The organism is Gilliamella apicola (assembly GCF_003202915.1).
GTDB classification, from domain to species: Bacteria; Pseudomonadota; Gammaproteobacteria; order Enterobacterales; family Orbaceae; genus Gilliamella; species Gilliamella apicola_Q.
Genome location: NZ_QGLP01000004.1, coordinates 1 through 461373, shown reverse-complemented (window position 1 = coordinate 461373; position 461373 = coordinate 1). Strand labels below are relative to the sequence as shown.

Annotated in this window: 399 protein-coding genes, 16 tRNA genes, 2 rRNA genes, 1 other RNA gene, 4 pseudogenes, 3 CRISPR repeat arrays and 1 riboswitch (1 of these 426 only partly in view); of the genes and pseudogenes, 152 read left to right on the top strand and 270 right to left on the bottom strand. The window is 34.9% G+C overall.

The window, feature by feature from the left end; genetic code table 11:
* The 4 genes in view from DKK79_RS03625 to DKK79_RS03610 are tightly spaced (at most 3 nt apart) and all read right to left on the bottom strand, a layout consistent with a single transcriptional unit that may run on beyond the window.
* Positions 1-387: the start of a T6SS effector BTH_I2691 family protein gene (locus DKK79_RS03625; RefSeq protein ID WP_110422881.1), read on the bottom strand. The gene continues 3015 nt to the left of window position 1, outside the view; 387 of the gene's 3402 nt are visible here — the first part of the coding sequence; it begins with the start codon at positions 385-387; the stop codon falls past the left edge of the window.
* On the bottom strand, positions 374-1336 hold the full coding sequence (locus tag DKK79_RS03620; RefSeq protein ID WP_110422880.1) for a DUF4123 domain-containing protein: 963 nt from the start codon (positions 1334-1336) through the stop codon (positions 374-376). The genes DKK79_RS03625 and DKK79_RS03620 overlap by 14 nt, the downstream gene beginning before the upstream one ends.
* Before the next feature lie 3 nt (positions 1337-1339).
* The gene (locus DKK79_RS03615) at positions 1340-2092 is read right to left on the bottom strand and encodes a DUF2345 domain-containing protein (protein ID WP_146211978.1); all 753 of its coding nucleotides are present in this window, start codon (positions 2090-2092) and stop codon (positions 1340-1342) included.
* Entirely contained in the window at positions 2049-4202 is a 2154-nt protein-coding gene (locus tag DKK79_RS03610; RefSeq protein WP_110422878.1) for a type VI secretion system Vgr family protein, read from the bottom strand. The genes DKK79_RS03615 and DKK79_RS03610 overlap by 44 nt, the downstream gene beginning before the upstream one ends.
* Before the next feature lie 548 nt (positions 4203-4750).
* Here DKK79_RS03610 and DKK79_RS03605 point away from each other — a divergent pair.
* The 3 genes from DKK79_RS03605 to DKK79_RS03595 all read left to right on the top strand — a co-directional run bounded on the left by DKK79_RS03605 (position 4751) and on the right by DKK79_RS03595 (position 6430).
* Positions 4751-5644: a tyrosine-type recombinase/integrase gene (locus tag DKK79_RS03605; protein ID WP_110422877.1), complete on the top strand. Its 894-nt coding sequence runs from the start codon at positions 4751-4753 to the stop codon at positions 5642-5644.
* 70 nt (positions 5645-5714) lie between these two features.
* The gene (locus DKK79_RS03600; RefSeq protein ID WP_110422876.1) at positions 5715-6035 is read left to right on the top strand and encodes a gp53-like domain-containing protein; all 321 of its coding nucleotides are present in this window, start codon (positions 5715-5717) and stop codon (positions 6033-6035) included.
* Positions 6036-6037: 2 nt separating this feature from the next.
* Entirely contained in the window at positions 6038-6430 is a 393-nt protein-coding gene (locus tag DKK79_RS03595) for a tail fiber assembly protein (RefSeq protein WP_110422875.1), read from the top strand.
* Here the strand turns inward: DKK79_RS03595 and DKK79_RS03590 are convergent.
* The 11 genes and pseudogenes from DKK79_RS03590 to DKK79_RS03545 all read right to left on the bottom strand — a co-directional run bounded on the left by DKK79_RS03590 (position 6427) and on the right by DKK79_RS03545 (position 22576).
* On the bottom strand, positions 6427-6828 hold the full coding sequence (locus DKK79_RS03590) for a tail fiber assembly protein (protein ID WP_110422874.1): 402 nt from the start codon (positions 6826-6828) through the stop codon (positions 6427-6429). The two genes, DKK79_RS03595 and DKK79_RS03590, sit on opposite strands and share 4 nt — an antisense overlap.
* Before the next feature lie 574 nt (positions 6829-7402).
* A pseudogene (locus DKK79_RS14830) lies at positions 7403-7864 on the bottom strand (phage tail protein); the annotation flags it as partial.
* A 692-nt stretch (positions 7865-8556) separates the two neighbouring features.
* Positions 8557-11880 (bottom strand): FimB/Mfa2 family fimbrial subunit, encoded by a 3324-nt coding sequence (locus DKK79_RS03580; protein WP_110422872.1) that lies wholly within the window; start codon positions 11878-11880, stop codon positions 8557-8559.
* Positions 11870-13225 carry an SWIM zinc finger family protein gene (locus DKK79_RS03575; RefSeq protein WP_110422871.1) on the bottom strand — a complete coding sequence of 452 codons (1356 nt, stop codon included), beginning with the start codon at positions 13223-13225 and terminating at the stop codon, positions 11870-11872. The genes DKK79_RS03580 and DKK79_RS03575 overlap by 11 nt, the downstream gene beginning before the upstream one ends.
* Before the next feature lie 383 nt (positions 13226-13608).
* Positions 13609-13734 (bottom strand): annotated as a pseudogene (locus DKK79_RS14435) (Fe3+-hydroxamate ABC transporter ATP-binding protein FhuC); the annotation flags it as partial.
* A gap of 77 nt (positions 13735-13811) precedes the next feature.
* A complete protein-coding gene (locus DKK79_RS03570) occupies positions 13812-15026 on the bottom strand; it encodes an MFS transporter (RefSeq protein ID WP_110422870.1) in 1215 nt (404 codons plus the stop codon).
* A 185-nt stretch (positions 15027-15211) separates the two neighbouring features.
* Entirely contained in the window at positions 15212-17230 is a 2019-nt protein-coding gene (locus DKK79_RS03565; protein ID WP_110422869.1) for a TonB-dependent receptor, read from the bottom strand.
* Positions 17231-17453: 223 nt separating this feature from the next.
* The gene (locus DKK79_RS03560) at positions 17454-19055 is read right to left on the bottom strand and encodes a bifunctional aspartate transaminase/aspartate 4-decarboxylase (RefSeq protein ID WP_110422868.1); all 1602 of its coding nucleotides are present in this window, start codon (positions 19053-19055) and stop codon (positions 17454-17456) included.
* A gap of 29 nt (positions 19056-19084) precedes the next feature.
* Positions 19085-20785, bottom strand: a complete 1701-nt coding sequence (gene aspT / locus DKK79_RS03555; protein ID WP_110422867.1) for an aspartate-alanine antiporter — start codon at positions 20783-20785, stop codon at positions 19085-19087.
* 297 nt (positions 20786-21082) lie between these two features.
* Positions 21083-21481, bottom strand: coding sequence for a hypothetical protein (locus DKK79_RS03550; RefSeq protein WP_034883095.1), 399 nt, complete (start codon positions 21479-21481; stop codon positions 21083-21085).
* 27 nt (positions 21482-21508) lie between these two features.
* Positions 21509-22576: a class I SAM-dependent methyltransferase gene (locus DKK79_RS03545; RefSeq protein ID WP_034883125.1), complete on the bottom strand. Its 1068-nt coding sequence runs from the start codon at positions 22574-22576 to the stop codon at positions 21509-21511.
* Positions 22577-22714: 138 nt separating this feature from the next.
* On the opposite strand from DKK79_RS03545, the gene DKK79_RS03540 reads away from it, so the two are divergent.
* Genes DKK79_RS03540 through DKK79_RS03465 form a run of 16 tightly spaced genes read left to right on the top strand, consistent with a single transcriptional unit; the run spans position 22715 to position 36254 of the window.
* A complete protein-coding gene (locus DKK79_RS03540; RefSeq protein WP_110422866.1) occupies positions 22715-23434 on the top strand; it encodes a beta-ketoacyl synthase chain length factor in 720 nt (239 codons plus the stop codon).
* Positions 23431-24213: a lysophospholipid acyltransferase family protein gene (locus DKK79_RS03535; protein WP_220018995.1), complete on the top strand. Its 783-nt coding sequence runs from the start codon at positions 23431-23433 to the stop codon at positions 24211-24213. Before DKK79_RS03540 ends, DKK79_RS03535 begins: the two co-directional genes overlap by 4 nt.
* 20 nt (positions 24214-24233) lie before the next feature.
* Positions 24234-24488, top strand: a complete 255-nt coding sequence (locus DKK79_RS03530) for a phosphopantetheine-binding protein (RefSeq protein ID WP_034883092.1) — start codon at positions 24234-24236, stop codon at positions 24486-24488.
* A 16-nt stretch (positions 24489-24504) separates the two neighbouring features.
* A complete protein-coding gene (locus DKK79_RS03525) occupies positions 24505-24753 on the top strand; it encodes an acyl carrier protein (protein WP_034883091.1) in 249 nt (82 codons plus the stop codon).
* A gap of 4 nt (positions 24754-24757) precedes the next feature.
* Entirely contained in the window at positions 24758-25321 is a 564-nt protein-coding gene (locus DKK79_RS03520) for a COG4648 family protein (RefSeq protein ID WP_034883089.1), read from the top strand.
* Positions 25291-26670 carry an AMP-binding protein gene (locus DKK79_RS03515; protein ID WP_034883088.1) on the top strand — a complete coding sequence of 460 codons (1380 nt, stop codon included), beginning with the start codon at positions 25291-25293 and terminating at the stop codon, positions 26668-26670. The genes DKK79_RS03520 and DKK79_RS03515 overlap by 31 nt, the downstream gene beginning before the upstream one ends.
* Positions 26667-27023, top strand: coding sequence for an ApeI family dehydratase (locus tag DKK79_RS03510; RefSeq protein ID WP_110422864.1), 357 nt, complete (start codon positions 26667-26669; stop codon positions 27021-27023). The genes DKK79_RS03515 and DKK79_RS03510 overlap by 4 nt, the downstream gene beginning before the upstream one ends.
* On the top strand, positions 27014-28747 hold the full coding sequence (locus tag DKK79_RS03505; protein ID WP_110422863.1) for a glycosyltransferase family 2 protein: 1734 nt from the start codon (positions 27014-27016) through the stop codon (positions 28745-28747). Before DKK79_RS03510 ends, DKK79_RS03505 begins: the two co-directional genes overlap by 10 nt.
* Entirely contained in the window at positions 28740-29162 is a 423-nt protein-coding gene (locus DKK79_RS03500) for an acyl-CoA thioesterase (RefSeq protein WP_110422862.1), read from the top strand. Before DKK79_RS03505 ends, DKK79_RS03500 begins: the two co-directional genes overlap by 8 nt.
* Positions 29159-29764 (top strand): outer membrane lipoprotein carrier protein LolA, encoded by a 606-nt coding sequence (locus tag DKK79_RS03495; protein ID WP_034883086.1) that lies wholly within the window; start codon positions 29159-29161, stop codon positions 29762-29764. The genes DKK79_RS03500 and DKK79_RS03495 overlap by 4 nt, the downstream gene beginning before the upstream one ends.
* On the top strand, positions 29742-32051 hold the full coding sequence (locus tag DKK79_RS03490; RefSeq protein ID WP_110422860.1) for an MMPL family transporter: 2310 nt from the start codon (positions 29742-29744) through the stop codon (positions 32049-32051). The genes DKK79_RS03495 and DKK79_RS03490 overlap by 23 nt, the downstream gene beginning before the upstream one ends.
* A gap of 21 nt (positions 32052-32072) precedes the next feature.
* A complete protein-coding gene (locus DKK79_RS03485; protein ID WP_110422859.1) occupies positions 32073-32639 on the top strand; it encodes a DUF3261 domain-containing protein in 567 nt (188 codons plus the stop codon).
* Positions 32640-33821: a beta-ketoacyl-[acyl-carrier-protein] synthase family protein gene (locus DKK79_RS03480; RefSeq protein ID WP_110422858.1), complete on the top strand. Its 1182-nt coding sequence runs from the start codon at positions 32640-32642 to the stop codon at positions 33819-33821.
* Positions 33821-34294: an ApeP family dehydratase gene (locus DKK79_RS03475; RefSeq protein ID WP_110422857.1), complete on the top strand. Its 474-nt coding sequence runs from the start codon at positions 33821-33823 to the stop codon at positions 34292-34294. The genes DKK79_RS03480 and DKK79_RS03475 overlap by 1 nt, the downstream gene beginning before the upstream one ends.
* A gap of 5 nt (positions 34295-34299) precedes the next feature.
* Complete coding sequence (locus DKK79_RS03470) at positions 34300-35031, top strand: 3-ketoacyl-ACP reductase FabG2 (RefSeq protein ID WP_110422856.1); 732 nt, start codon at positions 34300-34302, stop codon at positions 35029-35031.
* Entirely contained in the window at positions 35028-36254 is a 1227-nt protein-coding gene (locus DKK79_RS03465; RefSeq protein WP_110422855.1) for a beta-ketoacyl-ACP synthase, read from the top strand. The genes DKK79_RS03470 and DKK79_RS03465 overlap by 4 nt, the downstream gene beginning before the upstream one ends.
* Before the next feature lie 2150 nt (positions 36255-38404).
* On the opposite strand, the gene purD is transcribed toward DKK79_RS03465, so the two are convergent.
* Both purD and purH read right to left on the bottom strand, forming a co-directional pair.
* A complete protein-coding gene (purD, locus tag DKK79_RS03450; protein WP_110422852.1) occupies positions 38405-39697 on the bottom strand; it encodes a phosphoribosylamine--glycine ligase in 1293 nt (430 codons plus the stop codon).
* Between the two features lie 26 nt (positions 39698-39723).
* The gene (gene purH / locus DKK79_RS03445) at positions 39724-41316 is read right to left on the bottom strand and encodes a bifunctional phosphoribosylaminoimidazolecarboxamide formyltransferase/IMP cyclohydrolase (protein WP_110422851.1); all 1593 of its coding nucleotides are present in this window, start codon (positions 41314-41316) and stop codon (positions 39724-39726) included.
* Between the two features lie 251 nt (positions 41317-41567).
* Between purH and idnO the strand changes: the two genes are divergently transcribed.
* From idnO to DKK79_RS03430, 3 genes are all read left to right on the top strand, one after another.
* On the top strand, positions 41568-42332 hold the full coding sequence (idnO, locus tag DKK79_RS03440; RefSeq protein ID WP_110422850.1) for a gluconate 5-dehydrogenase: 765 nt from the start codon (positions 41568-41570) through the stop codon (positions 42330-42332).
* Positions 42333-42458: 126 nt separating this feature from the next.
* Positions 42459-43709: an MFS transporter gene (locus DKK79_RS03435; RefSeq protein ID WP_110422849.1), complete on the top strand. Its 1251-nt coding sequence runs from the start codon at positions 42459-42461 to the stop codon at positions 43707-43709.
* A gap of 135 nt (positions 43710-43844) precedes the next feature.
* Positions 43845-44837 (top strand): LacI family DNA-binding transcriptional regulator, encoded by a 993-nt coding sequence (locus DKK79_RS03430; RefSeq protein ID WP_110422848.1) that lies wholly within the window; start codon positions 43845-43847, stop codon positions 44835-44837.
* Between the two features lie 64 nt (positions 44838-44901).
* Here the strand turns inward: DKK79_RS03430 and era are convergent, their stop codons facing one another.
* The 8 genes from era to DKK79_RS03390 form a co-directional block, all read right to left on the bottom strand.
* Positions 44902-45807, bottom strand: coding sequence for a GTPase Era (gene era, locus DKK79_RS03425; protein ID WP_110422847.1), 906 nt, complete (start codon positions 45805-45807; stop codon positions 44902-44904).
* Positions 45804-46478 carry a ribonuclease III gene (gene rnc, locus DKK79_RS03420; protein WP_110422846.1) on the bottom strand — a complete coding sequence of 225 codons (675 nt, stop codon included), beginning with the start codon at positions 46476-46478 and terminating at the stop codon, positions 45804-45806. Before rnc ends, era begins: the two co-directional genes overlap by 4 nt.
* Before the next feature lie 11 nt (positions 46479-46489).
* On the bottom strand, positions 46490-47491 hold the full coding sequence (gene lepB / locus DKK79_RS03415) for a signal peptidase I (RefSeq protein ID WP_110422845.1): 1002 nt from the start codon (positions 47489-47491) through the stop codon (positions 46490-46492).
* 20 nt (positions 47492-47511) lie between these two features.
* Positions 47512-49308 (bottom strand): translation elongation factor 4, encoded by a 1797-nt coding sequence (gene lepA, locus DKK79_RS03410; protein WP_110422844.1) that lies wholly within the window; start codon positions 49306-49308, stop codon positions 47512-47514.
* A gap of 127 nt (positions 49309-49435) precedes the next feature.
* Complete coding sequence (locus DKK79_RS03405) at positions 49436-50362, bottom strand: MucB/RseB C-terminal domain-containing protein (protein ID WP_181415216.1); 927 nt, start codon at positions 50360-50362, stop codon at positions 49436-49438.
* A gap of 81 nt (positions 50363-50443) precedes the next feature.
* Positions 50444-51004 (bottom strand): RseA family anti-sigma factor, encoded by a 561-nt coding sequence (locus tag DKK79_RS03400; protein WP_110422842.1) that lies wholly within the window; start codon positions 51002-51004, stop codon positions 50444-50446.
* A 42-nt stretch (positions 51005-51046) separates the two neighbouring features.
* Positions 51047-51619 (bottom strand): RNA polymerase sigma factor RpoE, encoded by a 573-nt coding sequence (gene rpoE / locus DKK79_RS03395; protein ID WP_110422841.1) that lies wholly within the window; start codon positions 51617-51619, stop codon positions 51047-51049.
* Positions 51620-51831: 212 nt separating this feature from the next.
* Positions 51832-54303, bottom strand: a complete 2472-nt coding sequence (locus DKK79_RS03390; protein WP_110422840.1) for a class I adenylate cyclase — start codon at positions 54301-54303, stop codon at positions 51832-51834.
* A gap of 103 nt (positions 54304-54406) precedes the next feature.
* On the opposite strand from DKK79_RS03390, the gene DKK79_RS03385 reads away from it, so the two are divergent.
* The 3 genes from DKK79_RS03385 (at position 54407) to DKK79_RS03375 (ending at position 57836) form a co-directional block, all read left to right on the top strand.
* Positions 54407-55033 (top strand): NUDIX hydrolase, encoded by a 627-nt coding sequence (locus DKK79_RS03385; RefSeq protein ID WP_110422839.1) that lies wholly within the window; start codon positions 54407-54409, stop codon positions 55031-55033.
* Positions 55034-55362: 329 nt separating this feature from the next.
* Complete coding sequence (locus DKK79_RS03380; RefSeq protein WP_110422838.1) at positions 55363-56163, top strand: YdgH/BhsA/McbA-like domain containing protein; 801 nt, start codon at positions 55363-55365, stop codon at positions 56161-56163.
* A gap of 164 nt (positions 56164-56327) precedes the next feature.
* Positions 56328-57836: a hypothetical protein gene (locus tag DKK79_RS03375; protein WP_110422837.1), complete on the top strand. Its 1509-nt coding sequence runs from the start codon at positions 56328-56330 to the stop codon at positions 57834-57836.
* A 115-nt stretch (positions 57837-57951) separates the two neighbouring features.
* On the opposite strand, the gene DKK79_RS03370 is transcribed toward DKK79_RS03375, so the two are convergent.
* From DKK79_RS03370 to DKK79_RS03335, 8 genes are all read right to left on the bottom strand, one after another.
* Positions 57952-58026 (bottom strand) — tRNA-Gln (locus tag DKK79_RS03370).
* Between the two features lie 22 nt (positions 58027-58048).
* Positions 58049-58133: transfer RNA gene (locus DKK79_RS03365), tRNA-Leu, on the bottom strand.
* A gap of 81 nt (positions 58134-58214) precedes the next feature.
* Positions 58215-58289: transfer RNA gene (locus tag DKK79_RS03360), tRNA-Gln, on the bottom strand.
* Positions 58290-58474: 185 nt separating this feature from the next.
* Positions 58475-58549: transfer RNA gene (locus tag DKK79_RS03355), tRNA-Gln, on the bottom strand.
* Positions 58550-58574: 25 nt separating this feature from the next.
* A tRNA-Leu gene (locus DKK79_RS03350) sits at positions 58575-58659 on the bottom strand.
* 37 nt (positions 58660-58696) lie between these two features.
* Positions 58697-58773: transfer RNA gene (locus DKK79_RS03345), tRNA-Met, on the bottom strand.
* A gap of 117 nt (positions 58774-58890) precedes the next feature.
* Positions 58891-59988 carry a multifunctional CCA tRNA nucleotidyl transferase/2'3'-cyclic phosphodiesterase/2'nucleotidase/phosphatase gene (locus DKK79_RS03340; protein ID WP_110422836.1) on the bottom strand — a complete coding sequence of 366 codons (1098 nt, stop codon included), beginning with the start codon at positions 59986-59988 and terminating at the stop codon, positions 58891-58893.
* Positions 59989-60603, bottom strand: coding sequence for a TIGR04211 family SH3 domain-containing protein (locus DKK79_RS03335; RefSeq protein ID WP_034884076.1), 615 nt, complete (start codon positions 60601-60603; stop codon positions 59989-59991).
* A 226-nt stretch (positions 60604-60829) separates the two neighbouring features.
* On the opposite strand from DKK79_RS03335, the gene DKK79_RS03330 reads away from it, so the two are divergent.
* The gene (locus DKK79_RS03330; RefSeq protein ID WP_110422835.1) at positions 60830-62947 is read left to right on the top strand and encodes an alpha-galactosidase; all 2118 of its coding nucleotides are present in this window, start codon (positions 60830-60832) and stop codon (positions 62945-62947) included.
* A 344-nt stretch (positions 62948-63291) separates the two neighbouring features.
* A complete protein-coding gene (locus tag DKK79_RS03325; protein ID WP_110422834.1) occupies positions 63292-64296 on the top strand; it encodes a substrate-binding domain-containing protein in 1005 nt (334 codons plus the stop codon).
* Positions 64297-64390: 94 nt separating this feature from the next.
* On the opposite strand, the gene DKK79_RS03320 is transcribed toward DKK79_RS03325, so the two are convergent.
* Complete coding sequence (locus tag DKK79_RS03320; RefSeq protein ID WP_110422833.1) at positions 64391-66169, bottom strand: carbohydrate porin; 1779 nt, start codon at positions 66167-66169, stop codon at positions 64391-64393.
* 394 nt (positions 66170-66563) lie between these two features.
* On the opposite strand from DKK79_RS03320, the gene DKK79_RS03315 reads away from it, so the two are divergent.
* On the top strand, positions 66564-69650 hold the full coding sequence (locus tag DKK79_RS03315) for a beta-galactosidase (protein WP_110422832.1): 3087 nt from the start codon (positions 66564-66566) through the stop codon (positions 69648-69650).
* A gap of 49 nt (positions 69651-69699) precedes the next feature.
* On the opposite strand, the gene recB is transcribed toward DKK79_RS03315, so the two are convergent.
* The 3 genes from recB to DKK79_RS03300 are packed head-to-tail and all read right to left on the bottom strand — an operon-like array spanning position 69700 to position 73923.
* Positions 69700-73179 carry an exodeoxyribonuclease V subunit beta gene (gene recB, locus DKK79_RS03310; protein ID WP_110422831.1) on the bottom strand — a complete coding sequence of 1160 codons (3480 nt, stop codon included), beginning with the start codon at positions 73177-73179 and terminating at the stop codon, positions 69700-69702.
* Positions 73158-73601, bottom strand: a complete 444-nt coding sequence (gene sixA / locus DKK79_RS03305; protein WP_220018993.1) for a phosphohistidine phosphatase SixA — start codon at positions 73599-73601, stop codon at positions 73158-73160. Before sixA ends, recB begins: the two co-directional genes overlap by 22 nt.
* A gap of 25 nt (positions 73602-73626) precedes the next feature.
* Complete coding sequence (locus tag DKK79_RS03300; RefSeq protein WP_034884084.1) at positions 73627-73923, bottom strand: YfcZ/YiiS family protein; 297 nt, start codon at positions 73921-73923, stop codon at positions 73627-73629.
* A gap of 64 nt (positions 73924-73987) precedes the next feature.
* Here DKK79_RS03300 and DKK79_RS03295 point away from each other — a divergent pair, with 64 nt between their 5' ends.
* Positions 73988-75466: an MFS transporter gene (locus DKK79_RS03295; protein ID WP_110422830.1), complete on the top strand. Its 1479-nt coding sequence runs from the start codon at positions 73988-73990 to the stop codon at positions 75464-75466.
* A gap of 50 nt (positions 75467-75516) precedes the next feature.
* Here the strand turns inward: DKK79_RS03295 and DKK79_RS03290 are convergent, their stop codons facing one another.
* From DKK79_RS03290 to DKK79_RS03180, 24 genes are all read right to left on the bottom strand, one after another.
* Positions 75517-77283, bottom strand: a complete 1767-nt coding sequence (locus tag DKK79_RS03290; RefSeq protein ID WP_110422829.1) for a DEAD/DEAH family ATP-dependent RNA helicase — start codon at positions 77281-77283, stop codon at positions 75517-75519.
* A gap of 346 nt (positions 77284-77629) precedes the next feature.
* Positions 77630-78484, bottom strand: coding sequence for a lipoprotein NlpI (gene nlpI / locus DKK79_RS03285; RefSeq protein ID WP_110422828.1), 855 nt, complete (start codon positions 78482-78484; stop codon positions 77630-77632).
* A 24-nt stretch (positions 78485-78508) separates the two neighbouring features.
* Positions 78509-80623: a polyribonucleotide nucleotidyltransferase gene (pnp, locus tag DKK79_RS03280; RefSeq protein ID WP_110422827.1), complete on the bottom strand. Its 2115-nt coding sequence runs from the start codon at positions 80621-80623 to the stop codon at positions 78509-78511.
* A gap of 318 nt (positions 80624-80941) precedes the next feature.
* On the bottom strand, positions 80942-81211 hold the full coding sequence (gene rpsO, locus DKK79_RS03275; protein WP_110422826.1) for a 30S ribosomal protein S15: 270 nt from the start codon (positions 81209-81211) through the stop codon (positions 80942-80944).
* A 146-nt stretch (positions 81212-81357) separates the two neighbouring features.
* The gene (locus DKK79_RS03270) at positions 81358-82281 is read right to left on the bottom strand and encodes a LysR family transcriptional regulator (RefSeq protein ID WP_110422825.1); all 924 of its coding nucleotides are present in this window, start codon (positions 82279-82281) and stop codon (positions 81358-81360) included.
* 444 nt (positions 82282-82725) lie between these two features.
* The gene (locus DKK79_RS03265) at positions 82726-83268 is read right to left on the bottom strand and encodes a hypothetical protein (protein WP_110422824.1); all 543 of its coding nucleotides are present in this window, start codon (positions 83266-83268) and stop codon (positions 82726-82728) included.
* A gap of 28 nt (positions 83269-83296) precedes the next feature.
* Positions 83297-84745, bottom strand: a complete 1449-nt coding sequence (locus DKK79_RS03260) for a hypothetical protein (protein WP_110422823.1) — start codon at positions 84743-84745, stop codon at positions 83297-83299.
* Between the two features lie 348 nt (positions 84746-85093).
* Positions 85094-85333, bottom strand: a complete 240-nt coding sequence (locus tag DKK79_RS03255; RefSeq protein ID WP_110422822.1) for a hypothetical protein — start codon at positions 85331-85333, stop codon at positions 85094-85096.
* Between the two features lie 301 nt (positions 85334-85634).
* Complete coding sequence (locus tag DKK79_RS14430; RefSeq protein ID WP_181415215.1) at positions 85635-85910, bottom strand: hypothetical protein; 276 nt, start codon at positions 85908-85910, stop codon at positions 85635-85637.
* Between the two features lie 570 nt (positions 85911-86480).
* The gene (gene cas6f / locus DKK79_RS03250; protein ID WP_110422821.1) at positions 86481-87050 is read right to left on the bottom strand and encodes a type I-F CRISPR-associated endoribonuclease Cas6/Csy4; all 570 of its coding nucleotides are present in this window, start codon (positions 87048-87050) and stop codon (positions 86481-86483) included.
* 4 nt (positions 87051-87054) lie between these two features.
* Complete coding sequence (csy3, locus tag DKK79_RS03245; protein ID WP_110422820.1) at positions 87055-88068, bottom strand: type I-F CRISPR-associated protein Csy3; 1014 nt, start codon at positions 88066-88068, stop codon at positions 87055-87057.
* Between the two features lie 35 nt (positions 88069-88103).
* Positions 88104-89021: a type I-F CRISPR-associated protein Csy2 gene (gene csy2, locus DKK79_RS03240; protein WP_110422819.1), complete on the bottom strand. Its 918-nt coding sequence runs from the start codon at positions 89019-89021 to the stop codon at positions 88104-88106.
* Positions 89021-90400 carry a type I-F CRISPR-associated protein Csy1 gene (csy1, locus tag DKK79_RS03235; protein ID WP_110422818.1) on the bottom strand — a complete coding sequence of 460 codons (1380 nt, stop codon included), beginning with the start codon at positions 90398-90400 and terminating at the stop codon, positions 89021-89023. Before csy1 ends, csy2 begins: the two co-directional genes overlap by 1 nt.
* 68 nt (positions 90401-90468) lie before the next feature.
* Positions 90469-90792, bottom strand: coding sequence for a hypothetical protein (locus DKK79_RS03230; RefSeq protein WP_110422817.1), 324 nt, complete (start codon positions 90790-90792; stop codon positions 90469-90471).
* Positions 90793-91211: 419 nt separating this feature from the next.
* A complete protein-coding gene (gene cas3f / locus DKK79_RS03225) occupies positions 91212-94535 on the bottom strand; it encodes a type I-F CRISPR-associated helicase Cas3f (protein ID WP_110422816.1) in 3324 nt (1107 codons plus the stop codon).
* Positions 94532-95485, bottom strand: coding sequence for a type I-F CRISPR-associated endonuclease Cas1f (gene cas1f / locus DKK79_RS03220; RefSeq protein ID WP_110422815.1), 954 nt, complete (start codon positions 95483-95485; stop codon positions 94532-94534). Before cas1f ends, cas3f begins: the two co-directional genes overlap by 4 nt.
* 167 nt (positions 95486-95652) lie before the next feature.
* Positions 95653-96040: a CRISPR direct-repeat array (repeat unit 28 nt; unit sequence TTTCTAAACCACCTACACGGCGTTAAGC).
* Positions 96041-96273: 233 nt separating this feature from the next.
* A complete protein-coding gene (locus DKK79_RS03215) occupies positions 96274-97026 on the bottom strand; it encodes a TSUP family transporter (protein ID WP_110422814.1) in 753 nt (250 codons plus the stop codon).
* Positions 97027-97028: 2 nt separating this feature from the next.
* Complete coding sequence (gene aroC, locus DKK79_RS03210; protein ID WP_110422813.1) at positions 97029-98096, bottom strand: chorismate synthase; 1068 nt, start codon at positions 98094-98096, stop codon at positions 97029-97031.
* Between the two features lie 35 nt (positions 98097-98131).
* The gene (prmB, locus tag DKK79_RS03205; RefSeq protein WP_110422812.1) at positions 98132-99025 is read right to left on the bottom strand and encodes a 50S ribosomal protein L3 N(5)-glutamine methyltransferase; all 894 of its coding nucleotides are present in this window, start codon (positions 99023-99025) and stop codon (positions 98132-98134) included.
* Between the two features lie 129 nt (positions 99026-99154).
* Positions 99155-99242, bottom strand: a tRNA-Ser gene (locus tag DKK79_RS03200).
* Between the two features lie 68 nt (positions 99243-99310).
* Positions 99311-99400: a cytochrome bd-I oxidase subunit CydH gene (gene cydH / locus DKK79_RS03195; protein ID WP_110422811.1), complete on the bottom strand. Its 90-nt coding sequence runs from the start codon at positions 99398-99400 to the stop codon at positions 99311-99313.
* 30 nt (positions 99401-99430) lie between these two features.
* Complete coding sequence (prc, locus tag DKK79_RS03190; protein WP_375537968.1) at positions 99431-101491, bottom strand: carboxy terminal-processing peptidase; 2061 nt, start codon at positions 101489-101491, stop codon at positions 99431-99433.
* A 21-nt stretch (positions 101492-101512) separates the two neighbouring features.
* Positions 101513-102049, bottom strand: a complete 537-nt coding sequence (gene proQ / locus DKK79_RS03185; protein WP_110422809.1) for an RNA chaperone ProQ — start codon at positions 102047-102049, stop codon at positions 101513-101515.
* A 63-nt stretch (positions 102050-102112) separates the two neighbouring features.
* A complete protein-coding gene (locus DKK79_RS03180) occupies positions 102113-102469 on the bottom strand; it encodes a DNA-binding protein (protein WP_110422808.1) in 357 nt (118 codons plus the stop codon).
* Between the two features lie 178 nt (positions 102470-102647).
* Between DKK79_RS03180 and DKK79_RS03175 the strand changes: the two genes are divergently transcribed.
* From DKK79_RS03175 to rnpB, 3 genes are all read left to right on the top strand, one after another.
* Positions 102648-102929 carry a helix-turn-helix domain-containing protein gene (locus DKK79_RS03175; RefSeq protein WP_110422807.1) on the top strand — a complete coding sequence of 94 codons (282 nt, stop codon included), beginning with the start codon at positions 102648-102650 and terminating at the stop codon, positions 102927-102929.
* A 187-nt stretch (positions 102930-103116) separates the two neighbouring features.
* Positions 103117-103479 carry a hypothetical protein gene (locus DKK79_RS03170; protein WP_110422806.1) on the top strand — a complete coding sequence of 121 codons (363 nt, stop codon included), beginning with the start codon at positions 103117-103119 and terminating at the stop codon, positions 103477-103479.
* Between the two features lie 186 nt (positions 103480-103665).
* Positions 103666-104054: RNase P RNA component class A (rnpB, locus tag DKK79_RS03165), an RNA gene on the top strand.
* Between the two features lie 2 nt (positions 104055-104056).
* Here the strand turns inward: rnpB and DKK79_RS03160 are convergent.
* The 6 genes from DKK79_RS03160 to DKK79_RS03135 form a co-directional block, all read right to left on the bottom strand.
* Positions 104057-104749, bottom strand: coding sequence for a DedA family protein (locus tag DKK79_RS03160; protein WP_110422805.1), 693 nt, complete (start codon positions 104747-104749; stop codon positions 104057-104059).
* 29 nt (positions 104750-104778) lie between these two features.
* Complete coding sequence (tldD, locus tag DKK79_RS03155) at positions 104779-106236, bottom strand: metalloprotease TldD (protein ID WP_110422804.1); 1458 nt, start codon at positions 106234-106236, stop codon at positions 104779-104781.
* A gap of 74 nt (positions 106237-106310) precedes the next feature.
* Positions 106311-107786 carry a ribonuclease G gene (rng, locus tag DKK79_RS03150; RefSeq protein WP_110422803.1) on the bottom strand — a complete coding sequence of 492 codons (1476 nt, stop codon included), beginning with the start codon at positions 107784-107786 and terminating at the stop codon, positions 106311-106313.
* A gap of 12 nt (positions 107787-107798) precedes the next feature.
* Positions 107799-108290 (bottom strand): rod shape-determining protein MreD, encoded by a 492-nt coding sequence (gene mreD, locus DKK79_RS03145; protein ID WP_110422802.1) that lies wholly within the window; start codon positions 108288-108290, stop codon positions 107799-107801.
* Entirely contained in the window at positions 108277-109119 is an 843-nt protein-coding gene (gene mreC, locus DKK79_RS03140) for a rod shape-determining protein MreC (RefSeq protein WP_110422801.1), read from the bottom strand. Before mreC ends, mreD begins: the two co-directional genes overlap by 14 nt.
* Before the next feature lie 115 nt (positions 109120-109234).
* Entirely contained in the window at positions 109235-110278 is a 1044-nt protein-coding gene (locus DKK79_RS03135; RefSeq protein ID WP_065562215.1) for a rod shape-determining protein, read from the bottom strand.
* A 370-nt stretch (positions 110279-110648) separates the two neighbouring features.
* Here DKK79_RS03135 and accB point away from each other — a divergent pair, with 370 nt between their 5' ends.
* The 3 genes from accB to DKK79_RS03120 all read left to right on the top strand — a co-directional run bounded on the left by accB (position 110649) and on the right by DKK79_RS03120 (position 113196).
* Positions 110649-111104, top strand: a complete 456-nt coding sequence (accB, locus tag DKK79_RS03130) for an acetyl-CoA carboxylase biotin carboxyl carrier protein (RefSeq protein WP_110422800.1) — start codon at positions 110649-110651, stop codon at positions 111102-111104.
* A 40-nt stretch (positions 111105-111144) separates the two neighbouring features.
* Positions 111145-112491 (top strand): acetyl-CoA carboxylase biotin carboxylase subunit, encoded by a 1347-nt coding sequence (gene accC, locus DKK79_RS03125; protein WP_110422799.1) that lies wholly within the window; start codon positions 111145-111147, stop codon positions 112489-112491.
* 66 nt (positions 112492-112557) lie between these two features.
* Positions 112558-113196: a bifunctional 4-hydroxy-2-oxoglutarate aldolase/2-dehydro-3-deoxy-phosphogluconate aldolase gene (locus DKK79_RS03120; protein ID WP_110422798.1), complete on the top strand. Its 639-nt coding sequence runs from the start codon at positions 112558-112560 to the stop codon at positions 113194-113196.
* Positions 113197-113251: 55 nt separating this feature from the next.
* On the opposite strand, the gene DKK79_RS03115 is transcribed toward DKK79_RS03120, so the two are convergent.
* Complete coding sequence (locus DKK79_RS03115) at positions 113252-114022, bottom strand: ABC transporter permease (protein WP_086363041.1); 771 nt, start codon at positions 114020-114022, stop codon at positions 113252-113254.
* Positions 114015-114959 carry an ABC transporter ATP-binding protein gene (locus tag DKK79_RS03110; RefSeq protein ID WP_110422797.1) on the bottom strand — a complete coding sequence of 315 codons (945 nt, stop codon included), beginning with the start codon at positions 114957-114959 and terminating at the stop codon, positions 114015-114017. The genes DKK79_RS03115 and DKK79_RS03110 overlap by 8 nt, the downstream gene beginning before the upstream one ends.
* A 150-nt stretch (positions 114960-115109) precedes the next feature.
* On the opposite strand from DKK79_RS03110, the gene mog reads away from it, so the two are divergent.
* From mog to cysS, 5 genes are all read left to right on the top strand, one after another.
* Positions 115110-115688, top strand: a complete 579-nt coding sequence (gene mog / locus DKK79_RS03105; protein WP_110422796.1) for a molybdopterin adenylyltransferase — start codon at positions 115110-115112, stop codon at positions 115686-115688.
* Between the two features lie 193 nt (positions 115689-115881).
* Positions 115882-116340 (top strand): transcriptional regulator ArgR, encoded by a 459-nt coding sequence (argR, locus tag DKK79_RS03100; protein WP_110422795.1) that lies wholly within the window; start codon positions 115882-115884, stop codon positions 116338-116340.
* 108 nt (positions 116341-116448) lie between these two features.
* Positions 116449-116623, top strand: a riboswitch (Lysine riboswitch).
* Positions 116624-116695: 72 nt separating this feature from the next.
* The gene (lysC, locus tag DKK79_RS03095; RefSeq protein ID WP_110422794.1) at positions 116696-118057 is read left to right on the top strand and encodes a lysine-sensitive aspartokinase 3; all 1362 of its coding nucleotides are present in this window, start codon (positions 116696-116698) and stop codon (positions 118055-118057) included.
* 341 nt (positions 118058-118398) lie between these two features.
* Positions 118399-118641 (top strand): GlsB/YeaQ/YmgE family stress response membrane protein, encoded by a 243-nt coding sequence (locus DKK79_RS03090; protein WP_110422793.1) that lies wholly within the window; start codon positions 118399-118401, stop codon positions 118639-118641.
* Between the two features lie 225 nt (positions 118642-118866).
* Complete coding sequence (cysS, locus tag DKK79_RS03085; protein WP_110422792.1) at positions 118867-120258, top strand: cysteine--tRNA ligase; 1392 nt, start codon at positions 118867-118869, stop codon at positions 120256-120258.
* Positions 120259-120308: 50 nt separating this feature from the next.
* On the opposite strand, the gene trmJ is transcribed toward cysS, so the two are convergent.
* Positions 120309-121049, bottom strand: coding sequence for a tRNA (cytosine(32)/uridine(32)-2'-O)-methyltransferase TrmJ (gene trmJ, locus DKK79_RS03080; protein ID WP_110422791.1), 741 nt, complete (start codon positions 121047-121049; stop codon positions 120309-120311).
* A 250-nt stretch (positions 121050-121299) separates the two neighbouring features.
* On the opposite strand from trmJ, the gene raiA reads away from it, so the two are divergent.
* From raiA to DKK79_RS03055, 5 genes are all read left to right on the top strand, one after another.
* A complete protein-coding gene (gene raiA / locus DKK79_RS03075; protein ID WP_110422790.1) occupies positions 121300-121632 on the top strand; it encodes a ribosome-associated translation inhibitor RaiA in 333 nt (110 codons plus the stop codon).
* Positions 121633-121729: 97 nt separating this feature from the next.
* Complete coding sequence (gene pheA / locus DKK79_RS03070; protein ID WP_110422789.1) at positions 121730-122881, top strand: bifunctional chorismate mutase/prephenate dehydratase; 1152 nt, start codon at positions 121730-121732, stop codon at positions 122879-122881.
* A gap of 8 nt (positions 122882-122889) precedes the next feature.
* A complete protein-coding gene (gene mutY / locus DKK79_RS03065) occupies positions 122890-123927 on the top strand; it encodes an A/G-specific adenine glycosylase (RefSeq protein ID WP_110422788.1) in 1038 nt (345 codons plus the stop codon).
* Positions 123928-124001: 74 nt separating this feature from the next.
* Positions 124002-125195, top strand: coding sequence for an MFS transporter (locus DKK79_RS03060; protein WP_110422787.1), 1194 nt, complete (start codon positions 124002-124004; stop codon positions 125193-125195).
* Positions 125196-125320: 125 nt separating this feature from the next.
* Positions 125321-126361: an NADH:flavin oxidoreductase/NADH oxidase gene (locus DKK79_RS03055; RefSeq protein WP_110422786.1), complete on the top strand. Its 1041-nt coding sequence runs from the start codon at positions 125321-125323 to the stop codon at positions 126359-126361.
* A gap of 50 nt (positions 126362-126411) precedes the next feature.
* Here the strand turns inward: DKK79_RS03055 and DKK79_RS03050 are convergent, their stop codons facing one another.
* Both DKK79_RS03050 and tatA read right to left on the bottom strand, forming a co-directional pair.
* On the bottom strand, positions 126412-127596 hold the full coding sequence (locus tag DKK79_RS03050) for an FAD-dependent monooxygenase (protein WP_110422785.1): 1185 nt from the start codon (positions 127594-127596) through the stop codon (positions 126412-126414).
* A 14-nt stretch (positions 127597-127610) separates the two neighbouring features.
* Positions 127611-127781 (bottom strand): Sec-independent protein translocase subunit TatA, encoded by a 171-nt coding sequence (tatA, locus tag DKK79_RS03045; protein WP_375334964.1) that lies wholly within the window; start codon positions 127779-127781, stop codon positions 127611-127613.
* 1012 nt (positions 127782-128793) lie between these two features.
* Here tatA and DKK79_RS03040 point away from each other — a divergent pair.
* A complete protein-coding gene (locus tag DKK79_RS03040) occupies positions 128794-130629 on the top strand; it encodes an ABC transporter ATP-binding protein (protein ID WP_110422784.1) in 1836 nt (611 codons plus the stop codon).
* Between the two features lie 60 nt (positions 130630-130689).
* On the opposite strand, the gene dacB is transcribed toward DKK79_RS03040, so the two are convergent.
* Complete coding sequence (gene dacB, locus DKK79_RS03035) at positions 130690-132135, bottom strand: serine-type D-Ala-D-Ala carboxypeptidase (RefSeq protein ID WP_110422783.1); 1446 nt, start codon at positions 132133-132135, stop codon at positions 130690-130692.
* Between the two features lie 177 nt (positions 132136-132312).
* Between dacB and DKK79_RS03030 the strand changes: the two genes are divergently transcribed.
* Complete coding sequence (locus DKK79_RS03030) at positions 132313-133329, top strand: TerC/Alx family metal homeostasis membrane protein (protein ID WP_034884189.1); 1017 nt, start codon at positions 132313-132315, stop codon at positions 133327-133329.
* A gap of 54 nt (positions 133330-133383) precedes the next feature.
* Here the strand turns inward: DKK79_RS03030 and cycA are convergent, their stop codons facing one another.
* Positions 133384-134757 (bottom strand): D-serine/D-alanine/glycine transporter, encoded by a 1374-nt coding sequence (gene cycA / locus DKK79_RS03025; protein WP_110422782.1) that lies wholly within the window; start codon positions 134755-134757, stop codon positions 133384-133386.
* A gap of 199 nt (positions 134758-134956) precedes the next feature.
* On the opposite strand from cycA, the gene mltA reads away from it, so the two are divergent.
* The 3 genes from mltA to asmA all read left to right on the top strand — a co-directional run bounded on the left by mltA (position 134957) and on the right by asmA (position 138612).
* On the top strand, positions 134957-136036 hold the full coding sequence (gene mltA / locus DKK79_RS03020) for a murein transglycosylase A (RefSeq protein ID WP_110422781.1): 1080 nt from the start codon (positions 134957-134959) through the stop codon (positions 136034-136036).
* Between the two features lie 68 nt (positions 136037-136104).
* Positions 136105-136686 carry a dCTP deaminase gene (gene dcd, locus DKK79_RS03015; RefSeq protein ID WP_110422780.1) on the top strand — a complete coding sequence of 194 codons (582 nt, stop codon included), beginning with the start codon at positions 136105-136107 and terminating at the stop codon, positions 136684-136686.
* A 33-nt stretch (positions 136687-136719) separates the two neighbouring features.
* Positions 136720-138612, top strand: a complete 1893-nt coding sequence (gene asmA / locus DKK79_RS03010) for an outer membrane assembly protein AsmA (RefSeq protein ID WP_110422779.1) — start codon at positions 136720-136722, stop codon at positions 138610-138612.
* Between the two features lie 78 nt (positions 138613-138690).
* On the opposite strand, the gene hslU is transcribed toward asmA, so the two are convergent.
* The 11 genes from hslU to sucC all read right to left on the bottom strand — a co-directional run bounded on the left by hslU (position 138691) and on the right by sucC (position 148546).
* Positions 138691-140019 carry an HslU--HslV peptidase ATPase subunit gene (hslU, locus tag DKK79_RS03005; protein WP_034884183.1) on the bottom strand — a complete coding sequence of 443 codons (1329 nt, stop codon included), beginning with the start codon at positions 140017-140019 and terminating at the stop codon, positions 138691-138693.
* A gap of 28 nt (positions 140020-140047) precedes the next feature.
* On the bottom strand, positions 140048-140575 hold the full coding sequence (gene hslV, locus DKK79_RS03000; RefSeq protein WP_025316169.1) for an ATP-dependent protease subunit HslV: 528 nt from the start codon (positions 140573-140575) through the stop codon (positions 140048-140050).
* A 166-nt stretch (positions 140576-140741) separates the two neighbouring features.
* Positions 140742-141857 (bottom strand): cell envelope integrity protein TolA, encoded by a 1116-nt coding sequence (gene tolA / locus DKK79_RS02995; RefSeq protein WP_110422778.1) that lies wholly within the window; start codon positions 141855-141857, stop codon positions 140742-140744.
* Between the two features lie 18 nt (positions 141858-141875).
* Entirely contained in the window at positions 141876-142295 is a 420-nt protein-coding gene (tolR, locus tag DKK79_RS02990; protein WP_110422777.1) for a colicin uptake protein TolR, read from the bottom strand.
* 2 nt (positions 142296-142297) lie between these two features.
* Positions 142298-142978, bottom strand: coding sequence for a protein TolQ (gene tolQ, locus DKK79_RS02985; RefSeq protein WP_034884036.1), 681 nt, complete (start codon positions 142976-142978; stop codon positions 142298-142300).
* The gene (gene ybgC, locus DKK79_RS02980; RefSeq protein WP_034884035.1) at positions 142979-143374 is read right to left on the bottom strand and encodes a tol-pal system-associated acyl-CoA thioesterase; all 396 of its coding nucleotides are present in this window, start codon (positions 143372-143374) and stop codon (positions 142979-142981) included.
* A gap of 167 nt (positions 143375-143541) precedes the next feature.
* Positions 143542-143649, bottom strand: coding sequence for a cytochrome bd oxidase small subunit, CydX/CbdX family (locus tag DKK79_RS02975; protein ID WP_110422776.1), 108 nt, complete (start codon positions 143647-143649; stop codon positions 143542-143544).
* Between the two features lie 9 nt (positions 143650-143658).
* Positions 143659-144795 (bottom strand): cytochrome d ubiquinol oxidase subunit II, encoded by a 1137-nt coding sequence (gene cydB / locus DKK79_RS02970; protein WP_110422775.1) that lies wholly within the window; start codon positions 144793-144795, stop codon positions 143659-143661.
* Between the two features lie 19 nt (positions 144796-144814).
* Positions 144815-146386, bottom strand: a complete 1572-nt coding sequence (locus DKK79_RS02965) for a cytochrome ubiquinol oxidase subunit I (RefSeq protein ID WP_110422774.1) — start codon at positions 146384-146386, stop codon at positions 144815-144817.
* A gap of 102 nt (positions 146387-146488) precedes the next feature.
* Positions 146489-147355, bottom strand: a complete 867-nt coding sequence (sucD, locus tag DKK79_RS02960; RefSeq protein WP_110422773.1) for a succinate--CoA ligase subunit alpha — start codon at positions 147353-147355, stop codon at positions 146489-146491.
* Between the two features lie 24 nt (positions 147356-147379).
* Positions 147380-148546: an ADP-forming succinate--CoA ligase subunit beta gene (gene sucC, locus DKK79_RS02955; protein WP_110422772.1), complete on the bottom strand. Its 1167-nt coding sequence runs from the start codon at positions 148544-148546 to the stop codon at positions 147380-147382.
* A 178-nt stretch (positions 148547-148724) separates the two neighbouring features.
* On the opposite strand from sucC, the gene fldA reads away from it, so the two are divergent.
* The 5 genes from fldA (at position 148725) to cls (ending at position 152342) form a co-directional block, all read left to right on the top strand.
* Positions 148725-149237 (top strand): flavodoxin FldA, encoded by a 513-nt coding sequence (fldA, locus tag DKK79_RS02950; protein ID WP_110422771.1) that lies wholly within the window; start codon positions 148725-148727, stop codon positions 149235-149237.
* Between the two features lie 78 nt (positions 149238-149315).
* Positions 149316-149774, top strand: coding sequence for a ferric iron uptake transcriptional regulator (gene fur, locus DKK79_RS02945; protein ID WP_034884029.1), 459 nt, complete (start codon positions 149316-149318; stop codon positions 149772-149774).
* 70 nt (positions 149775-149844) lie between these two features.
* Positions 149845-150387, top strand: a complete 543-nt coding sequence (locus DKK79_RS02940) for an inner membrane-spanning protein YciB (RefSeq protein WP_110422770.1) — start codon at positions 149845-149847, stop codon at positions 150385-150387.
* 27 nt (positions 150388-150414) lie between these two features.
* Positions 150415-150873 (top strand): acyl-CoA thioester hydrolase YciA, encoded by a 459-nt coding sequence (yciA, locus tag DKK79_RS02935; RefSeq protein ID WP_034884025.1) that lies wholly within the window; start codon positions 150415-150417, stop codon positions 150871-150873.
* Between the two features lie 5 nt (positions 150874-150878).
* Entirely contained in the window at positions 150879-152342 is a 1464-nt protein-coding gene (gene cls / locus DKK79_RS02930) for a cardiolipin synthase (RefSeq protein ID WP_110422769.1), read from the top strand.
* 65 nt (positions 152343-152407) lie between these two features.
* Here the strand turns inward: cls and cpdA are convergent, their stop codons facing one another.
* On the bottom strand, positions 152408-153238 hold the full coding sequence (cpdA, locus tag DKK79_RS02925) for a 3',5'-cyclic-AMP phosphodiesterase (protein ID WP_181415214.1): 831 nt from the start codon (positions 153236-153238) through the stop codon (positions 152408-152410).
* A gap of 162 nt (positions 153239-153400) precedes the next feature.
* A complete protein-coding gene (gene nudF, locus DKK79_RS02920) occupies positions 153401-154030 on the bottom strand; it encodes an ADP-ribose diphosphatase (protein ID WP_110422767.1) in 630 nt (209 codons plus the stop codon).
* Positions 154031-154168: 138 nt separating this feature from the next.
* Here nudF and tolC point away from each other — a divergent pair, with 138 nt between their 5' ends.
* On the top strand, positions 154169-155515 hold the full coding sequence (tolC, locus tag DKK79_RS02915) for an outer membrane channel protein TolC (RefSeq protein ID WP_110422766.1): 1347 nt from the start codon (positions 154169-154171) through the stop codon (positions 155513-155515).
* Between the two features lie 143 nt (positions 155516-155658).
* Here tolC and DKK79_RS02910 read toward each other — a convergent pair whose 3' ends face one another.
* Entirely contained in the window at positions 155659-156546 is an 888-nt protein-coding gene (locus DKK79_RS02910; protein ID WP_110422765.1) for a LysR family transcriptional regulator, read from the bottom strand.
* 102 nt (positions 156547-156648) lie between these two features.
* Here DKK79_RS02910 and DKK79_RS02905 point away from each other — a divergent pair, with 102 nt between their 5' ends.
* On the top strand, positions 156649-157314 hold the full coding sequence (locus DKK79_RS02905) for an NADPH-dependent F420 reductase (RefSeq protein WP_086287313.1): 666 nt from the start codon (positions 156649-156651) through the stop codon (positions 157312-157314).
* Positions 157315-157429: 115 nt separating this feature from the next.
* The gene (locus DKK79_RS02900; RefSeq protein WP_110422764.1) at positions 157430-158218 is read left to right on the top strand and encodes an SDR family NAD(P)-dependent oxidoreductase; all 789 of its coding nucleotides are present in this window, start codon (positions 157430-157432) and stop codon (positions 158216-158218) included.
* An 857-nt stretch (positions 158219-159075) separates the two neighbouring features.
* On the opposite strand, the gene metG is transcribed toward DKK79_RS02900, so the two are convergent.
* Positions 159076-161103, bottom strand: coding sequence for a methionine--tRNA ligase (metG, locus tag DKK79_RS02895; protein ID WP_110422763.1), 2028 nt, complete (start codon positions 161101-161103; stop codon positions 159076-159078).
* Between the two features lie 244 nt (positions 161104-161347).
* Here metG and apbC point away from each other — a divergent pair, with 244 nt between their 5' ends.
* Entirely contained in the window at positions 161348-162415 is a 1068-nt protein-coding gene (gene apbC, locus DKK79_RS02890; RefSeq protein WP_110422762.1) for an iron-sulfur cluster carrier protein ApbC, read from the top strand.
* Between the two features lie 121 nt (positions 162416-162536).
* Here the strand turns inward: apbC and DKK79_RS02885 are convergent, their stop codons facing one another.
* Both DKK79_RS02885 and DKK79_RS14825 read right to left on the bottom strand, forming a co-directional pair.
* Complete coding sequence (locus DKK79_RS02885; protein WP_110422761.1) at positions 162537-163277, bottom strand: acid phosphatase; 741 nt, start codon at positions 163275-163277, stop codon at positions 162537-162539.
* 201 nt (positions 163278-163478) lie between these two features.
* Positions 163479-163751, bottom strand: coding sequence for a DMT family protein (locus DKK79_RS14825; RefSeq protein WP_375537967.1), 273 nt, complete (start codon positions 163749-163751; stop codon positions 163479-163481).
* 350 nt (positions 163752-164101) lie between these two features.
* On the opposite strand from DKK79_RS14825, the gene DKK79_RS02875 reads away from it, so the two are divergent.
* Positions 164102-165268, top strand: a complete 1167-nt coding sequence (locus tag DKK79_RS02875; RefSeq protein ID WP_375537966.1) for a sugar transporter — start codon at positions 164102-164104, stop codon at positions 165266-165268.
* Positions 165269-165289: 21 nt separating this feature from the next.
* On the opposite strand, the gene DKK79_RS02870 is transcribed toward DKK79_RS02875, so the two are convergent.
* Positions 165290-167212 (bottom strand): ABC transporter ATP-binding protein, encoded by a 1923-nt coding sequence (locus tag DKK79_RS02870; protein WP_110422759.1) that lies wholly within the window; start codon positions 167210-167212, stop codon positions 165290-165292.
* A 190-nt stretch (positions 167213-167402) separates the two neighbouring features.
* Here DKK79_RS02870 and DKK79_RS02865 point away from each other — a divergent pair, with 190 nt between their 5' ends.
* A complete protein-coding gene (locus DKK79_RS02865) occupies positions 167403-169574 on the top strand; it encodes a phage holin family protein (RefSeq protein WP_110422758.1) in 2172 nt (723 codons plus the stop codon).
* Positions 169575-169621: 47 nt separating this feature from the next.
* Here DKK79_RS02865 and glyA read toward each other — a convergent pair whose 3' ends face one another.
* A complete protein-coding gene (gene glyA, locus DKK79_RS02860) occupies positions 169622-170878 on the bottom strand; it encodes a serine hydroxymethyltransferase (RefSeq protein ID WP_110422757.1) in 1257 nt (418 codons plus the stop codon).
* A 401-nt stretch (positions 170879-171279) separates the two neighbouring features.
* On the opposite strand from glyA, the gene DKK79_RS02855 reads away from it, so the two are divergent.
* From DKK79_RS02855 to DKK79_RS02835, 5 genes are all read left to right on the top strand, one after another.
* Positions 171280-171681 (top strand): hypothetical protein, encoded by a 402-nt coding sequence (locus DKK79_RS02855; RefSeq protein WP_110422756.1) that lies wholly within the window; start codon positions 171280-171282, stop codon positions 171679-171681.
* A gap of 89 nt (positions 171682-171770) precedes the next feature.
* A complete protein-coding gene (locus DKK79_RS02850) occupies positions 171771-172694 on the top strand; it encodes a TIGR01212 family radical SAM protein (RefSeq protein WP_110422755.1) in 924 nt (307 codons plus the stop codon).
* 594 nt (positions 172695-173288) lie between these two features.
* Positions 173289-174410, top strand: a complete 1122-nt coding sequence (locus tag DKK79_RS02845) for a glycosyltransferase family 4 protein (protein ID WP_110422754.1) — start codon at positions 173289-173291, stop codon at positions 174408-174410.
* Positions 174403-175206, top strand: coding sequence for a lipopolysaccharide core heptose(I) kinase RfaP (gene rfaP, locus DKK79_RS02840; RefSeq protein ID WP_110422753.1), 804 nt, complete (start codon positions 174403-174405; stop codon positions 175204-175206). The genes DKK79_RS02845 and rfaP overlap by 8 nt, the downstream gene beginning before the upstream one ends.
* 15 nt (positions 175207-175221) lie before the next feature.
* Positions 175222-176844: a DUF2813 domain-containing protein gene (locus DKK79_RS02835; RefSeq protein WP_110422752.1), complete on the top strand. Its 1623-nt coding sequence runs from the start codon at positions 175222-175224 to the stop codon at positions 176842-176844.
* Positions 176845-176906: 62 nt separating this feature from the next.
* Here DKK79_RS02835 and ettA read toward each other — a convergent pair whose 3' ends face one another.
* The gene (gene ettA, locus DKK79_RS02830) at positions 176907-178574 is read right to left on the bottom strand and encodes an energy-dependent translational throttle protein EttA (protein WP_110422751.1); all 1668 of its coding nucleotides are present in this window, start codon (positions 178572-178574) and stop codon (positions 176907-176909) included.
* A 221-nt stretch (positions 178575-178795) separates the two neighbouring features.
* On the opposite strand from ettA, the gene DKK79_RS02825 reads away from it, so the two are divergent.
* Entirely contained in the window at positions 178796-179665 is an 870-nt protein-coding gene (locus DKK79_RS02825; RefSeq protein WP_110422750.1) for a hypothetical protein, read from the top strand.
* Positions 179666-179721: 56 nt separating this feature from the next.
* On the opposite strand, the gene nfsB is transcribed toward DKK79_RS02825, so the two are convergent.
* The gene (gene nfsB, locus DKK79_RS02820) at positions 179722-180366 is read right to left on the bottom strand and encodes an oxygen-insensitive NAD(P)H nitroreductase (protein WP_034884545.1); all 645 of its coding nucleotides are present in this window, start codon (positions 180364-180366) and stop codon (positions 179722-179724) included.
* Positions 180367-180823: 457 nt separating this feature from the next.
* Here nfsB and DKK79_RS02815 point away from each other — a divergent pair, with 457 nt between their 5' ends.
* The 8 genes from DKK79_RS02815 to DKK79_RS02780 all read left to right on the top strand — a co-directional run bounded on the left by DKK79_RS02815 (position 180824) and on the right by DKK79_RS02780 (position 190031).
* Complete coding sequence (locus tag DKK79_RS02815) at positions 180824-181906, top strand: Gfo/Idh/MocA family protein (RefSeq protein WP_110422749.1); 1083 nt, start codon at positions 180824-180826, stop codon at positions 181904-181906.
* A 10-nt stretch (positions 181907-181916) separates the two neighbouring features.
* Positions 181917-182804, top strand: coding sequence for a sugar phosphate isomerase/epimerase family protein (locus DKK79_RS02810; protein WP_110422748.1), 888 nt, complete (start codon positions 181917-181919; stop codon positions 182802-182804).
* Positions 182805-182820: 16 nt separating this feature from the next.
* Positions 182821-184128, top strand: a complete 1308-nt coding sequence (locus DKK79_RS02805) for an MFS transporter (RefSeq protein WP_110422747.1) — start codon at positions 182821-182823, stop codon at positions 184126-184128.
* 322 nt (positions 184129-184450) lie between these two features.
* Positions 184451-185998: a 2-isopropylmalate synthase gene (gene leuA / locus DKK79_RS02800; RefSeq protein ID WP_034884249.1), complete on the top strand. Its 1548-nt coding sequence runs from the start codon at positions 184451-184453 to the stop codon at positions 185996-185998.
* Between the two features lie 61 nt (positions 185999-186059).
* Positions 186060-187139 carry a 3-isopropylmalate dehydrogenase gene (gene leuB, locus DKK79_RS02795; RefSeq protein WP_110422746.1) on the top strand — a complete coding sequence of 360 codons (1080 nt, stop codon included), beginning with the start codon at positions 186060-186062 and terminating at the stop codon, positions 187137-187139.
* Between the two features lie 64 nt (positions 187140-187203).
* Positions 187204-188613 (top strand): 3-isopropylmalate dehydratase large subunit, encoded by a 1410-nt coding sequence (gene leuC, locus DKK79_RS02790; protein WP_110422745.1) that lies wholly within the window; start codon positions 187204-187206, stop codon positions 188611-188613.
* 11 nt (positions 188614-188624) lie between these two features.
* Entirely contained in the window at positions 188625-189227 is a 603-nt protein-coding gene (gene leuD, locus DKK79_RS02785) for a 3-isopropylmalate dehydratase small subunit (protein ID WP_110422744.1), read from the top strand.
* A 39-nt stretch (positions 189228-189266) separates the two neighbouring features.
* Positions 189267-190031, top strand: coding sequence for a class I SAM-dependent methyltransferase (locus DKK79_RS02780; protein WP_110422743.1), 765 nt, complete (start codon positions 189267-189269; stop codon positions 190029-190031).
* Positions 190032-190069: 38 nt separating this feature from the next.
* Here DKK79_RS02780 and DKK79_RS02775 read toward each other — a convergent pair whose 3' ends face one another.
* From DKK79_RS02775 to lptC, 4 genes are read right to left on the bottom strand one after another with little or no spacing between them, the layout of a single operon-like run.
* Positions 190070-191485 carry an RNA polymerase factor sigma-54 gene (locus DKK79_RS02775; protein ID WP_110423296.1) on the bottom strand — a complete coding sequence of 472 codons (1416 nt, stop codon included), beginning with the start codon at positions 191483-191485 and terminating at the stop codon, positions 190070-190072.
* A 6-nt stretch (positions 191486-191491) separates the two neighbouring features.
* Positions 191492-192217 (bottom strand): LPS export ABC transporter ATP-binding protein, encoded by a 726-nt coding sequence (gene lptB / locus DKK79_RS02770; RefSeq protein WP_034884243.1) that lies wholly within the window; start codon positions 192215-192217, stop codon positions 191492-191494.
* A gap of 1 nt (position 192218) precedes the next feature.
* Positions 192219-192773 carry a lipopolysaccharide transport periplasmic protein LptA gene (lptA, locus tag DKK79_RS02765; protein ID WP_110422742.1) on the bottom strand — a complete coding sequence of 185 codons (555 nt, stop codon included), beginning with the start codon at positions 192771-192773 and terminating at the stop codon, positions 192219-192221.
* 4 nt (positions 192774-192777) lie between these two features.
* Positions 192778-193344 carry an LPS export ABC transporter periplasmic protein LptC gene (gene lptC, locus DKK79_RS02760; protein WP_110422741.1) on the bottom strand — a complete coding sequence of 189 codons (567 nt, stop codon included), beginning with the start codon at positions 193342-193344 and terminating at the stop codon, positions 192778-192780.
* A gap of 321 nt (positions 193345-193665) precedes the next feature.
* Here lptC and DKK79_RS02755 point away from each other — a divergent pair, with 321 nt between their 5' ends.
* Entirely contained in the window at positions 193666-194259 is a 594-nt protein-coding gene (locus tag DKK79_RS02755; protein WP_110422740.1) for a CHAP domain-containing protein, read from the top strand.
* A 106-nt stretch (positions 194260-194365) separates the two neighbouring features.
* On the opposite strand, the gene yccX is transcribed toward DKK79_RS02755, so the two are convergent.
* The 6 genes from yccX to manD all read right to left on the bottom strand — a co-directional run bounded on the left by yccX (position 194366) and on the right by manD (position 201476).
* Positions 194366-194644: an acylphosphatase gene (gene yccX / locus DKK79_RS02750; protein ID WP_034884239.1), complete on the bottom strand. Its 279-nt coding sequence runs from the start codon at positions 194642-194644 to the stop codon at positions 194366-194368.
* Between the two features lie 82 nt (positions 194645-194726).
* Positions 194727-195410: a GntR family transcriptional regulator gene (locus tag DKK79_RS02745; RefSeq protein WP_034884238.1), complete on the bottom strand. Its 684-nt coding sequence runs from the start codon at positions 195408-195410 to the stop codon at positions 194727-194729.
* Between the two features lie 183 nt (positions 195411-195593).
* Positions 195594-197075, bottom strand: coding sequence for a mannitol dehydrogenase family protein (locus DKK79_RS02740; RefSeq protein WP_110422739.1), 1482 nt, complete (start codon positions 197073-197075; stop codon positions 195594-195596).
* 17 nt (positions 197076-197092) lie between these two features.
* Positions 197093-198604: an MFS transporter gene (locus DKK79_RS02735; protein ID WP_110422738.1), complete on the bottom strand. Its 1512-nt coding sequence runs from the start codon at positions 198602-198604 to the stop codon at positions 197093-197095.
* A gap of 77 nt (positions 198605-198681) precedes the next feature.
* Complete coding sequence (gene uxaC, locus DKK79_RS02730) at positions 198682-200085, bottom strand: glucuronate isomerase (RefSeq protein ID WP_110422737.1); 1404 nt, start codon at positions 200083-200085, stop codon at positions 198682-198684.
* A 176-nt stretch (positions 200086-200261) separates the two neighbouring features.
* Positions 200262-201476, bottom strand: a complete 1215-nt coding sequence (manD, locus tag DKK79_RS02725; protein ID WP_110422736.1) for a D-mannonate dehydratase ManD — start codon at positions 201474-201476, stop codon at positions 200262-200264.
* Between the two features lie 312 nt (positions 201477-201788).
* On the opposite strand from manD, the gene DKK79_RS02720 reads away from it, so the two are divergent.
* Both DKK79_RS02720 and pabB read left to right on the top strand, forming a co-directional pair.
* Positions 201789-202352: an anthranilate synthase component II gene (locus tag DKK79_RS02720; protein ID WP_110422735.1), complete on the top strand. Its 564-nt coding sequence runs from the start codon at positions 201789-201791 to the stop codon at positions 202350-202352.
* Between the two features lie 5 nt (positions 202353-202357).
* The gene (gene pabB / locus DKK79_RS02715; RefSeq protein ID WP_110422734.1) at positions 202358-204094 is read left to right on the top strand and encodes an aminodeoxychorismate synthase component I; all 1737 of its coding nucleotides are present in this window, start codon (positions 202358-202360) and stop codon (positions 204092-204094) included.
* 58 nt (positions 204095-204152) lie between these two features.
* Here the strand turns inward: pabB and DKK79_RS02710 are convergent, their stop codons facing one another.
* The 3 genes from DKK79_RS02710 to DKK79_RS02700 are packed head-to-tail and all read right to left on the bottom strand — an operon-like array spanning position 204153 to position 207633.
* Complete coding sequence (locus tag DKK79_RS02710; protein ID WP_110422733.1) at positions 204153-204737, bottom strand: PqiC family protein; 585 nt, start codon at positions 204735-204737, stop codon at positions 204153-204155.
* Positions 204737-206374: an intermembrane transport protein PqiB gene (pqiB, locus tag DKK79_RS02705; RefSeq protein ID WP_110422732.1), complete on the bottom strand. Its 1638-nt coding sequence runs from the start codon at positions 206372-206374 to the stop codon at positions 204737-204739. Before pqiB ends, DKK79_RS02710 begins: the two co-directional genes overlap by 1 nt.
* 14 nt (positions 206375-206388) lie before the next feature.
* Positions 206389-207633, bottom strand: a complete 1245-nt coding sequence (locus DKK79_RS02700) for a PqiA/YebS family transporter subunit (protein ID WP_110422731.1) — start codon at positions 207631-207633, stop codon at positions 206389-206391.
* Between the two features lie 409 nt (positions 207634-208042).
* Between DKK79_RS02700 and recA the strand changes: the two genes are divergently transcribed.
* From recA to rarD, 10 genes are all read left to right on the top strand, one after another.
* Positions 208043-209089, top strand: a complete 1047-nt coding sequence (recA, locus tag DKK79_RS02695) for a recombinase RecA (RefSeq protein WP_110422730.1) — start codon at positions 208043-208045, stop codon at positions 209087-209089.
* Entirely contained in the window at positions 209089-209589 is a 501-nt protein-coding gene (locus DKK79_RS02690) for a regulatory protein RecX (RefSeq protein ID WP_110422729.1), read from the top strand. The genes recA and DKK79_RS02690 overlap by 1 nt, the downstream gene beginning before the upstream one ends.
* Before the next feature lie 196 nt (positions 209590-209785).
* The gene (gene alaS / locus DKK79_RS02685; protein ID WP_110422728.1) at positions 209786-212419 is read left to right on the top strand and encodes an alanine--tRNA ligase; all 2634 of its coding nucleotides are present in this window, start codon (positions 209786-209788) and stop codon (positions 212417-212419) included.
* 141 nt (positions 212420-212560) lie between these two features.
* Positions 212561-212761 carry a carbon storage regulator CsrA gene (gene csrA, locus DKK79_RS02680; protein WP_110422727.1) on the top strand — a complete coding sequence of 67 codons (201 nt, stop codon included), beginning with the start codon at positions 212561-212563 and terminating at the stop codon, positions 212759-212761.
* 123 nt (positions 212762-212884) lie between these two features.
* A tRNA-Ser gene (locus tag DKK79_RS02675) sits at positions 212885-212977 on the top strand.
* Positions 212978-212994: 17 nt separating this feature from the next.
* Positions 212995-213071: transfer RNA gene (locus tag DKK79_RS02670), tRNA-Arg, on the top strand.
* A 17-nt stretch (positions 213072-213088) separates the two neighbouring features.
* A tRNA-Arg gene (locus DKK79_RS02665) sits at positions 213089-213165 on the top strand.
* A gap of 19 nt (positions 213166-213184) precedes the next feature.
* Positions 213185-213261 (top strand) — tRNA-Arg (locus DKK79_RS02660).
* Positions 213262-214061: 800 nt separating this feature from the next.
* Positions 214062-215354, top strand: a complete 1293-nt coding sequence (gene serS / locus DKK79_RS02655; RefSeq protein WP_110422726.1) for a serine--tRNA ligase — start codon at positions 214062-214064, stop codon at positions 215352-215354.
* A 69-nt stretch (positions 215355-215423) separates the two neighbouring features.
* The gene (rarD, locus tag DKK79_RS02650) at positions 215424-216320 is read left to right on the top strand and encodes an EamA family transporter RarD (protein WP_110422725.1); all 897 of its coding nucleotides are present in this window, start codon (positions 215424-215426) and stop codon (positions 216318-216320) included.
* A 48-nt stretch (positions 216321-216368) separates the two neighbouring features.
* Here rarD and pflA read toward each other — a convergent pair whose 3' ends face one another.
* The 5 genes from pflA to DKK79_RS02625 all read right to left on the bottom strand — a co-directional run bounded on the left by pflA (position 216369) and on the right by DKK79_RS02625 (position 222116).
* Positions 216369-217145 carry a pyruvate formate lyase 1-activating protein gene (gene pflA, locus DKK79_RS02645; protein WP_220018989.1) on the bottom strand — a complete coding sequence of 259 codons (777 nt, stop codon included), beginning with the start codon at positions 217143-217145 and terminating at the stop codon, positions 216369-216371.
* Positions 217146-217370: 225 nt separating this feature from the next.
* The gene (pflB, locus tag DKK79_RS02640; protein ID WP_065578112.1) at positions 217371-219653 is read right to left on the bottom strand and encodes a formate C-acetyltransferase; all 2283 of its coding nucleotides are present in this window, start codon (positions 219651-219653) and stop codon (positions 217371-217373) included.
* 64 nt (positions 219654-219717) lie between these two features.
* The gene (gene focA, locus DKK79_RS02635) at positions 219718-220566 is read right to left on the bottom strand and encodes a formate transporter FocA (protein ID WP_034902976.1); all 849 of its coding nucleotides are present in this window, start codon (positions 220564-220566) and stop codon (positions 219718-219720) included.
* A gap of 200 nt (positions 220567-220766) precedes the next feature.
* Entirely contained in the window at positions 220767-221837 is a 1071-nt protein-coding gene (mltC, locus tag DKK79_RS02630) for a membrane-bound lytic murein transglycosylase MltC (protein ID WP_110422724.1), read from the bottom strand.
* 9 nt (positions 221838-221846) lie between these two features.
* On the bottom strand, positions 221847-222116 hold the full coding sequence (locus DKK79_RS02625; RefSeq protein ID WP_110422723.1) for an oxidative damage protection protein: 270 nt from the start codon (positions 222114-222116) through the stop codon (positions 221847-221849).
* 200 nt (positions 222117-222316) lie between these two features.
* Here DKK79_RS02625 and DKK79_RS02620 point away from each other — a divergent pair, with 200 nt between their 5' ends.
* The 3 genes from DKK79_RS02620 to DKK79_RS02610 all read left to right on the top strand — a co-directional run bounded on the left by DKK79_RS02620 (position 222317) and on the right by DKK79_RS02610 (position 225203).
* The gene (locus DKK79_RS02620) at positions 222317-223528 is read left to right on the top strand and encodes an aspartate aminotransferase family protein (protein ID WP_110422722.1); all 1212 of its coding nucleotides are present in this window, start codon (positions 222317-222319) and stop codon (positions 223526-223528) included.
* 76 nt (positions 223529-223604) lie between these two features.
* The gene (gene yihA / locus DKK79_RS02615) at positions 223605-224207 is read left to right on the top strand and encodes a ribosome biogenesis GTP-binding protein YihA/YsxC (protein ID WP_110423294.1); all 603 of its coding nucleotides are present in this window, start codon (positions 223605-223607) and stop codon (positions 224205-224207) included.
* A 9-nt stretch (positions 224208-224216) separates the two neighbouring features.
* Positions 224217-225203 (top strand): serine/threonine protein kinase, encoded by a 987-nt coding sequence (locus DKK79_RS02610; RefSeq protein ID WP_110422721.1) that lies wholly within the window; start codon positions 224217-224219, stop codon positions 225201-225203.
* Positions 225204-225214: 11 nt separating this feature from the next.
* Here the strand turns inward: DKK79_RS02610 and DKK79_RS02605 are convergent, their stop codons facing one another.
* From DKK79_RS02605 to DKK79_RS02560, 9 genes are all read right to left on the bottom strand, one after another.
* On the bottom strand, positions 225215-225523 hold the full coding sequence (locus DKK79_RS02605; protein WP_110422720.1) for a GIY-YIG nuclease family protein: 309 nt from the start codon (positions 225521-225523) through the stop codon (positions 225215-225217).
* Between the two features lie 95 nt (positions 225524-225618).
* Positions 225619-226257 (bottom strand): histidine phosphatase family protein, encoded by a 639-nt coding sequence (locus tag DKK79_RS02600; protein WP_110422719.1) that lies wholly within the window; start codon positions 226255-226257, stop codon positions 225619-225621.
* Positions 226258-226716: 459 nt separating this feature from the next.
* Entirely contained in the window at positions 226717-227751 is a 1035-nt protein-coding gene (locus DKK79_RS02590) for a zinc-dependent dehydrogenase (protein ID WP_110422717.1), read from the bottom strand.
* A 1-nt stretch (position 227752) separates the two neighbouring features.
* Positions 227753-229261 (bottom strand): FGGY-family carbohydrate kinase, encoded by a 1509-nt coding sequence (locus DKK79_RS02585; protein WP_181415213.1) that lies wholly within the window; start codon positions 229259-229261, stop codon positions 227753-227755.
* Positions 229262-229461: 200 nt separating this feature from the next.
* Positions 229462-230808, bottom strand: a complete 1347-nt coding sequence (locus tag DKK79_RS02580; RefSeq protein WP_110422715.1) for a PTS galactitol transporter subunit IIC — start codon at positions 230806-230808, stop codon at positions 229462-229464.
* Between the two features lie 2 nt (positions 230809-230810).
* Positions 230811-231098, bottom strand: a complete 288-nt coding sequence (locus DKK79_RS02575; protein WP_110422714.1) for a PTS sugar transporter subunit IIB — start codon at positions 231096-231098, stop codon at positions 230811-230813.
* 11 nt (positions 231099-231109) lie between these two features.
* Entirely contained in the window at positions 231110-231568 is a 459-nt protein-coding gene (locus DKK79_RS02570; protein WP_110422713.1) for a PTS sugar transporter subunit IIA, read from the bottom strand.
* A gap of 22 nt (positions 231569-231590) precedes the next feature.
* Positions 231591-232439: a class II aldolase gene (locus DKK79_RS02565; RefSeq protein ID WP_110422712.1), complete on the bottom strand. Its 849-nt coding sequence runs from the start codon at positions 232437-232439 to the stop codon at positions 231591-231593.
* Between the two features lie 9 nt (positions 232440-232448).
* Positions 232449-233183: a GntR family transcriptional regulator gene (locus tag DKK79_RS02560; protein ID WP_110422711.1), complete on the bottom strand. Its 735-nt coding sequence runs from the start codon at positions 233181-233183 to the stop codon at positions 232449-232451.
* A gap of 421 nt (positions 233184-233604) precedes the next feature.
* Between DKK79_RS02560 and DKK79_RS02550 the strand changes: the two genes are divergently transcribed.
* From DKK79_RS02550 to DKK79_RS02525, 6 genes are all read left to right on the top strand, one after another.
* Positions 233605-234309 carry a lipopolysaccharide core heptose(II) kinase RfaY gene (locus tag DKK79_RS02550; protein ID WP_110422710.1) on the top strand — a complete coding sequence of 235 codons (705 nt, stop codon included), beginning with the start codon at positions 233605-233607 and terminating at the stop codon, positions 234307-234309.
* Positions 234310-234500: 191 nt separating this feature from the next.
* Entirely contained in the window at positions 234501-235085 is a 585-nt protein-coding gene (locus DKK79_RS02545; RefSeq protein WP_110422709.1) for a hypothetical protein, read from the top strand.
* A 309-nt stretch (positions 235086-235394) separates the two neighbouring features.
* The gene (locus DKK79_RS02540; protein WP_110422708.1) at positions 235395-236690 is read left to right on the top strand and encodes a 2-hydroxycarboxylate transporter family protein; all 1296 of its coding nucleotides are present in this window, start codon (positions 235395-235397) and stop codon (positions 236688-236690) included.
* A gap of 111 nt (positions 236691-236801) precedes the next feature.
* Positions 236802-237959, top strand: coding sequence for an NAD(P)-dependent malic enzyme (locus tag DKK79_RS02535; RefSeq protein WP_110422707.1), 1158 nt, complete (start codon positions 236802-236804; stop codon positions 237957-237959).
* Between the two features lie 118 nt (positions 237960-238077).
* The gene (gene dcuS, locus DKK79_RS02530; protein ID WP_181415212.1) at positions 238078-239694 is read left to right on the top strand and encodes a DcuS/MalK family sensor histidine kinase; all 1617 of its coding nucleotides are present in this window, start codon (positions 238078-238080) and stop codon (positions 239692-239694) included.
* Positions 239695-239698: 4 nt separating this feature from the next.
* Positions 239699-240370 (top strand): response regulator, encoded by a 672-nt coding sequence (locus DKK79_RS02525; RefSeq protein ID WP_110422705.1) that lies wholly within the window; start codon positions 239699-239701, stop codon positions 240368-240370.
* A 78-nt stretch (positions 240371-240448) separates the two neighbouring features.
* Here DKK79_RS02525 and yfbR read toward each other — a convergent pair whose 3' ends face one another.
* From yfbR to DKK79_RS02420, 21 genes are all read right to left on the bottom strand, one after another.
* Positions 240449-241042, bottom strand: coding sequence for a 5'-deoxynucleotidase (gene yfbR, locus DKK79_RS02520; protein ID WP_110422704.1), 594 nt, complete (start codon positions 241040-241042; stop codon positions 240449-240451).
* 81 nt (positions 241043-241123) lie between these two features.
* Positions 241124-242038, bottom strand: coding sequence for a UDP-3-O-acyl-N-acetylglucosamine deacetylase (lpxC, locus tag DKK79_RS02515; protein ID WP_034882850.1), 915 nt, complete (start codon positions 242036-242038; stop codon positions 241124-241126).
* Positions 242039-242105: 67 nt separating this feature from the next.
* Positions 242106-243239 (bottom strand): cell division protein FtsZ, encoded by a 1134-nt coding sequence (ftsZ, locus tag DKK79_RS02510; protein ID WP_375334966.1) that lies wholly within the window; start codon positions 243237-243239, stop codon positions 242106-242108.
* Between the two features lie 92 nt (positions 243240-243331).
* Complete coding sequence (gene ftsA, locus DKK79_RS02505) at positions 243332-244585, bottom strand: cell division protein FtsA (protein ID WP_034882848.1); 1254 nt, start codon at positions 244583-244585, stop codon at positions 243332-243334.
* A gap of 21 nt (positions 244586-244606) precedes the next feature.
* Positions 244607-245440 (bottom strand): FtsQ-type POTRA domain-containing protein, encoded by an 834-nt coding sequence (locus DKK79_RS02500; protein ID WP_110422703.1) that lies wholly within the window; start codon positions 245438-245440, stop codon positions 244607-244609.
* A gap of 14 nt (positions 245441-245454) precedes the next feature.
* Positions 245455-246363 carry a D-alanine--D-alanine ligase gene (locus DKK79_RS02495; RefSeq protein ID WP_110422702.1) on the bottom strand — a complete coding sequence of 303 codons (909 nt, stop codon included), beginning with the start codon at positions 246361-246363 and terminating at the stop codon, positions 245455-245457.
* Positions 246364-246365: 2 nt separating this feature from the next.
* Positions 246366-247814 carry a UDP-N-acetylmuramate--L-alanine ligase gene (gene murC, locus DKK79_RS02490; protein ID WP_110422701.1) on the bottom strand — a complete coding sequence of 483 codons (1449 nt, stop codon included), beginning with the start codon at positions 247812-247814 and terminating at the stop codon, positions 246366-246368.
* 131 nt (positions 247815-247945) lie between these two features.
* A complete protein-coding gene (murG, locus tag DKK79_RS02485) occupies positions 247946-248998 on the bottom strand; it encodes an undecaprenyldiphospho-muramoylpentapeptide beta-N-acetylglucosaminyltransferase (protein ID WP_110422700.1) in 1053 nt (350 codons plus the stop codon).
* The gene (gene ftsW / locus DKK79_RS02480; RefSeq protein ID WP_110422699.1) at positions 248998-250149 is read right to left on the bottom strand and encodes a cell division protein FtsW; all 1152 of its coding nucleotides are present in this window, start codon (positions 250147-250149) and stop codon (positions 248998-249000) included. The genes murG and ftsW overlap by 1 nt, the downstream gene beginning before the upstream one ends.
* Entirely contained in the window at positions 250146-251480 is a 1335-nt protein-coding gene (gene murD / locus DKK79_RS02475) for a UDP-N-acetylmuramoyl-L-alanine--D-glutamate ligase (protein WP_110422698.1), read from the bottom strand. The genes ftsW and murD overlap by 4 nt, the downstream gene beginning before the upstream one ends.
* Before the next feature lie 25 nt (positions 251481-251505).
* Positions 251506-252588, bottom strand: coding sequence for a phospho-N-acetylmuramoyl-pentapeptide-transferase (mraY, locus tag DKK79_RS02470; RefSeq protein WP_110422697.1), 1083 nt, complete (start codon positions 252586-252588; stop codon positions 251506-251508).
* A gap of 4 nt (positions 252589-252592) precedes the next feature.
* Positions 252593-253957 carry a UDP-N-acetylmuramoyl-tripeptide--D-alanyl-D-alanine ligase gene (gene murF / locus DKK79_RS02465; protein WP_110422696.1) on the bottom strand — a complete coding sequence of 455 codons (1365 nt, stop codon included), beginning with the start codon at positions 253955-253957 and terminating at the stop codon, positions 252593-252595.
* Positions 253954-255501, bottom strand: a complete 1548-nt coding sequence (murE, locus tag DKK79_RS02460; RefSeq protein WP_110422695.1) for a UDP-N-acetylmuramoyl-L-alanyl-D-glutamate--2,6-diaminopimelate ligase — start codon at positions 255499-255501, stop codon at positions 253954-253956. The genes murF and murE overlap by 4 nt, the downstream gene beginning before the upstream one ends.
* 13 nt (positions 255502-255514) lie before the next feature.
* Positions 255515-257293, bottom strand: coding sequence for a peptidoglycan glycosyltransferase FtsI (gene ftsI, locus DKK79_RS02455; RefSeq protein WP_110422694.1), 1779 nt, complete (start codon positions 257291-257293; stop codon positions 255515-255517).
* Complete coding sequence (gene ftsL, locus DKK79_RS02450) at positions 257293-257667, bottom strand: cell division protein FtsL (RefSeq protein WP_110422693.1); 375 nt, start codon at positions 257665-257667, stop codon at positions 257293-257295. Before ftsL ends, ftsI begins: the two co-directional genes overlap by 1 nt.
* Positions 257660-258595: a 16S rRNA (cytosine(1402)-N(4))-methyltransferase RsmH gene (gene rsmH / locus DKK79_RS02445; protein ID WP_110422692.1), complete on the bottom strand. Its 936-nt coding sequence runs from the start codon at positions 258593-258595 to the stop codon at positions 257660-257662. Before rsmH ends, ftsL begins: the two co-directional genes overlap by 8 nt.
* A 15-nt stretch (positions 258596-258610) precedes the next feature.
* A complete protein-coding gene (gene mraZ, locus DKK79_RS02440; RefSeq protein WP_034882830.1) occupies positions 258611-259057 on the bottom strand; it encodes a division/cell wall cluster transcriptional repressor MraZ in 447 nt (148 codons plus the stop codon).
* A 371-nt stretch (positions 259058-259428) separates the two neighbouring features.
* The gene (pgl, locus tag DKK79_RS02435; protein ID WP_110422691.1) at positions 259429-260127 is read right to left on the bottom strand and encodes a 6-phosphogluconolactonase; all 699 of its coding nucleotides are present in this window, start codon (positions 260125-260127) and stop codon (positions 259429-259431) included.
* A 13-nt stretch (positions 260128-260140) separates the two neighbouring features.
* On the bottom strand, positions 260141-261601 hold the full coding sequence (zwf, locus tag DKK79_RS02430) for a glucose-6-phosphate dehydrogenase (RefSeq protein WP_110422690.1): 1461 nt from the start codon (positions 261599-261601) through the stop codon (positions 260141-260143).
* Between the two features lie 186 nt (positions 261602-261787).
* A complete protein-coding gene (rplY, locus tag DKK79_RS02425; protein WP_034882824.1) occupies positions 261788-262072 on the bottom strand; it encodes a 50S ribosomal protein L25 in 285 nt (94 codons plus the stop codon).
* A gap of 185 nt (positions 262073-262257) precedes the next feature.
* Complete coding sequence (locus DKK79_RS02420) at positions 262258-263130, bottom strand: D-hexose-6-phosphate mutarotase (protein ID WP_110422689.1); 873 nt, start codon at positions 263128-263130, stop codon at positions 262258-262260.
* Between the two features lie 188 nt (positions 263131-263318).
* Here DKK79_RS02420 and hemW point away from each other — a divergent pair, with 188 nt between their 5' ends.
* Positions 263319-264452 (top strand): radical SAM family heme chaperone HemW, encoded by a 1134-nt coding sequence (gene hemW, locus DKK79_RS02415; RefSeq protein ID WP_110422688.1) that lies wholly within the window; start codon positions 263319-263321, stop codon positions 264450-264452.
* A gap of 275 nt (positions 264453-264727) precedes the next feature.
* On the opposite strand, the gene DKK79_RS14820 is transcribed toward hemW, so the two are convergent.
* The 3 genes from DKK79_RS14820 to DKK79_RS14815 are packed head-to-tail and all read right to left on the bottom strand — an operon-like array spanning position 264728 to position 265625.
* Positions 264728-265009 (bottom strand): PfkB family carbohydrate kinase, encoded by a 282-nt coding sequence (locus DKK79_RS14820; RefSeq protein ID WP_110422687.1) that lies wholly within the window; start codon positions 265007-265009, stop codon positions 264728-264730.
* 24 nt (positions 265010-265033) lie between these two features.
* Positions 265034-265471, bottom strand: a complete 438-nt coding sequence (locus DKK79_RS02405; protein ID WP_110422686.1) for a hypothetical protein — start codon at positions 265469-265471, stop codon at positions 265034-265036.
* Positions 265472-265484: 13 nt separating this feature from the next.
* Entirely contained in the window at positions 265485-265625 is a 141-nt protein-coding gene (locus tag DKK79_RS14815; protein ID WP_220018988.1) for a DeoR family transcriptional regulator, read from the bottom strand.
* A gap of 787 nt (positions 265626-266412) precedes the next feature.
* On the opposite strand from DKK79_RS14815, the gene DKK79_RS02395 reads away from it, so the two are divergent.
* A complete protein-coding gene (locus DKK79_RS02395) occupies positions 266413-267813 on the top strand; it encodes a PTS fructose transporter subunit IIC (RefSeq protein WP_110422685.1) in 1401 nt (466 codons plus the stop codon).
* Positions 267814-268396: 583 nt separating this feature from the next.
* Here DKK79_RS02395 and DKK79_RS02385 read toward each other — a convergent pair.
* From DKK79_RS02385 to rpsU, 14 genes are all read right to left on the bottom strand, one after another.
* On the bottom strand, positions 268397-268849 hold the full coding sequence (locus DKK79_RS02385; protein WP_110422683.1) for a hypothetical protein: 453 nt from the start codon (positions 268847-268849) through the stop codon (positions 268397-268399).
* Positions 268850-268930: 81 nt separating this feature from the next.
* Complete coding sequence (gene ribD, locus DKK79_RS02380; RefSeq protein ID WP_110423293.1) at positions 268931-270034, bottom strand: bifunctional diaminohydroxyphosphoribosylaminopyrimidine deaminase/5-amino-6-(5-phosphoribosylamino)uracil reductase RibD; 1104 nt, start codon at positions 270032-270034, stop codon at positions 268931-268933.
* Between the two features lie 20 nt (positions 270035-270054).
* A complete protein-coding gene (gene nrdR, locus DKK79_RS02375) occupies positions 270055-270507 on the bottom strand; it encodes a transcriptional regulator NrdR (protein ID WP_034882816.1) in 453 nt (150 codons plus the stop codon).
* Between the two features lie 149 nt (positions 270508-270656).
* On the bottom strand, positions 270657-271946 hold the full coding sequence (thrC, locus tag DKK79_RS02370) for a threonine synthase (RefSeq protein ID WP_110422682.1): 1290 nt from the start codon (positions 271944-271946) through the stop codon (positions 270657-270659).
* Between the two features lie 77 nt (positions 271947-272023).
* Entirely contained in the window at positions 272024-272962 is a 939-nt protein-coding gene (gene thrB, locus DKK79_RS02365) for a homoserine kinase (protein WP_110422681.1), read from the bottom strand.
* Positions 272963-275419, bottom strand: a complete 2457-nt coding sequence (gene thrA, locus DKK79_RS02360) for a bifunctional aspartate kinase/homoserine dehydrogenase I (protein ID WP_110422680.1) — start codon at positions 275417-275419, stop codon at positions 272963-272965.
* Positions 275420-275736: 317 nt separating this feature from the next.
* Positions 275737-276066 (bottom strand): hypothetical protein, encoded by a 330-nt coding sequence (locus tag DKK79_RS02355; RefSeq protein ID WP_110422679.1) that lies wholly within the window; start codon positions 276064-276066, stop codon positions 275737-275739.
* Positions 276067-276207: 141 nt separating this feature from the next.
* Entirely contained in the window at positions 276208-276960 is a 753-nt protein-coding gene (locus DKK79_RS02350; protein ID WP_110422678.1) for an SDR family oxidoreductase, read from the bottom strand.
* 179 nt (positions 276961-277139) lie between these two features.
* A complete protein-coding gene (gene uspA, locus DKK79_RS02345; RefSeq protein WP_110422677.1) occupies positions 277140-277592 on the bottom strand; it encodes a universal stress protein UspA in 453 nt (150 codons plus the stop codon).
* A 64-nt stretch (positions 277593-277656) separates the two neighbouring features.
* Positions 277657-279171, bottom strand: a complete 1515-nt coding sequence (gene pitA / locus DKK79_RS02340; protein ID WP_110422676.1) for an inorganic phosphate transporter PitA — start codon at positions 279169-279171, stop codon at positions 277657-277659.
* A gap of 68 nt (positions 279172-279239) precedes the next feature.
* Complete coding sequence (locus DKK79_RS02335) at positions 279240-280211, bottom strand: bile acid:sodium symporter family protein (RefSeq protein ID WP_110422675.1); 972 nt, start codon at positions 280209-280211, stop codon at positions 279240-279242.
* Between the two features lie 65 nt (positions 280212-280276).
* On the bottom strand, positions 280277-282115 hold the full coding sequence (gene rpoD, locus DKK79_RS02330) for an RNA polymerase sigma factor RpoD (protein ID WP_034882804.1): 1839 nt from the start codon (positions 282113-282115) through the stop codon (positions 280277-280279).
* An 81-nt stretch (positions 282116-282196) separates the two neighbouring features.
* Positions 282197-283978, bottom strand: a complete 1782-nt coding sequence (dnaG, locus tag DKK79_RS02325; protein WP_110422674.1) for a DNA primase — start codon at positions 283976-283978, stop codon at positions 282197-282199.
* A gap of 114 nt (positions 283979-284092) precedes the next feature.
* A complete protein-coding gene (rpsU, locus tag DKK79_RS02320; protein ID WP_034882800.1) occupies positions 284093-284308 on the bottom strand; it encodes a 30S ribosomal protein S21 in 216 nt (71 codons plus the stop codon).
* A 181-nt stretch (positions 284309-284489) separates the two neighbouring features.
* Between rpsU and hemB the strand changes: the two genes are divergently transcribed.
* Complete coding sequence (hemB, locus tag DKK79_RS02315) at positions 284490-285503, top strand: porphobilinogen synthase (RefSeq protein WP_110422673.1); 1014 nt, start codon at positions 284490-284492, stop codon at positions 285501-285503.
* Positions 285504-285653: 150 nt separating this feature from the next.
* Here the strand turns inward: hemB and nudC are convergent, their stop codons facing one another.
* The 6 genes from nudC to epmB all read right to left on the bottom strand — a co-directional run bounded on the left by nudC (position 285654) and on the right by epmB (position 290128).
* Positions 285654-286454, bottom strand: coding sequence for an NAD(+) diphosphatase (nudC, locus tag DKK79_RS02310; protein ID WP_110422672.1), 801 nt, complete (start codon positions 286452-286454; stop codon positions 285654-285656).
* A gap of 62 nt (positions 286455-286516) precedes the next feature.
* The gene (yidC, locus tag DKK79_RS02305; RefSeq protein WP_110422671.1) at positions 286517-288145 is read right to left on the bottom strand and encodes a membrane protein insertase YidC; all 1629 of its coding nucleotides are present in this window, start codon (positions 288143-288145) and stop codon (positions 286517-286519) included.
* Entirely contained in the window at positions 288145-288390 is a 246-nt protein-coding gene (gene yidD / locus DKK79_RS02300; RefSeq protein ID WP_034882864.1) for a membrane protein insertion efficiency factor YidD, read from the bottom strand. The genes yidC and yidD overlap by 1 nt, the downstream gene beginning before the upstream one ends.
* Positions 288391-288437: 47 nt before the next feature.
* Positions 288438-288794 carry a ribonuclease P protein component gene (rnpA, locus tag DKK79_RS02295; protein ID WP_110422670.1) on the bottom strand — a complete coding sequence of 119 codons (357 nt, stop codon included), beginning with the start codon at positions 288792-288794 and terminating at the stop codon, positions 288438-288440.
* Positions 288795-288802: 8 nt separating this feature from the next.
* The gene (gene rpmH / locus DKK79_RS02290) at positions 288803-288943 is read right to left on the bottom strand and encodes a 50S ribosomal protein L34 (RefSeq protein WP_025314679.1); all 141 of its coding nucleotides are present in this window, start codon (positions 288941-288943) and stop codon (positions 288803-288805) included.
* A gap of 159 nt (positions 288944-289102) precedes the next feature.
* The gene (gene epmB / locus DKK79_RS02285; protein WP_110422669.1) at positions 289103-290128 is read right to left on the bottom strand and encodes an EF-P beta-lysylation protein EpmB; all 1026 of its coding nucleotides are present in this window, start codon (positions 290126-290128) and stop codon (positions 289103-289105) included.
* A 32-nt stretch (positions 290129-290160) separates the two neighbouring features.
* On the opposite strand from epmB, the gene efp reads away from it, so the two are divergent.
* Positions 290161-290727: an elongation factor P gene (gene efp / locus DKK79_RS02280; RefSeq protein WP_034882790.1), complete on the top strand. Its 567-nt coding sequence runs from the start codon at positions 290161-290163 to the stop codon at positions 290725-290727.
* Positions 290728-290890: 163 nt separating this feature from the next.
* Here the strand turns inward: efp and trmL are convergent, their stop codons facing one another.
* From trmL to thiI, 4 genes are all read right to left on the bottom strand, one after another.
* Complete coding sequence (gene trmL, locus DKK79_RS02275; RefSeq protein WP_309146325.1) at positions 290891-291376, bottom strand: tRNA (uridine(34)/cytosine(34)/5-carboxymethylaminomethyluridine(34)-2'-O)-methyltransferase TrmL; 486 nt, start codon at positions 291374-291376, stop codon at positions 290891-290893.
* 18 nt (positions 291377-291394) lie between these two features.
* Positions 291395-292768: an envelope stress sensor histidine kinase CpxA gene (gene cpxA / locus DKK79_RS02270; RefSeq protein ID WP_110423291.1), complete on the bottom strand. Its 1374-nt coding sequence runs from the start codon at positions 292766-292768 to the stop codon at positions 291395-291397.
* Between the two features lie 32 nt (positions 292769-292800).
* Positions 292801-293520, bottom strand: coding sequence for a response regulator (locus DKK79_RS02265; protein WP_110422668.1), 720 nt, complete (start codon positions 293518-293520; stop codon positions 292801-292803).
* Between the two features lie 122 nt (positions 293521-293642).
* The gene (gene thiI / locus DKK79_RS02260) at positions 293643-295091 is read right to left on the bottom strand and encodes a tRNA uracil 4-sulfurtransferase ThiI (RefSeq protein ID WP_110422667.1); all 1449 of its coding nucleotides are present in this window, start codon (positions 295089-295091) and stop codon (positions 293643-293645) included.
* 176 nt (positions 295092-295267) lie between these two features.
* Between thiI and secG the strand changes: the two genes are divergently transcribed.
* The 6 genes from secG to DKK79_RS02235 all read left to right on the top strand — a co-directional run bounded on the left by secG (position 295268) and on the right by DKK79_RS02235 (position 299044).
* On the top strand, positions 295268-295654 hold the full coding sequence (gene secG, locus DKK79_RS02255; RefSeq protein ID WP_110422666.1) for a preprotein translocase subunit SecG: 387 nt from the start codon (positions 295268-295270) through the stop codon (positions 295652-295654).
* Positions 295655-295661: 7 nt separating this feature from the next.
* Positions 295662-295747 (top strand) — tRNA-Leu (locus DKK79_RS02250).
* Positions 295748-295934: 187 nt separating this feature from the next.
* Entirely contained in the window at positions 295935-296387 is a 453-nt protein-coding gene (locus tag DKK79_RS14655) for an integrase arm-type DNA-binding domain-containing protein (protein ID WP_110422665.1), read from the top strand.
* A gap of 126 nt (positions 296388-296513) precedes the next feature.
* Positions 296514-296654 (top strand): hypothetical protein, encoded by a 141-nt coding sequence (locus DKK79_RS14650; RefSeq protein ID WP_258363424.1) that lies wholly within the window; start codon positions 296514-296516, stop codon positions 296652-296654.
* A 178-nt stretch (positions 296655-296832) separates the two neighbouring features.
* Positions 296833-297648, top strand: a complete 816-nt coding sequence (locus DKK79_RS02240) for a hypothetical protein (RefSeq protein ID WP_110422664.1) — start codon at positions 296833-296835, stop codon at positions 297646-297648.
* Between the two features lie 748 nt (positions 297649-298396).
* The gene (locus tag DKK79_RS02235) at positions 298397-299044 is read left to right on the top strand and encodes a LemA family protein (protein ID WP_110422663.1); all 648 of its coding nucleotides are present in this window, start codon (positions 298397-298399) and stop codon (positions 299042-299044) included.
* Between the two features lie 148 nt (positions 299045-299192).
* Here DKK79_RS02235 and DKK79_RS02230 read toward each other — a convergent pair whose 3' ends face one another.
* From DKK79_RS02230 to DKK79_RS02220, 3 genes are all read right to left on the bottom strand, one after another.
* On the bottom strand, positions 299193-299396 hold the full coding sequence (locus tag DKK79_RS02230) for a PTS transporter subunit IIC (RefSeq protein ID WP_110422662.1): 204 nt from the start codon (positions 299394-299396) through the stop codon (positions 299193-299195).
* Between the two features lie 12 nt (positions 299397-299408).
* On the bottom strand, positions 299409-299711 hold the full coding sequence (locus DKK79_RS02225; RefSeq protein WP_110422661.1) for a PTS sugar transporter subunit IIB: 303 nt from the start codon (positions 299709-299711) through the stop codon (positions 299409-299411).
* 301 nt (positions 299712-300012) lie between these two features.
* Entirely contained in the window at positions 300013-300444 is a 432-nt protein-coding gene (locus DKK79_RS02220; protein ID WP_110422660.1) for a MerR family transcriptional regulator, read from the bottom strand.
* A 124-nt stretch (positions 300445-300568) separates the two neighbouring features.
* On the opposite strand from DKK79_RS02220, the gene lepA (DKK79_RS02215) reads away from it, so the two are divergent.
* Complete coding sequence (gene lepA / locus DKK79_RS02215) at positions 300569-302371, top strand: translation elongation factor 4 (RefSeq protein WP_110423290.1); 1803 nt, start codon at positions 300569-300571, stop codon at positions 302369-302371.
* A gap of 107 nt (positions 302372-302478) precedes the next feature.
* Here the strand turns inward: lepA (DKK79_RS02215) and mukB are convergent, their stop codons facing one another.
* The 3 genes from mukB to mukF are packed head-to-tail and all read right to left on the bottom strand — an operon-like array spanning position 302479 to position 308994.
* Positions 302479-306897: a chromosome partition protein MukB gene (gene mukB, locus DKK79_RS02210; protein WP_110422659.1), complete on the bottom strand. Its 4419-nt coding sequence runs from the start codon at positions 306895-306897 to the stop codon at positions 302479-302481.
* The gene (mukE, locus tag DKK79_RS02205; protein WP_110423289.1) at positions 306897-307628 is read right to left on the bottom strand and encodes a chromosome partition protein MukE; all 732 of its coding nucleotides are present in this window, start codon (positions 307626-307628) and stop codon (positions 306897-306899) included. Before mukE ends, mukB begins: the two co-directional genes overlap by 1 nt.
* Positions 307629-307671: 43 nt before the next feature.
* The gene (gene mukF, locus DKK79_RS02200; RefSeq protein ID WP_110422658.1) at positions 307672-308994 is read right to left on the bottom strand and encodes a chromosome partition protein MukF; all 1323 of its coding nucleotides are present in this window, start codon (positions 308992-308994) and stop codon (positions 307672-307674) included.
* A gap of 297 nt (positions 308995-309291) precedes the next feature.
* Between mukF and DKK79_RS02195 the strand changes: the two genes are divergently transcribed.
* Complete coding sequence (locus tag DKK79_RS02195) at positions 309292-310017, top strand: DUF4198 domain-containing protein (protein WP_110422657.1); 726 nt, start codon at positions 309292-309294, stop codon at positions 310015-310017.
* A 47-nt stretch (positions 310018-310064) separates the two neighbouring features.
* On the opposite strand, the gene uriT is transcribed toward DKK79_RS02195, so the two are convergent.
* Positions 310065-311456, bottom strand: coding sequence for a uridine transporter UriT (uriT, locus tag DKK79_RS02190; RefSeq protein ID WP_110422656.1), 1392 nt, complete (start codon positions 311454-311456; stop codon positions 310065-310067).
* Between the two features lie 575 nt (positions 311457-312031).
* Between uriT and pntA the strand changes: the two genes are divergently transcribed.
* Together pntA and pntB are read left to right on the top strand one after the other, a co-directional pair.
* Positions 312032-313564: a Re/Si-specific NAD(P)(+) transhydrogenase subunit alpha gene (pntA, locus tag DKK79_RS02185; protein ID WP_110422655.1), complete on the top strand. Its 1533-nt coding sequence runs from the start codon at positions 312032-312034 to the stop codon at positions 313562-313564.
* A 15-nt stretch (positions 313565-313579) separates the two neighbouring features.
* Positions 313580-314968, top strand: a complete 1389-nt coding sequence (gene pntB, locus DKK79_RS02180) for a Re/Si-specific NAD(P)(+) transhydrogenase subunit beta (protein ID WP_110422654.1) — start codon at positions 313580-313582, stop codon at positions 314966-314968.
* A gap of 70 nt (positions 314969-315038) precedes the next feature.
* Here pntB and DKK79_RS02175 read toward each other — a convergent pair whose 3' ends face one another.
* The 3 genes from DKK79_RS02175 to oxyR all read right to left on the bottom strand — a co-directional run bounded on the left by DKK79_RS02175 (position 315039) and on the right by oxyR (position 317838).
* Complete coding sequence (locus DKK79_RS02175; protein ID WP_110422653.1) at positions 315039-316073, bottom strand: alpha/beta hydrolase family protein; 1035 nt, start codon at positions 316071-316073, stop codon at positions 315039-315041.
* A gap of 160 nt (positions 316074-316233) precedes the next feature.
* The gene (gene fabR / locus DKK79_RS02170; protein WP_110422652.1) at positions 316234-316878 is read right to left on the bottom strand and encodes an HTH-type transcriptional repressor FabR; all 645 of its coding nucleotides are present in this window, start codon (positions 316876-316878) and stop codon (positions 316234-316236) included.
* A gap of 30 nt (positions 316879-316908) precedes the next feature.
* Positions 316909-317838: a DNA-binding transcriptional regulator OxyR gene (oxyR, locus tag DKK79_RS02165; RefSeq protein WP_110422651.1), complete on the bottom strand. Its 930-nt coding sequence runs from the start codon at positions 317836-317838 to the stop codon at positions 316909-316911.
* A 420-nt stretch (positions 317839-318258) separates the two neighbouring features.
* Between oxyR and pcnB the strand changes: the two genes are divergently transcribed.
* The 6 genes from pcnB to sppA all read left to right on the top strand — a co-directional run bounded on the left by pcnB (position 318259) and on the right by sppA (position 326854).
* A complete protein-coding gene (gene pcnB, locus DKK79_RS02160; RefSeq protein ID WP_110422650.1) occupies positions 318259-319560 on the top strand; it encodes a polynucleotide adenylyltransferase PcnB in 1302 nt (433 codons plus the stop codon).
* A 73-nt stretch (positions 319561-319633) separates the two neighbouring features.
* Positions 319634-322015: an LPS assembly protein LptD gene (gene lptD, locus DKK79_RS02155; RefSeq protein ID WP_110422649.1), complete on the top strand. Its 2382-nt coding sequence runs from the start codon at positions 319634-319636 to the stop codon at positions 322013-322015.
* A 62-nt stretch (positions 322016-322077) separates the two neighbouring features.
* Positions 322078-323391, top strand: coding sequence for a peptidylprolyl isomerase SurA (gene surA, locus DKK79_RS02150; RefSeq protein WP_110422648.1), 1314 nt, complete (start codon positions 322078-322080; stop codon positions 323389-323391).
* On the top strand, positions 323384-324181 hold the full coding sequence (rsmA, locus tag DKK79_RS02145) for a 16S rRNA (adenine(1518)-N(6)/adenine(1519)-N(6))-dimethyltransferase RsmA (protein ID WP_110422647.1): 798 nt from the start codon (positions 323384-323386) through the stop codon (positions 324179-324181). Before surA ends, rsmA begins: the two co-directional genes overlap by 8 nt.
* A 4-nt stretch (positions 324182-324185) precedes the next feature.
* On the top strand, positions 324186-325004 hold the full coding sequence (gene apaH, locus DKK79_RS02140) for a bis(5'-nucleosyl)-tetraphosphatase (symmetrical) ApaH (protein ID WP_110422646.1): 819 nt from the start codon (positions 324186-324188) through the stop codon (positions 325002-325004).
* A 32-nt stretch (positions 325005-325036) separates the two neighbouring features.
* Positions 325037-326854 carry a signal peptide peptidase SppA gene (gene sppA / locus DKK79_RS02135; RefSeq protein WP_110422645.1) on the top strand — a complete coding sequence of 606 codons (1818 nt, stop codon included), beginning with the start codon at positions 325037-325039 and terminating at the stop codon, positions 326852-326854.
* Between the two features lie 31 nt (positions 326855-326885).
* On the opposite strand, the gene DKK79_RS02130 is transcribed toward sppA, so the two are convergent.
* The 5 genes and pseudogenes from DKK79_RS02130 to moaC form a co-directional block, all read right to left on the bottom strand.
* Positions 326886-328706, bottom strand: coding sequence for a DUF3413 domain-containing protein (locus tag DKK79_RS02130; RefSeq protein ID WP_110422644.1), 1821 nt, complete (start codon positions 328704-328706; stop codon positions 326886-326888).
* A gap of 171 nt (positions 328707-328877) precedes the next feature.
* Positions 328878-329572: pseudogene (locus DKK79_RS02125) on the bottom strand (Bax inhibitor-1/YccA family protein).
* 53 nt (positions 329573-329625) lie between these two features.
* Positions 329626-330069 (bottom strand): molybdopterin synthase catalytic subunit MoaE, encoded by a 444-nt coding sequence (gene moaE, locus DKK79_RS02120; RefSeq protein ID WP_110422643.1) that lies wholly within the window; start codon positions 330067-330069, stop codon positions 329626-329628.
* Between the two features lie 4 nt (positions 330070-330073).
* Positions 330074-330319 (bottom strand): molybdopterin synthase sulfur carrier subunit, encoded by a 246-nt coding sequence (gene moaD, locus DKK79_RS02115; protein ID WP_110423288.1) that lies wholly within the window; start codon positions 330317-330319, stop codon positions 330074-330076.
* A gap of 4 nt (positions 330320-330323) precedes the next feature.
* Entirely contained in the window at positions 330324-330809 is a 486-nt protein-coding gene (gene moaC / locus DKK79_RS02110) for a cyclic pyranopterin monophosphate synthase MoaC (RefSeq protein ID WP_110422642.1), read from the bottom strand.
* Between the two features lie 200 nt (positions 330810-331009).
* On the opposite strand from moaC, the gene priA reads away from it, so the two are divergent.
* Positions 331010-333178, top strand: coding sequence for a primosomal protein N' (gene priA / locus DKK79_RS02105; RefSeq protein ID WP_110422641.1), 2169 nt, complete (start codon positions 331010-331012; stop codon positions 333176-333178).
* Between the two features lie 40 nt (positions 333179-333218).
* On the opposite strand, the gene DKK79_RS02100 is transcribed toward priA, so the two are convergent.
* The 21 genes from DKK79_RS02100 to accD all read right to left on the bottom strand — a co-directional run bounded on the left by DKK79_RS02100 (position 333219) and on the right by accD (position 358871).
* Positions 333219-333524 carry a ComEA family DNA-binding protein gene (locus tag DKK79_RS02100; RefSeq protein WP_110422640.1) on the bottom strand — a complete coding sequence of 102 codons (306 nt, stop codon included), beginning with the start codon at positions 333522-333524 and terminating at the stop codon, positions 333219-333221.
* Between the two features lie 153 nt (positions 333525-333677).
* The gene (locus DKK79_RS02095) at positions 333678-335546 is read right to left on the bottom strand and encodes a SurA N-terminal domain-containing protein (RefSeq protein ID WP_110422639.1); all 1869 of its coding nucleotides are present in this window, start codon (positions 335544-335546) and stop codon (positions 333678-333680) included.
* A gap of 126 nt (positions 335547-335672) precedes the next feature.
* The gene (lon, locus tag DKK79_RS02090; protein WP_110422638.1) at positions 335673-338108 is read right to left on the bottom strand and encodes an endopeptidase La; all 2436 of its coding nucleotides are present in this window, start codon (positions 338106-338108) and stop codon (positions 335673-335675) included.
* Positions 338109-338277: 169 nt separating this feature from the next.
* Complete coding sequence (gene clpX, locus DKK79_RS02085; protein WP_034884666.1) at positions 338278-339543, bottom strand: ATP-dependent protease ATP-binding subunit ClpX; 1266 nt, start codon at positions 339541-339543, stop codon at positions 338278-338280.
* A 20-nt stretch (positions 339544-339563) separates the two neighbouring features.
* Positions 339564-340166 (bottom strand): ATP-dependent Clp endopeptidase proteolytic subunit ClpP, encoded by a 603-nt coding sequence (gene clpP / locus DKK79_RS02080; protein WP_034884667.1) that lies wholly within the window; start codon positions 340164-340166, stop codon positions 339564-339566.
* Between the two features lie 88 nt (positions 340167-340254).
* Positions 340255-341556, bottom strand: coding sequence for a trigger factor (tig, locus tag DKK79_RS02075; RefSeq protein WP_110422637.1), 1302 nt, complete (start codon positions 341554-341556; stop codon positions 340255-340257).
* A gap of 105 nt (positions 341557-341661) precedes the next feature.
* The gene (gene lpxD / locus DKK79_RS02070) at positions 341662-342690 is read right to left on the bottom strand and encodes a UDP-3-O-(3-hydroxymyristoyl)glucosamine N-acyltransferase (protein ID WP_034884147.1); all 1029 of its coding nucleotides are present in this window, start codon (positions 342688-342690) and stop codon (positions 341662-341664) included.
* Positions 342690-343178, bottom strand: a complete 489-nt coding sequence (locus tag DKK79_RS02065) for an OmpH family outer membrane protein (protein WP_034884148.1) — start codon at positions 343176-343178, stop codon at positions 342690-342692. The genes lpxD and DKK79_RS02065 overlap by 1 nt, the downstream gene beginning before the upstream one ends.
* Positions 343179-343218: 40 nt before the next feature.
* On the bottom strand, positions 343219-345642 hold the full coding sequence (gene bamA / locus DKK79_RS02060) for an outer membrane protein assembly factor BamA (RefSeq protein WP_110422635.1): 2424 nt from the start codon (positions 345640-345642) through the stop codon (positions 343219-343221).
* Between the two features lie 25 nt (positions 345643-345667).
* Positions 345668-346990, bottom strand: a complete 1323-nt coding sequence (gene rseP / locus DKK79_RS02055) for an RIP metalloprotease RseP (protein ID WP_181415211.1) — start codon at positions 346988-346990, stop codon at positions 345668-345670.
* A gap of 13 nt (positions 346991-347003) precedes the next feature.
* Complete coding sequence (locus DKK79_RS02050) at positions 347004-347846, bottom strand: phosphatidate cytidylyltransferase (protein ID WP_110422633.1); 843 nt, start codon at positions 347844-347846, stop codon at positions 347004-347006.
* Positions 347840-348571: an isoprenyl transferase gene (locus tag DKK79_RS02045; RefSeq protein ID WP_220018981.1), complete on the bottom strand. Its 732-nt coding sequence runs from the start codon at positions 348569-348571 to the stop codon at positions 347840-347842. Before DKK79_RS02045 ends, DKK79_RS02050 begins: the two co-directional genes overlap by 7 nt.
* 55 nt (positions 348572-348626) lie before the next feature.
* Positions 348627-349259: a cAMP-activated global transcriptional regulator CRP gene (crp, locus tag DKK79_RS02040; protein ID WP_034884167.1), complete on the bottom strand. Its 633-nt coding sequence runs from the start codon at positions 349257-349259 to the stop codon at positions 348627-348629.
* Between the two features lie 85 nt (positions 349260-349344).
* A complete protein-coding gene (locus tag DKK79_RS02035) occupies positions 349345-349551 on the bottom strand; it encodes a YheU family protein (RefSeq protein ID WP_034884169.1) in 207 nt (68 codons plus the stop codon).
* Between the two features lie 125 nt (positions 349552-349676).
* Positions 349677-350756 (bottom strand): hypothetical protein, encoded by a 1080-nt coding sequence (locus DKK79_RS02030; RefSeq protein ID WP_110422631.1) that lies wholly within the window; start codon positions 350754-350756, stop codon positions 349677-349679.
* A gap of 100 nt (positions 350757-350856) precedes the next feature.
* Positions 350857-353553, bottom strand: coding sequence for an inverse autotransporter beta domain-containing protein (locus DKK79_RS02025; protein WP_220018980.1), 2697 nt, complete (start codon positions 353551-353553; stop codon positions 350857-350859).
* Between the two features lie 451 nt (positions 353554-354004).
* A complete protein-coding gene (gene purF / locus DKK79_RS02020; RefSeq protein ID WP_110422630.1) occupies positions 354005-355525 on the bottom strand; it encodes an amidophosphoribosyltransferase in 1521 nt (506 codons plus the stop codon).
* Positions 355526-355543: 18 nt separating this feature from the next.
* Complete coding sequence (locus DKK79_RS02015) at positions 355544-356029, bottom strand: CvpA family protein (RefSeq protein ID WP_034884177.1); 486 nt, start codon at positions 356027-356029, stop codon at positions 355544-355546.
* 70 nt (positions 356030-356099) lie between these two features.
* Entirely contained in the window at positions 356100-356690 is a 591-nt protein-coding gene (locus DKK79_RS02010) for an SPOR domain-containing protein (RefSeq protein WP_110422629.1), read from the bottom strand.
* 12 nt (positions 356691-356702) lie between these two features.
* On the bottom strand, positions 356703-357974 hold the full coding sequence (gene folC / locus DKK79_RS02005) for a bifunctional tetrahydrofolate synthase/dihydrofolate synthase (RefSeq protein ID WP_110422628.1): 1272 nt from the start codon (positions 357972-357974) through the stop codon (positions 356703-356705).
* A 6-nt stretch (positions 357975-357980) separates the two neighbouring features.
* Complete coding sequence (gene accD, locus DKK79_RS02000; RefSeq protein ID WP_110422627.1) at positions 357981-358871, bottom strand: acetyl-CoA carboxylase, carboxyltransferase subunit beta; 891 nt, start codon at positions 358869-358871, stop codon at positions 357981-357983.
* Positions 358872-359179: 308 nt separating this feature from the next.
* Here accD and tmaR point away from each other — a divergent pair, with 308 nt between their 5' ends.
* On the top strand, positions 359180-359500 hold the full coding sequence (tmaR, locus tag DKK79_RS01995; RefSeq protein ID WP_034884162.1) for a PTS system regulator TmaR: 321 nt from the start codon (positions 359180-359182) through the stop codon (positions 359498-359500).
* Between the two features lie 58 nt (positions 359501-359558).
* Here tmaR and yciH read toward each other — a convergent pair whose 3' ends face one another.
* Genes yciH through tmk form a run of 7 tightly spaced genes read right to left on the bottom strand, consistent with a single transcriptional unit; the run spans position 359559 to position 366203 of the window.
* Positions 359559-359879: a stress response translation initiation inhibitor YciH gene (gene yciH / locus DKK79_RS01990; protein ID WP_110422626.1), complete on the bottom strand. Its 321-nt coding sequence runs from the start codon at positions 359877-359879 to the stop codon at positions 359559-359561.
* Between the two features lie 5 nt (positions 359880-359884).
* Positions 359885-360589 carry an orotidine-5'-phosphate decarboxylase gene (pyrF, locus tag DKK79_RS01985; RefSeq protein WP_110422625.1) on the bottom strand — a complete coding sequence of 235 codons (705 nt, stop codon included), beginning with the start codon at positions 360587-360589 and terminating at the stop codon, positions 359885-359887.
* Between the two features lie 30 nt (positions 360590-360619).
* Positions 360620-361795: a GDSL-type esterase/lipase family protein gene (locus DKK79_RS01980; RefSeq protein WP_110422624.1), complete on the bottom strand. Its 1176-nt coding sequence runs from the start codon at positions 361793-361795 to the stop codon at positions 360620-360622.
* Positions 361788-363095 carry an SGNH/GDSL hydrolase family protein gene (locus tag DKK79_RS01975; protein ID WP_110422623.1) on the bottom strand — a complete coding sequence of 436 codons (1308 nt, stop codon included), beginning with the start codon at positions 363093-363095 and terminating at the stop codon, positions 361788-361790. The genes DKK79_RS01980 and DKK79_RS01975 overlap by 8 nt, the downstream gene beginning before the upstream one ends.
* Before the next feature lie 18 nt (positions 363096-363113).
* Complete coding sequence (locus tag DKK79_RS01970) at positions 363114-364514, bottom strand: MBOAT family O-acyltransferase (protein ID WP_110422622.1); 1401 nt, start codon at positions 364512-364514, stop codon at positions 363114-363116.
* A gap of 58 nt (positions 364515-364572) precedes the next feature.
* On the bottom strand, positions 364573-365565 hold the full coding sequence (gene holB / locus DKK79_RS01965; protein WP_110422621.1) for a DNA polymerase III subunit delta': 993 nt from the start codon (positions 365563-365565) through the stop codon (positions 364573-364575).
* A gap of 11 nt (positions 365566-365576) precedes the next feature.
* The gene (tmk, locus tag DKK79_RS01960) at positions 365577-366203 is read right to left on the bottom strand and encodes a dTMP kinase (RefSeq protein ID WP_034884935.1); all 627 of its coding nucleotides are present in this window, start codon (positions 366201-366203) and stop codon (positions 365577-365579) included.
* Between the two features lie 325 nt (positions 366204-366528).
* On the opposite strand from tmk, the gene DKK79_RS01955 reads away from it, so the two are divergent.
* Genes DKK79_RS01955 through DKK79_RS01935 form a run of 5 tightly spaced genes read left to right on the top strand, consistent with a single transcriptional unit; the run spans position 366529 to position 371600 of the window.
* On the top strand, positions 366529-368460 hold the full coding sequence (locus DKK79_RS01955; protein WP_110422620.1) for a BglG family transcription antiterminator: 1932 nt from the start codon (positions 366529-366531) through the stop codon (positions 368458-368460).
* The gene (locus tag DKK79_RS01950; protein ID WP_110422619.1) at positions 368441-368911 is read left to right on the top strand and encodes a fructose PTS transporter subunit IIA; all 471 of its coding nucleotides are present in this window, start codon (positions 368441-368443) and stop codon (positions 368909-368911) included. Before DKK79_RS01955 ends, DKK79_RS01950 begins: the two co-directional genes overlap by 20 nt.
* A gap of 11 nt (positions 368912-368922) precedes the next feature.
* Positions 368923-369237 (top strand): PTS fructose transporter subunit IIB, encoded by a 315-nt coding sequence (locus DKK79_RS01945; protein ID WP_110422618.1) that lies wholly within the window; start codon positions 368923-368925, stop codon positions 369235-369237.
* 17 nt (positions 369238-369254) lie between these two features.
* Positions 369255-370310 carry a PTS fructose transporter subunit IIC gene (locus DKK79_RS01940; RefSeq protein ID WP_110422617.1) on the top strand — a complete coding sequence of 352 codons (1056 nt, stop codon included), beginning with the start codon at positions 369255-369257 and terminating at the stop codon, positions 370308-370310.
* 18 nt (positions 370311-370328) lie between these two features.
* On the top strand, positions 370329-371600 hold the full coding sequence (locus DKK79_RS01935; protein ID WP_110422616.1) for a class II D-tagatose-bisphosphate aldolase non-catalytic subunit: 1272 nt from the start codon (positions 370329-370331) through the stop codon (positions 371598-371600).
* Positions 371601-371986: 386 nt separating this feature from the next.
* Positions 371987-373786: direct repeats of the CRISPR family, unit length 29 nt; unit sequence CGGTATATCCCTGTACCCACAGGGAACGC.
* 84 nt (positions 373787-373870) lie between these two features.
* Here DKK79_RS01935 and cas2e read toward each other — a convergent pair.
* The 7 genes from cas2e to casA are packed head-to-tail and all read right to left on the bottom strand — an operon-like array spanning position 373871 to position 379756.
* Positions 373871-374164: a type I-E CRISPR-associated endoribonuclease Cas2e gene (gene cas2e, locus DKK79_RS01930; RefSeq protein ID WP_065577731.1), complete on the bottom strand. Its 294-nt coding sequence runs from the start codon at positions 374162-374164 to the stop codon at positions 373871-373873.
* Positions 374165-374166: 2 nt separating this feature from the next.
* Positions 374167-375084, bottom strand: a complete 918-nt coding sequence (cas1e, locus tag DKK79_RS01925; protein ID WP_110422615.1) for a type I-E CRISPR-associated endonuclease Cas1e — start codon at positions 375082-375084, stop codon at positions 374167-374169.
* An 11-nt stretch (positions 375085-375095) separates the two neighbouring features.
* Complete coding sequence (gene cas6e, locus DKK79_RS01920; RefSeq protein ID WP_110422614.1) at positions 375096-375764, bottom strand: type I-E CRISPR-associated protein Cas6/Cse3/CasE; 669 nt, start codon at positions 375762-375764, stop codon at positions 375096-375098.
* Complete coding sequence (cas5e, locus tag DKK79_RS01915; RefSeq protein ID WP_110422613.1) at positions 375765-376508, bottom strand: type I-E CRISPR-associated protein Cas5/CasD; 744 nt, start codon at positions 376506-376508, stop codon at positions 375765-375767.
* Between the two features lie 13 nt (positions 376509-376521).
* Positions 376522-377586: a type I-E CRISPR-associated protein Cas7/Cse4/CasC gene (gene cas7e, locus DKK79_RS01910; RefSeq protein ID WP_110422612.1), complete on the bottom strand. Its 1065-nt coding sequence runs from the start codon at positions 377584-377586 to the stop codon at positions 376522-376524.
* 5 nt (positions 377587-377591) lie between these two features.
* Positions 377592-378209 carry a type I-E CRISPR-associated protein Cse2/CasB gene (gene casB / locus DKK79_RS01905; protein ID WP_110422611.1) on the bottom strand — a complete coding sequence of 206 codons (618 nt, stop codon included), beginning with the start codon at positions 378207-378209 and terminating at the stop codon, positions 377592-377594.
* 20 nt (positions 378210-378229) lie between these two features.
* Positions 378230-379756, bottom strand: coding sequence for a type I-E CRISPR-associated protein Cse1/CasA (gene casA / locus DKK79_RS01900; RefSeq protein WP_110422610.1), 1527 nt, complete (start codon positions 379754-379756; stop codon positions 378230-378232).
* A 392-nt stretch (positions 379757-380148) separates the two neighbouring features.
* Between casA and DKK79_RS01895 the strand changes: the two genes are divergently transcribed.
* The 3 genes from DKK79_RS01895 (at position 380149) to frdD (ending at position 381719) form a co-directional block, all read left to right on the top strand.
* Positions 380149-380733, top strand: a complete 585-nt coding sequence (locus DKK79_RS01895; protein ID WP_110422609.1) for a hypothetical protein — start codon at positions 380149-380151, stop codon at positions 380731-380733.
* A 183-nt stretch (positions 380734-380916) separates the two neighbouring features.
* Entirely contained in the window at positions 380917-381351 is a 435-nt protein-coding gene (locus DKK79_RS01890; protein ID WP_110422608.1) for a hypothetical protein, read from the top strand.
* Between the two features lie 14 nt (positions 381352-381365).
* Positions 381366-381719, top strand: coding sequence for a fumarate reductase subunit FrdD (gene frdD / locus DKK79_RS01885; RefSeq protein ID WP_110422607.1), 354 nt, complete (start codon positions 381366-381368; stop codon positions 381717-381719).
* Positions 381720-381785: 66 nt separating this feature from the next.
* Here the strand turns inward: frdD and DKK79_RS01880 are convergent, their stop codons facing one another.
* The 5 genes and pseudogenes from DKK79_RS01880 to DKK79_RS01860 form a co-directional block, all read right to left on the bottom strand.
* The gene (locus DKK79_RS01880) at positions 381786-382646 is read right to left on the bottom strand and encodes a hypothetical protein (RefSeq protein WP_110422606.1); all 861 of its coding nucleotides are present in this window, start codon (positions 382644-382646) and stop codon (positions 381786-381788) included.
* A gap of 205 nt (positions 382647-382851) precedes the next feature.
* Positions 382852-384435 (bottom strand): annotated as a pseudogene (gene yejF, locus DKK79_RS01875) (microcin C ABC transporter ATP-binding protein YejF); the annotation flags it as partial.
* A complete protein-coding gene (locus DKK79_RS01870) occupies positions 384432-385463 on the bottom strand; it encodes an ABC transporter permease (RefSeq protein WP_110422604.1) in 1032 nt (343 codons plus the stop codon). The pseudogene yejF and the gene DKK79_RS01870, both read right to left, overlap by 4 nt.
* On the bottom strand, positions 385463-386551 hold the full coding sequence (locus DKK79_RS01865) for a microcin C ABC transporter permease YejB (RefSeq protein ID WP_110422603.1): 1089 nt from the start codon (positions 386549-386551) through the stop codon (positions 385463-385465). The genes DKK79_RS01870 and DKK79_RS01865 overlap by 1 nt, the downstream gene beginning before the upstream one ends.
* Before the next feature lies 1 nt (position 386552).
* Positions 386553-388484 carry an extracellular solute-binding protein gene (locus DKK79_RS01860; RefSeq protein WP_220018978.1) on the bottom strand — a complete coding sequence of 644 codons (1932 nt, stop codon included), beginning with the start codon at positions 388482-388484 and terminating at the stop codon, positions 386553-386555.
* A 423-nt stretch (positions 388485-388907) separates the two neighbouring features.
* On the opposite strand from DKK79_RS01860, the gene cas3 reads away from it, so the two are divergent.
* Positions 388908-391610 (top strand): CRISPR-associated helicase Cas3', encoded by a 2703-nt coding sequence (cas3, locus tag DKK79_RS01855; RefSeq protein WP_220018977.1) that lies wholly within the window; start codon positions 388908-388910, stop codon positions 391608-391610.
* A 123-nt stretch (positions 391611-391733) separates the two neighbouring features.
* Positions 391734-392433: a CRISPR direct-repeat array (repeat unit 29 nt; unit sequence GTGTTCCCTATACACATAGGGATAAACCG).
* Positions 392434-392462: 29 nt separating this feature from the next.
* Here the strand turns inward: cas3 and DKK79_RS01850 are convergent.
* Both DKK79_RS01850 and DKK79_RS01845 read right to left on the bottom strand, forming a co-directional pair.
* Positions 392463-392696 carry a helix-hairpin-helix domain-containing protein gene (locus tag DKK79_RS01850; protein ID WP_110422601.1) on the bottom strand — a complete coding sequence of 78 codons (234 nt, stop codon included), beginning with the start codon at positions 392694-392696 and terminating at the stop codon, positions 392463-392465.
* Between the two features lie 36 nt (positions 392697-392732).
* Positions 392733-393275: a ClbS/DfsB family four-helix bundle protein gene (locus DKK79_RS01845; RefSeq protein WP_220018976.1), complete on the bottom strand. Its 543-nt coding sequence runs from the start codon at positions 393273-393275 to the stop codon at positions 392733-392735.
* Between the two features lie 302 nt (positions 393276-393577).
* Between DKK79_RS01845 and urtA the strand changes: the two genes are divergently transcribed.
* From urtA to ureG, 12 genes are all read left to right on the top strand, one after another.
* A complete protein-coding gene (urtA, locus tag DKK79_RS01840) occupies positions 393578-394873 on the top strand; it encodes an urea ABC transporter substrate-binding protein (protein ID WP_110422600.1) in 1296 nt (431 codons plus the stop codon).
* Positions 394874-394989: 116 nt separating this feature from the next.
* Complete coding sequence (urtB, locus tag DKK79_RS01835) at positions 394990-396564, top strand: urea ABC transporter permease subunit UrtB (RefSeq protein WP_110422599.1); 1575 nt, start codon at positions 394990-394992, stop codon at positions 396562-396564.
* Between the two features lie 2 nt (positions 396565-396566).
* On the top strand, positions 396567-397667 hold the full coding sequence (gene urtC / locus DKK79_RS01830) for an urea ABC transporter permease subunit UrtC (RefSeq protein ID WP_110422598.1): 1101 nt from the start codon (positions 396567-396569) through the stop codon (positions 397665-397667).
* Positions 397664-398524, top strand: coding sequence for an urea ABC transporter ATP-binding protein UrtD (gene urtD, locus DKK79_RS01825; protein WP_110422597.1), 861 nt, complete (start codon positions 397664-397666; stop codon positions 398522-398524). Before urtC ends, urtD begins: the two co-directional genes overlap by 4 nt.
* Positions 398517-399212 (top strand): urea ABC transporter ATP-binding subunit UrtE, encoded by a 696-nt coding sequence (gene urtE / locus DKK79_RS01820; RefSeq protein ID WP_110423283.1) that lies wholly within the window; start codon positions 398517-398519, stop codon positions 399210-399212. The genes urtD and urtE overlap by 8 nt, the downstream gene beginning before the upstream one ends.
* Positions 399209-400051 carry an urease accessory protein UreD gene (locus DKK79_RS01815; RefSeq protein ID WP_110422596.1) on the top strand — a complete coding sequence of 281 codons (843 nt, stop codon included), beginning with the start codon at positions 399209-399211 and terminating at the stop codon, positions 400049-400051. Before urtE ends, DKK79_RS01815 begins: the two co-directional genes overlap by 4 nt.
* Positions 400052-400084: 33 nt before the next feature.
* A complete protein-coding gene (ureA, locus tag DKK79_RS01810) occupies positions 400085-400387 on the top strand; it encodes an urease subunit gamma (RefSeq protein WP_034883405.1) in 303 nt (100 codons plus the stop codon).
* Positions 400388-400399: 12 nt separating this feature from the next.
* Entirely contained in the window at positions 400400-400729 is a 330-nt protein-coding gene (locus DKK79_RS01805; RefSeq protein WP_110422595.1) for an urease subunit beta, read from the top strand.
* Positions 400722-402425, top strand: coding sequence for an urease subunit alpha (gene ureC / locus DKK79_RS01800; protein WP_110422594.1), 1704 nt, complete (start codon positions 400722-400724; stop codon positions 402423-402425). The genes DKK79_RS01805 and ureC overlap by 8 nt, the downstream gene beginning before the upstream one ends.
* Before the next feature lie 19 nt (positions 402426-402444).
* A complete protein-coding gene (gene ureE, locus DKK79_RS01795; protein ID WP_110422593.1) occupies positions 402445-402912 on the top strand; it encodes an urease accessory protein UreE in 468 nt (155 codons plus the stop codon).
* Between the two features lies 1 nt (position 402913).
* On the top strand, positions 402914-403582 hold the full coding sequence (locus DKK79_RS01790; RefSeq protein WP_375537965.1) for an urease accessory protein UreF: 669 nt from the start codon (positions 402914-402916) through the stop codon (positions 403580-403582).
* Between the two features lie 41 nt (positions 403583-403623).
* Complete coding sequence (gene ureG, locus DKK79_RS01785) at positions 403624-404241, top strand: urease accessory protein UreG (RefSeq protein ID WP_110422592.1); 618 nt, start codon at positions 403624-403626, stop codon at positions 404239-404241.
* Positions 404242-404364: 123 nt separating this feature from the next.
* Here ureG and DKK79_RS01780 read toward each other — a convergent pair whose 3' ends face one another.
* The 18 genes from DKK79_RS01780 to DKK79_RS01695 all read right to left on the bottom strand — a co-directional run bounded on the left by DKK79_RS01780 (position 404365) and on the right by DKK79_RS01695 (position 419897).
* Positions 404365-404679, bottom strand: coding sequence for a chorismate mutase (locus DKK79_RS01780; RefSeq protein ID WP_110422591.1), 315 nt, complete (start codon positions 404677-404679; stop codon positions 404365-404367).
* 63 nt (positions 404680-404742) lie between these two features.
* Positions 404743-404922, bottom strand: a complete 180-nt coding sequence (locus DKK79_RS01775) for a hypothetical protein (protein ID WP_110422590.1) — start codon at positions 404920-404922, stop codon at positions 404743-404745.
* 596 nt (positions 404923-405518) lie between these two features.
* Positions 405519-405902, bottom strand: a complete 384-nt coding sequence (locus DKK79_RS01770; protein WP_219997464.1) for a MarR family winged helix-turn-helix transcriptional regulator — start codon at positions 405900-405902, stop codon at positions 405519-405521.
* Between the two features lie 71 nt (positions 405903-405973).
* Complete coding sequence (locus DKK79_RS01765; protein ID WP_110422589.1) at positions 405974-406405, bottom strand: hypothetical protein; 432 nt, start codon at positions 406403-406405, stop codon at positions 405974-405976.
* A gap of 588 nt (positions 406406-406993) precedes the next feature.
* Entirely contained in the window at positions 406994-407527 is a 534-nt protein-coding gene (locus DKK79_RS01760; protein ID WP_034883418.1) for a DUF3916 domain-containing protein, read from the bottom strand.
* A gap of 229 nt (positions 407528-407756) precedes the next feature.
* Positions 407757-408035, bottom strand: coding sequence for a hypothetical protein (locus DKK79_RS01755; protein WP_220018974.1), 279 nt, complete (start codon positions 408033-408035; stop codon positions 407757-407759).
* Positions 408036-408129: 94 nt separating this feature from the next.
* Positions 408130-408567 (bottom strand): hypothetical protein, encoded by a 438-nt coding sequence (locus DKK79_RS01750; RefSeq protein ID WP_110422587.1) that lies wholly within the window; start codon positions 408565-408567, stop codon positions 408130-408132.
* Between the two features lie 198 nt (positions 408568-408765).
* Positions 408766-409449, bottom strand: coding sequence for a hypothetical protein (locus DKK79_RS14580; RefSeq protein ID WP_220018973.1), 684 nt, complete (start codon positions 409447-409449; stop codon positions 408766-408768).
* 108 nt (positions 409450-409557) lie between these two features.
* Positions 409558-409902 carry a hypothetical protein gene (locus DKK79_RS01740; protein WP_146211976.1) on the bottom strand — a complete coding sequence of 115 codons (345 nt, stop codon included), beginning with the start codon at positions 409900-409902 and terminating at the stop codon, positions 409558-409560.
* 487 nt (positions 409903-410389) lie between these two features.
* A tRNA-Ala gene (locus DKK79_RS01735) sits at positions 410390-410465 on the bottom strand.
* Between the two features lie 126 nt (positions 410466-410591).
* Positions 410592-411590, bottom strand: a complete 999-nt coding sequence (secF, locus tag DKK79_RS01730; protein ID WP_110423282.1) for a protein translocase subunit SecF — start codon at positions 411588-411590, stop codon at positions 410592-410594.
* Positions 411591-411602: 12 nt separating this feature from the next.
* On the bottom strand, positions 411603-413459 hold the full coding sequence (secD, locus tag DKK79_RS01725; RefSeq protein WP_110422585.1) for a protein translocase subunit SecD: 1857 nt from the start codon (positions 413457-413459) through the stop codon (positions 411603-411605).
* A gap of 56 nt (positions 413460-413515) precedes the next feature.
* On the bottom strand, positions 413516-413848 hold the full coding sequence (gene yajC / locus DKK79_RS01720) for a preprotein translocase subunit YajC (RefSeq protein WP_110422584.1): 333 nt from the start codon (positions 413846-413848) through the stop codon (positions 413516-413518).
* Positions 413849-413970: 122 nt separating this feature from the next.
* Positions 413971-415689, bottom strand: coding sequence for an NADH-quinone oxidoreductase subunit N (locus DKK79_RS01715; RefSeq protein ID WP_110422583.1), 1719 nt, complete (start codon positions 415687-415689; stop codon positions 413971-413973).
* Positions 415690-415695: 6 nt separating this feature from the next.
* Entirely contained in the window at positions 415696-417237 is a 1542-nt protein-coding gene (locus DKK79_RS01710; RefSeq protein ID WP_110422582.1) for a complex I subunit 4 family protein, read from the bottom strand.
* A gap of 17 nt (positions 417238-417254) precedes the next feature.
* A complete protein-coding gene (locus DKK79_RS01705; protein ID WP_110422581.1) occupies positions 417255-419105 on the bottom strand; it encodes an NADH-quinone oxidoreductase subunit 5 family protein in 1851 nt (616 codons plus the stop codon).
* Positions 419102-419404 (bottom strand): NADH-quinone oxidoreductase subunit NuoK, encoded by a 303-nt coding sequence (gene nuoK / locus DKK79_RS01700; protein WP_034883433.1) that lies wholly within the window; start codon positions 419402-419404, stop codon positions 419102-419104. The genes DKK79_RS01705 and nuoK overlap by 4 nt, the downstream gene beginning before the upstream one ends.
* Before the next feature lies 1 nt (position 419405).
* The gene (locus DKK79_RS01695; protein ID WP_034883434.1) at positions 419406-419897 is read right to left on the bottom strand and encodes an NADH-quinone oxidoreductase subunit J; all 492 of its coding nucleotides are present in this window, start codon (positions 419895-419897) and stop codon (positions 419406-419408) included.
* 330 nt (positions 419898-420227) lie between these two features.
* On the opposite strand from DKK79_RS01695, the gene ppc reads away from it, so the two are divergent.
* Entirely contained in the window at positions 420228-422876 is a 2649-nt protein-coding gene (ppc, locus tag DKK79_RS01690) for a phosphoenolpyruvate carboxylase (protein WP_110422580.1), read from the top strand.
* An 11-nt stretch (positions 422877-422887) separates the two neighbouring features.
* Here the strand turns inward: ppc and DKK79_RS01685 are convergent, their stop codons facing one another.
* The 5 genes from DKK79_RS01685 to aspS form a co-directional block, all read right to left on the bottom strand.
* Entirely contained in the window at positions 422888-423961 is a 1074-nt protein-coding gene (locus tag DKK79_RS01685; protein ID WP_034883438.1) for an SEL1-like repeat protein, read from the bottom strand.
* A gap of 191 nt (positions 423962-424152) precedes the next feature.
* On the bottom strand, positions 424153-425616 hold the full coding sequence (gene ubiD / locus DKK79_RS01680; protein ID WP_110422579.1) for a 4-hydroxy-3-polyprenylbenzoate decarboxylase: 1464 nt from the start codon (positions 425614-425616) through the stop codon (positions 424153-424155).
* Between the two features lie 93 nt (positions 425617-425709).
* Positions 425710-426126 (bottom strand): hypothetical protein, encoded by a 417-nt coding sequence (locus tag DKK79_RS01675; RefSeq protein ID WP_110422578.1) that lies wholly within the window; start codon positions 426124-426126, stop codon positions 425710-425712.
* Positions 426123-426590: a dihydroneopterin triphosphate diphosphatase gene (gene nudB, locus DKK79_RS01670; protein WP_034883442.1), complete on the bottom strand. Its 468-nt coding sequence runs from the start codon at positions 426588-426590 to the stop codon at positions 426123-426125. The genes DKK79_RS01675 and nudB overlap by 4 nt, the downstream gene beginning before the upstream one ends.
* Before the next feature lie 10 nt (positions 426591-426600).
* On the bottom strand, positions 426601-428358 hold the full coding sequence (aspS, locus tag DKK79_RS01665; protein WP_110422577.1) for an aspartate--tRNA ligase: 1758 nt from the start codon (positions 428356-428358) through the stop codon (positions 426601-426603).
* A gap of 285 nt (positions 428359-428643) precedes the next feature.
* On the opposite strand from aspS, the gene DKK79_RS01660 reads away from it, so the two are divergent.
* The 6 genes from DKK79_RS01660 (at position 428644) to dusC (ending at position 433629) form a co-directional block, all read left to right on the top strand.
* Positions 428644-429189: a cysteine hydrolase family protein gene (locus DKK79_RS01660; protein WP_110422576.1), complete on the top strand. Its 546-nt coding sequence runs from the start codon at positions 428644-428646 to the stop codon at positions 429187-429189.
* 54 nt (positions 429190-429243) lie between these two features.
* On the top strand, positions 429244-430020 hold the full coding sequence (locus tag DKK79_RS01655) for a DUF3100 domain-containing protein (protein ID WP_110422575.1): 777 nt from the start codon (positions 429244-429246) through the stop codon (positions 430018-430020).
* 10 nt (positions 430021-430030) lie between these two features.
* Positions 430031-430480 (top strand): hypothetical protein, encoded by a 450-nt coding sequence (locus tag DKK79_RS01650; RefSeq protein WP_110422574.1) that lies wholly within the window; start codon positions 430031-430033, stop codon positions 430478-430480.
* 20 nt (positions 430481-430500) lie between these two features.
* Complete coding sequence (locus DKK79_RS01645) at positions 430501-431820, top strand: amidohydrolase (RefSeq protein ID WP_110422573.1); 1320 nt, start codon at positions 430501-430503, stop codon at positions 431818-431820.
* A 79-nt stretch (positions 431821-431899) separates the two neighbouring features.
* Complete coding sequence (locus tag DKK79_RS01640; RefSeq protein WP_110422572.1) at positions 431900-432679, top strand: molybdopterin-synthase adenylyltransferase MoeB; 780 nt, start codon at positions 431900-431902, stop codon at positions 432677-432679.
* On the top strand, positions 432670-433629 hold the full coding sequence (gene dusC, locus DKK79_RS01635; protein ID WP_110422571.1) for a tRNA dihydrouridine(16) synthase DusC: 960 nt from the start codon (positions 432670-432672) through the stop codon (positions 433627-433629). Before DKK79_RS01640 ends, dusC begins: the two co-directional genes overlap by 10 nt.
* 11 nt (positions 433630-433640) lie before the next feature.
* On the opposite strand, the gene DKK79_RS01630 is transcribed toward dusC, so the two are convergent.
* From DKK79_RS01630 to DKK79_RS01605, 6 genes are all read right to left on the bottom strand, one after another.
* Positions 433641-434585: a hypothetical protein gene (locus tag DKK79_RS01630; protein ID WP_146211975.1), complete on the bottom strand. Its 945-nt coding sequence runs from the start codon at positions 434583-434585 to the stop codon at positions 433641-433643.
* A 26-nt stretch (positions 434586-434611) separates the two neighbouring features.
* Entirely contained in the window at positions 434612-435535 is a 924-nt protein-coding gene (locus DKK79_RS01625) for a hypothetical protein (RefSeq protein WP_110422569.1), read from the bottom strand.
* Between the two features lie 22 nt (positions 435536-435557).
* On the bottom strand, positions 435558-437096 hold the full coding sequence (gene murJ, locus DKK79_RS01620) for a murein biosynthesis integral membrane protein MurJ (protein ID WP_034883456.1): 1539 nt from the start codon (positions 437094-437096) through the stop codon (positions 435558-435560).
* Positions 437097-437235: 139 nt separating this feature from the next.
* Positions 437236-438591 carry a citrate/2-methylcitrate synthase gene (locus DKK79_RS01615; protein ID WP_110422568.1) on the bottom strand — a complete coding sequence of 452 codons (1356 nt, stop codon included), beginning with the start codon at positions 438589-438591 and terminating at the stop codon, positions 437236-437238.
* A 17-nt stretch (positions 438592-438608) separates the two neighbouring features.
* Positions 438609-439871 carry an NADP-dependent isocitrate dehydrogenase gene (gene icd, locus DKK79_RS01610; RefSeq protein WP_110422567.1) on the bottom strand — a complete coding sequence of 421 codons (1263 nt, stop codon included), beginning with the start codon at positions 439869-439871 and terminating at the stop codon, positions 438609-438611.
* Between the two features lie 21 nt (positions 439872-439892).
* Positions 439893-442157 (bottom strand): aconitate hydratase, encoded by a 2265-nt coding sequence (locus tag DKK79_RS01605; RefSeq protein ID WP_110422566.1) that lies wholly within the window; start codon positions 442155-442157, stop codon positions 439893-439895.
* 394 nt (positions 442158-442551) lie between these two features.
* Here DKK79_RS01605 and DKK79_RS01600 point away from each other — a divergent pair, with 394 nt between their 5' ends.
* Entirely contained in the window at positions 442552-444111 is a 1560-nt protein-coding gene (locus tag DKK79_RS01600) for an AbgT family transporter (RefSeq protein WP_110422565.1), read from the top strand.
* 21 nt (positions 444112-444132) lie between these two features.
* Complete coding sequence (gene pepT, locus DKK79_RS01595; RefSeq protein WP_110422564.1) at positions 444133-445362, top strand: peptidase T; 1230 nt, start codon at positions 444133-444135, stop codon at positions 445360-445362.
* Positions 445363-445483: 121 nt separating this feature from the next.
* Here the strand turns inward: pepT and DKK79_RS01590 are convergent, their stop codons facing one another.
* From DKK79_RS01590 to znuA, 9 genes are all read right to left on the bottom strand, one after another.
* A complete protein-coding gene (locus tag DKK79_RS01590; protein ID WP_110422563.1) occupies positions 445484-447601 on the bottom strand; it encodes a TonB-dependent receptor in 2118 nt (705 codons plus the stop codon).
* A gap of 345 nt (positions 447602-447946) precedes the next feature.
* A tRNA-Lys gene (locus DKK79_RS01585) sits at positions 447947-448022 on the bottom strand.
* 136 nt (positions 448023-448158) lie between these two features.
* On the bottom strand, positions 448159-448902 hold the full coding sequence (ybgF, locus tag DKK79_RS01580) for a tol-pal system protein YbgF (protein ID WP_110422562.1): 744 nt from the start codon (positions 448900-448902) through the stop codon (positions 448159-448161).
* Between the two features lie 68 nt (positions 448903-448970).
* The gene (pal, locus tag DKK79_RS01575) at positions 448971-449447 is read right to left on the bottom strand and encodes a peptidoglycan-associated lipoprotein Pal (protein WP_034884856.1); all 477 of its coding nucleotides are present in this window, start codon (positions 449445-449447) and stop codon (positions 448971-448973) included.
* 176 nt (positions 449448-449623) lie between these two features.
* Positions 449624-450919 (bottom strand): Tol-Pal system beta propeller repeat protein TolB, encoded by a 1296-nt coding sequence (gene tolB / locus DKK79_RS01570; RefSeq protein ID WP_181415241.1) that lies wholly within the window; start codon positions 450917-450919, stop codon positions 449624-449626.
* Between the two features lie 389 nt (positions 450920-451308).
* Entirely contained in the window at positions 451309-452118 is an 810-nt protein-coding gene (mutM, locus tag DKK79_RS01565; RefSeq protein WP_110422560.1) for a bifunctional DNA-formamidopyrimidine glycosylase/DNA-(apurinic or apyrimidinic site) lyase, read from the bottom strand.
* Positions 452119-452131: 13 nt separating this feature from the next.
* Positions 452132-454456 carry a bifunctional glycosyl transferase/transpeptidase gene (gene mrcB / locus DKK79_RS01560; RefSeq protein ID WP_220018971.1) on the bottom strand — a complete coding sequence of 775 codons (2325 nt, stop codon included), beginning with the start codon at positions 454454-454456 and terminating at the stop codon, positions 452132-452134.
* Positions 454457-454579: 123 nt separating this feature from the next.
* Positions 454580-455941 (bottom strand): murein DD-endopeptidase MepM, encoded by a 1362-nt coding sequence (gene mepM, locus DKK79_RS01555; RefSeq protein WP_110422558.1) that lies wholly within the window; start codon positions 455939-455941, stop codon positions 454580-454582.
* 16 nt (positions 455942-455957) lie between these two features.
* Positions 455958-456908 carry a zinc ABC transporter substrate-binding protein ZnuA gene (gene znuA, locus DKK79_RS01550; RefSeq protein WP_110422557.1) on the bottom strand — a complete coding sequence of 317 codons (951 nt, stop codon included), beginning with the start codon at positions 456906-456908 and terminating at the stop codon, positions 455958-455960.
* Positions 456909-457002: 94 nt separating this feature from the next.
* On the opposite strand from znuA, the gene znuC reads away from it, so the two are divergent.
* From znuC to DKK79_RS01535, 3 genes are all read left to right on the top strand, one after another.
* On the top strand, positions 457003-457785 hold the full coding sequence (gene znuC / locus DKK79_RS01545) for a zinc ABC transporter ATP-binding protein ZnuC (protein WP_110422556.1): 783 nt from the start codon (positions 457003-457005) through the stop codon (positions 457783-457785).
* On the top strand, positions 457778-458578 hold the full coding sequence (gene znuB / locus DKK79_RS01540) for a zinc ABC transporter permease subunit ZnuB (protein ID WP_034883008.1): 801 nt from the start codon (positions 457778-457780) through the stop codon (positions 458576-458578). The genes znuC and znuB overlap by 8 nt, the downstream gene beginning before the upstream one ends.
* A 119-nt stretch (positions 458579-458697) precedes the next feature.
* A complete protein-coding gene (locus tag DKK79_RS01535) occupies positions 458698-460227 on the top strand; it encodes a YifB family Mg chelatase-like AAA ATPase (RefSeq protein WP_110422555.1) in 1530 nt (509 codons plus the stop codon).
* Between the two features lie 4 nt (positions 460228-460231).
* On the opposite strand, the gene DKK79_RS01530 is transcribed toward DKK79_RS01535, so the two are convergent.
* The 5 genes from DKK79_RS01530 to DKK79_RS01510 all read right to left on the bottom strand — a co-directional run.
* Positions 460232-460570 carry a DUF413 domain-containing protein gene (locus DKK79_RS01530; protein WP_034883006.1) on the bottom strand — a complete coding sequence of 113 codons (339 nt, stop codon included), beginning with the start codon at positions 460568-460570 and terminating at the stop codon, positions 460232-460234.
* A 134-nt stretch (positions 460571-460704) separates the two neighbouring features.
* Positions 460705-460780, bottom strand: a tRNA-Trp gene (locus DKK79_RS01525).
* 8 nt (positions 460781-460788) lie between these two features.
* Positions 460789-460865: transfer RNA gene (locus tag DKK79_RS01520), tRNA-Asp, on the bottom strand.
* Between the two features lie 29 nt (positions 460866-460894).
* Positions 460895-461010, bottom strand: a 5S ribosomal RNA gene (gene rrf, locus DKK79_RS01515).
* Between the two features lie 134 nt (positions 461011-461144).
* Positions 461145-461373: ribosomal RNA gene (locus DKK79_RS01510) — 23S ribosomal RNA — on the bottom strand; the annotation flags it as partial.

Genomic DNA, 461373 nt, shown 5'->3' with positions numbered 1-461373 from the left:
ACTTGCTTCATGTGCACTATTGCTGCAACTTGTTTCAACATCACCTAATGGGATGGTCTGTTGCTCATTATTTGCACTTTTTATATCATCACCGAATCGTAATAAATCTAACTCTTTGCTAATATCTATCTGCCAAAATCCACCATTTTCATCTACTTTATATACCGAAACGTCTAAATCTATTGCATTATCTTCATATTGACAAAAAAGATAAAGATAACCTTTTCTAGTCGTTCTTAGTACATATTTACTATCTTTATTTAAGGATAAGAGCTCTTTTTTTTCTGCCCATTTTGGTAAATGAGTAAGCATTTGTGCTGGAGATACAGCATAACGAACAGGATAGATTGGTAACCCACAAGAACGACATTTTTCACACAGACTCATTTTTTCCTCCTGTTTTGTTCATATTTAAATCATCTTTGATTTTATTCCATTGTGACGAGGTAATATTTTTTAGCTGAGCAACCAATGGGCAATTATTATTTTGTTTAATAACTTGAGAAATAACATCATGGTCGATAAATTCAGGATGGATAGTTAAACTGTAATAAGCGTATTCTGATAGGTCATTTTTACTTTTATATCCTCTTCTTTCAGCATTTTCAAAAGCTTTCATTATAATTGCATCTGCTTGATTTTCGGATATCGTATAGTGAGGATGAAAAAAATGGTAACGAGCAAGTGTTTGATTACGACTTTCAATCCAACCAATTTGTCTCCATTGCTGTTCGCTAATAATACAATTAAAATTTGTATGTCGGCTCATATGTCTAGTATTTTTTTCGATAACTAATTGTCTATCACTATTTATATATAACCAAAAATAGATGAATTTAACTAACATGTTTGTTTGCTCATCAGATAAAATATTCAATAACACAGGTAGTACTGCCGGATCGTAATAACGTAATAGTTCAATGCTTTCATTATTCTGTTGAATAGCCACACTACCCATATTTCTGGCTAACATTTCAATATTCAATGGTGAAAAAAACCAACCATATACAGAGCGAGGTTTTGCAAATAACGTATTTTGAGGAGCTACCTCCAAATAAAATTGCTCAATGCTTTGTTGTAATATAATTCGATCTTTTTCTTTAGCTAAATTAAGTTTAATTAATCCAGGTGTAGGCTTAATGTTGTAACTTACATATTGAAATAGTACTAACTCTTTTTTTGCGATTTTATCCTCAAAGTTTGTTTTTTTATTATTAGATTGATAAATAAGATAAAAATATCCATCCGTTTGTGATGATAAATCTATAATCTTCTGAAAAATTTCCTTAATTCTTTCAGCGTTATCTATTGGTATTACTTGATTATTACTATTCATTATTTATCCCAGTGTAACGTTACCTTTTTGTAAATTACTTGCTTCTTGTATAGATATTTCACAACCAGTAGGTAATTTAGGATTCATTTTTTGACTTACCGGTCCCATTTTTTGCATAGCATTACTCTTGATATAAACATTATCGGCGGTGCCCAGCTCAATCCCGGAACTGCTGATTTTGATATATGAGCCGCCACAGATTAACGTCAGCGCTTTACTTGCGGTAATCGTCATTTCTCCATCAACACTGTCTATTTGAATATCTTGCTTGGCAGCCATATTCAGGTCGGCATTTTGTGCCTGTACCTCAATATCACCCTGATTGGCAAAGATTTTCATTCCTGATTTATGGGCAAATATACCGATGGATTCAGCCGATGAGACGGTGATATTTTTTAATGCATTGATGTCCGTTTGGTTTTCACTGGTCACCGATACACTGTTCGAGGTTGATAGTTGGATGTTTTCCGGACTGGTTAAAGCGATGCCTTCTTGGGCATAAGCAAGAATGCCACTTTGGGCTAACTGGGTTAATGTCGCTTTAAGTTGTTCTTGACTGTCGGTATCCGCAACATGGGCTTCAGATTCGCTGGCGGCATTTTGTAAAGCTTTGGCAATCGATAGCGCATTTTCAAGCTGAGTAATGGCCGCTTGCATATCAAGCTGTTTGCCCCGTGCCTTAGGCGCGGTCTGACTGGTCAGGTATAAGCCTCTATTGGCAGCAATCGCCCCCCCACTCATCGGTGCGCAGTTCAAAGCCTTCACCACGCTGCTCTTTGTTTTGGTCAACTAAATGCCCGATGTTAAGTTGGGTTTTACCGTATTCGGTGGCTAACTTGATGTGCTCTTGTCCGCGCTTATCATCCATCCGTAACTTATTATTCGCCGGTGTGCGAATCACATTACGATGTTTGTTTTTGGTGGTCACATGGTCAGGGTGACAACTGTCATGCATCGCATGCGCAATATAAGGTCGGTCCGGATTACCATTAGTAAAGGCAACGGCTACCTCGGTACCGTCAATCAATGGAAAGTGAAAACCATAAGTACTACCGGCATACGGTTTAGCCAGCCTTAACCATAAACTCTCTTCACCGTTTCGCCACGCTTTTAAGTCAAAGTTAAATTTAACTCGATAGCGCCCTTGGGTATCAATATAACCATAGGTGTCATTATCTGGACTGGTCACTCGTGCCGGTAAGGTGCCATCAATGATCGGGAAAGGAATTGGCTCTGGGCGGTAAGGTTTTAATGGCTGGTAAGGTATGGCGGTAAAACTCAGTTCATAAGCATCACTGCGGTTTCCCTGTCCTTGCACCGTCAATATCATTATCCCTTCATCGATTCCGGCAATCGCACTGCCTTTGATGCGAATATGTTGGCCCGGCGCTAAATTGGCTTGGTTACTTTTACCTCGGATAAGAATTTGACGGCTGATTGCTCGCTCATGACGAATACGGGCATACCATTCACCGCTTTCAACGCTCTTACCCGCCTTACCTATATTACCTATATTATTTATATTACCTATATTATTTATATTACCTATATTACTTATGCTACCTATACTATCCGCATTACTTGCACTAACAAAACCAGTGCTAATAGAACGGCTATTATCGCGACTGTTATTACCAATATTATCGTTATTATTGTCGTTATTATTATCGTTACTGTCTTGAATGTCTTGACTGTCGTCGGTATCAATATCGTCACCGTTTTTATCATCGTCGTCATCATTATTTAGCGGGTCACTATTAATGCTATTATTGCGGTTACCACTGCTATTTAACCCTTTGTAGTGCTCATCATAACGATAATCAGTGCCATAAGTGGTGTTATCTTTCGGTTGGCTGTTGACTTCACCGAGTAAATTCGCCTGCGCATCTCGGTAGTTATACTCCTGCACTTTTACCGAAGTTTCCACCATTTGACTGTGTAATGACATATCCCAGACACTTTCAACACTGTTATCCAGTGTGCCACTCGGTTGTTTGCAGACAATATCCGCCACCTGCTGATAACCTTGTTCATAATCACTGATAACCATCACATCACAATGGTGCTCGCCATGCGCTTCAAAGCGAAAATAGACCCCCACATCAGCAAGCAGTCTTTGAATAAACTCAAGGTCACTCTCCTGCCACTGGGTGATAAACTCACGCTCCGGATATTGCTCTTTAAGCGCTAAACGATAATCAATCCCGGTATAACCATGACTACGCAATACCTCTTCAACCACACTAATAACGCTTTGATGTTGAAAAATGGCACAGTTATGACTTAATGCCAGTTTGGCCAATCGCGAGGACAAAACAACTTGATAACGCGCCTCATCTTTACTGACTGATAATTGACTGAACTGGGTTATCACACCATACAGAGTGCGCGAGCCACCTTGAGAGAATAGTGAGTTTAATAAATTGAGTGGATTGAATTGGGTTAAAGAGTTAAGTGAATCGAGAGGATTGGATTGCTTAAATTTATCTAGCTGCTTTAATGACTCAGGCGGTTTTAGTGCATCTAAAGGATTAGCGGAAGTGAGAGAGTTAAGCGCCTTAAGTCCTTTATTGTCCAAACCACTTAAATTGCTAAGGCTAGCTGGGTTAAAAATCAAATGGGCATTTTGATTAAGAAATGACGCAACAGACAGATGTTTATTCGAGCTAGTGAAGGTAATGGTATAATGCCAAGGCTGGTTAAGTTGCTCATTACCCTCAACCTGCAAGACTGAAACCTCAGCCGATAAACCATCAATATTTAACGTATAACGATTGTGACCTGCTCCACCAACTACACTGTGCTTTAAGCCACGATTTAAACCTTTGTCCAACAACTCCATTAAATTAGTTAATTTTCTATCCATGTTATCCTCGATATATTTTAGGTATATAGCAAATACAACAATGTTTTATTGACCTATTTATGGTGATTAATAATTATTTAGTGCAACCCTCCGTTAACAATTTAATTATTTTGGTAGTTATTGTTATAAGTAAAACGATTTAATGAATTTATATTAAAAAACAATCTAAATATGAATATAAAATACACTAATCTTCGTATTTTGCAATATTCTTTACCTTTATTTAAATTTTAATTAGATAGTTAACTTACTGACATTGTTAATAAATAAAATGATATGAAAAATTGTCATCTAAACATGATCAAGCAAGAATTAACAAAATTTTGCTGGTTTAGATTTTTTTGAGTATTTTAGCGAATAGTTACAGACGAACGCTACATAATCAACAATCGCAACGAGCATAACTATGTGTTCTAACAACCTAATATAAAATGGATGAAATTGCTGATTTTATGGTTTTCAATGAGGCAATAAAACATTGCGCATTTGAAATTAATAACAGATTTTCTTTGTTTTAGTGCAAAATGTCCACTTTTTAAGTGGGTACTATGTTTTTCTTATCTAAATTATTTCAATCAAACAAATTAAAAACCGTTAATCTATGGTTAGAAGAATATGTCAAAATCTTAGCTGAGCGTAAGTTGAAACCGAAAACCAGAGAAATAAAAGCTTACCTTATTAAAGTTATTCGTCGAGAAATTGGCGAGCAATTAGTAAAAGTAATAACACCTGCCGACATAGCGAAAATTATTAAAATCTATACAGACCAGGACAAGGCTCCTTCTGCTAAGAATATGTATCATCTTTTAACGGATGTGTTTAGGGAAGCCTACGCCCAAGGTTGGAATGATAAAAATCCTGTCGACCCAATAAAATGCCCAAAAGTCGTGGTGAAACGATCGCGTATGACCTTAAATGAGTTTAAAAAAATATTAAATGAGGCAGAAAAAACAGATAACAAGGTTATGCATAAAGCAATGATGCTAGCTTTAGTTACGGGGCAACGCCGTTCTGATATAGCTGTAATGAAAAAATCGAATGTAAAACGAAACCACTTATTAATTGACCAATACAAAACTGGCGCCAAAATAGCATTACCTGTTAAATTAGAGTGCAAAAAAATTGGCATGTCATTACGGGATATTATCGATTCCTCAAAAAATGATTATTTAATTTCTATTAATAATAAACCGATTAAATTAGAAAGTATAACCAAACAATTTGCGCAATTACGTGATAGAACGTTCAAAAGAAGTTATTGGACTGGTACACCTACCACTTTTCATGAAATTAGATCATTGGCCGAGCGTCTGTATCGAGAGCAAAACATAGATACAATGACCTTGCTCGGTCATAAATCTCAACAAATGACTGATAAATATAATGATAATCGAGGTAGAGAATATAAAAAATTGAAGGTGAGTAAATCCACCTACTTATGAGGTAGGTAACGTCCTAAATTTCCTAAAAGAGGTTAATTTTTATGTTTTACCAACATTTAAAAAGCAAAACATGTTAGGAAAAGGATTTTTATCTCAGAATGGATATGCTCAAATACCGTTATCTATTGAAGGAACAATTAAGTTTTTAATTGTCCAATGGGGTAGTAGTGTGGCATACGGTCCGCGTTATTTTACATATCCGATTTCATTCCCCAATAATTATTTGTGTTCTTTTGCTACATCGAACGATGTTGGAGGATCATTTGTATCAGTTGACACAGCTAAAATAGCTAATCTAAAGACTCAGATACATTTGTCTCCGTATTCAGTTTCTGGTGTAGTAATTTCAGAGCGAGTAGTCGCAATAAATTGGTTATCAATAGGTTATTAATTATGTCTATTTATTATAATTCAAAAAATAATTGTTTTTATGATTCAAATATCAATGAAGTTTCATCAGATTCTATTAAAATTAGTAGTAAATATCATTTTGAGTTGTTAGAAAAACAATCTCAAGGATTTGTAATTAAATCTGATGCAAACGGTTATCCATTTGCCGTCGAATCTGTTTTGACCGCAGATGAAATAATAATGATCAATACATCAAAACAGCAACAATTATTAAATGTTGTAAATGCAGAAATTGATATATTAAATAGATCAGTTCGTCTACGTCGAGCGACTGACGCAGACAAAAAAAGATTAGAGTTATTAGAAAATTACTCAATTGATTTATATGAACTCGATTTAAGTAACCCCGATGTTGTTATTCCTGAAAAGCCCTAAAGGGCTTTTTTAGGTAGTTCAGGAAATATTAAGTCAGGAGCAGACAAATCGGCTTGCGATACATCGATTGTAAATAGTTCAAGTTGTTCAAGTAGAAGTTTGTCTGCATCCTCCGCACGATTATATTTTATGGCTCGCTCTAAAATGATTATTTGCTCATTTGCAATATTTAATAATTGTTGTTGTTTTACCGTATTGATTTCAATTTTATCGTCGTCAGTCATTAATTCAACTACATCAACCAACATTAATTGACCATTTTTAATAATTAACTGTTTGCCCCGAGGAATTTCAGTTGTAAAAAACCAATGTTCATCAGGTAATTCAATCACATTATTATCTATATCATGAACCCCTTTTATAACCTCAGTTAATGAGTTTTTATTAAAATATCGCATACTAGTATCCTTCTGCTGTGTATGAACATGCAAAACTGCTCATTGCTGTCAATTCATATCCAATCGATGCTGCAGTTAATCCAATTTTAGTTAAATCGTAAACGACATAGTTAATTATTTCTACTGCCTCGGTCGTTGTTTCAATCGATGCTTGCACTGAGATGATATTTTCAGTAAACGCAATTGGAAACGGAATGATTACGCAACTTTTAGGAGTTGCTGAAAATAAGGGGTTGTTTGCTGGCCATTTGTTTCCAACCCGTTTAAAACCATCATTGTATATTTCAAACCAACCATGAGCATTTGCTCCCTTAGAAATCATAAAACGTGCAACAGGATTCCCTTGAATTTTAATATTTCCAAAATTCACTTGAGCACCTACCTCATAAGTAGGTGCCTCTGCCTGTATTTTTTTTATCGCTGGCAGCGCGTTAATATCATTAGCCGTTAATGTGACATTTGATTTCAATTCATAACCATTAATTTGGGTTATTTTCGGTACTAATTTGTTGAACTCTTTTTGTAGTTCTTGCTGAGTATTCACCTTGTGATTTTGCATCGTGGTTGATAATAAATCATCGACATATTTACGAGTAGCGAGTACCACAGATGGATCTATTTTTAACGCTACACAATCTACATTATCAACGATGATAATCATTCGAATAACCTGAGTTCGACCACTGCCTTCAGAGAGTTGTGGTTTATAAGTTGCCGGACAATTACCAACAGCAATTAAAGTATTACTCTCATCGTATAAACCGATTTCATGAATAAACCATCCCCCCTGATTTTCCGGAATAACTAATTCCGCAATAATTTGATTAGGATTTTTTTCATCAGTGGTTAATGAATTAAGTGGTGCTTGATACACTTCATGAATAAGGCTAGTTTGATTGGCATTTGGTGTAGTCGCACTACCATTTCCATCCCCAACGGCCATCTTAGTTAATTTGAGTGGCACACCTAAAGCAGTAGCATTTGCCAGTAAAGCCGCTCCTTGTTGAGTAATTAACGTATAAAATTTTTGACTCATATTTTCATCCTTTAAATAAAAAATCGAATCGCTAATGAGGCGATCGAATGAGCTGATTGTGTTTGTTTCGAATATCCAATTTATGAATACACTATCAAAATGTATTGGATCTGCATTTCATAAAATGGCTTGCTAAAAATAATGACACAATTAAAAAAAATGAGTTAACGAATAGATTTGTAACCAAAATTATTACAAACTGCTAAGGAAACAACTCGTTAGGAATATAAGATATGAAAACACTTCCGAGAAATTAGCAAATTTTTTGTTTTTTAGTTATGGTTTTAGCGTATAAACATCAATTTGACCAATTCCATTGACATTTAAATCAGATGTTGTGGCTTTATATAATATCATAACCATGAAAAGCGAATTTATGATCAACTCTTAATTCATTTTCATTGTAATGTTATTTACTCTTCTTCTCTGTAGTATCACGTCACCATTTACTTGTAAAAATAATTGAGGAGTGTATACCATTACATTAATATTTGGGTATTGATAAACCGCTTTCGTTTGGGTGACTATGGATAAAGGGGTTAGCTGTGCTTAAGGCAAATTCTGAGTAGAAACAAAATTACCTAAATAGGCATACTTCTACAAATATACTATCCTATTTAGGCATTAAAGTTCATGATGCACTAGAAATAACAAAATAAATATAGATTTAATAGTACTGTAACAGTCTTTGATTAAAGGTTAATATTTAAATCTTCTTGCAACTGTTTTGCTTTCACAACTGCTGTTGACTTTAATTTTGATGAAGCTATTTCGTGCAGACCTTCCCATTTAGCATCTTTGTTTGTTATGTAACCATGCAATGCAGCTTCTTTCAAATAAGCGCAATACTGTAACGATATATCTAAAATACGATTTGTCCAGACTGGTATTTTTTCCCCTCGGCTAACGAGATTACCAACAAAACGAACACATTCAATTAAAATAGGCCAAAGTAGCGGTAAAAATTTAATTTCTTTTTCTAATGACCTAATAAGTTTTGCAGGACTTACAATGGGATTTTTTAAAAATAGTAAAATTGCTCTACGAACAGTTTCTTCATCAATGCGATTCGATAAAACATAATTTTCCGCAAAATAGGCACCCTCGCCATCTTGAGCGAGAAGTCCAATAACAATTATTAATAAAGTATTCGATAATGCTGGTATTTCTGTACTAGACAATGGGCCATCTTCATTTTTTAACCAATTTCGATATTTGCTCACCAGTAAGGCTTTTTTATCATTATCCCAATGCAAATAAACACTTTCTTGGCTATCTGTTGTAAATTTAGGGTGTCCCATGGGAGCCGGATATGCTTGACATTGCCCTTCTATTTCTAAATCAAAAAACCAATTTGTTTTTACTATATGAAAAACACGGTCATTAATATCTGGTAGTTTCAATGTAAAAATGAACGCGGAATTAGATTTGCTTTGCTCAAATAAATCAATTGAGATAATAGCGCCATCATCAAGTATCGGAATGTTTCTTTCTTTTTTAGGCCAAATTTTATCAAAATCAGTTATATTAACTTCATGAGATTTTTTTGATTTAACAGACTTAATGTCTGGTAATTGGGTAATAATATATTTTGCTACACTGATTGCCCGTGAACTACCTGTTTTTTCAGCTAAAGCTCTCAAACCTAAAAGATCCAGTTGGTTTGGTGACGCGAGTCCATTGGTAACTGCAAACTGAACTTCGGGTAAAAATTCTGCCATAGCATCTACAATTTGATCAGTTCCTGTTAGCAATCTTGGTGCTTTTAAAGAGGCTAAAATTAATTCATCTAAAATTGGCCATACAACTGATAAAAGTCCTTGATGTGCAATATTTGACAATGTTTCAACTAAGCTCACTAATTTAGAAGGGGTTCTATTTGCCCAATCTAGCAAGAAAACATCAGCAATTCCTGGTATAAGTAAGCCTCTTTCCCATGCCTCATTCACGGCTAAGGCTATGTCAGCTATAGCACGGGGTGATGCTGAACGCTGTGCAGCGAGAATATTCATTGCAACACCAGCAGTTAACGGTATTTGTCTCTTAGCAATTTGCCTAAAAATGAGTCCTTTTCCATGCTCCATTTCATTGAATGAGGAAACACTCAGTCGTATAGCTGCATCACCCCAGAGCGGAAACACAGAAAATGCATTAGTAGTCAAATCACCTAAAGAATCAAACCTTTTAGGAAAGTATTGTAATGATGGAGTGGTTGGAATTTTTATATCCCAAAAATATTCCTCATTATAATCTAATAAAACTTCTTTTACAGGGCAATCAAGATAAGCTAAAACCATGTCACCAGCGTTAACAGGTATTTTTTTACCTGATTGTAAAATGACATCAACCTTTAACGTTTTTAATAAGTTTAAATTTTTACTACTTTGTGTTTTGGTATCCAAACGAGTTAAAGCTAAAAATATATCTGCTTCAAGTGCATAAATTTTATTTTTCTGATATTTTTCTAGTCGCTTACAAAGATCATCTATTGTAATTGAAAGATCACTCTTACTAGGAGTTGATAAAATACAAGGCAATTGATCTAAATTTTTGCACACTACATAATTACGAGCATGCAATACTTCATGTACCATATCTTTCTGATCTGCTCCCCAATAGCCTTCAGGTTCGATTCCTTTCACCCAACAAGCAATCAAATTAAGTAGTACATCAACAGATGTTGGTTTCACCCCCGTCAAACTTGTTCTAGCCGATTGAGGATCGTTATAAGCGATCTTATTTGCAACAGCTAAAAATCTTTCAGCAACAGTATCACAAATGAACTCTCTTCGATTAATCAGTTCACTGGCAAGCTCTGTTAGTGCTTGAGGTGTAACTTCTTCCCAATCAAATTGAGGGCATGTCCATAAAGAGGGTGTTTTTTGCCAAAGATGTTTAATGTCCTGTGTATGACTTTCTTCATTTTGTGCATAATTGAGTTGCCAATGGTTAGCCAATTGACGAGCTAGCTTTGCAATAGATTTATCTTTATCGTCACACCATATCGCCAGCCATGGTGTGAGTTGCGCTGCATCACTAGCGGCTTTTCTTGTCATTGCTGTTTTTAAAACTAACTGTTTTGTTGATTTAACCTTTGCTGAGAATGAAGCTATCATTACCTCATTTAAAAGTTCATCATCAACATTCTTTATCAATATAGGCGCAATTTTTGCAATTACATCTGATTCACCTTTGGCAAGTAAAGGAATCAAAACAGCTGTTCTTTCACATAACGTTGTAGTACTTATCCCTAACCCCTCTATTGCACTAACCCAAACCTTTCTATCCCCAGGTCGACTGGCAATATCTAACGCAAAAAAGATAAACTCTATTGCGTCGTGTTTTGAGAGCCAACCTTGTTTAACACCTTCGATAAATACAGAAAAGAATGGTCCAGTTGCAGGTACATTGACGGCAATCCCTATTTTAATATGCTCAGAAAATCTGCGTTTTATTTGTTCTTGTGTTGGTAACTCTTGAGTCGATACTGCTCTAGAATAGTCTTCAGCAGGTAATCCCATAGACAAAGCAGCATAAACAGCCCAATCTTTCATATATTCGTAGCTTTCAGGAATAGCTAAATTTAACTGATCAACAAGTTGAACGGCAATATCACCAAATACACTTGAAGAGTGTTCAAATACTCTTCTTCTGGATACGCAAGCTTTGCTGATAAAGTTAGTCGCATATTTTTCACCTTTATCCTTAATAATAGGCAGTAATAAGGGCCTATCAGCAAAATAAGCAAACTCTAGAGCACGGGTGATAGAAACGCCAATCCTAATAGCATACAATGTGATATGTTTGAGATTGCATTCAATATATCCTTCATTGCTATAATCGCTGTTTGCCTCTCTTTTAATAAGACGCTCCCAGTCTCCATTTTTTAGACCATTCAGCGCTATTTTTTGTTGTTCTTTTGTTCCTAGTGGTTGCTGTAATATGGTATCTATAGTTACTTTTTCCCATCCCAAAGAGTTAAAAGTAGCAACGGCTTCTTCAAGCTTAGAGTTCATAAATACCTTCCTTGATTTGTACAGCTAAAACATGCTTACAAGGGCCTTTTTTCTGTTGATTTTTAAGATACCAAGTACATGTACATTGTGGATTGCAATTCAGTTGATTTGTAGGAATAGACACTCGATAACAATCATCTGTAGAATTGACCATCCATGTCATCTCATCAATTTTTTCGATCCGATCAACTAATTTATGCGCACCAATAAGACGTGGATTATCTTTTAAAACTCGGTTCGGATCTTCTGGTAATTCGCGATGAAAATAAGAACCTTCGTATGCATCAAACCCAAGTTTCCCAGAAACGGCAAGATAAGCAAGTGCGCGCTCAATGCGATAATCCTCTAATGCTGAAATATTTGACAATTGTTCTTTATTAATAAGCGCATCAAACTGTAAAAGATCATTCACTATTTTTGAATCTTCTTGTTCTACTGATGAAACTAAAGAGGTTAACAATGCTCCTTCACCAGAATATCCTTGCCATGTTTCAGCTGTTAAGCTGAGTGTTAAACGAGCACCCAAAAGGCTTACTTCAATCATGCATGGCCCCTGCTCGTTATTTTGCAAACAGTAAAAGGTTAAACTTTTAATATTAGTTATTAGTCGCTTAAGTGCATTGAGACGATGCAAGCCAGATATATAAACACTATGCGTATCGCTTCTAGACATTAATTTAATACCTGAACGCGATAATACAAGCCAACCAGATTGATTTTTACTCGTTACATTAGGTAGAGTACTCACAAACATTTGTGCTTGAGGTCCTTTTATTGTGAAAACTGGCTTCATGTTTTTATGAATTTCAGCGATATTGCCTAAAGCTCTTATCCACCGATTAGGCATTTGAACAGGCCGTTGTAAAATGATTTTATCTAACCCATTGAGATGATTGCCTTTATCCTCTATATGCCGTGTTGCTAACCCTTGATCACCTATATTTAAATGAAGTCTGTCTTTACTATTAACCTTAGCAAGCGCTTGTCTTAAACCAATACCAATATCAACATTAGTAGTACCTCGATAAATCTCTCCATCAAGGCCTTCTCTTAATAAATCTAAACGTGCATATACCCCATTACAGGCAGAAAAACACTCTGCTCTTACACGATCACCTTGCGCTGAAAGTACCGGATCTTTTTGAAACTCAGGCTTATACTGGAAATAGTTCGTAGAAGTAATGTCTGCTAATACAAGCAAGCCTCTTGCAATAATTTGAGGGTAAAGCGAAAAACCAGAAAAAAATACCGGATGATGAACAATACCTGTTGGCGTCAAAGCAGGCGAAAGCGCTAAAGCTAGTGCTCCATCAGTAAAATTTGATTGCTGAAAAAAAGCTCGCACGGTTTTTCCTAATTAAAAATTAAAACAAATACTACATATTATATCTGTTACGATTATATAGTTTATTGATAATTAGTTTATCAAAAACCACCCAAAAAGTGAGATTTTTTAAAGGGAAACATTGCTTTTAGCATTTATTTATTAGAAGATTATTTATATTAGGTTTTTTATGAAAAATATCTGTTTTTAATTTTTATCTGTCCATTTTGTTGGCAATATTGAGCACCAAACATTTCTACAATAACCAAATTGAAATACAATAAACAGTCTATTATTTAGTTGAGTTATTAAAATGGCAATATAATTATAAAAATTTAATAATTATTTAATAAACTAAATCTATTTTTCTCATTTAATGTGATAACACCAGATATTCAGGCAATTTGCTTTGCTAATAATTTAATAAATGTCGATTTGCCTGAGCAGTTATGACCACCATAGACAAACCCTCGTTCAAATTGAGTCGTTACATGATTAACAACAAGAGGATCTTGAATTTGGTGTTCAATATCTTGAGCAATAAGCAATACTAATTAATTATCCTTCCAATTACGCTTTAAAGTTATCCTATCTACCTATTCTGATCCTATTTTTCCATTGTTCGGTTTGCATAGAATGCATTTAAAAATGCGAGTACTATTGAGCCGATTACGACAGGGAAGTAACCAAATTGTTGTGCCAGATAATAACTTAGTGATATTACGATAAATCCACATATAAAACTTGGTGCCGATTGAGCGTTACAAGCAGTAGAACGTGCCTGTGAGCTATCTGAATTATCCATTATGATGGCGGTAATGGCGATAGACATTAAAGGTAAACTAAGAAAATAAAGAAAACAGGCTAAATAGACATTGAAAATATTGACATAACCTAACGAGATCGGGATGAATGCAAGTAAACAAAAAGCATGAAAGAGTAATGAATAGGTTAAACTTTGTTTCCTAGATAATCGCTTGAGGATTTTTGCAACTAATATAACCGCCACTAAGCTAACAATGGATCCAAATACTTTTAATAAAATAGCAATATCTGATAATGCCCAACCATCATCGACAAGTATTGGTGATAATAGATTATAAGCCGGTAGGAAACTAAACGGCATAAGTATCAGAATAATTAACCAATTAATTTTACCTTTCCAGATAGTAATCAGATTTTTCCAATATTGAGGATCATTGTTTTCGACAATAGGCTGATTTTGGCAGTAACGGTACTCTGCAAAAAAGCAAAGTTGAATTAATGTAAATCCAATTAAAATAGCAATTAATAATAAACAACCCATCCATCCAATATAGGCATAGAGTAATAAAATTACTCCACCACCTAAAATATTACCTATCATAGAACCACTAGTCTTGATACTGGAAATAAGATAACGCTGCTCGGCTAAAAAAATATTACAAGCTAACCCTGATATGGCTAATTCTTGAGTTGCAGTCATGGTCGAAAAAATAAAGATGATGGGTAAAATAATATAAAACTGTTGGATAGGATCTAAACAAGCTATAAATATTAAGCATACTAACATTAGCGTTAAAGAGATAAATAACCAATTGCGATAATGAGATATTCGCCGTTTTAAATATTTATCAATAACCGGTGCCCATAAAATTTTTAACCCGATTGGTAACATCATTAAAGGAATAAGACTTAATTGGTTTAACTCCATGCCATCTTTTCTTAAAATTAAAGCTAAAGCGATAGTCAAAAAGCCAATACCAACATATTCTGTAATATAAAGACTTACAAATAATAACCATACATTTTTAGGTAATTTAATTGTTGCTTTGTCAATCATTTACTAATTTTCCTTTTACAGCATCTACTTTATAGTCATAACATATTCATTAATATCATTTTTTAATAGCACAAATATATTTTAATAACCCATTACCATTCATAATTGTGTGAATTTAAAACAATCAATTTTATAAAACTAACACAGATTTAAATCCTTTATACATATAATATTTAACTGATTTATCAATAGTTTATTTGTGCAGAAATACCGACTTGCCGTGGTTGCTGATAAGTACTGTAACGTGAAGATGAAGACATCAGGCTAATTTTGTCATGAGAATTGAAAACATTATCAGCATAAAGCATGATTCGACCTTGTTTGAAGTTATAAGCTATGTAAGCATTTGCTTGGTAATAACTATCGATTTTAGATGCTCTATTATTTGATGCATCAGTAAAGTAACTATCCACAAACGATGCATTTAATCCGGTTTCCAACCCATATGGTAGGTTATAGTACCCACCTAAATTAAATGTATAACCAGGAGCACGCGTTAGCTTATTGCCGTTATAACTTTTACTGTCGCTATATTTTTCTATTTTGGTTTTAAGTAAGCCCAAACCGGAGTTTAAATTTAAATTTTGTGTTGCTTGCCACTCAACATTAAATTCAGCACCATAAGTTATCGCTTTATCGGCATTAGCAATAGTTATTCCTAGTGGATGAGAATACTCAATTTGCATATCTTTATAGTCGTTATAGAAAATATTGGTATTGATTTTTAAGCGTTTATCGTCTGAAAGCCAGCGGTGATAAAGTTCATAGTTCCAAAGATATTCAGTACCATAATTGTATGTTGAAAAAGGATAGGTAAATGTAATTCCAGCCCCTCCTGGATTATAACCACGAGCAATTTTAGCACCAATACGCTGATCATCACTGATTAGATAAGCAACATCAAATTTCGGTAAGAAAACATTTGTTTTGTTATCATAATCTAAAGTAAATAAGCTACCACCTTTACGGGTATGTTTTTCTTGCTCATAACGAGCTGATAGATTAACTTCGATAACATCAATTGGTTTAAAGGTAAACTCCCCTAAAACCGCTTTAGTCTTGGTAACATCATGATAACGGTTGCGAACGCCTAATAAAATACTGTCATCTTGTGGTGACTGAAAATAAAATAGACCAAATAAACCTTGGTATGTACCATCGTTGTATTTTAAAATCGGCTGAACTTGCCATTTATGCCCCTCAACACGAGATGGTGCGCCAGAAGGCAGAGAAAAACGGTCATGAATATAATTTGAATAAATAACTTTATTTTCAAATTCCCATGTATCATTAAATTGATAACCTACATCCCAAATTGTGCTGGAAGTACGAATTTTGAATACAGAGCGATAGGTATCATAATCTGTTGTTGGTTTAAACTCTCCTTGAGGATTTCGTGAATCAACATGTTTAAAGGTTAAACGGCTATAAAAATCCGGCACAGCTGAAGGTAACCAAAGTAATTTAGCCTTAGTTGTAGTGGATTTAAACTTTCTTGAGTCACCGGCAGGATGATAATTGGCTAAATGTTCATAGGATTTACGACCTTGATCATCCACCGTAAAACGAAAGAGTAATTGTTCATCAACTAATGGACCAGATAGCATTGCGGCTAATTGACGTCTATTTTGATTACCGTAATCCGTTTTTGCTGCTGCTTCAAATTTATTGATAGGATCATTACTTTGCATAACAATAGCTCCAGCAATAGAATTACGTCCTTGAGCATAACTTTGGGGGCCACGATAAACTTCGACTTGCTTAATATCCCATAGCGATTTAGTTTCAAAGGCCAATTCATTATAGTTAGAATTATCACCATCAACTTGCACATTAACTCTAGGACGAGCACCTGCTAAAAAAGATATTGCGCCATGAGCTGATGACCCCTCAACCCCTCGAATTGAGGGTAATTGATTACCCAATCCAGTTTCTAGAATATTGGAAGTTTGTTTAAGTACAGTTGTTAAAGAGTAAAGATCGGGACGTCTTTCGATATCTTTATTAGTTATAACACTTAAACTTGAACTGGTTTGTAACTCGCTGCGATGTACCCCTTCACCAGTAACAGTGATGGTGTCCAATTTATCTTTTTCAATATCTTCCTTGATATCTTTAATATTACTTTCAGCTAGCACAATAGAACTATAACAGCTCATAAGGCATAAACTAAATAGACTAAATTTTACAGTTAAATTTTCCATCCGAACACACTTTAATTGATAATGATTTTCATTTGCGATCATATAGATTAAAAAATAAGCTGTCAATTTACTGTTTAAAAAAAATCAATATTATTAAATTAACTTGTTTTTATTCAAAATGAATAACTAAAATTTTTTATCAAGAAGAATGATTTATAAAATAAAAAACCCTAGTTAAACTAGGGTTTGATATGTAGATAGATGAATAAATTTAAGTGATTAACTATTTTTTCTTCGCTTTTCCTTGATACTCAGCATAATACTCTTGAGCAAGTTTACGCATTGATAAGCCAATCGCTGCATATTGATATTCATTTAAATTGGCTAATGAAGCTCGAGCCGAAGGATGCTGTACAGCAAATCCTTTACCAGGTAATAAAACAACTCCTGCCTCATCGGCAATTCTAAATAACATCTCAGATGGATTTTTATTTTTTAAGATCCATTTAGCAAATTTGTCATCATAAAGCTCACGACAAATATGTTCTAGGTCAATTAAGGTATAGTAATCGACACTGTTTTCATCAGTATGATGCGCAAGTCCTAAATGTTGATATAACGAAGCCGCTCGACGACGGATCAATGATTTTAATGCTGCTTTATAACTTTGATCGGTATCCATCATCTCACACAAGGCAAATAATACCATTTGTACTTGTTGTGGAGTTGAAAGCCCAGCAGTATGATTTAACGCCACTGCACGACTATCCGCCACTAAACGATCAATAAATTTTAGATTTTCTGGATCAGTTACAATAGAGCTATAGCGTTTATCTAAAACCTGTCTCGTTTTGCTTGGTAATGCCTTAATTTTTTTATCGAATATATTATCACGAGCTGTGGCAATCACCCCTAAACGCCAACCGGTTGCCCCAAAGTATTTAGAAAATGAATAAACTAAAATGGTATTTTTTGGACAAATAGCGAACAAGGATTGGAAATTATCAGCAAATGTGCCATAAACATCATCGGTTAAAATAATTAAATCAGGACGTTTTTTCACAATATCAGCAATAATCTGCAAGCTTTTATCATCAATTTTTACTGATGGTGGGTTAGATGGGTTAACTAAATAGAAAGCTTTAATAGCAGGATCTTCTAATTTGCGCAATTCCGCTTCTGGATATTGCCAATTGGCATCAGGATCGGAATTAACTAGTACTTCCACCAATTGATAATCATTAAGTTCTGGAATTTCTAAATAGGGTGTAAAAATAGGTGCGCCAATGGCAATTTTGTCGCCTTTTTGGATTAGGTTATTTTCTTTCATAGAATTGAAAATATAGGCCATTGCCGCTGTACCGCCTTCAACGGCAAACAGATCCAGATCATAACGTCTTAGATATTGTGCCCCCATTTGAGTGAGGACATATGCTTTAACTACCTCTTCACTAAAACGCAGCATTCTGTCGGGTACAGGGTAATTACAGCCTAAAATACCTTCAACCATCTCTTGTAAAAATGCGTTTTCATCTAAGCCTAGCTGATCGCGAATATAAGAAAATGCTTTACCTAAAAATGACACACCAGGTGTTTGATAATTTTGACGAACAAAATGTTCAAAACGCCCAGTTAAACCAACTTTAATTGGCATGCCTCCGACACCTTCATTCATATATGAAAAAGACATTTCAGATTCTTGTAGCGCAAACACACCTAGTTGAAAAAACGCTTGTCGTGGCCAAGTTGCCAAAAAGTTAGGATTACCACGCCCCGCATTTAACATCACACGATCAGTATGGCTTTGTGCTAGTTTAATTAAATTATCTTTCAATTCAAAAGGACTTAAATTCGCGTATTTCGCATATTCATTATTACTTTTCATAACCATGTATCCTTAATTTGAGATGTCAATTAAACAAAAGCAACAACTAATGGTCCTAACAAGGTTAGGAAAACATTAGCTAAAGCATAGGTAATTGCAAAAGAGTTGGTAGGCGTTGAGTTACCGGCTTTATTTAGTACTTCACCAAAAGCTGGATTTGCACTACGAGAACCGGCTAAAGCTCCAGCAAATACCGCCGAATTTTTATAACCCAAGACATACTTACCAAAATAAATGCCTAGTAACATCGGCAATAAAGTCACCACAACACCGATTAAGAATAATGAAAGGCCCTGATCTTTAATAGTATTTATGGCTTGTAAACCTGAGCTTAGCCCAACCACTGCCACAAAGCCAGCTAGGCCAAAATCTTTAAGTAATTGCACCGCTCCAGTTGGAATATTTCCTACTGTTTGATGTAAAGAGCGATACCAACCAAACAATAAGCCTGATAATAATGCACCACCTCCGGCACCTAAAGTGATTGGAATATCACTGACTCGGATCACAATAAGACCAATAATAAGTCCAACTACCAGACCTAACCCATGGAATATCCAGTCAGTTTTTTCACTTTTGGTAATCGGCGCACCAATTCTATCAACCACACGCCTTAAATCACCATCGGTACCATAAATGGTAATAACATCACCTAACTTAAATACCATATCATTATTTAATGGCAATGGTTGTCCATCACGATGAACAGCAATTAAATAAATACCATGTTTTAACTTCATCACTTCGTCAGATGAAAGCACTTGTGTTAAATTTTGACCAACATATCGAGTATTACGCATTTCAACATCTTGGGTATTCATCACCACATCCATACCCTGTGCTGAATTCACTTCTTCACCTAATAAATCAGTGGCAGCAATCATGGCGTCACGATGGCCAACAACTAAAATAATATCTTTGGCTTTTAATAAAGTTTCAGGTGTAGCTTCAATAATACGATTACCACGTTTGATTCGTTCAATACTTATACCATTAATCACCTTTTCTAAACTTTCAACGGTTTGATTAACCTTATTAGTAATACGATATAGGCGACCAGTTACATCAGATAAAGCAAAATTTTGACCGCTACCTAATAAAAGCGAGCCATGTAATTGTTCTGCTTCGGCCTTAATTGCATCGTCGTTAATTTCTCGACCCATAATTTTCGGCAAAATGTTAACGCAGACAATAATCGCGCCCAGTGAACCAAAGATATAAGTCACCGCATAACCAATGGTTACATTACCTTGTAATCGGCTTAACTCTTCTGGGCTTAAACCTAACTGAGTTAACGCATCTGATGCTGTACCCATAATGGCTGATTGGGTTAATCCTCCTGCGGCTAAACCAGCAGCAAGACCTTTATCTAAATGGAATAATTTGGCTAACACCACTACCGTTACAAAACCGGCAACAGCAATAAATAACGCTAAAAAGATTTCACGTAGGGTTTTAACCCCTAATGAACGGAAAAACTGTGGTCCGCTTTCGAAACCAACAGCATAAATAAATAGAGCGAAAAGTACCGCTTTAACACCAGCATCAACAGTCACACCAAATACACTTAATGCCACTGCTACCAATAATGAACCAGCAACACCACCTAACTGAAATTTGCCGATTCGAATACCACCAATCAAATACCCTAAACTTAAAGAGAGAAATAAAAGTATTTCTGGTGAATGCTTAAGTCCATCTAAAATCCAATTTGAAAGCCATTGAAACATAATTATTGTCCTCAAGTGCTAAGATTTATGAAATAGAAAAGATAGATAAGAAAAGATTGGAACTGGAACTATATTCATAACAAGGTATGAATACATCTATATATTAAACTTCAATGCAAAGAATAGATAGTTAATTTTAACAATAAATATTATTGCTAGTAAATAATAAAATGTTTTATATAAAGTAAAGGGAGGTAATATTGGGGCATCCAACTAATATGAATCAGAATAAGCCCAAACCAATGTTGGGCTTACCGATATTTCATTAGAAAATAGGATTCATTTTAGATAAAATTCTTATTTAGCTCTGAATAGACTTTCTCTAATTTTAACATCAAGATTATTTACCCAACGATTGTAATTACGGTGAACTTTTCCACTGCTGCCTTGTAAGTTTGGACTAACAGACACATACTTGATTGAATAACTTGTCGCAGAATAAGGAATATCGACTACAACTTCAAATTTACGGTTGAATAAATGTCCCCTAATAGTATTGCTATTCAATACTTCCATTTTCCAAGTACCAAATGCCGCTTTGCCTTTTGTTCCACTATCCAAAATAGCTTGCTTAACCTGTGCTTTAGTCAAACCATTAACTGGGGTAGTAATATTATTTGGCGTTTGATACTTACCTGCACAACCAAATAATAGTGAAACTAAAAAAAATGCTGCAATATATTTAAAAAATCTCATTGTTTACTCCTTAAAGATAATTTTTAATTAACGTTTTTTACATATTAGTAAAGTGTGACCAAATCCAAGTCCATCAATATCTTTCTCAACATGGAACCCTGCTTCATTTAGGCATTTATAAAATACTTTAGAGTGATAAAAGCGACTATTACCATTGGCTAAACAGGAAAAATAGAGGGAGGAAGCATTTAGACTTAAAGCCCCTGCTGCAAAATTTTGGCGATCCCAAAAAAGATCCATAATACAAACATATGCATCATCATGCATACTACGGCTTATCAATTTTAAAATATGTACAATTTGATCTGGACTGAAGCAATCTAAAAACTGACTCATCCACCATAAATCAGCATGATTAGGTAAAATATCTGTTTCTAGTAAATTTACAGCAATACCATCGATCCGATTTTCAAAGTTTGCTTGTTTAATATTTTCTTTGGCTACTGCGATTTGCTCAGGCAAATCTAAAATTGTTACTTGAGTTTCAGGCAAATGTTTAGCTGAATAAATAGCCCATTTGCCAGTATTACCGCCAACATCATAAATATGTTTGGGTTTTAATTCCATTATATGGGTTAAGGCAACAGGAAAAGAGTGATCGGAATAAAAGTGATCAAAATCAAACCAACTTTTTTTCGCTTGTTCAGGCAACGACTGCAACATAGGGTAAATGGTTTTTCCATCACCAAAAACTTTGAGCCCACTTGGTTCGCCTTTTTCAAGAGCATCTTGAAGAAAAAACATACTTTGGTAGCAAATATCTTGGGAAAAATTTAAGTTAACTTCGGTCATTTTATCGTGTAATAAAAAATGTCCAACTTTACCTAAAATATAATTGGAATCTTGCTGATAAATGACACGCATACTAAGCGCAACATCCAACAAAAGTTCAATTGCATAAGGTGGTAAAGACACTTTTTTAGTTAACTCTTCTAAATTAATACCTGTTTTACCAGACTGATCTATATAAAACAAAATTCCTTTGTTTTTTAGACAAATAATGGCTTGAAATAAAATAGGAGCAAAAGCAATTTTTTGAGCTTCTGTGATCGCTTCTAAGGCTGTATAAATTTCCTTATTAAATCCATACTTGATGTTTTCTTGTCCTGTCAATGTATTGCCTTTTTATAGTTTTACTGTATTGTATAAATAAATCGAAATTTTTCTGTAATTATCGAATTAATAATATTACAAAAAGTTACTAAGTAAAGAACTAATTAAAAAAACATTAATATGAGATTTTCTTTTTCAATCGAAAATTGGTTTGCTTTATCTGCTGGTTTATCTTCTAAATCTGACTGGGAATTGTGGTCTAAACAGGACAATCATAATTGGGATTTACCATTACCCAAACTCAATAAATTGCCTATGATGCAAGCAAGAAGAATGAGTATTCCTTCACGTCTCGCTGTTGAAGTTGGTTTAGAGCTGATTGAAAATAAAAAGTTGGATTTGGCAATTTTTTCAAGCCGACATGGTGAACTAGAAAGAACATATAAAATTCTTACCTCACTTAATCAAGCTAATGACATTTCGCCTACTGATTTTGCACTATCAGTACATAATACTGCATCGGGATTGTTCACGATTAATGCTAAACAATCTATCCCCATCACATCACTAAGTGCGAATAATGATGGTTTTCAACAAAGTTTGATTGAAGCACTACCAATATTGCAACAAAAAGATAAAAAAGTACTATTAATTGATTTTGATGGAATTGTTCCTAAGCCTTATTTAACTCATATTGATCAATTAGTTCCGTATTATGCAGTAGGTTATATCTTAACTAATGGAAATCAGTTTACTTGCCAAAGTGTTGATAAAATGTCTGAACAAAATCCAATTAACTACCCACAATCACTAGTATTTTTACGAGCTTATCTAAATAAAAAACAGAATTTTATCATACAAGGATTATCACAAGACTGGCAATGGACAATAAATACATGAATAAGCGAAAATTCTACACCATAAACCAGTGGTGGCGATTATTTGCGACCGCACTGGGATTTATTATATTTGGCCTTTATGGATTATTCGTTTTATCTTTAATATGGTTTAGTTTATTAAGATTATTTGTTTGGAATAAACAAAAAAGAACCCTTATTGCTCAGTATAGTATCAGTGTTAACTTTAAAGTGTTTTTATGGATAATAAAATCATTAGGTATTTTCAACTATCAATTTAATGGTATTGAAAAATTAAAACAGGATGAAGGATGTTTGATCGTTGCCAACCACCCTTCCTTGTTAGATGTTGTCCTTCTAGCATCCGTCATGGGGCGATGTGATTGTTTAGTTAAAGGTGCATTACTTAATAATATTTTTATCAGCCGCATAATAAAAACAGCAGGCTATATACTTAACGGTGAATCAAGCCGAATATTAACACAATGTAATGAAATCCTATCAAATAAAGGTAGAATTTTGATATTTCCTGAAGGGACTAGGAGTATACCTAATCACCCTATTACGTTACAAAGAGGCGCAGCTAATATAGCATTAAGGTGCCATGCTGATATACGAATCATACATATTGAATGTAATCCACCATGGTTGATAAAACAACAAAAATGGTATGACATCCCTGAAAAAAAAGCGAGATTCAATATTACAGTAGGCGAAAAAATTATAATCGGTGACTTTCTAGACGAAAATACAACTATTGCAGCAAGAAGGCTTACAAGGCATCTGACAACGTTGTTAACGCTAGAACCAAAAAAAGAGTAAGAGACAAAAAGGGAAATTAAATGGAAAAACTACATCACGATTTAAAAGCATTAATAATCGAAGTTCTTAATTTAGAAGAGGTCACACCTGAAAATATAGATACTCAAGCACCGTTATTTGGTGATGGTTTAGGTTTAGATTCAATAGATGCATTAGAACTAGGTCTTGCTATCAAAAATCAATATGGTATTGTTTTATCATCAGAAAGCGAAGAAACTAAAAAAGCATTTTACTCAGTAAAAACGCTAGCTGATTTTATTAGCTCTCAACAGTAATTAAGGAAGATTTTTAATGGATAAGCAACAAATTTTTCAACAAGTACAATCAGCACTAGTGCAACTTTTTGAATTATCTGCCGATGAGATTAAACCAGATTCTAAACTTTTTGAGGAATTAGACTTGGATAGTATTGATGCAGTGGATTTAGTCGTGCATTTACAAAAAAAGATTGGCAAAAAAGTTGATCCTGAAACTTTTAAAGCAGTAAGAACGGTTCAAGATGTTGTTGATGCTGTATACAATTTGCTAAACACTAAATAGTATAATGAATAAAGTTAGGTTAATAATAAAAGCAATAACAGGTTTAATCCTGTTTTGCTATCCATTAGTTATTTACTTATCTTTAAAATATCAAGTCATTAATTTTGCCGTTTTAGGTATTGCTGCATTATTAGTACTTCGGCTAATTACCTTACCAAATTTAATATCAAATATAGGTTGGTTAGCCAAAGTAACAACTTGTTTAGGTTTGCTATTGGCGTTAATCAGTTGGATATTTAATAAATTTCAATTTTTGCTCTATTACCCAGTAGCAACTAATCTTCTATTCTTAATATTTTTTGGATATTCATTATATCAACCACAAAATATTATTGAAAAATTCGCTAGATTAAAGGACGATCATTTACCAGAAAGCGCAATAAATTATACCAGAAAAGTAACTATCTGTTGGTGTTTATTTTTTATTTTAAATGGTTCGATTGCATTAGTAACTTGTCTTATTAACGATATGTATTGGTGGACCATGTACAACGGATTAATAAGTTATATTCTCATCGGATTATTAATGGGGGTGGAATGGATTGTTCGTCAAAAAGTAAAACATTAGTTTTATTATCCGAGCAGTTATTACGACCTGATAATGAAATTATTGCCTTCAGAAAACAACTAGCTTTAACAGTTAGCGATCTAAAACAACAAATTAGCATAATTGTTAATAAATTAGATAGTCATCCTGAAAAAAATTGGGTTTTATACATGGATGATAGTTTTAATTTTATTGCAGGATTTCTTGCTCTTCTCTATTCAGGGAAACATCCTCTTTTACTAAATCCTTATCATCTAGAATTCCCCTATGAAGCTATATTGACCGATATCGATATCAATATTAAAAATACTAATTTGCCAAATAACTTACCGATTATCAATATCAGTAATATTGATCGACAGGAAGTCTCTGAATCAATAAAGTTCAATAATTTGGAATTTGCACAAACATTATTTACATTATTTACTTCTGGATCAACAGGCTTACCCAAACCAATAAAAAAATCAATTTCTCAACTTGAACAAGAAATTGAAATACTGGTAAATAATTTAACAGTTTTAACAAATGACCTATTTATTGCCTCTGTTTCACATGAACATATGTACGGATTAACTTTTAAGATAATGCTTCCTTTGAGCTGCAAAATACCTTTTGTATGTGAAACAATACTCTATCAAGAACAATTAGCAACTTACCAATCTAAAAAAATAACTTATATTACAACACCATCAATTATTAAAAATCTAGATAATAATTTATCTTCAATTAATTGTACTTGCGTATTTTCCTCTGGCGGTGAACTTAGTTTTGAAAACGCTCAATTTTGTTTACAAAATTTCAATGTGTTACCGCATGAAATTTATGGTTCTAGTGAGACAGGTATTATAGCCAAAAGGCAACAACAATCGGTTAACACACCTTGGGAACTATTTTATCCATTACAAATAAAATTTAATTCAGATCACCAACCATTATTAATATCACCGTTATTAAACCAACCTGAACCACTAAATGACAAATTACTAAAAATTGATGACACTAAATTTTATTTAAAAGGCCGCATGGATAAAATTGTCAAAATTGCAGAACAGCGATTATCCCTTACCTATATTGAGAACCAAATAAATAAACTTATAGTTGTTGAACAAGCCATTGTTATTCCTCTAGAACATAATAATAGAACAATATTAGGCGCAATCATCAAAATATCGTCAACTTATAGAAAAGAGTTAGATAACCTAAATCATTTTAAACTTACACAATATTTTCGACATTTACTAAAAGATACATTATCATTAGTCGAAACACCTAAAAAATGGCGTTTTATTGAAAATTTTCCGAAAAACTCACAAGGTAAATGCATTTATACTGATTTAAAAGCATTATTTGATGCACCAAAAAAGTTATGAAAAAAGAGTTAGCCAACGAAATAAACATTACTAAAACCGAAACAGAAGCTAATATTGAAATCACCATTCCACCAGATCTTTTTTGGTTTAAAGGACATTTTCCCACTCAACCTCTATTGCCAGGGGTAACCCAGCTTAATTGGGTGATTGATTATGCCCGAAAGTTATTCAATCCTAACTTATCAATAGCATCTATTGAAGTTATCAAATTTCAATCACCAATATTACCGAATGATAATTTAAAACTAACGCTAATTTTGGATGAAGTAAATCAAAAACTAAAATTCACTTATAGTTTTATTCATAGCAATAACAAAATAGCAAGTACGGGAAGGCTTACACTATGTCAGTAATAGCACCTTCCCTGTCTGAGAGTTACTGCTTTATTATTCCTTGTTACAATCATAGTGATGCCTTACCGAGTGTTTTACAAAATATTGAGCAATATCAACTTACCTGTTTTCTAATCGATGATGGTAGCTCAAATGAACAAGCACAAAAACTGTTTGACATCACCAAGCAATATCCATGGGTCAACTTGGTTCGGTTAGCTAAAAATGAAGGTAAAGGTGCAGCTGTAATGTGTGGATTTAATCATGCATCAGCTCAAGGTTTTGATTATGCCATTCAGATAGATGCTGATGGTCAACATGATAGCCAAATTGTTAAACAGCTTATTGAACAATCTCAATTAAATCCGAATGCGTTAATATCAGGTTGTCCGGTCTATGATGATTCAGTTCCCAAACATCGACTTATTGCACGTTATATAACCCATTTCTGGGTATGGATCGAAACGTTATCTTTTAATATTAAAGATAGTATGTGTGGTTTTCGTATCTATCCATTAAAACCAACCTGTAAACTTATAAAACAACATCAAATTGGTAAAAAAATGGATTTTGATACCGACATAATGGTGCGATTATATTGGCAAGGTACTGATTCTATTTTTGTACCGACACAGGTAACTTATCCTGTTGATGGTATCTCTCACTTCAAAGCATTCAAAGATAATCTTTTAATTTCTTGGATGCATACTCGACTATTTTTTGGCATGTTACCTAGGATTCCAGCATTAATAAAGCAAAACCGGCTTAAGAAAAATCAAGATACACACTGGTCCCAAACCGAAGAACGCCGAGGTTTATGGGGTATCCAATTAATTTTAATTCTATACCGATTGCTAGGCAGACGTGCAGCTCAAATAATCATGTTCCCAGTAATCAGTTATTTCTGGTTTACAGGTAAAAAACAACGACAAGCCTCTAAAGCATATTTAGAAAAAATCCTCAAGCAATATTCAAATGTACCATTGATTCAGAAGAAAAAACTAACTTCATTCCGACATTTTCAACATTTTGGTGAATCACTGTTAGATAAACTTGCCAGTTGGCATGGTGATATCAAACTTGATGACATCTATTCACCTAATAAAAATGAATTTTTAAAGTTAGTCTCTGAAAAAAAAGGAATTATCTTAATTTGTTCGCATTTAGGTGATATAGAAATGTGCCGAGCACTAGCGGAATTATCGCATAATGTGACAATTAATGCCTTAGTACACAAAGGTAATGCAGTACGATTTAATCAAGTATTAAAACAAGTCAATCCAGCTTCAATTATCAACCTAATTGAAGTTGCAACATTAGGGGCGGATACAGCCATAATACTACAACAAAAACTAGAAGCGGGTGAATGGGTCGCCATTGTTGCTGATAGGACTTCAATTAATCCTTATCAAAGAGTGCCTGAAAACACTATTATTTGGGCTAACTTTCTTGGTAAATCGGCACCTTTTCCTAAAGGGCCATTTGTATTGTCTTCAGCATTAAAATTCCCAGTTTACTTTTGTTGGGGATTAAAACCCAATGGCCGATTCCAAATATTTCTAGAGCATTTTGCTGATGAGCTAAAGTTATCAAGAAAAAATAGACAAGCAGAATTAGAACAAACCGTGCAATATTACGCCAATCGACTAGAATATTATTGTTTACAATCACCACTTGATTGGTTCAATTTTTTTGACTTCTGGCAATATAATCCACCTGAAACGTTTGGTAAAAAAGATGAATAATGTTAATCACTGCTGTATCACCATCGATTATACCCCTTCTTTCCATGACACCGACGCTATGGGCGTAGTTTGGCATGGCAACTATCTTAAATTTTTTGAAAAAGCCCGCGAAGCACTTTTTCGAAAATTCAACTATGGTTATAAGGAAATGGTTAATTCGGGTTATGTTTGGCCTATCGTAGATGCTAAAATCAAATATACCGCACCAACTCTAGCTGAACAAACTTTAGAAATTTTTGCCAAATTAGAAGAATATGAGCATCGAATTAAAATAAGCTACCTAATAAAAGATAAAAAAACTGGCAAAAAAACAACATCAGGCTACACAACTCAAGTTGCAGTTTCAGCAACTAATCAGGAAATGAGTTTTGTCACGCCTGACATATTTTTGAAATGTTTTGGAATAATCAAATGAAAAAAAAATTAGTTATTTTAGCTTCAATACTGCTACTAACTTTTTCAACATTATCGAACGCAATAACTCTAAATGATTTACAACTGTTATTTAGTAAGAACCAAGTTATTCGAGCTGATTTTACTCAAGATCGCTATATTAATGGTTTAACATCACCGATTCACTCAACAGGAAAGATGATCATATCCAAGGAATTAGGATTATGGTGGCAACAAAAAACACCTTTTGCCATGACCCTAAAAATGAATCAACAACGAATGGAGCAACGTATAGAAGGTCAAGCCGCAGAAGTGATAACTGCTGAAAAACAGCCTCAACTGTTCCAATTTAACCATCTCTTAACTGCAATTTTCACTGCCGATATAAAGATACTTGAGACTAATTTTGCTATAACAATTGCCGAACAAAATAAACAGTGGACTGTAACACTACAACCCAAGTTAGCCCCTTTAAACAAAATTTTTAAAAGTATTGTTCTTAATGGAAAATCTTATTTAGAAACAGTCACTATAAATGATATGCAAAATGATAAAACAGAGCTTACCTTTACAAATCATAAAACAGCAAAACTAAGCCAAGATGAACAATTGTTATTCAGATAATCGATTAACATTAAGAAGAAGAGCTATCTTATGGTTAATAATAGTCGTCGGTGTGATTTTCGCTGCTTATTACCTTTATATTAACAGTAAAATCAATAGCAGTGTTTTATCTTTATTACCAAAAGAGCAAACCAACAATGTTCCTTCTGAACTTATTGAAGGTTTTCAAAACCGATTAGATAAACAACTCGTTTGGTTAATTAAGCCGACTAATGACGAATTAGAGCCAGTTTTTTGGTGGTATCAAACCTTAAAAAAACAATCTTTTATCAGTCAGGTAAATGGTTATTTTGATGAACAATTTCAAAAAAATTGGGGAGAGTTTGCTTTTCAATATCGTTACCAATTGCTGGACTCAAAAACTAGTGAAAGATTACAAAGTCGCACTCAACTAAGCTGGATTCAAAGTCAGTTATATTCTCCTTTTAGTGGAATAAGCGCGACTGAATTGGAAAACGATCCGCTATTATTAACCCGCTCATCACAATTAAATCAACTCGCTAACTCCGGCGGATTAACAGTTCAAAATAATTGGTTATCAGCGCAAGACGAACAAGGTAACCAATGGTACATGATTTTTGCTGAGTTAAATGATTCATCATTTAATATGGCTCAATCACATCAAATTACCAATCAATTAAAGGAAATTACCCAACAATTACATGAAAAATGGCCAAATGTTGAAATATTGAAGCGAGGTGTGCTTTTTTATAGCGATTATGCAAGTAGTGAAGCTAAAAATGATATAACCACAATAGGCTGTCTATCAATTATAGGCATTGTAATATTAATAATTAGCATATTTCGATCGATAAGACCGATTATTTTATCGCTATTATCAATTTTTGTAGGTATTGTTTGTGGTTTAGTTGCTGTTTTAACTCTATTTGGAGAAATTCACATAATGACACTAGTAATGAGTACCAGTGTCATAGGTATCACGGTTGACTATTCACTTCACTATTTGACTGAACGACTGTTGCATGGCAATCAAGAGTCACCTTATGCAAGTTTAAAAAAACTAATATCAACGCTAACTTTAGCCCTATGCACAAGTTTTATTGCTTATATTATTCTATTAATTGCACCTTTTCCAGGTTTGAAACAGCTTTCAATATTTGCAATATTTGGCCTAATCGGTGCGTTTTTAACTGTAATATGTTGGTATCCATTACTAGTTAACAAGTTACCCGTACGTGAACATATTGGTTATCAGTTATTGAATTGCTGGTTAAATTTTTGGAAACATAAGCAAATACAATGGATGATGGTTTTAATGGCCACATTTGTTATTGGTTACGGATTGATTAATTTAAAAGTTGATGACGATATCGGTAAACTACAAACATTGCCATCAGAATTACAACAACAAGAACAAAAAATTATCAGTATTACCCGTCAAACAACTGACCAAAAATGGTTTATTGTGTTTGGTGATACTGCTGAACAAACCTTACAGCGACTTGAACAATTTTTACCTAAATTAGATCAAGCAAAGTCAAGTGGTTATTTTGAACAATATCAAAGCATAAATTTACCTTCGCGCCAAAAACAGCAACAAAATATTGCAATAGTTAAACAATACAGTCCGGAAATTTTATCCGCATTATCACAAATGGGCATTAAGGCAAATCCACCTAGTTTTGAACAATCTATTATCACAGCACAACTATGGCAACAAAGTGAATTGAGTCAAGGACGAAAACTACTTTGGTTGACGTTACAAACAGGGCAAAGCGCTACTTTAATTCCAATAAATGGTATTAAAAATATCAGTGAAATTAAAAAATTATCTGAAATTGATCAAGGTATCTATTGGCTTGACCGCCGAGATGAATTTAATACGATGTTTACCTATTATCGAATACACTTATCCCAACTCATAACAGGTGCGGTAATCTTTATTTGTGCTTGCTTTATCTTCTATCATCGTAAATACGGTCTAAAAGCAGCATTAAAAAGCACATTACCAACCTTATTATCCATTGGTATTGCATTAGCAATGCATGGCATAATTAATCAAACTCTTAATTTGTTTTCAATGTTAGCACTAATTCTTGTTATTGGTATTGGTATCGACTATAGTTTATTTTTAAGCAACAATAAAAGCCAAACCCAAAGCGCATTATTAGCGGTTACAATGGCGGCATTAACCACTATATTATCTTTTGGGCTATTAATAATTAGCCATACTATTGCTATCAAAGGATTTGGGTTAGTATTAACTAGTGGTATTTTTACTGCGTTTTTATTTGCACCATTAGTCAGCAACAATAAACAAAAATAGGGAAATATTAGGTACAAAAGGATGAAGAAATATTTAAATTTAACTTTTTTATTATTAAGTTTGTTGATTTCAGCTTGCTCATCCCAACCTAAATCAGAAGCTTGGTTAACCAAAGAAACTAAAGTTAACTTACCAAAGATAGATTTAAACCAAGACTATCATGACCAACAACTATTAACCTTTAAATATAATAGTCAAGAAAACTCGGTTATTACCGTTGTTGACATCCAAAACAACCAATTAAAAGTGATGGGTTTATCCACTATAGGTATCCGTTTGTTTGAAATCCAATACAATGGTAGTGAAGTTAAAGCAAAACAGTATATATTTATTAAACAGCTTCCCCCGCCAGAGCAAGTATTATCGGACATAATGCTAAGCATTCTACCAACAACTTCGTGGCAAAACGTATTACCCCCTAATTGGCAACTTGTGGATAAAGGTTTATTTAGAACACTCATTAATGATCAAAAACAAACTATCATTAACATAACTTATAACAAAAAAGTTTCAACAGAGATTAGAAAACCAATAAAAATTGATCACGCTATATTTGGTTATCAAATTGCAATAAAGAGTATGGAATAAATGATTTATGTTGCTGCGCTTGGCGCAATAAACACCTTAGGACACGACAAACAACAAATCGCCAATAATTTGGCCAAAAATTATTGTGCAAGTCATTATTTAACTAAACAAAAAGGATGGTTGTTAAATGGTCAAAATACTTGGTTAGGTAAAGTAAACGGCGATCTTCCGACTATTCCTCATCAATTTATACAATATGCAACAAGAAATAATCATTTACTTTATGCTGCATATTTGCAAATTAAACAACCAATACAACAAACTATCGAAAAATATGGTCCAAAACGAATTGCGGTCATAATGGGAACCAGTACTTCTGGGATACACGAAGGTGATATCAACATTAAGCACTACTTAGAGACTCATCATTGTGAACCTAACTTTTATTATCATCAGCAAGAACTTGGTGATCCTTCCCGATTCTTAACCGAGCTATTAAATTTGCAAGGCCCTAGTTACACCATATCAACCGCTTGCACATCTAGCGCAAAAGCTGTAATAAGTGGTCAACGACTGATTGAATCAGGATTAGTTGATGCTGCGATTGTTGGTGGTGCAGACAGTTTAAGTCGGATGCCGATTAATGGCTTTAATGCACTCGAAGCGTTATCAAGTAAACCTTGCATGCCATTTGCACAAGATCGTACTGGCATAAATATTGGTGAAGCCAGTGGGTTAATGTTACTAACCAAAGAGGAATCAAGTAATATTGCTTTATTAGGTACAGGTGAATCCTCAGATGCTTATCACATCTCCTCCCCTCATCCTGAAGGGATAGGAGCGCAAACTGCGATGGAGATGGCATTAAAAAATGCCAATTTAAAACCAAATCAGATCGGTTATCTCAATTTACATGGCACAGCAACGATTCTTAATGACCAAGCTGAAAGTAAAGCAGTTTATCGATTATTTAAACAAAACCTTCCTTATTGTAGTTCAACAAAACATCTAACAGGACATACATTAGGTAGCGCAGCTATTACTGAATTAGCTATCAGTTACTTATTACTTAAACAAAATATTTATTTACCACAACAAGATTTTTCAATATCACCTTATGACAAAAATCTAGATAAAATTAACATGGTTACAGAAAAAATGATGCTACAAACACCAATCATTATGTCTAACTCGTTTGCTTTTGGTGGCAATAATGCATCTCTTATTATTGGAAAGGTATAATGCAATATAAATCAGCAAGTGACTACTTACCACACAGGACACCGATGATTATGATTAACAAAGTTCATCTAGTCGACGACAAGCAATGCATTTGCAGTGTTGAAGTTAGCAAAAATGGCATACTTTCTCCATTTTTAACTAAGGATGATCAGCTACCCAATTTTTATGCTATCGAATTAATGGCACAAACCATTGGTGTTTGGAATGGGTATCATGGTTCGAAAAAAAAACACTCACCACAATTAGGTATGTTACTCGGTGGACGAGCAATTAAAACTACTGTACCTGCATTTGCACTGAATAGTGAATTAATGATAACCGCCAATTTAGTTCTGTTTGATTCTAAGTTGGCTAACTTTGATTGTGATATTTGCATCAATCAACAATGTGTTGCATCAGGCAAACTCAATGTTTATGAACCTGATCATAATGAATTTGACCAACTCTTTGGTTTACAACGATTAAAAGGATAACTATTATGCGTCGTACAGTGCTTGTAACTGGAGCAAGTAAAGGAATTGGTAAAGCAATAGCTTGTAAACTAGCGTTAGATGGGTTTGATATCGTCATACACTACCATAGTGATAAACAAGGGGCGCTTGAAACTAAAAAAATTATTGAGCAGACTGATCAGAAAGCCAGATTAATCCAATTCGATGTAAGCAATACCGATCAATGTCAACAAATTATTGAAGAAGATATTGAACAACATGGTGCCTATTACGGTGTGGTAAATAATGCTGGTATTATTCGCGATGGCGCTTTTCCAGCTTTAACACAAGATGACTGGAAGGCGGTAATTCATACCGATCTTGATAGTTTTTACAATGTGTTACATCCTTGTATTATGCCCATGATTGGACTACGTAATGGAGGAAGAATTGTTGTTATATCATCAATTTCAGGCATCGTTGGCAATCGTGGTCAAGTCAATTACAGCGCAGCTAAAGCAGGTGTAATTGGTGCAACCAAAGCATTAGCGCTTGAATTAGCTAAACGAAAAATTACCGTCAATTGCATTGCTCCAGGTCTAATTGATACTGGTATTTTAGATATTGAACCTATCGCTTTAAAAGAAGCAATGGCCATGATCCCACTTAAAAGAATGGGACACGTTGACGAAGTCGCAGGGCTTGCTAGTTATCTAATGTCAGATAATGCTGCATATATAACACGACAAGTCATTTCAATTAATGGAGGAATGGTATGACTAAACGAGTAGTTATAACCGGCTTAGGTGGAGTCACTGCATTTGGTAACGAATGGACTGATGTCGAGTTCAAACTGAAAAAACTTGAAAATGCAGTTCGATATATGCCTGAGTGGGAAATTTATGATGGGTTACACACCAAACTTGGCGCACCAATTGATGATTTTGCATTACCTGATCATTATACACGAAAAAAAATTCGTTCAATGGGCAGAGTATCTTTACTCTCAACCAAAGCAACTGAAATCGCATTAGAAAAAGCAGGATTACTTGATGCTATAGAGCTAACTAATGGCGATACAGGTATCGCGTTTGGATCATCGACAGGTAGTACTCAACCCGTTGCATCATTTGCAACCATGTTAAATGAAAAGCATACCAACAACATCACTGCCACTACCTATATCCAAATGATGCCACACACAACCGCAGTTAATACTGGCTTATTTTTTGGCTTAAAAGGTCGATTGATCACCACATCAAGTGCTTGTACTTCTGGAAGTCAAGCTATTGGTTATGCATATGAAGCCATAAAATACGGTATGCAAAAAATCATGGTAGCCGGCGGTGCTGAAGAGTTATGTCCATCGGAAGCAGCTGTTTTTGACACCTTATTTGCCACCAGTCAACTTAATGACACGCCTAAATTATCTCCAAGACCCTACGATTGTGACCGTGATGGCTTAGTTATTGGTGAAGGTGCTGGTGCATTAATTTTAGAAGAATATGAACATGCCAAAGCCCGAGGTGCAAAAATTTATGGTGAAATTATAGGCTTTAAAACCAACTGTGATGCAAGCCATATTACTCAACCAAGGCAAGAAACAATCCAATACTGTATTGAACAATCCCTTAAAGAGGCAGGATTAGATCCCAACCAAATTGGCTTCATCAGTGCCCACGGTACCGCTACCGCTCGCGGAGACGTTGCTGAAAGTAATGCAGTTGCCAATATTTTTGGTAACAAAACCCCCATATCATCATTGAAAAGTTATTTTGGCCATACCCTTGGCGCATGTGGGGCAATTGAAGCATGGTTGACGTTAGAAATGATGCACACAGGCTGGTTTAACCCAACTATCAACTTAAATCATATCGATCCTCAGTGCGGTGATCTTGATTATATTGTCGGCGCTGGGCGAAATTTAGATATTGAATATTTTCAAACCAATAACTTTGCTTTTGGTGGAATCAACACCTCAATTGTTATTAAAAGATTATAGTTTGATATTTTTGAATAAGCTTAGTGTTAAAATTTATCTAGATTTTTATACCATTATTCAGGAATGTTAAGATTGTTGATGGAATTTTTATTGCTCCATTTACATAATAAATAGTTCAAATGATTTTACAAATGATGGTACTTTAACAACTTGCATAGTTGCTAAAGTACACATTCATTTTGTTTAAAATCTCGTTTACCATCCTCATTTTTTTAATTTATTTTTTAAACAATAATGTAGTATTACTCAGAGTTTAGTTTACTATAACGATTTTTAACCATGATAGATATCTTTTATGAGTTTATAGCATAGTGGTGATATCTATCCTTAGTTTATAAACAAACTTTCATCTTTTTTATAAAGAAATTTAATAAAATAGCGACTGATTAACAAAGATAAAAGTAAATTAATTGCCAATAAAAATATTAGATTATTTAAAGACTGAGATTGAATTTTACTTATGAGACTTAATGAAGGTGAAATATCATTCATAAAAATCACATAATAAATAGTCGCACTTACAAGACCACTAAGAAAAGTAGTTACCATTCCTGACAATATCAATTTTGCGAAGCTAACTTTAGAATTCACTTGTTTAAAACTATTTTTGATAACTACAGTGAAAAGTATATAGAGAATTACTGACAATAAAAGTCCTATCAATACTGGTGCCAACACTAAAGATATACTTGGTTGCAAAAAATGATAAATTATTGCTAACGATATATAGGACAAGAAAATACTATAAAGTTGGATATGAATTTTTTTTAATTGGTCTGAATTAAAATTAATTGCTGATCGATAAATAATATTATTTCTACCGATAAAATAAAACATTATGATTAGCATAAATAAATCTATTATAAGAATTAGCCGATATGTGAAAATGAGATAGAAATATGAAAATGAATCATCGTGGATTAAGTCAAAATTAATTAGAAAATAATTATAAAACAGTATGAATATTTCAACGCCGAATTCAAAAAGTGGTGTTTGCAAAAAATAGGTAATAAGAAAAAAAATCACAGAGAGCAAACTGATTACTTTCCAATTTTTAGATACATTATATAGACAATACTTTTGGCAGAAAAATACACTAATAATAAAAACTAAAAAATAATAATTCATAGAACCCAAAGTTAAACTATGAATTAGTTGAGCTATGTAAATATTGCCTTCGCTAAGGTAGCTATCCGATTTGATAACAAGATTAAATATGGAATTGAATAATGAACATCCAAAATTGATAAAAATAAAAAGGCAAGGTAGTTTAAAATAAGATTGATTTTGAGTATCCATTATATCCCTATAAATGTTCATTATTAAATAATATAAAAAATGGTAACTATCTTGAAAGATGAATATAAAGATTATATTTTGGTTTAAAAATCCTATCGTTTTTATAATCAATATAACCTAAAAATAGTAACCAAAATAAAAACAAAAAATAGATCTTTATAAAAAATTATTGTTCCATCAAAGTTAAGAAATCTCAATTTATAAATTTTCTTTTCTTTTTTCTTTTTTTACCTTTTATTTTGTTAATTAGTAAACATATAAAAGCTATTGCAGGATTGAAAAAAAAGAAAATAAAAAACAATAAAATGATTAATGGTTTATATTCTGGAAAAGATTCTATAATTTTTTCTTGATATAATGAGCATAAGAATAAAATACTAAATAGAAAAAAATAAATTATTCTTGTTACCCATAATAATCTTTTTAACGATTTTATTCTTCTATAATGAGTTGGTGTACAATCTGAATAAGGTATCGTGATACCCAACAGAAAAAGCTCAATTAAAAATAATAAAATATAAAAAAAGGTTACCATTTTTTATTTCTTCAGAGAGTCGATTTATCTAATAACACTGCTTCATTGAAATTGGTAATAATATTTTAATTAAAGCTAGATACCTTAAATGACTTTTTCCCCTTTATCGCAGGATCGGCAAGTACAACAACTAATTACTCAATAAGCATTATTCATAAATATAGCCTAGATTATATACAAAATTAGATAACTGTAAAACTAAAACCAAGATTTATATTGCGAATTTTAGAAAAATCAATCAACCTTAAGTCATTATAATGAATAGATATGGCGTCATTTGACGCCATTATCAAATGTTTAGTATCAGAACTAAACGTTATAAATCATTTTTTTCACGTTCAATGGCTCGATAACCAATATCATGCCGATAGTAACAACCATGCCAATGAATATTTTTGATTTGTTCATATGCACGTTTTTGGGCATCTGATACGCTGTTACCTACTGCGGTGACACATAGAACTCGTCCACCATTGGTACAAACTTGACCATTTTCCAAGCAAGTACCGGCGTGGAAGATTTTACAATCGTTATCTATAACGGTTGGTAGACCTAAAATAACATCTTTAGTGTTGTAATCGCCCGGATAACCACCAGCAGCGAGCACGACACCTAAAGCTGGTCTTGGATCCCATTTTGATTTTATGGTATCTAATTTACCTTTTGTGGCAGCTAAACAGAGTTCTATCAAGTCCGATTGCATTCGCATCATGATCGGTTGGGTTTCTGGATCGCCAAATCGACAATTAAATTCAATGACTTTGGGATTACCTTGTTTATCTATCATTAAACCGGCATAAAGGAAACCAACATAAACATTACCTTCTTGTGCCATGCCATTGACCGTAGGATAGATGATTTGTTGCATAACTTTATTGAAGACCTCATCGGTTACTACCGGTGCTGGAGAATAAGCGCCCATTCCTCCGGTATTAAGACCGGTATCGCCATCACCTACTCGCTTATGATCTTGACTAGTTGCCATTGGTTCGACATGTTTACCATCGACCATCACGATAAAGCTAGCTTCTTCGCCATCGAGAAACTCTTCTATTACTACTCTATGACCGGCATCACCAAAGGCATTACCCGCTAACATATCGCGCACCGCCTCTTCTGCTTCTTGAAGTGTGATGGCAACAATCACGCCTTTCCCTGCAGCTAAACCATCAGCTTTTATTACAATTGGCGCCCCTTTTTGCTGAATATAGGCAATAGCTGGCTCAATTTCGGTAAAGTTTTGATATTCAGCAGTTGGAATATGGTGACGAGCTAAAAAATCTTTAGTGAAAGCCTTCGAACCTTCAAGTTGTGCTGCGGCTTTTGAGGGGCCAAAAATAGTTAATCCTGCCTTTTGGAAACTATCCACAATACCAATCACTAATGGAGCTTCTGGTCCTACAATAGTTAAGTCTATTTCTTGCGCTTGAGCAAAATTGAGTAGACCAGCAATGTCGGTTGCTTTAATGTTGATGTTTTCTAAATTAGGTTCCAGCGCAGTACCAGCATTGCCAGGCGCAACAAACACTTTAGAAACTAATGGCGATTGTGCTGCTTTCCATGCCAAAGCATGTTCACGTCCACCATTGCCGATAACTAATACTTTCATACAAGGTCCTTTCAATACTTTTAAAATTAATGCCTAAAATGCCGCATATTGGTGAAGATCATGGCAATATTATGCTCATTTGCAGCTTGTATCACTTCATCATCGCGAATTGAACCACCGGGCTGAATAACACAAGTAACTCCCACAGCAGCCGCTGCATCAACACCGTCTCTAAACGGAAAGAAGGCATCAGATGCCACAACTGAACCAGCGACTTCTAGATTTTCATCTTGCGCTTTTATTCCGGCAATTTTTGCCGAATACACCCTGCTCATTTGCCCGGCGCCAATTCCAATAGTCATGTTATCTTTAGCATAAACAATGGCATTAGATTTTACAAATTTAGCTACTTTCCAACAAAATAGTGCATCAGATAACTCTTTTTCGGTCGGTTGTCGTTTGGTAACCACTGTTAGTTGTTCTTGGGTTACCATACCTAAATCTCGGTCTTGTACAAGAAGTCCACCATTAACTCGTTTAAAGTCTAAACTGGCAACCGCGCTTCCTGACCATTGACCACACTCCAATACTCGGACATTTTTTTTAGTTTGGGTGATCGCCAATGCGTCTTGATCAACGGATGGCGCAATAATCACTTCAACGAATTGCTTATCAACGATAGTTTGGGCAGTCTTAGCATCCAAAGGACGATTAAAAGCAATGATGCCACCAAAAGCAGAAGTTGGATCGGTTTTAAAAGCATTAAGGTAGGCATTTAAGATGTTATCACTTACCGCAACACCACAAGGATTGGCGTGTTTAACAATCACGCAAGCCGGCTCTGCAAATGATTTTACGCATTCTAATGCGGCATCGGTATCAGCAATATTGTTATAAGATAATTCTTTACCTTGTACCTGTTTAGCGGTAGCAATAGAGCCTTGCTCTAAATGTTCTTCAACATAGAAAGCCGCTTGTTGATGAGAGTTTTCACCATAGCGCATATCTTGTTTTTTAATAAATTGTAAATTTAAAGTGCGAGGAAACTCACCTGCTGGTTTATCTCTATCACCATAATATGGTGGCACAAGTTTACCAAAGTAGTTGGCGATCATACCATCATATTGAGCAGTATGTTCAAATGCCTTTATTGCTAAACTAAATCGATATTTGAACGAAAGGCAATTTTGCTGTTGATCTAGCATATCAATGATGGTGCTATAATCCCGGCAATCAACGACGATAGCGACATCTTTATTATTTTTTGCCGCTGACCGTACCATGGTTGGTCCACCAATATCAATATTTTCTATCGCATCTTCTAGACTGCATTTGGGGTCAGCAACCGTTTTCGCAAAAGGATATAAGTTCACAACTACCATATCAATTGGTGCGATCTGATGTTGTTTCATCACCTCATCATCAATTCCTCGACGCCCCAATATGCCACCATGTATTTTAGGATGTAAAGTTTTGACTCGACCATCCATCATCTCAGGAAATCCCGTGTAATCCGCTACTTCGGTAACAGGAATATGGTTGTCAATTAGAAGTTTGGCGGTTCCGCCAGTGGAAAGAAGTTCTATATTACGAACGGATAAAGCTTTGGCAAATTCAATGATTCCGGTTTTATCAGAAACACTAAGTAAAGCACGACGGATAGGACGAAACTGCTGCATGAAAAAAGCTCCGAAATTGATTTTCTAAATCCAAGTCTGTGGCTGGCTATTATATATAAAACACGCAGCGATGTTTAGTATTAACTTTTTAAAATTAAATCGAAAAATTTTTTACCTCAATAATTTGATATTGATCACAGAATTAACATTTTCCGGTTAATCATGGTGTTTTAGGCTTTCTTTTTTAGATTTTTTGCTCTAATGTTATGCGTAACTGTTACGCATAACATTTTATAAAAAGGGAGAAAGTCATGCAGTCTTTATTTGAATTGAAAGGAAAACGCGCACTCATCACCGGTTCTGCTCAAGGAATTGGTAATCTTTTAGCAAATGGTTTAGGTCAATATGGCGCTAGCATTATCATCAATGATATTACTCAAGAAAGAGCCGATAATGCTGCCAAGTTATTACAGCAACAAGGTATTGATGCCGTTGGTGTAGGTTTTGATGTCACTAATTTAGCATCCGTAACGCAAGCAATTAATTATATTGAGAAAGAAATCGGTGCTATCGATATTTTAATTAATAATGCCGGGATTCAACGTCGTCATCCTTTTACAGAATTTCCTGAAGCAGATTGGGATGCAGTCATTAACGTTAATCAAAAAGCGGTGTTTTTAGTTTCACAACAAGTGGCTAAACATATGATTAACCGCCGTGAAGGGAAAATCATTCATATCTGTTCAATGCAAAGTGAATTAGGTCGAGACACTATCACGCCTTACGCCGCCTCGAAAGGAGCGGTAAAAATGTTAGTAAAAGGAATGTGTGTTGAACTTGCCCGCTACAACATTCAAGTCAATGGTATTGGTCCTGGTTATTTCGATACTGAGATGTGTAGAGCACTGGTCGAAAATAAAGAGTTCACCAGCTGGCTATGCCAAAGAACACCAGCAGCTCGTTGGGGAAAACCTGAAGAACTGATTGGTTCAGCGGTATTTTTATCCTCTAAAGCATCTAATTTTGTCAACGGACATATTCTTTATGTCGATGGCGGAATGCTAGCTGCGGTTTAATCACCCATCACAAATTACACAGATGTTTATGATTCAAAGCTAATGAGCGTTATTTGAGATGATTAGAACCATAAACATTTGTCGTAATTTATCTAGGATTTTATTTAGTTTATAAAGGGAATGAATATGAATATCACACAAAAATTAGCACCATCGAGATGGTGGCGATTAATGCCAATAATTTTTATCACTTACAGTCTAGCTTACTTAGATCGTGCAAATTATGGTTTTGCCGCTGCTGCCGGTATCAATGATGATTTAGGGATTACTAAAGGTACGTCATCATTAATTGGTGCATTGTTTTTTCTTGGCTACTTTTTCTTCCAAGTTCCTGGTTCTATTTACGCGGTTAGAAAAAGTGTTCGAAAACTGATTTTTGTTTGCCTTATTTTATGGGGAATGTGTGCAGCACTAACAGGAATGGTCAGTAATATTCCTTCACTTATGGCGATACGCTTTGTGTTAGGAATTGTTGAAGCTGCTGTGATGCCGTCAATGTTAATTTATATTAGTACTTGGTTCACAAAAGCTGAACGCTCAAAAGCCAATACATTTTTAATATTAGGAAATCCAGTAACAGTATTGTGGATGTCTATTGTTTCAGCTCATCTAATCGACCTTTATGGCTGGCGTGAAATGTTTGTTATTGAAGGTTTACCAGCCGTTTTATGGGCCGTAATTTGGTGGATTTTGGTCAGAGATAAACCATCAGAAGTGAAATGGTTAACCGACGCAGAAAAAGCGGAATTCCAAGCAGTAATGAATAAAGAGCAGCAAAATATCAAACCAATGCGTAATTATGGTGAAGCATTTCGTTCAGGTAATGTGATTAAACTTTGTGCAGTACATGCTTTATGGAGCATTGGAGTGTATGGTTTTATGATGTGGATGCCATCTATCATTAAAGCATCGGGTAATGTTGATATCGTTTCAGTTGGTTGGTTAGCGGCTATCCCATACTTTGTTGCGATTGCAATGATGTTAATTGTCTCTTTTTATTCTGATAAACTTCAAAACAGAAAATTATTTGTTTGGCCATTATTGTTAATTGCGACTATTGCTTTCTTTACCGCTTATTTACTTGGTGCCGAACATTTCTGGATCTGCTTCATCTTATTATCTATCGCAGCAGGATGTATGTATGCACCTTATGGACCGTTTTTTGCCTTAATCCCTGAACTATTACCTAGTAATGTTTCGGGTGTTTCAATTGGGTTAATTAATAGTTTTGGTGCGCTTGGTGCATTCATTGGCGCTTGGTTAGTTGGTGTTATCAATGCTGCAACCGGTAGTGCTGGAGCATCTTATATTTTTATGGGCGCAGCTTTAGTATTATCCGTTGTTCTTATGGCTAACGTTAAAGCACCTAAAAAATAATATCCATTTTCAATAAAAAGGTAATAGTGACTATTACCTTTTTCATTTAATTAAAGATAACTAATGTTATTTATTTTGCTATTTTACTGATAAAATAGCCGCTTTCTTTTGAATAATTCCTTTAAATAACGATTTATGAAAGATAAACGCATTAGTTTACAAGATATTGCAGATTTAACTGGTGTGACTAAAATGACAATTAGTCGCTATTTAAAAAATCCTGAGCAGATATCAGAAAAAAATAGAGAAAAAATCGCCAAGGTTCTAAAAGAAATTAATTATATACCTAATCTTGCCCCACAAATCATGTTAGGTTCTCGTAGCCGTTGTATCGGTATCGCCATCCCTTCATTTAAAAATCAAATATTTTTAGAAGTTCTAGCTGGCATTGAATCAGTTGCGTCAACCCATCACTATCAAACCATTATTACTAATTACAATTATGATAAGCAAATTGAGGAAGAGAAAATTGTCAATTTGCTATCTTATAATATTGATGCATTAGTTTTGATGGAAAAACAACATACAACAACTACGCTTGAATATTTAAAGACAGCTAAGATTCCTGTTATTGAGTTAATGGATATTACCAATACGTTTTTTGATATTCAAGTTGGATTTGATAACCAAAAAGCTGCATATGACATGACAATGCAGATGATTGCCTCCGGTAAAAAAAATATTATCTATTTTAACTCAATTGCTAGCGTGCGAGATAGTCAGCGTTATCACGGTTATGAGCAAGCAATGAAGCAATCAGGATTAGTTCCCCATCAAATTATACCAAATTCGATTTCATCTATCGATTTAGGCAAACATCTCTTTCATAAAGCAATACAAGAATATCCGAATATGGACGGCGTATTTTGCACTAACGATGATATGGCCATTGGTGTTTTACTTGAATGCCAAAATTATAGCATCCCTGTTCCGGAACAAATCGCTATTTCAGGATTCCATGGATTAGAGGTTGGCCGAGCCAATAAACAAAATATTGCTACTGTGATCACGCCTCGATTCGAAATAGGTAAAGTCGCCATTGAATTACTGCTAAAAAGGCTTGATGGTGAGATAATTTCTAATAGCATCTGTTTGCCTTATCACATTGAAAAAGGGCAAACCATTTAAGAATAATTCAGAAATTTAGACGGTTCAGGCAAAACCATGCCTGAATTTTTTAAAAAAATTTAGATTAATCGTCACTATAACCTAAACTGCGCAATGCTCTTTCATCATCAGCCCAACCCGCTTTAACTTTTACCCATAATTCGAGATGGACTTTGTTGTCAAAGAAAAGTTGCATATCTTTACGAGCTTCAATGCCGATTTTTTTAATTTTTTCACCTTTATTACCAATAACCATTTTCTTTTGTCCATCCCGTTCAACTAGGATTAAACCGTTAATGCGATACATGCCGGTACGTTCGTCAACTTTGAATTGCTCAATTTCAACTGTGACAGAGTAAGGTAATTCATCGCCTAAAAAACGCATTAATTTTTCACGGATGATTTCTGATGCCATAAAGCGTTGTGAGCGATCGGTAATATAATCTTCTGGAAAATGGTGTTGACCAACAGGTAAATGTTTTTTAACAATGTCTTTAATAATATCAATGCCTTCACCTTTTTCTGCACTAATTGGCACCACATCTAGGAAATTAATTTTTTGACTAATTTCTTGGATGTGTGGAAGTAATTGGGTTTTATCGGTTACATTGTCGATTTTGTTGATCACTAATAATATAGGTGCTTTACAATCTTTAAGTTTACCGGCAACCATCTCATCATCTTCATTCCAGTGCGTACCTTCCACAACAAAGATAACCAATTCAACATCACCAATTGAACTGCTAGCAGCTCGGTTCATTAAGCGATTGATAGCCCTTTTTTCTTCAATATGTAAGCCTGGAGTATCAATGTAGATAATTTGATCGTCACCTTGAGTATCAATCCCGACAATGCGGTGTCGAGTGGTTTGCGCCTTACGTGATGTGATAGATACTTTTTGCCCAAGTAATTGGTTTAATAATGTTGATTTGCCGACATTTGGTCTACCAACTATCGCAACAAATCCACAATGTTGTTTTGATTCTGTCATTTTATACCTAATTGGTTTAGTGCTTCTTGAGCTGCAGCTTGTTCAGCCTTACGACGGCTTAAACCTCGCCCTAAATATTGATGATCGTCGTTTTCAATTTTACATTGAATCAAAAACTCTTGTTCATGATTATCACCCGTTACTTCAAGGATTAAATAACAAGGTCTTTCATGTCGTATACCTTGTAAATATTCTTGTAACCGCGTTTTAGCATCTTTTTGCTTAATACCTGGTTGAATTTGATTTAGACGAGTTTGATACCAAGATAAGATTAAGTGACGGATGTTTTCAATATTACTATCTAAATAAATAGCGCCAATGATAGCTTCTACCGCATCGGAGATAATTGACTCCCGACGAAAACCACCACTTTTCAATTCACCTTGACCTAATATTAAGTGATCACCGAGTTTAAATTCTTTACCCATTTCGGCAAGGGTCTGACCACAAACTAGACTGGCTCGCATTTGGCTAAGGTCACCTTCATCTTGCTTGAGGAATCGATGATAAAGTTCATCAGCAATAACAAAACTTAAAATCGAGTCCCCTAAAAATTCAAGACGTTCATTATGCATTTTATTAGCACTGCGATGTGTCAGTGCTAATTGAAGTAAAGTTATATCTTTAAATTGATAACCAATAGCTTTTTGTATTTGATTCAAATTTTTCATAGTCATAACAGTTAGTGGATTCCACCTATTCGGCTAAATCTAACCCCTGTTGGCCATTCATCAGGTTGTTTTTCAAAGCTAACCCAAATAGCTGTTGCTCGACCAACAAAGTTTTCTTCAGGTACAAAACCAAAATATCGACTATCACCACTATTATCACGATTATCACCCATCATAAAGTAGTTACCTTGTGGTACTACCCAAGTTGCTACTGGTTGACCTTTTTGATGATAAAAGTAAGTTGGATCTTCGATTATACCTTGCGTTGTTAAGATGTCGTGCGGTTTATCACCTAGTGTCTCTTGTTGGATTTTTATATCTAACGTAATTCTATTTTGCGAATCTACAATACCTTTATCTTTATATTGTTCAAGCGTATAGAAAATCGGCGCAGATTTATCTTTTTCGTGTACTTGTTTCCAATTGCTTGGCTGCGGTTGTGTGTAGTGCAAATCTAATTGTTCAGATCGTTGACCAACACAATTACTATCAGTTGTTTTACACGCAGGATAAATAACTATTTTCTTTTCATTAACCAAATAAACAATCTTATCACCAGGCAAACCAACCACACGTTTAATTAAATCCATTTGCGGTATGTTAGGGTGTTTAAAAACAGCAACATCACCTCTCTTTGGTGTACCGGTTGCAATTAATACTTTATTATTAATAGGGTTTCTTAAGCCATAAGCAAATTTTTCCACAGCAATAAAATCACCAATTAATAAGGTTTGCATCATTGACCCTGATGGAATTTGAAATGGTTCATAAATAAATGAACGAATAACAAATACCACAAATAAAACAGGAAAGAATGAAGATATGCTCTCTACCCAGCCTTTTGGTTTTCCAACCTCAGCAAGTATTCGACCATCTACCTCACCATTATGGGCTTTACGCACTTCTTCAACTTTACGTTGTCTAGCTGGTTTCCAGCGGAATTTTTCCAAAAACCAGAAGATAGCCGTAATAAATGTTGCAAATGTTAATACGATGGCAAACATTCCAGCCATTTTTTTTCCTCTTTAACTAATTAATCTTTACCTACATGCAAAATAGCTAAAAACGCTTCTTGAGGTAATTCAACATTACCTACTTGCTTCATGCGTTTTTTACCCTCTTTTTGCTTCTGTAAAAGTTTCTTTTTACGACTAACATCACCGCCATAACATTTGGCTAAGACGTTTTTACGCAGTTGTTTTACGGTTGAACGCGCTATAACATGATTGCCAATTGCAGCTTGAATAGCAATATCAAACTGCTGACGCGGAATAAGATCTTTCATCTTATCAACCAGCTCACGACCTCGATAAGGTGCATTATCTTTATGGGTAATAAGTGCCAACGCATCAACACGTTCACCGTTAATCAATACATCCAGTCTGACCATGTCAGCAACTTGGAAACGTTTAAAACTATAATCTAAGGAAGCATAACCGCGTGAAGTTGATTTTAGTTTGTCGAAGAAGTCTAAAACAACTTCAGTCATTGGAATCTCATAAGTTAATGCTACTTGATTGCCATGATAAACCATATTAATTTGCACACCGCGTTTTTCAGCACATAAAGTAATTACATTACCTAAATACGTTTGTGGAACCAATATGTTACATTCGGCAATTGGTTCACGCAGTTCTTGAATATTATTAACTGCCGGTAGTTTAGCTGGGCTATCGACATAAATAATTTCATTTTGTGTAGTTAAAACTTCATAAACTACAGTCGGTGCAGTAGTAATTAGATCAAGATCATACTCTCTTTCTAATCTTTCTTGGATGATTTCCATGTGCAATAAGCCAAGAAAACCACAACGGAAACCAAATCCTAATGCACCAGAATTCTCAGGCTCATAAAAGAGAGATGCATCATTAAGGCTTAATTTACCTAATGCATCGCGAAAAGCTTCATAATCATCCGAACTAGTTGGAAATAATCCAGCATAGACTTGTGGTTTCACTTTTTTAAAGCCAGGTAAGGCTTTATCTGCTGGCGCTCTAGCTGATGTTAATGTATCACCTACAGGTGCGCCTAAAATATCTTTAATTGCACAAACCACCCAACCTACTTCACCACAATGTAAACAGTCTTTATCAACTTGTTTTGGCGTAAAGATGCCTAAACGATCAACATTATAAGTCATACCCGTACTCATAACTTTGATTTTGTCACCTTTATTTAACTCACCATTTTTAATACGAATTAACGATACCACACCTAAATAGTTATCAAACCATGAATCAATAATAAGTGCTTGCAGTGGTGCATTAGAATCGCCTTCTGGTGCAGGAATATCATGAACCAGTTGTTCAAGTACATCAACCACACCAACTCCAGTTTTAGCCGAGCATCTTACGGCATTGCTAGCATCTATCCCAACAATGTCTTCAATCTCTTCAGCCACTCTTTCAGGTTCAGCTGCTGGTAAGTCTATTTTATTGAGTACCGGTACGACTTCAAGATCCATATCAAGTGCTGTATAACAGTTAGCAAGAGTTTGTGCTTCAACACCTTGTCCGGCATCAACCACCAGTAGTGCACCTTCACATGCGGCAAGTGAGCGAGATACTTCATAAGAAAAGTCAACATGCCCAGGTGTATCAATGAAATTAAGCTGATATGTTTGGCCATCTTTAGCATGATAATCTAAAGTAACACTTTGTGCTTTAATTGTAATACCACGCTCGCGTTCTAGATCCATTGAGTCCAGAACTTGTGCTTCCATTTCGCGATCAGAAAGTCCACCACAGATTTGGATAATACGATCAGAAAGCGTTGATTTACCATGGTCAATATGGGCAATAATTGAAAAATTGCGAATATTTTTATTCATATCAATAAGTTATATTTTAGTTATGTACTGTTAATTATCGTTTATGTTATTGGCTACAAATAACAAGTCAAATAATCACGAAAATAGAAGCAAACATTCTACACATTAATAGTCAGTAAGCATAGTGTTATCGAGAGGTTTCCGGTGATTTCTCAACAATATTTTGCGCAATTCTTTCAATCGTGGCTTCGGGTAAATTACCAATAATGATAATATTTTTGTTACCAAGATTGGTCGAAAATATTGTTCGTCCACCTTGCTGGATAAGTTGATTTGATTGGCTTGCCTGCTCTAAAGAGACATTTACCGTAAAAGAAAACACGCCATCAGAAAACAGTTTGGTCGCTATATCAGAACTATAAAAATTGACATTATATGCGGCAATTTCTTTAAATCCTTTTGGCAACCATGCTAAACGCCAAGCATCAAGTAAATTATTCTGTTTTTCGATTGATAATAGAATTGGATAGGTTCGATTATCAATGTAATTTTTAAATTTTTGGGCATCAAAACTTGCATCAATATCTAATACTTTTAATTGATTAACAATATTATTATCATCATCAATTAAGTCTATTCGCAATGGTAAAAAGTTTTCATCATCGATCCAGATAACATAACTATAACGATCTTTATCTTTAGCAATTACTTTAACTAATTGCACACCACGGTTGGCTGTTCTGGTTTTACCTAATAAAATAAAGTCATAAATACTTGCTAACGAGTTAAAATCATTATAGACAACATCAGGAAAAGCCTCAGTGATACGAGAACTCGCAATAGAAAATGAAGGGCTATCCGGTTGAAAATAACTGGTTGTATTGTTATGTAAAATGATCTCTTTTGCCGGTCCTTCAAGATAAAGCAATTGTGCATTAATATTGTCTTTTTTGGCGGCACCTAAATGATTATATTCGAAGGTTGTTGCAAATTGTTCTCTATCTTGAGATAAAAAGTGGATTTGATAATCACTCGTTTGCACAGCTTTACCCATTTTATTTAATAAATTTAATGCTTCATTTGTTTCAGCGGCTATCGCTGATGTAGAAAACAATATAAAAAACAGAGTAATAATAAAATTGTTACTCTGTTTTGACTTATAATTTATTAAAGAAAATAAAAAATTCATATTTATTTAACGGGCATTCAACCTTTTTTGTAATTCATAATCTTGAACTAGCAATCGAATTTTATCATATTGTCTTTTTTCAAGTAATTGTTGATCATTATGTTGTTGTATTCCACCAACAGGAGCAACATTAACCCCCATAGGTAAAGTATTAAGTGTTGGAACTCCACTTACATCATCAGATTGACCTTGATGATATTGAACTCCTGCAATAATGGCTAAAGTGACACAAGCAGCAAGTCCAACTTGGCTAACTTTAGCAATAATATCTTTAATTCGCAACCAAAACAGATTTTCAGCTTTAGGAATAGCAATTTCTTCTTGAGATGGTTGCTCGATTAGTTGAGGATATAAATCTTCACCGGCGATTGCCATAGCAACTTGATTACTAATATCTAATGTTAATGAACTAGCGTGCAATTCTCCTCGCATTGCATCTCTCACGACGTGATATCGATGCCAGCAGGATTGCAAACTTTCATCATGGCTAACCATATCAATGAAGTGATCGTCCATAGACTCACCATCCATTAATAATGAAAGCTGCTGTTTCTGTTCTATTTGCATAGTAGATACCTTAGTTTCTTGCTGATTAATTTATTCAGAGTATTAACTGATTAATGGTTTTATTTTTTCATCAATAGCATCACGGGCTCTAAAAATCCGTGATCTCACAGTTCCAACTGGTGTAGCCATAATTTCGGCAATTTCCTCATAACTTAGACCATCAATTTCACGTAAAGTAATGGCCGTTCTCAAATCATCAGGTAATGCTTCAATTGCGTCAAATACCACTTTTTCAACTTCTTTAGAAAGTACTAAACTTTCTGGATTATCAACATCTCTTAATGAGTCAGCACCTTCGTAACCTTCTGCTTCACTGGCATCTATGTCCGAAGATGGAGGTCGTCTTCCTTGTGATGTTAAATAATTTTTTGCTGTATTAACCGCTATTCGATACAACCAAGTATAAAAAATACTTTCACCTTTGAAAGAGCTTAATGAACGATAAGCTTTTATAAAGGTTTCTTGCACTACATCTGGGATTTCAGAAGGTAAAACATAACGTGATACCAAATGAGCTAGCTTATTTTGATAACGAACCACTAATAAATTAAACGCATTTTTATCTCCGTCTAAAACGCGTTCAACTAAAACTTGGTCTGTTATTTGCTCCCCCATTAAAGGCCATCCCTCATTATGTTAACAATATTAGTGTGGCCCCAAATTGTGCACTCTAATACTTAGATTCATAAATTTAAAAAAAGTTCCCATTATTTTAATAGAAAATTTATTTTTTAAGCTAATTATTTAATTTTTTATTACGTTTTATACTAAAAAACTCGTTCCCCCAATTTTTTTAATAAACGTTTTTTACAAACTCGTTAACTAAATTAATTGAGTAAAAATATTTCGCGTTTACCAGAATCATTATAAGTGATTTGGTAGAATTGTGGTAAGTTAAAATTAACCGAGCTACTAGTAGTAAAGGTAAAGCGGTCATCGGATAATACATAAAAGTCATTAATATCTTTAACCATATTTTCTTTGGTGCCGTTACAATTACGGTAGATTTCGATTTGATTATGCTCGTTTAAAATATATAAATCAAATCCATTTGCTGTATCTTCAAAAAAGAATTGAATAATACCTTCATAAGCGACACTGTCTATTTCTTTAGGTAATTCATTACTTTCATCTAAAATATTAAGAGGTCTACCTTGAACTTTATTATTGGATACCGCACCATAAAAATCAATAGCACTCTCAAACTGATGGTATGAAACTCCAAATCGCTCAAAAAACAGATACCATGACGCCCCATCAATTCTTAATGGCTTGACTTGGGTTAAATTATTTTTTGTGGTAGATAAGCGTAAATCTACACAATCATACATCAGCTTTTTCATTTGGCTTTTAATTTCATTGCTGAGCTGATTACTATAACAAAAAATCTCGACCGAGTTGGGTAAATCAGCATCTTTATGCATGCGATTAAGTAAAGCTTTTATGGCTTCTAGTACACATAAACTACCACTAAAATGTAACACTCGAATTTCATTCCATGAATTACGGTAAAGCAAATCAATTGAGCTGACTAAGCTTAATTCTTGTTTACCATAATTTAAAACATTAGTGCTGATCTCATCTTCTAATTCTAAATTGATTGTTGGATCGTTTTCTAAATTCAATATGATGGCTAAATGGCGTATTTCACATGGTCCATATAACTGCTCTTCAGTGGCTGCAGGAACTTCAATTGGAAAATAATCTTTTAGATCTTTAATCAACTTAGTGATTTTTTGATTATCTCGGTCATCACCATCATAATAATGAAATTGGGTTGAATCGGAAATCAACCCATTGAAATAACACCATCCAACTAATTTGACTAAATATTTACTGTATTCTAGATATTGATGCCCAACGATCGAATTTAGTCCAGGATTCTGATTATAAACATACCAACCGGCTCGATTGATTCGATCTTCTTTAACATGGATAAAGGTCAAGACATCTTCTTGTAAATTATCAGAAATATTCAATTTTAATGTTGAAATTTTGCCGGGTAATACTTCAAAAGAAGCATATAATTTGCGAGTTAATATCGCTAAATCTTGTGGGCTAATGAGGGAATCTAGATTGTTACGCCGTCCAAAATTAAGTAGATTACGATAGCCTGTCATCATGGTATGGAGCAATATTTCGTGGATTTCACGAACTTGTTCTATTTTCCATGTTTTACTAGCATCTAATTTTGCTAATAATGATTTACGCCATCCCCATTGTTGTACAAATTCGTTTAACACCGCTCTCCGCCATGATGGTGAATCACAGTTGTGAGATAGTTTTTCATTCACTTTTAAGTAAAAGCAATGCCTGACCAATTCAAGGCGCTGAAAATCTCTAATCTCTATCAAATAACTCGAAATCCTATCTAATAACATCGAGTATGAATCGAGATAATGATGCACATGTATTTCACCTTTTTGAATATATTCTCGCATCTCAAATGCAATAGGCCTATTCTTTGGATAGATCGAGGAATATGCTTCAAGTAATAATGTTTTTAATACAGCTTTAAATGGTGAATCAATACTTTTATAGAGTTGCCACAGACTTGCACCAAAATACTCTTCGGCAGATAAACCGGTTAACGGTCCAAAATCAATCCATTCTTCACGTTTGATGATATTAGATACCACTAATGCTTGTACACATTTTTCATAGGTTGGATAAGTAACACTATTGACCGTAAAATCAGAGGGTACAGCAAACCATAATAATCGTTTACCGGCTAAAAGATTGGCTGAACGATAAAACTCTTCAAGCAATAAAATGTGTTGAGCAGAGCCACAGTTTTCTCCCATTAAACATTCATGGTGTTGATTGATGAATCGGTCAACATCAACAACAAATAACGTCAGCTTTATCCCTAATTCTTCAGCCCAAGCTTCAATCAATCGGCACTTTTTGATTAATGCTTGTTTTTTGGTTATAGATAAATTATTTTCGATACAGATCCATATATCAAGATCCGATGTGGTAGATTGCCCAATAGAGCAAGTACTACCCATAGAATATAAAGCAGAAATATCCGCGCAATCTATGTTATTTGAGCGATTAAAATCAAAGTCATTTTTTAATTGATCTATAATTTCTTTGGACGGCTGATAATATGCAATGCCTAATGGTGTATCTTCAGTAACATAACCAGGGAGAGCGGGATGATGAAAATGAAATAAAACTGGCAATAATGAAAAAACACGATGAAATGCCAAAGACATACCACTTTGAGCTCGATCGTGTTTTAGTACTGCAAGATCATCAAGTTCTTTTTTTATGTTATTAATATCGTATTGCATAATTCAGGTGAAAAAGGTGTACTATTGACGAACAATTTCTCCAATAATTTTTTATTATAACGTAAAAAGAATGTAAATTTAAAAATAAAACGAAATAAATATTATGATCACTGTAGAAAAAATATCACAATCTTTGAAAAATACCAAAAAACAATTTCAATTCACAAATAAAGCAGCTGTTTTAATACCTATTATCGAGGTTGAAAAACAATTACACCTGCTGTTTCAAATACGTTCGGAAAAACTCAAATGGCAACCAGGTGATATTTGTTTTCCTGGCGGACGAGTTGAATCATCTGATATCAGCCCAGAATATACCGCTAAACGTGAAACTTTCGAGGAATTAGGAATTGCGATTGATCAAATAACCATTTTAGGACAATTACCTAAATTTATTGCCTCATTTGCTATGAAAATTTACCCTTTTGTAGCAAAAATTGATCTGTTAGATAAATTGGATAATTTGCGGATCAACCATGATGAAGTTGAATCGGTATTTACCGTACCAATTGCCTGGTTTATTAAGCATCCACCAAAACAAGCAACTATGTTTGTTGGGTTTAAACCTGATAATAATTTTCCCTTTGATCTAATACCAAATCGAACAGCAAATTGGCAAAAAAGATCGGAACATAAGATCCATTTTTATCACTATAATGATTTTGTTATTTGGGGATTAACTGCGCAAATTATTTACAACTTTATAAACACCATTAATGATGATTTTTAGCGCTAATGTTGGATTATATTGAAAAAAATATCTTTGCTAATTTTGAAGACTTTTCAGCATAAAATGCATAAATATATTTTTTAACAAAAAAGCAGTTCGATACTTACACAAATATTCTAATTAATATATACTATCCAACGTTTTTTGATTTCCATCTTTTCCACATTGTTTTATCTAGCTATATGAAAAAATAGTAAAGGATAGATATCGAGAGTGTTTTTTGTTTTTTATACTCTCATCGGACTCTCATAGTATAAGCATTACAAATGTAGTTTAAGCGTTACAAATTGTTTTTTAATTTTTATAACATAAATACAAAGGACATTATTATGAAACGTTTTAAGAAATCATCCATTGCATTAGCTTTACTATTATCTTTACCTGTTGCCAATATTTATGCTGCCCTACCTTTAACCACTGAGGAAAGTCAATACCTAATCCCTTTCAAAGAAATTTCTGTAACTGGGAGCTACTTGCAAGCACAAAATGCAGCTGATGATATATCTAAATCTGCCGATGAAGCTGGGGCTAAATATTATCACATAACTGGTATTCAACAACCTGCTACAGGTACGACAACTGATCGTACAATTGTTTATGCTGATATCTATAAATCAAATGCGCCTATTGCTGTAAGCAAAAAAGAAGTGACTCATAACGGTGTTGTGCTTTATCCACGTTCAAAAGCCCTTTATTATTTACCATTTGCTGTCGTTAAATTCAAAGGTGATTACAATAACACTTCTGAAATTTTAGATGCAGCAAGCAAAATTGCTACAGAAAAAAATGCTTATGCATTCTATGTTTATTCAATTATGCCTAATGATGTAAAAAATCGTGAACAAGATATTGATGTTGCTTTATACCAAAAAGATGCACCGGTTCGTGACGTTATTATTTCCAAAGCAATTGCTGGCCAAGATGCTTATGAAATCACTGACGATGCTTTCAAAGTAATGCAACCTTATGAAACTATCGTGTTCCATGGTACATTTAACAACACTAGCGAAATTAGCGCGGCTGCACAAAAATATGCTATCGCTAACGATGCGCATTTCTACTATGTAAAAGAAGTATCAGCTAACCCTGCCGATACTATACAAACCGTTTATGTGAATTTATATAGATAATTAGATTTAATAGCTATCCATGCGCCATATTAATTTTTTCGTATGGATAGCTTTTATAAAAGCATTAAGTTTCCTAATATTAGTTTAGAAGTATAATTTAAAAAGAAATAACAATAATTTTTTAAATTTAAAGGTTAAGTAAAGTTAAAGTAAGGTATGGTAAAATGATGTTATTGAAAGGATTTAAATTTGTATTGTTTCTTCTAATTCCATGGTTAAAAAGATTTATCATTTTAGCTGTAAGTTCGATTTTTTTAATGAATCAGTTAGCTTCTGCTTTAGTCGTACAAACAGCACGAGTTGTTAATGGCAATCCCCCTTACTTTAGTGATCCAGAAGCAATTGGTGTAAATGGAGCTCGAGAGTATAATCAACAAAACTTTCATTATTTCGGACTAAAATTTCAATCTTCGACATTCACTGGAATGAATGGGCTGAACCAACACCTTAGGAATATAAATTTCCCCCAAGTTGATCCCAATACTACCACTCCCAATCAATTACTGGCCACATTAAAATCTAACTACGGTTTTGATGGTTTTATGGTGCCATTTAATTCCTCCAATCCTATGGACACCCAGTTGGTGACTGATGATGATGGCGACAACATAGCTCAAATAACTCCACCGGATGGTGGTTTTAAAATAGATTGGTTCTATCGCGCAGCCAATAAATCTTTTTTATTACTTGAAGCAGATAGAAATAGAACTTTTTGTGAACTAGCCCGATTAGGTTGGAATCCATATATTAGAGTTTCAGGTTCTATAGCAATAGTTACTAAATATGGCATTCCAAATTTTAGAGTCTACTCTACACCCAAAAGTGATTTTTTTATTTACAATGCGATCAAACCTACTGTTTGTGCCAATCGTCCATCTGTCATATATTCATTTCCTTATCAAAATCGCGATTATACTGGTGATTGGACTACCTTAACTTGGGGAGAAGTTAGTGATCCACACATTGTTGATTCGGGTTTCGTTAATAGCGTTAGTTCAGGGGGTTTTCCAACTACAGGATTCGATCAGGCTCGATTTCTCATGTTTATCGCAGGAGTACCATTTGATTTATCGACTATAACATCATCAAATAGTTCCAAAGGTGTCAGTGTACAATTAAATAAAATTACTGATGGAGATGTAGATAGCCCTCTAGTTAATTCGGCTGTTCAAATTAAATTAACTGGTCAAGCAACGGATACCAATCCTACTTTCACGATAAAATCAAATAACGAAGATATTTACACGTTTACGATTAATAAATGGTTTACATCACCTAGCCAAAATTTTTATAATTACAACCAAAGTTCGAATGTCTGCCAAGGTAGCTATGTCGTTCCTACTATTGAAGATTTAACAAATAGTGACCAAAGCCTTATCATTAATAATGGTGCATGTACACGAGATAATAGTTCTAATAACTGTTTAGCTATTAGAACTAATCATTATTATCGTAAAGTTGGCAATAGTCTCCTCGCTGAATGGGGTGATGTAACTAACCAAGAAAATTTTTATCACCATACCTATCCCGGTAACCATTTTCCTAAAGGTCGCCTATATTGGACATCAAATGAACGAGACAGAAACAATCAATATACAGTAGGTACAACTATAGGCGCTATAGAGTGGCAACCAAAAGATAACGAACTATATTTTGTATGTGTTCTTAAATAAAAATTGCTCTTCTTATTGTACTTGTAGGTTAAAGCGAGATAGTTATTATTTTCCAAATTAATTTCAAAATAAATCATCTCGCTAAAGCAAACTAAATTATTCTTATAAGTCTTAATGGCTGGGGTACAAGGATTCGAACCTTGGAATGGCGGAATCAGAATCCGCTGCCTTACCGCTTGGCTATACCCCAATATGTGTTGAAATGAGAGATCTGGTACGGGTAGTGAGATTTGAACTCGCACACCTTTCGGAACTAGAATCTGAATCTAGCGCGTCTACCAATTCCGCCATACCCGTATAAATGTGATTATAAAGGTAAAATGAAAAAATAAAAATAGGTTAAGTAAGCTGATATCAAAAAAAATAAACACAGTAAAATGGCTGGGGTACCAGGATTCGAACCTGGGCGTGGCGGGATCAAAACCCGCTGCCTTACCGCTTGGCTATACCCCAATATGGGTTGAGATGAGATATCTGATAAGGGTAACGATATTTATACTCGTATACATTTCAAAACTAGAATCTGGATCTAGCGTGTCTACCAATTCCGCTATACCAGTATAAATATGATTATAAAGGTAAGATGAATAATGATAATAGACTTAATAATCAGATATCAAAAAATAAATACAGTGAAATGGCTGGGGTACCAGGATTCGAACCTGGGCGTGGCGGGATCAAAACCCGCTGCCTTACCGCTTGGCTATACCCCAATAAAGGATAGATATTAAGATTAAATGGTGCGGGTGAAGGGACTTGAACCCCCACGCCTCGCGGCGCCAGAACCTAAATCTGGTGCGTCTACCAATTTCGCCACACCCGCATTGTATACTCTCGGTAAAAGTATAACTTAATCTTAATGGTGGCTACGACGGGATTCGAACCTGTGACCCCATCATTATGAGTGATGTGCTCTAACCAGCTGAGCTACGTAGCCATTTCATTCGCAACGTCATAACCAACACTGCGAGGCGCATTATGCTTGTGTTACAGCAAATCGTCAACCCTTTTTTTTAGATATTTTAAAAAAAAGTGACAATTGATTAAGATACAATCAATTACCGTTTAATAACGCTTCAATTCGCCTTTTTTGTAACTCTTCATGAATCAATTTTCCGCTATAACCGTCTGCAATAATATTTTGCACATTAACACCAAGTGCTAATTTATATGCCTTTTCAAGGTATTGTGCTTGAAAAAATGGTTCGGTTTTAGCATAGGAGTGACTAGCAATGGTTAATTGCTTAAGATGACAAGGGTTACGCCAAACATCTATCCGATTTAACAATGCAATAAGTTGTGCTGCTGTTAATTGTGTCACTTTTTCAACTTCATGGTGGTATTGTTGCACCATAATCGCCAATTTTGAATACTCATTTGGCGCTTTAATATGTACACACAGTTTTTCTAGCTCTGCTTTTGATGGAAATTCACCGCATAATACCGCAAAACGAATTGTTACATCATCAGTTAATAAAGTCGATTTCTTTAATGCATCTGTAATAGTGTTAGAAAGTGAAAGAGCTGGAAATAATAGCGATAAAGCGCCACATTGTTCTAGCACTTGAAAATAAACTTGCGGATCTGCGCTTGCTAATGCTTTTTCGGTCTCTTTCCATACGCGTTCGGCTGTAAGTGTATTTATTTCACCAGCTAAAACCATCTCTTTCATCAATTTCTGAGTTTCAGGAGCAATAGTAAAACCTAAATGTTGATATCTAGCAGCAAAACGAGCAACACGTAAAACTCGTAAGGGATCTTCTCTAAAAGCAGGAGAAACATGGCGTAATAATTTCAATTTGAGGTCTTCAATGCCATGATATGGATCAAAAATATTACCATCTTCATCCATGGCAATAGCATTAATAGTGAGGTCTCGGCGGATAAGATCTTGCTCTAAGGTAATATCTTGACTAAAGTCACAAATAAAACCTTTATAGCCTTTACCGGATTTTCGCTCGGTTCGAGCTAATGCATACTCTTCTTTAGTTGTGGGATGTAAAAAAACAGGAAAGTCTTTACCAACCTGTTGAAAACCTAAAGCTAAAAGCTCATCAGGTGTTGCTCCAACCACCACCCAATCACGATCAATAATGGGTAGATGTAATAATCTATCTCGAACAGAACCACCAACAAGATAGATTTTACTCATTTAATTCATCCAACGATCTTTTTTACGACGACCAGGCATAATAGCAGGCAGTATAAGACCTAAAAGGAAACCTCCGCCAGCAACTAATCCACCATAAGTAAACCAAGTTATAATAAGATCTCGACGTTTATCATCCATTTGATTTAACATTGATTCAAGTTTAATCCCTTGATTAGTATTAAGTTGTTCTAATTCATTATTCTTATTTTGCAAGTTTTCAATTGTTTGTTCTGCATTTTGTAATTTTTCTACATATTCTTTGACGGCTTGATCTTTATATTTTTCAGCGTTTTCAACTTTATCTTTGTATTCTTCAAGTCTTGCTTCTAATGTAGGTAACAATGCTCTAAGGCTAAGCTGATCTTTCAATTTTGTTGATTCAATCCAAGCTGAGCGTCCATTAGGAAGTTTTATTAGAGTAAATTTACCGTCAGCACTTTTTTCCAGTTCGGTGACCTTATCACCAGCTTTAACTGAAGTTGAATAAGCATATTGAACTCCTGGACCACGACGTAGATAAATATCATCCTCTTCTGTCACATATTTATCTGCAGCATTGACATAAAAAACTAATGTAATAAAAGAAAGTAAAGTAATAATGATCTGTTTTTTCATGATATTTTATATTTTTTCATCCATAATAAAAACATAATAACACAAAAAATTAGCTTTTCGCACAACCATTTGCAATAAAATTTAATTAATTCTGTTATTCAAAAAACACCCAATGGAATCGTTTACATTTATTGAGATCTTAATCACAAAATTAAAGATTAATGATATAAATTAATATAAATTCTGATTATTCTACTACTGCAAATGATTAATATTTGGAGAAAATATGAACTGCCATCTTACAAACCGTGATATAGATATTATCTTACGCACTCAACCCTATGCTGAACTCTGTTATTTTGGTAAACGATTACACAAATTAGATACTAATTCTATCGATATGCTCATACCGGCTGTACCGAATTCACGTATAGATATTAATGTACCTTTTACCCTGTGCCCAGAAGAAGGAGTAGGAAATTTTAGTACTCCAGGGCTTGAAGGCCATCGAAATGGTAAAGATTGGTCACCAGTATTTATTACCCAAAAAGTAACCAAGAAAAAAAATGACATAACCATAATCAGTGAAGATAGCATCGCGCAACTACGTTTGACCAGTAAGCTTATTTTAGATGAAACGGGAGTATTACAATGCCAAAATAGCCTAACAAATTTAGGTGGTGAACCATACCAAGTTAACCGTTTATCCGTTACATTACCCATTCCAGAAAGGGCCTTAGAATTAATGGCATTCAGTGGTCGTTGGATTAAAGAGTTCTTCCCTCACAGAACAAAAATACAACATTGTGGATACCTACAAGAAAATCGCCGCGGTCGTACTTCACACGAATACTTCCCGGGTATGATAGTTGGTACCGAGGGGTTTAAAGAACAAACTGGTGAAGTATGGGGCGTTCACTTAGGTTGGAGTGGTAATCACCGTATCCAAGTTGCAATAAAAAGTAATGGGAAACGTTTTATTCAAGCCGAAGCCCTTTATCTTGCCGGTGAAGTATCATTAGCTAAAGGTGAAACATTAAGTACACCTTGGTTATATGCAACTTATAGTGATGAAGGTTTAAATAAAATGAGTCAGCATTTTCATCAATTTTTACGCCAAAATATTATTCATTTTGCAAGTGATAAACCTCGTCCAGTTCATCTAAATACTTGGGAAGGTATTTTTTTCGATCACAACCCTGATTACATCATGAAAATGGCAACGAAAGCAGCACAAATGGGTGTTGAACGTTTTATTATTGATGATGGTTGGTTTGGTAAACGTGATGATGATTATCAAGCTTTAGGAGACTGGTATTTAGATAAACGCAAATATCCAAAAGGTCTTGAACCGGTTATTGAACACGTTAAAAAACAAGGCATGGAATTTGGTATTTGGGTTGAACCAGAAATGATCAGCAAAAATTCGGATCTTTATCGGGCTCATCCGGACTGGTTACTTGAATTACCTGGCTATAATCAACCCGAAGGTCGCCATCAATACCTACTTGATTTACAAAATCCAGCAGTCTTTGACTATCTTCTCGAAAGATTAACATGGTTGCTTGGCAGTTATGATATTGACTATATCAAATGGGATATGAATAGAGAGATCGTTCAAGCAGGCCATGAAGGTCACCCAGCGGTAGTTGGACAAACTAACGCGGTATACCGCTTGATGGATATTTTGCAACAAAAATACCCTGACGTTGAAATAGAGTCATGTTCTTCTGGTGGTGGCCGTATTGATTTTGAGGTTTTAAAACGTACTCAACGTTTTTGGGCATCAGATTCGAATGATGCATTAGATAGACAAATCATACAACGCGGCATGAGCTACTTCTTCCCTCCTGAGGTAATGGGGGCGCATATCGGTGGCAAAACCTGTCACACCACCTACCGTGAATTAGATATGAACTTACGGGGATTAACCGCACTATTCGGACATATGGGAGTCGAGCTCGATCCAGTAAAAGAATCTGTAGAAGAACAAAAAGGCTTTACGCACTATATTCGTTTACATAAACAACTACGCCCATTACTACATAGTGGTAATAGTGTTCGTTTAGATGTTGATGATAGCGCTGCTATGCAAAGCTATGGTGTAGTAAGTCAAGATAAAAAAGAAGCGGTATTCGTTATAGCACAAATAGCATTACCCACTTATGCATTAAGTGGTAATTTACGCTTAACAGGATTATTAGCTGATAATGAGTATAGCATCGAAATTCTCGATTTACCTAATCACATCGATCCGCAAGTGAATGGTCATGCTATGAAGTCATTTCCAAAATGGATGACAACAGATACCACTCTTTCAGGAGATTGGTTGATGAATATTGGTTTACCATTACCGGTGCTCGATCCAGCTACAGCGATGCTGATAAAAATTACTGCTAACTAACGGTATCTGTTTAAATTTTAGTTAAATTGAGGGGAATTTAAGCTATTGATCATTCCCCTAATTAATAAATCAAAACTGAAACGATTCAAGCACTAATGGTTTGTTGGCAAAGCCCTAATTTTGCATTATTATCGTTTGCTAAGTTATAAACTAAGCAGACTAGGTATCTGTTTAAATTATTTAAGATAAATAAAGATGTTTTAAGTTACGCTTCTCGCTCTCACTATAAACCCTTTTTTGACTTAAAAGTTAATAATTAATAGTTGTAAATAACTTTATATCAAAAAAATTAAATATAAAGTTTACAGAAGTTTCATTGGTAGTAATAATTTTAAAGGTTTTTTATGGCGACGATAAAAGATGTTGCAAATTTAGCTAAAGTTTCCGTTGCGACAGTATCACGGGTGATCAATAACGCTGAAAATGTGAGTGATAAAACTCGTGAAACAGTAAAAAAAACCATGGAAAAGTTAAATTACTACCCTGATGCAAATGCTCGTGCTTTATCACAACAAAACTCTAAAACGATTGGAATTGTTGTCGCTGACGTATCCGATCCTTTTTTTGGCGCCATGGTCAGTACAGTCGAAAAAGTTGCATCTAAAACTGGGCATTTTTTGTTAATCGGTAATGGTTACCATAATGAACAACAGGAATATAACGCGATAACTCACCTAATAGAACATCGCTGCTCATCACTGGTTGTTCATGCAAAAATGTTACCGGATAACAAATTAATGAAGCTTATGGAGCAAGTACCGGGTATGGTACTAATCAATCGTTCACTAAAAGATTTTGAAAAACGTTGTATTTCACTTGATGATCGTTATGGCTCATACCTAGCCGTTAAACATTTAATTCAGCATGGACATACTAAGATTGGATATTTATGTTCCAATCATGAAATCTCGGATTCATCCGATCGACTACAAGGTTATAAAGATGCATTAATAGAATATGACCTTGAAATTAATAGTAATTATATTGCCTTTTCCTCACCGAATGAACAAGGTGGAGAACAAGCAATGATGTCATTACTTGAACGTAACCGAGAAATCACCGCAATTGCTTGTTATAATGATTCAATGGCTGCAGGTGCAATGTCAGTTTTATATGATAATGATATAAAAATTCCTACAGATGTTTCTGTTATTGGATTTGATGACCTTTTAATTGCCCGATATTTACATCCTAAATTAACCACCATTCGTTACCCACTACATACAATGGCGGAACAAGCTGCGGAACTTGCATTACGACTTGCAAAAGGTGAAGAACCGCCGTCGAACTTAATTAATATTTTTACTCCAACATTAACGAAACGATACTCAATTAACAAAATAGGATAATCAATATTAAATTTGGAAGATAATAATTGAAAAATGTCAAAAACTTAATATTAACGGTTTTCGACATTTAACTATTTTACGTAAATAAAATTATTTAAAACCAAACTTCGGTTTGTACACCGAAGCTAATTTGATTACCCTTACCATTAAAATCAAATTTACTGATATCATTTTGCAAAGACTCTATATATGAAACGTAGAAACGTATATCGGGTCTTGAAGTCAAAATACTCTCCCCCACTTTAAATGAATGGAAAAGCGTAGTTTTAAAACCTTCCTCATGATAACTTTTACCCTTAACTTTATTTTTTTGGCTAAAATAACCAACTTCTATGCCACTTTGATTATAAATGTCCCATATATAAGCAGGTCTTATAGCTGATTTGAAACTGGAAAAATCAGTATGGGCTAAATTAAGATCATATGAGTAAACATCCGTCCCGGTGGTAAGCGCAAGCGCATGGGCCACTATCACTTTATCGGCTAAATAAGCTTCACCTTCCGAGACCAGACGATAGGCTTTACCTCCAGTATGAGTTCCAATATAGTCATTATCAGAATTAGCTGCAAATTCAGGATTATTTGTATTAATGTTAGCCAACTGTGAGGCAACTGAATTGGTTGCAGTTTGTAAGGTTAATTGATTAAATCCGCCAAAAAAATTATTTTGTCTTAGAACAAAGCTCCCTAACCAAGCATTTTTGACACTAACACTATCTTGGATTTTCGATTTATTTGGTGCCGAGTAACGGCCATTAATCGCCAAGGTTGCATCTTGCCATAAAGGTATATCTCGATAGCGAAACTCTAATTCATTTAGATCAACTTCTTCACGCTTAGTTACTTCTTTTGTTTCAGTTTGACCGTTCTCAACGACCTCGACTTTTTTAGTTTGTTTGACATTAACATCGGCTCTGACTAAGGCTAAATCAAGTTTACCTGCACCAATATCTAAACCTTCAAGACCTATTCCACCACCTGCTGGCGTTTTTTGCGTTTTCCAATCCAACATTTGAATTTCATTATATGGCAATGAATGTTTACCTACCCATAAATTTGCATCAGGAAATGCAGGAATAAATCCTTTTGTCGATAAATAAATATCCGAAAATTGCATAATATTATCATCTTGGGTATTAAACAAACCAGCAGCCTTATTAGTAGCCACATTACCATCAATCATAACAATGGCATCCACCCTATGACCATCTTCATCATATACCTTCTGTTTGAATACCAGATCATACCAACCACCATACTCATTACCAAATCGACCTAAGGCCCCTTCTGCATAATTTTTTGGTTTACCATTTTTTGAAGTAGACCAACCACCACGGAAATAACCATTGAATGCAAAACCAATTTCGTCTTTGATGTAATCTTTAAATTCTGAAAGAGTAAATGAATTCTTAAGTGGATTTGTTTGCAATGTTGGATCAATATTATCACTTGGTTTAGTATCGTTAACTATAACGATCTGATTGTCGACTGCCGGTTGCTGTTGAATCACAGAATTAGACTGAATACCGGTTGAGGTATGGATCGGTTTTGATGCAGGAGGTTGAGTTGATGTATGCGCGATAGCAATACTCTGATTTTTCAATGCTTGCTGTTGGTTATTAATCACAATTTGTTGCTGTTGAATGTTTTTATTTAATTGTGCAAGTTGTTTATTTGATTCATTCACTTGTTTTTTCAAATCTATAGATTCTTGAGTAAGTGCTAATAATTTTTGTTCTAACATTAATATTCTTGCTTCTAACTCATCTTGCGTTGCGGCAAATGAGGTTGGTATATAGCACAAGCCGAGTAACGTGATTAAAACAATGCGTTTAGGTTTTACTTTTAATACTTCCTTAGTTAAATATTTCATTTTTCTCTACTCTTTTTATAGAAATTAAAGAAGTCTCTTAAATTTGAGACAAAAAAAAACCTAAAAAATAGCTATAGCTATTCTTTAGGTTTTGCCCATAAAACTTCGGTAGCAATCCAATGCTTAATAAATAAGCTTTTTTAATATAACTAATTTAATTTATGATTTAAAAATTAAATCCCGGTAATGTGACACATGTCACATTAAAATTTAATTGCTACTAAAATTTGCTATTCTTGAATAGATTTTAACCATTTTAATGTAAACGATTACACAAATGTTAACTCGATCACTGTTTTTAATGGTTGATTCTTTATAATTAAAAAATAACCAACAAAATTCAGTTATGAATTAATCTATTGAGATATAACTATTTGAACAAATGGAGAAGCATATGAATCCGACCTTCGATGAAATTATTAACAGACAAGATTGGAATAATCTATCTGTATTAAGTCTGAATAAGCTTGATACCCACCCTAAATTTCATAGTTGGCGGGATAAGCAAAGCGCGAAAAACAACGTTGATTCTAGCGCTATTGTCTCACTTAATGGTGACTGGTTTTTTAGTTATTACCAAAATCCTCAACAAGTACCAGCATCATGGTTAAAAAAAGAGACCTCTCAAATCACTATTCCAGTACCATCAAATTGGCAATTTCATGGTTATGATGCGCCAGTTTATACCAATATCCGTTATCCATTCCCTTATAATCCACCCTTTGTACCCGAAAATAACCCAACTGGTTGTTATTCACGCTATTTTAACATTGATAAAACTTGGATAAATAAAGGAGACACCAGAATTATATTCGATGGCGTTAGCTCTGCATTCCATCTTTGGTGTAATGGAAACTGGGTTGGTTATTCACAAGACAGTCGCATTGCTGCTGAATTTGATTTAACACCTTTTTTAAAAGAGGGTGAAAACCGAATTGCCGTATTAGTTTTAAAATGGTGTGATGGTAGTTATTTAGAAGATCAAGATATGTGGCGCTTAAGCGGCATTTTCCGCGGTGTTTCGCTACTAAATAAACCAAAATCACATTTAAGTGATATTCATATTCAAACGGTGCTTGATACTTGTTACCAAAATGCCACATTAATATTACAAGTTGACATAAAACATCAAGATGAGATCGATAGACTAAATGTTGATATTGAATTATGGCACAAAGATAAGCTTGTTCTTGAACAAACACAACCAATCGGCACACCTTTTGTTGACGAAAAAGGTGGATACAACGATCGAATGACATGCCATATCCCTGTCACTAAACCACAATTATGGAGTGCCGAAACCCCAAATCTATACCATCTTGTTATCAGTTTAAATCATAATAAAACGGGGTTGATTGAATCCGAAGCCTATAACATCGGTTTTCGCACTATTGAAATCAAGCATGGTCAGCTCTGTTTAAATGGTCAACCCCTTCTCATTAAAGGAACGAACCGTCACGAATTCTATCCTGATATGGGCTATGCCGTTACCGAACAAGCCATGCTGCATGATATTAAACTTATCAAACAACACAACTTCAATGCCGTGCGTTGCAGCCATTATCCAAATGATCCGCGTTGGTATGAACTGTGTGATGAATATGGTCTATATTTAGTTGATGAAGCAAATATTGAATCACATGGTATGTTCCCAATGTCGCGCTTGTCAGACGATCCTCGCTGGTTAGCGGCTTACAGTGAACGAGTTACCCGCATGGTGCAACGCGATCGTAACCATCCATCGATTATTATTTGGTCATTAGGAAATGAATCAGGACATGGCGCAAATCACGACGCACTTTATGCTTGGATAAAAAGCAATGATCCAACTCGACCGGTACAATATGAAGGTGGTGGAGCGAACAGTAAAGCGACTGATATTATTTGTCCTATGTATGCCCGTGTTGAACAAGACCAGTTCCACCCTAATGTACCTAAATGGGCGATAAAAAAATGGATATCCATGCCTGATGAAAACCGACCACTTATTTTATGTGAATATGCTCACGCAATGGGAAATAGTTTAGGTGCATTCTATAAATATTGGCAAGCCTTTAGGCAATATCCTCGATTGCAAGGCGGATTTATTTGGGAATGGGCCGATCATGGCATTCGCTGCCAAACGAAATCTGGTGAAAGTTATTGGGCCTATGGTGGTGATTTTGGCGAAGCGTTTCACGACAGACAATTTTGTTTAGATGGATTAGTCTTTCCTGACCGCCAACCGCATCCAAGTTTAATTGAAGCCAAAAAAGTACAACAACCATTTCAATTCAAACTTATTAGCCAAAAACCATTGGTTATTGAAGTAAAAAGTGAATATTTATTCCACACTGCCCTCAATGAAACATTAGAATGGCAATTACAACTTGATGGCAAAAAACAACTAGGCGGTAAAGTCAAACTCACTCTTGCACCTAACAGCACCATCGAACTCAAATTAATGGACGATATTGCTAATCAACTTGATGGTGAAGAGTTACATTTATCACTCGAAGTTATACAAAATAGAGCTACGCCATGGTCACCAGCCAAACATGTTGTGGCTTGGGAACAATTTAAATTAACCAACAGTTTTATTCCACAATTAGCTTTCAGTAATAACAGAAAATTACTCAAATTAACGGAAAACAACCGCGAATTTATTGTCAATTGGCAAAACCAAAGTTGGCAAATCAACAAAAAAACTGGGCAACTAAGTCAATGGAGTAAAGATAAAAAACCTCTGTTAGCTAGTGCGATTACTGATCAGTTTATACGAGCACCTATCGATAATGATATCGGTATTAGCGGTGATTTTGACAGTAATAACAACCCATACGCATGGGTTGAACAGTGGAAAGCAGCAGGTTACTTTGATTTGAGCCATCAATGTTTAGCGATTAAAGCATCACAAACCGAGGATTATATAATCATTGAAGCTTTACATAGCTATTGGGTAAAAAACCGTAAAGTCATTCAAAGTAAATGGTTACATCAGTTTGATCAAGATGGTAACTTAACTCTCTGTGTCGAAGTGGATATTGCTAATGACATGCCTGCTCCTGCGCGTATTGGTTTAACATATCAACTTAAAGAGATACCTAAACAGGTTAAATGGCTTGGCTTAGGACCACATGAAAACTATCCAGATCGAAAAACTTCAGCCATGTTTGCTCAGTGGTCATTGCCATTTGCAGACCTTTATATGCCTTATATCTACCCATGTGAAAATGGCTTACGTTGTGATGTTAAACAATTAATCCTTAATGACATGACCATTACCGGTCATCAATTTCAATTTAACATCAACCAATATGGTACTAAACAGTTGATGGAAAAAACACATCGACACTTATTAGAACCAATGCCAGAAGCGTATGTCAGCATTGATGCTTATCATATGGGAATTGGCGGTGATGATTCTTGGACCCCAAATGTTCATAGTGAATATTTACTGACCGATAAACATTATTGCTATCAACTAAAATTCAAGTGCTAAATTAAATATTATCTATAATAAAAAGGCACAAATAATTGTGCCTTTTTACTTAAGTTAACTCCTCACCATCAAATAGTTTATCAAGTTTCTCGATAAATTCTTGTTTTGGTAGATGATAAAAAATCCCTTGATTAGGAAGTCCTCGTAAAAACAGATAATAAACCCCACCAAAATGTGTCTCGTATTGATAGTTAGTTAAACGGCTTCGCAAAAATCGGTGCAGAGCTAAACAATAAAGTTGATACTGCAACTCATAACGATGCTCACACATTACTTGGTTTAAAGCTTGCTCGGTATAGGCCGCAACCCCATCACCTAACCAATTTGACTTATAATCAACAATATAATATCTACCCTGATACTCAAATACTAAATCGATAAATCCTTTTAGCATGCCTTGCACCGTTTCAAAGTCTAATGGTGGACATTGCTTGGATAACACATCATACTGCTTACATAAACCATCTAATTGCGAACTGGTCACCGCATGGCGAATAGGAAAATAAAACTGCAATTCATTAATACATTGGCTAGTTAAAATATCTGCTAACAGTGGACCATGTTGATGGTCGTTTGGATTTAGTCTAGTTGTTAAAACTTGTTGAAGCCAATCACTGAGCACCGTTAACCAAGGTTGCTCTAAACTCAATTTTTCAATGGTGTTAGCACATAACTCATTGGCATTATTTGGCGTTAAATTTTCCATGATCGAATGAAGCAATGTACCAACATAAGCGCCTTTAGGAAAATGATGGATATCATATTGCGCCTCAAGTGATAAAGAATCTTCAGACGGTGCACTATTCTCATACCAATCACTAATCATAGCGGAATTAATACCCGCTATACTGTGGTGTTTTTGTAATTCGGTATAACTAGTCACTCGCCAACTATTAGATAATTTACGTTTAAACACATTAGCGGTAAGTGAAAGATTGGCGGCTATTGTCGCATTATACTGATCACCTAAAATCGGTAATTGCAGTTCAATCAAATCTGCAAATTTAGCGATCGAACGTAATTCGCCTTTTAATAGATAATTAATCGCGGATTGGCTTTTTTTTAAGGATGCTAGACCAACACTGCAATGATAGATTGAACGGGTCATGGCGACATAAAGTAAACGCAAATCTTCTGCTAAACGTTCATCTTCAATCTGTTGTTTGATTTCATCGGTTAATAGCCATGCATAGGTAGGTTGATAATCATTATTTTTATCATGGTAAAACTGACTATCAGCATTACGAAATTGTGCAGCAAAAGGTAACCAAACAATAGGAAACTCTAAACCTTTCGATTTATGGATAGTAATAATTTTTACTAAATTTTCATCACTTTCTAAGCGTTGCTCATGATTTTCTAAATTAGAATCAGGACTGACAATCTGTCTTGATAACCAACGAACCAAAGCATGTGGACTATCTAGCTCATCTGCCGCTTCTTGCAGTAGTTCGCCTAAATGCATCAAATTGGTTAAAGTCCGCTCACCATTTGGGCTTGCTAAGATATTTTCTGCCAACTGGCGTTTTTTCATCATCCGTCGCAACATAACTAACACACCGTAATATTGCCAGATAATCTGATACTGTTTGAACTCTTCTATCAAGCCTTCCCATTTATCTTGATCATCAGTAATTTGCTCCAACTCGCTCATCGTTTGCCCTAGTAGGCTCGTCATTAACGCTAAACGCAAAGCTGATTCATTTTCAGGCATAAGTACAGCTTGTAATAAACAAAGCACCTCTTGTGCTTCTTTAGATAAAAATACACTACTACGATTAGATAAATAGACGCTTTTAACTCCAACCGAGGCCAATTTTTGTTGGATGATTTCAGCTTCATGCCCGGTACGGACCAAAATCGCAATATCAGCAGTTGTAATTGGTCGCTGACCATCTTTATCTTGGATTAAAATTGTCGGATCGGTCAACCAAGTCACAATCTGCTTAGCACAACAGTTAGCGATATGCTGTTGATAATCTGTTTTTGTGCTAATCTCATCAGGCAATAAATAGGCCGCTAACGCATTAACTTCTTGTTGATTAACCACTACCCCTTTGTACTGATTACGCTCTGCGCTTTCCATAGGTAAAAAAGGAATATTTTCAAAAATAAAAGGATTTTCATGGTGATTAAATAACGCATTAACCGCATTGACCATTGACGCCGAGGAGCGATGGTTAACCTGCATAGTAAAGTTATTTTCACCGGTTGATAACTTCGCCTTTAGATAAGTAAAAATATCTGCACCACGGAAACTATAAATCGCTTGCTTAGGGTCACCTATAAACAGTAATCCGGTCTCTTTGGGATAATGGCGATAAATACGATCGAAGATCTTATATTGCACCGGGTCGGTATCTTGAAATTCATCGATCAATGCCACGCAATATTTTTGTGCTATACTTTGCGCTAATCTTTTACCATTCGTGGCACGTAAAGCTCGATTTAACTGGCTTAGCAAATCATCGAAACTCATTTCGCCACGTTTAATCTTCTGCACATAAATCTGTTTTTGAATGATGCTAACCACATCCATTAAAATTTCGCTACGCAAATCTATAGCGCTATTGCATAACGCATCGATCTGCTGAAACACAGCATGAACAGGCGGCTTTTTATCTTGCTTGGTTTTTTCGATTAAAATTGATTGACTAAATTTAGTTAACTCACTAGGTAATTTAAACGATCGCGTTGGCAACTGAGCCCAAGCCGTAACTTTAGCCAACCAAATTGGTAAATACCGACTACTATAAGATTGTTTATTAATACCAGATTGTGTAATGATGTCTGGAAGATCGCTAGCAACATCTAACCACCGTTTTTTAACCAGATCGATCTGCTCAATATGTTTTTGATGGAAGTGCCGGATTTTTTCAGTGATGTCAACACGCTCTTCTGGTTTCTCATCAAATTCGAAATTTAAATAAGGTTTGATATCAGCTAATAATGTTTCTGGATCTTGCCAATAATCGAGAATCAAATAGACTAGCGCTTTATCAAGCGGAACAAAATAATGACGCCAAAAATCTTGGACAACCTGTAACTTGAGCTCTTGCTCATCGGTAATTAACGTTTGCTCAAACAGCACACCAGATTCAAAAGCATGACTCGTTAAAATACGCTGACAAAAACCATGAATTGTATAAATTGCCGCATCATCCATTGATTGTTGCGCTTGGGTTAATCTTTGAATGGCATCATTGCTATCCTCAACTAAGTCGATTAACTGTTGATAAATTGGATCATCATGGTGACCTTGCAACAGTCCTAAACGCAGCTCTTGAATATTTTGTCTTATTCGCGATCGCAGTTCTTGGGTTGCGGCTTTGGTGAAAGTCACAACTAATATTTGATTAACATCAAGAGGTTTAGGATAATTATTTTCACCAATGCCAAGTAATAACCGCAGATAAATAAAGGCGAGCGAATAGGTTTTACCGGTCCCAGCTGACGCTTCAATAAGCGTTCGACCTGTTAACGGTAAATTAAAAAGATTAAGTTTTTTTATTCCACTACATGAAACCATTCTAGCTTTCCTGCCGCATTGGGTGGTAACTCAACACAAGCAATAGCAGCTGTAGGGAACATTGGCGGTGCAACCTCTGGGCATAACTCATTAACTAAATAACCCACTAAAGGAAGATGTGAAACAATAATCACATTTTCAATACCACGAGCGGGAAGTGTCATTAATAAATCGGCAATATGGGAAGGACTGCCACCAGGCACTAAAAAATTATCAGTTTCAACTTTAGGCACAGGGCAGTATGCAGACAATTCAGAGAAAGTTTGCTGAGCCCTTAAATAAGGACTTACTAACCCTAAATCAAATTTATAATCTTGCTGATTGAGCCATAAACCAGCTTGACTTGCTTGTTTTCTGCCAAAATCAGTCAACGAACGACTAGCATCTGATGAAGCAGAAAAACCTGCCTCACCATGTCTCATAATACAAACTTTCATGAAATAAAAATTAACGTAATTTTAATTGGAAAATCATGCATTCAGCACCACAACAAAAAGTGAATTTAGCCGTTAATTTAAAACCATTTTCAACTTTATCGATGCTGCTATTGATTTCACAAGGTTCCGTTTCAACATCTTTTGCTGCTTGAGTCAATGATGTTAATTTGGTTTTTGCTTCCGATTCAGTTGCAAAAACATTTTCATATTCTGCACTACAATCTTCATTGTCAATAATAGTGCCAACATCCACACAACAACAAGCTGGGGTTTCGTTAGCTTTACATTTATTTAAAGAATCTGTCATCCTGTACCTCTGTTTTACCGATTGAATTGCTCTTAGTATACTCTCAATCACCACTAAGGGCAAAATGTTAAAAAGCACTACCACAACGCAAATATTTGGCGTATCGTATATTAAAAACTTTAATTTTAGATTTACATATAAATTAGACAATATTATGCAACAATATAATCACGTTCGAAAAATGGCGATTTTAGTTGCCGCAACGTTTTTTATGGAAAACTTAGACGCGACGGTAATCACAACCGCCATTCCGGCAATGGCTAAATCTTTTCTTACAAACCCTCAAGATTTATCTGTCGGAATTAGTGCTTATATGTTAGCACTTACCATTGGTTTACCGGCAAGTGGCTGGATCGCCAATCGTTTCACCGCTTATCGGGTCTTCTCAATTTCAATCATATTATTTATGTTAGCGTCGATATTGTGTGCCTTATCGACCAACTTAACCATGTTTACTATCGCAAGATTGATTCAAGGTTTAGGTGGTTCATTGATGGTACCTGTGGGCAGAACGGTGGTTTTAAGTCGAACAGAAAAACAGCATCTGGTTAGTACAATTTCAATTCTAGTATGGCCGGGCTTAATTGCGCCATTAATGGGACCGCTTATTGGTGGATTCTGCGCACAATATCTCAGTTGGCATTGGATATTTATTCTCAATATTCCGTTAGGTTTTATTGCCCTATTTTTTGCTCATCGACTGTTACCCAAAGAGCTACCAGAAAAGCGTTCATTTGATAGTATCGGATTTATCGCCTGCGGTATAGGACTATTAATGTTCGTTTATGGGCTAGAAATGGTCTCACACTCTAATCACAGCCTATGGTTGGGTTTGGCTGCTTCATTTGCTGGAAGTCTCGTATTAACCTTTGCTTATTATCATCTCACCCATACTAAACATCCATTAGTAAGTCTATATGCGTTTTCTAAACGTACTTTTAGAATGACCTTCTTGGGCGGTTCATTAATACGAATTGGTTTAAATAGTGCACCATTTATCTTACCACTTATGTTTCAAGTCGGTTTTGGTTGGTCCCCTATAACAGCAGGTTCGCTACTACTTTCACTATTTGCCGGCAATATTCTACTCAAAACGATTAATACGTCATTAATTCACAAGTTTGGCTTTCGCAACATACTAATTGTCAATGGTCTATTGTTATCATTCAGTTTCGTCTTATGTGCACTCTTCACGCCAGACACATCAATCATCTGGATTATAGTAGTGTTATTTTTTGCCGGTGGAGCGCGTTCAATTCAATTTACCACTATTACCACCCTCAGTTTTGCAGAAATAGATAAAACTGAAATACAGAGCGCTAATATTTTATCAACCATTTTTCAACAACTAAATAATGTGTTAGGTATTGTATTAAGTGCCTTATTCTTATTTATTGCGTCCAGTTATCATGGCCATAAGCAATTAATGGTTGCAGACTTTCGCCTGGCATTATTTATGGTAGCTGGAATGACTTTATTGGCGATGATCGACTTTATCACCTTGCCGAAAAATGCAGGTAACAATCTAAAAGATAAGCAATAAAAAACCCCTGCCATTTGACAGAGGTTCTTAAGAATCAAACCTAAAAAATATTAGAACTTAGGTGCGCTAGGACGACCACGTTTTTTCGCAAAACCTTTATCATCAGATTCAGGCTGACTACTTTTACGTCCACGCTTAGCTTCATATGATTTACCTGCTACTAAGCTCATTTTCATTGGTTGATTAAGCACTCTGACACGCTCAAAATGCTTAAGGATATCTTTAGGCATACCTTTTGGTAATTCTACGGTTGAATAAGTCTCGTAAAGTTTGATGTTACCAATATAGCGACTACTAATATCAGCTTCATTGGCAATTGCACCGACAATATGCCGCACTTCAACGCCGTTTTCTTTACCAATTTCGATACGATACATATCCATCTCACCAACATCCCGACGTTCGCGACGTTTTGGTGATTCACGATTATCACCGCGTAAGCGACGCTCACCATTACGACCATCACGATCACGGTATTCTTTTGCCGGTTTAAAGACTGGATCAGGTGGAAGAATTAACGGACGATCACGCTGTGCTAAACGTAGCAACGCTGTGGCAATCGTTTCAAGATCTGTGCCACTCTCAGCCTGAATTTGTTCGAGTAATGTTTGATATTGTTCTAAATCGGCACTCTCAAGTTGTTGCTGAACTTGCTGAGTAAATTTAGCTAAACGACGTTTTTCAAGCAACTCTTTAGAAGGTAATGCCACTTCTGGAATTGGTTTCTTGATAGTTTGCTCAATATTTTTAAGCAAACGACGTTCACGGCTATCAACAAATAAAATCGCGCGCCCAGCTCGTCCTGCACGACCGGTTCGCCCAATACGGTGAACATAAGATTCTGAATCTAGCGTAATATCATAATTAATCACTAAACTGATACGTTCAACATCTAAACCGCGCGCTGCCACATCTGTTGCAATCAAAATATCTAAGCGACCATTACGTAAACGATCAAGTGTTTGCTCACGAAGCTGTTGCGTCATATCACCATTTAAGGCTGCGCAACTATAACCATGTTTTTCTAACACTTCAGCGACTTCTAAGGTAGCGGTTTTGGTGCGCACAAAAATAATTGCCGCATCAAAATCTTCTGCTTCAAGGAAACGTACAATCGCTTCATTCTTACGCATGCCGCGCACTAACCAATAACTCTGATCGATATCTGGTGCAGTTTGCTTAGTCCCTTTGATTTGCACTTCTTTTGGATTATGCATAAAACGTTTAGTAATTCGACGAATTGGCGCCGGCATCGTCGCTGAAAATAGCGCAGTTTGATGCTCTTCAGGAATTGTCGCCATAATGCTTTCAACATCATCAATAAAGCCCATTCGTAGCATCTCATCGGCTTCATCTAAAACTAACCCTTTGAGATTAGAAAGATCTAACGTTTTACGATTTAAATGATCTAATAAACGACCTGGCGTTCCTACCACGATTTGTGGACCTTGTTTTAATGCACGCAATTGCACATCATAACGTTGACCACCATAAAGCGCTAATACTTTTACCCCTTTCACATATTTAGAATACTCAGCACACGCATCAGCAACTTGAATAGCTAGTTCACGTGTTGGCGCTAATACTAATAATTGTGGTGCTTTTAGATTAGCATCAATATTCATTAAAAAAGGGATTGAAAAAGCGGCAGTTTTACCACTACCGGTTTGCGCCATACCCAGTACATCATTACCTTCTAAGAGTAAAGGAATACATTCGGCTTGGATTGGTGATGGTTTAGTAAAACCAAGATCATTTAATGCGTTAAGGATTTCCTCAGATAAACCAAGGTCAATAAAAGATATTTCTTTTGTCATGTAAACTCGCTTGTAAATTTGACTATATATGCTCAATATTTGGTTAGCCACCTTAGTTGATCGCTATTAAGCAAAATAATTCATGAGGATTACTGCAGGTTTCACAAATTATTACTGTACCAAAATAAAACAGCCTATATACATTTATGCCAGCTCACTAAATTGAAAATTTACAACTCACCCCAATAACTAACTGCCAATACTTGCTCAATTAGATTACTTTAATGCAATTAGTATTTAAAAAAATACAATTGATAAAAAGTATGTAAAGAATCGAGAATATATTACGGGCAAATCAGAACTACGCTATAACAATATTTTCACTTTTAAACTGGCATGACCCTCGTTACTTTTCGTCAAGTAACTTAATTTCGTAGAGTGCCTGTTGATGTTCAACAAAGTTATAAATATTATTAGCTAAAGCATATTTAAATAACATTTTGGCACGCTCATTATTACCTTTACTTTGGTAATATTTACCTAAATAAAAGTAAACTTCACAAAGGCGCTCAGCTAATTGCCGATCATTTTCAACACCTTGTTGAAGATTTTGCATTAACTTGGATTCATTCATCTTACCCAAATAAAATGCAATAATATCACTGCCATAACTCGATTTATCGTTAAGTAAATCATAACGTTTTTTTAGCTGAGTTAAGGCAGGTTTTGTATCTAATTCTTTTTCGATTAAATAGAGCCATAAAATACGAATCGGCTCATTAACATCATATTGATAGAATTTTTCTGCATCAAGTTGTGCTGCTTGATAATGTCCTGTACGATACAAGGTTATTGCACGATTAAAATAGGCATATGCATAATTAGGATCTAGCTCTAATGTAGTATTAAACGCCATTATCGCATTATCAAAATCGCCATCTCTTAACGCATAATTACCAAGAAAATTATAAATATCTGGAATTTCTGGATTAAAACTTAAAAGATGGTTGAAATCACTCTGGGCAAATGCTTTAAAACCTAACGAATCGTATACCATTCCTCGTTCGAAAATAAGCTGCATCTTAGATGCAACATCAAGATCACGTCTTGATAACTGCTGGCTAATCTGTGCTATTTTTAATTCATCATCATACGAAACTTGTAAAGGAACGACAGGTAATGGTTGAGGGAGATGAGAGCAACCTGACAAAATAAGGGCTGCAAGCATACAGCTCAACATGTTCAGGTTGAATAATCTCATTTGTATCTCCTAGCGAATAACAGTTTATTCAGCTACTGGCTCAACATCAGCAGTTTGCTCAGCAGCATCTTTCATACTTAGACGAATACGACCTTGGCGATCAATTTCAAGCACTTTAACGTTCACTTCTTGTCCTACTTTTAAGTAGTCTGCAACTTTCTCTACTCGATGATCAGCGATTTGTGAAACATGCACTAGCCCCTCTTTACCACCGATAATTGAAACAAATGCACCAAAATCAACAATACGAGTAACTTTGCCTGAATAGATTTTTCCAATTTCAACATCAGCCACTAAATTGTTAATCCGCGCAATTGCATCTTTTGCTTTATTACCGTCGGTCGCTGCGATCTTAACTACACCATCATCAGTGATCTCAATGGTAGTACCCGTCTCTTCGGTTAATGCACGAATGGTTGCACCGCCTTTACCGATAATATCGCGGATCTTATCTGGATTAACATTCATTGTATAGATCCGTGGAGCAAATTCGGAAATCTCTTGACGAGGTTTATTGATTGCTTGTTCCATCACACCTAAAATGTGTAAACGAGCACCTTTAGCTTGATTTAAGGCAACTTGCATAATTTCTTTAGTGATACCTTCAATCTTGATATCCATTTGCAATGCACTTACACCTTCACGGGTACCGGCTACTTTAAAGTCCATATCACCGAGATGGTCTTCGTCACCTAAAATATCAGACAATACCACAAAGTTATCGCCTTCTTTAACTAGCCCCATGGCTATCCCCGCAACCGAAGATTTAATTGGAACACCAGCATCCATTAATGCTAATGACGCACCACAAACTGAAGCCATTGAAGAAGAACCATTAGATTCGGTTATTTCGGAAACTACACGCACTGTGTATGGAAACTCTTCTTTGCTTGGCATTACCGCAGCAACACCACGTTTAGCTAAACGACCATGACCAATTTCACGACGTTTGGGTGAACCAACCATACCTGTTTCACCCACTGAGTATGGAGGGAAGTTATAATGTAAAAGAAAACGTTCGGTATATTCACCAGTTAACTCATCAATGATCTGCGCATCACGTTCAGTACCTAAAGTTGCGGTAACTAATGCTTGTGTTTCACCGCGCGTAAATAAAGCACTACCATGGGTTCTTGGTAAAACATTAGTACGAATATCCAGTGCACGAATCATATCTTTCTCGCGACCATCGATACGTGGCTCACCAGCGATAACACGTTGACGAACGATTTGGCTTTCTAAATCAACAATCATGTTGATAACTTCATTTTCGTCAAGTTCTTCATCTTTTTCTTTAAGTGCTGCTAAGACTTCTTCTTTAATTAAATCGATTTGCGCATAACGAGCTTGTTTTTCAGTAATACGATAGGCTTCACCTAAACGATCTTTAGCTAATGCAGAAACCGCATTAAATAGCTCTTCATTTTTAGCTGGTGCAACCCAATCCCATTTTTCACAGTTCGCTTTAGCCACAAACTCATTGATATTATCAATTACAACTTGTTGTTGATCGTGACCAAAAACCACGGCGGCTAACATTTGGTCTTCAGTTAACAAATCAGCTTCTGATTCAACCATTAATACCGCACTTTTTGTACCGGCAACAACTAAATCTAAACGGCTTGATGCTAACTCTTTAACTGATGGATTTAACACAAATTCATTGTTAATAAAAGCAACTCGTGCAGCACCAATTGGCCCATGGAAAGGCACGCCAGATAAACAAAGTGCTGCTGAAGCACCAATCATCGCGACCAAATCAGGGCTAACATCAGGGTTAACTGACACTACTGTTGCAATGATTTGAATCTCATTAACAAAACCTTCTGGGAATAATGGACGAAGTGGGCGGTCAATTAAACGAGCAATTAATGTTTCGCCTTCGCTAGGACGACCTTCACGTTTAAAAAAGCCACCTGGGATACGACCAGCCGCATAAGTACGTTCTTGATAATTAACTGTTAACGGGAAGAAGTCTTGCCCTTCTTTCACTTTTTTATCGGCAACTACTGTAACAAAAACTGCGGTATCGTCCATATTAACCATCACCGCAGCCGTTGCTTGGCGCGCCATAATACCGGTTTCTAAAGTAACTGTATGGCGACCATATTGAAATTTTTGATATATCGGATTAAACAAAATAAAGTCCTCTTGTTATAAATCATGTTGAAGTTTGATATTTCGACAGGATGCAGCATAACGCTGGAACATATTGATACACACTTCAACCATGTGGGGGATACTAAACAAAAGATTATTTCACTGTCACGACTAATGACAAATCTATAAATTATAGAACTCTCATTAGTCGCGCGAAACATGAGATATAATCTTCTATTCAATTAATTTCTTTTTTACAGAGCATTTAATTATGCTTTTTGAGCTCAGCATTATATCAAAGCCCTGAATTTATACAACGAAAAAGAGGCCTAAGCCTCTTTTCAAGTAGATAAATAATTAGCGACGTAAACCTAGTCTTTGAATCAATTGGTTATAACGATCAAAGTCTGTACGGCGTAAATAATCTAATAATTTACGACGGCTAGATACCATACGTAATAAACCACGACGACTGTGGTGATCTTTTTTATGCTCAGAAAAATGACCTTGTAAATCATTAATACGTGCAGTTAAAAGAGCAACTTGAACTTCAGTTGAACCAGTGTCGTTAGCACCACGGCCATATTCAGCAACGATTTTCGCTTTTGCTTCTACAGTTAGAGACATAATAAACCTCTTAGAATAAATAAAAAAATGGAATGACCGATCTCTAATTCAGACATCCCTCGGTATTCATATACTAAATATACGAATAGTGCGCAATTATACTGATATTTATTAAAATAGCAATTTCATTTAGTAATTCTAAACACTTATTTAAGCTTAAAACCATACTCTTCTTGGATAAGTTTTTTTAATGCTTCAATATAATTCTGCGCAGATACACTTAATTGTGCTTTTTGCGAGGTTATCCAACCAATTAAAATCTTCTCATTTACCGCTAAAGGAATCGACAAAATATCCGAACCATTCAAATCAGTGCTTAGTACGCCGGTACTAATTGTATAACCATTTAAACCATGCAACAAATTAAACAACGTTGCTCTATCACTCACATGAATACTTTTCTTATGGTAGACAGTACTTAAAATCTCTTCGGAAAAATAAAAAGAGTTATATTCACCCTGCTCAAAAGAGAGATAAGGAAAATCCTCTAAATCCTCGAGCGTTAACGACTTCATCGCAGCTAGAGGATGATGAGTACTGATAAACACATGCGGATCGGCTTCAAATAAAGGATTAAACGTGAGTCGATGCTCTTTAAGCAAGCGTAAAATCACCTTTTGATTAAAATCGGTGAGATACAAAATGCCCACTTCACTACGCAAATTGGCCACATCAGTTATAATGTCGTAAGTTCGTGTTTCGCGAAGGGTAAACTCATATTCATCAGTGTGGTTCTTCTTGATTAAGTTAACAAAGGCGTTAACCGCAAACGCATAGTGTTGCGTTGAAATACTACATAACTGTTTAGATGGCTCTTTTTTGGAAAAATGTTGCTCCAACAATTGAGCTTGATCTAGAACCTGCTTAGCATAACCCAAAAATTCCACACCATCAGCCGAAAGTGAAACGCCTTTCGATGTTCGAACAAAAATCTCTATTCCAAATTCGGTTTCAAGATCCTTAACCGCCGTTGAAAGGCTAGGTTGGGTAATATAAAGATTCTTTGCGGCTTCATTAATCGAACCTGAACGGGCAATTTCTAAAATATAACGTAGTTGTTGAAGCTTCATAATAATTTAAGTGATTAAAATCATGTTAATGCAGAATATAAGTCACTATAAACATTGTATCGAGGATTGTACAGAAAAAGGCAAATACGATTTCTTGGTGAAAGTTATCGATTGCTAAATTGACCACTTTCTAACATCGATTAATGGCGTTTTTTTGTAAAAATAATTGAAGCATCTATACCATCTAACGAAAGTATTATAGATGAAATAAAAATTACAACAGTTATACTGATAACCGAAACAAAATTTACCGATGACCTTTTAATGAATATATTGACATAAATAGCAAACCTTGCATTTGTTTGCTGTGTCTGATTTTCACTCTATTGTTTTTTTGATATTAGTTAATTTCTCCTTTAAAAAATGGCTCAAATAGTCGAGCTCTTTTATTGATTAGAAAAAAGGATTTACGTTAAAAATTAGGTCATCAAAAACCATGGAACTTCAATCGTTAGGATCATAATTTGTTAATAATATTTTTTTTAAGCTCTGGATAAATTTTGTATCAATCTCGCTTGAGTAATAACCTTGTTGCCAATTTAAAAGATAATTGACTTGTTTTTGATTTAATTTTAGATAGACACCATCTGAACACTTTATCGCCCGGCAATTATTAACCGATTTTTCTGATGTATACTGTTTATCCATTTTTGGTGATACTGACGTTGCGTGGTTTTCATTATGGCAACATTGCGCAAACCATCGGCTATAATCTTTAACATCATAAGCATAATTATAACGACTACCAAATTCTGTCAACTCAGCATTCGGTAGTCGTACATTTAATTTATTTAATGGAAAAGCACACGTCACCACCCAACGATAATTATATTTTTTTAATTGCATTGCGTTAACTTTAAAATTATAACCGAGAAGTTCAGTTAAAATATAAACGCCTTCATTATAGGCGCGTAAAAATACACCATCGTTGAATAATAATATACCTTTAAATTTTGATTGCGCGACCAATTTTTCACTAAAATTCATTTATATATCTTGTTATTAATCATATGTACTATTGTAAGCATACCGCTCGTAAATTGGCTTCTTTTGCCCACACTGCTATTTGCCCTATCCAAGCATCAATAGCGAACCTATCGGATAAATGGTTATTGGTTCCATAAGGACCAAGAAACTTATCTCTGGAATAAAACCAATAATAATCTTTAAACCAATTCGATTCTGGATAATTTTCCTTGATTGTCATGCCCCACTCACTTAAAAGTCCACTACCAATATCACGAGTGAAAGCATCCCAAACATAAGGCATTGCGGTCCATGATAACGGGGCATTAGGTGAATTTGACATTTCCGCACGAGATGGTATTTTCGATTCGCCGCCACACAGATTCGTGATTTGCTGATAAGTGTACAATCCGTCTCCTTGTGGATTAGCCCAAATACCGGTTAAATTAAAGGAATACAGTTTTTCTGCAATTTGATTATCATGTTTAAAGGTTGCTTTGATCGTTACCGGCCCTGTCGGTTTATTAACTAATGTGACATAACCTTGATTATCAATAGTTACGCTATTATTGGGATTTTGAGTTAAATCGTAATTAAAATCGTTCTGATTACCTGTCATTATTAATTGAAATTTGGCACCAGAAAATCCTGTGGTTGGGAAATGCGGCACAGCAGAAGCTTTGAATCCGTAAATTGGATCAAAAACCTGAGCATTATAACCACCACCACAGGAAGGATCTCTTTTTCTGCCATTATTATTGTTCCATCCTGCAATTGAACCTGAACCACTATCAGCTTCCATTAAATTACAATCTATGGCGCCATTATCAATTTTTTGTTTAACACTGCCCCAAACTAATTTAGGAGACACCTCCATTTGATAAGGTTTGGCATAACAAATTTCTGGTCTAGCCATAATTTTATATCTTTGGGTAATATCAGCATATTCACTTTCATTAGGAGTACCATATTCGGAATAGGTCTTCACTTTAGTGGAAATAGTTAAATAGAGTGGCATCGAGAAACCACTATTACAACCAATAATTCGCGCACGGTCGTTACCGTCAATTATTACACCATTATTATCAACCCAACTATAAGTCGTTGGTTCTACAGAAAATGGGGTGCGATAGTTGATGCCATCTTCATCGCTATCATCATAATTAGAAGTCATATCTAAATCATTTATAGTATAGTTTTTAATGATAAAATCATTAATTTTCAAATTACCATCAAATTGGTTGATTTGGATATCGTTTAGATTATTGGTGTTGGCACTATAAAAAACACCATTTATAGTAAAACCCTGTTTTTTCGCAGCGGCTTCTATATTGACAACCTTCGGCTTATTAGCATAAATAACATTTACCGTATGGGTTATTAACGCCTGACTTTTTGGACTAATACTTAAAGAACATAAACTTAATAAAATCAGTATGATTGAATTCATTTGTATTGTACTAACCGAAAACAATAAAGCATTTTTTAATCTTTTCATAAATCTTATTTTTTAATTGTTTTAATTTTATACCATAGCGCATTTTTTAATCAACAGATCCGACGTCCGCCACTCGCCGTTTGCAACGTCTCACTGCGGACTATAGCCTTGCATTCACTTCTTTGACTTCCTAGCAACTTTACTTAAGTCGCTAACACTGGCTAGTTAGATTAAAATAGTGACAATCAGGTTATTTATTAACATCACGACTTAAATTCGAATCAACAAACTCATTTTGTTACAACCGTGATCCAATACTCGATATTTTTTTACATAATAGGTCCACACATTAATCAGATTTTTTGTGCACTTAAATTCAGCATGTGTTCATATTTCCTCCATTGTTATCTACCTAAAACTATCTATGTCACTCCAACAAATTGTTGTTGGAATATGTCCGATAACAGCTGTTGCTATTTGCAAAGTAATTACCTCTATAAAGTGCTGCATGGCTAAAAAAACTTGCAACGCTATAATTTCGCTACCCGCATTAAGCAACTTATGCCTTTTTTGACCATTATGGTAAGTTAAATCAGAACCGACTAATTTAGTGATAGGCGCTAAAGGTGATAAAACATCATTAGCCACATTGATGTTAAGAGAATGATCCGCGATTATTTTTTTAGTAGCGGATCTGAAGAAAATTAATGCATTGACATGATTTATAATAATAAAATTATAAAAATAAATGAAAATTAACTGAATAAGTCGAGCTAAACAACATGTTATTGTTTTTATTCGTTGGCTAATTTTAGTGGAATTAACGATCGTTGTTAGTTTTAAGAGATGATTTGTCTTGTTACAAAACGATAATATTATTCGGAAATTTAATTGACAAAATTTACTAGCAAATAAAACTAATAGTTTATTAAGGCTAGATAAGTCTAAACTATGGCTGGCTGGCTGGCTGGCTGGCTGGCTGGCTGGCTGGCTGGCTGGCTGGCTGGCTGGCTGGCTGGCTGGCTGGCTGGCTGGCTGGCTGGCTGGCTGGCTGGCTGGCTGGCTGGCTGGCTGGCTGGCTGGCTGGCTGGCTGGCCATTAAACAACTGTATTTTAACATTTTTTTAGCTTTTTGTCTTGTATCTTTTTGTTTTATATTAAAGAATTTGAAAACGAATTGCCGTTTGATTATAGAGAAATTAGTTAATTCTGGCAAACGTTGCATAAAAAAAGTTGTTAAGATATGTAAACTTTCAAGTAAAAGTAATAGCGGTTTATTGGTGAAAAATCATACTACCAATAAGGATAAAAGATCATATTTTTGATAGTAATCTAGATAAAAATCAAAGAATCTGGATATGTTAAACCATCCAAAATGGAATGCTACCTCGTTTAAAAGAATAGAAATTTTCAATTTACAATTAATGGGATTATATTTTTAAAATCACCATTGGTAGTTTTGCAAGAGAGTTTAGCATTAAAAAATATCGTTTCTCAATTCCTTGAGAAACGACATACTGCCTACACGGCATTTAACGGTATCGGTTGATTGACGTAAATTTTTCGCTCTTTCTAAACTACCTACACGGCATTTAACAGCAAAAACTTCGAACAATTAATCGGAACACTTTTCTAAACTACCTACACGGCATTTAACTAGAACTTTTTTGTTTTTTTTCTTTATTGTAAAAGAATTTTTACTAACTTTTATGATTTTGACCCTTTTTTTGGACTGGTTTTAATATTATTAATAATCAATAAGTTAAAAAGCGTCTTAAAAAAAGGGTCAATCAATTTAAAAATCAGGAACAGTAGCAGTTTTGCTGAGTCCGTAACTATTAAATGTACCTTGCACAGGTGTTGCATATTTTTGTTGTTTCAGCCACATAATAAAATGTTGCCCTGTGCTTTTGCTAGCAAAATGAAGGTGTGGATAGTTCAAATGAACGCTACCCCATTTTTCAACCATTTTGCTTTTTACCTCGGCTGACCATTTACCTTGTGCGGTTAAACGTTTTTCGGCTCGTCTTAAAGCACTTTGTCCTTTAGGATTAACACGAATTAACCGTAAATAACCTTTAACACTTGTCGGTACAGATGCTATTGGCAGGGCTAAGGTGTAATCATTAATTACAGTTTGCTGTAGTAAGGCAGTTCTAAATTGTTGTAACTGCGCTTCATCGCCAAATAACCGGATAATTCCGCCTAATGTTCGCTGTACATTATAACAAGGAAAGCTAACCGCAATATTGCCTTGATGGTTAACTAATACCTGATGCAGTGATTGCATAACTTGATTAATCACTTCAGTTTCAGTTATCTCCAGTTGTGGAATTGCCCGTAGTTCAAAATAGTGAGTAAGCATAATATTACTCCTTACCACTAGCACCAAATACACCACCACGAATCAAAACAGCGATAACATAATGTTGTTGTTCAAGCGTTGGTTTTTCACCTTTGAGTACCCAATTATCAAATAAGGTATAAAAATCCTGTTTTTGTTTAGGTTGTCTAAAAGCATGTCCCATAGTGGTAACTGCACCATAAGGTTCAATGGCAATCGGAAACTCGGCGTTTTCAGCATACCAAGTGTCAATGGTTCGAATGGCATTGCTGATTTTTTGCGAGTGCATTGCTGCCTGACCATTTTTTTCATACAGGACTTTACTTTTTTCTTTACCAGTATCCAAAATCAATTCTTGTGATGGATAGACCTCTTGCCCCAATCCCATTTTTAATTTGGCTTGAATATCGAAAATAACAAACTCTTTGCCTAATAAGCCTGCCTCAATCAGAGCAGCGAGGTCATTTACCGATTTGTCATCATAATCAAATGAATTTAATTGATATTGCTTAACATCACTCACTTCAATCGTTGCTATTTTGTCATCTTTTTTACGAGTAATGCTAATACTGATTTGTTCGGCAACCATACGATTACGCCATAACCAACGGCCATTTAATATATTGATAGCATAACGTTTAGCTAGTGCTTGCAACCCTTCAGCCTTAATATAGCTTTGAGTCGTTTTGGTTAACTCTTCTTGGTAATCAATATCATTACAGACTGATGGCGAACCTAAGAAAGGTAGTACTTTACAGCTCCATTTAACCACTAAGGTATCTTTATCGGCATCAAGCGCTGCCACATCAACTGTTTGTAAATTAGCTTTTTGAATTTCCGCATCTAATTTAGCTGGATCATTTGCTAAAGCATTTTTAAGCCGATTCGAAATGGTACCGCGAACAGATTTTTCAGATAATAAAACTGGTGTTAATTTTTGGTCATCATGGCTATTTTGCTGGGCAAAAATGGCATCAGAAATATCAAAACTACGTTCAAAGGCTAATACTGATGCGGTGGTGATTTTATCTTTACTCATAATTCATTCCTTTTTTCAATGCTAAACTTGTTTAATTAATCTTGATTAATAATATAAATATCTGCGTCATTCGATTGCAGTTCGCTGCATTTATAACGCCAAAATGCTTGTGATAAATTTTCTTGTAACCTTAGTGGAAATACCCACTTACCTAATCCATAAATACATTCGACAAATTGCGTTGGATGCTCATTACTACGGGCATGTTCAACCATTCCTGCGTCAAACAGTGGTGAAATAGCTTGATAACCAAGGGGTATCGGTACTAACCAACCTCGTCCCTGCTTGACCGATGTGGTTTGCCAATGCTCTTTTTCTTGCGGATGATGATGCAACATGGCAGTTTCAACTAACGCGTCAAGTGCAGTAGCATTCGGATCTTTTTGTTGTAGCTCGGCGGTGATTTCCTGTAACTCTTGCTGTGCTTCTACTAAAACAAATGCTGGTAATAAAAGTTTTGATAAGGATTCATCTGACTCATCTGAAGAAAGTAATGAGACATTTTCAATTGATATAACCTGACCACCGGCAATACGTTGCTGATAAAGTTTTTGCTTCATCTGCTTAATAAATGATTGTTGTTGCTCAGTATTGTATAAGGTTTCCATATCGTCTATTTTCACCTCTACTAGCAATGAGACATCAAGATGAACTCGACCTTCTTCAATAATTGAACGAGTATCACCATTTTTAGCTAACGGATTGCGGGTAAGTCGAAATGTATAATCCGCATAATTATTAGGTCGATAAACTTGTACATCACAATCATGACAAGCGATTAATACACCATCCAGATAGATAGGATGATCCGACTCAATTTTTCGATTTAAAGCATGAATCGCCCCTAAAAATCCCGAGATAGCCGGAAAACCATAAGTTAATGGACTGGAGATGGCATTGGCATTATGAATTTTGACATGATCAAAAAAGAGATAGAATGTTAAATCTGCCATTAGAAGATCCCCTCCTTCCTACGTTGACTGGCTTTTACTGCTTCGCGAAATTCGCGACGCCACTCTTGAGATTCAGCATCAGAGAATTGTTTTTTAGTATTGTCGAATTTTTCTATTAAGGCATTTTTAATCCAAAAAGCAAAATCCTTTTCTAATTCAACAACCCAATTACCTTGCTCATACTGATGTTTAAAGTTTTCTTCATCTTCAAGTTCGGCCCGATTAGGATCAAGCCAAAGTTTTTGTGACATCAGCAACGAATAATCACGACTCCAACCTGCCGGCATGGAAGTTTGTATATTCCGAGCAAATTTAAGCAATAAAGTTAAAATAACCGCAAAGGCATCTTTTCGATTATCCCGCTCTTCAACTACATTTTTGGGTGCAGCGACCATATCGAACAGTAAGCGAAAACCAAATCGGCAGAAATACTGTAAGGAATTGTCAAATACACTTTCTTTTTTTTGACCAATTGACGGAAATTGAGAGCGCTCGAATTTAGGTGGCATTGAAGGTAATAAAAAATTACGACCGCCTTGATTACTGGTTAATTGACTTACCCCTTGTGGATTACTCCCCCCAAGTTTAACCACCGCAAGCTCATGAAAAGTAAAATAGGGCTGATGTTCGGCTTCTTTCAAGCGCCGTTGTTCACGAGCTTTTTTATTTTCTTCGGAAAAACGGGTTTGTACTTTTTGATAGACTACATTACACAAAGATGTGGGATGCAGAGGAACAAGCAAACGATAATTATCTTCTTGTTGTGACAAATAACTCTCTTCACTATTCGGCCAATAAAGTTGCTTATTAAGTTCGTCAGCTTTCGGTTTTTCAAAATCATTAAAAATAACTTTCTTAAAATTGGCTAAATAGATTGCTGCTTTCTGTTCATCATCAGATAGCGCTTTTAGTACAGCTGGATGATCGTCAATAATTAATTCTAATAATGTTTTATCTCCATTAATACATTGATTCAATAGAGAAAATATGTCTAGACCGGCAGCATTTCCTGAACTATCAGCTACTAAATGTGTTGGTGTTGATGAAGATACATATTGCTGTTCATTTGGTTTGACAATTGTAAAATTGTTAACATTATCACCTAAACTTGAAGAATGAATGGCTTTAGAAGAGTGGTGACAAATGGATATCCAAAACAATCTACGCGTTGCAGCATCTTCCATCCAATTTTCAAAATCAAATCTTTTACTCAGTTCTGACATCTTCTGTTGAGATTCATTAACAGCATTTTGATCGCCTGCCTGTTTGGCTTTTTCTAATTTGGTCAGTTCACTTTTATAACTGCTGTTATTAGCAAGCCGTTGCTGAAGAAAGTCGACAATCACCTTTCTTATATCTTGCCAAGAAATATTATTCATTGGCCCTCCTTATATATTCCAAATACTAAACAAAAAGGCTTATACAATTAAGTATAAGCCTTTTATTTTTATGCTACTTTATAAATTAAATATAACTTTAATATATTAAGTGCTTCATTATTATATAGCCATTGATTATTAGTGTTTAAATGTCTATATTTTGATTGATTGAGCGCTAAGTTTTTAATCAATAATTCAACTTCTTTTCTAGTTGAGATATTAAGTATTTTCATAATATCTTTTACTGAATAATAATTAGAATTTGATGCTAAACTTAGAATAACTTCATCATTTGCAGCTTGTTTATCAATTACAAATTTTTGTAATTTATTTAATACAAATTGGTCAATTGTAATTTGACATTGTAAAGTCAAGGTTTTATTCTTATACATACTTTTATTTTCTCCGTCTATGGGTTAATAAAATTCAAACCTCAGTTGTTCCCAGCATCTGAGGTTTTTTTGTTAAAAAAACTCAATAATTATGGTTGTTAATAATTTATTAACAGATAAATTACTAACTTTAATTACTATATATACCAAATAATTAAATGTCAATAATATTAACCGTAATATGGTCTTTATTATAGTAAATATAAAAAAACCGCCTATGCGGCGGCTAATAGTTTAACGATTATACTCAACCGTAATATTTTCTAAACTACCTATACGGCAGTGCAAATAAGTATAGAGTAATTACTCTAACATTACTAGCACACATAACTCAGCTGATTATTTTCTATAAAAATAGTTGAGGAAATACCTTTTTTAAATATAAAATTTTTCTAAAAAATAATAAATAACCTCTCCTTTTAACCTCTATCTTTATAAAAACCAAAATAGGGATGAAAACACCAGCGTGTTTCGCTATTCAGATTAATAGTACAAAATTCATTAGCTAGCCGATAATGATTTTTATCTGGAAAATATTCTGCTATTTGAGTAATCGCTTGCTCAACGGTATTGGTAAGCCATGGCTGTATCAGTGGATTGCTAAATTGCCAATTATCATATTTAAAATTGTAATTTTGTGTATCCTCACATTGTTCGTTTGGTTTTTGCCAAGCAATTTCGGCATAACTAAATCGGTATTCACCATTGTCATCAAGTTGGCAAATATACTCATCTTGTGGTTGCTCTTGCAACCTGAAAGGCGAAATTAATTGTAGATGAACACAATGATGATGTGCCAAATCAGTTTGCCAATAACTGGTAACATAATTACTTTTGCGCGCATTGATTGGAAACAAATTTGCCATAACCTTATGTTCTAATTCTGCTAGTGTTAAGCCTGCTTGCGAATCAGTTATAATACGAGGAATTGCATTAATATTAGCTAATTGTTCTGACGTTATCAGTTGTTCAGTCTTATGGGTTTTTAATAAAAATAATGGTTTTTGCTCAAAACCCGGTTTAGTAAAGCAAGCGCTATTAGCACCTAAATTGTTGCCTTGTTTCATCGCTTCTAAATTACTGCCTAGAATCGCCACATTGGCACTTTTGGCTATTTTTTCCGGTCTATGCCGCCAAACTCGTCCTACTAACTGAATAATTGACCGCATTGAAGATGGCTCAACAATTGCCCAATCATAATCATGGTCACGCCCAACTTCAGTAACCGGTGTGCCGATGACGATAAAAATATGATGTTGTTTATCACTGTCTTTTATTGCTGCACGTATTTCAGGTTGTTCAAATAATTTATTAGCATCACCACGGTTTAAAATTCTATCCAGTTTCTCTTCTAATTGACTGCGCAATAGTAGCAGTTGTCTGGCATGATAAACCACCAGATGAAATTGAACATTTGCCGGTAACTCAGTTTGCTGGTAGATTTGCTTAGTGAGCGACATCACATCATCAATGTGCGCAAAGCGCATTAAACCGACACTAATTTTTTTGTTGGTTTGCGGATCTTGTTGATGGTGCTGTAAATGAAAATGATAAGCTTGATCTAATAACTGTTGCGCCAAAAGAGCATAGCCTAGATCTGAATTTCCTTTTTTATTGAATGGATAATTTAATAATTCTAAAATTTGTCCTCGACGACGAATTGTCCCTTGTTGCAACTTATCTATTCTTTTTTTGATAAACTTCGTATGATGATGTTTAAAATTAACAGTATCAGCTATTTGTTCGACTGACTGCTGATATTCATCAAACCATCCACAAATAATCCCCTGATTAGACCTTCCTGTATTCTGATTCCAAATTTTTCGACCGGCTTGATAAGCATCAAATAAACCAGCAATAAGGTCTGGCGTTAAGGTGGCTGATGAGAGTAACACTTTACTGCCATAAAGCCCGGCTAAATGAACTAACCTTGCCAAAGCAGGTAAATCTCGCTGATCAAAATCATCCGGTTCATCTAAGATTAAATCAGCGGTAAGCAACCTTAAGGTAGGGGCAATATATTTGCCACCTCTGAGACATTCGCTAGCTTGCATTAAGTGATCAACGGTACATGTCACAATCGGTGCATAGATTAATTGACGAGCCTTACTGTTTTCGATAATGGTACCGAGTTCACAGTCAGCAATACCACTCTCTGCCACATCAATATATTCATCGACTAATGATTCTGTCGATTCACAACCAAGCGTTTCGGGATTTATCTCATTTTCATTTTTAGTAATTTGCGGCTGATTTTCTAACTCAAATAGGGTCTTTGTTGCTCGACCCCCAACCAAAATAGCCAAATGTTCATCAGTTAAATGCAATCTTTCTCGTAACGCTTTACCAGTTTGTAAGGTTAATACTCGTAATCCTAAAGCAATCGTAAATCGTACCCCTCGCTGTGGATTTGATAATGCATACATAATTCGCCCATTAGCTAAGGTTTTACCACAGCCAGTCGATGCCATATTGACGCCAAAAAAGCCATTATCATCACTTAATTGTTGATAACTTTTAGCTAGATCAAAAGCATGGTTTTGCCATTGAAAGCGTTTAATGATAGTGCGTTGCGTAAATGGCTTATGCTGATTAATTGCTGGTAATTCAGTGTTGATTTTAGGAAGCAAGCGAGCAAAACGAGCGGCAAAATTAGCAACACCTAATAGATGATCATCTAATCGTTGATTGGCGTGCTGGCTTTTATTTGTATTGGCGATAAGAATATCTTTAATTTTTTCTGCTTCTTCATCATTGATTGATATGCTGGAATAGTTATGGTCAGCAACCATAAGGCTTAATCGTGATAGATGTAATAATAATGAATCAACATTAGTTAGTTGCATTAAAGGAGTGTGATGAATTGCCTTGTTTGCATAGCGACTTAATTTTTTAAGCCAAGATTGGCTTAAGGTTATATCACTTTTAAGTTGCCAAAAATCGGCGCTGTCTTCAATATTACTATTTCTAACCCAGTTTTCAACAGCAGTAAAAGTGCTAAAAAAACTTTTTAGTTTTAGACCAGATAGAAACATATCTCTCAGTAGCTTCTTATCTTTATCACCTCCTAATGAAGTTTTTAAAAACGGCATACGATGGTGTGACACAATTAACCAGCCAATCCATTGGGCTAATAATGGTAATTGAGAGAAGTCATTATTCTCTGTGCTAGTAAGATCATGATACCAATCTGGTTTAAGTTGTTGATAATCGGCAAAATTAGCTAAACGGGTTAAAACCTCTTGATTAGTATTACAATCACGAATCATCAATAAGAATAACTGTAATGAAATCCATTCATGACGATACGGATCACCTGCCGATCGACTTTTACGTAATTTATCTTGAAAACCGACTGTCGCCTTACCCAAATCATGCAATAGCGCAGCAATGGTTGCGATAAGTTGGATAGATGTGGCATATTGCCAACTATTTTCACTATCATTGCGTAATATATTGCGCTTAGTACGATTAGTTGGCACTCGGCCTTGTTGATTAAATTGACTTTTATCGCCAACAATCCAGAGTAGATCGGTTAGATTTTTTCCATGCGTCCAGTAACAAGCAACTGAAGTATTTTTTCGCGCTGTTTTACGTAATAATTTATACAGTGTCTGTAAACCATCGGCAGTCATCGGCGTTTGCCAAGTTCGTTCACCACAACGTTCAGCAAACTGATCGATAATACGACGTGTTTGAGTCAATGCATTTTTCTTGCATTGGCTAACCAGTAAAATATTCATGTTCTATCTGCTATCTGCTTCAATGTATCAATAATCATATCCAGTGCACCTAACTGAGCAAATTGAGAAATACATGCTTGTCGGAACTCTTTTTCACTATCACCTTGTTTAGCTGATATAAAAGCTTGTGGTAACACAATGCCATCTTTAATAATATCAGCAGCATCAAATACCAGCCCTCCCCGCCTAGTTTTACCATGTAATATAGCCAAACCATGTGGTAAACCTAATACCCAACAAGCTGTTGCACCTAATCCATAAGCTAAATAATTACCATGATCTAAAAATTGGTTAGCAGGATCATAATGCTTGCCGCGTGAACCTTGCTCCCGTTTAAAATTATCATCTTGTAAAGTAAGTTGATTTGCCATGCCATAAAGACGTTTACTAATACGTCCTTCTGCGGCTAACAATGCTTGACTTGTTGTAGCATCATTGAACTGTTTTTCAGCATCGTTTAACAACGTAATGAGTTGCTTATCGTCAATTTGCCAATCAAATTTCGACCAACATTGCTGAATGATTTTGAGTCGCTGTTGTTGAAGGTTTTTCGCAGCTTGTAGGCGGAGATTATCGTCAAACCAGAATTGACACCAACTTTGCAGATATTCGGTTGCACGATATTCACTTTGCGGTGAAAAGAATTGGCAGGCAAATTCCGATTCTGTCGAGGAAAATAGAGGCGTTCCCCCTCCCCCACAAAAGCCAATCATAACTCCTGCTCGAGAAAGTTCACGCACCGCAGCTTGAGTTAATGAAGTACCTGTACCAAGTAAAATACAGCTAGTATTAGCTATAGGAATATTCCAATATAATGACTGCTGCCCTTGATCGGTCACATATTCAACTCGACCACCATTGACTAAAACTCGACAATGCTCCAAATAATAGATATTTGCACGCTTGGAATGTAAAATGGTTTTAAGATCAGACGAATGAATCAAATCCATGATATTTAGAAAATAAATTCAATTTATAATGGTGATAAAATAACATTGTTTTGTGCAAAAAACGATCTTTTTCAAAATAACTATAATTATCCAAAAGAAGGGACAAATGATATTGCTGCCTACACGGCGTTAAACGACGAGGTTTCACAATGAAGAAATTTTGGAAATTTCTAAACCACCTACACGGCGTTAAGCGAAATAAGAACAGGTGAGCCGCTTAAGCCTATTTTCTAAACCACCTACACGGCGTTAAGCCACTCCGCGTTGACGTTCAAAAATTCCGATATTTTCTAAACCACCTACACGGCGTTAAGCCGACGCCGTATTACTGGTATTTTCTGGAGAATTTTCTAAACCACCTACACGGCGTTAAGCGGGGCAATCTTTTTTTATTCGCATTTGCAACATTTCTAAACCACCTACACGGCGTTAAGCTAATTATCCTCTTTGACTTCTATATTTTTGGTTTTCTAAACCACCTACACGGCGTTAAGCGAAAAACATTAGTGCAAAAACTAAACGAACTGTTTCTAAACCACCTACACGGCGTTAAGCTAGAAACCAATATAATATAATCATTGTTCAAATAAAGGTAAATGACAATTTTGCTATAAAAAACCCTTTTTTTGATCCCCCATTCAACCTATTGATTTTTATATAATTTAATTTTAGCCGCAAAAAAGGGTTAATATTTATTTAAAATCTAGACTTTGTGAAGAGCAAAAACACGGTTTCTCAAAAAATTTTGAGAAACCGTGTTTTTCGTTAATTAAGACTTTTTTATTCTTTTAGAAGAAGTTTTCGTAAATGAGTTTGATGCTCATAATGGTTGAGACGGTAATTAACATTGGTCTTATTAATTTTCGGCCTTTTGCGATAACCATTTTGGCGCCTAATCTTGCACCGATAAATTGCCCCACTAGCATGACAAGACCGATTGACCATACAACTTCACCACCAGCAATAAAGAAGATTAAGCCTGCTAAATTAGAGGTAAAATTGAGTACCTTGGTGTGAGCAGTGGCTTTGGTGAGATTAAATCCGGCTAAGGTAATGTAGGCAACTGCATAGAATGATCCTGCCCCAGGGCCGAAAAATCCATCATAGAATCCGATAACCAATGCCGGTAGTATGGCAAATTGAAGTATGGTTAAGCGGCTTTTGCGGTCGTTTTCACCTATGGTTGGTGATAGTAGGAAGTAGAGTCCGACGCTAATAGTTAAAATTGGTAAGAGTAATTTTAAGAAGTCAGCTTGGATGTGCATGACTGATAATGTGCCGAATGCTGAACCAATAAAAGCACAGGCTATTGCCCATTTTTGCTGTTTTAAGTCAACCATGCGCTGACGAATAAAATAGAGGCTGGCTGAGAACGATCCACCACAGCTTTGTAATTTGTTGGTAGCTAAGGCGCTAGCTGGGGGTAAACCAACAGCTAGCAGTGCTGGTACTGTTAATAGTCCACCGCCACCAGCAATTGAATCAATAAAGCCTGCTAACGTCGCAATTAAAAAAAGTAAAACCAGTAATTCGTAACTCATGATTATTTTACATCACTACATTGGGCCCGATAGCGAAGATAATGATCCATTAATACGATCGCGACCATTGCTTCTGCAATAGGCACAGCACGAATACCGACACAAGGATCGTGTCGGCCGTGAGTTGATACTTCGACGCTTTCGCCATTAATATCTATTGATTTGCCGGCAATTTCAATACTTGGAGTTGGTTTTAATGCTATGCTGCTAATGATAGTTTGTCCCGAGCTAATTCCCCCCAAAATACCACCAGCATGATTTGATAAAAATCCTTGCGGGGTTATTTCGTCACGATTTTCACTACCACGTTTATTAACCGCAGCAAAACCATCACCAATTTCAACCCCTTTTACTGCATTAATGCTCATTAATGCATGGGCAAGATCAGCATCTAATTTATCAAAGACGGGCTCTCCTAAACCTACCGGAACATTTTCTGCCACAATGCAGACTTTAGCACCAATTGAATCACCCTCTTTTTTTAGTTGTCTTAGCAGTTCATCCAGCGCTGCTAATTTACCCTCATCTGGGCAGAAGAAGGGATTTTGCTCGACTTGTTGCCAATCTTTTAATTGGCACTCGATATCTCCCATTTGCGCTAAATAACCACGAATGGTGATGCCGAGTTTTTCATAAAGATATTTTTTAGCAATAGCGCCTGCGGCTACACGCATAGCGGTTTCTCGAGCCGATGATCGACCACCCCCTCGATAATCGCGAATACCGTATTTTTTTTGATAGGTGTAGTCAGCGTGACTAGGTCTAAAGATATCTTTTATTTTGCTGTAATCTTGTGAACGTTGGTCGGTATTTTCAATCAACAATCCAATACTGGTGCCGGTTGTAATACCTTCAAATACCCCTGATAAGATTTTTACTTGGTCCGCTTCTCGACGTTGCGTAGTGTAACGAGAAGAACCAGGACGGCGGCGATCAAGATCATGTTGCATATCGGATTCAGTTAAACTCATTCCTGGTGGCACACCATCGACAATGCATCCTAATGCCGTGCCATGTGATTCACCGAAGGTAGTGACTTTAAATAATTTACCTATTGAATTTCCTGCCATAGTTGTTTATTCCGATTTTTATTTTTATATTTAATTTATTCAAAACAGTGTTGATAAGCTATTAAGTCATTATAAGTTAGTGAAAATACACCAAGCCCACCATGCTCAAAGTTTATCCAATTAAAAGGGACTTCTGGATATTGTTCTTGTAAAGATACCCAGCTGTTGCCGACTTCACAAACTAATACACCGTCTGGTGTTAGATAGTTACTTGCATCATATAAAATTCTTTTTACTAAATCTAAGCCATCAAATCCAGCTTCAAGTGCTAATTTTGGTTCATATAAAAATTCGTCAGGAAGATCATTCATGTCTTCATCATCGACATAAGGCGGATTGGTGACGATTAGATCGTATTTGTTATCCGGTAATCCATCAAACAGATCCGATAAAATTGGTGTGACTTGATATTGCATATCATGCATTTCAATATTGGTTTGCGCAACATCGAGGGCTTCTAATGATATATCAGTAATATCAACATGTGCCTCAGGATAAGCATAGGCGCACGCAATACCAATACAACCACTACCAGTACAGAGATCTAAAATGTTATTTGGTGGATTAGCGATTAAATCTTTAAATTGATTGTTAATCAGTTCGCCTATTGGTGAGCGTGGAATTAATACCCGTTCATCAACATAAAAGCAATGCCCACAAAACCATGCTTGATTGGTTAAGTATGGGGTTGGTATGCGATCAGTAATTCGTTTGTTGATGATCTCGTTTAATTGTTGTTTTTCATCGTTTGTCAAATTTGCGGCATAAAACTCAGGAGGAATAAATAGTGATAAGCCTAGGGTAGCTAAGATGAGTTGCTTAGCCTCATCAATAGGATTATCTGTGCCATGCCCTAAAAAGATATCTGATTGACTAAGTTGCGACGTGGTCCAGCGTATATAATCTTGAACAGTGCGTAAGTTTTCCATATTAACTCCGAAAGATCGAGGAGAAGAAGAGGTTACTCGTCACGTCAGATCATTAACTTTATGGAACTATGCCGTCGGTAATGATGAGAACCTTTAAGTTCTTTACTGCAATGACTAAATGAATGTTAATGGCGGTGAGGAAGGGATTCGAACCCTTGATACGTTGCCGTATACACACTTTCCAGGCGTGCTCCTTCAACCACTCGGACACCTCACCTTAATTTCGCACCCGCTTTTTGGAAGCAGGGTGCATACTATAATTATCTCTAATTAATTAATCAAGTCTTAATTCATATAAACAATAGCACCAAACACGCCAATTACTGTTAAAACTAGCGCAGTTATAGCTAAAGCATATTTTAAGTTAGTACACATAATATTTGCTCCTTACTTTTGATTTTGCCGCTATTCTATTGCGTTATCTAGAGAAATAAATCCACCAAGGGTTTTATTTGCTTCAATATTTGGATAATTTGGTATTAGGTCAAGTAGAATTTCAACCGCTTCATCAAGAAAAGCATCAGGCTGTTTATAATCCTTAGGCAAATCTTTTAAGCTCTTAATTGCTGGTAAACCAGCTCGACTTAAACGTTCATTCATGCGTTTTAGATCACGTTCTTCATTAGCTTTCTGTTCGGTTTCCCGCTCTTTTTTGTTTAATGACACAGTAAATTTGTCACTTGTTTTGCCATTATATTGCTTAATATCTTCCTCAATATAATTAAATTCAGGATTTTTGGCTATTCTTGTTTGGTGTTGCGCTTTTAAGTTAGCTAATAGTGGTTTAATATCGGCAACAGTTGCATAATCTGCAGAAGGAATTTTATCCCACGGCATAGCATTATCGAGGAAGCGTTCACCAGTTTCATCCACATATTGGCTATTAGTCATATCAATATCAGGTTGCACACCTTTTAGTTGAGTACTGCCGCCATTGATACGGTAAAATTTTTGGACAGTGTATTGAGCTCCACCAAGTTCAGGCCATTTAGGGTGTAAGCGTGCATCAACTGGATATGAAATATTTCGTGATGTTTGTACGGTTCCTTTACCATAAGTGGTTTCACCTACAATAACGGCACGACCATAATCTTGCATTGCTGCAGAAAAGATTTCTGATGCCGAGGCACTATAACGGTTTATCATCACGACAATTGAGCCGGTATAGTCAATACCTCTGTTTTTGTCGTCATAAATGTTGACTTTTTGTAAATTATCACGCACTTGTACTACAGGACCTGTGTCAATAAACAATCCAGTTAACTCAATAACTTCCGCTAAAGAACCGCCACCATTATCGCGTAAATCAATAACTAGTCCTTGCAATTTTTTGCTGTTGGCTTCCATTAATAATAATTTAACTTTTTTGCTTAGCCCGATATAGAAGCTTGGTATTTCAATAACACCTATTTTACCACGACTATTATTGATAACTTTTAATTTTGCTTCACGGTCTTCAAAGTGAATTTTGTCACGCGTGATTTCAATCACTTTAGGTTTGCTATTATTACCAGCTGGTAATATCTCTAATTTTACTACCGTGTTTTTAGGGCCACGAATTTTATCAACGATATCATCTAAACGCCAACCGATGACATCTTCAATAGCAGAATTACTTTGCCCTACACCAATGATTCTATCGCCAACTGATAATAACTTACTTTTCTCAGCTGGACCACCGGTTACAAACGACATAATAACGGTATAGTCATCTTGTTGACTAAGGGTAGCACCAATTCCTTCAAATGATAGACTCATTTCTGAATCAAAATCGCGTTTTTTACGTGGTGCTAAATAACTCGTATGCGGATCAATTTCTCGAGCAAACGCATTCATAAAGACTTGGAAACAATCTTCGTTATTCGATTGCACGATAGTTTTTAAAACACGTTTATAACGTTTGGTTAATACTTCACGGATTTGGTTTTCATTTTTACCAGTTAACGCCAAATTTAATTCATCGTATTTAACGCGTTTATCCCAATAGTCATCGAGTTCTTGTTCAGTTGTTGGCCAAGCAATATCTTCTCGTTTGAAATTTATTTCATCATTTGTCGTGAAATCCATAGGACGCTGTAAAACGTTAAGTGCATATTGATATCGGTCGTAACGTTTTCGTAAGAAGAGATTATAAATGTCGTATGCGGTTTTCAAATCGCCATCAGTTAATTCTTGACCCAATTGCTCTTGGTGTATGCGAAATTTATTTACATCATCTTGCAGAAAAATGTTTTTGTTTCCATCTAATAATTTGAAGTAACGATCGAAAATTTTAGCAGAAAATGCACCATCTAAGGAAAAATCACGGTAATGTGATTGGGTAAAAAAGTTAGTTACACGTTTAGCAACGACTTGATGTATTTCATCTTGCTTTAAAACGGGAATTTGTTCAGTGTCTGGCGCTTTGGCTTGAACAGCTGAACTAATAATACATAAAAGGAGACCGAATTTAATAAAACCTTTCAGTAAATTATTCATATAAATTCTCTATCGATTAATAATGTGCTCAGGTTTGACCGTAAGTTCCATTCCTGTTCCAACTTTAACTTTGATTTGATCTTTCTCGATTGTGATAATTTGTCCTTTTATTGGTTTTTTACCAACATTAACTTTCACAAAATCACCGATTTTCAAAGCTCGAGGTTTGCGAGTAGGTTTGGGGGTCGTTTTGCGTTTTAATTTAGCTCGCTCTTTCGCTTGTTGTTTACTCTCTTTTAGTAGCTGTTGCGCATGTTCCGTCTGTTCTTTGGTAATCACTTCTGTCGGGTTACCATTTAAATCAACTCGATTAGCCCCTTCTTTTATACTATAGAGATAACGCCAACTCATAGTGTAAGTTCTAAGTGCAATGCGAAGCTTGGTTTTACTTAATATTTCACTATTTTCTAAATGAGCAATAATATCCTGAAAGATACCAATTTTTAGAGGTTTGGCCTCCCCTTCAAGGGTAAAACAATTGGGAAACTGCTGGGCTAAATAATTAATAATGTCTTTGCTACTTGTTAATTGAAACTGATTTTCCATTGAATATTCCATAGATACTAAAATTTTCTGACGCTAAAGTATATCTCAGCTTATACAATAACACTAACTATCTTTTTTCTGTTTATTAATAAAAGAAATAAAGTCTTTAACACCGTTTCGCATTAGCCATGAACTGACAATTGTTTGTTCTTCTGTAGATAATTGTTCAAATGCATTTATCCAAAGCTGTAGTGGATCGATAGGGGCAACGATATAAGTTGCATTTTCCTCTTCGAGATATAAAGCTTTTTTAACATCAATGGATAAACTATTTATATGGTATTCAAGTGCTTTACCCCGAACACCAGAACGCTTACGTGAGATCCATTTTTCAGCTCTAGCTTTACGATTTATACCTTGTGTTGTCGATGGCATCCCTGCAATACTTAATAGTTCTTTCGGTGAGAACCACTCTTTCATTTTAATTATCCCAATCTTAATAAACAAGAAAAAATTATAGAAATTAAAGAAACTTTGATACAATAATAAGAAACTACTTACCATTGGTATTTAAAGTTAATTTATCAACTTACTAGTTTTAATAACTAGAAAGCATAACATAGATATTCGAGGTTATAAAATAAGAAGGAATAAAAAAATGGAAATAAAATCTAATGACTGGCACAAAGCAGATATCATTGCAGCATTAAAGAAGAAAGGAACTACTCTCGCAGAGTTATCCCGCCAATCAGGTTTGAGTTCCTCAACACTTAGTAATGCACTTATCAGGCCTTGGACAAAAGGAGAATCAATCATAGCCAAAGCGCTTAATTTAAAACCTTCGCAAATTTGGCCAAGCCGTTATATTAATTCGATGACCAGACAGCCAATTAAGCGAGTTTTGCGAAAAACTTCCGATAATCCACCAAAAAACAGTTGATCAGAAATTACCAAGTTAACATTTTTTATAACCATATGGAAATATTTAGAAACTTAATGTTTTGTTTCCATATGTTATTTTTCGTTATCTTTTTTGTATTAATCTCATTTGCTTATCTTTAATAATATTAATCCTATGTTAGGATATGTTATCCTCGGCTATAAATCTTTTGTGTAGGCAATAATATATGAAACATCTTAGTAAAATTTTACTGCTTTTGTTTTTTACATTGGCATTATCGGCATGTTCACAAAAAAACTATTTAGAACAAGGTACACCTCTGAGCTATGAAAAAGTTAATAGAATTGTCGAAGGTTCAACGCCTGAGGCTCAACTGCTACTAATTTTTGGTGAACCAGCAAGTAAAGTTGTTATCAATGCTAATGAATCAAAATGGACTTACCAATATCTGAAAAAGAGTTCAACCAATAATGCTTTATTGGGTGAAACCTCATACGATATTGTTGAAAGTACTTTAGAAGTGATCATCAATCAAGGTGTTGTAACCTGGTTTGACTATTCACAAAATAATAAACAGAAGAAGTGGTAATTATCAGAAGATTGTTAAGCACATTGATTAAGTGTGCTTTTGATTGTTTGTTTTAGCTGTTTTCTTGACGTATCAGACAATTATTCTCAAATTTAACCTTATTATTTTTTACTTTTGTTTAGATTCCCTTCATTTATACCCTATTCTGTTCTGGACAAAAGTCTCTATTAGGTTATACTCTTTGGCGAAATTAACCAGACAATCGCTGCTTTGTTGTAGTCCCTTGCAAGAGGGAGACAAACAGAGGGGAGGAAAGTCCGGGCTCCACAGGGCAGAGTGCCAGGTAACGCCTGGGGGGTTTTGGCGCGAGCTGAGATTCACGACTAGTGCAACAGAGAGTATACCGCCGATGGCTTAGCAATAAGATCAGGTAAGGGTGAAAGGGTGCGGTAAGAGCGCACCGCGCAACTGGTAACAGTTGTGGCACGGTAAACTCCACTCGGAGCAAGGTCAAATAGGGATTCATTGGCGCGGCCCGCGTTGAATCCGGGTAGACTGCTTGAGCTAATGCGTGAGCATTAGCCTAGAGGAATGATTGTCCACGACAGAACCCGGCTTATCGGTTAATTTCACCTTTTTACTTTTTTTCTGACCCGCTTTGCTTTGCTTGCTTTTTAGTACTTAACCAACGTTTTACCGCTAGCCAAATCGAAAAGATTAAGCCTAACACCAATAAAAATACCGGTATTAACATCAATAACGACATGATTTGCTTTTCATAGGTTTTGAAAATCGGTGATAATCCGAATAGATAACCTAATGTGACGATCAAAAATATCCATAATGTTGCGCTGATCCAATTATAGATATGGAACTTGCGGCTATGTAAACCGGATAATCCCGCCATCATTGGTAATAATGTGCGAACAAATGCAATAAATCGACCAATAAATAGCGCTTGTAAGCCATATTTGTGGAATAGTACTTCAGATTTACGATGATATTTTTCTGGTAAGTGCGCCATCCAATTTTGCACAATTTTGGTATTACCCAGCCAGCGACCTTGGGCATAACCAAGCCAAGTGCCGAATGCCGCACCTGCTATAAGAATTAAGTTGATAAGACCAAAATGAAAAACATCAAGACTGATCAATACCCCTGTTAGAAACAGTAAACTGTCACCCGGTAAAAAGGCAGCCGGTAAAACGCCATTTTCTAACAAGATGATAACAAATAGCATGCCATATAGTATCCATAACACTTCTGGATTTGAGAGTGTTTTTATATCCATATGAACAAATGCTTGGTAGAGTGTAATGATTGTATCCATTTAGCTTAATTTCTCATTATTTATTGTTATTAGTGGTTAATAGTACCACCGACGGTTAAATTATTCACTTTTAAAGTTGGTTGACCAACACCAACCGGCACGCTTTGCCCTGCTTTACCACAAACACCTACGCCAGGATCAAGTTCGAGATTATTACCTACCATCGAAATTTGTTGCATAGTTTCAATACCAGAACCAATAAGCGTTGCGCCTTTAACCGGTGTGGTGATTTTACCTTTTTCAATTAAATAAGCTTCAGAGGTTGAGAAGACAAATTTTCCAGAGGTGATATCCACTTGTCCACCGGCAAAATTAGGTGCATATAGTCCATAATCTACACTTTGGATGATCTCATCAAAAGTTGAGGTTCCGGCAAGCATGTAAGTATTGGTCATTCTAGGCATTGGTAAACAAGCGTAGCCTTCACGTCGGCCATTGCCAGTCGAATGGCAATCCATTAATTTGGCATTGAGTTTGTCAAACAAATAGCCTTTTAAAATTCCGTTTTCAATTAATATCGTTTTTTGACTTGGTGTGCCTTCATCATCAATAGAGAGTGAACCACGACGATTTTCAATTGTTCCGTCATCAACAATAGTACAAAGTTCTGAAGTCACTTGTTCGCCAATTTTTCCCGAGAATACCGAGCTATTTTTACGATTAAAGTCCCCTTCTAATCCGTGTCCTACTGCTTCGTGCAGTAAAACTCCCGGCCAACCAGCACCGAGAACAACTGGCATGGTACCGGCTGGAGCTGCTTTGGCTGAGAGCAAGACTAAGGCTTGACGAACTGCTTCTCGGGTATAACTATCTATATGACTCTCACCCGTTTTGTGATTAGTCGTTAAAAAATAGTCATAACCAAATCGACCACCCCCACCACTGCTACCTCGCTCACGTTTACCATCTTGTTCAACAAGAACAGATACCGATAAGCGAACTAAAGGCCTAATATCCGCACATAAGGTACCATCAGTACCTGCAATTAGAATATCTTCATAGCTACCAATTAAACTTGCTGATACTTCAATAACTCTAGGATCAATTGCGCGTGCTAACTTGTCGACTTGATGTAATAAGGCAATTTTTTGTTCTTGCGCAAAGGTATTTATTGGGTTAATCGAAGGATACTTAATGAGATTATAAGCCGTTTTAAATGGCGTAACTGCAATTGGTGTTTGCTGTTTAGTGATTGAGTTTGCTGCCAGCACACTCTGTTCTAAACGAGCTAGTGAAAGCTGGTCAGTATAGGCAAATCCTGTTTTTTCACCAATGATTGCTCTTACGCCAACACCTTGATCACGATGAAAAGAGGCATTTTTGATGATACTATCTTCAAGTGACCAACTTTCGTAATAACCAGATAAAAAGTATAAATCACCAAAATCAATTTGCCTTGAACTAAGCATATCAAGCAAATTTGCTATATCTTGCTGATTTAAGTTATTTGGATTGAGTAACCGTTCACTCACTTGAGTTACGTTCATAAATTCCTTAATCTAATGATTTTAAATATAAAATTATAAAAATTATTGTTTTATTTTTAACTTATTAATTTCAATTACATCAGTACGACATCATATTGTTCTTGTATATACAGTGGCTCGACTTTAACTTCGACCCGTTTGCCAACAAACACTTCAACTTCTGCCAATGCGTGTGATTCGTCCGTCGTTAATGCATTAGCCACCGCCGCCGAAGCATATACCAAAAAGTATTCAGAACGATGAGCTTTGTATACCCGAACGATTTCACGAAGAATTTCGTTACAAACCGTTTCAACCGATTTAACAATTCCTCTTCCTTTACATGCAGGGCACTCTTCGCAAAGTATGTGACCAATGCTTTCACGAGTCCGCTTACGTGTCATTTCGACCAGTCCTAAACCAGAGAAAGTATTTACCGAAGTACGGGCGCGATCCTTAGCTAAAAAGTCTTGTAATGACTGTAATACCCTCTCTCGATGAATATTTTCTTGCATATCAATAAAGTCGATAATGATAATACCACCTAAATTGCGTAATCGTAATTGCCGGGCAATAGCAATCGTTGCTTCGATATTCGTGTTAAAAATCGTCTCTTCTAAATTTCGATGACCAACAAATGCGCCTGTATTAATATCAATTGTAGTCATGGCTTCGGTCTGATCGATAATTAAATAACCACCCGATTTTAATTTAACTTTACGATCTAAGGCTCGTTGAATTTCGTTTTCAATATCATACAGATCAAATATTGGAATATTACCGCGATAATGGGATAGTTTGTTAGTCACTTCCGGCATGAATTCTTGGGTAAACTCAACCAATAAGTCATAAGTCAATTTTGAATCAACTAAAATTCGTTCAATTGGGTCACCGACAAAATCACGTAATACGCGTTGCGATAAGGCAAGTTCACCATAGACTAAATATTTGCTAATTGGCCTTGCCATTCGCTCTTGAATTTTGGCCCATAACCGTTTTAAAAAGTTAGCATCTTGTTCAAGTTCGTGAGCATTTGCGCCTTCAGCCGCAGTTCTTACAATAAAGCCAGTTTCATCAGTGATATATTGTTCAACGATTTTTTTAAGTCTTTCCCGCTCTTCTTCCGATTCAATTCGCTGGGATGTCGCAACATGAGCAGAGTTTGCACCCGGCATCAATACTAAGTAGCGTGATGGCAATGTGATGTCGGTGGTAAGTCTTGCACCTTTAGTACCTAAAGGATCTTTAACGACTTGCACCATTAAATCTTGGCCTTGGCGAACTAGTTCAGAAATATCTTTCACTTGAAACTGTTCTTGTTCACTATCCGATACGCACTCGGTATGCGGCATGATATCCGATGCGTGCAAAAATGCAGCTTTTTCAAGCCCAATGTCAACAAACGCAGCTTGCATACCAGGTAAAATACGAATGACTTTACCTTTATAAATATTACCGACAATACCTCGGCGTGATTCGCGATCAACGTGGATTTCTTGTAATATCCCATCTTCAATATATGCTACACGGGTTTCTGACGGCGTAACATTCATTAATAATTCAACAGACATAATGATTCCTTATTAACTGATAGCAAATTTCCGTCTTATCAGTCTTAAGAATAGAAAAATCACTATCCATAATACACCATCGACAAAACTAGATATAAAAACTAAAGGTGAAATCGTTACGGTATGATAAATAATTACCTGAAGTAAAAATATTAATAAGTTGTAACAAAGTGAAACAGCAAATATGATAATTGACTGCTGCCATAAAGCTAAATTGCGAATTAGCTGGAATTTAAACATTAACAAAAACGCCACGCAGCAAAATATAATTGCATGAATACCTAAAAGTGTTCCTGAAAATAGGTCTAAAATGACACCTAATAAAAATGCTACGCTCATGCCAATTCGATGCGGCAAAGCAATTAACCAATAAGCCAAGACTAACACTAATAAATGAGGTTTGAACATATTATATTCTGGCGACCAAGGTATGATTTGTACACATAAACCAATTAGCAATGTTAACCAAATAATCAATATGCTGATTCGATTATTCCCCATCATGTTTTACTCCTTGCTCACCCCACAATAGCAATAAATAACGTAAACGTTTCAAATCTGCGGTTGGCGTAGCAGAAATTATTGGGGTAGAATCTCTAATATCAAGTTTAACTGAACTAACTACCGCTACCGGATATCCCTCAGGAAAACGGCCATCAAGCCCAGAAGTAACTAAAACATCACCAACTTTGATATCAACATTATTAGGTAAAAAATCAAGGGTTAAATCTTTATTACATCCATTGCCAACAGCCACCATTGATATATCATTTCTTAGTACTTGTACGGGAATTGCATGTTGATAATCACAAACTAATATCGCTCGACTAGTTGCTTGAGCGGTTTGATAAATTTGTCCAACGATACCTTTTTCGTCTACTACCGGTTGACCGACATAAACACCATTATTTTCACCTTTATCAATTACCACTTGATAAACATAAGGATCAGTATCCGCTAATAGTACTTGAGCAGCCATTTTATGTTCATCGTGCCTTAAAGGCGAACCTAGCAATTCTCTTAGTCGATCATTTTCATGTTTTAAATGTTCAAGTAATAGTAAATCACTTTTTTGTTGCATTAATGTTTCTTGCAATTTTGCATTTTCCTTAACTAATGTCTCTTGCGTTTTTGACATTTCATATAGGGAATCAAATGATGATTTTGGTGCACTTGAAACATGATAAAGCGGTGAAATCATGGTATCTAAATAATAACGAACCTCTTTAAAAGGACGATAATTTATGTCTAATACCATTAGCGTCAGAGCAAGTGTTAGCGCAATAAATAGTTGTACACTCAGAGGCGAACGTTTAGAAAAAAGTAATTTCATTGTTCAGTATTTACCTGTTATATACTAAGTAGTTAACTATTCTAATATATGACTCCGCCGACAATGTCGGCGGATAAAATGAAATAGTTGGTTACTTATTAGTAATTATTTAACGTTATTCTTCACTAAAGAGATCACCACCATGCATATCAACCATATCAAGTGCTTTACCACCACCACGCGCTACGCAAGTTAGAGGATCTTCAGCGACAACAACATGGATACCTGTTTCAGCCGATAACAATTTATCAATATTACGCAATAATGCACCACCACCTGTTAATACCATACCATGCTCAGAAATATCTGAAGCAAGTTCTGGTGGACATTGTTCAAGTGCTACTTTAACCGCGCTAACAATACCACTTAATGGCTCTTGCAATGCTTCTAATATTTCATTTGAATTTAAGGTAAAGCTACGTGGTACACCTTCGGCTAAATTACGGCCACGCACTTCAATTTCAAGCACTTCATCACCTGGATAAGCACTACCAATAAAGTGCTTAATTTTTTCAGCGGTTGCTTCACCAATTAATGCACCATAATTACGACGAACATAATTGATAATTGCTTCATCAAAGCGGTCACCACCAATACGTGCCGACGCGGAATAAACCACACCATTTAACGAAATAACGGCTACTTCAGTTGTACCACCACCGATATCAACCACCATTGAGCCAGTCGGTGCTGAAACAGGTAAATCAGCGCCAATAGCTGCAGCCATTGGTTCTTCAATTAAGTAAACTTCACGTGCTCCAGCACCTAATGCTGATTCACGAATAGCCCTGCGTTCAACTTGTGTAGCACCTACAGGCACACAAACTAGTACACGCGGACTTGGTCTTAAAAAGCTATGGCTATGAACTTGTCGAATGAAGTACTGTAACATTTTTTCAGTTACGGAAAAGTCGGCAATTACACCATCTTTCATTGGTCTAATCGCCGCAATATTACCTGGCGTACGCCCTAGCATCTGTTTCGCAGCATGCCCAACGGCAGCAACACTTTTTGGTGTCCCTGAGCGATCTTGACGAATGGCAACAACTGAAGGTTCGTTAAGCACAATACCTTGCCCTTTAACATAAATGAGGGTGTTAGCTGTACCTAAATCAATCGATAAATCATTTGAAAACAAGCCGCGAACTTTTTTGAACATAATAAAAACTCTTCCTAGAATTAATCTTGTTTAAATATATTTGAGTATTAGAAGCAAACTTAGGCGTCTACAAAATATATATTTTTAATTTTATCCGACAAATAATAGATTATTTAACGAATAAAAACCACAGCCAGCCTCAATAATAATTAAGGATTACTATTGTATCGCAATTTGAAAATAATACCTAGAAAATAGTATAACAAGTGTGTGTAAAGGAGATATATAATGACAAATTAATATTTACAGTGTATCCTTCCGCGTTAATGTTGAGTTACTATTTTTAGTATCGAATTAAAAAATCATTTTTAAGATATTAAAGGTACATTAAAATAATTGTTATTTATATCAAATAAACACGGTGTAATTCATGGATATACGCAAAATTAAAAAGTTAATTGAATTAGTAGAAGAGTCAGGTATTTCTGAGCTTGAGATTTCTGAAGGTGAAGAATCAGTTCGAATTAGTCGTTCAATACCTGCAACAAACTACTCCGCTCCAGTGCAAAATATTCAAATCCCGCAACCAGCTCCTGCTGTAGTAGCGGTTGCGCCTACAGTTGAGGCAGAAGTCATCGCAGACACCAACAGTGGTTCAACGATTAAATCACCAATGGTGGGGACGTTTTATCGTACACCAAGCCCAGAATCAAAAGCGTTTGTTGAAGTCGGCCAAAGTGTAAATGTTGGTGATGTACTTTGTATTGTAGAAGCAATGAAAATGATGAACCAAATTGAATCAGAAAAAGCAGGGACTATTAAAGCTATTTTAGTTGAAAATGGTCAACCAGTTGAATTCGATCAACCGCTATTCATTATTGAATAATCAGAATTATTTATTAACTTAAACGATTAAGAGATTGAATATGCTTGATAAAATTCTTATTGCTAACCGCGGAGAGATCGCTCTTCGCATCTTGCGAGCATGTAAAGAACTTGGAATTAAAACTGTCGCTGTTCACTCTTCGGCAGATAAAGATTTGAAACATGTTTTACTTGCAGACGAAACCGTTTGTATAGGTCCAGCAGCTTCTGCCAAAAGTTATCTTAATATCCCTGCATTAATCTCTGCCGCCGAAGTAACCGGCGCCGCAGCTATTCATCCTGGATATGGATTTTTATCAGAAAATGCAGATTTTGCTGAACAGGTTGAACGTTCAGGCTTTATATTTATTGGCCCAAAACCAGATACTATACGCTTAATGGGTGACAAAGTATCAGCTATTGAAGCGATGAAAAAAGCAGGTGTGCCTTGTGTTCCTGGTTCTGATGGTCCACTAGGTAGCAATATGGAGACCAATAAGCAAATTGCGAAAAAAATTGGTTATCCTGTTATTATTAAAGCATCTGGTGGTGGCGGTGGTCGCGGAATGCGAATTGTTCGAGAAGAAAAAGACCTTGAGCAATCAATCAAAATGACTAAGCTTGAAGCCAAAACTGCATTTAATAATGACATGGTCTACATGGAAAAATTCCTTGAAAACCCTCGTCATATCGAAATTCAGGTTTTGTCTGATGGTCAGGGGCATGCTGTTTATTTGGGAGAACGTGATTGCTCAATGCAACGACGTCACCAGAAAGTGCTTGAAGAAGCGCCAGCAGTTGGTATTACACCAAAAATGCGTAAATTCATCGGTGAACGTTGTGTTAATGCCTGTATCGAAATCGGATATCGTGGTGCAGGTACTTTTGAATTTTTATTTGAAAATGGCGAATTCTATTTCATCGAAATGAATACCCGTATTCAAGTAGAACATCCAGTTACTGAAATGGTTACTGGTATTGATCTTATTCGTGAACAAATTCTGATTGCCGCAGGTCAACCTTTATCAATTGATCAAAATGATATTAAAATCAAAGGTCATGCAATAGAGTGTCGAATTAATGCCGAAGATCCAAAAACATTTATGCCTTCACCGGGGAAAATTACTCGCTTCCATGCGCCGGGAGGATTTGGTATTCGTTGGGAATCACATATATATGCTGGTTATAGTGTGCCGCCATATTATGATTCAATGATCGGAAAATTAATCGCCTATGGTGAAACTCGTGAAGTCGCCATTGCTCGCATGAAGAATGCATTAGCAGAACTGGTTATTGACGGCATAAAAACCAATATTGAACTTCATCTAGAAATTTTGAATGATGAAGGTTTCATAAAAGGTGGTACCAACATTCACTATCTAGAGAAGAAACTAGGTATTTATGAGTAAAAATAAGCCCTCTATAGTTTGAGGGCTTATTGCTGTATAGAAGTAAATAAAGTATAGGTAATACATATGAAAAATTGGAAAAAAAGCGCAGAAGATATTCTAACATTGGGTCCAGTAGTACCGGTTATTGTTATCGAGCGTTTAGAAGATGCAGTTCCTTTAGCTAAAGCGTTAATTGCTGGCGGTGTAAAAGTACTTGAAGTCACTTTAAGAACAGCTTGTGCACTTGACGCAATTAAGAAAATTATTAAAGAAGTACCTGAGGCGGTAGTGGGTGCGGGTACAGTAACCAGCGTTGAGCAACTTAAACAAGCCACTGAAGCTGGTGTGGAATTTATCATCACTCCGGGTATTACTGATTCTATTTTAAAAGCAGCAGTTGAAGGTTCTGTACCGGTTATTCCTGGGATTGCAACTATTTCAGAATTATTAACTGCCCAAGAATATGGCTTAACAGCATTGAAATTCTTCCCGGCTGAAATAAATGGCGGGGTTGCAGCGTTAAAAGCATTTGCTGGTCCTTGTGGTTATATGAAATTCTGCCCAACTGGTGGTGTAAATCCGAAAAACTATCGTGACTATTTAGCACTTGATAATGTACTTTGTGTAGGTGGAACTTGGTTTATCCCTACAGATGCGATTGCTAAAGGTGATTTTGCTAAAATCACTGAAATGGCCAAAGAAGCGGTTGCCGGTGCTCAATAATACTTTTCCGCCGACATTGGTCGGCGGTTTATTTTGATTCGCTATTCTGATTTAATTAACTTCTAAGCCCTCTGCCACTTTCAATAAACTTCCACGCTAACAGATATAATATACTGACAAACAGTAATAACATTGAAAAAGTAATTATCAATGACACATCACTAACACCTAAAAAGCCATAACGAAAACCATTAATCATATAAACAATTGGATTAAGTTTAGAAACCCATTGCCAAAAAGTGGGTAACATGGTGATTGAATAAAACACGCCCCCCAAATAAGTTAATGGAGTCAGTACAAAAGTCGGAATAATGCTAATATCATCAAATGTCTTGGCAAATACAGCATTTAATAACCCTGCTAATGAAAACAAAATTGAGGTTAGTAATAAGGTAAAAATGACAAAAGGCCATGAATAAACTTGGTATCTTACAAACAATAGCGACACAATAGTAACTAAAACGCCTGTTAATAAGCCACGCATGACGCCACCACCGACATATCCCAAAATAATAATATGAGTAGGCACTGGTGCAACTAATAGCTCCTCAATATTTCGTTGAAATTTAGCACTAAAAAATGAAGAACAAACGTTAGTATAAGAGTTTGTAATTACCGACATCATAATTAGACCGGGGACAATAAATGCCATATAGCTAAAACCACCCATGTCTCCAACTCGAGAACCAATCAAATTACCAAAAATAACAAAATAAAGTGACATAGTAATAACTGGAGGAATCAATGTTTGGATCCAAATCCTTAAAAATCGGGTAACTTCTTTACGCCAAATACTTTTTAAGGCAATCCAGTATAAATTATTCATCAATAGCTCCTTTAGCTTTTGTATCGTTATGTAATAAATCTACAAATAATTCTTCTAATCGATTGGCTTTATTACGAACACTAATCACTTTAATATCTTGTTGATTGAGTTGTTCAAATAGTTGATTTAATCTATGTTGTTTATCTACTTTAACCTCTAACATTCCTGACTCAACATCCGTAAAAGTATAACCATTTAGCGCAATAGGTGTAGCGGTCGGAACATAATCAATAACAATGGTTTCAGACTGACTTTTAGCTAACAAATCACGCATTGATGAATTAGCAACTAATTCACCACGCTGAATAATACCTATGTGGCGACATAGCATTTCAGCTTCTTCCAAATAGTGAGTCGTTAATATAATGGTAATACCTTGACGATTAATTTCTCGTAGAAAATCCCACATAGAACGGCGTACTTCAATATCAACCCCTGCGGTTGGTTCATCAAGAATGAGTAATTTTGGTTCATGGATAAGTGCTCTAGCTATCATCAGCCGTCTTTTCATTCCGCCAGATAACATACAGGCTCGACTATGACGTTTATCCCACAAATCCAAAATACGTAGATATTTTTCTGCTCGTTGTAAAGCTAATTTGCGTGGCAAGCCATAGTAACCACCTTGGTTGGTAACAATTTGTAAAACTTTTTCAAATTGATTAAAGTTGAACTCCTGCGGCACCAGACCTAATTGCCTTTTTGCATTAACAACATCACTGTCTAAATCATATCCAAAGATTTTAACCTGCCCAGAGGTTTTGGTAACTAAAGAACTAATTATACCAATGGTGGTTGATTTACCTGCCCCATTAGGACCGAGCAAAGCATAAAAATCCCCTGCTTGCACGGTTAAATTAATTCCTTTTAATGCTTCTACACCATTTTTATATTTTTTCTTGAGCGCTATGAGCTCTAGTGCGGGCGTTGATGACATAAAATGAATCCTAATTCTATAATTTGTTATTTATATAATATGATATCATGTTTGACCGTTCGACGGTATTGTTATGATTTTAAGATTAATTCAATTTTTAATGCTAACAATATAATGATTAGATAAATATAAGATTAAGGATTGCAGGTTATGATCAAAATTGGTTTGGTTTCAGTATCGGATAGAGCATCACAAGGTGTTTATCAAGATGAAGGTATTCCAGCGCTGTTATCATGGTTACAGACAGCCTTAAAAACACCATTTATTACCGAACAACGTATTATTCCTGATGAACAACTAATCATTGAAGAGATTTTATGCGAATTGGTAGATAAGTTGCAATGCCATCTAATATTAACTACTGGCGGTACAGGGCCAGCAATTAGAGATGTTACTCCAGATGCAACCTTAGCAATTGCTGACCGATTAATGCCAGGTTTTGGCGAACAAATGCGACAAATTAGTTTACATTTTGTGCCAACTGCGATCTTGTCCAGACAAGTTGGTGTCATTCGTAAGCAATGTTTAATTCTGAATTTACCCGGTCGACCAAAATCAATCAAAGAAACGCTAGAAGGTGTTAAAGATAGCCAAGGTAACACTATGGTGACTGGTATTTTTGCCAGTGTTCCATATTGTATTGACTTATTAGAAGGTCCCTATATCGAAACCCATGATCACATCGTTAAAGCTTTTCGACCGAAAAATGCCAGCAAATCCAACCTTTAATTTTATGCAAATATCATGCATAATTATGTGGATTATATTCACTATTCAAATGGTAAGATTGATAAACGCATCACTCTAGATATCAATAATTGCAGAATTATTCACTAAAATCACGTAATTTTAGTTAATCAGCTAAAACGGTTAATTAATTCAATTGAGTTAATTGGTCATAAATTAAATTTAAAGGAACAGTATGAAACAAAACGATCTCACTAAAACTTTTAAAGAAATGCTTTTACAGGAAAAGTTTAGTTCTCAGATAGGTATCGTACAAGCCTTACAAGAACAAGGATTTGATAATATTAATCAATCCAAGGTATCCAGAATGTTAACCAAATTTGGTGCGGTAAGAACTCGCAATGCAAAATCTGAAATGGTTTATTGTTTACCCGCCGAAATGAGTGTACCTACAACAAGTAGCCCTTTAAAAAATTTAGTATTGGATATCGATTACAATAATTCAATGGTAGTTATTCGTACCAGTCCGGGAGCTGCGCAACTGATTGCCAGATTGTTAGATTCAATTGGTAAGTCAGAAGGAATTTTAGGGTCAATTGCTGGTGATGATACGATTTTTAGTACACCAACTAAGGAGTGTTCGGTAAAAAAATTATATCAAACCATTATTGAATTATTTGAACGAAGCTTATAAATAAAGGGGCTATATTAGCGAAAACAAATATTTTTTTTAATATTTAACCTATTGACACACTTGGCAAAATCGTTAATCCTATATGGCACTGATTTTGTAATTAAAATTACGAAAAGAAGAGGCGCATTACTCAGGTAGATTATTTTAGGTGCTGGAACCGTTGATAAATAATTGAGGGGGTGTAATGCCGAGGTTTGATTGTTAATCCAGAAAACAATTAAATCGACTGCAAGGGCTGAATCCCTTGGGTTGTCACCCTAACAGGTGGAGCGCTTCACGGTATGTATTTTTTGCTGTAATAGGACATGCCCGCTCTGTCTCTGTTAAAAATAAAAATTTTTAATATGAGGAATTCATGGAAACATCATTTATAATTGCTAAATTCGGTGGTACTAGCGTTGCAGATTATCCAGCAATGGTTAACAGTGCCAATATTGTCATAGCTAATCCTAACGTCAAAGTCGTTGTGTTGTCTGCTTCTGCGGGGATAACCAATTTATTGGTAGCCTTAGCCGAAGGTCGTGATATCAATATCAGATCAAAACATATTGCTAAAATTCAATCGATTCAATATAGCATTTTAGAAAATTTACCTGAAAATCCAACTTTACGCGCTGAAATTGACCAAATAATTGCCAATATTGCTTCATTATCAGAAGCAGCAAGTTTAGCCACCTCCCCAGCGCTGACAGATGAATTAGTCAGTTATGGCGAAATCATGTCATCAAAACTATTTGTCGAAATATTAAAAGAAAAACAAAAAAATGCCATTTGGTTTGATGTACGAAAAGTGATGCGAACCGATGATAAATTTGGTAAAGCAGTACCAAAAATTGACGAAATTAAACAACTTTGTTGCGCACATTTAAAATCATTAAATCCAGAAACTATCGTGGTTACTCAAGGCTTTATTGGTAGTGAAAGTACAGGCAAAACTACCACGTTAGGTCGTGGTGGTAGTGATTACACCGCCGCCTTACTTGGCGAAGCATTAAATGCAACACAAATCGATATCTGGACTGATGTTGCTGGCATTTATACCACCGACCCACGCATCACTTCTGGTGCAAAACGTATTGACGAAATATCGTTTGCTGAAGCAGCCGAAATGGCCACTTTTGGTGCTAAAGTCTTACATCCGGCAACACTTGTTCCGGCGGTGCGTAGCAATATTCCGGTATTTGTTGGTTCAAGTAAAGCCCCACAAGCAGGTGGCACCATTGTTTATAATACCCACAGCATTAAATCTGAATTACCGTCATTTAGAGCGTTAGCACTACGTCGTAAACAGACATTACTAACACTAACTAGCTTAAATATGCTGCATGCACAAGGTTTTTTAGCTAATGTCTTTACTATATTAGCTAAACACAATATATCGGTTGATTTAGTCACCACGTCTGAAGTTAGTATTGCATTAACCATTGACACCACAGGTACCAATACTAATGGTAATAGCTTATTAACTAAAGCGTTATTCGACGAATTATCAACAGTATGTCATGTCGAAGTTGAAGAAGATTTAGCATTGATAGCCATAATTGGTAACAATTTAACCACAACCAAAGGTATCGCTAAGGAAGTCTTTGGCGCTTTAGATGACTTCGTTATTCGACTTTGTTGTTATGGTGCCAGCACACATAATCTTTGTCTGCTGGCAAGAAGTAACGATGCAGAAGAGGTGATTAAAGTTTTACATAAAACGATCTTTGAATAATTACTTAATGGGAGCGATTTTACCATCGCTCCTAACAAATAATGATATAAATCTTCATTTAAGCAACACCAAAAATTCCTAGAATATTTGAAAAAATAATTGTAAACTAAATGCAATATTTGTATGCAAGGTTATCTGTAATGCCATTACATACATTTATCGCTACACACAGATCTACGTATTAATCATTTTTCTTCATTTTTAGATAACAATTTTTTTAAAGCTGTAAATTTTACGTTTTATTAATAAGTTATATCTTTCATAACGCTTATTGTCATCTTCAATAGGTTTTAAGCTTTACAAAAAGTAACTTTTAACTTAATTAGACGAAGGAAATTATCATGGGTATTTTAAGCTGGATTATTCTAGGATTAATTGCTGGATGGATCGCTAAGTTTTTTATGCCATTAGGACAAGTGGGTGTACTAAAAACTATCCTACTTGGTGTAGCTGGCGCATTGGTCGGTGGTTATATCAGTACCTTCTTCGGTTGGGGTAGTGTGACTGGTTTTAACTTCCCGAGTTTGTTTATCTCTGTGCTTGGGTCTATTTTACTTATTTACCTTTACCGACTAATCAAATAACTTCACTGAATAAAATGGCGAGCTAATTAGCTCGCCATTTTTTATCAAATTAATTGTCCGCTTTTTGTTATTAATGGCTAACGATTCTTTAATTTTTCGTTAATTGAAAATTTATTGTTATTTGTACTGTTTTTAATCTTGAAGAGTAGAATAATTCATTCCGCCATACTCAGATTTTTGTTATATTAAGCGCTAATCGCAATTTGACATGAGCAGCTGATAATAATGCTAAAAATATTCAATACACTAACTCGAGAAAAAGAAGTATTTCAACCAATTACCCCCAACAAAGTTGGGCTATATGTTTGTGGTGTCACTATCTATGACCTTTGCCATATCGGCCATGGACGTACTTTTGTAGCATTTGATGTCGTTACTCGTTATTTACGCTTTTTGGGGTACGATCTTACTTATGTTCGCAATATTACCGATGTTGATGACAAGATCATTAAACGTGCACTTGAAAACGGTGAAACTTGTGATCAGTTAACCGATCGCATGTTGACAGAGATGTATGCCGATTTTGATGCACTGAATATCAAACGGCCTGATGTTGAACCGCGTGCCACTCGTCATATGTCACAAATTATTGAGCTAGTTGAAGAATTGCTAAAAAAAGATCATGCTTATATTGCTGATAATGGTGATGTAATGTTTTCTGTCGATAGTGATCCTAATTACGGTATCTTATCACGCCAAAATTTAGAGCAGTTACAAGCCGGAGCTCGAGTTGATGTGGTGGAAGTAAAACGTAACCCAATGGACTTTGTACTCTGGAAGATGTCAAAACCTAACGAACCAAGTTGGGATTCTCCATGGGGTAAAGGCCGACCTGGTTGGCATATTGAATGCTCTGCTATGAATAGCCATCAATTGGGCAACCATTTTGATATTCATGGTGGCGGATCTGATTTAATGTTCCCACATCATGAAAATGAGATTGCCCAATCTACCTGTGCCCATGACGGCCAATATGTAAATTATTGGATGCACTCGGGCATGGTAATGATTGACCAAGAAAAAATGTCGAAATCACTAAATAATTTTTTCACCATCCGTGATGTACTAAAACATTATGATGCAGAAACTGTGCGCTACTTTTTATTATCAGGTCATTATCGTAGCCAACTTAACTATAGTGAAGAAAATCTTAAACAAGCTCGTACCGCTTTAGAAAGACTTTATACCGCTTTAAGAGATACCGATGCAAACTATCCACACAACACACCAGATAGTGATTATCATCGACAATTTTGTCAGGCGATGGATGATGACTTCAACACGCCTGAAGCCTATTCAACATTATTTGACTTGGCTAGAGAGATTAATAAAGCTAAAGCTGAAAATGATATGCCATTAGCGAATGAACTTGCCGCTGAGCTACGCTCTTTATCGTCGGTACTAGGCTTGCTTGAACAAGATCCTGTTAAATTTTTACAGGGTAATAGCCAAGATGATGAGGATACACAACTGATTGAAGCCTTGATCAAACAACGTAACGATGCTCGTGCAAGTAAGAATTGGGCTTTAGCTGATGAAGCTCGAGATAAACTTAATCAAATGAATATTATTCTAGAAGATGGTGCTAACGGCACAACATGGCGTAAAAAGAGTTAATGCAGTAAGTTAAAATCCCCCTAGATTAGTAATAAGCTAGGGGATAAATCTTACTGTTTTTTGTCTATAGAGGTTAAAATTCCCCGTAAAATATTGAGTTCTTGCTGTTCGATACGAGCTCGAGTAAATAATCGCCGTAAACGCCCCATAATTTGCCCTGGATGGTGAGGGTTAATAAAGCCAGTTTGTAATAATGTCTGCTCTAAATGTTGATAAAAACGTTCAATATCTTCATCTTTAGGGTAATGAACTTCATTGATATCCTGTTCATCTAATTTTATTGATGCCTCTTGAGCAGACAACAGCGACATGCGAATTTCGTAACTAAGAACTTGAACTGACATCGCTAAATTTAAAGAGCTATAGTCAGGATTAGCCGGAATACTAACATGAAAGTGGCATTTTTGTAATTCATCGTTGGTTAGCCCGACTCGTTCACGACCAAAAACCAAAGCAACTTGAGCATGACGACAAGCTTCAGCAATAATTTTGTCCCCACACTCTTTCGGCGTTAAATTGGGCCATTGCAAACTTCGTGGACGCGCACTGGTACCAATAACCAACGAACAATCGGCAACCGCCGCTTCAAGGGATGAGAAAATTTGAGCTTGTTTGATAATATCACTCGCGCCGGCTGCCAGTGAAATTGATTGGGAATCTGGTTTTATTATTGGATTAACTAAACATAAATTGGATAATCCCATGGTCTTCATTGCCCGAGCAGCTGATCCCATATTACCCGTATGAGAAGTTTCCACTAAAACAATCTTAATATTATCTAAATAACTCACATTTTCCTCATTAAACAATTGAACTTATACTTTAAATTAATTTCAATAAGCCACAGTATATAATAAAAATTAGTTTAACAGCAGTTTAGTCTACTTTAATAACAATTAGTGGTAATTATTTTAGACAAAACTCACAAAAAGTTTATGCAAAACAAAATTATTTATTGACGAAAGGTAAAAAATTTGTCAATGTAATCAATAGAATAATTATATAAGCTCAATTAGAAAGTAAACATAGTGGAGGTCAATTATGACTTTAAGTATTACCAGTAAACAAATGGATATTACCCCTGCAATTCGTAGCTATCTTGAAGATAAGTTCTCGAAACTAGATAAATGGAGAGCTTTACTAATCAACCCTCACTTTATTTTATCTAAAGAGCCTGATGGATTTATTGTTGATGCAACTATTGCAACCAAAGGTTCGCCACTCGTTGCTTCCGCTAAACACATTGACATGTATGCAGCTATTAATGATTTAATTGCTAAACTTGAAAAACAGTTAAATAAACTTCAACATAAAGGCGAATCACGCCGCGCATTTGACAGTATTAAAAATGCAGTAATTGAAGAAGAAGAATAATTTATTGTTATAATTTAATAAAAAGGCACTTTACTAGTGCCTTTATTTTTTTGCTTGCTATAATATTGCCCATCTAATTTTTAATCTATTAATGAACATGACTACCAATCCTTTATTGCCTTTACGTGACAAAATTAATCAACTCGATCAAAAATTGATTGAAATCATAGCCGAAAGACGTCAAGTTTCAACAGAAGTTATTCAAGCCAAAATAGCAGCAAACATCCCTTTGCGCGATTTAGCGCGTGAACGTTCACTGATTAAGGCACTAATCGAACAAGGTAAACAATATCATCTTGATGACCTTTTAATTAGGCGTTTATATCAAATTATTATTGAAGATTCTGTTCTGCTGCAACAGAAATTTCTACAAGAAAAACTTAATCAAGGTGCTCTCTCTTCAGCCAAAATTGCGTTTTTAGGACCAAAAGGATCCTATTCCCATTCAGCGGCTCGTCGTTATGCAAGTGCACACTTTGACCAGTTGACTGAATCAAGTTGTAATACCTTTAAAGATATTTTTGAAAAAGTTGAATTACAAGTTGTTGATTATGGAATTTTACCGATAGAAAACTCCAGTTCTGGATCTATCAATGAAGTTTATGATTTGTTGCAAAAAACCAATTTACATATTATTGGCGAACTATCCTTACCGATTGATCACTGCGTTTTAGCTATTCCTAATGTCAAACTAGATCAGATAGATACTATTTATAGCCATCCACAACCATTTCAACAATGCAGTAATTTCTTAGAAAATTATCCACATTGGAAAATCGTTTATTGCGACAGCACTTCATCGGCCATGGAAACTGTCGCGAAATTAAATCAACCAAATATCGCGGCTATGGGTAATAAAGATGGTGGGGAATTATATGGCCTACAAGTTCTTGAGCACAATTTTGCTAATCAAAAAGAGAATATTACTCGTTTTATTGTGTTAGCGCATGAGCCGATTGAAGTATCCGATCAAATTCCTGCTAAAACCACAATCTTAATGAAAACTGGCCAACAAGCAGGTGCTCTGGTTGATGCGTTATCGGTCTTACGTAATCACAATATTGTCATGACCAAACTCGAATCACGGCCTATCCATGGCACCCCGTGGGAAGAGATGTTTTATATTGATTTGCAGGGCAATATTCACGATTACGAAATGCAAATTGCACTTAAAGAATTAGCTGCTATCACTTTATATACTAAAGTACTTGGCTGTTATCCGAGTGATTCAATTACTGCTATTATGTAATGATTAGCATGACAAACTGTTTTTCAAATGCGGTACTTAACTGGTATGAACAGTACGGCAGAAAATCACTACCATGGCAAATTGAAAAAAGCCCCTATCATGTTTGGTTATCCGAAGTCATGTTACAACAGACACAGGTAGCAACGGTTATTCCATACTTTAAGCGTTTTATTGCGCAATTTCCTAAAATTACTGATTTAGCTAAAGCGCCAATTGACGACATATTACACCTTTGGACGGGGCTGGGTTATTATGCTAGGGCACGTAATTTACATAAAGCAGCACAGGTTATCGCTAATAATTTTGATGGTAAATTTCCAACTAAATTTGAAGATGTGATTGCCTTGCCGGGAGTTGGGCGTTCAACCGCTGGTGCCATTTTATCTCTATCACAAAATCAACATTACTCGATACTTGATGGCAATGTAAAGCGAGTTTTAACCCGATCTTTTGCAATAGACGGTTGGCCTGGGAATAAAATTGTTGAGAATCAACTTTGGCATTTAAGTGAACAAGTGACACCTAAACATAACGTTGCAAAATTCAATCAAGCCATGATGGATATTGGCGCGATGGTTTGTACTCGCTCTAAGCCTAAATGTATTCTATGCCCTTTGCATCAATTATGTATCGCATATAAGACTGATAGTTGGCAACAGTATCCAACCAAAAAACCGAAAAAGACCATCCCTGAAAAAACTGCCTATTTTCTAATGCTGGAACAGGACAATAAGATTTGGCTAGAGAAAAGACCACCTGCCGGTATTTGGGGGGGATTATACTGCTTACCGCAATTTACCAGCGAGCATGCCTTAACTGACTGGCTAGATAACCATGGTATTAAAACCAGCAAACCTAAACAATTAGTTGCATTTCGACATACTTTTAGCCATTTTCATTTAGATATTGTGCCCATTTACTGTGAGATAACAAACAACACTAAGTGTTTGGATGAGTCAAACGGTTATTGGTATAAGCTCAATTCAGAGAATGCGAAAATCGGCTTAGCTACGCCTGTATATAATTTATTAAATCAATCTCGTTAACTATTACAATCTATCAGTATCCGATGATCTTTTGATATATAATTAACCATCATTTATTAGCTAACTTATTTATTATGAATAGCAAACAGGCGCAAAGCCTATCGACATGGTTAGTATTCCTGATGGCTTTTGCCATTGGGATAACCGTCGCGAGTAATTATTATGCTCAACCACTACTGCACTCAATAACTGATGATTTACATATTGCGGTGAAACACGCTGGTTTTATCATCATGGCAGCACAATTTAGTTATGCCATAGGGTTATTATTTATCACCCCACTAGGCGATAAAATGGAACGTAAACGGTTAATACTAACCTTGATGATATTATCTACTTGTGGTTTGCTGATTAGTGCAACATCACAAAGTTTGTGGATGCTGATGCTAGGTACGGCTATGACAGGTCTATTTTCAACTGTTGCCCAAGTACTCATTCCATTTGCGGCAACACTATCAAATCCCGAGCATCGAGGTAAAATTGTCGGCACGTTAATGAGTGGGATGTTGCTTGGTATTTTATTAGGCCGAGCATTCGCTGGTTTGGTTTCCTCAATGACTGATTGGCATTATGTGTATTGGATCGCCGCGTCAATCATGACTATTGTCACTTTGTTACTTTACATATCGTTACCTAGCTATAAAAATACGATTAATATTAATTATTTTCAACTGCTATTCTCGATTGGATCGTTATATCAACAAGAAACCGTGTTGCGCATTCGATCATTATTGGCAATTATCTCCTTTGCATTATTTTCATTGTTATGGACACCACTCGCTTTTGTATTAAGTAATACACCTTATCATTATTCCGATTTTATAATCGGATTATTCGGCTTAGCGGGTGCAGCTGGAGCACTTGGTTCGCCTATTGTTGGTAGGTTATCTGACAAAGGAAAAGGCTTTTTAGCTACCACCATTGGCTTAATCCTACTCCTAGCCTCTTGGCTACCACTTTCTCTTGCCGAGTATTCTCTTTTAGCTTTAATTTTAGGCGTAATTTTATTAGATTTTGCGGTACAAGTTACTCATGTATCAAATATGAACGCCATCTATCAAATTCGACCAGAAGCCCGCAGCCGGATGAATACCGGTTATATGGTAAGTTATTTTATTGGCGGCATGTTAGGCTCTATTGCTTCGACGTATTTGTATAGTAATTACGGTTGGCTGGCGATAATTATTACAGGAACGGTTTTAGGATCATTAGGTTTGTTATGTTGGTTACATTATCTTAAATCAGCTCGTCGCGCTAAAACCACTTAATCACTAAAAAGTGAGGAACGAGTTTTTTTAAGATTTACTCTCTTTAATTTTGCGATTTTAAACACCATATTATATTTATAAGTCAATATAAGAATTTGCACCAATATTGAAAACAGGAGTCACCTATGGCCAAAATTTCCTATCTTAATACGCCATTTAACGTAAAAAATTTATCACTCAAAAATCGCATTGTTATGCCACCTATGTGTCAATATCAAGCAAAAGAGGGGTTAGCTAATGATTGGCACTTTGTTCATTATGTCTCGCGCGCTATTGGTGGTGTAGGCTTAATTATTTTAGAGATGACCAATGTTGCTCCAAATGGTCGAATCTCACCGAATTGTTTGGGATTATGGAATGATGAACAACGCGATCAGCTTAAACGTATCGTCGAGGGGGTTCACGCACAAAATGGTAAAATCGCGATTCAAATTGCCCATGCTGGTCGAAAAGCGTTAGGCGAATCTGATGTCGTTTCCTGTTCCCCTATTCGTTATGATGGCAACGTCGAAGCTAACCCAAAATGGCAATATCAAACGCCAAGAGAACTAACCAAAGATGAAATTGCTGATATTATTGAAAAGTTTAAACAATCAGCCAAACGTGCCGTGGAAGCCGGTTTTGATGCCATTGAAATCCATGGTGCGCATGGTTATTTAATCCATCAATTTAGCTCACCAAAAAGCAATTTAAGAACCGATGAATATGGTCAGGATAAATTATTATTTGGTGAACAAGTGATCAAGGCCGTAAAATCAGTTATGCCAAAAGATATGCCACTGATTGTTCGTTTTTCCGCTCAAGAATATGGCGCTAATGGTTACGATGTTAATTACGGCTGCCAAATTGCCAAACGTTTTGCGCAAGCTGGTGCCGATGTATTAGACGTCAGTGGCGGTGGTGATGGTCTGTTAGATCCAAACCATTCGCCAGAATTCCATGCAGGGTACCAAGTTTATTTAGCTCGAGTAATTAGACAAGTTACTAATTTGCCGATCATCGCCGTTGGTATGCTAGAAGATCCTTATGTTGCTGATTATGTACTAAGCACAGGCGATGCAGATTTAGTCTCGATTGGTCGAGGTTTATTAAAGGATCCTTATTGGCCGTTGCGAATTCCTGCATCACCATTTATACCTACATCTTATCAAATCGCTTTTAAATAAGTTAATTTAATGATTGTCCTGTAGCGAATGCTACAGGATTAAGAAACTGATTAAATCTGCATAGCGTATTTGATCAACTTTTTCTTTAAAGGTGAAAAGTTATCAATAGCATTCATGCCAATCGTTCTGACCATCTTTTTAAGGGCATTATTACCATTAAACATATCTTGAATAGTTCGCATGGCCGTTAACATAACTAAAGCGTCTTTACGACGTGTAAATTGAAATGATTTTAGATTTTCCTGTAAACCGATATCTTTCTGTTCTTCAATAAGTTTTCTAATAGTTGCAACCAATAGTGCAGAATCTTGAAATCCTAAATTAACCCCTTGTCCAGCTAATGGATGAATAGTATGCGCGGCATCACCTATTAACGCTAACCGATGTTTGACAAATTGTTTGGCGAAGCGCGCTTTTAATGGGAATACCATTCTTGGATTAACTAACTGACATTGTCCAACTTTATCGCCGGTTAATTTAAACAGTTCTTGGCAAAAGTCAAATTCAGTCAAAGAGGTTAAAATTGCGGCTTGTTCAGGTTTAGTCGACCATACCAAACAGCCTTTATTGGCTTGCCAAAGCGGTAAAAAAGCAACAATACCATTGGGATAAAAAATCTGTCTGGCACATGCTTGATGAGGATATTGTATTTCAACTGTTGTAATCACCGCATGGTGAAGGTAATTACGTTCAAGCATGGAAATTTTTTCATGTCTACGCAGCCAAGAGTGAGCTCCATCCGCTCCAATAATCAGTTTGGCTTGTAACCGAGTATTATCCGCTAAAGTTAAAAAAGCGTCATCTTGAGTACAATTATTATCGATAGCGGCAAGATTGAAAATAGTAATGTTAGGATTTGCTTGCGCATGTTGATAAAGATAGTATGAGATCAGATTATTTTCGATGATATAACCAAGATTTGGGTAACCATAATCTTTGGCATGTGCGCCAAGATGAGCTAAACCGTTTTTTTCCCAAACACCGATCTCACTAAAGGCATGAACGCGTTCGCTAGCACACAAATCATTCCAAATACCAATCTGAGAAAAATATCGCTGACTTGCGCCATTAATCGCCGAAGCTCTGATGCCAATTTCATCATAAGCAAAGTTTTGATGCTCATTAACTTTAGTATCGACAATTGCTACTGTTATATTGTACTGACTAAGCGCACATGCAGTTGCCAAACCAACCAATCCACCACCAACTATGACGACATCAAATTGCGTTTTCATATCAATAAATTAGGTTATTGCTTATCAAGCTTGTTATCATTTTCAACTTCATCATCATTCATCGCTTTTTTAAACCCTTTTAGCGCCGAACCAAGATCGGAACCTAGATTACGTAACTTTTTGGTTCCAAAAATGAGAACCACCACGGCAAGAAATACTAAAAGATGGGGAATGCTAAATGACATAATTAAAACCTCATTTAAAAATGTATTACTATTTGAACTAATCACATGAACAAATAGATTATAAAATAATGGAAATAATTATACTCTTTTTATATTGGTATTTCATGACAAGTTAATTTTAGATAAAAAAAGACCCGCATAAAATATGCGGGCCAACATGAAATATAAGGAATATAAGGAAAGAAAACAATGAAAAATCCTTATTGATCCTATTATCCATTTTTTCGTGTTTTAGTCAATGTTTTAATTAGATTTAACACCTTTATATCAATTAATCGGAGCATATTTAATCATAAAAAAAATCAATAAAAATATATCGTTAAATATTTTAAAAAAATAAGTAAATAAAATAATGTTAGGTAACACTAACCAATAAATTAATCCTAAACAGATCAACTAGCGAAGTACACAATCTGATATTTTCCGTTAAAATTTTTTTGTTTTAAACAAATATTAGCTTATTTAATCAATTACCAAACCATTTTTAGCCCAAAAGCAGCGTTTATTGGCATAAAAATAGTTGAATAGCATTCGTCAGGCAAAATAGTAATGAATTTATTTTAAACACTCAGGTAAATAAAATAACTGATAATGTAATTTATTGATTAAAAGAACAAATTTTTATAGTAAAAAATATAGCTAACATCTGGGAATCGGATTTCAATTTGCAATAATGATGATTAACTTACTATTGAGGTAATTTAAGCCTGTTTTGAAAGATATCATATCGTTAAGCGAATTGTAGCCGTTATCAAAAAGGTTTTTTAATACATCTATTAGTAATCTAGTACTTTTCAATATATAATTTGCTATTAGGGAAACAAATATAACTTTCCTCTTTTTAACTTTTCATAACATCAGTTTAATAGGTATATATTCAAGTGATTTTAATTCAGCTATTTTATAGTTACGTTTTGTGCCATAACGCTTAACGTGAGATTTATTTGCCCTCACTTTTTTATATCATTGGTCAATCTGTCAATGAGTAACCTTTTAACTAATTAGGTCAATTATGTATCGATTTTTTGAAAAATTGGTATCACCTTATCCAAAAGATGAACCACAGCCGATGGCTAAAAGTTTTTTCAGCTTTATTTGGCAATCCACTAAAGGAACACGTTTTTTCTTACTACTATTAATCATATTAAGTGCACTAGCTGGTGCTTTTGAAGCTTTTTTATATGCGGCACTGGGTAAAGTTGTTGATTGGCTGGCGGCTGTATCAGCAGAGCAATTTTGGCAACAAGAAAAATCTACCTTAATCGTGTTCACGATAATTATATTAGCTAGCACGATTATTATTGCCTTACAAACCATCATTAAACATCAGTGTCTGGCAGGAAACTTTCCAATGCGATTGCGCTGGAATTTACATAGATTAGTGCTAAATCAAAGCATGCGTTTCTTTCAAGATGAATTTGCCGGTAGAATTTCAGCAAAAGTCATGCAGACCGCACTTGCAGTAAGAGACACCTGCTTTTTAGTGGCAGATATTTTTATCTATGTTCTGATTTCGTTCATCACCATGGCCACAATCATAGGACAGTTAGATCTTTGGCTATTAGTTCCGTTTATGGTTTGGTGTTTGGTTTATGGCATTGCGATGTATTACTTCATTCCTCGCTTAAGTAAAGTGGCAAGCATGCAAGCTGATGCGCGTTCAACTATGACAGGTCGTGTGACAGACGCTTACACAAATATTATGACAGTCAAACTATTTTCTCATGCCGGTAATGAAGCAAAATATGCACAAGAATCGATGGATGAATTTTTAGTTACCGTTAATAAACAGATGCGTTTAGTTAGTAGCTTTGAAATAGTTAATCATTTATTGTCTATTTTCTTGGTACTTGGCACTACAGGCTTATCTTTGTGGTTATGGAGCAATGCTTTAATTGGTGTAGGTGCTATTGCCACCACAACCGCTGTAGCACTTAGATTAAATGGTTTTTCACACTGGATCATGTGGGAAATGGCGGCATTATTTGAAAATATTGGTGTGGTTAAAGATGGTATTAACACCTTCTCGGTCGCTAAAACCGTGGTCGATCAACCTGATGCACCAGCGCTTAAAGTAATCGACGGCAAAATCGAATTTAAACAGATAAATTTCAGTTATGATGCAAAATTAAAAAATGCTATTATTGATAACCTAAATTTGACCATTCAACCTGGTGAAAAAATCGGCTTAGTCGGCAGATCTGGCGCCGGAAAATCTACTTTAATCAATTTATTATTACGATTTTATGATTTACAAAATGGACAGATTATTATTGATGGTCAAGATATCACCAAAGTCAGTCAAGAAAGCTTACGTGCGCAAATTGGTATGGTGACCCAAGATACTTCTCTATTACATCGTTCAGTAAGAGATAATTTATTATACGGTAACAATAATGCTACTGAACAAGAGATGATAATCGCCGCTAAAAAAGCCCATGCCGATAATTTTATTGAAACCTTAGTCGATGCAAATAGAAGAACTGGCTATGATGCTTTCGTTGGTGAGCGTGGAGTAAAATTATCAGGTGGACAACGTCAACGCATAGCCATTGCTCGGGTCATCTTAAAAAATGCGCCAATTCTGTTATTAGATGAAGCGACGAGTGCACTTGATTCTGAAATTGAGCAAGCCATCCAAGAAAGCTTATATACATTAATGGAAGGTAAAACTGTTATAGCTATCGCCCATCGTTTATCGACGATTGCGGCAATGGATAGATTAATTGTATTAGATCAAGGAAAAATTATTGAACAAGGGACTCATCAAGAGTTATTGAGTAAAGATGGGCTTTATGCGCAACTTTGGAAACATCAAAGTGGAGGCTTCTTAGCTGATAATTTCTAACAAAAAACATTAGGGCGATGTTAAATACATTGCCCTTATCCTAGATCTAGATAATAGAAATTAATTAATAAAATTTTTATAAAATGCAGATTCAAATCGCATAACTGCTCCATTTTTAGGCTCACCTTGACTATCGGCTCGGTAGCCTGATAACAACTGTACAAAAGCGACATAACCGCCATCTGATTTTTGAATAAATCCAGCTAAATTATAACAACCTTGTATATAGCCGGTTTTAGCCATAATCACTTGTTTAAATGGAAATTGATTGAAGCTTTTACGATTTTGTAAAGTTCCATCAACACCAGCAATCGGTAATTTTTCAATTAAAGCTAATTGATTGTTATTTGCCGAAATATATTGCAATATTTCCATTAATTTATTGGCACTAACGAGATTGAGACGTGATAAACCTGAACCGTCAGCAATCACTAAGTTTTCTAAATCAATCCCCGCTTTTTTACGTAAAATTTGTTTAACCGCATCGCCACCATTACGCCATGTTCCTGAAGCATTATAATAATGTGCACCTAATGTCCTAAAGATAATATCAGCATATAAGTTATTTGATTTTTTTAACATAACTGTTAATAAATCAGAAAGCGGTGCCGATTGGTTTGATGTTAATAGTGTCAATGAACCGGTTGATTTTTGTTTTCTTTCAAAAATGCGTCCTTTGTAGGATACTTTTTGCGCTTTTAGCTCATTTTTTAACACTGTAGTAAAGTACTCAGTTGGATCCATAACCGCAAACTTTAATGGCGTTTTATTAGCATTAGAAGCAATACATCCAGATAAATAGTAACGATTTTTGTCGGCTGTGACATCCAACTGACAATATCTATCATTTATGTCCTTACTGTTAGCCGCAATCGTTCTAACATCGCTTGTGACCATAACCGGAATACTGGATGAAACAGAAACTGAAGCTTTGCCACCAACCTTTCCTGGTTTGATCATCGCATAAAAGCAGTTGTTATCAATTGTTGCAGCCGACGCTGGAGCATTATAACAAGCGGTTAAATTATTCCATGACCACCCTTCTGCTTTATCATGACTAGCAAAAATAGAGGTATCTAAAATAATATTGCCAGAAATTTTTTCTACCCCTTTTTGGCGAAGAGTACTAATCATATTTTTTAATCTTTCCCTACTAAAAGTTGGATCTCCACTCAATTTGATAATAAGATCGCCATTAAGTTGCTTATTACTGACTGTTCCATTAGCGTACATTTCTGTAACAAATCGAAAATCACTACCCAGTTCAAGTTGCGCAGCTAATGCGGTTATCACTTTTTGCGTGCTTGCCGGTTGTTTAAATTGATCACTTTTGTATTTTGCCAATGTTTTAGGACTACCATCAACGGTTTGCACTAAAATAGATAAATCACTACCTTTAGGTAATGCAGAAACATATGGCTCAACCGATTGCGATTGCGATTGCGCTTGTACTAAGCATGAAAAAAAAGTAACAATTAATGAAAAAGATAACCTTATATTTGTCATAAGTTTATGCTCAAAGGATTATTAAATGTGGTTAGTTAACGAGAGATAACAAATATATCTTTTTTTGATAAGCCTATCAATATATACTCAATCACTTTTAAGTTATATTCTAAATGTCATTAATTGTAGTACTTTTGAATTTCTTCCAAAAGTTAATTAAATATAGGTAACAAGGCTATGATTCATCATTCATTAGGCTTTCCAATTGAAACAGTATTGATGTTTATCATTCTTGCTTTAACGGCAATTATAATTGATTTATACGCTCACCATAACGATAAACCCATTAGCCTAACTAGCGCAATAATGTGGTCTTTATTTTGGATTATTGTTGCTTTAGGTTTTGCACTTTATCTTTATTTCCACCATGGAAGTGAGATAGCTAGTCTATTTATTACTGGTTATGTGCTTGAAAAAGCGCTCTCGGTCGATAATTTATTTGTCATAATGGCGCTATTTTCATGGTTTGCTATCCCGAATAACTATCGACATCGATTACTTTATTGGGGGGTAATTGGTGCGATTATTTTTCGGGCTATTTTTGTTGTGATAGGTACCGGTTTATTATCTTTAGGACCTTGGATGGAGCTATCTTTTTCTATTGTTGTAGCTTTGACAGGATTTATGATGCTAAAAAATCAAGGTCATGATGAAAAGATTAAAGATTATTCAGAACATTTTGCTTATAGAATCGCTAAACGTATTTTTCCTTCTTATCCAAAAATAGTTGGCCATCATTTTTTATTAACCCAAAAACAATTAGACGTTGAGTTAGCCAAACCAGAAAACAGCGATATTATTCATAAAATGCCAAAAAGTGTTTTATATGCAACCCCTCTATTTTTATGTGTTGTGGTGATTGAGTTAAGTGATGTTATGTTTGCATTTGATTCTGTTCCCGCTGTTATTGCCGTTAGTCAAGAGCCACTGATTGTTTATAGTGCAATGATCTTCGCTATTTTGGGTCTAAGAACTATGTATTTCGTTTTAGAGGCGATGCAACAATATCTAGTACATCTTGGTAAAGCTGTAGTTTGCCTATTATTTTTTATCGCGGCAAAACTTGCTTTGAATGCTAGTGAACATTTATTTGGATATGGAATTAGTATCAGCCCGATAGTCAGCCTTTATGTTGTATTAGTCATTTTATCTTTAGGCATTATTGCGAGTTTTATTTGGCCAAATAAACATTAAAAAAATAATAACGCAATGGATATCGGCAGTATACCTGCCGATTGAAGTAAATAATTATTGACGTTTTAATGAACGAATATAGTAACTGATTCCCAAAATAACAAACCAGATTGGCGTTGCAATCAAAGCTTGGCAAGTATCTGTTTCAAAGGTTAACAAAACAATCACAAAAGCAAAAAATACCAAGCATACAAAACACATAACAATACCACCCGGCATTTTAAATTGCGAAGCTTGATGTAATTTAGCTTTTTTACGACGGTAAGCAATGTAAGAAATCAAAATCATCGACCAAATAAACATAAATAAAATAGCAGAAATCGTCGTTACAATGGTAAATGCTTCCATCACATTAGGCACTAAATAAATCAGAACTACACCACCTAATAAACAAATACAGGAAAATAATAAACCATTAGCTGGAACTGAACGTTTGGATAATTTGCCAAATGGTTCCGGAGCATCTTGTTTTTTAGCAAGACCAAATAACATTCTACTGGTTGAGTAAATACCACTATTTGCCGAAGAGGCCGCAGAGGTAAGAACCACAAAATTGATAATACTTGCTGCCGCAGGTAAGCCAATTAGGGTAAAGAGTTCAACAAATGGACTTTTATTCGGTGAAATAAATTCCCACGGTGTTACGCTCATGATAATAATCAAAGCAAAAACGTAGAAAAAGATAATTCGTACCGGTACCGAATTAATTGCCCGCGGTAAATTTTTATTCGGATCTAGTGTTTCAGCTGCTGTTGTGCCAACAAGCTCAATCCCAACAAAGGCAAAGATAGCGATTTGGAAACCAGCAAAAAAACCCATAGTACCATGAGGGAAGAATCCACCGTAATTCCAGAGATTCGAAAACGTTGCTGTAGTATTAGTTAGTTCTGAATGATAAGCAGTGAAAACTAACACAAGGCCAATAGCAATTAAGGCTAAAATTGCGACAATTTTGATCATCGAAAACCAAAATTCAGTTTCGCCAAACATTCTCACCGTCAACAAATTCAATGTTAAAAGCACGATAACCGTAAGTAGCATTGGTATCCACGCTTGTAACTCGGGGAACCAGTGCTGTGCATATCCAGCAATGGCCACAACATCAGCAATTCCAGTAATTACCCAACAAAACCAATAAGTCCAACCAGTGAAAAAACCAGCCCAAGGACCTAATAAATCGTTAGCGAAATCACTGAATGATTTATAATTAAGATTGGATAATAAAATTTCACCCATTGCTCGCATAACAAAAAATAAAACAAACCCAATAATCATGTACACAAAAATAATAGATGGTCCAGCTAGACTAATCGTCTTTCCTGAACCCATAAATAATCCCGTACCAATTGCACCACTTATTGCTATTAATTGAATATGTCTGCTGGAGAGATTTCGCTTAAGATCACTATTTGAAGACGTACTATTCATCGTGTAAATTACCTGTCGTTTTTACAATTTTTCGATTTTTATAAAGAGTGAAAAACTATAAAGTCTATAGCTTTAAATCGCAAGCTGAATCGTTATGAAAACTTTTTATGACAATCTAATAATTATTGGTAGTTTCTTATAATAGAATTGTGTAGCATAGCCGACAATAATACTTAACTAATTACAATAAATTATCAAGATGAAAGAAAATAAACTTCAACTTCATATTTATACATTATTTGTAGTATTTATTTTGTCACTGCTTACTGGTTGTCAAGGTAATTCTAATTCTCGGAGTAAACAATTTAAAGATGGAAAGTTGCCATATGATTTAAATGTTAGCTATCCACATTTAGCTACGCCGGTTAATATTTCTGATTATAATATCCAAATTGAAAAACTTAAAAATACATCACCTTCGCTTTATTATAAAAACCAACATATCTATGAAGCTATAGATGTATGGATAAAGGAGTCATTAAGATCAAAGGAGTTAGCCAAAGTTGGCCTAAAAAGTTATGAAATGGCAGGTAGTGATGGGTATGGTAACGTACATATTACCGGCTATTATACACCCATTATAAAGGCTAGACACCAACCAACTAGTGAATTTAAATATCCAATTTACAAAATGCCAACCCGAAAGAAAAAAAATTTACCTAGCCGTGAACAAATTTATAATGGTGCGCTAGCAAATAAAGGACTTGAGATTGCTTATAGTAACTCTTTATTGGACAATTTTATTATGGAAGTGCAAGGTAGCGCTTATCTTGATTTTGAGGATGGTCTTCCCTTAGTTTTTTTTAGTTATGCAGGTAAAAATGGTCATAATTATTCAAGCGTTGGACGTGTACTGGTTGAAAAAGGTGAAATTGCCAAAGAAGATATGTCTATTCAAGCCATAAAAAACTGGGCTAAAAATAAAAGTGAAAAACAAATCAAAGAACTATTAATTCAAAACCGATCTTTTGTTTTTTTTAAACCACAATATAATGCCGAAGTGAAAGGTGCTGCTGCAGTACCATTAGTTGCCAATGCATCGGTTGCATCAGATAAGTCATTAATCCCGACCGGATCAGTTATATTAGTTGACGTCCCACTCCTTGATAGTGACGGTCAATATCGTGGCAGGCGAGAAGTTCGTTTGATGGTCGCTCTTGACGTTGGTGGAGCAATTAAAGGTCACCACTTTGATCTATACTTAGGCATTGGCGATAAAGCTGGTGAGCAAGCTGGTTATTACAATCATTTTGGTCGAGCTTGGTTGATAAAACCTTAATCTATCGACATCGACGCCAACTAAAGAAACTGATAAAATAAAATGAAAAGCAGAATTAAGGATAACTTATGAGATTATGTGATCGTGATATTGAAGCGTATTTAAATAGTGGTAAATTAAAAATTTCGCCACAACCTGCTTTAAGTTGTATTAATGGCGCCACTGTTGATGTTCGATTAGGTAATCAATTTCGTACTTTTAAAGAACATACTACTCCTTACATTGATTTGAGTGGTCCAAAAGAAGAAGTTGCGGCGGTTCTCGATCGTGTCATGAGTGAAGAAATGATATTAACTGAAGATGATGCATTTTATTTACATCCAGGGGAACTTGCCTTAGCAGTAACGCTTGAATCGGTCACAATCCCTGATGATTTAGTTGGTTGGTTAGACGGTCGTTCATCATTAGCGCGCTTAGGCCTTATGGTACATGTTACTGCTCATCGCATCGATCCTGGTTGGCACGGGCAAATTGTTTTAGAATTTTATAATTCTGGAAAAATACCTGTTGCGCTTAGACCAGGTATGACTATTGGCGCCTTAAGCTTTGAAACACTTAGTGGCCCAGCAGCTAGGCCATATAATCAAAGACAAGATGCAAAATATAAAGATCAGCATGGCGCTGTTGCTAGTCGTATTGATAAAGACTAATGCCGCTTATAACCTTAATAAAGGAACATTAATATGTTAAAAAAAATATTGGTAATGCTATTTATCGTAATTCTAATTATCGTTATTGGCATTGTTTCTCTTATTGTATTTGTTGATCCTAATAATTTTCGTGGATATATCTCACAAACGGTAAAAGACAAAACGGGTTATGAACTGACTATTGAGGGTGATTTACGTTGGCATATTTGGCCCCAAGTTAGTATATTAACGGATTCAGTTAAATTATCAGATACTGGTGCGGCAAAACCCTTAATAACCGCTGACAATATGCGGCTTGACGTTGAACTTATGCCATTGTTTTCGAAAAATTTGGCCATCAAAAATGTGTTTATTAAATCTGCGATAATTAATATTACTGATGAAAGCAAAGGAGAGAACGCCAAGAATAGTACTAAAGCTATAACTAACTCTTCACCACAGCAGCCAACAACTACTGAAGATAAAAATGAAGACCAAAAAAATCCATCTAATTGGAAATTTAGTTTAAATAAATTTGAAATAGCTGATAGTACAGTAGCTTTCCAACACGAACGTGATTTGATAAATTTTAGAAATATTAATCTGTTATTAGAAAAAAATAACGAAAAAAATCTTTCTCTTCAATTCAGTGGCAATATTGATAAAAACCAACAAGACTTATTTTATTCATTAAATGCCAATATCGATTTAAGCCAATTTCCGGAAAAAGCCGTTATTGATTTAAAAAAATTAGATTACACTTATAACAGTATAACTAATAGAGGAAGTGAGCTAAAAGGTAGCGCAACTGGCGTAATTAATTACCAAAATAGTCCAATGCAATTAAATAGCCAAAATCTAGCTTTTTCAGTTAATGATAATAGTTTTACTAGTATGATCAATGTACGTTTTGATAATAAACCAAACGTCAATTTCCAATTAAATGCTAATAAATTAGATTTAACACCTTTTTTACAAACAAGTGAAAAATCAACCAAAAATACCTCTGTTCAACAAACTTCGCCGGTTGTTTCAAATGTTTCTAAAATTAACAATGAGTTAAGTGTTCTAAATACATTTGATGGTAAAGCAAAAATAAATATTAAAGAAATCAAAGCCAACAAAATTATCCTCAACAATATGAATGTTGATGTTGATAATCAAGACGGTATTGCGACTTTAAAAGATTTAAGTTTCAACTTTGCTAATGGACAGATAGCTGCGACAGGTATAGCTAATGGTAAACAAAAGACACCTCAAGTTAAGTTAAATACTAAAGTAAATAATATCAATTTAAATTCATTTTTTACCCAAATGAATATGGCTTATGACCTTGATGGGATATTCAATGCTTCTGGAGTATTAGAAACCAATACTTTATCAACGGCTAAATTATTACAAAATGTGAAAGGTAATGCGAATATCACTATTACTAACGCTAGATTAAATAATATCAACATCCAGAGTATTATCGAATCTGCCGCGTCCAAATATGGTAATGGTAATATAAATCCTGAAAATCAGAAAAAATATACTGAGTTTCATAAAATTACAGCAAGCGCTTTTATAAACCAAGGTGATATTCAACTTAATACTCTCAATGCAAATTCTGAAACGTTAGATGTTATCGATGGTTCAGGAAAAGTGGGAATGGTTAATCACGATTTGGATGTTAATTTAAATATAAAAATTCTCAGTGGTTGGAACAACAAAAGCGACACTATTGCGAAATTACAAAAAGTTACTATACCATTACGCATATATGGTCAATTTTCTAAATTACATTATCAATTAGATATCGCCAAAATACTTTCTGATGTATTTAGTGATAAACTACAAAAGCGCTTAGATAAACTGCGTGATAAATTAGAAAACAATGATTCTAAAGATAAAGATAAATCTAAACATAAAGCACTTGATATTTTAGGTGAATTACTCAAAAAATAACTTTTAAATAACATAATGAAAAGCTAAAAAAAAGGTGAGTTAAATAACTCACCTTTTTATTTATATAATATCTGTCAATTACAAAATGAATTTACTTAAATCTTCATCTGCAACAAGTTTATCAAGATGCTCGCTAACATATTTAGCATCAATTGTGATAGTTTGACCACCCAATTCACTAGCTTCGAAAGAGACATCTTCCATCAAACGTTCCAGAACCGTATGCAAACGGCGGGCGCCGATATTTTCATTTTGTTCATTAACTTGCCAAGCTGATTCAGCAATTTTACGAATTCCATCAGGCGTAAAGTCGATATTCACACCTTCGGTTGCCATTAATGCTTTATATTGCACAGTTAATGACGCGTTAGGTTCAGTTAAAATTCGTTCAAAATCTTCGCTAGTTAACGCTTGTAATTCAACTCGAATTGGTAAACGCCCTTGAAGCTCAGGAATTAAATCAGATGGATTAGCCGTTTGGAACGCTCCTGATGCAATAAATAAAATATGATCAGTTTTTACTGAACCGTGTTTTGTTGAAACAGTACAACCTTCAACAAGTGGTAATAGATCACGCTGAACGCCTTCACGTGATACATCCGGTCCAGATGAATTGCCTCGTTTACACACTTTATCTATTTCATCGATAAAGACAATTCCGTTTTGTTCAACCGCTTCAATTGCTTCGTGCTTAAGATCATCAGGATTAACCAATTTTGTAGCTTCTTCTTCAATCAACTGTTTAAAGGCATCTTTAATCTTCATTTTACGCGCTTTGGTCTTTTGACCACCTAAATTTTGAAACATTGACTGTAGTTGGTTGGTCATCTCTTCCATACCCGGTGGCGCCATAATTTCGACACCTATATTCATGCCAGCTACTTCAATTTCAATCTCTTTATCGTCAAGCGCACCTTCACGTAATTTTTTTCTAAATGCTTGTCTAGCAGTTGAATCATTATTGTTTTCAACTTGTCCCCAACCATCTTTTGCAGGAGGAACAAGCACATCCAAAATACGTTCTTCAGCTAACTCTTCTGCTCTATTACGATTTTTTTCAATTGCCTCTTGGCGAATCATCTTAACAGCAGAGTCAGTAAGATCACGAATGATGGAATCAACTTCTTTACCCACATAACCTACTTCGGTAAATTTTGTCGCTTCTACTTTAATAAATGGTGCATGAGCCAATTTAGCTAATCGTCTAGCGATTTCTGTTTTACCAACCCCTGTTGGGCCGATCATAAGAATGTTTTTAGGGGTAACTTCATGACGTAATGCTTCATCAAGTTGCATACGACGCCAGCGATTACGTAAAGCAATAGCAACAGAACGTTTTGCTTTATCTTGTCCAATAATATGTTGGTTTAATTCGCTTACAATTTCGCGAGGAGTCATTTCAGACATAATAATATTTCTCTTAAATCAGTTTTAATTAGTAATTAAGCTCTTCAATAGTTTGGAAGTTATTTGTATAAACACAAATGTCACCAGCTATTGATAGCGATTTTTGTACAATATCATGAGCGGACAATGAAGTATTATCTAATAAAGCTCTTGCTGCAGCTTGAGCATAAGGTCCACCCGATCCAATCGCAATAAGATCATCTTCTGGTTGGATAACATCACCAGTACCAGTGATAATCAATGATGCACTTTCATCAGCAACGGCAAGTAATGCTTCTAATTTTCGCAACATTCTATCGGTTCGCCAATCTTTGGCTAATTCAACCGCTGCTTTAGTTAAATGGCCTTGATGCATTTCTAATTTTCGTTCAAATAATTCAAATAGTGTGAAGGCATCTGCTGTACCGCCAGCAAATCCGGCTATCACTTTATTGTTATATAATCGGCGAACTTTTCGCGCATTACCTTTCATGATGATGCGTTCACCTAATGTGACTTGCCCATCGCCACCAATAACGACTTGACCTTCACGACGGACACTGACAATTGTTGTCATATTCTGCTCCTTCTCTTACATAAAAACTAATTCGGAATGAATAGAACATATATTGGGGTATTTAATGAGTTTTCAACATTAGATTATCAAGATGACGAATATTATTTCATTAATAGATAAACATCGTAACAAAATAATATAAAAAATCAGATGACTCAGCTTTCATCTATTGGGGTTGGAAGTCGATGTTCATCGTTTTTACTTCACTATATAAATTACTAGCTGGTTTTGGTATAATAGCTAATTTAGTTGCGGCAAGTGCTTCTCGACATAAATCGGCATCACCACCTTTTTGAATAACATTAAGTAATAATCCGTCAGGCGCTATCTGGATTTGTAATTCACAAGTTTTTCCGTGATAAACATTTGGTGGATTGACAAATTTATTACTTATTGCGTTTTGTACTAATGATTTATATTTATTTAATTCTCCATCCGAAACACCTTTACGGCTAGCAGAGCCTCCCGATGTGCTTGGTGAACTGGAGATAAGCCCGCCTAAAAGATCATCAAGAGCTTTATCTTTTTTGGCTTGTTCAGCTTTTTTTGCTAAGGCAGCTTTTTTAGCAGCGGCAGCTTTTTCTGCTGCGGCTTTCTCTGCAGCAGCTTTTTCTGCTGCGGCTTTCTCTGCAGCAGCTTTTTCTGCTGCGGCTTTCTCTGCAGCAGCTTTTTCTGCTGCGGCTTTCTCAGCGGCAGCTTTCTCAGCGGCGGCTTTCTCAGCAGCAGCTTTTTCTGCAGCGGCCTTCTCCGCAGCGGCTTTTTCTGCTGCGGCTTTCTCAGCTGCAGCTTTTTCTGCAGCAGCTTTCTCGGCAGCAGCCTTTTCTGCTGCGGCTTTCTCTGCAGCAGCTTTTTCTGCTGCGGCTTTCTCTGCAGCAGCTTTTTCTGCTGCGGCTTTCTCAGCAGCAGCTTTTTCTGCAGCGGCCTTCTCCGCAGCGGCTTTTTCTGCTGCGGCTTTCTCAGCTGCAGCTTTTTCTGCAGCAGCTTTCTCGGCAGCAGCCTTTTCTGCTGCGGTTTTTTCTGCTAATTCTTTAGCTTGACGCAGCTGTTCTTCTTTTTTCTGATTAATTTGTGACTGCAATTGTCTTTGAAAATCTTCAGTCATAACTGACGGATCAATCATGACTGCATCAATAGAATTACCATTAATGTTACCGTAGTTTTGACCATTATCATTAGGTACAAATTGATATGCTAAAATAAAAATCAATAAGCCATGTAAAATAATGGATATAATAAACGATAAACTTAATTTTGAGTTTAACTTACTTGACATTGCTGACATTTTTTTATAATTATCAGTTTAAATTGGTTGAGTCATCAAACCAACAGATTTTACCCCAGCAGATTGGAGAAGATTTAAAGCCTTAATGATTTCTTCATAAGGAACTTGTTTAGCTCCACCAACTAAGAAGACAGCTTTATCGTTTAGTGATAGTTGCTGCTTAACTTCTGCAACAATTTGTTCTTGAGGTATATCCGATTGGCGGTTCTGATCAATAATTATTGCATAAACACCTACGCCTGAGACTTCAATTATAATAGGTTTATTATCGGCTGGTGAAACTGTTTTTGATTCTGTCGCTTCTGGCAGATCAACTTCAACACTTTGGCTAATTATTGGAGCTGTCGCCATAAAAATCAATACCAATACCAGTAATACGTCAAGTAACGGTACTATATTGATCTCTGATTTAGTTGTATAGCGTGAACGTCGGCTCATAATTATTTCCTAACAGCGACTGCTTGACGTTGTAAAATTGAAGAAAACTCATCAATAAAGTTCAAATAGTTTTGTTCAATGCGACTTACACTTAATGATAATCGGTTATAAGCCAGAACTGCTGGGATCGCAGCAAACAAACCTATAGCAGTTGCAATTAATGCTTCGGCAATACCTGGAGCAACCATTTGCAATGTTGCTTGTTTAACCGCACCTAATGAAATAAAGGCGTGCATGATCCCCCACACAGTACCAAATAAACCAATATATGGACTAATAGAACCGACAGTACCTAGAAATGGTATATGTAACTCTAAGTTATCCAATTCACGATTCATTGCTAACCGCATTGAACGCGATGCTCCTTCTAATGCAGCTTTCGGCATATTTGGGTTAATTTGATATAAACGAGAAAATTCTTTAAATCCCGAATAAAAAATATGCTCAGTACCACAGATCTCTTCTTTGTGAAATTTTGCCTTATCAAAGAGCACATTTAAGTCATTAGCAGACCAAAAAGTATCGTCGAACTGTTCGACTTGTTTTTTTGCTTTGCTTAAAATTTTACTGCGTTGAAAGATAATAGCCCAAGACATTACAGAAAATGTTAATAGTAATACCATAACACTTTGCACTAACAGTCCTGCTTGTAAAAATAGATCAATAATATTCAGATTATCCACTTAAATAAACTCCAAAACTAATAACTTGGGAAGCGCACACGGCTTCATTTTAGTCATATTGACACAAGCAATAACGACATCAGCAGTGCTGATAATTTGCTCATTTTGGTTTGAAATTGTCTGTTTAAAAATAATAGACGCCTTACGAATTTGCTCAACCTTAGTGCTGATAGTTAGCATGTCATCTAAACGGGCTGGAAAGTCGTAGCTAATATCCATCTTTTTGACAACAAATGCAATACCTTCTTGTAATAACTTTTGTTGACTAATATCAAGATCCCTTAGCATCTCAGTTCTAGCTCGTTCAAAAAAGGCAAGATACCTAGCATGGTAAACTACGCCACCAGCATCTGTGTCTTCATAATAGACTCTTGCATTCCAATTGAATTGTTTCATATTTTATAATTTGTACGAAAAATTTGCGTTATTATATATGATTATAAAATTCGCTGCACTATGATATAAAATAAGTTAAATGAAAACAATTATCATTTGTAAATTATTTATTTTATATTTAAGCTTCTAATTAAAAGGTGGCAAATTGCCACCTAAATTTTATATTGTTATTGATCAGTCTCTTTGTCGTTACTAAAGTTTTCAACCCAAAGTCCGGTAACTACAGCCAACATACAGGCTGCAATTAATCCAATAAACCATAAAACGTAATACATAATTTATCCTTAATAAAGTGAATGCTTATTATTTTCAATATGGTTTTTGTCTAAACGCCCAAACATTTTGATGTAACACCAAATAGTATAGAAAAGAACAATTGGTAAAAATATTAACACTACGCCGAACATTATATTAAGTGTTAATTGGCTAGAAGTTGCGTCCCAAATTGTCAAACTGGCATTTGGCATAATGCTTGATGGAATAATAAAAGGGAATGTCGCAACACCATATGTGAACAATACACAAACTATAGTTAATGTGGAAGTTAAAAATACTAACCCATTTTTATTTAAGCTCGAAAAGCAGATAGTTAATATCGGTAGTAACACACCTAACGCTGGTATAATCCATAATATAGGATAGTTCATATAATTTTTTAACCATGAAACATCTGTCGATACTGTTTTATTTAATGGATTTGAAACCCCATTAGGATCGATAACGCTAGTCACTTCATAACCATGAATACCATACGCAACCCAAACACCAGCCAATACAAAAGCAATCAACATGATCACACTTGCTATTTGCGTTGCTTTTCTTGCTCTTAAATAAAGTTCACCAGAGGTTTTCATTTGCAACCAAGCGCCGCCGTGAGCAACAATTAACATTAAACTAACAATGCCAGCTAATATTGCAAATGGATTGAGTAAACCAAAAAATGAACCATCATAAAAAGAACGATAACCATTATCAAATCTAAATGGGACACCTTCTAACAAGTTTCCAAACGCCACCCCAAAAACAAGTGCTGGAACAAAACTACCTAAGAAAATGGCTAAATCCCACATATTACGCCATTTAGAGTTTTCCAGTTTACTGCGATAATCAAAGCCGATTGGTCTAAAAAATAGTGCGCATAACACTAAAACCATCGCGATGTAAAAACCAGAAAAAGAGACCGCGTAGGCCATAGGCCATGCAGCAAAAATACCTGCACCACCTGTAATTAACCAAACTTGGTTACCATCCCAATGTGGTGCTATTGCATTTATCATAATACGACGTTCAGTATCAGTTTTACCAATAAATGGTAATAAGATACCAACCCCCATATCAAAACCATCGGTGACAACAAAGGCAATTAAAACAACACTAATTAGCACCCACCAGATGACTCGTACAATTTCATAATCAATCATTGTATATACTCCCTATGCCTCAATCTGCTATTGATGGTGTTTTTTCATAATGATATTTACCAGTGCCTAAAGAACTTGGCCCTAATCGAGCAAATTTAAACATTAAGAACATTTCAGCAATTAAGAACAATGTGTAAAGTCCACAAATAAGAACCATAGTAAATAATACTTCACCTGGAGTTAATGATGAATTAGCTACACCTGTTGGTAAAATATCTTGAATTGCCCAAGGTTGACGACCATATTCGGCAACAAACCAACCACATTCACATGCAAGCCATGGGAATGGTAACGATAAAAGAAGTAAACGACATAACCAACGTTTTTCACCAATTTTATTTTTATAGGTTGACCATAAAGCAAGACCAGTGCCTAGGATCATTAATAAACCAAGACCAACCATTCCTCTAAATGCCCAAAATAAAGGCCATACAGATGGAATTGAATCTTCAGTAGCAGCTTTAATGTGTTCTTCAGTAGCTTCTGGAATGGTTAAATTATCTTTATCAGTGAAACGTTTAACTAAATAGCCATAACCTAAATCAACTTTATTATCTTCAAAGGCTTTTAAAACCGCCGGATCTTTATCACCTTTTTGAATTTTTTCTAAGTTAGAATAAGCTAAAATCCCATTGCGAATTCGAGTCTCATTAGAAGCTAAAATATCTTTTAAACCGGTCACTTGAGTATCCAATGAACGAGTTGTCATAATCCCCATAACATAAGGAATTTCAATGGCAAACAAGTTTTCTTTTTTCTCTTGTGACGGGAAAGCAATAACATTGAATGATGCTGGTGCTGGTTGAGTTTCCCATTCACCTTCAATTGCCGCTAATTTGACAGGTTGCACAGTGGTGATTTCATGACCAGCTTCATCCCCCATAATAGCAACAACAATAGACATAATAAAACCAAATACTGCAGCTACAGCAAAAGAGCGTTTAGCAAATGGTAAATCACGCTTTTTGAGTAAATAGTAAGAGCTAATACTTAAGACGAAAATAGCACCAGTTAGATAACCCGCTGCTACTGTATGGACAAATTTATATTGAGCAACCGTGTTGGTAATTAGCTCAAAAAAACTTTGCATTTCCATCCTTGAGTTAATCGGGTTAAAGTCAGAACCGACTGGGAACTGCATCCAACCATTAGCAACTAAAATCCATAGAGCTGAAAGATTAGAACCAAAAGCCACACACCAAGTAACCATCAAATGTTTGCTACGGCTTAATCTATCCCATCCAAAAAAGAATAAACCAACCATCGTTGATTCCAAGAAAAATGCCATTAGCCCTTCAATCGCCAAAGGTGCACCAAATATATCACCTACATAATGCGAATAATAAGACCAATTGGTGCCAAATTGGAATTCCATGGTTAAACCGGTTGCTACCCCTACGGCGAAGTTGATACCAAATAATTTTCCCCAGAATTTGGTCATATCTTTCCAGATTTGCTTACCACTAACAACGTACACGGTTTCCATAATTGCAAGCATAAACGCCATACCAAGCGTTAATGGTACAAAAATAAAATGATACATCGCTGTGAGTGCAAACTGGAGGCGTGACAGTTCTACTATATCAAACATAAAGTGCTCCCTTATCCTTAAATGCCCACAAATTTTGTAACGTTATTTACTGTTATTGTACAATATAATTTAAAGAATAAGAATTGATTAATGTCAAAAAAATTAAAAGTGTCTTTTTATTGCTTCACCAATTTGAGCTAAACTACTTACCACTGTAATACCTGCGGCTTGTAATGCTTTAGTTTTCTCTGCCGCTGTACCTTTATTACCAGAAATGATAGCACCTGCATGCCCCATACGCTTACCAGATGGTGCTGATACACCTGCTATATAAGCAACAACAGGTTTGCTAACATTATGTTTGATATAGTTAGCCGCTTCTTCTTCTGCGCTACCACCAATTTCACCAATCATAACAATAGCTTCTGTTTTAGGATCTTGCTCAAGTAACTTTAAGATTGAAATAAAATCACTACCCGGGATAGGGTCTCCACCTATTCCAATACAAACAGATTGACCTAATCCAATATCGGTTGTCTGTTTCACGGCTTCATAAGTTAATGTGCCCGAACGAGAAACAATACCTACTTTACCGGCTAAATGAATATGGCCTGGCATGATACCAATTTTACACTCATCAGGCACAATAATTCCTGGACAATTTGGCCCAATCATAACAACATCATGTTGGATTAATTTTTGTTTAACGATAAGCATATCTAATGTAGGAATACCTTCTGTTATACAAACAATGAGTTTGATGCCGGCATCGATAGCTTCTAAAATTGAATCTTTACCAAATGCTGCGGGAACATAAATAACAGTTGCCGTTGCGCCTGTTACTTCAACGGCTTCTTTAACTGTATTAAAAACAGGTAAACCTAAATGTGTCGTACCACCTTTACCCGGCGTCACGCCACCAACTAATTTTGTACCATAAGCAAGTGCTTGTTCAGAATGGAATGTTCCTTGGCTACCAGTAAAGCCCTGACAAATAACTTTTGTATCTTTATTAATCAAAATTGACATAGTAATTATTCTCCACCCACTCTATTATTTTGCAACACTGACGATCTGTTGAGCTGCATCGACCAAACTTTTCGCGGTAATAACATTCAATTTACTTTTAGCTAAAATTTCTCTTGCTAGTTCAGCATTATTACCTTCAAGACGTACAACAACAGGAACTGTCAGACCTATTTCCTTAATTGCATCAATAATACCATTAGCAATAAGATCGCAGCGAACAATACCTCCAAAAATGTTGACTAATATTGCTTTTACATTTTTATCTGAAAGTATCAATTTGAAAGCTTCGGCAACGCGTTCTTTAGTTGTACCACCACCAACATCTAAGAAATTAGCTGGCTCACCGCCATAAAGTTTAATCATATCCATGGTAGCCATAGCAAGACCGGCACCATTAACCATACAACCAATGTTACCGTCTAAAGAAACATAACTAATACCTTGTTTAGCGGCAATCGATTCGCGTTCGTCTTCCTGTGTCGTATCTCTTAATATGGCTAAATCAGGATGTCTAAACATAGCATTATCATCTAACACAACTTTAGCATCTAAACAAATTAACTCTTGTGCATCGGTAATAACTAGCGGATTTACTTCTGCTAAAGAGACATCTTTTTCAATAAAAAGATTAGCAAAACTGACGAATAATTTAGCGAATTGATTGACTAATTTACCGCTTAAGCCAAGTTTAAATGCTAGCTCACGACCTTGATAACCGCATGGTCCCGTTAAAGGATCAAGCGATATTTTATGAATTAGATGTGGTGATTGTTCAGCAACCTTTTCAATCTCAACACCGCCTTCTGTTGACGCCATAATCACAATACGCTTACTACTACGATCGACGACCGCACCTAGATAAAGTTCTTTGGCGATATTAGAGGCTTTTTCAATCAAAATCTTATTAACTGGTTGGCCTTTAGCTGTTGTTTGATAAGTCACCAAATACTGACCTAACCATTTTTCAGCAAACAGTTTTATTTCATTAAAATCTTTAGTGCAAATTACACCACCTGATTTACCACGACCGCCCGCATGTACTTGGCATTTTGCTACCCAAGCATTAGATTGAGATGAAAGTTGAGCTAATGTATCTTGTATTTCATCAATTGAATTACAGATGTAACCTTCCGGTACTGGCAAATTATATTGTTTAAAAAGGTGTTTTGATTGATACTCATGCAGGTTCATAAATAAATCCCGATACTTCGATTGCCACAAAATAGTGGCTAATTTTAATGCAAGTAGAAAAAATTGTGTAGTAAATAATTACTTATGTTTATAGTAATTGAGAATTATTGCTGATAACTACCGACAGTGATATACTCAAAGCATATATTTATATTGTAAAAACAGTAAAGGTAAAAATATGGCACAAGTTGGAATTTTTTTTGGTAGTGACACCGGTAATACAGAAAATGTAGCTAAACAAATCCAACAAATTTTAGGTACAGATAAAGCTGATCTTTTTGATATCGCAAAAACAACAAAAGAACATATTGAAAAATATGATTTTCTATTTTTTGGTATTCCGACTTGGTATTACGGTGAATCTCAAGCTGATTGGGATGATTTTTTTCCTAATTTAGAACAAGTTGATTTCAATGGAAAAACAGTAGCAATTTTTGGTTGTGGTGACCAAGAAGATTATGCTGAGTATTTTTGTGATGCCATGGGAACTCTCCGCGATATTATTGAACCTAAAGGCGCTAAAATTGTTGGTCATTGGTCAACAGAAGGTTACAGCTTTGAAGCTTCTAAAAGTTTAATTGATGACAACCATTTTGTCGGTTTAGCTATCGATGAAGATCGTCAACCTGAATTAACACAAGAACGTATTAATAATTGGGTAAATCAAGTAAAAAGCGAAATGAATATTTGATCTATTGAAGTGATTTATTTTATTTTCCGTTCATATTTTTATAATATGATTAACTAATTAACTAAACTGGAATGTAATATGACAAATCATGATAAAGATAATAATGCAGCGCTCAAAAGTGCCGGCTTAAAGGTTACGTTACCTCGATTAAAAATTTTAGAACTATTGCGAGATCCTTCATGCCAACACATTACTGTCGAAGATCTTTATAAGAAACTAATTGATATGGGCGAAGAAATTGGTCTTGCTACAGTTTATCGTGTATTAAATCAATTTGATGACGCAGGTATTGTAACTCGTCATAATTTTGAAGGAGGAAGAGCGGTTTTCGAACTTGCCTCACAAAAACATCATGACCATTTAATTTGTTTAGATTGTGGTGAAGTTTTTGAATTCCGTGATGAAATTATTAATCAACGTCAGAAAGAAATCGCGGAACAATATGGTGTTACCCTAACCTTTCATAGTTTATATCTTTATGGACATTGCAAATCAGGTAACTGTAAAGCTCACCCAGAACTTCATACAAAAAAATAAGCCTATTTCATAGGCTTTTTACTTATCGACAATACGAATACTTACTTTTATCTTTCAGGTTAATAATTAAATGAAGCAGCTCTTAAATTTTATTCCACTTATCGTCTTTTTTATATTTTTAACATTTTACGATATTTTTGTCGGTGTTAAAGCATTAATGATTGCTTCAACAGTATCATTTTTGATCATTCTTGTTTTGTATAAAAAACTTGATAAAGTTGAACTGATATCTTATATGATGATAATGATTTTTGGTGGAGTGACACTTTATACACAAAATCAAGATATTATTAAATGGAAAGTGACCATTATAAATTTCTTATTCGCTGCTGCGTTAGCTATTAGTCAGTTCGGTTTCAAAAAAAACTTACTACAAAAAATGTTAGGTAAAGAAATACAGCTTGATATAGCTATTTGGAATAAACTGAATTTGATATGGATAGTTTTTTTTATTATTTGCGGTTCCTTCAGTTTAGTTGCAACATATTATGCATCAAGTGATTTTTTCTGGATCTTTAAGGTATTTATTTTACCGGGTGCATCATTAGTAATGTCTTTGATTTCTGGAATTTATATTTATCGTCATATGAATAAAACGACTGAAAACGGATAAAATTATATAAGTAGGAGTATTTTTAACATGACACAAAACGAAAATAACCCAAAAGGACAATTGGTTTTACGAACTTTAGCCATGCCGGCAGACACTAATCCTCATGGACATATTTTTGGTGGCTGGATCATGTCTCAAATGGATTTAGCCGGAGGTATTTTGGCGAAAGAAATTGCCAAGAGAAGAGTGGTAACCGTTAATGCAAGTAGTATCACCTTCTATAAACCGGCAATGGTAGGGGATGTAGTTTGTTGTTATGCACATTGTATAAAAACTGGTAAAACATCGATTACTATCGGAATCGAAGTCTGGATTAAAAAAATAACAGATGCTGACAATATGATGCAACGCTTCTGTATTACCGATGCAACATTTACCTATGTTTCAGTTGATAAACATAATAATCCGAAGCCGTTACCAGAAATATTCCAAAATTATGACTGTACTAAAGACCCTATTAGTAAACTAAATTTAAGTTATAGCTGATAAATATGCAATTTACTTCATTTCATGCATTAGTAAGTACATTAATTTTTCTTGTTTACTGGTTGCTTATTGTATCGACCACGTTACGTATTGTCTTTAAAAGACGACCAACCACTTATGTCATTGCATGGATGTTAGTTATTTATATTTTACCGATTATTGGTGTCATCCTCTATTTTGCACTTGGCGAAGCTCACCTTGGTCAACAAAGAGCGAAGCGTGCGCAAAAAATGCGCCCTACTATAAGCAAATTTATTAATAGAATAAGTGCATTTCCTGACATATTTACCACTAAAGTTAGTCAAGTTAGTAAACCCATTTTTCAACTTTGTAAACATCAAACAGGTCTTGATGGAATCAGAGGAAATCACATTGAATTGTTAAGTAATACTGATGCCATTTTCGATCGATTAATTGCTGATATCAACCAAGCTAAATCAAATATAGAAATGGTTTTTTACATCTGGAATGAAGGTGGTAAAGCTGATGATGTTGAACAAGCACTTATTCAAGCCACGCAGCGAGGAGTCATTTGTCGTTTAATGATCGACTCAGCCGGTAGTCGACATTTTATTCGCTCAAAGGCCTGCCAAAGAATGCGTGATGCTGGCATTGTTATCGTTGAAGCGTTACAAGTGAATCTATTAAGATTCATGTTTAGACGTCTTGATTTACGCCAACATCGCAAAGTCGCCATTATTGATAACTATATCTCATATACCGGTAGCATGAATATAGTTGACCCTCGATTCTTTAAACAAAATAAGCATGTTGGTGAATGGGTTGACATAATGATCAGAATGTGTGGTCCAGTAACCACCTTAATGGGTGCTATTTATGCCAGTGATTGGGAACTTGAAACAGGCAAATATTTAGCCCTTCCTCAGATTACCGATTTTGCAGAGCCTCCGGAAGAAGAAAAACACATTATGCAACTTATTGCTTCTGGTCCGGGTTATACCGAAAATATGATACATCAAGTATTATTAACTGCAATTTATTCTGCCCAAGAACAAATTATCTTCACAACGCCTTATTTAGTGCCAAGTGATGATATTTTACATGCAGTATGTACCGCGGCTCAGAGAGGAGTTGAAGTTATCATTATCGTGCCTAAAAAGAATGATTCGTTAATGGTTAAATGGGCTAGTCGAGCCTTCTTTTCAGAATTATTAAACGGTGGCGTTAAGCTTTATCAGTTCAATGATAATTTACTACATACCAAAAGCGTACTAATCGATAATCAACTTAGTTTGGTCGGTACGGTTAATTTAGATATGCGGAGTTTATGGCTAAATTTTGAAATTACTACGGTAATTGATGATGCACAGTTTGCTAAATCATTATCTGCATTATTAGAACAATATTTGTCACAATCAGATAAAATTGCTATAGCAAAATGGAAAAAACGACCAATCTGGCAACGCGTTGTTGAACGATTATTCTACTTTTTTGCACCTTTACTCTAATCAATTAACACAAAAAATCATAATACCATGCAGACTGATAATGCTTAAGTTTGAATAAGTTAAAGTTAATAACCTTTTTGCGAAAAATCCGGTAAAAATTGGTTGTCTGCAATACGAAAAACGCTAGATTTTATCGTTCCATCTTCATCAAGAATAATTTCCCGCCAACCTGGAGCATCCTCATTAGATAGTTGAAAATCATAGCAATTAGGCTTAAATTGAAAACAGGTAGAAGGTGTTGAAAACGCATGACAGTTATGCCAGATATGATCTTGTTGTTGGTGAATATGTCCCCAACCAAGACCTTTAATTGTCGGAAATTTTTCAATGATATTTTCAAGTTGATCACTATTTTTCAAAATATGCTCATCTAACCAGTGGCACCCCGAATTTATAGGATGATGATGTAAAAATAGCAGTGCGTTTTTATCAGCATGAACTAACAATGTCTCTTCAAGAAACTGCAATTCATTTTCAGATAACATACCATAAGCTTGACCAACTACTTGACTATTTAACAACAATATTAGCCAATTTTCACCAAGTAATACTGCTTTATTTTCCATTAATTGGTAATTTGAAAACACTTCTTGCATATATCTAAAGTTATCATGGTTACCAGCTAACCAGACACATGGTGTATCAAATTGCTTGATCTGCTCAGCAAAACGCGCATAGGATTTTTTCGAACCATCTTGCACAAAATCACCAGTGGCAACAATTAAATCATACTGCTTATTAGCTCGCTTAATTTCATTAATAACCGATAAAAAACTCGCATTCGACTTGACGCCTAACAACGAGCCAGCATTATCAGAAAACAGATGTGTATCAGTAATATGCAAAATTTTTGCACAATGCTTATTTTGTATTTGAAGCGTTAAAAGTGACTCCAAAATTTACCTCTATTAGTTATTAAATGAAGTTAGTTCAGCAATAGAATTGATATTGTGATCAACATCACAATTTTTTATTTTTAAATCATGATGTTATATCAAATTGTAAAATAATTTCTATCTTTAGGAAAGAAATAATTTCCTTTATTTTACAAAAATAGCTTATTTCCATTCATCCTTTAATGATTGATGATTAAGTTGTAACCATTGCAAGGCGATAATTGATGCTGCATTGTTGATTATTCCCTCTTCCACCCATTGATATGCTTGTTCACGACTTACCACATGAACTTTAATATCTTCGTTTTCTTCAGCCAGACCGTGTACCCCTTTTGCTGTCGAAGAATCAACTTGACCAACCAAAATATGCAATTGCTCGGTTAAACCACCTGGTGAAGCTAGATAACTAATAATCGGCTTACATTGTCCAACCATAATGCCGGCTTCTTCCATCGCTTCTCGTTTTGCCACTTCTTCGCTTGATTCATTATCGTGATCCATCATTCCAGCGATAAGTTCAAGCATCCACGGAGTATCTTGTGTATCAATCGCGGCTATCCGAATTTGTTCAATTAGAACCACTTCGTCACGTTTATCATCATATGCTAACAGTACCACCGCGTGACCGCGATCCAAAATTTCTCGAGTGACAGCTTCACTAACGGAACCATCAAATTTACGGTATTGAAAACGATACTCATATAATGAAAAAAAGCCTTTATATAAAATTCGTTTAGTTAAATTAAAAACATCTTTTTTGTTAAAAACTATTGGTGTAGGTTTATATTTCATATCAGTTTCTCGATTTTGGGCTAAATTTTAATAAAAAGTGCGAATCACGAATTAGGATACTTTCTATATGCTAATTATCTGTTAAAATTATGCAATTGGAAATATTATTCTATTTTATTGCTTTTAAAGAGAAGATTGATGAAAAAAACTTTAACTTTTTTAATTGGCTTAGCATTAAGTCAATCTGTGTTTGCTGAAAACTTAGTTCAGGTTTATGAACAAGCAAGAGATACTAACCCAGATCTTCGCAGTTCATTGGCTGAAAAAGATAAAGCTTACTCAGCTATTTCAGGTTCTCGTGCAAGCTTACTTCCGCAAGTTGGCCTTAGTGCTTCTTATGGTGTAGCACATGGACGTCGGGACACTCGTGGGATCAATACTAAAAGCGGTAGCTTATATCAAGTCGCCCTATCACAGAGTATTTTTAATTTTTCCAGTTGGAAAGCCTTAGATATTACAAAAAAACAAGCAACTATTGCTGATATTTCTTATCAATATCAAGATCAAACGTTAATTCTAAATACTTCCGTAGCTTACTTTAACGTACTTAAATGTCTCGATGCATTAAGCTTTATTGATGCACAAAAAAAAGCAATTGGTCGTCAATTAGATCAAACTCGTCAGCAACATAAAGTTGGCTTAGTTGCAATTACAGACGTACAAAATGCACAAGCTAATTATGATTTAACAGTAGCGCAACAGGTTAATGCGTTGAATGATCTAAATAACGCGCTTGAAGCATTACGCCAAGTAAGTGGTCGTTTTTACGCTAACTTAGCTAGTGTTGATACCAATACGTTTAAAACGCAAGAGCCAACACAAATCACCACTTTACTAAAACAATCTGAAAAAACTAACCTTAACTTATTGACAATGAAGTTAAATCAAGAGATTGCTCGTGATCAAATTAAAATGGCTTATTCTGGTTTCATGCCTACAGCTAGTTTAGAGGCATCAACCAATCTGAATAAGGCGGATAGTTATGGTAATGTTAATTATGAACGTCATACTGCTGGTAAAAAATATTCTGGCGATAATAGGATTGGTATCAGTGTAAGTTTACCATTATTCTCTGGCGGAGCTACTGTATCTCAGGTGCAACAAGCACAACAAAATTTTGTTAGTTTCAGTGAAAAGCTTGAAAGTACTAATCGCAGTGTGATTAATCAAGTGCGTTCATCTTATAACAATATCTCTTCTTCAATCAGTGCGATTAAGGCTTATCAACAAGCGGTGGTTTCAGCACAAAGTTCATTGGAAGCCACATCTTCTGGTTATCAAGTAGGAACTCGAACTATCGTTGATGTACTTAATGCAACAACTCAACTTTATAGTTCAAAACGAAATTTATCTGACGCAAAATATGGTTATTTAACCAGTCTATTACAATTGAAGTATTCTGTTGGTACTTTAACTGCAGATGATTTAATTTATTTAAATAATATGCTAGGTAAAGAAGTTAGTACTTTAGCTACCATCGAATAATCAGCAAGGTTAATTATTTTATAATCTCTCATATAAAAAGGCGATTTTTTATCGCCTTTTTATATTATTCTTTATTGAGTATCTAAATAGAGCAAATATGAATTTTTAAACTAATTTAAAAATTCAAAAAAACATTCTATTTATCACATTGAATTAGTGATAAATTCAATAAACATCTTAAGTTTAGGTAGCTGCTGTTTATCAGATTTATAAAGTAGATGAACTTCTCTTGCTGGTGGTAAAAAATCTTGTAATATTGGAAATAATTTATTCTGACGAATAAGCTCACTTAGCATTGATTGGGGTAACATAGTTATACCCAAACCTTCGACAGCGGCATTTGCTAAAGCTAAAGTATCATTACTTTTTAATGTTCCTGATATGGGGATATTGATTACCTTTCCATTAATACTAAAAGGCCAAAGATAATCTTTTTTAGTTGGATTGACATATTGATAAATTAAACATTGATGTTTTTTTATATCATTAGGCGTTACCGGTATACCATTTTTAGCAAGATAAGTTGGTGAAGCTGCAAAAATAAGTTTGTAAGAATTGAGTTTACGAGCAATATAACTTGAATTAGATAATTCGCCAATTCGAAAAACAATATCAAAATCATCTTTAACTAAATCGACATAGCGATCACTTAATTGAAGATCAACATTTACTTTTGGATAGCATCTCATAAAACGACTAAGCACAGAAATTAAATTAAAATGCCCATAACTTACTGGCGCACTAATTCTAAGTCGTCCTTTAGGTTCTTCAATAAATTGTTGAGCTAATGTTTTTGAACTTTTTACTTCATCAAGGATGAATAAACACTTTTCATAATATTGTTTACCAAATTCAGTTAACTTTTGCGATCGTGTCGTACGATTCAGTAATTTTAAGCCTAAATAATCTTCTAAAAATACCACATATTTGGCGATCATTTGTGGTGAAGTATTTAGTGAAATGGCGGAAGCTGCAAATGAACCTGTTTTTACGGTCAATACAAAAGCTTCCATACTTCTTAAAAGATCCATATTACCAACCCTTAGTTGTTAATAAAACAATTTTGATATCATTTATTATCTTTTATTTTAAGACAATAATATAACAAATTCATTTATGACTTAGGAATTAATATGTTAAAAAAAATTGGAATAATTGGAGCTGGGTTTGTTGGTCAGGCTTGGGCTAAGTTATTTCTACAAAATGGATATCAAGTCATGTTATGTAATTCCCGAGATAAAAAAACATTATTTAGTGTAGCAAGCAGTTTGGGTTGTGAAATTGGTAATCAAGAAGAAACAATTGATTTCAGTGAAATTATTCTCGTTGCAATTCCTTTTGTCAATTATCAACAGTTACCAGCGGATATTCTTGGCAATAAGATCGTTCTTGATGCAATGAATTATTATCCTGAACGTGATGGACACATAGAACTTTTAGATACTTATCAAACGACCACAAGTGAATTAGTCGCCCAACATCTTTGTAAATCTAAAATAGTTAAAGTATTTAATGCTATTCTTGCAAGAGATATTTTGAAAGATGCAAAACCAAATGATAAAACAAATCGAAGAGCACTCCCTATCGCAGGTAATGATGATTTAGCAAAACAAACTGTATATGAGTTAATTGATCGAATCGGATTTGACTATTTCGACGTAGGTAAATTATCCGAAAGTTGGCGTTTTGAGCGTGCTAAACCAGCTTATTGTGTGCCACTCAATCTTGATCAATTAAAGCATGCATTATCTAAAGCTGATAGACAACTCGAATTACCACACAACTCGTGGAAATCTTAAGTTAAAATAGAAAATACTATCATCTTAACACTTCTATAATTACAGATGATATTAAGAAGTTAATTTAATCATTAAGCAAAATTTTAATAACAACTTTAAAAATGGATAAGAAAAAATGGTCAAAAAAGATTTGAGATATACAGTCATTACTGGCGCAAGTTCAGGAATAGGTTATGCAACAGCCATCGCCTTTGCAAAACGAAATAAACCACTAATTGTTATTGCTAGACGGCAAGAACAGCTAACTTTACTTAAACAAAAAATTGCAGATATTAATCCTGAATTAGATGTCATTATAAAAAAATGTGACTTATCTATATCTAGCAATGTTCATTCACTTTTTACAGATTTAGAACCATATTTTATTGAGACATGGATCAATAATGCCGGTTTTGGCCACTATGGCAGTGTTGGCGAGCAAGATTTAAACAAAATAGAGTCGATGTTACATTTAAATATTGAGGCATTAACTATCCTATCAACGCTCTATGTGCGTAAATATCATAATCAATCAGGTACGCAACTTATCAATATTTCATCAAGAGGAGGATATACTATTGTTCCAAATGCGGTCACCTATTGTGCAACCAAGTTTTATGTGAATGCTTTTACTGAAGGATTAGCGCAAGAATTGATACAAGCTAAGGCACAGTTACGTGCGAAAGTTCTAGCACCCGCGGCAACGCAAACAGAATTTGGACAAAAAGCCAATAATGTTGATAAATATGATTATGATAAAAGTTTTGCAAAATATCATTCCGCCGATGACATGGCGCAATTTTTGTTAGCTTTATATGATAGTGATAAAATCATAGGAGAGATCAACACGACAGATTTCTCATTTTCGTTAAAAGATAGCATACTTCCTTATTCTGGAAATCCTTCACAAAATCAAAAAATTTAAGAGAAAAATTAATTTATTTTACTCATTAATAAAAAGAAAGGATTTAAAGTTTATAAATCTAAAGATAGATAATATGTTTATCTTATATCATTAACTGTCGACACTTAGGGGATAACAACATTGCTATCCCCCTTACTTTACCTTTCATTTATAACATAATACTAAAATTAAAATAACGGCAATAGGATTTATTATTAAGGATTTCAATTATTAGCTAAGACCGATAATAACAGCTTAAATCCAATAAATTTTATACTGAAACATATACTTAATCTGAAACTTTTTTACAAAAAAACGCTCTGACATGTGCATAAATTAAGATTTAAGGTAACCTAATTGCCGATATATGAACGTACATTTAGATTAGACTTTTCAACAATTCTATTATAACTATTCTGTCTTCCACTTTTTTAACTGCTCTTTCTAATAAAGAATTGCCATCCATTAATTATTGAATAAGAATGTTTTTTTAATATTTGTTAATATCTAGAAAATTTTTACAAATTTACTGCTATTTGTGAAACATGCAACGTCAAATAATATTGGATTACGTTAACAGGTATGAAAATAAAGTATTGTAATTTAAACACAAACTTTATTTGTGAAAGATTATTACATCCGATGAAACAGTAATGGTATTTGAAAAAGATGCCGAATGAGATTTTATTTGAGAAGGTCGACAAAAACAGAAATAGTTACATTATAGTTAATTAAATAAACATTTATAATCGAAAAAGGGACTTAAATAAATATTACCTTAATGAATAAATTTTTATACTAAAACGTATGCATAACCTCAAATATCTTAACAAGCATATGAACTTGTTAAGATGTTATTTTAAAAATGCAGATATGAATTATGAAATTCGCATTCCTGGTTTTGCTCCGCTATCCGGTGATAAAAGGTAAACACCCTCACCATCGTCTTTACCACTTGCACAAAGAACCATACCTTCTGAAACGCCAAAACGCATTTTACGAGGAGCTAAATTAGCAATCATAATTGTTAAACGACCAATTAAAACTTGAGGATCAGGATAAAATTGTTTTATGCCCGAAAACACATTACGCGTTTCATCACCAATATCGAGAGTCAATTGCAATAGTTTATCAGAACCCTCTACAAAAGTAGCATTCTTGATTAATGCAACTCGCATATCAACTTTAGCAAAATCATCAAAATTAATGGTATCAGCAATTGGCTCAGCTACTTTTTCTTTAGCGCGTGCTGTCGATGTAGTTAATTCTTTAGTTTCTTCAATCATTGCAGTAATTTTATCCATATCAATTCGGTTAAATAATGCTTTGAAACTGTTAATTTTATGACCTGTTAAGGCTTTATCAATTGTATACCATTCTAATTGACTATTTAAAAATGCTTCACTACGTTCAGCTAATGAAGGTACGATAGGTTTTAAATAGGTCATTAAAATGCGGAATAGATGAATACCCATTGAACAAATATCTTGTAATTGCTGATCTTGCCCTTCCTGTTTAGCAACAACCCATGGTGCTTTTTCATCAATATAGCGATTAGCTTCGTCAGCTAAAGCCATAATTTCACGTACCGCTTTACCTGATTCTCGTTTTTCAAAAGCATCAGCAATAACTTGCGATTTTTCCACAAATAAGGCGTAAAGTTCTGGTGCTGCAATATTATCGGATAATTTGCCGTCGAATCGTTTACTGATAAATCCCGATGAACGCGATGCAATATTAACCACTTTATTAACCAAATCACTATTAACTCGTTGAACAAAATCTTCGAGATTAAGATCGATATCATCAATATGTGGTGACAATTTAGCGGCATAATAGTAACGTAAACAATCTGGATCCAGATGTTTTAAATAGGTACTAGCTTGAATAAAAGTACCACGTGATTTTGACATTTTAGCGCCATCAACTGTTACATAACCGTGTACAAAAATATTTGATGGTTTGCGATGTTCACTACCATCTAACATTGCCGGCCAAAATAAACTATGGAAGTAGACAATATCTTTACCGATAAAATGATAAAGCTCGGTCTTTGAATCTTTATTCCAGAATTCATCAAAAATCGCTTTATTATTTTTGTTGCAATAGTTAAGGAAAGAGCCCATATAACCAATCGGTGCATCTAACCAAACATAAAAATATTTACCCGGTGCGTCTGGAATTTCAAAACCAAAATAAGGGGCATCACGGCTGATATCCCACGGTTGTAGACCTGCTTCAAACCATTCTTGCATCTTATTAGCAACTTGTTCTTGTAATGTGCCTGAACGTATCCACGCTTGTAGCATGGTTGAAAAAGCAGGTAAGTCGAAAAAGAAGTGCTCGGATTGTTTCAAAATCGGTGTTGCGCCTGAAACGACTGATTTAGGATCAATAAGATCAGTAGGATTATAAGTCGCGCTACATACCTCACAATTGTCGCCATATTGGTCGGGTGCTTTACAACGAGGGCAAGTACCTTTTACAAAACGATCTGGTAAAAACATCTGTTTTTCAGGGTCAAACAGTTGTGAAATAACCTTAGTTTTAATATAACCATTCGCTTTTAAACGTTTATAAATTTGTTCTGATATTTCACGATTTTCAGGACTATGGGTTGAGTGATAGTTATCAAAACTAATGTTAAATCCGGCAAAATCGCGTTGATGTTCGATTTTGACTTCAGCAATCATCTGCTCAGGTGTGACTCCTAATTGCTGAGCTTTGAGCATAATCGGCGTTCCATGCGCATCATCGGCACAAATAAAATAGATCTCATTACCGCGCATACGTTGATAGCGTACCCATACATCAGCTTGAATATGTTCAAGCATATGACCTAAGTGAATTGAACCATTTGCATAAGGGAGCGCACAAGTCACTAATATTTTGCGTTGAGTTGTCATGTTGAATTATTACCTTTAATTACATAATGGCAGAAATAGTACATCAATCGTGTGATTATCGCTAGATTTATGCCATAATTTGATTAAATTTCTTTATATAGTCAATCAATCTTATAGCTGTTATATCTGATTGTTGAACGAAAAAGGTAATTTTGTCATTTATTATCCATAAAGGATATTGATAATATCTATTACAAATTGAAGTAAAATAAATAATATATAGCAATAATCAAGGCAAACTTCCATGCAAGCAAAGATAATTCTTGAGAATTTTAATCATCCAACATTACAGAAAAACTTGATTGAACTAGGCGCAGTGACTCAATGTGAGCTGATAGGTCATCAACTGCTAATAAGCTTTGTTATGCCTTTTGCTTGGCAGACCGGCTTTGAAGACCTTAAAGCTACAGTTACCCCCGAATTGCTTCAATTAGACGGTGTGGACAAGATTAATTGGAATATTCAATATAATATTGCCACGTTAAAGCGAGCAAATAATCATCATCCTATTAAGAATGTTAAAAATATTATTGCAGTGAGTTCTGGTAAAGGTGGTGTTGGTAAATCATCAACAGCGGTCAATTTAGCTTTAGCATTACAAAAGCAAGGTGCAAAAGTTGGGATATTAGATGCGGATATTTACGGACCGTCCATTCCAACCATGCTTGGCACCGAAAAAGAGCAACCATTAACGCCAGATAATAAACATATGTCTCCGATTATGGCCTATGGTCTTGCTAGTAATTCTATCGGTTATTTAGTTGATGCTGACGGCGCGATGGTGTGGCGAGGACCAATGGCTAGTAAAGCATTGTGTCAGATTTTAGAAGATACGCTTTGGCCAGAGCTTGATTATTTGGTTATGGATATGCCACCGGGAACAGGAGATATTCAATTAACGCTTGCCCAAAACGTTCCTGTCACAGCAACAGTTATTGTAACTACTCCGCAAGATATCGCATTAATTGATGCTAAAAAGGGAATCATTATGTATAACAAAGTTAATATCCCAACTCTGGGGATTATTGAAAACATGAGTTATCATATCTGTGAAAATTGTGGACATTATGAAGCGATTTTTGGTGAGGATGGCGCAAAACATTTGGCTGAAAAATACCAAACTCAATTACTTGGCCAAATTCCCCTGCACCGTCTATTACGCCAAGATTTAGATTCTGGTAAACCGACGGTTATTAACCATCCTGATAGCGAATTCACCCAATTATACTATAAAATTGCAGCCCAAGTCGCTAGCCAACTTTATTGGCAAGGCGAAACCATTTTACCTGATATTTCGTTTAAAACTTTATAGTGCAGATCTATATTGGTTGTTAAGATTTAACAACCAATATAATTAAGTTGGCAAGTTCTACATTATTGCTCTGTGGTTACTAAATCTGTGGTTATTGAATATAGAGTAATTAAATCTATAATTACTTAAATTTTTTCAACTCAGCTTTTGCTTTGGCTAATTGTGCGATAAATGCTGAATTAGTATGTAATTGGGCAACAACCGCAGCTGCCATCACTTTTGCAGCATCCACATCACTTTGCCAATGATAACCACAGATAACACGACTTTCGCCAATGTCATAACCTCGTTTCAAAATTTGATTTTGACGCGCAGGGTTGATCTCAGCTAAGACCAAAGCTATAGCAAATCCCATTGTAGTGTGACCTGAAGGATATGAACCATTAGTGGATAAGGTTTTTTCATCCTCAGGTCGGCAAGTTGGTTCATTAAAAAATGAAAATGGTCTGATTCGATTATAATGCTGTTTTGCAGAGCGGGTTGCAAGATCACCGGCATCTTCCTTCATTGTGGTAATAAGTTTATAAATTTCTGGTGAATTACCAATCGAAATTTCATATCCAAAAGCGGGAGAAAATTGCTTGGTAACATTATCTTTACTCGAATCAGCATCAAGATAAGCTTGTTTGCCCCGTTCAGTATTACGCATCGATTTTCCCCAATCATACATGGCTTTATCTTTTAAAAAATCGATACTATTAAAGGCTGGTGGTGGGGGTAACAACAGCAAACTGTCCGGCGCCTGTTCTAGTTTAAGATAAAAATCGTTTGGATCGGTAGTGACATCTTTAGCTTCAATGGCATGAGTACTAAAGCAAAATAATATAGATATAAAAAACGAGCTGAGAAACTTGTTACACATATACGCCTCCTTAAATACAATTGTAAACAACAAAAACAATTTCACTAAATAGAGCAAATAAAGAAATTACAAGTTCTGGCACGTATAATTTAATTATCAGTAATCAATAAATGTTAATTTCGTTCATAATAAAACAGTTATGATTACTGACCAAAAACCTATTTATTATTCTATGATTAACCTCACAATAATATTTAAAAACTATTGTTTTTTTAGAAAAAAATAATTACTGGTTAAATGGACAAAATATAATAAGTTAATAAACTGAATATTTATGTTAGGCAATAATTTTATCTTTAAACATAAAAAAACTGCACCGAGTAAACATAGTCCAGCCCAAATATAATCGGTTTTGAATGGTTCTTTTAAAATGTAAATTGAAAATGGAATAAATACTGACAAGCTGATCACTTCTTGAATAATTTCTAATTGCCCTGCGCTAGCAACTTGAAAGCCGATACGGTTTGCCGGCACTTGTAGCAAATACTCAAAAAAGGCAATCTCCTAACTAATAAGCACCGCTAAAATCCAAACTTGATTATGCATAAAACCGCAAATGTCCGTATCAAGCGAACGTCATAAAAATATTACTACAAGTGAGAAGACAAACAGTAATGAGAGGTTGATTCATCATAGTTAATCGAACGATTTATTATAGGTTGTAATAGTATATACTCTTATCGATTCAAGCAGCAAAATGGTTGAATGATTTAATTTAAAAAATAATTAATTTAATCGTGTTATTTATTTATCTTCACTGTTTGATAGTAAAATAGATTCAGCTATAATTACACTATTAAATCTCTATTCCCTCTATAACTTTAATCATGAATAATGCCAATAAACGGTCTCGAATATGGTCATCGATTCTTTGCCTTGCTTTTGCAGGTTTTATTTTCAATACGACTGAATTTGTTCCCGTTGGATTACTGCCGAATATTGCTGAAAGTTTTTCGATGGATGTCGCACATGCCGGGCTATTATTAACTATTTATGCTTGGGCCGTATCGTTATTATCTTTACCGTTAACGGTATTAACTTCAAAAATGGATCGGCGAAAACTACTGATATTTTTGTTTTGTCTATTTATCGGTAGTCATATCCTTGCAGGTTTTGCTTGGAGTTTTTACAGTTTAATGGTGGCAAGAATTGGTATTGCTTGCGCACATGCGGTATTTTGGGCCATTACCACACCTTTAGCTGTTCGTTTAGCACCCAATGGCAAAAAAGCTAAAGCTATGGGCTTTATCGTGGTTGGTACTTCTATGGCAACTGTTTTAGGGATTCCAATTGGAACCATGATCGGACAACTTGTTGGCTGGCGAATAACCTTTTTATGTATTGGTTTTATTGCCTTTTGTGTCATGTTGTCGCTACTTTATTTGTTACCATCAGTACCAAGTTTGAATAAGATTTTAATCAAAGATATTCCTAAAGTACTCAAACGCCCAGTATTACTAAATATCTATTTGCTAACCGCAATTATAATAACTGGTCATTTCACAGCTTATACTTATATTACGCCATTTATGCTCAATGTTGGCGGTTTTAGTGAGCATGTTGTCGTTAGTCTGTTATTAGCTGTTGGTTTCTCAGGTATGATTGGCAGTGTCATTTTTGCCAAATATGCTGATTCACATCCTATCGCAATATTTGTGATTCCGGCATTATTATTATTGACCTGCTTGTTATCACTTTATGTTTGTTCTTTCAGCCTAATTACCGCAATATTACAAGGTATGGTTTGGGGGCTAGCCATTACTATCATTAGTATGGTGATGCAAAGTAAAGTCATTGATGCTGCCCCTGACGCTGCCGATATTGCAACCTCGGTTTATTCGGGCATTTATAATATCGGTATCGGTGGGGGAGCTTTTGTTGGTAGCCAAGTATTGGTTTATTTATCCACACATTACATTGGCTTTGTCGGTTCTGTTTTTGTGACTATTGCCCTAATGCTCTTTTACCTTCTTTCCAGAAGAACTTGGTAAATAAGCGCTCACATTGAGCGCTTATTGACTTAATGCTTCAAGCTGTTCCCAGCGTTCAAAGACGGCTTCAAGTTCCGCTTCTTTATCAGTTAAAGATTGCAGTATTGGACTGGTTACTTCATGAGGTTGATTGAAAAAGTCACTACGGCCAATTTGTGCTTGTAAATCGGCAATAGCGGTTTCAAGCTCCTCGATTTTATGCGGTAACTGAGTAAGTTCGCGTTGTTCGTTATAGCTTAACTTTACCTTCTTTTTAATTACTGGCGTGGCGCTTGCGCTATTTATGGTGTCAGTTTTAGCCGATTCATTGATTTTGTTAGTAGCTACTTGCTTATTAACCGGTTTAGCTTGCTGTTGCTGCTGCAATGCATCGGTATAACCACCAGCATAAATACCAATTCGCCCCTGCTCTTCAAAAAACCAGCATTGGGTAACTACGTTATCGACAAATTGCCGATCATGGCTAACAAGTAAAACCGTTCCTTGATAATCGTTAACAAGTTCTTCTAATAGTTCCAACGTTTCAATATCAAGGTCATTAGTTGGTTCATCAAGCACCAATAAATTACTTGGTTTTAAAAAGAGTTTTGCTAATAATAAGCGATTTCGCTCGCCACCAGATAGCGCTCTGACCGGCGTTCTAGCGCGTTTTGGTGGAAAGAGGAAATCTTGCAAATAACCAAGTACATGTCTTGAGCGACCATTTACCATCACCTCTTGCTTACCTTCTGCCAGGTTATCCATAACCGTTTTTTCAGGATCAAGCTCTAATCGATACTGATCAAAATAAGCCACTTCAAGTTTAGTTCCACAATGAACACTGCCGGAAGTCGGTGCTAAACTACCTAGCATGAGTTTTAATAATGTGGTTTTTCCAATACCATTTGGACCAATCAAAGCAATTTTATCACCGCGTAAGACTTGTACCGTGAAGTCCTTAACTAACACTTTATCATCTATCTGATAACTGACGTTATCCAACTCAAAGACAATTTTACCTGAACGCAGTGCTTCTTCGATCTGCATTTTTGCATTGCCCATAACTTGACGACGCTGTGAATACTCTTGCCTCATCACTTTTAATGCTCTCACCCTACCCTCGTTACGAGTTCGACGAGCTTTAATACCTTGACGGATCCACACTTCTTCTTGGGCGAGCTTTTTATCAAATTCGGCATTTTGTAACTCTTCAACACGCAGCGCTTCTTCTTTACCTAACAGATAACTGTCATAATCCCCACCCCAAGAGGCAACCTTACCACGATCTAAATCTATAATTCGCGTCGCCATTTGACGTATAAAAGATCGGTCATGTGATATAAACACAATGCTGCCATTGAAGCTTTTTAGAAACTCTTCTAACCATTTTATGGTATCGATATCTAAATGGTTAGTTGGCTCATCAAGCAGTAGTACTGATGGCTGGCAAACGAGTGCCTTGGCTAATGCCGCTTTACGCAGCCAACCACCGGATAATGATGAGAGCAACGCATCGCCATCTAATGACAGTGAAGAAATAACATTACGAATCCGATTGTCCAACTGCCAACCATTTTGGTGATCAAGCTGTTCTTGCATTTTAGCTAATTTCGATAAATTACTTTCACTGGGATCCACTTCAACCAGATGTGACAATGCATAATAATCTTTTAACAGTTGAGCTTGTTCTTTTAACCCTTCCGCCACAAAGTCAAATACATTACCTTGAATATCGCGAGGTGGATCTTGCTGTAATCGAGAGACAATTACGTTGTTTTCATAAACAATCTGCCCTTCATCAAGCGGTACTTCTTTGTTAAGAACTTTTAACAGAGTCGATTTGCCGGCACCGTTACGACCAACAAGACAGACTCGCTCGTTAAGTTCAATCGACATATCAATATGGTCAAGAAGTGGTGCATCACTAAATGACAGATAAGCATTGGTAAGATTTATTAATGACATATTTTTTATTTGGATATTAAATAATAAGGCGTTATTCTATCATAAAGTTGCTATTGGCAACCAAAATCAATTATCAAAGATACAATTAACAGCTCTTAACAGCGAGCATTCCTTTTCTCTTCTAAACAAAAATACTGCTATACTTATTAATAATTGAATTAATTAATAATATTTCAGTATGGAGGTAATTATGCGTCATACTTGGACATTTCAACGTGTTGGTGGATTAGATCAAGTCGTATTAAAAAATGCCGATGACATTATCAACTTACCCAATTTAGATCCTAAATTATGGGTTGCACTTAGTTGCCCGACAACCGGTTTAGATTTTGATCAAAGAACATTACAATTGTTAGATTCTGATAACGATGGCCGCATTCGTATTCCCGATATTTTAGATGCAATTAGCTGGGCAAAAGATAAAATCGTCTCTTTCGATAATATAGTACAATCCTCAGAAACATTGCCACTATCTCAAATTGATGATTCAACAGAACAAGGTAAAAAATTATTAGTTACTGCGCATAGTATTTTGGCGAATTTAAATAAGAGCCAAGCCGATTATTTAACGCAAGATGATGTCCAACAATCGCTAAAAATTAATGCTAGCAAACTCTACAATGGTGATTTAATTTTTCCACCTTCTGGCGAATTATCACCAGAAATGCAGAACTTTATTCAAACAGCAATTAAAACCACCGGCGCCCAAAAAGATATGAGCGGGCAAGATGGCATAAATCTAGAAATTGCGCAAACTTTTGTAAAAAATCTAAAAAGCTGGCAAGCATGGCAAACCGATATCAGTAATACTCAGACCCCTTTTGGGGAAAATCGTTCTGAAATATGGAAGTTGGTTCAAGAATTAAAACCAAAAATTGATGACTATTTTCTGCGGGTTGAATTAGCGCAATATGCTCCTCAAGCACAAAATGCACTCAACGTTGATGAGAAATATATTGTTCCAACGCAAAATGGCTTACTGTCAGATCAAGCCCTAGCTGAACTGCCGTTATCTAAAATTGATAGCAATAATTCATTAGATCTGGTTAACGGTCTTAATCCACTTTGGAAAAGTAAAATTATTCGATTTAGGGCTTTAGTGGCATCCCATTTAACCGATCCTAACCAATTAACATCACAAGAGTGGCAAGATATTCAAACGGGTCTTAATGCCTATGCCACGTTAATTAGTTCTAAACCAGATATGCAACAATTAAACGTAGCAACTAAACCTACTGCGAGTATTGAGGATATTCCTAGCAATCAGATCGCCAATTTTACCAATGGTAATTTATTAAGCGAATTTGAAAAAATGGTTGACCAAGATAATAAAACGCCAATTTCAGCATCAGATGTTTTTGTGTTAGAAAAACTAGTGCTATTTCAAAAACATTTTTATCGTTTATTGATTAATTTTGCTTCATTTGCGGAATTCTTCTCACTTGACCATTATGCTGCTTTTCAATTAGGCAAACTTTATATTGATGGTCGTTGTGCTACGCTTTGTGTTGCCGTTGATAACATCGCTAAACATTCAACTATGGCTGATTATTCAGAACTTTGTTTACTTTATTGTGAATGCACAAGGCACGGTCAAAAACAGACGATTGTTGCCGCGATTACCGCCGGACAAGGTGATTTACTAATGGAAGGGCGTAATGGGGTATTTATTGATAATGAGGGCAATGATTGGGATGCCAATGTGGTTAAAATGATAACTAAACCAATTAGCATACAACAAGCGATTTGGGCCCCTTATCAACGAATTGGCCGCTTAATTACCGAACAAATTAATAAATGGGCGAGCAGTAAAGACGCCGATATAGAAAAAACCAGTACTCAAGCAATCCAAAATCCAGAAAATAAATTTGATATTGGTAAGAGTGTTGGTATCTTTGCGGCTATTGGCCTAGCGATTGGTGCAATTGGTACTGCACTGGCAACCATTTTTCAGGCTATCTTCTCTCTCACTTGGTGGCAATTCCCATTAGTGATTTTAGGTTTGTTCTTAATTATATCTGGGCCATCAGTAATATTAGCTTGGTTAAAATTACGCAGGAGAACGCTTGGTCCATTACTTGAAGCTTCTGGTTGGGCAATTAATGGGCAAGTAAAAATCAATTTACTATTAGGTGGATTACTTACCAGTAAAGCGGAATTACCCACCAATGCTAAACGAAATTTAACTGACCCTTTAAGAAAACGCAATAAAAAAGCACGGATAATATTCTGGTCAGCAATCTTAGTTGGCGTAGTTCTGGTTGGCACTGCTTTATGGTTTAAAAATGATATTGCCAATTATTTTAAACAACAGCAACAGCAGTTAACCCAAAGCCAAACTCAAAACGAACAGAAAAACTAATAGGCTATAATATTTTTCGCCGACATTACGTCGGCGAAATTTTCTTATTAATGTTGATAAACCGGTAATCGACGGCAAATTGCCAATACTTTTTGTTTAACGGCTTGAATAGCTTGTTCATCATCAATGTTATCTAACACATCACAAATCCAGTTAGCTAATTCGCGAGACTCTTCTTCTTTAAAACCTCGACGAGTCACAGCTGGGGTACCAATTCGCACTCCTGATGTCACAAATGGGCTTTGAGGATCGTTTGGTACGCTATTTTTATTGACGGTGATATTCGCACTACCTAAAGCGGCATCCGCCTCTTTACCTGTTATCTTTTTATCGACCAAATCAATTAGGAATAGATGATTTTGGGTTTCGCCTGACACGACTTTGTAGCCACGTTTGATGATCACATCAACCATTGCTTGAGCATTTTTAACAACTTGTTTTTGATACTCTTTATAAGCAGGCTCCATCGCCTCTTTTAAGGCAACTGCTTTGGCAGCAATGACATGCATTAACGGACCACCTTGCGCACCAGGAAAGACAGCAGAATTTAATTTTTTGTAAAGATCTTCACTGCCACCTTTGGCCAAAATAAGACCACCACGTGGCCCACCAAGGGTTTTATGCGTTGTTGTTGTCACGACATGAGCAAATGGTACAGGGTTTGGATAAACACCGGCTGCCACTAAACCAGCCACATGCGCCATATCCACAAATAAGAAAGCACCAACACTATCCGCTATTTCGCGCATCCGCTGCCAATCAACTACTCCTGAATAAGCAGAAAAGCCACCAATGATCATTTTCGGTTTTGAATCTAAGGCTATTTGGGCTAATTGGTCATAATCAATATGTCCAGTTTCGTCAACACCATAAGCAACCACATTGTAGAGCTTACCAGAAAAGCTAACTGGTGAACCATGAGTTAAATGCCCACCTTGAGACAAATTCATGCCTAGCACAGTATCACCCGGTTTTAGTAATGCCATATAGACTGCAAAATTGGCTTGTGAGCCTGAGTGTGGTTGCACATTAGCATAATCTGCACCAAATAACTCTTTAGCCCGTTCAATCGCTAATTGCTCAACAATATCAACATATTCACAACCACCGTAATAACGCTTACCTGGATAACCTTCAGCATATTTGTTAGTTAATTGCGTACCTTGTGCCTGCATCACTCTTGGGCTGGTATAGTTTTCCGATGCGATAAGTTCTAAGTGATCTTCTTGGCGTTGTTCTTCACCTTTAATAGCATTCCACAATTCTTGATCATAATCGGCAATGGTCATTTGTTTACTAAACATATTGGCTCCTTGTAAGCAATTACGTCAGCCTAACGGCTCGTTACAGTACTTGATTAGTATAAAAAATATTACATTATCGTCACTTAATCAGCGTTGAATTTCAATCTTTTTTTGATGTTATAAATAATATTTATATATTATTAAGTTGTTAATTAACTTCATTAGCTAAATTAGCCAAATTTAAGCCGACAAAAAAACGCTCGTCAACTCTCTATAGTTTCACCATTTAGCGTTGATTTTTCACCTTTTAAACCGTGAAGCTAAATTTTAACTAAAAATACTTTCTTTAATATAAATGCAAATAAAACTATCGATTACAAAATATTTATAATCTAATTGATATATTTATCATTAAGTATAAAATCTAGCAAAAATAGATTTGGCTATTCAATTACATCTAAATGAAAAAAATAATTTTGTCTGTGGTTTTATCTATTAGCTATTTTTTTAGCCTATCGGTTAATGCTAGTCAGGTTAATATTTGTTTATTAACCGGTACACTTCTTGCAGATCCGCAAATTGCCATTATGTCATTCTCGCCTAGCGATGATAATGGTAAAACTCTACCAGAACGAGAATATAATAATGTTGAATTAAAGGTGTTAGTCACGGCTACAAATATTACTGAAATGAGAGCTGATAGCCTATGCGCTTTGCCTAACAACCAACCTTACAAAATAACGGTCAGTTTAAGAGACGAATATAGTTTAAATGATGCTAAAAAAGGAGAACAAATCAAGTTACTGCATATTTATAAAAATTACCCAAACGGTGAAGACGAAGATTATATCTTACAAAACTAACCATTTGATTAGTTGTTTCCCTTAGCTTAATAGCCATTGAGTATCTTACATATCTTGGTAAAATAGCCAAAAATTTTGTTTGGTTTATTATGCAACTTCATTTAGTGGTCAATACCTTCGGTTCGGATTTGCAACGTCGCTATGGCGAAAAAATCTATAAGCTCACTTTACATGGTGGTTTCAGCTGCCCCAATCGTGACGGTACTATAGGGCAAGGTGGTTGTACCTTTTGTAATGTGGCATCCATCATTGATGAATCAATTCAGATTAAATCAATATCAGATCAATTGCTATCGCAAGCCAAGCAAATGAAAAAATCTAAACGTTATCTTGCTTATTTTCAGGCCTATACCAGTACCTATGCTGAAGTCGAAATTCTTAAAAATATGTATCAAGAAGCGCTAAACAGTGCCGACATTGTTGGTCTTTGTGTTGGTACACGTCCAGATTGTGTACCCAAAGAAGCATTAGATTTGCTTGCTGATTATCAAAATCAAGGTTACGAAGTTTGGTTAGAACTCGGTTTACAAACCGCTCACGACAAAACATTACACCATATTAATCGAGGGCACACGTTTGATGACTATCATCAAACAGTACAAAAAGCGCGCAAATTAGGTATAAAAGTTTGTACCCATCTTATTATTGGTCTACCTAAAGAGAATAAACATGACAATCTTATCACCCTTAACCACGTGTTAGACAGTGGCGTTGATGGCTTAAAAATTCATCCGTTACATATCGTTGAAGGCAGTATTATGGCTAAAGCATGGCGAGCCGGGCGAATTGCGGTGTTATCTTTAGAAGAGTATGTCGATATTGCCGGAGATATTATTCGACAAACGCCTGCCAATATTTTATATCATCGAATCTCAGCCAATGCTAGAAAACCAACGTTACTGGCACCGGATTGGTGTGAAAATCATTGGCAATCAATGAATGCGGTTGATAATAATTTACGCCAATTTGGCGCTCAAGGTAGCGCCATTGGTGATCCTTATTATTTTGAATAATAAGTTGAAAACAACATGGAAAAAATATTGAGGAACGTATATTTTAACTATTAATAAGCACAATTATATTTGAATTGATAGCTAAAAAGTAAATGATTTAGCTTAAAAAACATGCCTCAAAATTTTTTATCTTACTATCTAGATATTGACCTTATCAACTTAATGGATTGTGTTTAGAGCAATTAAACATATCTATTACAATAGATCATTTATGATAAACAAAATAAGCTTTATGCTAAGGTTAATTAGCTAACTATTGCTGTTATTCGCTATAAATATATTGGTAATCAATATGTATCGATGAATAGCCGTTTTAAGGGCTAAGCACACTTTGTCAATTAAGTGGTAATAATGATGATCATGTTACATTTATCTACTTTTTAATTCCATTTATTTTGGCTCTGTTTTTAATCGAAAATAAAAAATTAAGATATGGTTTCTATTTTTTCAGTAATTCGCTATTTAAATTAATTGTTTTTTAATTTAATTATTTATAAAACAATATATTAGTTTTGCGATAAATTTATTCAGGGTATTTTTGCCCCTTTTTATCAACAAGTATATAATGATGTTTTCTAACTTGAGATAATCTGCATGCAACTGGCTTTTTGTATTTATAAATTTTTCCCTTTTGGTGGTTTGCAACGCGATTTTTTACAAATTGCTACTGCTAGCCAAGCTCAAGGTCATCAGATCCGTGTTTATGTATTGGACTGGCAAGGCGATAGACCGGCTGGCTTTGATATTATTATCGTTCCGAAAAAAGGATTATCTAACCATAGTCGTAATCAAGCCTATTATCATTGGGTGAAGAGCCACTTACAAGCTAATCCAGTCAATTGTGTGGTTGGTTTTAACAAAATGCCGGGCCTGGATGTCTATTTTGCTGGTGATACTTGTTTTGCGGAAAAAGCTGCCCATAAAGGCTTTTTTTATAAACTATCAAAACGTTGTAAACACTATTTAGCATTTGAACAAGCGGTATTTGCTCCTAGTTCGTCCACCAAAATCATGGTGTTAACTAAGCAACAAATTGAAGATTTTAAAAATCATTACCATACTCAAGATGAGCGGTTCTTTCTATTGCCACCCGGCATTGCTTTAGATCGAAAATATAGTGTTGATTCGCCTCAAAAACGTCAACAATTTCGATTAGCTAATCAAATTAGTCTTGATGATTTTGTGATTGTGCAAATTGGATCAGATTTTAAACGTAAAGGCGTTGATCGCACATTGAAAGCAATTGCGGCTTTACCTAACGACCTCAAGCAAAAAGTTACCTATTTGGTGGTTGGCCAAGATAAACCTGAGCCATATCAAAAATTGGCCGATGAGTTAGCTATTGCTAAACAGGTACGTTTCTTTTCTGGTCGTAATGATATTCCTGATTTTTTATTTTCCGCCGATCTATTGTTGCATCCGGCTAGACAAGAAGCCGCAGGCATGGTATTGATTGAAGCATTAGCCGCAGGCGTGCCGGTGATTGTTTCCGGCATTTCGGGATATGCTTACCATATTAGCCAAGCTAATGCCGGTATAGTATTACCAGAACCTTATGATCAATACGCATTAAATCACGTGTTAGCGCAAACAATTATTGATAAAACGCAATGGATTACTTGGCATAATAATGCTATTGCTTATGGTAATAGTGAAGATTTATATCATCTAGCACAGCGTGCAGCTGACATTATTTTAGGATGTCATTATGAATGAAGTAAAACTTAAATCACCATTCAAAGAATTATGGCAAGGTAAAGATCCCTTTACCGAAGTTGAATTGATTTCAGGTAAAGTTTATCGTGCTGTTAAACAACGCAAAACTCTAAATTTTCAATTAGATGGCCAATCCTATTTTATTAAATTTCATCGTGGCACAACGGTTAAAGAAATTGTAAAAAATCTGATTTCGCTACGCTTACCAGTTTTAGATGCGAAACAAGAGTGGGATGCGATTCATCGTTTAGAGCAAGCTGGCGTGAATACGATGGACGGCCGAGCATTTGGACGCAAAGGATTAAATCCACTGACCCGACACTCTTTTATTATTACCAAAGACCTTAATCCTACTATCAGTTTAGAAGATTTCACTAGGTCATGGTTAACTAATCCACCTAGTTATCATTTAAAACGAGCGTTAACTATTTATTTAGCTGATATGACAGCTAAAATGCATGGCGCGGGAGTCAATCATCGTGATTGTTATTTGTGTCATTTCTTGTTGGATTTACCTCTACTGAAAAATAACCAGCAAATCAAACTTTCGGTGATTGATCTCCATCGAGCACAAACACGCGATAAAGTTCCTACCCGTTGGCGTGATAAAGATTTAATTGGACTTTACTTTTCATCAATCAATATTGGATTAACTCAGCGAGATATTTGGCGTTTTTTAAGAGCCTATTTTAAGAAACCGATTAAAGCCATTTTGCGAGATGAAGATGAATTAATTGCAAGTGCTAAACATAAAGCTGAGCGTATTGCGAAACGAACTGAAAAGTATCATCTTTAACCATAAGGACATGACATGTTTATTGAACAAATTGATATCAAAGGATTTAGAGGAATTAAGCAACTTTCATTGAAACTTAATGCTAAATCTAGCGTGCTGATTGGTGAAAATCAATGGGGTAAATCAAGCTTACTTAGCGCTTTAAAGCTGCTTACATTAGATAATAAATTTTATCAATTTGTCGAATCAGATTTCTACCATGATAATGATGATGGTAATCATATCTCAATAAATGTTGTCTATTGTGAATCTTATGTAAATCAATTAAATGAGCAAGCCTATCAACCATTGCAAGTCGCTAGTTATCGTTCAACATCCGATGGTTTATATCGAATTGCTTATCAAATCAGTGCTGAAAAAAGTGGTGGCAATATTATCACCGCGCATAATTTGTTGAATGAATATGAGCAACCGTTAAAACTGGATAATGTCAAATTATTGATCGCTATTTTAATTAATTTAAATCCAGTCATGCCGCTTAAAAATTCAGTTAATGCCAAGGATTTACCTGTCACTAATGAGCCATTATCTCAATACTTTATTGATCAACTATCTGAACAATTAAAAGCACATTCGGCACAATTAAGTCAGGATGAGCTTAATCGGGGATTACAAGCAGCACGTTCATTATTAGCATACTATTTTGTTGATTCTCAACAACGATCTAACTATAAAAAATTAGCACAAAAAAGTAGTCCAAAAACCGAAGATTGGAATTCGCTCGAACGAATCAATAATGTCTTAGATGATTTAGATAATGATTATCTTCGCACCGCACTTTTAGGTATATTTGGGTCGATTGTTAATGCTAAAGGTGATAACCCTCTCTCTCACAGTTCAGTACCAATTCTAGTTTTAGAAGAACCCGAAAGTCAGTTACATCCAATTATTCTCTCGGTTGGCTTTCGTTTATTAAAAAATTTACCTTCGCAAAAAATTATTACTTCCAACTCAAGTGATTTAGTCTCTCTGTTTCCTTTAGAGAGTATTTACCGATTAATTCGCCAACCCGAACAAATTGTCAGTAAGTATATTGCCCCTCATTCGTTAAGTGTTGGCGATAGTCGACGCATTTTATTCCATGTACTTTATCGACGCCCAACTGCACTATTTGCCCGTTGTTGGTTGTTGGTTGAAGGTGAAACTGAAGTTTGGTTACTTAGAGAGCTTGCCGAACAAAGCGGCTATCACTTAAGTTCGGAAGGTATTCAGTTGTTGGAATTTGCGCAGTGTGGTTTAAAACCATTAATTCACTATGCGAATAGAATGGGTATTCGTTGGTATGTGATTACTGATGGTGATATGGCAGGTAAAAAATATGCTCAGACGGTACAATCACAATGTGCACCAGGTGAAAATTTAAATGATTATATCACCGTATTGCCGGCCCGCGACATTGAAAACTTTCTATTTAAACATGGTTTTAGTCACGTATACAAGTTAGCTGCTTATAATACTGTTGCCCATATTGATATGTCAGTACCGAAAATTATTCAAAAAGCGATCCACAAAAGTTCAAAGCCCGATTTAGCGATTGCGGTTTGTGATGATGCTAAAGCGCGTGGTGCCACAGCAATTCCTCGATTATTAACCGATACTTTCGCTAAGTTGGTTAAGACATCCAAATCCTTGCTGTAAATTCTTTTTTATTTAGTAATAAAAAAACCGCCGATAATTATCGGCGGAATTTTTTTATAAAGCTATTTGGCAATTCGTTTATATTTAGCACGTTTAGGTTCAAGTGCTTCTGCCCCTAAAGTGCGTTTTTTCCACTCTTCATATTCGGTAAAGTTACCTTCAAAGAACTCAACATGCCCTTCGTCTTGGTAATCTAAAATATGAGTGGCGATACGGTCTAAGAACCATCGGTCATGTGAAATCACTAAAGCACAGCCCGGGAACTCTAATAAGGCATTTTCCAACGCACGCAAGGTTTCGACATCAAGATCATTGGTCGGTTCATCAAGTAATAGTACATTACCACCAACTTGTAATAATTTAGCTAAATGCACACGTCCGCGCTCACCACCTGATAGTTCACCCACACGTTTTTGCTGATCGACCCCTTTAAAATTAAAGCGACCAACATAAGCACGGCTTGGAATTTCGAAATTACCGATACGCATGATATCTTGACCATTAGAAATTTCATCCCAAACGGTTTTTTTATCATCCATACTATCGCGGAACTGATCGACAGAAGCAAGTTGGACGGTATCACCTAAAGTAATAGTGCCTGAATCCGGTTGTTCTTTACCTGATAACATTCTAAATAGCGTTGATTTACCGGCACCATTAGGTCCAATAATACCAACGATTGCCCCTTTAGGAATGCTAAATGAGAGGTTATCAATCAATACGCGATCACCATATGATTTGGTTAAATTAGCCACTTCGATAACTTTATCACCTAAACGTTGCCCAGATGGAATAAAGAGTTCATTGGTTTCATTACGTTTCTGGTAATCATTACTGTTTAATTCTTCAAAACGCGCTAACCGTGCTTTGCTTTTTGCTTGACGACCTTTTGGATTTTGCCGTACCCATTCCAACTCTTTTTCAATTGATTTACGACGCGCTGATTCGGTTGCCGCTTCTTGAGCTAATCGCTGATCTTTCTGTTCAAGCCAAGATGAGTAATTTCCTTCCCATGGGATCCCTTCACCGCGGTCAAGTTCTAAAATCCAACCGGCAACATTATCTAAGAAGTAACGGTCATGGGTAACAGCAACCACTGTACCTTCATAATCATGTAAAAAACGCTCTAACCAAGCAACCGATTCAGCATCCAAATGGTTGGTTGGTTCGTCAATTAATAACATATCTGGTTTTTCAAGCAATAATTGACAGATAGCAACGCGGCGACGCTCACCACCAGATAAATTTTCAATTTTCGCATCCCAATCAGGTAAACGTAAAGCATCAGCTGCACGCTCTAATTGGTTATCAAGATTGTGGGCATCTTGCGATTGAATTATTGCTTCAAGCTCGGCTTGTTCTTTAGCTAATTTATCAAAATCAGCATCAGGATCGGCATAAGCCGCATAGACTTCATCTAACCTAGCCAAAGCGTTTTTAGCATCGCCAACAGCCTGTTCAATTGCTTCACGTACAGTCTGTTTAGGATCAAGTTTAGGTTCTTGAGGTAAATAACCGATTTTAATACCCGGTTGTGGGCGAGCTTCACCTTCAATCTCGGTATCTACTCCGGCCATAATGCGTAGTAATGTAGACTTACCTGCTCCATTTAAGCCAAGAACACCAATTTTAGCTCCCGGAAAAAAACTTAAAGAGATATCTTTCAAAATATAGCGTTTAGGAGGAACAATCTTCCCCACGCGGTTCATGGTATAGACATATTGCGCCATAAAACATTATCCGTTTAATTGATTAAAACTAGCAAATAGTATTGCTATGTGATTGATGCCGTATATTGTAATGATTCTAGCTGTGTGGTCTAGGGTTATTTATGAATTATGTTATAAATATAGAATGACTATCAACTAATATATAATTCAATATTCAATTAATATATGATTGTTTATTGAAAAATCTGTATAAGCATACTAAATAATTTATAAGGAATAAAATGGAAAAACAAACTGTAGTTATTGAATATTATGTTAATACCCAGTATTGGTTAGATGCTTATTATGCAAAATATGGCGTATTAGACCATGAGTTCGCACAAAAATTGAATGATTCAACACCAGATAATATGCGACACTTTACTATGTCGTTTAATAATGAAAAATTAGTCATTTTTAATAAAGATAAAAATGAAATCAACACTTTCTACTATCAAGATTTATATTGCATTAATAAAACTGAAAACGGCTATTTATTTTTTATCAATAATCAAGATTCTTATTTTGTTAGTCAACAGTCTTTCAAATCAGATGAACTAGAAATTATTCATGATTTTTTATGTGATTATTTAGGAAAAAATTTAGAAAACCAAATAGCAGAGATAAACAACTATAAAATGGATATTAATAGAATCTATTATTGCTTTTATTATTTATTGTTTAAAAAATCTATAATGACTCCTATTTATATACTTGTAATGTTTTTACCGTGCTATTTTTTAATAAAAGATTCTAGCCATGCATTATTTTTCGTTTGTATTACAATTATATATTCAATTGCAATCTACTTCAGTATCAAACCTGGTTTGAAATTTTCAGCTGAAAATTGGTGTAAAACAAGTAATAAAATTTTTATTTGTTCGAAGGTCATTTTTTATGAAGATAGATTTACAATGACAGCTAAAACCCAATTAAGTACTACTGTTATAAAGTATGATCAATTACACAAAATAAGAAAGGTAAAAAAAGGTTATCTGTTTATTATAAATTGTAATAGTGGTTATCTATTTTATAACGAGGATTTTACATCCCAACAACGACAAGTTCTTGAAGATAAACTAATGCAATATAATAATTTTTATTTAAAATAACACTCGTAAACTTACCCCACTGTTCATCTGGTGGGATAAGTTATAGCGGTAATTTGTTATAAAAAAGTGAAGATTTGTTCTTCTGGTAAACGTGATTTTGGTCTATGGGCATTACCGTCATTTTCAGAGCGATAACCTAATGTCGCAATGACTAAGCTTTTTAACCCTTTGCGTTTTAAATCTAAAATCTCATCCATTTTATCACAATCAAATCCTTCGATAGGCGTTGAATCAACACCAATTGCCGCAGCAGCAAAAAGTAATTGCCCTAAAGCCAAGTAAGTCTGTTTACCTTCCCAACATTGTTGAGACTCAACGGTTTTGCTATTTTTAGTGACAAAATAACGCCTTGATTCATCCTGAGTTTGCTTAAGCTCAGATGATGGCAATCTGCCATCTTTCTCTTCTTGATTAAGTAAGTTAACTAAATGCGCATCTTCTAAAGGTGCTTTAATACAAAATAAAATAGTATGCGAAGAATCGGTCACTCGCGGTTGATTGAACTCTGCAATGGCCGGTAAAATTTTATTTTTAGCGGCATCATTATCAATAATATAAAAATGCCAAGGCTGTGAGTTTACCGACGAAGGACTATTTCTTAATACAGTTAGTAACTGTTCAATTTTATCTTTAGGAATCTTTTTACTTTTATCATAATGTTTAGTTGTATAACGTTTTTGCGAAATTTCGACGATATTCATAATGGCTCCAATCAATGATAATTAATGTTGAAATAGCGTTACTTGGGTAAATCTCTTTTTAGAGTAGAAATGGATACATAAATAATGAACATTCTTATTATTGAAATGATTATTTTGAATCTAGAGAAACTACTTATCAGGCAATTTATCACTTATGCCCTAAACTTTAACCATTCTGCATATTCTTCAACTATTTTTCAATTTATTTTTTCTGTTTCTTTTTTAGAGATTCTTGATAATTAATGATTGGTCATTGAGGTATTTTTATTCTCTTTAAAGACAAAAAATAATAGCTTATAGATTACCCTTTAATCTCTAATCTGCGAAATAAGCAATAATTGTTCTGAAAATGTGACCGGTATCAAATAATTTATTATCTGATTAACCTTATAATGAAGAAAATTAATTCATTTTTATGACTTAATTAGTTACCAGTAACATTAGAGGATTTTATTAAATGGAAAACTTAAAAACAGCTCTTGTTGGTTGTGGAAAAGTAGGACACTTTCACGCAAAAGCATTGATGAATTTAAAACAATCTAAATTTATAGCTGTCTGTGATCAAAATCTGGCACGAGCGCAAGAGTTTGCAAAACAATATGGTGTTAAAGCCTATGATAATGTTGAGCAAATGATTATAAATGAAGGGATTGAGATGCTTAGTATTTGTACTCCTCACCCTATCCATGCATCCGTGGCCATAGCTGCAACCAATTTGGGATGCCATATTTTAGTCGAGAAACCTTTAGCATCAAATTTAGCTGACTCACAGGCAATATTATCTGCAGCCCAAAAAGGTAACGCCAAAATAGGCACCGTGTGCCAACGTCGTTTTTATAGACCATGTTTAAGAATGAAACAAGCGATTGATGATGGAAAAATTGGTAAGCCAATAATTGGCACCGTAACCATGTTAGGTTGGCGTGATAAAGCTTATTACGAAAGCGATCCTTGGAGAGGAACATGGCAAGGTGAAGGCGGAGGCGTTCTAGTCAATCAAGCTCCTCATCAACTTGATTTACTTTTATGGTACATGGGTGAAGTTGAAGAGGTTTATGGATTATGGAAAAACCTAAATCATTCCTATATCGAAGTTGAAGATACAGCTGTTGCTATCATTAAATTCAAAAATGGCGGTATAGGTAATGTGTTAGTAAGTAATTCACAAAATCCTGCACTCTATGGAAAAGTGCATGTACATGGAGAAAATGGTGCTTCTATTGGAGTACAAACCGACGGCGGTGCAATGTTTATTGCTGGGGTGTCTTCAATTACTGAGCCGCCATATAATGACTTATGGACGATTCAAGGAGAGGAAGATCAATTACCAATATGGAAAAAAGAAGATTGTGACTTTTTTAATAGTGTAGATTCAATGTACTATTATCATCAACTTCAAATTGAAGATTTTCTTGATTCATTAATAAACGATACTCCCCCTTTAATTGATGGTCTCGCTGGTTTAAAAACAGTTGAGCTGATTGAAGCTATTTATCGTAGCACCCAAAGCAATAAAGTTATTAAGTTTCCACTAGATTAAGGGTGCTATTGTGAAAATTGGATATAATCAATCAAATGCCATGAAATGTTCTAGTGTAGATAAAGATTTAGTCCTATGTGAAAAAAATGGCTTTGATTTTATCGAACTAAGATTAGATATGCTTCATGAATATTTGAAAGAACATGATGTAAACGAATTAAAGCATTTTTTTGAAAAAAATAACTTAAAACCGCATGCATTAAATGCCCTTTATACATTTCCAACTCTATTTGATGGCACGCAAAGCCAACAAGAACAAGACTTAGTTGCCGAGTTTATCTGGGGATGCGAAATAGCACAAATAATTGGATCTGAATATTTTATTATAGTTCCACCATTACAAAGAGATCCCAATGGAGGACCATTTATTGGTTCATGGGAAGATAATTGCAAAAATTCAGTAAGAATCTTATCTCACTTATCAAATTTAGCCGAACCTTATGGAATTAAACTTTGCTTCGAATTGGTTGGTTTTAATCGCAGTTCGGTAAGAACTGTTGAACAAGCTTGGCAAATAGTAAAAACCGTAAACAAAGACAATGTTGGATTGGTTATCGATTCTTTTAATCTTTATTTATACAACCGTTTGAATGATTTTTCAGTAATAAAACAAATTCCTGTTAATAAAATTTTTGCCGTTCATATAAATAATGGGGACGATGCTCCCGAAGAACAGTTGTCTCAAGCACTACGTCGCTTTTGCGATGAAGGAGTACTCAATTTAAACAATTTTCTAATCACCTTAAAAGAGATGGGATACACAGGAATGGTTTCAATTGAAACCTTTAGACCTGAATATTGGGAAAAAACACCTGAATGGATAATTTCACAGGCCTATCAAACAACGAAACAAATCATGAGCCATTGTAACTGTTTAACTAATGGACAATATTTATAATTAACAAGGAACAAAAATGAAAGCAACAAAATCTCGATATTTTGTATTGGTGTTACTTTTTATTGTAACAGCAATCAACTATATGGACAGAGCAAATTTATCCGTAGCCGGTACTAGTATTCAAGCCGAGTTTTCGTTAACTCCGGCACAACTTGGTCTTCTTTTTTCAATGTTTACTTGGGCGTATGTTTTAAGTCAAATACCAGTTGGCTATATACTTGATCGTATTGGAGTAAGAAAATTATATGGTTGTGCAATTATTTTATGGAGTATATTCACGCTACTCATGGGTATTGCTTCAAATCATATTTTCACAACAGCTGCATCATCATTCCTATTTTTATTACTCTGTAGATCATTGATAGGCGTAGCGGAAGCGCCTTCTTTTCCTGCGAACACTAAAATTATATCCACTTGGTTTCCAACACAAGAGAGAGCCAGTGCAACTGCACTTTATGCTTGTGCGCAGTACATTGGCCTTGCGGGTTTAACACCAATTTTAGCTTTTGTTGTCGCTAATTATGGTTGGGAAATGTCATTTTATGTTTGTGGTGTTGTGGGTATTCTCTTTGGTATTTATTGGTTAATCCGTTACCGTGATCCTTTAGATAGTAAACGGACGAATCAACTAGAAATTGATTATATAAAGCAAGGTGGCGGACTAGGACAAGCCAAGAAAAAACAAGAAAAAGTCGAATGGAAAGAGATTAGTTATGTATTAAAACAACGCAATTTTTTAGGGTTATGTATTGCTCAATTTGCCCTAAATTCAACCCTTTATTTCTTCCTTACTTGGTTCATTGTCTACCTTGAAAAAGGCTTACATTTATCAATCTCTAAAGCAGGTATTGGGGCAATGTTCCCGTATATTATGGCGATGATTGGATTACTATGCAGTGGATTTGTAAGTGATGCATTAATGAAAAGAGGAAAAAGCAGAACGTTCTCTCGAAAATTACCATCAATTTTAGGATTAGGCTTCGCTGGAGTTATGTGTTTGGCTAACTTCTTTGAAGATTATCCCGCTATAGCCATTGGACTATTATCTTTTGCATTTTTTGCAAATGCCTTTGCCAATATTGGTTGGGTTTTACTGAGTGATATTGTGCCGGCAAAAGTCATGGGGACTGTTGGTGGTTTCTTCAATATTGCCGGTAACTGTGCAGGTATAATTACGCCAATTATCATGGGGTTAATTCTACAATATACAAACAGTTTTGCTTATGCAATGTGTTATATTTCAGCGGTTTCTTTAATCGGCGCTTTAGCACACATATTTGTAATTAAAAAATTAGAAACAATAGAAATTCCTCAAGGACTCTAATAGTATTGTAATTTCTATATATTTATTGGTGATATTTAGCATAATGAGCAATTAATATTCAAATAATCATTGACAGAGCAATGATCATTTGATAAAAATATCACCAATAATTTATAAATAAAATTGAGCAGTTAATGATTAAATATACTAACCTCCTACTCAGCCTCCTCCTCGCATCAGTTTGCGCGGATAGCTTGTGTGTGGAGTAAAAGTAATTTAATAATTAACTCGACAGATTAACAAGAACCCGCGCTAAAGTGCGGGTTTTTTGTTTTCTCAACTTGAAATACCGTGATAGCGCTAAAATATAAAGGAAATAACAATGAGCGATCAGATTATTATTTTTGACACAACATTACGTGATGGTGAGCAAGCGTTACAAGCAAGTTTAAATGTTAAAGAAAAATTACAAATAGCTTTAGCATTAGAAAGAATGCGAGTGGATGTGATGGAAGTTGGTTTTCCTATCTCATCTCCAGGTGATTTTGAATCAGTACAAACTATTGCTAAAACCATTAAAAATAGTCGTGTATGTGCGTTGTCTCGTTGTATAGATAAGGATATTGATGTTGCCGCCGAAGCGTTAAAAGTAGCCGATCAATTTCGTATCCATACTTTTATGGCGACATCGACCTTACATGTTAAAGATAAATTAAAGATGACATTTGAAGATGTTGTCGAAAAGGCGGTGCACTGTGTTAAACGTGCACGTAATTATACAGATGATGTGGAGTTTTCTTGTGAAGATGCAGGCCGTACCCCAATTGATAACTTATGTCGGATTGTTGAAGCAGCAATTCAAGCAGGGGCAAAGACGATCAATATACCAGATACTGTCGGTTATACTGTCCCTTATCAATTTGGTGGCATTATTCGTACCTTATTTGAACGTGTCCCGAACATTGATAAAGCGATTATCTCTGTTCATTGTCATGATGACTTGGGTATGTCGGTGGCTAACTCGATTAGCGCGATTCAAGAAGGTGCTCGGCAGATTGAAGGCGCGATGAATGGTTTAGGTGAACGTGCGGGCAATACGGCTTTAGAAGAAGTCATTATGGCGATCAAAGTCCGTCAAAATATCTTAAACGTGCACACCAATATCAATCATCAAGAAATCTATCGTACCAGCCAAATTGTCAGCCAAATTACCAATACACCAATACCGTCTAACAAGGCGGTTATTGGTAGTAATGCCTTTGCGCACTCATCGGGTATCCATCAAGATGGCGTATTAAAAAATCGCGAAACCTACGAAATTATGACCCCTGAGTCAATCGGTTTAAATCAAATCCAATTAAATTTAACTTCGCGTTCAGGTCGAGCGGCGGTTAAACATCGTTTAGAAGAGTTAGGTTACCACGATGGCGATTATAATTTAGATCAAGTATATAGTGCCTTTTTAGAGCTTGCCGATAAAAAAGGCCAAGTTTTTGATTATGATTTAGAAGCGTTGATCTTTATTAATCAACTTAAAGACGATCAAGAACATTATGTATTGGATTATTTCAATGTTCAGTCGGGTTCCACTGTCGTTTCAACGGCTTCTGTGAGTTTGACCATTGGCGATCAAAAATATTCAGATGCAGCAACCGGTAATGGTCCAGTTGATGCAGTTTATCAAGCGATACATCGCATCACTGGCGAACCAATATCAATTGTAAAATATCAATTAGCCTCTAAAGGACAGGGCGAAAATGCCTTAGGTCAAGTTGATATCGTTGCCGAATATAAAGGGCGCAAATTCCACGGTGTTGGGCTTGCGACTGATATTGTACATTCATCAGCATTAGCATTAATTAATGTATTAAATAATGTTTATAGAGCGAATCAAGTTGCTGAGCAAAAACAAAAATTGCACCATGATTAACAAATAGTTGCTATTTCGTCATTCAATAACGAAATACTTAAATTAATTATAAGGAATAGATATGTCTCAAAATTACCATATTGCAGTACTACCCGGTGACGGAATTGGTCCAGAAGTGATGAAACAGGCTTATAAAGTACTAGAGGTTATTCGTCAAAAATACAATCTTGCAATTACAACAAGTGAATATGATGTTGGCGGTGCAGCAATTGATATTCATGGTTGCCCATTACCCAAAGAGACACTTGAAGGTTGTGAAAAAGCTGATGCTATTTTGTTTGGTTCGGTTGGTGGACCAAAATGGACCAATTTACCACCCGATCAACAACCTGAACGCGGAGCACTTTTACCATTACGTAAACATTTTAAATTATTTGCTAATATGCGCCCAGCTAGTTTGTATCAAGGTTTAGAGGAATTATGTCCTTTACGTGAAGATATTGCTAACCGTGGTTTTGATATTTTGTGTATGCGTGAGTTAACTGGCGGTATCTATTTTGGTTTGCCAAAAGGTCGTGAAGGCTCTGGACCCCAAGAGCGTGCTTTTGATACTGAAGTTTATCACCGTTTTGAAATTGAACGAATTGCCCGTATGGCATTTGAAGCAGCAAAAATTCGTCGTAAAAAAGTTACTTCTGTTGATAAAGCCAATGTATTACAAACCTCCATTTTGTGGCGTGAAGTCGTGAGCGAAGTTGCCAAACAGTATCCTGATGTCTCACTTGAACATATGTATATTGATAATGCGACGATGCAACTTGTTAAAGATCCTGCTCAATTTGATGTATTATTATGTTCTAATTTATTTGGTGATATTCTATCTGATGAATGCGCCATGATTACTGGATCAATGGGAATGCTACCTTCTGCTAGCCTAAATGAAGATGGCTTTGGTTTATACGAGCCTGCTGGTGGTAGTGCACCAGATATTGCCGGTAAAAATATCGCCAATCCTGCGGCACAAATTTTATCATTAGCACTATTGGTTCGTTATAGTTTAAAACGTGATGATATCGCCAAAGCTATTGAAAATGCCGTGAATAATGCTTTACAACAAGGCGTACGCACTATCGATCTTGCTCGTGGTGGTAGTTATGTTTCAACCGATGAAATGGGTGATACCATTTGTCGTTTAATTTAATTTTTAGAGCAAGGGTTAATAAATTATATTAACCCTTTTAAAGAATATTAAAGGAATATAAGCAATGTCTACAAAACCAAAAACATTGTATCAAAAATTATATGATGCACATGTTGTCTATGAAGCTCCAAATGAAACCCCTATTTTGTATATCGACCGCCATTTGGTTCATGAAGTCACCTCTCCTCAGGCCTTTGATGGTTTACGCGCAATGAATCGTAAAGTCCGACAACCACATAAAACCTTCGCCACAATGGATCACAACACCTCAACGAAAAGTAATGATTTAAGCGCTTGTAGTGAGATGGCACGAATTCAGCTAACCGAATTAGCTAAAAATGCAGAAGAGTTTGGCGTTTCTTTATACGGTTTACAAAGTCCATTACGCGGTATTGTTCATGTTGTTGGCCCTGAGCAAGGCATGACATTACCGGGTATGACGATAGTTTGTGGTGACTCACACACCGCAACACATGGCGCTTTTGGTGCATTAGCTTTTGGGATTGGGACATCGGAAGTTGAACACGTTTTAGCCACCCAAACATTGAAACAAGGTCGCGCTAAAACGATGAAAATCGAGGTCAAAGGCAAAGTCGCTAATGGCATTACCGCCAAAGATATTATTCTAGCGATCATTGGTAAAACAACCAGTGCTGGTGGTACAGGTCATGTAGTTGAGTTTTGTGGCGAAGCCATTACTTCTTTGTCAATGGAAGGCCGAATGACATTATGTAATATGGCCATTGAAATGGGTGCCAAAGCTGGATTAGTTGCACCAGATGAAACCACATTTGAATATTTAAAAGGTCGTCAATTCTCACCTAAAGGAGAAGATTTTGAGCAAGCTGTTGCTTACTGGAAAACCTTAAAAACAGATGAAGGAGCACATTTCGATACGATTGTGACTTTAGAAGCAAAAGATATTGCTCCGCAAGTAACTTGGGGAACTAATCCTGGTCAAGTAACCGCTATTGATTCTCAAGTACCAAATCCTCAAGATTTTTCCGATCCAATTGAAAAACATTCAGCTGAACGCGCATTAGCCTATATGGGGTTAACCGCGGGAACTAAAATGTCTGATATTAAGATCAATAAAGTGTTTATTGGATCTTGTACTAATTCTCGTATCGAAGATCTGCGTGCCGCCGCTGAAGTTGCCAAAGGTCGTAAAATCGCCGATGGTGTTCAAGCTTTAGTCGTTCCGGGTTCCGGTCCGGTGCGTGAACAGGCAGAGGCTGAAGGATTAGATAAGATTTTTATCGATGCCGGTTTTGAGTGGCGTTTACCAGGATGTTCAATGTGTCTAGCGATGAATGATGATAAATTAGCACCAGGTGATCGCTGTGCATCAACCAGTAACCGTAATTTTGAAGGACGCCAAGGCCGTGATGCCAGAACGCATTTAGTTAGCCCGGCAATGGCAGCTGCGGCGGCCATTACTGGTCATTTTACTGATATTCGCAAACCATTTTAAGGAGACTTGTCATGGCAAAATTTACTACACATACTGGATTAGTCGTGCCTTTAGATGCCGCGAACGTCGATACCGATGCGATTATTCCTAAACAATTTTTACAGAAAGTTACTCGTACCGGATTTGGGCAACATGCATTTCATGAATGGCGATTTTTAGATGATGCTGGCAAACAACCTAATCCAGAATTTGTATTAAATAAACCTCGTTATAAAGGCGCAAGTATCTTATTGACTCGTGAAAACTTTGGTTGTGGATCATCGCGTGAACACGCACCATGGGCATTAACTGATTATGGTTTTAAAACTATCATTGGTTCAAGCTTCGCTGATATTTTCTATAATAACTCATTTAATAATCAACTATTATTAGTTAACTTATCAGAAGAAGAAGTTGATGAGTTATTTAAATTGGTTGAAGCCAATGAGGGAATTGAATTCACTATCGACTTAGTAAATGAAGTCGTGATCGCGGGTGATAAGCAATATTCATTTAAAATTGATGCCTTCAAACGCCACTGTTTATTAAATGGTTTAGACAATATAGGTTTAACCTTGCAACATGAAGATGCTATCAGCTCTTTTGAGCATAAAATTCCTACATTCTTAAATTAATTTATTTAGGCGCGCAAGCGCCTTTTATAGGAATAATTAATGACAACCCATCACGATAAAGTAAATCAACAGTTCGGTCAGCAAGCTAACGCCTACTTAAGCAGTAAAGTTCATGCTCAAGGTGCTGATCTTGAATATCTAGCCAGTTTTTTAACTAATTATCCTAATGCTGAATTTTTAGATATGGGGTGTGGCGCAGGCCATGTCAGTTTTATTGCAGCAAAACAGGTCAAACATGTCACAGCCTATGATCTATCGGAGCAAATGTTAGCAGTGGTTGAACAAACTGCTGATGAACGTAACTTAAAAAATATTAGCACCGTGCATGGTTATGCTGAGCATCAACCATTTGACGATAACTATTTTGATATTGTAGTCAGTCGGTATTCTGCCCATCATTGGCAGGATGTAGGTAAGAGTTTGCGTGAATTACATCGAATTACCAAACCAAATGGTAAGTTAATTATTATGGATGTCGTTTCTCCTGGTCAGCCTGTTTTAGATATTTGGTTACAAACGATTGAAGCACTACGTGATACTTCCCACGTACGCGACTATACGCCTGGCGAATGGCTGACATTTTTAAGCGAAGCTGGATTTACTATTGATAAGATTCAACGCCATCGTTTACCCTTGAATTTTGATAGTTGGATAAAACGTATGCGTACACCGAATAATTTAGTGGATGCGATAAGGACTTATCAAATAAGTGCATCTCAAGATACAAAATCTTACTTCGAATTACAATCAGATGGTTCTTTTACCTCTGATATGATGATTATTGAAACGCAAAAAGTAATTTAGAAATTAATAAAAAAAGAATCGAAAACAGCTATCCAATATCAAAGCTGTTTTCGTTGATTTGAAGGTGGTATCGACAATGCCTCACGATATTTTGCTACCGTTCGCCGAGCAATAATGATACCTTGATTTTCAAGGATTGAAACTAATTTGCTATCACTCAAAGGCTTTTTAGCATCTTCCTCTGAAATATATTTTTTAATTAATGCCCGAATGGCTGTGGACGAGGCTTCTCCACCAGATTCAGTATTAACATGGCTTGAGAAAAAAAATTTTAACTCGAAGATGCCAGTTGGGCATTGTAAATACTTCTGTGTTGTCACTCGCGAGATAGTCGACTCATGCATATCAATCGCCTCGGCAACATCAGACAAAATCATTGGTTTCATATATTCAGCACCATTTTCAAAAAAAGCTTGTTGGTGCTCAACAATAAATTGACTAACTTTTAATAAAGTCTCATTACGATTTTCGACGCTTTTAATAAACCAATTGGCTTCTTGTAAATTTGAGCGAATATATTGGCTGTCACTTTCATTACTTATCTTTTCCATCGCTGCATATTGTTGATTGATGCGTAGCGTTGGAACTGTATCACTGTTCAATTCCGCTATCCATTTACCGGCAATTTTTTTAACCACAACGTCTGGAATAACATAATCCGGTGGCATAGTATTAACTGAGTCACCAGGATAAGGTTGTAAATGCTGAATAAAATCAATCGCCTCTTTTAACTGCTCATCAGAAGCATTTAACCGTTTTTTAAGAGTTCTATAATCGTGGCTTGCTAATAAATCTAGATAGTTATCGATGATCTCTTTGACTAACGCTGGTGGCGTTAAGTGTTGAATTTGAATAGTCAAACATTCTTGTAAAGTTCTTGCTCCAACTCCAATTGGATCAAAATGCCAAATTCGCTTTAATACAGCTTCAACTTCGTCGAGCTCAATTTCATTATTACCTTGTTCATCTAAAATTTCTTCACTAGAAACGGTTAGGTAACCTCTATCATCAATTGCTTCAATAATCGATAACGCAATTGCACGATCAATATCACTAAAAGGCGTTAAATCCAATTGCCAATTTAAATAGTCATGTAAGGTTTCGTGTGTTTCACCTTGATAGATGGGTAATTCATCAGTACGATAATCTGAATAGGTTCCTGATGGTGTACCTGCAGTGTAAATATCATCTAAAGATGCATCTAAAGGGATATCTTCAGGAATTTCTTGACTATCTAATGCTTCACGCGTATCAATATTTTCGCCAAGATCTTGCTGCTCAACATTAATTTCATCATATTGATCAGCAATTTCCAATAGTGGATTATTTTCAAGTGCAGTTTGAATTTCTTGTCTTAACTCTAGAGTCGACAATTGCAACATACGAATTGCGAGTTGCAATTGTGGCGTCATTGACAACTGTTGAGAAATCTTCAGTTGTAAGCCTTGTTTTATCATAATCTATAATCTGAATTCATGTCCTAAGTAAACGCGTTTAACATATTCATTATTTAAAATACTATCAGGTGTACCTTCAGCAATTAAATGTCCTTTATTTACTATATAGGCGCGTTCACAAACATCAAGCGTTTCACGGACATTATGATCGGTAATTAGTACGCCTAATCCACGATCGCGTAGATGTTTAATGATATTTTTGATATCAATAACTGAGATCGGATCGACCCCAGCAAAAGGTTCATCGAGTAAAATAAATTTTGGATTAGCAGCCAAGGCTCTAGCAATTTCAACTCTTCGTCTTTCACCACCTGATAAAGATTGACCAATATTGTTTCGTATATGCGTAATATGGAATTCTTCTAGTAGCTCTTCTGCTCGATTTAATTTTTCATTTTTATCAATATCTTTACGCGTCTCCAATATAGCCAAAATATTATCGATAACCGATAATTTTCTAAATATCGAGGCTTCTTGTGGTAAATAACCAATACCTTTTTGAGCGCGCTCATGTAGTGGTAAGATACTAATATCATGATCATCAAGATAGATTTTTCCGGCATTTAAAGTGACTATGCCAACTACCATATAAAAAGTCGTGGTTTTACCCGCACCATTAGGACCAAGCAAGCCAACTATTTCACCAGAATTGACTGTTAAACTTACATCTTCAACAACACGCCGCTTTTTATAAACTTTAGCGAGGTTTTCGGCTTTTAAAATTGACATATTATTTGTTCATCTCTTTAACTTGATTTGGGATAATAGTAGTTTTTACCCGTTCATTTCTACCTGGTTGTGCAAATATTCGTTGTCTTTTTAAATCATAAGTAATAAGCGAACTTTTAATGCGATTATCATCCTGAACTAGTTCCGCATCCCCTTGCAATATGATGTTGCTATCCTTCACATCATAGATAACCTGCGTTGAATGCCCTGTCACAATTTTGTTATTTTGAGGCATAATCTGTTTATATTTTACAGGGTTACCATATCCGGTAATTTTTTGTTTTGTTGAATCTTGCATATCGGTCATAACAACTTTATCAGCCCATATTGTTAAACCTTCTTGAACAATCTGAACATTACCACTGAAGGTGATAATATTTTTTTCAATATCAATTTGCTGATTGTCAGCATCAATCATAATAGGCTTGTCACTAGCAAACATCTTCTGGTCTTTTGGTGAGGAAGAAGATTCCAAAGTGACTTCATCTGCAAAACAAGCAAATGATAAACAGAATAAAAAATACAATAGATAAATTGCTTGTTTTTTTAATTTCATTTTTTTATTGCGCCTCAGTATTATAAAAGGTTTTTATATTCTCAAGTATATTTGCCGTTTTTTCTCTTAAATCACCGATTAAACCGATGCCCGTCGAAAAAAAGCCTATTCCTTTAATTTTTACTGGATCATCAGACGTTACCAGTTGTGTTTTTAAATCAACTACAGCATTATCGGTTAACACTTGTTGTAATTGCGATTCCGGGGTTAAATTTGTTAACACGACATCTTGATAAAGGTGGATTAATTTATCATTAGTCAACGTCGCGCGTTTTGCTTTAATATGCCAAGTAGCCGCATGATCCTGATCGTAAAGTGTCACATTAGGTAAATCAAAATCAGTATTTTCCGTATTATCAAAATGTCTTACTTTGTTTGATTCAATCTTATATACCATATAGCCTGATAAATCATAAACATTGGTTATCATATCATCACTTTGATAAATAGGTGTATTAGGCGAATTTGTGTTTGATGACGCAATAGAAGCGCTATCGTCTATTTGGTAACGGTAATAAATACCAATTATCAAAATAAGCAGAATGATACAGATTAAATTTTTTTTATTCATAGTTTACGTTAATTACGTGAATAAGATTAATCATTAATAACATGGACCTTTATTACTAATTACCCCAAGATTATCTTATTTTACTTTATTTTTTAATAAATTAATATCTGACATTAAAAGAAGTTAAGTAACGATAAAATAATAATTGAAAACATTAATAATTTACTAATAAATTTTCATTTTTTATATAAAATTGATAACATTTATTGATAATATATATAACATTTTACGGATCAAAGCATTCTTTGTTTTTAAGATATAGATTTAATCAAAATCATCTGATCAGATTAATGATAAAAAGATATGTAATAGGGCCCCTAAATGTTATTAAGTTCTAGAAAAATTATTATCTCAATAATTATTTTATTAATATTATTAGGTTATGGTTTTTGTCATTTTGTTTATGCTGATTTAGATGTTGATGAAAGTAAAATTGGCATGGTTGTTGATGAGTTTAATGGCGTTAAAGTTTATTATAATGGTTCAATAAATAATGTAAGTGGTAGGAATGTATCAAAAGATGGTTATAATTTAGGACTAAAGTATCAATGTGTTGAATTTATTAAACGTTATTACTATGAACGTTTTAATCATAAAATGCCTGACAGTTATGGTCATGCCAAAGATTTTTTTGATGATTCAATACCAGATGGAAGTCTTAATCCTAAACGAAATTTACTTCAGTTTCATAATGGATCCCCCACCAAACCTCAAGTTGACGATATTATTATTTTTGATTGGTCTAAATATGGTCATGTAGCCATCATCAGTAAAGTTACTGACAATGAAATTGAGATCGTCCAACAAAATCCTGGTCCAACAGCCAGAAGTCGCACGACCTTTCCATTAATATTTAGGGATGGAGGATGGAAAATCGATTCTTTTCGTGTGTTAGGTTATTTGCGTAAACGTTAAACTATCATTTAACTATTATTATAGATATTAACCTGCCAGTTCAATTCTACTTTGAATAGCATCATTTCATAATGATAATTTTTCTGAAATTAATTTGAATTTTAGATCAATATCCAATATTGAAAGATGTTAAATTAGTATCAATGACGACTTGATTAACGCGAATATCAGTTATAGTTGCTGATCGGGGCCCTCCCTCTTCTAACCAGTGCAACATTTTCTCTAACGCAATATCTTCACCTTGAACAATAATTTCAACATCACCATTAGACAAATTTTTTACCGTACCAACTAAACCTAATTTATTTGCCTGCTGATAGGTAAAAAAACGAAAACCTACACCTTGAACGCGGCCTGATACTTGGATATTAACTTGTTTTATCATACTAAATAGTCTCAATCGATAAACTATACTTGATTTAAAAAATAAAATTGTTAATTATTCTGTTTTATCACTTGATTGCCAATTAATCAACAAACCACTCATTATGTTGCTGAGAGACTAGTTTTATCGTCTTTAAAATTGTTGATAAATGCTCATGAAGTGCTATAGCAGCCATTTCAGGATCATGTTTTCTTAGTGCAATAACAATTTTTTCATGTTGTTTAACCAAGTTTTCGGGGGGAGAAATATCTTCCAACGTTAGATATCTCACCCTATCCATCATTGCTTTAATATTTTCGACGGTTTCCCACGCCATCGGACAATCAACAATATTCATTAAAATTTGGTGGAATTCATCATCTTTTTCTAGAAAATAACGAATATCTTTGCGTTTATTAGCATCAATCTGCTCTTTTAGATTTTTTTCGAGCAATAACAGATCTGCATCACTAATTTCTTGTGCGGCGCGTTTGATAATTGCACATTCAACTGCTTCACGAATAAACTGACCATCAATCACTTTTTTAATCGATATTTTGGTTACAAATGTCCCTCGTTGCGGAAGAATTTTAACCAATCCGGCTTCAGCTAATTTAATGAAGGCTTCACGAACAGGTTGGCGAGATACATTAAATTGCGTAGAAATATCTTTTTCAGAAAGTAAAATGCCAGGCAAAACCTGACAAGTAATAATCGCTCTTCTTAATGTACGATAAACTTGTTGATTAACGGGCTCTGAAATATTTAATTCGATAAGTTTAAACATATACTATTCTTGTATAATCAATTGTATTGATGTGAATAGTAGGTGATTTTTAAATATAAGAAAAGTGTTTTTAAAAAATAGTCTATATATCTAATAACGTCAATAGAGCGTATAAAAAGGTGTAATTGCTAAATAGCGCTATTACACCTTGGTTATTAACTCTAGTAAATTATATTGATAGTTCTAAAAAAGTTGAGTTAATTTTTCAACTGTCTTTTTAGCACCGACATCTCGTAAAGAGATATACGCTGTCGTAACTTTTTCAACGAAAAGCGGATTATTTACTAAATCATTACCAAATACATGAGTTAGAGATAATAGTGCTTTTACTCTATTTTCGTCATCGGCACTATTAGCTACCAGCTCTTTTATTTTGCTAATTGATGGATCGCTTACATCAATTGAATTACCGGCGTCATCTACGCCACTTACATAACGCATCCAAGCCGCAACCCCTAAAGCAAGACAATCAAATGAGCTATTGTCAGCTAAGTGATAACGAATAGAATCAAGCATACGTTGTGGCAATTTTAAAGTACCATCCATGGCGATTTGCCATGTACGATGTTTTAAACCTGTGTTTCGATAACGATCGAGTAATGAATCAGCATAAGCAGACAAATCAACATCTTTTACTCGTAAGGTCGTTGCTTGTTCATTTAGCATTAAATGTCTTGCTGCTTTAACATAATTAGGATCCTGCATACACTCATCAATATGCAAATAGCCAGCTAAATAACCTAAATAAGCAAAAAATGAATGGCTACCATTTAACATGCGTAATTTCATCTCTTCATAAGGCAAAACATCACCAACGAGTTCTGCTCCAGCTTTCTGCCATTGAGGACGACCAGCCACAAAATTGTCTTCAATCACCCATTGTCTAAATGGTTCACCTGCAATACCTGCTGGGTCATCAATTCCACCAAGTTGTTTTTTTATTTTAACCATCGTTTCAGGCGTTGCCGCAGGTACAATTCGATCAACCATCGTTGATGGAAAAGTCACATTATCTTCAATCCATTGAGCTAGATTAGGATCTCGCTGTTTAGCCAGTGCTAAAACAACATTACGAGTAACATGGCCATTTTCAGGCATATTGTCACAAGACATAACCGTGAAAGGTTTTAATCCTTGCTCTTTACGTAAACGTAATGCCTCAACAATGACACCCGGAACGGATTTAGGCGCATGAGGATTGGCAATATCATGACTAATTAATGGATTATTAGTATCAATTGATGCCGTCGATGGCAGATAACAATAGCCTTTTTCGGTTACCGTTATTGACACAATCGCAATTTCTGGACGGGTCATCACATCTAAGACTTTTTGTATTCCATCAATATCTGCATGTAATGCTTCTTTTGCTACTCCTACAACACGAGTATTCCAGTTATCATAGGACATTTCACATACACTGAATAAACAATCTTGTTCTTTTAAGTCTTGAATTTGTGCTTCACCACCAATCAAGTTAACTTCACAATATCCCCAATCGCTATTATGCTCTACAGCCAATACATCCGCGTAGACCGCTTGATGAGCACGATGAAATGCCCCAAAACCAAGATGAACAATTTTGGTTTTAATTTTGCTTCTATCATAAGTTGGAACAACTACCTCTTTAGGTAGTTGTGATAAAGTTTGATTTGATAATCTCATTATTCGTTACCATAACATTATAAATTTTTTCGCCATAAATTTTCATATTTATGACCAGTAAGGTTTTCAACAACTTTCCGAGTTTCTTCTGAAACATCACTTTTTGAGCCATTATTTTTTAAACGTTCAATTTCTGCAACTAAAATTGTGTGAGTCTGCTTATTTAACTTGAAAGTTAATGCATAAAACAAGGCTATTAATAATAACCCAACTGTACCACCAACAAATAAAATACTAATAGTATTTATTGCTTCAGCACTTTGTTGAGTACTACCTTGCACAAATCCACCTTTTTGTAGAATTAACCCGACGATAAACGTGGCAATAGCAACAGTGGTTTTGCGACCAAATGTCATAACCGCCGCATATAAACCTTCTCGACGTTGTCTGGTTAGCATTTCATCAACATCAGGAATAAACGGAAAAACATTCCAAGGGGTAAATTCTAAAATACAACGACCGGCCTGGTAACAAATAGCCAAAATATATAACAACCAAATTTTGGATGAAGGATCGACTATATATACAGCGTAAAAACCAAGGATACAGATGATCATAGTTGTATAAGAGAATATATACAGTCTTCCCGGACCATATTTTACCATTGCAACACCAGCCAATAATGTTATTGGTAAACCTATAATACTTAAAGATAACAATCCACCAGCAAATGACGAAGAAACACATAAACAATAGACACAAAAGAATACAAATACCGTATTAAAAATATCTTTTGCAGTGAATGAAAACAAATAGATAGCTAAATGTTTACGGAAAGCTCTAATATTAAATGTAGATAAATAATCTTTAACTAGATGTTTAACAACAGTAACTTTTTCAGAAAAACTTTTTTGGGTTACACCTTGTTCTTGATATTTTATCATTTCTGGGGTCAGTTCTCTCTCCCACGTCACCTTATATGAAATAAATACGCAAACAGCAAAAATAACAGCAAAGAAAAGCCCATTAATGAAATAAGCGTAAGCATTATTTTCGCCAAAATAGTGAATTAAAATACCTGGTACTAAAGTGGCTAAGAAAGTCCCACTTGCAGATAAAAACATTCTACCTGTAGATAATTTGGTTCGATCATTATAATCTTTAGTCATTTCTGACGGTAATGTTTCCCAAGGAATCAACACAATAGCTGCAACGATTTCGAAGACTAAATATACCGTTAAATAAAACCAATAATTCATCCCTGTTACCCAAAGTAAAACATAAAGCAACATAAGAGGAGAACCAATCAGTAAGAAGAAACGTCTTCTTCCAAATTTTTGCCCTAATTTATATTTGTAAAAATTATCGGTAAAACTACCCATAAATAAACTAACAATTGCATCAACAATTCGTGCAATTGCCACAATCGATGCGGCCTCAATAGGTGTTAACCCTACAAAAGTGGTATAGAAAAAGAGTAACCATGCCCCGATGATGGTAAACGCACCTCCACCCATAATATCAGTTAAACCATAACCAATTGCAATAGGAAGCGTTACTTTCCTTTTTTTATTTATTTTCGTATCCATTCTTGATTCCTTAATTTAAATAATCAAAATCTTTTTAACCTATTGGTCAAATTCAAAATCATCCTTTAATTTTGTAGTTAAAAGTCAAAATAAGATTTAGCATTTTTATAGCAAATTCCTGTAATAAGCTTACCTAACAATTGGTAATCTTCTGGTATTTCTCCATCAGTAACCCATTGACCAATTAAATTACATAATATTCGACGGAAATATTCATGGCGGGTATAAGAGATAAAGCTTCTTGAGTCGGTTAACATTCCCACAAAATTCATTAATAAGCCATGATCAGCAAGAGTAGTAAGTTGTCTTAGCATGCCTCTTTTGGTATCACTAAACCACCATCCTGCACCATATTGCATATTAGATTTAACTAATCCTGATTTTTGGAAATTTGCGATTGTACAAGCAACCACATCATTAACACTAGGATCTAAATTATAGATAATTGTTTTAGGTAATGAATTTAATTCATTCATTTTATTGAATAATTTATTTAGATTAATTGCTAGATTTTGTTGATCACAGATGGAGTCGAAGCCAGTATTTATTCCTAACTGATTAAACATGATTTGGTTATTATTTCGAATAACGCCAAAATGAAGCTGCATAGCCCAATTTCTTTTACTATAAAAACCAGCTAATGCAATTAGAACAGCAGATTTATATCGATATTCCTCAGTTTCATCTAATGTAATATTATTCATTTTTTTTTCGAATAATATATTTTGTGTTTTAGGATCACTATCCTCAAACTGAATAGTCATTAAACCATGGTCAGATAGTCGACAACCTTTTTGATGAAAATATTCAACTCTATTTTCAATAGCTTTTAAAAAATCACTAAAATTATTTATCTTAACTGATGTTTGATTTTCAAGATTACTAACAAATTTAGTAAACTTTTCGCCAACAGAGTCTAAGGCTTCATCAGGTCTAAACGTTGGTAAAACTTTAGTTTTAAAGTCGTTTTGTTTAATTATTTCATCATGATATTGCAAACTATCAAGCGGTGAGTCAGTAGTACAGATTACATCAACATTTGATAAGTTAATTAATTTTTGTGCTGTATAATTTTTTTCTTGCAAAATATAGTTACATTTATCCCATATTTCTTCAGAGTTTTTACCATTCAAAGTATCTGTAATACCAAAATATTTAGCTAATTCAAGATGACTCCAATGAAATAACGGATTACCTATCGTATTTTCAACTGTTCCACTCCATGCTTTAAATTTTTCTAATGGTGAAGCATTACCTGTAATCAGTTTTTCATCCACGCCATCCGCTCTCATTGCTCGCCATTTGTAATGATCACCTGATAGCCATAATTCATACATCGAATCAAATTTTTTATTTTCAGCAATCTCGCGTGGATCTAAATGACAATGGTAATCAATAATAGGAAGATTTTCGGCAAATTCATGGTATAGCTTTTGAGCAACTTTACTATTTAAAAGAAAATCTTTATGAATAAAAGACATATATTATTTCCTTATTATGTGTTTTATCGATGTTGAACTTATATGCAATTAGTAATCCATCTATATGCTCAAACCCGATAATTTCTGTTTATGAAAAATATTGTCGCTACATTTAATCGAAGTTCGCGATCAACTTGACTTCGCGTCACAATATTTTCCATATAAACTCCGTCAAATTACCAATTCCACAAAGTGCCATCTTCTAAACGAGCAATTGGCAAATAAGCAGGATTGTATGGATATTTTGATGCCAGTTTTTCATCAAAATCGATACCTAAACCTGGTTTGTCACTTGGATGCATATAACCATCATTAAAGGTCCAATTAGGTGAGAAAACTTCTAACATCTGTTCGGAATAACCCATGAATTCTTGTACCCCAAAGTTAGGCACCCACATATCAAAATGCAGAGCAGCTGCATGACAAATTGGAGATAAATCAGATGGGCCATGAGAACCAGTTCTAACTTGATAAAGTGCCGCAAAATCAGCAATTCGACGCATGTGTGTGATGCCACCAGCATGAGTTATGGTGGTTCGGATATAATCAATGAGCTGTTCTTCAATTAGCTGTTTACAGTCCCAAATACTGTTAAATACTTCACCGACCGCAATTGGAGTGACTGTATGTTGACGAATTAAACGGAAGCACTCTTGATTTTCCGCTGGTGTTGGGTCTTCCATCCAAAATAGACGATAATCTTCGATACTTTTACCAAAACGCGCAGCTTCAATTGGAGTTAAACGATGGTGCATGTCATGCAATAGATGTTCATTAAAACCAAATTTATTTCTTACTGCTTCAAATAATTTTGGTGTGAAATCAAGGTATTTATCGGTTGCCCAAAATTGCTCTTCTGGATAATTACCTCGAGTAGCCGGTTCATAAGCTAAATTTTTACCTTTACTTTGACCATATGTGGTCTTCATTCCCGGTATTCCACACTGAACACGAATAGCTTTAAAACCCATTTCCTTATGTTTGGCGTAATCATCTAACGCTTCTTCAATATCTTTACCTGTCGTATGGCAATAGACCATGACACCAGTACGTGAAGCACCACCTAATAGCTGATAAAGTGGCATATTGGCTACTTTACCTTTGATATCCCATAACGCCATATCAATTGCAGATATTGCTGACATGGTCACTGGCCCACGACGCCAATAGGCTCCTTTATAAAAATATTGAAAGATATCTTCAATTTGACTAGCATCTCGACCGATTAGCTGTGGACAAAGATGATCTTTAAGATATGATGCGACAGATAACTCTCGTCCATTGAGTGTCGCATCACCAACTCCATATACACCTGAATCTGTAGTGATTTTTAATGTGACAAAGTTCCTTCCTGGACTACACACAAAAACTTCTGCTTTTACGATTTTCATTTGATACCTCTGAAAAATGATTAACAAACAAACTTTAATATGAACAATACTACCATACAAGTAGATTAGGTTATTTATGTGATATTGATCACATAAATGTTAAATTTATGAGAAATGAGAAATAAAAAACCCCCGCTCCTCAATTTTTTTAAAAATTTTTTAGATACGGGATTTTTAAAAGTTTAATTTAGTCGTAGAAAGTTTTTTGATTAGTAATTAATTACTTTATATAGCCTCGCTTTTTATAATAGAATCACCTGTCATTGGTTAAAACCTTCACATTTTTATATTTATTAAGCATTGGGTACAATTTTGATTCTTCTTATTGATAATTACGATTCTTTTACTTTTAATATCTATGACTACCTTTGCCGTGCTGGTGCCGATGTTATGGTCATCAAAAATGATGAAAAATCTATTGATGAACTAAAGCAATTATCATTCTCTAAAATGGTAATTTCTCCGGGCCCAGGCCGGCCAGAAAATGCTGGAATATCGTTGTCAGCGATTCAAACCTTTGCGAAGCATTGTCCAATACTAGGGATCTGTTTAGGCCATCAAGCGATTGCGCAATATTTTGGCTGCAAAATAGTTAAAGCACCTATACCAATGCATGGCAAAGTTGATGAAATTATTCATGATGAGCAAGGATTATTTGCTGGAATTAAAAATCCTTTTTCGGTTGTAAGATATCATTCGTTAATTGTAGAAAATTCAGCAAAGCAATCACCATTAATAGTCACCGCGACAAATAAGCAAGGATTAATTATGGGATTGCGTCATATGACACTTCCGATTGAATCAGTGCAATTCCATCCTGAAGCAATTAAAACAGAGTTTGGTTTAAAAATGATTAGCAATTTTGTTAGCGAGTAGTGAACATGAAAATTTATTTTGATTTTGAAGGGCAACATAAATATTTTTGTGATCCAATAAAAATTATAAAGTCATCTGATCATTGCTCAATAAAAAAAGATATTGAGGAGATAGAAGCATTCATACAACAAGGTTACTACGCTTGCGGTTACCTTGCTTATGAAAGCGCTATGGGCTTTAACGAGTCAAATAAAACCAAAATACTCCCAACGTCAAATCAGGATTTACCTCTGCTGTTATTTGGTATTTTTGAAGACTATACGACGATATCCAATAATGAACAATATATACCGCAATCTTTGAAGTTGTCTAGCGACACCAACATTGATGAATATCAACAAAAAATTAGTTATATTCGCGCCCAAATCGAATCTGGTAATACTTATCAAACCAACTTTACCATTCAATTCAATGCACCATTTAATGGCAATCCTAAAGATTATTATCATTTTCTACAAAAAAATAATCGAGCTAATTACTGTGCTTATATTGAATTTGAAAAATATCATATTTTATCTATCTCCCCAGAATTATTTTTTAAATTAGAAGATAGAACCATCTCGACTAAACCGATGAAAGGAACAGTGGCACGAGGCTTAAATAACAACCAAGATAAACAACAAATAAAGTCGTTAATGTCAGAGAAAAATCTGGCTGAAAATATGATGATTGTTGATTTACTTCGTAATGATTTGAGTAAAATTTCCGAACCTGGTTCGGTAACCGTTCCACACTTATTTACCGCAGAAAAATATCCAACTGTTTGGCAGCTCACCTCAACTATTCAAGGAAACCTAAAAGAAAATGTGAATTTATATCAGATATTTCAAGCGCTTTTTCCATGCGGTTCAATTACTGGTGCACCTAAATCAAGCACCATGCAAATTATTAGTAATATTGAAAACTCAGCGCGCGGCGTTTATTGTGGCACAATTGGTTATATTGAACCGTCTATGAAAAAGGCTGTTTTTAATATTCCAATACGTACTTTGACTATCCATAATCAACAGTTGAATTATGGCGTCGGGGGTGGCATTACATGGGATTCAACCGCCGATGATGAATATAATGAGATTTTAGCCAAAACTGCTATCTTAAATCGAACTTTGTCGACACCTAAATATATTATTGAAACGTTATTGCTTGAAGATGGCAAATTGGTCTTATTGGATATGCATTTAGACAGGTTATTGGCTTCAGCAACCTATTTTGATTTTGCATGTAATGTTCAAACCATCAAACAGAAGTTGACCGATTTGGCAAAAACTTATTTTTCAGGAAAATATAAAATTAGATTGCTACAACCTAAAAATGGACAACCGGCAATAAGTATCGATTTACTTACCAATCCAATAGTAATTGATAAACTTGCTTGGGCAGAAAAATGTGTCGATAAGGAAAATGTTTTTCTCTATCATAAAACAACTAATCGCCAACATTTTCCTCAATTAGCCGCAGGTCAAGAATATATCAATTATAATCAATATGATGAAATTACCGAGTTTGTAAATGGTAATATTGCATTACTCATTAATGATAAGTGGCTAACACCAGCGATTACCTCTGGATTGCTTGCTGGTACGATGCGACAGAATTATTTGAATAATCACCAACTCATTGAGAAAAAGATTATCAAAAAAGATATTTTACAAGCCGATAAAATAGCGTTTATTAATAGTGTACGAGGTTGGGTTGAGATTGAAAATCAGCTATTAAATAAATTAAAACAACAGTTATTGTGATCTGCAATTGAGCACCAAGAACATTCCGTCACTCTTCTGACGGAATGTCTAATAATAATTAATGTTTAATTGAATTTGCAAAGTCTTGCTCTTCATCTTGCCAGCCTTGGGACAAGGCTTTTACCAGAGCATTATAACCATTTGTTGTAAGCGGAATTTGCCGTTTAATAACTTTAGTAACAATTTTACCGCTCTTATCTGTCATAACCCAACGGCCGGTTATTATCGCATCACCATTATAATTACCATGGAAGCCATCAATAAAAAGTTTAACCGTTAATGATGGAGTGGTAATTGAATTTGTCGATACCAAATAATTAGGCATAATTTGCGTTAAGTCTTGTGATAATCGATCGGCAAGTTGTTGAGATAATGCCGATACCCATAGATGATTAGTTGCCGTGGTATATTTTATATCATCTGTTTGCAAAACAATTCCTGATTTATTTAAAAAATCGGCCACTTCAATAGACTCAATCCAGATAAAATAATGAGTAGATTGAGTCATCGCTGAACCATGGTTAGCCAAATTACTGGTCAATTGAAAAAAGCTTTTATTCGGAACATCAGATGAACAACCAATTATTGCACTTAATAATGTCATCAATAGCATAATTTGTAGGCTTTGAATTAATTTAAACATTATTTATTACCTCTGGCTTTTGGTTCTTGATCTTTTTTATTTGGAGCTGAAAAAATCAATGCATTACTCTTATTATTTAGTGTATTAAGTAAAGGGGTCAATTCATCCATCATTTGTTGAATTTTTTGTAAGCTTTCATTCATTTGAGTATTCAGTTGTGAACCCGGTTGTAATCCTTTCATAGTCTCGTTTAAAGAACGAATAGCTTTCTGTAAATCTTTAGGCATATTTTGCATCTCTTTACTTGCCATAATTTGATTTAAAGATTGCATTAATCGTTCACTTGATTCTAATGATTTATTAAATTGGGTTATAGTACTATTCAACGGCAGATTATTAAAATTATCTAATAACTGCAGGATTTTTGTTTGTATCTGTGCAAATCCTGTTGATGTAGTTTCAATAGTATCGTATCCATATTGTTTAGCGAATTTAGTGTTATATTTATCTTTTAACTCTGGATAAAAATCTAAATCTATATAGAGCGCACCGGTAAATATATTTGAAGTTTTTAATGATGCTCTTAGGCCATTTTTTTGTTCATCCTTAATCAAAGCGACAATATCAATCTTATCCTCTACTAATTCAGATAAACGATCTGGCTCGATCCTAATTAATACCGGTACTCTTTGATTGAGAATTGATATATCTTTCAACATTTCCGATGTATAGAACGGCACCGAACTCACTGTACCAAGTCTTATACCGTGATACTCTACTGGCGACCCTTCGGTTAAACCTGAGATTGACTCATTAAGCATAATAATAAATTCTTTATACTCGGTATATTGAGAATCTTGAATCGATTTTCTATCTTCATATAATTTATACACATCATGTTGCTTAGCGGGTTGTCCTAATTTTGCCCCATCAGGTAAATCAAAACTAATACCGCCTGACATTAGAACATCTAAAGAGGGCACATCTAAACTGGCACCTCGAGAAGATAACGTTAAATTAATCCCCCCCTCTTTCCAAAACCGTACGTTTTCGGTAACTAATGCATCATAAGGTTTGGTGATAAAAACTTGATACTTCATTTTACGAGCATCAACATCAAATTGCGATGTTTCAACGTTACCTACATGATAACCACGAAACATCACTTTAGCGCCTCGAGGAACAACACCACTTTGATCACTTTCTAAATTTAAACGAATTCCTTTGATACTGGGATCAGATAACGGAGGAGTATCAGATAGAATAAATGGATTGTTTTTAAAACTATGGGTATCATTGCCTGAGGCCAATTCAATATATACCCCAGATAAAATGGTACCAAGCCCTGTCACTCCATCACGGCCTATTTCGGGTTTAACCACCCAAAATATTGAATCATTTTTTAATAATGGTTCCATATCATTATAGATACGACCTTTTATGACAACTTTTTGGTAATCATCAGATAATGTCACTTCATCAACAATACCGACATCTACGCTACGATTTTTTATTACTGTTTTACCTGCAATAATACCATTTGCATCATTGGCAATTAAAGTAAAGGTGGTGCCTCGATCAGCAAAATGGGCATAGATTATCCATAAGCCAACAATAGCAGTAACTATAGGAATAATCCATATTGCAGAGATTGCTCTGATTTTAATTATTTTTGCTATTTTACTTGAGGTTGCCATAATATTCCTATATTTCATTTTCGAGTTGGCGTTCGATCCCAAAGCAATCGTGGATCAAATTTTTGGGATGCAATCATCGTAATGATAACAACAGTGGCGAAAAAACATACGCCTATATCTGGGTAAACTCCCATCATTTGCTGATTTCTCACTAAAGAACAAACTACAGAAACCACAAAGATATCTATCATTGACCATTTACCAATAAATTCTACCGCATTATATAATTTCTTCATTTTTAAGCAATTATGTTTATTTTTATCTTTTACAGCTAATGCAAAATAACATAACCAGCTAAGTGAAATTATTTTTAAAATTGGAATAACTACACTTGCTGCAAAAATAACTAACGCTACTGGTATATCACCTGCTTGCCACATATAAATAACGCCATCCATAATAGTCGAAGTTGACGCTGAGCCAAATACCACTGTTATCATAATTCCAAATAAATTAGCAGGAATATAAATAATTAATGACGTCACTAAAAGTGCAATGGTCCATTGTATTTTATCCCGCTCTCTTACTTGGCTTTTTTGTTTACACCTTGGGCATTTAGCATACTCAATAGGAACAATTGCATGGCAACAATGACATAATTTTATATTTTGACAAATCCCCGTTTTAGCAACTTCTAATGGTTTTAATGCAAAATTATTTCGATGAATTTCATTCCAAATTTTGCCAGGTGTAAATATAACTAAGGCTTTAATATAGAAGAATACGAATAAACAAAATGCCCAAAATGTGCTAGTCACACCAATATTGCCATAACTCATTAGTTTTACAAAACTAACTAATATACCGGTTAAAAATATTTCAGGCATACACCAATGTTGAAATTTTTCATAAACTATCAGTAAATCTCTTTTTCGATATTTAGTTAACTTAATCTTTGAACAGAGTAAAGCAATAATAGACAAATTGAGCAATGGAAATATTAGTACAAATAAAATAAATAGCGCCGAAATATAACTATAATTATCAAAAAAAAGGATTTTGGGGATGTCTAACACACTTACCCCATTGATATTACCCACTAAATTGATATCAATAAAAACCACACCACAAGCCACAATCAACATAATTATCGAGCAATACGCATACATTGCTGCTCTAAACTTCATATTGATATTGTTTTTAAATAATGTCGTATTACAGCGAGGACAAACAGCTTTGTGGCCGATTGCCACATCAGCTAATTCGATGACCAAATCACAATGAGAACATAGTACATAATCTTGTTTATCGGTGATCATTATATTCCTTCATTTGATTATATTCTAAGCGGTAAAGATATTTATGATTAAATAATATTTTGATATCAAAAACTGTCAATGATGGTAAAGTTATATTGTGAGGCAATTAATTTGATACACCAATAATGACTATAATTTCCTTGATGTTCATCATATCAAATGGTCTTTTTTTATGAAAGTATTACCTCATTAAATTAGCTTAATTTGATTATTCTCACTTTTTAAAACAGTTCTTTTTTAATCCTCATTTAAAATCTGGATAATGAGGGATTAATGAAAAGAATTAATAAATTTTGTGAACAATTTCACAGAATTAACAAATTTATAAATGTTTATAAAAAAAACTTGATACTGTATAACAATACAGTATAATATCATCCAATATCCTTACTTATTGGAATTTTATTATATGAATGAAAACAAACAACGAGCACTTTCTGCAGCATTAAGCCAAATCGAAAAACAATTTGGTAAAGGTTCAATCATGCGTTTAGGGGATACTCAAACGTTAGACGTTGACGCCGTTTCAACAGGTTCTTTAGGGTTAGACATTGCTTTAGGTATCGGTGGCTTACCAATGGGTAGAATCGTTGAAATCTTTGGACCAGAGTCATCAGGTAAAACAACATTAACATTATCAGTTATTGCGCAAGCACAAAAAGAAGGTAAAACCTGCGCATTTATCGATGCCGAACATGCTTTAGATCCAATCTATGCAGCCAAATTAGGCGTACAAGTCGATGATTTATTAGTTTCTCAACCCGATACTGGTGAACAAGCACTCGAAATTTGTGATGCATTAGTTCGTTCTGGAGCTGTTGATGTGATTATTGTCGACTCGGTTGCAGCACTAACACCAAAAGCAGAAATTGAAGGAGAAATGGGCGATTCTCATATGGGATTACAAGCACGTTTAATGTCCCAAGCATTACGTAAATTAACCGCCAATATCAAAAATGCAAATTGCCTTGTTGTTTTCATCAACCAAATTCGTATGAAAATAGGTGTAATGTTTGGTAATCCAGAAACAACTACTGGTGGTAACGCCTTGAAATTCTATGCTTCTGTTCGTTTAGATATTCGTCGTATTGGTGCAGTAAAAGAAGGTGAAGACGTTATTGGTAGTGATACTAGAGTAAAAGTAGTCAAAAACAAAGTAGCCGCGCCATTTAGACAAGCAGAATTCCAAATTCTTTACGGATGCGGTATCTCTAAAGAAAGCGAACTGATCGATTTAGGTGTGAAACATAAATTAGTGGATAAAGCTGGAGCATGGTACAGCTACAATGGCGAAAAAGTAGGTCAAGGTAAAGCGAATTCAATTAAGTTTTTACAAGAACATCCGGAAATCGCCAAAGAGCTTGAAACTAAATTACGCGATTTATTATTAAATAGTCCTGCGGTTTTCTCTGCTGATGATGAAGATATTTCAACAGAAGATGAAAGTTTTGAGTAATGGAAAAAAAACTAAATAAATTAATCTTAAATAAAGCTGTGCAATTACTTGCACAGCGTGATCACTCATCATGTGAGCTTACCAGAAAACTAACTTTGTTTTTCAGCAAAAAAATAAACTGTTCAGAAGATGATTTTCCAGAACAATTAAGCCAATTAAAAACAGAAATAGCAGATGTCATTGCCTATTGTACTAATCAACGTTGGATGGATGATAAACAATATATTGAAAAATATATTGTTATGCGTGCTAATAAAGGTTATGGGAAATATAAGATTAATTTAGAATTAAAACAACGAGGATTATCATCTGATCTTAGTCGAGAACTATTACAAATAGCGGATATCAATTGGTCAGAAATTGCGCATCAACAATTGTTAAAAAAATTTAAATTTATCGACCCTAATGATAATCAACAAAAACAAAAAGCTATACAATTTTTGATTGCTAAAGGATTTACACAATTTGACATAAAAACTGTATATAGTTTGTTGACTTAAACTACTATAGTCCCTACAATATTAATTAAAAATGCCCATTATATAAAAAGCTCTCAAGATCTTTTAATTTTATTCCTTATTACTTTATTAATAGTAACTAGATCAATCGCTGTATTAAGAATATTTACTTTTCAACTTAAGTTGTAACGGGTATATTACTATGTCTAAAAATTTATCGTTTAATATGGAAGCATAAATGAAAAGCACTACAGAAATTCGTCAAAGTTTTCTTGACTTTTTCCATAGCAAAGGACACGAAATCGTTGCCAGTAGTTCCCTTGTTCCACATAATGATCCAACACTTTTATTTACAAATGCTGGAATGAATCAGTTTAAAGATGTGTTTCTTGGTATTGATAAACGACCTTATACCAGAGCAACCACATCTCAACGTTGTGTAAGAGCTGGGGGAAAACACAATGACCTTGACAATGTAGGTTATACTGCTCGGCATCATACCTTTTTCGAAATGTTAGGTAATTTCAGTTTTGGCGACTATTTTAAACGTGATGCGATTCATTTTGCTTGGGAATTACTAACCAGCGAAAAATGGTTTAATCTTCCTAAAGATCGATTAACTGTTACCGTTTATGCAACAGACGATGAAGCATTCGCAATTTGGGAAAATGAAATTGGTATTCCTAAAGAACGTATTATCCGCATAGGTGATAATAAAGGTGCTCCATATGCCTCTGATAATTTTTGGCAAATGGGTGACACCGGGCCTTGTGGACCTTGTACAGAAATTTTTTATGACCATGGTGATCATATTTGGGGCGGACCTCCGGGAAGTGCCGAGGAAGATGGGGATCGATTTATTGAAATTTGGAACCTCGTCTTTATGCAATTTAATCGCCTTCCTGATGGCACAATGGAACCTTTACCTAAACCATCAGTTGATACTGGTATGGGGCTTGAACGAATAGCGGCTGTTTTACAACACGTCAATTCTAACTATGATATTGACCTGTTTAAGAAACTAATAAAAGATGCAGCTGAAATCATTCAAACAAAAGATTTAGAAAGTAAATCATTGAGAGTTATTGCTGACCATATTCGTTCTTGTGCTTTTTTAGTTGCTGATGGAGTTCTACCTTCAAACGAAGGACGTGGTTATGTATTACGTCGAATTATTCGTCGCGCAGTACGTCATGGACATATGTTAGGAGCTAAAGATATTTTCTTCTATAAATTGGTTAAACCATTAATTGAAGTAATGGGAAGTGCCGCTAATGAATTAGCAAATAACCAAAAATTAGTTGAAGATACACTTAAGATTGAAGAAGAGCAGTTCTTAAAAACATTAGAACGAGGTCTATTCTTACTCGATCAAGAGTTAAGTAAAATTACTGACAACGTATTACCTGGTGATATTGCGTTTAAACTTTATGATACTTATGGTTTCCCATTAGATTTAACCGCTGATGTCTGCCGTGAGAAGAATATCACTATTGATGAAAATGGTTTCAATCAATGCATGGAAGAACAGCGTAAACGAGCTCGTGAATCTAGTTCATTTAGTGTTGATTATAGTAATATGATTAAACTTGATGACAAAACTGAATTTTTAGGTTATCAATCTAACGAAGCCTCAGGAAAAGTAATTGCTATTTTCCAAAATGGCAATAAAGTTGAGGCGATCAATGCTGGTGATGAAGCGGTTGTTATTCTAGATAAAACGCCATTTTATGGTGAGTCTGGTGGTCAAGTTGGTGATAAAGGTGTTCTAACATCTGCTGATTTAGTATTTGACGTCACTGACAGCCAAAAATACGGCAAAAGTATTGGCCACATAGGTAAAGTTACCAAAGGTTCATTAAAAGTTGGAGATGTAGTAACCGCTGCAATTGATGTAGAAATACGCGAACGTATTCGCCGTAATCATTCAGCAACACATTTATTACAAGCAGCTTTACAAAGTATTTTAGGTAACCATGTACATCAAAAAGGTTCTTTAGTTAACGACAGTTATCTTCGGTTTGACTTTTCACATAATCAAGCCATTACACCAGAACAAATTGTCGAAATAGAAAATTTAGTTAATCAGCAAATTCGACGAAACTTGTTGGTAGACATAGAATTAATGCCTATTGATGAAGCTAAAAATAAAGGTGCCATGGCACTATTTGGTGAAAAATACGAAGATATCGTTAGAGTATTAACCATGGGTGATTTTTCTATTGAACTTTGTGGTGGTACCCATGTTGATAGAACTGGAGATATAGGTCTCTTTAAAATTATTTCTGAGTCGAGTATTGCATCAGGAGTACGTCGTATTGAAGCTACATCAGGTCAAAATGCGATGGAATATATCCACCATGAATCCAATTTATTAAACCAAATTGGTTTTATGGTTAAAAGTGATAAATCAGCTGTTTTATCAAGAATTGAACAGCTGCTCGATCAAACCAAAACATTAGAGAAAGCAATTGAACGGTTGAAAGCTGAACAAGCTAGCCAACAAAGTGGGCAGTTGCTTAATCAATGTGAAAAAATTAATAATAAAAACTTACTAATTGCTAAAGTCGATAACGTCGAAGCCAAAATGTTACGTACAATGATTGATGATCTGAAAAATCAATTAAAAAGTGGTGTAATTATTTTGGCTGCTGTCAATGATGGCAAAATTAATTTAGCAGCTGGTGTAACCAATGATTTATTAAACATTGTTAAAGCTGGCGAATTAGTATCTCAATTAGCATTAAAAGTAGGTGGTAAAGGCGGTGGGCGGCCTGATTTCGCTCAAGCAGGTGGAATGGATCTTTCGGCGTTACCAGAAGCTTTATCTTCTGTAAAAAAGGAAATCAGTCATAAATTACAAGCAAGTTAGCCAGAAATACTCCTGTGTTGTTTAATTAGGCATTAGTGTATTTCTGTAAAATTCCGTCTTTTTGCCTTATCCGATGGGGGGCTGACGAAGCTATATCTTAAAATTGTTTGGATATATACTTAACTGATATTAGGAGATCTAATGTTAATTTTAACTAGGAGAATAGGTGAAACACTTATCATCGGTGACGATGTTGTTATTACCGTCTTGGGCGTAAAAGGTAATCAGGTCAGAGTCGGTATTAACGCACCTAAAGAAGTTTCTATTCATAGAGAAGAGATCTACAACAGAATTCATCAATCGCAAGACAAAGTTGATGAAATAGTTCAACCCAAAGAGTAATATTGGGTACTAAATAAACAACCAGCACGTGTTCGCAAAAAAATGTTTGACTTATTTTTTGGAGAACGTAATATGTGCGCCACACATTATGATTTTGTCGTTAAGGCAAAGTCATAATGTTTTGGTGAGATGGCCGAGAGGCTGAAGGCGCTCCCCTGCTAAGGGAGTATGCGGTCAAAAGCTGCATCGAGGGTTCGAATCCCTCTCTCACCGCCATTTTTAAATTAAAATATGCATCCGTAGCTCAGCTGGATAGAGTACCCGGCTACGAACCGGGCGGTCAGGGGTTCGAATCCCTTCGGATGCACCATTTTAAAAACCTAATGTGCATCCGTAGCTCAGCTGGATAGAGTACCCGGCTACGAACCGGGCGGTCAGGGGTTCGAATCCCTTCGGATGCACCATTTTTTTACGAACTTACAAGCATCCGTAGCTCAGCTGGATAGAGCACTCGGCTTCGAACCGAGCGGTCAGGGGTTCGAATCCCTTCGGGTGCGCCATTTAAGCATCCTAATATATTCTTCGATTTGTAATAATCAATCAAAAATCACATTGAATATAACAACCTTAAAAATATTACTTACACCGATATTACACTCTACTTTTACTTAATGCCTTATCTTATCTATTGTGTATTTTAAAAACATTTAATAATACCAATATAGAACGTACTACAACGATTTTTTAGGTTTCCCCTACCCCCTACCCTATTACAACCCTAACTAAGCCTTAAAAAGCGTTTTGTGAAAGATTAAATGCTAATACTTGCACTCTTAAAGCAAAATAGAATTTTATGCAGCAACTTGAAAACAGAAGATTCATAAAAAAACATTGAGATGTAGCTAAATCTAATTGCTTAGTTGTTTTATCTTCGTACTCAATAATAAAATTGAAGAACTAAATAAAAGGATGATCAACTGATATTAGTTTAGAATATTGGATATGAAATTTTTTTATTGTAAAATTTATTAAAAAATAATCGTTAATAACTTGTATTTGTTATTTCTTTTATGAATAATAGACGAGTTTAAATATTCGGCAATATAAACAACAAATAATATTTAAATTTTTATATGTTTAAGATTTTTACATATAAAGAATGATTATTTTTTACCCAATTGAACGAAATAGATTTATGAATATCAGTTTGAATTTTTCGGGTATACCGCTTCGGTTGAATCCCGATATAATTCTAGTATACTAAGCTCACAAATTTCATATTCATCATATTTTTTATTTATATATAGCTAAAATAAAAAATTAATCAGATAACATTAATAAACGATAATGGACTTTTTTTATGTTGGACCCAAATTTACTTCGAAACGAATTAGATCTTGTTGCTAGCAAACTAGCACGTCGTGGATTTAAATTAGATGTCGAAACCATTCGACAATTAGAAGAAAAGCGCAAAACATTACAAGTTGAAACTGAAAACTTACAAGCACAGCGTAATGCTCGTTCTAAAGCAATTGGAGAAGCTAAAGCACGTGGTGAAGATATTTCAGCAGTACGAGAAGAAGTAAACAAATTAGGTGAAAAGCTTAACAGTGCTAAAGCAGAGTTAGATATCCTCCTAAATCAAATTAAAGATATCGCCTCCAACATTCCAAATGTTCCTGATGACTCGGTGCCTGATGGTAAAGATGAAAACGATAATGTTGAAGTGTCTCGTTTTGGAACACCAAGAAGCTTTGATTTTCCAATTCAAGATCATGTCGCTTTAGGTGAACGTTTTGGTGGTCTTGATTTTGCAGCCGGTGTAAAACTTACTGGTGCACGCTTTGTGGTGATGAAATCACAATTAGCTCGCTTACATCGAGCCATTGCGCAATTTATGTTAGACCTGCATACCGAACAACATGGCTATGCAGAAATTTATGTGCCTTATCTTGTGAACCATGCAACTCTATTTGGTACTGGTCAATTACCTAAATTTGCTGGCGATTTATTCCATACAAAACCTCTTGATGAAGAATCTGAAAGTAGTAATTATGCCTTAATTCCTACGGCTGAAGTTCCTGTTACAAATTTAGTCCGCGATGAGATTCTTGATGAAAGTATTTTACCAATGAAGATGACCGCACATACGCCTTGTTTCCGTTCTGAAGCCGGATCTTATGGTAAAGATACTCGCGGTTTGATTCGTATGCACCAATTTGATAAAGTTGAATTGGTACAAATTGTTAAACCTGAAGAATCAATGAAAGCGTTAGAAGAGCTAACCGCTCATGCAGAAAAAGTTTTACAATTATTAGAACTACCATATCGTAAAATTATCCTTTGTACTGGTGACATGGGCTTTGGTTCTTGTAAAACTTATGATCTTGAAGTTTGGGTCCCTGCACAAAATACTTATCGAGAAATCTCGTCTTGTTCAAATATGTGGGATTTCCAAGCTCGTCGAATGCAAGCGCGTTATCGCAATAAAACTGATAATAAAACTTATTTAGTACATACCCTAAATGGTTCAGGTTTAGCGGTTGGACGAACTCTTGTAGCCATCATGGAAAACTACCAGCAAGCCGATGGCACAATCAAAGTACCATCAGTATTAGTACCATATATGAATGGTCTTGAATTCATTGGCTAACATGAATTTGTTATATTCGTAATAGCGCTATCAATTAGCGCTATTTTTTTATTAATGTAGGTGAATAAGATGATAAAAGGCGTTGCACTATCAATACTGGCATCATGTCTTTTTGGGTTACTTTATTACTACCCGGTATTATTACAACCTTTATCAGTCGTCGACATTTTTTGTTGGCGGTTATTAACATCTTTTCCCGCTATCGTGGTATTAATTTTTCTTGAAAAGCAGTGGTCATCAATATCAGCTCTATTTATTCGAATTAAAAATCAACCATTCCTTTTAGTAGGATTGTTGTTTTCTTCATTTTTACTTACTATCCAGATGTTGATCTTTATTTGGGCGCCAATTAATGGCCACGGATTATCTGCTTCGCTTGGCTACTTTTTATTACCATTAAGTATGGTTGTTTTTGGCCAAATTTTCTATAAAGAAAGACTCAGTATTTTTCAAAAAATTGCCGTTGTTCTCGCCGGTATTGGTGTTATTCTAGAAATCTACATTACTGGTGCATTCTCGTGGGAAACCGCGGTTATTGCCTTGGGTTACCCTATCTACTTTATGACACGCCGTAAACTGCAAATAGAGGGGATTTCTGGAACCTTTTCAGATTTCTTTTTTATATTTCTTGGATGCCTTATTTATTTTATACTAAATTATCCTTTCAATCGCGTTATTAGTGATCTATCTCACTTTCATATTTTTATTCCAATGCTAGGTATTATTACGGCTATCGCTTTTGCCATGTATTTCGTTGCCAGACGACTATTACCGCTCGGATTATTTGGGCTCCTAGGCTACGTAGAACCAGTCTTACTTACCCTTGTTTCTGTATTATTTTTGCATGAATCAGTATCTAGTGAACATATTGTGTCTTACGGACTGATTTGGCTATCTGTTTGTGTCCTAGCGCTTGAAGGCATCCTCTATCTGTTACGGGCGGTAAGAAGGAAAAGATTAAAATAGAAGGTTAACAGGCGCGATTTTAAGCGCCTTATTTATGTTGAAGTTTTTTTATTTGCTAAATGTTACATATTGTCCGTAACTTTCTATAATTGTTTGGATTCGATCCAACGTTTCTCTTGGTGGTGCTTCTACCCCTTCTAACATATATTTGTCACCAATAGTCTCCCATTTATAGGCACCAAGTTTATGATATGGTAGTAACTCTACACGTTCTATATTTTCCATTCCCTGAATAAATTGACCAAGCAAATGTGCTGAATTATCGTCATCGGTCCAACCAGGTACAACCACATAGCGGATCCAGGTTCTTTTATTAATCTTTTGTAGATATTTGGCAAAATCTAAAACGCGTTTATTAGGAACACCAACTAATTTTTTATGTATCTCATCATTTATTTGCTTTAAATCTAACATGACAAGATCGGTTACTTCCAATAAATCTTCAATAGTGTGATCGAGCTGCCGAGCATATCCATTGGTATCTAAACAGGTATGAATTCCTTCTGCATGACAAGCTTTAAACCATTCAGTAATAAATTCTGCTTGTAAAGTAGCTTCACCACCTGATGCCGTTACACCGCCACCGTTAGGCATAATAAAGCTTTTATAAGTGACAATCTCCTTCATCAGTTCATCAACAGTGACTTCACGCCCGGCTTTTAAATCCCATGTATCACGATTGTGACAATACAAGCAACGCATTAAGCAACCTTGAAAAAAGACAATAAAACGAATACCAGGTCCGTCGACAGTACCAAATGATTCAAAAGAGTGAATACGACCTTTAATGGGTTGTTCAGTTGTCATAATAATATTTTGTTCCATAACAATTCTCTAATAATTGCTCACATTGCTGTTTTTAGTATTTTAACTCAGTTGATGTCATACTTTCACCAATTACATCAATAAGTAATAAGCTAGTTAAATTTAATTATACCTAATAAATATTCAAATAATTCAATAAGCCCGCAAGATTCGGTAAATTCTGCAAAAAAATAGCGTCCATTAAGGACGCTATTTGATTGTAATTAATTTTATGAATTAACTAAATTACATTGATTGAGTAAAAGTACGTGTAATAACGTCTTTTTGTTGCTCTTTAGTCAATGAATTGAAACGTACTGCGTATCCAGATACACGAATAGTTAATTGTGGATATTTTTCTGGATGTTCCATCGCATCTAATAATGTTTCACGATTTAAAACATTAACATTTAGATGTTGACCACCTTCAACTGTCGCTTCGTGATGGAAGTAACCATCCATTAAGCCAGCTAAGTTACGTTTACGCGCGTCATCGTCTTTACCTAATGCATTAGGAACGATTGAGAAAGTATATGAAATACCATCTTTCGCATAAGCAAATGGTAATTTAGCTACAGAAGTTAATGAAGCAACCGCACCTTTTTGGTCACGTCCGTGCATCGGGTTAGCACCTGGCCCAAATGGCGCACCAGCACGACGTCCGTCTGGAGTGTTACCTGTTTTCTTACCATATACTACGTTTGAAGTAATAGTTAACACAGATTGAGTAGGAATTGCATTACGATAAGTTTTAAGTTTTTGAATTTTCTTCATGAAACGTTCAACTAAATCAACTGCAATATCATCAACACGTGGATCATTGTTACCGAATTGTGGATATTCACCTTCGATTTCAAAATCAGTTGCTAAACCATCTTCATCACGAATAGTTTTTACTTTCGCATATTTAATTGCAGATAATGAGTCAGCTGCAACAGAAAGACCAGCAATACCACAAGCCATAGTACGAATAATATCACGGTCATGTAGCGCCATTAATGATGCTTCATAACTATATTTATCGTGCATATAGTGAATTGCATTTAAAGCTGTCACGTATTGTTTTGCTAACCAATCCATGAAGTGATCTAAACGAGCGAACACTTTGTCAAAATCAAGATATTCGTCAGTAATTGGATCTTCTTTAGGACCAACTTGCATTTTTAATTTCTCATCCACACCGCCATTGATTGCGTATAGAAGGGTTTTAGCAAGGTTTGCACGAGCACCAAAGAATTGCATTTGTTTACCAACAATCATTGGACTTACACAACATGCGATAGCATAGTCATCGTTATTGAAATCAGGACGCATCAAGTCATCATTTTCATATTGTAAAGATGAAGTATCGATAGATACTTTAGATGCAAATTCTTTAAATCCAGAAGGTAATTGTTCAGACCAAAGAATTGTCATGTTTGGTTCTGGAGAAGGACCCATTGTATATAGAGTATTTAAGAAACGGAAAGAAGTCTTAGTTACTAATGTACGACCATCAACACCCATACCTGCAATAGATTCAGTTGCCCAAATTGGATCACCTGAGAATAATTCATCATATTCAGGAGTACGTAAGAAACGAACCATACGTAATTTCATAACGAAGTGGTCAACAATTTCTTGCGCTTCTTTTTCAGTAATTAAACCAGCTGCTAAATCACGTTGGAAATAGATATCAAAGAAAGTAGAAGTACGACCAAGAGACATCGCTGCACCATTTTGAGATTTAACCGCAGCTAAATAACCAAAATAAGTCCATTGAACAGCTTCTTGTGCAGTAGTTGCTGGTGCTGAAATATCGAAACCATATTTCGCTGCCATTTCTTTAATTTGACCAAGTGCACGATGTTGTTCAGCAATTTCTTCACGACGTTGCATAGTCATTGGTAAATCAACGCCATTTTCAAAGTCAGCTTGTAATGAAGTAAATTGTGCAAATTTATCTTGCATTAAGTAATCGATACCGTAAAGCGCAACACGACGGTAGTCACCAATGATACGACCACGACCATAAGCATCAGGAAGACCAGTGATTACACCTGATTTACGACAACGTAGGATATCTGGAGTATAAATATCAAATACACCTTGGTTGTGAGTTTTACGATATTCAGTAAAGATTTTTTTAACTAATGGATCTAAAGTTCTATCGTAAGCTTTACAAGAATTTTCGATCATTTTGATACCACCAAACGGGATAATTGCACGTTTTAATGGTTTTTCAGTTTGTAAACCGACAATCTTCTCTAAATCCTTTTCGATATAACCTGCATCATGAGCAGTGATAGTAGAGATTACACTTGTATCAAAATCAACTGGCGTATGAGTGGAGTTTTCAAATTTGATACCTTCCATCACTTTATCCCACAATTTAGTGGTTGCTTCTGTAGCGCCAGCTAAGAAAGATTCATCACCCTCATAAGGTGTGTAATTTTTTTGAATGAAATCGCGAACATTGACATTATTTTGCCAATCACCCTCTTTAAATCCTTTCCAAGCCTTTGCTTGTACTTCATTTAAATTACTCATAGTTATTAACCTCAGGTTTACAAAAATATCTATCTACTCTTACATAAGGGTAAATATTATAAAATCAATGTGGCTTACGTAGATGTAAAGCCCAATTAGGAACGGCGACTAATAAGCCCCCTAAAATATTCCCGATAGTAACAGGAATTAAATTATTTACAATAAAATGCTCAACTGTTAGTGCTTTAAAGGTATCAGGAGCGACCCCGACAGCAGCCCAAAACTCAGGTGACGCAAAATTATTAATTACAATTCCCATAGGAATCATAAACATATTTGCAATGCTATGCTCAAAACCACTGGCGACAAACATTGCCACTGGTAACACCATAATTAGCATTTTATCGAGTAAACTGCGACCTGCATAACTCATCCAAGCAGCTAAACACACCATTAAATTAGCTAATAAACCAAGGAATACCGCTTCGATGAAAGTATGGTGTAATTTATGATCTGCAGTTTGTAAGACATTTAATCCCCATAAACCATTGGCAACCATATATTGCCCAGAAAACCAAATAATTGCGACAAACAGTATAGCACCAATAAAGTTACCAATATAGACAAAAATCCAGTTACGAAACATTTTTACCCAACTTATTCTATGCGTCATTTTAGGTAAAATAGTTAAAATGGTTGAAGTAAATAGATCCGTTCCACAACAAACAACAAGCATCAAACCAAGCGAGAAACAGATACCACCAACTAGTTTAGCAAGTCCGAAAGCAACGGTTGCTGTACCGGTGGTTGCAGTAATATAGAATACGAAGGCGATGGAGATAAAAACACCTGCAAGAATAGCAGATAAGATAGTACTACTAGGGTGTTTATTAACTTTATAATTGCCAAGTTCTTCGGCGATTTGGGTCATTTGTGCGGGAGAAAACGAGTCCACAAGCTTATCATTACTCAAGTTGACATCCTCAAAAAAACTATGCTTTTATGAGGCGCATAGTATACTCCAAAATTGAAGTAGATCACGTTTTTTTTAATAAAAAACTTTAAAACTAAAAAAACATTAATCACTGAATATTAGTATCGTCTATAAATTAGCCACTCTTTGAGCCCTTAAATATAGGTTAGAAAAGTGGCTGTTGATCATTAATTTAATAATTAGTGATCGCCTAAAAGATGACTAACTTTCACTAAATAGTTGCGTGACTCTTGAGAAACATGTGAAGTCACTAATTTTCGGTAAACTTGTTGCGGTGTCATTGAATTAATAATTTTAATGGCTTCATTTCGATCATCTGAAAACGTACGCAATACACTACCTGCACCACCATTATAGGAAGTGATCATCGCATAGCGTAATGAAATTGGATTTTTGATGCCCGCTAAATACTTCGTTTTTAGAAGAGATAAATAAGCGGTTCCTATATCAACATTATTACGTGGATCGAGTAAAAATTGTCGACTTGGTTCTCCCGATTTTCCTCGAAATTTGAAGACATCACGCCCGGAGGTATGTTGTTGTACTTGCATCAATCCTAATGAATCGGTACGACTTACAGCATAGGGGTTGAATGCCGATTCAACTTCTATAATCGCTAAGATTAATCGTTCATCAATTAAGTAACGATTTGCCGCTTCAGTAACTAAAGGTAAGAATTTTCTTGCTCGCTGGTTAACATGATTTGCAACAAGTTTAATTTCAACATAAGTAATATTATGAGATCCAGATGAACGAACGTTCAAATTATTGGCCAGTAAATAATCAGCAAAACTATTCGCCCTACCACTCCAACGGATTGGTTGTCTTTCTTGGTCTAGAACCTGATTATATAAAAAGGGCTCTTCGGATAAATTCTGACTTATTTTATCTCGCCTAATGATATCAACCGGTTCAGGCATGAGCAATGTTGAAACAATCGCTTCTTTCAAATTATCAATAGGCGTATCAGATAGTGTTTCTATGGTGATTATCCCTGAAACAAAGTTGATATGCACTCGAGTTTGTAAATTATCTTCATACTGAACATAATCTTTTGGTCCAGCAATAAGGACCTCTTTAGGTCCCCAGATTTCCTCTATATTATTAGCATACTGACTGATTAAAATATTAAACGCGTTGGTGTCTTTTACATAATAATCTTTGTCATTTTTTCTGTTATTTGAGCCGGGACAGGCTGTTAATAAACTTACTGAAATGAGTAATGCAAGGATTTTAAAATTGCTTTTCATTGTTAGCTCTCAATTTTCAGGTTTATACCCATCGATCACCACATCTTCACCTTCAAACAAAAACTTAACCATCTCATTTTCAATTTTTTTACGATGTTCTAAATTCATCATATTAAGCTTATTTTCATTAATTAACATTGTTTGTTTTTTAAGCCACTCTTGCCAAGCTAACTTAGAAATTTCATTATAAATACGCTTACCTAGCTCTCCTGGATAAAGTTGAAAATCTAGACCTTGGGACTCTTCTTTTAGAAAATGGCAATAAATAATACGACTCATATTTATTCCTACTTTTATTAACAATTATTAATTAGCTGCCAATTATACCCGAAAATAGTTACAAAAAAGAGTAAAATATATAAAATATTTATCTTCTTAAGTGAATTTATATTCAATAATCATGAATAAATATTTACTTTACTATCTACGCAAATAACATAAAATATATAAAGATTGTTGGTTAATATAAGGATTGAATAATGCAGCCAGAAATAACAAGAGAACTGTTTGATAAAGTCATTCTCCCGGTTTACTCACCAGCTAAATTTATACCGGTGAAAGGAAAAGGTAGTCGAGTATGGGATCAAGATGGTAACGAATATATCGATTTTGCTGGGGGAATAGCGGTTAATGCCCTTGGTCATTGCCACCCTAGATTAATTAATGCTTTACACCAACAAAGTGAACAATTATGGCATGTCAGTAATGTTTTTACCAATGAACCAGCTTTACGCCTTGCCCAAAAAATTATTGATAATACCTTCGCTGATCGTGTTTTCTTTGCCAATTCAGGAGCTGAAGCAAATGAAGCTGCTTTTAAATTAGCAAGATACTATGCGGCTGAAAAATATAGTCCCTATAAAACTAAAATTATCGCATTTTATCAATCTTTTCACGGCCGTACCTTTTTTACCGTTTCCGTTGGCGGGCAAGCTAAATATTCCGATGGTTTTGGTCCAAAACCGGCTGATATTATTCATGTTCCTTTTAATGATTTAAATGCCGTTAAAGCGGTAATGGATGATCATACTTGTGCCGTGGTGTTAGAGCCTGTACAAGGAGAAGGTGGATTAACATCAGCAACACCAGAATTTTTAGAAGGTGTAAGAGCACTTTGCGATCAATATAACGCCTTATTAGTCTTTGACGAAGTACAGTGTGGTATGGGACGAACAGGTAGTTTGTACACTTATCAACAATATGATGTTGTGCCTGATATTTTAACTTCCGCCAAAGCGCTTGGCGGCGGCTTTCCTATTAGCGCAATGCTAACAACCAATGACATCGCATCAGTCATGCATCCAGGTGTCCACGGTACAACTTATGGCGGTAACCCATTAGCTTGTGCTGTTGGTTGTGAGGCTTTTGATATTATCAACACACCTGAGGTAATTCAAGGCGTAGAAAAACGTCGGGCAATCTTTATTGAACAACTTGAAAGTATTAATGATAAATTCAAAGTATTTCGAGAATATCGAGGTAAAGGATTACTTTTAGGTGCTGAATTACAACCAAAATTCCATAGTAAGGCTCGCGAGTTTTTAAATGTGGCTTCTGAGTGTAAAGTAATGATACTAAATGCTGGGCCAAATGTACTACGTTTTACCCCTTCACTAATCATATCTGAAGACGAAATAAAAGAGGGAATGAACCGACTTAGTACCGCAGTCGAAAAAGTTGTCAATTCCTAAGTTTTTCTATACAGTAACGGCATTTTAAGTGATTAAGTGCCGTTAATGCACTTAAAGGATATTGTTTATGACCGACATTCGACCATTAAATTATGCGAAAACGCATTTCATTTTAAGTGCTCCAGACATTACTCATTTACCAGTAGATACCGGCGTTGAAATTGCATTTGCTGGACGATCAAATGCAGGAAAATCAAGTGCACTCAATACGTTAACCAACCAAAAAGCGTTAGCAAGAACCAGTAAAACGCCAGGGAGAACTCAACTAATAAACTTATTTGAAGTTGCAGAAAACTGCCGCTTAGTTGATTTACCGGGGTATGGTTATGCCCAAGTACCTGAAGCGATCAAACGCAAATGGCAAAAGTCTCTTGGTGAATATTTGCAAAAAAGAGAGAGTCTAAAAGGTTTGGTCGTATTGATGGATATTCGACACCCACTAAAAGATTTGGATCAACAAATGATTGAGTGGGCAGTGTCGGTCAATATCCCGGTAATGCTGCTATTAACAAAAGCAGATAAACTGGCTTCCGGCGCCCAAAAAAAACAAGTGAATATGGTTAAAGAAGCCATCTTACCATTTCAAGGCGATATAACGGTTGCACCATTCTCATCACCAAAACGTGTAGGTTTAGAAGCTCTAAAACAAAAATTAGATGAATGGTTTAGCCAACAATAAAGGAACATAATGAATAACAGTGCATTTTCTTTTCAAACTTTAACACCTGAACTCATTTTTAATAGTTTAGCAACTATCGGTATCAACGTTGATTCAGGCCTCACCGCGTTAAATAGTTATGAAAACCGCGTATATCAATTTTCCGACGAAAATCGCACTCGTTATGTCGTTAAATATTATCGGCCACATCGCTGGAATAGATCACAAATTATTGAAGAGCATCAATTTACTCAACAATTATCACAGGCAGATATCTCAGTTATTGCACCACTGGTAATTAACAACAGTAGTGTGCATGAATATCAAGGCTATCTATTTGCATTATTTCCAAGTGTTGGCGCAAGACAATATGAAACCGATAATTTAGAGCAATTTGATTCAGTTGCAACTATGCTCGGTCGAATTCATCAAATTGGCGCAAAACAACCTTTTGAACATCGTCCAACCATAGGTTTGCAAGAATTTCTTTACCAACCTCAAGAAATTTTGTTATCTAACGCCATCATTCCGAATAAAATCCATACAGATCTTAACATCATCCTCCGCAATTTAATTAAAACTGTTGAACAACATTGGCATAACGATTGGCAACCAATTCGACTACATGCCGATTGTCATCCCGGAAATATTTTATGGCGGGATAAAGCCATCATGGTTGACTTTGATGACGCGAGAAACGGTCCTGCAATTCAAGATATCTGGATGCTCCTAAATGGTGATCACCACCAACAACAAATTCAGTTAACGAGTTTTATTGAACTTTACGAAGAATTTTTCTTATTTGATAATAACCAATTGAAATTAATCGAACCATTACGAGCAATGCGAATCGTGCACCATCTGGCATGGATTATTCAACGTTGGCAAGATCCGGCTTTTCCTCGTGCCTTCCCTTGGTTGACTGATATTGACTTTTGGCAACAACAGTTAAAACAATTTAACCAACAAATTGAAGCAATTAAAGCGCCAGTATTAAAGTTAATATCAATAATGTAAAACTTAACATATTATTCAATCTTTTTTAGATTCAAAAAAGTGAATAACTCATCTAAATTCGGCGATAATAAAACTAGCTTTTCTTTCTGAATTTTAGATAACTGCTTGATACGATACTCTAACTTCAAGGCGGTAGATCTCTGCCCTACACTCAGCTGGTAAACAACAGAGAGATCCTTGTGTCCTTTTAAATGTTTCGCCCCTTTCCCCATCTGATGTTGATGTAAACGACGAGCTACATCAGTAGTAATACCGGTATACAATGATTGTTTGGCGGTTCGGATGATATATAAGAACCATATTGAATTGTTGTTTTCCATAAAAATTGATGTTAATCCAATAAACTAACCGGATAATAGTATTAATTTTTTCTACAATGAGATAATTCACTATATTAATCAAGAAAAATCTCACACTAATTTAAATGATCTATCTGATTTAATACTTCGATACTAAAAATGCCTGGTGCATCAAAATCAGTTTGTTGATAATTTACGATACTAATACTTGAATTACCTAATATAGTCGTTTTTTCTAGATGATCTTGCCATGCGCCTCCTGTAATAACATATATAAGCTGTCTTAATAATGAACCATGTGAAACAACAAGGATATTGCCATGATAATGTTGTTCAACTATGTCCGCTATTACACGAGTTGAGCGATCAAGTAGCTCTTTAAAACTTTCACCTTTATTATCTAATGTAGAATATTTTTGGGCATTCTGTTCGAAATTGATAAAATCTTCATTGGAATAATAATCGGGTACAAATTTTTGTTCCCAATTACCAAAACTAATTTCTCTTAATCCATCATGAAAATCTAAATTAATATTACGATTAGCAATAATATAGTTAGCGGTATTAACCGCTCTTTTTTGTGGACTCGAATAAGCAAAATTAAAATCTATATTTTTCAAAGCAATTCCTGTTTGTTTGGCTTGTTTTATTCCTTTTGCTGTTAGTGGTGAATCGGATGAACCTTGAAAAAGTTGTAATTGATTGAATTCTGTTTCTCCATGGCGTACAAAATAGATACTCAAATTTTTCAACATAAGACTATAACCTCTAATTTTACTGATCGGTGAAATACTTTTTTATATTTATCGATTTAGTTACATACATAAATAGTGAAAAATAGATCAGAAAATAAACCATATTTATTTTGGTTCCCACTTTATAGGAAGACAAATAAACAATTTCAACAATAGTAGTAATGAGACATAAGATAAAATAAAAAGACAAATAAATAGGTGTCTTAATATTTTTGGTCACAATAAAAAAGATAAGCAAACTAATAAAAGATAAAAGACTTATATAAAGTAACGTAGAAAATAGATCAAATTGAAATTGAGTAAAATTTAAATATAAGTCATAACTAATTGAGAAAAAATTAACAATTAACACGATTAAAATTAAACTAATTGATATTTTTTTCATAATTAACACCTCACTTTAAATTTTACTCTACTAACTATAGAACTTAGGTAACAATTGAAAATCGCTTTGTATTATTATATTTCAGACTTAATAATCACTTTTAAAACTGACTGTTTAGGGTCTGTTGATAAATCTATTGCTTCGCTTAATTTATCTAATGGAAATACATGCGTTATCATCTCATCGGTATTGAGTTTTCTTTTTTCAAGAAGATCCAATGCCTCTGGAAATTCATAAGGTGTAACTGAATATGTACCAATTATTGAGATTTCATCTTTGAAGAAACGACTTGCATCAAGGGTGACTAATTTATTTTTATCAAAACCAGAAAATACAATTATTCGACCAGCTCTTCTTACCATATTAACGGCATCAGAAACTAAAGAGGAAACGCCAGCAGCTATAACAATTACATCTACACCTTGTCCATTAGTTATCTGATTTACTTCACTAATAATATCTTTTTCGGCTATATTGATTGCATAATCACTGCCAACTTTAAGTGCTTTTTGTAATTTATATTCCGACATATCACTAACAATAACTTTATTAGCTCCTTTTATTCTTGCCAATTGAGCATGTAATATTCCTATCGTGCCTGCCCCCATAATGAGTACACTATCATCTGGCCTAATATCAGCTTGTTTTAAACCGTGCAAACAACAAGCAATAGGTTCAATCAATGTCGCTTCTTCATCGGTTACATTATCTGAAACTTTATGAGTGAGATGCTTTAAATGTAATTCAGGAATACGAATAAATTCAGCAAAACCACCGGGATCGATATTATTTGTTCTAAATTGCTCACAAATTGTATAATGGCCTTTGTTACAATAATGACATGTAAAGCAAGGTACATGTATTGCTGTGATTACTCTATCACCTAACTGGTAATTATTTATATTTTTGCCCTTTTTTACGATTTGACCTACAACCTCATGACCAAGAACAGTAGGTTTAGTTACCGAATCCCCCCTTATTTTTTGTATATCCGTTCCACATAAACCACATGCAAGCATTTTAATTAATACTTCATTATCAGAAATTTCGGGAGTAGGAAGATCTTCGGTTCTAAGATCATTTTTTTTATAACATACAGATGCTTTCATCTTAATTATCCTTTTTTAATTTAAACTCTAAACTGGTCTTAAACTCAAAAAATGGTTGGTAATAATCGGCAAATATTTGATGATAATATTCCGTCATTTTAGGATTAGGTATATAGCGGGCTATTGGGTTGTCAAATTGAATATGCGCATTTTTATCTAGATAATGATTTTCATACCCAGCTAACATTACACCACCTTTACAAACCGCTTCTTTAATATTACAAGATAGTATTTCTCTACCAAGAATATCTGCTTTGAGCTGTAACCAGAGTGGATTTTTAGCTGCGGCACCAATTACTTTTATAATAGGGTGATGAGTTACCGTTAATTGCTCAATAGTTATAAGTGTATTTTTTAATTCAAAGCATAATCCTTGAAAAATACCTAATAAAATATCAGCTAAAGTCGTGTTTTCACCAAAACCATACCACAATCCTTTCGAGTCAATATTTCGTTTCGGCGGACCACTTCCGCGTAGGTGTGGTATAAATATATTCAGACTATTTTTAATATAATTTATGTCGTCAAGTTTGTTTAAAAGTGATTCAATTAATAAATCAAAATTTTCATCAGTTACCGAAAAAGTGCGCTTGAACCACTCTATGCTATATCCAGCAGAAGGCAGTGATGCATAAAGGGTGTATAAATCATCTTTAACATATTTGCCAAACGATAACTGACTAGTTAAAAACGATTTATTGGAATTTACTTTTTCAAGTAATAAAAGGAGTCCTTCAGTTGTACCTGTTGAGTTTAGAATTTCACCAGGTTTTAATTCAGCAGCAATTGAACCACACATGTGATCATGTCCACCTATAGCAACAAAAATAGGCTGATTACAATTCAGTTTAGCGGATATAGTTGAGGTTAACACTTCTATATTTTTGCCGGATTGAGTAAAATCAGCAAATAGATGGTTGATAGCAAAAGCCGATTGAATTTTTTCAGACCAACAATGATTTTTTAAATCATAAGCAAGCGTTCGCGAAGCTAATGAACACTCTGCTCGCTTTTGATTTGTTAATTTATATGCAATATATTCCGCAATGCATAACCATTTAACTTGTTGCAAATTGATATTACAGTTTTCTCTAATCCATAAAATTTTAGTCAAACTATAATTACTATGAATAGGAATACCAGTAATAGAATAAAGTTCTTCATCAGAAAATTTCTGATTAATATCTGCTAAATTTTTCTGTGTTCGAGTGTCATACCAAGTGATACAAGGACCAACAACCTCACCTTCTTGATTGATAAGTACACCTGACTCACCAACACTTGCAATTACGATATTTTTGACTTTTTCTGCATATGAAAGAGAGTTTATGGTTTGAATAAGCCCCTGTTCCAATTGACTATATAATGCTGTAATATCAAAGTCATAACCATATTTGCTATTAATTTTTGGTGTCGCAAAAGAGTAGCTATCAATCAATTTTAATGATAGCAATTCAAAAACGCATAACTTACAATTTGTTGTACCAATATCAATACCGATTGAGTACATATGAACCTCCTTATTTACTTTTATTTTAATTATCATACTTAAACAAACCCAAAGCGCCCTCAAATAAAATTCCATTTATTCATAAAGTTATTTTTTTGGTAACCAATTTTTTGATAGTTTTATCCTTATCTAGATAACAGCAGCTATCAGATTATTTCATTTCATAAATAGGGTTAATTATATTGAGCGCGCTCTTTTTTCTAGGTTATATCCCATGTTTTTTTAGTATGACGATATAAAAGGAAGCAAGTAATAAAGATAATTGGAATTAATGCTAAGGCGATATAGTTTCCTTCAAACACTTTTACTGCCCAAAAGCGGTAGGGATTACCACCATCTAAGAGGCTTGAAAACTCACCATCAGTTTTAACCGGAAAATTAATACTTCTTGCAATATTAGTAATAATTGGCGCTACTGAAGAAGCAACATAAAGATTCACAATTAAGCAAGGTATACCAATTATAAATGATCTAACAATATTACCTCGGCAAGCTAATACTACCATCGAAATAGGGACCCAAATATTGGTTAAATCACCTAAAGGTAATAATCGATTACCAGGTAAAACAATTGATAAAATTAATCCTACAGGGATAAGTAACAACGCAGTAGATAATACAGATGGGTGTCCAACAGCAACTGCAATATCTAAACCTATATAGAGATTTTTTCTATTAGGGAATTTTTTATTTAAAAATTGCTTAACGGCATCAGATAAAGGTAGTAAACCTTCCATCAATAATTTGACCATTCTTGGCATAATTAACATCACTGCACCTAAATTAATGGCTAGATTTAAAATACCTTTAATATCATAACCAGCAGCAATACCAATTGTGGCACCGATAACAAAACCAATCATCATTGGCTCACCAAAAATACCAAATCTTTTTTGAATGGTTTCAGGATCAGCATGTAATTTCTGTAATCCCGGAATTTTATTTAAAATAAGATTACCTAAAACACCAATAGGAAAGAAAATCACAGATGATAGTGTCGGTAATGAAATACCCGGAAGCTCAAAATATTTTTGTATCATCGGCGCACACCAATCTGCCAGAACGAAGGTAATTACAGCTGTTACTCCAGCGATAATTAATCCATACATAAAACTACCAGTACTGCTATACACTAAAGCTCCAACAAAAGTAAAGTGCCAGAAATTCCATAGATCAATATCAACTGTTTTAGTCCAGTTGAGTGTTAACATCACAATATTGATGATAATCGTCATAGGAATAACAAATGGAGCAATTGGCGATGCCCATGCAATTGCAGCTAATGGTGGCCAACCAAGATCAATAACAGGTAAATGAATACCAGCATGTTCAACTAAATCAGTTGTTGCACTACCAAGACTGGTCCCTAATAAATCGAAAATAACAAAAATACCAACAAATCCCATCCCTATCGTTAAAGATGAACGAATTGCCCTACCGAGTTTAACACCTAAGCAAATCGCCATAAGAAATATCACAACAGGTAACATCACTGTAGGCCCGAAACCTAATATGTATTGAACAATTTCAAGTAATTTATCAGCCATGATCAATCTCCTTTTAGGATCCTAACGATTTCTTCTAAAACGTCCTCTTCCCCTATAGTTGTAATCAATGGTACACCATTAATAATCGGTGTTTTCTCCAAATCATAAGAAACTTTAGATGTCACAATGATTAAATCAGCCATTCCATCTTGAGATTGCACGGTTGCAACATCAGATTGAATATTTTCAACTTCAATACCATGTTGCGCGCAATAATTTTTAACTTTTTCTGTAGCAATAGTTGAAGTTGCAATACCACTAGTACAGGCAAAAATAACTCTTTTTTTCATAATACATCTCCTTATTTCAAAATATCTTTTAAGATATTTTTGATTTCAATTTTGTTATTACTTTCAACTATTTTTTGCAAGATCGAATCATTGCCAAATGATGATGCCAATTTCATCAAAAAAGTTAAATGCGTGTCTGATTCCTTGAGTAATAGTCCAAAAACAATGTTGATAAATAAGTCTTCATCAGTTTCGGCATTTTTGAAAATAATTCCTTTTTTACTGGTTACGATAAACATGCCATTTTTTCTAACAAATTCACAATCTACATGCGGCATGGCAACATTTAGTGTTTTCAATTTGAATCCTGTTGGATGGTTATTTTCCCTTTGAATAACTTTTTCTAAATATTGTTCGGTCACATAATTATTTTTTAATAATTCATGACTTATAAATTTAAACATCTCTTCACGACTTGCGAATTCTTGGTTTAAAAATATAATATTGTCATCCAATTGCTCTAATTCCATAATTACCACCTATACTGTTATTTTATCGATGGATGTTTAATAAATTCATAGATAGGATTTTGTTATAAACAACTTGTTGAACATCACCTTTTGCTTTAAGCAAAACTTTAATCAGATTATATTCATTATTATTAGCAACATACTGTTTACCAATTGAACTAATATAAGCTCTGCGTAGATCGCCACCTATATTGAGTTTAACTACGTTGTATTGGCTAATTTTTTGTAAAGTTTTATCATCTATTCCTGAACCACCATGAATAACAAGCGATACTGGCGAAATCTCAGAGAGTTTACCTAACAGATCAAAATCAATTTTAGGCTGTTGTTCAAACCCATGGACATTACCAACAGAAACAGCTAAAGTTGTACATCCTGTTCTTTTGACAAATTCTTGAACTTGATTAGGATCGGTTTTGCGATCTGCTTCATTAACTTCATCATCTTCTTTTCCGGTTATTGCTCCTAATTCAGCTTCGACAGGAATATTGTATCCGCCACAAAAGTCGACAACTTTTTTCGTCAATTGGATATTTTCTTCAAAAGGCAAGTGAGAACCATCAATCATAATTGAAGTGAAGCCGGCTTCAACTGCTTGTTTAACATCTTCAAAGGTTTTTCCATGATCTAAATGTAAACAAAATGGTGTTTTCATCGTACTAGCTCGATTTCGTACCATATCAACAATATATTTGTAGCCAGATAACACAATGTTTGTTGGTGCAATTTGAACCATACTTGGAATATTACTTTCCTCAATTGCATCTAATATGGCTAATGTTGTTTCCAAATTTGTCGTATTAAATGCTCCCGCTAAAGTTTTCTGTTTTTTAGCTTCACCTATTAAAGTATACCCATTGACTAATGCCATAACTTACTCCTACTTTCGTCTTAGTGTTGTCCCCAAGTAGTTAACATTTGACTTTAACCAGACATTTCCAAATTCGATTGGATGACCATCATCAAAGAAAACTAATTGTTCTAAATGAAGAACTGGAGATATATCACTAATATTTAATATATCTGCCCGTTCTTTGCCTACCACTCGAGCTGAATAACGACATTCCGAGTGATCAATTTTCTTTTGAGTAATTCGCTCTAATTCACTAAATAAACTATGTTTTGTAAAATCGACATGTTCTATTTCAGGACATAAAGACAAATTGATTCTATTTTCAATAAACATAATTTTTTCGCCATTAACACTTCGTACTCGTTCCATATAAAAAATATTAGAATTAACTGGGATTTGTAATTTGCCGCTAATGTATTCATTGGCTTTCTCAACACGTTTGGTAGTCACTTCTGTTGTGAATTTAACATGTTGCATTTCTAGTGATTCTGCAAATGACTGTAAACCATAACCTAATTGATAAGATATATTTTCAGCTTTAACATAAGTCCCTTTACCTTGAATCTGTTCCAAAACTGATTCATTAATAAGTAATTCAACCGCTTTTCTAACCGTGCCACGACTAACAGAGAGAATATTCATAATTTCATTTTCAGAAGGAATTCTATCTCCAGACTTTAAATCTTTTCGATATATCTGATTTCTGATCCACTCTTTCACTTGTACATACAGTGGTGTGCTAGAAAATTTATTTATATGCATTTGTTACCTCAAATATTAGTTAAGTTAAATATACATCCATAGACAACCATGTACAACTATATACATCTATGAATTACTAAAATTGTGAGAAGTATCACAATTTTATATCTTATGGTTGTCTGTTGAACTTGGATAAATTAAGGTTTTTTCTATAATTCTTATCCAATAAAAACATGTAATTATTTAAGAAATAACGTGATCTTGCAATTAAAAAGTAGTGGTTAATTTTATTAATGAAATATTTATAACTTAAAATCGCAAGTTATAAATCCATCTATGATTAATTTAAAAATAACTATTGTTAAAAACTAGCACTATATAAAGCTTTGTTGTTTATTTTAATAGGGTTGATGGATTTACTTTAATGGGGATAATGTTTAAGATAACTTAATTTTTTTGATCTATCTTAGGACGACAAAATTTGAATAACTTTGCAAAAATTATTGAAATTGAACGTGGCAACATGAGATTTGCCTACGTTGAAAACGATGAAATCAATTATTTAGACCTTTTTGACCAATTTTTGGCAGAAGAAGGCCATCATGAATTACTCGATCCAAGTGATAGAATTGAGCGATATACTTATTTAATCGATCACGGTCAAAGCAAATTCATTTTTAAAATTGATGGCGGAGTTGAACACCGCTTAGAGCGTCGTTTGATTGCCAAACTTACTGGTGATTTTTATTTCAATTTAATTCACAAGTTAGCCAAAATTGCTTTAGACAAATGTGATATTGCTTATGAACTTTATCTGGTTGCATTTGATAAAGTGACTAAACGCCATTATATGATTTTCAATTTTATTGAAGGCCGCTCTTTAAAATGGGAAGAGATGAAAACCTATGGTGAACAGATAAAAAACTGTATTGAGAAGTTACATAGCTATAATCTGGTTTCTAACGATGTTCATGGTGGTAACTTTATTTTAACACCAGAGGGCAAAATCAAAGCTATAGACTTAACCAACTCTGGTTTCATATGGCTAACTAAGGCCAATGATGCCATCGAATTACGCGAACGTTTTGGCATTAAGATAAAAGTACCGATTATGGCAATGGCCATTAAAAAATTCACTCACGGATTTAAACGATTATCACGGAAAATTCGTGGCAAAGAAGATTAAAAATGAAATTGAGAGAAGGGCAAACTTCTCTCATTTCTCCACAAAATCATAATTAATCTAATGTAATAAATAGTCTATTTTTTGATAGTTTCTAGATCTGAAAAATATTTAAACCCCTTTTATTCTAAATACTAGTAAATCCTTGTATAACAATATAGAATTAAACCAATCTAACGAAAAAAGGATGAGTTATGAGAAAGTTGATTGGTTTTACTGTTTTAGTCACATTGTTAACTAGTTGCGCTTCTCACAAAATGCTGTCAATCTATCAAACGCAAGGGGTAGAGATCACGCAAAACTCTTCGAAAGTAGATATTATAAATAAGTACAGCACTTCTCGTCCTATTACCTTACTTCGTTCTTCATTATCACTCTGTATAGCACAAGAACTTGATAATAGCCCAGTAGTTTTGAACAGTGAAAACTATTTAGGTTCTGCATGGTGGCCTTATTATAATATGCCAACCCAACAAGCAATTACTATCAATGGTGGAGAAACCATCAAATTAGTTGAAGGAAATAACATTGTTGCCAATGCTGTTACCAATTATCAATCACAATCTAAATATTTTGTCAGTTATACTTTAACTACAACCCGCAATGCCAATAATATTCGTTATTTATTCAGCAATATCAAACAAGCTCAGCAGAATACTGGATCTTTTGGCAATGAGGGTTTTGAAAATGTAAAAACCATAGAAAGAGCCCATCCTGATTTGGTTATTGAAGCGCTTAATAACGAAGTTGATAAAATTCAAGCCTGCTTATTGCGTTAATAACCGCCCCCCTTTCCTCTTTAAAAAAGTTGAGGAACGGGGTTTTTGAGTTTAAAAATAGATGAAAAATGACTTATTGAATCATTTTTCGATAGCATTTTATAAAAATCATCCTAATAAATTAGTCATTACTAATTTTGTCATTTTAGATGATCTCTTCAATATAAAAGTCTTTATAAATCAATAATAAAATTCATAATAAACTTACATTAATTACAAAATCAGTTAGTTAACTTTCTTATTCTTCTGATTTCTAACTGCATAACTATACTGCATATGTACTATAAAAAAACATAAAGAGGTTTAGTTATGAGCATAATCCAAGATATAAAAGAAAACAAAATGTATATAGGTTCACTCCCCCTTCCCCTATTTCTAGTTTGTTCCATTATCGTTATTATTGCTGCTCAATTAGATATGCTACCTAAAACCCTAATTGGTGGTTTTGCAGTGATATTACCTTTAGGTTGGTTTTTAGGAACTCTCGGGCAGAACATTCCATTTTTCAAAAAATTTGGCGCCCCTGCGATATTATCACTTATTGTTCCTTCATTATTGGTTTACTATCATGTTTTTGATGAAAATACCTTATCAGCAACCAAGATGCTAATGAAGGATTCTAACTTTTTACTCTTTTATATCGCCAGTTTAGTGTGCGGTAGTATTCTTGGTATGCATCGAGTCATTCTAGTTCAAGGCTTTATTCGAATGATGATACCAATGTTATTAGGAATGTGCTTAGCTGCATTAGTTGGTGTCTCTGTTGCTGTCGCTTTTGGCGATGATTGGGAGCACGCCTTCTTTTATACGGTTTCACCGGTAATGGCAGGAGGAATTGGTGAAGGGGTTTTACAGCTCTCCAATGCTTATAGCAACATCCTTAATCAAGATTATAATACTTTCGTTAGTGCATTAATACCTGCAACTGTAGTAGGTAACTTTTTTGCAATCACTTTTACGGCAATTATGAGCCGAATTGGTGAAGTTAAACCTCACTTGAGTGGTCATGGTCAGTTAGTAAAAATTGAGTTTGATGGCTTAGCTGAAGCGTTAAAAGATGATAAGACACCACTTGATGCAAGAGTAATGAGTGGCGCAGTAATGATTTTAGCGACACTATTTATATTTGGCATGATTTTAGAAAAAGTAACTCATTTTCCTGGTCCAGTTTTAATGATCATTGCAACCGCTGTGGTTAAATATTTTCGTCTATTACCTGCGAGTGTCGAACGCGGTAGCCAACAATGGTACAAATTTATTTCAGGCAATTTTACCTTCCCATTAATGGCTGGTCTAGGTCTGCTTTACATCGATTTAGAAAGTGTGGTTAAAGTATTAACTATCCCATATTTTATTACCATTATTGCGATTGTTTTCACCGTTTCGATGACTGGATTTGTCTGTAGCTTCTTCTTAAAAATGTATCCCGTTGAAGCATCCATTATTTCATCTTGCCAAAGTGGTATGGGGGGAACTGGTGACGTAGCAATACTTTCTACTGCCAATAGAATGAACTTAATGCCTTTTGCCCAAGTTGCAACACGATTAGGCGGAGCTTTAATGGTGATAGGTACCACAGCACTAATGCGTTATTTACATATGTAATTTTATAGAAAAAGGTATCAATTAACCGTTTGATAAACCGTTTGAGATAAATATTGATTTAGTATCACAAAATATCCAAACATAGATTAAATATTTAAAAAGGTAAGCATTATGACAACAGTACAAGAGAAAGCGTTAGCAATCAGTAAACAAATGCATGGTAAATTTGAAACTCATTCGAAAGTACCGGTTAATTCAATGGCAGATCTTAGTGTTGCTTATACACCTGGCGTTGCTGCGGTGTGTACTGAAATTGCTAAAAATCCTGAGTCAGTTTATGAATATACCAGTAAACGCAATTTGGTTGCGGTTATTACGGATGGTTCTGCTGTATTGGGATTAGGAAATATTGGACCTGAAGCAGCTATTCCTGTTATGGAAGGTAAGGCAATTTTATTCAAACAATTTGCTAATGTGGACGCCATTCCTTTATCAATTAATACCCAAGATCCAGATGAGCTAGTCAAACATATTGCAGCATTAGCACCTTCATTTGGCGGTATCAATTTAGAGGATATCAGTGCACCAAGATGTTTTGAAATTGAAAAACGATTGCAAGAACTATTAGATATTCCGGTATTTCACGATGATCAACATGGTACAGCAATAGTGGTATTAGCAGCGCTATATAATGCACTTAAAGTTGCTGGTAAATCGATCGAATCGGTCAAGGTAGTGATTAATGGCGGCGGCGCTGCTGGTTTAGCGATCGCCGACATGTTATTAGCTGCTGGCGTAACCGATCTTAAAATTGTCGATAAAATTGGTATATTATCCGAAGATGATCTTACTTTACCACCACACCATTTAGCTATGGCGAAAAGAACTAATAAGAATAGACAAAAAGGTACTTTACAAGATGCAGTTAACGGTGCTGATGTATTTATTGGTGTATCGGCTCCCGGAGTATTGAAAGCGGATTGGGTTAAAACAATGGCGGAAAAATCGATTATTTTTGCTATGGCAAATCCGACACCAGAAATATTTCCAGATGAAGCTAAAGCAGCTGGTGCATTTATTGTCGGTACAGGGCGCAGTGATTATCCAAATCAAATCAATAATGTCTTGGCATTCCCCGGTATATTTAGAGGTGCATTAGATGCCAGAGCAAAAAATATTACATTAACCATGCAACTTGCAGCAGCCAAAGGGCTAGCTAACATTATTACACCAGAAAAACTATCAGTTGATTGTATATTGCCGAACGCTTTCGAACCAAATGTGGCCAAGGTGGTTGCCGAAAGTGTTAAAAATGCTGCTAAACAATAGTGATTGTTTATAGATCCATTAAATTAACTAAAAACCTGCTAATATAAAATTTATTAGTAGGTTTCTTGACTAATCAGTTATGATAGTTAAGTGATCGCTTTTTATACAGCAAATGATAATGAAATATTTATTTAACAAATTACCTCTCAAAGTTAAGTTGATAAGCTTAATTTGCTTGGTGTTTATACTTTCGGTTATTGCCCAAAATATTTATATTGTTCATGTGGTGAATAATGAGTATCTTATCAATTCTCGTCATCGCGTCGAAAATATTGCTAATATTATCTCGACATCACAAAGTATTATTGAAGCGATACAGAACCCAACGACGGGAAATATTGCCACCATTCAGGCAACAACAGAACAATCCAGAGCATTAACACAAACCGATTTTATTGTGATATTCAATATGCAAGGAGTAAGATATTCACATCCGGATGAACAGAAAATCGGGCAAACAATTGTCGGCGGAGATGAACAACGCGCTTTAAATGGTGAGTCCTATACTTCAATTGCCAAGGGAACCTTAGGAGATTCTGTTCGAGCATTTAAGCCAATCATGAATGATAAAAATCAACAAATTGGTGCCGTTTTGGTTGGTCAAACTCTGCAAAAAATTAATCATTTAGCGTCAAGAACAAGTCAGCCGATTTGGTTATCATTATTTGCTTCGTTATCAATTGCCATTCTTTTAGCTTATTTGTTATCCCGTAATATAAAGAAAATTTTATATGGTCTTGAACCTATTCAGATGGCACAACTGTTTGCTGAGCGAAATGCCATTATTCGAACGGTAAAAGAAGGAATTGTGGTCATCAATCGAGATGGTTTAATCACCCAGATTAACGATGAAGCGATTAGAATTTTACGCATCAAAAAAAATAAAGAAAGTATTATTGGTTTACCTGTTGGTGACTTTATTCCCAATACTCGGTTATATGAAGTGATGATGAGTGGAAATGCTGAATATGATTGTGAACAAAATATCAATGGTGTTGTGATACTAACCAATAGAACCCCATTATTCGTTAATGATGCTTTAGTTGGTGCTATTGCTTCATTTAGAGATATGACAGAAGTCCGTAAATTGGCTGAAAACTTAACTGGTGTTAATCGTTATGCTGATGCTTTACGCTCACAATCTCATGAATTTAATAACAAATTACATGTCATTTATGGGTTAGCTTTTAACGATAATAAATTGGAATTAATTGATTATCTAGAAGAAATTATCGGTAATCAACAAGCTGAATCTAAACTGGTTAGCCAATATATCAAAGATCCTATTATAGCAGGATTTTTAAATAGCAAATTTAGCCGAGCACGAGAACTAAATGTAACCTTAACATTTAACATTGATGGTGTTTTAGCGATAATAACAGATACATCTGTAACACATAGTTTAGTTACAATACTTGGCAATTTAATTGATAACGGCCTAGATGCGGTTCAATTTTTGGATGATAAGCAGATCAAAGTAAGTCTGGTCATTGATAACACCAATTTTGAAATTGAAATTAATGATAATGGTGAAGGTATTTCTGAAAACGATATTCAGTATATTTTTCAAAAAGGTTATTCAACGAAGGGAGATAATCGAGGATTTGGGCTTTATTTAGTGTTAGCTAGTATTGATGAGTTAGATGGACATATTCAATTATGTGATTCTGATAATAAAAAAGGGACTTGCTTTAAGGTATTATTACCACTAAAAGAGATTTATAGGAAGAAATAATCATATGGTAGAAGTTTTAATTGTTGAAGATGATCCAATGGTAGCGGAACTTAATAAAAAATATTTACAAAAACTTACCGGCTTTAATTTAGCGGCAACGGTTACTAATGGAGAACAAGCACTCCATTTTATCCATGATAACCATATAGATCTGTTGTTGCTTGATGTTTTTATGCCAAAACTGAATGGTCTTGATCTACTGAAATATATTCGAATCAGCTATCCTAAAATAGATATCATTATGGTGACCGCCGCATGTAATACCAATGACATCCAAACAGCATTACGTTTGGGTGTCATTGATTATATTGTTAAACCCTTTACTTTTGAGAGATTTCGTACGGCTTTGATTTCCTATCAAGAACGAATTCGCCTATTATCATCTGCTGAAATACTTAATCAAAATCAATTAGATGATCGTATTTTTACTAAAAATTTTAATACCACAAATCGATTACCAAAAGGAATTGATGCGCAAACTTTACAATCAGTACGTGATGTTATTGTCAACTATCAACAAGATTTTTCGATGAGCGATATTGTTGAATTAATTCCCTTATCTAGGATATCGGTCAAAAAGTACCTTGATTATTTAGAAGAGTTAGGTGAAATAGAAAGCCATTTAACTTATCTACCAATTGGTCGTCCAGTAAAACGTTATATTTATCAAAAATAGTTGATATTAATTATTACCTTATCTAAAGCTTATTACACATTGTTTAAATATTGTAATAGGTTAAGCCGTTGGTTAAAACTATTTATCCATCGTAATCTCATCTAAAGATAAACTGAAACTTGGTACAAATATTTCTAAAAAGTAATCCATTTCAGGGGTATTTCGTTCTGACAATGTTTTTTTCAAACGCTGTTCCGCTAGTTTAAATTCATTATTACCTGCACTAAGTTCTTCAATTGTTTTAAGATAGGCACACAATGCATCTGCTTGTTTTACAATGTTTTTTTCAGTTTCATCATAATAATCGTCATCAATTAATATTTTAAAATCATCTTGCAACTCTATTGGCAACATATTAATCAGTTTATGCTGAGCTATTTTTTCAATCTTTTTATATTCAGAAGTGATTTGTGGATTGTAATATTTAGTTGGTGTCGGTAAATCCCCTGTTAACACTTCTGATGCATCATGATACATTGCCAATAGTGCAATACGTTCAGGATTAACATTACCATTAAATCGTTTGTTTTTGATAATCGCTAAAGCATGTGCAACAAAGGCAACTTGCAGGCTATGTTCTGATACATTTTCTGTTCTAACATTACGCATTAACGGCCAACGATTAATCAATTTTAAACGCGATAAGTGAGCAAAAAAATGACTGTTATTCATATGATTTTCTCATTAATTACAAAATAAAAAAACGCCTCCGAAGCGGAAGCGTTATTAAATTGACTATACGATTTTAATTACTTATGCCAAAACAAGTTGTCTTGTTCCTAAAGCAACCGGAACATTTTGTTCTTCATCAAATGTTGCATATTCCCACGCATCTTGTTTAGCTAGTAACGCTTGCAATAGTTGGTTATTCAAAGCATGACCTGATTTATAACAAACTACTTCACCAATCATATTGTGACCACACATGTATAAATCGCCGATGGTGTCTAACATTTTATGACGTACAAACTCATCTTCAAAACGAAGACCATCTTCATTAAGAACTTTATAATCGTCAACAACTATTGCACAATCTAAGCTTCCACCTAAACATAGACCTTTAGATTGCAGTGCTTCAATATCACGCATAAAACCAAAAGTTCTTGCCCGGCTAATTTGACGAATAAAAGACTCAGAAGAAAAATCCAATTGATAACGTTGTGAACTGTTATCAATAGCTGGATGACGAAAATCAATAGTAAAATCTAAACGAAAACCACTATATGGTCTTACTTCTGCCCATTTATCTCCATTTTCAACACGAATAGTTTCTTTAACTCGTAAAAACTTTTTCAATGCATTTTGTTCAGTAATGCCGGCATCTAACAATAAGTAGACAAATGGGCTAGCACTACCATCCATGATTGGAATTTCGGGTGCATTTACTTCAATAATAATATTATCGATACCAAGCCCTGCTAATGCTGAATTGATATGTTCAACAGTGGAAATGCGAACGTTATCTTCATTAACCAAACAGGTACAAAGCATCGTATCACGCACTGATTTAGCATCCACAGGAAAATCAACATACGGATTTAAATCTGTACGACGATAAATAACACCTGTGTTTTCTGGCGCTGGACGTAATGTCAAAGTAACTTTTTTGCCAGTATGTAAACCGACACCAGTTGCTTGAATTGTCTTTTTTAAGGTTCTTTGTTTCACTTTGCACCTACTTTTGTTATTTGCTTCTATTATCTATTAGACAATAAAAAATCAAATAAGTTCAATACTAATTAGCCTGCTTACGAATAAAAGCAGGAATATCTAAAATTTTATGTTCTTCTAATGGCGAAACAGCTGGTTCATTAACCACTTTAGGCATTGGCTCTTCTTGTTGCGGTGGTATATGATTTGTTTGACCAAACAATGAACCATGTTGTGCCGCTGGTTTAGTGATTTTAACTTCAGGGCGTTTATCCATACCTATACCAGTAGCAACCACTGTAACACGAATTTCATCTGACATATCAGGATCAAATGTTGTACCAACAACCACCGTTGCATTGTCAGAAGCAAAAGCCCTAACTGTACTACCAACCGTTTCAAATTCTTCTAACCCAAGATCAAGTCCAGCAGTGACATTAACTAAAACACCTCGTGCACCAGATAGATCAATGTCTTCAAGCAATGGGCTTGAAATTGCCATTTCAGCGGCTTCTTCGGCACGGTTATCACCACTTGCACGACCAGAACCCATCATCGCGTATCCCATTTCAGACATTACAGTCCTAACGTCTGCAAAGTCAACGTTGATATGACCTGGTTTAGTAATTAATTCTGCGATACCTTGTACCGCACCTTTTAAAACACCATTAGCAGCAGCAAATGCATCTAATAGTTTAACGCCACGACCTAATACTTTTAATAATTTGTCATTTGGAATTGTGATAAGAGAGTCAACATGTTTAGCAAGCTCAGCAATACCTTGCTCAGCAAAAGCCATACGTTTTTTACCTTCAAATCCAAAAGGCTTGGTAACAACAGCAACAGTTAAAATACCAAGTTCTTTAGCTATTTCTGCCACAACTGGGGCTGCACCAGTTCCTGTCCCGCCACCCATTCCGGCTGCAATGAAAACCATGTCGGCACCTTCAATCGCACTACGAATAACATCACGATCTTCTTCTGCTGAATTTCTCCCCACTTCTGGATTAGCTCCGGCACCAAGTCCTTTGGTGATATTATTTCCGATTTGGATAGTTTGACTAACTTTAATTCTTTTCAATGCTTGTGCATCAGTATTTGCTGCAAAAAACTCAACGCCTTCAATATGTTCAGCAATCATATGCTCAACAGCATTACCGCCGCCGCCACCGACACCAATAACTTTAATGACTGCTGCTGGCTCATCATCTGCAACCATAGGCTCAAACATAACTTATCTCCAAATTTAAGATCTTATGACATTGTACAGATAACAAGCTACAATGTCTACGAAGTTATCAGATATAATAGCTAAAATTCTTTTTTAAACCAACTGGTGAATCTTTTAGCTATCCCTTTAAAAGATGATTTATTACTATTTTTAGTATCATCATTTAATAAACTTTCTTTGCCATAATGCAATAACCCTACGGTTGTTGAACAATATGGCTTTTGTACATAATCAGTTAATCCTGAAATATTCAAAGGATAGCCAATACGTACTTGATTTTGAAATACTTTTTCAGCACATTCAACCATACCTTTAATTTGCGCAGCTCCACCGGTTAAAACTATCCCTGCTGCCAATTGATATTTGAAATTTTGCTTTTTAAGTTCATCTTGTAATATTAGTAACTCTTTTTGTACTAATGATAAAAGCTCTGAATAACGTGGTTCAATCACATCAACCAATGTTTGCCGTTGCAATGAACGAGATGGACGTCCACCAACACTAGGAACATCAATAACTTCATCTTTACCAACTAATGAACCAATTGCACACCCATAACGAATTTTTATATTTTCAGCATCCATTGGTGGCGCACCAAATGCATAAGCAATGTCACTAGTGACAACATTGCCTGCATAAGGAATAACAACGGAATGGCGTAATGCACCACCAGTATAAACTGTAACATCCATTGTTCCGCCACCAATATCAATGACACAAACACCTAATTCTTTTTCATCATCTGTCAATACTGCATAACTCGATGCCAACCCTGAAAAAATAAGTTGGTCAACTTTTAAACCACAACGTTCAACGGCTTTCACTATATTTCTTGCCATATCATTATGGCAGGTGACCAAATGAACTTTGGCTTTCATTCTTACACCAGACAATCCAATCGGGTTTTTAATGCCTTCTTGTAGATCAATTGAATATTCTTGCGCTATGACATGTAAAATACGATGTTCATCTAAAATACGAACTGACTTAGCTGTATGCACAACATTTTCAACATCTTCTTCTGTCACTTCTTCATCAGCGATTGGCACCATACCAATTTCATTTTGACAGCGAATATGTTTACCAGACAGACTTAAATAAACAGAAGATATTTGACAATCAGCCATTAATTCAGCTTGGTCTATAGCTCGTTGGATTGATTTAACGACCGATTCAAGGTCATTAACTCCACCTTTATCAACACCTTTTGATGGGCAATGTCCAACACCAATAATATTGACCACACCATCAGGAAGTACTTCACCAACAAGGGCGAGGACTTTGGATGTGCCCACTTCAAGTCCAACAACTAATTTTTTCTCTGTTGTTTTCATACTTCAGCCTTTATTTATTTCTCATTGCGATATTTTTTCGCGTTGCACTGAGATACCGTTTTCATACCGTAAATCAGCAGCCGTTATTTTTTCATCAGCTGGCATTCTTGAGAAAATTTCAGGGAATAATTTGATAAATTGGTAATAATGTTGTTCTATGTTTTCACTGCCAATTATCAATTTTATCTCCTGATTTTCAGAACATAAATCAGCTGTGCATTGTTTAATCATCAATTGCCAAGCATTACGATCATCAGCTATAGCAACTTTAATTTCTGATGCAAACTTATTATTAGCTAACTTTTTAGAAATTGCGTCTAACTTAACATACGTTTCTAACATTGACTTTGCTTTACCTTCAGGTCCATAAATTCTTGGTAATTGCAACTGACCCAAACGATCAAATGGCACACTAAATACATTTCCAGCATCATCAAGCAAATATAAGTCATTCCAATAAAATGCAGGTTTATATTCCTCAATATAAACAATTAATCTGTCCGGCCACTGTTTACGTACACTTGCTTGTTTAATCCAAGGGTATCGCATAATTTCTTGCTGAATATCATCAACATCTTGTCCTATATAGGTATTTGGCAAACCTAATCCTAAAATCGCTTGCCTAAGATCACCTTCGGTTGTGAAAGCATGATCCCCACCAAACGTCAATTGTGATAAAACCATTTGATCTGGATCTTCCAACCAATTTTTAACACAATTTATTGTCCAAACACTAATACTAATAATGATAATAAAGAACAAAAAACCTATCATTTGCTCTAAATTATGAAAAACAAGCAGCTTTCTTCTTTTCTGATTCTCTCGTTTATGCGCTGCTTGTTGTACTTTTTTCATAAAAACAAGGCCAGTTAAACGGTCGCTAATTGTAAAATACGTTTAACTAATTCACTAAATGACCATCCATACTCTTTAGCCGCCATTGGCACTAAACTATGATCCGTCATACCGGGAGCTGTATTTACTTCGAGTAAATATGGTTTTTGATTCTCATCAAACATAATATCTACTCTCCCCCATCCTCGACAGCCAACTGCTTTGTAAGCATCTAAAGCTAGTTTACGAATTTCTTGTTCTTTCTCATCAGATAATCCACTTGGACAGAAGTATTGGGTTTTATCAGATAAATACTTTGCATCATAGTCATAAAAATTGGTAGCCGGTTTAATGTAAATTGCAGGTAAAACTTCTTCACCAACAATCGCAACCGTAAATTCGGCGCCAGCTAAGAATGATTCAACCATTACGTTATTATCATATTTGAACGCAATATCAATTGCATCTTTTAATTCTTCAGCCTTATTAACTCTTGTCATACCAACACTTGAACCTTCATGACTCGGTTTAACAAATAACGGTAATCCAAGTTGTGTAACAATATTATCAATATTAATTGTTTGCGATTTATCAACCGTAACATAATCAGCAACGGGTAAACCTAGTGATTTCCAAACTAATTTTGTTTTTAACTTATCCATGGTTAATGCTGATGACAAAACATCGCTACCAGTATAAGGAATGTTTTGATAAGTCAAAATAGCTTGCGTTATACCATCCTCACCACCTCGACCATGCAAAATAATGAAAGCTTTAGTAAACCCTTCTTGCTTCAAATTGGTTATACAATGATCTTTAGTATCAATAAGATGCGCATCGATACCATTTGCTTGCAACCCAGCAAGAACCGCTTGACCTGATTTTAGGGATACTTCTCTTTCAGCTGAGGTCCCACCATATAACACAGCAACCTTATCAATCATTATTATAAAACCTCTTTTGAAAATAATGGGTTACTGGCTAGTTGACGAGCTATACGACCAACACTTCCAGCACCTTGGGTTAACAACAAATCCCCACCTTGTAATACTTCTTTCATTATTTCAGGTAAAAGATCTAAATCAGAAACATAAATTGGATCAACTTTGCCACGATTTCTAATTGAACGGCAAAGTGAACGACTATCAGCACCGGCAATAGGTTGTTCTCCAGCAGAATAGACATCTAACATGACTAATGCATCTACTTGAGAAAGTACTTGGGCAAAATCGTCAAATAGATCCCGAGTTCGCGTATATCTATGCGGTTGAAATAACATAACTAAGCGTCGATCTGGCCAACCATTTCTAGCCGCTTGAATCGTAGCATTAACTTCACTAGGGTGATGTCCATAATCATCAACCATCATAATATCTTGATTATTTCCATATGGAAAAACACCTAATAAGTCGAAACGTCGACTAGTTCCAGCAAATTTTGCTAGTGCTTGAATAATTGAATCATCATCAATACCATCTTCAGTGGCGGCTATAATTGCTGCGGCTGAATTTAACGCGTTATGTTTACCAGGCGCATTTAATTCAATTTCTAAATCATCACGATCAGGTCGACAAACTGTGTAGTAACTTATACCGCGTTCTTGACGGTAATTTTTAATAACAACATCCGCTTCGTCACTAAAACCATAAGTAATAATTTTACGGCCTACAACTGGTAATAATTCTCGGTTAATAGGATCGTCATAACACATAATAGCTAAGCCATAAAAAGGAATATTACGCAAAAAAGAGATGAAAGTTTGTTTGAGATTTTCAACACTTCCTTGATAAGTATCCATATGGTCAGGTTCAATATTGGTTACTATCGACACCATTGGCTGCAAATGTAAAAATGAGGCATCACTTTCATCTGCTTCAGCGATAAAATAACGGCTACTGCCTAATCTAGCGTGTGTTCCAGCTGCCTTAACTAAACCACCGTTAACAAAAGTTGGATCGAGTTTGGCTTCTGCATAAATTGCGGTAACCATCGCGGTGGTCGTGGTTTTACCATGAGTTCCTGCAATAGCAATGCCATAGCGAAAACGCATTAATTCAGCTAACATTTCCGCCCGTTGGATAACAGGAATACGAGCTTCTCTAGCGGCAACAACTTCAATGTTATCTTGAGAAATCGCTGATGAGATAACCACAACACTTGCACTAATAATATTTTCAGCGGCATGTCCAATCACTATCTTTGCGCCTAATGTTTCTAAATGCTGAGTTACCGCATTTTCAGCAATATCGGATCCACTAATTTGATATCCTTCATTAGCAAGAACTTCGGCAATACCACCCATTCCTGCGCCACCAATGCCCACAAAATGGATATGCTTGACACGTTTCATTTCTGGAATGATTGCTCTTAATTCAGCTAATTCCTTAGTATTCACTCTTAAACCCCTAGTTAGTTATTTTTTGTTTAGGTCTTGAAAAGTTATTAGACAATTATTAATTAAATAACTGCATTTTTAAATCTTATAAACTTAATCAGAACATTAGTTAAAATTATAAATAAAATTAGCTATTTTACCACTGAAATCAACGTTTCTGCCACCCTTTCTGTCGAATTTGTAATTGATAAACTTTTCGCTTTTACCGCCATATCAACTAAATCTTCACGGCTTAAGTTTGCAAGTAATTGAAATAAAGAGTCATCATTGAAATCAGGTTGTTCAATAATCTTAGCAGCATCAATATCAGCTAGAGATTTTGCATTCCAGAATTGCTGGCGATCTTTATGCATAAATGGCACAAAAATAGCACCAATACCAACAACTTCTATTTCACTTACCGTTAATGCACCACTTCGACAAATTACGATATCAGCCCAATTATAAGCTTCTTTAACATCAGTAATAAACTCTGTGATTTGGTTCTTTGTCATATCACAGAACTGATAAGATTTGACTACCTCATCTAACATTCCTTTACCAGTCTGATGCCAAACAACAAACTTATCAGACAATTTTGCAATTACTCGAGGCACAACTGTATTGATGACTTTGGCTCCTTGACTTCCGCCCATAACTAATATTCGAATAGGACCTTGTCTATTTTTAAATCTTTCACTCGGATCTTCAATTGTTAATAAATCACTACGTACCGGGTTTCCCACCACTTCAGCATTGGGAAATGCAGTTGGAAAAGCTTGTAATACTTTTGTCGCAATTTTAGCCAAATATTTGTTGGTTAATCCAGCAATGCCATTTTGTTCATGTAATACAACTGGGATACCTAAACTTTTAGCAGCGATACCACCTGGTCCAGAAACATATCCCCCCATACCTAACACAACATCGGGACGATAAGCTTTTAAAATTTTTCTTGCTTGCAAAACGGCTTTTAATATTTTATAAGGCGCTTTTAATAATGCCAGTTTACCTTTTCCACGTAGACCTGATATTTGAATAAAATCTATATCAATTCCATTTTCCGGTACTAGATGAGCTTCCATACGATCAGCTGTACCTAGCCACCTTACTTGCCAACCTTGTTCCATTAAATAATGTGCGACAGCAATGCCCGGGAATACATGTCCACCGGTACCGCCAGCCATAACTAATAATTTTTTCATTATTTTATCGACCTTATTCTTGCTTGAGTTTGTTGTTGTCTAAACTCAAAATCTATTCTTAGTAATATTGCAACAGCAATACTCATTATGATAAGGCTTGAACCGCCATAACTAATAAATGGTAAGGTTAGACCTTTTGTAGGTAACATACCGGATGTTACGCCAACATTAACAAAGGTCTGAAAACCAAACCAAATGCCAATTTCACAAGCTAAATAGCCAGAAAATTGCAAACCTTCATTTAACGCCCGATAGCCTATTGCCAATGCTTTAAATGTTAAAAAGAAGAGTAAAAACAATAAAGCGACAACACCAATGAATCCATACTCTTCAGAAATGATTGAAAATATAAAATCTGTATGACATTCAGGCAGATAACGTAATTTAAAAATTGAATTACCTATCCCTTGACCAGTTATTCCTCCATTACCAATGGCCATTAATGAAGCAACTAGCTGATAGCCTGCGCCTGTAGCATATTGCCATGGATCAAGGAATGTCATTAAACGAGTTAAACGATAAGATTCGTATATAATTAGACTAACAACGGTACCAATACCTGAGTTCAAAATTGCAATAAATTGCCATAATTGAGCACCAGCAATAAATAATATGCCAATCGTTACCGTGAACAATACAATCACCGTACCTAAGTCAGGTTGTACAAGTAACAAGATTGACAAAATTGACAAAACTGCCATGGGTTTAAAAAAACCCCAAAATCTACTTTGCACTTCCTCTGATTTACGTGCTAAATAACTGGCTAAAAATAAGAATAAAGATAACTTAGAAAGTTCAGCTGGCTGAAAATTAAAAAAAACTAACGGAATCCAGCGTGATGCACCATTAATCGAAGAACCAATTATCAAAACTGTTATCAACATAATAATTGTAATGATTAATAACACAGAACCAAATTGTTGCCAACGCTGCATAGGAATACATAAAGCGATACACATCAAAAAGAGCGACATTCCAATTTGAACTAATTCACGTTGCGCATAAAAGAAAGGGGCACTCTCACTAAACGCCATTGATGAAGAGGTCACCATAATCAAACCGAAAGTCATTAAACCAATTACCGTCCAAAGTAATTGGTTATCAAATGGAATATTTGGATTAACTTTTTTTTTAATCCAAAAGAGTGTCATTTTCTACTCCTTTGTGTATATTCAATAGCAAGTTGTGCAAAAAGATTTCCGCGTTCAACATAATTTTTAAATTGATCTAAACTGGCACAAGCTGGCGAAAGTAATACAACATCTTTTGGTGCCACTTTTTTAGCTATACATTCAATAGCCTCAGACATGGTCTCTGTAATGGTTGTGATATTAGGAACTAAATTAGCAAGTAAATCGCGATCACGTCCAAAACAGAAAATTTCAATATTTCTATTTTTTAAATAAGGAATCAAAGGGGTGAAGTCTGCTGATTTTCCATCACCACCTAACAATAAAAATAGTTTTCCATTACAGATAACACTGTTTAAAGCTGCTTCAGTACTACCTACATTAGTTGCTTTAGAATCATTAATCCATTTCACATCATTATTTTCAAATACTAATTCAAAGCGATGAGGTAAACTTTGAAAATTAGCAATTGTTTTTAAACTTGAATCACGAGCTATATTCAAATTATCGGCGATAGCTAATGCCGCTAACGCATTTAGATAATTATGACAGCCAATTAATTTCATTGATTTAGTCGATAAAATCGGCTGATTTTGCGCAATTAGATATTCATAATTCGCATCTAAATGATAATCCCCCGCCTTCATACCAAATGAGACGCAGTGATGATGATTAGTAGTTGGTATGGTTAATTTATCATCATGATTAATTACACAACATTTGGCATTATGATAAATGCGTTGCTTAGCTGCTGTATACTGCATTAACCCTAGAGGATAACGATCCATATGGTCTTCGGAAATATTCAAAATCGTCGCCACTGAAGCTTGTAAACTTGATGTCGTTTCTAATTGAAAACTCGATAGTTCAAGTACATAAACATCATAATCTTGTTTCAATAGCGACAAAGCAGGTTCACCAATATTGCCACCAACACCAACTTTTAATCCAGCTGATTTGACAATATCACCAACCAAGGTAGTAACAGTCGTTTTCCCATTGGCACCGGTAATGGCAATAACATCTTTATTTTTTTGTTGATTTACTTCACGGCAAAAAAGTTCAATATCACCAATAATCTCAATACCTTTTTCTCTCGCTTTTTGCAACTCAGGTGTTGATAAGGCGATACCCGGACTTGCAACAATTAGATCGGCTTCAAATAGCCAATCTACATCAAGATTACCTAAATGATAAATAATACAATCATCTAATTGATCTAATCCAGACGGCGACAGACGAGTATCAATTACTTTCGGAATAACATTCTGAGCAAGGAAATAGTCAACACAGGAAAGTCCTGTAATACCTAATCCGATAATAACAATTTTTTTACCTTGATAGTCAACCATAATTCAATCCTGCTCTATTTTTTATTTAACGTAATTTCAAGGTTAGTAAACCAATTACCACCAACATTAGTGAGATAATCCAAAATCGGACAATAACTCTTGGTTCTGGCCATCCTTTTAATTCATAGTGATGATGAATTGGTGCCATTTTGAAAATTCGTTTACCTCTTAATTTAAACGAACCTACTTGTAAGATAACGGATAATGTTTCAATAACAAAAATACCACCCATAACTAACAATAAGAACTCTTGCCTTAGTAAAACAGAAATAATACCAAACACTCCACCTAAGGCTAATGAACCAACATCGCCCATAAAGACCATAGCCGGATAGGTGTTAAACCATAAAAAACCAAGACCGGCACCAATAATTGCAGTACAAACAATCATTAGTTCGCCACTGAATTTAATATATGGAATTTGTAAATAAGCAGCAAAATTCACATTACCGGTAGCCCACGAAACAAGAGCAAAACCAGCAGCAACAAAAACTGTTGGCATAATTGCCAATCCATCAAGACCGTCGGTTAAATTTACCGCATTACCCGCGCCAACAATAACCACATAAGTCAGTAGAATGAACCATAAACCTAATTGCGGCATAATATCTTTAAAGAATGGGACAACTAAAACGGTAACAGAACTATCTTTGCCATATGCATAAAGTCCAAAAGCCACAATTAATGCAATTACTGACTGCCAAAAATATTTCCATCTAGCAATTAAACCATCAGTATTTTTGCGTATTACTTTTAGATAATCATCAGCGAACCCAACAATACCGTAACCAATTAAAACAAATAATGCCACCCAAACATAAGGATTACGCAAATCCGCCCAGAGAAAAACTGAAATTGAAATGGAGGCTAATATAAGTGTACCCCCCATTGTTGGTGTTCCTTTTTTACTTAAATGAGATTCAGGACCATCATGGCGAATAACTTGACCAATTTGTAATTTTTGCAACCAATCAATTACTTTTTGTCCCATAATTAATGAAATCGTTAATGATGTTAATAATGCAAGAATAGCTCTCACCGTTAGATAAGAAATAACATTAAAAAAAGTAAAATATTTAACTAAATATTCTGATATCCACACCAACATAATTTTAATCCTGACCTATTTTTGATTTAATTTCTGCGATTAGTTCTTCCATTTTTGCACTACGAGAACCTTTAACTAACATAGTTAAGGTTGGATGTTGACGTAGTAACATTAACAAATACTCCACTGCTTTTGGTTTATCAATAAAATGATGACCAACACCGCTAAACTGACTAATAAATTCGCTTAAATTACCAACACTAACAACGCAATCTATTTTTTGTTGTTTTGCTAATTCGCCAATCTGTTGATGATAACTTCCCGCATCTTTACCTAATTCAGCCATATCACCCACGACTAAAACTCGATATCCTGGTTGAGTTGCTAAAACATGAATAGCAGCTGACATTGAACCAACGTTCGCATTATATGAATCATCCCAAATTAATTGCGTTTGATTTAGTCTAACTGGGTAGAGCCTTCCTTTTACAGACTTAGACGCTGCCAGCCCTTTGTTAACTTGTGTTAAAGTTGCACCTACTGATATTGCTAAAGCGGATGCCGCTATTGCATTAGATATATTGTGCTCACCAACTAACGGTAAGCTAATTTCGCTCTTACCAATTGGGGTATGTAACGTAAAAACTGTCTGATCCATAATTTTTATATTGCTGGCATAAAAATCTGCTAAAGAATCATCTATTGAAAAAGTCCAAACAGTTTTATTTTTCAAATCTTTTAACCATTTGTCTGAACAACTATTTAAATTAATAATTGCAATGCCATCATCAGCCAACCCCTCAAAGATTTCACCTTTAGCAGTTGCGACCCCTTCAAGTGAACCAAAACCTTCAATGTGAGCCAAAGCAATATTATTGATTAGTGCACTCTTAGGTTTTACTAAGCGAGTAGTATAGGCAATTTCACCAATATGATTGGCTCCCAGTTCAATAACCGCAAATTGATCTTGTTTAGTTAATCTTAATAAGGTTAATGGAACGCCAATATCATTATTAAAATTACCTTGAGTATAAAGTGTTTCACCACACTGCTGTAAAATAGTAGCAGTCATTTCTTTTACTGATGTTTTGCCCGATGACCCAGTTAATGCCACAAATTTTGCCGAACTCTGATCTCTTACAAATTCAGCAATTTCACCTAATGCTATATAAGTATCATTTACCACTATTTGCGGAATATCGTCATCAATTTTATGGTTAACTATTACCACACTAGCACCAGCTTCAACAGCTTGTTTAGCAAATAAATGACCATCAAATTTTTCACCAACCAAGGCAATAAATAAGCATTGATCAGTAATTTTACGTGAATCAGTACAAATTTCTTTAATAGCCAATTCTTCATCTTGAATATGATAAGATGTTCCATTGACGATTGTCTTAATTTGCTTAATAACTAAAGGAATCATGATTGATTCTCTACTCCTAAAATCTGTTTTACCGTTTCTTGATCTGAATAATGATGCTTTGTTTTTCCAATAATTTGATAATCTTCATGTCCTTTTCCAGCAATTAAAATCACATCATCGGATTTAGCTTGAGCAAGGGTTTTGGTGATAGCTTGCACTCTATCAGTAATAATTTGTACATTTTTTGTGTTAATTAGCCCCTGCTCTATATCATGAATAATTTTTATCTCATCTTCTGTACGAGGGTTATCATTGGTTAATATAATCTTATCGGCAAATTGTTCAGCAACTTCAGCCATTAATGGTCTTTTACCTGCATCTCTATCACCGCCGCAACCAAAAATCACCCATAATTGTCCTTTACAATGAATACGGCTAGCTTGTAATGCTTTTTGTAGAGCATCTGGTGTATGCGCATAATCAATAATTACTGTTGGGCTATTTTTTACCTGTATAACCTCCATACGACCGCAAATTGGCTTAAGATACGATGCCATATTAACGACTGCATAAAATGGATAATCAAGTGTCAATAAGGTTGCTACAGCTAATAGTAAATTAGATACATTAAACTCACCTAATAATCGGCTATGAATAATGGCATTTCCCCAGCTCGATTCCATATGAATTTGGGCGCCTTTATCATGATATTCAATCATCGACACACCAACATAATTTTTTTCCAAGGTTTTCAGGCGACGTAATGATTTAGGTTGACATGAAACCGCGGTTACGTCGTATAGCTTTTCTATCCAACGTCGCCCATATAGATCATCATAATTAATAATTGACTTACCCGAACTTGCTACGTTTTTTTCTTTTTTATCAGCACTAAATAGCGACCATTTTGCCTTAGCATACCTATTCATCGTTATATGATAATCAAGATGATCTCGGCTTAGATTGGTAAATACAGTTGCGGCACAATGTAATTCTTTTACCCGATTCATCGATAAGCCATGAGAAGAAACTTCCATTGCCACAACTTGAACACGTTTTGCTACAAAATCAGCTAAATAAGACTGTAATTCAACTGCAGATAAAGTGGTGTTTACTGAAGGTTCAAGATGATTATAAATACCATTACCGATTGAACCTAACAATCCGGCTTTTTTATTTAATAATGTCACACATTGAGCGATTAGTTGGGTAATTGTCGTTTTACCATTTGTCCCGGTTACGCCGATGACAGATAAATGCTTAGAAGGAGAATGATAAAAGTCGGCTGCAATTTTTGATAATTTTTGAGAAAGTTGAAACACTCTTATTTGTGGAATGATTCTTTGGTCTTTCTGTTTTAAATAATCAATTTTCAAATCATTTGATTTTCTGTTGGTTTCAATGAGAACAACTTCAGCACCAGACAAAATAGCTTGAGGAATAAAGTCTTTACCATTAACGGTAAATCCTTTAATAGCAATAAACACATCGCCTTTTTTTACTTTTCGACTGTCAGTTATTAAGCGATTAAGAGGAAAATCAACTACGGCTAGATTATTGCCACCTAATAATTTATATAAAGTTTTAAATGTGTTGGTTGCCATTGTTTCCCACCTACTAATATACAATCATTTGACCATCAACTTTGCGGTCTGGTTTTACATTCATTGTTCTAAGTACTCCACCCATAATTCGACTAAAAACAGGGGCCGAAACAGAGCCACCATAATATTGTCCGGCCTTTGGATTATCGATAATAACCACTAGTGAATATTTAGGCCCTGTTGCTGGTGCGATGCCGGCTGTGTAAGCTAAATATTGATTAACATACCGCCCACCAGACAGTTTTTTAGCTGTACCAGTTTTAACACCTACACTATATCCTGGAACGGAGGCTTTAGTACCACCACCTGTTACAGCAACCGCTTCCATCATTTGTACAACTGTTTTAGCTATTTTTTCACTTACAACACGTTTACCTTCAACGGGTTGGGTTACTTTCAATATTGAAACTGGTCGATAAATTCCATAATTGCCAATAGTTGCATATGCCCTAGCTAATTGTAATGGCGTAACACTTAACCCATAACCAAAAGAAAACGTCGCCCGTTCAATATCAGCCCATTTCCTTGTTCTGTCAGCAGCAATAGAACCACTCACTTCGCCACCTAAACCTAGTTCTGTCGGTTGTCCTAACCCAAAACGGCTGTAAAACTCAACAAGATCACTTGATTGCATTTGTAACGCTAATTTACTTACACCAACGTTACTTGATTTTTCCAAGATACCGGCCAAATTAAGTGATTTTTGATAAGAAACATCTTTAATTTCATATCGGTTAACCAAAAATGGGCTAGTGTCAATAACCGTATTTAAATCAGCTATTTTTTTCTCTAATGCGGCCATCACAACTAAAGGTTTAACTGTGGAGCCTGGCTCAAATGCATCCGTTATTGCTCGATTTCGTAACAAACTATAATCAATTGAAGAACGATTATTCGGGTTATAGGATGGACTAGTTGCCATCGCTAATATTTCACCGGTATGAACATCAATTAAAACTGCTGTACCACTATCAGCTTTGTTAAATTGAACAGCTTGGCTAAGCTCACTATAAACCAGAGATTGTAAACGTTCATCAATACTTAACGTCAAATCAGAAGCAACTTCACTATCTGTTCTTTCTAATTCTTCTATAACTCTTCCCGCACGATCTCGCCTAATAATGCGTTGTCCAGATTCACCCATCAACCATTTATTAAAGCTTTTTTCAATTCCTTCCGAACCTTTTTCGCTACCGTTTTCGTCAACATCAGTTAAACCTATTAATTGCGCTACATTTTCCGCTGCCGGATAATAACGTTTAGACGTTTTAGCAAACGATATCCCCGGTAAGTTTAATTGTTTTAAATAATCCGCTGTTGTTGGAGTAATTTGTTTAGATAGATAAACAAATCGCATCGACGAATTATCCAATTTTTGCTCAAGTGTCGGCATTGGAATATTCAAAGTTTTTGCCAACCCTTGCCAACGAATATCATTACGATCAACACCACCTTTTTGTATAACAACTTTGGGGTCAGCCCAAACATCATACATAGGTACACTCACTGCTAGCGCTCTGCCATTACGATCGGTAATCATAGCTCTTAGTGCACTCATTTCTTGATGACGAATTGAGCGTTTATTAGCTTCAGCTATTAACTTATCGGGTTCTATTATCTGTAAAATAGCCATTCGTACGAGTAAACTAATAATGGCTAAAATAATAAAACCATAAACAAGATAAAATCGAGTTCGGGTATAAATTTGTTTTTTGCTATTTAATTTATTCCCTTTATTCAACCTAGTTACTTGTTTTACATTATTTTTTTTAGTTATATTAGTAAACTTCATTATTTACTCTTTATCACAATAACGGTTTCATTTTGCGGTGTCACATATGACATGCCCAATTGATTTTTTGCTTTATCTTCAACACGTTTTGGATCAGCTAGTACATTTTCTTCAATAACTAAATTACGCCATTCACTTTCTAATACATCTTGTTCGAGTAATAATTGCTCACGTTCAAATAATTGTTTACGAACTTGCTGAGTTGTAACTAATACTGCTCCAGCCGAAATAACAATAAGAACCAATAGCAATAACGAAATTTTCTGATGACCGAGCAAATCACTAAAAATCAAACCAAGTAAACTTTTGCTTGATCTTTTTTGATTGTGTCTATCAACACCTGTTCTCGGATAAATTTCATTGTTATTATTCATTTTTCCTTTCTGCAATCCTCAATATCGCGCTACGAGAACGCGGGTTACCATATATTTCATTATTGCTCGGCTTAATTTTGCCAAGTGATTTTAATTTAACATTACCATATTGTTTTATCTGTTGTTCTGTTAATGGTAAGCCGGCTGGTAAATTAGGACCTTTGCTTTGTTTACTTATAAATTGCTTCACAATTCTGTCTTCTAACGAATGAAAACTAATAACTGCAAGTCTTCCTTGATCTGCAAGCACTGACAAACTGTTATTTAAGGCTTGTTCAACTTCCTCAAGTTCACTATTTATATAAATTCGAATAGCTTGAAACGAGCGTGTTGCTGGGTGTTTGTTTTTATCTTTTTTTGGTGTTGCTTTTTCAATTAAATCTGCTAACTCTAAAGTTCGAGTTATTGGCGAAACTTTATTTTGTTCCACAATGGCATGAGCAATCCGTTTAGCAAACTTTTCTTCACCAAAAGTTTTTAAAACCCATGCGATATCATTTTCATCACTACTTAGTAACCACTCACTCGCAGTTACACCTTTATTATTATTCATCCGCATGTCTAGTGGCCCATCACGCATAAAAGAAAATCCTCTTTGCGGATCATCTAATTGCGGCGATGAAACACCCAAATCTAATAAAAAACCATCTATATCACCTAACAGCCCTAAGTCATCGACATATTGATATACGTTAGAAAATTCTCCTCGAATAAAAGTAAATCTTGGATCGGTTATTTGAAGTGCAGCCTGTTCAGCTCGTTCATCACGGTCAATTGCAATTAATCTTCCATGCTCACCTAACTGTTCAAGAATTAAACGTGAATGACCGCCACGTCCAAAAGTGCCATCAACATAAATACCATTTTTTTTTATATTTAATGCCGCCACCGCTTCATTTAACAAAACAGTTTTATGTTGATAATCCATCTTTGTTTACTCTTATTAAATTGTTAGACTTTTCAAATTTTCTGATAAGTGTTCAACATCAGTTGGTAATGCAGCAATATCATCACTAATTTGTTGATACCAAATTGCCTCATCCCAAATCTCGAATTTATTAGATTGGCCTACAAACATGGTATATTTTTCTAGTTTTGCATAAGTACGTAATGTTGGTGGAAGTAAAATACGTCCTGCATTATCTAAATTACATTCCGTTGCATAACCCAATAATAATCTTTTAATTCTACGTTCAGCTTCAACAACTGTTGACAATGTTGATAGCTGTAATTCGATTTTCTGCCATTCAGACATCGAATAGATTGTCAAACAGGGATGATATAAACCAATGGTACAAACTAAACCATCAGTCAAAAACTCACGATAGCGAGTAGGAATAGCCATTCTTCCTTTACTATCTAAATTGACTGAGATTGCACCACTGAACATGAAATCACCATGAATATTAATTTTTATTGTTTTTAAATTAATAAAAAATCAATATATTAATTAAAACCCTATTTTTTACCACTTAACCCCACTTTTTACCACAAAAGTTACTAAAATAATAGATATTTAATCAATTAATTTCTAACAATTTCAAAAAAAAATATCATTATGAGTAAGTACTAACAAATCAAGCGAAATAACCAAAAATATAAAATGGAATAATTTATAGTAATTATTAGATATTGGACTTTGATTTTTTAAGACAAAAATTACAAATAATTAATTTTTTATATAGATAAAAATCATGTGTAGATGCTAATATAAAGTGGTAGATGATAACTTTGCCAGTTTTACTGACAAAGTTGATTTCGTTAAGATGCAGTCCAAAAACCAATTACATTGACTTTATTTTGCTGCAAAATTGCTCGAATCGGCATTTGGTTAATATCATCACCCTTTTCTGCTTGTTCTAATACTTGCATTTTGCTTTCTCCAACTAAATGTAAATAGATATTTTGACTATCTAAAATAGTAGGTAATGTTAAGGTAATACGGTCAAGTGGTGCTGTTAATGGTGTCATGCCGACTACTTTTCGACCAGATTTCATATCCAAGCCAGCCATTAAATTAGTCGCACCAGGGAAAAGCGAAGCCGTATGACCATCCTCTCCCATTCCCAAAATTAGCACATCAAAGGGCATAGGGATTTTATTTAATATTTTGTCTGTAATTTCTGCCCCATCAAATGGATTGTCACAACTATTCTTCAAACCAACAAAATTAGCCAATTTAGCCTTATTTTGTAATAAATAAGTTAATACCAATTTCTCATTACTTGCATCATCGGTATCACCTACCCATCTATCATCTACTAATGTAATAAAAACATTGTGCCAATCCAAATCTTGTTGGCTTAGTAGTTTAAATAATGGAATAGGTGTTTTACCACCTGATACGGCAATAGAAGCATGTCCTTTATTATTGATAGCCTGTTGCAACTCTTTAACAATATGAGCGGTTAAATCTTCGATTAACAATTGACTATTTGGGTATTTATTTAAGGTAAACATTTTTTAAATTCCTCTATTCAAACTCATGCCATGAATGACCATCTTTAGTGATCAAAGCAACAGAAGCTACCGGCCCCCAAGTACCAGCAGGATAGGTTTTGGGTGATTCGTTATCTAAACTCCACGCATTAATAATTGAATCAACCCATTTCCAAGCAGCCTCAACTTCATCGCGATGAACAAATAATGCTTGTCTTCCTCGCATCACTTCAAGTAATAATCGTTCATAAGCATCAGCACTCTGTTGATGAAAAGTTTCACTAAAACTTAAATCTAACTTAGTTGTTTGTAAATTGTGTGTACTATCTAATCCAGGTACCTTATTTAAAATTTCGATATCCATGCCTTCATCTGGTTGTAGGCGGATAGTTAGTTTATTCTGAGGTAATTGAGAATAAGACTCACTGAATAAATTAAGCGGTAAAGATTTAAAATAAACGACAACTTCAGAACATTTACTTGGTAAGCGTTTTCCGGTTCGTAAATAAAATGGCACACCAGCCCAACGCCAATTATCAATATCAACACGAATAGCAACAAATGTTTCGGTATTACTTTGCTTATTTGCACCATCCTCTTCTAAATAACCTGGCACATTAATGCCATTGACGAATCCAGCAGTATATTGTCCTCTAACCACTTTTTCGCGGATATTCGTTTTATTTATTGGGCGTAACGCATTAAGTACAGCTATTTTTTCCCTACGTATGCTGTCATCTCCAAGGTTGGCTGGCGGTGACATGGCAATCATTGTCAAAATTTGCAAAAGATGGTTTTGTACCATATCACGCATTTGACCCGCTTTGTCAAAATAGCCCCAACGACCTTCAATACCTACTTGTTCTGCAACGGTGATTTCAACATGGTCAATAGAATTTCTATCCCAAAGTGAAGCAAATACAGGATTAGCAAAACGTAGTGCGAGTAAATTTAAAACGGACTCTTTTCCTAAATAATGGTCAATACGATAAACTTGTGATTCACCGAAAAACTTTGCAACCGAGTCATTAATTTCTTTGGATGATTGCAGATCAAAACCCAATGGTTTTTCCATTACGATTCTGTTTTGAGCTTGATTCAAACCAGCTTCAGCCAATCCTTGGCAAATCGTACCAAATGCATTAGGATGCATCGCAAAATAAAAGATAGCAGGATGCGACTTTTCAAGCTTATCTTTTAATGCATTAAAACCTGCAATGTCATTAACATCTAATTTATGAAAGTTTAGTCGTTGGCTAAATCGTTGCCAAATACTTTCATCTAATGGTTCGGTCATAAATGTGGTTAACGCATCTTTTGCAACTTCAGTGTAAGCAACTTGGTCCCAATCAGCACGACCGACACCTAAAATTTTTGTCTGCTCTGGTAACTTTCCATATTTTTCTAATTGATATAGAGACGGTAAAAGTTTACGCCTCGTTAAATCCCCTTTAGCGCCGAAAATAACTAAATCGCAAGTTGGGATATCAGACATAGGGTTCTCCTAAAATGGTGTAATCTACAATTTATTTTATTATTGTTTGATTATCAGTATACATCAAGTTAATAGAATAAATCATAACAATAGATATTTATCATTTTTAGACTAAAAAATAAAAGGTCACCAAAATGGTGACCTTTTATTTGAAGATAGTATTGAATAATTTTCAACAACAGTATGTTACGCGCGAACAAAATCCATGTGAACTAATTTTGGTTTAAATGGATGACGTTGTACTGCTTGTACTTTAACTTTAACTGCTTTACCATCAATTTCAATAGTTAATACTTCAGAATAAAATTCTGGTTTTTCTTGCATATTGAAAACTTGATTGTGATCTAACACAATAGAAATTGCAGGCTCTGTTCCACCATAAACAATTGCTGGGAACTGACCAGCGTGACGCAGGCGGCGGCTCGCACCCTTACCATGCTCTTTTCTAACTTCAGCTTTAAATGTAAACATATTGATTTCTCTTATTTATTTCAAATAAAAAACCAATTACAGGCGACCCAGTAGTTGGCTATAAAATTAGTGCTTTAAAAAGCGCTAAGATTATAAAGTGTTACGCTGGTAAACGCAATCAAATAATCGCTTGATAAAGATAAAGTCAGATATTGATTGCATTTACAATATAAAAAAACTAATGATTAAATAACTTCAATCTTAAATCCATAGACTGATTTTTGTGTTGCCGATAATGTTAATGGTTTATTAATACGACATGATTCAACACAAACCATAGATTGATATTCTTCATCGGCAAAATCAGCCATCGCTTTAGCTTTATCAATCCAAGGATTCCAAGTCACGACATCACTTGCATTAACATTGGTTAATTTGATTGTTCGTTTACCATCAGTGATAGTTATTACGTCATCGGCATTGGTATAAATACGATCAACTTCTTGATTAACAGTAAGTTGTCCTTTGATTGCTGGGTTATTTTCAACTGGTAAGCGTTCTTGATAAGAATCACCTAAACCTTCAACAATGACATCATTAATATTATTAATACCCAAATAAGTATGTAAGGCACTGGTTGCTTCAAAATCACCTTGGCAAGATAGTGTTACCTCGCAAGTTTGTCCTACATGGATAGTTAACCATGCATGAAAAGGTTTTGTGAAAAAACGTTCTGTTTGTTGATTATTGGTTAATGATAACGTGAGATCCACACCTTTATTATCTTCTTTGCAAGAATCTAACTTCCATTCAACGAGGCGCGCAAAACCATGCATTGGATCGCCTAATTTACCAAACCATGGCCAGCAAACTGGTACACCACCTCTAATTGCCACTTCCTTTTTAAAATTAGCTTTTTTACTTAACCAAATCACTGGTGTAGTTTCTGTTGACGGTTGCCAAAATAATAGATGAGCACCTTGTAACGATACTGCAGCTGAACATGTTTTATGTTTAATTACTAATACAGGTAATTCACCAAATGTACTTTGATTGACTGATACACTCAATGATGCTCCTGAAGCCTGGCTATCTAAAATCTGTTTAACGATACTCATATTTACTCCTAAATATTTAATTTACATGGCGAACATTGCCTATAATTTAATGCTAATTGTACGCGTGTTATTCGAATTATAAAAACGGAATAAAGGCAATAAAAGCTTTTTTTACTTATTTGGAGTAATATAGCCAGCTGTTTCTTATTAGTTACCCACACTTTATTTTAAAATTTGAGGAAAGGCATATGTTTGACTATAAAATCCCGCTGAGTTTATATATACATATGCCATGGTGCGTACAAAAATGTCCATATTGTGATTTTAATTCACACAAAATGAAAAATACGCCCGATTATTCCGCATATATAGACCATTTAATTAATGATTTAAAACAAGACATCATGCTTTGTAATAATCGTGCTATCCACTCAATTTTTATCGGAGGCGGTACGCCAAGTCTTTTTTCTGCTGAGTTAATTAATAACTTATTAATCAATATTAATAAAATTATACCCATAAATTACGATGCCGAAATAACCATTGAGGCCAATCCCAATTCCGTTGATGTAGAAAGATTTAAAGGGTATCAACAAGCAGGAGTTAATCGTATATCAATTGGGGTACAAAGCTTTCAAGCAGATAAGCTTATAAAATTAGGACGAGTTCATAATCCACAAGAAGCCATAGATGCTGGCAAATTAGCAAATGACTTAAATTTAAAAAGCTTTAATTTAGATTTAATGCATGGCTTACCAAAGCAAACCCTTGATGATGCCTTGAATGATCTAAAACAAGCAATTACAATCGCGCCGCCACATTTATCATGGTATCAATTAACTATTGAGCCTAACACATTATTTGGTTCTAAACCGCCTATTTTGCCTGATGACGATATGTTATGGGATATTTACCAACAAGGTCATCAATTATTAACAAAACATGGTTATGAGCAATATGAGACATCAGCTTATGCAAAACCGAATTATCAATGCCAACATAATTTGAATTATTGGCGATTCGGTGATTATATTGGTATTGGTTGTGGCGCTCATGGAAAGTTAACCCAAAATGATGGAACTATTATTCGCACGGTAAAAACCAAACATCCTAAAGGTTATTTAGAAGGACGTTATTTAGAACGTTCTTATACTGTTGCAAAAGATGAGTTAGCCTTTGAATTTTTTATGAACAGGTTTAGACTATTTGAAGCTACGCCTAAATCTGAATTTGAACAACGAACTTTTTTACCGTTGCAATCCATTGATAAACCAATCTCACTGGCTATTGAAAAAAATTATCTGGTTGAGGATAACCAAAGCTGGCAAATAACTGACCATGGTAAGTTATTTTTAAATTCATTACTTGAAATATTTTTATAGAAATCTCGAAAAAATAAACAGTTAAATTTTATTTACTATTTATTAACAAAATACATACTAACAATTTAAAATAAGATGTTTATATCTTTACTTACTTTTATTAAAAAAAAAGGCATACTATTTTTGACAATGCATTTATTTCATTGTTTTCCTATTCCTTATGTTTTCCCAATAACCCTGTTATTGGGATTTTTTTTGCATTCAGGAAATAAGAAAAGCTTTGGTTACAAGATTAATCAATTATATGTTGTTAAAAATGCGCGGATTTCGTCAAGTTAAGATGTTCCATCTATCGGACCTAGTTTCGATACCGCTAACGCTCCACTGACATTAACAAATTTTAATGCAGTTTCAACACTATACCCTGCCAGTAACAAACCTACAAAGGTTGCACCAAAACAACCTCTAGCGCAAGTTGGATCTACAGAACCAACAGAAAAGCTATCAACATGAAACGTTTTAAGACTTTTTTGATCATCTAAACCATAATAATTCGCACCATTAGCGCCACCTTTTAAAACGATGTGCTTTATACCATTCTTAAGTAAATCTAATATTGCCTGTTGTTCACTTTCATCATTCTAGTTAAAATAGCGAACCTCTTTTTCGCTAAGTAAAAATATATCGGTATACTCCATGATATAGCCAAAAGATTGCTCCATCTCTTGAATACTAAATATCTCTTGGCGTAAATTAGGGTCAAAAGAAATTGTTCCGCCTTTATTTTTAATTATACCTATTGCTTTTCTCATCGCATCAATAGCACGAAAAGAGTATAGTGAAAACCCCATAACATGCAAATGAGTACAATCTTTTAACAAATTCTTATCAATATTATTGAACGATAACAACCCACATACACTATAAAAAATAGTATCACCATCATTAATATAGCTTAAACAAGCTTTTGCTAAATCAACATCGCGATTTCCTTTGGTATTACTAGTATTGATGGGAATAGAATTACGAACTAAGCTATAAGGGAAAATATAGATCGTCCCACCAAAGGAACGCTTCAAATATCCCTATTGTTCAAGTTAAATCTTGCCTGATTGTAACGTGAGAAAGCTTTAGCTGATTAGACAATTCGTCAACATTTACTTCTCCATTTTGGCGTACAATTTTTACGATATCTAGTCGACGTTTTAATAGGGTCGAAGATGCTCTAGCCAATTTTCACTTCCTATGTTACAAATAAAAATTAGAAATAAATACCATAATAATTTATCTACAGAAAATCAACAATAAACAACAATAGCTTCAATCTATCCCTCAATCATTGTCATAGAGATAAATTGCGATTTGTTATTTTAGGTAATAGCAAATACTTACCGAAGAAAAACACTCAAAAAATTACCCAATTTATTAATAAATAATTAATTTTTTTTAATTTAACTAACAATGTTGATACTTAATTATATTTTGTTTGATAAGCATAATTATCACAAATTAGTTTCAACTCGAAAATAAGGGTGTATATGATTTACTAAAGTTAAGAATTAGTGGGATGACTATTATTTCGAGCAATAACAGGTTAATGAAAGCCTAAAGAGAGCAATTTGCTATCCCTGTATTTAATATACATAATTTGGAAACGATGCAAGTAATTATTGAAACCATTGCCTAGTATCAATCGCCAGTTATTTTAACTTGTGCGCCAAGCTCATATTGCAATGCGGGAACAGAAAATATCATTCAAATTACCAATAAATTATCAAAAAGTATCATATTCCATCAACCGTTCATTTAGATCATCTTTAAAAATTTAGTGATATCGCCAATAAAATTAATATCGGCGTGTGAGCGGCAATGATTGATGAACAAAATGAATATAAATTGATCTCCAAAGGACCTTTTATTCCTGATAATAAAAAAACCAAAATACTTGCTATTCTTAAATAACAAAATAATAATAGTTATTAAAGAACATTGAAAGTTTACTAAATAAAAACAGATTGAAATGGATACAAAAAATATACTAGCAGTAATAAATTATTCTACTAATGTAACGGATAATTTTATGGCAGAGGACGCATTAAAATCCGCAGCTTTAAAAGAAGGTTTAGTTATTAAAATAGAAACTAATGGCGTAAAAGGTATAGAGAATCAGATAACTGATGCAGATATAGCTTATGCAATTGGTGTCATTATTATATCAGATAAAAGGGTTAATCCTACTCGTTTTAATGGGTTACCTATTATTGAAGTATCGATAAAAGATGCTATTTATGAAGCAGCACTACTAATTGAAAAAATAAATTCAGGTAATGTACCCGTCTACAAAAACTCAGAAAGTAACATTTATAAATTAGACAATCTAAATCAAAGAGAAGTAAAAGAACCTTGGCAAATGTATAAACATCTTACAAGTGGTGTTTATTATATGCTACCGTTTACTGTTGCAGGCGGACTATTAATTTCATTGTCATTATTATGTGGAATTTATTCTTCAGACCCAAACAATGCTGAATATAATGAGTTTGCTGCACTGCTGATTAAAATTGGAAGCCAAAGCATTCAACTAATGCTACCTATTTTCACTAGTTTTTTAGCCTATTCAATCAGCGGTCGTTATGGAATGATAGTAGGTTTTGTGGGCGGTTCAATTGTTAGTTTAAACGGTACTGGTATTTTAGGCTGCATTTCTGTGGGATTCACTGCAGGTTATTTAATGTTGTTTCTAGATAAATTGTTAAGTAATCTTCCTCGTTCATTTGAAGGGATTAAATCCATTTTAATAATGCCATTAATTGGTATATTTATAATTGGTGTAAGTGCGTATTTAAGTAGTAGGCGAATTGCCACTATCAGTACTAGTATGGCAGAGTGGTTATTCTCGTTACAATCAAGTAATCCTATTTTACTAGGTATTATTATTGGAACAATGTGCTCTTTCGACATCGGCGGCCTAATCAATAAAGCAGCTTATGCAACTAGTATTATGCTATTAGAAGAAGGTAATTACTATTTTATAGCTAGTGTTTCAGCGGCCTGTATTGTTCCACCTTTAGTTATTGCGTTTTCAACTACAATATTTCGAGGTAAAGCATTTACTAAAGAAGAACGTGCAGCAGGTATTGCAAATTATATACTTGGTTCAACTCTTATAACTGAGGGTGCTCTCCCTTTTGTAGCTAAAGATCCGTTTCGTGTCATTCCGATTATGATGTTTTCATCGACTATTGCTGCAGTATTGACATTTATATGTCAAATTCAAGTCCCGGCACCTCAAGGTGGTTTTCTAGTACTACCATTAGTTAATAAACCCTTTATATGGGTCGGCTGTATTTTTATTAGTGCATTAGTAGGAGCAATTTTATTAGGCTTAATTCGTACGCATGAAACACCAAAGCAACATTAGAAAAATAAAATAACTAAATAGTAAATATGGTCGATAATTAATTTAGTAAAAATATTTAACTTATTAAGATAAATTTAGAATAAGCAATATAAAAATTAAGAGTTGAAGTTGCTATTCTAATTCTTAGTAAAAAAAGATAAGTTAAGAATGATTATATTTGAACCATATATGATCATAATTTATGATTTATACATTTAGGAAATAGTCTAACTATTCCTCATGAAACTACAGATAAACGCGATAGTGTTATACAAACAGGATTAAAAGTCATCTATTACCCTGAAGGAGCAAATTGTGATTAAGATGATAATATTGCCTATGTTGTTATTGGTATAGCAGCTAAAAATAATGAATATTTAGATATTTTGCGTCAATTAACCACAGCAGTTATTGCTGAAGATACTTTAGCGCGAATTCAATCCGTTAAAAAACCAGAAGAGCTATTAACAATCCTTCAAGGCAACTAATATAACCATCCCATGAGAAGAGACGATGTGAAATCATGGGAGGTTAACTCCAACTGATTCACAATTAATCAATTAAAGCGGTTAATACAGTAAGTTTTTAAACTATAAGAAGAATATTAGGTAGTAAAAAATTCCAGACGATTATTGATAATTGTTTTATTGTTAACCATTTCAAATGAGTCCAAAATGCCTTCCCAAGTAATACCTAGAACAATTAACATTCCTTCAAAATCATAATAATAACGTATCTGATCTTCAATAAAACTATCTTTAAATCTATAGTTATGGTTAAATTCATCAGTTAACTCAAACGGGTGACCAATCTTAAAATCAAAACCAAGGTAACTTAAAATTTGATTAGCTTTATCAATTAAAAAAGCGTTATCCGTAATATCTTGAATTGATAATGCCTCAACGCGATCTAAAATATAAAAAAATAGAATTTGATAACCACCTTTTCCTATGCCTTGGACATCAGCGTAACTAAAATCTTCTTTAAAAGTGTTATATTGATTTGAACAAAAAAAATCATCAATATTGAGCATACTAAATTTTGTTTTATCATACATATCAATTAAATCGCTTTTCTATTTCTAGTTTTCATCTTATTTAACTTATTTAACTTATTGAATTATGATCAAGATAAAAATTTACTTTCTTTTTAAAATAATCCTTAAATCATCACCCACAGCAACTACCGATTCAAATTGAAATTGAGGTGCTAAGGATAATTTTTTAAGATTAGGTAATACACATAAATCTTTTGCATTATGACCTAGCAATTTAGGCGCATAATAAATAATGAGTTCATCAACTAAATCTTGTTCAATCAACGCACCAGCAAGATGTGCCCCTGCTTCAACCCAAACAGAATTAATCTGATTTTTACCTAATTCCTTTAATAATTTGACTAAATCTATCTGATTTTGGGCTGAGGATTCAATAATTAGCTTGGTATTGGTTTTAATTATTGGAATATTTTGCTTGCGCACTATCCATGTTTCACCCGATTGACTAAAGATATTTTCATTGCCGGTTAATCGATTTTGACTGTCTATAATAACGCGAATCGGTTGTCGAATATTTTCTAGTGGATAAATTTTTCTAATCTCATTAGGTAATTCGTTATATCTAACCGTTAAACTGGCATTATCAGCTTGAACGGTTGCTCGGGTACTTAAAATACAACTAGCTTGCGCTCGATATTGTTGTACATCTTGTCTTGCTACACTTGAAGTAATCCATTTACTTTCACCCGATGCCATAGCAATTTTACCATCTAACGAGGCAGCAAGCTTAAGTTGTACATAGGGTGTGCCTGTGCGCATACATTTTAAAAAACCTTTATTAATCGCTTCGGCTTGTTCATTCAAAACACCAACCATAACTTCAATACCGGCGTCTTTTAAACGTTTAATCCCCTTACCAGCAACGTTAGGATTAGGATCTTGCATCGCAATAACAACCCGTTTAATTCCGGATCTAACAAGAGCATCAGCACAAGGGGGCGTTCGGCCATAATGGCTACAGGGTTCAAGTGTTACATAAGCGGTGGCATCTTTGGCTTCATCACCTGCCATTTTTAATGCATAGACTTCTGCATGCGGTAAACCCGCTTTTAGATGAAAACCTTTACCAATAATCTGATCATTTTTAACAATGATACAACCTACATTAGGATTTGGTGTAGTAGTAAAACGACCAAGTTTAGCAAGTTCAATAGCTTGCTGCATATAAAATTGATCTTTATCCATAGCCATTGTATTAAATTAGATTATTTTTGTTGCAACTTAGCAATTTCATTACTGAATTGTTCAATGTCGTCAAAACTGAAATAAACAGAAGCAAAACGAATATAGGCAACCTTATCAAGGTTTTTAAGTTCTTCAATAACAAAATTACCAATTAATTTGGCTGGTACTTCGCGTTCTCCTGTTGCTCTTAGTTTTGATTTAATTCGCGTGATGGCATCTTCTATTGCATCAAAACTAACTGGGCGTTTTTCAAGGGCTCGTTTTATACCATTGCGAAGTTTATCTTCATTGAAAGGTTCGCGAACCTTATTGCTTTTGATTACATTAGGCATAATTAACTCAGCCACTTCAAATGTAGTAAACCGTTCATTACATTCGACACATTGTCGACGGCGACGAACCTGAAAACCTTCTCCTACTAGGCGAGAATCAATAACTTTTGTATCATCTGCATTACAAAACGGACAGTGCATAAATATATCCTGATAACGTTTTAACTTAACTTACAATAGCCGAAATTAGTCATTTAAACAAGATTTCAGCTAAGTAATATATATTCTAAAAATTTGTAATCAAAATAAATGCTAAAAATCCGTCACCAATCTAGTGACGGCAATCAAATTTACCATGTTAATGAGATTAAGAAATCACGCAATTTAGTAAAATCATCCGGCATATAGTGAGAAAGTAATGGCATTTCAGCTCTTTCAGCCAAGGCTGATGGTAATGAGATTGAGCGACCAAGGATGTCTTCAACCACTTCTTTGAATTTAGCTGGATGAGCTGTTCCTAAAAATAAACCATACTCTCCTTTTTGCAGCTGATCGCGTAATGCTCGGTAGGCGATAGCGCCATGAGGCTCAGATAAATAACCTTTTTTATCCAACTCCTGAACCGTTTTTACTGAAACTTCGTCAGAAACAGCTGCATGCCCTAATGATTTAAGAACCCAACCTTCTCGCTGATAAATTTCTTCGATTCTTGGCCAGTTGTTTGGTTGACTAACATCCATAGCATTAGATAATGTTGCCACGGTTTTATGTGGTTCCCATTTACCGGTTTCTAAATAACGAGGAACAGTATCATTAGCATTTGTCGCAGCAATAAAGCGTTTGATAGGTAGTCCCATGGTTTTTGCCAGTAAACCAGCCGTTAAATCGCCAAAATTACCACTTGGTACGGAAATAACTAATTGTTCACGTTGTTTGGCGGTGAGTTGCGCATTAGCTTCAAAATAATAGCAGATTTGCGCTAAAAGCCGACTGATATTAATTGAATTAGCTGAGTTTAAACCAATGGTTGTTTTTAGTTCTTCATCATCAAATGCTTTTTTAACTAAAGCTTGGCAGGCATCAAAATCACTTTGAATAGCAATGGTGTGAATGTTATCACCTAACGTACAAAAGAGCTTCTCTTGTAATGGGCTAATTTTACCTTCTGGATATAAAATCACGACGCGAATATTCGGTAAGTGATAAAATGCATGGGCAACAGCAGCACCAGTATCTCCCGAAGTTGCGGTCAAAATGGTGATTTTTTTATCAGCAGCAACTTGGACTAAAGCTTGTGCCATAAAGCGTCCACCAAAATCTTTAAATGCTAATGTCGGACCATGATAAAGTTCCAAAGATCCAATATCATCTTCTACCGATTTAACAGGGGCAGGAAATTGGAAAGCATTTTGCACTAATCGATGCATATCATTATCGTTAATTTCATTGCCAATAAAAGCGGATAAGATTTTGGCACTGCGTGTAATAAAGTCCATTTTTAATAATGCTTCTATTTCTTGAGCAGAAAATTTTGGCAATTGTTCTGGGAAAAACAGGCCTTGTCCTCTTCCTAATCCTTGTTGTACTGCCTGCGCAAAACTAACCTGCTCAGAATGATCTTTTAAGTTATACAGTTTCATAATGTTTTCCAATAATTTTATACTTTAATTGTTTTCTTTTTGATTTAATCTTATTGTTTTATTTAATAACAATTAACTTAAATCTCTCTTGCACCTTGTGGATCTATTTTACAAATGTGCGTAAAACCATCTTCATTTTGTAAATAAGAACTTTTTAACAATGACTCTATCTGTTTTGCAGTTTCAAGATTATCTGCTACCACAAACATTGTCGGTCCTGAGCCAGATATACCAGAGGCTAATGCGCCAAGTTGTTTTACCTTTATTTGTGTTGCATCGAAATTAGGTAGCAATTGTTTACGATAAGGCTCGGCGATATTATCAATCAACATTGCCGCTGCAAGTTTGGGTTGTTTGGTATAACAAGCATGTAAAAAACCGCCTACATAACGACCATGCGCAACACAATCTGCTTTTTGATATTGAGCAGGTAATATTGCTCGAGCTTCAGCTGTAGAAACTTTAATACCTGGATAAGCCATTACCCAATACCAATTGTCAAAATGAGGTATCGCTTCACTTATCACCCCCATTTCATCAAGGATAAGTTGCATTCCACCTAAGTAACAAGGAGCGACATTATCATAATGCACACTACCAGAAATTCGACCTTCTAGTTCCCCCATCATGGAAAGCATTTCATATTGATTAAATGGTTCATCAAAAAATTTATTTAATGCCACAAAAGCACCAACGACAGAACAAGCACTTGAACCTAATCCAGAACCAATTGGCATGTTTTTTTCAAGCATTATGTTAACCGGTAATGTTTTACCCATAGCCTTACAAAAACGTTGCCAACATTGATAAACAATATTGTATTTGGGATCCTTGGGTAATTTTTTAACAAATTGACCTTTGCTTGTAAGACTAAACTCAGTTGCCGACTCAATGGTAATACAGTCACCTAACATCGCCCCACTAATTGGATTGATTGCTGCACCTAAAATATCAAAGCCAACACTAATATTTGCCATTGATGCTGGTGCATAAACAGTTAATGATTTATGACTCATTTAGCCTCCAATTTTTCCAGATGTGGTTCGTAAAATATCAGCAAACACACCCGCTGCAGTTACATCATTACCGGCACCGTAACCACGTAATACTAATGGAATTGGTTGATAATACCTGGTATAAAATGCTAATGCATTTTCACCATTTTTAACTTTATAAAGAGGATCTTCAGTATCTACGGCTTCTATTTTGACTCTACATTGATCTCCATCGATGTTAGCAACATAACGTAGAACTTTTCCTTCTTTAGCGGCTTTTTCTGATTTTTCTTTAAATTGCGCATCGAGTTCCGGAAGTTTTGCCATAAACTCATCAATATTGCCTTGAGAATATTCTGCTGGTAGCACAGATTCAACATTAATTTGATCCAGTTCAAGTTGTAATCCAGCTTCCCTTGCTAAAATTAATAGTTTCCTTGCTACGTCGGTTCCGGATAAGTCATCACGCGGGTCAGGTTCGGTAAACCCTTTCTCTTTCGCCAACTTAGTTGCTTCTGATAATGACATACCTTCATCTAACTTACCAAAAATAAAAGATAATGAACCCGATAAAATTCCGGAAAACTTAATTAATTCGTCACCGGCATTAAGCAGATTCTGTAAGTTCTCGATTACCGGTAGCCCAGCACCAACGTTGGTATCATATTGGAATTTACGCTTACTATTTGCTGCTTCTTGGCGTAAACGAAGGTAATAAGCCATTGAACTGGTGTTGGCTTTTTTATTCGGGGTTACCACATGAAAACCATTAGCCAGAAAATCAACATATTTATCTGATACATCACTACTTGAAGTACAATCGACTAAAATTGGATTAAGCAGCCGGTTATTTTTAGCAAATTCAATAATACCGTTTAGATTATAACTGGTTTCACTTTGTTTTATTTGATCACGCCAATTATCTAAGTTAATTCCATCACGATTAAGTACTGAGTGTTTGGAATTAAATAAACCACAAACCCGTAGGTCAATTTGTTTATTTTTAAGCCATTTTTGTTGACGACCGATTTGATCCACCAAGGCACCACCAACACCACCAACACCAATAACAAATACATCTAACATTTTGTCAGTACCGAATAACATTTGGTGAGTCACTCGAACCCCCATTACCGCAACATCATTATCAACCACAACTGAGATTGAGCGTTCTGATGAACCTTGGGCAATTGCCACAATGTTAATATTGGCGCGCGCTAATGCGGTAAAGAAGTTAGCCGATAAGCCACGTAAAGTACGCATGCCATCACCAACTACGGAGATAATCGCTAATTTTTCAATTACTTCAATTGGTTCGAGTAGGCCATCTTTTAATTCTAAATAAAACTCTTCACTCAATGCCTCTTCCGCGCGGTATAGTTCGGTTTGAGGCACACAAAAACTAATACTATATTCAGACGATGATTGGGTAATAAGTACGACAGAAATACCGGCATAGGACATGGCGGAAAAAACCCGCGCCGACATACCAACCATACCTTTCAATCCTGGACCTGATACATTTATCATGGCCATATTATTTAAGTTAGTAATACCTTTGACGGGCGTTGAACTGTCAATCACATTAGCGCCAATTAAAGTGCCTGGAGCATCTGGATTATTGGTATTTTTGATTAAACATGGAATTTGGAATTGCGCAATCGGTAAGATTGTTCTTGGGTGAAGCACTTTAGCACCAAAATAAGATAATTCCATAGCTTCTTGATAAGACATTGTTTGTAGTAGTTTGGCATCTGGCACAATTCGCGGATCACAGGTATAAACTCCATCGACATCGGTCCAAATTTCACAGCTATTGGCGCGTAAACAGGCGGCTAATACTGAAGCCGAATAATCTGAACCGTTACGTCCTAAAACAACTAATTCACCCTTTTCATTACCTGCGGTAAAACCTGGCATCAAAATTATATTTTCTGGAGGAATACGCATTTCACTGATTCGATGAGATGACTCGACAATATCAACTGTCGACTCTAAATAATCGCCTTGCGCAATTAACATTGCCACAGGATTAATAACAGTAACTTCATGCCCTTTTGCTTTTAGCAATTCTTCCATTATAGCAATCGAAAGTTTTTCACCTCGACAAATGATAGTGGCATTAATACTATCCGGACATTGGCCTAATAGTCGAATACCTTCTAACAGTTGTTTGACATTATTTAGCTCATTAAGAGCAAACTTTTTCATTTTTTCATAGGCAAAATTAGGAAGCGCTTCGGCAATACCAGCTAATAAGTCAGCAAAGATTTTTTCAGCATCGTAGATATTAGTTTGGATATCTTGCTTGGCAACTGTTTTTTCGACCATTGCAACTAAATGATTGGTAATTTTAGCGGGTGCAGATAAAACCGTTGCCGTCTGTTCTTGTTTAGCATTATTTTCAATAATCTCTGCTACACGCAAAAAGCGTTCTGCGTTGGCAACAGATGTTCCTCCAAATTTTAAAACTTTCATATCACACCTTACTTATTTTTCTAATTTATGCCAATAATAATTCAAAATACCATTTTTAAAAGATATACATAAAATCAATATATTGAATTGTTTTTACTTTAATTTATGTTTTTGAATTTTTTGTTTCACAAAGTAAAAAACCCGCCTTTTTGGCGGGTTTTTCGAAATTTTTTTAAGGAAAAATCAACCCGCCCTATAATTAATAATAGTGCCGGTGGTACCAATAATACCTGAAATCATCATTACCATTTTATTATTTTTCCTAAAATAAACTCTAAACAAAACAGCCCGACATTTTCATGTCAGGCTGTAAATAACTAAAATACCTTTTTGCTGTTTTCGTATTCATTGACTACTTTGTTTAATGCTTGATAGATACTTTCAGCATTTCGTTTTTGTAATGCTTCATCAAGTATATTGAGATACGATAACATTAATTTTTGATTGTCTTCAGCAAATTGTGGTGAAACCTCCTGATCTTCATATAACATGACATAAGTGCGTGCAAACCCAAAAATCAAAAAGTAAACGGCTGCGTTACTTGGATCTTCTTGGATTAATGTCCTCATAGCCTTACGTAGTTTTACGTACGAATCGGTACCAGGCAAGCTTGTCGCAAATGTTTTTGTTACTTCAGAAAATGTCATTGCTAAAACCTCAATCAAAATCACAAGCGAAAAGAATAGCAATCCATTAACATAAGTGCAAGTCTATTTTGTTTAACAATCCTATTTTTTTCATTTATTTCATTTAGAGTATTGATATTATTAAATTTTTTGAATTTTTGTTTAAACACCTTTACAAACAGCTAAACCTGCCGAGGCTTGTGCCACCGGCATAATTTCAATTGAATTGACATTAAAATGACTTGGCGTATTCACTAACCATGAGACAGTATTAGCGATATCTTCTGGAGTGATAAAGTCCACATCTTTATACACTGCAGCTGCTTGTTCGGCATTACCATGGAATCGCACATTTGAAAATTCGGTTCCTCCACACAATCCTGGTTCAATGTTTGTTACTCTGACCTTTTTACCTAATAAATCTGTTCTTAGATTAGCACTAAATTGTTTAACGAACGCTTTGGAAGCACCATAAACATTACCACCTTTGTAAGGATAAGTACCCGCAACAGATCCAAGATTAATGATGTAACCATTATTACGTTCAACCATTCCTGGTAAAATTTGATGGGTTAAATGAACTAACCCTACGACATTAGTTTCAATCATTGTTTGCCAATCATTGTAGTCTGCTTCATATGCGGGTTCTAAACCTAAAGCTAATCCGGCATTGTTAATTAATATATCAATAGGCTGAAATTCTTTAGGTAGTTGTAATAAAATTGTTTCAACAGAGTCTTTTTTGCTAACATCTAGCGTTAAAGGTAAAAAGTTATCTCCTAACTCTTGTGCCAGTTTTTGTAATTTATCAAGTCGTCTTGCTGCACCAATTACTTTATAACCATCTGCAATAAGTTTTCGACAAATAGCTTGTCCAAATCCAGATGAAGCGCCAGTAACCAAAACAATATTCATATTCATTCTCCTTTTATACTCTTGGTAGTTATATGAGTATACCTTTGTGATATGGAAAGAAAACAACCATAAGTGAAGTGGCAAAATATTTTCAATTAGCTTGATAGCCTAAATATTGGTAAATTTTTTTTGCATAACCTAAAAAAAACCCGCTAAGAAGCGGGTTGATATCGTATATTTCATTTAGATGGTTCTTCGGATGACTCATCATCTTTCAAAGGAACAATCAACGTATCAATATGGGTATTGTTGATTAATTGACGAGCTGAAGACATTAATTTACTCCAAAAATCTTGGTGATGACCACAAACAACCAGATCTGCACCATATTCATGAATAGCTTCAATTAATACTTGTCCAAATTCACCATTACCAGAAAGAGTATGTGCAATTGGATAACCTGCATCAGCCGCTAATTTATTCAATGCGATATGAGCATCTTCATTAATGCGATCTTTCATATCATTCATATTAATATCAACTAAACCAGTATAAAGATCGGAATAGTTAATACCCACATGAATGAGTGATATTTGAGCATTATATGGTCTAGCCATAGAGACTGCTTTTTCAACAAGAACTTCACTTTCAGGTGATAAATCCACTGCGACTAAAATATGTTTATAAGCCATAATATCTACTCCTTCCTATTTTGATGCTCTAATTAAACTAAAGTTTTATACTTCCTTTTTACTACTAAATTAATTTTTGAGCAAGCCAAAAAAGTGACCCAGATAACAATATTGAAATCGGCAAAGTAAGAACCCAAGTAAGTGCGATATTTTTAATCGTTTTACTTTGTACTCCTCCACCATCGACAATCATGGTTCCTGCAACCGATGAAGAAAGAACTTGCGTTGTCGATACCGGCATTCCGGTATAACTTGCTATACCAATAGATAACGCCGTAGTTATTTGCGCCGAAACTCCTTGTGCATAAGTCATCCCTTTTTTACCTATCTTTTCACCAATAGTGATAGCTACACGTCGCCAACCAATCATTGTTCCTACCGCAAGCGCCGAAGCTACCCCGATAATTATCCAAATTGGTGCATATTCGACTGTTTTTAATAAATCATTATTTAATGATTTTAAATACTGCTTATCTTTATTAGATATATTGGGTTGTTTAGCTACATGCGATACGGTATCAGATAAACATAATAAAATACGTCTAGCTTGTGAACGTTGGTCAACATTAAGCGAGTCATAATCATTGATTTTGTTAAATAGACTATTAGCAATACCCAAGGTAATAAATGATTTTGAATAATCACAATGATATTTATTTAAATCATTTTCTGGGATTGCTGTTTCTACCGCTGATTGTTTACCAATTACTGAATTAAGATCTTCATTATGAGAGATGAAGTACTCTTGAATATTATGAATCGCATTTCTGGTATTAGTAATCTCATAGGTTGATGCACCCATGTTAACAATAAAACCAGCCGGTGCAATCCCCATCAAAACTAGCATCAATAAACCAATCCCTTTTTGCCCATCATTTGCGCCGTGCGAGAAACTTACGCCAGCAGCTGAAATAATAAGCATTATACGAATCCAAAATGGCGGTTTCTTTTTACCATATAGTTTTTCACGCTGTTCTGGCGTCATAAAAATTCGTTCTCTTTTTTTACTACGTTTTTTACCTTGTCCTTTACGAGTCCAATATTTGCGTAATAAAAAAATCATTAAGCCAGCTATAACCAAACCAACGATAGGTGAAATAATTAATGATAAAAAGATTTGTATCATTTTCGGAATATTAAGTGCCTCAATGATAGACGTATCCATAATAAAGGCATTAGCCAATGCGACACCAATAATGGCACCAATCAGCGTGTGGGAACTAGAAGCAGGGATACCTACATACCAAGTACCTAAATTCCAGATAATCGCGGCAAATAAAATTGAGAATACCATTGCCAGTCCATGAGCAGAACTTACATTCAGTAATAAATCTGTAGGTAAAAGATGAACAATTGCATAAGCAACACTAAGTCCACCAAGTAATACCCCAAAAAAGTTGAACATACCAGCCATAAAAACAGCAAGTTGTTCTTTTAATGCTCGAGTATATATTACTGTCGCAACAGCATTTGCGGTGTCATGAAATCCATTAATTGCCTCATAAAAAAGAACAAAAAATAGTGCTAAAACTAATAATATAATGGTGGAAAAGTCTAAATCAGCAAATAGATGAAACATAATATATCTTTCTGTTGTTAATAGCGGCTCTATTATCCTTGAGAATAACCTAATGAGCAAAACAATTTTTACATTTTTCGCTTCGCGTAATGAGAAGCTAAAACAGCACAGATCATTAATTGTACTTGATGGAAAATCATTAGCGGTAAGATTATTATTCCTGTTATCGACATAGGAAAGATTACACTAGCCATTGGTATACCACTGGCTAAACTTTTTTTAGAACCACAAAATACGATGGTAATTTCATCTTCTTTACTAAAACCCAATAATCGTGAGCTATAGGTCGTAATCAATAACACAATTGTTAATAAAATTATTGAATAAACAATGATCTCTACAAGAGATAACCAACTGACTTTAGACCAAATACCATTCACAACTGCATCACTAAAAGCGACATAGACAACTAATAATATTGATATACGGTCAGTTTTGGAAATCACACTTTTGTACTTATCAACCCATTTGCCAATAAAACGCCTCGATAAATGACCGATAATAAATGGCAACATCAGTTTAAGCATAATAGATTCAATGGCATCTAATATATTCATCGATTCAGCAGCTTGCGTGTGCATTAACACACCCACTAATACCGGTGTAAGAAATACACCTAACAATGTAGATGCCGATGCGCTACAAATTGCAGCAGCGACATTGCCTTTTGCAATTGATGTAAAGGCAATTGCCGACTGAACTGTAGCCGGTAGGACACAAAGATAAACAAAGCCTAGATAAAGATCTTCTGATAAAAAAGTGGGGACGAGCAATTGCATCATCACACCTAAAATCGGGAATACGACGAAAGTAATAATGAAGATTAATAGATGCAACCGCCAATTTTTAATGCCGAGAATGATCGCCTCAAACGACAGTTTTGCTCCATGCATAAAAAACAATAGACCTATAGCAAAAGTGGTAAGATTTTCAAAAATAACTTTTGCTTCTCCTTCACATGGAAAAATAGTTGCTGTAGTCACAACACAAATCAAAATCAGCAAGAATGAATCAATTTTAAAGCGTTGAAGTATATTCATGATAGTCGTTTGATTAGTTAATAAAAAAATCGCCACAAAAGTGGCGATGTATCTGCAAATATAAATTATTCTAAGAAACTTCGAAGGACATCAGATCGGCTAGGATGACGTAATTTACGTAATGCTTTAGCCTCAATTTGACGAATACGCTCACGCGTTACATCAAATTGTTTACCGACTTCTTCAAGCGTATGGTCGGTATTCATATCTATACCGAATCGCATACGTAAGACTTTTGCTTCACGTGGTGTTAAACCAGATAAAATATCACGCGTTGCGCTACGCAAACTTTCAGATGTCGCTGCATCTAATGGTTGCTCAAGTGCAGTATCCTCAATAAAATCACCTAAATGTGAATCTTCATCATCACCAACTGGTGTTTCCATTGAAATTGGTTCTTTGGCGATTTTTAATACCTTACGAATTTTTTCTTCCGGCATTTGCATGCGTTCAGATAACTCTTCCGGTGTTGGTTCACGACCAATTTCCTGTAACATTTGACGAGAAATACGATTTAGTTTATTGATTGTTTCAATCATATGCACTGGGATACGAATTGTTCTTGCTTGGTCAGCAATAGAACGAGTGATAGCTTGTCTAATCCACCAAGTTGCATAAGTCGAGAATTTATATCCTCGGCGATATTCAAACTTATCAACCGCTTTCATCAATCCAATATTACCTTCTTGGATAAGGTCTAGGAACTGTAAACCACGGTTGGTATATTTTTTAGCAATTGAAATTACTAGACGTAAGTTTGCTTCAACCATCTCTTTCTTCGCACGTCGTGCTTTAGCTTCGCCAATAGACATTCTTCTATTAATATCTTTGATTTGCTCAATAGAGAGATTCGTTTCTGTTTCAATTTTTTGTAAAGCAGTAATTTGCTCTTCAATTGACGATTCAAACTCTTTTAATTTAGCGGCATATGCGTTTTTACTAGTAGACGCTTTTATATACCAGTCCATGCTATTTTCATTACCAGTAAAATGCGTCATAAACTGTTTCTTTGGCATTTTACATTGTTCAACACAGATTCGCATAATAACTCGTTCATGTGATCTTACTCGATCCATCATGCTTCTCATGTTATTAACGAGAATGTCAAACTGCTTGGCTACTAATCTGAATTGTTTGAATACTTCTGATAAATTTTCAATTTCTTGTTGTGCTTTTTTATGAGCACGACCATATTTTTTGATTGCCGCAGAAGTTTTATCATGTTGCTCTTGTAGTTCAGCAAATTTTGCTCTTGCTACTTCAGGATCAATAGAAACATCATCATCAGCTGAAGAGTCGCTATCTTCTTCACTTTCATCATCACTATCGTCAATGTCAATATCCTCTTCAACATCTTCCAACTCTTCAGGAAGTTCTTCTTCGGATTCTTCAGCATTAGGATCGACAAAGCCAGTGATGAGATCGGATAAGCGAACTTCACCGCTTTCAACTAAATTATATTGTTCTAAAAGATAAGTAATGGCTTCTGGGTATTCAGATACTGAGGTTTGAACTTGATTAATTCCATCTTCAATACGTTTTGCGATATCAATTTCGCCTTCACGGGTTAATAGTTCAACCGCACCCATTTCACGCATATACATACGCACAGGGTCAGTAGTTCGACCTATCTCTGATTCTACATTAGATAAAACTAATGCTGTCGCTGCTTCAACTGCCTCTTCATCTGGAACATTATCAGAAAGTAATAATTCATCTGAGTCTGGGGCTTCTTCAAGTACTTGAATCCCCATATCATTGATCATTTGAATAATATCTTCAATTTGATCTGAATCAATAATTTCTTCAGGCAAGTGATCATTGACGTCAGCATAGGTCAGGTATCCCAGCTCCTTACCCCGTATAATCAGGAGTTTTAACTGTGATTGAGAATTTTGCTCCATAAAGTATCACCATTTAGTTATTCGGTCATGTATATTATATGTGCAGAACAAAAATTATTTTTCTACACATACCCTTTATATTTAGTCTTTTTTTGATAAAACAAGTATTAGTGTCGCTAATTCTTTTTTCTCTGCGGTACTTAATCCGGAGACTCTCTCTTTTGCGATCAGTTCATCTTGCCTTTGGGCGAGTATATTATCATATAACTCTTTTAACGTATGAGAAAAAATTGATTCTATCTCATCATCTTGGTAATGGTACTCCCATGTTGCTAACCGATTAAGTTGTTTATAATATGGTCGGTTAATACATTCAGTTAATAATTGTGCTGTAGTAATATTTGGATATTGTTGGCATAATTCAAGTAGCTCAATAAATATCTCAATTCCTGCCAAGTTAACTTGTCGCATCACATTGATATCTGAAACTATTTTAGCTAGATTTGGATATTGGAGTAACAGACCAATTAAAATCCGCATAGTGGTTAATTTCATCTTTGGCAAAGGTGAAGAATCGATAGTTGTATTTTCACCTTTATTTTGATTAGCCGCGATAAGTTTTTCTATTTGAGATACATCAAGTAATCCTAAATAACGACCTAACTCTTGAAGTAAATTCAGTCTAAATACTTTCGCCTTTACTTGTTCAAGCAAAGGTAAAGCAAGTGAACTCAATTTAGCTTTCCCTTCAGGTGTTTTCAAATCAACTTGTTTTAATAACTCATCAAACAAAAACTCAGATAAGTTAGAAGCTTTATTTATATAATCTTCAAAGCCATCTTTACCCACTTTACGCACAAAGCTGTCAGGATCTTCATCTTGAGGCAAAAAAGCAAAAGTGATCTCTTTACCATCAATCAAACATGGCAGCAATACATTAAGCGCTCGCCATGCGGCATTTCGCCCGGCATTATCGCCATCATAACTAAATATTACTGAATCGGTTGCCCTAAATAGCAATTTAATATGTTCTTCAGATGTTGAGGTACCTAGTGCGGCAACGGCATAGTCAATACCATATTGGGCTAGCGAAACCACATCCATATAGCCTTCAACCACAATTAATTTATCAGGATTACGATTAACTTCTTGTGCTTCATAAAGACCATATAATTGAAAACCTTTATGAAAGATCGGCGTTTCTGGTGAATTAATATATTTAGCTGAATCATTGATAATGGTTCGACCACCAAAAGCGATAACATTACCTTGTCTATCCCTAATTGGGAACATTATACGTCCGCGAAATCGATCGTATTGATTACCATTATCACTAGTAACCAACATACCCGCACGATCATATAAAGCTAATTCTTCTTTGCTTTTAACCACATTTTGTGAAGTTAAACGCCATTCATTAGGTGCGTAACCTATTTTGTATCTACTGATGATTTCTGAATTTAAACCACGTTGTTCAAGATAGCGATGCGCATCCTCTGATGTCGATAATGCTAACTGCTGTTGGTAAAAATCCGTTATCTTTGCCATCAAAGAGTAAAGATCTCGACGCACATTACGAGATTCAATTTGCTTTGATTGATCGGCTTGATTATTTTCGCTATCCGTGTAAGGAACTCGAATGCCTTGCATACTAGCGATTTCCTCAATAGCCTCAGGAAAAGACAATCGCTCATATTGCATCAAGAAGTTTACTACCGAACCCGAAGCTCCACAGCCAAAGCAGTAGTAAATTTGTTTCTTTTCGCTTAATGAGAAAGAGGCGGTTTTTTCATCATGAAAAGGGCAACAACCAAAATAATTATTCCCCTTTTTTTTCATTTTAACGCGCTTACCTATCACATCAAGAATATTGGTGCGGGCAAGCAAATCTAAAATAAAATCGCGAGGAATAAGACCTTTCATGATAAAATTCAACCATTTATGGTATTACACAAAGACAACAAGCCGTAGTCATGGTACGGCTTGTTAAAATTTTATATTAAAAATATAAATGAATTTATATTTTCCGTATAAATATTAATATAGACGAGTGCGACGAGCGTTTTCTCTTTCTAATTTCTTAGCGTGGCGTTTAACAGCAGCTGCTTTTGCGCGTTTACGAATAGTTGTTGGCTTTTCGTAAAATTCACGGTTACGAACTTCAGCTAAAACTCCTGCTTTTTCGCAAGAACGTTTAAAACGACGTAATGCTACATCGAAAGGTTCATTTTCACGTACTTTAATTACTGGCATGTGCCTCTCACCTCAAATTTGGTTAATATCACTAGGGACTAAAAATCAGTGCGCAATTTTACCTCTATTTCATATAAGTTGTAAAGTAAAATATCGTATAATTACGCTGCTATAAATTATTTGCTAATCTCGTTCTTGAGTCAGATAATAAAACCGTTTAATCAAAAATATAGGTGTTTTTATGTCGTCAATCATTACCGGCCAATACCCTCAACGACGATTACGTCGTAATCGTGCTCATGATTTTAGCCGCCGCCTGGTTGCAGAAAATCATTTAACTGTAGATGATTTAATTTATCCAGTATTTATCGTTGAAGGAAAAAATATCACCCAATCGGTAGCTTCAATGCCCAATGTTAAACGAATGAGCATAGATGTATTACTGCAAGAAGCCGAACAAGTTGCTAAATTAGGTATTCCTGTACTGTCTTTGTTTCCAGCTATCGAACCTTCGGCAAAATCATTATTAGCTGAAGAAGCTTATAATGAAAACGGATTGATACCCAAAGCAATCCGAGCGTTAAAAAAAGCATTACCAGAACTAGGAGTCTTAACGGATGTCGCGCTTGATCCATATACGACACACGGTCAAGATGGCATTATTGATGATAACGGATATGTTCTTAATGATATATCTGTCGAAGCTTTAACAAAACAAGCATTAGTACAAGCAGAGGCCGGGGCAGATATTATAGCACCAAGTGATATGATGGATGGTCGAATTGGCGTCATTCGTAATGCTTTAGAGTCACACCAATTTGTTAATACTCAGATAATGGCTTACTCAGCCAAATATGCATCGAGCTTTTATGGTCCTTTCCGTGATGCGGTTGGTTCTGCAAAAAATATTAAAGGTGGCAATAAAAAAACGTATCAACTCGATCCGGCCAACGCTAATGAAGCGTTACAAGAAATTTACCAAGATTTAAGTGAAGGCGCTGACATGGTAATGGTTAAACCCGGTTTACCTTATCTAGATATTGTGCGTAAAGTAAAAGATACTTTTGCCGTACCAACCTTTGCCTATCAAGTATCTGGCGAATATGCAATGTTAATGGCCGCAATCAAAAACGGTTGGTTGGATGAAAAATCGGTCATCATGGAATCATTACTCTGTTTTAAACGAGCTGGGGCAGATGGTGTTTTAACTTATTTTGCCAAACAAGTTGCGCTATGGCTCAATAGCCAAGAGTGATAAAAGTTTTAACTCAATTTGAGTTCAGTGGACAACTTACGACTAAACTCATGTTATTTATACAGCAATATGTGAAGATTCTAGTACGATTAACTTAATCAGAATCCTTGAATATCTATAAATTATTATACAATGTGAATATGATGAGTTTTACTCACCATATTCATCATATTCTCGGCAAAGTATTAAGGTATCTTCAATCAAACGCCTTGCTATCGTGCCATACTCAGGTATTTTTGGTAATTGAGAATAGTGATACCAATTTGCTTCCACCAACTCGTTTTTATCGACGGTAATTTCGCCACTTTCGTAATCAGCTAAATAAGCCATCATCATAGAGTTAGGGAATGGCCAAGGTTGTGAACCGACATAACGAATATTTTTAATCTTTATCTTTGACTCTTCATACACTTCACGAGCAACTGTCATTTCCATGGTTTCACCAATTTCAGTAAAACCCGCTAATACAGTATATAAATTATCTTGATTATGCCTTACATGTTTTGCCAATAAAATTTTATTTTTATTGCGAATAGCGACAATAATGGATGGTGAAATTTGTGGGTAATAACGTTGCTGACAATGATCACATAGACAACACCATTCGGTTTGACTGATATACATTTCATGACCACAATAGCCGCAATATTTATGAGAACGATAAAACTCTGACAACTGTACTGCCCTGCCAGCCATATTAAATAATGATTGATCTCCAATATTGAGTAAAGGTCTAATCGAACCCATTGAATCTTGCATTTCTTGGCAAATCAACCATGTAGTTTGCCCATTCCATTCACCGATTGATTGAGCTAAATTATTGGTAAAACCAAATTGACTCGCAACACCATTAGGCACCTCACCATTAGGCAACCATAATCGTCCATTTTTGCTAACGAACCAGTAACCTTTTTCATTACCAACTAAATTAAATTGTTTTTGTATATTCATCGCATCAATACTCGAAAATTAACTACTAAAAAGGAGGATTTTACTCCTCCTTTTTATCAATACTATTTCTTTTTCTTCTCATGAAGACCTTTTTTCTCAAGCTCCCAGTAAATTATACGTTGCTGTGCAATGGTAAATAAGTTACTTACGATATAGTATAAAACTAGACCTGATGGGAACCATAAAAAGAATACCGTAAAGATTAATGGCATATAAGTCATTAATTTTTGTTGTAACGGATCGGTAACCGGAGTTGGTGACATCTTCTGAATTAAGAACATGGTTGCCCCCATTAATAATGGGAAAATATAATATGGATCTTGTGCAGATAAGTCATGGATCCAAAGTGCAAATGGTGCATGACGTAGCTCAACCGTGTTACCTAACATATAAAATAGAGACAAGAAGATCGGCATTTGGATCAACAATGGTAAACAGCCGCCAAGAGGATTAACTTTCTCTTGTCTATAAAGTGCCATGGTTTCCATGCTCATTTTTTGTCTATCATCACCATAACGCTCTTTTAGTGCCTGTAAACGAGGTTGTAATAACTTCATTTTGGCCATTGAACGGTACTGTGCTCGCGTGAGTGGGAATAAAATACCTCGCACAATAAAGGTGATAACTATTATTGAGAAACCCCAATTTCCAATAAAACTATGGATAAATTTTAATAAATAAAACAGTGGTTGAGATAAGAACCATAACCAACCATAATCCACGATTAAATCAAGATGATTAGCCGTTTCTTTCAATTCACTTTGAATTTCAGGGCCTAACCATAGTTTGGCATTAATTAATTGTGTTTTACCAGGTTGAATAACGGTTGTTTCACCTTTAAAACCAATTGTTGCTTGTGAGTTATTAGCTGTTGCACGTGAATAGAATAGATTATTTTGACCCTGCGCCGGAACCCAAGCAGAGGCAAAATAGTGTTGCAACATGGCAATCCAACCAGTATTCGTTTCAACTCTCAACGCTTTATCTTTAATATCACCGAAACTATATTTACTATAATTGGTGTCCGCACTAGAATAAGCTGTACCACGGAAGGCGCTTAACCCTAATCCGCCACCGCCTTCAGTAACGGCATCTTTTGGTAGTTCAATTGTTTGTTTTAACTGACCATACATTGACACTTCTAAAGGATTTTTGCTCTGGTTATTTACCTCATACTGTACATCAATCGCATAATTACCACGATGTAAGATGTAATATTTAGTAAAGGTTGCGCCATTAACTGTATAGATAAGTGGAACCTTTAACTCATCTTGACCATCAGCTAAAACATACTCAGTTTGAGCAGTTTGATACACAGGTCTTTTTGAACCTTGACTAGCATTATCTGGACCATCTTTGCCGGTTAATCCACTTTCAGCAATGTAAATAAAATCCGGAGTTGAGGTTAATAGCTGGAAAGGTGTACCTGAATGAAGAGTCTGCTCGTATTTCAACAATTGGGCAGCTTGTACATCGCCACCATAGGTATTAACCGTTAATGACAATACATCAGATTTTATTGCGACTGTTTTACCTTGCGCAGAATCCGCCGGTGAATTATCTTCACCTATTTGTTGTGTCAATTGGTTAGCAACTGGCGGTTTTGGCGCATGATCGTCTTCCCAAGCTCTCCAAACAAGGAAAGAGACAAAAAGTAAAGCAATGACTAAAATATTACGTTGAGATCCCATTAGTGTTTTTCTCTATTGGTTTTAATTTTCTTAGGAGGAACAAAATCTTCTCCTCCTTCATGTAAAGGGTGACATTTTAATACACGTTTGAGCGTTAGCCAACCACCTTTTATCAATCCGAAGCGTCTAAATGCAATTATTGCATATTGTGAACAGCTAGGAGTAAAGCGACATTTTGGGCCCAATAGTGGGCTAATGACATGTTGATATAGCTTGATAATAAAAACAAAAACATTAACAATCATATATTTAACTGCATAAACATGCTGTTTAATGATCAATAATAGCTTGTTTAATTTTTTTGTTTTTTGATGATTTGCTGACATAGTTTATCTAATGTCTCAACTAATTGTTGATTATTCAATTGTATAACAGGCTGTTTAGCCATCAAAATAAAATCGATATTAGGAAACTGATGTTGGTGATGACGAAAATATTCTTTAGCTAATCGTTTAATACGATTACGCTCATGCGCTCGTTTAACCTGTTTTTTGGCTATAGCAAAACCTAATCTAGGATGATTTAGTGAGTTCTTACGTGTAACCAAAGTCAGAAAAGGAGAACCTGCGCGAATAGATTCTTGAAAGACATGATTAAAATCTAAGGGAGTTAACAAGCGTAACTCCCGAGGAAAAGTGAGTTTAGTCACCCAACTTTTTAACTAGCAACAGTTAAACGAACACGGCCTTTAGCGCGACGACGAGCAAGAACTTGACGACCGTTTTTAGTAGCCATACGAGCACGGAAACCGTGAGTTCTATTGCGTTTTAATACTGATGGTTGAAATGTGCGTTTCATGACGATTTATATCCAAATCTAATTTATCAACAAGTAGTAGAGTAAAAACTCCACAGCATTAATTAAAGAGGTCGGAATTATAGAGTCTATTTTATTTTTCGTCAACGAGATTTTGATACATAAATTGTAAGGACATCATCAAATTAATTAGTACTTTTATTAATCATTAATAGCTAAAACGCGTTTACTTTCTTCACCACCAACTTCTCGAGCTAATTTAGGCACCAAATAACCCGATACCTTTTTGGCCAGTTGCTGCATAATTTGCCTTGCCGTATCATCATCGATTAAAAAATGAGCCGCACCTTGTACTTTATCAAGTAAATGAATGTAGTAAGGCAAAATACCAATTGAAAATAATTTATTGCTTAACTCCGCTAGTACATCAGCATTATCATTAATATTTTTCAATAAAACACTTTGATTCAATACGGTTACATTACTATTCTTTAAAGATTTAACGGCACTGGTAACATCATCATCGATTTCATTGGGATGATTAATATGAGTAACTAATACAATTTGTAAACGCGTTTTGGCAAATAAACGACATAACTCAGAAGTAATACGATTAGGTATCACCACCGCCAAACGGCTATGAATACGTAACCGTTTGATATGTGGAATTTTCTCTAGTTCAGCTATTAACAAAGCCATTTCGTGATCTTTTGCCATTAACGGATCACCTCCGGAAAGAATAATTTCATCCAGTTCGCTATGATCTGCAATATACGCTAATGCTGCACTAATATTTTTTTTATTACCTTGATTGTCATGATAAGGAAAATGTCGCCTAAAACAGTAACGACAATTAATTGCACAGGCGGTTTTGGTCATTAATAATGCGCGATTATGATATTTATGTAGCAACCCCGGAACATCATTATGTTGCTCGTCAAGGGGATCTTTACTAAAACCGGGTACATTTATTAATTCTTGCTCATCACAAAGTACTTGCAATAGCAACGGATCTTGACTGTCACCTTTTTTCATTCGATTGATAAAGGCCATAGGCACCCGTAGCGGAAATTGCTTTCGCGCCTGCAGCATCGGTAAAGAAATAACGTTGGGATCTAAATCCAAACAACGATAGAGCTTTTTGATGTCTGTCACCACATTAGCGAGATCAAAAATCCACTCATCTTTATTTGGTTGTTCAACATTTTGCTGTATAATATGGCTCATTTTTGTAATTCAGAATGATAGTTGGAGCTTTTATGGCATCTTATAGTACTAATGAGTTTAAAGCTGGTCTTAAAATAATGCAAGATGGCGAGCCGTGTGTGATCGTTGAAAATGAGTTTTATAAACCAGGTAAAGGACAAGCAATCAACCGCGTTAAAATAAAAAAATTACTTTCTGGTAAAACAGTTGATAAAACATTCAAATCAGGTGAATCTGTTGAAGCAGCTGATGTCGTAGATATGAACCTAACTTATCTTTACACCGACGGTGAGTTTTGGCATTTTATGAATAATGATACTTTTGAGCAACTTTCCGCGGATGCAAAAGCGGTTGGTGACAATGCCAAATGGTTAGTGGATCAAGCTGAATGTATCTTAACATTATGGAATGGTCAACCGATTGCAGTAACACCACCAAACTTTGTTGAACTTGAAGTAATTGAAACTGATCCAGGTTTAAAAGGTGATACAGCAGGAACCGGCGGTAAACCAGCAACATTATCAACCGGTGCGGTAGTACGTGTTCCTTTATTTGTACAAATTGGTGAAGTACTTAAAGTTGATACACGTTCTGGTGAATACGTTTCACGCGTTAAATAATTAATATTATTTAAATAAAAGAGGTCGATCTGACCTCTTTTTTATAAATGAAATAGTCACATTAGATTTTTAAGTTGAGGAACGTTTCTTATAACCCCAACAGTCAGCAATAACCTTTCTATTTTTGAATAATTAACCATTAAAAATCACTGTAAATTTAAATTTATTTTGCTCCAATATAGTTAAGTTGTCGCCAAGATTCATAAACGACGACAGCGACAGAATTAGACAGATTCATACTTCGACTATTGGCTGTCATTGGAATGCGAATTTTCCTATCTTGCGGTAATGCATCAAGGACTTTGGCAGGTAGACCTCGCGTTTCTGGACCAAACATCAAAAAATCATTTTGTTGATAATTTACTTCACTATGTGGTTTTTGACCTTTTGTCGTTAAAGCATAAACTTGAGAAGCTAAATCAAGGTGGTTATCAGCTAAAAAATATTCAAGATTTTTATAGCGTTTTACATTAACAAATTCCTGATAATCGAGTCCAGCTCGTCTTAATTTTTTATCATCCCAATAAAATCCCATTGGTTCAATAATATGTAAATTAAAACCAGTATTAGCACATAACCGAATGATATTACCGGTGTTAGCAGGGATTTCGGGTTCAAATAAAACAACATTTAAAGGTGCAATCGACACAATTATTTCTCTTAACTGTTAATATTTTTGAAGCGGTAATTCTATCACAATTCTAAGCCCGCCTAAGTGGCTTTTCTCAGCTCTAACTGTGCCATTATCCCGAGTAATCGCATTAGCCACAATGGCTAAACCTAGACCAGTACCACCAGATTCACGATCACGCGCCTCATTAGTACGATAAAAAGGTCTAAAAATTTGCTCTAGCTCACTCTCGGCAACACCGGGACCATCATCATCAATAGTGATAATTACTGTTTTTTGTTGAATAACAAAATCTACATCAATCCGTTGATTTGAGTAACGAAATGCATTCCTTATTACATTCTCAAGTGCACTACATAACGCTATCGGATAACATAAAATGGTATGATTTGTTGAAGGATTATGAATAGAAAACTGTTTAGCTATTTGATTTGCTTCAAAAGCCGCATTATTCAAAACATCTTTAAATAATTCATCTAACTTTTTAAATTCACGAACTTCATTATTATCATGTTGATTTCTGGCTAACATCAGCAAATCGCCAATCATTGAATCAAGTTTTATCGCTTCATTGCTTATCCGTAAAACCTCGTTACTTTCACCCTGTTTACGGCGCAACAGTGAAGCTGCTAATTGTAATCGGGTTAATGGAGTCCGCAATTCATGTGAAATATCCGAAAACAACCGTTGCTGTAACTCTTGCATCCGTTTTAACTCTCTAAGCATATGGTTAAAACTTGCACCGGTTGCTTTATATTCATATGATCCAACTTTTTCTAATTCAGGCCACTGTTGTAGATTCCCTTTAGCCACTTGCTCAGCCACCAATCTCAAGCCTCGTGCTGGCCTAGCGATACTCCAAGACAACCACAGCAAAAAAGGCGAGCTTGCCAATATGGTTAAGGTTAAAAGTAAGAAGGGATGGTCAAAAATTAAGTTAACAAATTGTGACTGAATATCTGATGCAGGTTGCAGTAGATATAATTGATATTCTTCATTAGCATAATGCAACAAGAAAGGCCCAATAATTTCTTGGTTATCATAAATTTGCTTAGCAGGATCATCAACATCATGCGATTTTTCACTAAAACTTTTCACTAAATCGATATTTTGAGTATCCGCGGTAATAATTTGTTGATTTGGCGAAACAATAAATAGCTGTTGCCCCGTTTTTTGATGATTATCCATAACAACAATGAATCTCATCCACCAACGAAAACTATCTTTAGGAATCTTAGTTAAATCTTTTTCAATTGCATTTGCTAATAGATTGCCACTTTCTCTATCTTTATTGGCTAAGTAAGTTAAATTACGAGAATCAAGTTCAGGCAATGCCATAACAAGGCTAAGAAAGAAAGCAATGGTAAGTAAGAATATGGCGAAAATTCTAACGGTTAAGCGATCAAAAATCCACATATATTCTTACCATAACAGAGAAAAATCTAATTCTGCGATAAATCAATATCCTGATCAACAACAAATAGATATCCTTTTGAGCGTAATGTTTTAATCCACGGTAATCCATCACTTCGTGGTGGAAGTTTTTTACGCAAATTAGAAACATGAACATCAATTGAACGAGCTAATGGTAGAAATTCTTTACCCAACACGTTTTCACTTAAATCATCTCTAGAAATTATTTTGCCAGCATTTTCGAGAAGTTGTAATAATATTTGAAACTCAGTGCCGGTTAATTCAATATACTTATCATCAAATAAAACAGATTGTTGTTTACTATTCACAACAAGTTTATCAAAAGAATATTGCGCTGATTTTTCACCTGATTTGTTAGCTTGATCATCCCAACGTTTTCTACGCAAAATCGCATTGATTCGCGCAATAAGTTCCTTATCATTAAACGGCTTTAAAATATAGTCATCAGCACCATGCTCAAGACCAATAACTTTGTCAAATTCACTATCTTTAGCGGTTAGGAATATTACAGGAACAGTATATTTATTTCGCAGTTCAGTTAATACACTTAATCCATTCATTCCTGGCATCATAATATCGAGTAAAATAAGCTCAATGCTCTCATCAAATTTAGCTAAAGCCTGAACGCCATTATTCGCTATTATAACTTCAAATCCTTCTAACTCTAGTAATTCGCATAACATTGAAGCAATTTCTTGATCATCATCAACTACCAGCAATTTGTTCATTACAAGCCTCATTAACAAAGAAATTTATCATTTATTATAGCTATCGATTAATTATGTAGTAGTACTAACTTAAAAATATTATATAGCTAAATTGGAACAATATCGAAAATAATTGTTAAGATTTATAGTTTAAACACTTTTACATTAGTGAATCCTTGTTCAACCAAATAAAGTGCTTGTAGTTTACTCATAACTCCTTTGGCACAATACAGTAGATAGTGCTTTGATTGATCCAGATCACCAAATTGTGTTGCTAATTTATAAAATGGTATATGCTTAACTTCCACACCTTCAACGACTAGTGGATTATCTTCTTGCTCTTCAGGCGAACGAATATCGATTATGACTTGATTATCTTCTAATGTTGTAACTGTATCAACTTGTATAATTGTATTATCTGTTTGTTTAGCAATTTCACGAATATCAATATTTTCAGCTTCTTCAACAGCTTTATCTAAAATAGAAAAGTCAAAACTCTGTTCTTCGGCTTCTATTTTTTCTTTAATCGCTTTTACGGTAGGGCTTTTTGATATCACACCACAAAATTCTGGCATAGTCTTAGCGATATCTTCTGTTCCTATCTGACGAGCAAGATTAATTATCGTTTCTTTATCATACGTGATAAGTGGACGTAAAACCAAAGTATCGCTTACATTATCAATTAAACGTAAATTAGTTAAAGTTTGGCTTGATACTTGCCCTAATGCTTCTCCTGTGACCAACGCTTCAACATTATAGCGCTGTGCAACTTTAGACGCGGCGCGTATCATCATCCGTTTTAGGATAACCCCCATTTGCCCATCATCAACTTTTTCAAGTATCTCACCCACCACATCTGAAAAATCAATGGCAATAAAACGAACCTTATGGGAGCTTCCAAATCTTTGCCACAAATAATGCGCCATTTGTTTTACGCCAATTTCATGGGTTTTTCCACCTAAATTAAAAAAGCAGTAATGAACTCGGCAACCTCGTCGGATAAACATATAACTCGACACGCCAGAATCAAATCCCCCAGAAATAAGTGAAATAACATCCTCTTGGGTACCTGTTGGAAAACCACCAATACCAGCATGACGTTGTTTAACTAATAAAAGTTTATCTTTATCTATTTCAAGATTAACGGTTACATCAGGGCGCGTTAATTTTACTTTAGCTGAGGCAACATGTTGATTAAGTCCTCCGCCAACATAACGTTCCACTTCAATTGAAGTAAAATCATGTTTACCACGTCGCTTAACTCTGACACAAAATGTTTTATTCTCAATTAAAGGTGCATAGTGATTAAAAGCTTTTTCATAGATATCATGCAAATCAACAAAAGAAAACTCTTCCACCACTAATATATGATGGATACCTGGAATTCGGGTTAATAACTCTAAAATTTGATTTTCACTATTTGCAACTTTAGGGCGAACTTCAATAAAATCCCAATGACGGATGACTGCTACATCATCAATTGAATGCTTTAAAATATTACGTATATTACTGGTTAATATTTTAATAAAACGTAAACGAACAGACTCACTTTTAATGGTAATTTCAGGAAAAAGTTTAACAATAAATTTCATACAACAGCATTTGCTTAACTAAAAATAGCGACATTATACTGATTTTTCCCTTAAAACGTACAATTGATTATGATAAATACAGAAAATAACAAAATCTACTTGCTTGTTGCTCACTCTTTCGCTAATATTTCGCATCAATAAATTCTGTTGTATAACATAAAGATTGACAGGTTGAAATGTACGAACTTTTAATTATAGGTTACTTAATTATCGCAATTGCGATAGTCGTTTTAGTGCTAATACAGCGTGGAAAAGGTGCTGACATGGGCTCATCTTTTGGAGCAGGTGCATCTGCAACACTATTTGGCTCATCAGGTAGTGGCAACTTCCTTACGCGCACAACAACTATATTAGGTGTTTTATTTTTTGTGTTAAGTATTATTTTATCCAATATTGGTAGCTCAAAAACTATTAGTTCAAGTGATGAGTTTAAAGACATTGGCGATGGTACGACCACACAACAAAATACAGAAAATTCGGAAGGTAATAAACAAGTTATTCCAACTACAGATCCAGTTATTCAACCTCAGAGTATCAATCCGACATCAGATATTCCAGAATAAAAACGGCGCCGTGGTGGTGAAATTGGTAGACACGCTATCTTGAGGGGGTAGTGCTCTAAGGGCATGCGGGTTCAAGTCCCGCCCACGGCACCAATTCAATATTCATTAACATTCTTTTAAATCCAACAAAGCACACCCAACCCAGTAATAACAAGCCTTAAAGTCTATTTTATTGCCCATTAAGTATCAATAAGGTACATTTACAACCAAAATTTTTAGGACTATATTAAGGACTATGCAAACATATTAAAATAATTTCATAGTCCCATAAGAGAAAAGTATGCCTAAAAAAGTAACTCCAATGACGGATACACAAATAAAGAATGCCAAGCCACAAAGTAAGGATTATCCTATTTATGATGGAAATGGTTTGCTTTTACTTATTAAGTCAACGGGGGCAAAAATATGGCAGTTCAGATATTACCGCCCTATAACTAATAATAGGACTACTGTAAGCTTCGGAAGTTATCCAGAAGTTTCGCTACAACAAGCGCGAAAACAACGGGACGAAGCGCGCGAATTAATTAAACAAGGCATAGATCCTCAAGAACATAAGGCAGAACAAGAGCAACTACAACAAGAAGCTAGCAATAATACTTTTTATGCTATGGCTCAAAAATGGTTTAAATTCAAAACCGAACAAGGATTAACTACCTTTAAGATAATGAAACTATTAATCATAAAAGTGAGTTTGTGTTCCCTACTGCTAGATCTCCCTATAACAAACCAATAACTAGCCAAACCGCTAATATGGCAATAAATCGCATGGACTGATAGCTTTGGCAAGCACCGCCTTAAATGAATAAGGCTTTAATTATGATGTTATCGTAAGCGCATTATCGTAAGTTGAAAAAATGCAATGAGAAGAGCCTACAACAAGGCTAAGTATGAACAACAAAAACGAATCATGCTTAATTGGTGTGGAGATTTTGTCGAACAAGCCAGTAAAAATAATGCTTCATTGTCAGGTAACCGCAATTTAAAGTTAGTTAATCATTAACCCTATCTAAATACCGTAACCAATATTTGGGTTAACGGTAATTTATTCTGGTGCAATTATAAAATAATTAATATGTTTAATTGAACTGAGTTCAAAAAGATCAATTATCGGGAGGATTACTAAATCGTCGTTGATTTAAGTATCGAAATTACATACCATTACCCAAAAAGGAGATGGTATGAAAAAAATTGCATTACTAGGATTGGCTTGCTTGGTTTTGTCTGGTTGTGGAACGGTACAAAAAACAATCAAAAAAGAACCAACAATAACAATGACAGAAGCTGATATAAATCAATTAGCACAAAACAATATATCTAAAAATATGAATGAACTGGAAAATAAAGAAGGTTTTAAGTGCGATATTTATGACTCAAATGGAATACATAACTGGTATTTTCTAGAAGAATTTCAATTTGTTTTACAAAATAAACTCTCCCCACTCAAAAAAAGCCCTATATTAGACTCAGGAAAAATTTACTGCGTAATAGATAAGTATGGTAATAATATTCCTAGAACTTATAACGTTAACGTTGTTGAGAGAGGTTTAATTAATAATGTTGAATACAGTATTAATTATTCTGATTTCTCTGGGAATATTGGAAATGATTCAAAATCAAGTGATAATTATTGGATGTTCGGTTGTAGAACAGATAAAATGAATGATAAAAAAGAATGCTCAGCCGATAATTACTCCGCTAATGTAAGTATTTTAAAAAATAAACACGGTTATTTACTACAAATTGGCTACGATCATTACCCAGGAAAAAAAGTATCTATACGTATTAATAAAGATAAAGTGTTAAATTCTTGGCGTGAAGATGGAACGTTTAATTACCAAATAAGCAACAATATAATTAAGTCAATAAAAAATAATGATGTTGTTTATGTAAGATATGTAAAATGGCCTTATGAAAACGAAATTACTAATCAATTAGATGTTTCTTATTTTAAAGAAGTTCTACGATTATTAGATACTATATATAATCTACATTGATCTATCTAAATCAAACCCTCTAACGAGGGTTTTTGTAATGATATTTATGATTATTTCTGATCTTTATCATTGGCCGTATGATGGGTTGCAATCTAATCGGCTATAGATAAGAAATTATCGAGAAATTCTTTTTTTAAGAATTAGTTTGATCTTCAATTTGCTCTAGTAAAACTAGCACAACATCTTTTTACACTTATATCACTAACTACACCAATATCTAAACTATTTAACTAGCTTTTTTGGTTTTTGAGCATAAATATCTTGTAAATGCAGTGTTATAGGCACATCAAAATAAACAATCAAAAAGCTTTTGCTTTACTCTAGATATTAATACTAATCACCCTTAATATATTTTTTCTATAATTGAACATAATTATTCATATTAATATTGTTAATACATTATATAGAGATAGAGTAATAACAAATAAATTAACAATTTTTACAATTAACAATAATTATCTAATTTGCATATATCAAACAAATCCATAATTAACAATAATTTGTAACATGTTTAAATATATGGTACCGTATGTAATTAATTGTTGTAAAAGAAGTATAATTATTATTTTTATGCGTTCAATACGTAGCCATTTTAATTGTATATAGAAATTGTTTTGATTGAATCAGTGATATAAATTAGTAAAAAGTAACAATAAATTTAACCTCACTTAAACGCTACATTGCAATTATAAAAAATGCTACCTATTTGATTATTAGATCATTTAATTATGAATAGGACTATATATTTATGTTAACTACTTTATTTTTAATTTTTATAGCAATTTTAGTGTGGTTATTTTTTGCATATAATAAACTTAGACGTTTAGCTGAAAATGTTAAACAAAAACAATCGAATATATATGCTACCGTCAAAAAAAGACATGATATCGCTCAACGACTTTCAGATATAGCTTCTAGTTATGGTGATCATGAAAAGTTGACTCATTTAACTATTACTGAAAGCGATAGTATCGATAAAGCCAATATCGCTGTCTCAGAGGCATCACATTTAATAGGCAATGTGCAGATGCTTGCTAATAGATTTCCTGATTTAAAAGCTAACACAACATATCAACAATTAATGGTTCAATTAGATGAGATTGAAACGACAATTCTTGAAAGACGTGAAGCATATAATGCTGCTGTACAACTCTATAATTCTACACGTGGTAGTATTCCTCATCTGTTTTACGCATCTAAATTAGGTTTTGTTGAAGCCACCTATTTTGAGATGGATGAAAATGGTATGGATCAATTAGTATCTTTTAAAACTGATGATGGAAAAATTTTAAGAGATACTATGGGTAGAATGGCATCAGCTGCTAGCGAAAATGTAAAAAGAATAAAAAACAAAATCAATGATAATACAGAAAAAGATTCACCAGATAATCAGTAATTAATTTAACAACGATGGGCATCTTTCTTATTAAAAAAGATGCTCATTTTTTTGACGGTCAATTGACAGAAATTTTATTCACCAAAAAATCCCTTTTTCAAAATTCTATTTAATCTATTCATAAAATTTTAACTATCCAGTTAATCTTCTAATTGATTTTAGAGGTGGACATCAACAAATTAAGTGCTAACACTAAACCCTGAAAACCAATACCAACCATCAATCCAGATTTAATTGCTGGCCCTATTTTCATTCGAAAAAAAAGCCCTAATAACGCTATCACAATAGGGAGTAGTACTACTGCCCCCAATTCTGAAATGGTATGAAAAAAACTGACAAAGAAATCAACCATGATTTTATCTCCTTACTCGTTATTTAATAACTCGGTACAAATTTGAATCAATTTTTCTTTGGTTGTTTCGACATTAACCCCAGAAACTAGATTAAAAACATTTAAGTGATGAGTTTTCAGCGGTTTCTTATAATTTGCAGTAGTTAAAATCAAATCGACATCATTCTGTTTTGTTTCTAATTCACCTAAACTGCATTTGAAAAGTTTTGCTGCTATATTGGTTTCTTTTAAAATCTCCTTAATTGCGTTAACAGCAATGGTTGAAGTTGCAACGCCACTACCACAAGCAACCAAAATATTTAATTCTTTCGCCATACTTTGCCTCCAATTCCTAATTAAAATTTAAATCGGTAATGATTTAAAAAGTGCTCTAGTTCCGTTGTTAAAAACTATCCCATAGATGAAAAAATGGGTAAAGCCAACTTTATTTCCTCAAGTTGGAAAGAAATTGTGCTAATTATTGAGAGGAAAATAATGAGATGAATGTTGGATGTTTGAAGAAAAGCCGTTGATGGAATTATCTAGCAGATTGACTTTAAAGCAATTTTTATTAGTAATAATGCGAATAAGGTTAATCAAAAACCCCATTGCTCAACTTTTTGTTAATAAAAACTGTTTACGGTTTTTTTAGTTGATGGGCTGTCTTATAATACTGTTTTTTAAACCGCAATAACGCTAATTGTTCGTTTAATAACGTAATAGTATCCATTAACGTCTTTTCTTGTTGATTGATGATAGCTAAACGTTCATCTAACGTTTCGTCACCTTGTAAGCAGAGCTTAACATAGTGTTGCACATCTTTAATTGACATATTGGCGTTACGTAAACATTCAATCAATTTTGCCCATTGTAAATCGGCATCAGAAAATAACCGTTTTTCATTTTGATCGCGTTGTAAAAATGGAAATAGATTAAGTGAGTCATAATACCTAAGCGTGTGAGCTGACAAGCCTAATAGTTTTGCTGCTTTAGTCACCGAGTATTTAGGTGTTTGGTTTAGTTCACCATTTTGGGCTATTGATAAAATACAATCATTAATGTTTACCATATTTATCCTTATATAGTTATAAATCAATTAAATAGAGTGTTAATTATGATGTGTCTCTAAACTTGACTTAGAGTTACTCTAACCATTATAGTTCACGCCAATTGTTAAGAAAAGTATGGGAGAAATGAACGTGAACCCAAACAGTATAAGAAATTTTTGTATTATTGCCCATATCGATCACGGTAAATCAACACTGGCAGATAGATTAATTGAGATGACCAATACTGTCTCTGAACGTGATATGAAAGAGCAATTATTAGATAACATGGATCTTGAAAGAGAACGTGGAATTACTATTAAGCTGCAAACTGTACGTATGTATTATAAAGCATCCGATGGTCTTGAATATGAATTAAACCTAATCGATACCCCAGGTCATACTGATTTTAATTATGAAGTTTCACGCAGTTTAGCTGCTTGTGAAGGTGCGTTATTGCTTGTCGATGCAACACAAGGCGTGCAAGCACAAACCATTGCTAATTTAAAATTGGCTCAGGAGCAAAATTTAACAATTATTCCGGTAATCAATAAAATCGATATGCCTAATGCCGATACTCAAAGTGTAATGCAAGAACTTGAAGAACTTGACGGCATAAATTTAGATAAGGTGATTTTAGCTTCTGCTAAAAGTGGGGTTGGGGTTGATAATATTTTGGCATCAATCATTGAAAATATTCCGGCACCCAAAGGTGATCAAGAAAAACCGTTGCAGGCATTAATATTCGATTCTCACTATGATGTCTATCGAGGTGTTGTATTACATGTGCGCATTTTTAACGGCTCAATCCATACCGGCATGAAAATTAAAATGCTCAAAAGTGATCTTGAGTTCGAAGCATTGCAAGTTGGGGTATTTTTACCCGCGATGAAATCGGTTGATGCACTTATGGCAGGTGAAGTTGGATTTATTTCAACAAATATTAAAATTGTATCCAATGTAAAAGTTGGTGACACTTTAATCGTTCCTAATCAACCGGATACCGAAGCCGTACCAGGCTATAAAGAAGTTAAACCAATGGTTTATGCTGGGTTGTTTCCTATAAAAAATGAAGACCAAGAAAAATTGAAAGATGCGGTGGAAAAATTATCGCTTAATGATTCGGCTTTCATTTATAAACAAGAAAATTCCATGGCATTGGGAGCTGGTTTTAGGTGTGGTTTTCTCGGTATTTTACATATGGAAATTATTCAAGAAAGGCTTGAACGAGAATATGGTATCGAAATTCTCTCTACCTTTCCGAGTGTTGAGTATCGGATAACGTTAAAAAATGGTGAGATGCTTAGCGTTAATAATCCTATGTTACTGCCAAGTTTTGAAAAGATTGCCTACATTGAAGAGCCTTTTATTGATGCTGCCATTATCATTCCAATGGAAAATATTGGTGAAATAATGGAACTTTGTCAGGAAAAACGGGGAATTTATGTGGATATGGTTTATCTGAATAATAAAATGGCAGAGTTAACCTTTAAATTGCCTATTTCGGAAATTGCCTACAACTTTTATGATTCACTCAAATCCATTACCCATGGTTATGCATCAATAGATTATCGTGATCGAAGCTATATTGTCTCTGATTTGGTAAAAATGGATATCTGGTTGAATGATGAGATTGTCGATGCGTTTTCTTTCATTTTGCCACGCGATAAAAGCTTTGAACGAGGCAAGCAAATTGTGCAGAAGATGAAACATGTCATTCCACGCAAACTCTACCCAATGCCGGTGCAATCGGTAGTTGAGAATAAAGTAATTGCACGTGAAGATATTCCACCATTACGTAAAAGTGTAACCGGGCGCGGCTATTCCGGCTCAGCATCGAAAAAGAAAAAGATAGCTAAAAATATTAAGGAAAATAAAATTAGACAACGTAAATTTGGTGGTGTTGATATTCCTCAAGAGGCCTTTCATGCTGTGTTGGATATTCATTAATGATGTAGGCTAATTGAAATTAACCATTGCTTACATAATTAATCAACATTAAATAACAATTTCGCCGGCAATTGCCGGCGAAACTGTCTTTATTTAGTTAGTAGTGACTAAGCAAAGCCTTTCAAGCCAACAACATGTACGTGTTCTTGGTTGTTGATCACTTTACGCACTAATTTATAGGTAGTACCTTTTTCTGGGCTGATATTTTCTGGAGCAGCGATAATAAGTTGCATTTCTAATCGTTCACAAAGCTCAAAGAGCGTCGCAATCGATTTAGCATCCAGACGTGCTGCTTCATCTAAGAATAATAAGCGACATGGTGAAATATCCTTATTGCGCAGACGTTTAGACTCTTCTTCCCAACTTTGAATAACCATTAATAAAATGGACATCCCCGTACCAATCGCTTCACCGGTTGATAATGCACCACTTTCAGCGCGTAACCAGCCGTCAGCACCACGATTAACCTCAACATCCATCTCTAAATAATTTCGATAATCGAGCAACTCTTCACCAATATTTTGCGCTGTGCGTTGTCCCATATCGATATGTGGATTTAAACGCTGATAGAGTTTAGCTAATGCTTCTGAGAAGGTAATACGATTATTACTAAACAGATCTTGATGCTCATTTTGTTCCTCAGCTAAGGCTGCTAGTAATGAAGAGTGAGCTTCTCGGATGCTAACATTTAGACGCACGCCATTAACCTGACCAAATGCCACCTGCTGTAGGCCTTGGTTGAGCATGCGGATACGGTTTTGCTCACGTTGAATGGTTTTACGAATAATGTTGGCCACACTTTTTGAGCTAATTGCCAATTGCTGTTCGCGTGCAGTGAGTTCCTCAGTTAATCGAGATAACTCAATTTCCATTTGCTCAATAGCTTCAATTGGATCATCAGTTTTAACAATATCCTGACGGATTCGTTCTCGAAGATGTTTATAGACCGCAATATAAAATTGAACTTTACTTTCTGGTCGCTTAGGATCTTCTGATAAGCGTAACGCATCACGTAAATGTTCATTATCATTTACCGCTAAACGTAATGAACCGAGCGCCTTATCTGACATTGAGCGCAATTCATCAGCGCTTAAATAAGCTAATTCTCGGCGATGTAATCTTCGTTCAACACTATTTTCTTTGACTAATCGTAAAACTAAGCACCACGCAGCTTTCGCGTCCACAACTTGTTCACGTAACTGTTTATAATCACGTAGTGTTTGTGTTAAACGTTTTTGCATTTGGGTCATTTCGCTTTCGCACATAATCAATTGTTTTTCAAACGATGTACATTGCTGACGATTAGTATTAAGTTTTTGATGAATTTCATCTCGGCGAATGCACGCGCGCTCTTCGGTCACGGCATCGGCTTTAACACCAATTTGTTCAATCTCTTTGTGTAGCTCATTAAGCATATCGCGTTTAGTTTCATATGCACTTTTAAGCGATGCTAGCGTTTGGTTATATTGATTATATTTATCTTGGTACTGCTGCATCTGACTACGTGCTTCATTGCGTTGTGCTTCCACCACTTCGAGCCGAGAACGTAGTTTTTCATTTAGATCACTATTTTCATTTAGCATACCTGCCGAATCTTCATAACTAAAATGTGCACGGCGTTGCATGACTTCAGTTAAGGCAAAAACTTGTTGACGAATAGTCTGCTGTTGATTCTTGATGGTACTATATTGCTCACGCAGTGACTCATTTTGCTCTGGGTCACTTTGCAACACTGCAATAAGCGGTTCTAATTCTGAAATAGTATCACGATTACGATTAACATATTGCGCAGCTTCTTGCGCTTCAACGACTTGTTCGCGTAAATCATCAACCCGATCAGCTAAGTCATCATCAGCTAATAGATGCATCTGAGCAACCAATCGATTGACTGTAGCTAACTGCTCTTTACAATTTGCCACCTGTTGTTGGTTTTGTTTATCGATGCTTTCTTGCGACAATAATTGCCGTTCGATTTCATTGCGTCTGGTTGTTAGTTTTTGCGCTTCAGCTTCGGGATCAATATCAAACGCTACTGATAGGTATTCACCAATAAACTGGCCAACATTTTGCTCAATACGTTGCAATTTTTGCAGATCAAACGAAATCGTTGCATAGTCTTCATGTAGTTCATCACGTTCAGCTGATAATTTTTCCAGATGAATTTCACGAGCCGCTCGTCCAAATAATGGCACTTTAGGGAAACTTGAGAAGCGCCATTGGCGATCACCGGTTTTAACCAGAACAGATTTATCCATCTCTTCACAATCAAATACGCTATCATCAAATGAAGATGGATCGCCTTCGATAAAATAGATATCTTCTGGATAGTCTTCTTCATTACTGGTCAGGCTTTCAAGTTGCGCTTTAACTAACGATAAATCCGGTACCACAATGGCTTGTCTTGATGGACCATATAATGCGGAAAAGTAAGGTGCATCATCAATGGTGACATCTTCATAAATTTCAGAAAGTAATACACCATTGAATCGTTCTGCTAAAGCGGATAAACGACTATCATCAACTCCACTTGGCTGATTAAGTTGCTCTATTTGTGTATCAAGTTGATTACGTTTGAAATTTATTTGGTCACGTTGAGCAACTAGCGTGCGCTCTTGTTCAAGCAGCTGTTGTAAATGCTGAGTAACAGATTGACTATTGGTAAAGGTCTGTTCTGTCTGCTCTTGTAATGCAATAAGGGCATCTTGAGCTTTTAACCATAATGGTGCTTTTTGCCGATATTCACTAATTTTGGTTTGGATTTGCTCAAGTTCTTGTCTAAATTCAATCCGTTTTTCACTTGATTCATTAGCAAATTCAGCATTTTGATCCAATTGAACTTCAAGTTCTTGTTTAAATTCATCAAGTTCATCATAATTGAGTTGACGACCAAGGCGCTTACAAAATTGAGTTAGTAATGATTCAGCTTCTTTTTGTTCAAAAAAGCGTTGCTCTAATTCTTCTAATTGTTGTTGTAAATGTTCAGCTTGCTCAGCTTGGTAACATTGAGAGGGCCACTGCTTTAAGGCTTCTCTAGCGGCATGCCAAGCATCGCTTCGCAGCACATCACCAACTAATTTAACCACCAGTTGATAGGCTCTATCAAATTGACTAATTGCCGCATCAGAAACACTAACTCTTTGTTCCAACTCTAATAATTGTTCAGTAACCTCTTTTTGTTTTTCTTCAAAAACTTCATGGTGATCTTCAACATTACTGATAGTTAAGTTAGGTAATTGACATAATTGTTGGGCATTTTTTAACGCTTGAATTGCTTGCTGATATTGAATAGCGCGTGTTTGTTGTACATCCAAAGCTTGTTGATAATCAGCTAATTGCGTTTTTATCTCATCAACTTCTTGTTCGGTTTGTTCAACCCGATCGCGATAGGTTTGATGCTGATCATTTGCTTCAAGTACGACTTCATTTTGCTCTTCAAGTTTAACGTTGAGCTCATCTAAATCTGCTTGATAGCGGTCAATTTTTTCTTGTTGACGTAAAGCAGTTTGCACCAAATTAAGATGATCATTCGCCGCTTGAAGATCGGTCTCTAAATCTCCTTGCACATCTTGATATTCTTTCAGCTCTTTGGCCATTTCAACTTGGCGGTACTGATTACTGATAAGCTGTTCTTGGGTTTTAAACATATCGCGGCGTAGTCCTAAGACCGATTCGATATGTACCCGACGTTCATTAGCATGACGCATATAATCAGCCGCAACATAGTTGGTCGATTCAGTAATTAAGTGTTTGAATAGATCACGATCGGATTGTGTGACACGAATAGCTTCCAGTGTCATTCGATTTTCACGAAGTGCGGCTTCCATATCTTGGAATGCTTTTCTAACGCCACTATTTTCTGGTAATAGATAATCACGTAATGAACGCGTAATGGCACTTGAAATACCGCCATAAAGTGAAGCTTCGATCAGGCGATAATATTTACTGCGATCTGATGAGGAACGCAAACGTTTAGGTAATACGCCAAAATCAAACATCACTGAATGGTAATCAGTGATAGAGTTAAATTGTTTAAAAATAGCGCCTTCCGTTGTTTCAATTTTATCTTTTAATTCTGGTAAAGATAAAATTCGAGCTTGTTTGTCATTTAAGCGTTCAGTCACTAATTCAGTCGGGCGAATACTGACAGGTAAGCCTTGAATTAAGAAAGGTTTAATATCAACCTTTTTATCACGACCCGCAACTTGCTGTAAACGTACACCACAAATAATCCGTTGATTTCGAGAGTTAATGACATCTAGCATGGAGTAACACACTCCTGGTTTTAACTTACCGTGTAAACCTTTATCGCGTGAACCCGAAGTTGCTCCTGCTTCAGTAGTATTTCTAAAATGTAATAAAGTTAAATCTGGAATTAATGCTGTGACAAATGCGGCCATAGTGGTTGATTTACCCGCACCATTACCACCCGATAGGGTTGTTACCAACTGATCGAGCTCAAACGTTCGAGCAAAAAAACCATTCCAGTTAATTAAGGTTAATGAGTGAAATTTACCGTGTCTCATCATTATTCAATCTCCTCATTAACATCTTCATCTTGTTCTTCACTATTATCATCACTTAACATCAGTGATGATTCAATTTTAATCGCTTCACCATCGCGAATCAGGCGTAATTGCGCCTCTTGAGCATCATCACTGCTCCGCACATCAGCGCCAAACCGGAAAATAGATTCATTAATGCGAAAACGGCTACTGTCATTACCGACAATAAAAAAGATCATACCTAGGCGACGTAGTCGATTGAGTGCAGTTTTGACTTTATCAAATAATTTCTGGCGATCTAAGTCAGAACCTGTAGAGCGCTGATTAACTATTTTCAATAATTTACTTTCATCAGCTAATGACACAAGTTCTTCAAAGAGTTCTTGTAAGGTAAATATACCTTCATGAACTAATCGTTCTGGACTTAGGTAGAGGTAACATAATACTTTACCGACTAACATATCCAGTTCAGATAGTACCGAACGTGGAATTAGCGTGGTTGAGCGCGGACGAAGATAGAAAAATCCTTCTGGCGCACGAATAAGTTCAACATTGTAACGTTGATAAAATTGCTCAAGCTCCAGTTGAAAATCCATTAAAAAAGCATGATTATCAAGCTCATCGATGCCAATATGACGACCGGATCTTAGTTGACTATCAAGTTCAGGAAAAAGCCGGTTAGCGATAGCTTGAGCCAATTTAACAGGCATATATTTATCAATTGACGCTTGAGAACTGCTTGCAATACGTCCCATAACTTCATCAAGATGATGAGCGGTTTGTTCCATTTCTAAATCTTTAGTATCTGTTGATGACATGTGCTTGTACCTTAGCTCCATAATCGTTAATAGGTTTCCATTCGGCAGGAATACCAAGTAAATCACTTTCGGCAACACCTAATCGAATAGCCTGATCAATAAACAATCTAGCAATATCAAAATGTTGTTCTTGTGGGAATTGAGCTAAATAACTATGAATAGCAATACTCATATCAAGTGGTTTGTTTTCCTGTTTGAAGACTGATAAATTTTGTTCAATGTGTGCAATGATATGTTCTTGAATTTCTTGAATCATTTCAAATTCAAGCTCAGATGGTAATTCACCCGTCACTTCTGCTTCATGCAGTGCTAATTCCTCATCACGCATATCAAGCAAACGTTCAGCGTTTGCAAAAGTCAGTGCCCATGGAGAGTCAAAATAGCCTTGAATCGATTTGCGTAAACGTTGCGAGAAAACGCGATTCTTATCTAAGTCAATTGCGGTACGGATAAATTTATGAATATGCCTATCATAACCTATCCATAGATCGATTGCTTTTTGTCCCCAGCCAATAATCCGATCTAGCTTTCCTTGCAGATCTAGTACTATATTGTTAATTTTATCCAGATCAGGATTATCTAATGTGGCATCTTGTATCAAAAGCAGACTTTCTTGTAATTTATCACCCGCGGCTGCCAATGTGTCTTGTAATTCACGCAACGTTTGCGATGTTTCAGTAAGTAAGCCTTCACAACTACTTATGGCAGCTTGCCAATCTTGGCTTAATAACGCTGAGATATTCTGTTTTACTTCAGTTTGTTGCTCATCCATCACTCGTTGTGTGATATCGATACTGTCAAAGATTTCAGCAACTGAATATTTTAAGGGGGCAAAAACATTACGATGCCAATGCAAATCATCACCACCTTCAAGTGCTGCATCTGCTGCTCGTTTTAACTCTTGAGCGACAATAGAAAGCTGGATTGATAAGCGTAAGGTTGAAAATTCTCGTTGACGAATATAGTAATCAGAAATACCGATTCCCAGAGGTGTCAGTCGATAAATAGAATAACCATCCGTCATTTCGCTAGCAAAGCGAGTTATCAAGCGCTGACGCACTAAATCATTAATAGCATTGTTAGCACGAACAGCAATAGTATCTTCGCTTTGCTCAAAGATTTGTGAGACAAATCTAAAACCATCGATTAATTCAGATTCAGTCATTTCGCCATCAAAACGTTCACCGTTTAATACAGCTATCGCTAATAAAAAGGCCAATCGCTCAACTGGTAAAGCAATTGAAAAATCATTCTTTTTTGCCCAAGAGACCAGTTCTGGCACTGATTGGGAAAAATCGATCATAGTGATTCCTTAATAAAGATGTTTAGCATAACGACATCTTAAATAATATGAGAAACACAATATATTGTGTTGTGGACAAAATTATTTCGATTATATAACAAATCGCATTAGTTAAAAATAGCTAACTTTAGGATTTATTATTAGATGTGATAATCAAAATTCAATTTTCACAAATACGGCTATTACTATGATAAAAACGGACTAATTATTATCCAATTAGCTTTATATTTACATTGACTTCTATATGTATAAAAACAATAATGATTATCATTTTCATTTGAAAGAATAGAGGTATCTATGCGTAAAGTATTGTTATTCGTTTTATCGGGGACTTTAATTGGTTTAATGTCACAATCCGTAACAGCACATGGTATATGGATAGCTAATCGAGTCGATCAAAAACAAATTGTTTTAGGTGAAGGGCCATTAGACAATGGTTATCATCCTGAAAGCGTAAAACAAGTTAAAGCTTATAATGGTGATTGGTCAGTACTGCCTGTTTCTAAAAAAGCAAATAATAACTTTGTAACTATCGAAGCAGCGAATGAAACTGCGGTTGTAACAGTCGATTTCGATTATGGTTATTGGACTAAGAATTCAGAAGGTAAATATGTCAATTTACCGATGAATGAAGTTAAAGGGGCTAATAATGGCACGCACGCCATAAAATATAGTGTTAACTATTTATCATCCGTTAAGCAACCTAAAATGATACAAGATATTCCGCTGCAAATTGTGCCTTCTGTTGATCCAACAAAATTGAAACGTGGTGATAGATTACCAATTACTGTGTATAAAGATGGAAAACCGTTGACCAACACTGCGGTTATTGTTGATGTGGTTAATAACTTAGATAAAACAGTGAAAACCGATGATAAAGGCCAAGCTACTATTATAGTGCCAAATCAAGGTCTAAATGTTATTGGTGTTGAAATTGGTTTTCCGCTTAAAGATAATCAATTAGCGACACAAGATAAGTTTTTTACCACTCTAGTTTTTACACTAATTCCTGAAGAAGATTAAGTTAGCAATAAAAAACGGGATAATAGTCCCGTTTTTTATAAATTCTCTTACTGAACTTCAGCATTGAGCGGACGCGGTATTAGAAAGCTAGTAACTAAAGCTAACACCGTAATGACTAATCCCAAGAATATGCCATTGAAGTAACCATCAACTGAGTTACCATTTAGCATTTGAATTGCTGGCAATAGAGCAAAACTCAATCCGGCACCTAAATTAAACGCCCCAGCATTCATGCCCGGTAAGAATCCAGGATTCTCTTTAGGTGATAAAACAACGCCTAATCCATTTAAAATGATATTGGCCATGCCTGCATAAAAAATACCGAGTAGAATAACGCCTAGCGATAAAATAGGTAAAAAGTGAATGCCATAAAACATAATAATCAAAATACCAATAATACAGCCGACTAAACCAAATTTGAGCACTTGGTTATACCCTATGGTTGGTGCCAATCTTCCTGAAAATGGTCCCACAAACCAACCGATTAAAGCATAAGGTGTGAGAAAAATTAATGAGGCCCAATCTGCTTCTAGTCCAAAGCCAATTTCATGATTTTGTGCAATTGACATAACTAAACCATTAACAATAGCGAAAATACCTGTCATGGTTAAAGTTGTTGTTAATAACAAAGCCCATGTAGCACGTTTTTTCAAATGGTGGGTCGTAACTAAAGGTTGTTTATTTGTTTTTTCAACCTGCCAAAATAGTATAAAACATATAATAGCAAACAGTGTTAACCCTATAACAATCAACCAATTTGCATTACTTAGTTTACCCGCTTCGTTAAGTGCAAGTAATAACGCTGCTATGGTTAGAACAATGAGTAAGACACCTAACCAATCCATTTTGGTGCCTGCCGATGGTTTAGATTCGGAGGCAAAACGATGAACAAAGAAAGTGGAAATTGCGGCAACTATAGCTATAACCCAAAATACAGAACGAAACCCGAAATGAGTAGCAAGTAGACCGCCAGCTATCGCATCAACACCAGCAATACCACCATTTACTGCTGTTATTATTCCCATTAACATACCATATTGTTTAACATCTTTTACTTCAAAACTTAACATTAATAAACATAATGGTACTACGGGTCCCGATACCCCTTGAATAATGCGCGCGACATATAAAACTTCTATATTAGGCGCCATAGCAGCTAACACAGTACCTAAAGTCATTATAAGTAACATGCCGGTTAATACTTTTTTTCGTCCTTTTATATCACTCAATCGAGGTAAAAATAGCGAAAATAGTGCAGCTGCTGTAAAAAAAGCGGTTTGTGATAACCCAACAGCTGCATCATTAGTTCCTAACTCTTTTGCTATAGTTACTAATACAGGGCTTAACATACTGGCATTGAGTTGGAAAGCAACACATGCTGCTAGTAAAGCGACCATTAAAGCCAAGATTTTATTTTTTTTCTGGCTTAAATCTGCCATATTTTACCTCATTAAATATTTTTATTGATCTACATTTGAACTCTAGTAATAGCTAAATACAAATAAGATGCTTTGCTACATATCCAATTGATATATTTAAAAAATAATATTTTCAATTCGTTATACGCAAACCAACCTCAACTTATTGATATGTTGATATACTTTACTAGATTAGTGATGCTAACTTTTTAATTATGACTATGCGGTATTAATTAAAACTGAAGTTAAGATTGTTAACATACTGGTTAACAAACGAAAATTTAGTTCAATAAATTACACGCGAGTTGAATGGGTTCAAATCTAATTAACATTTAGCTATAAATAGAAGAAACCCCATTTTTGGCAAACAGATGAGTTCTTAACGATTATTAAGATAGTTCACTTTTAACACAAACTATTCACACTGATTACAAAAGAAATATTCTAATTTCAATTTTCAGATTTAAAATCCACTTATTATTAAATTTAATATTAAGATTTCGATAATAAAAAATAAATTACCTACTCGCACTGACGGTAATTTGTGCTAAAATCGATTCCATGAATAATCTTTCTTAACATAAGGATGTAACGCAATGCATATCGGTATACCAAAAGAACGGTTAGCCAATGAAGCTAGGGTTGCAGCAACACCTCAAACAGTTGGTCAACTGTTAAAACTTGGATTTACAGTTTCAGTAGAACAAGGTGCTGGACATGCTGCTCATTTTGAAGACCAAGCTTTTATTGATGCTGGAGCCACAATTCAAAAAACCAAAGATATTTGGCAAAATGATCTTATATTAAAATTTCATGCACCTTCTGATGATGAAATCGCTTTAATGAAAGAGGGATCATCAATCATTAGTTATATTTATCCAGCTCAACATAAAGAGCTTTTGGAAAAGCTTGCCACTAAAAATATCACTGTAATGGCTATGGATTGTGTGCCTCGTATTTCACGAGCTCAATCACTCGATGCTTTAAGCTCAATGTCTAACATTGCTGGTTATCGCTCTGTTATTGAAGCGGCTAACCAATTTGGTCGATTCTTTACTGGACAAGTAACCGCAGCTGGTAAAGTACCACCAGCAAAAGTATTGGTAATTGGTGCTGGCGTTGCTGGTCTAGCGGCGATTGGTGCGGCAGTTAGCTTAGGTGCGATTGTTCGTGCTTTTGATACTCGCCCAGAAGTTGCCGAACAAATTAATAGTATGGGTGCTGACTTCTTAGAATTAGATTTTGAAGAAGAAGCTGGTTCTGGTGATGGTTATGCTAAACAAATGTCTGCTGCGTTTATTGAAGCTGAAATGGCATTATTTGCAGAACAAGCCAAAGATGTTGATATCATTATCACTACGGCATTAATCCCAGGTAAACCTGCACCAAAACTTATCTCTAAAGAGATGGTTGAATCAATGAAACCAGGTAGTGTTATTGTTGATTTAGCAGCCTTAACAGGTGGTAACTGCGAATTAACCAAACCTGGTGAAGTATTTGAAACAGATAATAATGTTAAAATTGTTGGTTACACAGATTTAGCCAACCGTATGCCAGCTCAAGCATCACAATTATACGGAACTAACATTGTTAATTTATTAAAATTACTTGCCAAAGAAAAAGATGGAAACATCGACATCAATTTTGAAGATGTTGTGATTCGTGGTGTAACTGTAGTTAAAGATAAAGAAATAACATGGCCTGCGCCTCCAATTCAAGTTTCTGCACAACCTCAGAAAAAAGCAGCTGAGCCTATTGCTAAACCTGAACCTAAGCCAATGCAACCAGCCAAAAAATATGGCATTTTAGCTTTATTGATTATTGCTTACTTCTGGCTAGCAAATTCAGTACCTGAAAGCTTCTTAGGACACTTCACCGTATTTGCATTATCATGTGTAGTTGGTTATTACGTGGTATGGAATGTTACCCATTCTTTACATACACCACTAATGTCAGTTACCAATGCGATATCTGGTATTATATTAGTTGGTGCAATACTACAAGTTGGTGATGATAATGGCTTAACTACGGCAATTGCCTTTGTTGCTATTTTAATTGCTAGTATCAATATTTTTGGTGGATTCTTTGTTACTCAAAGAATGCTAAAAATGTTCCAACGTGGCAAGTAAAGGAGATTATTGATAATGCTTAATCAAGGAATCATTCAAGCAGCTTACGTAATTGCTGCACTTCTGTTTATCTTTAGTTTGCGAGGACTATCAAATCAAGAATCAGCCAAATCTGGGAACATTTATGGCATGATTGGTATGGCAATAGCTCTTATCGCAGCAATTGCCAGCATAAATGGTGGCTTACACTGGATCATTATTGCAATGATTATCGGTGCTGCTATTGGTTTGTATCTAGCAAAAAATGTTGAAATGACACAAATGCCGGAATTGGTTGCTTTATTACATAGCTTTGTAGGTATGGCAGCCGTTCTTGTTGGAATAAACAGCTTTTTAGATCCACACGCGGTTCCACCGAATGAAGTAACAATTCATTTAGTTGAAATTTTTGTAGGTGTATTTATCGGTGCAGTTACTTTCTCAGGATCAATTGTAGCCTTTGGAAAGTTAAATGGTAAAATTAGTTCAAAACCATTATCTCTCCCAAATAAACACTATCTAAATCTAGCAGCAATAGTTGTATCAGTTATCTTGATGTTTACATTTATCAAGGTAGAAACTGGCGCTGGTGCCTTAATTAGTTTACTTATCATGACAATTATTGCTCTAGTGTTTGGTTTCCACCTTGTAGCATCAATTGGTGGTGCGGATATGCCTGTTGTTATCTCAATGCTTAATTCCTATTCTGGTTGGGCGGCAGCAGCTGCAGGCTTTATGTTACAAAATGATCTTCTTATTGTAACTGGTGCGTTAGTGGGTTCTTCTGGTGCAATCCTCTCTTATATTATGTGTAAAGCAATGAATCGTTCATTTATCAGTGTTATCGCTGGTGGATTTGGAAGCGATGGTAGCGCAGCGAGTTCATCAGAAGAAGAACAAGGTGAATACCGTGAAATGCAACCAGCGGAAGTTGCTCAAACCTTAAAAGAAGCTCGCTCAGTGATTATTGTACCAGGTTATGGTATGGCTGTAGCTCAAGCACAAGGTGCAGTAAGCAATATTACTGAAAAACTTCGTGGTATGGGTATTGAAGTCCGTTTTGGTATTCACCCGGTCGCAGGACGTTTACCTGGTCATATGAATGTATTATTAGCCGAAGCCAAAGTTCCTTACGATATTGTATTAGAGATGGATGAAATTAATGATGACTTCCCGGATACCGATGTTGTTTGGGTAATTGGTGCTAACGATACTGTTAACCCAGCAGCAGAAGAAGATCCCAATAGCCCTATCGCAGGTATGCCTGTTTTAGAAGTATGGAAAGCCAAAACAGTCATTATTTCTAAACGTTCAATGAATACTGGCTATGCTGGCGTGCAAAATCCACTATTCTTTAAAGAAAATAGCTATATGCTATTTGGTGATGCTAAAGATAGTGTTGAAAAAGTATTACAAAATTTATAATAGTTGATTATTATAAACATGCTAAATGAACTGCGACTTTTGTCGCAGTTTTTTTGAGCATTAATTTTTATTATTTGAATAATGTATCTGACAAAAAGTTAATTACAAGATAAGTAATTTCACTGTGTATTTCACTTCTCTGACGAATTGCTCCATCTTTACAAATAATTCCTTCACCTTGTTTTTCTTGGTTTAATATCTCTATTGCATTAGTTTTACACATTTGAATAAAACTAAAATGCATTGCATCCGGAATAGTAATATAAGTGGCAGATGACTTTGCTAAAAATTGTTGAAGGTAGCCCGATTCAAGTTGAGCATTTGTATCATCTAAATCAACGCCCGCACCAATAATAAGAGAAGGTATTTTAATTTCTTGCAAGCTTTCAATTGTAAATCCTCTTGTCATACCGGTATCTAAAGATATGAAAGCTTTTATTCTTGGGTCTAACATACTTTTATTTAGCTCTGAATTTGCTAAACCAAGTTCTGATAGCAAATGACAACCTTTCAAATAAGAATGTATCTTACAATCCTGATTAAATAAATTAGTCGAAAATCTAGCGCCAGAAAGCGCAATTACAGACCAACCACCAAGAGAATGCCCTATAGCGGCAATCTGATTAAAATTAACAATATTTGAAAATGTTTGATTGCCAATTAAAGCATCAATTGTTTTACTTAAATCTTGTGTACGTAACCATAGTTTAGATGATTGTTCAATATTACGATCAAATATGGATGTTCCTGGATGATTTGGAGCAGCAACAATATAACCTTTTAAAGCAAGTTCATTAGCAAGCCAACTTAGATTTTGCCAACTTCCACCATAACCATGTGAAAGCAAAGCTAATGGATATTTAGTCGTACTGATTTTCGGTTCAGCATCAGGAGTAACCTCATGACCATAAAAAATAGCATTTTCAGCTATAGTAACAGCGCCATGGTTATTGTTAGTAGGATACCAAACAGCTATATCAAGCGGTCTGCCATCTTGGATATCATAGTGAATTCGCTTAAAACCAATATATTCTGATGCAGAACAAATAAAAGGAAAAAATAGAATAATAAATAAGTTCGTTAATCCTAAAAGGAATTTAGCCATGACATCCAACTTAATAAGGTTCTTTTTATAGTAATTTGAAATATTATAATAAGAAATAGCTTAAAGCCATGATAAAGTGAAGTGATAAACTTTATTTATAATAATTATTATAGTTAAATTCTAAATTAAAATTCGGCAATAAATTAACAACTTGAAAAAATCATTTTTTTTCAAGTTTTACTTGTTCTTTATGATAAAGGTAATAAGCCCCTCGGGAAACCATTCTAAGTTGAAAAATAAGATCTTCAATTAATTTTTGCCGTTGAATAATATCAAAATCAATAGCTTCTGCCCCGGCATTAAAAGCAATAGTAACCATGGCTTCCGCTTGTGCTTCATTATAATGATGTGGCATTTGATTAGCATTATCTAAATAATCGACCAACTCCACAATAAAGTGCTGAATTTCTCGTGCAATAGCCGATCGGAATGCTGAAGATGTTCCTGCTTTTTCTCTAAGCAATAGCAAGAACACTTTAGGATTTTTATCAATAAATTCAATGAATGTCGTTACTGATGTTCGAAGAACACTCCCACCTTTTTCAATACGCTTTCTGGCTTGGCGTAGTAATTGCCGGAGTGTTAAGCCACTTTCATCAACCATCGCTAAACCTAACTCATCCATATCACGAAAATGTCGATAAAAGGAAGTGGCCGCGATGCCTGCTTCACGAGCAACCTCACGCAGACTTAAACTTGCAAAACCTTGTTCCGCATTAAGCTGATTAAACGCAGCATCAATTAAACTTCGACGAGTTCTCTCTTTTTGCTGTGCTCTAACTCCACAGGTTTTAACATTTTTCATTTTTTAATTCAGCACTTTAAAAAAATTAAATTATTTATTCGTTTGTCCTAATAATCGTTCTTTTTCGGCAAATACTTTTGGCATATGATCACGAATGGTTTTCGCAATAGTTTCATAACGCGCGCGTAAAGGCGAACCAGGTCGATAAATTAGGGCTATACTTCGTGTTGGAACCGGATCAGTACACGGAATATAACAGATATTATCTCGAGTACGTTCATTTGGAGCGGCTAATTCAGGAAATAAGGTAATTCCACGTCCTGCTGATATCATACTTCGCAATGTTTCTAAACTTGTTGCTTTAAATTGTTTATCTTCGTCAATTCCTACTTGAAAACAATACCCCATCGCATGTTCACGCAAACAATGACCGTCTTCCAACATTAAAAATTTTTGACCTTTTAAACTGGAAAGTTTAACCGTTGGTTTACTGGCTAGTTCATCATTTGCCGGTACCGCTAAAAACATTGGTTCATTAAATAATGGCAGTTCAATAAATTGTGCGGTTTCTTTTACTTGAGCGATAATGGCACAATCCAATTTACCACTTTCAAGTTGAGCAACAATATTAGCGGTTTGCGCTTCATGTAGATAAAGTTCCAGTTGTGGAAAAGATTCATGTAACACGGTAATGACATGTGGTAGCAAGTAAGGTGCAATAGTTGGGATTAAGCCAATATGCATAGGACCGGACATCTCTTCACCTTGACGGCTGGCCATCTCCTTTAATATTTGGATATTACGTAAAATTTCTTTGGCTTGCTCAACAAGCATCATACCTGTTTGGGTAAACAATACTTTACGACTAGTGCGTTCAAGTAACATTACGCCTAATTCATCTTCAAGTTTTCTGATTTGACCACTTAATGTTGGTTGACTAACATTACAAGCATCAGCTGCTTTACGAAAGTGCCGAAATTCAGCTAATGATACAAAATATTCCAAATCACGAATATTCATAGAGTCCCCAATAAGTTATCAGTTAAAGGTTATATTTGCGAAATAAAAAAATAGAGATATCAACTATTTTATTAAAGTTTATTTATAAATAAGTGCAATCAAACTAATGAGTCATTCAAAATAAAATTTAAAAATATATTCATTAAAATCTTATCGTTTTATTTTTCTAAATTAATCTAGCTAATTGTACTATATAAAGTACTATTGTTGATAATTATGTTCAAAAAATCAAACAGAATATTTAATGATTGCGATGTAAAACACACCATTCTACATGCTATAGCCTTTCTAAGAAAAATGGAAAATTGAAGTAAACTAGGATATAATCGCGCGCTAGATTACTATATAACCATATTTTTATATAACCATATTCAATAGAGGTGCGCTATTTTTAAACAAGTTTCTCGCTTTTATCGTAAAATGTTCCATCACCAAGAACGACAAGAGTCGCACTATATTTCCATCTCACGTAAAGAGCATAATATTTCTCACAAAAATATAAGCGAAAATGCGTTAAAAGTACTATATCGATTAAATAAACAAGGTTATGAAGCCTACTTAGTTGGTGGTTGTATTCGTGATCTTCTTTTAGGCAAAACACCTAAGGATTTCGATATTGCGACCAATGCGACGCCTGAACAGGTTCAAAAGATTTTCCGTAATTGTCGCTTAATTGGTCGACGTTTTCGTTTAGCGCATATTATGTTTGGTAAGGAGATAATCGAGGTTGCTACCTTTAGAGGAGAGCATGATGATCAAAGTGAACAAAAAAATATCTCAAAACGTTCACAATCGGGGATGTTATTGCGTGACAATGTCTATGGGACAATAGAACAAGATGCTGTTCGTCGTGATTTCACGATGAATGCACTTTATTATAATGTTAAAGATTATACTATTCGTGATTATTGTGGTGGCTTAAGTGATTTGCAAAATGGTATTATTCGATTAATAGGCGATCCAGAGACAAGGTATCGCGAAGATCCAGTCCGGATGTTAAGAACAATCCGTTTTGCCGCAAAACTTAATATGAACATTGAGCCTGCTACTGCTGAACCAATAAAAAAACTTGCGCCATTGTTAAAAAACATCCCTTCTGCACGTCTCTTTGATGAATCGTTAAAATTATTGCAATCAGGGTATGGTTATGATACCTATATTTTATTAAAACAGTTTAACTTATTTGAGCAATTGTTTCCTGTAGTTGAACGTTTATTTATACAAAATCATAATGGAAATGTGGAAAAAATAATTGCTCAAGTATTAAAAAATACTGATTACCGAATAGCCAATGAACAACGTGTCAATCCTGCTTATTTATATGCTGTATTTTTTTGGTATCCAATTATAGAACAGACGCAATTAAACTGTGTGGAAAGCGGTCTGCAATATTATGACTCTTTTTCAATGGCAATTAATGATATCTTATGTGAGCAATGCCGTATTATTGCTATACCAAAACGTTTGACTGCAATAATGAGTGATATTTGGCGCCTACAATTACGAATGAAAAAACGTGAAGGGAAACGTGCATTTGTAATTTTAGAACACCAAAAATTCCGCGCTGCTTATGATTTATTAGAAATGCGCGCTTCAGTTGAAAAAGGTGAACTTTTAGATTTAGCTAAATGGTGGGATGAATTTCAACATGTATCGACTGAAAGGAAAATTGCCATGATAAAACAACTTGGTAAAACTAATAAGCGATTTACTAAACGTTAATTTTCATTCGCACTTTTATAAATAACCGCTATAATGTTGAAATAAAATAATCATAATTAAACTCTGATCATTAATGAAAAAATTACCGCTTTCTCGCATTGCTATAGCTGTTACATTTTCCTTATACAATTATAGCAACCAAAGTTACGCAATAGGCTTATCACAAAATGACACTACCAATCCGCAGTGTCTTATTGATGTACCAAGATTTGATCGACCAATCGTTCGTGAAAATATAGATCTATTACCAATTAACACTGAAGCTGATGAATTTGAGACAGTTCATACCAATCTAGCGACTTATACGGGTCATGTTAATGTTACACAAGGTAATCGCTCTGTTCTATCGGATAAAGTTACGATTGATTCTAATGATGCAAATAATCGAATGGCGATATTAGATGGCAATATTACTTATCAAGATAATCTGATACAGGCAAAAGGTGACCATGCATTAATAAATCTCAATAATTATGATTCCAGTATGAATCCGAGTGAATACCATTTAGTTAATAAGCTTGGACGCGGCAACGCTGATGAAGTTAAACTTGAAAAGAATCGCTATGTAATTCTTAAAAATGGTAGTTATACTTCCTGTCCAATAGGTGATAGTGCTTGGAATATCAAAGGGTCAACAATTATTCACGACAATGAAGAACAATTATTAGAAATTTGGAATGCGGTATTTAGAATAGAAAAAGTTCCTGTTCTCTATTCGCCTTATTTACAAATGCCAACTGGCAATAAAAGACGTTCAGGGTTATTAATTCCTAACTTTGGCTACGATAGCGTCGATGGTATAGATTTTTCATTACCTTATTATTGGAATATCGCCCCAAATTATGATGCAACAATAACACCAAGAGTCTTACAACATCGTGGGGTACAACTACAAACAGAATTTCGCTACCTAAATCAACTTGGGCTAGGGACTTTTTCTTTTGACTGGTTACAGCATGATAGTCAATATAGTGAAGATAGGAAAAAAGAAACCAACGGTAATAAATATGATAATAATCGTAATCGATGGTTATTCTATTGGAAAAACGATGAGTTAATTAACTATAATTGGCGTTTCATAGCAGATGTTACCCGAGTGAGTGACAATCAATATTTAACCGATCTCAATTCAAGATATGCTTCTCAAACAGCTGGATATTTAACCCAGCATTATAAAGTTGCTTATAACGATGAAAATTGGGATATCGCTTTAGGTTACAAACACTTTCAGCCATTCCATTATGATATTCTTTACCAGACTCAGCCACAATTAGATATCAATTACTATAATTATGAGCTAGGACCATTAAAATTTAAGACTTTTTCTCAATTGTCGCATTTTATTAATTCCACAGATAATGAACCTGAAGCTTGGCGAGCCCATATTGAACCAACAATTAATTATACTGCGACTAATTCTTGGGCAAATTTATCTGCTGAAACTGGGTTTATGGCAACCCATTACAACCAGAAAAACATATTCAAATATAATATGGAGCACGAAAACCAAAGAATTAAATTAGACCGTAATGTAAATCGTTTTATACCTAAATTTAATATTGATGGTAAAGTTATTTTTGAAAGAGATGTCGATCTAATTGATGGTTATAGCCAAACACTTGAACCAAGAGTGAAATATACTTATATTCCTTATCGCAATCAATCAAATATTAGAAGTTATGATTCAACGCTTTTACAGGCTGATTATACTGGTTTATTTAGAGATCAGACTTATAGTGGATTAGACCGTATTGCATCGACCAATAAACTTGTGAGTGGTGTCACGACACGTTTTTATGACAATAATAAAATTGAAAAATTTAATATGTCTATAGGACAAATAACTTACTTCACTAAATCGAAAACGGGTGATCATAATAATGATTTAGATAAAAATTCTGATACTGGTAGCGTCACTTGGGCGACTGACAATTTCTGGCGAATTAGTGATGATATTATTTTCCGAAGTGGACTTCAATACGATACACGTATCGATAATATCTCACTGGCCAATACGACGTTTGAATTTCGACCATCGAGTGATAAATTAATTCAATTATCTTATCGTTATGCTAATCGTGATTATATTGATACGGTAGACGATAGATATAAGTACTCAGCATATAAAGGTTATAAACAAGATCTGTCTCAAGCTGGAATTATGGCTAGTTGGCCACTATCTGAAAAATTTAGCGCTGTAGGCTCTTATTATTATGATATGAAACAAAAGCAAATTTCTGATAGTTTTATTGGCATAAATTACAGTGATTGTTGTTGGGGCGTAACTGTACAATATGGCCGTAAATTGATTGATTGGGATAATATGGCACAAATAAGTAAATATAAAAATAAACTTTCAATTATGTTTGAAATTAGAGGATTAGGAAATAATCGTGATACAAAAGCCAAGATGTTAAACTTTGGCAAATTACCTTATACAACAACATTTGAATAAACATACTAATAAATTTATTAATATAAATTCAAAATCGCAACAACATGATGAGTTGATTAAATATGAAATTATTAAAACTTTTTATTGCATTAAACTTGAGTGTTAATTTAATGCTTTTAACACCTCTTTCAGCAAATGCGGCACCGAAAGTGGTAGAACAAGTTGCTGCTGTTGTTAATAATAATGTCATTTTAGAAAGTGATGTCAGTGACATGCTAAAAACCATTAAAGCCAGTACCGATCCGAGTTCTTTACCCAATGATAAAATACTAAGACAGCAAATCATTGATCGTCTAATTGTCGAAAAACTTATTTTACAAAGAGCTGCTAAAGCGAAAATTACCATTAGCGAAGATCAAGTTACAGCAGCAATCGAAAACATTGCTGATGAAAATGGTATGACAATAGATGAACTAAGAAGCCGATTATCAACAATGGGAATGAGTTATAGTACATATCGGGATCGAATTCATAACGACATGCTAATTGAACAAGCGCGTTTGCATGAAGTTAGAAACAGAATCCAAATTTCAGATAGAGAAGTTGAAAATTTATCTAAAACAATGGCAAGCCAACCAACAAAAAATATAGATGTCAAAATTAGCCATATCTTAATTGCTATTCCAGAAACGGCTTCGAAACAACAGATTGACAACGCTACCAACAAAGCAATAGATATCATTAATCGAGCCAAAAAAGGGGAAAACTTTGCTAAATTGGCGGCCTCATTTTCTAATGATGACCTCGCCTTAAAAGGTGGTGCTATGGGGTGGAAAAAAATCAATGAGTTACCGACAATTTTTGAAGAGCGACTTATCCGCGCACCAAAAGGAAGCGTTATTGGACCAATCCGTTCAGGTATTGGGCTGCATATATTAAAAGTTGACGATACTCGTGCTGAAGCACCACAAAAAATCACACTTCAAGAAGTTAATGCACGTCATATTTTAATTAAAACTAATGTATTAGTAACTGATCAAATAGCTAAACAAAAGCTTACAGATCTTCGTAAAGCCATCATCAGTGGCACAACGACGTTTACTGCGGCGGCTAAAGCTAATTCTGAGGATACAGGATCAAAAGATAGTGGCGGTAATCTAGGTTGGAATAGACCTGAAATTTATGATGATAGATTCAGAATTGCATTAATAAAATTGAAAAAAGGTGAAATCAGTCAACCTATAAAATCATCTTACGGTTGGCATTTAATCCAACTAATTGATTCAAGGCAAACCGACGGTACTAACTTAGCGAAAAAAGATCAAGCTTATCGACTCATTTTCAATCGTAAATTCGCTGAAGAAGCACAAGTTTGGGTTCAAGAGTTAAAAGGTGATGCATATATCAAAATTACAGGTGAAAACAATAATGAATAATCGTGTTCATCAAGGGCATTTTGCTCGTAAGCGATTTGGTCAAAACTTTCTCCATGATAATTATATTATTGAAAGTATTGTAGCCGCCATACAACCCAAACAAGGTGAAGCCTTAGTTGAAATAGGTCCAGGGCTTGCTGCATTGACAGTACCTGTAAGTAAATTAGTCGATCATCTTACTGTTATTGAAATTGATAGGGATTTAGCTAGTCGATTAGTTGAAAATCCTTTCTTACAAAATAAAATCAGTGTGATTGAACAAGATGCTCTAAGTTTCGATTTTAATCAGTTGTCCGATAGAATAGGTCAGCCATTAAGAGTGTTTGGTAATTTACCTTATAATATTTCAACACCATTGATGTTTCATTTATTTGAATATGCTTCAATCATAACTGATATGCATTTTATGTTACAAAAAGAAGTAGTTACTCGTTTAGTTGCTGCACCTAATAGTAAAGATTACGGCCGCTTAAGTGTCATGGCGCAATATTACTGTCAAATTATTCCTGTTTTAGAAGTACCACCTACTTCTTTTAAACCTGCACCTAAGGTTGATTCAGCTGTAGTTAAACTAATACCTTACAAACAAAAACCATATTTAGTTAATGATATTAAAATCCTTTCACGTATTACTACCGAAGCATTTAATCAGAGACGTAAAACCATTCGTAATAGCTTAGGTAATTTATTCACGGCTGAGCAAATAGATGAACTCGGTATTGATCCAAATTTACGCGCCGAAAATTTGACGGTAGAACAATATTGTTTTTTAGCAAACACTTGGAAATAACCTTATGGCAAACCTAATAATTGGTGATATTCATGGTTGTTATGATGAGTTAATGCGATTACTTGAAAAAGCAGGTTTTTCGTCATCAGATACCTTATGGTTAACTGGCGATTTAGTTGCTAGAGGCCCCAAATCACTTGAAGTTATTAGATTTGTGAAACGCAACAGTCAGCAAATTAGATTAGTTTTAGGTAATCACGACTTACATTTACTATCGATTTATGCCAATGTTACGCAATCAAAAAAGAAGGATAATCTTGACCAACTCATCCATGCCAAGGATTTTGATGAGTTAATGAATTGGTTACGCAAACAACCATTAATTCAGATAGATGAAAAATTAAAACTAATTATGACTCATGCTGGAATTTCACCACAATGGGATCTTGATACATTAAAAAAGTGTGCTCTTGATCTGCAAGTAGTGTTAAGCAGTGACTCATATCCCCTTTTTCTCGACAAAATGTATGGCAATTTTCCTGATGAGTGGTCAGCAGAGTTACAAGGATTAGACCGATTACGCTATATTGCCAATGCATTAACACGAATGCGTTATTGTTACGAAGATGGACGCCTTGATTTTTACTGTAAAAATCAACCAGATGAAGCACCTTCAAAACTAAAGCCTTGGTTTACATTACCAAGTAAAATTCCTGCAGAATATAGTATTGCTTTTGGCCACTGGGCTGCGTTAAATGGCAAAGGTACACCCGAAAATATTTATGCACTCGATACAGGATGTTGTTGGGGTGGAAAATTGACCTGCTTGCGTTTTGAAGATAAAAAATACTTCAAAAAGAAAAATATGGAAACTAAAAGTTAAAAATAAAAAAACAATTTAAGGGTTATTTTATTATGTCTGCACTATCTGTTATCAAATCAATTTGGAAAGTTATCAACTTAATCAGAGAAATTTTTCTTAATCTTGTTTTTTTAATTATTATCCTATTGATTTTTAGTGGTATTGCATTAATTAAAGAATCACAAAAACAGGACATTACTCCTCAATATGGCACATTAGTTATGGACCTTGAAGGGGTGGTTGTCGATAATTCACTTTATAGTGATGAGATGTACGAATTACAAAATAAAATATATGGTAAAAGAATAAATCTATCTCGTGAAAATAGCTTATTCGATTTAGTGCAGAAGATATCACAAGCAACATCTGATCCAAATATTAACAACATGGTGCTAAAACTAGACAATTTTGTTAGTGCAGATATGAGCACTTTACAATATATTGGTAAATATTTAGATAAATTCAAAGCAGCAAATAAACCTATTTACGCTATTGGTTCCAATTTCAACCAAAGCCAATATTATTTGGCTAGTTATGCCAATAAAATTTATCTTACCCCATTAGGTGCTGTTAATGTATTTGGATTATCAGCAAATAATTTATACTACAAAACATTATTAGATAATTTAAAGATTAACACCCACGTTTTCCGTGTCGGAACTTACAAGTCAGCTATTGAACCATTCATCCGAGATAATATGTCAGAAGAAGCGAGAGGTAACGCTTCTCGATGGTTGAATTTAATGTGGAATAACTACCTTAATGACATTTCCGCAGAACGAAAAAAGGCAGAGACACAATTAGTCCCTCCAACCGATAAAATGTTATCCGAACTAAAATCGGTAAACGGCAATATGGCTCAATATGCTTTAGCAAGTGGATTAATTGATGCGATAACTTCTGAATTTGATTTTGAACTAGAAGTTAAAATAAAAAATAAAGTCAGCATATACAATTACCAGCTTAAGGAAAAAGCCGAAGAATCAATTAAAGAACCTAAAATTGCTGTTGTTTTCGTAAATGGTACTATTACTGATGGTGCCAATAATAGTAATATAGCCGGCAGCCAAGATATTGTTAATCAACTAAGAAATATTCGCAAAAAATTAAATAAAAATAAAATACAAGCGGTGGTACTTAGAGTAAATAGCCCGGGTGGAAGCGTTGATGCTTCCGAAGCAATTCGCAGTGAATTAGAGACTTTACATCGATACCAGATCCCTATCGTTGTTTCTATGGGGGGAATGGCTGCTTCAGGCGGATACTGGATATCAACCGCTTCTGATTATATCGTTGCTAGCCCAAATACGATTACGGGTTCAATTGGTATTTTTGGCATTATACCAACATTTGAGAATTCACTTTCACATATTGGGGTTTATAATGATGGCGTTTCAACATCTCCATTGGCAAGTAGTAGCCTAACGCAAAGTTTATCTGCTGAAATGGAACAATTTGTTCAAATGAATATTGATAATGGTTACAGTACTTTTATTTCTTTAGTAGCAAAAAACCGTAAGATGACGATGGAACAAGTCGATCAAATAGCTCAAGGCCAAGTTTGGTTAGGCTCCGAAGCGAGTAAAAATGGCTTAGTGGATAAATTAGGTGATTTTGATGATGCTATTGACATGGCTGCAACATTAGCCAATATTACCGATTACCAAATAGATTGGCAAAAACCGGAAGGAAGTTGGTTCAACGCGCTTTATTCAGATATGATTGCAATGATGCCAAAATCAACAGCTGAGGTATTTTTTGAACAGATCCCAGAAGTAAAACAAATTAAGCAACAAATCTCAGTATGGGATAAATTCAAAGATGCACAAAACCGTTATATATACTGTTTAAATTGTGCCGATATTAGATAATAAAAAAGTCCACCACAAAGGTGGATTTTTTTTATTTTTTTGTCTGGAAAAAATAACGCATATTATCCATAGCCATTTGAATAGTTTTATAATTAGGTTTCTCATCTACTTGATTATTATGACAATCATAATAATGGCTAATACCAAGACGATTAACAAAATAGATGTTATCTTTGGTTCGAACAGCATAAGAACTATAATTCGACATTAATAACCAATCTCGATCTAATATCGGGCTAAACAAATCATAACCTGTCGAGTAATCACTAATATCATTTTCAACATGTAAATAATGCCGCATTATTGTTGGTACTACATCTTCATGGCTAGTAAATTTATTTATATTATCGCTCATGTGTTGAAGATCTTTTGCCCCAACAATAATAAAAGGAACTTTAGTTTGTGCATCAGTATAGTTACCATTATGCCCCCAAAAACCTAGTTTATTGTCATTCATTTCTTGTGAATGGTCACCAGTGATAATAATCAAGGTATTTTCTAATGAACCAGACTGTTTGAGTTCATCATAGACTTTTTGCAGTAAAAAATCATCATAATAGACACTTTGTTTATAGCGATTAAAAATTGGTTCAGGATCGGTATCGTTATTTAATGTCATGTAATTAAGTTCACCGACTGGTTGGAATTTTATGTCAAAGTCTTTAGGAAAATCATAAGCATGTGGAGCATCAAAAAATAAGAATGAAAAACTCGGTTTAGATTGATCTCTTGTTTTATACCAATTTAGCCAATCCTCCGTTAACTGTTTATCTCGACTCGACGCCTTACCATCTCTACTGCTAATTCTTAAATCCTTGATAGTCAAAAACGCCGTACGATCAAATTCAGGGGCGGTAACTTTGGCTGAAGTAAATATACCAATATTATAATTTTCTTTTTGCAAAGTGGTTATAAATAACGATGGGATCCGGTTTCTTAAAAAAGCATCCCAATACGTGCCGGGAATACCATAAAAAAGTCCAAAAATACCAGTTCGAGTTGCATTGCCTGTTGAATAATGATTATTGAAAATTATTCCATTATTCTGTTGTACAAAATTGTAGGTATTAGGAGAAATTTGTTGACTAAAAGTATCATACCTCCAAGAATCCAAAACAATAAACATGATATTTGGTGTTGTTTTATTACTAGGATTAACTAAAAGCTCATTTTTAGGGTAATGGATAGTGGCGTGTAGGTTATCCTTTTCTAGGAATGTTTTATGTTGACCGGATTTATCAAAAAATCCCATTATTTTTTTTGAGGTAAAGGGACGATATAATGGAATGTATTCTTTAACAATCATAATGGGAGAATAACCATAATAGAATGCCACCATATGGACCAAATGACTAATAAAAAAACAACTTAGAAGAAATAGTGTCGAAATGACTAATGTTTTAGATCGATCATTGTGTTGGTTACATTTTTTATCTAACAGATAAATAATTAAATATTCTATCCCGAAAGATACCAATATTAATATAAACATTAAAACATAAGTGATAGTTGAAAAATCGACAACTTGCCCAGAAAAAACCATTGAGAGTACCGACTCATTAATATGAAATCGATATTGTTGGAAGACAATAGTGTCAATGTACAATGCAATTTGTAATAAACTAAATATAATTGCTAGGCAGCTATTACTTAAAACTCTCTTCATGCAAATGAGAGGAATACATAAAATAAAAAGTAATAAATAAAACGAGAAAAAATGTCCTAATACAGCAAATAGCGAGAAAAATCCCCCATCCCAACTAAATGATGCACCAGGTACCCAAAAATATCGGATAGCAATAATAGATGAAATAAAAATATTTACTAACACAAATGAATAAAGTTTTTTCATAGAGATCCAAAGGTAAAAAATTTAAAAGTCTTTAATAATAGCTATTATTCTACTTAAAATTGGTACTTTCCTTAAAATTTTTAACAAAAAAAGATAAATATGTCGAGCTTAATATAACCTTAACAAAAAGGGTTCTTTATAGAGTCCTCTGTGAATATAATGAGCGGTTGGTTATCTACGATCAGCGAATATTCGTAGTAACATAATAAATAAATTGATAAAGTCGAGATAGAGTGTTAATGCACCTAATATCACATAACGTCTAAACATATTTTGATCATTTTGTGATAAGTTGACACCAAATTCTTTAAGTTTTTGCGTATCATAAGCGGTTAATCCAGCAAACACAAAAACACCAATATAGGTTATAGCCCACATTAGTGGTGCATTTTGCAAAAATATATTAACTAGGGAGGCGATAACAATACCAATTAATCCCATGAATAAAAAACTACCTAAACCAGATAAATTACGTTTAGTGGTATAACCATAAACCGCTAATGCACTAAACATTCCAGCAGTAATAAAAAAGACACTGGCAATGGAAGATGACGTATAATATAGAAAATATATAGAAAAAGTACAACCATTTAGAACTGAATAAAGCATAAATAAAGTGGTTGCTGTAGCTCCAGATAATCGATTAATCATTCCTGAAATAGCAAAAACTAAACCAATTTCGGCAATCAAAAGCACCCACATTATACGCGCTAAAAACATAACAAGTTGATCATTATTTGATGCAAACCAAGCAACAAATGCAGTTAAAAGTAAACCAACAGCCATCCATACACATGACTCATATATGTTTGGATGCGACTACCAGTCTGTTCTATAATTGAACCATTTGGGGTATAACTAGACATATCCTTCCTCTTATGAAAATAACATAACAACTGTATTATATATTAAATAAGGATTAATACCATTTCTTCAAGGTTTTTAAATCGGATTCCTTTGCTTTTACCCAATTTTGCCCGCTAGCAGTCTGTTCCTTTTTCCAAAATGGAGCCTCATTTTTTAAAATATCCATTATAAACTCTGTAGTTGCAAAAGCATCACTACGATGAGTTGAACTCACACCAACAAACACAATACTTTCATTAGCATAAATTTTACCAACACGGTGGACTATCGCAACTCGATTAATCGCCCATCTACTTCTGGCTTGATTAATAATATTACCTAACACTTTTTCAGTCATTTCAGGGTAATGTTCTAGTGTTAAACTAATAACTTGATTTTCAAAACTTCGCACCTTTCCCATAAATGTCACTACTGCACCATCTGCTGGTGATTCATAAAGCCAAGTGATCAATGAACTAACATCGATGGGAGATTGGTTAACTTGGATAATATTCATATTGTTAACCGCCTGTTACTGGAGGGAAAAAGGCTATTTCATCATCCTCTTGAATAATATAGTCATAGTTAACTAAAGTCTGATTGACTGCACATAATACAGTTTTTTCTTTTAATGCTAATGACCATTTATTGCCACGCAAACTTAGTTGTTCTAAAAGTTGCGATATTGACATTTGCTCTACCGCTAATTCAAGTTTATTAACCCCTACTAGCTCTCTAGTTTGTGCAAAAAAAATAATTTTATTCATACTATCACTGTTTTGTTGCATTATATTCGCCTGATTTACCACCAATTTTATTGAGTAAGCGAACCTGATTAATGATCATATCTTTTTGATTAGCTTTGCACATATCATATATTGTTAATGCGGCTACCGTAGCGGCAACTAATGCCTCCATTTCAACCCCAGTTTGACCTGTCAACCGACAAATAGATTCAATCCTAACACTATGATTTTCAAATAGGGGTTCAATATTGACTTCTATTTTACTCAGGAGTAGTGGATGACAAAGTGGAATCAAATCCCATGTTCGTTTAGCCGCTTGAATGCCTGCAATTCTTGCTGTAGCGAAAACATCACCTTTATGATGCTTTCCTTCAATAATCAGATTAAATGTTTCCGCATTCATTAAAACGATGGATTCTGCCCGAGCTTCTCGTAAAGTTGACTGTTTTTCAGAAACATCAACCATATAAGCATCACCTCGTTGATTAATATGTGAAAATGAGGCTGACATTTTTATTTACCTCTAAATATTATATTGTACTTTACTACTTAAGATAGCAAATTTTATTTATGGAGACTACTTCCCTATAAATTATCATATAAATAAAGTTTTTACATAGTTCATTTAGAAACAATCAATTTATCTGCGTAAGTTTTGCGAGTTAAATAAAATCTGCGTACAATAGCAATTTTAAATAATAGTGATTGTTAATGCTGATTGCTCATGTAGCCTTACCGGTACCCCTTTATCAATTGTTTGATTACAAACTAACCTTACCTGCTGAAATTGGTATGCGGGTTAAAGTGCCTTTTGGTAAACGAGAGGCGATTGGAATCATCGTTAAAATTGATCAGCAAACAACTTTCGATATTGAAAGTTTAAAAGCAATTACTTCAGTTATCGACGAAAAAAGACTCTTTTCGCAACCAATTTGGCAATTATTAAATTGGGCGACAGGTTATTATCATTTTCCAATTGGTGAAGTCATGTTTCATGCCATGCCCGTTCTCTTAAGGCAAGGTCGCCAAGCGATTAATGATGGTATAAAACAGTGGCAATTAACACTCCAAGGGCAACAAATTGATTTAGATCTGTTAACAAAAACGCCTAAACAAAAGTTATTATTAGCTTCACTTAGAAATAATGATTTAGATCAAAGTAATTTTAGCTCAAGTATTTATCAGGAATTACAAAAAAAACAACTTATAGAATTAGTCTATCGTCAACCTGAAAAAATTTGCTGGCAGACAAATTATTCAACCAATCCAACATCAATCCAATTAAACGATGAACAATCTAACGCTATAGCGACGATTAATCAAAAGAATAAACAATTTGCTGTATTTTTGCTTGATGGCATAACGGGTTCAGGCAAGACTGAAGTTTATCTGAATATAATTGCAGATGTTTTATCACAAGGGAAACAGGCTTTAGTTTTAGTTCCGGAAATAGGTTTAACCCCACAAACAATTAAACGCTTCAAGCAACGCTTTAATGCCCCGATTGATATTTTACACTCAGGCTTAACCGATAAGGAACGTTTAGAGGTTTGGTTAAGAAGTAAAGATGGTGAAAATGCCATTGTTGTTGGCACCCGCTCTTCGCTTTTTACGCCATTCAAAGATTTGGGCATCATTATTATCGATGAAGAACATGATAGTTCTTACAAACAACAAGAAGGATGGCGTTATAATGCTAGAGATTTGGCAATTATCCGAGCAAAAATTGAAAATATAACTATTGTTTTAGGATCGGCAACTCCTTCTCTTGAAACCATCAACAATGCACAAACGCATAAATACCAACAACTCAAGCTGACACAAAGGGCAGGTAATGCCAAACTAGCCAAACAATCTATTTTGGATATTCGTGGCATGGCTTTAGCTTCGGGATTATCTCAACCACTAATAGAACAGATAAGAGCACACTTAAATAACAATAATCAAGTTATGTTATTTCTTAACCGTCGAGGATTCGCGCCATTAATTATTTGTCATGATTGTGGTTGGATTGCCGAATGTCCACGTTGTGATCGCCCTTATACTTTTCATAAAAAGCAAAATAAATTAATTTGTCATTATTGTGATACACCAAGAGAAGTACCCAAGCAGTGCCCTAAATGTGGTTCCACCCAATTACTACCAATTGGATTTGGAACAGAGCAACTTGAAAAACAACTTAATCTGTTGTTCCCCAATATAAAAGTTACCCGTATTGATCGTGATACCATAACTAAAAAAGAGGCATTGAATAGTTATTTACATGACATTCATGAAGGTGGTGCCCATATTCTAGTCGGTACTCAAATTCTAGCTAAAGGTCATCACTTTCCTGATGTGACATTAGTTGGCATAGTTGATGTTGATGGCGCCTTGTTTTCAAGCGATTTCCGGGCAACAGAAAGATTTGCACAAATCTATACTCAAGTCTCAGGTAGAGCTGGTCGTGAAACAAAAGCCGGAGAAGTTATTCTGCAAACCTATCATCCACAACATCCTTTATTAAACATTCTACTAACTCAAGGCTATCCGGCATTTGCAAAGCAAACTTTACTTGAACGTCAACAAACTTTATTACCACCATTTAGCTATCAAGTGTTAATCCGTGCTGCCGACCGCAATAACTTACAAGCCCCAAAATTTTTACAGCGTATTCATGATTGGTTAAAAGCGAACTATAACCATAATTTATGGCAGCTTGGACCTATGCCTGCAAGTCAACCTAAAAAAGCTGGTTATAATCGTTGGCAATTATTATTGCAACATACCAATAGACAATTATTGCAGCAAATATTAGATAACCTACTAACAGTTATTGAGCAGTGGGATGATGTTTCAAAAGTAAGATGGAGTATTGATGTTGATCCAATTGATAATTAGAAATATCTTCCAACAGCTTCTCTGTTGGAAGATAGAATATTTATAAGGTAATTTTTCCTATATTTTTATCAAGTGTTGCTTGGCCAATTCCTGAAACCTCTTTTAATTGTTCTAGCGAAACAAAAGGCCCAAATTTTTCCCGATACTCGATGATCTTCTGAGCTTTACTCAGTCCAATACCAGTTAATACTTTACTTAACTCTTCAGCCGTTGCCGTATTAATATTAACTTGTACAACTTGTTTTTGCTCTCCTTTGGTTGTGATATCGGATTTTGAATCAGCAAAACTTCCAGTTGAAAAAAATAATGATGTGAATAAAAGGCAAAATAATGTAAAAATTTTCATTTAAATAAACTCCAAAATAATTAAGCAACTAAATTTGCATAATCACTATCTCATGGAGTTAATAAAATAAATTTTAATAATTACAAAAATGCGAAAAGCCACCAAAGTGGCTTCTCTTTTATTTAGATAATTACCAAATATCTTTGATCTTGATCACATATTTGTATCTGGCATAATTTCAATTTTCGATTTAGAACGAATATCGTTGCTAAGATAATAATAAGTATCTGCCATAGATGCTGGTAATAATTCTGCTGAAATATCTTGATACTCCTTTGGCGTATTAACACTAACTAGCCTTACAATATAGGCAGTATTATTTTCTAAAAATTGGACTTTAAATAAATCAGATTTAACACCTGAAATTGGCAGTTGCATATCAAAAACCATATCTACTACTTTTTTATCTAAATCTGTCGAATCTCTGTGTAAAACATATTTCTTACTGAAGTTTATTTTATCTGTGTTTCCTTTAGTATTTAATTCTGTCAATAAGTTATCAACAGTTTCTTTGAAACGCTTTTCAACTTTATCTTTAGTAAGTTTTTTATTGATGGTTTCTTTAACTTCTTCAAATGGCGCTATCCCTTCAGGACGATAGTCTGTTACTTGAATAACAAAACTATAACTACCATAATTTCTTTCAATTGGAATTAGGTCCGATATTTTATGGGTCAATTGCCCATCATTGATCATCTCTTCACTAAATACTAAATCACTAATTTCAGGATGAAACATGATTGAATTTAAGTCTTTATAAGTTGTCCAATCTGTCTCTGCAACACTAAGACCGGTTTTTTCAGCCAATTCTTCGACCGATTTAGGTGACTGAGTTAGCGTTTTTTTGATTTTGTTTTCAATAGCAGTAAATTCTTTTTGCAATTTCTGCTCGAACAACTTTTCCTTAATTTTATTTTTTGCGTGATCAAAGCCCATAGATTGAGATGCTTGTTTACCATCAAGTTTAATGATAACAAATCCACCATCTGTCGCGATTGGTTTTGAAATTTGCTTAACGGTTTGTAAGTTGGCTTTTTTAAAGAACTCAGGCAAAGTGTCATCATCAGCAAACCAACCTAACGATCCATTCTTTCCGTAGGCAGAAATATCATTATTTTGATTAAGATCTGCTGCTATTTTTTCAAAATCAGATCCGGAAGCTAATTCTTTAACAACTTTATCAGCTTGTTCTTTATTTGTTACGAAAATGGCACTAAAAGCTTTTCTTGCTGGATAGCTATAATTTTTAATATTTTTTTCATAATTTTTTCTGATCTCATCTTCAGTAACTTTTATGTCGTTTGCAACAATATCCTTAGAATTGTAGATATATTTTAATTTGACTCTATCTTTTCTGAAAAATTCTTTTTGATGTTCATCATAATATTTTTTTTCATCTTCCTCTGTGATATTGATATCTTTCATATCATCTACAGAAGAATCAACCATAGTAGCATAAACATCTCTTGTTTGATTTTTTAGCATCGCAATTTCAGAATCTGATGGTAACACAAAACTAGATTTTACCAAGGCATTCATAACCTGTTCTTGTTGTAGCGATGTCCTTAATATTTCTGCGTAACTATCAGGGGTAAAACCGTTTGCTTTAAGTAAATTTAAATAATTTTGATTATCAAATTTACCATTTATAAAAAAAACTTTTTGTTGTCTAATATAATCCCTTACTCGCTCGTTACTGACTACCGCATGAATTTTTTCAGAAAATTGATAGGCTAAATAGTTATCTATCTGCTGAGCTAACACATTTTGCCGTATTGCTTTATTAAATGAGGCATCACCACCACTAGCATTACGCAAAGCTTGTTGTGCCTGAGCCTCAAAACCTGCTCGACTGATACCCTTGCCGTCTACTTTTGCAATATATAATTGCTCATCAGTAGCAGCATTACCACCACCAAAGCCCATAAAGCCAACACCAGTAAAAATAAAACATAAAATAATAATTGCAAAGATTATTTTAACAACAAGACTGTTCGCCGCAGTTCTAATTGTTTCCATCATAGCTCGCCATTCTCCATACACCTGAAATTGAATTTCGCAAGTATAGCATATTTGCCTAAATTGGCTATTATCTAATTAAAAGTCTATAAAAAAAGCCAACTCAAGGTTGGCTTTTTATTGTTTGATCTAATTCAATCGAGTTGAAACATTAGCTGTATCTTTGATCTTTTTAACCGTTTTTTTAACCGGTGGCGCTATTTTTACGTTTTGCTTAACTGCTTCAATACCAAATGGGTTATTTTGCAAAGCAATTGTCAAGACCTCATCTATCCATTTCACCGGTCTGATATCAATTTCAGATTTAACATTTTCCGGAATTTCTTCGAGGTCTTTTACATTATCAATCGGAATTATGGCTGTTTTAATGCCACCGCGGTGAGCAGCCAATAATTTCTCTTTTAATCCACCAATTGGTAAGACTTCGCCTCGTAAAGTAATTTCGCCAGTCATGGCAACATCGGAACGCACAGGATTACCAGTTAAAGTTGAAACCAATGAGGTACACATGGCGATACCTGCACTCGGACCATCTTTAGGTGTTGCACCATCAGGAACATGTACATGTATATCACGTTTTTCATAAAAGTCGTTATTAATTCCTAATTTTTCAGCTCGTGAACGAACAACTGTAAGTGCGGTTTGAATGGATTCTTGCATCACGTCACCTAATGAGCCGGTATAAGTTAACTTACCTTTACCAATAACACTCATTGACTCAATCGTTAGCAGATCACCGCCAACTTCAGTCCACGCCAAACCATTTACTTGGCCAATCCGATTCTCACTTTCAGATTTTCCATAATCAAAACGTGGTATACCCAAATAATCTTTTAGATTATCTTGTGTTACACTTATTTTTCTTAAACGGCTGTTTAAAGCTAGCTGTTTGACAACCTTACGACAAATTTTGGCTATTTCTCTTTCTAAGCTTCGTACACCTGCTTCACGCGTATAATAGCGAATAATGCTAATGATAGCTGAGTCATCAATGATAATTTCATTTGCTTTTAAGCCATTATTAGCAATCTGTTTAGAAATCAAATGTTGTTTAGCAATATTCAACTTTTCATCTTCGGTATAACCGGATAGACGAATTACTTCCATTCTATCAAGTAATGGGGCAGGAATATTCATTGAATTAGCGGTTGCTACAAACATAACATCCGATAAATCATAATCGACCTCTAGATAATGGTCACTAAATGCACTATTTTGCTCAGGGTCAAGAACTTCTAATAACGCAGAAGCCGGATCGCCACGCATATCTGAAGCCATTTTATCGATTTCATCTAACAAAAACAGAGGATTTTTAACACCAACTTTAACCAAACGTTGGATTAATTTACCTGGCATTGAACCAATATAGGTTCTACGATGCCCGCGAATTTCAGCTTCATCACGGACTCCACCTAATGCCATACGAACATATTCTCTTCCTGTCGCTTTAGCAATTGATTGTCCTAATGACGTTTTACCCACTCCCGGAGGGCCTACTAAACATAGAATTGGACCTTTGACTTTATTAACTCGCCCTTGTACCGCCAAATATTCTAGAATTCGATCTTTAACCCGATCAAGACCATAATGGTCTTGATCTAAAACTTTTTGCGCATCATGAATGTCTTTTTTTACTTTACTGCGTTTATGCCATGGAACCTGTAACATCCAATCAATGTATCCACGAACGACTGTCGCTTCGGCAGACATAGTAGGCATCATTTTAAGTTTATTAAGCTCAGATAATGTTTTTTCCTTGGCCTCTTTTGGCATTTTCGCCTTAGTAATTTTTAAATTTAACTCTTCATATTCGTCAAGTTTATTATCGATATCCCCTAATTCTTTATGAATCGCCTTAATTTGTTCATTGAGATAATATTCCTTTTGCGCTTTTTCCATTTGTTGTTTCACGCGTTGACGAATATTTTTTTCAACTTGCAACAGATCAATTTCTGATTCCATTAATGAAATAAGCAATTCAATACGCTTTTCTAAATCAGAACTAACTAAAATTTCTTGTTTTTGTTCAACTTTTATAAATAATGTTGCGGCAATAGAATCGGCTAATTGTGATGGTTCTTTAATTAAATGAATTGAATCAACAACCTCTTGGGTCACCTTTTTATTAAGTTTGGCATAATCATCAAAGTTTGATAATAGTACCCTTATCATTGCTTGGTTAACTTTATCATCCTTTTTCAATTCTTTAAGCGGTTTGATGTTTGCGATTAAAAAATCGTCTTCCTTTCGTTCAAGAATATCAACTATTTTAGCGCGGGCAACACCTTCAACGAGAACCTTTACTGTACCATCTGGTAATTGAAGTAATTGTAAAACATTGGCTACAGTTCCTACTTCATACAAATCTTCGACATCAGGTTCATCTTGTGAAGGGTATTTTTGTGTTACAAGAAAAACTTGTTTATCCATCTCCATTGCACTTTCCAAACAACGGATTGATTTATTACGACCAACAAAGAGAGGAATTACCATATGTGGAAATACAACGACGTCACGCAATGGTAAAATAGGCATAATCATTTGTTTAGTTTGTTTTGTCTTCATTTTGTTCTCTCGGTAGTACAAACTTATCTTTCTTATATTGGGGCAATTTTAAGATATTCAAGCTCATCCTGTTATGTTTAAAATAAGCAGTACAATAGATGTACAAGCATATTCCACTCTTTTGCAATTAAATGCTACCTACCAGTAAATAGCATTCTTCACTTATCTATTATGCAGAAAGTTCTGTATCTTCACGAAAAATTAATTTAGGTGATTGCAAATGATCTACCGTATCTTTCTCAACAAGCACTTTTTTTACATCATGCATTGATGGTAAGTCATACATTGTATCTAATAATATATTTTCAACAATTGAACGCAAACCTCGAGCTCCAGTTTTACGCTTCATCGCATTGATTGCAATTGCGTCTAAAGCTTCTTGAGTAAATTCCAGTTCTACACCATCCAATTCTAATAAGGCTTTAAATTGTTTAGTTAAGGCATTTTTAGGTTCAGTCAAAATGTTAACTAACGCATCTTTATCTAACTCTGCTAATGTTCCGATAACCGGTAATCTACCAATAAATTCAGGAATAAGACCAAATTTAACTAAATCTTCCGCTTCTATCTGGGCTAATAACTCAGATTCTGTCGCTTTATTTTTTGAGCTTTTTACATCAGCGGCGAAACCAATACCAGTATTAGTAGATATTCGATTTTCAATAACTTTATCTAACCCACTAAATGCACCGCCACAAATAAAGAGGATTTTTGACGTATCAACTTGCAGAAACTCCTGTTGAGGATGTTTTCGTCCACCTTTAGGTGGAACGGAAGCAACCGTACCTTCAATAATTTTTAATAAGGCCTGTTGAACACCTTCACCTGAGACATCTCGAGTAATAGATGGATTATCCGATTTTCTAGAAATCTTATCAATTTCATCAACATAAATAATGCCACGTTGGGCTTTTTCTACATTATAGTCACAACTTTGTAATAATTTCTGAATAATATTTTCAACATCCTCACCAACATAGCCTGCTTCGGTCAATGTCGTTGCATCAGCCATGGCAAATGGAACATCTAAAAAACGAGCTAATGTTTCAGCGAGTAAGGTTTTTCCACTACCTGTAGGGCCAATTAATAAAATATTACTTTTACCTAACTCTACATCACTACGATTAGAGTAGCTGCGTAAACGTTTATAATGATTATAAACAGCGACAGATAATACTTTTTTGGCGCGCTCCTGACCGATGACATATTCATCAAGATGGTCTCGAATTTCATGCGGTGTCGGTAATGGTTTACTAATAAATTCCTCATGAGAAAGAAAACTTTTGGTCTCTTCTTTTAAAATATCATTACATAAACCAATACATTCATTACAGATATAAATAGATGATGGTCCAGCAATTAACTTACGGACTTCATGTTCACTTTTTCCGCAAAAAGTACAATAGAGTAATTTTTCTGAATTTTCTTTATCCACTTTTTTCCACCTATTTAGTTTTAAGATCGTTTACTGTATATGGCGTCAACTAATCCATATTCAACCGCTTTCTCAGCTGACATGAAATTATCACGATCTGTATCCTTTTCAATTACACTAATATCTTGTCCGGTATGCTTTGCCAAAATATTATTTAATCGACTTTTTACCTGTAATATTTCTTGAGCATGAATTTGAATATCTGATGCTTGCCCTTGAAATCCACCTAGTGGTTGGTGAATCATAACCCGGGCGTTGGGTAAGCAGTACCTTTTACCGTGAGTTCCAGCCGCTAAAAGTAGCGATCCCATTGAACAAGCTTGTCCAAGACAAATTGTACTTACATCTGGCTTAATAAATTGCATTGTATCATAAATAGCCATCCCTGCTGTAACAACACCACCAGGAGAATTGATATATAAATAAATATCTTTCTCAGAGTTTTCTGCTTCAAGAAAAAGCATCTGCGCAATAATCAAATTGGCCATATTATCTTCAACTTGACCAGTCAAAAATATAATTCTTTCTTTTAATAATCGTGAGTAAATATCATAAGCTCTTTCGCCACGAGAACTTTGCTCAACAACCATTGGAATCACACTCATGTATGGTTCTAAAGGCATCTTCGTCTCCTAATTAAACAAAATAGCCCAAACAATTGATCCTTATTTGGGCTTATAATGAATTTTAATTAAATAAGTGACAAGCTGCTTAAGCAACTTGTTGATTCATTAATTCTGAAAATGAATAAGTCTTCTCTGTCACTTTCGCACTAGCTAATAATAAATCAACAACTTGATCTTCTAGTGCAACAGAACGGATATTATCCATTGCTTTTTTATCTTTACGGTAATAATCAACCACTTCTTTAGGATCTTCATAAGCAGTTGCTATTTCATCAATTAAAGATTGTACTTTCGCTTCGTCAGCCTTTAACTTGTTACTTTCAATAATTTCGCTGAATAGTAATCCCACGATGACCCGACGTTTAGCTTCTGCTTCAAACAACTCTTTAGGTAGATCCATTGGTTGTTTAACATTTCCACCAAAACGAGTTACGGCTTGTTGACGTAATACTTCAACTTCACGATCAATTAAAGCGACAGGAACTTGAATATCATTATTTTTAACTAAACCATCGATAGCTTGTGTTTTGATTTTATTGCGAATTGTTGCATTAAGCTCACGTTGCATATTTTTGCGTACTTCTGCCCGTAAACTTTCGACTGTTCCATCAGCAATACCAAATCTTTTAACCACATCTTCAGTAAGTTCTGGTAATTCAAGTTCTTCAACTTTCTTAAGTTTAGCTGAAAATACCGCTGGTTTACCTTTTAAATTCTCGGCATGGTAATCTTCTGGGAAAGTGACATTAATATCAAATTCATCGCCAGTTTTGTGACCGATAATCGCATCTTCAAAACCAGGAATCATTCGACCTTGTCCTAATACAAGAACGAAATCATCAGCTTTACCACCTTCGAATTCTGCATCATCAACTTTACCTAAAAAGTCAAGCGTGACACGATTTTGTTCTTTTGATTTCTTTTTAACAACTTTCCATGTACCTTGTTGCTTACGTAAGGTTTCAATCATAGTTTCAACATCAGCATCAACAATTTCAGCAACTGGTTTTTCGACTTCAATTTTATCTAAATCTTTAATTTTAATCTCAGGATAAATTTCAAATTCAACAGTGAAAGTATAATCTTCGCCATCTTTATATTCTTTAGGCGTATAAATCGGCGCACCGGCTGGATTCAATTTTTCTTGAATAATAGCATCGATAAAATTACGTTGCATTAAATCACTTAAAGCATCTTGTAAAATAGAAGCACCATAACGTTGTTCAACAATTTTTAAAGGTACTTTTCCTTTACGGAAACCATCAATACGAACTTTTTTTGCTGTATTAATAAGTTCTTTATTAACCGCTTTGGTAATATCTTCTGATTTTATTGTAATTGATAAACGACGGCCCAAACCTTCTGTTGTTTCTACCGAAACTTGCATCTTTATACCTCGGAATTATTAAATATATTTGCTCATTATTAAAAATTGATTAACTGAGCTAATTAAATTTACAAAATAGGAAAGCATTATACCGACCGTAATAGCCTACGTCGAGACATTTAATAGCTTCTTCTCAAGTGCTTTCAAACGTTTATTCATTTCATCAATATGCAAAACTAATGAAGCTGTTTTACGCCATACTTTATTTTGTTGCAACGGAATACCAGATGAATACACACCCGGTTCGGTAATTGGTCGCATAACCATACCCATACCGGTAACCGTTACTTGATCACAAATTTCCATATGCCCGTTAATAACGCTTGCACCACCAATCAGGCAATGACGACCAATCTTTAAGCTACCCGCCATGATAACACCGCCAGCAACTGCAGTATGATCACCAATAATATCGTTGTGGGCAATTTGACATTGATTATCAATTATTACACCATTACCAATAACAGTATCATCAAGCGCACCACGATCTATCGTTGTTGATGCCCCGATTTCAACATTATTACCAATAACGACTCGACCTAATTGAGGGATTTTAATCCATTTACCTTTATCATTGGCATAACCAAATCCATCTGCCCCAATAACAGTTCCTGACTGAATTAAGCAATTATCACCAATTATACAGTTATGATAAACAGAAACATTAGCCCATAATTTAGTGCCAACACCAATCTTAGTATTTTTACCGATAAAACAACCTGGACCAATAATACAGTTATCAGCTAATATCACACCGCTCTCAATAACCGCATTAGCGCCGATTGATACATTGTTACCTAGTTTAACGGAAGAATCGATCACTGCAGAAGGCGCGATATCTTTAGCTGGTTTTGGTGTGGTATCAAGGTATTGTGCTAATTTTGCATAAGCAAGATAAGGATTTTTAACAATTAAGGCGGCACCGTGCCAGTATTTAAGGCTATCTTCAGTCATTACCACAGCTGAAGCTTTACAGTCTGATAGATTGCTCTGGAATTTTTTATCTGCCAAAAATGTAATTTGTCCTGACACTGCCCCTTTCATTGAAGCAATACCAGTGATGGGTAAAGCCCCATCACCGTGTAATTTTGCATCAATATGCCTAGCTAGTTGTTCTAAAAGACAAGCAAACATTATTTCTTAACCTTCTCCAACACTTTATCTGTAATGTCAACAGTATCAGAGGCGAATAAAACTGTATCTGCTCTTAAAACAAGATCAAATTTTTCTTCTGCAACAATTTTTTTAACAGCTTGTTGAATTTTGGTTAATAGTTTACCGGCTTCTTTTGCTTCACTTTCACGATATTCATTTGAAAAAGCGGCTGCGTTATTCTGAAAATCTGTAATCGTTTTAGTTAATTTAGTCTTTTCAGAAGATGAGAGAGTTACCCCTTCTTTCTTTAAACGTGCAGCGGCATCATTTGCAAGCTTTTCTTCTGCTTCTAATGATTTTGCTCGAGCTTCAAATTTTTGAGTTAATGCTTTACCAACCGCTTCTCTTTCTGGCATACGATCCATTACAGATTTAATATCGATAATACCAATTTTAGTTTCAGCATATACAAAACCCGTAAAAAGTAGAGCAATACTGATACCAATAACAGATATAATTTTTTTCACTTTATTCACCTTGTGTATTTTAATTGTAAACAATATGGTATTACCATGTTGAACCTATATTAAATTGGAATTGCTGAGCCGAATCACCACTATATTTCTTTAATGGTTGTGCATAAGAAAATACCAATGGACCTAATGGAGACATCCATTGAACAGCAAGACCAGTTGACATTCTAATATCAGATGGGGAACTATAATCAGGAACATTTTTGCCTTTTAAATCCCATTCTGTATCCCAAACTGTACCCGCATCAAAAAATACTGATGTTCTAATACTATCTGCATATTTTTCACCAGCGAATGGTGTAGGAACTATTAGTTCTGTACTTGCAAAAACTAATGCATTACCACCTATCGCATCGTCAGATCTAGTGCATTGAGCTGAATCTTCTAACGTTTTACATCCAGTTTTATTAAAATAGACTGCTTTAGGACCGACAGTATTGGATTTAAAACCACGTAATACTGTTGAACCTCCGGCATAGAAGTTTTCATAGAACGGTAATTCTTTGCCACCAAATCCACCGCCATAACCTAATCGGCCTCGAGCTAAAAATACCCAATTATGATCAGCATCGATAGGATAATAGTAAGAAGCATCACTAACCATTTTATAGAATCTATTTTCAAATATTGGCGTTGTTGCTTTTAAATTAGCGCTAAGTCTTAGACCATCTGTTGGGAAGTAACCACGATCTAAGGAGTTATATGTCCAATAGGCATTTAATAACAAATCATTGGTGTCATATGAATATGATTTACTTTTATTTTTCATATTCTCACCCATAGAATCAAAATAGCGCCACATATTATATTGAGGTCGCATATCCGTTAATTTATGATTAGCGTACTCAGCCCCAAAGCGGACAAAGTTATTTTCACTAATAGGGAAGCCAAGGTTAGCAGTAGCCCCCCAAGTTTTACTTGAATACTCTGATTCATCATCATCACTATCAGTTTTATAAGTATTGTAGTAGACACTACCACCTAAACTGACACCATCAACGGTAAAATAAGGGTCGACAATCGAAATAGAAGCCGTTTTATCATTACTGGTGGTATTAATATCAAATGAAACACTATTACCCGTTCCTAACCAGTTATCTTGAGAAATACCGGCATTAAAACTTACACCACTGTCTGAGCCAATACCAACACCAAATTTAATACTACCGGTGTTACGTTCGGCTACTTTATAAATGATGTCAACTTGATCATCAATTCCCGGAACTCGTTCAGTATTGGCTTCTACACTCTCAAAGAAGCCAAGTCGGTTTAGACGTTCTTTACCAAGTTCAACTAAACCGTTACTTAACCATGAACCTTCCATTTGGCGTAGTTCACGACGAACGACGCTTTCGCTAGTTACCGTATTACCAACGATTTTAATATTTCGCACATAAAAACGTTGTCCCACATCAACAAATACTACCAATTTAACGGTATGTGATGAATCATCCATTTCCGGTTGAATAGCTACGTGAGGGTAGGCATAGCCAAAATTAGCAAGTAACCGTTTGATATTATCTTCAATATCGGTTATTTTTTTACCATTATAAAGTTCACCTTCAGTGAGCTTTTCTTTTGCTATTTTCTGAATTTCTTTTTCATGGCCAGCAAAGTTACCTTTAAAATCAAAACCAGATAACTTGTATTGTTCACCTTCATGAATATTAATCGTGACATAAATACCTTTTTTATCTGGGGTTAAACTGACTTGTGTTGACTCGATATCAAATTTAGCATAACCACGATTTAGATAGAAACTCTGTAACTCGTCTAAATCAGATGCTAATTTCTGCTTTTGATATTTACGATCACCCATCATATTCCACCAAGGAACATTGTCGCGTAGAGAAAAACGTGAAATAAGTTCTTCAGACGAAAATGCTTTTGCTCCCACAATATTGATTTGGTCAATTAGAGCAGATTTACCCTCGGCAATAACTAATTTGAGATCAACTCGGTTACGAGATAATGGTGTCACTACCGCTTTGATTTGCGCATTATATTTACCTACGCTATAGTAAAAATCTTCAAGACCTTTTTCAATCCCGGAAAGCATAGTTCTATCTAATGCATCGCCTTCTCGAATGCCGGTGCTATCTAAATTTTTCTTTAACATATCATCTTTAACAGATTTATTACCTGAAAAGGTTATACTGGCAATCGTTGGGCGTTCTTGCACATGAATAATTAACTTATCGCCATCGCGAGATAGCTTAATATCATCAAAATTACCGCTAGCGTATAATGATTTGATAATACGACCTAAATCAGATTCATTAACATAGTCGCCAACTTGAACAGGCATTTCAAGCATTGCAGCACCAACGGTTACTCGCTGTAATCCTTCAAATTTGATATCTTTTACCACAAAATCATCAACACAAAATGCATTAGAACTATATGTTACTGTGGTACCAAACAACATAGATGCTATAAGTAATTTATTTATTTTCATTGTATATATTTATAACCTCATCCCATTACAGTCGTAAAATATCATTAAATAATGCAATTCCCATTATTACCATTAATAAAACAAATCCGATTAGAAAAAAACGCTCTTGTGTTTTATTTGATAAGGCTTTTCCTTTTATCATTTCAAAAAATAAAAAAAGCAACTGCCCGCCATCTAACATCGGTAATGGAACAAGATTGATAACCCCTAAATTTATACTAATAAAAGCTAGAAAACATAAGTAAGGGGTAAATCCATAACTTGCTGTTTGCCCTGCGCTTTTTGCTATTGTTATTGATCCTGATAAATATTTTAAACCAACAACACCTGTTACTAATTGGTAAAAAGAACGAAAAGTAAACTCTGTTTCTAACAGGGTTCTTTCCATCGCCTTACCAAATCCATTTAAAACACTATACTGCTTAATCACTGCATCTGAAGTTGGATAAAAACCAGCAACGCCTTCACCATTTTTATTTATTGTGGGTTGAAGTGTTAACTCTACATTTTGATTGTTCCTATTTACCTTGATTTTTATGGTTTCAGCTTTTTTTATCGTATTAGTAAAATCGTCCCAATTTTGATAAACATGATCATTATAACTGATAATTTTATCACCAACTTGTAAACCGGCCTGAGCTGCTGCCGAATTAGCGACAATTTTACTTACAATTGGATAAATTTCCACTTGTTTGGGTATTAATCCAAATGCAGCAATTGCTGATTCTTTCTCTAAATCAAAATACCAATTGCTAATATTAACATTTCGGCTCACTTCTTGTTGAACGTTATTAGTAACCGAACTATCTATATAGGTAACATTAATATTGCTTTTACCTAAAGCCGAAATTAAAGCGACTTTTACATCATTCCAACTATTTATCTTCACTTTATCTATCATTTTTAACTCCGCTTCAGCGGGAATATGTATAGATGCAGCAGGAGTTGCCGGTACAGTATTTTTTATTTTAACGGGGTAGTCTACAACTCCCATTAAAAAAACAATCCAATAGATAATTAACGCTAAAACAAAATTAGCAAATGGTCCAGCAAAAATAATCGCGGCGCGTTGCCAAATCTTTTTTTTATCAAAGGCTAATTTTTCTAAATTGGGTGATAATTCAGTTGTTCTGCTATCAAGCATTCTAACATATCCGCCCAACGGAATCATAGCAATAACTAATTCGGTTCCATTTGAAAACTTATACGACCATATTTTTTTTCCAAACCCAATTGAAAAACATTCTACTTGTACTTTACATAGCCGTGCGACAAAAAAATGTCCAAATTCATGTACAGTAACTAATATACTGATAGTAATAAGAAATAACAACAGTGACCAAAGCAAAATCAGCAACCTTTTACAATAAATGCAAAGATAATGCAGTAAATACTGGAACTGCCGCGGTTAAACTATCTATACGATCTAAAATACCACCATGTCCAGGAATCAAATTTCCGCTATCTTTAATGCCAGCTTCACGCTTAAACATACTTTCTGTTAGGTCACCTAATACCGATACTAAAATAGCCAATAGTGAACTAATTAAAAAATTGATAAAGCTAATAGCAAAATATCCTGTTAAATAAACTAACATACAAACCAAAATAGCTAGACTAACACCACCGATAAAACCTTCTATCGTTTTTCCTGGTGAAACTTTTACAGCTAATTTCCGCTTGCCTATCGCTCGCCCTGCAAAATAAGCCCCAGTATCGGTTGCCCATACTAACACAAATACATAGAGCAACCAAACCGCACCAGTATAACGATCAATATCATAACTGATCGATCGTAATTCAAGCATACTAATATAAAAAGGTATTAAGGTAAAAAGCGCAAATAATAGCTTAATTAATATTGATTTAGACCAATATTTTGCTGATTTAGGGTAACTAACTACTAATAACAAAGCAATTAACCACCACACGATAGATAGACAAATTATGTAAGTAAATAATTTACCTTTAAGTGAAAGGTCAATTGGGATCAAATAAAGTAAAGCCAATAAAATAATGATTAAAACCATAAAGGCAGCTTTCTGAGTTTTTTTTACCATTCTTAAAAAATTGCTCCATTCCCAAGCAGCTAATGCACAAACAGTAATGATCAAATATGAAAATATTGATAATGGTGCAAAGAAAAGTGCAATAATAACCAAAGGAATAAGTACGATGGCTGTTAAAATACGCTGGATTAGCATGGAAGCTCCTCATTTAGAACGCCACCAAAACGTCGTTCTCTAGTATTAAAGATATTTATCGCTTCATCAAATGAAACTTGATTAAAGTCAGGCCATAATGTATTGGTAAAATACAATTCTGCGTAAGCACTTTGCCATAATAAAAAATTACTTATTCGATATTCACCACCAGTACGAATAATTAATTCAACTTCTGGCAAAGTATACATACAAGTCATTGAGGCAAAATAGTCCTCATTAATATCTTGAGGCGTTATTTTACCATTTAAAACTTGAGTGGCTATTTTTCGAGCGGATTGCACAATATCCCAACGACCGCCATAATTAGCGGCAATATTCAAAACAAGACCCGTATTATTCAAAGTTAACCGCTGAGCATTAATAATAAGATTCTGTAAATTTTGACTAAATTTAGATATATCACCAATAATATTTAACCGAACATTATTTTTATTTAAATTTTTTATTTCACGATTTAACGCATAATTAAACAGCGAAATTAATGCCGAAACTTCATTTGCAGGTCGTTTCCAATTTTCACTACTAAAAGCATACAAAGTAAGCACCTTGATACCCATTTTGGCTGCATGTGCTACAATTTTACGTACTGTTTTTAAACCGGCTCGATGGCCAGAAGCACGCAATTGATTTCGTTGCTCAGCCCATCGACCATTACCATCCATAATAATCGCCACATGGTTAGGAATATATTTTTGTTGTGTCATGTAAAATCTCGTCATATCTCAATCATATTAATGATAATTTCGATAATTCGCTAAATCAACGGGTACCATAAACAACAATCGTCTTACCATGCGCTGAAATCAGATGTTGATCTTCAAGCATTTTTAAAATTCTTCCAACGGTTTCACGTGAGCAACCAACGATTTGACCAATCTCTTGGCGGGTAATTTTTATTTGCATGCCATCGGGATGTGTCATAGCATCAGGCTGTTTGGTTAAGTTCAATAATGTTTGTGCAATACGACCAGCTACATCTAAAAAAGCTAAATTACTCACTTTTTCAGAAGTAACTTGCAATCGACTTGCCATTTGGCTAGCAAGTCGCATCAAAATATCTGGATTAACCTGAACCAATTGCTTAAATTTTTTGTATGAAATTTCGGCTACTTCACAACTGGTTTTTGCTTTGACCCAAGCACTACGTTCAGTTCCTTCTTCGAAAAGGCCTAATTCACCTAAAAATTGATTTTGGTTCAAATAAGACAAAATCATTTCATTACCTTCATCATCTTTGATTAATACCGCTACCGCTCCTTTTAAAATATAATAGAGAGTTTCGGCCTTTTCACCTTGATGTATAAGGGTGCTTTTAGCTGGATATTTATGAATATGGCAATGAGATAAAAACCACTCCAATGTTGTATCTGATTGCTGTTTACCAATCATTATTCCTTCCTCTCCATTCAAATTACTACGATAACACTATAACAAAGTTACTCAATAAATCCTATACTCGATAAAACGATTTTAATCATTATTTTATATATTTGATATCTATTGTTTCGTATAATTCAGACCAAAAAATTGCAGCCGAACCATCCATTAAATGAAGTTTTACATCATTAACTTTGTCTGCAAGAGATTTTTCTTGTTCTCCATAATCTGTACCTTCTCGTAAAACAAAGTATTCAATAAGATTAGTTAATGTATCAGGTTCTAGGGTTTGCCAAGGAATAATCATAGTTAGGTTAAGCCAGTTAACTTTTAATAGTTTATGGAAGCAAGATAATAATAAATAGTGTACATTAACGATTAAGTAAAAAAAACCACTCAATTGAGTGGTTTTGATTAGTTTCTTTAAAATCATTAACGTGCTTCAACTTGAATCATGAATCCTTGGATACCTGCTTTATAACCCGCTCCACCATTGAGAGAGCTATAATATGAGTTAGTAGTTGCTAATTGGATTACCCCCCATCCATTAGTTGCATCTGTGCTTACACCAAGCGCAGTGGTATTAAGCACATTTTTATCTGTTGAATTCGCGTCAACCCCGTCAGCAGTTCCTTTTAATGACCAAGTAAAGGTGTATGCTAATGATTGATCGGTATCTATCGACATGTCTGGATAGTTATTAGGATTACTTGCATTAGAGAACGTCCACACAGCAGCAATTAACTTATCGCCATATTTTGGAATTAAAGCAGGATCGGTTGTACCTGCACTAACACTATCACCAGCTAGGTTCTTATTCCAAATTGGACTACCAGTAGCAGCATCTACTTTAAAGATACCCAATTTGGTTGCATCTGATTCGATAGGACCGGTTGGGTTGTTTGCATCTGCATCACCTGGTCCATGATTATCGACGGTTGGAACGGGAGGAACATTAGAACTATGTTCAGGCTCAAGATTGGTTGTATTCCAAATATTACTAACCTGCAACCATTCATTTGCTTTTGGATCACCAAATGGAGTAACTTCTTGCAGTCTAAAACCAATGATTTGTGCACCAGCCATTTCCGATGTGATTTGAAAATAGATATGTCCGTCTTCACCAGTGTTCCTAGTTTGTGCGTTAACAGTGACTGGAACCCAAGTTGTGTCTCTAGCCGTTTTTTTAAAGACAGTTAATGAATTTGCTACGCTGTGGTCTGCATCGGTATCAAGGTCTCCATCGCTATCTTTTAATTTATAAAAAATATGAATATAATTTCCGACTTTTGCGCGCACTGTGTTACCAAGAGCTGTGGTTCCAGCTTCATCATTAGTGATACGAACAGTCAATAATCGTTGACGAACACCGTCTGGATGATAAATCGTCGGTGCATTACCCCTTATCGTTGCATGTGTATTTACTGGGCTAAAATCAGCATAGGCACTAGTTGCTGCATAGCCGGCTAAAAATACGCCTAGCGCTACTTTTTTAATTGAAAGATTTTTCATGTTTAACTTCCTATTTTCATTAATAAATTAACATGTTGTATTCTTATAACTACAACATTTTTATTGGTGTTTCAGTATAAACCATCTTCGACAACAAAAATTAATTTAATTTTTTCGTCGAAATTTGTAATTTAAATCCTTGGTCACCAGCACATGCTGGTGATATTGTTTGCTGGCTCAAATCATAATTTGCAAAAGCACCGTCTTCAGCTCCTGCGATAGGGGCTATACTTGTACCTCTCGTTGCGAAACTATTCAAATTATCAGGGATGGTATAATGCGCTTCCTGCCCCATACTTACATTAAACCACGGCCCATTAGGTTGTTCAATAAAGCTAGGCAAAGTAGTTGCGACGTTACTTGGACACGCCGAACTATTAGTGCCAACGAGTGACCAAAGAACAAATATATCGTTAATTTCCACCGTTTCGGTATCATCAATGAAAGCCTTAACAAAATATTCAGTGCCAACAGTCCAACCGTCAATACCTGGCTCTAAATTAAGATAAGATCCATTTTGTTTGGCAACTAAGGTGCCATCGGCTCGATAAACTTTAATGTAACCTGGTTCACCTCCGCCAAAATTAACCGATGCTTTATTAAAAGAAGTTCCATAACCATTTAAATTAATTGAAAAATCAACTATACCACTAAAGTTTGACGCAACATCCATGGTATAAGTGTCACCAAGCGCGGTAACTCCATATCCGGTTGCTGCATTGGCTGAAACATTTTCGCCCATTTTGACTTTTTCAAAAGACTTAACTATGACACAACGAGTTGAGCTAGGACATCTTCTTACATTACCAGACGTACCATCAATTAAAGCTATTTTTTTACCATTACTTGTTGCTGTCCATAAATTAACTACTGATGCTCCAAACGTGTTGTCTATGGATTCCATTAATGAATGGTCACTAAAACCAACATATCCATCACCAAAGTTGCCACTTTGTGTTGGCGTTGAAGGAGTGACCAAACTGGCTAATAGTGTTACATAAGTCAAACCATCAGCGGTATTGTCGACATAAGTTGATGGATTATGAAGTTCATCAATTACCCAGACACCTACTTTACGAATATCCAAATTAGGTAACACGTCAAATGAAACCGAATTAGACGTTGCAGTTTTACCTCTAGTATCCTTAACTGTCACAGCTAGAGAGTAAACTCCGTTAGTACTAGTTTGTAGTTTGTTACCATTTCCATCCAAATATTTAGGTGCAACAATTTTCCAATTTTTGACATCAGCTGGTGGCGTTAACCATGTAGAACTGGTACATGTACCTATCGCAGAACATAAAAAACCGCCGTTAAGGTCGATATCTTGCATACTACCTGACCAGACTACACTGGATACTCCTTTACCATGGCGAACACCTATAGATAAAGCATTAGTTGACCCTTCAACTAAATGAAGTGATTCCAGACCTAAATCAACAATCATTTGTTTTTCTTTATATTCAAGAACAATATAGTTATTACGATCAACCAAATCATATCGGCTGCCTTTTAAAGAACGCGCGGCTTGAACCATATTTGGATCCAACTGATCTTTTAATGGTGTTCCAATATGATAATTCATGGTCAACTCAGCTGATGTCGTTTTTTGACCACCTTGTCCTCGTTTATGTTGGGTTTTAATTGTGAATAATGGTACCGGCGTATAATCCAATCCAACCGTCAACGCTTTAGGATTTTTCTGTAAGTTATCTTTACCAAATAAAGCAACCTTATCACCATAGTATTGTTCATACATAAGTGATCCACCGAAATGAGGATATTGAGGCAAATACCCTTGAAAACGAATATCAAACCCTCTAGCTGCTCGTTCATAAAAATCTTCAAAATCTTTTGAATCTTTCCAATTAGATAACGGGTTATAGTAGTTAGCAGAAAATTTCATGTAATCAGTCCAAGCCTCAATACCAAGACCTAAACGATTATGTGATCGTTGGAAGTCATGATCAAGGAAGACGTTATAACCCAATAACCATTTATTGTTAGCTACATCCCAACGTTGACCAATACCAAAGTTGCCGATATGCCGATTTTTCTCATGTTCTTGGAATGATAATTGGGTAAATATCAATGTTTGTTCTGTATCAATCCAAGGGCTAAATAATTTAACGTTGACATTGCTCAATTCAGCCTTGTCACTTAAATCAAATTGTAACTGTGCTGTACCTAAGTGCCCTAAAAAATTTTGCGTGGCATCACGAACAGGAAGAATAACTTGTGAATTGATACTATTCCTAACATAATTTTCGGCATAATCTTTACCTTTATTCTTCAAATGCCCTGCAATACCACCATTTTCTGCTGAAGTAATATTTTTCCAATCTTGGGATGCAAGAGTTTGCAAAACGCTCGCCACTTGACTTGCTAACGCATCTTTATCCTTTTTTACATCATAACTATCATCAGAACCTAGTGTTGGTAAATTTGCGTATTTATCTTTTTTATCATTATTTGCAATAATCGCAGGTAATAAAGGTGAATTTTCAGGTAAAACTAAACGCTCATCAACTTTAACTATATCTCTTTTATCGAAACGACCTGCATTCATGGCGCGTAACTCAGAAATCGAAATATTGCTCAATAATGCAATTTGGTACAAACTTCGTTGTTGGTTATTCACCATTTCACGAACTTTTGTGCCATTTTTCAGTTCAATAATTTTATTGCTATCAATAGCATTTGTTAATTGTTGGGTATTAGTTGCATAAGCAAAATTCCAACTCAATGTAGCAATTACAAATGCTGGGATCACGCCTAAATTAAAATTCTTTTTCACCCTAGTCGTTCCTTATATTTCACCAACAAATAATACCAAGACACTATATTTACTCATATATTGCCGGAATGTTGATAAAGTTGTTATTATTAACTCTAGTGTTTTAGATATGCGTTTGGAATATTAAATATTGTTGCATATCAATTAAAACTTCTTTACAAAATAGTTAAATTCTATTGAATTTTATTACATAATTGTAATTTAGCAAAATGTTTTGTTGTTTTTTTTAATTTTTTTTGTAAAGGCTAGTTTTTTTTGATAATTATCAAATGTTTATATTTGGTTTTTTTCTACGAAAAAATTGGATTACTATTTGTTATTCGCAAAAATATTACTTTTTAGTAATAAAAAATCTGATAGTAGGCTGATCGTAGACTAGAATATTCATGAATGAACTTGCTAATTCAAATTCATTCATGGTTATTATATAGTAGGGTAGAAGATCAAAAAATTAATATTGACCTTCATTGTAAATTTCGAGATTTTCCGATTCTCTATTTGGTGGGATAGTTTTATTTTCTGCTCTATGGTGCTCTAAAGCATCAAAATAATTAGCATCAATTCCTTCAGTAATATATTTTCCATCGAAAACAGAGCATTCTAAATGATGAATTTTAGCGTTTTGTTCCCTAATGCAATCAATTAAATCTGAAAGGTCTTGAAATATTAGTTTATCTGCGCCAATTGCTGTTGCAATTTGTTCAACAGAACGATTGTAAGCAATGAGTTCACTAGCCACAGGCATGTCAATACCATATACATTAGGGTACCTAATTTCAGGAGCGGCAGAGGCTAAATAGACTTTTTTGGCGCCAACCGAGCGCACCATTTCAAGTATTTTTTCTGACGTTGTTCCGCGAACTATAGAATCATCAACTAAAAGGACATTTTTACCTTCAAATTCAATACGATTGGCGTTGAGTTTTCTTCTTACTGAAAGTTTTCGTTCCGCTTGGCCAGGCATAATAAAAGTACGACCAACATATCGGTTTTTAACAAATCCTTGACGATAAGGTTTATTTAATATTCTGGCAATTTCAAGCGCGGCATCACACGATGTTTCAGGAATAGGAATTACCACATCAATATCAATATCTTTCCATTCTCTAGCAATTTTTTGACCTAGTTTTTGCCCCATCAATATGCGAGATTGATATACCGAAACACCATTCATTAATGAGTCTGGACGAGCAAAATAGACATATTCAAAGATACAAGGATAATATTGAGGATTATTGGCACACTGTTTGGAGAAAAGTTGTCCATCTTGAGTAATATAGATAGCTTCACCTGGTTCTACATCGCGCATAAATTCAAAATCGAGAATATCTAAAGCAACACTTTCCGATGCAACCATATATTCTGTTTTCTGATTATCAATTACTTTTTTACCTATCACTAAAGGACGAATACCAAATGGATCACGAAATGCAACTAAACCATGTCCAATAATCATTGCAACACATGCATAAGCACCTTTAATAATTTGATGTACTTGATTGATAGCGGTAAAAATATTATCTGCAGTTAATGGATAAGTCGGGAATTTATCAAGTTCACTTGCAAAAATATTAAGTAATACTTCAGAATCAGAGCTAGTGTTAATATGACGCCTTGCTAATTCGAATACCTTATCACGTAACTGTTCAGTATTGGTTAAATTACCGTTGTGAGCAAGTGCAATACCATACGGTGAATTTACATAAAAAGGCTGCGCTTCAGAAGGACTAGAGCTACCGGCAGTAGGGTAACGAATATGCCCTATTCCTAAATTACCTTGCAGACGCAACATATGCTGTTCTTGAAATACATCTTTAACTAAACCGTTTGCTTTACGTAAGCGAAAGCGATTTTGTTCATCGATGGTCACAATTCCTGCGGCATCTTGCCCTCGATGCTGCAAAACAGTTAAAGCATCATAAATAGATTGATTAACTGTACTGCATCCTACAATACCAACAACACCACACATACCAAAGTTACCTCAAAATTATTTAACTAAAAATGAAGACGAATGTTGTATAAGATCAAAAAACCAACGAATAATAACATGAAAATGTGGAATTAATAGTGATTGCTCCCACTCTAAAGTTTGCGATAATGGAGTAAAGGTATCAACAAAAAAGAGCACAGCCGCCACAACTAAGATACCTCTTATTATACCTAAATAAACACCTAATACACGATCAGTACCGGATAAGCCTGTCTTTTGCACAAATTGTCCAATAATATAAGTAATAATTGAACAAACAATTAGTGTAGCGATAAATAAAATAGCGATAGCGACCGCAATACGAACGACATCACTATCAAAATAAGTTAAATAACGAGTAATGTACATGTAAAAACGACTGGCTATAAAAAAAGCTAGTACCCAGCTTATTAAAGATAACGATTCTTTAATAAAACCTCTAACGATACTAATCAGTGCAGATAAAACAATCACACCAATAATCGTATAATCAATCCAATTCATCATAATAACTCCTAGTTTTATATTAATATTTCTATTTAATTCCTGCACTTATAAAAAAGTAAAATAATTTTTAATTGGTAACAATCACACCTTTCAATTTGGTTAAATTATTTAAATCACTGATCAACTGCTCAGCTTGCTCTTTTTTAGCATAAGGACCGACTTGTAATTTTATTAATTGATCTTGCCCTGGATTGCTTGGAATAATGCTAACGTTATAATTATTTAATCTTAACAAAGCAACTAATTCTTCAATTTTTCTCTTATTTTTCAATGCACCAAGTTGAATCATATAAGTTTTATCTGATTGTTCAGGATTTGTTAAAGTATTTGGGGTTGATGGGCTATCAAAATTACCATCTACACTCTCGGGGGTAGCTAAAGGGCTGGTATATTGTGATGAATCGGGAGTATATAATTGCTCAGATCCATTATTCGAGCTTCTATTAATCACAGACTCATTTTTTGCAATAATATCTTGATTTTGTTCATTAACTACTTCTGGTTGTAAAATCGGTGTGGTAGACGGATGCAAATAGGATTTGTCAGTAATAATAATAGGTGCAACTATCGCAACGACTAACAAAAAAGTAGCAAAACCAACGAGTTGGTTTCTAACTTTATTTACAGCAATTTTAGTCTTTTTTCGATTAGTTTCCATGCTTACATTTGCCTAGTTGCCTAATTCATTTAAAACGGCAGATACGGTATAAAATGAACCACAAACGACAATAATATCATCTTCTTTTGCATCTTGCATGGCCTTTTGATATGCATCATAAACCGCTTCAAAGGTTGTTATATTTTTTTGACTATCATTTTGTAAATATTGCGCTAACACCTCAGCATTACATCCACGCTCACCATAAAGTGAAGCACAATACCATTGGTCAGCATTTAATAACGATAAGGTACTTTTAATATCTTTGTCTTTAAGCATACCTATAACAAATCTTACCTTGCCAATATGAGATTGTTTATTCTTTAAGAATTCTATTTGCTTAGCTAAATAGCTAGCTGCATGAGGATTATGGGCGACATCCACAATTACCATTGGTGATGTTTGTATAGTTTGAAATCTGCCGATTAAACTTGCTTTTTCAAGACCATCTTTGATTTGATTCTCAGTGATTGACAGAGAAGAATAACCTAGCGCGGCAATAGCAGTAGCGGCATTGGCTAAAGGTATTTTAGGAATAGGTAATTTATTGTACTGTTTTAGCGGAGATATAAACTGCCATGATGAATTATCAATTTTTTGATAAGACCAATCTTTATTTACAGCACATAAAGGACAATTCACGCTATTAGCAACATCTAAAATAGAGGGTGGTATTTCTGGCTCACCAACAACAGCAATACTTTTTGGTTTAAAAATACCGGCTTTTTCTCGACCAATACTTTCTCTTGTATTTCCCAAATATTCAACATGATCAATACCAATTGTGGTAATAATCGCGATATCAGCATCAATAATATTGGTGGCATCAAGTCTTCCGCCTAAACCAACCTCTAAAATCACCACATCTAATTGAGCATGTTTAAATTGATATAATGCAGCTAATGTTGCATATTCAAAATAAGTTAAAGAGATATCTTGTCTCGCCTTTTCAATCTCAACAAATGCATCAACGGTATCTTGTTCTTTTGACTCTTGATTATTTATTCGAACCCGTTCAGTAAAACGCAATAGATGAGGAGAACTATAAACCCCAACTCGTTTATTAGCAGCAAGTAATATCATCTCAAGCGTACGACAAGTCGTTCCTTTGCCATTAGTCCCCGCCACTGTGAAAACATAAGGTGCCGGTTGCAAAAGATCAAGCCTATCTGCGACTAATTTAACACGGTTAAGTCCTAAATCGATAGTAGTAGGATGTAACTGCTCCAAATAACAAAGCCATGTCTCAAGATCAGACATGGCATCAGGGGTTTTAATTAGCATGATTAATTAAATAGTCTCATCATTTACGATATTATCAAAAGGCACAGGGAGTTTCATTAATTTGGCTAATAAACCTGCAATTTTGGGGCGCATATCTCGACGATGAATAATCATATCAATTGCCCCTTTTTCGAGTAAGAATTCGCTACGTTGGAATCCCTCTGGTAATGTTTCCCTTACAGTTTGTTGAATTACTCTAGGACCAGCAAAACCAATTAATGCTTTAGGTTCAGCTATATTGATATCTCCGAGCATCGCTAAGCTAGCCGATACTCCTCCCATTGTTGGATCGGTCATAACTGAAATATATGGCAACCCTTCGTCTTGCATTTTGGCTAAGATAGCACTAGTTTTTGCCATTTGCATTAAGGAAAATAATGCTTCTTGCATTCGAGCGCCACCACTTGTTGAAAAACAAATTAACGGGCATTTATCTGCAATGGCTTGTTCAGCCGCTCGTGTAAATAAAGCCCCAACCACAGATGACATAGAACCACCAATGAAAGCAAACTCAAAACAGGCAACCACAACCGGAATACCCAGTAATGTTCCTTTCATTACTACCATAGCTTCTTTTTCATGGGTCTCTTTTTGAGCCGCAGTCAAACGATCTTTATATTTCTTAGTATCTTTAAATTTCAAAATATCTTTAGGAGCAAGTTCTGAACCAATTTCAACATCTGATCCTTCATCTAAAAAACGATATAAGCGAACGCGGGCAGGAATATGCATGTGATGATCACATTTCGGGCAAACTTCTAAATTACGGTCAAGTTCTGCTTGATAAATAACTTGCTCACAATTACTACATTTGGTCCAGACACCTCCTGGAATATTCGCTTTTTTATGATCTGACGATATATTATTTTTACTCAGAATTTTTTCAATCCAGCTCATTATAATTCTCTCATTCGGTACTCTTTTTCAATTAACGACACATTGTATAATACTTTGCAATAATTCTTAATAGTTGTTTTTATTTTTATCGCAATTTGGAAAAATTTATTAAATAGATTAGCAATTTTTTAAAAATATTGTTGTTTGTTACTTAAAAAAATTTGATTTAAAACAAAACACAATAAACACGGTTGATTATTTTAATTTAACATTTTTCAATAAAAATATATTTAATATGACCTTAAAAAATTATTGGTATATAATTAACTGAGAATCGTTTTCCATTTTTTAGATATAAGGGGTTATCGATGGACAAGGAAAAATCAGCCGCACCATCATTTCAAGATGTACTAGAATACATTCGTTTGTCACGCCGTTTAAATAAGTTAAAACGCGAAATTTCAGATAACGAAAAAAAAATTCGTGACAACCAAAAGCGTGTGCTATTACTTGAAAATTTAAGTGATTACATTAAACCTGATATGACTTACGAAGAACTGCAAGCTATTATTGCTAACATGAAGAGTGATTATGATGATCGTGTTGATGATTATATAATCAAGAATGCTGAAATCTCTAAAGAAAGACGCGAAATCAGCAAAAAAATGCGTGGTTACCGTTCTAATTAACTTTCTTCGCATAACGCCCTTTTTAAGAGGGCGTTATTATTTTATCGGCAATAAATTATTAACCGCCAGCAAGTTTAACTTTAAATCCTTTATCTTCTAATAATGATTTAAGTAGTTCACGTTTGTCGCCTTGGATTTCAATTTTGCCATCTTTGGCTGAGCCTCCACAACCACAACGCTTTTTAAGATCAGCGGCTAATTGCATCAATGAAGAATCGTCCAAATCAAATCCTTCAATAACGCATACCCCTTTACCTTTACGACCCGCTGTTTGACGTGAAATACGGATTATACCATCACCTTTAATACGAGGCTTAGTAGCCTGTTTAGGAATAATTCGACCCTGTTCAGTTGAATAAACAATTGCGTTATCAGACATTGTTATTAGCTCTTGGATACATCAAGGGTTGATAAAATAGCTTGCAATGCTTTAGCTGGTTCTTCGGCTTGAGTAATCGGACGGCCAATCACCAAATAATCAGAACCGGCTGCTTGTGCACGTTGAGGCGTCATAATACGGCGTTGATCATCTGCGGTTGATCCTGCAGGGCGAATACCTGGTGTAACTAATTTAAATTCACTGCCAAGTCGCGTCCTAAAGCTTTGTACTTCTTTAGCTGAACAAACAACACCATCAAGCCCACAATTCTTAGCAAGCAATGCTAACCTTGTTGCTTGTTCTAATGGTGATGAATTAATCCCTATTTCTTTAAGATCTGTAGATTCCATGCTAGTTAATACCGTTACGGCAATTAACATAGGTGCATCTTTACCATATTGATAAAGAGCATCTTTTGCTGCTTCCATCATCCGAACGCCACCACTAGCATGAATATTGGTCATCCAAACACCTAAATCGGCGGCGGCAGCAACTGCCTTCGCGACCGTATTAGGGATATCATGGAATTTAAGATCCAAAAAAATATCAAATCCTTTTTGTTTGGTTTTTTTTATAAAATCAGGACCAGCATGAGTAAATAATTCTTTGCCAATTTTAAGACGGCAATCTTTGGGATCAACTCGATCGATAAAATTCCATGCTGACTTAGTATCAGAAAAATCAACTGCAACAATAATTGGAGATGACATAACTTATTTGTTCCTTTTTAATTATATATTCTATTTTTTCTTTTGAATAAACTCTTCTAAATCAGTATAAAAAATTCTAGCACTTTGTCTATACCCTTGTAGGGTTTGATGCACTAAATCTGGACGAGCTAATCGATTACTTCGCCATTCTTTAATTGAATGAGGTCCCCCCATAGCCGCTTGCCAATCCCAAAATAATGTTCTTTCTGATTTAGCAACTTGTTTTTGAGTATTCATAATTTTTGCAAAAGATTTAGGAAAACTCTTATCATTGACCATAGTATCTGGCGGTGTCATCAATAAAATGACTGCATTGGGCAATGATTTACGAATTAGATGAATGTTATTCACTAAGTTTTTGCGATAAACATTAACATCTAAAGTTTCGTCAAAACTTTCATTAGTACCGTACTCAAGAATAACTAAATCACTGTTTGACGAAGATAATTCGTCCAACCAATCATCTCCCCATCTTTGCCATATACTTTGCCTTGCTCCATTAGTCGCAATCGAAGAGACAATAACACCAGGTTGTTGATCGCGGGTTAACCATATTCCACCGATTTCAATATCACGACTGCCTTTAATGGTAAAAGGCGTTTTGGTAACAAATGAAACGGTTTGCCAAACATCACTTACCGGGAAATAATCAATATCTATTTTTTTATTATTAGCATCATATATCTTTAACAAATTAGGTATATATTTTAAGGTTTTAAAGGTCAACTTTACTTGCCAATTCATGTCGTTTAGACCTCTGGGAATTATTTGTAAAGAAGCTGAATCCCTAGCCGGTTTAGCGATAAATCCGCCCATAGGAAAATCTAAATTCTTTAATGTACGACTACTTAATACATCCCAGTTTTTGGCTTTCCAATTAACTAATGCGTGACTTTGGCCTTTTATCGCCATAGGTGTAACCCAACCTATGCCAGCATCACCATATTTTTGTTGCATTAATTTTCGAAATTCACCTGTAAAAAAATCAGCCGCTGAATGCGAATCCCCAAACTGCGTAATATTTATAACTTGATTACTGTCTTGATTTAAAGCTAATGAATTTAATCGTTGTGCAAATTGTTTTGCATTTGGATCACCATAGTCAACAACTGTAGATAGTGCACTAGTTTTACTTTCTGCTACACTGCATCCTACCGATAATGTGATAGTCATTATAGTAAGAATATACTTTAAATGTTTAATCACTATCGCCACCCTCTAATTGTTTAAAAATGATTTTTTCCATAATCGCTTTAGCCAAAATCTTTTGCCCTGCGGTAGTAAAATGGACCCCATCATCTACCCTAACTTTTATTTTATCTTTACCTGATTCAATAAAATTACTATATTTTTCATAAGTACAACCTAATAGTTGATTTGTTGATAAAAAATGTTGTTGTGTCTTTTCTAATTCAGATTGATACAGCGTATTTAAATAAATCATTCCTTCATTAAGTTGTCGTTTGCGCATACAAGGGACTGCTAGCCAAAGCACCTGAACATCATGTTCGTAAGCGCTATTTAAAACCATTGCAATACGTAATCGGTATTGCTCTTCCCAAAGTTCAGATTTAAATTTTGCATATTTAGCATAACCTTTTACTGGGAAATCCCAAGGATCATTTGGTCCCCAAAAAACAACAAGTAACTTTATAGCAGGATCGGCAATTAGGTTATCATCAATAGTTTTTGGCCAATTAAAAGCGTTTGGGTAGGCAAGACCAGTACTTTGTTTGCTTAGATCTAAGCTTTCTACTTTATATTGTTTGAATAACATTTTTTTAACATAAGGTGCAACACCTTGCATTAATGAGTCACCAACAAAAAAAACTTTATCATTTTTAGTCACCACAATCGGTAATGGCTCATGAATCAATGGTATATCTTGATGATCAATTTTAGGCGATTCACTTTTAACGACGCTAATTTTCTGCTCAGGTAGTGGTGGTATTCCAGCCGCCTTTCTATTTAATTCCGATCTTTTTTGCTTAATAACGTTCAACTGCTCATAAATTTTATTATGTCTGATAATTTTTGGATTTTTATCAGTTTCATCTGATGAATTTATTACGCTATTTTTTGCCGATTGATTTAATAATGATTCGTTATTAATAGTATGGTTAACATCTGTCTGGCCTTTAGTAGCATCCTTTGGCGTTGACGAAGTAATTTCTATCGACTCCTGAGAATCTTTTTGCTCCGTCACTTGAGTTAAACTTCCGGTGTTAAATATATCTGAATGATAGGTTTGTTGGCAATAAATTAATATCGAATTGTAATAAATTGCGATTAAAGCAATTGCAGTAACCAATAACAAAACAAAAATATATTTGGATGAAAGTGATGCATCATCACTTATCATAGCCTTTGATACTTTAGCTTTAATTTTAGGCTTATACTCTGTTGACTGTTTTTGTGTACTATTTTTTAATAAATTAACTTGTTGCCCATTTTTTTTAGGCTTATTTCTTCGTCTATTTTTCAATGATATTTGTTTGGATTTCATGTTTATTTTGTTTAATAATTAGAAATTAGCATAAATAAAATTTGGTACGCCAGAGGGGGCGAAATAGATAGTTAGCCATAAAATAAATATAAATATGATAGGCAAAAAACCTCTATTTGTTCTACTAAGTTGTAAAGTGCACCAATTAGGAATATTTTGACATAGTGGATATACTAAAAATATGACACATATACTTAAAAATGCCGCAGTGTAATGTGAATTAATTAAAAAATTTTGACTTAAAGCCGTTAAATAATCTAATGCATCTGGCAAGCTTTCACAATAAAAAAATAGCCAAGTAAAGCAGATATAATGCCAAGTGATGAATCGTGCAATAATTGGAGAGCGTTGTATAATCCAACCACGTCCGGTATAACGATCTAATACATTAAGGACAACAATTCCAACTCCATGACATGCACCCCAAATAATAAAATTAATGCCAGCTCCATGCCATAAACCAGACAATAACATAGCGCACATAACATTGATTTGCGTACGAACGAAACTTCGTCGGCTACCACCAAGAGGGATATAAATATAATCGCGAATCCAATGAGATAAACTAATATGCCAACGATCCCAAAATTCACGCAGATTAAAAGCTAAATAAGGAAAGTTGAAGTTAATTGGAAGCCGAAAACCTAATAATAAAGCAATACCCGTCACAAGGTCAGTATAACCAGAAAAATTTAGGTAAATTTGCATGGCATAAGCATATAAGCCTACTAATAAATCAAGAGTACTGTATTCTAATGGGTTTGAAAAAATGGGGGTTACCCAGTTTTCACTAATTAATCCACCCAAACAATAAACTTTTAAAACCGCCAACACAATTAATGTAAACGCCCGATACGGTTCTAAAACCGCTCTTGGTTGACTAACCGCAATTTGCGGAAGAAACGTTTTTGCACGATTAATAGGACCGGCAATAATGCTTGGAAAAAATGATAAAAATAAGGCAAAATCCCAAAATTTAGCCACCGATAATTCTTTCTTTTTTATTGAAACCAAATAACTCACCGAATGAAACGTATAAAAAGAAATGCCGATTGGAATAAGAACGGTAATTACTGGTAATAAAATAGATAAATTTAAATAGTTAAGTAATGACTGTAACTCATATCGAAAGAAATCAAAATATTTAAATAACGCTAAATTGATAATTGCTGCACTCAATCCTAAAATCAACCAACATCTAGCATAGCGTTTCGAAGTTGCAATCATTACTGAAAAGAAATATATCGCACAGGTATAGATAAAAAGGATAACAGCGAATTGTAAACTATAGCTACCTACAATAAGATAACTTGAAAGCAAGAGTAATTTATTTTGGAATTTTGGTAATAATCTAAAAGCCCAATATATCGCAAAGAAAACGATAAAAACAAGACCAAATTCAATAGATAAATAACTCACTGCATTCCTTTTTTACGTAAATATATCGTTGTTCTAAAACTTCATTACTCAATAAAGTCTACTTCTGATAGCCAATTTGTTGAGATTGAGCAAGCACATTGTAAACCATCAACTCTTTATTTAACCCCGCCACGGATAACAATACTTTTCTAGCTTGCAACCACAATTGATAAAGCGAGGTGAGCTCATCATGGCTTTTGGTGGCTAAGAATCTAACTAATGGCACTTGATCGCGGTTAACAATATATCGGCCAACTTTCTGTTTAGCTTTTAATGCATCACCTAACAAGGCACAAAACCAAGTGATCCGTTCAAGAAAATCTTCATTATTAAACGTTTTTGCTAATTGCCAGAAATTATTTTCGGGCAAAAGTTCTAACAATTTTTCACAAAATAATTTCCGCTGTTGCCATTTTTCAGGTTGCAACAAAATAGCCGCATTTAGTGGTGCATTTTCACTCAATAATAAAGCAGTGGCAAGCTCATTATCGCTGTATGAATGACTGTGTTGCTTTTTTAACCAATTAATGGATTCTTCTAATTTTGGTACTGCTAAAAAATAGCTAAAACATCGGCTATGAATTGTTGGTAATAATTGACTATTATGCTCATCACTCAAAATAAAATAGGTATTTTCTGGTGGTTCTTCTAACGTTTTAAGTAACGCATTTGCCGCGGCTTCTGTCATCAATGCCGCATGCTTAATCCAAATTACCTTATTACCACCCTGTTGTGATTTTTCGTAGACCTTTGTTGATATACTACGTATCTGATCAATACTAATTGATTGTTTGCTCTGCTCATTAGTTATAAGGTAATAATCAGGATGATGTTGAGATAACAACAATTGGCAACTATGGCATTGACCACATGGTTGCAATTGTTGTGAAGATTGACAAATTAATCGATTAACTAATAAGTTAATTAACTCTTCTTCACCACTTCCTTGAATATAATTGATTAACAGAGCATGATGAGCACGATGATTGACAATCATATCTGCTAGTTGTTCAAAAGGTAATCTAAGCCATGGATATTTACTAAAAATCATATAATTGGAACCTAATTAGTTAACCATGAATTTAATGTTGATTCAATTTGAGCGGTGACTTCTGCAATTGATTTAGCTGCATCAATAGTAACAATGGTATTATCCCGATCGGCTAATTCTAAATAACGTTGACGAATTCGCTCAAAGAAAGCGAGAGATTGTTGTTCAATGCGATCCAATTGTCCTCGTGATCTAGCTCGCTTTAATCCAAGTTCTGGAGAAATATCTAAATAGAGCGTTAAATCTGGTTTAAAATTGCCTAAAACCTGAGTTTGTAAGGTCTCGATAAAAATGCGATCTAACTCTCGTCCACCACCTTGGTAAGCTTGAGTAGATAAATCGTGCCGATCGCCAATCACCCATTTACCCATTTTGAGTGCAGGCTTAATCACATTCTCAACCAATTGAATACGGGCAGCATACAACATAAGTAATTCAGCTTTATTAGTTAACGGTTCATTATCTAAACCATTTTTAATAATATTGCGCAATGCTTCAGCAATGGGCGTACCGCCAGGTTCGCGGGTAAACTGTAAATCACTAATCTGATGTTGATTCAAAACACGCGCAACGGTATTAATTGCCGTCGTCTTACCTGCGCCTTCTAAACCTTCAATGACAATAAATTTACCTGCCATACTAAATTCCTATATGATTGCTAATGAAATTACGATTAATGTTGCGTATTGTACGCTATTTTTAATAATTATTTTAGCGTAACGCAAAATTACCTTTAATAGTTCATTTTAAGTACCATCATCACTCAATATTTACTAATAATTAACTATTTTAATACAGGTAATAAATACCCAAATATTAGTCAATTCCCCTATCTACTTAGCCCCTTGTAATATTGTTCAATATCATTTTTGCAACAAGTTGTTGAAGATCTTTGTGATATAAAAACTATTTCAACTAATTATAATCAAATCGTTCTTATGTTATTGAACAAGGAGGCATCCAATGTTAACGGAAAGACAAGCTTTTTTAACTAGCCTGTTAATAAAACAAAGTGGATACAAGACGGTAAAATATTTTGCTCAATTACTTAATGTTTCAGAAAGAACCGTACATTCTGATTTAGAGCAAATCAGCAATAGTCTATTAAACAAAGGGTTCCAGTTAGATAAAAAATCAGGTAAAGGCATCGCATTAAAAAAAACAGATAAAACAGCTACTGATCGAAAAATAAGAACGATTACGTTAGCTAAATTTAGCCGCCGAAAAGAAATTATTGAGTTGATGCTATTTGAAGAAAAAATAGTTACTTTTGAATACCTTTCCACATTATTTTCTGTTAGCAAATCCTCTATTGAGCAAGATCTTAAGTTTGTAAAACAATTATTAACGTCGAATAATAATCTACAAGTGATTAGTGATGCCGGCGGAACCCGCTTATCTGGTTTAGAAAAAGAAATTCAGAAAGCTTATTTAAATTTTAATTTTTTCGTTTTTGAAGCTAACCTTGGTATTTTAGATGATGGCGATGAAAGACTTGCTATTTTAAGTCACTACTATGGTGAACAAAATGTAAAAACTTGTTTTCGAGTTCTCTATTCACATGTCCGCTTTGATAATAACTTTATTGCTGAACACTACATCTTCAATGTATTAAATATGCTGGTTATTATGGTTTACCGAGCTCAAAAAAACCAACATATTGACGATGCTATTGCAATAAATGATAACTCGCAAATATTCCAAAATAATGCTAAAAGCATTTTAAGTAAAATCTCACTAAGACTTAACTTCACCTTCAGTAATGGCGATATCAATTACTTAGCAAAATACCTACTTTCTAATCGAATCGATGTATTTTCATCAGATAAAAATAATACTTTATTGGTAGACAGAATTATCTCGAATGTTGGTTCCTCATTATTTATTGATTTTCGAACAGATAACAAATTACGGGATTACCTAATACAACACATGCCACCAATGTTATATCGATTAAGGGAAGGTATTAAAATTAATAATCCATTTGTAACACAAGTTAAGCAAGATTTTCCGGTGTTATTTAATATAATTTGGATTATTGCCAGTAAATGTGAAGATGAATTAGGTGTATTTTTTAATGATGATGAAATTGGTTTTCTCACAATTCATTTTCAATCAGCAATTGAAAGAGCAAAACATAGCAAAAAAATATTAGTCGTTTGCCAAAACGGCATCGCCACCACTGAACTATTAGTCAATAGAATTACCAGTGTATTACCCTCTTTAACCACAATAGAAGTAGCATCTGTTCATGAATTAAATGCTGATGTATTAGCCAATATTGATTTGATTATCTCAACAATAAATTTAGCGATTGACGGTGTCAAAGTTGTTGTCGTTTCACCATTATTAAGTGAGCAAGATATCCAAAACATTTTTAATATTTATGGTGAACATTTTGTACTAAATGATCATGTTCAAGAACATAAACACTCCTTTTTGTACCTTATCCACTATTTGGAAAAAGATACCCTCTTCTTAAACCAAAATTTTAACTCCAAAGAAGAGCTGATAAATAAGATTGGTCAAAAACTTGTAACACAACAGATCGTTATGCCGGATTTTATTCAAGGCATGATCGTAAGAGAAGGATTAGGTGCCACAGAGTTACCTACAGGTGTAGCGATACCTCATGGTAATCCTAAATTTGTCAAACAGACAAGAATAGTCATGGTTACCAATTCTAAAGCTATCAAATGGAAAGACAATTTGGTCAAGATGATAATTATTATCTGCATTTCGGAAAAAGATATTAAAAATCTGAAAAAAATCCTCTCTGACATCTATCTGTTAGTAAAGAGCAAATCTCTTATTAATCAATTATGTGAAACACCGAATCATCGTAAGTTTATTCAATTTATAAAAGGGGCACAAGATGAATATCTCAGCAAATAATGTGATCCGTAATGATATGATTTTTTTGAATAAAAAAATAAATTCAAAACAAGAGGCATTACTGTTTTTGACTGAAAAAGCACAGCAAGTAGGCGTTATTAATACGCAGAATGAATTTTTAAATAAAGTTTTAGATCGCGAAGCAATCGTATCTACTGCCGTTGGTTATCAAATAGCCATGCCACATGGTAAAAGCACTGTGGTGCAACAACCTTTTGTCGGTTTTTTACGAACTACCGAGTTATTTAATTGGTCTGAGCAAGACAATGAAATGGTTAACATGATTTTTCTTATCGGTGTGCCCGAAGAAAACAAAGATAACATTCATTTAAAAGTGATATCCCAATTAAGCAAAAATTTGTTGAACGATTCATTTCGAGAGCAATTAGAAAATCTTCAAAACAATACTCAAATATATTCACTATTGAGTTCAATTAATAAAAATTTATAAAAGGAGTCATCATGAAAATTGTTGCAGTGACAGCTTGTCCAACTGGGATCGCACATACCTATATGTCGCAAGAAGCAATTGAACGCGAATGTAAAAAACGCGGCCATCAAATAAAGGTTGAGACACAAGGTAGTATGGGAACTGAGAATAAATTAAGTCAAGAAGAAATTGATGCTGCGGATGTCGTCATTTTAGCTATCGGCATTGGTATTGATGGCGAGGAACGTTTTGATGAAAAACGTGACAACGGCAAAGTTATTGAAGCAAACCCCAGTTTGGTAATTAAAGATCCGGGTAAATTTGTAGATCAAGCGGAACAATTATAAAGCATAGGAGGCAATCTATGTCAAAAGTTAATCTTATATTAAAAGATATTCAAAAAGCATTTAACACCGGTGTTTCGTTTATGTTGCCGGCAGTTGTAGTTGGCGGGATATTTTTAGCCATAGCCCTATCGAGTGGCGAAGCTGGTCAAAATGGTATGCAGATAACCAACAAATTCATGAAGAATCTGAATGATCTTGGGGTAATTGGTTTCACTATGATGATTCCCCTATTATCTGGTTATATTGCGTACTCATTAGCGGGTAAACCAGGAATTGTACCTGGCATGATATTAGGTTATTTAGCAAATACCCCGGTCGGAGATGAAGCGATAAAAACCGGATTTTTAGGTGCCATGATATTGGGTGTCGCTTCTGGCTACCTTGTTTGTTGGTGTAAAACTTGGAAAGTTCCAGTAACCATCAGAACAATCATGCCAATTTTAATTATACCGATTTTTGTTACCTTCGTATTAGGTATGTTTTACATCTATGTAGTTGCCCAACCAATTGGTTTTGCGATGAATTGGTTGGTTAGTTTTTTAAGTAGCTTACAAGGTAGTAGTGCCATCTTATTAGGATTAATTATCGGGGCAATGACTGCGGTAGACATGGGTGGCCCAATAAATAAAACAGCAACTGCATTCACACTATTTTTAATGGCAGAAGGTATTTATGGACCTAATGGTGCTCACCGAATTGCCGTGGCAATCCCGCCATTAGCTATGGCGATATCAGTATTTATTGATCGCAAAAAATATAGTGCTGAGGAGCGTGATCTTGGATTCCCAGCTTTCTTTATGGGACTCATCGGTATTACCGAAGGAGCAATTCCTTTTGCCGCAAGAGACATGAAACGAGTATTACCGGCAATTATCATTGGTAGTGCAGTAGGTGGCGCTTTAGGCATGATGAATGGTGTTGAAACGCTTGTTCCTCATGGTGGTTTAATCGTCTTACCGGCTGTAAATGGCAAACTTTGGTTCTTCCTTTCTATGTTTATTGGAGTAGCAATCTCTGTCTTAATTTTACACTTTACCAAACCAAATATAGAGCAAACAGATAGCAACGTTTAAGTTAAATGGAGAAATAAAATGAACAAATTACCGATCAAAAAATTAGTTGATGGTCTATTAAAATTACAAGACACAGGAGAAAGTGCTGTAATTTTAGGTATAGGCCCAATGTCAAAAAACTGCGTACAAGCCGCATTAGAATTATCGAAAGAAGACGACTATCCGATAATGTTTATTGCCAGTCGTAATCAAGTCGATGCCGACGAACTTGGTGGTGGATATGTTAATAATTGGAATCAATTCACATTTGTAAAAGCAGTAAAGGATGTCGCGGCTTCAATCGATTATGATAACTTATGTTATATTTGCCGAGATCATGGCGGTCCATGGCAAAGAGATAAAGAACGAAATGATCATCTTGCTGTTGATGAAGCAATGGAATTAGGTAAAAAATCATATATTGCAGATATCGAGGCTGGTTTTGATTTATTAATGATTGACCCAACTAAAGATCCAATTGAAGTTGGTAAAGTCATCCCACTAGAAACCGTTTTAGAACGTACTGTCGATTTAATTGAGTTTTGTGAACAACAAAGAATCGCTAGAAACTTACCAGAAATTGGCTATGAAGTTGGAACAGAAGAGACAAATGGTGGCTTAACTTCAACAGAAACTTATGAAAAATTTATCCTAAAACTCAAAGAAGAACTAAACAAACGTAATTTGCCAATGCCAACCTTTATTGTCGGCCAAACCGGAACCTTAACCAGAAAAACCGAACAAATTGGTACATTCAACTTTAAAAATGCACTTAGCTTAGCGGTTATGGCTAAACAATATGGAGTAGGATTAAAGGAACATAATGGCGATTACTTCGATGACGTAACATTATTAGAACACATTCCTTCAAATATAGCAGCATCAAATGTAGCACCACAATATGGTACACAAGAGACACGAGCTTACTTAAATCTAGCTAAGGTTGAACAACGATTAAAAGACCAAGGTTTAATAGAAAAAGCTTCAGCCGTTAGAGAAGTATTATTAGAGCATGCAATCAAATGTGAACGTTGGAGAAAATGGATGGTTGGCGAGCAAAAAAATTTAACCATTGCCCAAATAACCAGTGATCCTATTTTAGCTGATGAAATACTTGATATCGCAGGTCACTATACTTTCAATGATAATGAAGTCAAAGCAGAAATTGAAAAAATGTATGCTAATTTGAAGAATAATCATATTGATGGTCAACGATATGTGATTGATTACATAAAAAGACCGATACGTGATTATGCTGAATCTTATAATTTAAAAGGTGTAACTTCTCGTATTAGACGAGTGTTAGCATAACTCCACTCAACTATTATAAAAACCAATAAACACACCACGATTATAGTGTGTTTATAAAATCAGTGGTGAAATTGCCAGTGTTAAATATTAATCGTTTTAGTGTGTAAAACACAGCATACACACTAAAACATTTTTAATAATTATTTTAGCTCAACTAAAAATTATCCATATATTTCTTATAGTAAATAAAATTTACCAATCTCCCATCTTTTTAAAGAACATGCTATTACCGTTGGATAATTATTGAAAAAAATATTTAGATATACACCTAAATTTATAAATCATTTAATCAAAATCATATAAAACACATTAAGTCGTGTAGACCGCTATAGTTCTATAGCTATAGGGAACTCCAACAAATAGATCTAAAGCCTCTCTACCACGCACGGTATATCCCTGTACCTACAGGGAACGCTTGAATAGCCCAGTTTACCTTTTTTTCTGTGCCGGTATATCCCTGTACCCACAGGGAACTCACGAGTACGACTTGGATCGAAGCCCGCCCATACGGTATATCCCTGTACCCACAGGGAACGCACATAAAACGCAATTTAACGCGTTTTAAGCGACGGTATATCCCTGTACCCACAGGGAACGCGGGCGCTGAGGGTTGTGTGTAGTCTGTTATTTACGGTATATCCCTGTACCCACAGGGAACGCCTAGTATAGCAAATGACAAAATTGGGTCACGCCGGTATATCCCTGTACCCACAGGGAACGCGTTGATAAGTTTGTTAGTCAGCCATACACGGCCGGTATATCCCTGTACCCACAGGGAACGCTCAATAGGGAAGGGGGGATCAAATCTCTGTAGCGGTATATCCCTGTACCCACAGGGAACGCATTTGGCATTAAAACTTCCAAATCATTGGATTCGGTATATCCCTGTACCCACAGGGAACGCACAATTATTTTTGTCTCTAAATGTATTCCACTCGGTATATCCCTGTACCCACAGGGAACGCAACAATGAATAAAGCATTTATAGGTGCACTAGCGGTATATCCCTGTACCCACAGGGAACGCTGCTATTTGTGCTTTTAAATTATTACAGTTTGCGGTATATCCCTGTACCCACAGGGAACGCTAAATTAGTTTTGTAATTTTTGCGACCTATATCGGTATATCCCTGTACCCACAGGGAACGCTCTATTCAAAGTGAATATAATGAAGAACGTGACGGTATATCCCTGTACCCACAGGGAACGCAATGACAGAAACAGTAAATTATTTAAGATTTCCGGTATATCCCTGTACCCACAGGGAACGCACAACCGTAATTTATATAATCAAACAGAATTTGGGTATATCCCTGTACCCACAGGGAACGCTCAACCATAGTGCCAATTATTCTAATCTGTTGCGGTATATCCCTGTACCCACAGGGAACGCCAGATGCCAATATTACAAATTATAACAACGATCGGTATATCCCTGTACCCACAGGGAACGCGCGATTACTTCTATAGGGTCAAGAAGGGACAGCGGTATATCCCTGTACCCACAGGGAACGCTGGGGCAAGCGGATGTAGTAAATTTAATAATTCGGTATATCCCTGTACCCACAGGGAACGCTTAATTTTTGATATTCGCTATCGTTTGGAATTCGGTATATCCCTGTACCCACAGGGAACGCACCATCTTTTAAATTGTCAGCGATGCTTTGCCCGGTATATCCCTGTACCCACAGGGAACGCATGTAAATTTATGAGCTAATGGATCATTTACGCGGTATATCCCTGTACCCACAGGGAACGCTAACGTATCAGTAGCATTAAAACTCCATAAGACGGTATATCCCTGTACCCACAGGGAACGCATAATTTCAAGCGCATTTGGCGTGCGGGCTTACGGTATATCCCTGTACCCACAGGGAACGCGTGATCACATAAAAGCCATTAAGTATGTACACCGGTATATCCCTGTACCCACAGGGAACGCTGCTTTAGCATCATTCATCACACTGTCCTTGTCGGTATATCCCTGTACCCACAGGGAACGCGTGAAAACAATGGCTAACAAAAAACTTTTTAAGCGGTATATCCCTGTACCCACAGGGAACGCAAAGCGGGAAAGGCGTTTTCAATTTTGAAAAACGGTATATCCCTGTACCCACAGGGAACGCCCTCGTAGTAAAATTATGATTATTATCAATTTCGGTATATCCCTGTACCCACAGGGAACGCTCTAAATATAGATAATTGTTTTATATAATATTTTTTAGTTAGTTAAAATCTACCAATTATTCCTAATTTTTAAAGAACATTAACCTATTGATTTTCAATAGGTAAAAAAGATACTAACCTTAGTCCATCTAAATCTACCGGAACCCTTCTATTTGCGCCATAAGTTTGGAAGTCAAATCCTGACTCAGTATTAGTCGCCCAAGCAAGGACAACATTGCCTTCCTCAGCAAGTTTAGTGATTTGTTGCCATAGCATTTCTCTTATTGGTCTTGATATATCACCGATGTAAACCCCGGCTCTAATTTCAAGTAACCAAATTGCTAAACGACCTCGTAACCTAGGCGGGACATTTTCAGTTACTACAACACACATACTCATTTTTAGCGACTCCTAAAGCCACTGTCAGCTAGAGATTGAGGTTCTGGGATAGCTGGTGGTTGGGCATCATCTGGAGCTGGGGGCGGTTCAATTCCACCAGCAGATAAAACTTCTTCGATAAGCGGAATTAATATTGCTAATGTTTTTTGGCTTCTAAAAATTTCACGGCAGGCCACACGAACTTCCCGATCGGGATCTGCATTGTTTTTTGCCGCTATTTCAAAAGCTTTAGGTACAACGGTATCAAATTTAATAATATCAGCAATATCATAAACAAATGAGAGTGGTTTTCCACTATGCACAAATCCGATAGCCGGTGCGTAACCGGCCGCCAAAACAGCTGCTTCGGTGATGCCATATAAGCAAGACGTGGCAGCACTTATACATTGATTAACCGTATCTCCTTTTTGCCAATCTTTGGGATCGTATTTTCTTCCATGCCATTTAACATGATAACGTTTAGCCAGTAATGAATAAGTTTCACGTACTCGCGATCCTTCAATGCCTCGTAACTGTTCAACGGAACGACGGCTAGGCGCAGGTTCACCAAATCGTAACTCAAACATTTTTTTGACTACTTTTAAACGTAAATCATCATCTAAAGCCAATTTAGCTTGATAGAGCAGTTTATCAGATCTTGCCCCACCTGGTTGACCCGATGAATACATTCTGACGCCAGCTTCACCGACCCAAACGAGCAAAGTGCCAACCGTTGCAGCTAATTTAATAGCCGCATGAGAAACTCGAGTCCCAGGTTCTAACATTATGCAAGCTATCGAGCCCACTGGAATATGCGTTCTGATGCCGGTTTTATCAATTAATACAAAGGCTCCATCTAGAACGTCAATTTGTCCATATTGCAAAAAAATCATTGACGTTCTATTTTTTAAAGGAATCGGATTAAGGGGAACATAAACCATTATCGCTTATCCTATTGATAATGTTTTAGCAAAAATAAACCACAACCAAATCCTTTACTTTTACCAACTCCTTGATAGATGGTATTTAAAAATAAGTCAACATCCGTTACGGTTAACACCCCTTGATAATCAACACTGCTATAAGTAATGGGTTTAAGATTGCTTTTTTTAATAAATTGCTCTTGGGTATAATTAATTACTGTGCAATCCAGTTGTTGTCCATCAGTTGTTGATAATGAAAATCCTCTGAATTCACTCTGTTTAATTAACCAATTTATGGCAGCTTCATTCTGACGAATTTTTATCTCATTATCTAAACCTTGTTGTTTAGCCTGATATTTAGCATTCATCATCACATCACTACGCTTACCATTTTTAAACACCACTGGATTTGCTCGCAGGGAAAAAATCAATTTCATACCAACGGTTAATTTTGGCTGGTATGGTTTAGTTTCTACTAAAAATAGCTCATGATTGGTTAGCGGTGCTATTTCCGATAATAGATAGTATTGATAGCCTTTGCCAATTCTCTCTTCACGAAATAAAAAGCAACGTTTTTCTTGATTAGGAAAGAGTTGCCATAACCATTGATGAATAGCATAAAGTCCTGAATTTTGCATTTTCTGTTGCATAACATAAGGAAGTCGATTTAATTTTAAAGTAACTCGAGAAAAATACATCTATTCACTCCCTTTCAAATGGCCGGAAAACTGCTGACGATCATTAAATTGCCAACGGTGACGGCTTATTGGTTGATCTTGACGACGCTGAATTTTAATTACCTCAAAGTGATCTTCTTGATTGGCCTGTTGCCAATAATATTCATCAGCAATACCTTTTAATAGTTTATCAATAACCGGATCTTGACGATGACACTCTTGATAGTGTTTATCGGCAAAACTAAAAGCCTCTCGCAATGTTCCTTGATACAAAATAGGCGATAACGGTAACGATAAAGGTGAATTTTTTCTTCCTGCGTATAAAGGAAAAACAGGTTTAAGTAATGCTTGCTGAATTTGCTCTAAACTATAAGGTGCATTCTCAGTCTCAGTCATGACTATTTGATAATAAACGTCATTATAATATTCACGCTGTGATAATAACGTCTCTAGTTCAAGAGGGTTTTGTCGTATTTCATCAAAGCGTGTATACCAGACTTGCTTTTTATTAGCCCTAGGAGCTTGGACGGTATGAAAATCTCGAAACCAACTATTGTTAGCAATAAAAGGACGAATCGCAAAATGGTAATGCTGATTAAAATGATCTATCTGATTATCATCACGACGAATGCCGAGTGCAGCCGAAACTAATCCCAATAAAGCAGAGCGAGAGGGAATAATATTGCTGTGGCGAACTTCGCCGACAGCAGGTTCGCCCCAAGAGGTAAATGGGGCATAAATTTGAAAAATAAGATGGTTGATCATCTTGTCCGCCCCCCTATTTTTGCGCAACAAAATCTAATGCAGCACTAAGGGTTCCTTCTCCAGTTTCACTATTGAGAACATAGCGACTATCAGCACATTGACCATAAACTTTATCAAATTTATCTCGTTGCTCTTCCAAACGACTAATAGCATCATTTACCATATCTTGACTACGAATTGGATTAAAATAAGCTACCGCTAAAGAGCGCGGTTGTTGACTTCCTTTTTCTATTAAAAGATAGGAAGTATATGCTCGTGAAGCAAAACTATTTTGCATCCCTGTTGGTGCAACTTTGGCGGCTGATTCAGTTAAAGCTTTTAAGGTTTTTTCAACCAATGCTTCATCACCATTTAAATTTTCGAGAAGTAAATCTCGGCTGATACATACATAAGTATAAAACAGCGCCGAAGCAAATCCACGTTCGCCCAAATGCGCTGAACCAGCATCAACATCATTATTATTTAAATCATCAACAGCAGTAAAAAAATCATCCTCAATGGTTACCGTACTTACGCCTAATGCATGAGAAACTTGGCAGGCAGCTTCAATATTAAATGCCGGGCTATCAGCTAACATTCTGCCAAACAAGGCAATATCAATACTACTATTTTCTTTACGTAATAATTTAACTTCATCATCGCTAGGTTCGCGTTTTTCACTAATTAGTACATCAACTAATTGTTTAATTGCTTGCTGTTCATTGCTACTAATATGTACCAATTGTTCAATTTCTAAATTACTCAATGGATCTTTTGGTAATTTCTCATTTTTGACTTTACCAAACTGATTAGCTATTTTAATTGCACTTTCTTTAGCTATTTTTTCAGATATACCATTATCAATCAGTGGGTTGTATACCCAATCTCGAGCAAAACGACGTGAACGAACACCAATATGATCACTTAATGATTGATAAAAACAGTCAGAAGTACGCCACGCTCTTTTTAAGCTTTGTGACGAAATACGCAAACGGTCAGTATTTCCCATTTTAGCGGTTTTTGGTCGACCTAAATCATCACGGTTTAAGTTTGAAGGAGCATAAGCGGTTAATAGATGTAATTGAATAAATGTAGTCATGATGATTATTCCTTAGTATTATTTTTAGTTGAAAAATAGTCCATAGCCCAACGAGTAGAAAAGCGTTTAAACGGATTAGTATTAGCTGGCCAGTTGTGTTCACGTGCGTACCACTCTTGCATCCATAGAAAGATGCCGTCAGCAAGGGAAGTTAGATTAACGCCTTTTTCACCGCGCAACTTAACGGCACGAATTAAACGCTGACAAAATTCTTCTGGGGTTTCACTATTAAGAAGACGTTCAAATCGCAATTTAGATAAATAATTACGTTCTCCGCCTTTTACTTTTTCACTCAGTTGCGCAGCAAATGGTGCCTTATCATTATTTAACTCTGCAAAAACAGCCACATTAACCAATATCTGTAATGCATGATAATGAATATCCGTTTGCGCTAATCTACTGTCGTTATTAAGAAGTTTATTAGCTAAAATCGTGTAGCCATCCTGTAGAATTATTAATTCAGACAATGAAACCCGGCGTAATTCAGCACGTAATTTTCGTCCATTGTAATTAATACCATTAAATTTACATTGCCGTTGCTGCAACATTGAAAACCATTCATCGATAATCTTTTTGTGGCTATCATTTAAGATCATCAGCTTTTTTTGGATAGTGTCTGACATGTTGTTCTCCCTACATGCAATCAAGACGTTTTATTAAGTTTAATCTTTTTGATATTTCTAAGTTTGTTAAAATCTTTAAGTAATTTTTCTCTGGTTGTAATTTTTTCGGAACTTATCATCTGTTGATCTGGGTCAGAAAAAGCAGCTTTATCGTAGATTTGAGTAATATATTTTAATAAGGTATTTGTCCAATCTAACAACAGATGAAAACGTCCATTCGGATTCTCTTTTTCTTTGATAAGTTGTTTCACAAATTGATAAAAAGGTATTTCTGTTTCTTTCCAATAAGCAATATCAACTGAACTGGACTGTTTATTGATAGCTGTCAAGGCTTTACGCTGTAATGATAAAGCGTCTTTACTAAATTCTAATGCTTGTTCAATCAGCTCTTTAAGATCGCTTTCAGGATCAGCTAGTGCAGGATATACCGGAAAAGTGTGTTCATACCAACAGCGTGCCTTCATATTGTCAAAATCGTATCCAAAACACCACAAGTGATATTTTTCGGCAGATTTCAATCCTCGATTATAATGAACTCTTACCACCTGAGCTGATTGGGTTTCATCATTAGTGCTAACCATGCCTAGCCAATCGCGGTAAATTAACCCGCCAGGTTGTCCTTTAATCGCAATGGGTGCATTTGTTTTGCTATCAGTTCGATATGGTGATAAAGGATGGCGCCAGTTTTGGTATTGAACACCATAATTTTTAGTTTGGTAATGGCTAATAAGCTCCGACGACTCCTCGCCACAAAGATCACAATGGCCTTGTGTTGTATTTTCAAAATCTAGCTCAATGCGACGAGGCATCCCCCAAAATGCTTGACAACAATTAGCTTGTTCAGGAAATACACTTAAATTTTTAGGTGGTTCACTGGTTATGGTTTTGTTTAACCATGGGAAGACAGTTTCATCATAGCATTGTGGTTTTTCGTCATCATCCAGTGGCACTACATTTAACCATAATTTTTTCCATAATGGCGTTGAGGTGTTTAGCTCTGGCATCATTAAAGTGGTAATTGGTCCACCACCTCGCAAACTCACTCGATGCCCTTGTCCTCCTGATGGGGCATTAGTTTGTAAAGTAAACAGAGCTATAACCGCACAATGAGGACAGATAGCGTTAACAAAATCCCGCTTAATAAAATGGTCGGTATTTTTCTTTAGTGCATTTTCACCCGGTGCTTCAACCAATAAACCTGAAATCGGCACTTTATTACCATTTAATGGCGTAAAGTCTTGCATAAACGCCGGTTTAGCTTTACCAAATTGCATTGCCGGTTTAACTTGTTCAAATGCCTTATCAAGCTGCGATTGGCTTATACCCTCATCCCAATAGTCTAACCATTCATATTTATCTTCAGGGGAAAAGGTGGTTTGCAGTAAACCAATAAGGAATTGATAAGCCGCACCTTGAAAATCGGGTCTAAAATAGGCTAAGTCAGCAATGGTTTCGTCAACTAACTGACTGGGTTTAATTTTACTAACATGACCATCAAAATAAACAACAGGAATCCATTCGTGGTCTAACAGTGATAAAGAAGACAATTTATACTCCTTTTTTTAGTTTGCAATAAGCGAAATAGAAATTATTTCGCTTATCGGTTTGAGTTTAAATTACTTAAGTCTATATGAAGCAGACTTATTGATTTCAAAGCTAAAAACATACGATCGAATTTCTTGATCATTTATTACATTTTTTAATTCAAGAGTCTATAGATTTTTTGGTAATTGCACTTATTTTGTAGAGCATTACATATTGATAATAATTTTTTTAAATATAATCATAAAAAATTTATTAATGATTGATAATTAATTTATGATTAATGTTGAGTATTGTATGCTATTTTTAATAATAATTTTCGTTTAGCTAAAAATTAGCTATTAATGATATAGTAAAAATAAACTTTATTATTAAGAAGAGATGATAGAGATCTTATATGCCACAAAACTTCAAAAATTATAATCAAGATCTATTAAAAACAGTTGTGTTAAAAAAAAATATAACAAAAAAATTACTGCTTTTAATGGTACTCTTATCTATTCTTAATATCATTTTTGCTTTTCATTTACACCAAAGAACAATTATCTTTCCTAAAGTTGAATATGCATTTTTTACTATGATCATTCTGCTTAGTTTTCTTCTCGCTTTTTCTAGAAAAAAAATGTTAAAAAAAGCATTTTTGAAACGAATTAAAGATTACCTTGCACGTGTTTTTATGATTTTTTCTTTTAATTTCATATTTTTTTTAGTTCTACTAACAGAGATCATTTATTTCTATCCTACTGAATCTAAGACTTATACTACTGAATATAAAATTACCACGCCAGGGCCAAGTAGAGGTAAACATGGACGTTGTAAAAATGGTTTAAAGATTCTTAATAAAGATAACAATTATTACTTTTTTCTATGTATAAATTTAAATGACAAAATCAAATATGGTAATAAAGCTCAAGTAAGAGTTAAAGAAACACCAATAGGCTCATATTTAATTGATTATAATTTATTTGTTACTAGCAAATAATTTATTAACGAGACTATGTAAATTATCTCAACGCACTTTCTGCCTAGTTAACCGCTATCAAAAACCGATATTATGCAGAACTTTAATTTGACGGTTTAAATCACTTAAGGTTTATAATACAAAATTAAACATTAATCGCTAAAACGTTAATTACAAAGTAGTGTTACTCACATTGAGAAAGTTATGATTAAGAAAAATAATGATAATTATCCAGCAAATAATAATCTAAGTATTAAAAACGGAAATCAATCCGAACTCACACCTTTACCGGCAAAACAGCGGTTATTTTTATCAATCATTGATAAATTAACCGCTTTTTCCATGATTTGGGTCAGTATGGTTTTGATGTATGGGGTTATTTGCATGTACACGAATGCCATGGGGCAAGATGAGTTTTATCGTTTTATCTTTTTTTTACAAAGCCCTTTAGCTGTTATCATCAATGTTATTGCATTATTACTGGCTTTGTTTCACTCGATTAATTGGTTTAGGCTGATAGCTAAAGTTGTTTTTAAGCAAACTACGCATAAAAGGGGGCAGGTATACTTATTAATTATTGGTCTCTGTGTTGTAACGCTTTTACTTTCCTATTGCTTACTATTATCGATTATTAAATAAGTGGTGTTTGATTAATGAAAAACCAAAAAACTCAACCAATACCCTCTGATTCAAAAGTGGCAAAAGGATTATTTGCTTTAGGTGGACTTTGGGCAGCTATTTTTGCGCCAGTAGTGTTAATCATTATTGCGTTTATTATTCCTTTTGGTGACGCAATAACCCGTTCTTCCATTCTTAAACTCGCTAATACTCAATTAGGTAAGCTATTTTTATGTTTAATGATTTCACTACCGATTTGGTATGGATTGCAACAGATTCTAACTTTGCTTCATCAATTCAACATACACCCCAAGCGAGAAAAACTACTTACTTACGGTTTAGCATTAGCATGGACTGCCCATGCAATTTATATTTTATTTGTAAGATAAAACGAGAATGATGATAATTCATTGGCGTTATCGAGTTCACTTGTGATAACGCCATTTTAAGATTGATTAATAATAGGTAATTTGTCGAATAATATTGGTTTGTTTGTTTTTTCTATTTTGTTTTGCTTGTGTTGCACTAAGCCAATCATTTTTTTCATTAAAGGTTAAAAATTGCGTTATATAATTCGATGTATCTTTACCTACCATTGAATAGGTAGATTGAATTACATTTAAGCGATTGTTTGTATCAAATTGGTAAGAAAAATCACTTTCATTTCTGGTGTTATTACTGTATTGGGTTGATACTTTCGCTAATTGATGGTTCTGATAACTAAATGCGTAAATCGAAGCTCCTTTTTGCTCTGTTCCGATCACATCTCCATTAGCATTCAACTCATTTAACCGCCATTGAACATCTTTAATAACCAAACAATTGTTGTTATCAAACTGATAACTGTCGTTCTCAATAAAGGTAAAATCGGGTGCCTTTTTTATCTGTTCTGAGGCGACAATTCGACCTTGTTCATCCATTTTGAATTGAATCTTACCATTGGTTTTATCTTCAATATCTTCAATTACATTTTGCCAACCAGACTCATTTTTTTGCAGATGCTCAAAATAAAGTTTTTCATTTTTATCAGAATAAAGGTCGTAATGGCTTTCAATAATTAAGCCATTGAGATCGTAATTTAAACTATGTTTGGCAATTGAACGAATAGCACCGGTATCCGATGTAATTGTCGAGGTTCTAACTTCTTGTTTTATACCTTTAGCTTGAGAATCAATAAAATCTAATATTTTGAAAATATAATTATTGGCGGCAACCTTGTTTTGCTCAGGATCGTCAGAACATGTCAACGCCATAACATTTATTGAAATAAATGATAAACATGAGGCGGTTAAAAGTCGGAATATTTTCTTTTGCATAATTAACCTGTTAAATCGTTTACTAAATTAATTTTTTAATTATGGCTTATATTTCGGCCATAACCTTGTACCTTTATTTTTTACGCATTAATAATGCGTCTTCCCAATTGATCTTTTGGTCTTCTTTTTGTTTAGATTCTGTTTTTTGCGTTTTTTCAAGAATATTAGCATGAATCAATGTTTTAGTTGACTTTCTTGGTGGTTTATCTAAAAACGACAGTAAATCTTTGGTATATTCGGTTTCAGGCGTATAGTAGATTTTTTCACGTAAACCTTGCTCAACAACTTTACCTTCTTTCATAACAATAATTTGATGACAGAAAGAGTAAACCAACGCCAGATCATGGCTGATAAATAGATAACTAAGGCGATGTTTCTCTTGTAATGATTTAAGCAAATTAATTATCTGTTTTTGAATAGTATGATCTAATGACGAAGTTGGTTCATCTAAAATTAATAATTCTGGTTGTAGAATTAGGGCTCTTGCGATGGCGATTCTTTGTCGTTGTCCTCCTGAAAACTCATTCGGGTAACGAAAACGCATTTGCGGATCTAAACCGACCTCTTGCATAATATCAATCACCGCTTGTTCTCGCTCGGTTTTAGTCAGTTTTTTATGAGTCTCTAGGCCTTCACTGATAATTTGCTCCACATTAAAGCGTGGGTTAAGTGATGAATATGGATCTTGAAACACAACTTGAATTCGGCTACGAAATGGTAATAATTTTTTGGCGGATAAATTCTGTATAGAATGACTATCGAAGCAAATATCACCTTGTGATTTAATTAAACGTAAAATTGCAAGTGCTGTGGTACTTTTACCTGAGCCGGATTCACCAACAATACCAACTGTTTCACCTTGATGAACTGTAAAGCTAATGTTATCAATAATTTTTTTCTTTTTACTTCTAAACAATCTTTTTTGTGCGACAACTTCGACATTGAGATGATTAACACTAAGCAATATACCTGGCATATCCGGTAAAGGAACCGGCTCTCCGCTAGGTTGAGAACTCAACAATGTTTGGGTATATTCTTGTTGCGGACGCAAGAATATACGCTGTTTATTATTGAATTCAACAATTTGGCCATTTTGCATAACCGCCACTTTATCCGCCAGTTTTTTAACAATCCCCAAATTATGTGAGATAAATAACATACTCATATTCAGCTCTTTTTTGAGTTCTTTGAGTAGATCAATAATCTGTGCTTGGACAGAAACATCTAAAGCGGTAGTAGGTTCATCAGCAATTAATAGTTTGGGGTGAGTTAAAATAGCCATAGCAATCATCACCCGTTGTCTTTCACCACCAGATAACTGATGAGGATAAGCGGAGAGTTTGCTTTTAGGATCTTTGATACCAACACGGTCAAGATATTGTAAAATTTCGCCACGAGCAACGTTGCGTCGCATACCTCGATGTAATGATAATACTTCATACAGTTGTTTTTCAACGGTATGCAATGGATTAAGTGATACCATTGGCTCTTGGAATATCATACTAATCTGATTACCGCGAATTTTACGTAACTCTTTTTCCGAAGCATATAATAGCGATTTATCCTCAAAAATAATATCGCCAGATGGATAGATTACCTGCTCCCTCGGTAACAGCCTTAATATCGATAGCGCCGTAACACTTTTACCTGATCCCGATTCGCCGACTAATGCGACCGTTTCTTGTTCGTTGATATCGAGACTGATATTTTCCACAACTTGACTTTGTAAGTGTTGACCGGTTTTAAAAGCTATATTTAAATCAACAATAGATAATAAAGGAGAACTCATTTATATACTCCTTTGTTTGGATCAAATGCATCTCTAATTGCTTCACCAATAAAAATTAACAGTGACAATAAGATGGAAATAACTAAAAAAGAACTAATTCCTAACCAAGGCGCTTGCAAGTTATTTTTACCTTGTAGTAATAATCGCCCTAAAGATGGCGAATCAATTGGTAAACCGAATCCTAGAAAATCTAGCGCTGTTAGCGTTGAAATAGAACCACAAAGAATAAATGGTAAAAATGTTAATGTCGCAATCATCGCATTGGGTAGCATGTGGCGAAGTATAATTTTACTATCGCTTACCCCCATCGCTTTGGCCGCTCGAATATAATCAAAGTTACGGGTGCGTAAAAACTCTGCTCGGACAACACCAACTAACGCCATCCAACCAAATAACACCGTAATTGCCAATAACCACCAAAAATTAAGTGGTAAAATACTGGCAAGGAGAATAATCACAAACAGCTCGGGTAATCCACTCCAAATCTCAATAAATCGTTGACCCAACAAGTCAACTTTACCACCATAATAACCTTGAATTGCACCGATTAACACCCCAATAATTGAAGTGAAGAAGGTCAGAAAAAGAGCAAAAAACATCGATATTCTAAAACCGTATGCAATATTGGCTAATACATCAAAACCAGCATCGGTGGTACCTAACAGATGGGTTTTAGATGGCGGAGTAGGAAAAGTGCTAGATGTATCATGTATCAAAGTATTATAGGTATAATGGAATGGTGGCCAAACTATCCAACCATCATCTTTAATCTTGTTCTGCACGGCAGGATCTAAATAATTAGTTTGCGTTTGAAACTCGCCGCCAAATTCGGTTTCAGGATAGAAATTAAAGATTGGTAAGTAATAGTTATTTTGATATTTAATCAATATTGGCCGATCATTAAAGATAAAATCAGAGAACAGGCTGATTATAAATAATATTAAAAATAGCCATAACGAAAAATATCCACGTCGATTGCGTTTAAATCGTTGCCAACGTAGCTGATTAATTGAGTAGTGCGTAGTCATCAATTGCGAGCCTCAAAGTCAATGCGTGGATCGATTATCATATAAGATAAATCTGATAAGAGTTTGGTGATAAGTCCTATCAAGGTAAATATATATAATGTGCCAAAAATTATAGGATAATCACGCTGAATAATCGCTTCATAACCTAAAAGCCCTAATCCCTTAAGTGAAAAAATGGCCTCAATCAGGACCGAGCCAGTAAATAAAATTCCAACAAATGCAGCAGGAAAACCCGATACAATAAGCAAGGTGGCATTACGGAAAACATGTTTATAGAGAATTTGCCTTTCACTTAAGCCTTTCGCTCTAGCTGTAACTACATATTGTTTACGAATTTCATCTAAAAATGAGTTTTTGGTTAACATAGTTAATGTGGCAAAACCACTCACCACCATGGCAATCGTTGGTAAGCAAATATGCCAAGCATAATCTTTCACTTTGCCCCAAAAATCTAACTGTTCAAAATTATTGGAAATCAACCCTCGAAGTGGGAAAATATCCCAATAACTACCGCCAGCAAACAGAACAATTAATAACACGGCTAATAAAAAGGCCGGTATTGCATAACCGATAATAATTAACGTACTTGACCAAAAATCAAATCTTGAACCGTCTTTAACTGCTTTACGAATCCCTAATGGGATGGAGATTAAATAAACAATTAATGTACTCCATAACCCTAATGAAATAGAGACTGGTAAACTTTTGGCAATTAGACTTAATACCGATTCACTTTTAAAAAAACTGTTACCAAAATCAAATTGAATATATTGTCGCAACGTATTGATATAGCGTTCCCAAATCGGTTTATCAAAACCATATTGTTTCTCTATCATTGCCACAATTTCTGGATCTAGACCACGCGCCCCGCGATAATTTGATTCTTTTTTTTGTTCTTTCAATATTATTGGGCTACTTTCACTGCCTGGTAACAATACCTGCCCAGCCTCAGGTCCATTTTCTATCATGGCTAAAGCTTGGTCAACCGGCCCACCGGGGGCAATTTGCACGATAAAAAAGTTGATCGTCAAAATGATTAGCAAGGTTGGAATAATCAGCAATAATCGACGGATAATATAATTGAGCATATTAGTGTTCTCTATTCTTTGACAAGCTAGCCGCTTTATCTGCATCATACCACCAGCTATCAATACCTATTGCATAACTTGGTTGTATGGCTGGCTGACCAAATTTATTCCAATATGCATAATAGGTTTTACTGTTATACCACATTGGAATCATCGGATATTCTTGGGTCAAAATGCGATCGAGTGCCCGTCCAAGTGGTATTAATTCACTTTGATTGCCAACATTTTTCACTATTTCAGCAATAATCGAATCAATCGCCTGATTATGTAGTCCGGAACCATTATATGAAGAATTTAAATATTCGCTCCCCCATAAAATCATTAAATCGGAAGAGGGATAATTTACCGCACTATAATTACGAGGCATCATATCATAATCACGTTCACGCATCCTGCGCGTTAATTGCGCATAATCTAATGAAGTTATTTTCATTGTAATACCTAAACGCGCTAAATTTTGTTGAAAAGGTATCGCATATTTGATGTCTTCACCAAGATAAGTTAATAGCTCAAATTCAAAAGGTTGCTGGTTTTGGGCATTAATTAGTTTTCCGTCTTTAATAATCCAACCGGCTTCTTGCAATAATTTAGCGGCGGTTAATAAGTTATTGCGATTAAACCCTTGTCCATCACTTTTCGCAACCGTATAGGCTTCATCAAACGCTTGCTCGGGAATAATATCTTTATAAGGTATTAACCATTTGAGCTCTTGCTCACTCGGTTTACCTTTTGCTGCATAAATAGTATTTTCAAAAAAGCTAGCTGGTCTTTTATAACTATCATAATAAAATGCGTGATTTAACCATTCAAAATCAAACGCTAAGGTTATTGCTTGTCTAACTCTAACATCTTTAAAAAAATCTTTTTGCAAATTGAACGCTAACCATCTAGTATTTACCGCGGTTTCCACGTTTTTTTCATGTTTTATAATATCTTTTGCGTCAAAATATTTTCCTTGATATTGCGTAAACCAGTTTTTCGGTTGCCCTTCACCGCGAAAATCATATTCCCCTGCTTTAAACGCCTCTAAAGCAATACTCGTATCCATATAATAATCAATACGTTTTTCATCAAAATTATCTAAGCCTTTATTAACAGGTAAATCCTTTGCCCAATAATCAGGATTACGCTTATAAACCACGTACTGCCCCATTTTATAATCACTAATATAATAAGGACCACTACCAACAGGCGGGGTACTTAATGGCTCAGAAAAATTATGACTTTGCCAAAAATGCTTAGGAATAACCCGCATACTACCGACAAAAGAGAGCAGTTTTTCACGATCGGTTTCCGGCAATTCCACTCTAACCCGATAGTCATCTATCGCTTTAACATTTACCCCTTTGTTATAAACTCGATATTGTGAAACACCTTCAGTCATAAATTTATGAAAAGTAAATTCCACATCATGGGCAGTTATTGGCTTGCCATCTTGAAAACGGGCATTTGGATTAATAAAAACTTCAGCCCAACGATAACTATCTGAATAAGTAATTGAAGTTGCTATCAGTGGATAAAAGCTGGAAATATCATCAGCGGTTGAGGTAAAAAGTGAATCATATAACGAATCCGAATAATGTTCCGGTGCGCCACGACTAGCAAAACGATTAAAATTATCAAAAGTACCTATTTCATGTAGTTTGATAATCCCACCTTTGGGGGCATTAGGATTAACGTATTCTAGATGGTCAAAATTTTCAGGATATTTGGGATCTCCTAGCAACGAAAAAATGGTTTTATGGTAAATATGCTCGACAGGTTGGCTAGGTTCAATGCTATCAATCGAAGGGTTTACAATAGTCTTAGTGGTTGAGCTAGCTTCTATTGTTGCTTCTGTAGGCAAAATGATATTCGGTTTTTTTTTGGCATAAACAGTCATTGAAGTAATGAATAATCCACTCAAGCAGCTTGAGATGAATAACTTTTTCATATTTATTTTTCTTTGACTGTTCATCCTAATTTAGTTCCTATTTTACCATTTAACTATCAATCTGCGATTTTACTTGATTTATTATAAAAAAATTAAATTATCTAAAATACTGAAAATAACATATTGAGAGTTAACTATTTTGCCAAACTTCAATCCAATGAGCAAAACCTAATTAATAAACTTAATAAGAATCTTGAATTATAACATTAATAGTTATCTAAGATTTATTTTTTTAAAATTAACCAAATATTTTTACATTGATGAATTTTAATTTGGAGGATTAATTGTAAAAAAAATGAAATAATTTTTTGTATAAAAATTTAGCAATTCAGTCGATATTCTTTTATTATTTCAGCTTTCAAGGGGGATGCTCGGCTTAATGTTTCTGACTATTAGCGGTTAAAAATAAGGATATCCATTTTAATGAATCAATCATTTTATCAATATTGGGGAAAGTGCCAACAAAGTGATACTTCAGAGAAGTATCATCTTCTGGCTTATCATAATTTAGATGTCGCGGCTTGTGGCTATTTTATTGTTAAAAATAATTATTTCAATTCTGCTGAATTATTTGAACAACTTGGTTTCTCATCCAATGAAATTGAAAAAGCCGCCCTTTGGTTTGCCTATTTTTTAGCTTGGCATGATATTGGTAAGTTCGCCAATGGATTTCAGCAATTATTTCAACATAATAATCCCAAACTGGTCGCTCCTGATCCCTCTAAAGGTTATTTCAGTCGGCATGACTCACTTGGACACTGGTTATGGAAAGAATATCTAATTGAAAAATCTGAAATTCAATTAGAGCAGTACAATAATAATATTAAAGATATATATGATATCTGGTTATTAATTATGACTGGTCATCATGGAAAACCACCAATATTAGAGGCTAAAGGAAAATTATCATTCAACGCACACGATAAACAAGCATCACTAGACTATATTAAAGCGATTAATCAACTATTTATTGTCGATGCTAAATTAACGTGTTATCCGACCAACTTTTTTGACAAAACCTTTCGTAAAAATCTTACTAAACTGAGTTGGTTATTAGCTGCCATAACAGTTATCAGCGATTGGTTAGGTTCCAATGAGCAATTTTTCCCTTTTTGTTCAAAATCAATGGAGTTATCAGAGTATTGGGCAAACTATGCACTCGCCAATGCTGAAAAAGCCGTAGCAACTTTACCTAAAAGGTCCTCGATTACTCCTTTTAATGGTATTAAAAACCTGTTTCCATTTATAGAAAAGCCGACACCACTTCAACAACAAGCACTATCCTGCCAATTAACCAATATTGGACCTGAATTATTTATTATGGAGGATGTCACCGGTGCAGGTAAAACCGAAGCATCCATGATTTTGGCACATCGATTAATGGCTGCCGGGAAAGCACACGGTATTTACATCGGTATGCCTACGCAAGCAACCGCTAATGGTATCTATCAACGAACGGCAAAGGTCTACGGCCAATTGTATCAAGCCGATAGCCATCCATCACTGGTTTTGGCTCATGGTGCAAGTTACATGAATCCGACTTTTACTCAAACAATAATTAATTTAGATAATATTAGCCAGCAAAAATATCTTAACAATGATAATTCAGCCAGTAGCGAGTGCAATGAATGGTTTGTCGATACTCGTAAAAAGTCATTACTGGCGGAAGTTGGGGTTGGTACGTTGGATCAAGCATTGATGGCTGTAATGCCGTTTAAACATCAATCGCTGCGATTATTAGGGTTGCGTCATAAATTACTTATTTTAGATGAAGTTCATGCTTATGATAGTTATATGGTAAAACTATTAGAATCATTATTGCATTATCATGCATCGCAAGGTGGCAGTGCAATTATTCTTACCGCGACTTTACCATTTTTTCTGCGCGAAAAATTGCTTAACGCCTTCTATAGTGGATTAACATCAACACCATCGTCTTTAACAGTTAATACAGATTTACCCTTTCCTTTATTTACTCAACTAAATCAAAAAAGCTTAGTCGAACACGCAATAGAAACAAGGGATGAAGTAAAGCGACAAGTTAAGATTGACTGGATTGATAATATCAATTCCGGTATAGAAAAAATAAAGAAGGCAATTGAGCAAGGAAAAATTATTTGTTGGATAAAAAATAGTGTGGCTGATGCCATTAGTTTATATCAACAAATAAAACAAAATTTGCATCTTGATACTAAGCAAATTTTGCTATTTCATAGTCGTTTTGCTTATTGTGATCGTTTGGCTATCGAGCAAAAAACTATCGAATGGGCGGGAAAAACCTCAAATAACACCATTCGCTCGGCAAAAATCATAATTGCGACTCAAGTCATTGAGCAATCATTAGATCTTGATTTTGACGAAATGATTAGTGACATTGCACCTATTGATCTATTGATTCAACGTGCTGGGCGTTTACAACGACATGTGCGAGATAAACACGGAAATATCAAATCAGCCACTCATCAGAATCAACCACGTGATGAGCGAAATCCACCTATATTGACCGTATTTGCGCCAACATGGCAGGATGATCCAAGCGAAGATTGGCTAGATAATCCAGAATTTCGCAATACTAAATATGTTTACGCTAATCATGCCTATTTATGGTTTACCCAACGGGTTTTACGTGAAAGAGGTGTTATAACAATGCCTGAAGAGGCGAGACTACTTATAGAAGCTGTTTATCGCCATGATCTTGAACCACCAGAAGGTTTACAAGAGGCCTTTTATAAAGCATTAGGAGAACAACTAGGACAAAGTTCACAAGCTAAAAGTATTATATTGAATTTTAATAAATGCTATAGCCGTGAACAGTTCAATGGTGAATGGGATAAGGAAATTGAAGTTTCAACCCGTTTATCAAGAGATAATATTGATCTTTATCTAGCATATCAACAAGATGGAAAAGTTATTCCTTACTGTAGTAGTAACGAATACGCATGGGAACAAAGCCATGTTACAATTAGTGCATCTAAATGGGCTAGAGTTAAAAAAGCCGTCCCACAACTTGACCAGCAGCCTCTAGAAAAATTGAGACAACAAATACATAGACCAAATGCCATTATTGTTCTTATTGAAAAAGAGTCTTCTTTTTATTCTAAGGAATTAGGCTTTTATCTAAATTAATTTAATTCAAAGTTAAATATTAATAATTTTAACTGGCAATAAGTTGAGTGAATTTTATACAGAAAAATCGGTAAAAAATTGCTCCCTTATATTTCAATTATAAAACAAATGGTTATAATTAGAGTGTTCCCTATACACATAGGGATAAACCGTGCCGAAAACACCCTTCACTGTAGCCATTTGTGTGTTCCCTATACACATAGGGATAAACCGCACCGTAGATCGTCGCCATGCCCTCTGTAACCGTGTTCCCTATACACATAGGGATAAACCGGCACATTGTCAGAATGTGGCGGATTAGCGTATGTGTTCCCTATACACATAGGGATAAACCGTTAACCCGCGGTCATTCGTAACAACGTTTGATGTGTTCCCTATACACATAGGGATAAACCGGAATTTAACAAAGTTAACAACCACCTGAATAGGTGTTCCCTATACACATAGGGATAAACCAGGTGATGATATGGAGCAACGTATTAATAATGTGTGTTCCCTATACACATAGGGATAAACCGCGCAAAAATGATATTTCGGAAATTACCGCAGCGTGTTCCCTATACACATAGGGATAAACCGGTATTCATGATGGTTACAACGAACATGTTTCAGTGTTCCCTATACACATAGGGATAAACCGCCAGATTTCCGAAAGTTAAACTCAATGACGCTGTGTTCCCTATACACATAGGGATAAACCGACTGTTGAATATTATTTACACTATCAAATGATGTGTTCCCTATACACATAGGGATAAACCGGGCAACATAGCGATATTGTGTCGCTCGCAACTGTGTTCCCTATACACATAGGAATAAACATAATAACAATTAGTTAAAATCGAATATTAATTAACTTTGATTAACCAAAGCCAAAATATTTTGGATTGCGGTTTTAGCTTGATGGCTATTTTTCCAGCATGATGATCCTGTCAATAAAGCGCCTTTATTTAATATTTCATCTAAGTTGGTATTACGTAATTTTTCAAAGGAATCAAATTCCATCTGTTGTAATCTTTCTACTATTTTATCGCCAACGTATTTCAGCTCTAAAAGTTGTTTTTTTTCTAATTCTGAAAAAGCCATAATTTTCCTCTCTCTTTTGCAAAACTTTTTATGATTTTATTGATTTAAATTTAGCTTTTTCCATTTCCTAATTTTAGTTCTAAAGGATTTAAATGGCGCAACAGAATTGATGTGTATAAAACGTGCAACAGGCCATGCTGAAGGGTAAGGTTTTGTCCAATTGCGGGCATCTTTAGTAAAAAGCGTATTATCATCTAATGATACTATCCAACTATTCCAAATCGCCAGTTTCTGTTTGAATAATTCAATAAGTTGTTGTAACGAATAATCTTGATAAATATGATAAAAGTGTTGATATAGCTCGCCTAACTGATTCCATTTATACCCTTCAGCAGGTAAAACTGGCGTTTTTCCTGCCAATTCATCATCATCCCAAGATTTGACCAGATCTAACCATCCTAATTGATAGGCAATCATCTGCGCTGGGGTTCGGTCGACACCTTCAATAAATTTATCTTTATCAGATTCAGATAGTTCACTGAATTCATCGATAAATAGCTTGGCGGTTTTATTAATTTCATCCAATAGTTGTTGTTTGTTTTCGTAATTCATATCTGACGACTCTTCATTTGTTATCATTTATTAATCATAAATGATAACAATACTATAGCCTTAGATCAAAAAGCATATTATGCCTGCACCAATTTAGCTCATGCGCGCAAATAAAGTGCGTTATTCATTTTTATTAATACTGTTTATACGTTTACAAAACCGTGGTTGCTAGCTTATAAAATAAACTTTTATCCCTGCTAGAAAATAGTTTAGGTTTAGGTCTAGTAATTTAACAAACTTGGTCTTTAACTATTTGGCATAACTTTTGCATTACTTTAAATAACAATAAATAAATCACCACTATTTTTTATGTATAAAGAGGTAATAGTATGTCAATCACGAGCAAAATAAATACCACCATTAAGTTAACGTTTCTCGCCGCAGGATTATTTACCGCTAATCTAATCTATGCCGCCGAAAATACCATAAAAATCGGGGTATTACATTCACTTTCTGGCTCAATGGCAATATCAGAAAGTACTTTAAAAGATACCCTATTAATGCTGGTAGAAGAACAAAACAAAAAAGGGGGTGTGTTAGGTAAACAAATAGAAGCCGTGGTAGTTGATCCCGCATCAAACTGGAGCCTTTTTGCAGAAAAATCACGTGATTTACTAGCTAAAGATAAGGTATCAGCGGTATTTGGTTGCTGGACTTCTGTATCAAGAAAATCGGTATTACCTATCTTTGAAGAACTTAATGGTATTTTATTTTATCCCGTTCAATATGAAGGTGAAGAATCATCCAAAAATATCTTTTATACCGGTGCAGCACCAAATCAACAAGCAATTCCTGCTGTGGATTATTTGCAAAAAGAATTTAATATTGAACGTTGGGTATTAGTCGGTACTGATTATGTTTATCCTAGAACCACCAACAAAATTTTAGAAACTTATCTCAAAGATCATTATGGCGTAAAAGATAGTGACATAATGATTAACTACACGCCATTTAGCCATTCTGACTGGCAATCTATCATTGCTGATATTAAAAAATTTGGTTTAGCGGGAAAAAAGACCGCTGTGATTTCAACTATTAATGGTGATGCCAATGTTCCTTTTTATAAAGAATTATCTAACCAAGGTATTAGCGCAGACCAACTACCGGTAATTGCTTTTTCAGTTGGTGAAGAAGAGTTGTCTGGTATTGATACGGCTCCATTAGTTGGTCATTTAGCATCTTGGAACTATTTTCAATCGATTGATAATGATTTAAATAGTGAATTTATCAATAACTGGCACGCTTTTACTAAAAGTGATAAGCGGGTAACCAACGACCCAATGGAAGCAACCTATATCGGCTTTAATATGTGGGTGAAAGCGGTAGAAAAAGCGGGCACAGATGATACAACAGCTGTTCAAAACGCATTAATTGGCGTAACAGTACCGAATTTAACCGGTAGTTATGCCGTGATGATGCCAAATCATCACATCACTAAACCTATTATGATTGGCGAAATTCAAGACGATGGTCAATTTGAAGTGGTATATAAGTCAGCTGGTACGATTGTCGGTGATGAATGGTCAGATTATTTACCCGGTTCAAAATCAATGATTGCCGATTGGCGTACACCGTTGGTATGCGGTAAATATGATGTGAGTAAAAAAGTTTGCCTAAAAGATTAATCATCTCGAATCCTAAATATTATGCATGGTGAGTCACTCTCACCATTTATCTGTAATAAAGTTCTCAATGCATAATCGGTTAATCAATATAGCAAACAGAAGCATAGGAATAAATAATGAGAAGAATGATATTGATATGTCTGTTATGGATGATCACCAATCTAGCAACAGCAGCGCTACCTGACCAATTTGCCCAGCGGTTAGCCAAAGGTTCCTTGACTGAAAAACAACAATTAATCAATGAAATGATTAAGGAAAATGATGCATCAATACAGCCACTTTTCACTGCATTAGTTGAGGGTAACTTATATTGGTTGGATACCAATAGTACACTTGCCATTAAACAGGATAATCAATTTATTAATTGGAGTAATAAACAAGTTATTGATCTACCTAAAAACCAGTTTAAACGTATTACTATAAACAATAACATTCGCCAGTTAGTTGCTCAATACCAACTCCAAATCAAACTTAGTAGTAATACCATTCCAACAAGACGTAATGCAGCAAAAGCGCTTTTTGGACATATTCAATCACCGTCACAAATAAATATCATTGTTGAAAGGTTAGCACTAGAGCAAGATAGTGAAGTTAAACAACGATTACTTGAGGCATTAGCATTTGCAAAACTTGAGAATTGTCAGCAAAACGAATGTTTAGTTCTACTTACCCAACTTAGTAATGTCACTAATCCTATATTTGTACAAAAACTGCAACAAATGACATCAATAGAGGGTTCGCAAATAGTCAAAGAAAAAGCGCAAAGCCTACTTGATAAATTAACTCAAAAAAAAGCGATGTATGAAAAAACTGAACAAGTCTATTTTGGCATTAGTTTAGGTGCGGTACTTGTGCTTGCAGCAATTGGTTTAGCCATCACGTTTGGTGTTATGGGTGTAATTAATATGGCGCATGGCGAATTAATTATGATTGGTGCATATACCACCTATGTAATGCAACAATTATTGCCTAACTATCCTGGTATAGCGTTAATTCTATCTGTCCCTGCTGCATTTTTAGTATGTGGTGCGGTAGGCATGTTAATCGAAATCAGTGTCATTAGATATCTATATGGTAGACCACTCGAAACCTTACTCGCCACTTTTGGTATCAGCCTACTATTACAACAATTATTTAGAACCCTATTTTCACCGTTAAATAAAGCGATAATCACGCCAAGTTGGATGCAAGGTTCAATTCAGGTCAATGACTTTTTATCACTCACGATTAATCGACTATATGTTATTGGCTTTAGCTTAACTATTTTTATTGTTCTGCTATTAATTATGAAAAAAACATCTTTAGGACTAAATGTCCGAGCTATTTCAATGAATCCACTAATGGCAAGATGTTTAGGGGTTAAAGCTAGCTGGGTAAATGCATTAACCTTTGGGCTAGGTTCAGGCATTGCGGGGCTTGCGGGAGTTGCGCTATCACAAATCACCAATGTTGGTCCTAATCTTGGGCAAAATTATATTATTGATTCATTCATGGTGGTGGTATTTGGCGGTGTTGGTAATTTATGGGGGACGTTAATAGCCGGTTTAACTTTAGGATTAGCCAATAAATTTTTAGAACCAATTACCGGAGCCATGTTAGCTAAGATTATGGTACTTATTAGTTTAGTACTATTTATTCAAAAACGACCTCGTGGTCTTTTCCCACAACGTGGTCGAGCTGTAGAGGGATAAATATGTTAACGAAATATTTTAATCAAGATAATGGGCGTTATGTACTATTTTGCCTAACTTTATTAGTCATCTATTTAGTGATGGCTAATCTTTTTTTCCCAACCAATAGCCTGTTTTATGTCGGAAATCAGACCATTATTTTAGTCAGTAAGTACTTATGTTATGCCTTACTTGCGTTATCAGTTGATTTAGTTTGGGGTTATTTAGGCATTCTAAGTTTAGGCCACGGTGCCTTTTTTGCACTGGGTGGTTATATGATGGGGATGTATTTATCTGTACAAGGTGAAAATGGCTCAACCACTTTACCTGAATTTGCCTCATTTATTAATTGGCAAAACTTACCTTGGTACTGGATGGGAGCCGATAATTTCTTATCTACTTTGCTACTGGTTATGCTAATACCTGGCTTAGTGGCTTTTATATTCGGTTATATGACATTTCGTTCCCGCGTTTCGGGTGTTTATCTGTCAATCATCACCCAAGCCCTTACCTTTGCATTGATGTTGGCATTTCAACGCAATGAGATGGGTTTTGGTGGCGATAATGGTCTAACTAACTTCAAATATTTATTAGGCTTTTCAATTACCAGTAATGGGATGCGAGTAATGTTATTACTCATAACTCTAATTGTGGTAGTTATTAGTTATCTAATCTGTTATCAATTAATCAAAAGCAAATTAGGCAAAGTGATTATTGCCATTCGCGATGCAGAAGCGCGCGTTAGGTTTGTCGGTTATCGTGTTGAAAATGTCAAATTGGCAGTTTTTACTTTCTCGGCTGTATTAGCCGGTATTGCTGGTGCCTTATATGTACCACAAGTCGGAATTATCACACCCATTGAATTTTTACCACTTAATTCAATTGAAATTGTCGTTTGGGTTGCTGTTGGTGGTCGAGCGACTTTATATGGCGCCATCGTTGGTGCATTTTTAGTCAATTATTGTAAATCACTTTTCACCGTATGGTTCCCTGACGAATGGTTATTTGCTTTAGGTCTGCTGTTTGTATTAGTTACCCTATTTTTACCAAAAGGTATTGTTGGTTTACTCAAGCTAACTCATTCGAAAAAACCGCAACTAAAACCACAGGAGGCAAGTTTATGAATAAAAATCCTCTAAAGCAAAATTTAAAATCGGCCTCCTCATTTCTTAAAGATTATGAAGCGTCACCGCAACCCGATTTAGATACCACTAAAGGTATTATTCTTTATTTAGAAGGAATTAACGTTAGCTTTGATAGTTTTAAAGCGATAAATGAATTGAATCTTTATATTAAACAGGGTGAATTACGCTGCATTATTGGCCCTAATGGCGCCGGTAAAACCACCATGATGGATGTAATCACAGGTAAAACCAAACCACAATCTGGTACCGCTTGGTTTGGTCAAAAACTTAACTTATTAACCATGGATGAACCACAAATTGCCCAAGCTGGCATCGGGCGTAAATTTCAAAAACCGACAGTATTTGAAGCATTAACTGTGAATGATAATTTAATGATAGCCAATGCTGGAAAAAAAACAGTTTGGCATACTCTTCGCCATCAAGTTAACCAGATAGAACAAGAACAGATAGAAGAGATACTTTTACTAATCGGTTTAATGGAGATGCGTAATGAATCTGCCGCTATTTTATCTCATGGACAAAAACAGTGGTTAGAATTGGGAATGTTATTAATGCAAAAGCCTCAACTGCTGTTAGTTGATGAGCCCGTTGCTGGGATGACAACTCAAGAAATGGATAAAACCGCAGAGTTATTAAATTCGTTAGCCGGCAAACATACATTAGTTGTGGTTGAACATGATATGGATTTCGTTCGCCAAATTGCCAAAACGGTTTCGGTATTACATCAGGGTTCAATCTTGGCGGAAGGTAATATGGAGCAAGTACAGAATAATCCTAAAGTGATTGAAGTCTATTTAGGACAATCTACCACAGGGAGGAACGTTAATGTTGCTTAAATTATCTAACATAAATCAATTCTATGGGCAGACGCATATTTTATGGGATATCGATCTCTCTTTAGCTAAAGGTAAATGTACTTGTCTCATGGGACGTAATGGAGTTGGTAAAACCACGCTGGTACAGTCTATTATGGGAAATTTAAAAATCAAAAAAGGCAATATACAATTTAAAGACACCGATATCACCCATAAATCTATCGAGACTCGTGCCTATATGGGGATAGGTTATGTGCCACAAGGAAGACAAATCTTTTCTCAATTAACTGTTGAAGAGAATTTGCGAGTTGGTCTTGCGGCTAAAAGATCACGGGCAGCAAAAATACCTGATTTAGTTTATTCGTTATTCCCGGTATTAAAAGAGATGAGAAACCGTCGTGGCGGCGATCTGTCTGGAGGACAGCAACAGCAATTAGCCATTGGTAGAGCACTGGTTATCGAACCTTCTTTATTAATTTTAGATGAACCGACTGAAGGGATTCAACCCAATATCGTACATGATATAGGTTCGATCATTAATCGACTTAATCATGAACTAGGCTTAACTGTACTATTGGTCGAACAAAAATTACCTTTTATTCAAATGGTTGCTGATGATTTTTATTTGCTTGATCGTGGACGTAATATTGCCAATGGTTGCTTAGCACAATTAACACCAGATTTAATTAAAAATTATTTAACAGTATGATTCAAAACAATACAGCTAAAAACAATGCTAATGGCTGGTTAGGTAAACTATCACTATCTTTTGCTAACCGTTTTGGAAATGGTGAACTACAGCGAACTGAGTTAGTTGATCGTCAACAACAAGGGCCTTTAACTATACAACGTCCATTCTATCCAGAAGGAAAACCTTGCCATATATATTTACTCCATCCTCCGGGGGGAATTGTGGGGGGCGATAAACTTGAGCTAGATATTTTTTTAGATCACGATAGCCATCTATTAATGACTATGCCCGGAGCCAGTAAATATTATCGTAGTCACAATAATATTGCGCAGTTAAAACAAAAAGTGACTTTAGCATCAGATAGTATTATTGAATGGTTACCTCAAGAAAATATTTTTTTTAATGGCAGCAACGCTAATTTAACAACTGAATTTAATTTAGCCTTAGGAAGTCGATTGCTAGGTTGGGAAAATTTGTGCTTTGGTCGTCCAGTTATGCATGAAAAATTTGAAAAAGGCAATATCAAAAGCCGTCTGACAATTAATTTACCTGATGAATTAGGTCTTGATGAGCACTTAAAAATTATTAATGGTAATTGTGCTCCTATAGGTAATTACACATATAGTGCGACTTTATTTGCCTACCCTATTGAGCCTGCCATTTTACAACTAGTACAAAAACGGCTTGAAGATAGCATTATTCCAATAGGCGCAACGGCTCTAGGACAATTATTAATCGTTCGTTTGTTGGCCAATGACAATCAGATTTGTCAGCAATATTTACAGCGATTATGGTCGTTATTACGTCCATTAATTATCAATCTACCTGCATGCCCACCTCGAATTTGGGCGACCTAAATTACTTTTTATAAATATGATGAGAAAAAAACAATGAAATTAACACCGAGAGAAAAAGACAAATTATTACTATTTACAGCAGCACTACTAGCCGAAAGGCGAAAAGCACGAGGGGTAAAATTAAATTATCCTGAATCAATAGCACTAATTAGTGCCGCAATTTTAGAAGGTGCTAGAGATGGTTTAACCGTTACTCAATTAATGAATTTAGGACGGAAAGTCTTAACGCGTAACGACGTAATGGAGGGAGTTGCCGATATGATCCAAGATGTTCAGGTTGAAGCAACATTTCCTGATGGTACTAAATTAGTTACTGTTCATAATCCTATTATTTAAAAGGTAAATTATATGATTCCAGGCCAAGTGATTGTACAAGCGGGTAATATTGAATTAAATAAAAATCGTAAAACCATTCAAATAACAGTTGCTAATCATAGTGATAGACCGATTCAAATAGGTTCTCATTATCATTTTTTCGAGGTTAATCAAGCCTTAAAATTTGATCGAGCCAAAAGCTATGGATATCGCTTAGATATTGCAGCCGGTACAGCGGTACGGTTTGAGCCAGGCCAAAGCCGTACTGTAGTGCTAGTTGAACTGGCTGGTAAAAGGCAAGTGTATGGATTCCAAGGCGCAGTAATGGGTGCATTAGATAATAAAGGAATTGAAAATGAGTAATATTTCTAGACAAGCGTATGCAGAAATGTTTGGCCCAACCACCGGAGATAAAGTTCGCTTAGCCGACACCGAGTTATGGATACAAGTTGAGCAAGATTTCACTACTTATGGTGAAGAGGTTAAATTTGGTGGTGGGAAAGTAATTCGTGATGGTATGGGACAAAGTCAATTATGTGCAGATTTGGTTGCGGATGTTGTAATAACCAATGCTTTAATCATTGATCATTGGGGAATTGTTAAAGCTGATATTGGCATTAAAAATGGACGTATTTTAGCTATTGGTAAAGCGGGAAATCCAGATATACAACCAGATATAACCATTGCTATTGGCGCTAGCACTGAAATTATTGCTGGCGAAAATAGCATTGTTACAGCAGGCGGAATTGACTCTCATATCCATTTCATATGCCCACAACAAGCCGAAGAGGCTATTTGCTCAGGAATAACCACATTTATCGGTGGTGGTACCGGCCCAGCAACAGGAACCAACGCAACCACATGTACACCAGGTAAATGGCATATCGAAAAAATATTACAAGCCTGTGATAATTTGCCAGTGAATATTGGATTGTTAGCTAAAGGGAATTGCAGTGTTATCGAACCATTAATCGAACAAGTCAATGCTGGCGCTATTGGCTTAAAATTACATGAAGATTGGGGCTCAACGCCACAAGCAATTAGTAATTGCCTTGATGTAGCAGATAAGATGGATGTACAAGTTGCTATTCATACCGATACCCTCAATGAGTCAGGTTTTGTTGAAGACACTTTAGCTGCCATTGGTGATAGAACCATTCATACTTATCATACAGAAGGAGCCGGAGGTGGTCATGCTCCGGATATTATTAAAGCCTGTGGTTATGCAAATATTTTACCTTCCTCGACTAATCCTACCCGCCCTTATACCATCAATACCATAGATGAACATTTAGATATGTTGATGGTTTGTCACCATCTCGATGCCGGAATTGCAGAAGATGTCGCTTTTGCTGAATCAAGAATACGCAGAGAAACCATTGCCGCAGAAGATATACTACATGATTTAGGTGCATTTTCGATGATCTCATCAGATTCACAAGCCATGGGGCGTGTTAGCGAAGTTATTATAAGAACATGGCAAACAGCTCATAAAATGAAAGTACAACGTGGTGCATTACCTCCAGATAATGAACAAAATGATAATTTTAGGGTTAAACGCTATCTGGCTAAATACACGATAAATCCTGCTATTACCCATGGTATAAGTCATGAAGTGGGATCTATAGAAGTAGGAAAATTAGCCGACCTTGTCATTTGGCAAGCCGCTTTTTTTGGTGTCAAACCTAGTTTAATTCTTAAAGCAGGAATGATAGCTTACGCCGAAATGGGAGATATTAATGCCTCAATTCCCACACCACAACCCGTACACTATCGCCCAATGTTTGCAACCTTAGGTAAAGCAGGCTCTTTATCCAGAATGACATTTATTTCACAAGCGGCTGCCGATTTAAATGTAGCACAAAATTTAGGATTAAAAAGTTTGATTGGCGTAGCAAAAAATTGCCGACAGATTAAAAAACAAGACATGCTACATAATGCATGGCAACCCAATATTGAAGTTGATGCCCAAACGTATGAAGTTAAAGCGGATAATCACTTACTAAGTTGTGAAGCTGCTTCTATATTACCAATGGCGCAAAGATACTTTTTATTTTAATGAATTGGAATTCAACATCATGATAATTTTTACAAAAATCATTACTAAACCATTAACAAAAATACAACTACGATCAGTCAATGATAGTACCATATTAAATATTGATAGCCGCATAAAAAGTCGCATTAAAATTGTGCTTAAAAGTGGTCAGGAAGCCGGTGTTATATTACCTAGAGGTTTATTGATTCGCGGTGGTGATTATCTTGCAACCGAAGATGAATCAATGATTATTGAAGTGTTGGCGGCAAACGAAACCGTATCGACAGCCTACTGCAATGATAAATTGTTATTAGCCAGAGCATGTTACCATTTAGGTAATCGACATGTTCCATTACAAATTGCCGCAGACTTTGTTCGTTATCAACATGATCATGTACTTGATGAAATGTTAACACAATTAGGTATTAACGTTGTTGTTGAACAGGCACCATTTGAACCTGAAGCAGGCGCCTATCAAAGTAGTGCTATCGGTCACCATCACCATTAAGATAAAAAATATGCTTGAATATTTACGTAACTTACAATTAGCCAGTGCCAACTTACCGGTTGGCGGATTCACCTATTCTCAAGGATTAGAATGGGCTGTTGAAGCCAAATGGGTAACCAATCAAATCGAAACTAAAGATTGGTTAATACAGCAAATGTATAGCACATTGCTATTCTGTGATTTACCTATTTTAGCTCGACTTTATCGTTGTAGCATTCATCAAGATGAACAAGGTTTTAGTGATTGGCTCAAAAATTTACTACGTCAACGAGAAACAAGCGAATTAAGACTTGAAGAACAGCAACGAGGCAAAGCCTTTTTTCGATTTCTACAAGGACTAGGGGTTATTTATCCATGGCAAAATTTATTAATGCAGTCACAACTTGCTGGATTTGCTTGGTATGGAGCGACCAGTAAAATTTCATTAGAAGATCTACAAATAAGTTGGAGTTACAGTTGGCTCGAAAGCAATATTATGGCAGCAATAAAATTAGTCCCTTTGGGACAACAAGCAGGACAGCAACTGATTTATCAGTTATCAACATTATTACCTTCAATAATTACTCAGGCGAATGCAATTGAAGATAATGATATTGGCGCGGGTTCTCCTTTAGTAGCTATTGCCAGTAGTTGCCACGAAAACCAATACTCTAGACTATTTAGATCATAAATTAACCGAGTTATTAAAATTATAGAATAAGAGAAGATATTATGAATACCATTGCTCATACACCACTAAGAATTGGAGTTGGGGGACCGGTGGGGTCAGGTAAGACAGCCCTACTTGAAATGCTCTGTAAAACCATGCGCAATAAATATCAATTAGCCGTTGTCACCAACGATATTTATACAAAAGAAGATCAGCGAATTTTAACCGATGCAAAAGCTTTAGAGCCAGAACGTATTGTTGGTGTTGAAACTGGTGGCTGCCCACATACGGCAATTCGCGAGGATGCTTCAATGAATTTAGCTGCCGTTGAAGGATTAATGGAAAAATTTTCCGATTTAGATATTATTTTTATTGAAAGTGGTGGTGATAATCTTAGTGCAACTTTTAGTCCTGAATTGGCCGATCTGACTATTTACGTCATTGATGTTGCTGAAGGCGAAAAAATTCCCAGAAAAGGCGGCCCCGGTATAACTAAATCAGACTTTTTAGTCATTAATAAAATTGATCTGGCCCCCTATGTCGGTGCTTCTTTAGCCGTGATGGAATCTGATACCAATAAAATGCGCATTGATAAACCATGGGCATTTACTAATTTACGGACTAAACAAGGATTAGAAAAAGTTATTGAATTCATTGAAAGCGCTGGCTTATTTAAATAAGTTTTATGACATTCCCAACGTTATCTAGATAAATAATGTTGGGAAAATTAGATACAATGAATAAACATTCAACCTACAAATCAAAACATTAAAAACAAAGTTTTTAATAACCGTTTAGCGTAATTATTTTTCTCTGTTTTGGAAATGCTTTAATTCTTCATCAATAAAATATCTAACTAAATTAGCATACAACTCTTTAATGACATTACCATCAAGACCTAACTCATTAGCCCAAAGCTTTCGTTGTTCAAGCATACTGTCAAAACGCTCTTTAGCTTGCACATCTACTGTATTTTTCTTAAATTTACTTGCTTCTTTCACATATTCAAATCGAGTAGATAATAGTTCAATCACTAGGTGATCAATTCGATCTATTTCAGCTCGAATATCACTCATACCATTGCACTCTTTTAGCAAATGAATAGGATTATAATTCATAATATTAGCCCACTTTATTATTCAGTTAGCTACATTATAGCCCTCTATTTATTTACATGAAATTTATTTGCTATTTTCAGTTGCTTTAGTTTTAATGTCGTTAATGTAAAGCTCTGGATTATCCAATAATGGTTTTACTTTTTTTATTAGTTCATCAGCTCGTTGTTTTTGTCTATTTTCACATTGCTTAATACCAAATAACAAAATAGTTAATATAATTAAGACTAACTTAAATTTATTCATCTCTATTCTACTTCTAAATTATCGCCATTCTTACCAATTCAGAACGGTTACTACAGTCTGGGGGATCTCTATCATATTTAATAAAAATGTCTATTTCATCAACTATTGACAGCCCAACAAATACAACTAGTCTTGTCTTTGATACACCATTAAAATAATGAATGATTTATCTTTTTCTTTTCTGTTTGTTTCATTGTTTCCCTAACGTGCTGCTAAATAATCAAAACAGTCATTACAAAATAACTCATGTAATACTACAATTGGTAGAATCTTCTTTAATTAAGCGTGCCCTCTTGCATAGTGTAATTATTCTAAAAACTAAAAAATCGGATTAGCGTTAAAATGAAAGCGTATGCAGGTATTTAATCATGCAATCAATAAGAATATACACCCTCTATCTAGTAATCTTAAAAAAATACTTTGATTACGCGTTTTTGCGCAGAAATGTGTAAAGGTGGTGTTTTAGCTATTGAGCTGTAGATATTTAATCCCCCCATAGCTGTTATGATAATACGACAAAAGGAATATAAATTAGATTATATTTTAATTGGTTAGCGCTGGTAGATGGCTATTAAAGTTTAATCTATTCTAGAATATCATGACAGTTTTAATAACATTTTATGGAAATAGGTGATATCTTCGCCCAAACAAGAAAAAAATTGATTATCAAGCTTTTCTACTAATGGAGTAGTTTTATTGACCATAACATAGCCATTATCAGTTAATTGAATAGATTTGGCTCTACTATCTTTTATTGATGTAATTCTTTTAACTAATGTTTTTTTTTCTAAATTATCTAAGATCTGCGATACTGTAACAACATCAATATTAGCATGTTGAGATAAAGTTACTTGCGTAACTTCATCACAATGTTCTGAAAGATATGCCAACGTGGTAAGAATAATAAATTGCGGATGAGTTATTGAATACTGTTTCAAACTATTTTTTATTAAACTATGCCAAGCTGCATAGGTTTTCATAAATACAAAACCCATAGATTCTGACGAATCATGTTTAAATTGAGAAGAAAACCTATTATCTTTGGACATACTTATTTTTCTACCAGCTCTTTTAATAAAAATGCTTTATCTATAATATCATTTGAAATATTCTTCAAAAAATCATAACAAACTTTACTTGATAATTCCACTGTCGGTTCTAATTCAATTACCGCTTTTATCGCATACTTATTATCTGAATATTCGATTATTTGATGAGAAAAAAATAAAGCCCCAATATCTGGGATATCAAATCTTTCAGTCAATTCTCTATTAATCAGAACAGTAGATAATACAACTTTCATGGCAGGCATGTTTTCCAGTTTAAATAAACCATTAACTCCACTTTTTATTTCACCTGTTATCGTAAATTCTTCAAGATCTGTTTCCCAAAGTTTTCTTAATGAAAAGTCAGTAAAATATGGCCAAATTTTATGAGGCATGGACACGGTTGGAAGTTCAAAAGAAATAGAAATTTTTTGCATATATAATCCTTATTTATTTAATTAGCGCACTTATAATAAGTACACTAATTAAATACGTCAACTAAATTTTGTCAGTCTTGTTACAAAGTTATGTCACTGACAACAAAAAACGCGATAAATTATTTTTAATATAATTGAATTGGTAGCATTTAAAAAAGGTATTTGCTAATCTTGTGGGGGTATCGTTTTTAGGTGATGCATTAAATACCCGTTAATATACCCCATAAAATTTGGTTATAAATGTGTCTTAATGTACTTTAATGGGTATCAATTAATTGTTTTATCGTTGTGGTTTCTATTTTTTATGGACTTTAATGGATTATAAATATTGAGACAAGGAAAAAAGAATCACATTAATCAAACTATTTCAAATCTTATAATTTGAATTTTTAAAATATCAATCATATATCTAAACCAATACCTAAAACGAAAAGTGCCCCTATAAAGTACTTAGATTCCAAACAATAATAATTTACTTGAAAGTCTCTTTCATGGAGTTGTTTTTGAAGATCAAATTTAAAATTTTGACAGTGAGAAAATTTGTTTAGCCAATCGGTATCCAGTTAAATAATCTTTAAATTTAAATAATTATCCTACTTCACCAAAATACCAATGTTCAACAAAATATTCTTTATCTTCCCAATCAAATTCATTTCTTAAAACACCTTTCTCACTAAAACCTTGAGGTAATATTAATTCCCATTCTTTTGATAAACTTCTGTTTAGCGTAGTATCTAATTTTTCCTGTTCTCTATACCAAGCTTCTGTCTGATACTTGAAATACGCTTCTGAAGTATAGATACAAATTTCACTACTAAACATATCGGGCAAACAAATAACGCAAGTAACTCTAAAATGTTTAAGATTTGATGGCTTTGCTTGATAAATCTGATAAGTAGCATTAATTAAATATTGAGCGCATTGAGCTTGAGTAATTTGATCCGTATACTTTCCTTGCACCAATCGAATATCAACAGGAATTTTTATATTCCAATATCGTTCATCTTCAGTGATTTGTTCAGGAAAATAATCCAAGAAAGATTTAGACCAAGCCTCAAATGCTCTTAAACGACGTTTTTTCCCTCTCAGTTTCTTATTGGTTAAACAGAGCCTTCGTGTCATATATTTACCTAAATAAACTCATTTATTCAAAAGTATATAAGATTATATGTCTATCATAAATTACATTTCCCCTCCATTAAAATAAATTTCTATAAAAACTATGCATACTACACATGATTTCTTGTAAGCCTTATTGTATAAGGATTTGCATTATGCATGATTTACATTTTTGCTATACATAAAAACAAAAAAACCGCCAATCAAGACGGTTACTATAGTGATGATAACTTTAACAAAATAATTCACGTTTAAAGATGTTTAGTATTTCAGCTTCCATATCTTTTAAGCCCTCATTTAGAAAATCTTTTTTAGCAGTAGGGTGCTTAAATTTCATTTTTATAGATAGGTTCGTGACATAAGCAGCATAATTCTCAGTGTAACCAATTCTGCCAGTGATATGAGTAACGTTAATAATTACCTCTCGATATTGTGAGTTAATTAATGTTGATGTATCTATAGGCGTGTAGATTGCTGCTTGTGTAGCTCCTACAATCATTGATGCATGCATTGCTCTAACTGCATTGTCTTTTGTTCTTTTTATAGTTTTATCAAAGCTCTTTATACATCTGTTAATGCCTTTTACTTTTATTCCTATATCAACCTTATTTTATTCTTGTGCAAACTGCTAGTATTTTAGTTTTAGGGTACTTTATAAAGGCTTCGCAAAATGTCTCCTGTTCATAAGTAAACTTATTGTTTGTATTTTTTGATAAATTTTGATTAAAACTCCTTTTATTACACATGCTAGTTGTAACTTCCTCATTTAAATTGTTATAAATTAAATCCAAATCAAATTCGATAGCTTTTTGATTCTCAGTTTTTGATAATAAAATTCCATTAACAATTTCATATGATTGAATTACTTGTTTGCTATGAGTTTCAGAATAATCACTATATCTTTTAAGTTTAGAATCATATTTACTTTTATATTCTTTATAGACGCAGTCCCACTTACCCACAAGATACTCTTTTGTCACCTTATTATCACCACAACCAAATAAAGCGAAACTGACCAAGCTTAATAATAAAATCTTTTTCATACCATCTCCTTTTGGGGTAATGGTATGTTATTTAAGGATTGGGGTAAATAAAAAACCACCACTTGGGCGGTTTGTGTAAATTTTAATTGTGAATTTTTGGCTACTCACAGGCAATAATCTGTCAAATACAAATTATCAGTACCCATCTAGAATTTATTATATAATTCATAGACAAAATAGAAGCTCTAAAAGGCTTTTTTATCTCTGATTGAAATTACTAAATACTTTATATTCAATAAATTGATTAGTAGCTTTTATTATTTCTAATTCTGCACCTTTATATCTTATAACTTTTGATTCTGATAAGTCATATTCAACATTATTTGAAAATGCAGGGCGAGCAAAATCATTATTAAATTCTTTATACCCGATATTAATCTTATTCCCTACTTTACCGTTATAGATTAGTATCTGCTGGAACGCGTTTTGATAAGTTACATTTTTCTTTTGGTAGGAAAATGCAGCATCACCTTTACATAAAGAAGCACCGCTAACAGTAATAATACATAGGTCATTATCGTGTTTATTAGTTCTAATTCCTACAGGTATATCAGCAAAGGCTGATTTTCCTACTGTTACTCCAGAATTTAACTCATTTAAACCAAAAAACAGATACTTTTGATCTTCACCTACTTTTGGGTATTCTCCAGCATGAATAGTAAAATCCACCATCCCACTAACAACTGTTGTTTGAGGAAAATAAACAACATCCCTTGCCGCTACTGTACCCTGTCTAACCATATCATCGCCAATAAATGTTTTTGTAACAACATTCAAATCGGGATAGCTTATTTGCTTTGTTTCGGCTACATAATTATACTTCACCGTGTTGCAAGCGGTTAAAACCAAGCCAAATAAACTTAAAAAGATTATTTTTTTCATACCATCTCCTTGATAATTAAATCTCGGTAATAGTATGAAAAATAGATAATAATATCAATTACAATTTCGACTAAACATTTGTTAATGTTAGACATGGTGTTACATACATCACCGGAATGATTGCTTATGTTTTCTGATATTTTTGTTCAGGCTGTTTAACAGCCATTCTGATGAGCTGTTTTCGATATCGATAGGCGGTTGGCTTACTTCCACGTTGCTTACGTAGTTTTCTACAACAGAGCTACATTGGATACTGCCATTACCAGAGGTGATTTGACGGTTACTTAATATTTGCCCGTTCTCTCCATGTATTAAATATTGTCTCCCACCTTGCATCAATATCTCAGGTTTGCCATCTTCACCAACTCGATATATTCTGTTGAAATCAACAGGCTCGCCATTTTTACCTGAACCTGCTATGGAAAATGCTTTCATCGTTCCTAATGCGGTCATATATAATACTAAGTCCAAGGTTACGGTTGAACGCTTTATGGCAATTATGGTAAGCCTAGCTGCTAGTTAATATGCAGTGGTAAGTGTTGTTTCTGTGATTTGAATAACGGTTGTTGCTTCTTCTGATTGTTGCTATTTATGTAATCATTATTTAGCATCATTAGGGTTAGCGAACTCATTAAATAGCAGTTTAACAATAGAGGCGGAACTCTTGTTTCGCTTTATTTTTCTGACCAAAGGTAAATAACGCTTTTTTCATGTATAACATTGCCAAAGTGAAATATTACTCTTCACCATGATATGTCACCATTGTGCTCATTAAATCGCATTGCTTCGATGTTGATTACTTATACTATCGCTAGAATCTTACAGGAATCGGATTGTTTATGTTTAAGGTCAATTGTGAACTTATCACCACCAGTGATTGCTTTTAAACCTGCACCACTGACCATATAAGGATTTAGAAGAATATTACTGTTTATTGAATTGGTGGAGCCAAGGGGGATCGAACCCCTGACCTCAACGCTGCCAGCGTTGCGCTCTCCCAGCTGAGCTATGGCCCCTAAAGGGATGAAGTAAAACTGTGGCTAATAATATGCAACTAGTTAGAAAGTGTCAAATAATTTAATATTATTTGCTTAAAAAACAATCTAAAAAAGCTCTGTCAAACTATGACAGAGCTTAAATAATTAACGTAAAATCGCGTTTTGATCCGCACCTTCGGCTTCAACTTTTGGTGGCATAAAGTGTTCACGTTTAACGCCCAATTTAAGTGACATATATGCAGCCACATAGATTGATGAAATCGTCCCTAACACAATCCCTACACCTAATGTTTCAGAGAAACCTTTCAACATTGAGCCACCGAAAATATATAAGATAATAACCACAGCTAAGGTTGTGCCGGATGTCATTAAAGTTCGGTGTAATGTTTGAGTTAACGAGATGTTGATAACGTCGTATGGCGATGCTCGTCGAATCTTTCTAAAATTCTCACGAATTCTATCGAACACAACAATGGTATCATTAAGCGAATAACCGATTATGGATAACATTGCAGCAATAATCGTCAAATCTAGTTCACGATTAAATAAGGATAAATATCCTGCGGTTATAACAACGTCATGTGCTAAAGCAACAACTGCACCGGTACCAAATCGCCACTCAAATCGAAAAGCGATATAAATTAGGATACAGATTAATGCTGCACAAATCGCTAATATACCATCTTGAGCTAATTCAGTACCGACTGTTGGACCAACAAATTCAATTCGTTTAATTTCAGCATTACTATCAATATTTTTATGCACTAAGTTTGAAATTTTCATCCCTAACGCATTATCAATCGCTGACGATACACTACCTTCGCTCTGGCTGGTAGTTGGTAATCGAATGATGATATCCTTACTGCTTCCATAATATTGAACTATTGGTTCATGATAGCCTTCATCACGTAAACTATTACGTAAATCATCAAGATTTATAGCTTTAGTCACAGTTAGCTCAACCGTGGTCCCGCCTGTAAAATCTTGTCCAAGATTGAATCCTTTAACAAGAATTATTACAAATGAGGCAACCACTAATAACATTGAGATGACAAAAGCAATAAAGCCAAATTTTAAAAAGTCGAGCACTCTTCGTCCATGATTTAATTCTCTAACATCATGGTTTTCTTTTTGATTAACAATCACAATAAACCTCTAAATTGATAACTTATTGACGCGACGACCACCATAAATAAGATTGGCCAATGCTCGAGTTCCTACGATCGAGGTAAACATCGATGTTACAATACCGATACCTAAGGTAATAGCAAAACCTTTAATTGAGCCTGTACCTACTGCATAAAGGATTACTGCTGTGATCAATGTCGTAATGTTGGCATCAAAAATACTACTCCAAGCACCCGCATAACCTTCGTTAATTGCATGTTGGACACCTCGCCCATTACTTAGCTCTTCTTTTATCCGCTCATTAATCAATACATTAGCATCTACCGCCATACCCACGGTTAGAACTATACCGGCAATACCTGGCATACTTAATGTTGCACCTGGTAATAATGACATAGCGCCAACAATTAAAATTAAGTTTGCAACTAATGCAAGACTAGCAAATACACCAAACAGGCGATATACCACTAACATAAAGATGACAGAAATTAATAATCCCCATACACAAGATTCTAAACCTTGAGTGATATTTTCTTGTCCCATTGAAGGTCCGACTGTACGTTCTTCAATTATTTGAATTGGCGCAATCAACGCACCGGCTCTTAGTAATAAAGATAAATTTCTAGCTTCATCAATACTACTTATACCTGTTACTTGGAATCGGTCACTAAAAATACCTTGGATGGTTGCGACGTTAATTACTCTCTCTTGTTTTTCAAGAATAGGTTTATCATTTTCATCACGTTTTCCGGTATCTTTATACTCAACAAAAAGTGTTGCCATTGCTTTTTTCAGATTTTTCTGAGTAAAATCAAGCATGGTTTTACCACCAGCACTATCAAGTGTAATTGAAACTTCTGGTTGGCTATATTCATTTACTCTAAATGAAGAGTCGGTAATATGATCACCCGTTAATACTACTCGTTTATAAAGTAAAACTGGGCGGCCGTTTTCCATATATTTTAATTCAGAACCATACGGAACACGCATATTGCCATTTATAATTGCGGCTAAGTTAATTGAACTGTCATCATTAACTTGTCTGAATTCAAGGGTTGCTGTTGCTCCTAGGATACGTTTGGCTAATGCAGTATCTTGAATACCCGGTAACTCAACGACAATTCGATCAGAACCTTGGCGTTGAACAATGGGTTCCGCGACGCCTAGCTGATTAACACGATTACGTAAGATTGTGGTATTTTGTTGTACTGCATCGCTTTTTGTTTGTTGCAATCTTTGTTGACTAACACTAATAACAATGCTGTTTTCATTTTGAGATGTCAATTCATAATCTTGCAATCCATTGATTTTAGTAATAGCTTTATTACGATCTTCGACATTATCAAATTGCATTATTATTTGTTGATTTGCATTTTTGCTCAGTGTTTTGTAATTAAGATTATTTTTATTAAACTCAGCTTTTAAATTTTCAATCGACTGTTCTGTTAATTTACTTAATGCAGTCGTCATATCCACTTCCATTAAGAAGTGAACACCACCGCGCAAATCGAGCCCCAATTTCATTGGTTCAGCGCCAATCATAGTCAACCATGATGGTGTTGCTGGTGCTAGATTTAGTGCAACAGTATAATCTTCACCTAATTCTTGTGATATTAACTCTTTAGCTTTAAGCTGTGTATCATTATCACTTAATCGAATTAAAATAGATTTATTTTCATAAACAAGCGATTTAGGTTCAATTTGATTGTTTACCAAAAGCTGTTTGACTTTATCTTGCGTAGCAACATCAATTTCGGTACTGTTTGAACCTGAAATTTGTATAGCGGGATCTTCACCATAAATATTTGGAAGGGCATAAAGTAGGCCGACGCAGATTACGACGACCAACATAATGTACTTCCACAAAGGATAGCGATTTAGCACGACATATTCTCTTGTGGGATTAGATAATTAATACAATGAACTATAATAAAAATTTATTATAGAGATTTCATTGTTCCTTTTGGTAAAACTGATGTGATAAAGTCACGTTTGATAACCACTTCGGTTGTATCATTTAACTCTAACACAATATAACCATTTTCATTAACTTTTGATACGCGACCAATCAGTCCACCATTAGTTAATACTTCATCACCTTTTGAAATAGCCGCCATTAACTCTCGATGAGCTTTAGCGCGTTTTTGTTGTGGGCGCATAATCATAAAATAGAAAAATAACCCAAATACAACTAACATAATAGGTAAGAAATAAGGGTTTGTTTCAGCTGCTGCACCATCTGCTGCATATGCATTAGAAATAAAAAAGTCCATATTGGTCCTCTTAATTTTTATAAAAATATCAAAGTGTAAAATTATAACACAATAAATAAATCGATTATTAACTATTTCTTGCCGATATCGTTTAGGTCAATCACGATAAAGCCCAAAAACAATTAAGTCGTTAAATATTGAGCCGTACTAACTAAATTAAATAACCATTTAGGATAAACACCACATACAATAGTTAAAACTGCCGCAAGAACAATTAGCAGTTCACTCACTTTTATATCTTGCCATTTTAATCGGTTATTTGAATTATAATTTGACTGTTCATCTTGATTTGGTCTGATATACAAATTCAGAATAAGCCTTGCATAAAAATAGAGTCCTATTGCACTACCAATAACTACAGCCGCAATTAACCACCATAATTCAGCCGTTACCCCCAATAAGATCAAAAGGAAACGCCCAACAAACCCTGCGGTAAGTGGAACGCCAGCTAAAGAGAGAAAACCGATCCCCATGGTTAATGCTAGAACAGGCCGACGCCAAAATAAGCCCGAAAGATCAATTTCATTTTCATGATCCTGTAACTCATTGGAATGAGATTCTAAACTAATAACACCTAAAATACAGATGTTGGCAAGAATGTATCCAATTATATAAACACCAATGGTTTCTAAAGCAAGCACTTGATATTGCACGGCAATTAAAGCAATCAATAAATAACCAAAATGAGCTATGGAAGAGTAAGCTAACAACCGCTTTAAGCTGCGTTGCATTAAAGCCGATAAATTTCCCCATAGTATTGAACAAAATGCCATACTAACCAAAATAATACGGATTGTTTCATTATTAACAATCGGTGCAAGTAAGAATAATCTTGCCATAGCACAAAATAGTGCTACCTTCCCTACCGTTGACAATAATAGCGCCACAATGGTCGGTGACCCTTGATAAACATCAGGTAGCCAAAGTTGAAAAGGTACCAGTGAAAGTTTAAATCCAATTCCAACTAATATTAAACAAATTCCAATTAATAATAATATACTTGGATAAGACATTGTTGATAGTTGGTAACTTAAACCACTAAATGTCAGTTCACCGGTGGCGGCATAATAAAAAGCAATCCCCATTAATAAAAACGAACTGGCGATTGCGGATAAAATCATATATTTGATGGCGGCTTCTAATGCATGGGTTTGCATATACTGATAACCGATCAATCCAACAAATGGAATCGAGAGCATTTCAATACCAAGACAGAATGACATTAAATGGCTAGCATAAACTAGGGTTATACCACCTAATGCCATAAACAGTAAAATCACATAAAATAAACCGTGTTCAACCTTTTCCTGAATAAACCATTGATAAGCCAACGAAGCAACCACAATTGCAATAATTAAAATTAAGCTGGTATACAGTAATCCATAGCCATCGCAAGTAAATAGTGCGGTAACTTGATGAGCGCGCCACTTACTTTGCGCATTATCATCAATATTTTGAAGAGGACCAACAAAATCATCACTTTCTTGATCAATTGGCTCTGAAATTTGCTCATCTTGAGTAGACGAAGTTTCTTTTTCCGTTGGCACTGCATCAACAGCAATGGTCTGCTCATTTGTTAAGTCAGTATCAGTTGTATTTTGCGATTTTGTATCTTGTGACTTATCCACTGATATTTGCATATTATCGCTGCTAATATCGGTTATTGCTGGGGTATTATAGGAAATTAATATTCCTAAAATAGAAGAACAAATTAACGCACAGATTAAACCTGATGTTGCTAAAATAGCACATTTTTTGGTTTCTAATTTATAAACAAACAGTGCTATGAGCAAAACAATTATGGCAAAGCTCAATATGAATATTGGCAATAAAGCGATCATAGGTTATTACTCTCCCACTCGTTCTGCTGTTATGTACTGTATCGTTTGATTGACGGTAGAATAAGAGATATCTAACACCACCTTAGGATATAGCCCGATAAAGATAAGGACAATCAATACACTCGATAATAAAAGAATATCTTTTTTACTTATAAACTGTTTGGCCACTTCACCGTTATCCACTGCGCCATAAAAAATAGGTTGCATGCGCATAATTAAAGAAATTGATAGTAATAACAAGCCGATTACTAGTAATACTGTATAATAAGGAGATGAGGTAAAACTACCTAATAACATCATATAATTACCGACAAAATTAGCTGTACCTGGTATGCCTAACACAGCCAACATAAAAAATAGGGTAAAAGAAGACAAATATCTTACTCTTTCTTTTAATCCAATAAATTGGTTGATATTTCGGGTTAAGTAACATTCAACCAATAGTCCACTGATCATGAACATGCCTACAATAGCTAAAGTTATTGCTATCATTTGAATAACAACACCTTGAAACGCTATCACTGTTCCACTATAGATAATTGCAGTAACAAATCCCATTAAAGCGATATGAATATAAGCAATTAATTTTTTAATATCAGTTTGATTGAATGCGAGTAGAGCTGCATAAAAAACAGTAAACATCGCCACTGTTGAAATAACTGGCATAATGGCTAAAGATGCGTTCGGGAAAAGTGGTATCACAAAACGCAATAAACCAAATGTAGCAGTATTGAGCAATAAACCACTTATCATTATTGAACCACTTGTTGAAGATTCAATATGCGCCTCAATAAACCAATTATGAAATGGAACTAACGGAATACGTATAATAAAAGCCGCTAAAAATCCTAACATTAATAAAAATTCGGTATTAGTTGAAATTGGTGTCTTAGTTAAAATTTGATAATCAAAAGTCCACTGGGCGGTCAAATTCCAATTTATTAATGCCAATGAAACAATGGATATAAGCATCAATAAGCTACTTATTTGGGTATATATTAAAAATTTATTAGCTCCATTGAAGCGTAATTGAGAATTTAAATCTCGCCTTCCCCACAAAGAGATTAAGAAATAAATTGGAATGGCTACCGCTTCCCAAAAGAAAAACATTAAAAAGAGATCAGTAATGACAAATAACATCATAATGGCGGATGTCATAAATAATATACATAAATAAAATAGTCCAACATTACTGAGGTTTTCTTTACTTGAATTAACAATCACTAACAGTACAATAAATAGTGTTGAAGTAATAATAACTAGCGATAACCCATCTAAAACCAGATGAAAATGAATACCAAGTAATGGAATCCAGTCAATATTAACTTCTTTATTCCAACTTGAATTTGGTTCTACATTGATTGCATTTGTCCATAAAATTATTGCTAAAATTAATGTGATTAATATGGTCGTGAAAGCAACCATCATTGGTAAACATTGCCAACGCAATTGTCCATTAGTTGCAGCTATATTCCTTTGTAAGAATACATTACATAGCCAACCAATAAATCCGCCAATTACAGGTAAGAAGACAAGCCATAACAACATGAAAGTTCACACCTTTATTAAATAAAAATTAATAACATTAATATGATAATGCTACCTATTACCATCGAAACCAGATACCATCTTATTTGTCCATTTTCTAGACTAACAATATATGAGTTTATTTTCTTGATTCCCCACATTACCCAATTATCCCATATGGCAAATGGGTCTTTTTTCAACCAATTAGCTAAATAGATATACGGTTTTACAAAAACATTATTTAAGACAAAATCAAACCGCCAATTGGTTTTACATAGTTTTACTAAACTTTTAACCATCGGAGTATTAAGTATTTCATGGACTTCACTATTAGGGTACGCATAAAAAATGTAGGCAATGACTAAACTTAATAAGGTCACCGCACCTAACAGGAGTCGGAATGGTAATTGCCCTTGGGTATCAAGAGTTGCAATCGGAAGAATCCCTTGAGTTGGCACAGGGTAATATATAAACAATGCAGTGGTAAAAATCAGTAAGATAAAAATCGGTAAATAATTTATCTTTTTAATTTTAACAAATTGATTCTTCTTATTCGGCTTATGATGGAAAACTGAAAAGATTAAACGCCAAATACTTAAGCTAGATAATAATATACCTAATAAACTAATGGTACCTACCAGTAAATTACCTTGTGACATTAATCCTAGAATAATATCGCCTTTGATATAAAATGATGAAGAAATCAAAGGGAAAGCGCTAAGAGAAAGCATGATAATTAAAAAGATAATATACAATATTGGGGTAGATTTTAATAAGCCGCCAAGTTTGCTAATATCACGTTCGCCGCGACATTGTTTTACTAAAATTGCCGTAGCAAGGATCAACAATGTACTGGTTACTGAATAATTAATCAAACAATTTAATGACAAGCTCCAGTTTTGAGTTGAAAATGCATAAAATAGATAACTAATTTGAGTTAAATTGATATAAGTTACAATTCGTTTTATATCATTTTGAACTAAAGCAATACTACTAGCAAATATAACTGTTAATGAAGCGAATAAAAGCATGATATAGAGAGTATCGCTAGACATCATAAACAGATTGCTCAGTCTTAAAACGAGATAAACTCCCGCCAAAATAACCGTCGAAGATTGTAATAGTGCAACAGCTGGCATTGGCGCTAATGTTGTTTCTGTAAACCAAGTATGCATAGGAAAAAGGGCTGATTTACTCATAGCACCGAGGAACAACATAATGGTGATCCAAAAGATAATATCTGAATCGATAGCCAAATCATTTTGCGCTTTGATTAGCATAGTGCTGATTTTTAAGGTTTCTAAAGTTTGATAAAGTAAGAATATACCAATGATTAGAAAAATATCGGTTAAATGCATCATGACGAATGCTTTAACCGCAGCATAACTATTACGCGCTTGCTTATAGTAGATACCAATAAGTAAGTAAGTACTTATACTTACTCCTTCCCAACCAAGCAACATCACAAATAAATTATCAACCAACACAACGGTTAACATGCTGGTTATCAGTAAGTTACTATAGGCATAAAAATTATAAATATCTTCCTTTGATTTTAGATAACAAGCAGCAAAAAAATAAATCAATAATCCAAAGAAAGAAATCAACACTAAAAATGTTAACGATAAACCATCCAATGTTAAAGAAAACGGAACTTCTAAATCCCCGACAGAAAACCAAGTCCATAAATTTCTCGTATAAACCAAAGTCATATCAGGAACAGTATTGGTAATAAAATCAACACAAGAAAACATGGTTATTAAACCGATAACAAAGATAGTACAAATTCCGATTAACATAACATTAATCGATCGCATTTGTCGTCCAAAACAAACCAATATCAGAAAAGATAGCAATGGAACAATGATAGTTAAATAAAGTAAATTCATCCTTTCATTTCACTCAATGAATCAATATTAAAGTTTTTACGGCGATAAATTAATTTGACAAGTAAAGTGAGTCCAACAACTATTTGAGCTAAAACGGTAGTTACCGCTAAGATAGCAAGGACTTCTCCATCTGATTGTTGCCAATAACTACTCGCGACAAAAAGAGCCGTTATTGCACCATTATTCATGATGACAAGACTTAACAATAAAAAATAGAGGTTTCGTCTAATCATTACCCCTAGAAGTCCGATGACAAACAAGATAGAAGCAACAATTAGTCCATACATAAGTGGTATCACATTATTTCTCCGAAAACATTCGATGTATAAAATAATAAGCTATAACTGCAGCACCTAATAATAAAAATACCGCTAACTCAATCATCAAAACATAAGCATATATCGACATTTGGTGCATTAATTCATGTGATTGCTTAAATTGCGAATAGTCAGTACCCACTACACCATAAATAAGAATAACTAACAATATAAACGCTAAGACTAGTGGTCCCAACCAAATTTTAGGACTAATACCATGTTTATTGGTTTCAACACTGTCTTTATGAATTTTTAGCAAAATAGAGACAGCTAAAAAAAGAAGTATTACACCACATATAAAAAAGAGGATATACAAAACAGCTGAAATATAAGTTTTAAGTAGAATAAATATCAATGCTGATGCAAAGAGTGAAATAGCAAGATATAAAATTGCCTTTTCTACTCGTCTACAAAAAATCACTATTATACTAGCAACAACAGCAATTATCGATGCAATATAAAAAACAACGATCATTAAATAATCCAATATTTATTTCATATTCTAATAGTATATACCCAATCGCCGATAATATACAGTTTACTAACGTTGTGTTAATACAAAAAATTCTCTCTAAATGAATTATTAACTTTGCATAGTAACCAGAGTGGTATCTTTAGCCAATATAATAAAAACAGTAGAAATTAAAAAAACTATAAAATTTTATTATTTAAATTCAATACAACATTGTTATAAAGTATATATCCTGTGCAATTAACCTATATTTATACCTTCTTCTTTAAATTGTCATTTTGAGGAAAGCAGCTTAAAGGCACTTAGGCAAAATATTAACAAGTAGAGAATAGAATGAATAATCAATACTCATCCATGCGAAGCAACGTCAATATGTTAGGAACCCTATTAGGCGATGCGATTAAACGCGCAACAGGTAATGAAACATTCGATTTAGTCGAAAAAATCCGTCAATTATCCAAATCCGCGCAACAAGGAAATAAGCAAGCACATAATGAATTGCTTAAGTTAATTGAAAATCTTAATAACCAAGATTTACTTCATGTTGCACGTGCGTTTAATCAGTTTTTAAATTTAGTTAATACTGCTGCCGAGTATTATGGAATTTCTCCACATGGCGAGGCATCTAGTAGCCCCAAAAAGATGACCGAACTATTTAAATCCCTAAAAAATTTAAATTTCGCGCCTCAAAAAATTAAACAAGCGATTGATAATTTATCTATTGAGTTAGTGCTTACTGCGCATCCAACAGAAATTAATCGCCGTACGATGATTAATACTTACACAGCAATTAATAGTTGTTTGTCACAACTTGACCATAATGATTTAGCTGATTATGAAAAAGAGCGAATTATGCGTCGATTAAAACAACTTGTTTGCCAAGCATGGTACACCGACGAAATTCGTAAAAAACGTCCTACTCCTCTTGATGAAGCTAAATGGGGATTCTCGGTGATTGAAGATAGTTTATGGGAAGGTGTACCATTATTCTTACGTGAGTTTAATGATCAATTAGTCGATGCGTTTAATGAAGAGCTATCCGTTGAACATGTTCCCATTAAATTTACCTCATGGATGGGGGGAGATCGCGATGGTAACCCCAATGTAACGGCAAAAGTTACCGCAAGAGTGATGTTGCAAGCTAGGTTAAAAGCAATAGAGCTATTTTTAGCTGATATTCAAATCTTAGTTCGCGAATTATCAATGACAGAGTGTAGCTCATCAGTTATTGATTTATTAGATGAACAAAATAAAGCTGCATCAGAGCCTTATCGAGCGGTAATGAAACAGTTGCGTTCTCGCTTGGCTAAAACCCATAGCTATATTGTAGCACTATTGAATAATGAACAAGTTTTAGCGCCTAACGATCTTTTAATAAAAAATGAACAATTATGGACACCGCTCTATACTTGTTATGAATCGTTGATTGAGAATGGAATGTCAACTATTGCTCATGGGCCGTTATTAGATACATTAAGACGAATTAAAAGTTTTGGATTGCAATTAGTTAGATTAGATATCCGTCAAGATAGTTCGGTTCACACTGAAGCATTAGATGCCTTAACCAAGGAACTTAACTTAGGTAGTTATGCTTCCTGGTCAGAAGAAGAAAAACAACAGTTTTTATTAACTGAATTACAATCTAATCGACCTTTACTGCCCTATAATTGGCAACCAGATGAAATGGTTCAAGAAGTCCTTGATACTTGCCGTGTTATCAAAAAGGCCGGTGAAGAATCGATTGCATCTTATGTCATTTCGATGGCCAAAGCCCCTTCTGATATTTTAGCGGTTTACTTACTTTTAAAAATTGTTGATTGCCAAAAAGATATTCCTGTTGCGCCTTTATTTGAAACCTTAGAAGATTTAAATAATGCAAAATCTGTTATGCAAAAACTTTTAGATATTCCTTGGTATCGAGAAAAGATTAATGGTAAACAGATGGTTATGATTGGTTATTCGGATTCAGCAAAAGACGCCGGAACCCTTGCTGCATCTTGGGCACAGTATCGTTCACAGGAAGAATTAGTTAATTTGTTTGAACAATATAATATTAACTTGGTGTTATTCCATGGTCGTGGCGGTTCAATCGGACGAGGTGGAGCACCGGCTCACGCAGCTTTACTATCACAACCACCTGGATCATTAAAAGGAGGGTTACGTGTTACAGAACAAGGCGAGATGATTCGATTCAAACTCGGATTACCAGAAGTTGCACTGAGTAGTTTGATGCTTTATGCTTCAGCTATTTTACAAGCCAATTTACTACCACCGCCTGAACCTAAACAGGTTTGGCGAGATATTATGGATGAAATGTCTGATTATTCATGCCAATGTTATCGTAGTTATATACGAGAAAAGGCTGAATTCGTTGATTATTTTCGTGCCGTTACCCCAGAAACCGAGCTTGGTAGACTTCCATTAGGTTCCCGACCGCAAAAACGTCGAACTGGTGGTGGAATAGAGAGTTTACGAGCAATTCCATGGATTTTTGCTTGGACACAAAATCGCTTAATGGTTCCTTCATGGCTTGGGGCTGGAAGTGCACTTAGACTAGTTATCAATGAGGGGAAAAAAGAGCAACTTAGGGATATGTATCATAATTGGCCATTTTTTAATGCTCGTTTAGGAATGTTAGAAATGGTTTACGCTAAAGCGGCGCCCAATATTCATGAATACTATGAACAAAGATTGGTTTCTCCAACATTATGGCCATTAGGTGAGGAATTACGAAATTTATTAACTAATGATATCAATACGGTACTAACTATTACAGATGATATCAGCTTGATGGCGGACCTTCCTTGGATTGCAGAATCAGTAGCTTTACGAAATACTTATATTGAACCACTGAATTTATTACAAGCAGAATTATTAAGTCGTTCGCGTCAAAATACTGATGATGATGAAAATACCATAGTTGAACAAGGATTAATGATAACCATATCTGGTATTGCAGCTGGAATGAGAAATTCAGGATAATAAAAAAGGGCTTATTCGCCCTTTTCATTTTGTTGAGAAAGCTCTTTTAAATAGGCCTGCGCATCCTCATCACCTTGCTGGCTGGCTTGAGTAAACCAATAAATCGCTAGGTTATTATTTTGTTTAACGCCTTCGCCTTCAAGATATTTAACCGCTAGATTATATTGCGCATCAACATTTCCTTGTTGAGCTGCTTTAGTATACCATTCTATTGCTTTTGATATATCTTTAGGCACACCACCACCAACATCATACATAACTGCTATGTTATATTGAGCATCAGCATTACCACCTTCTGCTGCTTTATTAAACCAATAGGCAGCTTGAGAGTTATCTGGTTTTGTTCCTGTACCTGTTGCATACATAATGCCTAAATTATACATTGCTAGCACATAGCCACGTTGTGCAGCTTGAGTGTAAAAATAAACAGCTGCAACACTATCTTGCGTTAAACCATCACCTTCTTGAGACATTAATCCTAGATAATATTGTGCCTCTGGATTATTGTCTCTTGCTGCTTTACTAAACCAATCTGCCGCTAGCATACGATCTTTTTCAACGCCATCCCCAAAAAAGTACATTATGCCTAGATTCAAATAAGCATTATAAATACCTTGATCACCGGCTTGGGTAAAATAATCAATCGCAGCTGGCGTATTTTTTTTTACACCTTCACCATTTTTATACATCAAAGCTAAATTATATTTAGCTAAAGCATAATTTTGATCGGCAGCTAATTTAAAAAATCTGAATGCTTGCGATAAATCAGCTTTAGTTCCTAAACCATTTTGATACATAAATGCTAAATTATTCTGAGCTTTATCTAAACCTTGTTCGGCGGCTTTTCTGAACCAAAAGAATGCTCTTTGATCATTGACTTCAATACCTAATCCTTGTTTATAAATTGTTGCTAACGTGTATTGAGACTGCATATCGCCTTTTTCAGCAGAAAGTAGCAAAGAAGGGATTAACGAACTAGGATCACTTACTTTTAATTCGGTATTTGGTTGTGTTTTATCTTCACTTGCCATTGCTCCACAAGAGACAGATAACATCAACAACAATATAATTTGAAGTTTTTTCATAATTGTTTAAACGCCATAGTATTAACAATAATTATACATAATTGATTAAAAAGGGAATAGTTTTGTTTTTCAAAATTCACTTTTTTTCATTATTTAATTGAAAATTAATGTTTTTATGCATTGCCAATATATTTAAATCGTTAAGTTAGGCTCATGGTAATCTATGGTAATCCACCGTTTAATTAAGCGGATTACAAACCAAGTTGATTCCAAATTTCATCGACATGGGCTACCACTTTTTCATCTTTAGCAATAATCTTTCCCCATTCTCGATTTGTTTCACCCTGCCACTTATTTGTGGCATCCAATCCCATTTTAGACCCTAAACCAGACACTGGCGAAGCGAAGTCTAGATAATCAATTGGAGTATTATCAACAAATATCGTATCTCTATGTGGATCCATTCTTGTCGAAACAGCCCACATAACATCTTTCCAATCCCTTGCATTAATATCATCATCACAAACGATAATAAATTTAGTATACATAAATTGTCTTAAATAGGACCATACTCCCATCATGACTCTTTTTGCATGTCCTGGATATTGTTTTTTGATTGTGACAATAGCAATCCGGTATGAACATCCCTCTGGTGGGAGATAAAAATCCACAATCTCAGGAAATTGTTTTTGCAAAATTGGAATAAACACTTCATTTAATGCAAGTCCCATGACTGCTGGTTCATCTGGTGGCCGACCAGTATAAGTGGAATGATAAATAGCATCTTTGCGTCTAGTTAAATGAGTCACCGTGAACACTGCAAATTTTTCAACTTCATTATAGTAACCAGTATGATCACCATAAGGGCCTTCAACAGCTAGTTCGTTGGGATCGATATAACCTTCGAGAATAATTTCAGCTGTCGTTGGCACTTCTAATTCATTTGATAATGATTTAATAACTTCAGTTCGACTGTTTCGTAACAATCCTGCAAAAGCGTATTCTGATAACGTATCCGGTATCGGAGTAACTGCACTTAATATAGTAGCAGGATCTGCGCCAATTGCGATACTAACCTGAAAATTTTCATTTGGATGTGCTTGTTGCCATTCAGCAAAATCAAGCGCCCCACCGCGATGTGACAACCACCGCATAATTAATTTATTTTTACCTAATAGTTGTAAGCGGTAAACACCGATATTCTGACGATCTTTATACGGCCCCTTAGTGATAGTTAAGCCCCAAGTTAATAGTGGAGCTACATCTCCTGGCCAGCAATGCATAATAGGTAATTGTCTTAAATCGACCTCATCATCTTTAAAAATTAATTCCTGACAAGGTGCTGAAGACCGACGTTTTACCGGCATATTGAGAACTTGTTTATATTTAGGCAGAACATTAAAAAATTGTCGAATACCTTTAGGTGGTTCAGGCTCTCGTAAAAAAGCGAGTAATTCGCCAATTTCTCGCAACTCTGTGGTTTCTTCTCGCCCCATAGCCATAGCGACTCGTTTAGCCGTACCGAAAAGATTACACAGTACAGGAATGTCATAACCTATAGGGTTTTCAAATAATAATGCTGGACCTTGTGAACGTAAGACTCTATCAGCTATTTCGGTCATTTCAAGATAAGGGTTAACTGGATAAGTAATACGTTTTAATTCTCCATGCTGTTCAAGATAATCTAAAAATTCGCGAAAATCTGAAAAGTTCATTTATTAACACTCTCTATTACTTATTTACCGTTTCTTAAATAAACATAAAGGTAATTTTTAATCCCCTAGACAATTATTTCTACGATACACCAGTTAGTCTTCATCAAAATTTTCACTATAAATAGGTGTTTGTTTATTTTGATTACACTCAACAATGCTAGGTAATAAATCTTCAAATTGGTCTCGATCGATTTCAATAAAATTATCAGTATCTACCTGATAAAAAAGATATTGATGCGTCTGGTCATCGAATTGGAAAGAAGATAACCAGTAATTTCGATCATCACTATTTTCATTAGCAAATATTTTAATGATGCTACTTTCACGCTTTTCTGGTTGATTATGTAATATATGTTCAATAATTTTTTCGGCTATTTGTGAATCATATTCATCAAAAATGACATATTCACCTTCGTTAGCTTTACATTTATTGATATTAATGTCAGCATGACTATTTGATACGAAAAAAAATAGACTAGATAACAAAATAAAATAATGGTTAAGTTTCATTTTAAATTCCTCAAATTAAATCCATCAATTGAATCAATTTTACTTATTGCCTCACAATTATTTGGCGATAAAGTAATATTGGCGGCATTTTTTATAGTTAACCATTGATAAGATAAATGTTCAGTAAGTACAGGTATTATTTCATCATTAAGAGGTAAATAAAACCAATGTTCTTTATTTATCTTTACTTCTGGTGCATATCGATATCGAAACTGAGGAAAAATTTCAAACTCAACTACATGTTTTACATCAATTAATTTAAGATTTTTTCCATTAATATCTATACCGGTTTCTTCAAAAACTTCACGAATTGCCGTATCTATAGGTGATTCATTATCTTCCATACTACCTGTAACTGATTGCCAAAAATTAGGCTCATCCTTACGCTGCAACATAAGAACACGCAAAGTCCGTTTACAATAAATAACAACTAATACTGACTCTGGGTTCTTATATTTTTGCATATAAATACCGTTACTTTTCGCTTACTTCAATGCCTAATTCCATTAAAGCAGCAGGATTTGCGGGACTAGGTGCATCGGTTAATAGACATGTTGCAGCAGTTGTTTTCGGAAAGGCAATAACATCACGAATATTGTCCGTTCCTGTTAATAGCATAGTTAATCTATCTAAACCAAAAGCTAAACCAGCATGTGGTGGCGTACCATATTTTAATGCATCAAGCAGGAAGCCAAATTTTTCACGCTGATCATGTTCATTTATGCCTAAAATTGAAAAGACAGCTTGCTGCATTTCGCTACGATGAATACGTACAGAGCCACCACCAACTTCATAACCATTGATTACCATATCATAAGCATTTGCTACTGCATTTTCAGGATTAGTCATCAATTGCTCTGGCGTGAAATCTTTTGGAGAGGTGAACGGATGGTGCATAGCACTTAAACCTTCATCTGTTTCTTCAAACATAGGGAAATCAACGACCCAAAGTACCGCCCATTTGTTTTCATCTGTGAGACCTAAATCCTTGCCAACTTTCAAACGTAATGCACCTAATGCATCACTAACAACTTTATAGCTATCAGCACCAAATAATAAAATATCACCATCTTTCGCATTAGCCCGGTTTAGCAACGCTTCCATTTGCGATTTATTAAAGAATTTAGAGATTGGACTTTGTACACCTTCTAAACCTTTACTGCGTTCATTGACTTTGATCCAAGCCATACCTTTTGCACCATAAACAGAAATAAACTGCGTATATTCGTCTAACTGTTTACGTGTTAATTGAGCACCATTTGGCACGCAAAGTAACGCTACTCGACCTTTTGGATCATTTGCTGGAGTTGAAAATACTTTAAAATCGACATCTTTGACCAAATCAGCCACATCGATAATTTCAAGCGGATTACGTAGATCTGGCTTATCACTACCGTAACGACGCATTGCCTCGCTAAAAGTTATAATTGGGAATTTACCTAAATCAACATTTTTAACATGCAACCAAAGTTCACTTATCATTTTTTCCATGATTTCACGCACTTGTTCGGCTGTCATAAATGAAGTTTCAACATCTATCTGTGTAAATTCTGGCTGACGATCGGCTCGTAAATCTTCATCACGAAAACATTTAACAATTTGATAATAACGATCAAAGCCAGACATCATCAGTAACTGTTTAAACAGTTGTGGAGATTGAGGGAGTGCATAAAACTCACCGTTATGAACTCGACTTGGAACAAGGTAATCACGAGCACCTTCTGGCGTCGCTTTAGTTAACATTGGGGTTTCAATATCTAAAAAGCCATTCTCATTCATAAATGAACGAACAAATGCAGTAATTTGTGCGCGAGTTTTAAAGATAGAGGTCATTTCTTGGCGGCGTAAATCTATATATCGATATTTTAACCGCTGTTCTTCACTATTATTTTGATTAAAATCGAGAGGTAATACATCACTACGATTGAAAATAGTAAGTTCCGTCGCTAAAATTTCAACTTCACCGGTTGACATATCTTTATTAATTTGACCTTCAGGTCTGGCTCTTACCTTTCCTTTAATTTGAATACAAAATTCATTACGTAACTCGCCAGCTAATTGATATGCTTGCGGATAATCAGGATCAAAAAAAACTTGCACAATTCCTTCACGATCACGCATATCAATAAAAATCATTCCGCCTAAGTCTCGGCGTTTATTAACCCATCCACATAGTGTAACTTCTTGATTAACATAACTTGCGTTTAATTGTCCGCAATAAATTGTTCTCATTAAATATATCCTGTGTACAATTGTCGAAAATAATAATTATTATAGAGCAATTTATCAGGGTATAAAGACTATGTTTTAAAATAATCACTATTTATTTTATTTATACTCGGTTTATGATAATAATTTTACCTTATATAGCTTTTTATAATTTTATTTAAATTCAATAGGATAATTATTCAAAAAGCGCATTATTTAGTTGTACTTGAAAAATGTTTGCTTTATTAACTTGTAATATCAAATATTTATTAATAAGCTTAAGTATTATTTAAATATTATTAACTTGATATGAAAGCTTTAATTTCAATTGACTACACGAATGATTTCATTGCGGATGATGGTGCATTAACTACAGGTTTAGCCGGTCAACAAATTGAATCCGAAATGTTAAAAATAACTGAATCATTTATTAAAAATAATCAATTTATTGTTTTGGCAATTGATGCCCACGATCCGACCGATGAATATCACCCTGAAAATGCACTTTTTCCACCTCATAATATTGTTGGAACTGTTGGCCAACAATTATTCGGTGATTTACATCAACTTTATCAAAGAAATAAAAATTCAACCAATATTTACTGGATCAACAAACGCCACTACTCAGCATTTTGTGGTACAGATCTCGATCTACGTTTACGCGAAAGACATATTACCGAAATCCATTTAATTGGTGTTTGTACGGATATTTGCATTCTACATACAGCCGTAGACGCCTATAACCTAGGTTATAAAATAATTATTCATCAAAATGCAGTTGCAAGCTTTGATCCTATTGGTCATCAATGGGCTTTAAAACATTTTCAAAATACCTTAGGGGCAACTGTAGTATAAGAAGTGTTGTGTAAGAAGTATAGAGAAAAAAGATAAAAATAAGAAGGAGCAAGAATGGAAGTTTTAAAAGACTATAAATTGCATTTAATTGCCTTTTTAGTAGTAATTATTTGTGAGCTTATCGGCAAACAATTTATATGGATTATTGCCGTTTTTCCCATGTTATATGCAATGATTTTTGGTGGCATCATTAGCTTACCTAAACTAAAAATACTCACCAACAAAAATATGCAAAATGCAAGTCTAGTGATGATGGTTACATTGATTCTACTTGTTGCAAAACTTGGTTTAGCTGTAGGTCCCAAAATTGATATGATTTTAAAAGATGCCAAGCTAGCCCTAATTTTTCAAGAATTAGGGCATTTTGCCGGAACCATCTTGCTTGGGTTACCGTTAGCAATGTTATTAGGAATGAAACGAGAAGCGGTTGGTGCAACCTACTCTGTTGCCCGTGAACCTAATATTGCTATTGTTGCAGATAAATATGGACTTGATTCTCCTGAAGGTCGTGGCGTTATGGCTATGTATATCTGCGGTACCCTCTATGGTGCAATTTGGATGAGTATTCTTGCTAGCTTAATAGCACAATTGAACATTCTTCACCCATATGCACTAGCAATGGGAGCTGGCGTAGGTAGTGGAAGCATGATGGCGGCATCACTTGCCCCGATAAGTGCTTTGTATCCTGAATTATCTGAAAATATTAACGCTTATGCAACAACAGCAAATTTAATGTCTGGTATGGTTGGTATATATATTTATACACTCTTTTCTTTACCTTTTGCTTCTTTTATGTATGACACGTTAGCCCGTCTTCGACGCAATAAATAGGGAGCCAAAAATGAAGATATTAGAAACAATTTTTGTGCTTATTTTAGTCGCCATTATTATGGCTGCTGGAAACAGTATGGGTTATAAAATTGATATTATTTCGTCGCTTGAAGCTTTAGCAGTCCTAGTTGTTATCTCTATTGTAGGATTTTTACTAAGTAAGTTACCCGGATTAAAAAAATTTCCAGTAATTTTATGGGTATCGGTTGTTGCAGCTGTAGCTTCTTCACCTATATTCCCATACCATAAAGAATTGGTTGCAATTACAGATCAAGTTTCGCTACTTGCAGTATGTACACCAGTACTTGCTTATGCAGGACTTGCCATAGGTAAAGATCTTGCGCTATTTAAAAATATCTCTTGGCGCATTATCCCCGTATCTTTAGCAGTATTTTCAGGTACGTTTATTTTTGCAGCCTTAATAGCTCAAGTCACTTTGCATTGGGAAGGCGTTATCTAATTTAGATAAGGATTTAATTTATGACTAAAGATGAACTAAAGAAAAAAGTTTGTGACGCGATTGCAAACCGAAAAGCAGACATCAAATCGATTGCTGAAGCGATTTGGTCCGAACCAGAGCTTGGCTATAAAGAACACAAAACGGCTAAAAAAGTAGAAAACGCTTTTGAGAAATTAGGTGTCCCTTTTAAAAATAAATTAGCACTTACGGGTGTTAAAGGTCGTCTTAAAGGCGGTAAAGGAAGCAAATACAGCATCGCAGTTATTGGAGAACTTGATGCAATTATTTGTGCCGACCATCCAGCTGCCGATGAGACATCAGGAGCGGCTCACTGTTGTGGTCATAATGCACAAATCGCTAATATGATGGCTGTCACTATGGGACTAATTGACTCAGGTGCCATGCAATTTTTAGCGGGTGATGTAGTACCATTTGCTGTTCCAGCAGAAGAATATGTTGAAATAACCTATCGCAATCGATTAATTGAAGAAGGTAAAATCAAATACATTGGTGGCAAACCAGAATTGATTTCACGTGGTGATTTTGATGATGTTGATATGGCGTTGCAGATACATTTAACAAGTGTACCAAATGAACGTCAAGATGGTTTTATTGAAATCTCAACAACAAGCAATGGCTTTATTGGTAAACTAATTAAATATAAAGGTGAAGCATCCCATGCCGCAGCAGCACCTCACGCTGGTGTAAATGCGTTAAATGCAGCTATGATGGGAATGATGGGTGTCCATGCTATCCGTGAAACATTTCAAGAAAAAGATTACATTCGATTCCATCCAATTATTACCCAAGGTGGTGATTTAGTAAATGTCATACCAAGCGATGTAAGAATGGAAAGTTATGTACGAGCAGGCAATGTTCCAGCTATGATTGATGCCAATGAAAGAATTAATCAAGCGTTAAAAGCTGGTGCAATGGCTGTTGGTGCTACGTGTGAAATTAAAGATCTTCCAGGTTATCTGCCGTTAAATAATAACCCAACACTTAATGATCTTTTAAAGCAAAACGCTGAAAATTTAATTGGGAAAGAAAACGTTTCAATCGCACCACATATGACTGGAAGTACAGATACAGGTGATCTATCACATATTATGCCAGTAAGTCACCCTTGGATTGGTTCGGTTAGAGGAATTTTACATGGTAAAGATTATACCGTATTTGATGAAGAGATGGCTTATATCCGCCCTGCACAAATGATGGCTTGTACGATTATTGACTTACTTTATGATGACGCTTTAGCTGCTCAAACCCTAATGACAAATTACAAACCGCTTATGACAAAAGAAGAATATTTAAAATTCCTATCGGGTTTTGATAAATAAAGTTTAGAACTTGGCACAATCTTGTGCCAAGTTTTTGTTATACTATCCACATTATTATCAACAACAATAATCACTTCATATGTTAACGCTTACCGATCAAGAATTATTTCGTTATGACAGGCAAATAACTTTGCAGGGTTTCGACATTGAAAAGCAACAAATTTTAAAAAATAGTTCAGTATTAATTATTGGATTAGGGGGATTAGGTTGTTCAGCTTCTCTCTATTTAGCTGCATCGGGTATTGGTAAGTTAACATTAAATGATTTTGATACCATATCAGAGTCGAATTTAAATAGACAAATTTTATATACTCAAAAATCAATAAATCAATATAAGGTTGAAGTCGCAAAACAAGCATTGGATAATATTAATGCCAATATGATTATTGAAGCTATTAATCAGAAACTGAGTGATAATGAACTAATTTCCTTAATTAAACAATATGATATCGTTATTGATTGCACCGATAATTTAACCAGCCGTGAACAAATTAACCGTTGCTGTTTTCAAGAAAAAAAACCGTTAGTTTCCGGAGCGGCTATTCGCATGGAAGGTTTACTCACTGTATTTAACTATGAAGATAACCAAGCCTGCTACCACTGCTTAAGTTACTTATTTGGTGAAGACCAACTTACTTGTATTGAAGCCGGGGTAATGGCACCATTGGTTGGCATGTTCGGTTCAATGCAAGCTCTAGAGGCAATCAAAGTACTTACCCATTATGGTAAACCTTTAATTGGTCGAGTACTAATGGTTGATAGCATGACGATGGAATTCAACCAATTCACATTTGCTAAACAAGCTAATTGTATTGTTTGTGGAAATCGACAGGCTAAACAGGAGCTAAAATGCAATTAAATCGCATCATTTTAGCGCCCATGGAAGGCGTTCTTGATTATTATGTTCGGCAAATATTAACTGAAATCAATCAATTTGATTATTGTGTCACCGAGTTTGTAAGAGTAACCCAACATAAATTATCAAACCGAACTTTTTATCGACTATGTCCAGAACTGTATAATGAAGGAAAAACCTTATCTGGAACGCCAGTCCGAGTTCAACTATTAGGACAATCTCCTGAATGGATGGCTGAAAATGCCATTAAAGCGCTTGAACTAGGTTCTTATGGCATAGATATCAATTTTGGTTGTCCAGCTAAAACCGTTGTTGGTAGCCATGGTGGTGCTTATTTATTACAATATCCAGATCAAATATTTAATATTGTGACTCAAGTTAGGACTGCAATTGGTGCTATCCCAATTTTATCGGTTAAAATCCGATTAGGCTGGGATGATAAATCCCGCTGTTACGAAATAGCCGAAGCAATTGAACAAGCTGGTGCTAATGAAATTATTATTCACGGTCGTACCAAAACAGATGGATATAAAGCCGAGAAAATTGATTGGTCTACCATTGGTAAAATTAAACAAAAATTAACCATTCCGGTTATTGCTAACGGTGAAATATTTTCTATTGCAGATGCTCAAAATTGCCTAACGCAAAGCCAAACAAATGACATTATGCTAGGTCGAGGAATACTTAATATTCCTAATCTAGCCAATAAAATTCGATTTAAACATTCACCATTAAATTGGCAAGAAGTAATGCAATTACTGCTGCGCTACGCAATGACACCTATCGAAGATGCTAAACCACTTTATCATTCGGCTAGAATAAAACAGTGGTTGGCTTATTTAAGGCAAAATTACCCTCAAGCATCCATATTAATACCAGAAATCAGACAACTAAAATCACAAAATGAAATCTGTAATTTTTTGAAAACCAAATTAGATAATAAATCTAACTAATTTTGACTCTTTCAAAATGCCGCCTTACCAAAATAATATTTAGTTGTTTTATTAAGAGTTAGACAAATCAATGAAATAAGCAATATCACTAAAAGTAATTTATTAATATTGTCAAAAATAGATATAAATGAGTCAAAATAGTATTTTGATGGATTATTATAAATGACAATAAAGGCAATTAAAGCAATGGATAAAATTAAAACATTTGATATTAATACACTTTTAAAAAGTTTTACATATTGAATTTTATCAAAGAAAACATGAAAAGATTGTTTGCTAAACACCAGACCAAACAATATCGCAACCAGATAAATAACCATTAAATGGTTATAAATAGCTGTTAAATGATTATAAATGGAACCACTAAATACATTTATTGAAAAGGCTCGTTTCATAAAAATAAAACACTTAATCAATATAAAGCAACTAAACAAAGAAAAAAGAATAAAATGAATTTTTGGGGAGTTTTTTTTAGTTAAAATAAATTCATTTTGACTTTTAATAAAATAACCTTTACAAAAAACAATCAAATAATATAAAAGTAACACATTAAGTAAATAATGAATAATAGCCAATGCTATAGGGAATATTGGTAACAAAGAAAATACTGTTTTTAAATAAACAGTTGTATTAATTTTAATGAGATAGGTAACTATAGAATAAACCGACATTATAATGATCAACAAAGTAATATTAACTTTATTAACAATATAAACATGGGCAGAATGAAAGAATAGAGTTAAAAGGCCAAAAATCAATAAGGTATCGGTAAAATAGTGTTCAAAAAAAAGCCTTAATAAAAATGAAAAAGGCACATCAAAAAATACATACCAAGTAAAATTTCCTAGGAAAAATTCATCTGCGTGCAAATATAAAAAAAATACGTTAAATAGTATGCTTAACATAAAATAGATTAAACAACCTATCAACGGTAGCTTAAAAAAACTCTTTTCCATATGTATATTGCATCCCATTTCATTAATTATTTTTTATTATCAAATTTTAAAAAATAATATTTAGTCACTTTATTGAAAATTAAATAAGTTAATAAAAGAAAAAATACAACTAAAAAAAACAGTTTAACATAATCTAAGATTAACGAGGAATAATCAAAATAAAAACTTCTAGACTCTCCTCTAAGAAGTAAACAAATTAAAACATTAAGTAACAACAAGACACTAGATACGAATACACTTTTAAACAACCTTGCGTATTGAATTTCATCAAAAGAAATCATGAAATTTTTTTTACTAACACGCATACAAAATAGTATAAAAAGGATAAAAGTAAATTTTAAATCACGATTAACAGATCCATGGCCCAAAACCATAATTAAATTTTCAATTATTTCAAATCCACTATACAAAATTGGACAAATAAATGCTAAAAAAAGTATCGCATGAATTAAACTACTATTTTCGGACGTTAAACAAAAAGCTTGCCGATTTTTTAAAAAATATTTTTTCGATAATTCAACCAAATAATATAAAAGTAAAGAATAAAAAATATAATGAAGAAAAATGAATGCAGAATAACATAATACACTCTGTGATGAAGAAGATAACTCATCAATATAAGTGTCAATAGAACGCCATATACAAAAAGTGATGCCTGAATACACTAATATTAATAGCAATAATAAAAGGACATTATGTTTGTTAACAAGATAAATATTATTAAAATGAAGAAATAATGTTAATAAACCAAAAAGCCATAACGCTTCGAAAAATTGATATAAAAAAAACGAATCTAATAAGCTAACGGAGTTAAGATAATGCCAAAATAATTCTTGTGAAAAACCTATATCTGGTTGACAAGAGCGGTACAATATAATCAGTAAAAGACTCAGAAACAAATAAATTGTACTACCTATCATCGACAATTTAAAAAAAGACGTTTTCTCCATTTAACTTCCTTATTATCTATATTTATTCAATTCGTTTAATAAAATGCTTTATTTTAAAACCCATTAAAGCCAGTGATCCAAAATAGATGCCAATACCAACAATAACCAACAAGAACAGACGACCAATTCTGGCTAACATTGCCCCTTTAGACCAATCTGGTAATAATTCTGCACCAAACCACAATACTGACGACATCAATAAAACTGCAATAATAACCTTGATTAAAAATCGATACCAACCTGGCTGTGGTTGATAAAGTTTCTTTTTACGAAGTTGCCAAAATAACAGACTAGCATTAAAACATGCTGCCAGCCCAATTGATAATGAAAGACCTGCATGTTGTAAAGGGCCAATAAAAGCCAGATTCATCAATTGTGTTAAAATAAGGGTAATTAATGCAATTTTCACCGGTGTTTTAATATCTTGTCGGGAATAAAATGCTGGAGCTAATACTTTAATTAAAATAAGTCCAAGTAAACCAATTGAGTAAGCGACTAAAGCACGTTGAGTCATCAAAGTATCATTTAAAGTAAATTGTCCATATTCAAAAAGAGTTGATATCAATGGCTTTGATATAACACCCAATGCTACGGTACTTGGCAAGGCTAATAAAAAACAGAGACGAAGCCCCCAATCTAATAGCTCTGAATATTGTTTGTGTTCACCTTTAGCAAAACTTTTAGCTAAAGATGGCAATAAAATAGTACCTAGAGCCACACCGAGCACACCGGCAGGAAACTCCATAAGTCGGTCAGCATAATACATCCAAGAAACAGAACCTGAAATCAGGAATGAGGCAAAAATCGTATTTATGATCAGTGATATTTGTCCAACCGATACACCTAAAATAGCCGGTCCCATCTGTTTTAACACTCGCCATACACCACTATCTCTAAAGCTAATTCGCGGTAAAACTAACATACCAATCTTTTTCAAATAAGGTAATTGATAAAGTAGCTGTATAACACCGCCCACAACGACTGAAACCGCTAACGCAAGTACAGGCGGATTAAAATAAGGGGTTAAAAATAAAGTAAAAGCAATCATGCTAATATTTAGGAATGTTGGTACAAATGCTGGTACTGAAAAACGATTCCAGGTATTAAGTATGGCTCCCACTAATGAGGCAAGTGAGATAAAAAAGATATAAGGAAACGTAATTCGCAACATGACCGTTGCAAGTTCAAATTTATCGTTTGATTCTTGCATAAAACCTGGCGCAGTTATCATTATGATAAATGGCGCTGTCACAATACCAATTAACGTAACAATAGCTAATACTAACGTTAATAAACCTGCAATATAGGCCACAAAAGTACGTGATGCCTCAATGCCCTGCTGATTTTTATATTCAGCCAGAATGGGGACAAAAGCTTGAGAGAATGCACCTTCAGCAAAAATACGACGAAGTAAATTAGGCAACTTGAAGGCAACAAAAAAGGCATCCGTTGCCATTCCCGCACCAAAAAAGCGGGCAATAATAGCATCACGAACAAATCCTAAAACACGTGAAACCATTGTCATCGAGCTAACTGTAGCTAAAGATTTTAAAAGATTCATATACGATCTATGTACCAATTACATAGCCAAAAACGATTAATTCCACATAGTCTACAAACTATTGTTCTAAATCACCACGATTTTTTTAATAAATAGTTATTTTAATATAACCGTCAGAATGATACTGACGGCAAATAAGCTAACGATCTTTTAAAGGGGTAAAAGGCCTAAGTTCGCCAATATTTTTATAGGCAGGACGGATAATTCGACGATCATCAAAATTAAGTTCTTCAATACGATGAGCACACCAACCTACAATTCGCGACATAGCAAATAATGGTGTATACACTTCTTTAGGTAAGCCGATCATGTCATAAACAAAACCAGAATAGAAATCGACATTAGCGCAGACTTGTTTTTTGGTTCTGGCATTTTTACGATTTACTACCGCATGAATAGCTCGTTCCTCAAGTAAATTTAAGAAGTTATATTCTTCTTCACGTCCTTTTTCTTGAGCAAGTTGATAAGCCATCTCTTTTAATAACATGGCTCTTGGGTCCGATACAGTATAAACAGCATGGCCAATACCATAAATTAACCCTTTTTTATCGAACACTTCCTTATTTAAAATACGTTGTAAATAGGCATCAATCTCATCGGCATCAGTCCAATTTTTGATCTCTTGTGCAAGATGTTTAAGCATTTTTCCTACTTGCAAATTTGCTCCACCATGTAATGGACCTTTCAATGATCCTATTCCTGCGGCAATCGATGAGTAAGTATCAGTACCCGTGGAGCTCGTTACTCGAACAGTAAAAGTTGAGTTATTCCCACCACCATGTTCGGCATGAATTATCATGGCTAAATCAAGCACTCTTACATCAAGTTCTGTATATCGCCCTGATCCTTTCATCATATAGAGAAAATTTTCCGCAATCGAAAAATCTTCGTGTGGGTGACGGATATGTAAGGATTTTCCTTTAGCACTATGACTTAACATATTATAGGCATAAGCGATGATTGCCGGAAATTTAGCAATCAAATCAATAGATTGACGCATTAAATTATCACGTGAGGTATCGTCAGGCTCAGGATCATAAGTGTACATTTCAAGAACAGTTCTAGCCAAAATGTTCATTACATCATGACCTTCAAGTTCCATAATAGCAATCTTGGTTTGCTTTTCTAATGCCATGGATTCACAAAGTAAACATGAAAAATCCCGTAATTCTTCCTTATCAGGTAAATAACCAGATAATAATAAGTAAATGGTTTCTTCAAAACCTGTTCGTCGCTCTTGCTGGGCATTATGTACAAGCTCTTCAATATCAATACCACGATATAATAATTTACCTGCAATTGGCTTTAGTGAGCCATCATCTAAGCGTTCATAACCTAATACATCACCAATTTTGGTTAACCCAACTAATACACCGGTATGGTCAGCATTACGTAATCCACGTTTTACATTAAATTGTTCGAATAGCTGAGATTCAATTTTACTGGTATTTTTAATGGTTTCCGATAATTTATAAACTAAGAACTTTTCTTTCATTAACCATCCCCTTTGAATTATAAATTATCGATAACTGCTTGAGTAAATTGGGTTGTTGATAATGATTGCCCATTTTGCATAAAGTGAGCTAAATCTGCAGTGGCTTTGCCTGATTGAAATAAGCTTTCCATGGCATTAGTAATTAGTTGCCCAACTTCATGCCATCCTAAATATTCAAACATCATCACGCCAGATAATAATAGGGATGATGGGTTAGCCTGATTTTGGCCAGCAATATCAGGAGCGGTACCATGTGTCGCTTCGAATATAGCATGTCCGGTTAAATAATTAATATTGGCGCCCGGTGCAATACCAATACCACCAACCATGGCGGCAAGCTGATCGGAAACATAATCACCATTAAGGTTTAATGTCGCAACAACCGAATAATCCTCGGGTTTTAACAAGGTATTTTGTAAAAATGCATCACAAATCACATCTTTTATAATTAATCTACCGACTGATTTCGCAGCTTGTAATGCTTGTTCAGCTGCTGCCTTACCTTCGGCTTTTTGAATTTTAGCATATTGATTCATGGTGAACACTACGTCAGTAAATTCTCTTTCCGCAAGTTCATATCCCCATTGCTTAAATCCACCTTCCGTGAATTTCATAATATTACCTTTATGAACTAATGTAACTGATGGTAATTTATGTTGTAATGCATAGTTAATTGCGGCTCGGATTAACCGCTCAGATCCCTCAATAGAGACAGGTTTAACTCCGAAAGCCGAAGTGTTAGGAAAACGGACTTTGGTCACTTTCATCTGGTCAGCTAAAAAATGATAAAACTTTTCAGCTTCGACCGTACCTTGTTGCCACTCAATACCGGCATAAATGTCTTCAGTATTTTCACGAAAAATGGTCATACTGACTTTTTCTGGGTGCTTTAACGGTGATTCAACACCTTTAAACCAACGCACTGGACGCAAACAGACATAAAGATCTAACTCTTGACGCAGTGCAACATTGAGTGATCGGATCCCACCACCAACTGGCGTCATTAATGGTCCTTTAATACCGATAAGATAATGTTTGAAGGCATCCATAGTCTCTTGCGGTAACCATGATCCATTTGCATTAAAGGACTTTTCACCAGCAAGTACTTCTTTCCATTGAACACTACGTTTGCCTTGATAAGCTTTTTCAACTGCTTTATCAAAAATTGTTTGAGCAGCGTGCCAAATCTCTTTACCAATGCCATCGCCTTCAATAAAAGGAATCGTTGGATGATTTGGAACGACTAATTTTCCATTTTCAATTGAAACTTGCTGATTCATATTGTCTCTTCCTCTTATTTCTTATTTAAATTCTTCTTTTAACTTATTCAATGCGCTACCCGCTTTGAACCATTCAATTTGTGCTTGATTATAAGTATGCGCTACAGCAAAAGAATCTTGACTACCATCATGATGATGAAGGGTTAATGTCAAATTTTTACCCGGTGCAAAATCGCAGAGTCCAGTAATACTAATTTGATCGTCTTCACGGATCTTGTCATAGTCATCTTTGTTAACAAAGGTTAATGCAAGCATGCCTTGTTTTTTCAGGTTAGTTTCATGAATACGCGCAAACGATTTAACCACAATTGCTTTAACATTTAAAAAGCGCGGCTCCATTGCGGCATGCTCCCTTGACGAACCTTCACCATAATTCTCTTCAGCTACGACTATTGAGCCGACTCCTTGTGCTTTTAATTTACGAGCCAACGCAGGGACTTCAACATAATCGCCAGTTTGTGCATCCAACACACTATTGGTTTTCTGATTAAAAGCATTAACCGCACCAATTAACATATTATTGGAAATATTATCTAAATGACCACGAAATTTTAACCATTTACCGGCCATTGAAATATGGTCAGTGGTACATTTACCGGTTGCTTTAATCAATAATGGTTGCGAAATAATATCTTTACCATCCCAAGGTGAGAAAGGTAATAGCTGTTGTAATCGTTCTGAATTAGGTGCAATACGAACTTCAACTAAACTACCATCAGCCATCGGCTCAATATAACCTGCATCATCGACAGCAAATCCTTGTTTTGGTAACTCATCGCCGATAGGTTCGTGGAGTTTTACTTTTTCTCCTTTATCATTGATGAGATAATCGGTTAATGGATTAAAACTTAATTTACCAGCAATTGATAACGCTACTACAATTTCTGGGGAACAAACAAATGCATAAGTGTTTGGGCTACCATCATTACGTTTAGCGAAATTACGATTGAACGAAGTGACAATCGAATTTTTGTGTTCATCGGCAACATCATCTCGACGCCATTGCCCAATACAAGGCCCACATGCATTAGCCATAATAGCTGCACCAGCTTGTTCAAAGCGACTTATAATACCATCCCGTTTTGAAGTATATTTAACTTGTTCTGAGCCTGGATTGATAATTAATTTGGCATTTACTTTCAAACCTAACTTATTGGCATTATCAATCACTGAAGCTGCACGCATCATGTCTTCGTAAGAAGAGTTAGTACATGATCCAATAAGTCCAACTTCCATATTATCAGGATAATCATGTTCCTTAACAGCAGAGGCAAGCTGGGAAATAGGATAAGCTAAGTCAGGAGTAAATGGACCATTAACATAAGGTTCTAACGTCGATAAGTTAATCTCGATAACTTGGTCGTAATAATTTTCAGGTTGTTCTAATACTCCTTTATCAGGATTGAAACAATCACTTAATTTATTGGCTAAATCAACGACTTCTTGACGACCTGTCATACTAAGATAATCAGCAGATTTTTTGCTATAAGGGAAGATTGAAGTCGTTGCTCCCACTTCTGCCCCCATATTACAAATTGTTGCTTTACCGGTGGCGGATAATGATTCAGTACCTTCGCCAAAATATTCAATAATGGAATTAGTACCACCTTTAACTGTTAAGATACCGGCCAGTTTTAAAATGACATCTTTTGGTGATGCCCAACCCGATAATTTGCCAGTCAATTTTACGCCAATAATTTTTGGCATTTTCAGTTCCCATGGCATACCGGCCATAACATCAACGGCATCAGCACCACCAACACCAATAGCAATCATCGATAAACCACCAGCATTTGGTGTGTGTGAATCAGTACCAATCATCATTCCACCCGGAAAGGCATAATTTTCAAGTACCACTTGATGAATAATTCCAGCATCAGGTTTCCAAAATCCAATACCATATTTGTTCGATACATCACGTAAAAATTGATAAACTTCATGGTTATTACTTTCAGCAATAATCAGGTCATCATGAGCATTTTTATAGGCTTGTATCAGGTGATCACAGTGGACTGTTGATGGAACAGCAACTCGTTTACGTCCAGAATTCATCAGTTGTAATAGCGCCATTTGCGCAGTTGCATCTTGCATCGCAACACGATCGGGGGAAAAATTTACATAATCTTCACCTCGTTTATAAGCTTTAAGTTCCTCACCTTCAACCAGATGGGCATAAAGGATTTTTTCCGTCAAGGTTAATGGTTTTCCAATTTTCTGGCGGATAAGATCAATTTTTTGTGGATAATGTTGATAAATATTTTTTATTAAATCTATATCGAAAACCATAATTAAGCTCCCATTGCTTATATTATAATATCCTTTAGAGCCTTACTCACAATCGGGATAATTGAATATTTATTCTTTTTTTATGATTAAATATTCAGACAATATAACACTATTTTTGTTTTATGCAATCTTGTAGTAATACTTGTTGTTAACTTTGATTAAAAACAACAAATTTAAATACCATTATTAATAGAAACTCTATACTAGCGAAATATTAAATATTATGCACATTAAAGAAAATTCAAAATTAGCAAATCCCATAAGTAAAAATAATGTAAAAAAAGTTGCAGAACGGTGTTCTTTAAGGCATTAAAGCATTGCCAACACGTTGTTTACTTAAATTATTAATCTATGTTAAATTGGTTTCCCCAATAATATTTACGCTTATTTTTTCATGAATCAAACAAAAAATCCCTCACCATTAAAAACTGGTGGTTTTTTAAATACAATAGAACGAATTGGAAACAAAATCCCTGATGTTACAACGCTATTCTTTTATGCTCTAATCATTTGTCTGGTTGCCTCATTATTACTTTCTTTTGTCAGTTTTAATTATATTAATCCAGTCACGCAAGAACAGCTAGCTGTGGTGAACATGTTAGCGCCAAACCAGTTAGTGACTTTTTTTACTAAACTGGTGTCAAACTTTGTAACTTTCCCACCACTTGGTATTACCATTGTTGCTACATTAGGAATTGGCATTGCTGAGAGCAGTGGCTATATTCATGTCCTGCTGAAAAAATTATTGGCAATTACCCCGAAAAAATTGGTTACTCCATCAGTTATTTTTGTCAGTATGGTTTGCCATATTGCGTCAGATTCTGCTTATGTAATTTTAATGCCAGTATCGGCAATGATGTTTTATGCTACCGGGCGCCATCCATTAGCGGGTATAGCTGCGGCATTTGCCGGTCTCGCTGGAGGATTTAGTTCAAGTTATACGCCATCAATCATTGATCCAATAATGCAAGGTTTTACCCAAAGTGCAGCTCAAATTATCGCTCCAACCTATCAAGTCAATGTACTTTGTAACTACTTTTTAAGTTTTGGCGGTACGTTTTTTGTATTGATAGCTTGTTGGTTTGTTACCGACAAAATTGTTGAACCGCGATTAAATGCAACTATGCCTTTAAACAATGATATTCAATTAGATAATATTGCCGACTCTCCCGAGATTTCGCCAATTGAAAATAAAGGATTTAAAATTGCCTCAGCGGTATTTTTAATTATCGCTCTTGGTTTAATATTATTATTACTACCAGAAGATTCACTATTGCGAGCACCTGATGGCAGTATGACTAGCAATAAAGCGCCAATCATGCAAATTATTGTGCCATTGTTATTTGTTTTTTTTGCAATACCTGGATTAATTCATGGTTTTATCACTGGCTCATTTAAATCGTCGCGCGATATCGTCAAATCAATGGAAAATATCACTAAATCACTTATTCCATTTATTGTTTTTGCTTTCTTTTGCGCACAATTTTTATATGTGTTTTCAAATTCACAGATTGGCACCTTAATTGCGATTGGCGGTGCTGAGTTTTTGAAAGCTTTACATTTGCCATCGGTAGTGACGATTTTTGGCGTAATCATTCTAACCAGTCTACTTAATGTGTTAATTACTTCTGCATCGTCAAAATGGGCTATTTTAGCGCCAATTTTTGTTCCGATGCTGATGTCAGTAGGAATCTCGCCAGAATTAACTCAAGCGGCTTATCGAATCAGCTCAGCAGTGAATGTCAGCACGCCCATGTTTGCTTTCTATCCTTTGATTATTGCTTATTGTCAGCAATATTGTAAAAACACCGGCGTAGGTACCTTAAGTTCGATGATGATCCCATATACGGCGGCACTCTTAATTGCTTTGACAATAAATTTATTACTATTTTGGTTCTTGGGTCTACCTATCGGTTTTGATAGTGGTTATGTCTATCCACCAGTAAATAGTTAATCGCAGATGAGGATTTAAATCATGAATATTACCGAACAGTTAGTTGATCGATTTTTACGTTATGTAAGTATTCCTAGCCAGAGCAAAGCTGGCTCGGCAATTGTCCCCTCTACATCAGGACAAACTGAGTTAGCTAAACAACTCAAACAAGAGTTAATTGCATTGAATATGCAAGATGTTTATCTTGATGAATATAGCATTGTCACTGCGAAATTAGCCGGTAACACACCACATGCACCGAAAATCGGTTTTGTTGCACACCTTGATACCGTTGATGTTGCACTATCTGATAAGATTAATCCACAACGTGTAAATTTTACGGGGGAAGATATCTTATTAAATAACGAAAAAGATATTTGGTTTAAGGTAGCTGAACATCCAGAATTGAAAAAATATCTGAATGAAGAGTTGATTGTAACTGATGGTACTAGTGTTCTTGGTGCAGATAACAAAGCGGCAATTGCCGTTGTCATGACCATGTTAGATCAACTGCAACAGCAAAATTGTCCACATGGTGATATCTATGTCGCTTTTGTTCCGGATGAAGAAGTTGGTTTAAATGGTGCCAAAAAACTTGATTTACAACGTTTTAAACCTGATTTTGCTTATACTATTGACTGTTGTGAATTGGGTGAAGTCGTTTATGAGACATTCAATGCCGGAGCGGTTACCATTGAGATTGAGGGGGTATCAGCTCATCCTATGTCAGCAAAAAATGTCTTAATCAATCCTATCCGCATCGCAAATGATATTATTAACTGTTTTGATAGCTGTGAAACACCTGAACATACTGAAGGTAAAGAAGGATATTTCTGGTTTAATGATATTATTGGCAACCAAAGCACGACTACATTAAAAATGAGTATTCGTGACTTTGCTCTAACTCACTATGAAGCTCGTAAGACTTACATTCAAGAGGTAATTAGCTTTATCAGCCGTAAATATCCTAGAGCAAAAATTGAATGTCAAATTACCGATACCTATAGCAATATTGCTAACTACTTAGGTGATGACCGTCGTTGTATTGACTTGATTTATCAATCATTTGAATTATTGGGAATTAAACCAAATACTATCGCCATGCGTGGCGGTACAGATGGTTCAGCATTATCAGCAAGGGGGCTAACCACACCAAATTATTTTACTGGCGCCCATAACTTCCATTCTTGCTTTGAGTTTTTGCCATTATCATCATTCTTAAAATCCTTTCAAGTCACCATGAAAATTATTGAATTAGCGACTAAAGTTTAAGAAGAACAAAAAAAGAGGGAATAATATTCCCTCTTTTCTATCGCTAGATGTCATTTTAATTTGCTTTTTAATCTATAAGCAAGAAAACTTACTAGCATTTTCCCGAAAATAGTTATCAAGTTTATAATTTATAATTTGCAGTTAATAAGAAAGCTCTAGGAGTACCAGGCATACTACTGGAACGCCAATACTCTTTACCAAGTAAATTGGTTAATGCTAAGGTTACATCAACCGATCGCGTTTGATACCCGATTGCAGCATTCCACGTCCCATAACCAGGGCGTTTAACAAGATTTTTATCGTCATTGTACATCGATCCCTTATAATTAAATTCGACTTCCGTGAACCAATTTTCATGAGGTAGATAACGTATTCCTAAATTGCCACTATGTTTGGCGGTATTAGATAAATATTTACCTTTATTCGCCGGTGTTTTTTTATCTTTATGAACTTTAGCTTGTTGATAGCCAATACCGCTATTGATATACCAATTTTTACTTAGTTGTCCAATTACGCTTAATTCAACTCCTTGGCTGCGATCACTTCCTCTTACTTGCCAATTATAAGGATCATTGACAGAATCTGGTTGGTAGCGAACGTTATAAAGCTCAAGGTCATAAAGTGCGATTTGTGAAGAGAATTTATCATTAAACCAATCACTCTTAACCCCAATTTCATACTGTCGTGAATATTGCGGTTTGTCATCATAAACAGTCTTAGAATCAGTCGCAATGGTTATGAGACCACGACCACCATAAGGTGCAAAGTTTTTACTATATGATGCATAAAAACTTTGGGATGCTATCGGTTGCCAAATCAATCCGACACGAGGACTTAAAGTGTGACCATCATATGAACGACTTTGATGGTTCAATTTATTATTTGACGCGAACTCATAATTGTCATAACGTAATCCAGCAAGTAATTTCCATTGTTGAGTAAAACTGATTAGGTCTTGCCAATACAATCCTTTAGAGGTAGCTTTATGATTCGTCTTAGTACTCAATTTATTATAGTGAGGTTTTTTCGAGTTCCAATGAGGGTGGTACGGGTCAATAGCTTCCGGATATAGGCTAGTTAAAGCTAATCGTGGTTCACGTTTTTCAATATTATATTCAACGCCGATTAACATATCATGAGCAATACTTGCGGCATTAAATTTTCCAGCTAAATCAAGAGTATTGCTTAAGGTTTTATTCGATGTCTCTTGCCAAGCACGACGGAATTTCAACTTACCTTTATAGTTACAAAGATTACCATTACTTAATTTACCATCCAAATTACAATAATTACCGGCATAGAGATGATCGAAATTTTGGTTAGCTTTACGGTACATATTGGTTAATTTAATAGACCAGTCATGATTAAATTCATATCCCATAACCGAACGTAATGAGTTAAAATTATCTTTAACATAATCATCGGGGTGAGCATAAGCTGTTTTTATTGACACACCTTTTGGTAAATCATAATAAGCTGGGGCTCTATCAGGCTTACGCCATAATTTATCATTGGTATATTGTACTAACCAATTAAATCCTTCTAAATTATCATACAATACACTTGGTGATACCATCGTATCTCGATGTTTAATACCTTTACGAAAACTTTTTTCAGATTGATGGTCAACTGTCATTCGTACTGCAAACTTATCATTTAAAACATGGTTAATATCTATCATTCCACCATATTTATCCCAAGATCCACCGCGCAAACTAAACGTCGATGGTGAATCAAAGTTTGCTTGTTTACTGATCATATTGATAATTCCACCACCTGAACCTCGTCCATAGAGTACTGAAGCCGGTCCTTTTAATACTTCAATTCGCTCTATATTAGCGGTACTTTGTCTGACTTGCCCGCTTGCTCGCACACCGTCGCGGTAAATATCACCTGAACTTGCCGAAAAACCTCGAATTTTTATACCTTCATCGCGCATATCATAAGTAGCATCGACTCCCGGTAATTTATTGACGATAACACTTAAGTCGTTTTGTCCATAAATTTTCTGTTGCTCAAGGTTAATCGAATTAATGGTTTGCGGGATATCTTTAATATCAAAAGACGTTTTAGTTGCTGTTGATGATTTTTTTACCCGCTGATCATTATTATCCTTAATAGTTGCGGCAACTTTCATAGTTTCAATATCATTATCATCATTAACTCTATCTTGGGCGTAAGCTATAAAAGCTGTTGAGCCTAATATACAAGGTAAGACTAATTGATTAACTAATTTCATTATTTTTCCTATTTTTTATTGTGTTATTTGATTAATTTTAAAATAACGACCAATAATGATAATGATTATTATTTTCTGTTACAACATTTTTCTATTTCCTGAAATTTTTAATATATGTCATAAGTTATATATTATTGAAAGTTTGGATTTTATTTGTTATGAAATAGAATGCATATAATTAGAGAAAAGATATAGGGATATATTGCTAAACTTATTTTTTAAAGATTAATCTTCTAATAAATAGCCGTTTGTTTTATTGAAGTTTTTCAATTAGCTAATCAATCGACAAGTTTATTTCCACTTATTTTGTTATATTTTTGAGTGAATGCTTAATATGAGAGTAAGTGGTGGGTCGTGAGCGATTCGAACGCTCGACAAACGGATTAAAAGTCCGCTGCTCTACCGACTGAGCTAACAACCCATTTTGATATGACTACTTTCAGCTTTATTACTTAATGCTTCAAGCAATTTCGGGTTGCTATAATACTTATAATTATAAGGCTGTGCAACCCTTTTATTGTTTTTTTTATTTAATAGCTGTTTATTTATACACTTTACTATAATGATGCTATTTTTTTGTTTGCTAGCTCAACTGTCTTTTTATCTTTAGGATATTTATTTACGACTTGTTGAAAAACTGTTTTAGCATTTTTTTTATCACCTTTATCCAGTAATATTAGACCAACTTTGTAAAGGCTATCTGCTGCTTTTGGCGAAGATGGAAAATTTTTAACAACGGTTGCATAATAAGATGATGCATCATCTTTATTGCCTTTTTTATAATAAAGTTGCCCAAGCCAATAGTTAACATTTGCACGGTAATTGGTTTTTGGATAGGCTTTTAAATATTTGTTAAAGGCAGCAATTACATCATCAACTTGTTTGTCATCATTAATATATTGCATAACAAAATTATAATCTGCTTTATCATCACCTGATGTTGACCATTCAGATAAGCTTGAAGATGATGAGGATGATGGTGCTGTATCAGTGCTTGATGTAGAATCTGAGCTCTCTTCTTGGGTTTCAGCACTTGGCGTTGTGGAGAATCCTGTCCCGTTAGTCATTTGCTGTAAAATCATTTTTTGGCGTTCAATAGTTTGATTAAGCTGATACTTAGTCTCTTCTAATTGGCCACGAAGTATATCCAAATCTGATTGTAGATCACTAATTTTTTGCTGATTCTGGATTATCATCTGTCCTTGCGCTTGTATTGTTCTATCAACATCAGAACCACCCGCAACACATCCGTATCCAGCGAATAAAAGAAATAAGGACAATGTGAGTATTTTTTTATACATATAATATAAACTCTACGTGAACTTAAAAAATTAAAAACGGCTGATAAATCAGCCGTCATAAGATGAGATTAGAATCCATCGTATGTAATTACTGCACGACGGTTTTTCGCATAAGCTGCTTCGTTGTGACCTAGTACTGCTGGTTTTTCTTTACCAAAAGAGACAATTGAAAGTTGTTCACCAGAAACACCATTTGCTTGTAGGTAGGATTTAACTGCTGCTGCACGACGTTCACCTAACGCAATATTGTATTCTGGAGTACCACGTTCATCGGCATGACCTTCAATAGTCACTTTTAAGTTTGAAGTTGCACGAAGAAAGACGGCATGGGAATTTAATAATGTTGAATACTCTGATTTAACATTGTATCTGTCATAATCAAAATATACAGTATTAATTTGTTGTAATTTTTGAATTTGAGCTTGAATATCGTTTGGTAAAGAAACGTTACCAACAACTTTTTTGCTACCGGTTGACGTACAAGCTGTTACAGCTATTAACGGTAAAGTAACCGCAGCTACTTTAAGAAATTTAGAAAATTGCATTGAATTAACTCCTTTATGATTAAATAAATTATTATTTATAAGTTTTTATACTTCTAACCAACTCCAAAGTAACGCCTGTTACTAACTCGAAAGATTAGATAGATATATATATTATAACGACCTCAACTTTTACACAATTTTAATAATAGTATTATTGTCTAAAAATTAGCCATTCTTTATAAATAAGGTGACCAAGAAGGGAATTTTACTTGCCCATCAGTTGCAGGTAACCTTGCTTTAAAATTACCATCAGTTGAAACAAGGTTTAATATTGTATTTAAACCCTGAGAAGAACTGTAGATAATCATAGTACCATTTGGAGCAATACTCGGAGTTTCATCTAAGAACGTATCAGTTAATCTTTGATACGTATTTGTTTCTATATCATATCGAGTAATATGTTGCTCACCATTATTAGTAGAGATCAATGCGATAAATTTACCGTCTGGAGATACACGAGCATTTTGATTTTGTGTATTATCCCATGTTACACGCTGGGACTCACCACTATTTATATTAATTGAATAAAGTTGCGGACGCCCGGCTTGATCTGAAGTATAAACTATAGTTTGGTTATCTGGCATCCATGAAGGTTCAGTATCATTACTGTGACCGGATGTAATTTGCTTAATTTTCTTAGAGCTTAAATCCATCATATATAGATTTAAGTTACCACTTTTTGATAGCGCAAAAGCTAATTTGCTACCATCTGGTGAAAAAGCTGGAGCACCATTATGTTGTGGAAAAGAGGCAATAGTTTGAACTGCACCACTGTCTAATGTTTTTAATACTAAAGCTGAACGACCACTTTCAAAAGTTACATAGGCTATTTTTTTGCCATCCGGCGACCATGTTGGTGACATTAAAGGTTCTTTGGAACGATGTATGGTGATTTGATCAAATCCATCATAATCAGATACACGTAATTCATGCGTATAAAGGCCTTTACTATTTTTAACTACGTAGGCAATACGTGTTCTAAATGCACCTTTGATTCCCGTTAATGTTTCAAAAATTTCATCACTGGCTGTATGAGCGGCATATCGTAACCAACGGTCACCAATGGTAAACTGATTTTGTGCCAAAACAGTCCCGGGATGATCAACTGTATCGACTAATTGATAGTTGATAAGATATTCTCCCGATGCATCAGGTTGAATAGTTCCCACCACAACGGCAGAAACACCAATATTACTCCATACAACTGGATTGACTTGAGAAGCTGTAGTTGGTCTTTGTGGCATTGTAGCCACATCAATAGGGTTAAACTTACCACTATTGCGTAAATCAGATGCGATTATGTTATCTACAACTTGTGGAGGTACACCACTACCAGTCCATTTAAACGGTACAACTGCAATTGGTTTAGCTGAACTGACGCCATCAGTGATTACAATTCTAACTTCAGCAGTCGCTATCATTGTAGATAATAAAACAAAACAAGCTATCAAAAAGCGAGAAGCAAATTTGATCATCTTAAATTCCTTAATCAAAGCGAAATACATTAGGTTAAAATAAATATAACACCGTATATGAATAAACAAGATTAAATCTTTAACAATTAACTTAATGTTATTACTTAATAACAGATATTGCTTTTTACAAAACATAGAAAATTTTACAGGAAGAAAGATAGCCGATATTGCGTAACAAGTCCATAGCTATTTGAGTAAAAAAGATTTTTTAGCTGCATTATATTATTATGACTTTTATAAATACCATTGTTTGTTACTTATATTATGCCGATTTTGATGGAGTTAAAAGTAGTCTGGCAACATTTTTTCAATAAATTGAAGATAATTCAAGCTAAAAGTACTAACTGATGGAGAATGATCGTAAAAAAATAAAAAATGGTTAGTTACTATTTTTGGCAATTTTCACAATAGAACGTATTGCGCTGTCCTATTCGATGAGACTTTATGTCAGATTGACAAATTAGACATTTTTCACCTTCTCTACCATATACTTGAAGCTTTTGCACAAAATAACCTGGTTTGCCATTAGACTGAACAAAGTCTTTAAGTGTTGTACCGCCTTGTTCTATAGATTTAGCTAGTACTTGCTTAATTGCTGTTACTAATCGTTCAAATTCGGTTAATGTTAGAGTATTGACTTTTCGGTGGGGATTGATTTTTGCCATAAATAATGATTCTGATGCATAAATATTACCAACACCTACTACGATATGATTATCCATAATCCAACTTTTAATTGGAATGTTTCGATTACGCCCTTTTTCGAATAGATAATTAGCAGAAAAGTCATTGCTTAAAGGTTCTGGACCTAAATACTTCAATTGAGTTAATTGATCAATAGAATTAGTCCAAAGCCACGATCCAAAACGCCTAGGATCTGTATATCTTAATATTACTCCATTAACTAATACCAAATCAACATGATCATGCTTAGCTGGTTCTTGGTATGATTCTAATATGCGTAAACTACCTGACATTCCCAAATGAATGACAATCCAATCATGAGTCAGTTGTAACAGTAGATATTTAGCACGTCTTTTGATATCTACTATTACTTGACCTTGAGCATTTCTGATTGTCTCGTCAATAGGCCAACGAAGCTTTGATTGTCGCACAATAATATGCTTGATAGTTTGGCCCTTTAAATAAGGTAAAATACCTCTTCGACTTGTTTCAACTTCTGGCAACTCAGGCATTGAATAACCTCATTTAATTATTTAACATGTCAGTCAGCCAACTTGGTGCTTGTTGGTTAGGTTCAACTTGAGGACTTGCCGCACACAAACTTTGAGGGTTGTTAGTCCATGCAGGTAAAGTTCTCTCACCCCCACCATTACACAGCCACTGTCCTTCACTATTAATAGGTAACATATATATATTTTGTGGTATTGGTAGTTGTAATCTTTTTGGAGGATTATTTTGTAAATATTCACTATATATTTTTAATGCTCCGGTAGCACCAGTTAATTTCATTGGTGAATGGTCATCAAGTCCTATCCAAATTACAGCGACATTTTTACCATCTATACCAGTAAACCAACTATCACGTGAATCATTACTTGTTCCGGTTTTCGCTGCTAAGTTGAACGAACCATACTTAGCTTTCAATGAACGCGACGTTCCTGACTCAACGACCTGCTGCATTGCATAAGTCGTCAAATAAGCAGCTTGTTGAGAAACCGCTTGAATTTGTTGTGGATAATTTTGATAGACTAGTTCACCTTTATCAGTTAATACATATCTTAAAATAGTAAGCGGTGCTCGTTGACCATTATTGGAAATAGTTTGGAACATTTGAGCTGTCTCTAATGGCGTTAACTCTAACGCACCCAATAATCGTGAAGGTAAATTAGGGATACGATCTTCTGGTACTCCCAACGCTTGTAGCGTATTTTTGGTTGCCTCTAAACCTAACGCCATACCTAAATTGACTGTTGGTACGTTAAGTGAAAGCGCTAACGCATCAATGAGCATAACTTTATCACGAAACTTCCTATCGAAATTTTTCGGCTGCCAATAAGTTCCATTATCAAGTTTGATGGATAATGGACTATCATCTAGCCAAGTATTGAGCTGATAACTTGCTGGTTGGCCTAATGCTGTTAAGTAGGTTGATGGTTTCGCAAGTGAACCAATTGAGCGTCTAGTTAGCCACGCTCGATTATACCCTGCATAACGGGGTTCAGCACTTCCAATAATTGAACGAATTTCACCGGTTTCACGACTTACAATAACCATTGCTGTCTGTAATTCTTTATTGGTCGATTTACGTAATGTTTCTATCTCATCCATAACCGATTGTTCTGCTGCAGCCTGAGCAACCGGATCAAATGTTGTGAAGATTTTCATTCCGGAAAGATGGTCGGCTTTGTCTCCCAACTGTTTTCGAAGTTCACTACGTACAACTTGCATAAATGCTGGTTGTGGAGATATCACTCCACCTTTTGGTAAAACCGAAAGTGGGCGTTTGCTAAGTAAATTGAATAACTCCTCATCGATAATCCCTTGTTGCTCTGCAAGCTTTAACACAACATTACGGCGCTCAATCACTTGTTGTGGTTGTGTCCAAGGATTATAGTATGAAGCACCTTTTACCATACCAACTAAAACTGCTTGTTGATCTAATGTCAATTCATTTACTGGACGACCGAAATAGTAAAGACTTGCTAATGGGAAACCATGAATTTCTTCACTACCAGCTTGCCCCAGATAAACTTCATTTAAATAGAGTTCTAAAATACGTTCTTTACTATAACGAGCATCTAAGATGATAGCCATATAAGCTTCACGTATTTTACGAATTAAACTTCTTTCATTTGATAAAAAGATATTTTTGACAGTTTGTTGCGTTAATGTACTGCCACCCTCAGTTCGTCCGGTCGTCAAATTAACAAATACAGCACGGGCAATGGAATATAAACTCACACCATGATGATCATAAAAACGTTTATCTTCGGTTGCGACTAAAGTTTTTATTAACGAATCAGAAAATTCTTTTAAAGGTACAAAAAGTCGTTGTTCACCATTTGGAGAGTGCAACATCGTTATCAATTTAGGATCGATCTTAAGTAAACCAAAATCACGTCCGGTATCTAAATTAGATATACGGTCGATTCTGTTTTCATAAAAAGTAATTTTGACTCGGAATGCTTTTTCTTCACCATCAGGGAAAGTAAATGGTCGACGATAAATTTCAACCGCACCATTTTGCACAATAAATTCGCCCGGACGCATTACTTTACTGTCTTGTTGGCGATATTGCGCACCTTTTAACAAGGTAACAACATCACTTAGACTATAATCACTATCAGGTTCAAGATCGACTATCTGTCCATAGACAGCTGCTGGTAGCTCCCAGACATTACCATCAATACGCTCTTTAATTTGTTGATCTAGATAAATCCCATAACCCGCTGTAACCGTTGCGAATATAAGAAATAATTTAAATAGCAACGGCCAGAGTCGACGCCACAATGATTTCTTGTTCTTTTTTGAAGATTTCTTAGTCGATGTCTTTTTAGTTGTTTTTTTCAAATTGCACCTAATACTCTGATTAAATAAAATTGTCTTATAATAACACAACTTTTTAATGAAGCATTGAGCTTCTTGTGAATAAGAATTTTTAGTTTAAATAATCTGGTAGAATATAAAAAACAATTAAAAATTAAGTTGAGATTGAATACTTTTAACTCTGTCTATGAATGCTTTTTTAGACTTACCGGTTAGCCCCTCATTAATCGGCAAACTGGCCGTTAATGGATTAACTGGCTTATTATTGATATATAATTCAAAATGCAGATGAGGCCCAGTCGAGCGTCCAGTGTTACCAGATAAACCAATTTTATCGCCTTGTTTAACTTGTTGTCCTGGTTTCACTAAAATTTTATCTAAATGCATATAAGCTGTCCTATACTGTCTACCATGGCGTATGGCAATATAATTACCTGCTGAACCACTGTATTTAGCTATCACAACTTCACCATTACCTACAGATAAAACAGGGGTTCCTCTCGATACTGCGAAATCAACACCATTATGAGGAGTAACGATTCCGGTAACTGGATTTAATCGTCGTGGATTAAATCCTGAAGATACGCGAGCCTTAGCAGCTAAAGGATAGCGGAAAAAACTTTGCGATAGACTATCTGCATTAATATCATAGTATTTACCATCATCAGCTAACATCGCATAATAATCTTTATTGCCGTTTTTAAGTCGTACACCAAGTAGTTTACTATTAGATAAACGATTTCCATGCATTTCACGTGATAAATAGGCTGCAAATTTATCGCCGGCTTTTAAACGTCGAAAATCTAATCGCCATTGTAACGCTCGAGTAATAATACCGATTTCATTACTAGTTAAACCTGCTTTACGTGCATCTGCAACAAAACTAGATTTAATTTCACCTGTAATACGAACATTTTGCAATGTTCCTTCCATTGTTTCTGTGCTTTCTATAAAGCTATTGCCAGACTTTTCAAAAAGTCGAACATTATTGCTTGATATTGTCCAGTTAAAACTCAGCAAATTATGATTATCATCTGTCGTCCAACTTACTTGTTGGCCAATTCTCAAATTTGCAAGTTGTTTATACTTATCGGTTAATTGTGCAATATCATTTTTATTGACATTATAACGATTCAAAATATCGTGTAATGTATCGCCCCGTGAAATAGTATATTGCACAGTGTTATCTTTTTCTTCAGCGAGATCATCTAATTCATCTTTAGCAATATCATCCTCTGGCACATCCGACGACTGAGTAATCTTATCAGTTTTTGGTTTAGCACCAAGCATATCAATTCGTCCATAATCGACAACAACTGAAGACGAAGGGTTATCTGTAACTGTAGTTTGGGCTTGAAAATTCAAAGGAACATACATTGTTCGATCCAAATTTAAGGGTCGCCACAATATAGTTACTAAAATAACAACAACAAGTACACCCAATATTGAAAAATAGGGAATTTTGAAATTATTCTTTCCAATATTAGGGAATTTAATCAGCTGTGCCAAAATTAACCTTAACAATCTAATTATCTATACTATTTTTATCTAAACAATCCAACAGCTGCTGAGTCAATCTTAATAAAAAGTGTGAATAAGCATTTTTATCTACCACGATACCTGTTCCTAATGGATTTAACTCACCAATTTGAACATCTGTACCATTCACTAACTTCTTAATAACTGCAGGACTAAACTGTGGCTCTCTAAAAACACAGACAGCTTGGTGTTCTGCTAATTCTTTTTGAATTGCATATACCGTTTGAACGCCAGGCTGTACTGATGGATTTATGGTAAAACTTCCTAGATTTTTTAATCCAAAATGTGATTCAAAATAACCATAAGCATCATGAAACACAAAATACCCTCTATTTTGGACGTTAATTAGTTTTTTTGCAATATTTTGTTCTGTTTCTGATAGATTTGTAATAAATTTATCCAGGTTAGCATCAAGTAATTGTGCTTTGTTAGGGTATAATTCGACAAGCTTATCATGAATTGACTTTGCAATAATTTTAGCAATTTTAGGAGAAAGCCAAATATGTTGATCATATTCACCGTGATGGTGATCACTATCATCATGAGACTCATGTTTATCATCAGAGTAATGATTATTCCGAAGCAAAGTTTTAATTTCGGGAATATCCATTAATTCTATCTGCTTTTGTGTATCGATATTTTTTAAAATAGTTGGCATAAAAGCTTCCATATCCTCACCAACCCATATAATTAAATCTGCGTTCTTTATTTTAATCAAATCAGATGGTTTTAATGAATATGTGTGAGGAGACACGCCATCTGGTAATAAGATATCGGTATTTGTAACACCAGATGCAATTGCTTCAGTAATAAAACCTATAGGTCTTACAGAAGAAATTATTGTGGCATTAGCATTGGTAACTAATCCTATAAAGGATAAAATAACTAACAAATGAAAACGTAGGAATTGTATAGTGTTTTTAGTTAAATTTTTCACTTTATCATCCAATAATTATAAAATATGATAGAATAAAATTAGTTTATTGTTATAATATAACATAACATGTTGGTCAGCAAGGGCTATCAATATCATGAAACAGTTAATGGCGCTAAATAATATTTCGATCGAAATAAATAAGCAAAAAATATTATATGATGTTTCATTATCGATTAACTTAAACCAAATTATTACAATACTAGGCCCCAATGGTGCTGGAAAATCAACGCTAGTTAAAGTTATCTTAGGATTAATTTCACCAACAACTGGCACCATTAAACGTGCTTCTGATTTAACTATCGGCTATGTACCCCAATCAATAAATTTAAATCAAACTTTACCAATAACCGTCGAACGGTTTATGCATTTAAATAAACAATTAAGTTATGATGACATCATTAAAACTTTATCATTAGTTAATGCTGAATATCTTATTGATCGATCTATGCATCAATTATCAGGGGGAGAACTACAACGCGTACTCCTAGCTCAAGCATTAGCAAAACGTCCAAAATTACTAATTCTCGACGAACCTACACAAGGTGTTGATGTAAATGGACAGGTTCTATTATATGATTTAATTATGGATGCGAAAACCGAGTTTAATTGTGGTGTTGTAATGGTTTCACATGATCTACATTTAGTTATGGCAAAAACAGATGAAGTAATTTGCTTAAACCATCATATCTGTTGTTCTGGGACGCCAGCTAGTGTTTCAAATGATCCTGAATTTATCTCTTTATTTGGACAACACGGTGCATCACAAATTGCGCTTTATAAACATCATCACAATCATAATCATGATTTTTGCCAGCATCAGCATAATCATCAACATCAAAAAATGATCTTACCTGATTTAGGACACAACAATGATTGAGTTACTCTTACCTTCTTTACTTGCTGGTTTATGCTTATCGTGTCTAACAGGACCATTAGGAACATTTGTTGTTTGGCGAAGAATGTCCTATTTTGGCGATACGTTATCCCATGCAGCCTTATTAGGTGTCGCTTTTGGGTTTCTTTTAAATATCAATTTATTTTATGCCATTATTTTAGTGACCTTGTTTTTAGCCATCGGACTGTTATGGCTAGAATCGCAAAAACAACTACCTGTAGATACATTATTAGGTATTTTAGCTCATAGTGCTCTTTCACTTGGTTTAGTGGTAATAAGCTTAATGAGTAACTTACGAATTGATTTAATGGCCTATCTTTTCGGTGATCTTTTATCGATAACCATGTTTGATGTTTACCAGATAACAGTTTGTGTAATGATAATTGGTTCCTTACTAATATGGCGATGGAATCACTTTTTATTTATCACTGTTAGTGAGGAATTGGCATTTAGTCATGGTATTAATGTACCTCTAACAAAATTTATGTTAACTATACTTTTAGCGTTAACAATAGGAATAGCAATGAAATTTGTTGGAGCTTTAATTATTACTGCACTGTTAATCATTCCAGCTGCTACTGCAAAATACTATGCTAAAAATCCGGAATCAATGGCAATAATCGCAATATTAATTGGAATGCTATCAATTTTGGGCGGGATTTTGTTTTCATTAATTTATGATACACCTACAGGTCCTTCTGTTGTTTTAAGTAATACCTGCTTATTTTTCATATCATTATTTATTTCTAAATTTTTTATAAGAACAAAAAATTGAAGTAGTAACAAAATTAGAAAATTTTTTGCGAGTGAACACGCATTTTTAGTCATAGTTTTATGCAGATTCTTGAGTTATCAATAAAGTACTAAAAATCTCAAATTAATGACGATAAAATTATGTCTCTCGCAATTATTTATACCAGAGCCTCTATAGGAATACAAGCACCTCAAATTAATGTAGAGGTACATATTAGTAATGGATTACCAGGTTTTGTTCTGGTTGGTCTACCAGAAGCAACCGTAAAAGAATCTAAAGACAGGGTTAGAAGTGCAATTATTAATAGTGGTTTTACATTTCCTGCTAAAAAAATAACTGTTAATTTATCTCCGGCAGATCTGCCCAAAGAAGGGAGTCGTTTCGATTTACCCATAGCAATTGCCATTCTGGCAGCTACAGAACAAATACCTAATGACCATCTTGCTGAATATGAATTTTTAGGTGAATTGGCGTTATCTGGTGAAATTAAGGCTGTAAAAGGGGCAATCCCTGCTGCTTTGTCATCTAAAAAAAATAATCGGACTTTAATTATCTCTTCTGAAAATCAATCAGAAATATCATTAATCCACCATAATAATACATTAATTACGCATAATTTATTAGAATTATGTCAATATCTATACAATGAAATTACCTTACCGTCTGTTGAATACAGAGAATATAAAGATGGCGATGAAGATAATCAACACGTCAATCTACAAGATATCATTGGTCAAGAACATGCCAAAAGAGCTTTAGAAATTGCCGCTGCCGGTGGACATAATTTATTGTTAATTGGTCCACCTGGAACTGGAAAAACAATGCTAGCCACTCGATTAACCTCATTGCTACCACCATTATCAGATGACGAAGCACTTGAAAGCGCAGCAATCACAAGTCTAGTTAGTACTAATGGTTCGATTCAAAATTGGCGAATAAGACCATTTAGAGCACCACATCACAGTGCTTCAACAGCAGCGTTAGTAGGTGGGGGGTCTATTCCTCGTCCCGGGGAAATTTCATTAGCTCACAATGGGGTTCTATTTTTAGATGAGTTACCCGAATTTAACCGTAAAGTATTAGATGCCCTTAGAGAACCTATTGAATCTGGCGAAATTGTTATATCTCGGGCGAATGCCAAAATAAAATTCCCAGCTAAGTTTCAACTTATAGCGGCAATGAACCCAAGCCCTACTGGTCATTATCAAGGAACGCATAATAGAACAACGCCACAACAAATAATACGTTATTTAAATCGACTCTCTGGTCCATTTTTAGACCGCTTTGATATCTCGATCGAAGTACCATTGTTACCTAAAGGCACATTAAGTCAGAAAGTTACCATGACCGAATCAACGGATAAAGTAAAAAAAAGGGTTATAGATGCAAGAAAAATTCAAATGATAAGAAATAAAAAATTAAACAGTCAATTATCACCAAGAGAAATTCAAATTTATTGCTTACTAACTGATGAAGATAACGACTATTTGGAACAGGCTTTAATTAAATTAGGACTTTCTGCACGAGCTTGGCATAGAATATTAAAAGTATCTCGTACTATCGCTGATTTAGATTGTACAAAAAACATAGAACGAAAACATATTTCAGAAGCACTAAGTTATCGTTCTATGGATCGATTATTAATTCAAATGCACAAAAATATTGGTTAACAAATTAATCATCACTATCGACAAAGTCATCACCAACATCAACTTGAGGTTTTCCACCCGATAAGGTGTGAAAACGTTTTGGTTTGTTGATTTTAGAAAGGTACTTTAACCATGTTTTTTCATAATCAGTAGTCGGTTCCTTTTTCCCTTTACAAACTGCAACAAAAGATTTTTCTTCTGGAGTAGCTGGCTTTTTAGTTTCTGCATCGAGATCTCTAAAAGCACAACCATATTTTTCTAAGATCTGGGCCTCTTTGATAGTAAAATCACCATGACGAGAAAAACCTCTTGGATAATTCTTGTTATCAAAAAAACGTTGTTGACTTACAAAACTTTCAGCCATGTTATATCCTCTAGATTATAAAAGTTCTTGGGCGGGAATTATAATTGACAAAGTTAATCTGTAAACAAAATTTTCTTATTTATATATATAAACTTGAACAAATGACTAAAATTAAAGCAATAACATCATTTTTGTGGCAGGGGCGGAGAGTCTCGAACTCCCAACACCCGGTTTTGGAGACCGGTGCTCTACCAATTGAACTACGCCCCTAGATAAGGTGGCGGAACGGACGGGGCTCGAACCCGCGACCCCCTGCGTGACAGGCAGGTATTCTAACCAACTGAACTACCGCTCCACCGTATTTGGTGTGTATATAAATTAAAAGTCTGGCGGCACCCTACTCTCACATGGGTAATACCCACACTACCATCGGCACTACGGCGTTTCACTTCTGAGTTCGACATGGGGTCAGGTGGGACCACCGCGCTATTACCGCCAGACATATTCTGTCTTCTCTTATCTCAATTGATGCGCATTATCTCATATCCACATCAATCCCTCAATCCGGAACAAACTGTTCGATTATCTATTAATCTATCTCTACCTTCGCGTATCCAAAACAACTCCGAGTTGTAAGGTTAAGACTCTCGGTTCATTAGTATCAGTTAGCTCAATGTATCACTACACTTACACACCTGACCTATCTACGTCTTAGTCTCAAACGGACCTTACTGACTCTCATCAGGGAAAACTCATCTCGAGGCTAGTTTCGTACTTAGATGCTTTCAGCACTTATCTATTCCGCACGTAGCTACCGGGCAATGCAATTGGCATCACAACCCGAACACCAGCGGTGCGTTCAC

Excerpts from the sequence above, each read along its gene's own strand:
- nlpI (WP_110422828.1), bottom strand. The coding sequence starts at position 78,484 with ATGAGATTATTCAACCTGAACATGTTGAGCTGTATGCTTGCAGCCCTT.
- DKK79_RS03330 (WP_110422835.1), top strand. The coding sequence starts at position 60,830 with ATGAACTGCCATCTTACAAACCGTGATATAGATATTATCTTACGCACT.
- DKK79_RS02540 (WP_110422708.1), top strand. The coding sequence starts at position 235,395 with ATGAGCATAATCCAAGATATAAAAGAAAACAAAATGTATATAGGTTCA.
- DKK79_RS01950 (WP_110422619.1), top strand. The coding sequence starts at position 368,441 with ATGAATATCTCAGCAAATAATGTGATCCGTAATGATATGATTTTTTTG.
- accB (WP_110422800.1), top strand. The coding sequence starts at position 110,649 with ATGGATATACGCAAAATTAAAAAGTTAATTGAATTAGTAGAAGAGTCA.
- leuC (WP_110422745.1), top strand. The coding sequence starts at position 187,204 with ATGTCTACAAAACCAAAAACATTGTATCAAAAATTATATGATGCACAT.
- DKK79_RS03230 (WP_110422817.1), bottom strand. The coding sequence starts at position 90,792 with ATGTATAAGAATAAAACCTTGACTTTACAATGTCAAATTACAATTGAC.
- lepB (WP_110422845.1), bottom strand. The coding sequence starts at position 47,491 with ATGGCTGGAATGTTTGCCATCGTATTAACATTTGCAACATTTATTACG.
- murG (WP_110422700.1), bottom strand. The coding sequence starts at position 248,998 with ATGAAAAAATTATTAGTTATGGCTGGCGGTACCGGTGGACATGTATTC.
- mraY (WP_110422697.1), bottom strand. The coding sequence starts at position 252,588 with ATGTTGGTGTGGATATCAGAATATTTAGTTAAATATTTTACTTTTTTT.
- DKK79_RS02095 (WP_110422639.1), bottom strand. The coding sequence starts at position 335,546 with ATGATGGAAACAATTAGAACTGCGGCGAACAGTCTTGTTGTTAAAATA.
- DKK79_RS02350 (WP_110422678.1), bottom strand. The coding sequence starts at position 276,960 with ATGAATATTGTTTTGGTTACTGGCGCTTCATCTGGATTTGGACAAGCT.
- DKK79_RS03060 (WP_110422787.1), top strand. The coding sequence starts at position 124,002 with ATGAATAGCAAACAGGCGCAAAGCCTATCGACATGGTTAGTATTCCTG.
- ftsA (WP_034882848.1), bottom strand. The coding sequence starts at position 244,585 with ATGAAAACAACAGAGAAAAAATTAGTTGTTGGACTTGAAGTGGGCACA.
- mltA (WP_110422781.1), top strand. The coding sequence starts at position 134,957 with ATGAAAGAAAATAAACTTCAACTTCATATTTATACATTATTTGTAGTA.
- DKK79_RS03295 (WP_110422830.1), top strand. The coding sequence starts at position 73,988 with ATGTTAAAAAGCACTACCACAACGCAAATATTTGGCGTATCGTATATT.
- DKK79_RS02335 (WP_110422675.1), bottom strand. The coding sequence starts at position 280,211 with ATGAATATACTTCAACGCTTTAAAATTGATTCATTCTTGCTGATTTTG.
- dnaG (WP_110422674.1), bottom strand. The coding sequence starts at position 283,978 with ATGAAAGGTCTTATTCCTCGCGATTTTATTTTAGATTTGCTTGCCCGC.
- DKK79_RS02500 (WP_110422703.1), bottom strand. The coding sequence starts at position 245,440 with ATGAAAAAAGTACAACAAGCAGCGCATAAACGAGAGAATCAGAAAAGA.
- DKK79_RS03340 (WP_110422836.1), bottom strand. The coding sequence starts at position 59,988 with ATGAGTAAAATCTATCTTGTTGGTGGTTCTGTTCGAGATAGATTATTA.
- DKK79_RS03265 (WP_110422824.1), bottom strand. The coding sequence starts at position 83,268 with ATGAATTTTAGTGAAAAATTGGTCGCGCAATCAAAATTTAAAGGTATA.
- bamA (WP_110422635.1), bottom strand. The coding sequence starts at position 345,642 with ATGAAAATAAATAAATTACTTATAGCATCTATGTTGTTTGGTACCACA.
- serS (WP_110422726.1), top strand. The coding sequence starts at position 214,062 with ATGTTGGACCCAAATTTACTTCGAAACGAATTAGATCTTGTTGCTAGC.
- priA (WP_110422641.1), top strand. The coding sequence starts at position 331,010 with ATGCTGATTGCTCATGTAGCCTTACCGGTACCCCTTTATCAATTGTTT.
- thiI (WP_110422667.1), bottom strand. The coding sequence starts at position 295,091 with ATGAAATTTATTGTTAAACTTTTTCCTGAAATTACCATTAAAAGTGAG.
- uspA (WP_110422677.1), bottom strand. The coding sequence starts at position 277,592 with ATGGCTTATAAACATATTTTAGTCGCAGTGGATTTATCACCTGAAAGT.
- ribD (WP_110423293.1), bottom strand. The coding sequence starts at position 270,034 with ATGGATAAAGATCAATTTTATATGCAGCAAGCTATTGAACTTGCTAAA.
- DKK79_RS03550 (WP_034883095.1), bottom strand. The coding sequence starts at position 21,481 with ATGAGATTTTTTAAATATATTGCAGCATTTTTTTTAGTTTCACTATTA.
- DKK79_RS01760 (WP_034883418.1), bottom strand. The coding sequence starts at position 407,527 with ATGACACGAAGGCTCTGTTTAACCAATAAGAAACTGAGAGGGAAAAAA.
- DKK79_RS02910 (WP_110422765.1), bottom strand. The coding sequence starts at position 156,546 with ATGGATCTTTTAAGAAGTATGGAAGCTTTTGTATTGACCGTAAAAACA.
- DKK79_RS03500 (WP_110422862.1), top strand. The coding sequence starts at position 28,740 with ATGAATAATGTTAATCACTGCTGTATCACCATCGATTATACCCCTTCT.
- sucD (WP_110422773.1), bottom strand. The coding sequence starts at position 147,355 with ATGTCAATTTTGATTAATAAAGATACAAAAGTTATTTGTCAGGGCTTT.
- nfsB (WP_034884545.1), bottom strand. The coding sequence starts at position 180,366 with ATGAATATCGTCGAAATTTCGCAAAAACGTTATACAACTAAACATTAT.
- DKK79_RS03510 (WP_110422864.1), top strand. The coding sequence starts at position 26,667 with ATGAAAAAAGAGTTAGCCAACGAAATAAACATTACTAAAACCGAAACA.
- tolR (WP_110422777.1), bottom strand. The coding sequence starts at position 142,295 with ATGAGCCGACGTTCACGCTATACAACTAAATCAGAGATCAATATAGTA.
- pcnB (WP_110422650.1), top strand. The coding sequence starts at position 318,259 with ATGTTCCATCACCAAGAACGACAAGAGTCGCACTATATTTCCATCTCA.
- aspS (WP_110422577.1), bottom strand. The coding sequence starts at position 428,358 with ATGAGAACAATTTATTGCGGACAATTAAACGCAAGTTATGTTAATCAA.
- DKK79_RS03465 (WP_110422855.1), top strand. The coding sequence starts at position 35,028 with ATGACTAAACGAGTAGTTATAACCGGCTTAGGTGGAGTCACTGCATTT.
- rpmH (WP_025314679.1), bottom strand. The coding sequence starts at position 288,943 with ATGAAACGCACATTTCAACCATCAGTATTAAAACGCAATAGAACTCAC.
- DKK79_RS03435 (WP_110422849.1), top strand. The coding sequence starts at position 42,459 with ATGAATATCACACAAAAATTAGCACCATCGAGATGGTGGCGATTAATG.
- ftsZ (WP_375334966.1), bottom strand. The coding sequence starts at position 243,239 with ATGGTTGCAGATGATGAGCCAGCAGCAGTCATTAAAGTTATTGGTGTC.
- urtC (WP_110422598.1), top strand. The coding sequence starts at position 396,567 with ATGTTAACGAAATATTTTAATCAAGATAATGGGCGTTATGTACTATTT.
- DKK79_RS02865 (WP_110422758.1), top strand. The coding sequence starts at position 167,403 with ATGCGTCATACTTGGACATTTCAACGTGTTGGTGGATTAGATCAAGTC.
- dusC (WP_110422571.1), top strand. The coding sequence starts at position 432,670 with ATGCAATTAAATCGCATCATTTTAGCGCCCATGGAAGGCGTTCTTGAT.
- DKK79_RS02495 (WP_110422702.1), bottom strand. The coding sequence starts at position 246,363 with ATGATTGATAAGGTTGCTGTGTTATATGGTGGGACCTCAGCTGAAAGA.
- DKK79_RS01890 (WP_110422608.1), top strand. The coding sequence starts at position 380,917 with ATGATTAAGAAAAATAATGATAATTATCCAGCAAATAATAATCTAAGT.
- lptD (WP_110422649.1), top strand. The coding sequence starts at position 319,634 with ATGAAAAAATTACCGCTTTCTCGCATTGCTATAGCTGTTACATTTTCC.
- cas5e (WP_110422613.1), bottom strand. The coding sequence starts at position 376,508 with ATGATCAACCATCTTATTTTTCAAATTTATGCCCCATTTACCTCTTGG.
- DKK79_RS02525 (WP_110422705.1), top strand. The coding sequence starts at position 239,699 with ATGGTAGAAGTTTTAATTGTTGAAGATGATCCAATGGTAGCGGAACTT.
- pabB (WP_110422734.1), top strand. The coding sequence starts at position 202,358 with ATGAAAATTTATTTTGATTTTGAAGGGCAACATAAATATTTTTGTGAT.
- oxyR (WP_110422651.1), bottom strand. The coding sequence starts at position 317,838 with ATGAATATTCGTGATTTGGAATATTTTGTATCATTAGCTGAATTTCGG.
- DKK79_RS02240 (WP_110422664.1), top strand. The coding sequence starts at position 296,833 with ATGAAAAAAATTGCATTACTAGGATTGGCTTGCTTGGTTTTGTCTGGT.
- DKK79_RS03325 (WP_110422834.1), top strand. The coding sequence starts at position 63,292 with ATGGCGACGATAAAAGATGTTGCAAATTTAGCTAAAGTTTCCGTTGCG.
- DKK79_RS01880 (WP_110422606.1), bottom strand. The coding sequence starts at position 382,646 with ATGCAAAAGAAAATATTCCGACTTTTAACCGCCTCATGTTTATCATTT.
- zwf (WP_110422690.1), bottom strand. The coding sequence starts at position 261,601 with ATGTCTGATATCCCAACTTGCGATTTAGTTATTTTCGGCGCTAAAGGG.
- DKK79_RS01605 (WP_110422566.1), bottom strand. The coding sequence starts at position 442,157 with ATGGTTTTCGATATAGATTTAATAAAAAATATTTATCAACATTATCCA.
- DKK79_RS01695 (WP_034883434.1), bottom strand. The coding sequence starts at position 419,897 with ATGATCGTTGTTTTTTATATTGCATCGATAATTGCTGTTGTTGCTAGT.
- DKK79_RS01705 (WP_110422581.1), bottom strand. The coding sequence starts at position 419,105 with ATGAATTTACTTTATTTAACTATCATTGTTCCATTGCTATCTTTTCTG.
- rng (WP_110422803.1), bottom strand. The coding sequence starts at position 107,786 with ATGTCTGTTGAATTATTAATGAATGTTACGCCGTCAGAAACCCGTGTA.
- cas1e (WP_110422615.1), bottom strand. The coding sequence starts at position 375,084 with ATGGTTTATGTTCCCCTTAATCCGATTCCTTTAAAAAATAGAACGTCA.
- fur (WP_034884029.1), top strand. The coding sequence starts at position 149,316 with ATGACAAATCATGATAAAGATAATAATGCAGCGCTCAAAAGTGCCGGC.
- pflA (WP_220018989.1), bottom strand. The coding sequence starts at position 217,145 with ATGGAACAAAATATTATTATGACAACTGAACAACCCATTAAAGGTCGT.
- DKK79_RS02700 (WP_110422731.1), bottom strand. The coding sequence starts at position 207,633 with ATGATCACCGATAAACAAGATTATGTACTATGTTCTCATTGTGATTTG.
- urtD (WP_110422597.1), top strand. The coding sequence starts at position 397,664 with ATGAATAAAAATCCTCTAAAGCAAAATTTAAAATCGGCCTCCTCATTT.
- DKK79_RS03300 (WP_034884084.1), bottom strand. The coding sequence starts at position 73,923 with ATGACAGATTCTTTAAATAAATGTAAAGCTAACGAAACCCCAGCTTGT.
- DKK79_RS01955 (WP_110422620.1), top strand. The coding sequence starts at position 366,529 with ATGTTAACGGAAAGACAAGCTTTTTTAACTAGCCTGTTAATAAAACAA.
- frdD (WP_110422607.1), top strand. The coding sequence starts at position 381,366 with ATGAAAAACCAAAAAACTCAACCAATACCCTCTGATTCAAAAGTGGCA.
- DKK79_RS01660 (WP_110422576.1), top strand. The coding sequence starts at position 428,644 with ATGAAAGCTTTAATTTCAATTGACTACACGAATGATTTCATTGCGGAT.
- DKK79_RS01675 (WP_110422578.1), bottom strand. The coding sequence starts at position 426,126 with ATGAAACTTAACCATTATTTTATTTTGTTATCTAGTCTATTTTTTTTC.
- yidC (WP_110422671.1), bottom strand. The coding sequence starts at position 288,145 with ATGGGATCTCAACGTAATATTTTAGTCATTGCTTTACTTTTTGTCTCT.
- DKK79_RS03530 (WP_034883092.1), top strand. The coding sequence starts at position 24,234 with ATGGAAAAACTACATCACGATTTAAAAGCATTAATAATCGAAGTTCTT.
- DKK79_RS03400 (WP_110422842.1), bottom strand. The coding sequence starts at position 51,004 with ATGCAAATAGAACAGAAACAGCAGCTTTCATTATTAATGGATGGTGAG.
- DKK79_RS03120 (WP_110422798.1), top strand. The coding sequence starts at position 112,558 with ATGAAAAATTGGAAAAAAAGCGCAGAAGATATTCTAACATTGGGTCCA.
- aroC (WP_110422813.1), bottom strand. The coding sequence starts at position 98,096 with ATGGCAGGAAATTCAATAGGTAAATTATTTAAAGTCACTACCTTCGGT.
- DKK79_RS01645 (WP_110422573.1), top strand. The coding sequence starts at position 430,501 with ATGACTAAAGATGAACTAAAGAAAAAAGTTTGTGACGCGATTGCAAAC.
- DKK79_RS03175 (WP_110422807.1), top strand. The coding sequence starts at position 102,648 with ATGGAAATAAAATCTAATGACTGGCACAAAGCAGATATCATTGCAGCA.
- rnc (WP_110422846.1), bottom strand. The coding sequence starts at position 46,478 with ATGAAAAATTTGAATCAAATACAAAAAGCTATTGGTTATCAATTTAAA.
- ureE (WP_110422593.1), top strand. The coding sequence starts at position 402,445 with ATGATAATTTTTACAAAAATCATTACTAAACCATTAACAAAAATACAA.
- DKK79_RS03270 (WP_110422825.1), bottom strand. The coding sequence starts at position 82,281 with ATGAAGCTTCAACAACTACGTTATATTTTAGAAATTGCCCGTTCAGGT.
- mreC (WP_110422801.1), bottom strand. The coding sequence starts at position 109,119 with ATGAAATTACTTTTTTCTAAACGTTCGCCTCTGAGTGTACAACTATTT.
- prmB (WP_110422812.1), bottom strand. The coding sequence starts at position 99,025 with ATGGAAAACTTACGCACTGTTCAAGATTATATACGCTGGACCACGTCG.
- DKK79_RS03580 (WP_110422872.1), bottom strand. The coding sequence starts at position 11,880 with ATGAACTCTAAGCTTGAAGAAGCCGTTGCTACTTTTAACTCTTTGGGA.
- tolC (WP_110422766.1), top strand. The coding sequence starts at position 154,169 with ATGAAAAAAACTTTAACTTTTTTAATTGGCTTAGCATTAAGTCAATCT.
- DKK79_RS03495 (WP_034883086.1), top strand. The coding sequence starts at position 29,159 with ATGAAAAAAAAATTAGTTATTTTAGCTTCAATACTGCTACTAACTTTT.
- DKK79_RS01590 (WP_110422563.1), bottom strand. The coding sequence starts at position 447,601 with ATGAAATTAGTTAATCAATTAGTCTTACCTTGTATATTAGGCTCAACA.
- DKK79_RS03610 (WP_110422878.1), bottom strand. The coding sequence starts at position 4,202 with ATGGATAGAAAATTAACTAATTTAATGGAGTTGTTGGACAAAGGTTTA.
- moaE (WP_110422643.1), bottom strand. The coding sequence starts at position 330,069 with ATGAATATTATCCAAGTTAACCAATCTCCCATCGATGTTAGTTCATTG.
- pyrF (WP_110422625.1), bottom strand. The coding sequence starts at position 360,589 with ATGTCATCTCCAATTATTGTTGCAGTTGATTTTTCTGATACTAAGTCA.
- lpxD (WP_034884147.1), bottom strand. The coding sequence starts at position 342,690 with ATGTTTGCTTGTCTTTTAGAACAACTAGCTAGGCATATTGATGCAAAA.
- cydH (WP_110422811.1), bottom strand. The coding sequence starts at position 99,400 with ATGTGTACTAACTTAAAATATGCTTTAGCTATAACTGCGCTAGTTTTA.
- pepT (WP_110422564.1), top strand. The coding sequence starts at position 444,133 with ATGAATATTACCGAACAGTTAGTTGATCGATTTTTACGTTATGTAAGT.
- DKK79_RS01615 (WP_110422568.1), bottom strand. The coding sequence starts at position 438,591 with ATGAAAGAAAAGTTCTTAGTTTATAAATTATCGGAAACCATTAAAAAT.
- rpsU (WP_034882800.1), bottom strand. The coding sequence starts at position 284,308 with ATGCCAGTAATTAAAGTACGTGAAAATGAACCTTTCGATGTAGCATTA.
- thrA (WP_110422680.1), bottom strand. The coding sequence starts at position 275,419 with ATGAAAGTTTTAAAATTTGGAGGAACATCTGTTGCCAACGCAGAACGC.
- mukF (WP_110422658.1), bottom strand. The coding sequence starts at position 308,994 with ATGATCGATTTTTCCCAATCAGTGCCAGAACTGGTCTCTTGGGCAAAA.
- DKK79_RS03315 (WP_110422832.1), top strand. The coding sequence starts at position 66,564 with ATGAATCCGACCTTCGATGAAATTATTAACAGACAAGATTGGAATAAT.
- cas6f (WP_110422821.1), bottom strand. The coding sequence starts at position 87,050 with ATGCTTACTCACTATTTTGAACTACGGGCAATTCCACAACTGGAGATA.
- DKK79_RS14580 (WP_220018973.1), bottom strand. The coding sequence starts at position 409,449 with ATGAAAAAAATAATCTTTTTAAGTTTATTTGGCTTGGTTTTAACCGCT.
- DKK79_RS01685 (WP_034883438.1), bottom strand. The coding sequence starts at position 423,961 with ATGAAAAAACTTCAAATTATATTGTTGTTGATGTTATCTGTCTCTTGT.
- DKK79_RS02045 (WP_220018981.1), bottom strand. The coding sequence starts at position 348,571 with ATGACACAACAAAAATATATTCCTAACCATGTGGCGATTATTATGGAT.
- ureC (WP_110422594.1), top strand. The coding sequence starts at position 400,722 with ATGAGTAATATTTCTAGACAAGCGTATGCAGAAATGTTTGGCCCAACC.
- murE (WP_110422695.1), bottom strand. The coding sequence starts at position 255,501 with ATGGCAACCAACACATTTAAAACTTTATATAAATTATTAGGTGGCAAT.
- csy2 (WP_110422819.1), bottom strand. The coding sequence starts at position 89,021 with ATGGCAGATTTAACATTCTATCTCTTTTTTGATCATGTCAAAATTCAT.
- DKK79_RS01815 (WP_110422596.1), top strand. The coding sequence starts at position 399,209 with ATGATTCAAAACAATACAGCTAAAAACAATGCTAATGGCTGGTTAGGT.
- ureA (WP_034883405.1), top strand. The coding sequence starts at position 400,085 with ATGAAATTAACACCGAGAGAAAAAGACAAATTATTACTATTTACAGCA.
- DKK79_RS01850 (WP_110422601.1), bottom strand. The coding sequence starts at position 392,696 with ATGGCTTTTTCAGAATTAGAAAAAAAACAACTTTTAGAGCTGAAATAC.
- DKK79_RS03520 (WP_034883089.1), top strand. The coding sequence starts at position 24,758 with ATGAATAAAGTTAGGTTAATAATAAAAGCAATAACAGGTTTAATCCTG.
- rsmA (WP_110422647.1), top strand. The coding sequence starts at position 323,384 with ATGAATAATCGTGTTCATCAAGGGCATTTTGCTCGTAAGCGATTTGGT.
- cas1f (WP_110422815.1), bottom strand. The coding sequence starts at position 95,485 with ATGGATTTGATTCATTCGTCTGATCTTAAAACCATTTTACATTCCAAG.
- rpoD (WP_034882804.1), bottom strand. The coding sequence starts at position 282,115 with ATGGAGCAAAATTCTCAATCACAGTTAAAACTCCTGATTATACGGGGT.
- DKK79_RS02975 (WP_110422776.1), bottom strand. The coding sequence starts at position 143,649 with ATGTATTACGTTTTATGGTTTATTGGATTAATTGCAGCCTGTATGTTG.
- hslU (WP_034884183.1), bottom strand. The coding sequence starts at position 140,019 with ATGTCTGAAATGACTCCTCGCGAAATTGTAAGCGAATTAAACCAACAT.
- DKK79_RS03430 (WP_110422848.1), top strand. The coding sequence starts at position 43,845 with ATGAAAGATAAACGCATTAGTTTACAAGATATTGCAGATTTAACTGGT.
- DKK79_RS01630 (WP_146211975.1), bottom strand. The coding sequence starts at position 434,585 with ATGGAAAAGAGTTTTTTTAAGCTACCGTTGATAGGTTGTTTAATCTAT.
- DKK79_RS03040 (WP_110422784.1), top strand. The coding sequence starts at position 128,794 with ATGTATCGATTTTTTGAAAAATTGGTATCACCTTATCCAAAAGATGAA.
- yccX (WP_034884239.1), bottom strand. The coding sequence starts at position 194,644 with ATGATAAAACAAGTTAATATCCAAGTATCAGGCCGCGTTCAAGGTGTA.
- DKK79_RS02050 (WP_110422633.1), bottom strand. The coding sequence starts at position 347,846 with ATGCTAATCCAGCGTATTTTAACAGCCATCGTACTTATTCCTTTGGTT.
- DKK79_RS03320 (WP_110422833.1), bottom strand. The coding sequence starts at position 66,169 with ATGAAATATTTAACTAAGGAAGTATTAAAAGTAAAACCTAAACGCATT.
- lptA (WP_110422742.1), bottom strand. The coding sequence starts at position 192,773 with ATGAAATTAAAAAAACAAGCAATTTATCTATTGTATTTTTTATTCTGT.
- pntB (WP_110422654.1), top strand. The coding sequence starts at position 313,580 with ATGCTTAATCAAGGAATCATTCAAGCAGCTTACGTAATTGCTGCACTT.
- nudB (WP_034883442.1), bottom strand. The coding sequence starts at position 426,590 with ATGCAAAAATATAAGAACCCAGAGTCAGTATTAGTTGTTATTTATTGT.
- DKK79_RS02385 (WP_110422683.1), bottom strand. The coding sequence starts at position 268,849 with ATGTATGATAAAACAAAATTTAGTATGCTCAATATTGATGATTTTTTT.
- lepA (WP_110422844.1), bottom strand. The coding sequence starts at position 49,308 with ATGAATAAAAATATTCGCAATTTTTCAATTATTGCCCATATTGACCAT.
- yfbR (WP_110422704.1), bottom strand. The coding sequence starts at position 241,042 with ATGAATAACAGTCATTTTTTTGCTCACTTATCGCGTTTAAAATTGATT.
- purF (WP_110422630.1), bottom strand. The coding sequence starts at position 355,525 with ATGTGTGGTGTTGTTGGTATTGTAGGATGCAGTACAGTTAATCAATCT.
- DKK79_RS02625 (WP_110422723.1), bottom strand. The coding sequence starts at position 222,116 with ATGAGTCGTATTATTTATTGCCATTTTCTAAAAGAAGAGTCCCAAGGT.
- ftsL (WP_110422693.1), bottom strand. The coding sequence starts at position 257,667 with ATGAATAATAACAATGAAATTTATCCGAGAACAGGTGTTGATAGACAC.
- DKK79_RS01765 (WP_110422589.1), bottom strand. The coding sequence starts at position 406,405 with ATGCAAAAAATTTCTATTTCTTTTGAACTTCCAACCGTGTCCATGCCT.
- argR (WP_110422795.1), top strand. The coding sequence starts at position 115,882 with ATGAAACAAAACGATCTCACTAAAACTTTTAAAGAAATGCTTTTACAG.
- DKK79_RS02230 (WP_110422662.1), bottom strand. The coding sequence starts at position 299,396 with ATGGTTGATTTCTTTGTCAGTTTTTTTCATACCATTTCAGAATTGGGG.
- DKK79_RS02825 (WP_110422750.1), top strand. The coding sequence starts at position 178,796 with ATGGAAAAACAAACTGTAGTTATTGAATATTATGTTAATACCCAGTAT.
- DKK79_RS02835 (WP_110422752.1), top strand. The coding sequence starts at position 175,222 with ATGTTTATTGAACAAATTGATATCAAAGGATTTAGAGGAATTAAGCAA.
- hslV (WP_025316169.1), bottom strand. The coding sequence starts at position 140,575 with ATGACAACAATTGTCAGTGTCCGTCGTGAAGGTCAAGTCGTTATTGGT.
- folC (WP_110422628.1), bottom strand. The coding sequence starts at position 357,974 with ATGCTAATTAAAACCCCTGATGCCATGTCTGATCTTGAGACATGGCTT.
- asmA (WP_110422779.1), top strand. The coding sequence starts at position 136,720 with ATGTTAAAAAAAATATTGGTAATGCTATTTATCGTAATTCTAATTATC.
- csy3 (WP_110422820.1), bottom strand. The coding sequence starts at position 88,068 with ATGAGTAAAGATAAAATCACCACCGCATCAGTATTAGCCTTTGAACGT.
- DKK79_RS03030 (WP_034884189.1), top strand. The coding sequence starts at position 132,313 with ATGATTCATCATTCATTAGGCTTTCCAATTGAAACAGTATTGATGTTT.
- sucC (WP_110422772.1), bottom strand. The coding sequence starts at position 148,546 with ATGAACCTGCATGAGTATCAATCAAAACACCTTTTTAAACAATATAAT.
- DKK79_RS03540 (WP_110422866.1), top strand. The coding sequence starts at position 22,715 with ATGAGATTTTCTTTTTCAATCGAAAATTGGTTTGCTTTATCTGCTGGT.
- DKK79_RS01535 (WP_110422555.1), top strand. The coding sequence starts at position 458,698 with ATGTCTCTCGCAATTATTTATACCAGAGCCTCTATAGGAATACAAGCA.
- murJ (WP_034883456.1), bottom strand. The coding sequence starts at position 437,096 with ATGAATCTTTTAAAATCTTTAGCTACAGTTAGCTCGATGACAATGGTT.
- proQ (WP_110422809.1), bottom strand. The coding sequence starts at position 102,049 with ATGGAAAATCAGTTTCAATTAACAAGTAGCAAAGACATTATTAATTAT.
- DKK79_RS01640 (WP_110422572.1), top strand. The coding sequence starts at position 431,900 with ATGTTAACGCTTACCGATCAAGAATTATTTCGTTATGACAGGCAAATA.
- DKK79_RS02560 (WP_110422711.1), bottom strand. The coding sequence starts at position 233,183 with ATGCATATAAATAAATTTTCTAGCACACCACTGTATGTACAAGTGAAA.
- DKK79_RS03535 (WP_220018995.1), top strand. The coding sequence starts at position 23,431 with ATGAATAAGCGAAAATTCTACACCATAAACCAGTGGTGGCGATTATTT.
- DKK79_RS03110 (WP_110422797.1), bottom strand. The coding sequence starts at position 114,959 with ATGTCATCAACGCCCGCACTAGAGCTCATAGCGCTCAAGAAAAAATAT.
- DKK79_RS01940 (WP_110422617.1), top strand. The coding sequence starts at position 369,255 with ATGTCAAAAGTTAATCTTATATTAAAAGATATTCAAAAAGCATTTAAC.
- lepA (WP_110423290.1), top strand. The coding sequence starts at position 300,569 with ATGAACGTGAACCCAAACAGTATAAGAAATTTTTGTATTATTGCCCAT.
- surA (WP_110422648.1), top strand. The coding sequence starts at position 322,078 with ATGAAATTATTAAAACTTTTTATTGCATTAAACTTGAGTGTTAATTTA.
- ppc (WP_110422580.1), top strand. The coding sequence starts at position 420,228 with ATGAATAATCAATACTCATCCATGCGAAGCAACGTCAATATGTTAGGA.
- DKK79_RS02620 (WP_110422722.1), top strand. The coding sequence starts at position 222,317 with ATGCAGCCAGAAATAACAAGAGAACTGTTTGATAAAGTCATTCTCCCG.
- urtB (WP_110422599.1), top strand. The coding sequence starts at position 394,990 with ATGAGAAGAATGATATTGATATGTCTGTTATGGATGATCACCAATCTA.
- DKK79_RS03600 (WP_110422876.1), top strand. The coding sequence starts at position 5,715 with ATGTTAGGAAAAGGATTTTTATCTCAGAATGGATATGCTCAAATACCG.
- DKK79_RS02780 (WP_110422743.1), top strand. The coding sequence starts at position 189,267 with ATGACAACCCATCACGATAAAGTAAATCAACAGTTCGGTCAGCAAGCT.
- DKK79_RS01710 (WP_110422582.1), bottom strand. The coding sequence starts at position 417,237 with ATGTTGTTATGGCTTGTCTTCTTACCTGTAATTGGCGGATTTATTGGT.
- DKK79_RS01715 (WP_110422583.1), bottom strand. The coding sequence starts at position 415,689 with ATGATCGCTTTATTGCCAATATTCATATTGAGCTTTGCCATAATTGTT.
- DKK79_RS03470 (WP_110422856.1), top strand. The coding sequence starts at position 34,300 with ATGCGTCGTACAGTGCTTGTAACTGGAGCAAGTAAAGGAATTGGTAAA.
- DKK79_RS02940 (WP_110422770.1), top strand. The coding sequence starts at position 149,845 with ATGAAGCAGCTCTTAAATTTTATTCCACTTATCGTCTTTTTTATATTT.
- mog (WP_110422796.1), top strand. The coding sequence starts at position 115,110 with ATGATCAAAATTGGTTTGGTTTCAGTATCGGATAGAGCATCACAAGGT.
- DKK79_RS03525 (WP_034883091.1), top strand. The coding sequence starts at position 24,505 with ATGGATAAGCAACAAATTTTTCAACAAGTACAATCAGCACTAGTGCAA.
- DKK79_RS03215 (WP_110422814.1), bottom strand. The coding sequence starts at position 97,026 with ATGAGTTACGAATTACTGGTTTTACTTTTTTTAATTGCGACGTTAGCA.
- DKK79_RS03490 (WP_110422860.1), top strand. The coding sequence starts at position 29,742 with ATGAACAATTGTTATTCAGATAATCGATTAACATTAAGAAGAAGAGCT.
- DKK79_RS02585 (WP_181415213.1), bottom strand. The coding sequence starts at position 229,261 with ATGTACTCAATCGGTATTGATATTGGTACAACAAATTGTAAGTTATGC.
- leuD (WP_110422744.1), top strand. The coding sequence starts at position 188,625 with ATGGCAAAATTTACTACACATACTGGATTAGTCGTGCCTTTAGATGCC.
- ubiD (WP_110422579.1), bottom strand. The coding sequence starts at position 425,616 with ATGAACTTTTCAGATTTTCGCGAATTTTTAGATTATCTTGAACAGCAT.
- DKK79_RS01945 (WP_110422618.1), top strand. The coding sequence starts at position 368,923 with ATGAAAATTGTTGCAGTGACAGCTTGTCCAACTGGGATCGCACATACC.
- DKK79_RS01775 (WP_110422590.1), bottom strand. The coding sequence starts at position 404,922 with ATGAATAAATTTAAGTTAGTCTTAATTATATTAACTATTTTGTTATTT.
- recA (WP_110422730.1), top strand. The coding sequence starts at position 208,043 with ATGAATGAAAACAAACAACGAGCACTTTCTGCAGCATTAAGCCAAATC.
- cydB (WP_110422775.1), bottom strand. The coding sequence starts at position 144,795 with ATGATTGATTATGAAATTGTACGAGTCATCTGGTGGGTGCTAATTAGT.
- mukE (WP_110423289.1), bottom strand. The coding sequence starts at position 307,628 with ATGGGACGTATTGCAAGCAGTTCTCAAGCGTCAATTGATAAATATATG.
- DKK79_RS02710 (WP_110422733.1), bottom strand. The coding sequence starts at position 204,737 with ATGTTTAAATTAATTCAAAGCCTACAAATTATGCTATTGATGACATTA.
- DKK79_RS03375 (WP_110422837.1), top strand. The coding sequence starts at position 56,328 with ATGATGTTATTGAAAGGATTTAAATTTGTATTGTTTCTTCTAATTCCA.
- fldA (WP_110422771.1), top strand. The coding sequence starts at position 148,725 with ATGGCACAAGTTGGAATTTTTTTTGGTAGTGACACCGGTAATACAGAA.
- ybgF (WP_110422562.1), bottom strand. The coding sequence starts at position 448,902 with ATGTATAAAAAAATACTCACATTGTCCTTATTTCTTTTATTCGCTGGA.
- DKK79_RS02225 (WP_110422661.1), bottom strand. The coding sequence starts at position 299,711 with ATGGCGAAAGAATTAAATATTTTGGTTGCTTGTGGTAGTGGCGTTGCA.
- DKK79_RS02565 (WP_110422712.1), bottom strand. The coding sequence starts at position 232,439 with ATGGCATTAGTCAATGGGTATACTTTAATAGGTGAAGCTAAAAAACAG.
- alaS (WP_110422728.1), top strand. The coding sequence starts at position 209,786 with ATGAAAAGCACTACAGAAATTCGTCAAAGTTTTCTTGACTTTTTCCAT.
- DKK79_RS03570 (WP_110422870.1), bottom strand. The coding sequence starts at position 15,026 with ATGATTGACAAAGCAACAATTAAATTACCTAAAAATGTATGGTTATTA.
- tldD (WP_110422804.1), bottom strand. The coding sequence starts at position 106,236 with ATGAACGTAACTCAAGTGAGTGAACGGTTACTCAATCCAAATAACTTA.
- DKK79_RS02030 (WP_110422631.1), bottom strand. The coding sequence starts at position 350,756 with ATGAAAAATCTTTCAATTAAAAAAGTAGCGCTAGGCGTATTTTTAGCC.
- DKK79_RS01600 (WP_110422565.1), top strand. The coding sequence starts at position 442,552 with ATGAATCAAACAAAAAATCCCTCACCATTAAAAACTGGTGGTTTTTTA.
- DKK79_RS02590 (WP_110422717.1), bottom strand. The coding sequence starts at position 227,751 with ATGAAAGCATCTGTATGTTATAAAAAAAATGATCTTAGAACCGAAGAT.
- epmB (WP_110422669.1), bottom strand. The coding sequence starts at position 290,128 with ATGAGCCATATTATACAGCAAAATGTTGAACAACCAAATAAAGATGAG.
- cas6e (WP_110422614.1), bottom strand. The coding sequence starts at position 375,764 with ATGTATTTTTCTCGAGTTACTTTAAAATTAAATCGACTTCCTTATGTT.
- DKK79_RS02605 (WP_110422720.1), bottom strand. The coding sequence starts at position 225,523 with ATGGAAAACAACAATTCAATATGGTTCTTATATATCATCCGAACCGCC.
- mukB (WP_110422659.1), bottom strand. The coding sequence starts at position 306,897 with ATGATGAGACACGGTAAATTTCACTCATTAACCTTAATTAACTGGAAT.
- DKK79_RS03180 (WP_110422808.1), bottom strand. The coding sequence starts at position 102,469 with ATGAAAGAGTGGTTCTCACCGAAAGAACTATTAAGTATTGCAGGGATG.
- yidD (WP_034882864.1), bottom strand. The coding sequence starts at position 288,390 with ATGATTGTTAATGTTTTTGTTTTTATTATCAAGCTATATCAACATGTC.
- ybgC (WP_034884035.1), bottom strand. The coding sequence starts at position 143,374 with ATGAAACAATTCAATTGGAATGCAAGAGTCTATTATGAAGACACAGAT.
- nrdR (WP_034882816.1), bottom strand. The coding sequence starts at position 270,507 with ATGCACTGTCCGTTTTGTAATGCAGATGATACAAAAGTTATTGATTCT.
- DKK79_RS14650 (WP_258363424.1), top strand. The coding sequence starts at position 296,514 with ATGAGAAGAGCCTACAACAAGGCTAAGTATGAACAACAAAAACGAATC.
- nudC (WP_110422672.1), bottom strand. The coding sequence starts at position 286,454 with ATGAATATACAAAAACAATTTAATTTAGTTGGTAATGAAAAAGGTTAC.
- DKK79_RS02610 (WP_110422721.1), top strand. The coding sequence starts at position 224,217 with ATGAATAACAGTGCATTTTCTTTTCAAACTTTAACACCTGAACTCATT.
- ftsI (WP_110422694.1), bottom strand. The coding sequence starts at position 257,293 with ATGAAGTTTACTAATATAACTAAAAAAAATAATGTAAAACAAGTAACT.
- dcuS (WP_181415212.1), top strand. The coding sequence starts at position 238,078 with ATGAAATATTTATTTAACAAATTACCTCTCAAAGTTAAGTTGATAAGC.
- DKK79_RS01845 (WP_220018976.1), bottom strand. The coding sequence starts at position 393,275 with ATGATAACAAATGAAGAGTCGTCAGATATGAATTACGAAAACAAACAA.
- aspT (WP_110422867.1), bottom strand. The coding sequence starts at position 20,785 with ATGTTTCAATGGCTTTCAAATTGGATTTTAGATGGACTTAAGCATTCA.
- moaC (WP_110422642.1), bottom strand. The coding sequence starts at position 330,809 with ATGTCAGCCTCATTTTCACATATTAATCAACGAGGTGATGCTTATATG.
- DKK79_RS02015 (WP_034884177.1), bottom strand. The coding sequence starts at position 356,029 with ATGAATTGGATTGATTATACGATTATTGGTGTGATTGTTTTATCTGCA.
- accD (WP_110422627.1), bottom strand. The coding sequence starts at position 358,871 with ATGAGCTGGATTGAAAAAATTCTGAGTAAAAATAATATATCGTCAGAT.
- DKK79_RS02845 (WP_110422754.1), top strand. The coding sequence starts at position 173,289 with ATGCAACTGGCTTTTTGTATTTATAAATTTTTCCCTTTTGGTGGTTTG.
- DKK79_RS02900 (WP_110422764.1), top strand. The coding sequence starts at position 157,430 with ATGGTCAAAAAAGATTTGAGATATACAGTCATTACTGGCGCAAGTTCA.
- pgl (WP_110422691.1), bottom strand. The coding sequence starts at position 260,127 with ATGTTTACCTTAAATAAATACCCAAATAGTCAATTGTTAATCGAAGAT.
- rsmH (WP_110422692.1), bottom strand. The coding sequence starts at position 258,595 with ATGGATTATCAACATAAAACTGTTTTGTTAAATGAAGCGGTGGCGGCA.
- cas2e (WP_065577731.1), bottom strand. The coding sequence starts at position 374,164 with ATGAGTATGTGTGTTGTAGTAACTGAAAATGTCCCGCCTAGGTTACGA.
- DKK79_RS03590 (WP_110422874.1), bottom strand. The coding sequence starts at position 6,828 with ATGCGATATTTTAATAAAAACTCATTAACTGAGGTTATAAAAGGGGTT.
- DKK79_RS01750 (WP_110422587.1), bottom strand. The coding sequence starts at position 408,567 with ATGAAAAAGATTTTATTATTAAGCTTGGTCAGTTTCGCTTTATTTGGT.
- DKK79_RS02175 (WP_110422653.1), bottom strand. The coding sequence starts at position 316,073 with ATGGCTAAATTCCTTTTAGGATTAACGAACTTATTTATTATTCTATTT.
- DKK79_RS02575 (WP_110422714.1), bottom strand. The coding sequence starts at position 231,098 with ATGAAAAAAAGAGTTATTTTTGCCTGTACTAGTGGTATTGCAACTTCA.
- DKK79_RS03485 (WP_110422859.1), top strand. The coding sequence starts at position 32,073 with ATGAAGAAATATTTAAATTTAACTTTTTTATTATTAAGTTTGTTGATT.
- DKK79_RS02870 (WP_110422759.1), bottom strand. The coding sequence starts at position 167,212 with ATGTCATTAATAAATCTTACCAATGCTTATCTGTCATTTAGTGATGCA.
- DKK79_RS02130 (WP_110422644.1), bottom strand. The coding sequence starts at position 328,706 with ATGAAAAAACTTTATTCATTTGTGTTAGTAAATATTTTTATTTCATCT.
- DKK79_RS01895 (WP_110422609.1), top strand. The coding sequence starts at position 380,149 with ATGCCACAAAACTTCAAAAATTATAATCAAGATCTATTAAAAACAGTT.
- icd (WP_110422567.1), bottom strand. The coding sequence starts at position 439,871 with ATGAATCAGCAAGTTTCAATTGAAAATGGAAAATTAGTCGTTCCAAAT.
- lptC (WP_110422741.1), bottom strand. The coding sequence starts at position 193,344 with ATGAATAAAAAAAATTTAATCTGTATCATTCTGCTTATTTTGATAATT.
- DKK79_RS03480 (WP_110422858.1), top strand. The coding sequence starts at position 32,640 with ATGATTTATGTTGCTGCGCTTGGCGCAATAAACACCTTAGGACACGAC.
- murD (WP_110422698.1), bottom strand. The coding sequence starts at position 251,480 with ATGGTTGACTATCAAGGTAAAAAAATTGTTATTATCGGATTAGGTATT.
- cls (WP_110422769.1), top strand. The coding sequence starts at position 150,879 with ATGCAATTTACTTCATTTCATGCATTAGTAAGTACATTAATTTTTCTT.
- pheA (WP_110422789.1), top strand. The coding sequence starts at position 121,730 with ATGACTACCAATCCTTTATTGCCTTTACGTGACAAAATTAATCAACTC.
- raiA (WP_110422790.1), top strand. The coding sequence starts at position 121,300 with ATGACTTTAAGTATTACCAGTAAACAAATGGATATTACCCCTGCAATT.
- DKK79_RS02100 (WP_110422640.1), bottom strand. The coding sequence starts at position 333,524 with ATGAAAATTTTTACATTATTTTGCCTTTTATTCACATCATTATTTTTT.
- DKK79_RS02755 (WP_110422740.1), top strand. The coding sequence starts at position 193,666 with ATGTTATTAAGTTCTAGAAAAATTATTATCTCAATAATTATTTTATTA.
- DKK79_RS01770 (WP_219997464.1), bottom strand. The coding sequence starts at position 405,902 with ATGAAAACCTATGCAGCTTGGCATAGTTTAATAAAAAATAGTTTGAAA.
- DKK79_RS01865 (WP_110422603.1), bottom strand. The coding sequence starts at position 386,551 with ATGCTCAATTATATTATCCGTCGATTATTGCTGATTATTCCAACCTTG.
- DKK79_RS02235 (WP_110422663.1), top strand. The coding sequence starts at position 298,397 with ATGTTAACTACTTTATTTTTAATTTTTATAGCAATTTTAGTGTGGTTA.
- csrA (WP_110422727.1), top strand. The coding sequence starts at position 212,561 with ATGTTAATTTTAACTAGGAGAATAGGTGAAACACTTATCATCGGTGAC.
- thrC (WP_110422682.1), bottom strand. The coding sequence starts at position 271,946 with ATGAAACTGTATAACTTAAAAGATCATTCTGAGCAGGTTAGTTTTGCG.
- DKK79_RS02420 (WP_110422689.1), bottom strand. The coding sequence starts at position 263,130 with ATGAGTATCGTTAAACAGATTTTAGATAGCCAGGCTTCAGGAGCATCA.
- DKK79_RS03290 (WP_110422829.1), bottom strand. The coding sequence starts at position 77,283 with ATGACAAAAGAAATATCTTTTATTGACCTTGGTTTATCTGAGGAAATC.
- znuC (WP_110422556.1), top strand. The coding sequence starts at position 457,003 with ATGAAACAGTTAATGGCGCTAAATAATATTTCGATCGAAATAAATAAG.
- DKK79_RS02395 (WP_110422685.1), top strand. The coding sequence starts at position 266,413 with ATGGATACAAAAAATATACTAGCAGTAATAAATTATTCTACTAATGTA.
- DKK79_RS03115 (WP_086363041.1), bottom strand. The coding sequence starts at position 114,022 with ATGAATAATTTATACTGGATTGCCTTAAAAAGTATTTGGCGTAAAGAA.
- ftsW (WP_110422699.1), bottom strand. The coding sequence starts at position 250,149 with ATGACACTCTTTTGGATTAAAAAAAAAGTTAATCCAAATATTCCATTT.
- pntA (WP_110422655.1), top strand. The coding sequence starts at position 312,032 with ATGCATATCGGTATACCAAAAGAACGGTTAGCCAATGAAGCTAGGGTT.
- lptB (WP_034884243.1), bottom strand. The coding sequence starts at position 192,217 with ATGTCAATTTTAAAAGCCGAAAACCTCGCTAAAGTTTATAAAAAGCGG.
- DKK79_RS02220 (WP_110422660.1), bottom strand. The coding sequence starts at position 300,444 with ATGGTAAACATTAATGATTGTATTTTATCAATAGCCCAAAATGGTGAA.
- DKK79_RS03390 (WP_110422840.1), bottom strand. The coding sequence starts at position 54,303 with ATGCAATACGATATTAATAACATAAAAAAAGAACTTGATGATCTTGCA.
- holB (WP_110422621.1), bottom strand. The coding sequence starts at position 365,565 with ATGATTTTTAGTAAATATCCATGGCTTAGATTACCTTTTGAACAACTA.
- DKK79_RS02580 (WP_110422715.1), bottom strand. The coding sequence starts at position 230,808 with ATGGCTGATAAATTACTTGAAATTGTTCAATACATATTAGGTTTCGGG.
- DKK79_RS01870 (WP_110422604.1), bottom strand. The coding sequence starts at position 385,463 with ATGACTACGCACTACTCAATTAATCAGCTACGTTGGCAACGATTTAAA.
- purH (WP_110422851.1), bottom strand. The coding sequence starts at position 41,316 with ATGCAGCAGTTTCGTCCTATCCGTCGTGCTTTACTTAGTGTTTCTGAT.
- DKK79_RS02745 (WP_034884238.1), bottom strand. The coding sequence starts at position 195,410 with ATGTTTAAACTTATCGAATTAAATATTTCAGAGCCCGTTAATCAACAA.
- tolA (WP_110422778.1), bottom strand. The coding sequence starts at position 141,857 with ATGTCAGCAATGTCAAGTAAGTTAAACTCAAAATTAAGTTTATCGTTT.
- urtA (WP_110422600.1), top strand. The coding sequence starts at position 393,578 with ATGTCAATCACGAGCAAAATAAATACCACCATTAAGTTAACGTTTCTC.
- DKK79_RS03050 (WP_110422785.1), bottom strand. The coding sequence starts at position 127,596 with ATGAAAACGCAATTTGATGTCGTCATAGTTGGTGGTGGATTGGTTGGT.
- rplY (WP_034882824.1), bottom strand. The coding sequence starts at position 262,072 with ATGTTTACATTTAAAGCTGAAGTTAGAAAAGAGCATGGTAAGGGTGCG.
- DKK79_RS03260 (WP_110422823.1), bottom strand. The coding sequence starts at position 84,745 with ATGAAAAGATTAAAAAATGCTTTATTGTTTTCGGTTAGTACAATACAA.
- DKK79_RS14655 (WP_110422665.1), top strand. The coding sequence starts at position 295,935 with ATGCCTAAAAAAGTAACTCCAATGACGGATACACAAATAAAGAATGCC.
- lysC (WP_110422794.1), top strand. The coding sequence starts at position 116,696 with ATGGAAACATCATTTATAATTGCTAAATTCGGTGGTACTAGCGTTGCA.
- purD (WP_110422852.1), bottom strand. The coding sequence starts at position 39,697 with ATGAAAGTATTAGTTATCGGCAATGGTGGACGTGAACATGCTTTGGCA.
- DKK79_RS03515 (WP_034883088.1), top strand. The coding sequence starts at position 25,291 with ATGGATTGTTCGTCAAAAAGTAAAACATTAGTTTTATTATCCGAGCAG.
- yajC (WP_110422584.1), bottom strand. The coding sequence starts at position 413,848 with ATGGACTTTTTTATTTCTAATGCATATGCAGCAGATGGTGCAGCAGCT.
- DKK79_RS03475 (WP_110422857.1), top strand. The coding sequence starts at position 33,821 with ATGCAATATAAATCAGCAAGTGACTACTTACCACACAGGACACCGATG.
- mraZ (WP_034882830.1), bottom strand. The coding sequence starts at position 259,057 with ATGTTCAGTGGTGCAATCTCAGTCAATTTAGATAGTAAAGGAAGAATG.
- DKK79_RS01935 (WP_110422616.1), top strand. The coding sequence starts at position 370,329 with ATGAACAAATTACCGATCAAAAAATTAGTTGATGGTCTATTAAAATTA.
- efp (WP_034882790.1), top strand. The coding sequence starts at position 290,161 with ATGGCATCTTATAGTACTAATGAGTTTAAAGCTGGTCTTAAAATAATG.
- metG (WP_110422763.1), bottom strand. The coding sequence starts at position 161,103 with ATGACAACTCAACGCAAAATATTAGTGACTTGTGCGCTCCCTTATGCA.
- cas3f (WP_110422816.1), bottom strand. The coding sequence starts at position 94,535 with ATGAATATTTTACTGGTTAGCCAATGCAAGAAAAATGCATTGACTCAA.
- thrB (WP_110422681.1), bottom strand. The coding sequence starts at position 272,962 with ATGAGTCATAAATCATTAACTGTTTATGCACCAGCATCAATGGCAAAT.
- DKK79_RS03620 (WP_110422880.1), bottom strand. The coding sequence starts at position 1,336 with ATGAATAGTAATAATCAAGTAATACCAATAGATAACGCTGAAAGAATT.
- DKK79_RS02965 (WP_110422774.1), bottom strand. The coding sequence starts at position 146,386 with ATGTTTGATATAGTAGAACTGTCACGCCTCCAGTTTGCACTCACAGCG.
- DKK79_RS03055 (WP_110422786.1), top strand. The coding sequence starts at position 125,321 with ATGGCCAAAATTTCCTATCTTAATACGCCATTTAACGTAAAAAATTTA.
- mltC (WP_110422724.1), bottom strand. The coding sequence starts at position 221,837 with ATGAAAAGCAATTTTAAAATCCTTGCATTACTCATTTCAGTAAGTTTA.
- DKK79_RS02850 (WP_110422755.1), top strand. The coding sequence starts at position 171,771 with ATGCAACTTCATTTAGTGGTCAATACCTTCGGTTCGGATTTGCAACGT.
- hemB (WP_110422673.1), top strand. The coding sequence starts at position 284,490 with ATGTCGTCAATCATTACCGGCCAATACCCTCAACGACGATTACGTCGT.
- DKK79_RS02265 (WP_110422668.1), bottom strand. The coding sequence starts at position 293,520 with ATGAACAAATTGCTGGTAGTTGATGATGATCAAGAAATTGCTTCAATG.
- DKK79_RS03335 (WP_034884076.1), bottom strand. The coding sequence starts at position 60,603 with ATGAAAAAACAGATCATTATTACTTTACTTTCTTTTATTACATTAGTT.
- DKK79_RS02815 (WP_110422749.1), top strand. The coding sequence starts at position 180,824 with ATGGAAAACTTAAAAACAGCTCTTGTTGGTTGTGGAAAAGTAGGACAC.
- cas3 (WP_220018977.1), top strand. The coding sequence starts at position 388,908 with ATGAATCAATCATTTTATCAATATTGGGGAAAGTGCCAACAAAGTGAT.
- DKK79_RS01780 (WP_110422591.1), bottom strand. The coding sequence starts at position 404,679 with ATGAATTATAATCCTATTCATTTGCTAAAAGAGTGCAATGGTATGAGT.
- sixA (WP_220018993.1), bottom strand. The coding sequence starts at position 73,601 with ATGAGACATGGTGAGGCAGGTTTTTCTGCTTCATCAGATGCTAGTCGT.
- DKK79_RS02600 (WP_110422719.1), bottom strand. The coding sequence starts at position 226,257 with ATGTTGAAAAATTTGAGTATCTATTTTGTACGCCATGGAGAAACAGAA.
- znuB (WP_034883008.1), top strand. The coding sequence starts at position 457,778 with ATGATTGAGTTACTCTTACCTTCTTTACTTGCTGGTTTATGCTTATCG.
- mreD (WP_110422802.1), bottom strand. The coding sequence starts at position 108,290 with ATGATGGGGAATAATCGAATCAGCATATTGATTATTTGGTTAACATTG.
- DKK79_RS02885 (WP_110422761.1), bottom strand. The coding sequence starts at position 163,277 with ATGTGTAACAAGTTTCTCAGCTCGTTTTTTATATCTATATTATTTTGC.
- accC (WP_110422799.1), top strand. The coding sequence starts at position 111,145 with ATGCTTGATAAAATTCTTATTGCTAACCGCGGAGAGATCGCTCTTCGC.
- pitA (WP_110422676.1), bottom strand. The coding sequence starts at position 279,171 with ATGTTTCATCTATTTGCTGATTTAGACTTTTCCACCATTATATTATTA.
- DKK79_RS03385 (WP_110422839.1), top strand. The coding sequence starts at position 54,407 with ATGATCACTGTAGAAAAAATATCACAATCTTTGAAAAATACCAAAAAA.
- DKK79_RS02855 (WP_110422756.1), top strand. The coding sequence starts at position 171,280 with ATGAAAAAAATAATTTTGTCTGTGGTTTTATCTATTAGCTATTTTTTT.
- DKK79_RS01625 (WP_110422569.1), bottom strand. The coding sequence starts at position 435,535 with ATGGAGAAAACGTCTTTTTTTAAATTGTCGATGATAGGTAGTACAATT.
- cycA (WP_110422782.1), bottom strand. The coding sequence starts at position 134,757 with ATGAATAGTACGTCTTCAAATAGTGATCTTAAGCGAAATCTCTCCAGC.
- leuA (WP_034884249.1), top strand. The coding sequence starts at position 184,451 with ATGAGCGATCAGATTATTATTTTTGACACAACATTACGTGATGGTGAG.
- nudF (WP_110422767.1), bottom strand. The coding sequence starts at position 154,030 with ATGAAATATAAACCTACACCAATAGTTTTTAACAAAAAAGATGTTTTT.
- yciA (WP_034884025.1), top strand. The coding sequence starts at position 150,415 with ATGACACAAAACGAAAATAACCCAAAAGGACAATTGGTTTTACGAACT.
- recB (WP_110422831.1), bottom strand. The coding sequence starts at position 73,179 with ATGGTTTCATGTAGTGGAATAAAAAAACTTAATCTTTTTAATTTACCG.
- DKK79_RS02690 (WP_110422729.1), top strand. The coding sequence starts at position 209,089 with ATGGAAAAAAAACTAAATAAATTAATCTTAAATAAAGCTGTGCAATTA.
- DKK79_RS02355 (WP_110422679.1), bottom strand. The coding sequence starts at position 276,066 with ATGACATTTTCTGAAGTAACAAAAACATTTGCGACAAGCTTGCCTGGT.
- rpoE (WP_110422841.1), bottom strand. The coding sequence starts at position 51,619 with ATGGGGGAGCAAATAACAGACCAAGTTTTAGTTGAACGCGTTTTAGAC.
- ettA (WP_110422751.1), bottom strand. The coding sequence starts at position 178,574 with ATGGCGCAATATGTCTATACCATGAACCGCGTGGGGAAGATTGTTCCT.
- DKK79_RS03170 (WP_110422806.1), top strand. The coding sequence starts at position 103,117 with ATGAAACATCTTAGTAAAATTTTACTGCTTTTGTTTTTTACATTGGCA.
- cas7e (WP_110422612.1), bottom strand. The coding sequence starts at position 377,586 with ATGACTACATTTATTCAATTACATCTATTAACCGCTTATGCTCCTTCA.
- DKK79_RS02035 (WP_034884169.1), bottom strand. The coding sequence starts at position 349,551 with ATGATTATTCCTTGGCAAACCCTAGAACCTGATACATTAACTAATCTT.
- pqiB (WP_110422732.1), bottom strand. The coding sequence starts at position 206,374 with ATGGCAACCTCAAGTAAAATAGCAAAAATAATTAAAATCAGAGCAATC.
- DKK79_RS01655 (WP_110422575.1), top strand. The coding sequence starts at position 429,244 with ATGGAAGTTTTAAAAGACTATAAATTGCATTTAATTGCCTTTTTAGTA.
- DKK79_RS03565 (WP_110422869.1), bottom strand. The coding sequence starts at position 17,230 with ATGGAAAATTTAACTGTAAAATTTAGTCTATTTAGTTTATGCCTTATG.
- DKK79_RS01740 (WP_146211976.1), bottom strand. The coding sequence starts at position 409,902 with ATGACCGCATTAGGAACGATGAAAGCATTTTCCATAGCAGGTTCAGGT.
- dacB (WP_110422783.1), bottom strand. The coding sequence starts at position 132,135 with ATGACAAATATAAGGTTATCTTTTTCATTAATTGTTACTTTTTTTTCA.
- era (WP_110422847.1), bottom strand. The coding sequence starts at position 45,807 with ATGACAGAATCAAAACAACATTGTGGATTTGTTGCGATAGTTGGTAGA.
- fabR (WP_110422652.1), bottom strand. The coding sequence starts at position 316,878 with ATGAAAAATGTTAAAACCTGTGGAGTTAGAGCACAGCAAAAAGAGAGA.
- murF (WP_110422696.1), bottom strand. The coding sequence starts at position 253,957 with ATGATTCCTTTAGTTATTAAGCAAATTAAGACAATCGTCAATGGAACA.
- apaH (WP_110422646.1), top strand. The coding sequence starts at position 324,186 with ATGGCAAACCTAATAATTGGTGATATTCATGGTTGTTATGATGAGTTA.
- DKK79_RS03595 (WP_110422875.1), top strand. The coding sequence starts at position 6,038 with ATGTCTATTTATTATAATTCAAAAAATAATTGTTTTTATGATTCAAAT.
- pflB (WP_065578112.1), bottom strand. The coding sequence starts at position 219,653 with ATGAGTAATTTAAATGAAGTACAAGCAAAGGCTTGGAAAGGATTTAAA.
- dcd (WP_110422780.1), top strand. The coding sequence starts at position 136,105 with ATGAGATTATGTGATCGTGATATTGAAGCGTATTTAAATAGTGGTAAA.
- csy1 (WP_110422818.1), bottom strand. The coding sequence starts at position 90,400 with ATGAATAATATTTCTTGGCAAGATATAAGAAAGGTGATTGTCGACTTT.
- idnO (WP_110422850.1), top strand. The coding sequence starts at position 41,568 with ATGCAGTCTTTATTTGAATTGAAAGGAAAACGCGCACTCATCACCGGT.
- mutY (WP_110422788.1), top strand. The coding sequence starts at position 122,890 with ATGACAAACTGTTTTTCAAATGCGGTACTTAACTGGTATGAACAGTAC.
- DKK79_RS03380 (WP_110422838.1), top strand. The coding sequence starts at position 55,363 with ATGAAACGTTTTAAGAAATCATCCATTGCATTAGCTTTACTATTATCT.
- glyA (WP_110422757.1), bottom strand. The coding sequence starts at position 170,878 with ATGTTTAGTAAACAAATGACCATTGCCGATTATGATCAAGAATTGTGG.
- DKK79_RS02735 (WP_110422738.1), bottom strand. The coding sequence starts at position 198,604 with ATGGATACGAAAATAAATAAAAAAAGGAAAGTAACGCTTCCTATTGCA.
- uxaC (WP_110422737.1), bottom strand. The coding sequence starts at position 200,085 with ATGTCTTTTATTCATAAAGATTTTCTTTTAAATAGTAAAGTTGCTCAA.
- apbC (WP_110422762.1), top strand. The coding sequence starts at position 161,348 with ATGCAAGCAAAGATAATTCTTGAGAATTTTAATCATCCAACATTACAG.
- tmk (WP_034884935.1), bottom strand. The coding sequence starts at position 366,203 with ATGGCAGGTAAATTTATTGTCATTGAAGGTTTAGAAGGCGCAGGTAAG.
- rpsO (WP_110422826.1), bottom strand. The coding sequence starts at position 81,211 with ATGTCTCTAACTGTAGAAGCAAAAGCGAAAATCGTTGCTGAATATGGC.
- DKK79_RS02195 (WP_110422657.1), top strand. The coding sequence starts at position 309,292 with ATGCGTAAAGTATTGTTATTCGTTTTATCGGGGACTTTAATTGGTTTA.
- DKK79_RS01975 (WP_110422623.1), bottom strand. The coding sequence starts at position 363,095 with ATGAAATCCAAACAAATATCATTGAAAAATAGACGAAGAAATAAGCCT.
- DKK79_RS02570 (WP_110422713.1), bottom strand. The coding sequence starts at position 231,568 with ATGGAATTAGAGCAATTGGATGACAATATTATATTTTTAAACCAAGAA.
- DKK79_RS01860 (WP_220018978.1), bottom strand. The coding sequence starts at position 388,484 with ATGAAAAAGTTATTCATCTCAAGCTGCTTGAGTGGATTATTCATTACT.
- yciH (WP_110422626.1), bottom strand. The coding sequence starts at position 359,879 with ATGTCTGATAACGCAATTGTTTATTCAACTGAACAGGGTCGAATTATT.
- rarD (WP_110422725.1), top strand. The coding sequence starts at position 215,424 with ATGATAAAAGGCGTTGCACTATCAATACTGGCATCATGTCTTTTTGGG.
- DKK79_RS02905 (WP_086287313.1), top strand. The coding sequence starts at position 156,649 with ATGTTAAAAAAAATTGGAATAATTGGAGCTGGGTTTGTTGGTCAGGCT.
- rfaP (WP_110422753.1), top strand. The coding sequence starts at position 174,403 with ATGAATGAAGTAAAACTTAAATCACCATTCAAAGAATTATGGCAAGGT.
- DKK79_RS02805 (WP_110422747.1), top strand. The coding sequence starts at position 182,821 with ATGAAAGCAACAAAATCTCGATATTTTGTATTGGTGTTACTTTTTATT.
- DKK79_RS01755 (WP_220018974.1), bottom strand. The coding sequence starts at position 408,035 with ATGCATGCATCAATGATTGTAGGAGCTACACAAGCAGCAATCTACACG.
- DKK79_RS01805 (WP_110422595.1), top strand. The coding sequence starts at position 400,400 with ATGATTCCAGGCCAAGTGATTGTACAAGCGGGTAATATTGAATTAAAT.
- uriT (WP_110422656.1), bottom strand. The coding sequence starts at position 311,456 with ATGGCAGATTTAAGCCAGAAAAAAAATAAAATCTTGGCTTTAATGGTC.
- DKK79_RS01650 (WP_110422574.1), top strand. The coding sequence starts at position 430,031 with ATGAAGATATTAGAAACAATTTTTGTGCTTATTTTAGTCGCCATTATT.
- secG (WP_110422666.1), top strand. The coding sequence starts at position 295,268 with ATGTACGAACTTTTAATTATAGGTTACTTAATTATCGCAATTGCGATA.
- DKK79_RS01530 (WP_034883006.1), bottom strand. The coding sequence starts at position 460,570 with ATGGCTGAAAGTTTTGTAAGTCAACAACGTTTTTTTGATAACAAGAAT.
- moaD (WP_110423288.1), bottom strand. The coding sequence starts at position 330,319 with ATGAATAAAATTATTTTTTTTGCACAAACTAGAGAGCTAGTAGGGGTT.
- DKK79_RS02535 (WP_110422707.1), top strand. The coding sequence starts at position 236,802 with ATGACAACAGTACAAGAGAAAGCGTTAGCAATCAGTAAACAAATGCAT.
- DKK79_RS03135 (WP_065562215.1), bottom strand. The coding sequence starts at position 110,278 with ATGTTCAAAAAAGTTCGCGGCTTGTTTTCAAATGATTTATCGATTGAT.
- pal (WP_034884856.1), bottom strand. The coding sequence starts at position 449,447 with ATGCAATTTTCTAAATTTCTTAAAGTAGCTGCGGTTACTTTACCGTTA.
- cysS (WP_110422792.1), top strand. The coding sequence starts at position 118,867 with ATGCTAAAAATATTCAATACACTAACTCGAGAAAAAGAAGTATTTCAA.
- leuB (WP_110422746.1), top strand. The coding sequence starts at position 186,060 with ATGTCTCAAAATTACCATATTGCAGTACTACCCGGTGACGGAATTGGT.
- hemW (WP_110422688.1), top strand. The coding sequence starts at position 263,319 with ATGTTTGACTATAAAATCCCGCTGAGTTTATATATACATATGCCATGG.
- casB (WP_110422611.1), bottom strand. The coding sequence starts at position 378,209 with ATGTCAGACACTATCCAAAAAAAGCTGATGATCTTAAATGATAGCCAC.
- tig (WP_110422637.1), bottom strand. The coding sequence starts at position 341,556 with ATGCAAGTTTCGGTAGAAACAACAGAAGGTTTGGGCCGTCGTTTATCA.
- DKK79_RS03560 (WP_110422868.1), bottom strand. The coding sequence starts at position 19,055 with ATGAAAAGTAATAATGAATATGCGAAATACGCGAATTTAAGTCCTTTT.
- DKK79_RS02010 (WP_110422629.1), bottom strand. The coding sequence starts at position 356,690 with ATGGAAACTAATCGAAAAAAGACTAAAATTGCTGTAAATAAAGTTAGA.
- lon (WP_110422638.1), bottom strand. The coding sequence starts at position 338,108 with ATGAAGACAAAACAAACTAAACAAATGATTATGCCTATTTTACCATTG.
- DKK79_RS02740 (WP_110422739.1), bottom strand. The coding sequence starts at position 197,075 with ATGAGATTATCAAATCAAACTTTATCACAACTACCTAAAGAGGTAGTT.
- DKK79_RS14430 (WP_181415215.1), bottom strand. The coding sequence starts at position 85,910 with ATGCAACGTTTGCCAGAATTAACTAATTTCTCTATAATCAAACGGCAA.
- DKK79_RS03090 (WP_110422793.1), top strand. The coding sequence starts at position 118,399 with ATGGGTATTTTAAGCTGGATTATTCTAGGATTAATTGCTGGATGGATC.
- tmaR (WP_034884162.1), top strand. The coding sequence starts at position 359,180 with ATGGACAAGGAAAAATCAGCCGCACCATCATTTCAAGATGTACTAGAA.
- DKK79_RS03505 (WP_110422863.1), top strand. The coding sequence starts at position 27,014 with ATGTCAGTAATAGCACCTTCCCTGTCTGAGAGTTACTGCTTTATTATT.
- DKK79_RS03605 (WP_110422877.1), top strand. The coding sequence starts at position 4,751 with ATGTTTTTCTTATCTAAATTATTTCAATCAAACAAATTAAAAACCGTT.
- DKK79_RS02545 (WP_110422709.1), top strand. The coding sequence starts at position 234,501 with ATGAGAAAGTTGATTGGTTTTACTGTTTTAGTCACATTGTTAACTAGT.
- ureG (WP_110422592.1), top strand. The coding sequence starts at position 403,624 with ATGAATACCATTGCTCATACACCACTAAGAATTGGAGTTGGGGGACCG.
- clpP (WP_034884667.1), bottom strand. The coding sequence starts at position 340,166 with ATGCCTTTAGAACCATACATGAGTGTGATTCCAATGGTTGTTGAGCAA.
- sppA (WP_110422645.1), top strand. The coding sequence starts at position 325,037 with ATGTCTGCACTATCTGTTATCAAATCAATTTGGAAAGTTATCAACTTA.
- DKK79_RS03160 (WP_110422805.1), bottom strand. The coding sequence starts at position 104,749 with ATGGATACAATCATTACACTCTACCAAGCATTTGTTCATATGGATATA.
- manD (WP_110422736.1), bottom strand. The coding sequence starts at position 201,476 with ATGAAAATCGTAAAAGCAGAAGTTTTTGTGTGTAGTCCAGGAAGGAAC.
- tatA (WP_375334964.1), bottom strand. The coding sequence starts at position 127,781 with ATGTCATTTAGCATTCCCCATCTTTTAGTATTTCTTGCCGTGGTGGTT.
- mutM (WP_110422560.1), bottom strand. The coding sequence starts at position 452,118 with ATGCCTGAGTTGCCAGAAGTTGAAACAAGTCGAAGAGGTATTTTACCT.